A 461,373-nucleotide genomic window follows, 5' to 3' on the forward strand; every position below is an offset into this window, starting at 1 on the left:
CTTGCCAATCAAACTGAAAACCACAGCCGCTTTATTGTTGTGGCGCGTAAAGCATTGCAAGTATCAACTCAGATCCCAACCAAAACAAGCCTGATTATGGCAACCAAGCAGCAAGTTGGTTCATTGGCCGATGCACTAATGGTTTTCAAAGCCCATAACATCAATATGGTGAAGTTAGAATCTCGTCCTGTACCAGGTAACCCTTGGGAAGAAGTCTTCTATGTTGACTTACTTGCCAATACGGCAGAAAAGCATGTGCAGAATGCCCTTGAAGAGCTTAAAGACCACACTCAATTTGTACGCATTTTAGGGTGTTATCAAAGCGAGTCTATGCAAGCCGTCGAAGTCTAATATGAAGCTATTAAGCTAACTGAAAAAGGCACTCATCTGAAGTGCCTTTTTTCATACCAATCTTTATTAAGAAGCGCTCATTTAAGCGCTATATATCTAATACCTTTGCATCATTCGCTTTATTAAGCAAACCACGACTTTGCTTTAAAAACTGCTCTGCACAGCCCGAGAAGTATTGTTTAGCCTCTGAGAACGAATCAATCAATGCCGCTTTGTCGCCCGCTTTAAGTTTATCCAGTGTCAATTCAAAAGTTTCTTGGTAACTCGCTAATAAGCCTTCAACATCATTGAATTGCGCTAACATAATGTCTGAATATAACTCTGGAGACTGAGCGAATAGCCTGCCAACCATCATTAATTCAAGCTGATAGATAGGTGAAGAACAGCTTCGAAGTTCTTCTAATGTATGGCATTGCTTCGCCAAAAACTGGCCATAGACGAACGTGGTTAAGTGACGCATGACCTGAATGATCTGCATGGCTTGGTCGTGCTTTTTCGCATCCATTTCGACTAGCTGGCAACCCCATACTTTTAGCTGCTCAAGTAGTCCTGAACATGCTTCAGACATTCGCCCTTCACAGACCACAACAGTTTGCTTTACCCAATGAGAAATATCAGGGCCAAACATTGGGTGAAGACCAACAACTGGACCTGTATGCTTTTCCATAAGCACTTTCAAAGGCGCTTGCTTAACGGAGGTAATATCAACTAAGACACAGTCATCAGGTAAAGCTGGCAATGACGAAACCACTTCTTCTAAGGCATTGATTGGCACACTCACAAGCACCAATTTAGCCCCAGTTAATATTGTTTCGGCATCAGCTTGTTGCGCTCGGTCCAAAATACGAATCTCATACCCTGAGCGAGTAAGCTGCTTAGCAAATAACTGACCCATCGCCCCTTCACCACCGACAATCACGACAGGAGATAATTCAGGCGCTTTACAGGCTAACTTACTTTGCTGATTTTCGTATGCTTCACGCATCATGCGCCTAAGCATATCTTCAACTAGATCTGGGTTTACGTTGTGCTCTTCAGCCTGCTGTCTTCTCGCTTCGATCAAAAGGCTTTCTCTGTCAGGGGCATGTAAAGGTGCACCTATCTCTTGTTTGATGGCACCGATTTGAGATGTTAATGCGTTGCGTTTAGCAAGAAGTTGTACGAGCTGACTGTCGCATTCATCAATGCCGGCTCGAAGTTGTGCTAATGTTTGCTCACCCGTCATAACTGTAAACTTTTATAAACACCAGTAAATAAATAATTACAACTAGTCTAACAGGATGGTATGACAGATAAAAGTGAAGGGATGAATTAATTTTATACCAATCCTCTTAATTAAGTGATCTATTTTGAGGCGAGGAAAACTCGTCGATAGCAAGGCGAAAATTTTGCGGTTTAGTTGTTCTAAATAAGAAATTTTTAACGAAGCTAGCGTCAGTTTTAGTCCCTAGAAATGATTGAGTATTATTGAGGGTTGGTATAAGACTATGACATCACAAAGTGCGATATAGTTTTTTTGAGCATATAAACCAAAACAGGCCACTTAAAGAGTGGCCTGTTTTTAAAGCGTAGTAAAACGCGCGTATTAGTTAAGTTTTTCTTTAATACGTGCTGATTTACCTGAACGCTCACGTAGGTAGTAAAGCTTAGCGCGACGAACTGCACCGCGACGCTTAACTGTGATGCTATCTACTAGTGGGCTGTGCGTTTGGAATACACGCTCAACACCTTCACCGCTCGAGATTTTACGAACTGTGAAAGCTGAGTGTAGACCACGGTTACGCTTAGCGATAACAACACCTTCAAAGGCCTGTAGACGCTCTTTGTTACCTTCTTTAACGCGTACCTGTACAACAACTGTATCACCAGCGCCGAACGCAGGTACGTCTTGCTTAAGCTGTTCAGCTTCAAGCTCTTTAATAATATTTTGGTTTACTTTTGCCATTTTATTTCTCACATTCCTAGGTGTAACTGTCTTCTAGCCACAAGCATGTTCATGTTCTCGCTGAAATTCAGCAAGTAACATGGCTTGCTCCTCAGTCAGAGCTAGGTTACGCAACAAGTCAGGACGTCTAAGCCAAGTTCTGCCTAATGACTGCTTAAGCCGCCATTTGGCTATCTCTTTATGGTTTCCGCTGAGTAATACAGCAGGCACCTGCTTGCCATCCAATGTTTCTGGCCGTGTATAATGAGGACAATCTAACAAGCCATCCGAAAAGGAGTCTTGCTCAGCTGATTGGTTGTGACCTAAAACACCAGGCACCAAACGCGCGACTGCGTCGATTAGTGTCATGGCTGGTAGTTCACCACCACTGAGAATAAAATCGCCGATGGACCATTCTTCGTCTACATAAGACTCGATGATCCGCTCATCAATACCTTCATAACGACCCGCAACTAATATCAGTTTTTCTGATGCAGCCAATTCAGCTGCACCTTGCTGATCTAGTTTTCGCCCTTGAGGGGACATATAAATTACTTTGGCGTTTTCTCCTGCTGCCGCTTTGGCATCAAGAATAGCTTGTTTTAATGGGTTAACCATCATCAACATGCCCGGACCGCCACCATAAGGTCTGTCATCTACGGTTCTATGCTTATCAGTTGCATAGTCTCGTGGATTCCAACTGTTAAACTCGATTAAACCGTTTTTAACAGCGCGTCCCGTTACGCCTTGTTGGGTAATCGCATCAAACATTTCGGGAAACAGTGAAATAACACCGACCCATAATGGTTTTTGCTGGCTCATTTAAAAGCCTGGATCCCAGTCTACAGTAATTACTTTTTCTTCATGATTAACACCCTTGATAACTGAATCAGTTAAAAACGGAATTAATCGTTCTGATTGGCCAAACGCATCTTTCTTATTTGCTTTCACAACTAAAACGTCGTTTGAACCAGTCTCCATCAAGTCATCGACTGTGCCTAAGTTATAACCTTTATCAGTTACAACAGACATGCCGATAAGATCTCGCCAATAGAACTCACCTTCAGGGAGTTCAGGAAGTTGCGCTGAATCAACTGAGATTTCCACATTGGTCAAAGCCATTGCTTCGTCTCGGTCGTTTACTTGCGCAAACTTGGCGATAAAGCCCTTGTTGTGGCGACGCCAGTCACTCACTTCAAGAGATTGCCATTTACCTTGTTGCCCTATCAACCATGGGCTGAATTCGAAGATCCCTTGGGGATCATCAGTAAATGAATGCACCTTAAGCCAGCCCTTAATACCATAAGGGGCACCAAGCTTACCTACTACAATAATCGAGGTGTTTTCTTGACTCATGGTTACACTTACGCCTATTAAGCCGCTTTACGAGCGTCTTTAACTAACTTAGCTACGCGATCTGAAAGAGATGCGCCTTGACCTACCCAGTGATCAACACGTGATAAATCTAAACGTAATTTCTCTTCTTGACCCGCAGCGATTGGGTTAAAGAAACCTACTTTCTCGATGAAACGACCGTCACGTGAGAAACGGCTATCCGCAACCACGATTTGATAGAATGGACGCTTTTTAGCGCCGCCACGTTGCAAACGAATAGTTACCATACCGTCCTCAATTAGTTGACTGTTTTCATTAATAAGATTTGCTTCCCAATTTGGGAAGCTGGGGAATTGTACGAGTTTTTTTCAACAATGCAAGTTTGTTTTGGATTTTATTGTATTAAGCACGATCCCTGTAATTGCTTGGTAGTTGAAAAGCTTAATAAATTTGTCATACGAGCAAAAAACGGATGTGAAAACTCACATCCGTTTTTTAAGCCTAGTAACGTCGGCTCGCCTTAAAATGTCATTTTTGCATTGAGAGCAAAGTTTCTTCCTGGCTGCGTAAACTGTGTTAAATCTGCGTCTGCTGCTTGTCCTGCAACACTTTCATAAGGAATATATGCTTTATCAAATAAATTGAATATGCCGGCATTCAGCTTCACTACACCAAAGTCATAATCAGCAAATAAATCAACAGTCCCCCACCCTGATGTTTGAACCATGTCGTTATTTGGTACCTTTGTCATGCGCTTGGCAAACTTAAATGCTCCCGTAACTGACCAATCGCCTTGTTCATAACGTGCTTTCACAAAGCCATTTAGCGGACTAATTGAATTTAAGTACTCATTGGTTTCTTTATCTTTACCATTTATAAAAGTAAGGCCTGTATCAAATGAGACATTATCGTTAACCCACACTGTATAAGTTGTCTCAAGCCCTTTTATTTCGACCTCACTAATATTTTGATATTGGTAATACGTTTTTGGTGGCATGTTTGGAATGGTACTTGGCTCCACACGCACAATCTTATTGCCTATGAAGTCCTCAAATTTTGTATTGAACATGGTAATAGTAAAACCATGTGATTCAAAATCACCTTTAACGCCAAACTCAACACTGTCACTGGTTTCAGGATTTAAATCTGAATTTGGTAAAATCTGGTAAAACGGTTCAACACCATGGCTTTGATATGCAAGGTCATGCGGTGGGATTTTAAAACCTCGAGCGTATTGCGCGACAAGATTAAGATTGTCAGAAAAAGAATAAACTAAACCAAATTTTGGTGATAACGCCGTTTCAGTAATATCAGAAAACTCAGCCCCCTCATACAAGGCATCTTTTTTCGGCGTCATGTCATATCTATCTACACGAATACCAGCATTAAGATCTAAAGAATCAGGTATAAGCGTGATGTTGTCCTGAACAAATATCCCGAGCATACTTGTATCTGCACCAGGGAAAGTTTTCTGCCCTACTTTATCAAGTAGTTTGTTCCCTTGCGCATCAAGTCGTGTTTTATATCGTGGTCTAGCTGTCTCGTAACTATCGTAATCGAAACCATAAACGAATTGGTGGTTTAGCCCCGCTACTTCTAAGTTTTTATCCAGTACAACTCGAGCTCCCAAAATAGACTGCTCGAAGCGATAGTCATTGTAATCGGTATAAGGACCAGTTCTACTGCGACTGCCGTCATTTGCGCGTAGTTGGTCGCTCTTCTGCTCAAAGTTGGTGTAATAGACTTGTGCCTTTAAATTATCGTAAAAAGCAGACGCACTCGCGCTATCAAATGCTAAAGACACAGATAGTCTTTCATTCTGATCCGTTGTCTCATTAATTGTGGCTGCTATAACTTGCTTTGTTTCTTGGTCAAAAAAGTCAACCGTTGCCATTAAACGCTCGTTATCTGAAATATCAAATTCTGATTTGATCAATACAGCATTCGAGGTGTAATCAAAGCCTGGCAGGTTTTCTTGGTAGTTTTGCGCTTCTTTTCCATCTCTTCTCGTTAATTGAATCGATGTCGCATTCATCTCACCTACTTTCTGAGCATACGTAGCAGAAAAGCTCTTTTCAGAATTAACGCCATAATAACCTAACCCTAATTGCGCATATGCGGTGTCATTCGCCAAATAATCTGATGGGTCTTTGGTTGAGATAACAACAATACCGCCAAGCGCATCAGAACCATATAAAGAGGACGCGGCACCTTTGGCAACTTCAATTTGTTGAACATTATCGATATCAAAGTATCCACGGCCAATAAGTAAGCCAGCTCCACCTACATAAGCATCGTTTACACGACGGCCATCTTTGATATATACCACACGGTTTCCACCGATACCTCGAATATTGAGCGCTTGAGCTTCACCTGTAGAGCCCGATGTTGTAATCCCTGTTTGATACTTAAATGCGGTATTTAAGTCCACTGCCAACTCACGTTCAATTTCTTGTTCAGTAACGACATTCACTGAGCCCGCAACATCAACCAGTTTTTGCTCAATTCGAGAGCCCGATACAACAATAACTTCACTTTGCTTTTCAAACTGAGCTTCTTCAGCCACAGTGAAAAACGAACATGATGCAGTTAATACAGCCGCGGTAATACTGATCGAAATGGGTGTCTTCTTAAACATTTTTTTACCTCAAACAGGAAGAACGAATCAATTTCGAGAGCACTATAATCACATTTTAAATTGATCACAAATGATAATTGTTTTTATTATTATATAGATTTTAAAGATTCTGATAGGTATCATCAGCAAACGAGGATGAAATAACATAGAGGGATTTAGCAATTTGCTCATAAAGCCAAGGCTATGGCTATGAGTGCTATGAAAATTTATAAACAAGAGAAAACAATGAAACACATTATTTCTATTGGTTTACTACTTTTAACCATTAGCTTTAATAGCTCAGCACAAAGAATTGTAACTGCAGGTGGCACCATCACAGATATAGTCTATGCACTTGGCGCTGGAGAGAAAGTGGTCGCTGTTGATACATCAAGTACTTGGCCACCTAAAGCAGTTGCTCTACCTAAAGTAGGCTACTATCGAGATCTGGCTGCCGAAGGCGTTTTATCAAAACAGCCAACAATTATACTGGCCTTAGAAGGCACAGGTCGCCCCGAAGTACTTACGCAATTAAAGAGTACTGGTGTTGCACTCAAGCTTTATAACAAACCTAAACATGTAGATGGGCTTTTTCAATTAATCAATCAAGTCGCCGCTGATTTAAACCAACAAGAAAGCGCGCAAAAGCTTATCGCACAACTAAAAAAAACATTGCCAGCCAAAGCCCCCATTTCTGAATCTAAAGCATTATTTATTCTTTCAGCTGGTGAGCGAGGGTTAATGGTCGCAGGCAAAGAAACGGTGCCTGATTTACTTTTTAGTTATACAGGCGTGCGTAACCTCGCTCAACATAAGGGCTTTAAACCTTTTAACCGCGAATCTTTAGTAGTGAGTAACCCTGATTTCTTGGTGGCACCTAGCCATGTTGTAAATGGCGCGGGCGGCGCTGAAAAGTTTTGCCAACAGGCTGCACTTGCGTTAATTCCAGCAGCAAAAGCATGTCGGCTACTTATTATGGACTCCTTAATGGCACTGGGTATGACAACACGCTTACCAGAAGCTATCGCAACATTAAATGAATTTCACCTTAAAAATGTACTATGACCACTCTTGCGCTTCCTACACTTCACTCTAACCAGCACTTAAAGTGGTATTGGCTCAGTGCCATCTCACTCTTTTTCTTGGCTTGGCTTTCATTAAGCACAGGACCAGTGGGTTGGGATTGGAAAATGCCAATTGCATGGTTAATGCCCGATAGTTTTGTAACCGACATCAACACATTACAACTTAGCGTAGTATCGCAAATTCGCTTGCCAAGGCTTGTTCTGGCCATTCTGATCGGCTCGGTTTTAGCTTGCAGTGGGGCCGCTACGCAAGCCTTATGTAGAAACCCACTCGCAGATCCGAGTTTAATGGGGGTGACTGGCGGTGCGGCTGTCGCAGCGATTGCCGTCATTGCACTCGCACCAAAGGTCAGTTTCATTAATGAAGCCATGATTGCGCCAGCTGCATTTGTCGGGGCGTTGACGATTACCAGTATTATTTACCGCCTGGCAAACCACCAAGGACAAGTACAAATAACAACCCTATTACTCGCCGGCGTTGCCATCAATGCGATAGCCATGGCGATAATTGGACTCTTTAGTTTCTTTGCCGATGACAGTGCACTGCGATTGATGACGTATTGGCAAATGGGTTCTCTGGGTGGTGCGAGCTGGTCAGCCATTACCTATGGTGCACCACTTATTATAGTGAGCACACTCTGTTTGCTTATGAAAAAAAGACAAATTAATGCCCTTATGCTGGGCGAACGTGACGCAAGACATTTGGGTGTCAATGTAAAACGTCTGAAAACAGAAGTCGTCTTTTTCGTAGCACTCGGCGTTGGCGGTGCTGTTGCTATGGGTGGCATGATTGGTTTTGTTGGGCTGGTAGTGCCGCATATCGCAAGACTACTAGTTGGCCCAGACCTAAGAAAAATGCTGCCACTGAGTATGCTGCTGGGTTGTTTGTTAATGCTACTGGCTGATTGGATAGCACGCTTAATTGTTGCCCCGTCTGAATTACCAATCGGCATTGTGACCGCATTATTTGGCGCACCTTTTTTCATCTACCAATTAATTAAACAAAAACGAGGTATGCATGCTTGAATGTCATAACCTTAATGTTACACGCGGCAATAAGCATATTATTAAGAACTTGTCGTTTAACGCAAAGCAAGGCGAATTTATTGTATTACTGGGTGAAAATGGCGCCGGAAAATCAACACTATTGAGTGCAATTTGTGATGATTTATCTTTTACTGGTCAGGTGACTTTATACAATCAACTGTTATCTGACTTTGACCCAAATACGTTGGCAAAACAAAGAGCGATGCTATTGCAAAATAATCGCGTCAATTTTGCGTTTAGTGCAGCCGAATTGATTGCCATGGGCCGCTACCCGTATCAAGAAAGTACCAAAGAGCAGGCCGATACCGTAAGTCAAATCATTGAGATGCTCTCTTTGGCTCATTTAGCAAATAGAGATATCACTGTTTTATCGGGTGGAGAGTTTCAACGGGTGCAATTTGCACGATGCTTGGCGCAACTCAATGCACATAAAACGGATACCAAAGGCAAACTCATGTTGCTTGACGAACCGACCTCTGCATTAGATTTACACCATCAACATTGTACGTTAGGTAAAGCGAAAGCGTTTGCACAGCAAGGTAATACCGTCATTGCTGTATTGCATGACTTGAACCTTGCGTCATTATATGCGGATAGGGTTTTATTACTGCACGATGGATATATTCATCAAGATGGTAGTCCGCAACATGTCCTTAAAACAGACATACTACAACCTATATATAGAGCTGGCATGCAAATTAACCAACATCCCAGCTTTTCAATTCCTATGATTTTTTCAGAACCTCTTACAGGAGCCCAAAATGCGTGAACAGGCAGCTTTTGAAGCACGCACTTTAGTCAGACAGTCACATGTTTGTGTGATCTCAACAATTTCAAAAAACCTGCAAGGTTATCCTTTTGGGTCTGTATCGCCATTCATGACAGACAATCAAGGTAGGCTTATTTTTTATATTGCAGGAATTGCGCAACACTCACGAAATTTAAGTGAAGACAGTAGAATGTGTGCCACTGTGTTTGATGCTGCAGAGCAAGGTGATCAGAATGCTCATGCCCGCGTTACCGTGGTCGGTGATGCAGCCCCAGTACCAAAAGAAGAATCTGAATTGCTACTGGCAAGATACGAACGACAATATCCAGAAGCCATATCGTACCGACAAGCCCATGATTTTCAGCTTTGGAGAATGGAAGTAAAGCGTGTTCGCTACATCGGGGGCTTTGGCCACATCTTCTGGATTGAACAAAATGAATGGCAACTAGAAACGCCACAATTTTCGCTTGAAGACGAAGCTCGTATGGTTGAGCACATGAATGAAGATCATCGCGATGCCAATCAACTCATTCTTAAGCTCATACATAATATTGAAGCCGATGATGTTGTGATGACAACGCTCGTATCGGATGGCTGTTATCTAAGAGCTAATGAGAAAAACTATTTCATTCAATTTGAAACGCCATGCCATGATGGTATGTCAGTGCGTAAAGAGCTAGTGAGATTAACAAAAGCAGCAAGATCACAAGCAGAGGCTGTAAGCGCTTAGTTAGCGTCTTGTAAACTTAAAACAAAAAAGGAAGCGCCTCTCGGTTGCTTCCTTTTTTAATATAATTTGCAAATTATAAATTAAAACTTCGGGCCACCACCCATCATGCCAGGTGGCATCATGTTTTTCATGTTGCGCATCATTTTCATCATGCCGCCTTTGCCCTTCATCTTCTTCATCATCTTTTGCATCTGGGTAAATTGCTTAAGCAGTTTATTGACGTCTTGTACCTGAGTACCAGAACCGGCTGCAATACGCTTTTTACGAGACCCTTTGATTAAGTCAGGACGAGCACGCTCTTTCGGTGTCATTGAGTTGATGATTGCTTCCATTTGATTGAAAGTTTTGTCACCCACCTGATCTTTAACTGCATCTGGTAGGTTAGACATACCAGGTAGCTTATCAAGCATCCCCATCATGCCACCCATGTTCTTCATTTGACGCAGTTGCTCTGCAAAATCTTCTAACGTGAAGCCGTCACCTTTAAAGACCTTTTCAGCAACTTTTGCTGCTTTGTCTTTATCGACTTTCATTTCAACTTCTTCGATTAATGAAAGTACGTCACCCATGCCTAGAATACGTGAAGCAACACGATCTGGGTGGAAAGGTTCAAGTGCATCAGTGCGCTCACCCACACCGATAAACTTAATTGGTTTACCCGTAATATGACGAATTGATAATGCCGCACCACCGCGCGCATCACCATCGGTCTTAGTCAGAATCACACCGGTTAGTGGTAATGCTTCGTCAAACGCTTTTGCAGTGTTCGCCGCATCTTGACCCGTCATAGAGTCAACAACGAATAAGGTTTCAACTGGGTTAATTGCTGCATGAAGATCTTTGATCTCGTCCATCATGTCGCTATCTACGTGCAAACGACCTGCTGTATCGACAATTACAACATCAATGAATTTCTTCTTCGCATGGCTTATCGCATTGGTAGCGATATCAACTGGCTTCTGTGAAATATCACTTGGGAAAAACTCAACATCCACTTCGTTAGCTAACGTCTCAAGCTGTTTAATCGCCGCTGGACGATAAACGTCAGCACTCACCACAAGTACCGATTTCTTTTTGCGCTCTTTTAAGAACTTAGACAGTTTACCAACACTGGTGGTTTTACCCGCACCTTGTAAACCCGCCATCATTAATACCGCTGGCGGCTGCGCAGCTAGGTTAAGCTCTTCATTGGCTTCACCCATGGCTTTTTCAAGTTCTTCACGCACTATTTTAATGAAGACTTGACCCGGGCTTAAGCTCTTCGTTACTTCAACACCAACCGCACGTTCCTTTACTTGTTTAACAAACTCACGAACAACCGGTAATGCAACATCAGCCTCAAGCAGTGCCATACGCACTTCACGGAGGGTTTCTTTAATATTGTCTTCGGTAAGTCGGCCGCGGCCACTGATGTTTTTTAACGTTTTACCTAAGCGTTCTTGGAGATTTTCAAACATGTATTAGGTTCCAATAAGTCGTAATTGAGCGCATTATACTGATATGCAGGCGAGTAATACAGTATTCAAGTAAAGACAAAGTTTCTTTTTATAACCTCTTTGCAAGAACGGTGGCATAAAATACAATAGCCTATAACAAGGATTCTAACATCTGGACTACATTTAACATGTTGATCATTAGCCTGTCTTTACTTGCCAGCCTTTTATATGTTCTAGCAACAGGGCATGTACTGTCACGCCTATTTCATAAAGAAGGGCCGAGCCAAAAACTAACGGTTCTGCTCAGCACAGGCGCTATATTGGCGCATATGTTAGTGTTAGTAAATTCAGTTTTCACCCATGATGGGCAAGATTTAAGCACTGTTAATGTCGCTATGTTAACTTGCTGGGTAATTGTCGTGAGCGTCACGACTGTATCACTAAAGTTCCCTGCTACTCTTTTACTCCCTGTAGTCTATGGCTTTGCTGCTATTTTATTAATCGCCAGCTTATTTATCCCCCATCATATTATTATGCAAAGTATTAATGTGGATTTAGGGCTAGTTGTACATATTTCGCTGTCACTACTTGCTTACTGTATTTTGATTATTGCTACACTCTATGCTGTGCAATTCTTCTATATAGACAAACGTCTTAAAGAAAAAGACCTTGCTATTATGAACAGTCATCTACCGCCACTTATGTTGGTTGAAAGACAACTTTACCAACTGCTTACTGTGGGCACAGGTATTTTTACATTGGCGCTCATGTCTGGGTTTATCTTTCTGGAGGGTATGTTTGCTAAAGAAGTCATCCACAAAACAGTTTTGTCTATTATCGCTTGGTTAGTTTTTGCAACTGTAACCCTAGGTCATCACCGCTTTGGCTGGCGTGGTAAACCCGTTGTTTTTGCTATTTTAGGCGCCTCAGGACTAGTCACATTGGCCTACTTTGGTAGCAGATTTATACAAGAAGTGATTCTAGTAAAGTTTTAACTTGACTCAGTACTTTCAGTAACGCTTAATACCTATTCAATATTAGAAAAGGGATCCTCTTTTGGACGACATATCAACCGGTACGCTCTTTGCGATTTTGGGCTTACTTATTTTGCTCTCAGCTTATTTCTCAAGCTCAGAGACAGGCATGATGTCGATAAACAAATATCGACTAAGACACTTAGAAAAAGAAAATCATAAAGGTGCGAAGCGTGTAAGTAGCTTACTACAACGTCCTGATAGATTAATTGGTGTCATCCTAATTGGTAATAATCTCGTTAATATTGCTGCCGCTACAGTTGCTGCCATTATTACAGAAAGGTACTTCGGCGATGTTTGGGGTCCTCTTGTCAATACGATAGCGCTCACATTCGTAATTCTAATCTTTGCTGAGGTTACTCCAAAAACACTTGCAGCATTACATCCAGAAAAAGTTGCCTTTCCTAGTTCTGTAATATTGAAAGGTCTCTTAAAGTTGATGTTCCCATTTGTAATTGGATTAAACTGGATCACCAATGGCATTCTTAAACTGTTTGGTATTTCAAACCAAGACATTGAAGAGCACAGTTTAAGTAAAGAAGAGCTTAAAACCGTGGTAAATGAGTCCAGTGCATTATTACCAAGCAATCACCAAAACATGCTGACGTCTATTCTCGATTTAGATCATGTTACGGTTGAAGACATCATGATCCCACGAAACGAAATTAATGCCATTGACATTAATGACGACTGGAAAGACATCGCCAAACATTTAACCAATGCACAACACACTCGCGTATTATTGTATCGTGACCAGATTGACGATGCCGTTGGCTTTATTCACTCTCGTGATGCATTGCGTCTTCTTACTAAAGAGCAGTTCGATAAGCCGTCTCTATTACGTGCAGTGCGTGAAATTTACTATATTCCTGAAGGCACCTCATTAAATACCCAGCTTTTAAAGTTCCAACAAAGTAAAGAGCGTATTGGTTTGGTTGTAGATGAATATGGTGACATTCAAGGCTTGGTCACACTTGAAGATATCTTAGAGGAAGTGGTTGGTGACTTCACTACCACACAAACTCGCGCACCGAGTGAAGAAGTTGACGTACAGTCTGACGGCTCAGTATTGGTTGATGGAACTGCAAACATTCGAGATATCAATAAAGAAATGAATTGGGAGTTACCAACAGAGGGCCCTAAAACACTGAGTGGTTTGATCGTTGAGTACTTAGAAGATATTCCGCAAACCTCTTTGGGTATGCGTATAGCTGGATACCCAATAGAGATCATTGAAATAAAAGAAAATATGATAAAGCAGGTTAAGGTGTTTCCTCAAAAAAGAGACAACAGCAAGTAACAATAGCCATTATTGAAAAGCCGAATTTCTGTAAATTCGGCTTTTACTTTTGTTGTGTTTGAGTTCAATCCCAAAGAAGGTTTTTTGTGTGATACAAGAAAATCTATTTATCTATCAGAATGTAGTCTTATCCTATTAACTTTAATATTCTCAAACTTGTGTTTTTAAGTGCGGAGTGAACGTCTCAGAATGGTGTTCTGAACAGTTGCCATCTTAGCCCTGAGCAGTTTATAAGACAGCGATTATTATGTTCATTCTCTAATTTCACCATCATGAAGGCTATCGATAAACATTCAGTAACCATATCGAATGATAAATTAACAGGAATCATTTCATATAAAAAATACAATAAATTACTATCTATTTCCTATAAATAAAGCCTGAATTAAAGCATTTTTTACTCTATTTTTTATTGTTCATTAGGGTAAAGCGTGCCATTTTTATGAATTTCTGCCAGCCAATCATCAAACATACTATTCGCCTCTATTAACTCTTCCTCTGAGAGTTGAGAGTACTGTCGTTGCTCAAACCAAGCATAACGATTATACAGTTCATTATTATTTGTGATCTCCATTATTAAACGATCAAGTGTGTACGATTTTACTAAGCTTAAGCTGTTATCGCCAATTTGCTGTGAACGATATAAATCCGATAATTTAATTAACGCCTTTTCACTACCATGCTTTGATGCTTGTTCTAAATAGCTGACTTTTTGTTGATTGAATTTATCTCGTAACTGGATAAATTCATCCCTAGGCAGACCCTCCAACCCCTGTGAATGCATGTAAAACTTAGCGGTAAGACCTGTAAACATTTGTTGTGCAGCGACAGAGCCCTGCTTTGCTGCATCTTCAAGGTAAAAGTAAAACTGCCGGCGTTGGTCTTGATTAATCGCCTCACAGTAATCGAACTGCGCGAGTGTATTATCAATCGCCTCACTGGCATCAGAGTAACTTGCCTGAGTTTCTAACTTCGCTTGCAATGCAAAATCGTCAATCGGTGCAAAAAAACAATACCTTAAATTTTTAGCAAGAATGTATTTTGCATCAATATCACCTTGATCCGCCATATTTTTTAAACGATTAAAATGCGCTTTGAATTGTCCTGTCTGCTTCCAGCGAACAGGTATAACGGTTTCTAATTGACCACTACTAACATGTAAATCATTTATCGCATGACTTGAAACATCTTGCTGCGGCAACTTATCAGCTATGATTGCCTTAGTGGCCGTAGCGCTGATTGATTCAGGTTCTGAAGTGACTTTCAACGCAGAGCTCGATACTGACGGTTGGATCAAAAGGCGACTGTAGTAACCCACAGTAAGCAATATGAATATTAGAATAAGAGATAACCAAGAACGCATGATGATTTAAGCCATTATTGATAACTAGAACGTACTTCTTTCATGTCCAAGTACAACCAAACTATACGAACCACAAACCTCTCCTTCAAAAACCATCATCCGTGAGTTACCGAACACAAAAAACAAAATATCTCAGGCATAAAGCCCATATAAAATAGTAAACCAATCGCTGATAATGACTGCACTTAACTATCAGTATTGAGGTAATAAACTTGGTGGAATTCGAAAATAAATAAACAAGAAAAACCCGCTCCGCTTTCAATTCGAGAAAACAATACACAGGCTAATACCCAAACAATACTCGTTACTTATCTTGTAAAAATGGATCAGCTTTGATTAAAAGTACTTTACTAAAAGTGCTCGTTAACACACTTTAAATTTATCATGAAAACAAACGCTCAAACCAAGACTTATCTAATTCAGCTTCACATCTTTTTAATTGCGCCCCATAGCGCCCTGCACGATGCTTTACTTTATTTGCTACAGCCATCAGCCATTTTTTCTTTCGATAAGTACCACGTTTATACCCACCCCACCCTTCGTGATAATTTAAGTATTGGGCGTAGGCATCCCATTTAGAAATACCATTTACTTTGTGGGTTTTATTAACAAACCAAGCCATGAAATCAATGGCATCCTCGAAATCGTCTCTATCTGCGCCTGAATTACCCGTTTCGCGAATATAGTCTTGCCATGTAGGTGTTTTAGCTTGTGAGTAACCATAGGCAGAGCTTGCTCGGCCAATTGGAATAAATCCTAAAAAGTATTCCATTGGTGGCGCGGCATCGTGTCTAAACGAGCTTTCTTGATACATCATTGCCATTAACACATGTTTAGGCGACCCCCACTTATCTTGAGCATCGCGGGCATCATAATACCAATCTTCTTTTTCTTCGAAGATCTTACAAATATTATCAGGTTGTTTAGGAGGCGCCGTTGCGCAACCGCTCAAAACCGCGGCGAAAGATAGGGTAAGAAAACTTTTTTTAATTTTTTTCATTTTTTGGTGAACTTATTTAAATTCTATAAGTCAGAGCATATGAATACAGTGGTTTAGCATTGTTTCATCCCTGATTTAATATTTGCGCAGCTAATTTAGCTGCGCTTTTTTTTGCCTAGGCATTAGCAAAATAATCATCTAAGAACGCCACAAAAGTCAAATCATCTTCTGCCTCTTTTTGCTGCTGTGCTTCGTGAGAAGCGACAGCATCAGCATCGAGACTTGAGTTTGAGTAGGTTACAAATGTCTGAGACTGATGCGCTAACTTATACTCATTAGCCAACTCAATTGCATAGCTACCGCCATCTTGTTGGTTTTGTTTAAGCTGAGATAAGAACTGACCTGATAGTGTCTTATTCGGATCAGAAATGCATTCACGCCATAATTTGATTGCACTCAGGTACACATTTGAGCCATTTGCTTTGTCCATATACTGAGCCACATAAACTAACTCTGCAAAAATCTCGTCTGCCCATTTTTGTAAAGAAACAGGTGAACCGTCACGTTGCAGCTCAAGGTCCGACTTACGGCCGAAGTTCACCACAGCTTGTAAATTGGCTTCTGTTGACCTTTGATCTTCACAGCTTAATGCTGGCGCGTCTTTAAGCAGACAATAAGTTAAAAACACATCCAAGAAATGAATTTGCTCTAAGCTGATCCCCGTCTGTGAAAAAGGATTAACATCTAAAGCGCGGATCTCGACATATTCAATGCCTGCTCTTGCTAAAGCTTGAGTCGGAGTCTCACCGCTTTGTGCATTACGCTTTGGTCTGATCGGCGAGTAGAACTCATTTTCGATTTGCAGAATGTTTTTATTTAGCTGCTGTGGCGTTTCTGCTTTATAGTCAGCTAAATTACCATACAAGTCAGAGTGACAGCCAATTGCTTCGCGTAAGCCCACAATATACTCATCTAAATTGTTATACGTGACTTTTAAAGACGATTGAGCACTGTTGGTATACCCTAAATCACCTAGTCGTAATGCTGTGCCATGCTCTAAGTAAAGCGTGCCTTCACCCAAAGTCTCAAACGGAAGGTCACTTTTATTGCCCTGCAAGAATGATTTACACAGCGCAGGAGAAGCGCCAAACAGGTAACTGATTAACCATAGCTCACGTTTAAAGTTTCGAATAAGGCCTAAGTATTTCTCTGAAATAAAAGCTTGTTTCTCAGCTGTGCTTTGCTCAATTTTTTGTAAGCTGTCCCACAAGGTATCTGGGAAGGAAATATTAAAATGAACACCGGCAATAGCCTGCATCATGCTACCGTAACGGTTTTTTAGACCTTCACGATACAGGGTTTTCATTTTACCTATGTTCGACTCACCAAAATATGCCAAGGCAATGTCATCTTGATTTTCGATGAAGCAAGGCATACTCATAGGCCACAAGAGCTCATCGCCCATTTTACTCAAGGTGTATTTCTGTAAATCTTGCAGTTGCGCTAACGTCTCTTTAGGGTCTTCACTGACTGGGGTAATAAACTCGAGTAATGATTCTGAAAAGTCAGTGGTGATATGCGAGTTCGTTAATGGATGCCCAGCGTCTTGTGGATGAGGCGTTTTGGCAATAGAGCCATTCGGGTTGATCCTTAATGCTTCTCGCTCAATACCACGCTTGATGCCCTTAATGGCTTGCTGGTGTTCTGCTGTAGAGAGTGCTTCTAAGCGAGTCTTTAATTCTGGTGTATTCAAAAAATTATCCTCAAGCCAATAGGCAATGTTCAATCAATGGGGGCACATCCCCAATACTCAAGCAATATTTATTAACTATGACTAATAATTATCTTGCCAGCATGCTGCCCCGCTTCCATGTATTCATGCGCTTGCTGGATGTCTTGCAACGCAAAAGTCGAATCGACATGGATAAATAAATCGCCACCACGATACGCAGTCATCAATTCATTTAGATCAGCTTTGTTCTTTTCTACCACAATACCAGAGACCGTTATGTCACTTTGCTGTGCAGCTGAAACGATCTGCTGGGCACTGATGGTGGGTACAGTCACTACTTCACTGCCTGAGTTTAAATTCGCGACCATTCTTTCGCCGATTTCACCACCGACTAAATCGAGTAGTTGTGCTTGGCGCTTTTGTGAAAAGAATGTCTCATAATCAACAACCTTTACAGCTAACTTTTGTAACAGTTCATGTGAAGGGCGATTACTTACTGCAATCACTTTTTTACCTTGTATTTGAGCCAGTTGGATTGCTAAATGACCCACACCACCAGTAGGTGCATTAATGTAAAGGGTTGATTGTAAGCTTGAAAACTTTTTCAGAGCCTGTATTGCGGTTAAACCTGCTAAACATAGACCTGCGACTTCTGATTTTTGTTGCACATCAAATGCAATTAATTCGTTTGCTTCAGCAATCACATAATCAGCGTAACAGCCCGGCTGTTTGGCAAACCCCACCATACCTGCGACAAATTGACCCACTTGCAGGTCAGTGACTTGAGCGCCACACTGCTCAACAACACCGTATACGTCATAACCTAAAGATAAAAATTCATCAGCTTCTTTTGCTTGAGCAACAAAACCTAAACCTGCACGCGTTTTCAAATCGATAGGGTTAATTGCACTGCTATGCACTTTAATAAGTACTTGAGTGTCATTTAACTCAGGTAGAACACATGTTTTTGCCTGAATTTTATCCGCAGCACCGAACTCATCTATTCCATATTTTATTGCTTGCACAGGCATACTATATTCCTACTATTACACAAAGCATTATAGTCTTATAATCTAACACAGTTTTACACTGATCCCTATGGAGAAAATCATGCGTCGTGGCCAGTCAATTATCAATGAAGAAGTCACCTTTGATGACTCGCAACAACTTGTCTCTACTACCGATTTACGCGGTGTCACTACGTATGCAAATGCAGCATTTTGTGCCGTTTCAGGGTTTAGTGCCGAAGAGCTAGTAGGGAAAAACCACAATATTGTACGCCATCCAGATATGCCAAAAGCGGCGTTTAAAGAGCTTTGGGATAAATTAGAACAAGGCCACTCTTGGCGTGGGGTGGTAAAAAACCGCTGTAAAGACGGTCGCTATTACTGGGTAGACGCATTTGTTACACCTATTTTTGAGCATGGCCAGCTCGTTGGCTATCAATCGGTGAGAGTTAAGCCTTCTGAACAACTTAAGAAAAGAGCACAATCGCTTTATGATGCAATAAACCAAGGTAAAAAGGTTTGGCACTGGCGTGAGCAAATTGCACTGCGACAAACCCTTTCAACGATTATTGCATTATTGCTTACCCTTGCTTGCTTTGTTTTTGCTGGTTGGCAACTCGGTGTTGCGGCTATTATCACCATGCTGGCAATTTTGTTCATTAACTATGATGAACTGCTAGTGGTGCCTGCCAAGCTCAAATTACAGCAACAGCAATTCGATTCAGTCTCGCGTTACGTTTACTGCGAAGCGACACCTTTTTCTATCGCAGAATTTAATCTAGGTATGCTACAAGCCAAGCTTCGAACGGTTTTAGGCCGAATGCAAGATTCAGCGTCTACTTTCAAAAATATCGCAACCGGACTTGATGAAAAGTCTTCCAATACAGAAAAAGGCATTGAAGCGCAAAGTGAGCGCTTGCGTTCAATGGCTGCAGCGATGTCACAAATGAGCCAAACTATCGGTGAAATTTCAAACAACACGGCCGATACCGCCAACAAAGTCGATAGTACGCAGCATCATTGTTTAGAAATTAAAAATACCATGCTAGAAAACGTTGATATGGTCAGCTCACTTGCCACGCAAGTGGATGAAGCCGCGCAAACAGCAAATTCACTGGCACAAGAAGCCGATAAGATTGGCCAAGTCATGACTGAAATCGAAGGTATTGCAGAGCAAACGAACTTATTAGCATTGAATGCAGCGATTGAGGCTGCTCGAGCTGGTGAGCATGGCCGAGGGTTTGCTGTGGTTGCCGATGAAGTTCGCGCTCTGTCATCTCGTACACAAAGTGCCACCAGCCATATTTACGCATCAATCAAAGAGATACAAGATACTTTGTATAAATGGTCAGAAGTGATGCAAAGTACCAAAGACCGAGCATCTAACTGCGCCGATGCAAGCCAAACCAGCCAGCAGGCCTTAGAAGTGATTTTTGATCAGATCAGTGAAATTGCCAATGCTGCGCAAGGTATTTCAACTGCAGCAGAGCAACAACAGATGGTGAGTGTGGAGATTAACGACAACATCACCACCATCACCCATCACGGCAGCGAGAATTTAACCCTAAGTTATAAAGTCGCGGAAGATGCAGCGAAACTGGTCGAAAGTGCAAACAAAATATCTGGTTTGTTACTGACGTTTAAAGTTTAAAAATTAAGATAAAAAGACGCGATATATAATCGCTGCTACCATCTCAATAACTCAGTAGCACCGACTTTATGTAGGGCTCTTACAACAAAAAATGGCAGCTAAATCAGCTGCCATTTTTGTGCTCATAACATACTTACGATTAATATAATAAGCTATATAATTTTCTACGATATGTACCAGCCAAAGCATCGCCATCTGGTAGGCTCGCAATCAAATCTAGGTAATCTTTTTTCGCAGTACCAAAATTTAAGTCTTTTCTTAGCACAGATAATAATAACTCTAGCGCTTGCTCTTTCTTACCAGCTTCTGCCAATAGCGCAGCGAGTTGTGCTTTTAACTCTTTGTTTTCAGGGTCCGCATCTAATTGACTAGTAAGAGCAATGATCTCAGGAGATTCCTGCGCACTTTGTGCGGCATTTAATTTGGCTTGCAGATTTTGGTAATACGGATCGCGCTCAGTTTCGACAACACTATCAAGTAACGCCTGACCATCTTCAAACTTTTGAATTTGAATGCAGATATCAGCCAGTACCAGTTTCACACGGGTATTTTCTGGGTCAATCGCATAGGCTTGCTTGGCATAGTTAAACGCCGCATTTTGATCGTCATTTGCTAGCGCTTGTTTTGCTTGCTCAAGTAATAATACTTCAGGACTTGGTAAATGCTCAGCGAGTGCCTCTTTAATTTCAGCATCGCTTTGAGGACCTGGTAATACGCCAACTGGCGCGCCATTTTTCAATAACACAATCGTTGGTAACGCTTGTAGTCCTACTTGCTGTGCTAATTGAGATGCCAACGCTTGTTGTGTATCACAATCGACTGTTGCAACTAGTAAGTGCTCTTTGTAGCTTTGTGCAAGCGCAGACAAAATATTCGCTTGTTCAATGCACTCAGGTTGCTGCGCACTGAAGAACGTCATTAGAACCAGTTTATCGGTACTTTGTTCAGCCAGAACCTGCTGGATATTTTCAGGTGTTAATTGAATTTGGTTGTCCATAATTCACTTCTTAAATCTATGTATTATTCACTATATTGCGACTCTTCTCGCTTTTTCAAGCCTTGCTTTTCGCCCGAGGAGATTTAGCACTGCTTTTACTTTTACTCGCACTGCGCTTACCCTTTTTAAAACGCTTAAAACTGGCTTTGCCCTTACCTGCTAACCCTTGGAAACTCGCAATTTGTGTGTCTTGTAATAAGCGATTTAAATGCACTTCAACTGAGCCCATAAACTGATTATACGATTGAGACTTTTGATAGATCTGCTCAAGAGATTGCTCCCAAACAGCGGTCATATCAGGGCGCCCGACACTTTCTGGCAACGCTTTTATCACGCTTTGCCCAATTTCGGAAGAGTGAATGGCTTTGCCTTTACGTTGTAAATATTGTCTTTTAAAGAGAAGTTCAATGATCCCCGCACGCGTCGCTTCTGTGCCTATACCATCGGTCTCTTTCAATATTTTTTTAATCTCTGGGTCGGTCACATACCGGGCTATTCCCGTCATGGCTGCGAGTAATGTTGCATCAGTGAAGTGCTTTGGTGGCGACGTATGCTTTTCTATAACCTGTGCATCAACGCACTGCACTTGCTCACCTTTTTGCAGCATTGGCAACTGAGTAAGCTTAGTCTCGCCTTTTTCTTGCTTGTTAAATAAGACTTCCCAGCCTTTATCAATCAGACTTTTAAATTTAGAGGTAAATAGCCCACCTTGAATAAGCGTATGGATCTCACGCTCAGCGTAAACGCTTGGCTCAAAAAATTGCGCTAAGTAGTGCCTTGCGATCAGGTAATAAACGTTTTGCTCATTTTGATTCAGCGCGCCGCTCGACTTTTTTGAGGTCGGAATAATCGCATGGTGCGCTCCGACTTTGCTGTCGTTCCAAGCTGATGACTTTATCTCTAAATTCGCTTTGCCTGTAAAAGCGCTTAGTTTATCGCTAATGGCATTAATGGCGCCCACTACTGAGCTGCGCTCTTTGTAATGATCTTTTGGTAAATAACGGCAATCTGATCTGGGATAAGTGATCAGCTTATGCCTTTCATACAAACTCTGACAGGTATCAAGTACCAACTGGGCGTTCATGCCAAATACTTTGGCCGCTTCTATTTGTAGAGTCGATAAACTATGCGGCAAAGGGCGCGACTTTTTACTTTGGGTGCTTTTATCTTTGCTCACTTCACCCGGTTGGTTTTTAACTCTGCCCGCCACATTTTCAGCTAAGCCTTTGACCAGCACGCGACCTTCTTCATCCATATAAGGCTGACAGGCTTCGCTTGGTTGCCATTTACCAACATAGCTCGCACCGGCTTGGGTATTTAACTGCGCTTCGACTTCATAAAACGGTTTTGAAACAAAGTTCGCAATTTCCCAATCACGGTATACAACCAAACCCAATACCGGCGTCTGCACTCGACCAATAGATAACACCCCTTGATAACCCGCTTGTTGCCCTTTGATGGTACTCATGCGTGTCATATTAATACCGTAAAGCCAATCGGCACGAGCACGAGACAGCGCTGAAACAGACAGCGATAAAAAATCGAGGTTAGATTTGAGGTTATTGATGGCCTGTTTGACTGCTGAGGGGTTTAAATCGCTTATCAGACAACGAAGTGTTTGCTCTTTTTGTGCTTTAGTGGCACCGCAAAAGTTAATCATCTCGTCGATTAAAAGCTGCCCTTCTCGGTCTGGATCGCCCGCGTTGACAATGGTTTTAGCCGATTTAATTAACTTTTTAACGGTATTAAATTGCTTTTTGGTTTTACTTTTTGCTACTAGCTGCCATTGTTCAGGCACGATGGGCAGATCGGCAATCGCCCATTTTTTAAATTTAGGGTCGTACGCCTCAGGCTCAGCCTGCTCTAATAAATGGCCTATACACCAAGTAACAATATCGCCGTTCGCCGCTTCAATAAAGCCATCGTTATTTTTATGAGGTTTAGGTAACGCATTGGCAATGGCTCTGCCTAATGACGGTTTTTCAGCGATATAGAGTTTCATTGTTAGATTTATATACTGTATAAATTAACAGTTATGATAGAGCAATGTCGCGCTAAGTGCCAGAGTTTAAGTTTCAGCCATAAAAAAGCGCCCATAAAAGGCGCTTTGGTTAAATGATATGTTGAAGTCTTATAGAGCGTTGAAAACGTCGTCTGTTTTCGCTGCACATACAAAATCGTTCTTATGCAGGCCTTTGATAGAGTGGCTCCACCAAGTGATTGTCACTTTGCCCCACTCTGTTAGAAGACCAGGGTGATGACCTTCTTCTTCAGCCATGTCGCCCACTTTGTTAGTGAACTCTAATGCCTGCTTGAAGTTTTTGAACTTGAATACACGCTCAAGTTGCATGATGCCATCACGCACTTCTGGAACCCAATCAGGGATCTGCTTAATTAATACTGCTAACTCTTCATCTGACACTTTAGGCGCATCAGCACGACACGCTTCACATTTTTGTGCACTTAAATCAGACATTACAAAATCCTTAACTTGCTAATTTTTCTTTAGGGGGAAACTTTGGCTCAAATAAGCCTAATTCTTTTGCTTCTTGTACCAACGCCATGATATCCATTTGTGAGATATCGAATAAGTCATTAATTGAATTAATTGTGTAGTACAACGGCTGCATAATATCAATGCGATATGGCGTACGTAGAACGTCTAACACTTCTAATTTATTGATTTCTGGCGTGCCTGAGTAAACATATTGTGTTTCACCCGGGCTTGAAAGCACACCACCGCCATAAATACGTAAACCGTCTTCAGTTTGCATTAAGCCAAACTCAACCGTGAACCAATACAAGCGTGCTAGATATACGCGGTCTTTCTTCTCAGCGGCATAGCCTAACTGGCCATATTTATGCGTAAACTCCGCAAATGCAGGGTTAGTTAACATGGCGCAGTGACCAAAAATCTCATGGAAGATATCTGGCTCTTGCAGATAATCAAACTCTTCACGAGAGCGAATAAAGGTTGCTACCGGGAACTTTTTGTTCGCCAATAGTCTGAAGAATTCATCAAAATCAATCAGTGCAGGTACAGGTTCTACTTGCCAGCCTGTTTCACGACCTAATGCTTCGTTTAACTCATGAAGCTGAGGAATACGGTCGTGCGGTAAATTTATTTTCTCAAGGCCTTCCATGTACTCGTTACATGCTTTGCCTTCAATACACTTTAATTGACGTGCAACCAACTCAGACCATATTTTATTTTCTTCTTCGGTCCAAGCGATGATGCCATTTGCATCAGGTTGCTTTGATACATATTTACTTGCTTTAGCCATAATAACCTTCGCTGTTAGTTCGCTCTAGCCCCAGCTTGAGCGCTTCAACTTGTTGACTTGATACTAGGGAAAAGTAAGCAAAAGATTAATAGATGAGATGTTTCAAGCAATCCTGAAAACTCGTTTTTTTGGAATCTTTTATTTACATCAATGTACACCAAACAAAACACCACACACAAAAAAGGGGCTTAAAAACCCCTACTGTACATTTTTAATTACACTAAATTTGCTTAAATGCCTGCTCTAGGTCAGCAATGATGTCGTTAACATCTTCTAAACCAACAGAAATTCGGATCAAACCATCTGAAATGCCCGCAGCTTCACGCTCTTCTTTGGTATACGGCGAGTGTGTCATTGAGGCTGGATGCTGAATAAGTGTTTCTGGATCGCCCAAACTGACCGCTAATGTACACAGCTCAGTCGCGTTAATAAAACTTTCACCTTGCTCTAGTGTGCCATCAATCTCAAAAGCAATCACACCACCTGCACCTTTCATCTGCTCGCCCAAGAATTTGTAACCAGGGTGAGAAGGTAAACCTGGGTAATACACTTCACTGACTTTAGGATGCGCATTTAAGAACTCAGCAACTTTTTGTGCACTTTGACAGTGCCTTTCAACACGTACAGCCAGTGTTTTTAAGCCTCGATTAATCAACCAAGCATCATGTGGACTGATGGTCGCACCAATGTCTTTTAAAACTGTAAGCTTTATCAGCTCTATGTGTTCTTGCGAACCACATACCGCACCTGCGACGACGTCACCATGGCCATTAAGGTATTTAGTTGCACTGTGGATCACAATATCTATGCCGAAATGTTTTGGCTTTTGTAGTAGCGGTGTCATAAAGGTGTTATCAACCACACTGATCAAACTGTGCTTTTTAGCAAACTGACCCAGCATAGCTAAATCAATCACCGTCATATTTGGGTTGATCGGCGTTTCAGCAAACACCATTTTGGTGTTTGGTTTCACAGCTGCATACAGCTCCGCTTCGTTGGTCATATCTACAAATGACACTTCAATGCCCCATTTAGGCAGCATGTGAGAAAAAAGCGCAAAACTACAACCATATAATGCGCTAGATGCAATTAAATGATCGCCTTGCTCTAAAAAGCTCAGCACTGATGCTGATACCGCCCCCATACCCGTTGCGGTTGCAGCAGCATCTTCCATCTCCTCGAGCTGAGCAAGCTTTTGTTCAAGTTCACGGGTGGTTGGGTTGCCCAAGCGGGTATAAATGTAACCCGCTTCTTCCCCCGCAAAACGTGCCGCACCTTGAGCAGCATCTTTAAACTGAAACGTTGAGGTTTGATAAAGTGGCGCGGTTAACGCGCCATGTGGGTCGTCAAAATGGACTGGGCTATGGATGCAATTGGTGTTGTCATGATACTTCGTCATTTTATTGCCTATGAATTTATTATTAGTCTGTTGATGAACTAATAAATAATCCAGCAAGTAAAATTCCACAAGCAAGCCAGATGTTAAGACGGCTAGACGAGCAAAACCCTCTAAAAATCGTACAGTTAAGTTGTCAGTTTAATCATTTTTAGACGTTTTGGTACGCTCTAATAAAGCAGATAAAATACCTTGTGCTGATTGCCCTAATAAGGATTGCTTTTGCTCTAGCTTAGGTAACGGTCGACATAACTCCATGGTTTTGTAGCCTAAGCGCGCTGTAAACACGCCTGCACTGAGGCCTTGTGCAGCTCGCGCTGACAACTTCCCCAGCAACTCAGCACCCAAGCTGGTCGCCGCTAAGTCAGATACCAATTCGGACGCACCAGCAAACAACATCTGTTTAACCAATTGCTTGTACAACATAATGCGACTGCGATACGCCAGTTTGATACCGTAGTGTTGGCTTATCTTTTCAATCAAGCTGATACCACGCCACAGCACCGAAAGCATATCAAGTAATGCCATCGGACTGAGAGACACCAAAAGCGCTGACGTTTTTGCATGTTGGTTAATGATTGCTTTTGCCTGCTCATCTTTACTGACCAGTAAGGTGGTTTGATATAACTGTAAAACTTCTTTGTCAGTATGGTGCGGTTTGAGGCAGGCTTTAAATTCTTTTACTTCTGCATCGGTATGTTGTTTTAGTAAGGGTTGTAGCCAGGTTTCTGCTTCACCAATTTGCGTGCTACTCATTAACCGAAGCGCATCATTTTGGCGCAGGTTTTGTTGTTTCAACGCTTTTAATGAAACCGCTTCCTTGAATAAGAATTTGCTCAGCACCAATAACGCAGAAGTCAGCACAAAGCCATAAAGCCCTGCTAGTAATATAGACTCTTGCATTGCCTCAATGATGGTGTAACCCGTTTCAACCATGATTAATAACAAAAAGCTAATGACGAAAATGCCTTTGAAATTGAAGCGACTGCTTTTAGGTTTAAATACTGGCTCTAACTCTTGTTCAAACTCACTGCTTCCATCAATGACATCTAGTTCTTCGACTATTTCAAAGCGCTTGCCTGTTTCTAACTCTTTTTGGGTCTCGCCGACATCACCGACATTAATACGTCTACCCGGTTTTAATTGAGCTGATTGATTGTCTGTCATTGCAATTTATCTCCAATTAAAAACTGTAGGGCATGATCTAAACGGGTATGGGTTAACTCGCCTTTGGTGCTTGGTAAAGGTGCGAATGAAATAAACTCGAAACCATGAGTTGGCCACTGACTTTGAGTAATAAAGTGGTTAGGCGGTTCTGGCGGCAAATAGGTGAGCCATTCATCTTCATTGAGTGGCTTACCGTAGATACAGTCTAAAGCTTTGTCGCCTTCTTTTATGCGCTTCGCCAAAGTGCTTTGCACCGATGACATCGCCATTGTTTCAATCTGCACGCCATTAAAACGCATATCGTTGGCTTGCTCGCCTACCAAATCATGCAATAATTGCGCTATGGCCACTTGCTGAGTGCCATTCACATGGTCGCACTTATTCGCAGCAAAAAGTACTTTATCAATTTTTGGCGAGAACAAGCGCTTAATTAAATTTGAACGGCCGTAATTAAATGATTGCAACACCGCTTGCAGCGTATGTTTTTGTTCAAGCAAAGACTGCGGGCCATCATTTAAGGCACTCATCACATCGACAAGTACCAACTGACGGTCAAATTCACAAAAATAGTTTTTATAAAAAGGTGTGATAACTTGCTTTTTATATGCCTCAAAGCGACTAGCTAAATGGCTATATTGACTATTTTCTTTGTCGTTACTCTCACGGCACGGGAAGAACAATAAGATGGGGGCATCTTCTAAATCGCCGGGGATTAATTGTCTTCCTGGTTGCAGATAAGCAAGTTGCGTCTGTGCTTTTAACTGCTTTAACGTTTGCGTGTAGAGATTAGATAGTTGTTTAAGCACTTGCTCATCAATATTTTCGTCACTATTGAATTGTTCAAGTTCAGTTAGAAATGGCCGCGCATATTCGCTGTACTCTGGCTTTTCAAGCAAGCTGAGCATTGACTCACTCCAGCTTGCATAATCTTGCTCAAGCATAGGCAAATCAATTAACCACTCTCCCGGATAATCAATCAATTCTAAATAGAGGGTACTTTGCGGCGAAACATGTTGCTTTAAGCCATGCTTGGTTTCGTATCGAATAGCAATCGTTAAAGTATTAATACGCTTTGTCGATTCAGGCCAATTGGGTTCAGAATTAAGTAAGCAATTAATGGCACTAGGGTAATCAAAAGTAGGAATGTCTAACGCGGACTGCGGCACTTGTTTAGCTGCAATCAGGCGGTCATCCTTTACGACATCAAAAAAAGGTAAATTCTGTTTGTTGGTTTGTGTGGTTAAATGTTTTACGAGTGCTGTTATAAATGCTGTCTTACCACTACCACTTAAACCAGTAACGGCCAACTTTACATGTTGATCAAGGCTACGATGGAGGGTCTTTTGGGCTTTTTGTTTGAGTTTATCAAGGTTCGCGTGGCTGAATAAATTCGGACTCATTATAACAGTGTCACTCCCTGTTAGAGAAAGCGTGCGGCCTACACTAAAATTTAGCCGCACTCGCTTGAAGATGATGGATATACCAATTTTATTGATTAAATGTCCTTTCTAATGAACTAGATAGTCCCTTAACTTTTTATCTGCCGCAATGAGCGAACAAACCTTCAATGCAATTGGTATTACAGCTTATTGATTTCACGTGACACAGTAAACTCACTTGATGTCACATAAGTTTCCATATTTTGAATACGACCGTCTAAACGGGTTAAGCGATCTTTTAAGTCGAATAGCGCCTGACGAGGTGGTTCGCCCTTTTGCCATACTTTAAACTTCACTGAGATTGGATCAATCTCATCAAATTTGCCCGCATTTTGTGACATGCTCGGCTCTTTTTTATCGAGAATAAACCAACAGGCTATATACACAACGACAAATAAAGGACCACCAGATAACAATACAGCTGTGATAAACAGGATACGAACCAGCCACAATTCCATGTTGAAGTAATCACTTAGACCTGCACATACACCTGCTATTTTTCCACGCTTTGGATCTCGATACAGTTCTTTCTTTAGATTGTTCATACCTTACGTCTCCACTGTGGTGACTCCTGATCTAATAATGCTTCAAGGGTCTCAACGCGTTCAGCCATTTTCTCCGCTTTATTAGCCAGCTCTAACAGTTGGCGGTGTTCGTGCTCGCTCAAACCTTGGCTTACCTGTTTCTTACTGCGATAGTGAAGAATGAGCCAAAGCGGGGCAACAATCACCATAAAAATAATAATCGGGGCAACTAAAACTTCTAAATCCATCATCAATACTCCTATAACTCAACCTGTTGTGTCAGTGCCTGCCTAGGCAGGCACTTATTAACTTTTATTCTTTGTTTGCTAACTTTTTCTTTAAAGCAGCTAGCTCGTCATCAACTTGCTCATTTTTTTGTAAATCAGCAATTTCATCTGATAGTGACTTTTTACCTAAATCATAAGCTTCTACTTGTGATTCTAGACCATCGATCTTGCTTTCGTAGCGCTCGAAACGATTAAGTGCATCTTCAACTTTTGAGCTATCTAATGCTTTTTTCACTTCTAAACGAGACTCAGCTGAACGCTGGCGTAACACAATGGCTTTTTGTCTCGCTTTCGCATCAGCTAGCTTATCTTGAAGTGTTGCAACTTCTTGCTGTAACTTCTCAATATGAGACTCTACATGCTCAAGTTCTTTTTCAACACTTGCTGCCGCATCTGATGATTTTTGTCTTTCAAGTAGTGCTGCACGTGCTAGGTCTTCACGATCTTTAACCAGTGCTAGCTCAGCCTTTTCTTGCCATTGTTGTGCTTCTTGATTTAGTTGCTCAACACGACGTGCTAATTCTTTCTTCTCAGCCAGTGTTTTAGCTGAAGTAGAGCGAACCTCTACTAATGTGTCTTCCATTTCTTGAATGATGAGGCGAACCATTTTTTCTGGATCTTCTGCTTTATCAAGGATGGCATTGATATTTGAATTAACAATGTCTGCAAAACGTGAGAAAATTCCCATAATCTTTACCTCTTCGGTTACTCAATTAATTTAACTGAGTAAGTAGTATCAAATTGCTTGCCAACTTTCACAGCAAATAAAAACAATAAAAATCAATACCTTATTAAATTTCAAAAACTTCTTTTTTTCAAGCTTTTTTTAAAATACACTAATAGTTAGCAAAAATAACTAAGAGTTAGGCAATATGAGTCAGTTTCGCCAACAGGATAATTTACTTGGCCAATCAGACAGCTTTTTAGCTGTGCTAGACAAGGTTTCACAACTTGCTCCACTAGACAAACCCGTACTAATCATCGGTGAACGAGGAACAGGTAAAGAACTTATTGCAGCCCGCCTTCATTATTTATCTGAACGTTGGGACCAAAACTACGTTAAGTTAAACTGTGCGGCCCTTAATGAGAATTTACTTGAGAGTGAATTATTCGGTCATGAAAGCGGTGCCTTTACTGGCGCAAGTAAACGCCATGAAGGCCGATTCGAGCGCGCCAATGGCGGTACATTATTTTTAGATGAGCTAGCAAACACCTCTGCCATGGTACAAGAAAAGCTTCTGCGTGTTATTGAATATGGTGAGTTTGAACGTGTCGGTGGTAAAAGTACCGTTAAAGTAGACACACGATTAGTGTGTGCAACTAATGAAGATTTACCCACTTTAGCTGATAATGGTGAATTTCGTCACGATTTATTAGACCGCCTCGCATTTGATGTCATCACACTGCCACCTCTTCGTGCAAGAAGGGAGGACATCGTCTTACTGGCTGAGCAATTTGCCATAAACATGGCCCGAGATCTTGATTGGGCACTGTTCAGTGGCTTTACAAAAAAAGCCATGGACAAGCTATTAGATTACGATTGGCCAGGTAACATTCGTGAATTAAAAAATGTGGTTGAACGAAGCTTATACCGACATGGTAGCGAGCAACTGCCTGTTCATGAAATTATATTCGACCCATTTGAAAGCCCATATCGTCCTGCTCAGCGTATTAAAGCACCTACAAATATTGAACGCGCCCCTGAAGTAACAACCCCTGCAACGGCTGAAATCTCCACAGCTACAGTTATTGAGCAAACTAAACAAGCTAAGAATAATTTTTCATTCCCATGCGATTTGAAAACACTGTCAAACGACTATGAAATTGAACTGCTGAAGAAAGCGTTAGAACATAGTCAATTTAACCAAAAGAAGACTGCACAAATGCTCAGTTTAACGTATCATCAATTGAGAGGTTATCTGAAAAAATACAATCTGTTAGATCAGAAACAAGAGGCTTAAATCGTGCGAATACTGCTGCTGGGCACGCTGTGTACTTTGCTACTGGGCTGTATAGATAAGCCTAATGTGAAGTTAAATGAAAAAAACCAAGGGTTAGTTTATTGTGCTGAAGCCAACCCTATGACATTTAACCCACAAGTCACAACGACCGGGTCAACCATAGATCTCATTGCAAACCAGCTGTATGACCGCTTAATCAGCATCGATCCTGACACTGCAGAGTTTAAACCTGAGCTTGCAGAATCTTGGGGGGTGTCAGATGATGGCACAACCATCACCTTTTATTTACGAAAAGGCGTGCGATTTCATCACACTGATTACTTCACGCCTAGTCGAGAAATGACCGCCGATGACGTGGTGTTTTCTTTTGACCGCTTATTCAATGTGTATAACCCCTATCACTTTGTTGGCGATGCGACTTACCCCTATTTTCAAAGTGTCGGTTTAGATCAGCTGATACAAGAGATTATCAAAGTCGATGATTACACAGTGCAGTTTAAACTGTTTAATGCTGAAAGCAGCTTTTTATCAAACTTAGCAACTGACTTTGCCGTGATTACCTCTAAAGAGTACGCAGACATTCTTGCGGCCGCTGAAAATAAATCTCAGTTTGATAATAAACCGATAGGCACAGGCCCTTATAAATATAAGCAATACCTTCGAGATAATTTGGTCCGTTACCATAAGAATGAGACTTATTGGAAACATCCAGTTGCTATGTCGCAATTGGTGTTCGATATCACAACCAATAATACCAGCCGTATTGCCAAGATGTTGACGAAAGAATGTGATGTCACCGCGCATCCAAGTGCTTCACAATTGGCGGTGTTAAGCAAACGTGCTGATATAACCGTAGATAAAGCTGAAAACCTAAATATTGGCTATTGGGCTTTCAATACCGAAAAAGAGCCTTTTGATAATTCTCTTGTCCGTAAGGCACTCGCCCACTCTGTTGATTTCAATAAAATTCTACAAGCTGTTTTTTATGGTAATGGCCAAATTGCAAAATCTTATTTGCCACCTGCTTCTTGGGCGTTTGCTGAACAAGAGAGTATGCCAACCTATAACCCGACTTTAGCAAGAAAATACCTTGATATGGCTGGCTACGAAGAAGGCTTTGAAATGACTATTTGGGCAATGCCGGTATCTAGAATTTATAACCCCAATGCGCGCAAAATGGCAGAGCTTATTCAGAGCGATTTAAAACAAATTGGCGTGACAGCGAAAATAGTCGAGTACGAGTGGAATACATTTATTGAACGTATTGGTAAACATGAGCATGACAGTGTATTACTCGGCTGGGTTGCTGATACGCCAGACCCTGATAACTTTTTTAGTCCACTATTGAGTTGTACAGCGACTTTCAGCGATAAAAACCCAGCGAATTGGTGTAATCCAGAATTTGACTTACTACTGACTAAAGCGCTCGACACAACAGATATCGAAGAAAGAAAAGCATTTTATGCCCAAGCTCAAGCCATGATCATTGACCAGCTCCCGCTTGTGCCAATTGCTCACGGCATGCGCTTTCAGGCTTCAAACAAAGAGGTTAAAGGCATCGACTTGAAGCCATTTGGTGGGATCTCTTTAGCAAATGCAAGGAAACAGTAATGCGCGAGTATTTATTCAGACGACTAAGCCTTTTACTGTTCATGCTGCTTACTCTGACTGCATTTACTTTTTCTTTGAACTATTTGTTTCCGGGTGATGTGCTTACAAATCTCAGTGGCCAAGTAAATAGTAGTTATGCGCAGTCACAAGCATTGGCCGATAAATACCAGTTAGAAGAGAACATCATTGTGCAGTATGGTGCGTTTCTAGGCCGCATCGTTGATGGCGACTGGGGCTACTCTCTATCATCTGGACAGCCCGTTTTTGAACATATTTTGTTGCTCTTTCCTGCAACGATTGAACTATGTGTTTATGCACTCGTTGTTGCAATTGTGTTCGGTATTCCAGCAGGTGTCATTGCCGCAGTTTTTCACAAACGATGGCCTGATAAAGTCATTAACTCACTCACCTTAATGGGCTTTTCTATTCCCATATTCTGGTTAGCTTTATTGCTTATTATGGTGTTTTGCTTGGGGTTAGGTTTATTCCCCATGTCTGGAAGAATTGGCCTACTTTATGAAATTGAGCCTTATAGCCACTTTATATTGGTCGACATTATCGCGCAGGGCTTTCCATACGGTGGCTTTGCATTCATTGACGCATTAAAGCACTTAGCATTGCCAACCATTGTACTCGCTATGTATCCGACAACAGTGTTAATTCGATTTACTCGCGACTCAATGCTCAATGTACTTGAGCAAAACTATATTAAAACTGCTCGCGCTAAAGGCTTAAACCGTCGTCAGTTGATTTTGCATCATGCGCTTAGAAATGCACTTCTGCCTGTGATTAAGCAAATCGGTTTACAGTTTAGCACTTTGTTGACACTTGCCATGATCACCGAAGTAATATTCTCTTGGCCGGGTGTTGGTCGCTGGCTGATTGAAAGTATTTATCAACGAGATTACCCAGCGATCCAAGGTGGTTTATTAGCTGTGTCTGTGTTTGTTATTTTCGCCAATATGTTTGCTGAATTTAGCCATACCGTGTTAAACCCTATTTCTAGGAATCAAGCGCATGGCAAAATTTAAATTATTTAGTGAAGAGTCGAACCGCTCGCCCCTTTCTCGTTTATGGAAGAAGTTCAAGGCTAACCACCCTGCGCTTGTTGGCTTGTGGATTTTTATTGCACTTACTTTATTAGCGCTGTTCGCGCCACTTATTTCGCCTTACAGCATAAATCAGCAACATGCTGATGCACTCTTACTCCCGCCTTCATGGCATGATGCCGGTGATGTAAGATTTATACTTGGCACGGATGATCTTGGCCGAGATATTCTGTCTAGGCTGATGAACGGAGCTACTTTCACTTTTGGTTTATCTATCATTGCAGCTTTAATTACCACCGCTTTAGGTGTCATTATTGGCTCGCTAGCAGGTATGAGTAAAGGTATCCGCTCAAGCTTTTTTAATCACTTGCTCGACATCACTTTGTCTATTCCCTCATTATTATTAGCTATTATCATCATCGCTATCTTAGGGCCTGGTTTGCTCAATACAGTGTGGGCGATCATTTTAGCCCTGCTTCCTCAATACGTGCATTCAATCCGAAATTTAGTGGTAGAAGAGCTGAGTAAAGATTACATCAGTGCTTTTCGCTTAGATGGTGCCAGTAAATGGAAAATACTGGTTCGAGGCGTATTCCCTAATATTTATGAGCATATTGTGGTTATTTTCACCATGGCACTTTCAACGGCTATCTTGGACATTGCAGCGCTGGGTTTTCTCAAATTAGGGGCTCAGCCACCGACGACTGAATGGGGCGCTATTTTGGCTGAAAACCTCGGTCTAATTTACCTGGCCCCATGGACTGTTGGTTTACCAGGTGTGCTATTATTTATCGCAGTTTTATCGACGAACCTTGTAGGTGATGGTTTGAGACAAGTATTGAAAGATCGTAAGGCTGACTGATGCATTTACTCGACATCAAAAACTTAACCATAGAGCTACCTACCGAAAATGGCGTTATTCGCGCGGTTGATAAAGTGAATTTGAGCTTAAAAGAAGGCGAAGTGCATGCGCTGGTTGGCGAGTCAGGCTCTGGCAAAAGCTTAATTGCAAAGGCCATTGTCGGGGTTTTAAATAAACGCTGGCGTGTCACAGCCGATAGGATGCATTGGCAAGGGGTCGACTTAATGCGCTTGCCGCCGGAAAAACGTCGAAAACTAGTCAGCCAAGATATTGCGATGATCTATCAAGAGCCGAGTAGAAGCCTTGACCCAACTGCAAAAATATTTGAACAAGTCTCAGAGTCAATCCCAGAAGAGTCGTTAAGTGGTAACTTTTTAGTGCGCAGACAACTAAGAAAAAAACGCGTCAAAGCGCTACTACATAAAGTGGGGATCAAAGACGATAAGCGTGTTGCTGATAGCTACCCTCATGAGCTTTCAGAAGGGATTTGCCAAAAAGTCATGATAGCCATGGCCATTGCTCGAAACCCAAAGCTGTTAATTGCTGATGAACCGACTACGGCACTTGAAAGCACCACAAGAGCTCAGGTTTTTAGGCTATTAAAAAGTCTCAATCAACTCAAGAATATGTCTGTATTGATGATTTCTCATGAACTCGAAGAAATCACCGCTTGGTCTCACGCTATGCATGTATTGTACTGTGGTCAGATGGTTGAGGCTGGGCCCACAGAAAAAGTATTTAATGCCCCGCTACACCCTTATACGCAAGCCTTAGTAAAAAGTTTACCTGATTACGCACAGGGGCTTGCCCATAAAGAGAGTTTTTATGCGCTTAAAGGCACTATCCCACCATTGCAGCACTTACCCATAGGTTGCCGCTTAGGGCCTAGGTGCCCACAAGCGCAAAAGCAGTGTGTAGTCACGCCCAAGCAAAAAAAATCACATGGCCATACTTATGCTTGTCACTTCCCTTTATTAAAGGAAGATAAAAAATGCAACCCATCTTAAAAGTTCAGTCTTTGCATAAGACCTATCGCGTTAGAGTCGGATTACTCAAAAGAAAAAATGTACCGGTATTGACCGATATATCCTTTTGTTTAGGTAAGGGTGAAACCATCGCCGTTATAGGTGAAACTGGCGCAGGTAAAAGCACTTTGGCAAAACTATTAGCCGGTGCAGAGCAAGCCGAAACAGGACAAATTTTACTAGATGGGACAACCATAGAAGACGATGGCGTTAGGCAAGCTCACTGTCGCCATATTCGTATGATTTTCCAAGATCCAACCCGCTCTCTCAACCCAGGTCTTACAATCGGTGAAATACTCGATGACTGCTTGAGTTACAACACAGAGTTAACTCACAAACAACGAGATAAAAAAATCGCCCATGTTTTAATTCGAGTTGGTTTGCTTGAAGAGCACTACCATTACTATCCGCACATGTTTAGTGGGGGGCAGTTACAGCGTGTTGCGCTTGCTAGAGCACTTATTTTAGATCCTAAGGTTTTGGTACTCGATGAAGCCTTATCGTCGCTAGACCCATCTGTTAGGGCGCAAACAGTCAATCTCTTGTTAGCATTACAGAGAGAAACTGGCTTGAGCTATGTTCTGATCACACATCATTTAAGCTTAGTTAAACACATGAGTGATAGCTTGTTGGTACTTAACAAAGGCAAGGTGGTTGAATACGGAAAAACCGCTCAAGTATTTGCTCAACCCAAATCTAAGGTAATGAAAAGGCTGCTTAACGTGTAAGCAGCCTTTTTGAAATTTATGTCTGTTATTAAGTAAACAGAATTACATGATGCGAGAAAATAGGCGAGATTTACGGCCTTGACGTTGTCGGCGCATGTTAGAGCGGATCTGAGCACGCGTACCAGCCAACCAGCTCTCACGGTCAACTTTTGCATCTTCACCTCGGCGAGACTCCTCAGTCGCTCTGAAGCTACAGAATTCTGAATATGCTTTAAGATCTAGAGACATATCTTGTAAAACAAGTTCAATCATAATCGCATCATCGATATAACCTAGGCCAGGAATATGATCAGGTACTACATCTTCAGGCTCGCTGAAGTATGCTAGTGAAGCGATAATGTCTTTTCTTTCTTCTTCTGGGATCTGCCATTCTGTATCTTGAACTGCATCAATTAACGTCGCCAAAGACGCCATTCTTGTGCGAACAAATTCTGGCAGTTCACTCTTTTCCATCTCATCAACTAGCTGTTGCGCTTTGGTTAAGATTTCGCTTTCTGTGTAGTGTGAAGTTTTACTGATAACTTTGTCCATCATGCTCTTAAAATGCGCTAAATCTGCATCTGATAGTTCAAAGTTGATTTCAATTGCCATGTTCCCAGCTCCCTGAGTATTTATTGTTTGTAGATATTACTCTAACCATAGAGCAATGGGGATTTATGTCAATAATAGAGCGTACAAAAACCCGGCAAACTTGCTATTGTTTTGTAAATTAAAATAAAAAAAGCGCCATAAAGGCGCTTTTCTGTTTATGAAATATTTACTTAATTTTCTTCAGTAACTTGAACTGTTGGGCGAACGACCTCAGCTTTTGATTCAAGAGCAGAAACAAACGCTAAGTAGTTTTTATTTATCGCCGACATGGTAATACCCTGCTTTTGCTGTGCATCTAATTCAGCCGTAATGTCAGGGGTAGTTACTGAGTTCAATTGAACTAGTGCTGCATCACCGTTATTTAACGTGACTAAGCTTTCCACTTTGCCGCCTTCCGATGGATGAGGTAAAGCAAATACCTCTTTCACGATAGCAGGCGCAACAGAGTAAGATTGACGTTGCAGGGCTGCCTCAGTGCTAACCTCAGTCGCTTCTGCTGTCGCAATCTCTTGTAACGCTTTGCCTGCTTTAAATTCAGTAAATAAGTTTTCTGAATATTCAGCAAGTAACGATGATGCTTTTTCGTTTGTTAAAGTCGATACAATTTGTTCTTTTACTGCTTCAAGCGGCTTAGTTGCAGCAGCAACGTGCTCTGTCACACGCACAACCACAAAATGCTCAGGTGCCACTTCTAACACTTCAGAGTTCACTTTGTCTTCAAGTAACTCTGGTGTAAAGATAGTGGATGAAACAGCTGGTGAATTTAAAGGTGCAGGTAACATCATACGACTAACTAGTTCAGTTGTTTTCAACTCAACACCTGCAGCAAGTGATGCATCTTCTAAAGTATCAGCAACTTCGAACGCAAGTTCAGCCACTTCTGTTTGCTTTTGATAGAACACATCTAGCTTCGCGTTCTTTTCAAGTTCTGCTCTTAGTTCAGCGGCAACTTCTTCAAACGGTTTCTCAACTTGCGCTTGTAAATCTGTCAATTTAATAATGTGATAACCAAACTCAGTTGCAACAACATCAGTAAAGTCACCGATGTTTGCCAATGCAAATGCTGCGTCTTCAAACGCAGGTTCCATTACATCACGTTCAATCCAATCAAGGTCACCGCCAAGTTCAGCACTGACGATGTCATCAGACTTTTCTTCAGCTAAGGTCGCAAAATCTGCGCCCGCTTTTAATTCAGCTAAGATAGCGTTAGCTTTTTCTTTTGCTGCAGCATCATCTTCGCTGTTATCGATAAGAATGTGCGCAACACGACGCTTTTCTTCTTCTAAATACTGTGACTTACTTTCTTCATAGTAAGCGCGTACATCTTCATCAGTCACTGGCGTATCTAAAGTAATATCATCAGCTTTTAATTCTAAATACTGAACAGCAACTTGCTCTGGCGCCATAAATTGTTGCTGATTCAGCTGATAATAATCATTCACTTCTTCATCAGATACCGACACTTGAGACTTCATTTTCTCTTTTGTCAGAACCACATAATCGATGTTTCGTGTTTGTTGTTGCAGTGCTGCTGTTTGCTGTAATTCGCTTGGCAACACAAAATCAGAACCAGCAACAGCAGAAACCAGTTGTGTACGTGTCATTTCTTCACGTAGAAACTCTCTGAATGTGTCTGGTTGGAAGTTCATCTGACGGATCGCACGTAGGTAAGCGTCATTGTTAAACTGACCTGCGACTTGGAAATAAGGCATTTCAACAATCGCTTGCTTCACTTGCTCGTCACTGACACGTAAGCCTAACTGAAGCGCAAGTTGGTTTTGTAATTCTTGTTGTACCAAACGGTCAATCACGCCATTGCGGATCTGTGCCATGTAGTTTGGGTCAGCTGCAATTTGCGCAAAGTATTCACCAAACTGTTGTTCAAGACGCGCACGCTCATTTTCAAAAGCACGTGAGAACTCAGTTTGACTAATTTGAACTCCATTAACTTCTGCGACAGGTTGCTCTGTGGTTTGACCTAGGTAACCACCTATCCCTGCTAACGCAAAAGACAGGATAACTAAGCCAAGGATAATTTTGGCTGCAAGGCCCTGTGAGCCTTCTCTGATCTTTTCTAGCATTGTTGTTTCTCTTATCTAAGCCAAAGCACGCACGCGCTTTGATTTTTAGCTATTGTAAAAAAAGCGTATCTTAACAGATACGCTTTTTTACTTGAAGCTGCACGAGACTGACTTAGCGTTATAAACGTGAATCAGTGTAAAGCCTCGTCACTAATTTAATTAGTTTACTGCGTCTTTCAGTGCTTTACCCGCTTTGAAAGAAGGAATGTTCGCAGCTGCGATTTGGATAGTTTCACCAGTCTGTGGGTTACGGCCTGAACGTGCAGCACGCTCACGTACAGAAAAAGTACCGAAACCAACTAATGCTACAGAATCGCCATCTTTTAACGCACCAGTAACTGACTCGATGAATGAATCTAGCGCACGACCTGCCGCTGCTTTAGAGATGTCAGCATCAGCTGCGATTTGATCGATTAATTGAGATTTATTCACAATATCATCCTCTTACATTGTTATTATCAAAAGCGAGAGCATTTTTTGATAACTACCACTTTTTGTTATTACTACTAGAAAGTGAACTACTTTCTAATTCTTAAAATCTTTGTAAGCCTAAGCCACATAAGGCCTAGGCTTGAATCAGAGCTTAACTTATCACACCAATGTGATTTGAAAAGCCCTTTACAGCACTTTTTTAGCTATTTTCGACTTTTTTCTGAGTTTCAACAGAAAATGACTCGATTGGTTCAGCTAAAGCCAGTGATAACACCTCGTCAATCCAAGAAACTGGGTGAATTTCTAGGCCTTCAAGTACATTCTGAGGAATCTCTTTCAAGTCTCTTTCATTCACTTTAGGAATAACAACCGTTTTAATACCACCACGGTGCGCTGCCAGTAATTTCTCTTTTAAACCACCGATAGGCAGTACTTCACCACGTAGAGTAATCTCACCAGTCATCGCCACATCAGAACGAACTGGGTTACCTGTAAGGCTAGAAACTAAAGCAGTCACCATAGCAATACCGGCACTCGGCCCATCTTTTGGTGTTGCACCTTCTGGCACGTGTACGTGAATATCACGCTTTTCATAGAAGTCATCATTAATGCGCAATTTATCAGTGCGACTACGAACAACCGTCATAGCTGCCTGAATCGACTCTTGCATTACATCACCCAAAGAGCCTGTAAATGACAGCTTACCTTTACCTGGCATTGAAGCACATTCGATAGTCAGTAAGTCACCACCGACTTCAGTCCATGCCAAGCCAGTCACTTGGCCAATTCTGTCACCGTCTTCTGCTTTACCAAAGTCGTGGCGATGTACACCTAAATAAGACTCTAAGTTGTCACCATTAATAACAATTTGCTTATTGTCTTTGTTTAATAAGATGTCTTTAACCGCTTTACGACAAAGCTTTGAGATCTCACGTTCTAGGCTACGAACACCCGCTTCACGCGTGTAATAACGAATAATACCTATGATAGCGCTATCTTCGATTTCAACCTCACCTTCTTTCAAGCCATTACGCTTGATCTGCTTTGGAATAAGGTGCTGCTTAGAAATATTCAGCTTTTCATCTTCTGTATAACCAGATAGGCGGATCACTTCCATACGGTCAAGAAGAGGACCTGGAATATTGAAGCTGTTAGACGTCGCAACGAACATCACATCTGATAAGTCGTAATCGACTTCTAAATAGTGATCTGCAAAGGTGCTGTTTTGTTCTGGATCTAATACTTCTAACAATGCAGAGGCTGGATCGCCACGCATATCCGATGACATCTTATCGATTTCATCAAGCAAGAATAATGGGTTCTTTACCCCAACTTTACTCATGCTTTGAATGAGTTTGCCTGGCATTGAACCAATGTAAGTTCTACGGTGACCACGGATCTCAGCTTCATCACGAACACCACCCAGTGCCATACGCACATACTTACGACCCGTGGAACGTGCAATTGATTGACCTAAACTGGTTTTACCAACGCCAGGAGGACCCACTAAACATAGGATTGGACCTTTTAGTTTGTTGGTACGCTGTTGAACTGCTAGGTATTCAATAATGCGTTCTTTTACTTTCTCTAGGCCATAGTGATCAGCATTTAAGATTTTTTCAGCGCCAGCTAAATCTTTTTTCACCTTAGAACGCTTCTTCCAAGGTACATTGATCATGGTATCAATGTACGAACGCACGACTGTCGCTTCTGCAGACATTGGTGACATCATTTTTAACTTGTTCAGTTCAGCAGTGGCTTTTTCTTCTGCCTCTTTAGGCATTTGTGCTTCGCTGATACGCTTTTTCAACGCTTCAAATTCGTCAGGTACATCATCTAACTCACCTAACTCTTTTTGAATCGCTTTCATTTGCTCGTTCAGATAGTACTCACGCTGAGATTTTTCCATCTGCTTTTTAACGCGAGAGCGAATTTTTTTCTCTACTTGTAGTAGGTCAATTTCACCTTCCATGAGCGCCATTAAGTACTCTAAGCGCTCTGTTACGCTTTCAAGCTCTAAAACTTTCTGCTTTTCTGGTACCTTAATAGGCATATGTGCAGCCATAGTATCGGCTAATCGTGCAGCTTCATCGATGCCAGACACAGATGATAAAACTTCTGGTGGGATCTTCTTATTAAGCTTTACATAGCCTTCAAATTGGCTAATTGCACTGCGCACGAAAATATCTTGCTCTTGCTCATCAATATCTTGTGAAGCAACAAACTGTGCAGTCGCAGAAAAGTATTCATCGGTTTCGATGAATGATTCGATACGCGCTCTTTGCGTACCTTCTACTAGCACTTTAACTGTGCCATCAGGTAATTTTAATAACTGTAATACAGTCGCAATTGTACCTGTTGTATAAATTTCATCTGTTGAAGGATCATCAACCGCAGCATCCATCTGCGCGGCTAGAAAAATTTGCTTGTCTTTTTCCATCGCCGCTTCAAGACATCTGATCGATTTCTCACGACCAACAAATAGCGGGATCACCATATGCGGATACACAACAACGTCGCGTAAGGCCAACACAGGAATTTCGACTCGATCAGTTCTCTCAAGTGTCATTATTTTCTCTTCGCATTTTGGTTATTCGTTAATAATGGCAATATGGGGATTAAACCCATAAAGTTCAACCGATTGATAAAAAAAGGAGCCATTGGCTCCTTTTTTATACCGAATCTTAATTATTCTGAAACAGCTTTGTCTTGGTTGCCGTTTTCATAAAGAAGAATTGGATCTGATTCACCTTTAATCACAGTTTCATCAATAACGACTTTACTGACATCTTCTATCGAAGGTAAATCATACATGGTATCTAGCAGTACACCTTCAACAATAGAACGCAGGCCACGGGCACCCGTTTTACGTTCCATCGCTTTATGTGCAATCGCTTTAAGGGCGTCTTCTCTAAACTCTAGTTCAACACCTTCCATTTTGAAAAGTGCGCCAAATTGTTTAGTCAGTGCGTTTTTAGGTTCACTTAAAATCTGAATAAGTGCCGCTTCATCAAGCTCTGTCAGCGTCGCCACAACAGGAAGACGGCCAATAAACTCAGGAATTAAACCGTATTTAACTAAATCTTCAGGCTCAACATCTTTAAATGTTTCACTTAAAGAACGTTCTGAGTCTGACGTTTTAACGTCTGCACCAAAACCAATACCTGTGTTTTTATGGCTACGCTGTTCAATGACTTTATCTAGGCCAGCAAACGCACCACCACAGATGAACAAGATTTTAGAGGTGTCAACCTGCAAAAACTCTTGTTGAGGGTGCTTACGGCCGCCTTGTGGTGGCACTGACGCAACGGTACCTTCAATCAGCTTAAGTAATGCTTGCTGAACGCCTTCACCTGACACATCACGCGTAATTGATGGGTTGTCTGACTTACGAGAAATCTTGTCAATTTCATCAATATAAACAATACCACGCTGTGCTTTTTCGACATCGTAATCACATTTCTGTAGCAGTTTTTGAATGATGTTTTCAACATCTTCACCAACATAACCCGCTTCAGTTAATGTTGTTGCATCAGCCATCGTAAATGGTACATCAAGTAATCGCGCCAGTGTTTCTGCTAAAAGCGTTTTACCACTACCCGTTGGACCGATAAGTAGAATGTTACTCTTACCTAGTTCAACTTCAGACTTTACAGATTGATTCTTTAAACGCTTGTAATGGTTATATACAGCAACGGCTAACACTTTTTTAGCGTGCTCTTGGCCAATAACATAGTCGTCTAAGTGGTTACGGATCTCTTTAGGAACAGGTAGTTTGTCACCAGAATCATGCTTTGGTGCAATATCTTTGATTTCTTCCCTAATAATGTCGTTGCACAGATCGACGCATTCATCACAAATATAAACAGAAGGTCCAGCAATCAGCTTTCTCACCTCATGTTGGCTTTTGCCACAAAATGAGCAATATAAAAGCTTTGTATTTTTGTCGCCGTCTGTTGGTGTATCTGACATTCAGCTACCTCATCGTTTTGCGTTATCTGCTCTAGATAACAATAATCATGTTGTTAACTATATCAAAGAATCTAAAAATTAGCATAGTTAACATAGGGCAAATTAACTTTGCCCTGATTTATACCAATAATCTTAAATAAATGATCAATTTTGAGAAATATTGATGATTGGAATTATAACTTATTTTAAATCTCTGCGAGTGTGAACTGCATCGATTAGACCATAATCTAGTGCCTGCTCTGCAGTCATAAAGTTATCACGGTCTGTGTCGTGTGCTACTTTTTCGTATTCTTGGCCTGTGTGATCAGCCATTAAACGATTTAGTTTTTCTTTGATAGATAAAATCTCTTTTGCATGAATTTCAAAATCAGACGCCTGACCTTGGAAGCCACCTAATGGTTGGTGGATCATCACGCGAGAGTTCGGTAAGCAGTAACGTTTACCTTTTGCACCACCTGACAGTAAGAATGCGCCCATGCTCGCAGCTTGGCCAACACATACAGTACTTACATCAGGTTTGATGAAATTCATAGTGTCATAAATAGACATACCCGCCGTTACCGAACCGCCTGGCGAGTTAATGTATAAATAAATATCTTTATCAGGACTTTCAGATTCTAAGAATAATAGTTGCGCCACAATAAGGTTTGCCATGTGGTCTTCAACTTGTCCAGTTAAGAAAATAATACGTTCTTTTAAAAGACGTGAATAAATGTCAAAAGAGCGTTCACCTTTCGCTGTTTGCTCAACAACCATAGGGACTAATGCATTAAGTGGATCAAACATACCATCATTCATTGTTATTCATTCCTTAGGAGCCGCCAAAATCTCTGGCGCTGCGTTTTGCGGATATTTTACCTACAGAAAGTAAAATGGCTCGGATCCTCAATAAGAGTATCACGAGCCATTAAATCGTTAGCAAAGCTTTAAGTCAATGACTTATTAAGCACCTTGCTGTGGATTCATGATGTCGTCGAATGCTTTTTCAACATCAGTCACTGCAGCTTTTGCAAGAATCGCTTCAACAGCTTGCTCTTCCATAGCTACGTTACGCATTTGCTGCATCATTTGATCGTTTGATTTGTAGTATGCAACTACTTCACTAGGATCTTCGTATGCAGAAGCAACTGATGCAATTAGCTCTTCAACTTTAGCGTCATCAACTTGGATGTCGTTTGACTTGATCACTTCACCAAGAAGTAAACCAGTCTTAACGCGAGTTACTGCTTGCTCGTGGAAAAGCTCAGCTGGTAGCTCAGGCATGTTTTGCGCGTTGCCGCCAAAACGTTGCGCCGCTTGTTGACGAAGCGCGTCGATTTCTTGGTCGATAAGTGACTTAGGCACTTCAACTTCGTTAGTCTCTAAAAGACCTTTGATAGCTTGGTCTTTTACGTTCGCTTTAACTGCTTGAGTTAGCTCACGAGACATGTTCTTTTTAACTTCTTCTTTAAGTGCGTCAACGCCACCTTCAGCAACACCAAACTTAGTTGCGAATTCGTCGTTTAGCTCAGGAAGCTCTTGAACTTCTACTTTCTTCACAGTGATAGTGAATTGAGCAGGTTTACCTTTTAGGTTTTCAGCGTGGTACTCTTCAGGGAAAGTTACATCAGCAACAACTTCTTCGCCTGCTTTTTTACCAACGATACCGTCTTCGAAACCAGGGATCATACGACCTTGACCTAGCTCTAGAGGGAAATCTTCAGCTTTACCGCCTTCGAACTCTTCACCGTCAACAGTACCTAGGAAATCAACTGTTACACGGTCGTTTTCGCCAGCAGCTGCATCGCTTTCAGTCCAAGTAGCGTGTTGCTTACGAAGTGTTTCTAGCATGTTAGCTAGATCTTCGTCAGTTACATCAACAACAGGCTTTTCAACAGCGATTTTCTCAAGGTCTTTTAGTTCAACTTCTGGGTAAACTTCAAAAGTTGCTTCGAATACTAGCTCTTTGCCTTCTTCTAAAGACTTAGGTGCGAACGCAGGTGCGCCAGCTGGGTTTAGCTTTTCAGAAACAATTGCTTCGATGTAGTTGCGTTGCATGATATCGCCAGCAACTTCTTGACGTACAGCTGCACCGTAACGCTTAGCGATTACTTTTACTGGTACCTTACCTGGACGGAAACCATCGATACGCTGAGTTCTAGACAGTTGTTGTAAGCGTTTTTTAACTTCAGTCTCAACGTTCTCTGCAGGAACGGTGATAGTCAGACGGCGCTCAAGGCCTTGAGTCGTCTCAACAGAAACTTGCATGATTTACCTCAATCTTCATTTTTGGCGCCAATGCGCCTTCCTTAGAAACAAGTTGCACTAATTAGCTTAGTTAAAAACGCAATACGTGTATTTAACCCTATTAGACAATCTTGTTGCCTGCCCTACTGGGCGCTATGTTAAACAATAGACGCGGCATTATAACCGATTCATTGCTGTAGTCGAGCTATGAAGGTAAATAAATGGTGAATAACAGACTGACTGATTAAAAGATGACTAAAAAGAGAGAAGATAAGATGGTCGGCGATGCAGGATTTGAACCTGCGACCCCTTGGACCCAAACCAAGTGCGCTACCAAACTGCGCTAATCGCCGACAATAAATATATTTTTTGAGAAGTGGTCGGCGATGCAGGATTTGAACCTGCGACCCCTTGGACCCAAACCAAGTGCGCTACCAAACTGCGCTAATCGCCGATAAAAGAGTATGTAGATGGGGCGACTGATGGGGCTCGAACCCACGACAACCGGAATCACAATCCAGGGCTCTACCAACTGAGCTACAGCCGCCACTACATAGGGACTAAAATAAGAATGGCGCACCCTGAAGGATTCGAACCTTCGACCGACGCCTTAGAAGGGCGTTGCTCTATCCAGCTGAGCTAAGGGCGCAAACTCGAAGTAAACATCAAAAATGCTACTTTTCTTATTTTAAAAGTGGTCGGCGATGCAGGATTTGAACCTGCGACCCCTTGGACCCAAACCAAGTGCGCTACCAAACTGCGCTAATCGCCGATACCATTTTGTTATCTCCGAGAGTCCTCGTTGACAACGGGGTGCATAATAGTGATTTGACCGATTGAGGTCAAACATTTTTTTTAGAAAATATTTCAACTGCCTATTTTTACTTCAAAATGATGAATAAATAGCAAGAAATGATGAAAAACAAACAGTTTTCAGTAATTTTTACTTTATGTATAAAACTATATATTAATATAAAGATGATTCTTACCTTGGCGAATTAAGGCATTTCTGAGAAAATACGCACTTAGTGTTGCAATCGGTTGATTGTGACTAGATACAAAGTAACCCCAATAAATACACTTTGTATGATTCGTTCAAGTTTATAACCCCAATAAGGTCAATCATGACGGCAAACATAATTGATGGAAAGGCAATCGCCAAACAAGTTCGTACTAATGTTGCACAGCGTGTTGCTGAGCGAGTAGAACAAGGTTTAAGAGCGCCTGGTCTTGCAGTAGTTTTAGTAGGCCAAGATCCTGCTAGCCAAGTTTACGTAGGTTCAAAACGTAAAGCCTGTGAAGAAGTGGGTTTTGTCTCTAAATCTTACGATTTACCAGGCGACACCACAGAAACAGAGCTACTTGAATTAGTAGACACGCTAAATAATGATCCAGAAGTCGATGGCATTCTGGTGCAATTACCTCTGCCTGAAGGATTAGACGCAGAAAAAGTACTTGAACGTATTACACCGCATAAAGATGTAGATGGTTTCCATCCTTACAATGTTGGTCGCCTAGCGCAACGTATGCCAGCTCTTCGCCCATGTACACCAAAAGGCATCATCACTTTGCTCGATTCAACGGGTGTGAGATATAAAGGTATGCATGCAGTTGTAGTGGGCGCTTCAAATATCGTTGGCCGCCCAATGTCACTAGAACTATTACTTGCAGGTTGTACTACGACGGTTTGCCACAAATTCACGCAAGATCTAGAAGCACACGTTCGCCGCGCAGACTTACTTGTTGTTGCAGTCGGTAAGCCTGAGTTTATTCCAGGCGACTGGGTTAAAGAAGGTGCTATCGTGATCGATGTAGGTATTAACCGTTTAGAGTCTGGCAAACTAGTCGGTGATGTGCAGTACGGCATCGCTGAAGAAAAAGCCAGCTTTATTACACCAGTACCTGGTGGTGTCGGCCCTATGACTGTCGCAAGCTTAATCGAGAATACGCTTGAAGCCTGCGAAAAATACAACAGCTAAAAACTGTTACCCATAAAAAACGCCACTAAAAAGTGGCGTTTTTTGTTTTTGTCAGGCTTATGCAGGTTTCTGAGCTGGAATAGGCCCATGCGCAAGATTGACATGCGGGTTTTGGCCTCGCTGTCTTAATAAATGATCCATTAAAGTAATGGCTAACATGGCTTCTGCAATTGGAATCGCACGAATGCCCACACACGGGTCGTGACGACCCTTAGTGATCATCTCTACTGACTCGTTTTGCGTATTAATGCTCTGGCCCGGTATGGTAATACTCGAAGTAGGCTTTAATGCAATCGATGCGACAATGTCTTGTCCTGTAGAAATACCGGCTAATACGCCACCTGCGTGATTGCTGGTAAAACCTTCCGGTGTTAACTCATCACGGTGCTCAGAGCCCTTCTGCTCTATCACATCAAAACCATCACCAATTTCAACGCCTTTAACCGCATTAATGCTCATTAATGAATGAGCAATTTCAGCGTCTAGTCGGTCAAAAACAGGCTCACCTAGACCTACAGGTACGTTTTTCGCGACCACAGTCACTTTCGCACCAATAGAGTCACCCTGTTTTTTCAGATCGCGCATATATTCGTCGAGTGACTCTAATTTTGTGTCATCTGGAAAAAAGAATGGGTTTGTTTCTACCACTGACCAATCAAACTTTTCAGCTTTGATAGGACCCAATTGTGATAAACAAGCATTAATCTCAATACCATGAAATTGCTTTAGATACTTTTTAGCAATGGCACCTGCAGCAACACGGATTGCAGTTTCACGCGCTGAAGAGCGACCGCCCCCACGATAATCACGGTGACCGTATTTGTGCCAATATGTGTAGTCACCATGACCAGGACGAAACACTTCAGAAATTTTACTGTAGTCTTTCGAACGTTGATCGGTATTTTCAATTAACAGACCAATACTAGTTCCTGTCGTTTTACCTTCAAAAACGCCCGATAAAATTTTAATTTCATCACCTTCACGCCTTTGCGTGGTATAACGGCTTTGACCTGGTTTACGTCTGTCTAGGTCGAACTGCATATCCGCTTCTGTTAACTCTAGTCCTGCGGGTACGCCATCAACAACGCCTCCCAATGCTACCCCATGGCTCTCACCAAAGGTACTGACCTTAAAAAGTTGGCCAATGCTATTACCTGCCATTATTCACCCTCATTCCAAATGACATTTAAAAAACTGATTAACAATTAAATTTAATCAGCAAAATACTCGACGAGTTGTTGTTTTGAGATCATAAACACGCCTAATCCACCATGTTCAAACTCTAACCATGTAAATGGCGCGTTTGGATATAGTGCATCCATATGTACCATAGAGTTACCTACTTCAACAAATAACAAACCGTTATCAGTTAGATGTTCCGCCGCTTCTTGCAAAATAACACGAGTCACATCTAAGCCATCTTCACCCGATGCTAAACCGAGCTCTGGCTCATGGTGGAATTCTTCTGGTAAATCAGACATATCTTCCGCATCAACATACGGCGGGTTCGCCACGATTAGGTCATACTTCTGACCCGGTACACCACTGAATACATCAGATTGGATCGCAAACACCTGCTCTTGCATCATGTGCTCAGTAATATTGATATCTGCCACTTCTAGCGCATCAAAAGAGATATCAACCGCATCTACTTGCGCATGTTCAAACGCTTTTGCCAATGCAATCGCAATACATGCAGAGCCAGTACACATATCGAGAATACGCGTTACTTTTGTAGGCTCTGTGACCCAAGGTGCAAATTGCTTTTTGATCATTTCAGCAAATGGCGAACGTGGAACAAGTACCCGCTCATCTACATAAAAAGGCAAACCGCCAAACCAAGCCTGATTAGTCAGATATGGAACCGGCGTTCTGTCATTTACACGCGCTAAGATATAACCCATTAAATGTTGTTTTTCGCTACTGGTTAAACGCGCATTTAATAACTCTTTTGGGGTATCTAATGGCAAGTTTAAAACGGGTAAAACAAGGCTTACGGCTTCATCCCAGGCATTGTCGGTACCATGACCGTAAAACAGCCCATTATTCACAAACTGCGTCGTTGTCCAACGTAACCAGTCTTGAATCGTGAATAGTTCAGAACACGCTTCTTGCGCCAACTCATCTGTAATTTGTAACTCTGTCATACGGTACTCAATAATTTGACAATAATTCTGCTGCCATTGTAGCCGTTTTTCGGCTAGGTTTTTATGCTTTTTTTATTTAGAATGCGCCAATGAACAAAGATAAATCACACATAAGCATGCAAGACGACGACATCGACCTATTTCGTCAGTTAATTTCTGGTGCCACAAAGATAAAGCAAGATACTGTACAATTTAAACGTGATAACACCCCGTTTAAAGGCAAAATTGTTGCTGAACAAACTAAGCAACACAAAGCAGAATTTTATTTTTCTGACGAATATATCCCAGATATCGACACTCATGGCACAGTAAATTATGTGCGTGAAGGCGCTGATAAATTCTTAGCTAAACAATTACGACGTGGCGATATTGCGCCTGAGTTAATTTTAGATTTGCACGGTTTAAGTAAAGACAGCGCAAAAGAAGAGTTGGCTGCTTTGATCCATGCCTGTAAAAAACAACACCATTATTGTGCCTGTGTTGTACATGGTATTGGTGAACATATCCTCAGGCATAAAGTGCCTCAGTATTTGGTTCAACACCCAGATATTTTAGCAATGCATCAAGCTCCTCTTGAGTATGGTGGCAAAGGCGCAGTGTTGATTTTAATTGATATTCCCGAATCTGATATTTACAGACGCTAATTTGCCCTTTAAAAAGTCATTTCAAACTAGCTAATAGGATGTTAATTGGTTACATTAACGTCCTTATTTTGGTTAATTGAAAGTAGTACTAATCATGAATGAGCTTCTCAGTGCAGATCTCGCTATCCTGCTTGTTGAGCCCTCAGCAACGCAAAGAAAAATTATTGCAAAAGAGCTTGAATCTGAAGGCGTAACGAACATCGACTTTGCAGATACCGTAGACTCTGCAAAAAGCTTTTTAGAAAAACATAAGCCTGACCTAGTCATCTCTAGCCTTCACTTGAGTGATGGCAGTGCCCTTGATATTCAACAGTATATTGCTGAAGTCCAACCCGAACAGCCGATCCCTTTTATGTTGGTTTCAAGTGAAACACGCAAAGCCCAGCTTGAAGCGTTTAAACAATCTGGTGTAGTGGCGATCTTACCTAAGCCTTTTACTAAGGTGCACCTTGGTCGCGCACTCAATGCAACCTTAGACTTACTGTCTCCGCAAGAGCTTGAGCTTGAACTATACGATGTGCAAGATTTGCGTATTCTTATTGTTGATGACTCACGACTGGCGAGAAATCATATTCGTCGTGTGCTAACTAATTTGGGTGCAAGCCGTTTTACTGAAGCTGAAGATGGTGAACAAGCGATAAACTTCTTAAATGAACAGATGTTTGACCTCATTGTCACAGACTTTAATATGCCAAATGTAAATGGCCAAGAGTTAGCTGAGCATATTCGTAACTCAGGTGAGCACTCTCATATTCCTATCTTAATGGTGACATCTGAAGCCAATGACACTCACCTTGCAAACGTTGCACAATCTGGTGTTAACGCGTTATGCGACAAACCTTTTGAACCTGAAGTGGTTAAGCAGTTACTGCATTCAATTTTAGAGCAAGATTAACTAAAACTTAGTTTTTTTAGCCACCTCATATTGGTGAAAATAATCAACCCTTATTTTCACCAACCTTCCACAAAAATTAAAATCAAATAAAAACAAACACTTAAAATATTTTTATTGATTGGCACAACCTTTGTAATAGTTATTGCGACTAACTAATCATACAAAGGAGAACGTCATGAACTCACTAGTTAAAGCAACATTAATCAGCACGGTATTATTAACAGCTTCTTCAGTACAAGCTAATGAAAACCCGATCACAGCTGAAATTAGCAATCTGATCTCAAATGCGATTAGCGCAAGTATCAAAGAAGTTAAGAAAAATACACTTGAGACAGCATCTAAAGTATTGAAGTCTGAATCTGATAAGCATGCTAAAAAAGCAGTTAAAAACGACAAGGAAAAAAACAATGGCTAATGAATTAACGCTAGTGAGTCTTTTGGCAACCCCAGTTATCAGCCTGTTTGCCGTTTATTTAAGTGTTGAACTATTCAAACGCGTTGGTCAGTTAAATTTATGGGGGTAAGTATATGACTTACAAGCTTTACTCCCAAAGAACACCATTTCACTATTTTTCGCAGGCACAAAAAAGCCCGCAACCGCGGGCTTTTAAAAACTCAAGGGCTAAATTATAGCTCGCCTTCGTTCTCAGCTAGGAACTTAGCAACACCTTCTGGGCTTGCGTCCATACCTGATTTACCTTCAGTCCAACCTGCTGGACATACTTCACCGTGCTCTTCGTGGAACGCTAGTGCGTCAACCATGCGAAGCATTTCGTCGATGTTACGACCTAGAGGAAGATCGTTAACTACTTGGTGACGTACGTTACCTTCAGCGTCGATTAGGAATGAACCACGGAAAGCAACACCAGCTTCTGGGTGCTCAACGTCGTATGCTTGACAGATTTCGTGTTTAACGTCAGCAACTAAGTCGTATTTAACTGGACCAATACCACCTTCGTTTACTGGTGTGTTACGCCATGCGTTGTGTGAGAATTGAGAATCGATTGATACACCGATCACTTCAACACCACGCTTTTGGAACTCGTCGTAACGCTTGTCGAAAGCGATTAGCTCTGAAGGACAAACGAAAGTGAAGTCTAGTGGGTAAAAGAATACAACCGCTTTTTTACCTTTAATACGCTCGTGAAGGTTGTAACCATCAACGATCTCACCGTTACCTAATACTGCTGCTGCTGTAAAGTCAGGTGCCTTGCGGCCTACTAATACACCCATGGTTTTCTCCAATTAGTTAGGGTTATATCCAATGCAAAATGACAATATCAATTTGCTTTGACACTTATTATTGAGGCTAGTTATAAAAAAACAACCCCAATTAAAAATTTTCACAAGTTTATGGGGACACTCAAAAAATTGAAAATCAAATAAACCGATAGCTACAATCAGTTTTTTTGATTGTATAAACTATAGGCATAAAAAAAGCCCCTACGGGCTTTTTTCAATCATAGAGTTTAGTCCATGATATCTGATGGCATATCACCACGGATTTGCTGCCAAATTTCACCACTTTGATGACCATATTTTCTTAGTAAAGAAATTGAACCATCGAAGTCGCCTTTTTCAGCCAACGCTATAAGGTCTAAATAAAATTGCTTAGCCAGTGCGCGGGTACGTGGGTCTGAGAAATAATGACCACCAATCTTAGAGTAAAGGCCTTTAAAACCATTAAGCACCAAAACATAAATTCGGTTGTTACCTGCTAACGCTAGCTGATGGTGAACTTGATAGTCAAAATCTGCAAATGCCTGAGCGTTATCTTCTAAGTCTTTGCTCTTTTCAAGCGTTTCGATAACAGCCTGTGGATTTACTTTAATTGCCGCACGCGTATAAATTGCGCTGATGTTGGTACGTGCAGATAAAAGCTGATCAGTCAGTTCTGGCATTTTATCTTCATCAAGACGCGCTAGCGTCTCAAGAATATTTAAACCTGATGTTTCCCAGAAGTTATTTACGCGGGTTGGTTTACCATGTTGAATCGTCAACCAACCATCACGCGCTAAGCGCTGCAATACTTCACGTAACGTTGTGCGAGTTACGCCAATCAGCTCAGAGAGTTCTCTTTCAGCTGGTAAAATTGAACCTGGTGGAAATTCACCATTCCAAATTGATTCAACAATATATTCCTCAGCAAATCCCGCTGGGCTTTTAGCTTTAAAAATTCTCATCTAACACCGCTTTAATCTTGGCAACTGCAATTTAATCCACTGATTGTACCAGATGCTTTGCAACTAACAAGTAAAGAAATCGCCCTGTTTTTTGTGGTGAGTGACATTTAATTTGAGATTTTACGGCAGGTTGAGAATTTAGATATGTAACTAATGGGAATAAGGCTTTTATTAAATATTAAACAAAGATTAAGCTAAGAGTCGTTGGCCCAAGTTGTAACTTCAAGCGTAACTAGTTCCTGCTCTAAAAGTACTTGGACTAGTGACTAAAAAAGAGCTAAAAACGAACCTTCGTCGTTTTTTAGAAAGTCATTCCTTTCCCCATGACCATAAAAATGTTTTATATCATACCCTTATGATTAATGTTAAAATTGATTCAATGAGAAAACGAACCGTTCAACAGATATTAAATTGTTAGCAATAATCAAAAAGGACTACCTATGCGAAAAATATTACCTGCATTGATTTTATTATCTTTACCTTATACAGCCTCGGCAGTGGAGCGCACTGTAGAAACAACTATAAATATTCTACAATCCTACCCTGATTATGGTGGTGGTGATGTAATCTTTAAAGTTGATAACCCTTCGACAATTTGTAAGGGATATTGGTTATCTCCAAATACAAAGGGCTTTAATGCAAACTTAAGTATTGTTTTATCTGCCTATCATAGTTCGAGCAAATTAACGATTGATGGCCACCCAGAAGATATATACAAGTGGAGGGGGTCAGGGACTCACTATTGTAAACTTTACTCAATTAGACTAATCAAATAGCTGATAAGTTACTCAAACAGAAAAAAAACGCAGTCCCCCCTGTCAAAACAAAACAAATAAGAGCAAATAACCACCCTGAATTTACCTCAACGGTACTTGAAGTTTGGAAGACGTAAAACAATATCAAACTGGTGCTTATAAAACCTGGCAGCCCTTATCAAAATGGCTTTGTGGAAAGGTTTAACCAAAGTTACCGTGAATAGGACTACATTCATACTTGTTTGAGTCACTGCAAGAAGTACGCGAAATCACTGAAAAGTGGTTAGATATTTATAACTATGAGCGGCCTCATGATTCACTTGGCGATATGACGCCAATTAGTAGTTATCTTGAGGCTGACTAAAATTTTACAAAAAAACACTATTAAAATGGGAGTTGTTACAGTAACAACTTAAATAAGTGGCTGGCTATGAACCAATTTTATACAACCGCCTTCATTTCTTTTGTTATTTTGTATAAATGCCAATAAAGTTTGCACCACTGCACTCATTATTGGAATAGTTATGTATTCTAATCTTCTTACCACTCATTGCTGCAGCAAGTGCAATTGAAAATGCTTGGTTATAAGATTGCTCAGATTGGGATTTATTTGCAGGAAACTCAACTGAACCGTTAGCGCATGGGCCGGAGCCTCCCTCTAACTTCACGTAAAAAACATCTTTGTTACTACTAGAACTAGCAACTTCAGTAATTACAGCATTCCGAACCAGTTCTCCTGCACCACTACAGAATGGCAAAAAAAATAAAGTCGCACACAGTAAATTTTTCAAAAATATTCCTTTCAAACTAACAACTAAATAGTTCATAAACCATACACTTTTCCGAATAGTCTAACTTGAACAATGCGAGGAAATTATTATAACAACATTATTTTAATAATCCTTCTTTAATTTGGGCCCTAGTACTGGCATGGAAACTCAGTACAAGCTTTCACAAAAACGTTGGGAAAGGCTGAAATGCTGAAAGGGGATAGTAGAATTTTAGCTTTTGAGAAACGGCTTCAGTCCAAAACAAATTAGGTGCAAAATCCAATCACTTTCAACAGCGAGTCCAAACAAAGTCGCATCAGATCCAGTTTAAATTGGCAGGTCATTCCGAAGAAAATCAGCACATAAAAAAGCCGTTAACAAATGCGAGAAGAGCGCATTTGCCACCGACTTCATTTAGTGAACATTTATCCACTTTATTTAGGTTGGGTTGGTTTTAAACTTGATAATGCTTTAAACAAAACAAACAATATGATGAAAGCCATTATATTAAACATTAAATTAAAAGAGCCAATCGACCATGTAACCTCAAGTTTCGTACCAAAAACCAAACTAAACTCAAAGTTATCTGTTTTTAATCCAATGATTTGAAATCCATAAAGCCACAAACAGAATTTCAACATGAATAGCTTTTTTTTATATATCAAAAATGCAAAATAAACATTAAGAAACAGTAAAATAGATAAAAACAGGGTTGTTATATACTGAAAATCCAATTTAAATTCACTAAGAAAGCTGCTTATAACAGCTAAGCTCAAAAGTCCTATTAAGGAATTGAGCCCTATAATTATATAAGCAGCTCTAGTGAAGTTAGTGTGTTTTTCAAACATCATGTATTCACCTTAAAAAATAACTAAGCTACACTAGAGAACAAAAAGAAGCCGTCCATCCATAGTAAAGTATATAAGAATTCCAATTAGCATTAGAGCGACTCCAAAACCTCTAGCTTGAAATGTGTTTAGCTTAATGTTTTTTGAAACTTTTGGTGAATTATTAACAAATGTATTAACCCCCGAACTTCCTGCCTGCAACTGAAAACTTAGGCGTCCTGTTTTAAGCACATGCAAACCTAACAAGAATAAAACAAAAGCTAATAAATCATATTCATATATATTCAAAATTACCTCACCAAACACACATTTATAATTTGAACGTTTTACAGTTTATTTGTATCGACTTCTAATTCTACTTTGAGTACCCCTACATGTGCACCCAGTTTAACTTTTCCTGAAGTATTGGCAGAAGCAGGTCCTTTTGCTAAGGAAGCTTCTGCTTTCATTCCTTCAGTTTTTACATTAGTTTGATTTTGTCCTGCTACCATTAAAGCTTCAGCCTTCCCTAATTGTAACTTTACAACGTTAGAACCTGAATTATCGCTTAGCTCTGCTCCACCATCAGCAGCAAATTCAATACCTGAGCTGTTATCGCTACCAGACATGACAACTGATGCCGAAGCAGACAATCCAACACTTCCTTTGCCTACACCAGGTATGTTGTATTTAGCTTGACCTCCAGGGCCGACTCCAATTTTAAGTGTTGTTGCCTCTGCTAGCATAGTCAGACCAGGGTCTGATATTGGTGTTCCCGATGGTCCAACTCCTTTATCGTATGGTGTTAGCTGGAAACCAGGGATAGAGCTTCTTCCATCCGGATCTATATATTTATGAGGATTATTATTCGCATATGCATAACGATTGAACCCATGAACAGGTCCATTTCCAGTTTTGAAATGACCAATGGCGCTTACCGGATCATTCGAATAAAACCGCCCGATAACTGGATCATAGTATCGTGCCTGCATATAACTTAGGTTAATGTCTTTATCAAACTTATGGCCCGTATAACCAACATCATCTTTTGGCTCGTTTATGGTCTCACCAAATGGACGATAGTGCTGTCTGCTTTCAGCCAATGTTTGCGGCGCAACATCTCCATATTTTGCAACCAGCTTTTTACCTAGATAGATATAGTTTGTGCCATTACCTGAAGCGCTACCTTTTTCTCTGTACAGTAATGTACCGTCCTTACTGTACATTGAGTACTCAGCATGACCATCACTGTTTGTTTTCTTAACTCTACGGTTATGGCCATCATACAAGTAACTATTACCATTTGCTGACTTCATTTGATTCGCTAAATTATAACTTAAATCAAAACTGCCATTGTTCTTAACATTACCTCTGCCGTCGTAAGCAATGCTGTTATATTTACCTGAAATACCTGCAACACTCGTTAAACGATTTGTTGTGCCATCATAGGTATAAGACAGGTTGCGACCTTTAGATGTATAGGTTTCAATATTACCGATTGCATCATAAGTCATTAAAGAGTTGCCAATGTCAGCTCCCCCTGCAGTACTTATTAATCTATCTAAACCATCATAGGTTAAATTAGTAAGAGAATAAGTACTTTGTACGCCATTTGTGATTGACGTCACATTCATGTTGTTATCGTAGGTATAACTTAAATTGACAAGGTTAGTACTATTACGCTTATCCGTAATTGAACTAGGTAGCAGTGTTGTAGGGTCTAGTTCAGTTTTATGCGTGACACCATTGCCGTAGGTAAACGAGTTTATTTGGCCACTAGGGTAATAAACCGCGTCTTTGGCGAATACTTGATGTTCCTTAGAACCGACTTTATAAATTGCTTGTGTCGCTTCACCAAAGCCATTCGGCGCAAAATTGACGTACATACCATCAGGATAGGTAATAGACTTGCGGTGTTGTAATGCATTGTACTCGTAATCAACGCTGAGAGCGTTATTACTATCAATATACAACAACTCATCTTCTAACAAGTTTTGGTTGTTATAGTTGTAAACATGCTCAACATCACCAGACTTAATTGAAATCAAATTACCATTATTGTCATAACCATAGGTCACATTGGGTGTTGAATCAGGGTAAGTAACCGATTTGATTGTTCCCAAATTATCGTAGGCAAATGTAGTACTATTAGCAGGCTTTGTAGTGACACAATTAGTGTTGGTTACACCTTGTTTTTGCCAAACAACTTCACCGAGAGCGTTATGTTTTAACAGTGTATTGCCGATATCAGGTCGTTGAATCAAACAAAGTTGTTTGTTTGCGTCATACTTTCTCGTTTCTGTAACCGATTTACCATGACCTGATTGAGTAATACTGTGAACGAGTCCAAAAACATCTACGTTGATGTCTGTGGTTACGCCTTCAGGCGACTCTATCTTGGTTGCAACATCATAGCTTGGACTACCAAATGCTTGATATGTTGTCGTCGTTGAGTCTTTGTCATTCGAAGTATTTTTACCCGCATCAGTGACTCGAATACGGTTGCCACTCAAGTATTCATAAGTAACAAAGCCTAAACCGCTTGTGCTGACTTTTTCTTTTCTTCCTAGTGCATCAAAGACTGTCGTAACCCCCTTCGACTCAGTCGGGCTGTCACTTACTTGAGAAGTAAATGTTGGTAAGTTTCTATAGTCATAGGTAAAGTTCTGATATCGAGTGATATTATTTACTTTGTCGTTTAACGTGGTTGATTTAAGGCGAAGTAGACTGTCATAATTTTCAACAGTTTCAAAGCTTACATTATCGATACATGCAGTTCTGTCAGCGTTTAGAGTACAACGATTAATGGTGCGTGTATTTGTTGCATCATCCCAAACAAATTGCGTATCTTGCCAGTTACCAAAAGTACTATCGTTGGTTAAATCGATTGATGTTAATCGGCCAACTTTGTCGTAGGTGTAGTTTGTGGTTACACCATTTAAATCTGTGATGCTTTTTATCCAACCGTTGTCGTCAATTTGGCGACTGATTGTTAAAGAGCCTTCTTCATTTCTTTTTGGTAGCTTGATAGTTTGAGGCTCATTAAGTTTATAATCCTCAAACTCGATAAATGAATTATTTGCATTAAAGTTAACACGCTTCTCATTTCCTGATGGGTGGTAAGTTGCATATGTCTTTTTCAATTGCCCATAAACTGTAAGTTTATCTGTAACTTTAACGTCAACACCATTGAAGTTACTTGTTTTGAAACTGTATTGATATGCGATATTACTTGTATCATCGAGTATTGCTTCAGGACTTAATTGTACTTTACTGACTAAGTTTAATGCGTTTCTAGAAAGATCGTGTTCAAACTGCGCTTTGGTATGCTTTTCATTGGTACTAAAGCTATTAAACTCTTTAATGTAACTTGGTTCATCGTACTCGTTAAATGCATTAATCTGTTTTGTGAACACTGTATCTTGAGTACCATAATTCGTAACTTTTAACTCACTTAATCGAGCGTTTATATCTGCAGAATAATCTTTTTTCTGAGCATCAAAAGGCTTATCAGAGCGCTTAATATCAATATATGAATAATCGTTACCATAACTCTTAGAAAATGAATATTTATATTCTTCCCTTTGTATCAGAGTAGTTCCATTAAAGGTCTCTTTTTTCAACAGATTGTTAAAGCCAATACCGTAACGTCTATCTAGGTAGTATTTTGTAATATTACTATCTGGTCCTGTAACTGTGGTTACATTGTAGATATCATCATCTTGTGTAAATGAACCCGATTTTTGAGAATAAGCATAAGTCCATAAATAAGAGTCTCCACCTAGGAATTCTAACTCTTTTTTAGAGAGTGAAATAACTGGGTGCTCTGTTTTTATCCAATGGCCTAGTATGTGTTCAGGTTCACCATTTAAACCTTGAATTCTAATTTTTGGAACATTAATTACTGAGGTGCAACGTCCTACTGTATGGAACTTAGCTCTGCTGCCTTGCGGATGTTTTATATCAATATAGACCCCATTGGCATACCCTTGAGCGATACAGCTATCGCCGAAAGTTCGAGTTGTAGGAGGGCCTTCAAACTTACTCGCTAAGTGGGGATGAGAATAGTTCCATTCTTGAGTGTTAGGTAATACAACTTTTTCCAAAACCTTTTTACTCGCCTGGTTTTTGTATCCATAAGTCCAGTTCTGACTAGCTTTTGTTACTGATGAGATCAAGTTATCTTTCCAAGTTAGACTGACCGTTTGCCCATCAGATGTTGTGATAGAGGTTAATTTTTCTCCTTCAAAATTGAAGTTAATGAAATTGCCAAACTTATCTTCTACTCTTGATGCCATTAAAAATACGTTGTATTTCTTAACATCAGTTTGTGTTGGGTAAGTTACTACATTTTCACCTGGTAGCTCAGGTTCACAGAATTCTCTACATGGAGTCATGCTGGTCGGCGTCAATTGGTAAGTTTGGCTATCTTCAACCGTTTTTAATACATCTAAGTAATATGTAATGCCCTGTTTGTCGGTAATTTTAAAACCTTCAGGCTTGTTTTTGCTAACAATACACTCTATTTTATGGTGATCTTTTGTATATTTAGTTACCCCTGAACCTTGCAACAACTTTACAGATTTTTGATTAGGAAGGTGTAATACGTCACCATTCCAATAATCATCAGGCTGCCAGCTCCAATAGGTCCCTCCTGAATTGTGACTGATTGTTGGGTTACTGTTCAGTCTTGTGGTACAGGCCTTACCTACAGCCCAATATGCACCATGGTGATCACCATTATAATCCTTTGCATATGATGATCTGATACGAGGTATATCTAAACTCCAAGTTCCAAATTCACCTGTTTGTAAAAACCACTCACCAGGTTGATCTAATATTCTTGCGAAGTTGAAACTTAGACCGCCATTAACGTTAATTGTAAAATCTGTTTGAACAATTGAAAGAGAACCTGTTGCAGTATCTATCTGATCTCCCATCAACTCAGTTGTTAATGTGCTAACTTTGGTATCTTTCTTGTTATAGTCTGTATAATGAAAATTATAGTCTGGAAGCGCATACTCTACTGCTTCGGCATAAAAACAAATTAATACTACAAAAGCACAAAGTGCTTTATTAAAATGTTGTAACATACTTTTTATTATTCCTTTGTACTTTCGGCTACAGGACTACCTAGTAGGTCTGTATGAATAAAAATAACTTTTTTATTAAAAGCATAACTTCTTGAAGCGATACCTGTTCCTTTACAAGAGTTATAATTACATGCTGTTATTCTTAACTGAAAATAGTCATTAAATGAACTGTCAATTGTAACTTGGTTTGAATTGACAACCTTTAAGTCAACCCATTGTCCTGCGCTGTTTAAACCTTGCACTAGGTATTTACTTGCATGCTTTATATCATCCCAAAGAAATGAAACTGTATTACCGCTAACAACTTTACGGATATTGCTAGGTGACGGAAACGTTCCGTTAGGAATTAATGGAATAACAAATGATATGCCACCATTACTAATTGGTATCCAAGTAGTTTCAGCATAAGAGCTGCTTGAATATCCAATAATCAAAGAAGAAATAATGGGTAATAGAACCCTTTTTTTCAGAATCAATGTACTCTCCATTTTTTAACGAGCTCTCTGTTTTGAAAATCTTAAAGTTGCTGTGAGACCAAGATGAAAACCGTCAATTTTAAATTAACCCCTTTGTTTTACGATATGATCTATTTCAAAATCCGAATCATGTCGGGTATGGTGCCGTAATCAGTTTTATTACACTCATATCCGTTAGGGTAACGAATAACTAAACTTTTATTTGTCGCTAGCGCCTGCTGGACTACCGATAAATAAGCATTTATAAAACTTCCGGTGTTATTGGTTATTTTCTTCCAGTGCTCTGAGCCCGTGCTTGTTTTTAACAAAACTAAAGTACCAGTCTTCTCTACCTGTACAGCTTTGACTTCGGTAAAAGAGCAATCCTTGGCCTGAGCTGTAGTGCTAATTGCAACCATTATGGTGAATATTAATCTTTTCATTTTGTATCTTTATAGTTAGTACAGTAATTAACAGAACAATGGTTATATTTTTAAAATATCGCCCCTTGCACTTAAATTAGAAACAGCATTAAATCGACTTTCTATCTTTGTATACGAAAGTGATATAACCCCATTTCTTGTAGGTTGACCCAATCCCCGCTAGGGCACACACCATTGCTTTTATTAAACCATAAGGTCACTGTTTTCTTAGCTGTCATAGCTACTAAAAAAGAACTGTATAAAGACTTACAGTACTCAATATCTGATGTTTTGCCGTTAAGATGACATATACCAGAATTAGTTACATGCAAGGGGGTTGAACTTACGCCTGTAAATGATGCATAAAGTCTAGAGTTTCTATCTATTTGAATGTTAAAAATCTCACCTTTGCATGCAACATTTTTAGCCTGAGTGTCGAAGCTAATTATTAAAGTAATCGCTAATAACAGCTTACATAGGTTACTTTTCATTTCGTCTCTACCTATTCCTTAATATATTTCGTTAAAAAAGAACTTTATGAATTCGACACAAGCCTGAAGCGTTCTTACTTTTATCAGTTTGTATCGTAACTTTACCGCCAGATACCTTGGCTGTGAGTAAACTGCTATAAACTATGTCTTTGTTAGAAGCATTATGTTGTAAATAGTAAGTCAGACCACAACCATTTGGAGTGACAGAACCATTATCTAAAATGACCCAAACTCCATAAGTATCATTTCCATTTACCCATATTTGTATATTACTTACTTTTCCAGATGCATTAGCCCATGTACTCGCATTAGAACCAAAAGAAATGATTAAAGTGAGCAATACAATTAAAAAAATTTTCATTATATTCCTTTTTTGTTTTTTAAGTTTTGCCATAAAGTATCTGACAGTTTGTAATCAGATTTAATTATTTGACTTTAAGAACATCCCTTCAATACCCACTGTACCCTCAGGTCCGTTACATGAACCTTGAGAGTCATAGACTGTTAGCGTTTGTTCTGTCGTCTTTGCTAAGATAGTTAGACTCATCCAGTCTTGATGCCTGTTATGAGTTGTTGACCAACCGAACCAACCTTCTCGATTACCACATGTTCCGTAACCTTTACCAATATGAATTGCCACACGGTCTTCGAATACTCGTATTTCAGTAACTTTGTTAGTGAATGTCGCTGAGTAGCATAAAGAAGATATTGGTAGTAAAAGTAGTAAGACTAACTTTTTCATATTACAGTCCTTTTTCTAGTTTATTTATTAAACTATGCCAGAAAGCATCTGACGTTTTTAAATCATCAAACTTAATTATTTCAAGTTCAACAGTGACGAATTTAATGGCACTATTTTCTTCTATTTTTATAATCAAGCTTGTGTTTACTGAGTCTTCGTCGTTTTTTACAGCAGTAAACTTAAGCTGTGAAAAGCTAAAACTCACAGCTTTAGGAAAATAACCTTGCAGTAGCAAAGAAATGTTCTTTATATGCTTGGCTTTGTATATTTCAATTTGTTTATGAAAGTCTTTCGCTATGCCTTGGTCTATTGCTATACCTACAGCAAGCCCGGTAGCACCAAGTGCACCGACCAACATCGGCCCTGCATTTGTTCCCTTTCCTATATAAGTTGCTTTTGGAATTTCAGGGCTAAAAAATGTTGTAACTCTTGATTTGGAACAACCGGTAATAATGAAGATTACGATAGGCAGAAGTAATAATATTTTTAAATTCATGATGAGTGCGGATAAAAGACTTAATATCTAGGTTTAAATAAAATTGTGACTAGGACACCTAAAAAAAGTGAAAATTTGTACCTTTATTTGGGCAAGCAATATTAAACTACATAAAGTCTATGAGGAAGGGCTTTGTTTAATAAATAGAGTGAGTTACAACATAAATTTATTAATAAGCTAAACTAATAAAGATTAACCTCAGTTAGTTCACCTTTTATATTCATTGCAACCCACTGACTACATCACACTTTAAGTTTATATACTTAGTAGTGAAAATCTTGTCTCCCTACTTAATTAGTAATCCATAAATCTCGAATCACTGGAAATGTATGATTTGGACCCCAGAAGTAATTTGTGCCACAACCACTAGACCAATATCCAACTTTTTTACCTTGAGCATGAGCAGCCATAACCGTAGCAGCCATTTCTTTGAAGTGAGTCAAACTACTCTTAATATGCACTTTCGTCGTCACATTACAATTTCCAGGGTTCTGCGGTGCGGGTTCAGATAACCAAACAATCATTCCACCATTACTTCCTAGAAATTGATATTTATCTATACCAATACCTGTACCAAGTGGATTTAGGTACCCTTTTGCATGTGCACTTGATGCATACACAAAGAGTATAAACACTGCTAATAGTGTTTTATTTTTAAGCATATGTATAAGATTTCCTTTTGAGATATTTAATGACTCAATTTAAAATTTACCTGATTATCTATTAGCTATATAAAGACTAGTAACTTTCCATACAAACACTTAAAGTAACAATCGGCTAAATTATCTATGAGCCTTTCAATTTTAACACCTCGAACTTTAAACATAAATACACTAAGTAACCATGCAGTTCATAAACTTAATCTTAAATTGGTATTAGAACAATTGAGATCAAGGATTGCTCTTTGCAACAGCTCGACTTTCAGTTGAGTAGTGCACTCCAAACTCTATTTCTATTTCATCCACTGTATAATGAACGTCTAAATAAGCACGACCTATAGCTGACTTAGCCCCATCAGATTTAATAATGCGATAGTTGCGCTTTCACAAAAGCTACATAAGAGCGTATAACGGACTTGGATAATTTTTATAATTCACTAACAAAGAGGTGCATCTGTTAGTGAATTGTTGCCCCCAAACAGCCCCCTCAAGCACTGCTTGCAATTAACGAAATTATTACACCAATAACTACCCAGAGAAACCCCAAAAGAAATGTTACGACTACTAACTGTTTTCTTTTTCGCGTTTTAGTTATTTGTAATGCTCAATATGGTAATTGGCTTCAAGTTAGCATTACCACACCACATAGGGACAGGTTTACCAGGAAAGAAGTTACCTGTCTTTTTCCCCGTTGCCAAAAGCGTCAGCGCCATTGAATATAAATGATCGAATTTTTGCTCTCCTACAGCAGCTTTTTGTACAAGATACCACTCTTGGTTATCCATTTTTAAAGCGAAATCAGAGCCACAGTAAAATATCTGCTCAACCTTTCTTCCAGTTTCAGAAAAACAATTAAATGAGGTTAAAACCAGGAGCATTAAAATTATTTTTTTCATGTAAATTTTCCTAAATATTAATAAACTTCACTAATCATGAATAACAATATAATTAATGTCCTCTCCATCTTGTGCATGTATTTGCCCCGTTAATTGTCACTTTTCTCTTTGCAAGTTTCGCACTTAATAACTGACTAAACTGGGACTTGCCATAAGTAGCGTTTTCGTCTTTTATGAGCCAATACTTATTCGTTGCACAACTAGGTTTTGACCTAATCGTGGATGAGTCTGATAGCTCCACAAGATGCAATCCATTTGAGCGAGCATACAAAGTATCAATATAACCTACGTGAGAACCGGCAATGGACTGGAACGACAATAAAACTAAAATAAAAGCAAACAACTTCATTCTAATAACTCCTTATTTAATCATTGGGCCAAAGTACCACCCGGTCAAATTCTGCCAGGGTGTATGGCTTTTTTGAGAGCAGTCTTTACCATCATTAAACCAAAACTTGACTTCTTTACTCGCCATTTGTGCAGCAAGTAGGCTAGAGTAAATCACCTTACAACTTTCAGGGGAAATATTGTTTGAGGTATGAGTTATTGAGCATAACTTTGGCCAATTCAGTGGCCCAATCTTTTCCGCAAGCAAAGCCCCTGTTCTTGGATCTATACTCAATCCCTGCACCTTGCCTTCACAAGTGTAGTTAGCAAAACTCAATGGGGAATAGAAGAATATTGACATCATAAAAAGTAATAAAAAACGCATCTATTTATAACTCCATCCTAACTTTGAAAATTGATATTTAATCTATTTATATAACAACCTTTATCGCTGCTATCGAAGTTTATTGTTAATTTCTTTTGCATCGCACCTGCAGAAAGAGCAACAGATAAGAAGTTTTTTACTGCGTCTTTTGTTACACCATTTTTGCCTTCAACTACGTGATAGTATTTTGGGTTAGACGGGTTTTGACAGCTAGGATGATCATTATCAAATGTAATAATAAAACCACCACTTGATATAGGATAAACTGTTCTAACTTTTCCACTATGCCAAGTAGCAGCGGCTTGACTGCTAAAGCTCACAGTGCAAAAAAACAATAGCATGAACTTTTTCATTTACTTCTCCTTGCAATATTTTTGGCCCTGAATTCTATACTCAACCCTTATCAAAATAAACATATGAATGTATTAAGTTTTTTAGCACCAATAAATAGAGAGGTTAGAAAAGACTTTGACTCTGATTGGGATGTATTGAGAAATCCAAAACTTTCCTTTAGTTGGCCAAAAATTACTGCATCAGAGCCGGTGCAAAATCCAATCACTTTCAGCAGCGAGTCCAAACAAAGTCAGCATCAGATCCAAAGTAAATTAGCAAACTATTCCACTTAAATTCAGCATAGGAAGGTGCAATAAAATTAAAAAGGTCTACAGCATTAAATGAGTTAATAATAGCTAAATTTAGGCGTTAGGATTAAGGTGGGTATCGCTTGAAGTTTTAAGTACCTTACTGCAACAATGTATGCTTCAGCAAGATACTATTATGATTGCTTTTAATCATAGAACTCAGATTGATTTTCTCTAAACACCCAACGCAAATTATCTTGGCTAGCAGGCATTAGTTCTGTTTTATTAAGCGACAGCAATCTTTGTCCGGCACTTCGAACGATAGACTCTGGTAAAAAATCACCGTACACAAACTCGGGGTTATGATTTTCTAACTGCTGATAAACGGTGTAAGCATTATCAACGGGAATAAAGCAAATCTGGCATTCATTTCCCTTGGTGCTGATAAACACTCGAAACTCATGGCCTCGCATCATCCCTATATTTAGCTGCTCATATTCTGTTAGATTACCGATAAATTGGTGAATAGAGCACACATTGATATCCCTTAAAGCTGCTTTTGCTTCATCATAAAGAACTTCCCAATCTTCTGCTTGATAAACTGATTTGGAGTAGACTTGCATGTTTTTGTTGAAAGTAGCCAGAAACATTTGCCAATTGGGCAATAAGGGTTTGAATGATTGGCTCTTAACCAAGCAAGCAGCTTGAAGTGGCGGAAAATCTCTTAATTGATATGGCAGACGCTTGACTGAATAAAATAGATGGTTAGGATTTGCTAATAGTGACATATGTTGCATTATTGATATGACTTCGTACTCTCTTGATGTATTCCCCATATTCATTGCGCTATCATCAAATAAGTCAAAATGATCATTGTGATATTCAACCAGAAATGCAAGATAACAATCACGGCCGCCACCTGGTCTTCCTTCTAAAGCAAAAGCATAAATGTTGCGTATGGATTCTTCCATATCAACAGCGTCACGAATGATCTGAATTATGGCATCTTTTGAACCGTAGGTGGTACGGGGTAGTTTTTGTCTTACAACAGTTGCATTGGTGTTAGCTAACACCAACTCTATTGCTGGTATGTTCATATTTTTTCCTTAGCACATTGGCAACCAGCCAAAGCATTATTAAGTAAAATTGTGTTGCGCCATCAGTACTCTGAAAAGCACTTGATCAAAATATCAACATTTAAAAACAGGGGCAATACTAAATTTATTGCCTAGCGTTTTCGAGTTTTAAAAATGCGCCGCAAAGTATGAGGCTTTAAATTCAACCTTGAGTGGGTATCTGTGTTTTTTAATTCTTTGTCGTATACAGAAAAAAGACTTTGGGTCGAAGATAAATTCGGTTACGAAATGACCCACAATCTAATCATTTGCAGTCACAAAGGTTTACTGAAAGGCGATGTATTGATTGACGACCACGCCAGCGGTAGAGGCCAAGAATTCTTTGAAGGGCAACTCATTCACTTTGGACATGAAGAGTATCCTAATTGGGAAATCATATTAACCCACTTGCTCGAAGTAATTAAACCTATTACTGAGTAAAGATAATTTAAAACTGAATACCCTCCTGAAAATAAAAAGCCCCGCGTGTGAAGTTGCGCGAGGCTTTGGATTACATCATACAATTCTTAAAACGGCCCCGACATAAGATTTAGCATCGTAGTAAAAACAGTAATCGGAGCAATCGAGACTATAGCTGTTATTAACACAAACTTTGTTAATTTCTTACCTTTCACCTTTAGAGCCAATCCTAAAATAACAGCAATCAAGGAACAAATGACAGCAGGCACACCATATGTAGCAATTGGATAGCCTGTGTATTTTGCTACGGTGTCAGCCAATAATTGAAGATAATAAAATACTCCAATAAAAACTATAATCTCAAAGACAATGAGTCTGAGTTTATAGTTTCCGTTATTGGTTTCCGAAACCTGGATATTATTGGTCTTCATTTGTCTTTCGATCTCCATGTAGATCTGGGTTCATTCCTTTGGGGTCAAAACTTTCTGGAATCTTGCCGCCAGCCCCATTAATTAGGTTTCGTGTCGTAGTATTGCAATTGCCTTCTCCTGGGTCACTAGGAAAAGCTGAGTAATCTAGAGAATCGCTCTCTATCATAGACTGACCTTGTTCTAGTACAGCTTGATCAAATTGTTCTTGGGTCATCCCCTCTGGCGGCGATATCGTAGTTTTACCAATAAATTTATGCTTGGCTTGGTCACTAGAGTGATTCTTTGAAACTTGATTTTTCCCGTCAACTTTGTGACTACTAAAAATCGTTTCTGTCCCATCTGATTGAGTTACCTTAGTATAAGTATGAACACCTGCGCCACCTAAAATTGGAGTTTTTAGTGGTCGTGCTACTACTTCAACTTTCCTACCATCAGGATCAACATACTTGTAAGGGTTGTTATTTGCATATGCGTAACGATTAAACCCGTGAATACCTCCAGCACCGCCTAAATGCTCTATAGCTCCAACCGGATCATTCGAATAAAACCGCCCTATGACTGGATCATAGTATCGTGCCTGCATATAAGTTAACCCTATATCCTTATCGTGGATATGCCCTGTATACCCGATACCACCTCGGGCTGCTCCAATTTTATTACCATATGGTTCGTAGGTGATACGTGAGAGTTCTGTCCCGCTTGAGTTTGTTTCGGCAACCACCGACCCCAAATTGTCCGTATGTTGATACCTCACTATTTCATTGGTAACAATATATCCAGCAACACTATCTGGGCTACAAACATTAGAGGCATTACATGCACTGACTGTTACGGTAAACTCACCTACGCCTACTTCAGAAAGCGTAAATTGGGTATCAAAAGTAGTATAGGTGTATACATTGCCATCTTCGTCGGTTAACTTAACAATATAATAATATGCGTCACTGTGAGCGCTCCAACTAACTTGCCCCTCACCATTATCAAAGCTAAAGCTATTAATTGACACACTTGTTACAACAGGAATGAATATGGTGATCTCTCCTGCTATTGGTATGAGTTTTACCTTACCGTCTAGCGCATTTGGATATCTAACGGTCACAAGTCTCGATGTTTTCCAACTACTGCATCCAGCCCTATTACAAGCTCTTATACGGTAATAATACTGCCCATCAAATTCGATAAAGTAACTATATTCCGTGTTAGAAATATTAAGTGAATTTCCCCAACTCCCTCCATTGATTTGCTCTTCAACTTGGTAATACGTTGCTGTATTAGATACACTCCAAGAGAGGTCAAAAATGCCATTTATAACAGTGTCTGAGGGTACGGTAATTGTGCTTACTTGGTCAGGCGGCAAAAATACATTTACCTTAGTTGAGTTTTTCCAAATACTACATGTTGTGTTGCGACACGCTTTTACTCGATAGAAAAAATCACCGTTGACTGACTTACTCACTTGCTTACGTGTGTTGGCGCCACTATAAACTTGTTTCCAAGCACCTGTATCACCTTGCTTCTCTTCTACGGTATAACTGGTTGCTGTACTGACCGATGACCACGAAACCGTATAAGTGCCATCATAGTTTTCAACCGTTGGAGTGTTAATTTGAGCAGGTGCATATAAGATGTCAACTGGGCTAGAGTATGCATAGTCGCCATTGAAGTTAGCCACTTTAGCACTGACTCTAAATCGATATTCACCACTGCCCCCTCCAGTAATCTCATGACTCGTCTCTGTCGTGACGGTTACGTCTATCCAGGCACCATTAACACTACTTTGTTGTTGAAGTTTATAGCCAGTAGCCCCTGGTACAGATGACCAAGAAAGGTTGATATTATTGCCACTTTTGTTCGCTGTTAGAGTGCTGGGAGTAAGGATAACGTAGTAGGTGTCTGAGTGATTTGTTATAGCACCACTACAAACTGTTCTAAGTTCCCACAATCGGTCTTTTCCATTCCACGCCTCGACCTGAATACATTCTTTTAGTTGATACCGGTAAATGCCAGTCGTCCTTTCTCTGGCTAAATATTCGTGCGACGCTGAGAACGTTTTTTGAGTCCATGCCTCATCATTTTTCTTTTCATAAAATAGTGAGCCATGGTTAGAGTTTTGTGATTTAACTGTATAGTTACCATCTTTAGAAATAATGTTTTCACCAAACGCTTTTACACTTATAAGAGCAAGTAAAAATATGACATACACGTATTTGAATAATTTCATAGTGCGCTCCTTATAACTTGTCTACTTCAACAATTAACATATTGTTAAGGTACACGCTGTCAGTCGACACATTATCCGCAGATAAGCGGTGTAAAATCGTGCCGCTTTGGCTGTAAAAATAGTAACTATTTCCAGTACTAGTTTGCTTTTTCACTCTGCGGTTATGGCCATCATATGTATAGTTGTTTTGCCCTGCGGTTTCCATTTGTTGGGCGTAGTTGTAGGTAAACTCATGCTTGCCGTTATTGGTTACATTGCCTTTTGTGTCATAAATAAAACTATAAATTGTATCGTTTCCATTTTTGACCCTGAACAACTGGTTTGAAGCATTATATTCGTAATCCAATGCTTGATTATTGATATTCATGGTTTCGATGTTGCCTAACCCATCATAAGTAAAGCTCCCCTTACCCCATGGACCACTTGCACTTAGCAACCTGTTACTCCTGTCGTATTTGAATCCTTTTACTTCATTCGCCAGATTTACATAATCTTTTATACTGTTAGTGTTATCGTTGCTGTCGTAGCTGTACTCAAAATGATTTATATCTTTCTTCCCTAACGTATCATGTATTTTTTCAGTACGTTGCGAGTCGTCTAGAGAAACCTGACGCACTATGCCATTACCGTAAGTAAACTTTTTAATAGCTCCGTCTGGATAATATTCAATATCCCTTGCATATGGACCAGCTTTGCTTGGGTAACCAAATGCATCAGGGGCATAATCAATCTTTCTGTTTGATGGGTAAGTAATTGAAGATAAGTGGCCAAGTGCATTGTAGCTTCGCTTTGAGGCAAAGGTCTTACCATCTACAGATAGGTTTTCATGCTCTAACAAATTTAATGTATTGTAACGATATTCCCAACTAGCTTTGCCGTGCTTTAAGCCCGCTAAATTACCTAAAGCGTCATAACTGTACTGTTTACTAGGTGTATCATCAGAGTAGCTTTCTTGAGACAACATACCTAGGTTGTTATAGGTATTTATTTGTCGTGTGGCAGGAGCCGTATCGGGCTCACATCCATCTTTGACCGTTTCGTCAAAGCTTGTACTTAGCCAAGCAACCTGCCTTTGGCTATTGTAACCAAAAATCATTTTGCCAGTTTCAGGGCGCGTAGTTTTACATAAGCGTTGTTTTGCATCGTAGAAGCGACTTTCAGTTATAGTCCCTTGCTTTATTGATTTTGCCTGTTCAAATATATTGTATGTTAGCGTTGTGTCGCTAGAGTCTTGCGCATCAATGTAAGTAGGTTTGTCATATATCGGCTGACCATAAGCGAGGTATTTTGTCGTTACTGTATTTCCGTTTGGATCTGTCACTCTAATACTGTTATCAGACTTGTAACTATATGCGGTGGTGCTGGAGTCGGTGTTACGTGACACAGTCTTTAATCTGCCCAATGCATCATAACTATTGATTGTCCCACTGGTCAGTGGCAAGCTTCCACCTACAAAAGACGTAAACTTATTTTGGTTTTCAGCATTATATGTAAACTTTTGGTACTGTTTAAAACTTGGGTTATTTGAATCTTCGGTAATGGTTAACACTCGGCGTAACATGCCGTCATAGTAAGTGTGTTTTTTGAAGGCTCCTTTTGTATAAGTAGACTTTAACTGACCCACTTTAACACCACTATTTGCAACGTCATCGTTTATAGCATTTACGACTGTATAGCTGATACTAGCGTCGTGCCATTTAGTGTCGCTATAATTTATACCTGTAAGCCAGCCAACACTATTGTATGTGTAGGATATTTTATGGCCCTTAAAATCAGTTGCACTTTTTAACGTACCGTCACTGTTAACCTCAAACTTGGCTATTAAAGTATTTTGTGTACTTTCATTGGCGGTATCACATCCATTTTTTTTAGCACACGGATAGGTAATTTTTTGTGGTATTCCCCTCATATATTGTTCAAACTTTTCGTAACGATTGCTACCGGCATAGTCAATCTTATCTAACGTACCGTCAGCATAGTAGGTTGATGTACTAATTAGGTCACCAAACAGCTTATACTTATAAGGTTGAAAATTTTCGTTGTACGTTGTCTCTTTGTATAAAATTGCATTTTCGACAGTGCTGCCAATATATAAGGTCGTCGGCAAATTTAATTGCCAGTTATTTAAGTCGTGCGTGTAGTTGTTTAGTGTGTACCTGACATCTGTTCCATACTGTTGTTTTTGTCTTTCTACTGCACCGTAAGTATTGTAAAGCTCAATGTCTGTTAGATAGGTACTTGAGGCTTCGCCCGTCTCATCATCATACAACGTGATAGAAGTTGTTTTAGGGTTTTTATTTTCAACTAGCAGATGGCAATTAATATCGGTACCAAGACCAGATTCGAAATTTTTACTGTCAGACTCTGCTATTTTACTGCCTGACTCTGAGTTTATACTGCCTGACAAGGGGCATTTTACATCCTCATATCTATGTGGCTCACTTATATACGTATACTGAGTTTTCTTAAGCGGTACACTTGCCCTTGAATAAACGGTTTCGTGTAACAAGTTACCCTCTTGAGGTCCCAACCAACGGTTAAATACTCTCTCTTCGACAGTGTTCGGACCGGTTACTGTTACTCTTTGCGTAGCCTTTGCAGGGTCTGGTTCAGGGAAACTAGGAAACACATCAGGTTTATAATGGTCTGGATACTTTTCATCAAAGTTTTCGATTTCAAAATCCCAAACGTATTCTTCATTTAAAGTATTTACTCTCTTCCTAGTGATTGCAACAGTGGGCATACGGCTGAGACACGTATCGCTATAACAAGACGTATCTGTAACAGTGCTACAACGCTTAGCCTCTGGAACTATTAGGCCGTCCCAATAAACACAATAGGTCCAAGCTGCATATCTATAGCCAAGGCGATGCAACCAACCTAGGTCAAAGGTATATTCAGCTTTACCGTTGTAAGGGTGCTTAACTGTGAAATGATGCGGCCCTTTACCAAAATTAGGAAGAGACGGTGCGTCAACATTTTTTGGAAGATTAAAACGCAATTCTCCTGTGTATTCCCAATAATTGTTATCTGGTAACTCAACTTTTTGAAGCCTGTCACCATCATAGGTATATGCCCATGTTTTACCATTAGTAGTTACAGTTTTAATTTTCTGTGTATATACATAATATTCTGAAGTAGTAGGGTAATGAGTAAAGTCTATGCGTCTTCCATCAGAAGCATGTATATAGTTTAAAACTTGTTTTTCACCTTTTTTTGTATACGAATATGTAACACTATTGCCGTGTTTATCTTCAATTTTTGACACTAAATAGGAGACGTAATTAGTAAAAGCATATGCAGGCTCTTTTTCATTAGTACCCGGCAAAGGCACACTAAACTGAGTAGTTGGAGCGGACTGAATATTTCGCTTATCAAAAGTATATTTATGCCCTTGGGGCGACTTGGCTATAAAATAGTCTCCATTACATTCAAATATCCATTTGCTCTTTGTATAATAATTCGCTGAGCTTGGTACAAAGTCTGGCTTACTCTTTGGCTTTACCTTGTATATAGTTTCTTTATTGCCACTCACATCGGTAAAGCTAATACCATCAAAGTAAGTATTCCAAGGGATTAGATATTTTTCTAAAGTGTCGTCATAGACTGTATCAGGTACATTCAACCCGCATACCATCTGGCTATCATCAGCCACACGCGCTTGAACTTTAGGAATATTAAACGCCCAATCACCAAAAGGAGAGCTATTTCTAAGGTTTGCAGAACCGCTTCCGCTAGGCGTGCTTACCGGTCTTAGGGTTCGTGAAACCATAACTGGTAATGTGTCGTTACCAGGGACTTTAACGTCAGTAATATTAAAAGTAATACTACCTGAGTAGTAATCGATTCGTTCACCAGCAAACTGATGTGTTAGCGGCTGTAAATCTTCCTGAACCTTTGCCCTCTCCTGATAGTTTTGATATGCAGAGGGAATTGTAAGCTCAAAGGCGCTAGTCACTGTTGTAAAAGTAGTCACAACAGCTCCGATAGCACTTAAGCATTTACCTTTCAAAGAGCGAGTCATTTTTTATCCTTTATAATTTAGCTTTAACGTTTAAGTTAGGCGCTTCTTATTGGTAAGTGGACCTATAGAAAAGCTTGGTTCCTTAGCATATAAATTTGTAAAAAAGCGCCGTCTTATTACTGAGATAAACGTAAAGTATGTTTTCGTGACATTGATGAGGTACGTGTATCTAGTTGTCAAAAAAACACAAACCTCCGTTTCACCCATTATTTCCAACTTAAATCTAGTGTCTTAGAGTTATGTATACAGCCGTTTTACAATCATTGCTTTTATAGTTGTGTACTCTTACTTTTGAACCTGTACTAAAAGCAGTTAGCGCCATAGAAAACGCTCTGTCATGAACGGATTTAGACTTTGCACTTGCGAGAGGGAATTGAATAGTTTTATTGGCGCAAGGCCCAACACCACCTTGTACTATAATTTCAAAAAGATCTTCATTAGCAGCGGTATTTCTCACTTCGATTATTCTTGCGTTCTCAACTATATCGCCAGCCATCGAAAAGAAAGGTGTAAAAATAAGAGGTAAAAGTAAAAACTTCAAAATAAATCCTTTATGAAATTTAATAAGAATGAACAGAAATCGTTTTTGTTATTAGAAATCTACTTCCAGCTTAGTTATCTTCTGTCGCCCATATAAACATTCATTCGAACCTGTCGACACCCAAATTGTGACAGATTTAGATGATGAAGCAGCGGTTAATAAAGCAGAATAAATTTGATTGTATGACACTGAACTTTCATGAATTGCGTAAAAATCTGATGTACCGCAAGTACTATTTTTCTTTTGAATTGGAGTGCTAGGCTTTACGTAGGTAACTCCTGTAGCTGAACTAATTCTTATTGAATCAACTGTAAACTTACTCACAACTACATCGTTTGAAAAAGCAAATGTAGACAAACTTAATAAAAATAATGCTATTATTTTTTTCATTTTAATCCTTAAAATAGAGTCAACTTTACGAACGCTTTATTTTAAATCTTATAATTTGTCGTCCGTAAGTTAAAAGCATAGGTAATAAAATTAGGTATCTATCACTGCAACTAAAACCTTCTATTACTAAAAGTACACTTAACTATTTTGCTAAGTAACTAACATAAGCAGTATTAACAGTTTGTCCCCACGGGCTACTACTACATTTATTAGACCAAAAACCTATTTTTTCACCTGTTGTGTATGCCGTTAAGGCCATGCTATACATCTCTTTAAAGCCAGCGGAGTCTTTATCAAGTTTAACAACTCCACTTCTGCCACAATTTTTAGGATTCTTCATTTCAGAATTAAATATATAAACATGCCCAAGCTCAACCTGAATGCCTTTTATCTGAAATGAACCAACATTTCCTGAAGCAAAAAAGGGAAGTAACAACATTAGGAATAAAATCTTTTTCATTTATCACCAACAAAATTAAAAATAAAAAACCAATATTATTACAAAATTGCAACCCAGTCACTTTTTAGGTACATTTCTCTTTTTATAATCAGAAGTATGAAATTGAGGTTTATTATTGTCTTGGTTCGCTGTATTTATCTTTGTTAAAGAATTTCATCCTATCTTTAGAATGTCAGTAGCTCAGATTTATAACGTCCTAGCTTAGAGGATTTATTCAATAAATAGCCAAGAACGGTACTACTATAACATTTCAGATAAAACTAAAGTATTACCACCATGTGTTTATACAAAAACATTACCACTTACAGTAAGAGTAAAAATGAAAAAATTATTAACAACTATATTCGCAATGTTATCGTTCGTATTTTCGAACAGTACTCTAGCTACGACAACCTCAGAAGTCGTACCAAAAAACCTACATATATATAGCGCTTCTGGCAGTACTTATGTTGATTTAACCCCTGCAGGCTGCTCGCGTTCTCGTTATTATCTTGATCCTAAACACGTAAAATACGACGCAATCTTTGCAATTTTACTTGCCGCCCAAACCGCTGGTAAAAAAGTACAAGTTCGCTTTGATAAGTGCGTTAATGGTTCAAACCCACAAGGTAATATTGTTGGTGTTTACCTTAAAGGATAAGCCTATAAAAATTGGGTTATGTTGAGGAGTTAAATAATCAAAAATCAACCCAAAAGGGTTAAAAATGAAAAAGTGATCTGCTTTAATCAAACAGGACACTTTTTAATGGAATATAATCCAATGATTAAGGTATGAAATGACAAAACCACAGAAAAGTTACTTTATATCTGGAAAGCTCAGTTTGAAGCAGAGCAATCTAGAACCAGTTTTAGTGCAGATACCAATTATTATGGTAGACCGACTGTTGTAAATCTCAGAAATTTGATTGATGAAAAAGAAAACTCGAAGGTTTTACCATCTCACAACTAAGTTGAACTCGGGAATAAGTAATAATTTCAATACCTTGTAAGTGGTTATGAAAAACCTATAACAGGTTTCTCATAATCACTTACAATGTACAATTTAGTGCTAAATTAATTAAGACAAACCCACATTAGAGCACCTCACCTTCACTGTATAATTGCAAAACCAAATCATTAAAACCTATAAATGATTAACACTAAAACCTAGTGTATCAAACAAGCAAAGTAGCATGAGGGCAGTTTTGAAGCGCGGATTTATTCTCGAAGTAACTAAAGGTTTGGGTATGCGGGCGGCATCTGCTCTAAAGGCAATCTTTCTAATAGCAGCAAAACCAATTCACGCTGAAAGTATGTTAAAAACTATTGACCTTGGTCAGCAAACAAACGTAGCATGCTCGTCTGCGTAATTTAGTACAACGCCAATTAAAAACACTTTTAAAAGAGCTTGGTTAAAATTATTTAAATAAATCTCAGTTTTAGTGCCAAAGTGAGTAAAAAATCTCAAGTTGAGTGGCAAAATTAAAAAGTGACAATTTTTTAAGTCACTGAGAAGAGATAAAAGAGTCTGCCTGAGATTCTCAAGTTAAGTGGCAGTCACCATTACAATTCATTTTTTGTTCTACTGGTTAAGTAAAATTTACCAACTACCGTTAATTCTTGCAGCTAGTAACCTCTGTCAGCATAATACCCACAACATAATTCAGTTTCGCAGCATTTAGGTTCACTAACCTTGAAAAATTGAACCTATTTGTAATGCAAGTTATCTGATAGCTAACTTAATATAACAATAAGAGAATCTTATGAACTGGTTGAACACCCTTCCAACTTCTAGAAAAGCGTGGGGCCTGTTGGCACTGACAGCATTTTTACTTGAAGTCACGGCTTTATATTTTCAATACGCTATGGGCTTAGAGCCTTGTATCATGTGTATTTATCAAAGAACGGCTGTGCTAGGTGTGTTTGCAGCAGGTCTTATTGGTTTTATTTCCCCAAGTAACGGTATTTTCCGTGGTATTGGCGCTACAACATGGGGCGTAAGTAGTATTTGGGGTTATATGTTGGCAAAAGAGCATTTAAATATGCAAACCACCACTGATCCATTTGCGTTCACTTGCGATATAGTTCCTAACTTCCCTGAGTTTATGCCATTACATGAGTGGATCCCGGCGTTTTTTGCCGCAACCGGTGATTGTGGCAGCATAGACTGGCAGTTTGTTGGTTTAAGCATGCCTGGCTGGATGGAAGTCATTTTCGCGTTATATGCGATCAGCTTCTTAGTTGTTGTACCTTTTATTCTTTGGTCTTTAGTAAAAAAGTAAAATTAAATGCATTTTAATCTTCGCAATATTGAGCAGTTAAAGCCGTACAAGCTTCGTGATAAGCAACAAATCATCGCAATAGCTTTGAGTCACTTAGAAGCCCCTGAAAAAGTGTTATTAGGCTGCTGTAAGCTCGCCATCCTGATGCCATTTTTTATTTCTTTGGCTTATTTTGAAGGCTGGTATTTACTACCACCTTTGTTGCTGGCAGGTATTTTATACCCTCTTCTCACTACGCCACTGGAAATTGCATTTACCAAAAGCAAACTGAATGATGCCATTGCGGAGTTTGAAAAGCAGAACCAAAACTAAAAAAGGGCGATTGCGCCCTTTTTTTAATTTTTCATCTGAGAATTTAAAGCTTAAAACTTTACCTTCCCTTCTAACTTCACGACGATACTTTTACCAACCCCTTTAACAGCCATTAGGGAGTTAAGGTCGTCAAAAGGTCCATTTTGCTCGCGGAAACTAACAATGGCCATCGCCTTGCCTTTTCCGATCCCTGGCAATTTTACAAGCTCTTCGAGAGAAGCTTCATTAATATTAATTGTCTGATGAATTTCAGATTGAATTTCTTGTGACGCTTGTTGCTGTGCAGATTCTGCTAATACAGATGGTGCAACAAACAAACTAGTGGCTAAAAGTAATGCTTTGATCATATTTCCCTCCTGGAAAATCCTTGAAATTTAATAAATGACGGGTAGAACTCCTTACCCAAATTACTCATACGAGTAATGTTAAATAAAGATGACAATGACATGAAAGTCAAACTTAATACTTATCAACATAACTAAAGTCTTAATATTGACCTAATAGCTTGCAAAATAGGCCTTAAAAGATTACTGTATAAAAAAACAGTGCAATTGGGAGTGTATCATGGCTGTTGTTGTTAAGTATGTGGTAGAAAGAAATGGAGTCGAGCGCATGACCTTTACCAGCAAAAAAGAGGCTGATGCTTACGACAAAATGCTTGATGTTGCTGAGTCTTTAGAAGAGATGCTAGGTAAAGTGGATGTGCCGCTGAGTGAGCAACAAGTTGAGTCATTAGCATTAGAAATGGCGAAGCAAAAAGATGACTTTATTAATGTACTTAAAGGTTCAAAACCAAGTACACCTGCGAAAAAGTCAAAGAAAGATGCTGATGTGAATGATAGCGATGCTGATGAGAATGTCACACCTATCAAACAAGCCTAACAGTACTTACTTCAAATAATAAAAAAGCCGCTCAATGAGCGGCTTTTTTGTCGCTGTCACAATATAAGTTGCGACAGAGAAAGTATTTAATTACTCAAATACTTTCTCTACATCCAACACTTCAATGTTTTTCGCAGGAATATTCAGCTTATAGCTTTCAATTTGCTTATCTTCATTGATAAGTGCTGCAGGCTTATCTGAGTTATATTTCAGTGGTGAAACCGTTTCTTTTGCAAGACGTTTTTGCATGTCTTTGCCGTCACCTGTGATGAATACATACTGCACATCATCAGTTTGCAGGTTTTCACGAATAACACGGTTCACATCTTCCACTGTCAGTGAAGCAAGTTGTTTACGAACGTACTCAACAAAACTTTCTGTGTTGTAGAATTCGCTATCAAGTGCATAACCTAGCTGACGATCTTGGCTTGCCACCAGCTGAGGCACAAAATTGCTCAAGAAGTTACGTGTTGCATTAAAGTCAGCTTCAGTCATGCCATCTTTAATTAGCTTGTCTAGTTCAAACAAAGCAACGCGCGTTGCGAAATGCGCATCATTGTTTGAACGAAGAGGACGTAACCACACTTGGAAAATTTGCTCTGAACGACCTAAGTTCGCATCCGGCTTAGTTTGGAACATACCACGTGGGAAGTACTCAATGTACGCATAGTCACCATAGTTCATACCACGTACCTGACGAATGCGTTGATATAAGAAACTGTTTGAGCTTCTGTGCTCACCAAAGTAAGAGCGAACTAGCCAAAGCGCAGTCCAATCTTTAGAGCTACGGATTGTGTCAATTGGGAAACCAAATGATACTGCAGTAGATTTAGCATTTTTCTCAACAATCGTCGCATGACGGCCCGCTAGTTTAGGCGCATCAGGAATGCTTAAACGCGCTTCATCCCCTTTCGGCAGGCCTGCTAGGTCATTTAACATTTGCGCTTTTACATCATTGTCTAAATCACCCGTAATACCCACGTTTAGCTTAGCTTGGGTGAATTGTGCTGCATAGAATGCTTTCACGTCATCTAGGGTTAACGCTTCAAGGTCTGACAAATCACCTAAGTTATAACTTTCATAAGGGTGACCTTCATATAGTTTATGATAAAGCACTTCTTTACCCAGCTCTTCGTCATTTGAAGATTTCAAGCCCGCTTTAATGCCATCAATTAGCTCTTTCTTAAGACGTTTAAAGTCATCTTCTCTGAAACCTGGGTTTAACAATTGATCACTAACAAGTGCATACCATTGCTCAGCGTTATCTTTGTGAACACGGCCACGTAAAGAAATCATTTCTTTATCTAACTGATATCCAAAGCTACCAGCAATTGGATAAAGTGCTTTTTGAATTTCTTTGTAGCTCTTAGTTTGTGAACCACCACGTGCGATCATAGCTGCTGTTAATGCCGCTACACCCTTTTTGCCTGCCGGATCAGCCGCTGCACCAGTGTAAAATAATAAGTTCACATCAACCAATGGTGAACTATTGGTTTTATCTAATACCTTGAAGTGACGCTCAACAGGCTGGCTCGCTTGTTTAGCAAGTGCTGATACAGACACCTCTTTCTCGAAACCAGAAACAGTCTCAAGTGCAGACATGGTCACGGTCGTACGGCCATTATCAACAAAGTATTTGTTTGCAATGTCACGAATGTCTTCAGCTGTAATGGCATCTGCAGACGCATATAACTGGTTGATCACTTCTGGGTCACGCTCAAAATGCATATAGCTTGCAAGCGTTGACGCAATGGCTTGTGATGAATCTAAGCCATTGATGAAGCTGTACTTAAGGTTTGACTTCAATGCAGCTAACTTATCTGCATCCACCAGCTCAGTGCGTGCTTTAGCGTACGTTTTTGCAATTGCATCACGTACTGCGGCTAAATCTTCTTCTTTTTCAACTTTAACAAAGACATGTAATAAACCTGGGTCCTTTGTCTCTGCATTATAAGTAAACATTTGGCTAGCAAGCTGTTTGTCTACTACGAGCTCTTGATATAACTCTGAATTCGAAGAGAAATAAAGCTGTGAGATCAGATCAAGTGCTGCGCGATCTTTTTTAGTCGGCTGCCAAGCAGTGCCTTTGTATGATACGAGTAACCAGTGACCCGGCATGCCTTCGAACTGTTCATGCACATATTTAGGCGCTTGTTGTTTTGGCTCTACCGGAATATCCGCTTGGTAGTCACCTTTTTTCCAATTGCCCCAGTGCTTCTTAACCATATTCATGGTTTCTTGCGGGTCAACATCGCCTACAATCACAAGTGAAACATACTCTGGCTTATAAAAGCGCTCAAAGAACGTCTGGCCATACGCCATTTGATCAGGCATAGCTTCAATATCTTCGAAAAAGCCCATTGTGGTGTGCTTATAAGTGTGCTTTTCAAATGCCTCTTTGCGCACTGCAGCAAGTAGTTTACGGATTGGGCTGGCATTATTTTTTAAATACTCACCTTTAACCGTCAGTGCTTCAGTACGAAACTGCTCTTCTGAATACTTTAGGTTTTGAAAAATGTCCGCTTTGATTTCAAGTACTTTGTCTAAATGTTCTTTAGAGAAATTTAAGTGGTAGTTGGTGTAGTCGTTTGTCGTGTAAGCGCGGTTGTCTACCCCTGAGTTTTTCAGAATATCTGCATAAACATCTTGTGGGAATTTTTCAGAGCCTTTAAACATCATGTGTTCAAAAAAGTGTGCGAAACCGGTTTTGCCTGCTTCGATTTCATTTCTAGAGCCTACAGATACTGGAATTTGTAGCGATACAACATCAGGATAATCCGTTTTAACGACCATCACACGAAGACCATTTTCTAGTTCTTCTAACACATAGTCTTGTGCAAATACTTTGTTCTCAACAGACGCTGATGCAACAGTGGCATTCGCTGTATTGCTTGTCTGTGCATTATTACTTATACAACCTGACAGCGCTAAAGTCACTGCAAGGCTGGTTGCCAAAAGTTTAAATTTCATGTGATTTCCAAATTCAGTTTTTATTTTTCATACCATTCCTCTTAATTAAGCGATCTATTTTGAGGCAAGGAAAACTTGTCGATAACACCGCTCACGCCGAGCTACCTACTTCCAGTAGGCAAGGCGGAAATTTGGCTATTTAGTTGTTCTAAATGAGAAATTCCCAGCGAGGTTATCATCAGTTTTAGTCTCTCAAAATAATTGAGTATTATTGAGGATTGGTATCACATATGTTACCGCTTCAATTATGCAATAAATTACTGTGACTCGCTCATTTACAAGCAATATTTATGTAAATAAATATATCCGAGTTACTGAATTATCCCTTAAGCCTCAAAAACAACATGAGAGAAATTCATAGTGTTTGAATAAGTTTCATGAAAAAAATCTATCTAGACGTCTAAATGGCTGCTATATTTACCTCATCAGCACAACCAATGGGAATGAGGACCATGGCTTTATCATTACAAGAGAAAATTTTGGACCCTAATCAAGGCGTATATTTAATTGGTACTACTCCGCCAAAGATGGGGACTGATGAAGCGCAAGTCAAAACCATTGCACAAAAGCTACTTGGTCGTTTACACGAGATTGAATATGACGGTGTTGTGATTTACGACATTCAAGATGAAAGCAGCCGCACTCAAGTTCCGCGCCCTTTTCCATTCAAGCATACCGTAGATCCATGTGAATACAGCCAACTCGTTAAAGAGTTGTCACAACTTGATGTCATCACCTATAAAAGTGTGGCACAACGTGAGGCGAGCGAATTTAATCAGTGGCTTAACAATACTAAAACTAAGCATGGCTTAAACAACCTTGTATTAGTAGGTAGTCCATCTTCAAATGGCGAAGTTAAACTTAGCCTGCCTAAAGCATACGAAACGATTGCAGAGCACCAAGATGATTTTTTCTTAGGTGGTGTGACGATTGCTGAACGCCATGCGAATAAGCGAAACGAACACGAGCGTTTGTTGGAAAAAACAGCACAAGGGTGTGAATTCTTTATCTCTCAAGCTGTTTACAATGCACAGGCGACGATTGATTTAATCACCAGCTATGCTCGTAGCTGTCGCCAACAAGGGCTTGAGCCTAAACGTATTATTCTTACCTTTACGCCATGTGGCGGTGAGAAGACATTGCAGTTTATGGAGTGGCTGGGTATTTCAGTGCCAGAAGCAACGAAATGGCGCATGCTTGACTCACAAAACCCATTAAGCGAGTCAATCCGCATTTGTCGTGAGAATTTAGACCTGATCATTCAAAGCTGTGCACATCTAAATGTACCGCTTGGTTTGAATATTGAAAGCTTAACCAATCGTAAAGAAGAAATTGATGCATCGATTAATTTATATCGTTTATTAAAAGCAACGATGGAACTTAATCTTGCAGAAAAACAAATAGCCTAATTAGACTAAAGAACAACTAAATAACATCAATTCTCAGTCGCATTATCATTGATAGTGCGACTTGTCTGTGTATAATCTGTCCCTCTTTTAACAATCAAGTTTACATGGAGTGAGTAGTGCTATTCGTTTTTTTAACGTTTATAGCCGCTGGAGTATCTTTCATCTATGCGTCTAATCGACACCAATTGGCTTTAAACACCCCCATATCTAAAAAATTTAAACAGCTCGGTTATTTGCTGTTAATTTCCTCAGCAGTGATCAGCCCATTTATTTTCAATGGTGCGGCAAGCGTTTTTATTTGGCTCATGCTAATTATGCTTGTACTGATCATCATCCCCATCTCTAGTTTTTTGATTAGGAGCATTCGATGAGCCAGGCACATCAAAAAATTCAACCTCAATGGTGGGGCAAAACAGCGGTAGGTGTTTTTCTTGGATTAGCGTTGAGTTATGGCATTGTGGCGTTAATTGTATGGTTTGGGCCAGACAGTATTAACACTAACCTAAGCGACCAACGCCTACTCTGGAAAACCCAATTTAATATGTGGATTGTTACCCCAATCTGGATGTTGATTGTCAGCTTTATTTATATGTTCAAAACAACTAGGCAAGCATTTATCTACTTGTTGTCAGCAAACGTAATCATCTACACGATATTTTTTGGTTTAAGGAGCATGCTATGAAAATAAGGGCCGACATTGTTCGAATATACCAAACACTTCACACGTGGACGGGGATCACAACCGGACTGTTATTATTCATAGGCTTCTTTGCGGGTGCATTAGTGATGTTCACTGACACCATAGATCAATGGAGCACACCGCCTAGTAAGCAGTTTTCTCAAGTGAGTGAAGGGCAACATCAAGTACTTTTAAACCATGTACTTGCGAACGAAGAAAAAGCCATTAATGCCGTTACCCTTCACTATTCTGACAATCACTCTCCCATCACTTGGTATGAAGAAGGTAACGGCCGAGGTGTGAATGTAAATGAACAAGTTTGGCATGCAGGCTTCAATGAGCATGGAGAGATAAATAAGGAGCTGAGTCAAGTCAATCACCTGTCGGGTTTACTCGATTACTTACATCAAACGGGCGGTATTTTTGGTGAAATAGGCCACCACTTATTTGGTGGTTATATTCTTGGCATCGCATCATTTTTGTATTTTATTGCTTTGATCTCAGGATTAATCTTTTTGTTACCTACTTTGGTAAAAAGCTTCTTTGCACTGAGAAAAGACAAGTCGGCTAGCCGGTTTTGGCTCGATAGTCATAATTTAATAGGCGTGAGCAGCTTACCTTTTCATATTGTGATTGCTTTTACCGTGTTCGTTTTTGCCTTCCATGACTTTTTGTATGGTGGGCTATTTGGTGTCTATGGAGATAAAAAGCTATTTCCAGAGCCGCAAAAGTCAGAGTATCAATACAATGTTAAAGAGCTTCCAAGCTTAGATGAAATCAAGGCCAAGATACAAGCTTATGCCCCCGGCTATCAAATTGAGCGCATTGCATTATCTCGTTTAAATACAACTAGCCCTAGCGCTTCAGTGAATATCACTCATCCAAGAGAAATGATGCGTGGCCCAACGACTGATTTCATTTTTATGCACCCTTATACACTCGAAATCAATGCCAGTAGTATAAAAGGTGGCGATCAAGGTATTTGGGTAAGTATTGTCTCTTCCTTGTTTGCTCTGCACTTCGGCAGTTATGGCGGCACACTTGGCCAATGGGCTTATTTTGTCATGGGCTTACTCGGCGCACTGTTGTTTTATACTGGAAATCTACTGTGGATTGAAAAACGCAGAAAACAAAAACAAGCGACGCAATCTAAATCAAGTCTAGTTCTGGCTAAACTAACGGTCGGTATCGCACTCGGTTGTATTTGCGCTATCTCACTGGCATTTGCTGCCACAAAATGGCTAAGCTTGACGTCATTAAATGTGAATATTGCCTATCTGTGGCTGTACTACCTGACTTTCTTTGTCGTTGTCATAGCCGCTTTTATCAAGGGTCCTTCTGTTACTGCCATTTATACACTCAAAGCCAGCGCAATATTGTGTCTAATTGTGCCACTTAACTCTTTGCTAGCGATTTTACTACCTAACCTTGGACTTTGGTATGCAGATAGTTTTGCTGAAATCATGCTAGAAGTGATGGCCCTCCCCTTTGCTTGGTTCTTCTATGTATGCGCAAATAAAGTTGCTAAAAGAGCATACAAGGGTGATAAAAATAGTGTTTGGTATGTATCAGAAAAAGCAGCAAACACAACGAACAAAGAATTAGTCATTCATGGCTAAAAGCTAAGCGTTTAATCATCGTCAGAAAAATAAAAAAGTCATTCAAAATTGAATGGCTTTTTTATTTAGGGCGTGTTTATCTTTGAGGTATGAATTTTGTTCAAATCAAAGGCTTTCAATACGCGAAATGAGTTACGAAGCAAAGGTTGCCCCGCATAATGGGTTATGTGAGTGGCGAATGACAAAGTAGTGGAAGCCTTTGGTTGAACTCTTCGAGCAGCGTGAGTTGAACATTTATTCAGCGTTATCGGCTAACTTACATAGAGTAACTATGCTACGCAGCCTCTGCCTGGCCTAAATATCCAACTCACAGCTGAAAAAACACACAGCAAAGGTCAACACGCCCTAGTTCTTAAGCAAACATACTCTTCACATCTTCAAGTGTTGATAGGTATTCATCACTGGTGAACATTTCTAAAGAGCGAATGACACTTTTATCTTCGTACATTTTTAAAGACGCAGCCTTGTCTGACACCTGCAAGATACCTTCAGCAATAGCGCCAACACGAATAAAGTCGACATAACAGACATGCTCAGGCTTATAATTCGGGTTAGACCAGCTTTCAGCGACTTCAACAAACTCATCGGTGAAACCCCATTCACGCATGATAGAGCCTCCAATTTTGCCGGCTAGCTTTTGAATGGCATGTGCTAAGAAGCTCGGATTTGCAAATACTTCAGGATGGCGCTCAGCTTCGGTTAATATGGGTAACACACCAATGTTGAACACAAGTGACGCAAGTGTAATCGTATCTTTGTTCAGTGATGTGTGTTTGTTAACACGAAGGTAAAAGTCCATACAGGTAATTGCTTGGCAGGCTACCTTTAATGTTTTCTGCCAGGCTTTATCCATATAGGTTTTAATTAACTTGTTATTAGAAACAAACAGCTGCTCCATCGCCATAGCGGTTGCTATATTTTTGATTTGTCTAAGACCTATTCGTGTCACAGCCTGGTTTAATGTATTTACTTTTACAGAGCGTCCCATAAACGCACTGTTTGCCACCTTTATCATGCGTGCCGCAAGCGCAGGATCTTGTGAAATCACATCAGCCATTTGCATCAGATTTACTTCTGGGTCATCCGCAGCTTGTCTCACTTTCACTGCAATTTCAGGTAAAGTTGGTAACACCAAAGTGTCGTTGTTAATCCTATCAATTAAGATCGTCAATAATGCATTTTCTGTAGACATAAGCTAGAGTCCCTCGAGTAACGTGTGATACGCGCAAACGTATTGTTTTTTTATACCCTTATTATTTACTTAGCTGGGTATAAGGTTACAAATCTATATCAATAAATTGTTATGCTTTAAGGAAAATATAGTCACATAAAGGAATCTTTAGCAACTTTTATCTCTCAACAACAAAAAATTTCACACATCAAGAAATAGAGCATAATCATGAAACTAGACCAAGTTGTTATGCTGGGGTTGTGTGACTATCATTTGAAACAAACTGGCTTGCCTTAAAGAGGCCCTTTTAGAGTCATATCTATCTTAGAAGATAGCAAAATATCAAAAGCTTTTAGAGCACCACCTTCCAACCCAATGTTTTAATTAACAATTCGTTACATTCAAACGACCTGAAATTGATTATTTGTGATAGTGTATCAAACTCAAAGAATATTAATGGAGTTAAGACTTTGCGCCCTAAAATGTTACTACTTAGTGCTGCACTGATGATGGCAACCTCTGCCAGTATTGCAGCCAATAACGATGCATTGGTTTATCAAGAACCTTCACAAGAAATAAAAGAGCTCGTTGATGTAAAACTGGCCCCGTACACTTTAATCGATGATAAGCGCGAAAATATGCTGCTCATTTATCGTGATAGCTATAAGTCAATTGCCGACTTATCAATTAAAGAGATGCGTTTAGCTGGATTACGTATTAACCCTGTCACTAACATTGGTAGTCGTGTTACTTACTTTAATGAAGTAAAAATCCAGCCTGTCGGTAAAAATAAAATTAAGACTGTGAGTGGCCTGCCTAATAATCCACGTTTAACTAATTTCAGTTGGTCACCTAACCAGAAATATATGGCGATGACACATACCACTGAAACAGGCGTTGAACTGTGGGTTGTAGACATTAAAAAAGCCAAAGCACGCCGTTTAACCGACGCAACGTTAAACGCAAATATGGGTAACCCAATCGATTGGCTTCAGGATAGCTCAGGTTTCATCGTAAAAATGTTGCCGGAGAATCGTAAGCCGCTCATCAATACTGAGCAAGCAGTACCAGTGGGACCAACCATCAGTGTCAGCGATGGTAAAAAAGCCCAAAACCGTACTTATCAAGACTTACTTAAAAACAAAAATGATGAATTTAACTTTGAACAACTTGCGAGTTCATCATTAAAAAAAGTGACACTGAGAGGAAAAGTCACAGATTGGGCTGAGCCTGGCATGTATGGCAGTATTACATTCTCGCCAGACGGTAATTATGTCTTAGTTGCTGAATACGACAAACCTTTCTCATATTTAGTCCCTTATCGTCGTTTTCCAATGACCTCTACCGTCTATACTAAACGCGGCAAAATAGTCACTGATATCGAAAAAGTACCACTTATCGAAGACTTACCTAAAGGCTTTATGGCCACACGTGAAGGTAAGAGAAGTATCCAATGGCGTGATGACAAGCCAGCAACATTAACGTTTGTAGAGGCACTTGATGGTGGTGACCCTGCAAAAGAGGCTGCTTTCCGTGATAAAGTAAGTCAGTTGCCAGCACCATTCGATGGAAAACCAAGTTTATTAGTCAAAACACAAAATCGCTATGCGGATATTATTTGGGGTGATGACAATAACGCCATTGCCGTCGACTACTGGTGGAATACACGAAATACTAAAGAGTATTTATTTAACCCCTCTGATGCATCTCAAAAACCAATCACAATTGTAGATCGTAACTATCAAGACAGATATAGCGATCCTGGTAATATTGTAACTAAGCGAAACCAATACGGCCGAAGTGTTATGGATATTGATAATGGCCAAGTCTATTTATTAGGTGATGGTTTTAGTAAAGATGGCCAGTTCCCATTCTTAGATAAATTCGACCTAAAATCGCAAAAGTCTGAGCGCCTATATCGCTCTGAGTATACTGACAGAATCGAAGATTTACGTGACTTTGATGTAGATACAAAACAACTACTTGTGCGTATCGAATCAAGTAGCGATTACCCTAACTATTACTTTAGAAAGATGGGTCAAAATAAGCTGCAACAACTCACTGACTTTGAAAACCCGTTCAAAAGCATTCAAGACGTTCAAAAAGAAGTTATAACCTACAAACGTGATGATGGCCTTGACCTAACTGGTACGCTTTATCTGCCAACTGATTATCAAGAAGGTAGGAAGTACCCTATGATCTTGTGGGCTTATCCTAGAGAGTACAAAGATAAGAGTAGCGCAGGCCAAAACACCCAAAACCCGAATGAGTTCACTTATCCGTTCTGGGGTTCGCCTATTTACTGGGTTAAAAAGGGCTATGTGGTGCTAGATGATGCTGCTTTCCCAATTGTAGGTGAAGGTGACGAAGAGCCAAACGATACCTTTAGAACTCAACTCGTTGCGAATGCCAAAGCTGCGATTGACGCGGTGGATAAACGAGGCCTCATTGACCGAAATCGAGTTGCAGTTGGTGGTCACAGCTATGGTGCCTTCATGGTAGCAAATTTATTGTCGCACTCAGACTTATTTGCAGCAGGTATTGCACGAAGCGGTGCTTATAACAGAACTCTTACGCCTTTCGGTTTCCAATCTGAAGAGCGTAGTTACTGGGAAGCACCAGAGGTGTATTACACTATGTCGCCATTTATGCATGCTGACAAAATGAAAACACCGCTACTCATTGTTCATGGTGACTCAGACAACAACAGTGGCACCTACCCAATGCAAAGTGAGCGTTATTTCAATGCACTTAAAGGCTTAGGTGCAACAGCTCGTCTGGTTATGCTGCCAAAAGAGTCACATGGTTATCGTGCCAAAGAAAGCATAATGCATCTGTTATGGGAGCAAGATCAATGGCTAGAGAAGTATGTTAAAAACAAACCAGCTAAATAACCTGAGCTAAGGGTAAAAAGCAAACCTAAAAAGCCTCACAACCGTGAGGCTTTTTAATAATGTTTATCCTTAAAACGTTTATTAGCAAGATCCTTTCCTTGATCCGCTTTATCTGCGGTTGCCAAGCTATCAAAATCTGTGACATCTACATCTTTTCGGTACTCTCTAAAAAAATTGATTATCTTTTCAGGAAAGAGAAAGTAACCACGGTAACGACACTTTTTTTCAATCAAAATAACAAAAGTACGGATTGACACATACGCCACCCAAACCAATATTGGCGCAAAGAAAACCGGCAAGAATTTAATTAGCCAGATTGATAAGCCTAAGCAGACTAAGCACTTCGCTTTTATTTTCCACTCACCGGGAAAACCATAAAACTCAAAATAGTCGAGTCGATTTAAATACCACTTGCCGATTTTAGTCCCGGTTTCATTTTGATATTTATACTCACGACTCATACTTTTACTTCCTATAGGTTTTATTAGAAGCTAGAACACCTTTTTAAGTTCAGCAATTTGCTCGTCGGTGTAAGGTTTAGCAGGATGAAGTCCCCACACAGGTTTTGGCCAAGCAACATCATTGGTAAAGCGAGCGATATGATGAACGTGTAGCTGAGGGACCATATTACCTAGCGCTGCAACATTGAGCTTATCTGGGCTAAATACCGCTTGTAATGTACGGCTTAGCTGTGCCGACTCTTGCCAAAACTGAGCTTGTAGTGCTTCATCTAAATCAATGATTTCACGGCAATCTTCAACACGTGGTACGAGTATAAACCAAGGGTACTGACTGTCGTTCATCAAAAGTACTTTGCACAGTGACCAATCAGCCAGTTCAATGCAATCTCGTTGTAATTCAGGCGCTAATTCAAATGCCATAATAAAAATCCTCTTTCAATTATATTGCTCACTTTATCCTAATACATTGCCAATGCCCATGCTTGCCGTTACCATCGCTCTACTTTTAATAACTAACAAGGTGATTTTGTGCGCATTACATTCAAATCAATGGCGCTAAGCTTACCGTTAATGGCCGCTGCAACCTCAGCCGTTGCACAACCATTAACCCTTGAGCGTATTTTTGATGATCCAGGTTTGGCTGGTAAAGCCCCTGTGCAACTTAAGTTCTCTCCTGACGGCAGTCGTGTTACTTACCTACAAGGTAAAGTGGATGACTACAACCGTTATGATTTATGGGAATACAACTTAAAAGACAACACAAATCGCCTATTAGTTGACTCTCAAGCACTTTTCTCTGGTCCTGAAACCTTATCTGACGAAGAAAAAGCCCGTCGTGAACGCCAGCGTATTTTTGGTCGTGGTATTTTAGAATACAAATGGTCAGCAGATGGTAAAGCATTGCTTTTCCCACTTAATGGCGACTTGTACTACTACCAAATTGCATCGGGCAAAAGCCGAAAGCTAACTAACACTGAAGCATTTGAAACTGATGCGCGTTTCTCGCCAAAAGGTAACTTTGTTTCCTTCATTCGTGAGCAAAACCTATATGCCCTAGAGTTAAGCTCAGGTAAAGAAATTCAATTAAGCAAAGACGGTGGCGGCACCATTAAAAATGGTATGGCTGAGTTCGTAGCCCAAGAAGAAATGAGCCGTATGACGGGTTACTGGTGGTCTGGTGATGAGAGCAAGATTGCTTTCACCCGTATCGACGAAAGCCCAGTACAAGAAGCCATTCGTAACGAGATTTACGCTGACGAAGTAAAGCTCTTCAACCAACGTTACCCGTTTACGGGCACACCAAACGTAGAAATTGAACTGGGTGTGGTAAAGCTAAACGACCAAAAAGTAGATTGGATTGACCTTGGCGAAGACAAAGATATTTATATTGCCCGCGCTAAGTGGTTAAAAGACAATAAAACACTGTCATACCAATGGCAAAATCGCTCTCAGCAGAAACTTGAATTGCGTTTCTACGACAGCAAACGTAAAACACAAAAAGTGGCACTGACTGAAACCAGCGATACATGGATTAACTTGCACTTTGACCTTCGCTTCTTAAAAGACAAAAAGCATTTTGTTTGGGCCTCAGAGCGTGATGGCTTTAAGCACCTTTACTTATACCGCACAGATGGCACACTTATTCGCCAAATCACAAAAGGTGACTGGATTGTTGAAAGCATTAAGGCAATCGATGAGAAAAAAGGCATTGTTTACTTCTCTGGTCGTAAAGATACACCGTTAGAAAGCCACCTTTACAGCGTACCGCTATTCAAAAAAGGGCATATCACACGCATCACTCAACCTGGTAGCTTCCACCGTGTAGTTGTTGCAAAAGATGCTAAAACATTTATCGATAAGAGCTCATCAGTAAACAAACCAAGTTCTGTTGCATTACGTAAAGTGAACGGTGATTTCATCACTTGGTTAGAAGAAAACAAACTAGATGACAAGCACCCACTGACTCCTTACCTAAGCAACTTAGTTGAGCCAGAGTACGGCACACTAAAAGCAGAAGACGGTCAGCTAATGCACTACCGTATCTTCAAACCTGCGAACATGGAAAAAGGTAAAAAGCACCCTGTTATGGTTAACGTTTACGGTGGTCCACACGCACAACGTGTAACTAATAGCTGGCGTAGCAAAAACTTATATTTCCAATACATGGCGCAACAAGGTTATGTGATCTTCCAATTAGATAACCGTGGTTCTTACAATCGTGGTAAAAAGTTTGAAGATCCTATCTACAAGTACTTAGGTGAAGTTGAAGTACAAGATCAGATCCGCGGCGTTGAGTTCTTACGCACGCTAGATTATGTTGACGCAAACCGCATTGGTATCTATGGTCACAGTTACGGTGGTTACATGGCACTTATGACCATGTTCAAAGCAGGCGACTACTTCCAAGCGGGTGTTTCTGGTGCACCAGTAACTGATTGGGCACTGTATGACACACACTACACTGAGCGTTATTTAGGTCACCCTGCGACAAATGCAAAAGGCTACGAAATGAGTGCGGTATTCCCGTATGCTGATGGCCTAAAAGGTCCATTGATGATCTATCACGGTATGGCCGATGACAACGTATTATTCACACACGCAACTAAGCTATTTAAGCAACTGCAAGACGATGCTAAGCCATTTGAAATGATGACTTATCCAGGCTCTAAGCACAGCTTGCGTGGTAAAAAAGTACAAACACACTTACATCAGACGATCACAAACTTCTTTAATCGTCACTTCAACATGTAAAGTGAGTGCTAAGCCGTGACCTTTCTGGTTGCGGCTTTTTCATCTTTCTTAGAAAATACCCAAAACTTGCTAAAAGTATAATTCCCTAGCATAGCAATTGCTGTACCTACCACAAAAGCCAAAAAGAGTGGCACAATCAAACTAAGGCAATAAAACACACTGATATTCACCATTCCAAATAAATGACTCACCGATAGATGCCGAATAAGTTGTTTAAACCAACCTGAGTCATAAACTGCAAAAGTAAAAAAACGATTGCCCAACCAAGTTATTATTGTAGCGCACCAAAAAGCACATACCCGTGCAAGCAAACTCTCTATATTCATGAAAACCAGAAGATAAAAAATCAGTAGGTCAGCCACAAAACCGAGGACCCCCACCATGGCAAATTTAATAAACTGCTGACCCAAACATCGATCTCCAAAATGAAAACACCGTTAAAAACTACAAAAAGGCTGGTCTAAAAAATGTCTACAGCTCAGTGAATCAATGAAGACATTTTTTCGACATTCTCCTGTTTAGACTGTACGTATTGAACAACTCGGAGTAGTCAAAATGACACCACTTTCATTGGTTAAGCTGAGCCCTTCTAGTGATACACACTCTCAAAAAGAAGTATTCATTGAACAGCAAAAAGAAGGGTCGCAAAACAAACCTGTTATCAGCCTCATTGTGCCTGTATTTAACGAGCAAGAGGTACTTAGAGCATTTCACCATAGAGTATGCTCGGTGAGCGCAGGCATTAAACAATGTCATTTCGAACTTGTATATATCGATGACGGCAGTCATGACGACTCATGGCAAATTCTGCAAAGCCTGACTCATCAATTCTGTGATGTTCGATGCTTACAACTGAGCCGTAACTTTGGCAAAGAAGCAGCCGTTACGGCAGGCCTCGAACATGCAACTGGTGATGCCGTGGTGCTACTTGATGCCGATTTACAAGACCCGCCTGAATTGCTCCCTGAAATGATACAAGCTTGGCAACACGGTGCTGACGTGGTCAATATGAAACGTGCAAGTCGTCAAGGCGAATCTTGGTTCAAAATAGCCAGTGCGCATGCTTATTACCGCCTTCTAAATTGGGTATCAGACAGCCCTGTTGCTGAAGATGTCGGAGACTTCAGATTATTATCTCGCAATGTCGTTGAGGCAATTAAACAACTCCCAGAGCGAAATCGCTACATGAAAGGTTTAATGAGCTGGCCCGGCTTTAAACAAATAACATTAGAATTTGAACGCCCCGAACGCGCAGCTGGCACCACCAAGTGGAACTACTTTCAACTTATCAAACTCGCCTTGTCAGGGATCACCTCGTTTAGTGTCAAACCGCTGCGTTTTGCAACTTGGATGGGGGCATTAGTGTCTTTATATGCCTTCATTTTTGCCGCTTGGGTGGTGATAAAGACGCTGGTATTCGGCGAAGTCGTACAAGGTTACCCGAGTATGATGCTCACTATGCTCGCCTTGGGTGGAGTGCAATTGCTGGCGATTGGCATTCTAGGGGAATACATTGCAAGGCTGTTTACCGAAGCAAAACAGCGACCTATCTATTTAGTCATGACAGAGCACTATAAACCTTGTCACACTGCGGAGCAGCGCCATGAGGTTTAGTCATTGCTTGTTGGTCATTACTGCTCTACTGCTATTAATCAGATTATTCACATTGGGCATGTATCCGCTGTACGATACCACAGAGGCAAGATATGCAGAGATAGCCAGATTAATGGTGCAAAGCCAAGATTGGATCACCCCTTGGTTTGATATCAATGTGCCGTTTTGGGGCAAGCCACCTGTCCATACTTGGATCACCGCGCTCAGCTTTGAACTATTTGGTATCAATGAATGGAGCGCGCGCTTTGCACATTGGTTAATGGGCGCGGCAACAGTTGCATTACTTTTCGCATTTACCAAACGTATTCTAGGTCAGACTCTTGCCATATATAGCAGTTTTATTTTGGTAACGAGTCTGGGCTTTTTTGTCGCCACCAGCATGGTGATGACCGATCCGGCACTCCTTTTTGCAAGTACTTTAGCCATGACCAGCTTTTGGCTCTGCTATACAGAAAAAAGCCGTCTTGCAGGCCTTGTTTTCTTCTTCGCATGTGGACTAGGCATGCTTATCAAAGGTCCTGTTGCCGTTGTTATCATAGGGATTGCCCTTGTCGTTTGGGCTATTTGGCAAAACCAGCTACTCAATGCCATAAAGTCGTTACCTTGGGTGTTAGGACTCACCGTCTTTATCGTAACTTTTGCGCCATGGTATCTGCTTGCTGAGCAAAAGACGCCGGGCTTTATAAATTACTTCATTATTGGCGAGCATATTCAACGCTTTTTAGAGCCAGGTTGGCAAGGTGACTTATATGGCAGCGCTCATCTAGAAACTAAAGGTACAATATGGCTATTCTGGCTAGGTGTGGCATGCCCTTGGTCGTTTATCTTAATCTTCAAATTACTCACCGCACCGAAACAATTAAAAGCCTTATGCAAAGCAGACTTAAATCGCTACCTGATTGCTTGGGCTATTGCACCAATGCTGTTATTTACACTGGCGAGCAATATTTTATCTGCTTATGTACTTCCAGGCTTACCTGCATTTGCACTACTGATGACCATCGTGTTTTCACATGAAAAACAGCTAACGGTATCGAATAAACCCGTATTACAAACAAAGGCTGGTAAGCAGCTTTTTACTATCGGTCTAGTTTGCTTAGCACTATATAGTTTAATCATCACAGCTGTCATTAAAGGCTGGCACAGTAAGTACTCTGAAATCGAACTACTCGAAGTGATTGCGAAGCCTTGCCCTTCGGTGCCTGTGTTTTATATAGAAAAACGACCATTTTCAGCACGCTTCTACAGTTGTGGCAAAGCACAATTAATTGAGCAAGTTGCTGAACTATCAGACATACTTAATACTCAGAAACAAAGCTATTTGGTGCTGACACATACACAAAAAAAGATACTCACTTTACCCAGCACGCATACCTGCTTAACTATTAACACGAGTCACAAAGGGGTTCTACTGACGTGCACACAGAAAAGTCGCTGAGCATTTTATTGGTCGAAGATTCTCAGCAAGTCGCTGAGACCATCTTCGACTACTTTGAAGAAGAACATTATGAATTAGACTATGCAGCCAATGGCATTATGGGGCTGCAATTGGCCTGCGCTAATCGCTATGACTGTATTATTTTAGACATCATGCTGCCTAGTCTCGACGGCATCGAAATTTGTAAACGCTTACGCGCACAAGGAAACAATACCCCAATCATCATGCTTACAGCCCGAGATACCCAACAAGACATGCTAGGTGGCTTAAATTGCGGTGCGGATGACTACATCATTAAGCCTTTTGACCTTATGCTCTTAGAAGCGAGGATCAAAGCGGTTATCAGACGCACCCAAGGCGTTGGTTTTAAAACACAATTAAATGTGGGTTCATTAATGATTGATTTAAATACTCGAACAGTCAGCCGAGCCGGTCAGTCAATCAAGCTCAATCCCAGTGGCTATAAAATTTTACTGACATTAGCTCATCAGAGCCCAAACCCAGTTACTCGAGAGACCATTGAGCAGGCACTTTGGCCCGATGATGTACCGGACCAAGATCTATTACGCCGACATATTTACCAATTGCGTAAAGCACTTGATAAACCATTCGAGCAAGACATGCTAATAACCGTACCTAAGTTTGGCTATAAGTTGATCACAGATGAAAACGCTTAAACAACAGCTTTTTAGAGCAACATGGCTCGGAGCAATTATGCTTATCTCAATTTATACATTGGTATTGAGCTCTGCCATTATGTATACCGAAAATAGAAGTAGTGAACAGAGACTCAGTATTATTGCCCCCCATCATTTTAAACAGTTTGCAACGACAGAAACACCTGAGATAGAGATAAACCCACTCCTAACACTCTACAAAGATTACTCATATTTACCCCAAAAGATACAAGCCGCAATCTCAGAGGGTTGGACGGGTGTACAAACTTTCCAGTTTGATGATGACAGTGAATTTAGTGTATATGCAGCCGCTTTTGATGATCAGACACACACCTATTATGCCGTTGAGGATGTGAACCCAATTGAGTGGAGTGATGCTGATTTATTAAAAGTTGAGGTTATTTTTGCCGGTGCTGGTGGTTTACTTTTTTTACTCGCAACGTATCTGATCCGTGTTCAAGCGGGCCGTTTAGCAAAACCGCTTCAGGATTTAGTGCATCATATCAGCGATAAAAACAAAGATGATTTAGATACAGACATTGTCAATGAGAAAAGTTGCGCGGAGATCTACCACATCGAGACGGCTGTGAACCATTATCGCCAACGGATGAAACAAATGCTTCATCGAGAGCAAACCTTTGCTCGCTATGTCAGCCATGAATTACGAACGCCTATGATGGCCATTAAGGGGAATGTATCTGTGCTACAAAAGCGACATGGCGACAATAAACAACTGAAAGGCATCGATAATGCCTTAGATAACGTGAATGAATTAATTCACACCTTTTTATGTTTGGCCAGAGAGTCTGAACTCGCACCTACTCCAATTACACTCGATAATAGGTGGATAGAAACACTTATTGCACCACTTCACAGTAAATGCCAAGCGAATCAAGTTACTCTTCACTGGCAACTTCAAGAGGCTTTTGAGATAAACTGTGAAGCAATCCTGCTGCAGACTCTTGTGTATAATCTATTAGACAATGCCATAAACTGTACTTTTGATGGCGAAGTTGATTTATTCGTCAGTCAATCAGGTGTCGTCGTGATAGATTCAGGTATAGGACTAGATGAAAAGCCCAGAGGCTATGAAGGGTTTGGTGTAGGTTTACAAATCGTTGAAGATATTTGTGCAAAATACCATTGGCAATTCTCACTACAAAGTAACCCTGAACAAGGTTGTCGAGCCGAAGTAACATTTGTATAAACAAGGAGAGCGCCATGCGCGAACAAGCCCTGATAGAAGCCAAGCAGCTACTCACCAACGCTAAGATTGCGGTGCTCTCTACTCATTCAAATACTTTGCCAGGCTTCCCGTTTGGTTCAACAGTACAGTTTTTTGCTAATACCAAGGGGCAAATCTATCTATTCATTAGTGATATAGCTCAGCACGCTAAAAACTTGTCTCATGACAACAAATTATCTCTGACAGTCTTCGAGCAAAAAGATAGTGATGACCCACAAATATCGCGCTTAACTCTCGTCGCGGAGGCGACTAAATTTGCTAGAGATGACAGTGAAGGTTTAATTGCCCAATTTGTAGAACACTTCCCAAGTAGCGAGCAATATAAAGATCTAACCGACTTTCATATTTGGGAATTGAATATGGTAAGAGCCCGCTTCATCGCAGGCTTTGGCAAAATATTTTGGTTAGAGCAAGATGAGTGGGCGAATTGTGAGCGTTAAAGAATATCTTCCCCAGCCTCATCCATTTCTACCCATTCAGTTTCTTCAAGGGCTGCTTTGATCCACTTTTGCAAAGCTGGACACTCAAGCACTCGCTGCATATAGGCAGTTGCCAACTCATTAAGCTCAATGCCATAAGTCTGAAAACGTAACACCACTGGCGCATACATGGCATCCACGATAGACCACTCACCAAATAACCAGCCTCGATGTTGCTCATATTGCTCCGTGAATATTTGCTCAATACGTTGAATATCACGTTTTGCTTGTTCGCTTAAGACAAGTTTACGCTTAGCACGGATATTCATCGGCATTTCGTTACGTAAAGCGTTAAACCCTGCATGCATTTCAGAGGCAAGCGCTCTTGCTTTTGCCCTTTGACTGATTTCACTCGGCCAACCTCCCCCTGATAAATAAGTTTCACTTATATGCTCACAAATTGCGAGAGACTCCCACACAAGGCTATCACCATCTACCAAACACGGAACTTTCGCTGTAGGCGTGATATTTTTAAGTGTGCTAAAAAATTCAGGCGTTTCTAAATTGAGCTTAGTCTCTTCATAGTTAACACCTGACTTTTCAAGCATAAGCCAAGCTCTTAATGACCAAGTCGAGTAGTTTTTATTAGCGATATATAGCTGCATATATGATTTCCTTGTTAACTGCTGTATCGTGATTTAACGTCAATGAAAATAACCTGAGCTCAGGTTAAGTATTTTTATAAGCCTTGACTAACTGATTATTCTTATACAACCTATAAGAAAATCGAATAGGTAATCACAATGGATATTGACGCGCTGCGCAGCTTTTTAGCTTTTATAGAAACAGGTAGTTTTACTCGCGCTGCAAAACAGGTGCATCGCACCCAAGCAGCAGTGAGTATGCAGATGAAAAAGCTCGAAGAAGATGTGGGTAAATGCCTATTTGAAAAACAAGGTCGATTATTAACCCTGAGCCAAGATGGTCGCCAGTTTAGTCACTATGCTAAGCAGCTATTGCAGCTCCATGATGAAACTTTACAGACGATGCGTCATAGTGCGAGCAATACGCTGCTCAGACTGGGTTGCCCAGATGATTATGCCGACAACCTTTTACCTGTGCTGATCCAGCACCTGCATGCACAATTCAGTAACCTAGACTTAAGAGTAACCTGTTTACCGAGTTTTAAAATCAAGCAATTGTTGGATGCGGGCGATTTAGACCTTGGGCTTATTACCCGCTCCCCCGACTCAGAAGAAGGTCAGCTCATATGCCAAGACAAAGGTGTATGGGTGTATAACCCTGAGCACACGGCCCACCTTAAATCACCTTTGCCGATTGCAGTATTTCAACCTGACTGTCGCTTTCATCAAGGTGCCATTGAGGGGCTTATGAAAGCAAAAGTTCCCTTTCAAGTCGTCGCGAGTTGTAGCAGCCTTGCTGCTTTATTGGGTTTGGTAAAACAAGGTATCGCCATCGGTGCAATCGCAAATATATCTACCGCAGACTATAGCGTGTTAAGTGACGCTGAGTTACCCACTTTGCCCGGTGCTAATATCGCTTTGATCCGCAGTCAAAGTCTGCGTAACCCAGTTTCCCAAGAGATTTATGAGCAACTCAGTCAGACTATGAGAACGCTTGCTATAAACTCGCTATAAATTTAAGCAATTATACCAATCCTCAATAATACTCAATCATTTTGAGGGACTAAAACTGACGCTAACTCCGTTGAAAATTTCTTATTTACGACTGCATGGATGCAGAAGGTAGAGCAATGCAGGAGCAATTGCCGAGAACAACTAAATAGCAAAATTTCCGCCTTGTTATCGACTCGTTTTTCTTGCCTCAAAATAGACCGCTTAATTAAGAGAATTGGTATGAAATATCTACACATCAGCTTTGACACTTTTTCACATTCTCATACATTCCGTCTACAACCGCTGACATTCCTCCAACAGACTCTAACAAGCTTGCGCTCTACTATGAGCACATCAAAACCAAACAGGAATGTTCATCATGAAAACTCGCGCACTATTATTAATGGCTTTATTATCATCAACGGCTCTAATGGGCCAAGCTCAAGCATCTGAAGAAAAACATAAAGTTGGTATTCAGCTTTCAGGCGGTGGTGCTGAATATAAAGGCTCAAGTAAAGACGGTGATGGAGTTGGTCAAGCGTATCTTTATTACAACTACCAGTTTTCGCCAATGTTAGCATTAGAAGTCGGTTTAAACGGCGGCAGTGAAGCTGACGACTGGGAATGTACTGAAGAGAACGATAATAAATTCACCTGTAAAAATAACGATAAGCCGCTGTTTAATTTAGATGCAAATAAATTAGAGTACAGTAACTTAGTGTTTGCAGGTAAGGGTGAGTACTATCTAACAAAAAACAATAGCCTATATGCTAAGTTAGGTGCGAACTTTTACGACTACGACATTAAACAAAACAGCAAAGTGCTAAACTCTGATGATGGCGTGGGCTTGTTTGCTGAGCTAGGTTGGGAGTATGACTTTAATAATGGCTTCGGTGTTAATGCATCTTACCAGTACATGGATATGGGTGACCTAGATACATTTACACTGGGTGTAGGTTTAAGCTACCGTTTTTAATTCAGCTCAACACCGAAAGTAAAAATGAAAAAGGTTAACGCCAGTGTTAACCTTTTTAGATAAATGAATTTATTCATCCAAGCTATGTGCTTTTAGGGCATCTAGGGGTATGTAGTCCAGAACTCTTTCATGGGTTGCATGAAGTTTTACTGGCGGCGCAACACCTGCTTCATATGCCTCTTTCCAACGTAATGCGCATAAACACCAGCCATCACCTGGCTTTAACCCTGGAAAACCATATTCAGGTATCGGCGTGCTTAGGTCGTTGCCTCTTGAGCGTGTAAACGTTAAAAACGCTTCAGTTACAACAGCACACACAACATGAGTACCGATATCAAGATGGTTTGTGTTGCAAAACCCGTCCCTCATAAACCCGGTTAATGGATCACTACAACACAGCTGCAATTCACTGCCCAATACATTCAGAGCTTTCTTCTCTGTCATGACCTTTCACTCTTTTAAATATTTGAGAGTGTTAAAACGTAGAATTACTAAGCATCGATCAATTGCTGCTGTAATTGATGAATTTCATCACGCAATTTTGCTGCCTTCTCAAACTCTAGCTCTCTTGCATGATGCATCATTTGAGTTTCCAGTGCACTGATCTGCTCTGCAATTTGCTTCGGATCTAGATAACCCGCTTTAGGCTCAGCCACTTTTGCTGACACAGGTGAACTCGATGACTCATCGACACTTTCACCGACATCCATCACATCCGTGATTTTCTTATTCAATGCCGTTGGCACTATGCCGTGTTTTTCATTATAAGCTTCTTGTATTGATCGACGACGCTCGGTTTCTTCAATGGCTTTTTTCATCGATTTGGTGATCACATCACCATATAAAATTGCTTTACCATTTAAGTGACGTGCCGCTCGACCAATAGTCTGTATTAATGAGCGCGCTGAGCGTAAGAAGCCTTCTTTGTCTGCATCAAGAATTGCGACAAGAGACACTTCTGGCATATCGAGACCTTCTCGAAGTAAGTTAATGCCCACTAGCACATCAAATACGCCCTTACGTAAGTCGCGGATGATTTCCATACGCTCAACGGTATCAATGTCCGAGTGTAAATAACGCACCTTCACATCGTGGTCATTGAGATAATCAGTTAAGTCTTCAGCCATGCGCTTAGTTAAAGTGGTCACCAAGACGCGCTCTTTTTTCTCAACACGTTTATAAATCTCAGAGAGTAAATCGTCTACTTGTGATCCAACTGGGCGTACTTCTAATTCAGGATCAAGTAAGCCTGTCGGACGAATAACCTGCTCAGCCACGTCACCATTTGATTTCTCTAATTCGTAATCACCGGGTGTCGCTGATACATAAATCGTCTGTGGGGAAATCGCTTCAAACTCATCGAATTTTAGCGGTCGGTTGTCCATGGCCGATGGCAAGCGGAACCCGTATTCCACTAAGTTTTCTTTACGGCTTCTATCCCCTTTATACATGGCGCCCACTTGAGAGACGGTCACATGAGACTCATCGATGATCATTAACGCATCATCAGGCAAATAATCGAGTAACGTTGGAGGCGGCTCGCCCGGCGCTCTGCCAGAAAGATAGCGGCTATAGTTTTCGATGCCTGAGCAATAACCAAGCTCGGTCATCATTTCAATATCGTATTGTGTACGCTGAGCAACTCGCTGTTCTTCAACTAAGCGATTGTCATCGAGAAGGCGCTTTCTTCTGTCTCTTAGTTCATCTTTTATTTTTTCAATGGCATCTAAGATTTTCTCCCGGGGAGTAACATAGTGGGTTTTCGGATAGATAGTTGCACGAACGATGTGTTTTTCAATGGCTCCCGTAAGCGGATCAAACAAGCTCAAACGCTCGATTTCATCATCAAACATTTCAACACGCACACCAATATCGTCCGATTCTGCAGGGAAGATATCGATCACCTCGCCTCTTACACGATAAGTACCCCGACTGAAATCAATGTCGTTACGAGTATATTGCAGCTCAGCTAACTTTCGAAGGATGTCGCGTTGGTCAACTGTATCACCGACTTTCAGCAGTAACATCATCTGCATATAAGAATCAGGATCGCCCAGACCATAAATCGCTGACACAGACGCAACAATAATGGTGTCTCGTCTTTCTAATAACGCTTTGGTTGCCGATAAACGCATTTGCTCGATGTGTTCATTTATCGACGCATCTTTTTCTATAAAGGTGTCACTTGCAACCACATACGCTTCAGGCTGATAGTAGTCATAATATGAGACAAAATACTCGACTGCATTTTCAGGAAAGAACTCTTTCATCTCACCATATAGCTGTGCCGCCAAGGTTTTATTGTGTGCAAGAATAATGGTCGGGCGATTCAGATTACTGATTATATTCGCCATGGTAAAAGTTTTACCCGTTCCCGTTGCACCCAATAAAGTTTGATGTGCAAGACCCGCTTCTAAACCATCGCACAATTGCGCGATAGCCGTTGGCTGGTCACCATTTGGTGAAAACTCGGAGTGAAGTTTAAATACATCAGTCATGTTTTAATTCCTGCTCAGGCACAGATTGCATACGGTTTAAACTCGCGCAGAACCAATTGTAGGCGACAATGGCTGTGACCAAATTACCGATTGCAGCACCAATAAATAACCCTTTCAGACCTGCTAAATGCGATCCTAAATAAGCGAATGGTACGAAAAACACAAACAATCTGATCACGCTCAGCAACAAGGCATTCATTGGTTTGTGAAGCGCATTGAATGAAGAATTACTTAAGATGATCACCCCTTGAAAACCGTAGCTCAATGGCATGATATAAATAAACAGCTCAATGATGCGTTGAACTTCTTTTTCAGCACCAAAGGTTTGACTAATTAAGCCTGAACAAATGAGTAATACGATATAAATAGCAAACTGCCAAACCATTACGAACTTTAATGTAGTTTTATAGGCTTCTGTCACACGCTGATAATTCTGCGCCCCATAATTTTGACTGACAAAAGGCGGTAATGTCATCGACAATGCAAGTACCACTAAACTCGCGATAGATTCAATGCGGCTACCTACACCAAAAGCTGCAACCGCTTCAGGCCCATAAGTTGCGACAATCGCTGTCATAACAGCCATGGCGATAGGTGTCAGCATATTCGCGCCTGCAGCAGGAAAACCAATTTTTAGGATTTTCTTAACTGCCTGCATAACGCCCTGCTCTCCAGGGCTAACACTGAGCAGGCGCTTTTTCACTGCAAGTAAATAAAAGATAATGCCTACCGCTACAGACCAAGCGATGACGCTGGCAATCGCGGCACCTTGAACCCCTAACTCAGGGAATGGGCCTATACCGAAAATAAGCAAAGGGTCGAGGATCGCATTTATCAAACCCGCCGCGCCCATAATAATACTTGGCGTTTTAGTATCACCACTGGCACGTAGTACTGAATTACCAATCATAGGTGTGATTAAGAATACGCTACCCAAGAACCAAATAGACATATAGTCATATATATGTGGCATTACTTCAGCGTGAGCACCAAGTAGTTTAAAAATCGGCTCTATCATTAAAAAGCCAAATAAAGACAACAAGAACACCATCACTGCTGATAATAAAAGTGCAATGGTGGCATCAAACTTTGCCTCTTCAACTTTATTAGCCCCCAGCGCTTTGGCAATCACCGCTGACGTACCTATACCTAAACCTATTGCAAGGCTTATTACTGTAAAAGTAACAGGGAAAGTAAAACTGACAGCCGCAAGCTCTTCAGTCCCTAACATACTAATAAAGAAGGTATCGACTAAATTGAACATCATCAGCGTGATCATGCCAAATATCATTGGAATGGTCATACGTTTGAGTGTGGACGGGATGTCCCCTTCAAGGATGTCGTTAGAGACCTGAGACTGCTGCGCTGATGCCATATTAAATAGAAACCTTAAGATAAGCCCGACCAGTGGATTGAGCATTCTAGATCATCATGAAAACTAAACCCAGAGGATCGTGATCATTTATCAACAATAAATATTAATTCAACTCTGAGATCTTCGCTTTTGAATCATTTAGACCAAGCTATGCACCAAAAAGGCACAAAAACACCTTCCATAAGCACTTACTAACCTGTCGCTTTAGTAGCCACTGAGATTTTTTTGCACAAGTATGACGCTTATTTGACTATAAAAAATACTGTAATGAGCAAAAACCACCCAAACCAGAACAAAAAACGACAACCCCTTGTTTTTATTAGATTAAAAAATTTAGTAAAAAGTATTGCAAAGCTCTCAAAGCCCGACACATATGGCTTTGCAATACTTTTTAAAGATTAATAAACAATGTTATCCACAGATTCTGTGGGTAAGTGTCATAAAGCTAATAAAATAAAGACTTATAGCGCGATCAAAAGATCAGAAATACATCTATGAAAAGGATCTTTGTTTCCTTTATGTGACAGTAAAAGATCTTTAGTCACTGATGTTGATAACTTTAAAGTTATCAACAGGCGAATTAGCTATCTAAATATATTCATTTAGCTTTTATAACCCCTTATTTTAAAAGGCCAAATAGTAATCAGTAAAAAATTCTATGCTTCAAAACCTCTCTCAGTGACTATTTTCTGCACCGCACGAATAAATGAAACAAACAATAGTCTTCGCAATTTATTGATCATGATCTTGCATAAAGAAGAAAACATCAGATCTCTTTAAAAAGTTATATTTAAGGCTTTTGAGTAAAATATGACTCATACTGCGCAAAATAAACATTTTTAATTTTATGTTTAAGCATCTCAAACTCGCTTTTTTGGATTTGCTTTACTTCCACAGAGTAAATTTGCGTTAAAAAACCAACAAATCGGATATAAAATCAGCGGATAAACGGATTTTTTAAATTTCTGTCATTTTATTTGTTGACACCTTGGCAAGGGGTCATTAATATTTCGCCCCGTTGAGAGACACGCTTCCCCCTTAGCTCAGTTGGTTAGAGCGACGGACTGTTAATCCGCAGGTCCCCCGTTCGAGTCGGGGAGGGGGAGCCAAGTTTCTTGATAATAACGATTCCCCCTTAGCTCAGTTGGTTAGAGCGACGGACTGTTAATCCGCAGGTCCCCCGTTCGAGTCGGGGAGGGGGAGCCAATCGTTATAGTGTAATTCCCCCTTAGCTCAGTTGGTTAGAGCGACGGACTGTTAATCCGCAGGTCCCCCGTTCGAGTCGGGGAGGGGGAGCCAACACTACTATCCTTCTATATTGTTCCCCCTTAGCTCAGTTGGTTAGAGCGACGGACTGTTAATCCGCAGGTCCCCCGTTCGAGTCGGGGAGGGGGAGCCAATATTCAGATTCTCATAGACTTTTCTCACACATTGCACTACCCTACTACAGTTAATTTTTTCCTTTAAAATCGCTGACTCAGCTTAATTAAATAATTAAAATTTTTGCTTATTTTGCGACAATTGTTCCTCAATTTTTAAACTTAGTTGACGATAAAGAACCGTATTATCTTGGCTATAAGTATGCGCTCAAAAAATTTAGGCTCGCTTAATCGCGACTAGATTATTTGTAGTTTGGAATAAAACTAAAAAGAACTGAAAGACACAATAATGGCAGGCTTCAAAAAACTTATATTTGTGCAGTTGATCTCTTGGCTTCTGTTTTCACTTGTTGGTGTATTTTTCTTTGCGACAAGCTTTGATTCAGCAGTGTCAAAAGCACAGCAAAGTGCACAAGTAATGGTGACTCAGTATATAAAAGAAAAAACCATGGCAGAGGTCACCCCTCAGCATATTCGTCAGGCTCTGGCGAATGGTAATGTGTTTTCAACCTTCATTGTTAGAGATTTTAATGGTGACACAGTTTTAAACGTTAATACCCATAGTCCATTACCTTTTATCGCTGAAATTATCGAATCAAATATTAATGCTATTCGCCCGCAATTTGCTGTGAATGTGACCAAAGACATTAAAATTGAATTCATTATTAATGCACAAAGTCAGGCGCAACTTCTACAGCAAGCTGTCATCATGATGTTTCTTATCACCGCCCTACTCGCATTTATTCCTGTCCTCTATATGAAAGCAATTTATAAACGCTTAAATCGTAATGTCAGTATGACTGTTGCTGATGCGGTAGATATGTACATTACTCAAAACCAGGTGACCGACAGCATAGAAAATGACTTTAACGCAGGTAAGGTACAAGCGCTGGGTGCAGAGCTTGCGCCTTCTTTCAATCGTCTAGCGCATTTCTTAAAGAGTAAACAAGAAGATATTCAGAGTGCCGCACAAAGTATAAAGCAAGAAGCTTATAAAGATGTGGTTACTGGTCTGGGTAACCGTAACATGTTCGTGGAGTATTACGAGCAGCATATTGAATCAAGTAACAAAAAATCATTTGGTACCCTTGCCATGATCCGTTGTAGTGAACTACAAGTGATCAACCAAACTCGTGGTTACCAAAAAGGCGACGAGTATATTAAATCAGTATCAGAGATTATTACCCATGTTTGTGGTACTTACACAGGCGGACAAACCTTCAGGTTAAACAGCTCTGATTTTGCGGTTATCTTGCCAAACATTCCGGCAAAAGAAGCCGAACATTTCGGTGATACATTACAAGCTAGATTCACTCAATATCAACAAAACCAAGAGCTCAGCTCAGTGGCTAACACAGGTATTGTTCCATACGAAACTGGCAAACCATTGGGTGAGATATTATCTGTGGTCGACAATGCCATGAGCATGGCCCAAAGCAAGCAAGCGAATGCGTGGCACATTCAGCGTGAATCTGACCTTATTAATAATGTTGGTGCAGGTTTTGGTAACCAAAACTGGCGTAAAGTTATCCATGATGTGATCGAAGCAAAACGCGTCAGCTTAATGATGCAAAACATTATGCCTATTGGTAAAAATGTTAAAGCCTATGCCGAAATTCAAGCGCGCTTTAAAACTGAAGATAACCAAATGCTGCCAACGGCGTCTTTCTTGGCGATGGCAGAAAAACTTGAGATGGCCATCGAAATCGACAAATTGATCATAGATACGTCGCTTGAGCTCATAAAAACCCGTAACTTCACTGAAAAATTCTTTGGTATCAATGTAACCGCGTCAAGCGCCCACTCTGATCAATTTGTGATCTGGTTAGAGCGTCGTCTGTTAAAAGATGCCAATATTGCTTCGAAACTGATTTTTGAAGTGAGCGAGTTTGGTTTACAGCAAAATATTAAAGCCAGTAAACGCTTTATCGATATGGTTCACCGTGTTGGCGCGCGTATCACCGTTGAACGCTTTGGTGTTGGTTTAACCTCATTTAAGTTCTTCAGAGATTTGAAACCTGATTTTATCAAGATGGATGCAAGTTATACTCGTGGTCTTGAAGAAGATAAGAATAACCAATACTTCATGCGTCTGATGGTCGATCTTGCTCACCGTATTGGGGTGAGTGTGTTTGCCGAAGGGGTCGAAAATCAAGAAGAAAAGCACGTCGTCGAGACACTCTGCCTCGACGGTGTTCAGGGTTACTACATAGAGAAACCCAAAGAAATATAAGGTTATTAAACCACACTAAAAATAGGCCCTTTCAGGGCCTTTTTTGATTTCGCTGCGTATATCCGTAAATCTTTACAAAAATACCCTTTTATCAAAACAATTCTGCCGTTTTTGTTGTGATATTCAGCGCCAAACTTGGTAAAATTAACAATCGCTAGGCACTCAATAAAAAGGCGTCAACGTTAGGGGCTATAATGACTGAATATATTCTGTTGCTGATCGGCACAGTATTAGTAAATAATTTCGTGTTAGTACAATTCTTAGGCTTATGCCCTTTCATGGGCGTATCAGGCAAATTAGACACTGCCGTTGGTATGTCAATGGCCACAACTTTTGTACTCACGCTAGCCTCAGTAACGAGTTACCTTGTTAACGAGTATATATTGCAACCTCTCGAATTAGAGTTCTTACGCACCATGAGCTTCATACTCGTTATTGCTGTGGTGGTGCAATTTACCGAAATGGTGGTGAAGAAAACCAGCCCTACCCTATACCGTTTACTGGGTATTTTCTTACCGCTTATCACAACTAACTGTGCGGTATTAGGTGTTGCCCTGCTTAACATTAAAAATGAGCATACCTTTATGAGCTCAGCCGTATTTGGTTTTGGTGCTGCAGTTGGTTTTTCTATGGTGCTGGTCTTATTTGCCGCACTGCGTGAACGCCTTGCAGTTGCAGATGTACCAACGCCGTTCAAAGGTGCCTCAATTGCCATGATCACCGCCGGCTTAATGTCTCTTGCCTTTATGGGCTTTTCTGGATTAGTGAAGTTTTAACCATGACCTTGTTTTATGCACTTATTGCGCTAGGTTCACTGGCGCTGATTTTTGGCCTTATACTCGGTTACGCCGCAGTAAAATATCGTGTTGAAAGCAGCCCTGTTGTCGACCAAGTCGATGCTATTTTACCGCAAACACAATGTGGCCAATGTGGTTACCCTGGCTGCCGCCCTTACGCTGAAGCTATTGCCAACGGCGACGAAATTAATAAATGCCCACCGGGTGGTGATGCCACCATTAAAAAGTTAGCCGATTTAATGGGCGTTGAGCCTAAACCTTTAGCTGGCGGCGAAGAAGCTGAGCCTGTTAAAACTGTGGCATATATTCGTGAAGATGAATGTATCGGCTGTACTAAATGCATTCAAGCTTGTCCGGTTGATGCCATTGTCGGTGCAACTAGGCAAATGCATACCGTGTTAAAAGATGAATGTACCGGTTGTGACTTATGTGTTGAGCCTTGCCCGGTTGATTGTATTGATATGATCCCTGTTGCTGAAACAAAGCAAACATGGAAATGGCAGTTAAACGCCATTAACGTCACTCAGATTGATTAGAGGTTGCCGTGGAATCGTTATTTGAACAAATTGAACGTGGAACGCTGTGGCAATTTCCTGGCGGTATTCATCCACCAGAACAAAAAACATTGTCGAACCAACTCCCAATTCGCCAGTTACCCTTACCTGATAAGTTGGTTATTCCGTTAAAGCAGCATATTGGTGCCAATGGTCAACTGCTTGTCCATGTGGGCGATCATATTTTAAAAGGTCAAGCACTGACAAAACCCGCTGGAAATTGGTCTTTACCTATCCATGCCGCGACTTCAGGCATCATCACCGCCATTGAACATAGACCATCGGCACACCCGTCAGCTTTACCAGAGCCGAGCATCGTGCTTGAACCTGATGGTCAAGACACTTGGTGTGAGCTTGAACCTCTTGCTCAATACAAAGATATTTCAAAACAGCAACTGGTCGATAAAATTCATGACGCTGGTATTGCCGGTATGGGTGGCGCAGGCTTCCCAACCTACGTGAAAGCCAGCAGCCAAGCAGAAATTGATTTTTTTGTTGTCAATGGTGTTGAATGTGAACCTTATATCACTGCCGATGACATGTTAATGCGTGAACATGCTGAGCAAATCGTGCAAGGCATCGAGATCATGCAACACCTACTTGCTCCAAAGTACGTGTTAGTTGGTATTGAAGACAACAAGCCTGAAGCTATTGCTGCGATGCAGAAAGCATCAGCACATAACGATAAAATCTTAGTTCGCTCAGTGCCAACCAAATACCCTTCTGGCGGTGAAAAGCAACTGATCAAAGTACTGACTTCTCGCGAAGTGCCCAGTGCGGGCATTCCTGCAGATATTGGCGTATTAGTGCAAAACGTCGGTACTTTATTTGCGATAAGCGACGCTGTGCTTCGTGGCAAACCGCTCATTGAGCGTGTTGTTACTGTAACCGGTAACACCATCAAACAAGCACAAAATGTTTGGGCACTGATGGGCACCGAAATTAAGCACCTACTCGATAGCCAAGGGTTCGAACCTGTTACTGCACAGCGCGTTATCATGGGTGGGCCAATGATGGGCTTTACCTTGCCAACAGTGCGCATTCCTGTGGTCAAAACAACCAACTGTATTTTGGCACCTGACAACCAAGAGCTGGCCGAGCCAAACGATGAAAAAGCTTGTATTCGCTGTAGTGCGTGTGCCGATGCTTGCCCGCAAACTTTGCTACCACAACAATTACAATGGTTTGCTAAGGGTAAAGAGTATCAAAAGCTTGAAGAATACAACCTGTTTGATTGTATTGAATGTGGTGCGTGTTCGTACGTGTGCCCGAGTGAAATTCCACTGGTGCAATATTACCGCGTTGCCAAAGCTGAGATCCGCGAACAAAAACTAGAACAAATCAAAGCTGAGCGAGCAAAAGAGCGTTTCGAAGCCCGTAAAGAACGTTTAGAGCGAGAACAAGAAGAACGTCAAAACCGTCATAAACGTTCAGCTAGCCGCGCTACTCAATCCACACAAAGTAAAGAAAAAGTGGCTGAAGCACTTGAGCGTGTTAAGAGTAAGAAAGCACCAGAAAAGTCAGCAGTTGAAGCTGCAATTGCCCGAGCTAAAGCGAAAAAAGCGGCTGATGGTTCACTCGAACCAGATAATAGTGCTGTTGCATTAGAGCGCGCTAAGCGTAAAGAGCAAGCTCGTCAATACAAGGCTGAGAAAGCAACAGATGATAGTACTGATAAGCCTAAAGATAATAAGGCTGCTGTAGCTGCTGCAATTGCCCGCGCGAAAGCGAAAAAAGCCGCACAACAAACCGATGCAGATGATGTAAATACAGAACAGCAAGCAACTCAGACGGATGCATCTACCGATCCGCGTAAAGCCGCGGTTGCCGCCGCCATCGCTCGTGCAAAAGCAAGAAAGCGGCACAAAGCGCAGAGCAAGATGAAGCGCCTGCTGAAACTGAAAGCACAGAAGATCCGCGTAAAGCAGCAGTTGCTGCCGCCATTGCCCGTGCAAAAGCAAAGAAAGCAGCTAAAAATACTGAGCAAAGCGATAGCTCAGTAGCTGATAGCGAGCCAGAAGATCCGCGCAAAGCAGCTGTAGCAGCGGCCATCGCTCGAGCAAAAGCGAAAAAAGCAGCGAAAGAAGCTGAGCAAAGCGATGAAGCTGTATCTGATAGCGAGCCGGAAGATCCTCGCAAAGCAGCTGTTGCAGCTGCTATCGCCCGTGCAAAAGCGAAAAAAGCAGCTAAAGAAGCAGAGCAAAGCGATGAAACTGTTGCTGATAGCGAGCCGGAAGATCCACGTAAAGCCGCAGTTGCCGCCGCCATCGCTCGAGCAAAAGCGAAAAAAGCAGCGAAAGAAGCAGAGCAAAGCGATGAAACTGTTGCTGATAGCGAGCCGGAAGATCCACGTAAGGCTGCTGTAGCAGCCGCCATCGCCCGTGCTAAAGCAAAGAAAGCGGCCAAAGAGGCTGAGCAAGCGACTAGTGAAGACAATGCTGAAACGGATACTCAAACTGAGCAATTAGAGCAAAGCAGCGAGCCAGAAGATCCGCGTAAAGCGGCTGTTGCAGCAGCTATTGCGCGTGCTAAAGCGAAAAAGGCAGCCAAAGAGGCGGAGCTTGCGGCTAGCGAAGATAATGCCGAAGCTGATATTCAAACTGAGCAAGCAGAACAAAGTAGCGAGCCAGAAGATCCGCGTAAAGCAGCTGTTGCAGCCGCTATTGCACGTGCCAAAGCAAAGAAAGCAGCTAAAGAAGCACAATTAAAGCAAGAATCAGAAGAAGGAAATGAACCGTCATGAAATTAACCATGGCTTCATCGCCCCACAATCATAGCCATAAAGCACTGAATAAATTAATGATGACAGTGATCGCTGCGTGTGTACCCGGGATCATCGCTCAGTGCTACTTTTTTGGCTCAGCTGTTTTAATTCAAATACTCATCGCACTCATTTCTGTCAGTGCATTTGAAGCAGCTATCATGAAGATCCGTAATAAAGCCATTTGGCCATCATTAAGTGATGGCTCTGCTTGGCTAACTGGTGTGCTGCTGGCAATCAGTATCCCGCCTCTGGCACCTTGGTGGGTCATCGTCATCGGCGGCCTTTTTGCCATCGTTATCGTGAAACAACTTTATGGTGGTTTAGGCTTTAATTTATTCAATCCGGCTATGGCAGGTTATGTCTTACTGCTTATTTCATTCCCGGTGCAAATGACAGCTTGGTCGCCAGTGTCTGAACTGTTAGTAACACCAGTGAGTTTTATTGATCAACTTGCTTTAATTTTCACGCAAACCACAACGTCAGGTTTAACCCTAGAGCAAGTCAGAGCGGGTGTTGATGGTGTCACTATGGCAACACCACTCGATACAGTAAAAACTGCTGTTTCTCAGGGCTATACTGTCACTGAAGCGATGCAAAGTGCTGTATTTGCCGATTACGCCGGTAAAGGCTGGATGTGGGTTAACCTAGCTTATCTGGCCGGTGGTATTTTCTTACTTTGGCGCGGCATTATTAACTGGCATATTCCAATCGCCTTCATTTTTGCATTGGCATTTTGCAGTGCCGTGGGTTACATCATTGCACCGGGTAGCCACGCTGGTCTTGTTTTCCACCTACTCAGTGGCGCGACCATGTTAGGGGCATTCTTCATTGCCACCGATCCGGTTTCTGCTTGTACCACAGATAGAGGCCGTTTAATTTTTGGTGCAGCCATTGGCGTACTGGTTTATATCATCCGTACCTATGGTGGCTATCCAGATGCTGTGGCCTTCTCTGTGTTACTCATGAATATGGCAGTACCATTGATTGATCACTACAGTCGCCCGCGCACATTTGGTCATGGAGGTGCACAATGATAGCCAGGTCTATGTATAAAAATGGTGCCATTTTGTGTGCTTTTGCATTGGCAACCACAGGCAGTGTAGCTGTAGTCCAGAGCCTGACTGAAACACGGATCGCAGAGCAAGAAAAAGCACAACTGATGTCTTTACTGTCTCAAGTTATTCCAAGTGAGCGTTACGACAACCAACTCTATCTTGACTGCGTAGAAAGTGACGCGCCAGAGCTTGGCCCAGCAGGCCCGCATATTATTTATCGTGCAAGATTAAACGCTGAGCCAGCAGCTTTACTCGTTCGTCACATAACACCTAAAGGGTATAGCGGTAATATCGATATCTTAACTGCAGTTACAAAACGTGGCGAAATCACAGGTGTACGTGTCACCCGTCATGAAGAAACACCCGGCCTTGGTGATAAGGTGGAGCTTTCAAGATCTGATTGGATCACCACATTTAATGGCATGCAAGTCAATGGCGCAAATGATGGCCGTTTCGCAGTTAAAAAAGATGGTGGTGAGTTTGATCAATTTACTGGCGCGACCATCACGCCTAGAGCAGTGACTGGCTCAGTGGGAGAAGCCGCTTGGTACGCAACAACACACTTTGATGCTTTATTTGCCAAAGACAACCTGTGCGCAGGAGAAACACAATGAGCGAATATAAAACCCTCATAAAAGATGGCATGTGGGCCAACAACCCAGCCATTGTTCAGCTACTTGGTCTATGCCCACTACTTGCTGTAACCAGCACTATTACCAATGCTATGGGCTTGGGGATCGCAACCCTTCTGGTACTGGTTGGCTCGAATGTCACTGTGTCATTGGTACGTAATTTTGTACCAAAAGACATTCGCATTCCTGTGTTTGTCATGATCATTGCCGCGTTTGTAACCATAGTGCAGCTATTAATGAATGCTTATACCTTCGGTTTATATCAAGCGCTGGGGATCTTCATTCCATTAATCGTAACCAACTGCGCCATTATTGGTCGTGCCGAAGCCTACGCTTCTAAAAATACCCCGCTATTATCTGCATTCGATGGCATCATGATGGGCCTAGGTTTTATGGTGGTGCTGGTGCTACTAGGCGCAATGCGAGAGTTAATTGGCCAAGGTACCTTGTTTGATGGTGCAAACTTACTATTAGGCGATTGGGCGACGGTTCTGCGTATTGAAGTTTTTCAATTTAATAACCAATTCTTAGTGGCCATTTTACCGCCCGGTGCCTTCTTAGGTTTGGGTTTATTAATTGCCGCTAAAAATGTGATTGATGCGCAAATTAAAGCTAAAGCACAGCCTACGCAAGAAGCCGAAAAAGCACCAAGAGCACGTGTTACTAGCTTAACTTAAACGGGTTACGAACAATGAACAAAACCAAAAGACTTGAGATCTTAACCCGTTTACGTGATGACAATCCAAATCCAGAAACGGAATTGGATTTCACCACCCCATTTGAGTTGCTTGTTGCCGTCACCTTGTCAGCACAAGCCACCGATGTGAGTGTAAATAAAGCAACAGCAAAACTATTTCCAAAAGCAAATACCCCTCAAGGTATTTTGGATATTGGCTTAGAATCACTCAGAGATCACATTAAAACCATTGGTTTATATAATTCTAAAGCCAATAACGTCTATAAGATGTGTCAGATCCTCATCGATAAACACGGTGGTGAAGTACCTGAAAACCGTGAAGCATTAGAAGCCCTACCAGGTGTGGGTCGCAAAACTGCAAATGTGGTTTTAAACTGCGCGTTTGGCTGGCCAACCATTGCAGTCGACACCCATATTTATCGCGTTTCAAATCGCACCAAGTTTGCCATGGGTAAAGACGTGGTTGCCGTTGAAGAAAAACTCGAAAAAGTGGTACCTAAAGAATTTAAAGTCGACGTACACCACTGGCTGATTTTACACGGCCGTTATGTGTGTGTGGCGCGTAAGCCAAAATGCGGCTCGTGTATTATTGAAGACTTGTGTGAGTTTAAAGAGAAAACTGAGTAAACATTTAATCGACCGAACACTTAAAACAATTACATAACTTTATTATGAGAAAACTGTAGTAGCACATCCCAAGTATGTTCATGCGCTACTACGATTAAATGTCATGATCTTCTACGATAATAGCAATTTGTTTTCTGATCCGATGTAAGTAGCCCTTTACGGTTCCTTGTGAAATTAATAAATTTTCTGAAACTTCCGTGGTTGTTTTCCCTTGCCAGTAATACATATAAACGACTGTTCGATATTGCAGTGGTAACCGCTCTACAAATTCATTAATTGACTGATTGACTTGCACACTCATTTTTTCATTAGGCATGTGCCAGTCTATCATTTCCTCTTCTTCATAGGCTTGGGTTGCAAGGTGGCGCGTATGCCTACGTTGATAATCAATAGCCGTATTTTTTACTAAGCGATATAGCCAAGTACTGAACTTACTTTTCCCCGAGTAACTATCAGCCTTTTCATAGAGTTTAATATAAACTTCTTGGCAAGCATCTTCAGCTTCACTCCTAAAGTGAACACCAAGTGTGGCAATAACAATACTTCTAATCTGTGGTTCATGCCTTTTTAGCAGCTGAGTGAAAATCTCATTATTACCTGATACAAGAAAATCAGCGACTAATGACTTATCAGTGTCAGGCCCTATATTCCCAGACATGCTTATTTTAAGTACTTATTGCTGAGGAAATTAGTCACTAGCAATGGAATACCTATAAACAAGGGGGCTAAAGCCATCGGTACCATGCCATGCCTAAGTTCAGTCTGCGTTAGTAGGAAACCTGCTATTAAGGCTAATCCCATTAGGCTAACTACAATAAAGAAAACCCCCAATCTAAAACTCAATTGATGCCATATCCTAATAAAAGTTGTAGAGGTCGTGACTGATTGACTCATCATCTGCTCCATAGCTTCCATTTCAAAGTTTATGTCTATTGGCTCGGCGTCGGTTTCTAAACTCTTAACTCGCTCTGTATGAAGCATCTCTCTAACTTTAATAAGCTTTTGCTGTTTTAAATGAGTGTTGATACTTCTAGCGACTAGCCATAAGGCGACTAGGAAAAAAAGGGAAATTAAAACTGTGTTCATAGCAGCATTCCAACATTATGTTTAGTTTAAAGTAGGTTAGACGGGTCACCTGATAAACCGGTTGCCCAACGAAATATAAATTTTTCTTTCTGGCACAATTGCTCAGCATAAGTGCCTTTATGAGTACTAGAGGCTCGATAAACATTCACTACTTACCTAGCCTCTAAAAAACCAACTATTTACTCAATCGCATAATAGCTTGCTTAGCTGATGCAAAGTTTTCGTCCAATGACAGTGCTTTTTGATAATTCAAAAGCGCGTTTGATTTATCACCTGATTTTTCATAGGCTACTGCCAAGCTGTCAAAAGCATTGGCCACTTGTGGAAATATTTGAGTGTTAACAATAAAAGTACTAACCGCTTTATCTAGCTGGTTATTATTAATGAATGCAAAGCCTAGTTTATTTAATGTTCTAGGGTGAACATTAGCATAGCCAGCATCCTGAAATTCACGTTTTGCATTATCTATAAAGTAGCTATCGCCTTTCGCTTCTAACAATCTAGTAGCAAATAACCCTAAAGGTAATATGACCTTTTTATATTCTTTGCCTTGATAAACTTGTGCCACTCTTTGGCTTATACGCTCTGCTACCACACCATCAGTATTAGCTAAAACAATTACCATAAACTTATCTTTGATTAATACCTCTACGGCCGCACTCACTCCAGGGCCTCCTCCATAAGAAACCACTCTCGTTTTGTTACTGCCTAAAAACTCAGACCATGATTTAATTGGTTTTTTGTAATGACTTTTCATCACGGCTTTTAACTGGTCATTTATTAGTTCATCCGTATAAAAAAGCTTTGAATAAAAAATAGCCAAGTCATAAGGCGTTGAATACATACCGCCATCAGGTGTTAAATTCTCCAACTTAGGGGTTCTATCAATTTTCTCTCCTAGTGGAGAAAACCGATAACTCTTCGCTTTCTGTGTAACGTTTTCAGTCAAGTCATATACGGTGTTATTAGCTTGAATTACATCTAAAATATTTTCATCAATGATTGTTTTAAAAGACTTTTTCTCAACCTTTTCTAAAATAGCGCCTAAAACAATATAGCCATAGTTTGAATAGTTGAACTCTTTCCCAGGCTCTGAAATCAAAGGTTTATTCATTAACAAAGGCAGTTTGTCGTCGATATCTTTTAATGATCGATATGTTTTGAAATATTCATTATTAAAGATGTCGGCAAAACCCGATGTATGATTCAATAAATGGCGTACCGTAATTTTTTCTGCAATGTCCTTAGGAAAGCCTAACTCAAACTTCTCTAACTTATCATCCAGCTTAATTTTTCCCGACTGAACCTTTTGCAAAATTAAGGTTGCTGTAAAATGTTTATTGATTGAGCCGATTCTGGTTCTTGTTACAGAAGTATTCTTAATCTGCTTCTCTATATCTGCTAAACCAAAGCTCTTATCGTAAATAACCTTTTCACCCTTAAATATCACCACGCTACCAGAAAACCAACCTGGGTCGGTATACTGCTTAATGATTTCGTCTGTTTTGCTAATTAAGTGATTATTCGACACCTTAGAGTATGTTTCTTCTTTTTCAATGCTTGCCATACTTGAACAAGCACTGATTAATAAAATGCTGGAGAATAAATATCTTAACTTAGTTCCTAATGTTACTTCTTTCATTGTTTCGTCCTCTGATTTGTTCCTAAACTGACCCGTTACTTGATGCTATTTTGCATTGGGTTCTAATTGTTTAGACGGAAGCAAAAAAGAAGCGGTTGCCCATTTAGAATAATATTCTGCTTTTGTAGCGGTATTATTTTCTAGCTGACCCATCTATGACGCAAACACACATTTTTTTAGAGTATGTAACCATAGTAAATTTGCCATGGGCAAAGATCTGGTAAATGTTGCAGAAAAACTCAAAAAAGTGGTACCGAAAGAGTTTAAAGTCGATGTGTATCACTGGCTCATGTATTATTGAAGATTTGTGTGAGTTTAATGAAAAGACAGAGTAAAACTAATTATGCTTTGAGCAAGGAACAGACGGTTTCAAGCTACTTCATGCACGTTGCAAAATGTGATCTTATGAATTATTTAACCTATAAATTTTTCATCGACATTCTTGGAATGTCTCTACTGCACATAAGATCTGTAAGTTAGCATGCCCGGCAAAGAATTCATTAGGAAGTTATAAGTGATTTATATTATTAGAATTTATCAAGCATTGTTTATTTATCTATTATTAGATCGAGCTCAACTTACCTTAATTTATGGAACTGGTGAAGCCTCTATGCTCATAGCGTACTGCTTCTTTGTTGTCTTTTATTTTCTTTTCGATGTAAAAAACAATTTATGGTGTGGCTTTACTGCACTTGCTTCACTATTTACTTACCAAGCCATTCCATACTTTATTTATGCTAGTTCATCATATGAACATACTGTCACCGGGCAGTTAATTCTACTTGGGTTAGTTATTGGATTCTACGGACCTGCTTTTGGCTTGGTTTTTAGCAAGACACGAAGAAATAACAAGGGACAGGCATAAAATCTTGCAAAATTTAAGCTGTGGGCTAATGCTAATGCATACAGTTTAAATTTGAGTTCATAAGTAAACGTGGTCATCCGTTGTAAAGTACGCGATTGATTTTCTACAGGATGGTTTTAAGCGTAAAATGGTAGTCAATAAACGGATGAATAGAGCCATGAAGTTTGGCTCTGCTCAAGAAAATTTTATAAAGGCGCACACGACTTTTAATAATAAGTTCTATGTATATCACCTGAGCGACTTGCCTCATCACTGATCATTACTTTTCCTTGCTTCACGTCATAACTTGAAAAGGCATTAACCTTCATTTTTGTTAAGCTTTTCTCACTATTAATAGGCACTTTATGTAAGTATTCACTCTCACCCTCTGCGTTCATATAATAAAGGTGTTGGTTATCTATTTTGGCCCAGTAGAATTCATTAGGTAGAGTCAAAGGGGTCGGCTCAATTTGGTGGTCATCACTAACGGTATTTAACCTCACTTGATACAAGCGGTGACTCCCTTGCTCAATGAGGTAAACATTTCCCATTTGCGTATTATCAGATAAGCCATAAGCCCACTCCCCTTGCGGTAAATCGATGCGCTCTCCTGCTAGATTGCGAATATGCAGATTAGGTTTGGCATGTTTAACCGCTGTAATTGCAACCATATTATTTGAAAGCCAATCTACGGCGATCACAGGTACATCACTGGTAAAAATAGCTGTTTCTTCCGAAAGAACATCGAGCGGTTGTTGAGACTTCAGCCTATGGAGTGGGAGCGCGAAGACATCATTGTCGATGACGAGTAAAACTTGTTTATCATCGGGTGAAATCGCCATATAACTCAGGGCATAAGATGACGTAAACTGAGTTAATATTTTTGATTCTCCTCGATGACTGTCTGCAAAGAAGATCTGCATTTCACCACTGCGATTTGAAGCAAATAAGTAATCATCACTTTGATGAAACAAGGCTGGGTATGAATCAAACACTGCCGAATTATAAAGCGAATGTGTTTCCTCATCTAATAGTAACCTCAAATTATAGTCATCTTGCTCAGTGCTAAACAGTAGAGAATGCCCATCGGCTATGCGGTTTAATCGCTTAGAAAGTCGCTCTGAGACATTAACTACAACTCGACTATTGTCACCATCAAAGTCACTTTGCATAATCTTCTGCATAGATGAAGACGAATAATAAAAGATTTGCTCGGAGTCATGTGCCCAAATGGCTTCATAAACAGGTCTATCAAATTGCTTGCCAGCTGTGACTTGGTGACTTATCAAGTTGAATGACAGCAGCTGAGTTTTATGGTCACTCCCTGTGCTCATAACCAATAGTTTCTCGCCATCTGGTGACACATCTAGGTGGTGATATCCCCACCCTTTTGGTGCAGGTTGGTTCAGTAGAACATGTTCGTTTTTATTAAGGTCATAAGCATATATATGGTTAGGCCAGAAGTTTTCAGGCTGAGCAGTATAATAAATGACGTTTTTCTGAGCGTGATAAGCGATGTCTTTAACTCTTTTATCCTTGCAGTTAAATAACATCGTTTCATCAGCGACACTAAAACCCTCACCTTGCTGATAATTCAAGCGGGCTTTATAAACATCACACCGCCCCTGACCTTTGTCTAAATAAATTAAGTCACTCCGCGTACCTTGCTCAGTAACAGCAATGATTTCGCTGATAGGATGATGCAGAGATACTCGATTTACAGACGCGGTATGCATATCTTTCACCCATAGTTCAACATCATCAGACACATTACGCGTTCTTAAGTAAAACAAGTGGTTTTGATCTGGGTGCATACGTGGAGAAAGTTCTATCCCCTGCTCTCTCGTTAATGCCATTGAATAAGCAAGCTTGTCATTGTCATTTTGCTTAAACACAAACCAAACAGCAGTAAGTAGAAACAAACCCAGAAAGATAACTAGGAGCTGACGATACAGATTAAAGTTAGCGGCTTCATTATCTTGCCTATCATTAACCCTTGACTCTTCATTAACCGGCGAAGGTTTACACTCAAAAATAGTGCAAATAAATCGGTAGCCTCGCTTTGGTACTGTTTGTATATACTTTGGCTGTTTTGGGTCGTCATTAAGGGCTTTACGCAGATTGCCAACTAACTTATTAATCGCATTATCTGTTACTAAGGTATTTGCCCATACCGTTTCGAGCAGCGTTTGTCTTGAAATTAACTGTTCTGGGTGGGTGAGAAAAAACTCTAAAAGCGCAATGAGTTTGGGCTCGATTTCTACTTGCGTGTTTTGTGTTGTGAGCAAACGTTGCTGCTGACTGTCAAAAATAAAATCGCCAAACTTAAGCATAAACAATTGTAATCAATAGATAAAAATTAATATTTCAGCACTTTATCACAGTATCTAACAGGTACAAAAAGCAAACTTCATAACAATCATCGAGCAAAAACTGATTGCCTTGCAACGATTAATCCTCTTTTCATCCCTTTTTTTCCTGCAAATTTCATTACTTTCGGCGGTTTTCCTAGCAACTTAAACACCGGTTAATTAGTACAACTCAAGGAACTAAAATGAAGAAAGTTATCGTCTTTATATTTACTCTATGTTTTATATTTAATTTAAGTGCTTATGCATCCGAGCGGGGCTCCACGATAGAAGATGGGATCTATTCCTCTATTTTATCTGAGCAACGCGGACTATTAATTCACTTACCCAATGCTTATCACCTAAATAAATCGCAAACTTACCCTGTTTTATATTTGACGGATGGGCTAAGAAACTTTAAACATGCGGCTGGTACTTTAGATCTATTAACTCAGTCTGATCATGCTAAAGAAATGATCATCGTCGCCATTAAAAATACGCACAGAACACGCGATTTCACGCCAACTTACGATGAAAGCTATAACCAGTGGGGTGTATCTGGTGGGGCTGATAACTTCTTGGACTTTATAGAAAAAGAGCTCATTCCTCATATCAATAAACGCTACCGTAGCAATGGCTTTAAGGTGTTGTCAGGCCACTCGCTCGGTGGACTGCTATCAATCTATGCATTACAAACCCGGCCTCAGTTATTCCAAGCGCATTTTGCTTTTAGCCCGAGCCTTTGGTGGCACAAAGGGAAAGTGTTAAAACAAGCTCACACTTTTTACAAACAAAAGAAAAATCTAAATAACTATTTATATTTAAACCTCGCTGATGAAACTGGCCATATGTTGAGTTCTTTTGAGCAATATCGTGAATTACTAGGTAATCAAACACGTCTAGGCTTTGATTATGATTTAGAGTTTATAAAAGATGAGAATCACAGTACATCAGCAATGGTGGGACAAAACAGAGCCTATGTTGAGTTGTTTGAACAATTTAAATGCTCACCGGATTTTGCAGCGCTGGGCTTAACAGGTATTGATGCTTGCTATGCTCAACTCTCTAGGCAGTATGGGGTCATTTTAAAACCTGATTATCTGGCTTACAGATACGCTGCCGAAAAGGCCATTACAGACAAACGCTACGCCGATGCCATAGACATATACACACAACTTATCAGTACTTACCCTACTCGCACTGATGCTTATTTCAGACTCGCCTATTTGTATGAAGGTAAAGGAGACAACACCCTGGCTATAAAGACCCTAGACAAGGCGCTCAAAATAAGCTTGAAAGAAAATGTTGAGAACAACAAGATTAAGACTTTCCGAGCCCATATTATGGCAAAGCTGCCAGAACAAACATGCGAAACAGCAAAAGTGTATGTTGAAAACGGCAAAACAAAATGCGCTTTGTAGATTAGAGGGAGCTTGCTCCCTCTAATTATTTTCTAAGAATGATTTACGATATACCGAGGGGCTTTGGCCAACTATTTTTTTAAAAGCCGTATTAAATGTCGACTTAGAATTAAAGCCGACTTCGAAGGCTATAATTGTGACTTGCTTTGTGGTTTCGATCAGCGCAGTTTTTGCAGCTTCAATCCTGAAACCATTCACAAACTGAAAGAAATTTGTATTTAAGTGCTGCGATAGAGTTTCTGATATATGATTTTCAGACTCGCTTACTTCTTCTGATAAACGTTTTAAAGACAGTGACTCATCTAAAAACAGCTGCTCACTGTGCATAGCATGCCTGAGCTTTTGCGCAATGCTTTGCATTTTATCCTCACTCAATAAAGCCGTCCGTGTGCCTTGTGCTTTAGGTACGCCTTTGTCGACATGACTGAGTACTTTTTGGCTTAACGCTTTTTGTATAAATATGGCCAAAGCAACGACCTCTAAAGCTGGCAGCAATCTACCTGTGCCAAACCAACGCCAACCTAAGGCATTAAGGGTAAATTCTATCGCAAACATGCACCATACCGCTCCCCAAATCACCAGTATAGGTTTAAACCAATCTACAGAGCGCTGTTCAATGTCAGAAAAGCGCTCCATAAGCTGCTGGTTATGGGCTTTATGAAGCTGAAAAGCCAGCAATAAAAAATACGCAGTGTAAATGATAAACAGAGTCGTCACGATCGAGCAGGTTAATATTGAAATTCGCCATAACTCAGGGTCTCGTGTGGCTGGGTTTGCCAAAGCGAGCTTCTCAGCAGGCGTAATCATGAATAAGAATGGCAGCATAACAATGACTACCAGTACAGGGCCCGATAAAGCCATCAGCCAGTACTTTTTATCTATTTTCTTATCAGCAGACATCGTCGCGTGAGCGTAAAAGAACAGCGCTGGGCCCATTAATATTCTGAAGGGAAACTGTAACCCTGCTAATTCAGGGGCGTACACATAAGCACCCGAATAAATAAATAGCTCACCGGCTAAGTGGATAACAAGGAGTAGAAGTAAGCCTTTTAAAAATAAATTCTGCCTTTCTTTGCCACGATTAAACAAATCTAACAGGGCAATAAAAGCCATCCCTATCATGCAAGAGTACAAAACTGTCGGAAATACATTAACCATTCACGTATTCAATAAATTATTAAAATAAGCGTTCTAACTATATATCTAACTCTTCCCACAGTTCAACACCTATCCACCTGATAATATTGCTAATTTTATTTTATATCTCGAAATTTTTATATCTTTTTTAAGTAAAAATAACCCGTTATCAAACTATTTCTCACTCAAAAAAATGCATTAATTTCTATTATTTCGTTCAAATAGGCCCATCAAGACGCACAACTTTTACTTTTTCGGCAATCTTATTCGCATCAAAAATAACTAATTAGAGCGACCTATGAAAATCTTTGAATGGCATGAAAAAAGACAGCACTTATTATCTTTGTTATGGATATTTATCACCGTCAATTACATTTACTGTGACGTTTTCACTCTACATCTTGCACCTTACTTGGAAGCTTTTTTAGCTGGGCAAGTTGGCAGTATAAGCATCACAGAAGAGTTCTTATTAATATTTGCCTTCATTATGCAAATTCCCATGATCATGATTCTACTATCAAGGGTGCTGGCTTTTCCGTTAAATAAATACGCCAACCTTATTGCCGGAATAATTACAACATCAATACAAGCTTTTACCGTCACCATGGGTGGCAGTCTTCACTACCTATTTTTTAGTTTCTTTGAGATCTGTACCGGGATTTTCATTATCTATCTCGCTGCAACTTGGAAGAAAAACGAAACTGCCTTGCCTCTTTAAAAAGGAATACACAATGAATACACAACATAAAAATCAGCAATTTTACGCCCGAGTAGCTGGTCTTTCGTACATTGTTTTTACCCTTGCCGGTATTTTGGATAACTTTATTTTAAGCTCGACGCTCGCTTCTAGTGAACAATTCTTAAGTCATGGCGTGTTTGCCAACGAGCAACATTTTCGCTGGGGTATATTCGCAGAAATAGTGATGTTTACAGCTGTAACAACCGCCTCTATGGGTTTTTACCTTGCTTTAAAACCCATCAATAAACCACTTATGCAAACTGCGCTTTGTTTTCGGCTAGTTGAAATTATTATAGGTAGTTTTGTCGTCACAGTGAGTATGTCTATGTTGGCTCTGTCTAATAAAGCTTATTTACTGAATGTATTCGACGCTGAACAAATACGCCATATCATCGTCATTGCTTCAAGCTTTAGACAACCAGCGAGTGAATATAGTTGGATATTTATGGGCGTGGCCGGGATCATGACATTCTATCTATTTTTTAAAACCAATTACATCCCGAAAGCTTGGTCAGTGTGGGGCATGATCACTTACACCAGTTTAATCATTTATCCTGTTACCAAACTATTGATTGCCGATCTGCCAAGAGAAGCCATGTTTGTGATGTTTCCAGGTGCACTATTTGAGTTAGGTGTTGGCTGTTGGTTACTTATAAAAGGGTTAGACTTTTCAACCTATAAACCTGAGCTACCACCCAAAACTGAGTCGTCAATTTCTGCAGAGGCATAAATAGAGGAATATAAAAAGAGGCTGATTTTAACTTGCTCAGCCTCTTCATAAAGCTGAGTTACCGTATAAATTTATTAATAAACTGATCAACCAATGCAGACTGTGCATTCAGTGATTCTTGAGTCTTAGCCATCGTGGAGATGGTTTTATCCGAACTCTGCATAGAATCATTGGCTAATTGCGAGATATGAACGGCGTTGTTATTAAGCTCATTTGATACGCCTGACATCTGCTCAGTGGCCGTAGCTATTTGATAGTTTAAGCCAGAAATATCATTCACGATGGCATTAATGCTTTCTAAGCTCGCCTGAGCACCTTCCGCTTGAGACACACATTCTGTCGATTTATTCACGCCGTTTTGAATAGCCTGCACAGCTTGCTCCGCACGCCCTCTTAAGTTTGCAATAATGGTATCAATTTCTTTGGTAGATTCTTGAGTACGTTGAGCAAGCGCTCTTACTTCGTCAGCGACCACTGCAAACCCTCTTCCTTGTTCGCCAGCACGAGCAGCTTCGATCGCGGCATTAAGTGCCAACAAATTGGTTTGCTCTGAAATACCTCTGATCACATCCACTACACTGCCTATGTTTACAGTTTGCGCATTTAATTCTTCAATATCAGTTTGCGTTTGTGACAGCTCTTCGGCCAACGCATAGTTATTTTGCATATTTTCATTAACCGCTTCGTTGCCTATTTTTACTGACTCTAAAGCCGCTTCAGAGCGATCTGCAGCATTGTTAGTATTACTTGCAACTTCTGAGATTGTCGCGGTCATTTCATTGATTGCAGTCGCAAGTGCATCTGTCTGCGCTTGTTGGCTATTTAATAATTCAGCACTGTGATTGCACTCATTCACCGTATCATCGGCTTGTTCGGTTACCGTTGCACTGGCATCTTTAACACGCCCTAGTACAGCTCTGAGTTCAGATTCCCTAGCTATAAGCGCTAATTCAATTGCAGCAATATCATTTACTTTACCTAAGTAAATCTTTTGCATTAGCGGATTATCATAAACTTGTTTCGCTTTTTCACTAAGCGCTCTTATTGGTGCGAGTTGCCTATGTGTAAAAGCTAAAATGGCGACTAAAAGTACTGTCTCTAAAATATAGTTCCAAGGTGAAGGTAATGAAGTAAACATCATGGTCAGTAAATAAAATGCAACTATGATTGCCATCATTTGGGTGGGTAATGACCAAGATGCTGCAGTGAGTTTTTCTGCAGAACTACCAGAATTAAGCTTTTGATAAATATTCTCAGCACGATTAACAACTGTTCTATCTGGTTTGGTTCTCACCGATTGATACTCAACGGTTTTACCTGAGGTATCTTTTATTGGTGTAACAAAGGCATTCACCCAGTAGTGATCACCATTTTTACAGCGGTTTTTCACCATCCCCATCCAAGATTGCCCACTGCCAATATAATCCCAAAGATTTCTAAAAGCAGCTTTTGGCATGCTCGGGTGGCGAACAATATTATGCGGTTTATTTTCTAGTTCGTGCAGCTCAAATCCAGCGACTTCGCAAAATTGCTTATTCGCATACTTAATTTGGCCTTTGGTATTGGTTGTCGATAACAGATTGTAATGATTGGGGTAATCATACTCTCTGTTGGTCACTTGATTTCTTCCTTTAGTCATCGTCGTTCACACTAAGTAAAAAACGTATGATATTTCTTTTTAATACAAAAGGGTGAACTAACAACGGAGAAAAGTTGATCTAAATCAAGTTTTGAAATTAACGCAATAAAAAACAAACAGTTCTTTCAAAAATCAAGAATAAAAATAGTGTGATTTATTATGAATAAAATAGGAAGTGGTAGTGAAAGTGGCGTCCCCTAGGGGATTCGAACCCCTGTTACCGCCGTGAAAGGGCGGTGTCCTAGGCCTCTAGACGAAGGGGACGCAGTATCATGTAGATAATGTGTCACTAGGACTGGTTATTTAAACTCTTACCATACGAGCATTTATCTGAGCACTTTAAGTAAAGTGGCGTCCCCTAGGGGATTCGAACCCCTGTTACCGCCGTGAAAGGGCGGTGTCCTAGGCCTCTAGACGAAGGGGACGCAGAAATTGTTTAGCAAATCACTGATTTGCTATTTCTGCGTTAGGTGAGTCCGAGCCAGCGAGGCGAACGGCAATATTCTATCGCAGAATTCTGTGTCACTAGGACTGGTTATTTAGACTCTTACCATACGAGCGTTTATCTTGAGCACTTTAAGTAAAGTGGCGTCCCCTAGGGGATTCGAACCCCTGTTACCGCCGTGAAAGGGCGGTGTCCTAGGCCTCTAGACGAAGGGGACGCAGTATCATGTAGATAATGTGTCACTAGGACTGGTTATTTTAACTCTTACCATACGAGCGTTTATCTGAGCACTTTAAGTAAAGTGGCGTCCCCTAGGGGATTCGAACCCCTGTTACCGCCGTGAAAGGGCGGTGTCCTAGGCCTCTAGACGAAGGGGACGCAGTATCATGTAGATAATGTGTCACTAGGACTGGTTATTTATACTCTTACCATACGAGTGTTTATCTTGAGCACTTTAAGTAAAGTGGCGTCCCCTAGGGGATTCGAACCCCTGTTACCGCCGTGAAAGGGCGGTGTCCTAGGCCTCTAGACGAAGGGGACGCAGTATCATGTAGATAATGTGTCACTAGGACTGGTTATTTATACTCTTACCATACGAGTGTTTATCTTGAGCACTTTAAGTAAAGTGGCGTCCCCTAGGGGATTCGAACCCCTGTTACCGCCGTGAAAGGGCGGTGTCCTAGGCCTCTAGACGAAGGGGACGCAATATCATGTAGATAATGTGTCACTAGGACTGGTTATTTTAACTCTTACCATACGAGTATATTTAGCTTCCCTACTCCATTCGAAGAAGTAGCGAAATTGGCGTCCCCTAGGGGATTCGAACCCCTGTTACCGCCGTGAAAGGGCGGTGTCCTAGGCCTCTAGACGAAGGGGACACAAAAACTGTGTTCTCTAGGACAATTGCACTTAGAAAATTGGTGGAGCTATGCGGGATCGAACCGCAGACCTCCTCGCTGCCAGCGAGGCGCTCTCCCAGCTGAGCTATAGCCCCTTACCTTGGGCTTATCTAACCTTTCAGTTAGTCACCTGTATCGCTGAGTGCGGGGCGCATTCTATGCACCCATAAAATTAAAGTCAACATTTTTTCTTTAACTTTTTACTGTTCGCTTTAAAAAACAGCAAACAGGCGCATATATAACCACAACAACCGTTTTTAGGCAACTAAACCCCCCACTATATCATCACCCTACCCCTCAAATTGTTCTGTTTTATTCCCTACCGCACTTAGATATCAGCTAGCGTTATGAAGTTTGCTAATTTAGCTCTCTATTCCGACTTATACGAAAGAGCATCTATCATTAGTTTTGAGAAAAGCTCAAAGACCATAAACTTTTTATTTTACCAACTAAAATAGCCCTGATTTAAATTCATAATATTGGGCACTTTAGTTTTGATTTATTTTTCAATGAGTCAGTTTTCTTAGCTTTTTAAGTTTTTTCAGCGTGAAAATGCACTTGCTATATAATGAAGAACAATTGCAATTTGATGATAAAACCCGCAGACAGACCAAAATTGTAAATTCAGCTATTGACTCTGTTGCAAGTCTCCCTATAATACCGCTCCACAACGACACGGTAACGTGTTGTTTTTAGATATGGGTCGTTAGCTCAGTTGGGAGAGCATCGCCCTTACAAGGCGAGGGTCACTGGTTCAAGTCCAGTACGACCCACCACATATCTAAATTTATCTATAATGGGTCGTTAGCTCAGTTGGGAGAGCATCGCCCTTACAAGGCGAGGGTCACTGGTTCAAGTCCAGTACGACCCACCATTATAGAGCTGTAATATGGGTCGTTAGCTCAGTTGGGAGAGCATCGCCCTTACAAGGCGAGGGTCACTGGTTCAAGTCCAGTACGACCCACCATATTACACACCATTTTCTAAATGGGTCGTTAGCTCAGTTGGGAGAGCATCGCCCTTACAAGGCGAGGGTCACTGGTTCAAGTCCAGTACGACCCACCATTTAGAAAGACTTTGCGGGTTGTTAGCTCAGTTGGGAGAGCATCGCCCTTACAAGGCGAGGGTCACTGGTTCAAGTCCAGTACAACCCACCACTTTACTGGTTCGCAAAGTACATTGATATGGGTCGTTAGCTCAGTTGGGAGAGCATCGCCCTTACAAGGCGAGGGTCACTGGTTCAAGTCCAGTACGACCCACCATATCAAGCTATTTATTATGTGGGTCGTTAGCTCAGTTGGGAGAGCATCGCCCTTACAAGGCGAGGGTCACTGGTTCAAGTCCAGTACGACCCACCACATAATCCAATCTTAAATTCTTAATCTTACTCTGTTTTATCTCCAAACTATTTAAAAAAGCCCATTAAAGGTCTAGACTGTCATAAGCCCTTATCGTTACTAATTTATTCAATGAGCTTAAACAACTTTAGCAATATCAAGCTGTTAATTGTCGAAGAACAGCCGCTCGCGCTGAGCCATCTCAGGCGCTCTTTAGAGCAGCTACAGTTTAAGCATATCTATATTGCCGAGCACGCAATTGCAGCAATTGAACTTTGTGCCAGTGAAAAGTTTGATTTAATTATTTGCTCATTCGATTTAACTAAGCGACAAAACGGCTATCAGCTCTACGAAGAGTTAAAAAGCAAAAACCTCATCAAGAACACCACCGCTTTTATTTTTGTCTCTGCAGAGACCAGCGGGGAGTTAGTTCATAGCGTACTTGAGCTTCAACCCGATGATTTCTTAGTTAAACCATTTTCAATTAAAGAATTAAAAACCCGGCTTACCCGCGTGTTAAAGCGAAAATCTGCGCTAAAACAAATTTTTACTTTAATTGATGATGGCAATGATTCAAAAGCAGTTAAATTTATCGACAAAGAACTCGATAATGATGACAACACCTACAGCCCGATTTTGCTCAAACTCAAAGGTGAGGCATTACTTAGATTAAAACGGGTTGATGAGGCTAAAACATTCTATAAATCAGCGCTTTCTTTACAAAAATTCGCTTGGGCTAAAATTGGCCTGGTAGAAGCTTTAATTGCAAACAAAGAACATGTGCTAGCTCAACGTATGCTAAAGACGATGTTAGAACGTTCAGAAACTCGATTGGTTGCGCTCGACTTACTTGGTCGCCTTGAAATGCAATTGAATCAATTTGAAAACGCGCAAACATTTCTTCAGCAAGCATCTAATATGGCACCTCGCAATATCGAAAGACAGAAAAGTTTAGGTCGGGTTGCGTCAATCAATCATGATTATGAATCGAGCTACAACGCGCATAAAGACATTGCTCAGTTCGCTAAGCACTCCATTCATGATAGCCCTGAGATCTATTTAAATGCAGCTAGGGCGGGCATCGACTTTGCCTTAGCCACTGATCAAACAGAGCAAATTAATCGCATCACACGACAAACACAAAAATATCTTGGCGATTTAAAAAAGCAATTTCCAAATGCCGATAATCAAACCCAGTTAGATGTTTTAAACGCACGTATTCACTACTTGAAAGATGAGCACCAAAAAGCGATTCAACTTATTAATCAACTAGAAGATGAACCAACAATACGCTCTATCGATGCTGCACTTGATAAAGCAAAAGCTTGTCATGAACTAGGGATGCAGCACAAGGCTCAAGACTTATTCACACAGATCATACAACACTGCGAGCGTCATAAAGACATTAGTGACCCCACTACCCTGCATTATATCCACCAGCAAAAAACAGAGAAGCAAGACATTACCATGGGCCCGAAAGAGCTTAACAACCATGCAGTGACTCAGTTTAACCGCGGTAGAATTGATGTCGCGCTTGAAGCATTTACGCAAGCGTTTAGAGTCATGCCAAAAAATGCCAGTATTGCTCTTAATTTGGCGCAATGTTTATTAGACAAAAACCACCAAAAAGAAAACACCATCAACACCCCATTGCTCAAGAAGTGCTTTGCACTTTTAAACAGTGTGGATTTAGAAACAGATCAGAAAGAGCGTTTAGGCAAGCTGAAAGTCACCTGCGATGAGCTGGGACTTTCGGTAGAGTAGTACCAATCCTCAATAATACGCACTCATTTTGAGGTACTAAAACTGACGCTAACTTCGTTGAAAATTTCTTATTTAGAATAACTAAACAGCAAAATTACCGCCTCGTTATCGACAAGTTTTCCTTGCCTCAAAATAGAACGCTTAATTAAGAGGATTAGTATAAGCTTTAACTAAAATATATTAAGCTTTTGTCATCGATAACGCATTTACACAATAACGCAAGCCTGTCGGTGGTGGACCATCAGGAAATACATGCCCTAGGTGTGCGTCGCATACATTACACACAATCTCGACTCGCTGCATACCATGGCTGTTATCACCAATGTAAGCAATCGATTCTAAATAGGCAGGTTTTGTAAATGATGGCCAACCTGTACCACTGTTAAACTTTTCGTCCCCTGAAAACAATAAATTATTGCAACAGGCACAGTGATAGTCTCCGGCTTCAAATAGCGTGCAACTGCCACTGCTGAACGGCCTCTCGGTGCCTTTGTTTCGGGTAATATAGAAGACTTCAGGGTCTAGCTCTTGTTGCCACTGTTCAGCTGTTTTCTCAACTCGATTTTTCGGCTCTGGATTACCAGCGTTCGCGTACTTTAAAACATCTTGCCAGGTCAGCATAATTTACCCCTTGTTATCTTGTTTTTCAGGCTCAGGCCAATCATTAAAAAAGTAGCTTAAATAGCGACTTTTCAGCAAATACAATATTACCCAGAGCAAGAGCACCATTTGCACTGCTAAAAACATCGAAAACTGGTAATACGATTGTGATGCTTGATAGATCAGCCAAGTTAAGTCTAAGCATGCACAAAGTAATAACGGCCAGCGCATGTGCCGCCAAATTTTGGCTAACTTCTGAGAGCTGGTTGGTCGGCGAAGTGAATATATTACAGTCGGTACAATGGCAATCGCCCCAATACCTAACGCCGTAAAGAAGTGGAATTTAGAAACAAAAAATAACGACATAAAATCAATATCGGGACGTCTTGCCAATGCCGAGAAAGTCCATAATAAATAGGCACGCAGCAACACCACCAGCGTCAAGTTAAAAGCCAAAGGTGTACGATACACGCCATATTTATCCCAATACTCTGGGCCATAATGTTTCATAAATGTCCTACCCTCTATGCAGAGGAACTACTACAAAAACGCGGCCATATTGACCGCGTAGTGTATTTCTATAATTGCTGCTCAGTATCACTCATGTTCAGCGAACAAAGCGATTAAGGCATCTTCATCGAGTATTTCAATACCTAAATCTTGGGCTTTGGTTAGCTTAGAGCCCGCTTTTTCGCCCGCAACAAGGGCATGGGTGTTTTTAGAGACACTGCCTGCCACTTTTGCGCCGAGTGCCTGCAAACGCGCTTTCGCGTCGTTACGATTTAGCTGGCTCAATGTACCGGTTAAAACATACGTTAACCCAGCAAGCGGCTGTGCATCCGCTGACTTCTGTTCTATTTGCGGCCAATTGATACCAATTTCAAGTAGCGCGTTCACAACAGCTTGGTTATGCGGCTCATTAAAGAAAGCATGAATGTGTTTAGCAACCACAACGCCCACATCACTGACTGTTTGTAAGTCATCCGTGCTGGCTGCCATTACCTTTTCTAGCGTTAAATAGTGGTTTGCTAGATTCTGCGCGGTTGCTTCACCTACTTCACGAATACCCAAAGCATATAAGAACTTTGCTAGAGTCGTTTGCTTTGCCGCTTCTAGGGCGTTAACTAGGTTCAATGCCGATTTTGGCCCCATACGCTCAAGTGACTCAAAATGGCCTTGCTTTAAGGTAAATAAATCCGCAGGTGTCTCAATCAATTCTCTATCAACAAGCTGATCAACAATTTTATCGCCTAGACCATCAATATCGAATGCTTTGCGTGATGCAAAATGCTTAATCGCCTGCTGACGTTGCGCTTGACACACTAAACCACCGGTACAACGAGCCACAGCTTCGCCTTCAACTCGCTCGACGTGTGAGTCACATACAGGGCATGTTTCAGGGAATACGATGTCTTTAGCATCATCAGGGCGTCGATCTAGCACCACTTGTGTTACTTGAGGTATTACGTCACCTGCACGACGAATAATGACGGTATCACCGACTTTTACACCAAGGCGCTCTATTTCATCGCGGTTGTGAAGCGTTGCGTTTGACACTGTCACGCCACCAACAAAAACAGGCTCTAAACGTGCTACCGGTGTAATTGCACCGGTTCGCCCCACTTGGAATTCAACATCCAGTAACTGAGTGATTTCTTCTTGCGCAGGAAACTTAAAGGCAATGGCCCAGCGTGGTGCTCGGGCAACAAAACCGAGTTGCTGTTGGTAATCTTTGCGGTTTACTTTGATCACCACGCCATCAATTTCATAGGCTAGGCTTGCACGGCGTTCAAGAATGTCTTGATAATATGCCATCACTTCTGTGGTGCCTGTCACTAAGCGGGTCTCTGGGCACATTGGGAAGCCCCAATCTTTGAGCCTACTGAGTTGTTCAAAATGCGCATCAGGCAACTCTACCCCTTCAACAACACCGGTTGAGTATGCATAAAACATCAATGGGCGTTTGGCGGTAATTTTAGAATCTAGCTGACGTAAACTACCTGCTGCAGCATTACGTGGGTTCGCAAAGGTTTTTTCACCTTTAGCAAACGCCGTTTCATTTAATTTTTCGAAACCCGCCGTATCCATAAATACTTCACCACGTACTTCGAGTTCAGCCGGAATATCATCACCACGTAAACGCAGCGGTACGTTACGAATGGTTTTAACGTTCTCTGTGATGTTTTCACCGACTTGACCATCACCGCGTGTTGCCGCCTGCACTAACACGCCATCTTTATACAAGATAGATACCGCTAGACCATCTAGTTTTGGCTCGCAACAAAAGTCAAGTGGCTCACTCACTAACAAGCGCTCTTGAATACGGCGATTAAATGCAGTGAATTCTGCTTCATCAAAAGCATTATCAAGAGACAACATAGGTACTTTATGGGTCACTTGAGAGAACTTGCTCAGCGCTTCCCCACCGACTTTTTGTGATGGCGAATCAGGTGTAAGTAATTCAGGGTTTGCTTGCTCTAATGCCATTAATTCACGCATTACTCTATCGTATTCTGCGTCTGGCACACTTGGGTTATCTAATACGTAATACTGGTAGTTATATTCTTCTAATTGCTGTTTTAATGCATCAATTTGCTTAACAATTGACTCTGACATCTCGACCTCTAAAAACAAAAAGCCACCTAGCGTGAGCTCGGTGGCCTAAAAAATCATAACGCGCTAATCATTAAGCAGCAAATTCGCGAACCTTTTCAACATAGCTGCGAACCGTTTCAACACTTAAAGGCTGACGTTGGTGATCAAGTACTGTGGCACCAAACTCATCAGACAGTTTCTTAGCAGCACTGTGCAGCATATTAAAGGCTGCTAGGCTATCGCCTTCACATGGCAGCGTCATAAATAAACTCACGCCCGCAGTGCTAAACTGCTCCATGTTATCAATATCGAATGTACCCGGATTAAACATGTTCACTAAACGGAACAATACAGGACCATTACCTGAAGGCTCAACATGACGATTAAAGAAACCTTCATCAGAATATTTAAAGCCTAAGCTCAAAACACAAGGTAATAGCTTAGAGCCCGCCATAGAAAGACCTTCTGGCATTTCAATGTGCAAGATAATAAAGTCTTGTGGCTCAGGGGCTGCTGCCGGCGCAGCATCTTGCTGTTGCTCTTCAACAACAGGCTCTGCAGTAGGCTCTTCATCTACCGCTGAAAAATTCATATCACCCAGTTCAGGCTCATTGTCTGTCGCTGGGGCCGCAGGCTCAACTTTAGGCTGTGGTTTCGGAGTATTATCAGTTTGTTCTGGTGTTTCTTTTTTTCTTACTGACCATAAGCCGTGGATCAATAAACCGCCAATAACTAGCGCACTGATCACGATTAATGCCCATCTTAATTCTTCGGCCATTACTCACCTTTATATTGCTACGTTTGTGCCATTTGCACTGCTTGTTCTATGTCTACGGCAACCATACGCGAAACACCCGGTTCGGCCATGGTTACCCCCGTCAGTCTACCCGCCATTTCCATGGCGATTTTATTGTGACTAATATATATAAATTGCACCGATTGTGACATTTCTTCGACCAAACGGCAAAAACGCACGACGTTGGCGTCATCAAGCGGTGCATCAACTTCATCCAGCATACAAAATGGCGCTGGATTTAGCCTAAATATTGAAAACACTAATGATAATGCGGTCAGCGCTTTTTCTCCACCACTTAAAAGGTGAATTGTAGAGTTTTTCTTGCCCGGTGGCCTTGCCATAATCGCTACACCGGTTTCTAACAGGTCATCAGAGGTCAACTCAAGATACGCTTGACCACCTCCAAACACTTTCGGAAACAGCCCTGCAAAGTCTTTGTTTACTTGATCAAAGGTTTGCTTAAAGCGTTGCTTGGTTTCTCGGTCTATTTTACGAATAGCGCCTTCAAGGGTTTCGAGTGCGGCAGTTAAATCATCAAGCTGCTCGTCTAAATAGGTTTTACGCTCAAGGGCTTGGTCATATTCTTCAATCGCAGCAAGGTTTACCGCACCTAACTCCAACAACTGTTGAGTAGTGTTTTGTAACTTTGACTGAAAGCTCACCAGCTTAGGAGTTTTTGGCAAGCTTGCCAAAATATCTTTGAGTGTTTGCTGTAACTCTTCAAGGGGTTCTAGCATCAACTGCGCTTTAATCATTAGCTCTTGCTCTGCTAATTTAAGCTGCTGAAGCTGATTTTGTTTTTTCGTAACGCCCGATTGTGCGTCTTGCAAACTCGCTTGCTTATCTTGTAGTGCTTTTTGGGCTTGTGCTTTTTGCGTTTGGCACTGCTCTAGCTGAATTTCGATTTCTTGATGCTGCTCGACTAAAACCATCAACTGCTCTTCACACTCGAGCATTGGCAGTTGTTGATCTTCTAATTGCTGCTGTAAGGTTTCAAGTCGCTCTAAAGCGCTATTTAACACGCTTTGACTGTGTTGCTGCTTTGTTTGCTCAAGCTGCCACGTATTTTGTACTTTTTGTAACTCAAGCTCTGCCTGATGCAATGCTTGCTGAGCCGATTGCGAGTGACTTGCGGCCTGAATATAGGCCTGTTCTTGTTCGTCGGCCTGAGCTTGTAACTCGATTTGCTGCGCTTGCAGTGACTCTAGGGCAGCCTCTATGTCAGCAATCTGTTGTTTTTGCTTGGCAATAGGTGCTGCTTGCTCAGTTAATTGTGCTTGAAGCGCATCTTGCTTTTGTTGATATTGTTCGAGTGTTTGCTGCCAATTAGCATGTTGCTTTTCTAATAGCTCGGAGTGAGTTTGTGCCTTTGCCATACCCTGAGCGATTTGGTGAATGCTGGCACTGTTACTCTCCACGTCTTGTTGCGCTGCTTTTAAGCGCGTTTGTAAGACTTCTTTTTGCGCTTTTGTTTGCTCAACGTCTGCGATTAGTTTTGGTAATTCGTCGTTAAGTTCGTTTAATTGCGTTTGCTGTGTTAATAAGCCCACTGATGTTTGTTTAGACTTACTAACTCTAAAGTTATCTCCATACAAGTTACCTTTGCCATCAACAGCCATCCACCAGCCTTGCTCGGGGGTAAACCTCTGACCTTGTTTAAGTAATTGGATATGATTTAAAAAAGCAGGGTAAACCTGCCCCTGCAGTAAACTTGCAACTGAGCCCTCGCGAGGCGCTTGGGTGTTATTCCAAACACCATGCTCAGTCATGCTTTCGCTTACAGGTAATAACGTCATGCCAAGCAATGCACTTTCAACAATCGCTGCATCACTCGCATTAACGGATAAGGTTTGCAGCAACGTCTGCTGTACGTCCTCGGTCAGTGAGCTAAGCACATTCTCTAACGCACTGATATTTGCCTTGCAGCTACTGACCTTTTGCGCGCGCTCGCGCTCTTCAAGCTCGGCCTTTGTATAATTAGCCTGTGCATCATCTAAAGTCGTAGACAGTTGCTTGGCCTGCGATTGTAGCCCAGCCATTTGTTTCGCAAGCTGATTAAACTCGGCTTTTGCTGCATCGAGCTCTTTTGTGACTGATTGGCTTTGGTGCTGTTCAAGTTGCTTTGCTACTTCAGCCATATTTGCCTGCAAGTGAGTCAACGATAACTCAGCTTGCTTAAGGTTTTGCTCTGCTCGTTGCAGAGTTTGGCGCTGCTCAGATATTTCATGCTGCCCTGCATTTAAGTTCGCTTGTTGTGCTTTATGTGTAGCTTGTGACGATTCAAATGTATTTTGTGCTTTTAATAACGTCTCTTTCGCTTGTTCAAGCCCTTGCTCTGCCACTTGCTGTTGCTCGGTAAACTCAGTTTGCGCATGCTGCAGGGTTTGCAGCGCATCTTGTGCTTCTTTAAATGCTTGTTTTTGTTTATCTATATCAGCTTGTAGTTGCGTCTTTTGTTGCTGTGCACTGAGTTTTTGCTGTTCAAAGCGAATTATCTCAGTATGAATACGGTGCTTTTGTTGTTGTGTATCTTCTAGTTTATGGGTGTCTTGCTCAAGCTTTGCTTCTAATGCTGAGAGCACATCAGCATGCCCTTGATGGGCGTCACTAAAAAAGCGGATTTGTTTTTCAAGCTCAGCGATTTCGGCGGCTTTTTGCTGTTGTTGTGCATTTAGTTTTTGCCATTTAATGACTGCGACTTGGCCTTTAAGCAAACGCTCATCACGCTTAAGCTCACGATATTGCTTCGCTTGCTCTGCTTGCACCGCGAGTTTATCAAGCTGATTTTTCAGCTCTTGACGCATATCTAGCAGGCGCTCTAAATTGTCGCGGGTACTTTGAATACGGGTTTGCGTTTCGCGACGTCGCTCTTTGTATTTAGAAACACCGGCGGCTTCTTCTAAAAACACTCTGAGCTCTTGTGGGCGGCTTTCAATTAAGCGAGAGATCATCCCCTGTTCAATTATCGCATAACTACGCGGCCCAAGGCCTGTGCCTAAGAAAATATCAGTGATATCGCGTTTACGACACTTGCTGCCATTGAGAAAATACAATGACTGGCCATCTCGAGTTACTAAACGCTTAATCGCGATTTGATTTCGATTTGCAAGACTGCCTTGTAACACACCTGAAGTATTATCAAAGAAAAGTTCTACCGAAGCTTGAGAGACAGGTTTACGGTGTGTTGAGCCGTTAAAAATAACGTCTGTCATGGCATCGCCACGCAGGTTCTTAGCTGAGCTTTCACCCAACACCCAGCGCACGGCGTCAATCACATTAGACTTACCACAGCCATTTGGGCCGACCACACAGGTCATCTGATCTGGAAATGGGATCTTGCTGGGCTCAACAAATGATTTAAAGCCTGCAAGCTTAATATGGGTCAGCCGCATGGTTTGCTAGGGTTACTTTAGTTAATTGAAAACAATAACAAAATAATCTTCAAAGATTAATACCATTCCTCTTAATTAAGCGATCTATTTTGAGGCAAGGAAAACTTGTCGATAACGAGGCGAAAATTTTGCTATTTAGTTGTTCTAAATGAGAAATTTTCAACGAAGTTAGCGTCAGTTTTAGTCCCTCAAAATAATTGAGCATTATTGAGGGTTGGTATAATCTTGGCGTTTAATGTTATCTAGGATGATACCAGTCGCCATAGCCACATTGAGCGACTCTGCTCCACCAAAAGCAGGAATGGTGATCTTTTGGTTGATATACGGCGCAACTTGTTCACGAATACCATGAGATTCGCTGCCCATTACCAACACCCCTTTTGTAGCAAACTGAGTTTTATGAACGCTTTGACCACCCAGGTATGCGCCATAAATATCACCTTCATAGTCCGCTAAAAATTCCGCCAAGTCAGTGCGGATCACATTCACACGAACAAACGAGCCCATGGTCGCACTAATCACCTTAGGATTAAAATGGTCAGCACAATCTTGGCTAACCACAATTTGCTTCAAACCATACCAGTCAGCCACGCGAATAATGGTGCCTAGGTTTCCTGGGTCTGATACCCCATCTAGCGCTAGTACGAGGCCTGATACGTCTATGCAGCTTGGTTCTGGCATAGTGACAATGGCAATGGCCGCATTGTTACTCACTAAAGTGCTCGCTTTACTTAAACTCTCTTCATCGGCTTCGACAATGTCATCGGCAAGAAGCTTATCATTATGAGCGGCAATAAATGCAGGTGAGGCAAATAACTGTTTTACTGGCACATTGGCAGCAAACAACTCAAGGATATTTTTTTCTCCTTGCACTAAATAGCAATTATGTTGTTTGCGATATTTTTTCTGCGCCAATGCACGCAATAATTTTAGTTGGTTTTTAGAAATCATAGTTACCCCACAAAAGACCTTGGCGATTATACCTGATATTTATAAACACAAACAGGTTGCGACCGTCCAGCGTCAGAACTGCTTGTTTTGATTTAAACCAACAATATTGATAATTATTTGCATTTACATTTAACAACCTTGTACCTATAATCCCCGCCGTTGAATTCTCTGCACTTATATATTCAACAGTCAACTCGACGAGCTCGGCATGCGCATCCATACCAAGTATCGGTAGGAAAGCCGACCTATATCCAAAAATTATTGAGAGGATCTCATAATGTCTAAGAAGTTTACCAAGCACTTAATTGCAGCTTCACTATCTTGTGCGTTTTTAAATACAGCTGCATTCGCTGAAGATGACAACACAACTCATGAATCAATGGAAACCATTGTTATCATGGGTGAAAAAGCCGAACGAACTTTAAAAGATACCGCTTCTTCTGTGTCAGTAATCAATGAAGAACTACTTAAAACATTGACTCATTTAAGCGTTACTTCAGCAGTCTCTGAAATTGCCAATGTGGTTGTTAAACCAGGCGCTTTACCTGACATTCGTGGTGTATCCGGTAATGGTGCTGCCGCAGGCTTTAATGGTGTAACAGGGGGTGCTAAGGGCCGTGTTTCAATTTTAGTTGATGGCATTTACCAACCTTATATGGCTGACTTAACCGGTGACTCTGGTATCTGGGACGTAGAACAAATCGAAGTATTTCGAGGCCCTCAATCAACGACTAATGGCCGAAACAGCATTGGTGGCATGATCTTCATCAAAACCAAAGATCCAAGTTTTGATTGGGAAGCTGCAGGTAGACTTGGATACCGTAACCAAAGTGATTATATTGATACTTCTGTGATGGCATCAGGCCCTATTATTGAAGATGAATTAGCATTTAGGTTCACAGCGCAAGGTCTTCAAGGTAATGATTATGATAACAGCATCATTCACCCAACCCACGACCCTGAATTTGATTTAGACAAACTCAAAACCACACGTTATGGCACTAAGCTATTGTGGAAGCCAAAAGCCCTTGAAGGGTTTTCTACTATGTTAAGTTTTGACAGCAACAGTGAAGAAGGCAACTCAGGCCGTCGTTATTTTAGAAATGACGATCCTTGGGCCTTCATACCAAATTTCGAAAGAAATATGGACACAGATACACGCACAACAAAATTAAATGTCGACTACACAATTGATAAAGACAGCAGCGTCGATGTGTTGTGGGCATATATGGATCACAGGTGGGGCTTTAATTCATACGAATTAGTTGAAGCGAGAAATCAGCTACTGATTATGAATGAAAAGAACGTGACTTTTGATGGTAAGTACAACTTTGGTTTAGATGATGCAGCGCTTAAGGGTTTTATTGGCCTGGCCTATTTTGAGCGAGAGCAGGATTACCAAAGCCATACAGGCTTCTTATATCAAGGTAACGACAGTAGTGACTCACGCGCAATCTATGGTGAAGTCAGTTACAACATCAATGAGCAATTCAGTGTGATCTCAGGTCTACGTGTAGAACAAGAATCACAGTTCCGTGATTACATAGAAAATGCGATGGAAGGTGAACAACTGGTTCACCGCTCTCGCTCTATACTTGATCAAGAAAATACTATTCGTTTACCTAAAGTGGTTCTGCAATACAAGATAAATGAACAACATACCGCAAACATCAGTGCACGCCGAGGCTATAACTCTGCCGGTGGTGCTTTTAACTGGATGACGCAGCAGTACTATTATTACGATGCTGAATATGTGAACACCTACGAAGCTGGCCTAAGAAGCTCACTGAATGATGGCAATGTTAACTTCAGTGCCAATGTGTTCTTTAATGCCTACCAGGGCTATCAAGCTGTAGGCCCTAACAGAAATATTGATAACCTAGCGCGTGTTGATACTTATGGACTTGAGTTAGAAGTGTCTGCAATGCTCTCTGACAATGTACAAGTGACCGGTGGTCTAGGTCTTCTTGAGACGGAAATGAAAGATGGCACTGAAACCTTCAAAGACTTAGATGGCAAAGAGCTCAACTCAGCACCCAAAATCACCGCCAATGCAAGTGTAAAGTATTGGGTTAATGATGCCTTCAATGTCGGTCTTTCTGGTAATTATGTTGATGAGTTTTTTGGGACATTTACGAATGAACCAGAAAAGAAAGCGGGTAACTACTCTTTGGTTCGAGTACATGCCAACTATGAATTGGAGAATTGGCTTTTCAACGTGTTCGTGAATAATGCGTTAGATAGACAAGCAGTAACTCACCGTTCCCCTGCAAATGCCCGTGACCCATATGGCAACGCCGGTATTATTGACCCGCGCACTTTCGGTATTTCAGCGACTTATACTTTCTAATCGCTATTGAAAGCTTGAGCTAGCACAAAGGCGGGTTACTTTACTCGCCTTTTTCCTTTCTTTTATTTGGACAGTAGATCCGCATAACGCTACACTATTAGCGTTTTTATTAAACAGTTTATCGACTATGACACCTGAATTTGCAATTATCGCGATTAATTTTATTGTGCTGTTTGTTGCCTATTTTTATGCAAACCCAAAATATGCGGGCAATGACCTTAAGAAGATCTCTCTACAAGATTTAATTGCATCAGTGATTTCTTTGTTTGTCGTCGGCTCTGTATATATGGGCTCTTCTCAAACTTTCACTTTAGTGTTCACTGAAGTTAACTGGGTATGGTTTACCTTGGTAAGCTTCTCAGTCATCGAGCTGCCCTTCTTTTTATGGTATGCGAAACGCTACAACGTTGAATTGCCTAAATAACCTTATTGCTGATCGTAAGCTTCCACTTTGACATAGTTTGTTACCATAAGCGCTAGTCGCTGTCTCTGGAACACTTTATACTAAAAACGTGTACATATAATTGTTGAGGCTAGTTGTGCAGTTAGGCAAAGGTATTGAGTATTTCATTGCTGGGTTTTCGTTAATAACCCAAAAAGGATTAAAGCGCTTCGTATTTATTCCATTATTTATTAACGTTTTGCTATTCGGCGGTTCTTTATTCTTTTTATACGATTGGCTAGTTCAAGGCTTTGAATACGTCAACAACTTGCTGCCATCTTGGTTGAGTTGGCTTGAATGGCTGATGTGGCCGATTGCTATCTTGGTGATCTTATTCTCCTACTCCATGGTTTTCACTGTGATAACCAATTTCATTGCCGCACCTTTTAATGGTTTGCTTAGTGAAAAAGTTGAGCTCTATTTAACAGGCCAACCTATTAATGACGATAAGCTTTCAGATACCTTAAAAGATGTACCGCGTATGCTTGGACGAGAGTGGACTAAGCTTTGTTACTATCTTCCTAGGGCAATTGGTTTCTTTATTTTACTTTGGATACTCCCTGTATTCGGGCAAATCATGTGGGTGCTATTTACCTGTTGGATGTACAACGTACAGTACAACGACTACCCGTTTGATAATCACAAGATTCATTTCAAGCAAATGAAAGACGACCTAAAAAGCGAACAGGGGTTATCGTACGGGTTTGGTTTTGCAGTATTCTTACTCACCTCAATTCCTTTCGTAAACTTGATCGTAATGCCTGTTGCGGTATGTGGCGCAACCAAGCTGTGGGTTGAAAATTATCGTAAGAACTATCGTGAAGTTTAACTCTATGTAATTTAAATTTCCGAAAAAAATGGCGACCTACTGGTCGCCATTTTTAGTGGGAGTCTGTTAAACAATAAGATTTACTTAGTGATCATGCTCATGATCATGTTCTTCAGCTTCAAACGCACCTACCCAAGTAAGGTTTGCGATTGGCTTATCAAAGTGCTGAATTTCAGTGCTTGTTTTTGCTTCAGTGTCTACTGCGTATAAGTGCTCACCATAAGCGACGTAAACAATGTGATGCGCCATGTTTGCAATGATCTTAGCCGTGGCACCTTCTTCAATTTCTTCTAAAACTTGAATACGCGCTTCATTTTCCCAGTCATGTTCGCCATGGAAAACATTTAAGTAACCTTGATCATCTAGCACTAATGCGTTGCCTGTCTTTGCATTCCCTGCGTATGCAAGATACTTTTCAACACCTTCTGGTTGCCATGCAAAAGCTTTGATTTCACCAGTCTCTAAGTTAACAGAGTATGGCCCTACGCGAGATAAACCAATGACCGTGTGGTTTTCAGGGTGACCAATAAATTTACCTATACGAACACCTTCTGGAAAACCTTCTGGATATGCAATGTGTTTTGAAGTAAATACTTCTGATTCTTCTTCAATCGCAACGATGCCATCAGTACAACCGAAAGCAACAAACTCTTCTGTTTGAACGCTACCATGAAGCCCTGGGCACTTATGTTCGAATTCTTGCTCTTGATGGAAGTGATCATCATGCAGTTCAAATAATGCTATTTGATCTGGTAACGTGCCTTCGGCATCAGCATCACGTAATGTTGAAATTACATATTCACCACGAATTTCACCGGTACCATGCATGTAAGTATTAAATTCATGATGAGCATCGCTTTTTGCTTCAGTAATGCCTTCATCTGAAATTAAAGCAAAACCTGCATCTGCTTGAGTGTCTTTATCACCGTCAAAGAATACCAATGCATGCTCACCACCTGGTACATAATGTGTTGGCTTTGTTTCTGTTAATTCAAAGCTCACCGCCTGGACATCTTCTTGTTCTAAATGAAAGTGGTCATCATGGGCTTCTAAGAAAATACCGCCATCAATAAATTCAACATGGTTATGATCACGCTGAATAGCAACCACATAGCGACCCTCTGGGCTCGCATAAAGGGCAGAAACAGGATTAGTTAAAGTAACTGTTTCTAATAATTCATTGTCTGTAAGATCATAAACTGATACATCACTTTCATCAGCAAATGAAACAGCAAGTCGGCCTAGTGGATACTCAATTTCATGGTCATGATCGCTACCAGAGCCTTCGCCCGAACCTTCACCAGAACCTTCACCAGAACCCTGATCGACTTGTTCAGTCGGCGTGATTTCTTCAACTTTACTGCTATTACCACAGCCACTTAGCATGGCTAATAAGATTGCACTGCTTAATAATTTTAATTTCATTTAAAACACCAGAGAGATAATATAACAACACAAATGTTACCTTATATCATATACATATTGAAGTACCTGTTTAAGAAAATGAGATTAAATATCATTTATAAAAGACAATTAACATTGCTCGGGTTATAAGCAGTTAAACTCTATTTGCATCTATGAATACAACACTCTAAAGTGCGCAATAATTAATTTTCCAAAGAGAAAAGGCTCTGCATGCTAGCCACTATAGTGATATTCATAAGTGCGTTCTTGCTGTTTCAAGTTCAGCCCTTGTTAGCTAAATCTTTGCTGCCCGTGTTTGGTGGTGGCGCACAAGTTTGGACAACCTGCTTACTGTTTTTTCAAACTTTTTTACTCGCAGGCTATTGTTATGCACACTTGCTGGTTAAACTTCTTGATATAAAAAAACAGCAAATTGTGCATTTGAGTCTCTTACTCATTAGCTTACTCGCTTTACCTTTAGGTCTATCTGATAGTGATATTAAGGAACAAGCTTCTCCAGAGTTCGCTTTGTTACTTAAACTTGCACTGAGCGTAGGTCTACCTTATTTTGTGCTTGCTGCAACTTCGCCGCTATTACAAAGTTGGCAATCTCAATCTCTCAACAGTAAAGTGTACAAACTCTATAGTTACTCAAACATTGGCTCTTTTTTAGCGCTACTCAGTTACCCGTTTGTATTTGAACCTTGGCTAACACTGTCAGCACAATTTTGGGCTTGGAGCCTTGTTTATGGTGTGTTTGTCTTATTATTTGCAGGTTTTATTGGCTTAGCACTTAAACAAAACAATTACACTCAGGCGGCACAATCAGATGAAAACGCTTCATCACTAGATAAGCGTCTGCCTTTATGGCTATTGCTCAGCGCCTGTGGCGTGATCATATTAACGGCAACCACCAGCGCGATGACACAGAATGTATCGCCAATTCCTTTTTTATGGCTGTTACCTTTATCGCTCTATTTACTGACGTTTATTTTATGCTTCCACTCGGCTAAGGTTTACCAGCGCTGGTTTTGGCTAACAGTATTCGCATTCAGTAGTTTCATTGGATTGATGCTGTTCTTTATTGGCAGCCAACTCGATTTACTCAGTCAAATTGTGCTCTATTCAACCGTGTTATTCAGTGCCTGTATGATCTGCCATGGCGAGCTTGAGAAGACCAAACCGCATCAGTCAAAACTGACGCAGTTTTATTTAATGATGTCTTTAGGCGGCGCTTTAGGCACTGCAGCGATTACTTTCATCGCGCCTAAGGTTTTTACTTTGTTTTATGAGTACCCTCTGGCTTTAGGGCTTGTTTTGGCACTTTTCATTTATTCTTTAATTAGTACCCAGCAGTTTGCAAAAAGCCGCAACATGGTGCTTGTCGCTAGCGGCGTTTTGGTATTACTTGCCCCGACTTTTATCTGGCTAAACAGTCAGTTTACCAACCATGACACATTGAGATTACGTAATTTTTATGGCTTATTGTCGGTCAAAGAAGTCTCTATCAATGGACAAATGGAGCGCCGCCTAATAGATGGCACCACCTCTCACGGTACTGAGATCATTGAACCGACTTACTTACAAGGTCAACCACAAAGTTACTACCGCTTTGAAACGGCAGTGGCTCAACTGCTCAACAGTCAAGCCAATGGTGCGCAAGTGGGCTTTATCGGCTTAGGTGCAGGTACGCTGGCAGCTTATGGTAAGCATCGTGATAACTATACGTTTTACGAGTTAAACCCCAATGTTGTGGCAACGGCACAAAGCCATTTTAGCTACTTAAATAACAGTAAAGCACAGGTTGAATATGTGGTTGGTGATGGTCGCGTGCAACTTCAAAAGCAAAAAGAGCAAGGCCAAGTAAACAGATTTGACGCCCTTGTCCTAGATGCGTTCAGTGGCGATGCCATTCCTATGCACTTGTTAACACTTGAAGCCATGCAACTATATTTATCACAGCTTAAGGAAAATGGTGTTTTAGCAATACATATCTCTAATAGTCATTTAGATCTCACGCCCCTCATGCGCGGTCTTGCTGACGAGCTGAAACTCAAAGTGCATTTCTTTGAATCAAAAGCCAAGCAAGCGCATGAGCACAACACACACTGGGTCACTTTAACCTTTGATGAGCAGGCAATTGAAAGCTTTAAGCATCTTCAAAGCCCTTGGCCAAATCAAAAGCCAACATTTATTTGGCGCGATGATTACAGTAACTTAATGTCAGCACTTTAGGAGCAAACCAAATGACGAAGATTGACAAAACTTTATTCATCACGGGCGCAGGCGTCAGTGCTGAAAGTGGTATTCCCACCTTTCGTGGTGAAGATGGTTTTTGGACGATTGGCAGTCGCAACTATACACCACAGCAAATGGCGACGCGCGATATGTATATGCACAACCCTGGTGAGTTTTTAAAATGGTATTACAATCGCTTTGCCACTTACCGTCACCACGGACCTAATAAGGTGCATCATTGGCTTGCAGACAAAACCTTGATCACACAAAACATCGATGGCTTAGACGGTAAAGCCGGTAATCCTGATTACATTTCAATTCACGGTCGATTGGATGAAGTCACTTTATTCCATCATCAAGGAGATGAGGTTGAGCGCTTTAAAGCCCCTTGGGATGAGGTGGATGAAGCAAACCTCGAAAGCTCACTGCTTGAATTATTTAAAATAGGTAAAAATGGGCCAATATTAAATGAATCATTAAAGCCATATGTACTGCTATTTGATGAATACTACACTGAGTTATATGAAATCAGCCGAGCGCAACAGCAGATGCTAGACGCTGAGAAAATGGTATTCATGGGGACCTCGTTTAGCGTCAATATCACCAATATGGCATTAGAGATTGCCCGCCACAACAACATTCAGGTGGAAGTGGTGGATCCGAATCCGACTCATATTTTACATTCTCAGGTTGAGTACTTTGCTATGACAGCGCAAGAGTATATCTCGCGCTAAAATAACCTGACCTCAAATTAAACTATTACATTAAATACAAAAAAAGCCCTGAACTTGAATAAGTCAGGGCTTTATTATTTTTATAAAAACTGCATTAAACGTTAGCTGAACAGTTTTTGTGGGATCTTGTGTATTTGCACTTGTACTGTGATCTCTTCACGGTCATGGTATAAATGTTTAGCTTGCAAAGTATATTCAATCTCGTACTTAGGTAACTCTTCTCGAATTAGCTCTAGGCACTGATACACCTCTTCAAAGCGTTTCTTCATTGGTAGCTTTAAATTAAAGATTAACTCGCTAGCAAAACCATTCACCATCCAATCTAACATTAGGTTTGTCACTTTCTTCGGCTTTTCTACCATGTCGCATACTAACCAAGTGTTATTGCGCTTTTCTGGTAAGTACTTAAAGCCATCCTCTCTGAAGTGCTTCACCTGACCTGAATCCATTAAATTCTGATTCATCGGCCCGTTATCTATGGCAGCGACAAACATGCCTCGGCGCACAAGTTGGTAGGTCCAACCGCCCGGGCAAGCACCTAAATCCACGGCACGCATACCTGGCTGAACACGCTGCTCCATTTCTTCTGGCGGCACAAAAACATGAAAGGCTTCGTCTAGTTTCAACGTTGAGCGACTCGGCGCATCACTTGGCATACGCAGGCGCGGAATACCCATAAAGAAAGGCGAGTTATTGCTCGGGAAAGAGTAACCCACAAATGCCGTATCGTTTACTAAAAACATCACATGTAATACTGGGCGGTTTTTCTTCACTGCACGTGTCAGCTTATTTTGCTTTTCTAGGCTTTTCGCAAGCGGCGTTGAAAACTTCTTACAGAATTTTGAAAGCTCTTTGCCCTCATTGGTATCTGGGGTTTCTACACGCAACTCTCCACATAATGGAAAATCAGCCACCACGGCTTTTACTTCGCTGACGCGATCTTCTATCGACATTTTGCTGACGAATACACCTGCAAACCACTGTCTTGCGAATACCAAGCTTTGAAAGTCGATTTTCTTAATGAGCAATTCGGCATCGCTTGCTGCATAAGTTTCAAAGCTCACATAACCGGTATTTGGTTTGGCTTTTACATAGCCTGCAACGCCTTGTAAGGCTGCATGATGGTTAATTTCAGCTGCGGCATCACTTTCAAAGCCACTACGACAATAAATCACAACACTCGACATAGGTGTTCTCAAATCTCTTTAATTAAAATTTATGTTTGGCTGCTTTGACCATTAAAAGCAACCAACCTAAAATAAAGCACACGCCACCAATCGGCGTAATGGGGCCTAAAAAACGCCACTCAGTCAATGCCAACAAATATAAGCTGCCACTGAATAAAATGGTGCCGAAGGCAAATAACCAACCTGAAGCATTCAGTTTTAAACCTTGCTTAATCAGTATCGCCACTAATATCAGGGCTAAACCATGAAACATTTGGTATTCGGCAGCGGTTTTGAAAATATCGACCGCATACTCAGAGGCATGTTTTTTCAAACCATGAGCGGCAAAAGCTCCGAGCATCACCGATAACATGCAATATGCACTGCCTATCAATAAAAATAGTTTAGTCATTCAGGTGTTGCTCTATAAATTCTGCGGTGGCTTTTGCAGCGTCCAGACGATGTGCGTCTTCGCTAAAGCCACTTTTCTTGCGCGGTTTTAGTGAATGATCGCCATCAGCGAAAAACTGAAACGTCGGCGCTTTAGAAAATGACATTTGCGCTAGTTCAGCTTGTGTACCAAAGGTATCTCGCTCACCTTGCAACACTAAAAACGGGCAAGGAATATCAGCAAAATGATCCGTTCTCAGTTTTTCCGGTTTACCTGGTGGGTGGAAGGGGTAACCCATAGCAATCACGCCTTTTACAGGTAAAGAGTACTCTGTCACTAACAATGAGGCCATTCTGCCGCCCATTGATTTGCCACCGATAAATAGAGGTAAATCAGCATCGACTGATGCTAATACTTTGTTGAAATAGGCGAGTAACTTAGGCGCTCTATCCGGTGGACGGCGCTTACCGGTTTCTTTAGCAACTTGCATATATTCGAAATCGAATAAGCCAACTTGAATGCCATGTTCAGCCAGCTTATTAGCCATATCTTGCATAAACTCAGAGTCACTACCAGCCCCTGCCCCGTGGGCAAAAATAAATTGTGCTTTGGGGTTATCAGCTTTAATCCATTGGATCATTCTTGTTCCTCTTGCTCAACCATGCTGAGCATCCATTCTTTAAACGAAACGATTTTACCTAATTCAGCTTGCGCTTCTCTGACCACAAGATAAAACGCGTTTTTACTTTCTAAACTGTGACTAAATGGAATAACTAAGCGGCCCGCATCTAAATCAGGTTTTGCTAATACACTGTTACCCAGTGCAACGCCTTGACCGTGAATTGCAGCTTGTAACACCATGGATGAGTGGCTAAAAATAGGCCCTTGATTCACTGGTACATCACGTACCCCAGCGGTTTTCATCCACGCTTTCCAAGTTCGACGTGAGGTGTCATGTAACAAGGTATGCTGACTTAAATCTGATGGTGCATGAAGCGGCTTAGGTCCTGTTAGTAGAAACGGACTACATAAAGGCACCAAATACTCTTTGTGAAGCTGGTAGGCCTCTACCCCGTTCCAGTTACCACGGCCATAATAAATAGCCACGTCTACGTCATCCGTTAACGAGTTTTCTTCATCGTCTTGGGCTTTTATTCGCACATCAATTTCGGGGTGAAGTTCATGGAACTTGCTTAGTCTGGGTACCAACCATTGAATCGCAAAGCTTGGTGTTAAACACACCGTCAATGACCCTTTTGCACCACGCGCTAATAACCTATCTGTGGCATCAACGAGCTGATTAAAAATTTCTTTTATGTCTAAGTAATAACCCTGCCCTTCTTCGGTCAGAAGCAAAGAACGGTTTTTTCTTAGAAACAGCTTTAACCCTAAATGCTCTTCAAGGGTTTTAATTTGGTGACTGACAGCAGCTTGTGTGACATACAATTCTTCTGCGGCTTTGGTAAAGCTCAAATTACGTGCCGCAGCTTCAAAAGCTTTTAGGGCGTTTAATGGCGGGAGTCTTCTAGACATAATTCTTTAAACCAAACTAAAGAGCAGCAAATTTGCTGCTCTTTATCGTTATTATAAGTCGGCTGCGCTTGTATCTAGTGGTTCGAAGCTTTTCACTAAATCGTCCACCGCTTTCATTTGCTTTAAGTAGCCTTCTAACTTAGCCAATGGTAATGCACAAGGGCCATCACACTTTGCTTCGTTTGGATTTGGGTGTGCTTCAATAAATAAACCTGCTAGGCCCAACGCCATACCACTGCGTGCAAGTTCAGTTGCCTGAGCACGACGACCATCGGCAGAATCAGAACGACCACCAGGGCGTTGTAACGCGTGTGTTGCATCGAACATTACAGGTGCCATGTGCTTCATGTCATCCATGCCCAGCATATCAACCACTAGGTTGTTGTAACCAAAACTACTACCACGCTCACATAAAATAACTTGGTCGTTACCCGCATCATTCAGCTTCTTAATGATATGACGCATTTCATGTGGCGCTAAGAATTGTGGCTTTTTCACATTAATCACAGCGCCAGTTTTAGCCATCGCCACAACTAAATCTGTTTGACGTGCTAAAAACGCTGGAAGTTGGATAATATCGGCCACTTCCGCAACTGGAGCTGCTTGAAATGGTTCGTGCACATCTGTGATCACAGGGACATTAAAAGTCTTTTTAATCTCTTCGAAAATTTTCAGGCCTTCTTCCATGCCTGGACCACGGTAAGAATTGATTGAAGAGCGGTTTGCTTTATCAAAAGATGCTTTAAATACGTAAGGAATATTTAACTTGCTGGTTACTTCAACATAGTGCTCAGCAATTTGCATTGCAAGATCACGCGATTCCAACACATTCATACCACCAAATAATACAAACGGTTTGTCGTTTGCCACTTCAATATCTTCAACTTTTACGATTTGCGTGTTCATAACTTTCCTAATTCTTTTAGTAATAGAAATCTAATATATGTCTACTCGGGAGCTTGTAAAGCATGCTTTAACGCCACACTAAACTTGGCATAAATATTAAAGCGCGCAACTTATTCTTATTAGTGCACTACATGATTGTAGTCTTGCAACTCTTCAATTTGATGCTGAATAATCTCAATCGTTGGATCGTCAGGGCACTCATCGACAAAAAACTGTAAGTCAGCTTTAGCTAATTTGGGGCAATTTATCTGATTGAGTAGATACCCTCTATCGCGGCGTTCATACGGGTCGTCACCGAGTAAGTCCATCAACTGTTCAACGCAACTTAAAGCATGACCAAACTTATCTGCGGTGATAAACGCCCATTTCTGCTGAGCGAGATATAGCTTAAATGCTTCATCACCTAATAATAATTCGTAAGGCTCTTCATCTTTACTGTCGTTTTCGGGATTGATATACCAAGTTTGATTGCCGCCGCAAGGCTCTACGATATACCCTTCTTCAGCACTTAAAGCGATATGAACCATAATATCGCCTTGGTGAAATGCCATATTCACATCAAGCTGTGCACGTTGCAGTAAATGCGTCAAAATCAAAGCAAGAGAAGTAGCATTGCCAGTGCGCATTTTCAATACATGATTGACACTATTTAACTTGTACTCAACTTCGTTTTGATTGCTGCCACTGAATAACCAACGAGTATAAAACGCATCTAAAAGCGCATCGATCAACGTATGTGTTTCGGTATGTTCGCGACATAATTGATCAACAGCTAATTCAAGTTCTGCAAGCTGGCAGTAACTCTCTTCTAGATTTATCTGCGCATCCCACTGACGCTCAGCGTCGATGCATCTAAATAATCTATGCTGTGGTATGTAGTCTGCACTACTGTCTTGTTCATCGAACCAGATATCAGTCATAAATACCAACGACCTTAACTATTACTCTTACTTATTAATCGGCTAGTCTAACATTTTTTATAGGGATTAATGTAGCGCCTTATAGAAGTAGTTTTTGTTAATTGATTTAGAAAGAGTTATATGGGGTAAAAATGAGGAGAGGTTGAGTAGGCAAAGCCTACTCAAAGAAACTTAAAGTAAAAATGACGCTTTACTACCCGCTAAATAACCAATGAGAAGTAGCGAGATAGTAGCTGCTGTCAGTGCGATAACCTGCGTTTTAAACTGTGTCGATTTAGCAACCACAAACCCTAAACCAATATAAGTAAAAACTAAAACTATCTTTTCAGTCAGCCATGGTTGTTGTAATGGGTTCATACTCGCAACAACTAACAGCGCGACAGCAGAAACCAATAATAAAGTGTCTATAATGTGACTACCAATAAAAACGAGTTTATTACTGGCTAGTTTCCCCGACATAAAACGAGATACTGTTCTCGTGTAGAACAAAATAATACTCAACAGTGCGAACATCACATGAGTATGTTTGATTGCAATATATTCCATTTAATTAACTACTCTGCTTATCTGGATACTTCACTAAAATCGCCTCTAAGTCGTCAATAATGCTATTAAACACATCCACGAGCTTAGGGTCAAAATGCTTGCCTTTTTGACTATTAATTTCAGCAACAACTTGCTCTAACTCCCAAGCAGGCTTGTAACAACGTCTATGACGAAGTGCATCATAGACATCAGCTAGAGCAACAATTCGACCATAAATATGAATACTCTCACCTTGTTTACCGGCTGGGTAGCCTGAACCATCCCACTTTTCATGGTGATCTTTAGCAATAATCGCCCCTGCATTGACAATTTCACGGCGTGAGTCTTTTAAGATTTCATAACCTTTTTCAGCGTGAGTTTGCATCACTTGCCATTCTTGCTCTTCAAGCTTATCTGGCTTATTTAAAATCGCATCAGGAATACCCACTTTGCCTACATCATGAAGTGGCGAGGCCATACGCACTAATTCTGCATCACGTCTTGGTAAACCATACCCTTCAGCTAGGGCATAACAAATATGCGCAACGCGTTTTACATGATTGCCTGTCTCGGTAGAGCGTTGTTCTAGCGCTTCACTCAATCTGTAAACTAGCTCTTGTTGAGTGTCCTCAACTTCAGCCTGCAGTTGCACATTCTCATAAGCCAGTTGCACATTTTGCGAAAAGATTTCAATTAAATGCTTTTGTGTATCCGTCAGAAAATCAGGAATACCAGACACAAATAACATTGAGCTATGATTAAACTCACTGGTGCAGTAGGCGAACAAATAATTATCTTTGTAAACTATGCTTTTTTCTTGCAAAGCAGTAGAGCAAGCTTGGAGCTGGTCCTGAGTTAGCACTTCAGAAATAGGTTTACCTTCACAAGACTCAAACTCACCACGGCCTGTGAAAACAACCAGCTGTTCAGCATTATGATTTGAGTCATTACTTGCAACCAAAGACGTCGCGTAAATCGCTTCATCGACAGTGCCTAACAAAGAGGTTAACTGCTGAACCACGCCCTTAATAAAATGCTCTAAGGAGTGTGATGAAAAGATGTCTCGTGAAGCGCAAATAATCTTTTCTAAACCTTGACGTGATTGCTCGATGGCTAATATGTCACGATAAGAGCGCAGACTCGACATCACAACTGTAAATAGCTTTTGTGCTGTCAGTTCTGTTTTAGATTTATAATCATTGATATCGTAATTAACAATGACTTGTCTTTCCGGCGCTTGACCCGGTTGACCTGTTCTTAAAATGATACGAATATGATTGTTTTTCGCGGTTTCTCGAATGAACTTAGCAACTTGTAAACCCGCATCATCGGTTTCCATCACCACATCAAGTAAAACAATTGCCGCATCTGGATGCGCTTGAATAACCTTACGCGCTTCTTCACCAGAATATGCACTAATAAACTCTAAACGCTTCTTTTGAAACTCAAAATCACTTAATGCAAGCTTAGTGACCGCATGAACTTCAGGTTCATCATCGACAACAATTACTTTCCAAACGCCATTGCTGTCGGGCTCAACTACATCGTTCGGCTCATCTGAAAACAAAAAATCATCCATACGCGGGGTCCTATTAATACACAGGGCGTTATTATCGCTTGCCTTGCCACTGGGCCATGGTTACTCGATCACAGCCTGCCATATCTTTTATAGTAAGTATATTGCTATACGCCATTTGTGCAAAAAACTCTTGTAATAACAGCGCTTGTTGATAACCATGCTCAATCAGCAAATATCCGTTCGGTGCCAGATATTGCCGCGCTTGCTCAATGATTAGCTTAATATCAGCCATACCATTATCTGGTGCAACTAATGCACTTTTTGGCTCAAAACGGACATCACCTTGGCTTAAATGCTCATCAAGTTCATCAATATACGGCGGATTACTGACAATAAGATCAAATTGTTGATTTGGTACTGCACTGAACCAATCGCTTTGCATAATAGTGACATTATTCATGGCGAGTTTTAGTTGATTTCGCTTTGCAAGCGCAACGGCTTGCTCAGAATAATCGACCGCAGTGACCTGCCAGTTAGGCTGCTCTGAAGCCAGCGATAGCGCAATGGCGCCGGTGCCCGTCCCCAAATCCAGCATTTTTGCATTGGTGGGCAAATCTAAGCTAAGCGCTTTTTCTACTAGGGTCTCGGTATCAGGTCTTGGAATTAACGTCGAGTTATTAACTTCGAGTTCTAAACTCCAAAACTCGCGCACACCGACTAAATGAGCGACCGGGTGGCCTGTTTCTCGTTCTGCGATCAGCTTCTCAAATGTACCAAATTGCACATCAGTAAGTTCGGCTTCAGGCCAAGTAAATAAATAGCTTTTAGGTTTATCAAGCACATGAAGCAATAAAACTTCAGCATCAAGTTTAGGTGAGTCAGAGGTATTTTGAAGAGTTTGGGTTGCCCAAGCGATTGCTTGGGCGACGGTTAGGTTTACCACGATTACTCGTCACCCATTGCTGCTAATAAATCAGCTTGGTGCTCAAGTAATAATGGATCAATCACGGCACCTAGTTCACCGGCTACGATCTCATTCAGACGGTAAAGTGTTAGGTTAATACGGTGATCAGTAATACGACCTTGCGGGTAGTTGTAAGTACGAATACGCTCTGAACGGTCACCACTACCTACTAGGTTACGACGTTCAGATGCTTCAGCTGCCTGTCGTTTTTCGTCTTCAGCTTGTTGGAGGCGAGCACCTAGTACAGAAAGCGCTTTAGCACGGTTTTTGTGCTGAGAACGCTCATCCTGACATTCAACAACCACACCTGTCGGAATGTGCGTAATACGAATTGCAGAGTCTGTTTTGTTAACGTGCTGACCACCGGCACCCGACGCGCGGAAGGTATCTACTTTTAAATCTGCTGGGTTAATTTGAATCGCTTCGGCTTCAGGGATTTCAGCCATCACAGCTACCGTGCATGCCGACGTGTGAACACGGCCTTGAGATTCAGTTTCAGGCACACGTTGAACACGGTGAGCACCTGATTCGAACTTCAATTTACCGTAAACACCTTCACCACTGATGTGCGCGATAACTTCTTTATAACCACCATGCTCACCTTCGTTGGTGCTAACCACTTCAACTTTCCACTTTTGAGTTTCAGCATAACGGCTGTACATACGGAATAAATCACCAGCGAAAATTGCCGCTTCGTCACCACCTGTACCTGCACGCACTTCAAGATAAACATTGTTGTTATCTTTCGGATCTTTTGGCAGCATCAAAATTTGTAGTTCATCTTCAAGGGCTACAATGGCAGCTTTTGCTTCTTTATATTCTTCTTGCGCCATCTCACGCATATCAGGATCTGAGTCCTTAAGCATTTCTTCAGCTGTCGCCACATCGTCTTGGGCTTGCTGGTAAGAAGCAAACGCTTTAACTACGTCTTCAAGTTCTGAGTATTCTTTTGATAAGGCACGGAAACGATTTTGATCGCCAATAACTTCTGGATCACTTAGCATTGCTTGCACTTCTTCATAGCGCTCGGCTAAGGTCTCTAATTTACGATATACAGACTCTTTCATTAATTTACTTTTCCTGCTCGATTCCTAATGTTTGTTTAAGCACGGCCAATTTATCGATATCATCCTCTTGCGCCGCGGCCTGTATTGCCCGTGTTGGTGCGTGAGTTAAACGATTTGTGAGCTTGTTAGCCAATTCAAGCAACACTTTTTCGGCTGATTTGCCTGATTGTAGCTGATTTACAGCCTTTTCTACTAATTCTGTTTTTACTTCTTGCGCCGAGTCTCGATATTGTCGAATAACATCAATTGACCCTTGTGAACGTTGCCACTTGGCAAATTCATGGGTTTTTTGCAGTATGATTTCTTGCGCTTGCTCTGCCGCTTGCTCACGGCTTGCCATGTTTTCGTTGACGATGGCTTGTAAGTCATCAACAGAGTAAAGATAAGCCGCATCTAACTCGCCTACCTGACTTTCAATATCTCGCGGTACCGCAATATCAACAAACAACATTGGCTTATAACGTCGTTGTTTGAGTGCTTGCTCAACCATACCTTTACCGATAATAGGCAACGTACTAGCCGTTGAACTGATGACAATATCAGCGTCATGCAGTTTTTCTGGCAATTGCGCCAATGAAATCACATCAGCTTCAACTTCTTCAGCTAAGTTTTTAGCACGCTCAATTGTTCTATTTGCAACCGTGATGGCTTTTGGGTGCTGTTGATATAAGTGTCTGGCTACCAACTCAATAGTCTCACCTGCACCAATTAGCAGCACTTTGGTTTTATCTAGTTGGCCATAAATGTGTTTAGCTAAGTTAACTGCTGCATAGGCAACAGATACGGCACTGGCACCAATATCCGTTTCAGTTCTTACTTGCTTGGCAACTGAAAAGGTTTTTTGAAATAAACGTTCAAAAGTGGGTAACACACAGTCGTGCTGCTTTGCACTGTTGTAAGACTGTTTGATCTGACCAAGGATCTGCGGCTCGCCCAGTACTAAAGAATCTAAGCCACAAGCTACGCGCATTAAATGATTTATGGCGTCTTGGTTTTGATGAATATAAACATTATCTTCAAGCTGTTCAGTGTCGATACAGTGAAAATCAGCTAACCATTTGAGAAGCGCTTGGGAATTGCTATGCTCAAGGCTACAATACAGCTCAGTTCGGTTACAGGTCGAGACAATCACGGTCTCTTTAAACTGCTCAGAGCTCGCCAATTGCGACAATGCGTTTGATAATTGCTCAGGTGAGAACGCCACTTTTTCGCGTAATTCAACTGATGCTGTTTTGTGATTAATACCAAGTGCGATAATGGTCATAGCTACCAATAAATTGCTCGAGCCCTGCTAGAAAGCCGAGAATTTTATCAAACATCCTGCGAATATGGAAAGGAAGGAACAACATTTGAAACAAATTCATTTGATTTTGCTCATGTTTTTTTTATTTATCAGTGGCTGTGCCCAACGAATAACAGAGCAAGATGCGCCACAGACAGATTGGCGGTCGCAATTAGAGGCACAAAAAAACTGGAAAGCCAGTGGTAAAGTCGCCTTTATTGCGCCCAATGATCGACAATCCGTTAACTTTAATTGGCAACTGAAAGAAAGTCGCCAACATCTAATTTTATCTAGCTTTATTGGCACACAATTACTCGAATTAGTCGAGCATGAAAATCACAGTGAAATGGCCTATCAGGATGAGCAATATATTGATCAAAGTAGCAGTGAATTGATTGCCCGCTTGAGTGGCTTTCAATTACCTTTTGAAAAAGCACCACTTTGGTTAACCGGTGCCATCCGTAGTGACAATAATCAATATGATCCACAATCACGCCTTAAGTCTGCAAAGTGGACAGATGAACAAGGTAAAACATGGCTTATAGACTATCAAAGCTATCAAATGGTTGATGGCTTTTGGGTACCAAAACGAATTTCGCTTACCCAAGATAAATTAAGAATAAAAATTCAACTCAATTCATGGCAGTTTAATAATGAATAACTTGACTCTAACAGCACCAGCTAAACTTAATCTGTTTCTACATATCAATAATCAACGGGAAGACGGCTATCATGAATTAGAGAGCTTGTTTACCTTTTTAGATTTTGGTGACGAATTAGAGTTCAACTTAACGAATGACAACCAAGTTAGTATTATTGGTGATACCAATAATATCAAAACCGAAGACAACCTAATCTTTAAAGCGGCTCAAGCCTTGTTGCCATACAAGCAAACAGAGCAAGGCGTATCGATTGGCTTAAAAAAATGTTTGCCCATGGGCGGTGGTGTTGGTGGTGGCTCATCCGATGCAGCAACGACTTTATTAGCGCTAAATTCATTGTGGCAATGTCACTTAGACCTAAACACCTTGGCAGAAATAGGCTTAACACTTGGTGCGGATGTACCTGTCTTCATCAATGGTAAAACCGCCATTGCACAAGGCGTTGGTGAAAAACTCAATGCAGTTGAGATTGAACATAAATGGTATTGTGTTGTGTTCCCCAACGTTCATATTAGTACGGCAAAAGTCTTCACTCATCCTGATTTACCTAGAAATACCCCTAAACTAACCAGTCAGTGGTTTATGGAAAATACTAGCAACGATTGTGAAGCTCTGGTTAAAAAGCTCTACCCCGAGGTTGAAAAGACCCTGCAGTGGTTGCTAAAATATGGGCCGTCAAGAATGACTGGGACGGGAGCGTGTTGTTTTGTCGAGCTAGACTCTGAACAAAACGCACGGCGTGTACTCTCTGAATTACCCAATGCTTGGCAAGGGTTTATCGCCCCAAGCCATGCTGTATCACTGGCCCATCGCCAGTTAGCGTCATGGCTTAAAGAGTAGAAGTAAAATTGTTTAAGTTAGCCTGTTTTGACAACGTCATTGCATGTTAGTCCAAAAAATTTCAGTGCCTGAGGAACCCTACCGTGCCTGACATGAAGCTCTTCGCTGGTAACGCAACGCCTGAGTTAGCTCAAAAAATTGCGAAACGTTTATTCATCGAGTTAGGTGATGCTGTTGTTGGTCGTTTTAGTGACGGCGAGATCAGTGTTCAAATCAATGAGAATGTACGTGGATCGGATGTTTTCATTATTCAATCAACCTGTGCCCCTACAAACGACAACTTAATGGAACTGATCGTGATGGTTGACGCTTTGCGTCGTGCATCAGCAGGTCGTATCACAGCTGTTATTCCTTACTTCGGTTATGCGCGTCAAGACCGTCGTGTTCGCTCAGCCCGTGTACCAATCACAGCTAAAGTAGTAGCAGACTTCCTTTCAAGCGTTGGTGTTGACCGCGTATTGACTGTAGACCTGCACGCAGAACAAATTCAAGGTTTCTTCGATGTGCCTGTAGACAACGTGTTTGGTAGCCCTGTACTACTTGACGACATGAAGTCTCGTGAATTTGATGATGTTGTGGTTGTATCTCCAGACATTGGTGGTGTTGTACGTGCTCGTGCAATTGCAAAATTACTAAACGATACTGACCTGGCTATCATCGACAAACGTCGTCCGAAAGCAAACGTATCTCAAGTTATGCACATCATTGGTGATGTAGAAGGCCGTGACTGTATCATTGTTGACGACATGATCGACACAGGTGGTACATTATGTAAAGCAGCAGAAGCACTTAAAGAGCATGGCGCTAAACGCGTATTTGCTTATGCAACGCACCCTGTACTTTCTGGTGCTGCGGCAGAAAACCTTCGCAACTCTGTTATTGATGAAGTTATCGTAACTGACTCAATCACGTTAAGTGATGAGCTTCGTTCAATCGATAAAATTAAAGTATTGACCCTTGCAGACATGCTGGCTGAAACAATTCGCCGCATCAGCAACGAAGAGTCAATCTCGGCAATGTTTACACATTAAACGACGCCCACTTTAACAAAAAGCACCTTCGGGTGCTTTTTTTGTTTAATTTACCATCCAGCGGTGGTATAGTAGCGCGCCTTTTTAAGGTAGAGGATTTGGTCGCGAGTCCTCTAATCATTAATTTAACTTTTATTTTGGAGACATCCATGTCTAACGAATTATACACTTTAGAAGCAGAAGTACGTGAAGTTTTAGGTACTGGTGCGAGCCGCCGCCTACGTCACGCTGATAAAGTACCAGCGATCCTTTACGGTGCTGGTAAAGATGCAGTTGCTTTAACGCTTGACCACAACAAAGTAATCAAAGCACAAGAAGATGAAGGTTTCTACACTCACATCCTTACATTAAACATCGGTGGTGAGTCTGTTGAAGCGATCCTTAAAGACATCCAACGTCACCCGTTCAAGCCTAAAGTAACTCACTTAGACTTCCAACGTGTTGACGCTGCTCACAAGATCCACACTAAGGTTCCTGTACACTTCATCAACGAAGAAGCTGCTGCGAAAGGTGGTAACACTATCGCTCACCACGTAACTGAAATCGAAATCACTTGTTTACCAGCTCAACTTCCTGAGTTCGTAGAAGTAGACGTAGCTGCAATCGAAGTTGGTGCAACTGTACACCTTTCTGACGTAGCTCTACCTGCAGGTGTTGTTTCAGTAGAACTAGCTAAAGGTGCAGACCACGACCAAGCAGTTGTTACTGTAAACGCTCCTAAAGGCGCTGCTTCTGAAGAAGCTGAAGAAGCTGCAGAATAATTTCTAAGGTGTTAGCACCTTGAATACTATTCAAATGCTTGTGGGCCTGGCTAATCCAGGCCCCGAATATGCTCAAACCCGTCATAATGCCGGTGCGTGGTTCATCGAAGAACTGGCAAAACGCTACAATTGCATCCTCAAACCTGACTCAAAGCATCACGGCCTTACTGGCAAAGTCATAATCAACAACCAAGAATTCAAACTGCTTATTCCTACAACTTATATGAATTTAAGTGGTAAAGCGGTATCAAGCCTTGCTAATTTTTATAAAATCCCAGCTGAAAATATTTTAGTTGCCCATGACGAAATGGACATGGAACCGGGGATCGCCAAAATTAAAAAAGGCGGTGGTCACGGTGGTCACAATGGCTTGAAAGACATTATTGCTAAAATGGGCAATAACAAAGAATTTATGCGTTTACGTGTTGGTATTGGTCACCCTGGTCACAGAGATAAAGTAACAGGCTGGGTTTTAGGTAAAGCACCTCAAGCTGACCAAGAAAAAATCGACGCTGTGGTTGATGAAGCTGTTCGCTGTATGGAAATTTTAGCAAAAGACGGTGTGTTAAAAGCACAAAACAGACTACATTCATTTAAGCCGTAAAATCGCTTACGGCAACAATTTGATTAACTGAAGGTTCAAAATTATGGGTTTTAAATGTGGCATTGTAGGTTTACCTAACGTTGGTAAATCAACCCTATTTAATGCATTAACTAAAGCGGGAATTGAAGCCGCAAACTTTCCGTTTTGTACAATCGAACCAAACACAGGCGTTGTTGCCGTGCCAGATCCGCGTTTAGACCAACTGGCTGAGATTGTTAACCCTCAAAAAACAATCGCAACAACCATGGAGTTCGTTGATATTGCGGGTCTTGTAAAAGGCGCGTCAAAAGGTGAAGGTTTAGGTAACCAATTCCTTGCTAATATTCGTGAAACAGATGCCATTGGACATGTCGTTCGTTGTTTTGAAGATGAAAACATTGTTCACGTGTCTGGCCAAGTAAATCCGGCTGATGATATTGATGTTATCAACACTGAACTTGTTTTAGCAGACATGGAAGCTGCGGATCGTGCAGCTCAACGTAATGTTAAAAAAGCGAAAGGCGGCGATAAAGAAGCTAAATTCCAGAACGAAGTACTAGAAAAAGTGAAAGCCCATTTAGATGAAGGCTTAACACTGCGTTCTTTAGAGCTTAGTAAAGAAGAACTCGCTGCTATTAAGCCGCTTAACTTCTTAACAATTAAACCAACCATGTATATTGCGAACGTTACAGAAGATGGTTTTGAAAATAACCCATTCTTAGAGCAAGTTCGTGAGATTGCTGCAAACGAAGATGCAGTTGTGATCCCTGTGTGTGCAGCAATTGAATCTGAGCTTTCAGAGCTAGAAGAAGAAGATAAGTTAGAGTTTATGGCTGATCTTGGTCTTGAAGAGCCAGGTCTTAACCTTGTGATCCGTGGTGGTTACGAGCTACTTAAATTGCAGACTTACTTCACTGCTGGTGTAAAAGAAGTACGTGCATGGACTATCCCTGTAGGTGCAACTGCGCCACAAGCTGCAGGTAAAATCCACACAGACTTCGAACGTGGCTTTATTCGTGCGCAAACAATTGGTTTTGATGATTACATCGAATTCAAAGGCGAAAGCGGTGCGAAAGACGCAGGTAAAATGCGCCAAGAAGGTAAAGAATACATTGTTAAAGATGGCGACGTGATGAACTTCCTGTTCAACGTTTAATCGCTTTAACTGAGTGTTTTGAAAAGGAGACTTGATGTCTCCTTTTTTATTTTCTAAAAACAGCTCACTTTTTATCTTTTTATGGTTCATATTCAGCCATTTCGCGCAATTAATCCGCAAAAGAACTTTAATGACAACTTTTTTGCAAAAAAGGTGTTGACGAGTTTGGAGCATATCAGCATAATACGCCCCGCACCAGCGATGGTGACACACTAAAAAGAGATGGCTATGTAGCTCAGCTGGTTAGAGCACATCACTCATAATGATGGGGTCCCCTGTTCAAATCAGGGCATAGCCACCATGCTTTTAGAGTTGATTAGCAACTATAAAACTAACTACCCTGTAGTGCGGAAGTGGCGGAATTGGTAGACGCGCTGGATTTAGGTTCCAGTATCTTCGGATGTGAGAGTTCAAGTCTCTCCTTCCGCACCATGTTCTCGATTAGAACTAAAACAATCAACTACCTTAGTTGGAGTATCGCCAAGCGGTAAGGGCAGAAGAGAGAGGTTTTGACCCCTCACTCATTTATCCCCCAGATTCAAATCCTGGTTCAACAAAGATTTGAAGTTTTCGTTGGAGTATCGCCAAGCGGTAAGGCAGCGGGTTTTGATCCCGCCATTCCCAGGTTCAAATCCTGGTACTCCAGCCAAATGGCTATGTAGCTCAGCTGGTTAGAGCACATCACTCATAATGATGGGGTCCCCTGTTCAAATCAGGGCATAGCCACCATTTTCTTTTAAAGAAAATATGCGGAAGTGGCGGAATTGGTAGACGCGCTGGATTTAGGTTCCAGTATCTTCGGATGTGAGAGTTCAAGTCTCTCCTTCCGCACCATGTTCTTGATTAGAACTAAAATAATCAAACTACCTTTAGTTGGAGTATCGCCAAGCGGTAAGGCAGCGGGTTTTGATCCCGCCATTCCCAGGTTCAAATCCTGGTACTCCAGCCAACATTGCGGAAGTGGCGGAATTGGTAGACGCGCTGGATTTAGGTTCCAGTATCTTCGGATGTGAGAGTTCAAGTCTCTCCTTCCGCACCATGTTCTTGATTAGAACTAAAATAATCAAACTACCTTTAGTTGGAGTATCGCCAAGCGGTAAGGCAGCGGGTTTTGATCCCGCCATTCCCAGGTTCAAATCCTGGTACTCCAGCCAACTTTCTGAAGTTGAGGAATTGGCAGTGGTCTTGAAATAGACGCTGTATTTAAGTTCCAAGATACTCCAGATAAAAATGCGGAAGTGGCGGAATTGGTAGACGCGCTGGATTTAGGTTCCAGTATCTTCGGATGTGAGAGTTCAAGTCTCTCCTTCCGCACCATGTTCTTGTAAGTTTGAACGAAAATAACTTATCTTATCCTTGATGTTGGAGTATCGCCAAGCGGTAAGGACAGAAGAGAGAGGTTCTGATCCCTCACTCATTCATCCCCAGATTTAAGTCCTGAGACCAGCAGAAAGTTAAAATTTTGTTGGAGTATCGCCAAGCGGTAAGGCAGCGGGTTTTGATCCCGCCATTCCCAGGTTCAAATCCTGGTACTCCAGCCAATCTCTTACGAGAAAAAACATTGCGGAAGTGGCGGAATTGGTAGACGCGCTGGATTTAGGTTCCAGTATCTTCGGATGTGAGAGTTCAAGTCTCTCCTTCCGCACCATGTTTTCTAAAATTATCTAATCACCCTACCTTATAAATAAATCATCTATAATTTCCCAGTCTAAGTTTTATATCATTTTTCTCGCATACTTTTTTACACGCACAAAAAAAGCGAACCTTAGTCCGCTTCAATCAAAGAAATTTACTGATTAAAAATCACCGCCCATCGCATGCTTTAACACTTGCTTCTTTAGCACACCTGCATTGTCAGCCACTTTTAATGCTAAATTGCGCAGGTGCTTTAATGGTTTTATGTCATTCGAGAAACCAAAGTAACACGCATCCATCATGCTCATCATCGCCAAATTATCTAAACGACGTTTTTTTTCATATTTATGCAAAGCTAAAGGACAGCCAAAATCGTCTGTCGATTCTAATGCTTCGGCTAGCGCAGCGACGTCTTTAAAGCCTAGGTTAACCCCCTGACCTGCTAATGGGTTGATCGTATGGGCTGCATCCCCCACAAGTACAACTCTACCTTGTGAATAAGTATTAGCATGTTGCCTAGCAAGCGGAAACACCGCCTTTTCTTCAACACTAAAATCGCCAGGCAACGCAAAGAAGTTTGACTGAATTTCAGCTTTTAATTGTTCATTTGATAGTTGCTTCAATCGAGCAAGCTCAGCGCTATCATGATACCAAATTAAATTGGCATACGGTGCGTGCATAGGCAGAAACGCAATTGGGCCAGTCTGTTTAAATTGCTGCCATGTTTTTGTTTGCTGCGGAGCATCAATTTTGATTAGTACACCCATACAACTTTGTTGATATTGCCAGCCTGTAACACCTATTCCAACTAAATGCCTTACCTGTGAGCGACCACCATCAGCGGCAACAAGTAAATCGGCGGTATGACTTTTGTTTTTATAGTGCAGTGTAACGGTATCATCAGATTGCTCTATGCTCATTGGTAAACCATCAACTTGCTCAACTTGTATTTGCCATTGCTCAAATTGCGCCCATAAACTAGCTTGCGTTAAGCTGTTTTCGATAAGATGCCCAAGGTGACTTGTGCCAACTTCTTCACTATCAAATAACAGTGAGTTTTGTACTGACTCGTAGGCTTCTAGTTGGGTATAAGGGGCAATTCTATTTTCTCTGAGTAAAGGCATTGCCCCTAAGTCATCAAGTAAAGCTTCTGAAAAGCGGTTAATGGCAGAGATTCGAATATCAATTTTTTCACTCGCAAGCACCGCAAGAGGGTCGATACACTGTTGCTCCAAAACTGTTACCGACGCGCCCTGTTTGGCTAGCTTAATTGCTGTAGCTGCACCGACCATGCCGCCACCGACTATAACCACCTTGTTTTTCATCTATTTTGCCTCTTAAAAACAATGTCGACATTGTACAGCAAGCCACGCTAATTTGTCTGACTGTAATGCGCAAAATACGTTTCAATTTGATCACGCTTTGCAAAGTTAAAAACTATACTTGGCTAGATGTGCTTGGTCATATAAAATACGCGTCCTTTAAGTTGTGCGTATACTTTTTAGGTCTAAGCAAGTGGCCTAAATCAGAGTCCGAATTGAAAACGAGGCAATATTTCAATGAGTAAAAAATTGCATATTAAAACCTGGGGTTGTCAGATGAACGAGTACGACTCGCAGAAGATGGCTGACCTGTTAGATGCAACCAATGGTTATGAAGTAACCGAAGAAGCTGAACAAGCTGATGTAATCTTACTCAACACCTGTTCAATTCGTGAAAAAGCACAAGAAAAAGTGTTCCATCAACTGGGTCGCTGGAAGTTATTAAAAGATGACAACCCAGATCTAGTTATTGGTGTGGGTGGTTGTGTAGCTTCACAAGAAGGTGACACGATTCGTCAACGCGCACCGTTTGTTGATATCGTATTCGGCCCGCAAACATTGCACCGTTTACCTGAGATGATCAAGCAAGTACAAAGTAAGCAAGGTGCGGTTGTTGATATTTCATTCCCTGAAATCGAAAAGTTTGACCGTCTTCCTGAGCCTAAAGCGGAAGGCCCTACGGCATTCGTTTCTATTATGGAAGGCTGTTCTAAATACTGTACTTTCTGTGTTGTACCTTACACGCGAGGTGAAGAAGTAAGCCGTCCGTTAGATGATGTATTACTAGAAGTTGCACAACTTGCTGAGCAAGGTGTACGTGAAGTTAACCTACTTGGCCAAAACGTAAATGCATTCCGCGGTGAAATGCACGATGGTGAAATCTGTTACTTCTCAGATCTACTACGTTACGTTGCTGCCATTGATGGTATTGACCGCATTCGATATACCACATCTCACCCAGTTGAATTCACGCCAGACATCATTGAAGCGTACGCGGATGTACCAGAGCTGGTAGACCACTTACACTTACCAGTACAAAGTGGCTCTGACCGTGTTCTTAATCTTATGAAACGTGGTCATACTGCTTTAGAGTACAAATCAACCATTCGTAAGCTTCGTAAGATCCGTCCTAACCTGTCAATGTCTTCAGACTTTATCATTGGTTTCCCAGGTGAAACGAACGCTGACTTTGAAGCAACAATGAATCTGATCAATGACATTGGTTTTGATATGAGCTTCAGCTTTATCTATTCAGCGCGCCCAGGCACGCCTGCGGCAGATTTACCTGATGATGTTTCTGAGCAAGAGAAAAAAGAGCGTCTATACATTCTTCAAAACCGTATCAACCAAATGTCTCAAGACATCAGCCGTAAGATGTACGATACTGAACAGCGTATTTTGGTTGAAGGTCCATCGAAGAAAAACCCAATGGAACTGCGCGGTCGTACCGAAAACAACCGTGTTGTGAACTTTGAAGGTCCGCATTCAGTGATCGGTCAGTTCGTTGATGTACGTATTACCGAAGCTTTACCTAACTCTTTACGTGGTGAGCTAATTCGTACAGAATCAGAAATGAATTTAAGGAAAGATGTTGCACCTGCCGATATTTTAAATCGTGCGCCGTCGGAACCCGAAGCCGATGAGTTAGGTGTTGCAACCTTTACACCTTAGTTAAATACAGATTGCGCCAGCACTTTTGCTGGCGCGGTTGTTACAGGAAGCAATTTTGAGCAGTCAACTAAAGAATATTGAGTTTTATTTAGAGCCCGCCGACAACGTTCGCCTTTCATCACTTTGCGGCCCTTTTGACGAGAATTTAAAACAAATAGAACGTCGCCTTGGGGTTGAAATCACGCACAGAGACAACTGGTTTAAAGTGACTGGACAACCTGTTCAAGCTAAAGCCGCTACCGATATCTTAAAAGGTTTATACATTGATACTCAGCCTGTGCGTGGCGAAGTAAATGAAATTGAACCTGATAACGTGCACTTAGCGATCACTGAAGCTAATTGCCTTGAGCAAGATGCACCGAGTGTATGGAACGAAGAAGTTTATATTAAAACCCGCCGTGGTGTGATTAAGCCTCGAAATCCGAATCAGAGTCAGTATGTGGCTAATATTCTTCGTCATGATATCAGTTTTGGTATTGGTCCTGCAGGTACTGGTAAAACCTACCTTGCAGTTGCTGCTGCTGTTGATGCACTAGAACGTCAAGAAATTCGCCGCATCTTATTAACTCGCCCTGCGGTTGAAGCAGGTGAAAAACTTGGTTTCTTACCTGGCGATTTAACACAAAAAATCGACCCATACCTGCGACCACTCTACGACGCATTGTTTGAAATGCTTGGCTTTGAAAAAGTTGAACGCTTAATTGAAAAGAATGTCATAGAAGTAGCGCCGCTTGCCTATATGCGTGGTCGAACGCTTAATGATGCCTTTATCATTCTGGATGAGAGCCAAAACACCACCACAGAACAAATGAAAATGTTCTTAACGCGTATCGGCTTTAATTCAAAGGCAGTCATCACAGGTGACATTACGCAAGTTGATTTACCTCGTGGTGCGCGCTCTGGCCTTCGTCATGCCATTGAAGTACTGAGTGATGTCGATGAGATTTCATTTAATTTCTTCAAGTCACATGATGTTGTTCGTCACCCTGTTGTGGCACGTATTGTTGAAGCATACGAGAAGAAAGAAGAATCTGAGCGAAAAGAAAAGGCTGAAAAAGAGCGCCTTCGCAAAGAAGCGAAAGCGAACCAAGCTGAGTAACAGACATGAGCGTTGAATTAGATTTACAAGTTGCCTGTGAATTTGAAGATTTACCTTCACATGAACAGTTTGAATTATGGGCTGACAAAGCCCTATCTGCGTATCGTGAACATGCCGAGTTAACGATACGTATTGCTGATGAAGCTGAAAGCCAAGAGCTTAATAGCCAGTATCGTGGCAAAGACAAGCCGACTAACGTGCTATCTTTTCCATTTGATGCGCCACCAGGCATCGAACTCCCTCTTGTTGGCGACTTAATTATTTGCCCACAAGTGGTGAAAGCAGAGTCTATAGAACAAGAAAAAAGCTTTCATGAGCACTTTGCTCATATGACAATTCATGGTTGCTTGCATTTACTTGGATTTGACCATATAAATGAACAAGACGCCATTGAGATGGAAGGCATCGAAAAAACATTATTAGCCGAATTGGGCATAGACGATCCATATCGTGATGATGCTTACTAAGTTCGACTAACAAAATTTTATTTAATTGGAGATATAAAAAGAAATGAGCGACGATAACTCGCAAAGTAGTCAGGGTTCTGCTGGCAAAAGCTGGCTAGGACGCATTACCCAGATGCTGCAAGGAGAACCCCAAAATAAAGAAGAGCTGGTTGAAGTCATCGCTGATGCGCAAGAGCGTGCACTCATCGATCCTGAGACAAAAGACATGATGGAAGGCGTACTAAGCGTCTCTGAACTTAAAGTTCGAGATATCATGATCCCTCGCTCACAAATGATTACTTTAGATGTAGATGAGTCTCTAGAGCATCAACTACCGATTATGGTTGAATCATCACACTCTCGCTTTCCAGTGATCTGTGAAGACAAAGACCATGTTGAAGGTATTTTACTGGCTAAAGACTTATTGCCGCTGATTTTGGATAAATCTGATGCCTTACCGGCATTAAGAGAATATCTTCGCCCTGCTATCGTGGTACCTGAGAGTAAACGTGTTGACACTTTGCTTAATGAGTTTCGACAAAAGCGTTACCATATGGCTATTGTTATCGATGAATATGGCGGCGTTTCAGGTTTAGTAACCATCGAAGACATTTTAGAAACCATCGTTGGTGAAATTGAAGATGAGCATGATGACGATGAAGAGCACGATGATATTCGTCAGTTGTCAAAGCATGTATTTACAGTGCAGGCGTTAACGCCTCTTGATGAATTTAATTCGTTTTTTAATACTGATTACGATACACAAGAAGCCGATACCATCGGTGGTATTATTCTTCATGCCTTTGGTCATATGCCAAGTCGTGGTGAAACAATCGACATCGAACCGCTACAGTTTAAAGTCACTAACTCTGATAATCGTCGTATTATTCAACTTCAAGTAACAGTACCAAAGACCGAAACTACCGAAGATCACGTTGAGTAAGGTGTTTTCCCTCTTTTCTAACAAACATGCTTGGCTTGCATTTTTTGCAGGCCTTGCCATGACTTTTAGCTATGCACCGTTTAGCCTATGGCCCATCGCTATTTTTGCACTCGTTGCCGCTTGCTACGTAACAGATAAACAGTCTGCCCGAAGCGCAGCCAAATATGGCTTTGCTTTTGGTTTTGGCTGGTTTGCACTTGGTATAAGCTGGGTGCATGTCTCTATAGCTCAGTTCGGTGGATTACCTTTACCAGTTTCTTTGTTACTGATGGGGTTGCTGTGTGCCTACTTAGCAATTTACCCTGCGCTGGCCTTTGCATTTGCCGCTAGGTTCAGCCAAAGCGCGTGGCAAAGGATCGCATTGTTAATAGCCGGCTTTGCTATTGCAGAGTTTTTACGTGGTAAATTATTAACTGGCTTTCCATGGCTCAGTTTTGGTTATGCATTTACTGATTCACCACTTAATATCTTTGCGCCTGTAATTGGCGAGTTTGGCTTAACTTTACTGGCTGTGTTTCTTGCTAGTAGCATTTATTACAGCTTTAAAGCAAAACATACTTCTTTTTCGCTTTCAGCAATTGCCACTCTGATCTGTTTATATCTCATTAGTAGCTTCACAGTTTCTACTTCGCACTCTGATAAGCGCATTTCAACTTTGCTTGTACAAGGCAACATCCAACAGAGTTTGCGCTGGGAGCCAGAACAGTTTTGGCCAACCATGTCAAAATACCGAGATATGACCCGGGTTGAATGGCACGACACAGACCTCGTCGTCTGGCCTGAAGCGGCCATTCCCGAAATAGAAGATATGGCAACACCATTTTTAGAAGGCCTAGACAAGGCTGCCGCATTTAACAATACCGCAGTCATCACTGGTATCCCTGATTACCAGTTTGATACCAAAGCGGTCTACAACACGCTTATTGTTTTAGGTAAGAAATACCCAGACTCGAGTGAAGGCCACTACAACTACTTACATTCAAATAGGTACCAAAAACATCAACTTCTGCCTATTGGTGAATTTGTGCCATTTGAAGATATTCTCAGACCGTTAGCCCCTTTGTTTAACCTTGCCATGTCTTCTTTTTCTCGAGGTGAGCGCGTGCAAAACAACCTCATTGCTAATGGCTTACATATTCTGCCTGCTATTTGCTACGAAATCGTATTTAGCAATTTGGTTAGAGATAACTTCACAGAGCAATCTGATATTCTCTTTACAGTCAGTAATGACGCTTGGTTTGGAGATTCTCATGGCCCCCATCAGCATATGCAAATTGCTCGAATGCGCGCCCTAGAACTGCAAAGACCGCTTGTTCGCGTGACCAATAACGGTATTACAGGCGTCTATGACCCCATCTCTCAAACTGAGCAAACAATACCGCAATTTGAAGCGACAGTACTCAAGACTGACTTACAGCTTATTAAAGGGTTGAGTCCTTTTAGTAAATATGGCCATTTACCTATCTGGATTTTGGTCGGGTTTTTATCTATTTGTGTCTTTTTACCACGTTTGAAAACAAACATAGCAAACAAACTTGAAAGGAACTTTTTCTAAAGTACATCATACCATTCCTCAAAATAGATCGTTTAATTAAGAGGGTTAGTATCACATAATAAAGGCGGCTAATGAGCCGCCTTTGAGTTAGGGCTTTGCAAGAGCTTTAAAGCTTTAATCTCACACCAAGCTTGTTTAAGCCATTCACAGCAAACATCATCATCACTGCAAACCCTAGACTCCATAGAATACCGATTACGCCACTACTCATAAACTCAGGTCTTGCTGGAATTGATAGTAGCTGTAAGGCTGCAATTAAAATATAGGGCAAGATATAAATTAATAATGGGTTATTTGCCGCTGGTTCAAATACCTTGCACCAATCAGTCTGTGCCTTTAACTCAACGATATAATAAATAGCACCAAAGATCAGTGCACAGAAGAAGATACTCATGAATGCCCAACTTGGCGTTGCCCATATCTTTGAAACTGGCCAATGCCACCAGCTCAACAAGGTAAGTGCGCCACTAACAAATACAAAAGCAAAATAGTTGAACCACTTTTTGTCAGTTAATTTAGCGTGATAAAAAATTAAGCTCATCACCACACCTGCTAACACTATCGTCGCATGGGTATGGTTTCGGTTATCTTCGACAAGTCGGTCTAGAACACCGTTAATACCGCTTAAGTGTTCTATAACAAAATATAACGCGACAAATACAAGACTGGCTACAATTAATTTAATGACATCTTGTTTAGTAAATAAATAAACTGCCACACTAAAAATAAACGCCCAGCCGATTAAACCTAGGATCCCCCACCACTGAGGTGTCATACCACCGTAAGGGCCTTCATAAATATACGCCAGCACAATAAGGCCAAGTATGCCTAAATATTTACAGCCTTTGACTAATACACTTGAAAGGTGCTTTGGATAGTGACTCCATATGAGTAGTACACTGGCATACATCAACAAAGTCCAAAGCGGCATAGATATCAGCATTTTGCTTTCGTCATAACCATATATGGTGTTCACCATAAACAAGCCGATTACAATTAATCCAAGCGCTCTGAAGGCTGCATCAACTAATAAACGTTTTGAGCTCGCTCCTTTTGCAGCTTTTGCTTGTGTTGAAAATGGAATAGACATGCCCACAATAAATAAGAAAGCTGGGAATACTAAATCTACAAAAGTCATGGCGTTCGCATCGGCAGGCATATGCGTCATCCAAGCAGGAATGTTTTTAATTGCGGCAAGTTCGTTTACAAATACCATGGTGAGGATCGTCAAACCACGGAAAACATCGATAGCCAGAATGCGACGGTTTGGTAAGCTGTACTCGGTCATTTATTTCTCTCTTATCAATAGCCGCTCAAAGCTACCTAAAGCAAAACAAAGCTGCAATTAAACACTACAAATCGCAAATAAAATAAACCGAAAATGATGAATCGTTTGATAAATTAGTTGAAGGCTTTTCAAGTACCTATGGAGAGTAAATGACACAATAGCAGAAAACCTAATCAATAAGCACTTGAGTAGAGTATTAGATAGAATAAGATTCAATGAATACAGATAAATCTCATTTTCTTATGATGACAAATGAGATTTATCTTTTTATTCAGTCACTACACTGTGAGTATGCATGATAGATTTTCATTCAGTAATATTTGAGTTAAGCCAGAAAAATATAACTGATCATAACGATAACTGAGACCGCCATAAAACGCGTATCAAAATCACGCATTCTTTTGGTTAATAAATGCAATCGCTTATCCTGAGTTTTACTTAACTCTCCAAATTTCAGGGACTCTTCAAGGGCAATCACAAACAAATTATTGACCCCTATTTTCATTTTGTCTTTTGATAATCTAGCCAAGATATCGGGGTAGGTTTCGCCAACATATACTTTTATTTCATTGACATGCTTAGCTCTGAAATAAACAAAAAGTACCATTAATGCAGTGATAACAAGACCCATATACATATTCTCTCCTTACATTATGTATAAAAAAGGAGGCTTAGCCCCCTTTCATGTTTCTAAAATGAGACTAACTTTACGACTCTATTTTTAAAAGCTCAACTTCAAAAATCAACAGTGAGCCTGCTGGGATCTTACCGGCTGCACGGTCTCCATAACCTAACTCAGGACTGATATAAAATTTAAACTTACTGCCTTCAGTCATTAGCTGTACACCTTCAGTCCAACCTGGAATAACCTGGTTTAAGCCAAAGCTGATCGGGCTATTTCGCTCTACTGAGCTATCAAATACGGTGCCATCAGCAAGTGTGCCATGGTAATGTACTTTTACTTTACTGGTGGCAGAAGGCTTTGCATCTCCCTCCCCCTGTGTAAGCACTTCGTACTGTAAGCCAGAATCAGTTGTTACCACAGTATCTTTTTTTGCATTTTCTGCCAAAAACTCAGCCGCTTTAATACGATTCTCTCCTGCAGCCGCTTTGTTCTTTTGCGACGCACGAGAAAATAGTGCCACCAAAATCACGATGACAATCACTAAAATTACATTGGTTGTAGACACGCTACTTACTCCTTATCTTGTTCTGTTTCTTCTTTTTCATTATCGCCACTGACCACATCAGCAATTTGCTGTAATCGAGCCAGTGTTAGCGCATTAATAGAGCCCTCAGGGTATTCCCCGTCGACTAGCTCTCCAGCGTCATGATTCATCAATAAGCTCAATGCTTCATCCACGTTTGAAACTGCATAAATATGGAAACGGCCACGCTCTACTTCTTGTAACACTTCGTCATCTAAAACTAAGTTAACGCGGTTAGACTGAGGAATAATCACGCCTTGCTGACCAGTTAACCCACGCATTTTACAAAGCTTAAAGAAGCCTTCTATTTTTTCGTTTACGCCACCAATCGCCTGCACTTCGCCATGCTGATTAATTGAGCCTGTCAACGCTAACGACTGGTTAATGGGTAGTTGAGTGATAGCTGAGATTAAGCCGCATAATTCAGCAAGCGAGGCACTATCGCCGTCGATATAGCCATAACTTTGTTCAATCGCAATATTGGCACTGAGTGTTAAGCTAAAGTTTTGTGCATACTTGTTACCTAAATAACCCGTTAATAACATCACGCCTTTAGAATGAATTGACTTACCTAAGTCGGCTTCACGCTCGACGTCAATGACGCCATCTGAACCTGCATATACCGTAGCAGTAATGCGCGCTGGTGTACCAAATGCCGTGTCACCAATATGTAATACCGTCAGACCATTGATTTTAGCAATCGCTTCACCGTCAGTTTCGATCAATGTGTGGCCTTCTTTAATATCACTTAGCATATTTTCACTAAGTTGACCGGTGCGATACTGCTTGCCTGCAATGGCTTCATCGATGTGCTCTGCGGTAACCTCAGTCACATTGTCTTGTTTTGCATAAAAGCTTGCTTCTGCAACTAACTCGAGAACATCTGCAAATCGTGCTGACAGCTTGGTATGGTGCTCTGCTTGGCGATAGCTAAACTTGAGCAAACGCGCAAGACCGCACGCTGAAATACCACAGTTTAAAGTTTTATCGCAGTATTCAAGCACTTTAGTAATGAACTGATATTGAAGTTTATCACTGCTTGGCAGGTAGTAATCAAAATCAGCCAATACTCTAAATAGCTCAGCAAACTCTTCGTCGTAATCACTGATGGCGTAATATAAATCACGTGAGCCCAACAAGATGATCTTCACATCAAGTGGAATTAACTGAGGGCGAAGCGTGAAACTGCTACCTACTGAGCTATCTTGATACGGCAAATCATTCTTTATTTGGTGAGTTTTAAGTGATAGTTTTAGGCCATCCCACACTTGCGAGTTAGCCAAGACTTTATCGGCATCCATGATCAGATAACCACCATTGGCCTTATGTAACGCACCCGGTTGGATTGAGCGATAACTGGTGATTAAGTTGCCTTGTGAAGTAGCGTATTCAACCTTTCCAAAAATATTGCCAAAAGTTGGGTTTGGCTCGTACACCACAGGTGCAGCCTCTCCATCTTTATATTCAACCAGAATATTAGGCGCAAAGAAGTCATTCAGCATGCCGCGGTGATCAAACTCTTCTTTATTTTCCTCGCTGCCGCTGTCATCAAGCCACTCTAGCACCGCATCAACAATTTCAATGCGGACATCTTTCAGATAACGAATGACACCAATGTGGCTGGCATACTTAAGTTCTAGTTTCTTCAGTAAAGGCTTAGTGGCGGTTTCAACCGTTTGCTTCTTTAAGTTTCTCAGCTTTTCTGATGATTCACGTTTCCAACGTGGTAGCTCAATTAAAGCTTCAATCAGATCATCTTCTAGCTTATCAATGGCATCAAAAAAGTGTTCTTGCACTTTCTCATCAAGTGCAGCAAATTCAGCATCATCTAATTGTTTGCCATCGATCACTGGCGCAAAGGCCACCTGATTACTTTCTTCTATCAGCGCCACACTTTTTTTAGCGGCAAGTTCTGCCACTGCGGTAATGGCAGCGTCATATTTGTTATCGAATTCTTTATCGATGGACTTCTTTTTGCGTTGATAACCCGGGTTATCGAATGCTGCAGGAAAAGTATCAGCGACTTCATCTAGAAACTCATCCATGTCATCAGCAAGCTCTTTGCTCTGACCTGGCTGCATAAATAGCGCGATAGGTTTACGGTGATCGTCGTAGTTATTGACGTACAACCACTCATTTGGCGTTGATTTAGTTTTACTGTGAGCTTCTAACTTGTCTTTTACCATGGTAAAACGGCCTAATGCCGCTTCGCCCATTACAAAAGTGTTATAACCAGGCAAATCCATACCCAGTGAGAAATCTAAAGCACTTTGGGCGCGTTGCTGACCAATAAATGTCAACGCTTCAGGATAAGGATTGCGCATGCATGACTCAACATGCGCAAGAGAAACAGTTGGCGCTAAGGCCTCAATAGGTAAAGGTGCTATCTTATTTGTCATTCCTAACTTCTTTTTATTATCTAACCCAATTGGCTAGACTATGGAGACAATGCTTTTCGGCTGAATTCTTGGTGCTCACATTGGCTACATGCTTTAATTTCAGAGGCATAAAGTACATCTGTAGTATGATGACAATTTTTACATACTAATTGCCCCATGGCTATCCATTCGCCCGCTTTGTAAACCCCATCATGCTCAAAATCTTTTAATAAAGCCTGCCATTCTAGCTGTGTGCGGTCTTCAAGCTGTGCCAACTCAAATAGCACACCCGCCTTTAATTCTTGCCAAGCAATATCATCAGTGTCTTTATAGTCATCTTCTAAATGTTTTAAATCTCGCTTGAGATAGTGGCTGTAGTTTTTTACCTTCTCTTCGCCGAGCTCTTTTAGCTTACCTTGGCTTTCAATAAATTTATTAATTAAGTCTTCAAGCTCATGCTCTTTTATATCTTTCAGCCAATGCGCAAAATCATCTAACCACTTTTTATACTCCGCCATGGCAGACTCCATTTTTCAGTAAACTTTCTATAACTATAGTCTAGTGGTAAAAAAGTGATATTTTGCTGCCTTGTAAGCACCACAAAATGCACCTCTATGGCTGTGATTCGCTCAGTTTTTGGGGTATGCTATCGAACAATTTTTTATTAATTTGCAAGAAGTCTGGAAACATAGATGCAAGAGCAATATAACCCGCAAGACATTGAGTCAAAAGTCCAACAGTATTGGGAAGAAAACAAGACGTTTAAAGTCGTAGAAGACGAGAGCAAAGAGAAGTATTACTGTCTCTCTATGTTCCCTTACCCAAGTGGTCGACTGCATATGGGTCACGTGCGTAACTACACCATTGGTGATGTGGTATCTCGTTTCCAGCGCTTACAAGGCAAAAACGTTATGCAACCTATGGGTTGGGATGCGTTTGGTCTACCTGCAGAAAACGCGGCGATCAAAAACAACACAGCGCCTGCTAAGTGGACATACGAAAACATTGATTACATGCGCGGTCAGCTAAAACAGCTTGGTTTTGGTTATGACTGGGATCGTGAAATCGCAACATGTCACCCAGAATATTACAAATGGGAACAGTGGTTCTTCACTAAGCTTTACGAGAAAGGCTTAGTTTACAAGAAAATGTCTACCGTAAACTGGGATCCAGTTGACCAAACAGTACTGGCTAACGAGCAGGTGATTGACGGTCGCGGTTGGCGTTCTGGCGCGCTCGTAGAGCAAAAAGAAATTCCTCAGTGGTTCATCAAGATTACTGATTACGCTCAAGAGCTATTAGATGATTTAGACAAGCTTGAGCATTGGCCTGAGCAAGTTAAAACCATGCAGCGTAACTGGATTGGTCGCTCTGAAGGTTTAGAAATCGATTTCAAACGTGCTGATAATGGCGAAACTTTCACAGTTTACACTACTCGCCCTGACACTTTCATGGGTGTGACTTACGTTGGTGTTGCTGCTGGTCACCCGATTGCGTTAGAAGCTGCTAAGAATAACCCTGAAGTTGCTGCATTTGTTGAAGAATGTAAGAACACCAAAGTTGCTGAAGCTGATATGGCAACGATGGAGAAAAAAGGCATCGACACAGGCTTTAAAGCAATCCATCCATTAACTGGTGAAGAAGTACCTGTATGGGCTGCAAACTTTGTACTAATGGACTATGGTTCAGGTGCGGTAATGGCAGTACCTGGTCATGACCAACGTGACTACGAGTTTGCGACAGCTTACGGTCTTGAGATCAAACAAGTTATTGCGCCTGCTGAAGGTTCTGAGCTTGTAGCTGACCTGTCAAAAGAAGCGTTCACTGAAAAAGGCACGCTGATTAATTCTGGCGAATTTGACGGTCTTGAATTTAAAGCAGCATTCAACGCCATTGCTGACAAACTAGAAGGCATTGGCGCAGGTAAGCGTAAAGTTAACTTCCGTCTACGTGACTGGGGTGTTAGCCGTCAGCGTTACTGGGGCTCACCAATCCCAATGCTAAATAAAGAAGATGGTTCTGAGCTTGCTGCGACTGAAGATATGCTACCGGTTCGTTTACCTGAAGACGTGGTAATGAACGGTGTAACTTCGCCAATTAAAGCAGATCCTGAGTGGGCAAAAACCACAGTGAACGGTGAACCTGCATTCCATGAAACAGATACGTTCGATACTTTCATGGAATCTTCTTGGTACTACGCGCGTTACTGTAGTCCACGTTATGACGAAGGTATGTTAGAGCCAGGTGCAGCGAATTACTGGCTACCAGTAAACCAATATATTGGTGGTATCGAGCACGCGATCCTTCACCTACTTTACTCGCGTTTCTTCCACAAACTATTACGTGACTGTGGTTTAGTAAACTCAGATGAGCCTTTCGAGCGTCTACTATGTCAAGGCATGGTATTAGCTGAAACTTATTTCCGTAAAGACGAAAAAGGCGGTGATGTTTGGATTTCACCAACTGACGTTGAAACTGAAACTGACGATAAAGGCCGTATCACTAAAGCGTGGCACAAAGACGATGGTCAACCGGTAGAGTCTGCTGGTATGTCTAAAATGTCTAAGTCAAAGAACAATGGTATTGATCCACAAACTGTTATCAAGCAGTACGGTGCAGATACAGTTCGTTTATTCATGATGTTCACAGCACCACCAGAGCAAACTCTAGAATGGTCTGACTCGGGTGTTGAAGGTTCACTTCGTTTCCTTAAACGTGTTTGGAAATACGCAGTAGACGTTAATGCAACTGGTACAGCTGAGCTTGATATAAATGCGCTAAACAGCAACCAGAAAGTGCTACGTCGTGAAATCCACAAAACCATTGCAAAAGTAACAGATGATGTTGAGCGTCGCCAAACGTTCAATACTGCGATTGCTGCTATCATGGAGCTATCGAACAAGCTTGCAAAAGCACCGCTTAAAGATGCACAAGATATTGCATTAGCAAACGAAGCACTTAATGCCATCGTGATTATGCTTGCACCGATTGCCCCGCATATGTGTCATCAGTTGTGGCAAGACTTAGGTCACGAAGGTGACGTGTTAGATGCAACATGGCCTGTGGTTGACCAAGCTGCGCTTGTTGAAGACGAAAAACTTATCGTGGTACAAGTGAACGGTAAACTGCGAGCTAAGCTAACGGTTGCTGCCGACTCAACGAAAGAACAAGTTGAAGCGCTGGCATTTGCTGAAGAGAATGTATCTAAATTCATCGAAGGCAAAGAAATCCGTAAAGTGATTTACGTACCAGGTAAACTACTTAATGTGGTTGCAAACTAAGATGCGTTTATCGCGTTCAATCAAGCATGGGCTAGCATTTTTGCTAGCCTGTGTTTTGTTATCTGGTTGTGGCTTTCATTTAAAGCAAGCCTCATATTTACCAAAAGAATTACAAACACTTCATCTGTCGGGTGATGATAGCAAGTCTGAACTGTTTTCATTACTTCGCAAAGATCTCATCACATCTCAAGTCACCATTAGTGACAACAGAAGCAAACAAGTACCTGAGCTTCATCTGTATCGTGACTCTTTAACACGCCAAACGTTAAGTTTGTTTAGAAATGGTCAGGTTGCGCAATACGAATTGGCTTATTCTGTTTCATATAGAGTGACTCGCCCAGGTCTTGAGCCTGTAGATAAAGGGTTTGAGATTTACCGCAATTACCAAGATGATCCTGACAACGCACTCGCAAAAGCCAAAGAGCTTGATATTATTCTTAACGAGCTGCGCAAACAGGCAAGTAAACGTATTGTTCGAGAGCTGTCACAACTCTAATGCGCTGTTACGCTAACCAACTTCCAGATACTTTACGAAAAGGCCTTGCTCCATTCTATTTGGTTTTAGGTGAAGAACCTTTTCAAGAAGCACAATGTGTGCAGCAAATAAAACAGGCAGCAAAACAACAAGGCTTCGACGAAGTCATTAAATTTAGTTTGTTGCCAGGCTTTGATTGGCAAGAATTACTTGCTCAATACAATAGTATGTCGCTATTTAGCGCACGCACACTCATTGAATTTGACTTAAACCAGCAAAAACCCGGTAAAGCCGGGAGCGATGCGTTTAAACAACTAACTGCTCAACCGAACCCTGATGTCGTGTTAATTGTGAAAGGTCAAAAAGCCAGCCAAGAGATCCAACGCGGAGCTTGGTTTAAAGGCTTGGAAAAGCAAGGCGTATATGTGCCTTGTTATGAATTGACTGGTCAACACTTGCAGCGCTGGCTTGATTCGCAAGCCAAGCAGTTAAAAGTCGCTCTAACACAAGATGCTAAAAAGCAACTTTTGCTGGCCACAGAAGGCAACTTACTCGCAACACATCAAGAACTAGAAAAACTGGCGTTGCTTTACCCTTCGCAAACCGTCAATGATGAACAAATCTTAGCGGGTCTGCTTAATCAAAGTAAATTTGATATTTTTGACCTGACTAATGCAACGCTTGCCGGTCAGGCAAAAAAAATCACCAAAGTGATGGTTAAATTAGCTGAAGATAACACGGAGCCGAATACGCTTGTTTGGGCGCTGAATAAGCAGCAGCAAACCTTAGTATCAATTAAGCAAGGCTTACAGCAAGGTCAAAATATTACTGCGCTCTATAAACAGCATAATATTTGGAAAAACCAGCAGCCTTTAACTCAACAAGCACTTGATAGATTGCCTCTGCATCAGCTCGAGCAAATCGGTCTGTTGTTGGCACAGATAGACAGTGGCTATAAACGCGGAGAACTCACTGCGCCTTATCAAGCCTTACTGCATTGTGCACTGAGTTTTTGCTATCACATCCCAATTGGTCTGCCCATCAACCACACTGATTAAACAATATGATTGCACTTTTTGGTGGTACTTTTGATCCCGTCCATTTAGGACATTTAAACATGGCCGAGCAATGCGTTGCTGAGCTAGGGTTGTCTGAATTACGATTCTTACCCTGCGCCATACCTGTGCACAAAGCACAGCCTAAGATCACTGACACACACCGTCTCAACATGCTCAGGTTAGCAACTCAAAGTAAGAGATCATTCACTATTGATAAAAGAGAGCTTGAGCGACAAGGGCCCTCCTATTCATTGTTAACGCTACAGGAATACCGAGACGAGCAGCCTAATATACCCATCATTTTTTTGATGGGTATGGATTCCTTCAATAGTTTAACGTCTTGGTATGAATGGCAAGCCATTACACAGCTTTGCCACATCGTGGTTTATCAGCGCCCAGGCGAAATTTATGCACCAAACCAAGCGCTTGCTGACTATGTGAAACAAGCTAAAGTTGAGACAAATGAGCTGTTACTCACGAAAAAAGCAGGTCATTGTCATTTTTTAACCGGTCCTAGTTTTGATGCCGCATCGAGCGATATTAGAAAACTAATAAATAATCAAAAACCTATGGAACAATTTCTCGCGTCTTCGGTCATAGATTACATTCGTACTCATCAGCTCTATGCTGAATAAACCAATGTGCTGTGCTACTATACGCGCCTTATTTTTTGAGCATAGAGATACAAGATTTGAATTCTGAACAATTATTAGACTTTGCATTAGACAAAGTTGACGACATGAAAGCCCGTGACATTGTTAAGTTAGATGTAAAAGAAGTGAGCTCTGTAACGGATTATTTGGTCATTTGCTCAGGTAACTCAAAACGTCACGTACAGTCTATTGCTGAACACGTTGCTAAAGAAACGCGTCATGCTGGTGAAGACCTATTAGGCATTGAAGGACAAGATGTAGGTGAGTGGGTATTGGTTGATTTAGGCGATGTGGTTGTGCACGTTATGCAAGACCAAACTCGTGACTTATATGACTTAGAGAAACTCTGGGGCTAATTTTGAAAATTCAATTGGTTGCTGTCGGCACAAAAATGCCTGCTTGGGTTGAGACTGGCTTTAAAGAGTATCAGCGTCGTTTTCCAAAAGATATGGCGTTAGAACTTGTTGAGATCCCAGCTGGAAAGCGTGGTAAAAATGCCGATATCAAGCGTATTTTGCAGTTGGAAGGTGAAAAAACCTTAGCCGCTATTCCAAAAGGCAACCGAATTGTGACGCTAGAAGTAACAGGTAAACCTTGGGATACCCATCAACTCGCAAATCATATGCAAAAGTGGCAACTTGATGGTCGAGATGTCAGTTTACTGATAGGTGGCCCTGAAGGCCTTGCGCCTGAATGTATTGCCGCTTCTGAGCAAAAGTGGTCGCTATCGGCATTGACGTTACCGCACCCACTTGTGCGCATTATTGTCGCTGAAAGCTTGTATCGCGGGTGGAGTTTAAATAACAACCACCCATACCACAGAGAATAATACAACTCAGATGATAAACAAAAGACCAACAATTCGTGACCATTCAGCTGAAGCAAATTTATTTGCTCGTCGCGCATTTGTTGGTTTTGTGTTTGTTACTTTCCTTATAGGCTTGCTACTCAGTAACGCCTACAAGCTTCAAGTCACAGAGCACGATACCCATAAGACACGCTCTAATGATAACCGTATTAAAGTGATCCCTGTTGCACCAAACCGAGGCTTAATCTACGACCGAAACGGGGTGTTATTGGCCGAGAACCGCCCTGTTTATAATTTAGAAGTGATCCCTGAACAAGTAGACGATATCGCCAAGCAACTTGCTGAAGTCGGCGCTTTATTAAACATTTCTGTAGAAGACCAAGAAAACTTTTTAAAGAATATTCGTCGTAAGCAGCGCTTTAAAAGCCGTGTTATCAAAGCGCGTTTAAACGAGCAAGAAGTCGCCTTATTTTCGGTTAATCAGCATAAATTTCCGGGCTTTAATATTGAAGCTCGCCTTGCCAGATATTACCCCTACGGTGAGACACTCACCCATGCACTTGGTTATGTTGCCAAATTAAATAAAAAAGAGCTCACGGCTTTAGAGCTCGCTGGTGAAGCCAAAAATTATCGTGCAACCCATGACATTGGTAAGCTTGGCATAGAAAAATTCTACGAAAAAGAACTGCATGGCATCGTTGGTTCACAACGTGTTGAAGTGAATAACCGAGGCAGAGTGATCCGCACTTTAAGCGTCGATGCGCCCACACCAGGGCAAGATTTAGTTCTTACGTTAGATATAGGCTTACAGCAAGTCGCTAAAAAAGCCCTTGAAGGCATGCGTGGTGCGATCGTTGTTATGGATCCTAAAGACGGTGGTATTCTCGCGCTTTATTCAAATCCAAGTTACGACCCAAACTTATTCGTACATGGGATCAGTGGTAAAGATTATCGCGCCTTACTAAATCCAGATCGACCTTTAATCAATAGAACGACTCAAGGTCGCTATGCACCGGCCTCTACGGTCAAACCGCATTTAGCTATTCTCGGCTTAGAAGAAGGCATTATTACTGAACAAACTCGCATGTGGGACCCGGGCTTTTTTCAAATTCCGAATGTTGATCACCGTTGGCGTGATTGGCAACGCTGGGGACATGGTCATGTTGATGTTTACAAAGCCATTGAGGAGTCTTGTGATACCTTCTATTACGAGATTGCCTATAAGTCTGGTATTACCAAAATCAGCAATTTTATGAATAAGTTTGGCTTTGGTGATTTATCTGGCATTGATATTCATGAAGAAACAACCGCTATTTTACCAACCGTAGCTTGGAAAAAAGAACGTTTTAAAGAAAACTGGTGGCCAGGCGACACCATCTCTGTCGGGATTGGACAAGGTTATTGGACTGCGACGCCAATGCAAATAGCCAACGCTGTAACAATCATGGTTAACAAAGGCGAACATTACCAACCCCATCTTGTACAAGTAAAAAAGCAGTTTGATGAAATCACGCCTATGTACACCGAAGAACGCCCGCCTATTGTGCTCAAAAATCATGACCATTGGCGCGTCGCCCTTGAAGCCATGCATAACACTGTAACTAAGGTCACAGGTACTGCGCATAAAGCATTTAAAGGGGCGGATTATGACCCTGCAGGTAAAACTGGTACTGCGCAAATTGTCAGCATCGCGCAAGGTGAGAAATATGATGCAGAAAAGCTAGACGAGCGTCATAGAGACAATGCAATTTACACAGGCTTTGCCCCCTATAATGACCCGCGTGTTGTTGTAACTGTGGTAGTGGAGAACCAAGGTGGCGGTAGTAAAATCGCAGCCCCTATCGCGCGTCAATTAATGGATTATTACTTTACTGCAAACCCTCTTAAGCAAGGAGCCAATTAATGGTGCTCGGTCATAAACGCACGCTATGGCAGAAAATACATTTAGATGTGCCTTTGCTATTAGCACTTGTTTGTATGATGTTTGGCAGCTTGGCAATTGTGTATAGTGCAAGCGGCCAAAACATGGATATGATGTTAAGACATAGTGTGCGCATGGGTGGCGCGGTCATCGCATTATTGGTGTTTGCTCAAGTTCCTCCTATCACTCTAAAGCGCCTAGTGATCCCACTTTATTTAGTGGGTTTGGCTATGCTGGTTGCGGTGTTTTTCTTTGGTATTACTATTAATGGTGCAAAACGTTGGTTAAACCTTGGCGTGACTAACTTTCAACCATCAGAAGTCATGAAGCTGGCTGTGCCTATGATGGTTGCTTGGTATATCTCTCAACACCGCATGCCCCCAAAGTTTATTAATTTGTTTATCGGTTTTATATTATTGTGTGTGCCCACCTTCTTAATTAAAGAACAACCGGATTTAGGCACCTCACTGCTTATTGCCAGTTCTGGCATTTTCGTTTTGTTTCTAGCGGGGTTAAGCTGGCGCCTCATTGGTGGTGCGCTGTTATTAATGGTCCCCGCTGTATTCGCTTTTTGGCATTACGGTATGCGCGCTTACCAAAAACAGCGCGTTATGACACTACTTGATCCTGAAAGCGATCCTCTAGGTGCTGGCTACCACATTATTCAATCGAAAATCGCCATAGGTTCAGGCGGTGTCGAGGGCAAAGGTTGGTTGCATGGCACGCAATCACAATTAGAGTTTTTACCTGAGCGACACACAGATTTTATCTTCTCGGTATTGAGCGAAGAGTTTGGTTTAATGGGCGTGGTGTTATTACTCAGCGTCTATTTATTTATCATAGGCAGAGGTTTATTGATTGCAGTACGTGCTCAAGATGCATTTAGCAAACTATTAGCTGGCGCTTTAACACTGACTTTCTTTGTATATGTATTTGTGAATATTGGCATGGTATCGGGCCTATTACCGGTTGTAGGTGTCCCCCTTCCCCTTATTAGCTATGGCGGCACATCCATGGTTACGCTGATGGCAGGATTCGGTATCATTATGTCAATTGCGACAGACAAGAGGATGTTACTTAAATCATGACTAAGTTGTATAAGGCTTACTTGCTAGCCCTTGTTGTCATTTTTGTGAGTGGGTGTAGCTCTCGCTATCACACACGCCAAGACACTGCACCTATGCGCATTCCTACCGAATATGAAATGCGTGATGCGAAAGTAAAAGTTGAGCCAAAAAGTGTCAGCGCCGGACGCCCTTATGTGGTGCTCGGTAAGCAATATCATCCTATGTCAGATGAAAAAGGTTATAAAGCGCAAGGTACCGCTTCATGGTATGGGCAAAAGTTCCACGGGTACTACACCTCTAACGGTGAGATCTTTAACATGTATGACATGACTGCGGCCCACAAAACCCTACCACTTCCGAGTTTTGTTAAAGTAACCAATTTAGAAAATGGCAAATCGGCTATTGTCAGAGTCAATGATCGTGGACCATTCCACGATGACAGGATTATCGACTTATCTTATGCCGCGGCCTATAAGCTAGGCTACCATAACCAAGGTACAGCAAAGGTTCAGATTGAAGCGATTACACTCGATCGCATTGCGCCAAGATTAACCTATATTCAAGTCGCTGCGAGTAGTAATAAAACCAATATTGAGCACTTGGCAAATAAACTCGCAGGTCAATTTGCAATTGATACCAATATTGCAGAAGAAGGTGGTTTACATAAACTTCGCTTAGGCCCGCTAGAAGATGATACTCATGCTCAATCCCTGCTAGAAAACTTACAGGCAGGTGAATTTCGCCAGGCTTTCTTGCTTTACAGTGAACAACGACTTTAGAATAGAAAAAGCTGACTAATTTTAATTTTATCGATAAAAGAACATAATGACTTTACTAAAAACCAAACTACTTACCAAAATTTGCGGGCTGGTATGCTCAGCAACCATTTTTTCAGCTTCCGCACAGATCCTACCTTCTGCACCTCAGATCAATGCAAAAGGTTATTTCTTGGTGGATTACACAACTGGCAAAGTCATTGCGGAAGGTGAAGCAGATACTAAGCTTGCTCCTGCTAGCCTAACCAAAATGATGACCAGTTACGTGATTGGTGTCGAAATTGAAGCCGGTAATATCTCACCAACTGATATGGTTACCATCAGTGAAAAAGCATGGGCGAAGAATTTCCCTGGCTCATCGGTCATGTTCATTGAAGTTGGCAAGCAAGTCAGTGTCGACGATCTTAACCACGGTATTATTATTCAATCAGGCAATGATGCGTGTGTGGCAATGGCTGAACACATTGCAGGCAGTGAGAGTGCATTTGCAGATCTTATGAACGCACACGCTGAAAAACTAGGCATGGCTAACACGCATTTTATTAACAGTCATGGCCTTGATACAGACGAGCATTACACGACACCGCGAGATATGGCGACGCTAGGTGCCGCGCTTATTCGTGACGTGCCTGAAGAGTATGCACTTTATAAAGAAAAGTCTTTTACCTTCAATGGTATCAAGCAGTACAACCGTAACTCACTGTTATGGGATGCAAGCCTTGACGTTGATGGCATTAAAACAGGCCACACATCAGAGGCTGGCTACAGCCTAGTGACATCAGCAACTAAAGACGATATGCGCTTAATTGCAGTTGTGATGGGTACAGACAGTGAGCGTGCTCGTAAAGTCGAAAGCAAAAAACTACTCAACTATGGCTTCCGTTTCTTCGAAACAATCACACCATATAAAGCGGGCGATAGCTTTGCAGATCAGCGTATTTGGATGGGTAATAAAGAGACGGTTTCTTTAGGTATTCTAGAAGACACACCCATTACCATCCCTCGTGGTCAACGCAAAAATTTAAAAGCGAACTTTGAATTAGATAAAACTTTAGAAGCGCCATTAGCCAAAGGCACTAAAGTAGGCACACTATTCCTTGAACTCGATGGCGAAGAAATCTCTCAGTATCCATTAGTTACGCTTGAAGAAATAGAAGAAGGTAGCTTCTTCAGTAAGATCTATGACTATTTACGTTTACAGATCATGTAATAATTGATTTATTAGTCATCAACGCCTCCTGAGTGAGGCGTTTTTTTTTGCCGCAAAAATGATAGAATGCCCGCCATTATTGAGCGTGTGTGAAATAAAAACACACCACACCATTTGCGATGAGGACACCTTCATGGTTCAACCAGTTAAAAATACTAAGTTTGACGAATACTTAGAGTTCCCTTGCCCATTCACGTTTAAAATTATGGGCCTAGCAAATGTAAATCTGACTGATCAGATCCTTGCAAAGTTGCAAACAATTGCACCGGGTGATTATGCGCCTAAAGTAAAACCGAGTAGTAAAGGCACTTACGAGTCGGTGACACTGGTCGCGACCGTTACTTCAAAAGAGCATATTGAGCAAATCTATACCGAAATTGGCAATATCGAAGACGTACGTTACGTACTGTAAAGGCTAACCATGACTCAAAGTACCGTGATAGTTCGCCAGTTAGGCTTGCAAAGTTACCAGCCTATTTGGCAAAAAATGCAAGACTTCACTGATACCCGAGACGATAACAGTCCCGATGAGATCTGGTTTGTTGAACATGAGCCTGTCTTTACTCAGGGGCAAGCAGGTAAAGCAGAGCATGTTTTAGCACCAGGCGACATTCCTGTTATTCAAGTTGACCGCGGTGGTCAAGTGACTTATCACGGTCCTGGTCAGCAAATGATGTATGTACTGTTTAATCTCCGTCGTCTTAAAATCGGCGTAAGAGAGCTAGTAACTTGGCTAGAAGAGTGCATTGTCGACATGCTGCAAGAGTATGACATTAATGCCTATGCCAAACCTGATGCGCCAGGAGTCTATGTCAACGACAGTAAAATTGCATCTTTAGGCCTGCGCGTTCGCCGCGGCTGCTCGTTTCATGGTCTTGCACTGAATGTAAACATGGATATGAGCCCATTTATGCGTATAAACCCTTGTGGCTATGCGGGTATGAACATGGTGCAAACAAGTGAATTAAATGGCCCGTCGCAACTTGATGAAGTTGCGCAAGGTCTTGTTAAACATATGCTCAAACGTCTTAACGCTGAGCATGTTGAACACAAAGAAGGGTTCGAGAACGAATGAGTAAACCAGTAAAAATGGAGCCAGGGGTAAAGCTTCGCGATGCTGAGAAAATGGCATTGATCCCAGTTAAGGTTATGCCAACTGAACGCGATGAAATGCTAAGAAAACCTGAATGGCTTAAAATCCGTTTACCTAAATCAAGTGAGCGCATTGAGGGCATCAAGCAAGCAATGCGAAACCATGGGTTACACTCAGTATGTGAAGAGGCATCATGCCCTAACCTATCTGAGTGCTTTAACCACGGCACAGCGACATTCATGATCTTAGGTGCTATTTGTACTCGTCGTTGCCCTTTCTGTGATGTAGCACACGGCCGTCCGTTAAAGCCAGACGCACAAGAGCCTGAAAAACTGGCTTTGACCATCAAAGACATGAAGCTTAAGTATGTGGTTATCACGTCTGTAGACCGTGATGACTTACGTGATGGTGGTGCACAACATTTTGCTGACTGTATTAAAGCGATCCGTAAGCACAATCCTGAGATCACCATTGAAATCTTAGTACCAGATTTCCGTGGTCGTATGGAAAAAGCGCTAGAGATCTTAACTGAAACGCCACCTGACGTATTCAACCACAACTTAGAGACCGCTCCTCGCCTGTATAAGCTGGCTCGCCCAGGTGCAGATTATAAGTGGTCTTTAGAACTACTTCGTCGTTTCAAAGAAGCACACCCGAATGTTAAAACTAAGTCGGGCTTAATGGTGGGCTTAGGCGAAGAAATGTCTGAAATCGAAGAGGTATTGCGTGACCTTCGTGAGCACAATGTTGACATGCTAACTGTAGGTCAATATTTACAACCTTCAAAACATCACTTACCGGTTAAACGCTATGTGCCACCAGCAGAGTTTGATGCATTAAAAGATTACGCTGACGAAATTGGCTTCACCCACGCAGCGTGTGGCCCGTTTGTTCGCTCTAGTTATCATGCTGACCAACAAGCTGCAGGTAAAGAAGTAAAGTAATCACCACTTTTCAAAAAAAACGCGATGCAGTGTCATCGCGTTTTTTTATGCCTAAATCTCAATACTGTGCAACAGAATGTAAAACATATATTACAAACACGTATCTTGATTTATAACAAAGGAGTTTCAATTTTTTGCTCTGCGTTATATCTTGCCTGCTCTCTCACACTTAAAGGGGCATAATGTGATAAAGAATAAAACCCTCGGCAGTATGCTAATTGTCGCAGGCACAACCATAGGCGCGGGCATGTTAGCACTGCCTATCGCTTCTGCAGGTATTGGCTTTAGTGCATCTTTAATCCTGATTTTATTAACTTGGCTATTAATGACCTATACCGCGTTATTAATGCTAGAGCTTCATCAATTCGCCAGCTCCGATGCCACACTCAATACGCTTGCCAAGACACTACTGGGCAAACGTGGGCAATATATCGCTAATTTTGCAATGGTCTTTCTGTTTTATGCGCTATGTGCAGCATATATCGCAGGTGGAGGCGCGCAATTACAGTCAAAAATAAATGCAGCGCTTGATGTCGATGTGGCCCCGCAAGTCGGCTCTATACTCGTGGCTGTACTGGTCGCAGCCATTGTCACCATGGGTACCTCAACGGTTGATAAACTAAACCGTGTTTTATTTGCCATTAAAGTAATCGTGCTGGGCAGTCTATTCTTTGTTCTGACCCCTTATGTTCAAGGTCAACACTTGCTCGAAATGCCGCTAGAGCAAGGGCTTCTTATTTCAGCCATACCTGTGATTTTCACTTCATTTGGTTTTCATGGTTCAATTCCATCAATTGTAAAATACGTTGGTGTTGACATTCGTTCACTCAGAAAAGTTATGATTTTCGGTGCCTCCGTGCCTTTAATTATTTATGTCTTCTGGCAATTGATCAGCCAAGGTATGATGAGCCAGTCACAACTTTTACAATCTGAAGGCCTACAAGGCTTCATTGGCAGCGTCTCTAGTTTAGTAAATAGCACACAGGTCAGTACGTCGATCACGATTTTTGCAGATTTAGCATTAGCGACCTCATTCTTAGGTGTAAGTCTTGGATTATTTGACTTCTTTGCTGATGCTTTCAAACAAGGTGATAACAAAAGCGCCCGATTGAAGACGGCATTAATTACCTTTGTGCCCCCGCTTGGCTTCGCTTTATTCTATCCACAAGGGTTTATTACCGCATTAGGGTATGCGGCAATTGCACTGGTTGTTTTAGCGATATTTTTGCCTGTTGCAATGGTTTGGGTACAAAGAGCACAACAAACTAATGAACAAGGCTATCAGGTAAAAGGCGGTCGATTTGGATTAAGCCTTGCAGCTTGTTGTGGGGTTGTCATAATAGCTGCACAAGGCTTGCAAATGTTTGGCGTTATTCCTGCGCTAGGTTAACGGTAAAAAGTTTGGGTTATCGTGCAAGCCTGATAACCCAAATTCAAGGAAGTCTTATGAAATACCCCCTAATCTTGCTTTCCTGCTCTTTTTTAGCCGCGTGCGGTGGCGGGGGCAGCGAACCACTATCAAAAGATAATACAGCGCCTACCGTCAATGAGAGCACACAATGTGGCAGTAATTTCTCAGCGCAAAGGCATTTCAATAAGCAAGAAACAAACATTGCTTATTGGCAAATAGAGGGGGATACGCTCCAAACTAAGCCACAAGTAACTTACTTTACAAACCGCTCAAGTAGCCTAGCAGAAACATCATACAAAGGCTCTGAACCACTGTGTGAGCAAGTAGCGAATATTTTTGGTGCAGACGTTACAGATACATGGCAAGGCGCTGAGAATAATACAATCAAAGTTGGTCAACAATTCAAATATATACCAGAACTTAGCGTCTCATTTGCACTGCCTGAAGTAAACTCTTTAAATGATTGGCGTGCTAAAGGCAGTCCCAACTCAATGCCCACTAACCTATTGCAAAGTACACTGACCGTCTGGTACCAAAATTCAGATGAGCAGAGGTTTTTACAAGGAGACTTATCAAATAATCAAAGAGTCGTACCATTAGCATGCAATGATACTGACTTTACTATTTTACTTTCTTTAATTGAGGTTGATGAACAGTTAAGCAGCAGTTTAAACCCTGCCTATTGTGAAGAGGTACGCAGTAATAACATTACTAAAACAATGTGTTTAAGTGCCAACTTACCTCAAGAAAGGTTAATACAAAACTGTGAGTTTACTTTGACAGATATTGTTATTCCAAACGCCCAGGGAAATAAAACATTTGTTAAGTTAGCTGCTCAAACCTCTGCAGGTTCAGATGCCGGGATTAATGTTGCAATCACTGATATTGATATAAATTAATCTAAGGGTAGTAATATCTATACCAGTTTAAGGGATTAACTAGGCGCTTAAACTGGTGAAACACTATCCCTTTACTTGTAGTTGGTTTACTCGATTTTTTAAAAGATACATCACGGGCAGAAAGCACAGGATGACGGTGAGAATATTCACTAAAGGTAAAATACTTTTATAAAGGTAGGTCGAGTAACTTAAATCGAGATAGTGCCTATCTACCAATCTAAATAACTGCATGATAGGCGCAGGAAGTACAATGAGTTGTGCCAATACGCTTTGCCATAAATACACTTTGTCTTTCAATGCCCAGACAGCCAAAATGGCCATAAAAACGATGTCACTCAACGCCCAATAAATGTAACGAATGACATATAGATCGGCATCAACTTTTTTAATCAAAGGGAAAGAAAAATAGCCAATCACATAAAATGCGGCACACAGTGCCGCATATCTAAGGGCTTTGTCATCTTTTAATAATGCAAACAGAGCAACCGAAATAAACGTTAGTAACGTCGCATGGTCTCTTACTAATAACAAAAATTGATTAAAGTAAGTGCTGTTTAAATCGAATGACATATTGAAAGGTTAATCTTGAGATGATTAATCTAACGATTTTTCTTCTGACTTTGGTGGCTCATCATTATCATCAGCACCGTCGCCATTATTTCCTGGCATGTAAGCGTATTTACTTAGAATAGACATCGTATTTCTCCTTGATAAATGATTCATATTCAAATTAGCTGAATTCCAATCATCTATCAAGAAATACAATACTAAAGAATGAAAAAATTAATTGCCACGCAGTTCGATAGGATCAGATTCTTTCGCTTTACCTTGTAGAATAGAAATTTCGACACGGCGATTGCGGCGTCTATCTGTGTCATTCTCATTGGGTACTAGCGGGCGTGTATCAGCATGACCAACAACGACCATTCTATTTTTATCAAACCCTGGGGCTTTCACCATTTCACTGGCAACGGCAACCGCACGGGTTGCAGATAAATCCCAGTTATTAGAGTAAAGCTCATTGGTCACCTGAAAATCATCTGTATGACCTGATACTGTAATTTCTCCTGGCACATCTTTTAAAAGCTCCGCAATTTCACGAATGATCGGCTTAAACTTTGGCTGTAAAAATGCACTACCAGAAGGGAAAGCACCATTTTCTTGAATGCGAATAATGATCTGTTGTCCAAGAGACTCAAGCTCTATTGCACCATCCATAATTTGCTTTTCCATTTGCTGGGCAATTTTCTTCACCAATTCATTCACTTGCTCTTGATCGGCTGCCGAAATGGCCTGCTCCATAGATTGCTCTTGTGAAGTACTTTGCGATTCGCCACCACGTTTATTACCGCGTTGCTCTTGACGACCACCTGCTGAAGCCTCATCACCGGCCTGGAACTCCAACATTTGCTGAGTCATTTCTACCGTCTGCTGTTGGATAGTTTCGATGGGAGTCGGCTCAGGTTTACCAGGTGTGAACTCCATAGCTATTACACTGGTCCCCTTAGGAATGTCTTTTACCTCGATTTTATTTTGCACACCAAAAGCAAACTTCATCGAACCTGCAATTTGTTTAAACTTTAAAACATCCATTTCAGAGAAAGCCAACAGCAGAACGAAGAAGCACATCAAGAGTGACATTAGATCAGCAAATGTTCCCATCCAAGCGGGTAGCCCGGGGGGGGGACATTTACATTCTTGTTCGTCTGACATACTACTCCTCCTTGTCGCTGCCGCGTTTCGACTCAGGTAGGTAGTTCTTCAGAATACCTTCAATTACTTTCGGGTTTTGACCATCTTGAATACCCAAAATTGCATCCAAGATTAAGCGTTGATTTTGTTCTTCTTCATCTTTACGCAATTCAAGTTTCGCCTGAATAGGAATAGCAACTACGTTCGCAAGGAACGCACCATATAACGTTGTAAGTAGTGCTACTGCCATTGCAGGACCTATCGCTTTTGGGTCATCCATGTTTGATAACATGGCAACTAGACCAATTAGCGTTCCGATCATACCCATCGCAGGGGCGATATCTGCCAAAGATTTAAATAAGTTAGCGCCTAATTCGTGTCGAGAGGTAGTGAGTGAAATGTCTTTTAATAAAGTAGCGCGTACAACATCAGCATCATGACCATCTACTAACATATCAACGCCCTTACGCATAAAGGCATTGGGTATTTCTGCTTCTTCCAAAGCCAAAAAGCCACCTTTACGAGCCGAGTCAGCCAATTCAACGGCTTTCTCAATGAGCTCTTCTGGAGATTCAATCTTGAACATAAAGGCTTTGCCAACAACTTTACCAATGCCTAAAAACTGGCTCATAGTGAAGTTCGAGAGTACGATGAAAATAGAGCCACCGAATACAATGACGGTAGATGGGCCATCACCAAACATGGCCAAGTCACCATTACTACTCATGAACATCGCCATGATGACCAAACCTATTGCGCCTACTATTCCGATAACGGTTGCTAAATCCACTATCCCCTCCAGAGAATACTTATCATTACTTTTTTATTATGACACTCGAAGTCAATTTTTTGAGTGGCAACTACAAATATCATGCTTAATTCGAATATTTGCAAACCTTGTGCCTATGTTACAGTGAAAAGCCTAGCTTTCAGTAAGACTTTTATCGGCAACATCTTGAATATCTTAACTCAATTACGTTGTTAAAATTCGATTAAAGCCCACATAAGGCAAAAAATAAACTGATCCGCCACGATTGCCAGTAACAAGCTTTGACCTGAGTCGCTAATCCTCCTAAAATTGCTACCTTTAAAATAAATTGCTGGGCAAGATGTACTATGGCTGCAAAAAAACCTGAAAATCTAAGTTTTGAAGAAGCAATGTCCGAACTAGAAGGCATTGTACAGGCTATGGAACAAGGTAGTCTGACTTTAGAACAATCTTTAAAGCAATTTGAACGTGGTGTTCAATTAGCCAATGCGTCTAATGAAAAGTTAAACAGTGCTGAGCAAAAAGTCTCAATCCTGATGGGCAATGACCCTGAAACACCAGTAACACCAATGCCAAATCAATTAGATTAAGACCCCGCAGTGAATTTATTCGAGCATATAAATACGGCACAAAACCGTTTAGACAGTTACATCAGTAATTACTTCTCTTTGGCATTAGATACCGATGAAACTGTAAAATCAGCAACTTTTTACAGCATCAATAATGGCGGTAAAAGATTAAGGCCCTTTTTGGTTTACACTGTAGGCAAACTGTTAGGTGCTAAAGAAACAGACCTTGATGTCGCCGCAGCTGCAATTGAATGTATTCATAGCTACTCATTGGTCCATGATGACTTACCGGCTATGGACGATGATGACTTGCGTCGAGGCAAACCGACTTGTCATATTGCTTATGATGAAGCACAGGCCATTTTAGCAGGCGATGCGCTACAAACCTTAGCGTTTGAATTTTTAAGTGAACATGAATTTTCAGTATCGGCAAAGCAACAAATCAAGATGATTAATACGCTTGCCGTTGCATCTGGTTTGCAGGGCATGGTTGGCGGACAAGCCCTTGATATTTCAGCGACAGAAAAGTCAATTACCCTTGCAGAGCTTGAACGTATTCATCGACTTAAAACCGGCGCATTGTTAAATTGTGCAATTAAGTTAGGCGCGCTGTGCGCTACGGATGTCGAGACAGAAATTATTACTGCTCTCGATATATACGGTAAAAATCTTGGCCTCGCTTTTCAGGTACAAGATGATATTTTAGATATTGAAGGCGATACCGCCGTATTAGGCAAGCCACAAGGCTCAGACTTAGATAACCACAAGTCAACTTATCCGGCTTTGCTTGGACTAGATGGTGCAAAACAAAAAGCGCATCTATTGGTCAAAGATGCTCTGTCTGCACTTGATACAATACCTCATAATACCGATGTATTGGCAGAGCTTGCGAAATATATAATTGAGCGTGATCACTAATACTCAATCATGACGTATTGATGACGAACAGAACAAATTTATAAAAATTAAGTAAACCTTTGTATATAATCGGACAAGGTTTGCGTAGGACACATGTTGAAAGAATGAAACTGGACAGTAGCAAGTACCCATTACTCGCCTTGGTTGATGAACCGGCGCAATTACGTCAATTACCACAGCCCCAACTGGGTAAGCTGAGCGACGAATTAAGAGATTACTTACTTAATTCGGTTTCGCAGAGCAGTGGTCACTTGGCTTCAGGTTTAGGCACCGTCGAATTGACTGTGGCTTTACATTACGTGTATGACACACCTGAAGATAGATTAATCTGGGATGTGGGCCATCAAGCTTACCCGCATAAAATCTTAACGGGACGTCGTGATGCTATGCACACGATCCGTCAAAAAGATGGGTTGCACCCTTTCCCTTATCGTGAAGAAAGTGAATACGACACTTTCAGCGTAGGTCATTCAAGTACCTCGATTTCAGCTGCATTAGGTATGTCTATCGCTGCACAAAAAGAAGGTAAAGGCCGTAAAACCGTTGCAGTTATAGGTGATGGTGCGATCACGGCTGGTATGGCGTTCGAAGCCATGAACCACGCCGGAGACATTAAATCCGACATGCTGATTATCTTAAATGATAATGAGATGTCTATTTCTGAAAATGTAGGCGCACTAAACAACCACTTTGCACGCATTCTTTCTGGTAGCTTTTATACTAATATTCGCGAAGGCAGTAAGAAAATTCTTTCTGGTGTACCGACTGTGAAAGAGCTTGCCAGCCGTATGGAAGAGCATCTAAAGGGTATGGTTATTCCTGGCACTTTCTTCGAAGAGCTTGGTTTAAATTACATTGGTCCAATTGATGGTCATGACGTCAATATGCTGGTTGATACGCTAAGAAATATGCGTAACCTGAAAGGCCCTCAGATCCTGCACATCAAGACGCAAAAAGGTAAAGGTTACAAACCAGCTGAAGCCGACCCTATTGGTTACCACGGCGTACCAAAATTCGACCCGAGCATCCATAGCTTGCCAAAATCTAAACCTAGCGCCCCTACTTTTTCAAAAGTATTTGGTGATTGGTTATGTGATATGGCAACACAAGATCCTAAGCTTATGGCGATTACGCCAGCTATGCGTGAAGGTTCTGGTATGGTGCGTTTTTCAAAAGAGTTTCCTGAGCAATACTTTGACGTTGCCATTGCTGAGCAACACGCTGTTACTCTAGGTGCAGGTTTCGCATGTGAAGGCCTTAAGCCTGTGGTTGCGATCTATTCAAGCTTCTTACAGCGTGCTTATGACCAACTGATCCACGATGTCGCGCTACAAAACTTACCTGTACTGTTTGCAATTGACCGCGCAGGCATTGTTGGCGCTGATGGTGAAACTCACCAAGGTGCATATGACTTAAGCTTTATGCGCTGTATTCCAAATATGATCATCATGGCACCAAGTGATACCAACGAATGCCGTCAGATGCTTTACACAGGTTACCAGTGTAACCAACCTGTAGCGGTGCGTTACCCTCGTGGTAGTGCCGGTGACAGTGATGTACAAACGCAGATGCAAGCATTTGAGATTGGTAAAGGCAATGTGATCCGTGAAGGTGAGAAAGTGGCCATCTTAAGTTTCGGCACACTACTTCATAATGCTAAGCAAGCCGCTGAAAACTTAAATGCAACTCTCGTTGATATGCGATTTGTTAAGCCACTTGATGAAGCTTTACTTGTTGAGCTGAGCAAAACCCATGATCGCTTTGTTTGTCTTGAAGATAACGCCATTGCCGGTGGTGCTGGCAGTGCTGTGATGGAGTTCCTTGGCTCACAAGGTATTCATACACCTGTGTCGTTATTTGGTATACCTGATGAATTTATCAAGCATGGTACACAAGACGAAATGCATGCAGAAATGGGCTTATGTGCTGATTCAATCGAGCAGCGAATTAAAGCGATACTGTAATAAACACTGAAGTTTTAAAAAAAGGAGCCTTGGCTCCTTTTTTTTACGCTTTAAAGTTATTAATAACCAGCCTGTACTGACAACTAACTAACGCATCCAAATTTTCACATCTGCAAGCCCATTTGCCTGTAAGGTTTGTAATTGTGACTCAACATTACTTGTTTGCTCAAATTCAAACGCATCCAACTGATCATCAAATGTAATGGTTGCAGCACCATCACCGCCACGTTGTTTTACTTGATGAAGTGCGACATCCGCCAAATTCACAGAGGCCTCCCAACTTATCACTTGCCCACCTAGCAGAGGCAGTGGGTAAAATGACCAGCCCATAGACACTGTCATATTAATCGCCTTACCATTGGGCAATTGAAAGTCACATTCAGCAATTGCACGGCAAAGCTCTTTTATATAAGTTTCAATTGCGTCACGCTTAAAGTCGCGAAGCAACAATAAGAACTCATCACCACTCCAACGAGCCACATAATCTGAGCCTTGCGTTCTGGTGTTCAATAAAGTAGCAAGTTGCTGTAAACAACTATCACCGCCAATCGGACCATAGGCATCATTCACTTTACTAAAATTATCGACATTGATAATAAGCAATACCAGGCGCTTATTCTGTTGCTGTAATGACTTTGAGTTACGCTGGTAGTGTTCGACATCTTTAGGGAGTTGATCGAATAAGAAACGACGGCTTTTGAGGCCTGTGAGCTCATCTGTATGGCTAACTAGTTTCATCTGAGTATTCACTTGGTTAAGCTTGTCGTTCGCTTGACGCAGTGCCATGGTGCGCTCTGCCACTAAAGATTCAAGCGCTTGCTGCTTACGTCGCTCTTGAGCTCTAAAAATCCAAAAGAATACATAAAACAGTAGAACAAACCCTAGCGTAATTAACAGTCTAAAGTACACCGTTTCATCAAAACGTCTAGGGATCTCAATACGCTGTGTAATGCTTCGAGCTTGTTGCCAGCCTTCACCTTTACGCTTAACTTGTAATTCAAAGTTATATACACCCGGCTCTAAGTTCGTATATATCGCTTCTCGACGGTTAAATACTTCTCGCCATTCAGTGTTTTCTTTGCCAGTTAAACGATATCTAAACTCGATACTCGCTGGCGCATAAAAGTCTATGGCGGTGTAGTTAATCGTGATATCTCGTTCACTGGTATCAAGTTTAAGTAGCTCTGCAAATTTACTTGCGACTATCACTCGCTCTTGCGTGATCACCTCTTCCAGTTTTGGTGATAAGTCTTTAGAGCCAAATAGTTCAACATTCTTGGGAATTTCAACTGCCCCTTGAGAGCTTGGATACCAAATAGCACCTTGCTTTTCTAATACTGCATCACCACCGAAACCAGAACAGCAACGACCGACTTTGCCATCGAGTTGGCGGTCAAATTGACTAATAACTTGCTCAACTTTTAAATTGTTTATTGGATGTGTAAATTGCGCCGCAGGTAAGCGGTAAACACCTTTTCGAGTACTGACCCAAATAAGCGCCTGTTGCTGATCATAATAGAGCGAGGAAATTGAACCATGAGGTAAGCCATTTGAGGCATCAAGCTGATACCAATCGCCCTTTGCTGTTCGATAAAATAACCCATCATTCCAAGAGCCAACTAAAGTCGCCACACCTTGGATGTATAGAATACTGGTAACATAAGCGGACTCTAGAGACGTTTGCCCACCAAGCTTTTCAATGCCTTTTTGATTAAATTGATAGGCTCCTTTGTTGGTGCCTATGAACCCCACATTGGGCTGATCATTGATATACGTGACAAACTGACTACCTAAAAATGCATTGTAAGCAAATGGTGTTAAACCCGAGTACTCAAGACGGTACATACCACTGCCCGTACCTATCCACATTCCACCTCGCTGCGACGGTGTAATGGCTAATACTGGCGTTTGTCGTAACTCTCGAAACGGTAACAGCTGTAGCACCCCTTGCTCATAAATCATGGCACCACGTTCAGTGCCTATGAACAAGCTATTACCACTAAATTCCAGCTCATATACTGTGCTGTTTTTTAATTCTTCAGGGGCAATAACCACTTGTAATGAGTCATCATTATTCAAGTAACCGACACCACTTCTTGATGCCATCCAAGTTCGACCTTGGTTATCTTTGGTCGTTGCCGTTATACCTTGCTGACTGTTACCATCAATCATGTGTCGCGCAATATTACCTGTATGCGCAAACCAAAGCCCTTCGTTCAGACTGGCTAACCAAATGTTTCCTTCTGCGTCTTTAAACATATCTGAAAACCAAATCGACTGATCAGCATGAATTGGTTCGACATAACGCCAATCAGAGATCCCCTCTCTGAACATCAAACGAGTTGAAGTAGATGCCCATAACCCTGTATCTGAGTCGTACATAAACTTATATACAGCACCATTGCCAAGTTCGGTATAACGTCTCAGCACTTGGTCTATATCTAAGAAGTAAGCACCGAGTTCAGAGGCCAGATACAAGCGCCCTTCAATCCATGCCAAATCATGCACTATAGTTTGTGCTAATTGTTCAGGTAGCGCTAACCGAAAGCCAAGCTCTAGACGAAATACGTCCCTACGATTGGTAGCTGATTTGGTTATTTTTAAAAGATTACGCTCATTCACCAACCAAAGACCATCGGTGCCTTGGGCGATTTTAGACACACTACCTACAATCTGATTAATGCGGTTAACAGGAAACTTTTTATTGTCTTCTGCTGAATCAAATGCACGTTGTGCTTGTTGGTCATTGCCGATGTAAAATAAGCCATTACCTGCAACCCAGATGTCGCCTTGCTTGTCCTCAACAATATCGAGGATAGGTCCTTTGATATTAAATGACTGAACATCAAGCGTGTGGGGGTTTAATCGATGTAGACCGCGTTTGGTGCCTATCCATAACTTACCATGCCTATCTAACAGTAACTTATGAATGGCATTGGTTTGTAAGAATTGCGTGTTTTGTGTTGTAAAATTTCGAAATTGATAGCCATCAAATCGACTGAGGCCAAATTGAGTGCCAAGCCATACATAGCCCTGCTGGTCTTGCACCAAACTTTTAATTGATTGTGAGGGTAAGCCATTTTGTACATTCCATTGCTTCACAATATAGTCATTGATGGCAGCAGATACTGAAAAACTCATCAGTATAAACAGCCAAGACACTAGCAAGGTTTTTTTGTTCATACACTCACAATCTTTTATTGATTAAGCTACTAAGAAACCAGTTTTAAACAAAGCTTGTACACAAAGCAACGAAAAAATACCCGCTAAAATGTCATCCGCCATGATCCCAAAGCCACCATGCAGCTTTTTGTCTAACATTCTGATTGGACCTGGTTTGGCAATATCGAAAAATCGGAATAATAAAAAGCCAACTAGAAGCGCTTTCCAAGATAATGCTGCGCCTATCATGGTAATGTAAAAGCCAGCTACTTCATCCCACACAATTGCTGGATGATCATGAACTTGGACATCTTTTGCCGTTTGTCCGCAAACCCAAATACCAAATACACTGATCACAACTGCAAAAACACATTGCAGCCATAATGGATAACTTGCTGTAATGAAAATGAGCGGTAAAGCGCCTAAAGTGCCAAATGTACCCGGGGCAAATGGGGCAAGTCCTAAACCAAAACCCAAGCCAAAGAATTGGTGAGGTTTACGAATATCAAATTTGTACTGCTTAGCCAAACTGACTCCTAACTAAAATGTTCAAAGCCAGTTGCGGGAAATGGCCAAGGTTTATCTTTATAAAGTAGCGATACATCGCCAGCATTTGCGTTAATTTGCCCGATACAGGTAGGTGTCACCCCATATTCTGCCAAACGCTTTTCTACTGCTACTCTATTACTATCAGGCACGGTAAACAACAACTGATAATCATCGCCATAGGCCATTGCCAGCATTAAACGTACTTCTTCGTCTGGCAAGTTTTTAAGCGCATTTGACACTGGTACCTTATCTGCATGGATTGTCGCTCCAACACCTGAGTGGGTCAGAATATGGTTTAAATCGGCCAGTAAACCGTCAGAAATATCAATGGCTGAATTCGCTAGGCCTCGTAAAACCTGACCAGCTGCAACTTGGGGTGCGGGGTAATCAAACTGTTTCTGAACATAACTGCGATCTTCATCACTGAGTTCCCAGCCTTGTTTACGTGCTTCTATTGCCAAAGCGGCATCTCCAAGGTCGCCAGTCACATATAACCAATCCCCCACTTTAGCGCCACTGCGGGTCAATGCTTTGCCTTTTGGCACGATACCTTTAGCGCACACGGTAATCGTTAATGGACCTTGTGTGGTGTCACCACCAATCAGTTGCACGTTATAGTACTCAGCAATATCGTGCATACCTTCAGTGAACTGTTCCAGCCAGGTTTCATCAACATTAGGTAGCGTTAAGCCTATTGATATCCAAGCAGGCTCTGCACCCATTGCAGCTAAATCACTTAAGTTTACCGCTAAAATTCGGTGTCCTAAGGCTTTGGGAGAAATATCAGAAAAGAAATGAACGCCTTCAACCAGCGTATCTGTGGTGACCGCTAATTGGCAGCCTTCAGGGATAGTAACTAGGGCACAATCATCACCTATGCCTAAGTCTACATCACGTCGAGTAATGCCACGGCCGGTGAAAAATCGATTGATTAACTCAAATTCCTTCATACATAAAAAAGCCGGCCTAAGCCGGCTCTCCAAATTGTTTGCCTTTATTTGCGAACTGCTTTAACTGCTTTGTCTAAAACACCGTTCACAAACTTATGGCTGTCTTCTGCACCAAAGATTTTCGCAAGCTCAATGCCTTCATTGATTGCTACTTTGTAAGGTACATCTTCACGGAACTTAAGTTCGTATGCACTTAAACGTAATACTGCGCGCTCAACTTCATCTAAGTCTTCAAACGGGCGAGAAAGATGCGGCTTAACAAGCTCATCTAATTGTTTTACGTTTACTGCAACACCGCGAGCAAGATCTTTAAAGTATTCTACGTCTACTTTAGATACATCATTCTCGATCAACATTTGTTGCTCAATATCGGCAATCGGGTTGCCACTTAATTGCCAAGAGTATACGGCTTGAAGCGCTAATATACGTGCTTTACGTCTTGCTGCTGGTTTCACTGAGGATCCTCTTAAATTTGCTCTAGCACGTTCACCATTTCTAGTGCACCAAGGGCTGCTTCGCCGCCTTTGTTGCCCATCTTAGTGCCCGCACGTTCAATGGCTTGCTCAATGCTTTCCGTGGTTAATACACCAAATGCTACCGGAATATCATAGTCTAATGAAACGCTTGCAAGTCCTTTATTTGACTCGTTAGCAACTAGGTCGAAATGTGGAGTACCACCACGGATGATAACGCCTAATGCAATGATTGCATCATGCTCTTTTTTCATCGCTAAACGCTTAGCTGCTAATGGTAACTCAACGGCACCTGGTACATATACCACAGTGATGTCTTCTTCTTTAACACCACCAACACGCTTTAGCTCGTCAACAGCACCTTCAAGTAAGCTGCTACCGATAAAATCATTAAAACGTGAAATAACAATGGCAAATTTTTTGCCAGGAGCGTATTTGTTACCTTCAATAATCTTCATTAGATGGTCCTAATCTTCTTAATGTTTCGTACTTTGCAATCAAAGTGCGCCGAGTACGCAATAAGCAATTGCCAAATTGGCGCGCATAATAGCACAGTTTTGGTTAACCCCAAATAACAAAACCCGCTGTCATCAACGGGCTTTTTCATTCAATTATTTAGGCTCTACGTATTCAATGACTTCTAGGTGGAAACCTGAAAGTGCATGATATTTTTTCGGCATACTCATTAGGCGCATTTTTTGAATACCTAAATCAGCTAAAATCTGCGAGCCAACACCAACGGTACGAGATGTACCTTGGAATTTACGCTGATTCACAGTTTCGCCCGCATCTTGCGCAGCAAATGCTTTTACCATGTGCTCGATGTCTTCAGTTTGTTCCTGTTTACCTAGAATAACTAGCACACCGTTATTTTCGCTGATGTGCTTCATCGCACCATGCAAGCTCCAGCTACGATCAGCGCCTCTGTCTGATAATAAGACATCATTAAAGGTGCTTTGTAAGTGAACACGAACTAGCGTTGCATCACTTTCTGAAACTTCACCTTTGAGTAAAGCATAATGAAGCTGGTTATCAATGGTGTCTTTGTAAGTGACTAAGTCGAACTCACCATACTCAGTTGGCAATTTACACTGCGCAACTTTTTCGATAGTTGTTTCGTTTAAGTTACGATATTCAATTAGGTCAGCGATAGTGCCAATTTTTAAACCATGCTCTTTGGCAAACACTTCTAACTGAGGACGACGCGCCATAGTACCGTCTGGGTTTAAGATCTCAACAATGACTGAAGCGGGTTCTAAACCAGCTAAACGCGCTAAATCACAGCCTGCTTCTGTATGACCAGCACGAGTTAATACTCCACCAGGCTGTGCCATAATAGGGAAAATATGACCTGGCTGCACGATGTCTGTTGGCACTGCCCCCTTAGCCACTGCTGCCTGTACTGTACGAGCACGATCAGCGGCAGAAATACCAGTAGTGACGCCTTTTGCCGCCTCGATAGACATTGTGAAGTTAGTTGAGAATTGCGCGCCGTTATTTCTCACCATTAATGGTAAATCAATTTGCTGACAACGCTCTTGAGTCATAGTTAAACAAATTAAACCACGGCCGTGGGTTGCCATGAAGTTTATGGCGTCCGCTGAAATATGCTCGGCTGCGATGATTAAGTCACCTTCATTTTCTCGGTCTTCATCATCCATCAAGATAACCATTTTACCGGCTTTAATGTCTTCGATGATCTCTTGTGCGCTGTTCAAATTCATAATTTACCTGTTTAATTAATTCGCTACTTAATAAAGCCTGCGTTTGCCAATAAGTTCATTGTGAGAGTAGAGCTTTGTGCAGGCTCTTGAGCTCCAAGTACTAAGCGTTCCAAATAACGTGCAATTTGATCCACTTCTAAGTTAATTTTACTGCCCACTTTAAATTCAGCAATGGTTGTCTCTTGTGCTGTATGCGGCACAATTGTCAGCTTAAACTGACAGTCTTTAATTTCATTTACAGTTAAGCTGATACCATCGATGGCTACTGAGCCCTTATACGGAATATATTTCATCAGCTCACTGGGCGCTTCTAACCAATATTCGGTTGCGCGGGCATTAGGTGAAATCGCCACGACTGTCGCAATGCCGTCAATGTGACCTGAGACTAAATGACCACCTAAACGCGAAATAGGTTGTAATGCTTTTTCTAAATTAACTGTTTGCCCTAGCTTATATTGAGCAAATTGCGTCAATTTCAAGGTCTCATTTGAAACATCGGCACGAAAACCATCAGAAAATTTTTCAACAACCGTTAAACACACGCCATTTGTAGCAATGCTATCGCCTAACTGTACATCGCCCATGTCTAAATTTGGGCTACTTACACGAACCGTTAGGTCGCCTTGATTTTGTGTCAACTCAGTCAACTTACCGGTTGCTTCAATGATACCTGTAAACATAAAACTTAACCTTTTTGCGCTACTTTGCGTGCTGTTAAACGAATATCATCGCCAACTTGCTTAATATCGTGCCATTGTAGGCTCTGTACATCTGCCATCTGCGTCAACTCTGGCACGTTAAATAAACCTCGCGCGTCTTGACCCATAATTTTAGGTGCTAAATAAAGAATATAATTATCGATAAGATTTAATTCGTGAAACTTACCCGCAAGCGTCGCGCCTGCTTCAACGAATACACTGTTGATACCATGCGCAGTTAATTGCTTTAACGCTTTTTTGATATCAACCTTACCATTTATAGAGTCAACCACCAGCTCTATAACATGTTCTGGCCACTGGTGTGCTGTATCTGCTTTTGTTCTTAAAATTATAATAGGACTATTGATTGAAAATAATGCTAAATCTGGAGACAAACGGTTTTGGGAATCGATAATGACTCGAGTAGGTTGGCGAACTGACAACCCTTCAGCAAGCTCAAGCTGCTCTGCTGAAAGTCGTACATTCAATTTGGCATCATCAAACAGTACAGTATCAGCACCCGATAACACAGCGCAGTGCTCAGCACGTAAAAACTGCACATCTTGACGGGCTGCACTTGAGGTGATCCACTTACTTTCACCATTTTTTAATGCGGTTTTGCCATCTAGGCTCGCAGCCAATTTACAACTTATATAAGGTAAGCCCGTTTCCATTCGAGTTAGAAAACCTGGATTCAGTGCTCTTGCAGCTTGCTCAAATAAACCTGCTGCAGTTTCAATACCAGTTTCTTCTAACATGCGCAAGCCGCGACCTGCGACTTCTGGGTTAGGATCAACCATGGCAGCAACAACGCGGCTGACGCCAGCGTCGATTAGGCCTTTTGCGCAAGGCGGGGTTCTACCATAATGGCTACATGGCTCCAAGGTAACATAAGCGGTTGCGCCTCTTGCCTTGTCTCCAGCCATCTTTAATGCGTGCACTTCGGCATGACCTTCACCCGCTTTTTGGTGATACCCCTGACCAACTATATCACCGTCTTTTACTATGACACAGCCCACATTAGGGTTAGGTGAAGTGGTAAAACGGCCTTTTGCAGCAAGCGCGATGGCCTGCTGCATAAAATCTTTATCTTGCTCGCTAAACATCAATCTCCAAGCCTCGCGATTTCCTCGCCAAACTCTCTAATATCTTCAAATGAGCGGTATACGGAAGCAAAGCGGACATAGGCCACTTTATCGAGCTTTTTCAGCGCTTCCATAATACATTCACCAATCATATGGCTTGCCACTTCACGCTCACCCGTCGCACGAATTTGCGATTTAATTTGATGCACGACTTCTTCAATTTGCTCAGTGCTCACTGGACGTTTCTCTAACGCGCGGTGCAGACCATTTAATAATTTGTCTTCATTGAACGGCTCTCGAGAACCATCTTGTTTAATTACCCGAGGCATGACTAATTCGGCACCTTCAAACGTCGTAAAACGCTCATGACATAACACACACTCTCTGCGGCGACGGACTTGATGGCCTGAGCCGACTAAACGGGAATCAATGACTTTTGTTTCTTTAGCGGTGCAAAATGGACAATGCATAGATAATCACTTGTGAAAAAATATAAAAAAGGCCGCAAATGCGGCCTTAATCATAACAAAATTCTTTGATTTTGTGAGCGAAATTACGCGTAAACTGGTAATTTAGCGCAGATAGCTTTTACTTTCTCTTTAACTTCTGCTTGTACTGACTCATCGTTGATGTTGTCTAGTACGTCACAGATCCAACCTGCAAGCTCTGCTGACTCAGCTTCTTTGAAGCCACGACGCGTGATAGCAGGAGAACCAATACGAAGACCAGACGTTACAAACGGTGAACGTGGGTCATTTGGTACTGAGTTCTTGTTCACAGTGATATTAGCACGACCAAGCGCCGCATCAGCATCTTTACCTGTGATGTCTTTGTCAATTAGGTCTAGTAGGAATAAGTGGTTGTCTGTTTTACCAGAAACAACTTTATAACCACGCTCTTGAAGAACAGCAACCATTGCCTGTGCATTCTTAACAACTTGCTCTTGGTAAGTTTTGAACTCTGGCTGTAGTGCTTCTTTGAAAGCAACCGCTTTACCTGCGATAACGTGACATAAAGGACCACCTTGACCACCAGGGAATACTGCGCTGTTTAGCTTCTTGTAGATGTCTTCGTCATCACAAGCTGAGATGATAAGACCACCACGAGGACCCGCTAGTGTTTTGTGCGTCGTCGTAGTTACAACGTGTGCGTGAGGTACTGGGCTTGGGTAAACACCTGCAGCAACAAGACCTGCAACGTGTGCCATATCAACTAATAGGTAAGCACCTACTTTGTCAGCGATTTCACGGAATTTAGCCCAGTCAACGATACCTGAGTATGCTGAGAAACCACCGATGATCATTTTTGGCTTGTGCTCAAGTGCTAAAGCTTCAACCTGTGCGTAATCGATCTCACCAGTTTCTTCGTTAAGACCGTACTGGATAGCGTTATACGTTTTACCAGAGAAGTTTACGTGAGAACCGTGTGTTAAGTGACCACCGTGCGCAAGGCTCATACCTAATACAGTGTCGTGTGGCTGAAGAAGCGCTTGGAATACTGCCGCGTTTGCTTGTGAACCAGCGTGCGGTTGTACGTTTGCATATGTAGAACCGAAAAGCTCATTAGCACGGTCAATAGCCAGTTGCTCAACAACGTCAACGTGCTCACAACCACCGTAGTAACGCTTACCTGGGTAACCTTCAGCATATTTGTTAGTTAATTGAGAACCCTGAGCTTCTAAAACACGTGGGCTACAGTAGTTTTCAGAAGCGATAAGCTCGATGTGCTCTTCTTGACGAGTCGTTTCAAGTGCAATCGCATTTGCTAATTCAGGATCAAAATCTGCAATGTTCATGTTACGTTCTAACATGGGGTCTCCTAGGTACACGTTTAGGGTAGTAAAAGCTGTATTGTACGCAGTTATGCGTCCGATGCCTATAATTTCGGCTTGAGCATATTTAAACAGGGATTGAATTTATTTCACAGTGTTTATGTAATGATATTTTTTTATTTAAACATTAAAAAAACAAATAAATAAGAAGGGAATAAATAAGTGTTATTTATATAGGGTGAGTTTGGCAAACTTTTTAAGTCTACAAAGGCTCACCCTTGGCGATTAATAATTACAATAATTTAGCAAAAACAGCCGCTTTCAATTGCATATAATCAGCCTTCATTGGCTCTGCTAAACACTTTTTATCTAAGGCATCTTGCAACACGCTAGGCATTGCAATCTCTTGCTCAAGCACCTCTTCTACTGAAGATTTAAACTTAGCAGGGTGCGCCGTAGCCAAACAGATCCCCACAGCATCTTCAGCTTTATCTAAAGTCAGACCTTCAAGTGCAATGGCGGTATGCGGCTCCATCACGTAACCCGCTGCAGCAATCTCTTTCATTACCGCTTGCGTGCGACTTTCCGAGACACCTCTTGAATAAAACTCATGTTTATCGAAATCACCGCGTTCCAACATAGTCTCAACGCGAGGCCAGTTATTAGGTTTACTCACATCCATTGCATTTGATAACGACTCTAATGTGGCATTTGGCGACCACTCACCTGATGCCATATAACGAGGTACAGTATCATTTTGATTGGTGGTTGCAGACAAGTTTGCAATAGGTAAACCCAGGGCTGCAGCTATCATAGCTGCACACACATTACCAAAATTACCACTTGGTACAGAAACATGCACTTTACCTCTTTGCTCTGTTGGTAATTGCGCAACGGCTTCAAAGTAATAACACACTTGTGCAACTAGACGGCTGATATTGATAGAGTTGGCGGAGTTTAAACCCAGCTTTTCTTTCATTTCATCATCTAAAAACGCCTGCTTAACCAATGCTTGGCAATCATCGAAGCTGCCTTCAACGGCGTAACAATGAATATTTCCACCTAACGTCGTGAAGAGCTTTTGTTGAGCGAGCGAGATCTTGCCTTCTGGGTAAAGTATAACTACATCAACATTTGGCTTGTTATAAAAGGCATGTGCTACCGCTGCACCTGTGTCACCACTGGTCGCAGTTAAAATTGTGACTCGCTCACCTTGATTAAATAAACCAATACATTCAGCCATAAAGCGGCCGCCAAAATCTTTAAACGCCAAGGTTGGACCATGGAACAATTCTAAGCAATATTGCTTATCGCCAATTTGCTTAAGCGGCGCCGGAAAATTAAAAGCACGCGCGACCATCTCGGCTAACGTATCTTTTGGTAGTTCATCACCAATTAAGTGGCTCAATACTTCGACACTTCTTTCAACAAATGGCTTTTCAAGTAAAGCATCGATATTTTCTAATTTGCTCAGTTGCTCTGGAAAAAACACCCCTTGATTACGACCAAGGCCTGTTTTAACTGCCGTTGTGAAAGACACTTGCTGCGTGGCATCTTTTAAGTTTACAAGTTGCATTGATTATTCTCCTTGTGAAATGGCACGCGTGCCTTGTTGGTCTAGCTTACAAATATGACTAAAACCGTGTTCATTAATATAGTGTTCGTTTAACCAAGTCTGGCATTGCTCTGCCGCTTGTTTAGTTTTACAAATCGTAAAGAGTGTAGGACCAGCACCTGAAATACTCACCAGCTCAGCGCCAAGTTCAGGTAACGCTTTTTTAGCTTGTTCAAACCCAGCTATTAAAGAGCATCGATACGGCTCTGCCATATCATCTTTCATGAGAGAGAGCGCTAAATCGAATTGCTCAGTTTGCATCAGAAGGCAAAAGCTCGACAAACGCTGCGCAAATTCAATAGTTTCTGAGCTGCTTCTTTGCTTTGGCAGTACTGCACGTGCTTTTGCTGTATTTAACGCAAAGCCCGGGTATGCCGCGACATAGTACCAATCAGAGTTAACAGGCACAGATAAGGCTTTGTTAGGCACAAGATCAGCGGTCAATTGTAAACCGCCTAAATAACAAGGTGTGATGTTGTCATAGTGACGAGCGCCGCTCACCTTAGCTTCAAAATCTGCCATTAATTCAATCAGCTCGATTTGACTAAGATTCGTTTTTGCAAACTCATTCAAAGCAGCAAAAGTTGCCACTACAGAGCAGGCGCTCGAACCTAGACCCGAACCGATTGGTAATCGCTTTTCAAGCTCGAGATAGACCGACGGCATACTTGGTGCGACATGTTCACGAAAATGGACTAAGCATTGATAGGCCAAGTTTTCATGGGCCTCACCCGGTAATTTATCAGCATAAGGACCAGAGCAAACAAACGTGTCTTGCTCTGCTGCTTTAACATTTACCACATCACCCAGTAGCTCACCATTTATAGGCGCAAGTGCAGCGCCTAAAGAATCAAAACCAACACAAAAGTTGCCGATAGACGCGGGTGCATAAAAACTAATCATAACAACTCCTTAACGCGACTGTGTTTTTAATATATCTGCAAATACACCCGCTGACGTCACTTCCGCGCCCGCGCCATATCCGCGAATAACAAATGGGCGTGGTTGATAGTATTGACTTAAAATTGCCAAAGCATTTTCGCCATCACGGATATCATAAAGTGCATGCTGCTTATCAACCGCTTCTATACCCACTTTACATTTACCGTTTTCGATGCTGCCGACATAGCGCAACACCTTGCCTTCACTCGCGGCACTTTGAATTTTGTCAGCAAATGGCGCATCAAGTTCAGGTAGCTTAGCCATAAACTCATCAACACTTGTACCTGGCGCAAATGACTCAGGAACAACCGCTTCAACTTCAATATCTGACAGCTCTAATTCAAGACCTGACTCACGGGCGATGATCAAAAGCTTACGCGCAACATCAGTACCCGATAAATCATCACGGGGATCGGGTTCTGTAAAGCCATTCGCTTTCGCCTTTGCAGTCGCTTCTGACAAACTTAAGCCATCTTCAAGTACACCGAACATGTATGAGAGTGAACCAGAAAGGATACCGTTAAATGACAATAACTCGTCGCCGGCACCAAAAAGTAGCTGCAAGTTGTCTAACACCGGTAGACCTGCACCTACGTTTGTTTCATATAAGAATTTGCGCTGGCGTTTTTGCGCAGCACTTTTTAAAGACTGGTAGTAATAAAAACTGCCCGTATTGGCTTTTTTATTTGCAGCAACCACATGGAAGCCCGCATCTAAAAAGTTATAGTATTGATCTGCTAGTTGTTGTGACGAGCTACAATCCACCAGCACAGGGTTTATAAGGTGATTTTCTCTAACAAACTGCTCTACCTTAGCCAATTCGAAACCTGATGTTTGTTGTTCTAACTGAGCTTGCCATGCATCAAATGCGATGCCGTTTGCATCAAGTAAAAGCTTGCGTGAATTAGCTACACCATAAAGGTTAAGCTTTACATTTCGCTTTGCTAGCCAATCTTGTTGTTTTTCAAGTTGCTTAACCAGTTCTTGACCGACTAAACCACAGCCTAATAAAAACACATCAATTGAAGGCACATGAGTGAAGAAATTTTCGTGACAGACTTTTACCGCATCATTGCACAGTGCACCATCAACCACCGCAGAAATCGCACTTTCAGTAGAGTCTTGAGCAATGGCCACGATATTAACTTGTGCTTGTGCCAGTGAATCAAAGAACTTAGCTGCAAGTCCTTTATGTGCTTTCATGTTATCACCTACCAAAGTCACGATGGCAAGTTCACGCTGCACTTGTACAGGCTCAATTAATCCAGCTTGCGACTCAAGTTCAAATGCTTGCTCTAGGGCACTTAAAGCTAAATTTAAATCTTCTTCATGCACACAGAAACTGATGCTGAACTCGCACGATGACTGCGTGATCAAAACAATAGAAACATTATCATTGGCAAGCGCACTAAAAACACGTGCAGCCATACCAACTTTGCCTTTCATGCCGGGGCCTGACACTGTCAACATCGCCAAATTCTCTAGCGATGAAATGGCTTTAACAGTTTCGTCGCTCTGGCATTCATTTGAGATCACAGAACCTGGCACATCAGGATTATGGGTATTTTTAATTTCACATGGCACGCCAACTTTCGCGCACGGTAAGATCGTCTTTGGATGCAAAACTTTAGCGCCAAAATATGACAGCTCCATCGCCTCTTTATAAGATAAGCTATCTACCTTGCTGGCTTTTTTAATAAAACGCGGATCGGCATTATAAACGCCATCAACATCTGTCCAAATCTGGCACACTTCGGCTTTTAAACAAGCAGCAGCTACTGCAGCCGAGTAGTCTGAGCCGTTGCGACCAAGAGTTGTTAGTTCACCTTGGTTATTAACCCCAGTAAACCCCGGCATAATATAAAAGTCGGCTGATTGCGATTTTAAAACTTCAGCAAAGCGCTGTCCACTCGCGACTAAGTTGACCTCAGCATCAAGATACCCGCCCTGAGTCTCGATACATTCCGTTGCTTCTAGGTATGTAGCCCTATGACCTAGCATGGCAACCATAAGTGCAACACTCACTCGCTCTCCAAAACTGATCACAAAGGCATTAACTTGCTCAGGGCAGTGCTTTAATAATTTAACCCCAGCTAGCTTATCACTAAGCTCAGCAAAGCTTGGCCAATGAGCAACAACAGAATCTAACTGCTCGACTTCACGCTTCAAACTGTCTGCGCGATTTAGCAAAGCCTGCCACTGAGCACTATAATCAGCACCTTGCTCAGCAAGCTTGGCTAACTCAACAAGTTGGTCTGTCATGCCTCCAGGGGCTGAAAGAACAACCAAAGCTTGTTCGCCTGCTTGAGACTCGATCAATTGCTTGACCCGTTTGAGACAATCAAAGTCGGCGAGCGAAGAGCCGCCAAATTTTAAAACTCGCATAATTTTTCCTCATTCCAAAAACGAAAAAAGGCCTGTGTTCGTAGTGAACACAGGCCTTTTTCTAATGCGCAACGACCTATGCCACTATCCAGTTAGGATGGTGGTTGTAATAATGGTCGTAATTAAATTCATTGTTTTCATAATTATTAGACTGCCCGAAAATCAGACACCATGCAACCGTCTTTTTATGAAATTATTATGCAAAAAACTCAAGTTTGATTTAAAGAAAGGAAAAATTAGACCTTAGTATAACTTTTATAAGCTAAATAGAGAAAACTAGGAAGTAAAAAGGCTAGCCTAAAAGACAGAGTTACCTAAGGCCATAAGTATGCAAAACGTCTAATAAAACATCAGATTTAACGGGCTTTTCGATAAAAGAGATTGCACCAAGTTGTTCCACTCGCGCTTTCATTTCTGGTTGAATATCCGCAGATATGACTACAACAAAAGTTTCGATAACTTGAGATTTCACGGCTTGTAATACACCTACACCATCTAATTCTGGCATGGTTAAATCAAGGCAAAGTAAATCAACCTGGTGATTATTTAAAACCTCTAACGCTTCTACACCATTTTTCGCTTGCAAGATTGTTGCATCAAACGCTGATGACAAGCAGCGAACCACTTGTTTTCTGGCAACCACTGAATCATCACAGACCAAAATAGTAAAGCTCATCTTTTAAACTCATTCACTCGAAATTAACCTACTACTAGCACCTTATTTAAAATGCCTTATAACATATTCATCTTAAAGCACTAAATAAGTTCGATATAATATCTAACCAAATAAAGGCATTGTAAACAATAATGCCAGATAAATATTTATTTTTACGCCTTTATTAGCTAAGTTTAACTACAGACGTATCGCTTTAAACAAAATCAGGGAGCCTAGCTTCATTCATGCTGCAAAAAAGCCTATCAAAAAAGCTACTTACGAATGTGCTATCGGTTTACTTTTTGTTAACTTTCCTTGTCACATGTGGTCAGGTTGTTACTGAGTATATAAATACTAAAAACTATATTCAGAATGAGCTAACCATGTTGCAAAAGACCTTTAGCCGTAGTTTAACGCGTGCTATTTGGGAATTAAACACCAAGCAAACTGTTACCACCGCAGAGGGCCTGTTAGCAATCCCTATGATTGAAGGCATTATCGTACGCGACGACAGTGGTGAGATTATCTCTCAACTGGGCCGTTCTCTAGATATTCATGAGCTATACAGCCAACAACTCGTTCAAGAAGAAGCCATCATTGAAGATACGCCCTCAGGACTGTTTGGTTATACTTTTCCCTTAATTTTTGAGTTTTCTGGTCGAGCGACACAAGTTGGTGATGTCACACTCTTTTCAAGCCGAGAAGTTGTGCTCAGCCGCATTATGTTATCGATTTACTTCTTGCTTGGTAATGCTGTTGTTAAAACCACTTTCTTAATCATCTTATTCTTAATCGCGTTTAGAAAATTACTGACCGAACCGCTCACTGATTTAACCGAACAGATCGAAGCATTTGAATTAAACGATGACATTGACGGCCAACGCATTGACATTGGTACAACGGAACGCAATGAGTTAAAAGTCATGGAGGAAGCATTCAATAAACTGATAGACAAAGTCAGTGACTATCGAAATCAACTTGATGACACGCAAAAAGAATTATTAATCAGTAACGAAAAGTTAGATCAACATAATTTACAGCTAGAACAAGAAGTCGCTCGAAAAACCTCTAACCTCAGCCAGGCTATGATGGATTTGCAGCAGCAAAAATACGAGCTTGAAAAACAAAAACTCACGCTCACAGAAGAAATCGACTTACGTCGTCAAACTGAGCAAGAATTGCTAACCAAGCAAAAAGAACTTGAGCGTTACTTAGATGAATTAAACATGGCCCAAGAACGTCTTGTTGGCTCTGAAAAAATGGCTGCACTTGGTGGTTTAGTTGCGGGTATAACGCACGATATCAACACACCTGTTGGTATCGGTGTTACAGCAACCTCATTTTTGCAAGAACGGTTAGAACAAATTGAAGCCGCTTATAAAGACAAAACGCTTTCTCCAAAAGCACTTGAAGAGTTTATTAACGACGCTAAGCAAAGCACCAGCTTACTGACTACCAATTTAGATAGGGCCTCTGAACTAGTCGCGAGCTTCAAGCAGATTGCAGTAGACCAAGCAAGTGAGGCTGTGCGTAATATTAATTTGAAGCAATACCTTGCTGAGGTTATTCGCTCGTTACACCCTAAATTAAAGAAAACCAAGCATGCGATTAATGTTGAATGTCCTGAAGACCTACAATTGAACTTGCCTGCGGGTGCAATTAGCCAGATTTTTACCAACTTGATTATGAACTCTCTTATTCATGGTTTTGAAGGTATTGATCAGGGCGAGATTAATATTGAAATTAAAAATGATAACGACGATGTGGTTATTCATTACAAGGACAATGGTCGTGGTGTCAGCCAGACTCAACTAGAAAAGTTGTTCGACCCTTTCTTTACCACTAAGCGTGATCAAGGTGGTAGTGGCTTAGGCACACACATCACCTTAAATTTAGTTAAACAGACCTTAAACGGTGAAATCGAAGTGAGTAGTGAAGAAGGCAAAGGGTTGAGCTATATGATCCGATTCCCGAAAACACTGCAACAGCCAACTAATATGTTCGATTAAAATACAGCTTTAATTAATTGTTTTAAGCTCTGATTATTCGGGGCTTAATTTTATCCCCCAAGCAAAATAAATATTGCTATCATAGCCAACATTAAAATCAGTGGATAATAACAATATGTGGTTCAGCAACCTGATCTGTTACAGATTCAAACAAGACGTTTCATATAACCAAGAAGACTTTGAACAAGCCTTAGAGCAAGACGTATTCCGCCCTTGTGGCAGTCAAGAAATGAATACCTTTGGCTGGACTAAAGCATTTGGTAAACACGGGCAAACTTTATCGCACTTCTCTGAAAAAAGCATTTTAGTGTGTGCAAAACGTGAAGAGAAGGTGCTTCCAGCTTCAGTTATCAACGACATGTTAGCTGAAAAAATTGAATTAATTGAGCGTGAAGAAAACCGCCCTGTTAAGAAAAAAGAAAAAGATGAACTCAAAGAGAACATCTTAAGCACATTGCTTCCTCAAGCGTTTAAAAAATCGAGCCTACAATTTGCTTTTATTGATCAAGTAAATGGCTGGGTTATTGTAAACAGTGCAAGCTTTAATAAAGCCGAAGAGTTACTCGCACTACTAAGAAAGTCATTAGGCACACTGCCTGTGGTACCTGCGTTTGCTAACTATGATTTAGATGTGTTTTTAACTGACTGGTTAACTCACTTTAATGCCCCTGATGGTTTCGCGATTGGCTCAGACGCAGAACTTCAAGAGCCTGACGATAACGGTGCGCAAGTTAAGTTGAAGCAACATGATTTAGCCAGCGATGAAATTAAAACTCACTTAGAAAATGGTAAGCGTGTTACTAAACTTGCGCTTGATTGGCGTGAACGTGTGAAGTTTATTTTACAAAATGACGGTACATTAAAACGCTTAAGCTATGCCGATGCACTAAAAGAGCAAAATGCCGATATTCCAAAAGAAGACATGGCCATTAAGTTAGATGCCGATTTCATCTTAATCACAGAAGAAATTAAAGAGTTACTTGAAGAGCTCACTGCAGGGTTAGGCGATAAAGAAGATTTAGCTTAATCTTTTATTCAAATTACAAAATGAATACTTAAACGAGAAAGGAGCCAAACGGCTCCTTTTTTATAAAATAAATTTACTTCGCTGCTAACAGTATCTCTTTAACGATATCTAACGTTAGATCACCAGTTTCACTTAATTGAGTTAATCCCATTTTTTCCATATTAGCTACTACCGTATCAATGCCTTCATTATCGATACCATAGTGAGACAGTGCAGTCACAATATCTAACGAGTTGAAGAACGCTTCTGTCTTATCTATCGCCTGATTAATTTTCTCGTCTTCAGTGCCGTCTTTGATGTCCCAAACACGCTCAGCAAATTGTACTAGCTTGTCATGTTTTTGCGCTTTACGTGCTCTTAATAAGCTAGGAAGAACAATGGCAAGTGTACGGCCGTGCGCAATACCGAACATCGCAGTCAGCTCATGGCCAATCATGTGAGTTGACCAATCTTGTGGTACACCAACACCGATAATGCCATTCAGAGCAGATGTAGCTGACCACATAAAGTTCTTACGAGCCGCTAAATCATCACTTTGATAAGTAACCGGACCATCTTCAATTAAGGTTTTTAGAATCCCCTCAGAGAATCTATCTTGCACTTTTGCACCGACAGGCTGAGTCAGGTACTGCTCAACTACATGCACAAATGCATCTGCTACACCGTTCGCCACCTGCTCTTTTGGTAAAGAGAAAGTAAAGTCTGGATCAAGCACTGAAAACTGTGGATACACTAGTGGCGATGTAATTGGGTATTTTTGCTCATTGTAGGTCACCACAGAAAAGGCATTCATTTCAGAACCAGTCGCAGGCAAAGTCGCAATACAACCAAGTGGCACAGCTTTTTCAACTGGCACAGGATTAAAGCCATGGAACAATAACGTATGATGTTCTTTATCAGCATTCGCTGCTAAGGCGATAAATTTTGTGCCATCCATCACTGAGCCACCGCCAACAGCAAGTAAAAAGTCGATGTTATTCTCTTTCACCACTTTTACCGCTTTCATTAAGGTTTCAAATTGTGGGTTTGGCTCAATACCACCAAACTCTATTACTTCGCGATCACCTAAATTACTGACCACTTTTTTAAGGGTGCCAAAGCGCTTAACGCTACCACCACCATATAAAACTAGTACTTTTGCCGATGCAGGGATAAGTTTATCTAGTTCACTCAGTCTATCTTGACCAAATACGATTCGAGTCGGATTGTAAAAATCAAAGTTTTGCATAATGTGCCCCTATGTGTTTTGCTAAGTACAGAATAGCAACTCATAGCTTTATTAAAATGACTTAAACCATCAATTTCATGCCTAAAACTCTCACCAATAAGAAAACAGCTCAAAAACGCTTTTACCCTTGATATACTTACTCCATGACATAATTTGGTGACGAACGATGCAATCACTCATTAAACAACTCGAACTATTAGCGCCCTCTGAAGGCTACAACCAGACATTTATTAACGGCGTTGGTATCTATAAAAGCAGTGAAAGTGCACAAAGAACGCCACTGTGTTACAGCCAAGGTATTATTTTCGTTCTACAGGGGCAAAAACGGGTCTTTTTCGATGAGCGAATTTATACCTATAACCCAGATAATTATTTGGTACTCACCGTGCCTTTACCTGCAGAATGTGAAACACAGCTTACAAACAACAATCCTTTATTGTCATTAATCATCGACTTTGACATGTCTGTACTGGGGGAGTTAGTAAGGGTATTTGATGAACATGGTAAGCTAAATAGCAGCGATAAAATGAGCAATGCAAAAGGCCTATTTGTCAGTGAAAATACAGATGCCTTATCTTGCACGCTAACCCGATTAGTTGACTGTTTAGGATCAAAGTTACAATCTGACATTATTGGGAAAGGCTTGGTTCGAGAAGTTTTTTATCACGTATTACAAGGCCCACAAGCGTCGCCTTTATTTGATTTAGTTTCACATAATACGCATATGTCTAAAATGGAGCGTACGCTTAAACACCTGCATAATCACTATGATGACAAGCTAGATGTTGAACAACTCGCGAGTATGGCAAATATGAGCGCCTCTACGTTTCACCGTAACTTTAAACAAATAACCGCATCTTCCCCTATTCAATACGTAAAGAAGCTCAGATTATCTAAGGCGAGAGACTTATTACAAGATCAAGGGATCAAAGTAAAACAAGCCGCTGCGCAAGTCGGTTATGAAAGCGCCACTCAGTTTAGTCGCGAATTTACTCGCTACTTTGGCATTTCACCGAGTGATTATGCCAAAGCGAATTAAAAGTGCTTTTCGAAGAATAGCAATTGATGTTCACCATGCTGACAGCATTTAAATTCTTGATAGCCAAGTTTACGGTAGATGTGTTGCCCTCGCTCATTGAAGTCAAACACATCTAACCAAATACGCTGACAAGCGAAGTGATCAAGGCAATATTGCTCCATAGCTCGAATAGCCAACTGCCCTATTCCAGCACCGCGATGACCTATCACTATGCGCCTAAACTCAATAGTGTTATTGGGCTCCAAAGCAAGAATAATAAAGCCCACCAAGCGTTCATTTTGAAGAACTGACAGGTATTGAATTGTGGGCTCTTGCATACTAACCAAGTGCTGCTCTTTGGAGTTGGCCAAGATAAATTCACCTACACCAGCTTGCTGCTCCCATCCCTCTAAGATGGCTAACTGTTCTGGTACTGTATTAACCAGTTTAATATCATCCTTCTTCATCACTACACCGCTTTCAAAACTTGATTGAAACTTAAGTACTTTTTAATTTAATAAATTTTTTATATCTATCAAAGAATCCAAAATAAACACAAAAAAGACGACCATTCATTGTCGTCTTTTCTTGTCACTACATATCAGTTAAGTAAACTACTCAAACTTTAGAGAGTAACTGCTATCACCAGTCAGTTTAATCACTTTATAGACTTCACTTATTCCAGCATCCATCGGTAACCACTCTACGGTTAGATATTCCCAATTACCATCTACCTGCATTGATTGACTAGAGCCATTCAAAGCAAACATTGAAGTTAATCGATTCTCATAGGCTGGATAATAGATGTTAGTCTTTTCATCATGAAATCCTACTCCATGATAAAAGACAAGTTTGCCGCTTTCTGATTTCAATCCGGACACAGTTACTTCAACTTTCATATCAGTCCTAAAATCAAAATCTGAGGCAGCAACTAAATCCTGAGTGCTTGGCTCTTTATTTTCTTGAACGGTCGCGGTGGTATTATTTACGCTTGGTTGTGGGGCTTCTTGAGTATTTTCAGAGCCACCTCCGCATGCTGATAAAACAGTTAGCACAAAAAGACTTGGTAGGGTCGATGTTAATAAATTTTTCATGCTTGTCTCCTACTCTTGCTCGTAAAGTTTTGTCTTAGTTGCATTTTCAAGCAAATACCAAGACTTCTCTTGCTCGCCTGATGAAGTAACCCAATCAGCAAATTTGGGGTATGCATTTCGAATATCAACACTCTCTTGAGGGTGCTTCCAATCACTGGTGATATTGAGTGCCCATGGAAATTGATTAGCATTAATAAAGTAGTTAGGCGTCTGACTTGCATCATCTACTTGACCAAATAGCCCATTGCTAAATAGTTCACTGCCGGAAAACTGTTTAAGATGTGCTTCCCAGTTACGCGTTCCGTAAGGTCCATGATATTGACCATCAAGCGCATAAATGTATGGGTCAAATGGCGGAAGAGAGACTGTCGAAGACATTTGCTCAGGGTCAAAAGTAAGAACTACTTTGAAGAAATCCATCGCGGGCTCTACGCAACTCGGCATGGTTCTATAGAACTGGCAACTCGTATTCGCCAGTTCTCTTGCCACATCATAAGCTTCATCAAACGTATTATTATCATCGAGTAACTTCATGTTTAACTTATTTGTTGCTTCCAAAAAGTTATTACTCATCTCTTCACCGTTATAGGTCATAATTGCTGAAGTTACTGCGCTTGTATCAACGTCTGGTATTTGAATCGCAAACCCATTATGGAATGATGCACCTGTGGCAACTAATTGATAGTCAATCACAAGTTCTATCATTCTATTTTGATTGTTAAATGTTTGCGACATGCGATATTTAATAACAACATCGTTGAAATCATAGTCGCCCATTTTTGGCCATTTATCCTCAAAAGCCAAAGTCGCATAACCACTTTGGCTTGGGTAGTAGCTGGTATTTGTGACTGACGTATCTGTCTGTTCCAACAGCTGGTATGTACCTGAATCGACTGAACCATTTTCATTTACGCCTTGTACTGCGTAGCTTGGTGTCACTTCTACCGAAAATAATAAATCATTAAAGTCATTATCGCCTTGCGAGCGATGTTGATCGTCGAATCCGATCACAAAGAATTCATTTTGTGCATCGTAAAACACCACATTGTGTTCGTTTATTTCATCTGCTTCAGGGTTTAAAGCTGGGACACTGTAGAAGGGCGTATTCCATGGCCCTAGATTGACTATGTTACCTAGACTGCCTTCCCACCCCCAACCGTTAGGAATAACAAAGAAACCAAGTGCCTGCCCTGGTTGTAAATCTATTCCGAGTTCCATCCTATCGCCTTGCGACATTTCCCCCTCACCCGGCTTTGAGCAATTAGGAAAAATAATCGTATGCTGCGATATATCAGCAATACTCTGGGGCGGATTATCCGCATCGAAGACGAAATAACCTAGTGTGTTTCTATACCCAGCCCCTTCATTTAAAAATGTTACATTGGCGGTAGCTGTTACAAATGTCTCATCTAGCTCACTTTCATCTTTAATTACTATATTACTAAGTAGATTACTGTCGACAAATGCAGTATTTACATATTGTCCTTCTGGCAGCATAGAGTAGATATTAGTAAGGACATCCGTAGGTAATTGCGATCCAACATTAGAAATATTGGTGAGGGGCTTACCTTTTAAACTGTAGCTGAGTGTGTCTGTGGGCAGAACCCCATTTAAGTAGTTAAAATCAATCCCACCAACCGTAACTGCAAAACTGGGTAGAGAGGCAACACCGATAAGAACACTGAATATTTTTTGTTTCATCTTTAGTTCCCCAAAATAAAAGTATTGAGAAACAAGCTTAAATTATACCAACAGCCTGACTTAATATTTTCAATAAGTTAGCAATCAGCAAGAAAGTTACTTTACCCATTTGCATCGCACTTTGCGAAATTGAAAGTCTATTCCAAACCAGTTTTTATAAAGAAGGGAACTTTGAGAGTTTGTATGAAGGATTTTTCCAATAAAAAACCCGCAACATGTGCGGGTTTAAAGTTACTTAATTTGCTTTATAGATTAAGCAAATAAACGGTTAGCTTGCGCTACCACATTATCAACAGTGAAGCCGAAGTGCTCAAATAGCTCACCTGCTGGTGCTGACTCACCAAATGTAGACATACCTACAACAGCACCGTTTAGGCCAACATACTTGAACCAGTAGTCAGCAATACCCGCTTCAACAGCAACACGACGTGTTACTGCTGCAGGTAAAACGCTTTCTTTATATTCAGCTGACTGTGCATCAAATACATCAGTAGAAGGCATAGACACAACACGTACCTTTTTGCCTTGTAAGCGTAACTCTTTTGCAGCATCAACGGCTAGTTGTACTTCAGAACCCGTAGCAATCAAGATAAGCTCTGGGTTACCGTCGCAGCTAAGTACATAACCACCTTGCTTGATTGCAGCAACTTGTGCTTCGTCACGAGCTTGTTGCTCTAGGCCTTGACGAGTAAAGATAAGTGATGTTGGGCCATCTTTACGTTCAATCGCTTGCTGCCAAGCAACAGCTGATTCAACTTGGTCACATGGACGCCAGTTCACTAGGTTAGGTGTTAAACGCATGCTGGCAATTTGCTCAACCGGCTGGTGCGTCGGGCCATCTTCACCCAGACCAATTGAATCGTGAGTATAAACAAAAATGCTTGGCTGCTTCATTAATGCCGCCATACGTACCGCATTACGCGCGTACTCCATGAACATTAAGAAAGTTGCACCGTAAGGTACAAAGCCTTTGTGTAGTGCAATACCATTCATGATTGCAGACATACCAAATTCACGTACACCGTAGAAAATGTAGTTACCTGAAGCATCATCAGCCGTTAAGCCTTTAGAGCCTTCCCATAATGTAAGGTTAGAACCTGCAAGGTCAGCAGAGCCGCCCATAAATTCAGGAAGAATTGGGCCAAATGCGTTCAGTGCATTTTGTGACGCTTTACGTGTCGCAGGGTTAGCTGGGTTTGCTTGAAGTTCTGCAATATACTTTTCAGTTTCAGCTTGCCAGTTTGCAGGAAGTTCGCCTTTCATTCGACGCTCAAACTCAGCCGCAAGTTCAGGGTACGCCATTTGGTACTCTGTGAATTTCACTAACCAGTGGCTTTGTGCCTGTTGGCCTCGAGAAGATGCATCCCACTTAGCGTAGATGTCTTCAGGGATTTCAAACGCATCGTGATCCCAACCAAGGAATTCACGTGCTGCTTTAATTTCTTCATCACCTAATGGTGCACCGTGACAATCGTGGCTACCTGATTTGTTTGGTGAGCCATAACCAATGACTGTCTTACAGCAAATAAGTGTTGGCTTGTCAGTTTCTGCACGAGCCGCTTCGATTGCAGCTTTAATTGCATCGCTATCGTGACCATCTACGTCAGCAATTACATGCCAGCCGTAAGATTCAAAACGCTTAGGTGTATCATCACTGAACCAGCCTTCTACTTCACCATCGATTGAGATGCCGTTGTCATCCCAGAATGCGATAAGCTTACCAAGACCTAGTGTACCGGCTAATGAACAAGCTTCATGTGATATACCTTCCATTAAACAGCCATCGCCTAAGAAGGTGTAAGTGAAGTGGTTTACAATATCAAATTCGTCACGGTTGAATTGTGCTGCAAGTGCTTTTTCAGCAATCGCCATACCTACCGCATTTGTAATACCCTGACCAAGTGGGCCTGTTGTTGTTTCTACACCTGGTGCATAGCCGTACTCTGGGTGGCCCGGTGTTTTAGAATGCATTTGACGGAAGTTTTTCAGATCATCAATAGAAAGATCATAACCGCTCAGGTGCAACAAAGAATAAATAAGCATAGAGCCGTGACCGTTTGACAGAATAAAGCGGTCTCTGTCAGCCCACTCTGGGTTGCTTGGGTTGTGCTTTAAATAATCGCGCCATAGTACTTCTGCGATATCAGCCATACCCATAGGTGCTCCCGGGTGACCAGACTTAGCTTTTTGTACTGCGTCCATAGACAGAACGCGAATGGCATTTGCAAGTTCTTTGCGTGACGGCATGAATTCTCCTACCTTTAATTGTGTTGCGCTGAAATGTCAGTGCCTTCATTCTGACTCATTTATGGTACTTACTGCAACGTAAATACCTGAGAAAACGAGGGCTAAACCTGCATATTTCAGGATCTGCAATTGAAAAAATCTAATTCAGACGTCTAGGCGTAAAAAAACTAGGCAAGTTAATTTGTTTTAGATAGAATACGCCCCTTATTTTTTCGCGCTATCCCCGATGTTCGTGAAGCGCAATATTTGTGAGCATAGATACAATGGCAAAACACTTATTTACTTCTGAGTCTGTTTCTGAAGGTCATCCGGATAAAATCGCTGATCAGATCTCTGATGCGGTACTAGATGCAATCATTACGCAAGACAAACACGCACGTGTTGCTTGTGAAACTATGGTTAAAACAGGCGTTGCGATCATCTCTGGTGAAATTTCAACAGATGCTTGGGTAGACCTAGAGTCAATCACGCGTAAAGTAATCACAGATATCGGTTACACGTCTTCTGATGTAGGTTTTGACGGTGACACATGTGGCATCATGAACCTTATCGGTCAACAGTCTCCTGAGATTGCACAGGGTGTAGATCGCTCTAAGCCTGAAGAGCAAGGTGCGGGTGACCAAGGTCTAATGTTTGGTTATGCAACGAACGAAACACCAACGCTTATGCCTGCGCCTCTTTACTACTCACACTTGTTAGTAGAGCGTCAAGCTGAAGCACGTAAATCAGGTATCCTACCTTGGTTACGTCCAGATGCTAAGTCTCAAGTAACTTTCGTATATGAAGACGGCAAGCCTGTTGCTATCGATGCTGTTGTACTTTCAACTCAGCACAACCCAGACATCGAGCAAGATGCACTGGTTGATGCTGTAATGGAAAACATCATCAAGCACACGCTACCTGCAGAGTTCTTAACTGAAGATACTAAATACTTCATCAACCCAACAGGTCGCTTCGTGATCGGTGGTCCAGTAGGTGACTGTGGTCTAACAGGTCGTAAAATCATCGTTGACACATACGGTGGTATGGCACGTCACGGTGGTGGTGCTTTCTCTGGTAAAGATCCATCAAAGGTTGACCGCAGTGCAGCATACGCTGGTCGTTATGTTGCTAAGAACATTGTTGCAGCAGGCCTGGCAGACAAGTGTGAAATCCAAGTTTCTTACGCTATCGGTGTAGCTGAGCCTACATCAATCACAATTGATACATTCGGCACAGGTAAAGTATCAGAAGAGAAGCTAGTAGAGCTAGTTCGTGAGCACTTCGACCTACGCCCTTACGGCATTACTAAGATGCTAGACCTACTTCACCCTATGTACCAAATGACTGCTGCGTACGGTCACTTCGGTCGTGAGCCGTTTGAAATGACGGTTGGTGATGACACTTTCACAGCATTTAGCTGGGAAAAAACAGATAAAGCAGACGCACTAAGAGCAGCTGCTGGCTTATAATTTTAAGTCATCTGTAAAAAAGGCGCTTACCTGAAAAGGAGCGCCTTTTTTAACATCTGTAGTTAATGAATAAAATACTCTTCTACGTCTTCTTTTAGATCAACATAATCATCATCACTTAGCTCAAGTGCAACCATTACCAAATCTTTAAATGCATGCCAATCGCCACAAGGTCTAAAATGTTTTGCTTCAAAGGCTAAATTCTCTGCCAATTTCATGGTTGCAAAAGTCGCTTTTAATGTCTGATCAGCCTCTTCTTTTAAATAGGTTTCATCATGATGGCGTAAAATCATCTGACAAATAGGCTTAGGTAAATGCCAAGAAGACGCCAAGTAATAACCGACAATGGTATGATTTACTGGATATATCTGCTCTTCATAATAAAGCAGACTTTGCTCACCTCTCTGATAGGCTCGAGTCATCAAGTCATTATAGTTATCAAAGCGCATAGCCATTGCGGGTATCCCTGAGTCATGGAATAAACCCAGTAATTGTAGGTTTTCTAATGGGACAGTGGTTTTTATTTGCTTACCGATAGCTATCGCTAGTTGCGACATATCGGTAGCATTATCCCAAAATCGCTGCAACGAAATACAACAATCTTCTTGTTTAAAAGCATTTTTAAGCAAGTGACCCGTCACTAATTGTGTGATGCAATTTACACCTAAAAACATCACGGCCTGGCGAATATCTGTAATGGTTCGAGACATACCATATGCCGGAGAGTTAATGACTTTTAAGACCGCAGCGGCAGTGCCCACATCTTCACTGATGATTTCTGCAATATTCCCAAGCTCTGGCTCATCACTGTTCAATTCATTTTGTAAGTTTTGTAGTACTTCAGGCTTTGAAGGCAAACTAAAACCAGATTTCAGATCTGCCAACACCTTGTCATCAATGTCGATCATAGGCCGGATACTTTTTCACTTTTGGTTAGCTGAGTGTAGTAGAGGAAAAGTGATTACTCAAAAGTCGAACAAGAAGAAGTGATAAAGTTATTCTCAGCCTGATACTCTTTTTTATAGATTTGCTTAGCCATATTTTGAAAGGTCTTCTTTACCCCTTTAAGTGCGGTTTTGTTGCTTAACCAAGTGGGGATTTTACCTTGTGGATCAGCATAAATTTGATGAGTTATGAGCAAGGTATTTGAAGTTTCTTCAAGTAACCAACTGCCCTCTATGGGTGCAACGAAGATATACTTCTTAAATTGCTCTAGTGGTAAAAATTCCGCTCTTTTAGATTTATCGATAGATTTGATCAATAACCTAGATGTGGCCTCCGAAACAAGCCTATGACATGAATGTGTGAGCATCGCTCTGTCTTTTACAGGCCAAGGCGCATTTAGAACAGTTACAACAATATTTTCACCTTTAGTATGCCAAGGCATAGAACTGACACTTCTGACGTTACTGAGCCACTCAGATGCATTTTGTGTATCATTTAAAAGGTTTAAGAAGGCTTGACGATTTAAGTTATCAAAACTGGCTTGCGCTTTAATTTCGATTAATCCAGATGACTGTTTTTGATAGCTAATAGATAGATTGTCTTCGCTATACCAACTTTTCCAATTGGCATAGGCTTGAAAGGAAGGAAGTACGAGCAAGCTCCATAAAAGATATTTACAGAGCTTTTTCATGATTAACGCCAATATGGCATGCTATTGAGCGAGGCTCTGCGGCTTTGCTCCATCGCTTGAACTAGAAAGTCTGCTTTTTTAGAAAGCCATAATTCTATTTCTTCAAGCTCTGGCAAGTTTTGCTGCTCACATAGGGTTTTTAAATAAGCCAGCGTTTCCAGCTCATAGATCCCATAAGCAATATCAATCCAAGGCGTTCGGAATGATTGTCTTGTGTCTTTGTCGTATAAAGAGCCCAGGCAGTTACCACTCAGCAAAGCGCAATCTAGCAATGAGCGAAGCGCAAGGTAATCTTGCGTACATAAATCTTTGCCTTCAGGTAAATCAGATTGTAACTTTTGCCAGTCTTTCTCAAAAGCTGCATTAGCCACCTCTTTAATAGGCAACTCAGCCGCTGATACCGCATGCTGGCTCCATTCCTGACGCCAACCTTTGTCAACCAACCAACGTGTTAAAGCTAAAACAAGTTTGTTATAGCGCGGACTGTGGAATAAGTCCTCTATATCAGTGATACTAGGCTGCTCTGCTTTTAAGTCATCAATAAGTGCTGCTAACTCATCTGCATTATTGATTTTTTTATAATAAGCATGGCGCTTTGAGGTGTATGTTTTCAAATGGATCGCATCTTCAACCCAATCTAACTCACTCAATAACCAATTCATTTCACCAAGCAAGCGCTCAGTCGCATTGCCTTCAACAATGGGCTCAAATAATTTAAACGCATGTTTAATCAGATTGATGCCATCGATAACACGTTTAAGTGTCTTTAAACTTGGTTTATTAAAGTAGCACTGCTCATGCTTTTGCACGAACTCAATACCGTAATTCACACACTGTACCAGTGCATGTTCTTGAGTTGCGTGACGGTTTAACTTCACAACACCAATATATTTATTGGGTTTTAATGGCTTATCATCAGCAAGGCGATAACCTCTTGCTGCTTTTGAATATAAGCCTAAACGCAAACCTCCTAAGCTAATTAAGTGCTCAGCAAGTAAAAATAGATCGCTTCGCTGACCTTCAACGAGTTCTATCTCTAACTCAGAAATGACTTCAACCTGACCCTGTGCAACAATCTCACCTTTATCGAGTACCACTTCAATTTTTGAGCCTTGCTCAGTTTCAATGAGCCAAGTTCGGCGAATAAAGTTAGTACTAAAAATTGGAAATAAGTTGTCACTAATGGCTGTGATCTGCATACCATGTGGCCAAATATCTTGCTTAAATGCCAAAATATTTGGACGCGGCGTATCAATAGGTAAGTTGTACTCAGGACGTTGATGAAGACCACCAACAACTTGCCCTGCCAATTTAATCGTTTGCTCACACTGCTCATCACAACAACGTGTTCTTAAACCGATATCTAATGCTCTCAACTCACGATTCGGGGTATCAAAGTAGGCGTTTTTTAGATTCTTGGCGGGTTTATTTTTTACAGTTTTTGCAAACTGCATGATGAGTCCTGGAATAAGAGGAACCTCATTATCTGAAAGTAAAAACTTCAGTTCTATTTCAGTGTCCATTAGGGCAAGTGATTACCTATATAATTGTAGAACGGTAAAAATATACAAAGCAGCGGTTATTTGCAATCTTTTTGCAGCAAGTTCAAGGAAGTTTAGCGCTTCACTTGATATTACTCCTTGAAATTCATACTATCTCAAGAAACAACTCTCTATAAGGGTCACGGATGTTAAAACGTATATTAGTGCCTACAATTTTCGCACTTTTCTCGCACTATTCTCTCGCTGAAGATGTTCAAACAACAGAAAATAGTAATAGCAGCGAAAATACGGCCTATATCTCAGATAGCTTATTCGTTTATGTACATTCTGGACCAGGTAAGAATTATCGTATTGTTGGCTCTGTAGATGCTGGTAGCCAAGTGGCCATTATGGCGGGTAATGAAAATGGTTTTCAGCAAATCACCGATGATAAAGGTCGTGAAGTGTGGGTTGAAACCCAGTTTGTCTCAAGCCAACCAGGACTTGCGCACCAACTAGATGAACTAGGTCAGCAATTACAACAAACACAGCAAGCACTCAATGATGCACAAACAGACTTACCTCGCTTGCAACAACTTAATCAAGATTTACAAGCTGAAAATCAAAATTTACAGCAAACAATTCAGCGTTTAGAAAAAGCGGTAACGGATGAAAAACAAAAAGCGCTTTCTTCTGAACAAGCAGAGCAACATTTAATGCTTACCTACGGCGGTGGTGTTGGTGTGGGTGGCTTATTAATAGGTGTTGTATTAACTCTATTCTTATCGCGAAGAAAGCGTTACGACGGTTGGGCTTAGTTCAACTTAATAAATATTCAAAATAAAAAAACCGCATTTCACAATGCAGTTTTTTTATTTTCCTCTGCTAGATTATTTAGTAAATAACTCGCTGATATTACTTAAATCTGATTTACCCTCTGCAATTTCATCTGGGGTTAAACCTGATAGCTCATGCGGGAACACTAACCACTCATCCGATTCGTGAATGAAATAATCAGGCTTCATAGGTACTTTAGTATTCTTTGGCTTGTAGTAAGGACAAGCTGTGCGAATATCTTTAGGCAAGTTTAATCGCATTAGCTCAGAAAGCTTTTCTTTTAACGCGAAAATACTGCGGCCTGAATCAAATACATCGTCCACAATGAGTAACGAGTCATCTGCATTGGCATTTTCGATGATGTAATGAAGACCATGTACTTTGATTTCTTTTGATTGTTTGCCGATACCATAGTAAGAAGATGTACGCACAGCAATGTGATCTGTTTCTATGCCTTTGTAATCGTAATACTCTTGCACAGCGATACCGATAGGTGCACCACCTCGCCATATACCAATGATGAAGTCAGGACGGAAACCATCATCATAAACTTGCGCGGCTAAACGAAAAGAATCCTCAAGCAACTGCTGTGCTGTGATATAGCACTTATCTGACATACAAACCCCGTGAAATATTTATAAAAAGAAAAGGTATCCAGCACATATAAACAGCTAGATATAACCTTGTATTCTAGCGCATCTAAATCAAAAATGCGCAAACTCCCCAATTAAGGAACAACCTTACATTTTTAAGTAAAAGTCTCTACAAAGTGCAGTAAAGTCTTCACTGTATTGACCGTTTTCATGAATACATAACACCGTATTCTCAGCCTCAATCAGACCACTATTTGTAGCATACTCAAACTCGAGCAATAAACGGCTGGCTGCCTTGCGCTCAGTCGTTTTCACCTCGCATTTACGCACAATATGCAAACCTTGTGGTTGCGCTAGCGCAATAAACTCTAATCCTTCTTTGTAAGGTAGCACTACTGCTAAGCGACTTTTAGAATGTGATAAGCGCTTAAATTCATTCAGTAACGCACTGAAGCTCAATGAATCTGTATGGCGCGCTAAATTTCGGGCTGCCGATGGACCTTTTAAGCTATCGTTAAAATATGGTGGGTTGCTGATCACCAAGTCGAATTGAATATCGCTCTGAAAATCTTGAATAGCAGATTGATGTAAAATAATACCATCCTGCCATGGGCTATTTTGGATATTCAAATGCGCATCTTGAAACGCACCAGATTCAATCTCAACGGCTGTAACAGATAAACATTCAGCACGTTGCTTGCACATCAAAGACAATAGCCCGGTGCCTGCACCGACATCTAGCAGGCTTTTTACCCCGGACAAATTCACCCAAGCACCAAGCAAAATTCCATCGGTTGAGACCTTCATTGCGGTGTTCTCTTGCTCAATACAAAACTGCTTAAACGCAAAGCCTGCCATAATCTCGCTTTTCCAAATTCACTATCACGCGTATAATTGAGCACATTGTCCTTTATTTATGATGCACTATGCAATTTTCTGAATTTGATCTAGACGGTAAAGTCCTCTCAGCTATTGATAAAATGGGATTCAAAACCGCCACCAGCATTCAACAACTTTCTATTCCTGAAGGTCTGATGGGTCGAGATATTCTTGCCTCAGCACCAACAGGTACGGGTAAAACAGCTGCGTTTTTAATTCCTGCAATCCAATACTTGTTAGACTTCCCTCGTCGCGATCCGGGCTTTGCACGTGTATTAATTATGACGCCTACCCGTGAACTTGCTTACCAAGTACACGAACAATGTCAGTTACTTGCGGCAAATACTCACCTTAAAATTGGTGTCGTAACCGGTGGTATTAACTACGGCAGCCACAAAGAAATTTTCGAAAAGAACAACGATATCTTAATTGCGACACCAGGTCGTTTGATGGAATATCTTGAAACTGAAAACTTCCACGCAGAAAACGTTGAGCTACTTATTCTTGATGAAGCCGACCGCATGCTAGACATGGGTTTCAAAAAAGAAATGCTACGTATTTGTGATGAAGCAAAAAATCGCCGTCAATGTTTCTTATTCTCTGCAACTCTTGAAGGCGACAGTGTTGAGTTATTCGCCGATCGCATTCTTAATGATCCAGCCTTACTTGAAGCTGAGCCATCACGCAAAGAGAAAGGAAAGATTCATCAATGGGTGCACCTAGCTGATGACTATAATCACAAACTAAAGCTACTTGTTGAGTTACTTAAGAACGAAGAGGAAGTACAAAAAGCGATTGTCTTCGTTAAAACGCGTGAACGACTAGAAAAGCTAGTTGGTGAGCTTTACTCACACGATATTAAAACCACTTGGTTACGTGGTGAAATGCCGCAAGACAAGCGTATGACGGCCATGGCCAACTTCCAAGCGGGCCGAACACGTATTCTAGTAGCGACTGACGTAGCCGCGCGTGGTATTGATGTTCAAGACATAACTCATGTATTTAACTTCGATATGCCGCGCACAGCAGACATTTACGTACACCGTATCGGCCGTACAGGTCGCGCAGGTAAAAAAGGCACGGCAATCTCTTTAGTTGAAGCTCATGACATGGCAATTTTAGGCAAGGTTCAGCGCTACACTGAACAGCAACTAAAGTCTCGTGTTATTAAAGGCTTAGAACCGAAGAATAAACCAGCGAAGTTGCCTAAGAAGAAAAAAGATCCGGCGAAAATAAAAGCCAAGAAAAAGGCAAAAGCCAAAGTTAAAAAGAAAAAGTAACTATCAAGCTTAGTTGAAGTTAAAAGGGTCTTTCAGACCCTTTTTCATTTTATTTCTCTAAAGCTACTTTTAGCCTAGGCTTTAATAGCCAGATAATACCCGCGGCCAAAAGCATCACAGGGATAGTCAGCATATTTAATAACTGCCAGCCTATTTCAGCCTCAAGCCAGCCTGCGCCCAATGAAGAAACCGTCACCATACTAAAAACGAGGAACTCATTACTGGCTTGTGACTTAGCCCGCTCATGGGGCAAATAGCTCTCGCTGACCATTTGAGTAGCGGCAATAAACATAAAGTTCCAGCCAATCCCTAACAAACACAACGCCACTAAAAAATGCCAATGACTCAGCCCCATTAAATTCACCAAACAACATAGCAATACAATGACTACACCTGCTTGCATGATGTTGCTCTGACCAAAGCGATTAATTAACTTACCGGTAAAAAATGAGGGTACAAACATTCCCAAAACATGCCATTCAATCACAAGCGCAGACTCAGCAAGATCATAACCATGGCGATGCATCGCCAAAGGTGTAGCAGTCATCAACAAATTCATTGTGGTGTAGCTGATCATCGCAATCATCACGGCGAGCAAAAACTTAGGCTGCGTCATAATCTCAGATAAAGGCCGCTGTGGTTTATCTGAGTTTGCTTGGCTGAGTTCATTAAACTTCACAAACTGTAATAAACACAAAGCCAAAATATAAAGCCCCATCAAGGCAATAAAGGCATTAGCATAATTAATTTCAGGGTAATGATTATTCACCCATACAGCTAAGTTGGGGCCGAGCACTGCCGCTACCACACCACTTGCCATTACCGCTGAAATCGCAGTGGCAGGGTTGTCACTCGCTTCAATGGCAGCAAAACGATATAGAGTTGCGAAGCCAATACCAACGCCGATTAAGAAAGTGGCTAACGCAAATAGCCAAAACTGACTATTCAATAATGAATAAAACCCTAAAACTGTACCGCTGATACCGATTAGGTTTCCCAAACTAAAGCCTTTTTTACGGCCTATTTTCGCCATGAGTAATGAGGCAGGAACCGTTGTCAGTAATAATCCCAGCATTTGTGTTGCGACCGGTAAAGTTGTGAGTGCACTCGATGGGCTTAATGCTTGACCCACAAGCGCAGAAATCGTCACTAATAAGATATTACCTGTGGTCATTAATCCCTGACAGATAGCCAAGAAAAGGACGTTTCTATTCATTATTTTTCTGCTTTAAATGAAAGGTGAAATAGCAAAGAAAGTAAGGTGCGAGCCCTGTTAAACCCGCACAGAAAGCTGATTATGAGTTGCTAGCTAGTTTTGTTCAGCGCGTAAGAAAACCGGCTCGTTTTCTTTTTGAGTTGCTTCTGCACTGAAATAGTAACCCGCGACGTCAAACGCTTTTAACGCTTCAAGCGATGTCACTTGGTTTTCCATAATGTAGCGCGCCATCATGCCGCGGGCCTTCTTCGCATAAAAGCTGATCACCTTATATTGACCATTTTTGCAGTCTTTAAATACCGGAGTGATGATATCTGCTTTAAGCGCTTTTTTATTAACAGCTTTAAAATACTCGTTTGAAGCAAGGTTCACTAATTGTGTCGCTCCTTCAGCCGCTAACGCTTCATTGAGTTTTTCGGCGATCACTGTGCCCCAAAACTCATAAAGGTTTTTACCTCGGGTATTTTCAAGCTTAGTGCCCATTTCTAAGCGGTAAGCCTGCATCAGATCTAGTGGCTTTAGTACGCCATATAAACCTGAAAGAATACGTAAGTGAGATTGCGCGTAGCTTAGTGTGCCTTCATCTAATGAGGCAGCGTCTAAGCCAGTGTACACATCGCCGTTAAATGCCAGCACCGCCTGTTTCGCATTATCTGATGTGAAAGGTTGAGCCCACTCGCTAAAGCGTGCAGCATTTAAGCCTGAAAGCTTGTCACTAATTTTCATCAAGCTGCCAATTTGTTGCGGTGATAATTCACGACACACTGTCATTAACTCTTCTGAGTGTTCTAGTAACTCAGGCTGCGTGAAAGTGTCGATATGCGCTGGCGTATCGTAATCTAAGTTTTTCGCGGGAGAGATCACTGTGATCATGGCTTACCTATTGACTTAAAAATTAATTAGTGTCAATTTCAACACTATCCCTTTGTTACTGCAAGTGAAGATTGTTAAGTAGCAAGTAATGCGGGATATGTGCTCTTCTTCTTCCTTTGAATATTTTTTAATTCTCAACTTGTGAGTGTCAAATAAGGACAATTGACCTATTCATGCCATTCACGCTATTGCAACATAGGAGAAGTAGAGTTTGCCCATAAGCTGTAAGAGGAATGAGGAAACATAATGACATCAGCACTAGATAGGCTAAAACAGCATTCATCAATCGTTGCCGATACCGGCGACATTGAAGCCATTCGTAAGCATCAACCAGAAGATGCAACCACTAACCCTTCACTGCTTTTAAAAGCAGCTGAGATGCCAGCCTATCAAGCCTATTTAACGCAAGCTTGGGATTACGCAAAATCGAACGAGTCTGACGCAGACAAACAAGTCGAATTAGCGTGTGATTACTTTGCCGTATTAATTGGTAAAGAGATTGCCAATATTGTCCCGGGTTATATCTCAACTGAAGTAGATGCGCGCTTATCTTTTGATACAGAAGCGACGATTGCTAAAGCAAAAACCTTACTTGCTCTGTACAAAGAGCAAGGTATCAGCCAAGACAAAATCTTAATCAAAATTGCATCAACTTGGGAAGGTATCAAAGCAGCTGAACAGTTAGAGAAAGAAGGTATTAAGTGTAACCTAACGCTATTATTTAGCAGTGCACAAGCCCGTGCATGTGCAGATGCCAATGTTTTCCTAATCTCACCATTTGTGGGTCGTATTCTTGACTGGCACGTTGCTAACGGGCTAGAAAAGCCAACTGATCCACTGCAAGACCCAGGTGTGCAATCTGTTCGTAGCATCTACTCGTTCTATAAGCAGCACGGTTATAACACTGTGGTAATGGGTGCAAGCTTTAGGAATACCGGTGAAATCATTGCTTTAACAGGTTGTGACAAGCTAACCATTAGCCCTGCACTGCTTGAAGAGCTTGGTGAGCTGACTGACGCACAAGAGTACTTACTTGAGAACGACTATGAAGTACAAGCTAAGCCTGCGCCATTAACCGAAGCGCAATTCCGCTGGCAGCATAACCAAGATGCAATGGCCACTGAAAAGCTTGCTGAAGGTATTCGTGCTTTTGCTGAGGCACAAGAAACGCTAGAAGCGCGTTTTAAAGCACTATAATTAATAAACATATTCAATATAAACGCCGCATTATGCGGCGTTTTTTTATGCTCAAAAGCCAGATTCCCCCGCGTTTCATCTTCATCAAACTGTTACCTTACTGTAACAAAAGCAACACATAGTTGTTTTATTTTTAAGCGAGTTATGATATACCGAAGTTGCTCGAAACGTATATCAAATATACAGAGCTGACGTAAAACCGTCATTTGAGGTCAATAATCAATGGGAGAACATCATGGATAGCCTAGACGATATCATTGCAGTATTAGAAAGTCCTGAAACAACAAAACGCACCTCTTCAAAAAAACAAAAACGAAAATGGCGCGAAATTGAAGCCTATAAAGAAAAACAACGTCTTCGCAAAGAGCTACAAGAACTTGACTATTTTGCAGACAACTTAGATCTAGAAGAACTAGATTTAATCTAAAAAAATGGCTCCTTCGGGAGCCATTTTTCGTTTTTGGAAGTGTGTTTAAACTTGCCAGTTTATAGGTGTTTTACCCAAACTGGTTAGTAGGTCATTTGTCTTTGAAAAGTGCTGACAGCCAAAGAAACCTCTGTGAGCTGACAGAGGAGATGGATGTGGCGCATGCAAAACATGATGACGCACTTTATCTATGTTCTTGCCCTTCTTCTGTGCATGGGCGCCCCATAGTAAAAACACCACGCCTTCTCTATGTTGATTAATTTCGTCTATCACCTTATCTGTAAACTTTTCCCAACCTAGATGTTTGTGAGAATGTGCTTGTCCTTGTTCAACCGTCAATACGGTATTAAGTAATAACACACCCTGCTCAGCCCATGGCATTAAATAACCATGATCAGGGGTGCTAAACCCTTCTATGTCCTGCACCAGCTCTTTATACATATTTGCCAATGACGGAGGCGGTTTAATACCCGATAACACAGAAAAACATAAACCATGTGCTTGATCTGGTCCGTGATAAGGGTCTTGGCCTAAAATGACCACTTTAACCTGCTCAAATGGCGTGGCATCGAATGCTGAAAATACCTGTTGTTCAGGAGGAAACACCGTCACGCCTTCACTGCGCTTTTGAGCGACGTACTCTAGCGTGTCTTTAAGGTAGGGTTGCTGGCTTTGTTCAGCGATAAAATCTGACCAAGTCTTCATTATGATTGCTCTTGATAGTAACGGCGAGATTGCGACAGTTTATCACATAAGTCAGCAACCCCATCGAGCGCTCGCACACTAAAACGGTGTAATAGATCGGCATTGACTCTAATAAACTGCTGATGTTCGACTGCTGGGATCTGAGGCCAGTTTTGCCAATTAGTATGCTGCACGTCTTTCTTTGTTTTCTCTTCAGGTAATACGATTACTTGAGGTTTAAACTTAAGCACATTTTCGACACTAATTTGCGGATAATCTGCTCGGCTGTGAGCAAATACATTATTGGCTTGGCAAATCGTCAATACCTGATGGATCATGGTGTTTTTATTCACACTCATCATGGGCTCAGGCCAGAGTTGATAAAATACATCCAGCGACTTCGCATCTTGATATTGGCTTTGTAATTTGGCTAAACGCGCATCAAATTCTTTAGCCACTTGTTTGGCTTGTGCTTGATGACCAGTTAGCTTACCAAACTTTATCAGTTGCTCTGATACTTTAGTTAGGTCATTGGTTTCGCTATAAACCACTTTAATACCTAGCTTCTCGAGCTTTTCAAGATCGGCTTTTTTATTACCAGTTTTCCACGCGATCACCAAATCTGGTTTTAAAGCTAATAACTTCTCAAGTTGAACGCCGTGATAGCCGCCAATTCTCGAGATCTCAAGCGCTTGCTCTGGATAATCTGCATATTCAACGGTACCGACAATTTTACCGCCTGCACCTATGGCAAATAAGTTTTCAACAATGTGCGGCGCTAAAGCCACAATACGTTGTGCTTTATGTTGAGTATCTGGTTGTGGCGCATTTTGTGATTGATTTGCTGCTACATATTGACTTGTAAGCAGCAAAAAGATGATCAATAAAGTCCTTTTTAACCACATCAGTAGTCAAATCCTTTTAGTGCTTTAACACCAGATTCAAAAGCATGCTTCACATTTCTGACTTCACTTACCGTGTCAGCAAGCTCAGTTAAACGACGGTGTGCACCACGACCTGTCACGATCACAGACTGCATCTTGGGACGATTCTCGATAGCGCTGATAACTTCATCTAAGTCTAAATAATCGTAGCTCACCATATAGGTCAACTCATCTAATAACACCAAATCTATGCTATCGTCTGCTAACCATTTTTTAGCTTGCTGCCATGTCTCAACCGCTGCAGCAGTGTCTGTTTCACGGTTTTGCGTTTCCCATGTAAAGCCGGTTTTCATTACAGCAAAAGGTACGCCTACTTTTTCAAGTAAGTTACGCTCACCGCAGTCCCACATACCTTTAATAAACTGAGCTACCGCAGCATTTTGACCGTGACCGACACAACGCGTCACAACACCAAAACCTGACGTCGATTTCCCTTTGCCATTACCTGTGATGACCTGAAAAATGCCCTTTTCGATATTGGCAGCGGCAACCTTTTCATCAACCTTCTCTTTGACTTTTTGTTGCCTCTGTTGATGTCTATCTTGTTCGCTCATAATTCACACCCTATAAATTGATTAATGCTTTAATTTTGTTCATATCTAAATGCGCTTCACATTCATCTGCCAGCCACTCTAACTGTTTTTCACGATGCTCATCTAGACTAAAATTCGTTTCTGTTAGCCTGCCATTACTCGCCCAGTGTAAAATGGCTTCAGCCGCTTTGGGCTCATCAAACAAACCATGTAAGTAAGTTCCAACAACCTGGTTATCATCAGATACAAAACCATCTTTCAGGAAACCTTGTGGATGGTCAGTAAAATACATAAATGGCTTTTCTAGGGCAGGACCGCTACTTTGCCCGCAGTGAATTTCATAGCCTTTAATATCCACGCTTTGCTGATTGATAACGCACTTACCCTGCACCTGAGTCAGGGTTTTGGTTTGCGTTAGCTGAGTTTCAAACTCAGCTAATCCTAACCCTGTAATTTCTGCCTGTGAGCTTTCTATGGCATCAGGGTCACAAATGCGTTGACCCAACATTTGTAAACCACCACACACGCCTAGCACCTTACCGCCATAACGTAAGTGACGCTGTATTTCGGTTTGCCATGTTTGCGCCTGTAAAAAAGCTAAGTCGTTAATGACGTTTTTACTACCCGGGATAATAATCAGATCAGTTTGCCCGATTTGCTCTGTATGTTTTACATAGCGCAAATCGATTTGAGGATTTAACCGCAAGCTATCAAAGTCAGTGTGATTACTAATGTGCGGCAGTAACAACACACTTACCGAGAGTTGTTTGTCAGTCACCACATTATCCATTGCGACGGCATCTTCAGCGTCTATATTCAAGCCATGCATATACGGCAGCACACCTAACACAGGTTTTCCCGTTTTTTCTTCGAGCCAATCAAGACCCGATTGCAACAAAGCAATATCGCCACGAAAACGGTTGATCACAAAGCCTCGCACTAATGACTGCTCATATTCACTGAGTAACATTAAAGTACCGACAAGGTGTGCGAACACGCCGCCTTTATCAATGTCAGCAATGATAATCACGGGGCAATCTACTTCACAAGCAAACCCCATATTAGCGATATCATTTTCACGCAGATTGATTTCCGCAGGGCTGCCCGCCCCCTCGACCATAATGGCATCAAAATCAGATGCTAATCTTTGATGCGATTCAAGCACTGCTTGCATCGCGACCTTTTTATAGTCGTGGTATTTCGCCGCTTCCATATTGCTAATGGCACGGCCATGAATAATGACTTGCGCACCGGTGTCGCTATTCGGCTTGAGTAAAATAGGATTAAAGTCGGTGCTTAAAGGCTGTTTCGCAGCGATGGCTTGTAGCGCTTGGGCACGGCCTATTTCGCCGCCACAAGGGGTTACCGCACTATTGAGTGCCATATTCTGAGGTTTAAACGGCGCAACCTTAACCCCTTGCCTAGCAAGCACGCGGCATAACCCCGCAACCAAGGTACTTTTACCCGCATCAGATGTAGTGCCCTGCACCATTAATGTTTTTATCTTCGTCACTTATTTAATCCTTAACGGGCAACCAGCCATAATAAAGTCAACACGCTGCGCAACTTTAGCGATATCTTGATTTAACCAGCCAGACTGGTCGACAAAAACCCGACTTAACTCGCCGAGGGGCACTATGCCATGACCTACTTCATTGCTGACTAGCAAAACAGATGCTCGTGTATTTTGTAATGCCTCGAGCAAACGCTGCTTTTGTACTTGTAATTCAGACTCTGATTTTTCACATAACCCATGTGTTAACCATAAGGTTAAACAGTCGATTAGTACGCAACTGTCGCCACCAAATTTTTGCAATGTGTCGGCTAGGTGCCATGGCTCTTCAATCACTTGCCAGCGTTTATCTCGTGTGTCACGATGATGTGATACTCGCTCTGCCATCTCATCATCTTTAATTTCTGCGGTGGCGATGTATACAAGTTTGCTCACTTTGCCTGAAGCATATAAATCCAACGCCGTTTGCTCGGCGAAACTACTTTTGCCAGAGCGCGCGCCACCTAAAATGAGATGAATATTATTTTGAGTCATAGCTAATCACTTGCCTTCATTACACCCAGAGCGCCACTAAAGTTAAATAAATCATGATTTCACAATATTGTTGCGCAGCGCCTAAACAATCTCCCGTATACCCACCTAGCTGTTGCTTAAACCAGCTTATACACAGCTGGCGAGTTAAAAATAAAACAGCCACTAAAATAATCACATTCATTAAAGACAACTGTGTAAAAAGCCAAAGCACAAATAGCACGCACAGTGAGGTTAATGCGAGGAAATCTTTTGCATGAGAAGAGAGCGACATGGCGACCGGCTTTACTTTTGATTGGGCATCTTCTTGCACATAATCAAGCTTGCCAATGATACTTGTTGCCATTGCACGACTTAAAGTATGACCTAATACCAGTGCACACAATACTTGTGTAAAGCTATCGCTAAGCAGGCTCATCAGCTGAAACTTTAATAACAGTAATAAAATAAGTGCACTGGCACCATACGTACCTAGACGGCTGTCTTTCATAATCGACAGCTTTTGCGACACAGTCCAACCGCCACCAAAACCGTCCCAGACATCGGCAAAACCGTCTTCATGAAATGCGCCAGTAATTAAAATACCTAGAGCAAGAGTGAAGATCACAGCAACGCTTGAAGGAAAAATCAAAAACGCAACACCATATACAGCAGCCAAAGCAACACCCAACAACAAACCCACTAAGGCAAAATAGCCACTGGCTTCACTGAGTGCATTGTCTTCAATCTCTTGTTTAAAATGTACAGGCACGCGAGTTAAAAAGCTCACAGCCAATAAAAAGTGTTGCTTATTCATGTTAAACAACTTTCGTGACATTTGCGTCATCAAAACTATTCATGTCGTTATAAAACGCCAGAGCACTTTGTAGCAAGGGTAAGCTCAGTGCCGCCCCCGTCCCTTCACCCAATCTAAGACCAAGATCTAAAAGAGGCTTAGCATTAATTGAATTTAACATTTGCAGGTGTGCTTGCTCAGAAGAGCAATGGGCAAATACCATATAGCTCTGACTATTTGGCTCAATACGAATAGCCAGTAATGCCGCGGCCGTTGCAATAAAGCCATCAATAACAATAACCTGCTGTAACTCAGCAACAGCCAACATGGCACCGACCATTTGACAGATCTCAAACCCACCCAAACAACGTAAGATTGCATGCGGGTCGTTAAGTTTATCTCGGTGTAAGTTAAGCGCGGTATTAATCAGCTCAACTTTTTTATCTACCACTTCGTTTGAAACACCCGTGCCAAGCCCAACCGTGTATTCAGCAGAGAGCCCACTCAACGCACTAAAAATAGCCGATGCTGCACTGGTATTGCCAATGCCCATCTCACCAAATGCAAAAGTATTACAGCCTTGTTGATATTGTTTATGAACTAGCTTCTTAGCAAACTCAAAACCTTGCGCTTCTTGAGCTTGGGTTAGCGCTTCACATTCATCAAATGAACGCGTAACTGAACCCAAACGTTGTGACGTAACACCTAAGGCCTGGTCGGGTTCACTTAGAATACCGCAATCGACTATCTCGAGTTGCCAGCCTAATTGTTTGCTGAAAACATTAATTGCAGCGCCTCCTGACGCGAAATTCGCTACCATTTGGGCTGTTACTTCACTAGGCGCGATAGATACACCTTTTGCAGCGATACCATGGTCGCCTGCAAACACTGTTAGAGTGGGTTTTCTGATTTGTGGTCGAAATGCTGAAAGCTGCTCAGGTTCTATACCCTGAGAGAAAATAGTCACCAGCTGTTTAGCCAATGTTTCTAGCTCACCTAACGCACCCAAAGGCTTGGTTTTCAGGTTTATTTTTTTTTCGATAAGTTCGCGAGAACGCGTATCAAGTGCTTTAACTGAGAACATACGCTAAGGCCTTTTTTGTTTGAGAGTCAGTAAAGTTAAAAAGAACACACTGCCTATTGCAGCAGTGATAACACCAATGGGAAGCTCTTGATTATCAAGAATAGTACGGGCAAATAGATCTACCCAGATCATCATCAAACCACCACTTAAAGCAGTACACAGCAGGCCAATTGAAGTTGCCTGTGAAATGAAAAAACGTACCAAATGCGGGATCATCAACCCGACAAAGCCAATGCCACCGCACATGGCAACCAATACCGCAGTCAGCAATGAGCTCAATAGCAACATGCCTAAACGCAACTTAGCCACCTGAATACCTAAAGTTGCAGCGCTTTCGTCACCCAGTAATAGTGCGTTTAAACCGCGCCTAAACAACAGCATACAAGCCATACATAGCAATACAATTGAACAGGGCAACCACAACCATTGCCAATCTGCACGACTAAAGCTACCTAAGTTCCAAAACATAATGGCACTCACTGCTTGTGGGTCACTCCAATACAACAGCAAGCTGGTAAATGCGCTAAATAAGAAAGATAAGGCAACACCGGCGAGTAACATCGCTTCTACCTGTCTCGACCTTTGTCCATAGGCAATCAGCAACAATAGGGTCATTGCCAGCACACTACCTAAAAACGCCGCCCCTGACATCGCCCAACCAGCTGTGATACCTGTAAATGTTATAAGTAACACGACGCCAAATGATGCGCCTGATGAAATACCAAAAAGGTAGGGATCTGCCAAAGGGTTACGGGTCACTGTTTGCAAAATAATGCCTGCCAATGCCAAACCACTGCCAGCAACAAATGCCAAAACCACTCTGGGAATACGAAGTTCCATAACAATTTTTTGCTCAAAGACGTTGGCATCATAAGCAAATAGCGTTTGCCAAACAGCACTCGCATTAATATCAATCGCGCCATGCTTAATGGCAACTAAAGCACTAACAAAGCAGCTTATCAGCAAAATTAACAGCGAAATAAGCGGCTTCATAGTTGATATCCAAAGTGGTAGCGGATATGAGGAATATGGGTTTTGTCTCTATACGGGCAAGGTACTTGCGAGACCTCAGCACAGACATCAAATACATCACTGAGTAATTGCGCATCTAGCACATCGCTTGGCGCTCCACTTTTATATAGCTCGCCATGTTGTAGCACCAGCAAGCTATCACTCATAGCTGCCGCAAGATTTAAATCATGGAAAGAAGCGATCACTGTGATCCCCATTGCTTTGGCGAGCTCCATAATTTGTATTTGATATTTTACATCCAAGTGACTGGTTGGCTCATCCATGATCAATAGTTTAGGTTTTTGTGCCATGGCTTTCGCGATCAGCGCCCTTTGCTTTTCACCACCTGAAAGGTGAGCAAATGCTTCGTTGATTTTGTGTGCCAGACCAACCTGTTCAATAGACTTTGCAATTAGTTCATGGTCGGTTTTATTTAATGAAGAAAATAAACTTTTATGAGGTGTTACACCCATTGCAACTACATCATAAAGCGATAGATTAAAATGCTCAGGCATTTCTTGTAGAACCACTGCAACTTGCTGGGCATATTCGTTATGCGAGAAACTTGAAATCGTTTTGTTAAAAAGGGTTATTTGTCCGTTTGAAGGGCTAAAAAAACGGTAAAGGCAACGAAGCAGCGATGACTTACCAGCCCCATTAGGACCTAATAAACCAATAAACTGTCCCTCTGTAACATTGAAAGAGATGTTTTGTAATATTTGATGGTTATCTAGCACCAAATCTAAGCTTGAAACTTGCAGAGCAAATTCAGAGTGCTGACAAGCTAATTGCATTCGTACCCTTACTAACTGTTGGGCAGACACAAACGCACAGTCCTAACCGAATTTCGGTTAAAATTGTGTGCTCTTGAGTACGCCCGCTCAAGAGGATTTTTCTGACCTTGGTATCTGACTTCGTGCATTTAAATGCACTTCACAGTTGCGGGGACAGTTAAGCAGTTTCAGCTTATTCCCAAGATTAATCAGAAAAACCGTATTATGAAGTCTAGATGGCTAAAACACAACTTTAGGCCACGGCTTATGTGCTTCATCAAAGTAAACTTCTATCTTTACCAATGTAGCATAGCCAACTTCTAAACTATTGATAGAGGAAAGAGAATCTAAAGGTAAGTTAAGGACTTCAGCTAAAATTTGTTTGATCACACCAGCATGAGTCACTACTAGGTTATGTGTTGTATGTCGGGTTGATAGTTCTGCCTCCCACCATTGTCTGACACGAGACCTAAACGCGTAAAGGGACTCTCCATTTGGCGGCGTATGCTGCCAAGGCGACTGCCAAAATTCACCTATACTTGGATCCTGTGTGTTCTCCCAAAGCCATTCATAAGTTCGACCATCCCAATCTCCAAAATCCATTTCTTGAAGTTGCTTTGCTATCGCCAGTGGTAAGCTTGATTGCCTAGATTGGTTTTTCGCAAAGCTCAGACAACGCAGCATAGGGGAAGAAATACAGGTATCAAATTGAACTGTTTTTGGTAAAGCAGACTCCATCGCTGCTAACCCTAACGCAGACACGGCAACGTCAGTTTTAGAACCAGTGAGAATACCTGTAGTAACAGGTTTACCGTGCCTTAGGAAATACCATGTCTTCGTCATTTTAGCCTCAGATCAAAAATGCGAGCCTTAGCTCGCATTTAATTCTAGGAAACTTGCTTAACTTAAAGAATCTGATTCTCTTTCCAAGCTTGCTCTTTCGCCATACGCTTTTTGCGTCGGTCACATGGATCATCGCAATCACATGACTTTTCAATACCAACCGCGCCTAAACCGCCACAGCTGCTTGCCATAGATTTCTTTTGCACGATTACACCGACAGCCATAGCCGCAACAATTAAAATAAGTAACCCAAAAGTTAGGAAAAATAGTGACATGCACAAGCCCCTTAAAAACAGTTTAACGGCTCAGTGTATCTGAACCAAATGACGGCATTTAAACAGCCGCCATTATAACGCGCTTAGTGTACTATTTCGACTAATTAATCAAAATAGCCTTATTTACAAATAAGGCGCAAAAGCCGGGCTTGAATAGGTCACTAGCCCTTCATTACTTTTACTAATTAAATATACAGCTAAATTGTGCTCTTCTGCGTAAGCTTTTGCTCGCTCTGTGCCCATGACAGTAAGTGCTGTTGCCAAGCCATCAGCAGTCATTGCTGATGGGTGTAAGACGGTCACAGATACCAAATCATGCTTAACTGGTTTGCCTGTGCCTGGATCAATCAAGTGCGTATAGGTCTCGCCATCCATTTCGTAGAAAATACGGTAATCACCTGAAGTCGCCATGCCGTTATTGCCTGGTTCAATAACTTTATGCACTTGCCTCTGCCCTGCTGGCGCATCTGGCTGTTCAATCGCAATACGCCAAGGTTGTGACTGAGCTTTAGTGCCCGCAATTCTAAGCTCACCACCAATTTCAACCATGTAATTTATCATCCCTTTAGATTCTAAAAGCTCAGCAACTTTATCAATACCAAAACCTTTCGCTGTCGCTGAAAAAGATAACTCTAAACCGTCAATGGTTTTCGCTAACCCTTCGTCTGTTAAAACCAACTTATCAACACCAATGCGAGCCTTCATTTCATCCAGTTGAGACTGTGAAGGTGTTTTTGTTGGGCGTTTATCTGGGCCAAACCCCCATAAATCTATGAGAGGTCCCATGGTGACATCTAGTGTTGTTGTTGAAACGCCTAAACGAACAGACTCTTTCACAACTGACTTAAAGTCATCACTGATAGGCATAAAAGTATTTGCTGCCAACGTATTGAACTGATTAATCTCTGAGTTTTTCACCCAAGGTGACATAGACTGATTCACCGCAATTAAAGTGTTATCAACTTCTGTTTTTAATTTCTCAGCAGTTAAATTTTCATTAATTGGAAAAGCTTTGACCGTGTAAGTGGTCCCCATTGTTTTACCCTGAATAACAATAGGTTCAATCTCTTGTTTGTCGTCAAAACACCCTGTCAAAACAACCGTGGTCAGTAATACAAAAATGCCTACTAGTTTCTTCATACTTTTCTCTATCCCAAAAAAAACCCCAAGCTTATTGCTTGGGGTTTAAGTCTATCTTATTTCAGTGAAGTGTTCACTGAGATAACGCTGATTTAGCCACCGAAGTCATCTAGTAAGATGTTTTCGTCTTCAACGCCTAAATCTTTAAGCATGTTGATTACAGCCGCGTTCATCATTGGAGGACCACACATGTAGAACTCACAATCTTCTGGCGCTTCATGGTCTTTCAGGTAGTTTTCTAAAAGAACGTTATGGATGAAGCCCGTGTAACCTTCCCAGTTGTCCTCTGGTTGAGGATCTGAAAGAGCTACATGCCATTCAAAGTTTTCGTTATCAGCCGCTAGGCCATCGAAATCTTCTACGTAGAACATCTCACGCTTAGAACGTGCACCGTACCAGAAAGACATCTTACGGTCTGAGTTAAGACGCTTAAGCTGATCGAAGATGTGTGAACGCATTGGCGCCATGCCAGCACCACCACCTACGAATACCATTTCTGCATCAGTTTCTTTCGCGAAGAATTCACCGAATGGACCAGAAATAGTCACTTTATCACCTTCTTTAAGTGACCAGATGAACGATGACATCTTACCACATGGTAGGCTTAGGTTGTTTGGCGGCGGAGTCGCGATACGAACGTTAAGCATGATGATGCCATACTCTTCTGGGTAGTTAGCCATTGAGTATGCACGGATCGTTTCGTCGTCAACTTTAGACTCAAGATTGAAGAAGCCAAAACGCTCCCAATCTGCACGATATTCTTCAGGAATATCGAAGTCAGCGTATTTAACGTGGTGAGCTGGCGCTTCGATTTGGATATAACCACCTGCACGGAAAGGTACAACCTCACCATCAGGGATACCAAGCTTAAGCTCTTTGATGAATGTCGCTTTGTTATCGTTAGAGATAACTGTACATTCCCACTTCTTAACACCGAAGATTTCTTCTTCAACTTCGATTTCCATGTCAGTTTTAACAGCAACCTGACACGCTAGACGACAACCTTCACGCGCTTCACCTTTTGAAATATGGTCAAGCTCAGTTGGCAGGATATCACCACCACCCGCTTTAACGTGAACGGTACACTGGCCACAAGAACCTCCACCGCCACAAGCAGATGAAATGAAGATACCAGCGTCTGCTAGTGCACCTAGTAGTTTACCACCTGGTGCTGAAGTAACTGCCTTTTCAGGGTCACCGTTAATGCTGATTGTGATGTCACCGCTTGGTACAAGCTTCGACTTCGCTGCAATGATGATCAATACAAGCATTACAACGATAGCGATGAACATCCCTACGCCTAAATATACCTCAAGCATGATTTTTCCTCGCTAAATTAAAGTGAAATACCAGAGAATGACATGAAGCCAAGACCCATTAGACCTACTGTGATGAAGGTAATACCTAAACCACGAAGACCATCTGGTACGTCTGAATACTTCATCTTCTCACGGATACCAGCAAGTAATACGATTGCTAGTGCCCAACCTACACCTGAGCCTAAACCAAATACCACAGACTCACCGAAGTTCAGGTTACGCTCAACCATGAATGCTACTGCACCGAAAATCGCACAGTTTACAGTGATTAGTGGTAAGAAGATGCCTAGTGCGTTGTATAGCGCAGGGAAGAACTTGTCTAGTGTCATCTCAAGGATCTGTACAAGTGCTGCGATTACACCGATGAAAGTTAGGAACTTAAGGAAGCTTAAGTCAGCTTCAGGGAAGCCTAACCACTCTAGTGCACCTGGCGCTAAGATTGCAGAGTAAACTAATTGGTTTACTGGAACAGCAACACCAAGAACGAAGATTACTGCAACACCTAGACCCATTGATGTAGTTACTTTCTTAGATACAGCAAGGAAAGTACACATACCTAGGAAGAAAGATAACGCTAAGTTTTCAATGAAAACCGCTTTAACGAATAAATTAATATATTGTTCCATCTCTCTCTCCTTATGCCTTCGCTTCTACTTGGTCTTTCTTATAAGTACGAAGTACCCAGATGAAGAAACCAATGATGAAGAACGAGCTTGGCGGTAGGATTAATAGACCCATAGGCTGGTACCAACCACCTTCAGAAATAAGTGGTAAAATCTCGATACCAAATAATGTACCTGAACCACCTAGCTCACGAATGAACGCAACAGTTAGAAGCACTACTGAGTAACCTAAACCGTTACCGATACCATCAAGGAATGACATCAGTGGTGGTGTCTTCATTGCGTATGCTTCTGCGCGACCCATTACGATACAGTTAGTAATGATTAGACCAACGAATACCGAAAGCTCTTTCGCTGTTGCATATACAAACGCTTGAAGCGTTTGGTCTACCACGATTACCAATGAAGCGATGATAGTCATCTGAACGATGATACGAACGCTTGATGGGATGTGGTTACGGATCATAGAGATAAATAAGCTTGAGAAAGCACATACTAATGTCAGAGCGATTGACATGATAAGTGCATTCTTAAGGCTTGATGTCACTGCTAGTGCAGAACAAATACCAAGTACTTGAAGCGCAATTGGGTTGTTCGCAAAAACAGGGCCAAACAAGACTTCTTTCATTTCTTTTGCATTTGCCATTAGTTCAATGCTCCTTTACGTACGTTCGCAAGGAATGGACCGAACGCTTTGTCGCCTGTCCAGAAGTCAACTGTGTTATCAACACCTACAGATGTTAATGTCGCACCAGAAAGACCATCTACTTTGTGTTCGTTGTTACCAGCAGTACCTTTTACGATATCAAGTGGTAGCTTTTTACCTTCGAACATAGATGTCCAACGTGGGTTTTGGATTTCACCACCAAGACCCGGTGTTTCATTGTGCTTGTAGAAGTTAATTGCTTTAACAGTCTTAGTATCAGCATCTAGTGCTAGGAAACCGTACATAATACCCCAAAGGCCGTAACCTTGGATTGGTAGAATGATAGTGTCTACTTTACCGTTAGCATTTTTAGCAAAGTAAACTGGAGATTCAGTCGTCATACGCTGAACACCGGCTTTATCTTGCGCTTTTTCAAGCTTCACACTGCGCTTTGCATCGAACTTAGTTGATTCGAAGTCGAAAGAGTTTGGATCTGTATCAACAAACTCACCCGTCTTCATATCAACAACGCGTGCTTCGATGTTTTCATTGAATGTTTTGAAAACATCTGCTGAACTTTCAATACCTGCTGCAGCAAGAATGTTGCGTTGCACGTCTTGAGTTTTGTTTGCTTGTTGTAGTGGACGTAATTGAACAGATGCCATAGAAACAACAACTGCACATACTAAACATAGGCCAACAACAACGCCTAGCGTTTTGCCAATAGTTTCATTGTTACTAGACACGTGCCAATCTCCTCTTAACGTTAGACTGTACAACGAAGTGGTCGAATAATGGTGCAAATAGGTTAGCGAATAGAATTGCTAACATCATACCTTCTGGGTATGCAGGGTTAACTACACGTACCAGAACAACCATTACACCGATAAGTGCACCGTATGCGAATTTACCTTTATTTGTGAAAGACGCAGAAACTGGGTCAGTCGCCATAAAGAACATACCGAATGCAAAACCACCTAGTACTAAGTGCCAGTGCCAAGGCATAGCAAATGCAGGGTTAGTTTCAGAACCAATCATGTTAAGAAGTAGAGACATCACTACCATACCTAGGAATACACCTAGCACGATACGCCATGACGCAATACGAACATAGATTAGGAACAAACCACCAATCATTAGTGCTAGCGTTGAAACTTCACCCATAGAACCTTGTACGAAGCCATAGAAAGCATCCCACCAAAGTGCCATGTTGTTGTAATCAAGAGCACCTTGCGCCGCTAGGCCTAGGTTTGTTGCACCTGTGAATGAATCAACTGCAGTCCAAACCGTATCACCCGAGATATCAGCTGGGTATGCGAAGAATAAGAACGCACGGCCTGCTAATGCTGGGTTAAGGAAGTTACGACCTGTACCACCGAAAACTTCTTTTGCAACTACAACACCAAAAGTAATACCTAACGCGGCTTGCCATAATGGAATTGTAGAAGGAAGGATCAGTGAAAATAATACAGATGTTACAAAGAAACCTTCGTTAACTTCATGCTTACGGATAGAAGCAAATAAGACTTCCCAGAAACCACCAACGATAAATACCGTCGCATAAACTGGTAGGAAGAAACATGCACCATAGAAGAACTTAGCACCAATACCTGATTGTGCAGTAAGCTCACCACCTAATGCTTGGAAAATAGCAGCCTGCCAAGTGTTGGCAATTTCAAAACCGTTACCAATTGCTAGAGCAGCTTGGTGACCGATGTTAAACATACCAAAGAACATTGCAGGGAATGTCGCCATCCACACTAAAATCATGATACGTTTTAGGTCGATGTTGTCACGAACGTGCGTGCCACCTTTGTTTACATAACCTGGAGTGTAGAAAACGGTTGCGACTGCTTCATACAGGGCATACCACTTTTCATGCTTACCGCCAGGTTCAAAATGCGGCTCGATATCTTCTAGAAATTTCTTTAAGGCCATGGGATTAACCTTCCTTCTCGATAGTAGTCAGGCAATCACGTAAGATTGCGCCGTACTCATACTTACCTGGACATACGAAAGTACACAGTGCTAAATCTTCTTCATCAAGCTCTAATGCACCTAACGCAATCGCACTATCTAAATCACGTGCAATTAAGTCACGAAGTAGTGGTGTAGGTAGAATGTCGAGTGGCATAACACGCTCATAGTTACCGATTGGTACCATTGCACGCTTAGAACCACCTGTAGACGTTGTCATATTGAACAAACGGCTCGGCGCTAAGTGTGAGATAAATGTACGTGTTACAGAGAATTTGTTGCTACCTGGTGCAATCCAACCAAATAGTTCTTTCTCGCGACCTTCAAGTAATACTGATACTTGAGTATGGTAGCGACCTAGGAAAGCGTGAGGGCCGGTTGCTGTTTTACCAGCTAACACAGAGCCAGAAATGACTCGGTTATCACCGTCTTCAAGCTCGCCTGCAACTAAATCAGTTAGAGAAGCGCCAACTTGTGTTTTAACTAAGCGAGGATTCTTAACGCGAGGACCCGCTAAAGCAACTACACGGTCAGAGTAGATTTCACCAGTAAGGAATAACTTACCGAATGCAATCACATCTTGGTAACCTAAATGCCATACCTGCTTGTTTTCAGATACTGGATCTAGGTGATGGATGTGAGTACCTACTAAACCTGCAGGGTGTTTACCACCGAACTCATGAACTTCAACTTGAGAAAGTGAAGAACTTGGTACTGTGCTACCTGCTTGCTTACATACGAACACTTTACCATCAGTTAAGCGCGATACTACAGCTAGACCCGCTTCAAACGCTTCAACGTTTTCAGCAATGATCACAGCTGGATCTGCAGCTAATGGGTTTGTGTCGATTGCAGTCACAAAGATTGAACTTGCAGTTGCATCTAGTGCTGCCACTCGGCTGAATGGACGAGCACGTAGCGCTGGCCATTGACCAGATTCAACAAGCACTTCTTTTACTTTTTCACGGTCTAGGTTGCTTAAATCAGCAGCCGCCACCTTTTCAAAAGTAACCTGCTCGTTGCCTTGTACTTCAATCACGATAGATTGAAGAACACGCTTAGCACCACGGTTAATTTCTTTAACTACACCAGAAGCTGGTGCAGTGAACTTGACGCCTGGGTTCTTTTTGTCTTCAAAAAGAACTTGGCCTTTTTTGACTTGGTCATCCACGCGAACATGCATGGTTGGACGCATACCGATATATTCTTCACCTAGCACGGCAACTCGTTTGACAGCTACGCCATCATGAATTACTTGCTGAGGTGCGCCCTCTATTGGTAAGTCCAGACCTTTTTTTATGTTGATCATACGCACTTGCATTACATTAACGGAAAGAAATTGAAAAATCTTTTTTTGCCCCAAGATCTAGAAAGTGACCATTCTGTATTCGGCAAAGCCAAGCGACAAAACAATCCATAACTAAAACCTTGTGGACGAGTCCTCACATATTTCTGTGATTTTAACATTAATAACCCCCACTATGCGAGTGGAATTATGAAATTAATCCAGATTTACAAGGTCTTTTCGAGGAGAAAATAGAATGAATTTAGTTCAATTTAGACCAAAGTCCAGTTGCTGAAATACGCAATGAATCATTTTTACTAAACAGAAGAAAACTTCAGGTGTTAGCAGAAAAAATAAATATAAATAAACAAAAAAGGCCGGCAAAGCCGACCTAGTTATAAAAGTGATACTAGTGATTAAACTAAGTTGTTAATTTCAACCACTGTGTCTACGTCTTGCTCGTAGTCAACACCATCTACGCCGAAACCAAATAGTTTCAAGAATTCATTGTGGTAGCCAACATAGTCTGTTAACTCATCAATGCTGTCTGTATCAACCGTATCCCAAATGTGCTGAATACGTGCCTGTACGTCGTCTTCTAGCTCTTTGTAATTTTGGAATAAGTGACCGCCATAGTCAAAACGTGGGGTTGCGCCATATAGATTTTCGTTGAATAGACCGTGGATCTGCTCAATTGTACCTTCGTAAGTACCATCTGCTTTAGTCACTTTAAATAAAGCTGAGATATATAGCGGCATGATTGGAATAGCAGAACTTGCTTGTGTCACAACAGCGTTAAGAGAAGAAACATACGCTTCACCTTTTAGATCAGCTGTCGCTTCACGGATTGCTAAAGTTGCGCGATCTAAGTCTTCTTTTGCTTTGCCGATTGTAGCGTGACCGTAGATTGGCCAAGTTAGCTCTTTACCAATATAGGTGTAAGCACTTGTTTTAAAACCTTCAGCTAATACGTCTGCGTCTTTTAATGCATTGATCCAAAGTTCCCAATCTTCACCGCCCATCACTTTAACTGTGTTAGCGATTTCATCTTCATTCGCAGCTTCTACGCTTACAGAATCGATAATACGCTTAGATGTATTTAAGTTCTTCGTTGTGATGTCTTGACCGATAGGTTTAAGTACCGATGAATGCGTTTCACCTGTTTTAGGATCAGTACGACGCGGAGACGCTAGGCTGTAAATTACTAAATCTACTTTACCCATTTCTGCTTTAATCGTTTCAACTGTTTTAGCTTTAAGCTCATCAGAGAACGCATCGCCATTGATATTTTTAGACCAAAGACCCGCTGCTTCCGCTGCATTTTGGAAAGCTGCCGTGTTATACCAACCTGCTGAAGCTGGCTTTTTCTCAGTACCTTCTTTTTCAAAGAAAATACCCAGAGTTTTAGCACCAGAGCCAAACGCTGCTGTAATACGAGAAGCTAGGCCGTAACCCGTTGATGCACCAATTACAAGTACGTTTTTAGGACCGTTTTCTAATTGCCCTTGTGCTTTTACATAATCGATTTGCTCTTGAACGTGAGCGGCACAACCAGCTGGGTGTGCATTGGTACAAATAAAACCACGAATTTTCGGCTTAATGACCATGATGATTCCTATCTTTATTTAAATTTACGGAGCGTAGTTTAAAGGCTGATCTTAAAAATACAGGTCTGATCAGCTATAAAATTAGGCTTAACTCGATGATAAAAGTCTCGCTTAACCCTAATTTTGACTATTTATCGAATTTCGAACCACCCAAACATTTTGGTGACTCAGGAATTTGTCCATGCTGCTCTGAATACTCTTCAGGCGTATAGGCATGAATAGACAGTGCATGAATGTGTTCTGCTAATTCAACTTTTAGAATGTCGTTAATTTGGCGATGACGCGGTAATAATCGTTTACCCGCAAACTCTTCACTGACCACAATCACTTTAAAATGAGACTCTTCGCCACGGCTGTGCATGTGGCTTTCATTTATGACATTTAAATGCTTGCAAGCGATTGCCGCAGCGATTTTTTCTTCGATCTGAGATTGCATTGACATGAATATAAACTCTGCATTTTTCAATTGTGGCTACTATACCGAGATAGGATTATTTAACAATACTTCTAAATGTCAGGTTGATACGCCCGCCTTTTACTTTGCTTTGTTTCGGCAATGAGTGTTGAAAAAGTTGCTGACTGTTACCCGACATCACTAAACAACTGCCGTGCTCCAGCATTAACTCCCATTGCTGACCTGTCGTTTTATGTTTGATCTTAAATTTACGCGCAGCGCCTAAAGAAATTGAAATGATTAAAGGCTCAGCGCCTAACTCAACCTCATCATCACTATGCCACCCCATAGTGTCATGACCATCTCGATACCAATTTAATAGCAGAGCATTAAACGTCTGATTATAGTGGTTCTGAAGTTTACTGCGCATCGCAGCCAATGGTTTCGTCCAGCATTGATTAGCTAATGTATGATTTGAATAGGCATAATGTACCCCTTCATCAGCCACAAAGCTCTGCAAACGAGGAATAGGATGAAACTTACCGAAAACCTGAATACTGGGTTGTTGCCAGTTTAACTCCCCAGTGAGGTGTTCATACAAGTCGAGCCCTTTTTGAAATGAGATCAAATTTGGAAAATAAGCAAACCCCTCGGGTAACTCAGGTTTAGTGAGTTTTGATGTCATGCTATTATTCACCTCATAAAATGACTACTTATAAAAAACTATGACGACTGAAGCTGTATTGGGCGGCCACTCGCTAACTTTACATCGATTTCCCCTCGATCAAAAAAACAGAAGCCTACAAGCGTGGGATTCAGCCGATGAGTATTTAATCGAACATATTCAAAACGAATATGTCAACGCACAACATATTTTGGTATTAAACGATGGCTTTGGCGCCTTAAGCTGTGCATTACATGCTTTAGATACGCAAAACTCTCGCAAAGTGACCAGTTTTAATGATTCTTATGTCAGTCAGCAAGCGTGCCTTTATAACCTTGAAGAAAACGAGTTAGAAAGTCGTCAAACTGTATTACTTGATAGTCTCTCAGATTTACCTAGCGACGTTGATCTTATCCTCATCAAAATCCCAAAAAATGCCGGCTTTTTGCAATATCAACTTAGCTTGCTCAGTCAGTTTGAGAATGATGTGCCAGTGATCGCTGCCGGTAAAGCGAAAGAGATACACACATCTACATTAAAAAGCTTCAGCCATTTTATTGCTGAGCCTTCGACCAGTTTAGCAGTTAAGAAATCACGTCTTATTTTTAGTCAAACAAAACAAAAAAAGCAGACTTGTAAGTTTCCGGTGAGTTGGCCTTTAGAAAAAACTGATTTCACTGTCTTAAACCACGCTAATGTATTTTCTCGTGACTCCCTTGATATTGGCGCGCGTTTTTTTAGCAATTATTTACCTCAGGGTAAGAAACCGTTAAGGATTATTGATTTAGGCTGTGGAAACGGTGTTATCGGCTTACAAACATTGGCAAAAATGCCAAATGCAAAAATCACTTTTGTTGATGAGTCGGCCATGGCTGTGGCTAGTGCCAAAGCAAATATCGAGAACAACTTACCTGAGCGCTTGCAAGATTGTGAGTTTGTTCAAGATGATTGTTTGACTGATTTTGCGCCTAACAGTGCAGACTTGGTTTTGTGTAACCCGCCATTTCACCAAGCGCAAGCAATCACGGATCATATTGCGTGGCAGATGTTTGTGCAGGCAAAGCAAACACTCAGATCCGGCGGTGAATTAAGAATCATTGGTAACCGCCATTTAGATTATCAAGAAAAATTGCTCCGCTTGTTCGGAAACTGTAAAGTCATTGGTAACAATAAAAAATTTACTGTGCTAAGCACCACAAAGAGAGGCTAAAAATGAAAAAAATTGCACTTGTATTGTGTGGCATGTTGCTGGCAGGTTGTGCCAGCCAACCAAAATCTGTGATCTTAAATCCGGTATATAAAGCAGGCAAAGTGGCCGACTTTAATGTCCCCGTAACCTTGTCGGTCGAAGACCATAGGATCAGTAAATTCACAATTAAGGTGGTCGATCAAGAGCCCGCTGAGTACTTACCGGATGCCGAGCTAAGCAAACGGGTGAAAATGGCTTTTGAGCAAGCCCTTAAAGCTAATGGTGCACAGCTTACTTCAATGGGTAGTAACACGTTAACACTACACATTGATTCCTTTCATTCAAAAGTAACAGAATCTTATACACAACATGAAAGTAATGCCGTTGCTAAAATTAAAGTGTTAGCAACCCAAGGTAAGCGTACATTCGAAAAAACTTATTCAGGTCAGGCTCAAATGACAGCTCCACTAAAGCATGAGCAAGCTAAAGTTGAAGGCCAACTTAATGAGCTGAGTGAGCAAGTGATTACCCGTATTGTCTCAGATCCTGCTTTAATTAACTTCTTCAAAGGATAATCATGAAAAAGTTACTTATCACCCTATTCATTATCTGCATGAGTAGTCATGCCTTTGCTAGTAATAAAGAAGGCAGATTTGTTCAAAAGAATAACCTGTTTCCACGCGTAAAAATAATTACCAGTGAAGGGGATATTATTGTCGAACTAGACAGATCACGCTCACCGCTTACTGTAAATAACTTCCTGACTTATGTAGTCAATGGTGATTACAAAAATTCTGTCTTTCACCGTATTGAAAAAGATCAATACTCAGAGATCGACGAATTTTTTGTGCTCCAAGGCGGTGGCTATGACAAAGATTATGATGGCTTGTTCCAACGTAAACCTATTTTCAACGAAAGTGGCAATGGTTTAAAGAATGACATGTATACCATTGCCATGGCGTATCAAGATAATGAGCCGCACACTGCCACTCGTCAGTTTTTCTTCAACATGAAAGACAACGACCATTTAAACCCGGGCAGAGGCTGGGGGTTCGCTGTGTTTGGTAATGTTATGGAAGGCTATGAAACACTGGATAAAATCACACAAGTAGAAACTGGGTTTAATGAAAAAATCGGCTACGACTTTGTGCCTAAAAAGCCTGTGATGATCTATCAAGTTGAGATCCTAAAAGCCGAAGCTCTTTAATTGACGGGATAGTCATGCAAATCAACTCTAGCCTAAGTGAGTACTTAGGCTACTACAAAGACAAACGCCTTCTTACCATCTTTTTATTTGGCCTAAGCAGCGGCTTTCCATGGGTACTCATTGGCTCTGTAATGTCTGCTTGGCTCAAAGATGAAGGCTTAAGCCGCAGTATGATTGGTTTATTTGGTGTGGTCTTCAGCGCCTATACCATCAACTTTCTTTGGTCTCCGTTACTCGACCGCTTAAAGCTCCCTCTGTTAGGCAATTTGTTAGGTCAACGACGTAGCTGGATTTTACTTGGACAGATGGTCACTTTCATCGCAACATTGAGTCTTGGCTTTATTAGCCTCAAAGATCAGCTATTCCTCGCTGCTTTGTTCTGCTTTTTAATAGCCCTTGCCAGCGCAACACACGATATTGCCATAGATGCTTTTCGTATTGACTCGTTAGATACAACTGAAAGTGAAAAAGCCACGGCTGCTGCAGCCATGGCAACCTCAGGTTGGTGGTCAGGTTATGCACTTTTAGGTGCACTGCCCTTCTTTTTAGCTGATTTACCCAGTTTTGATTGGTCACAAATTTATTTTGTACTCGCTGGCATTGTTTTATTGTTGATACTGGTTACCTTGTTTGCAAAAGAGCCTAAATCACATCGTGAGCTCACTCATGCTCAATTAGAAAAAGAGTATCAGAATAAGTTATTTGAAAACGGCAATTCCATATGGCAACGCCTGTTAGCTTGGTTAGCAGTAACATTAGTTGAACCTTTCAAAAGTTTCTTCACCAAAAATGGCGTAAAAACAGCATTTGCCTTACTCGCCTTTATTTTCTTATTTAAAGTTGGCGAAGCTTTCTTAGCTCGCATGTCTATTGTTTTCTATAAAGAAATCGGTTTTAGCAATACACAAATTGGTCAGTATTCAAAACTAGGTACCGGGCTCATTACCATCGTATTTGCTTTCTTAGGCAGTATTTTCAATCACAAATACGGCATAGTGAAAGGGTTATTTGTCAGCGGTATCGCCATGGCTGCTTCTAATTTAATGTTTTCTTGGATTGCCATAGCAGGCCCAAAAGAACATTTATATGCACTGGCTATCATTATAGACGGCTTCACCCAAGCTTGGTCTTTAGTTGCTATGGTGGCATTTATCTCAATGCTGTGTGATCGCGCCTTTAGTGCGACTCATTATGCATTATTGGCTTCTTTAAGTAGCTTAAGCCGTACTTTATTATCAGCTTATAGTGGTGTGGTAATCGATGACTGGTTAGATGGGAATTGGGCGTTATTTTTTGCAATTACCGCAATGATGGTAATCCCTTCTTTACTGTTTCTTTACATGATTAGACATAAACTATATGCCATAGAAAAGCAGTTTCATAAAAACTCAACTGCAACTAAAGGTGCGTAACACTACGCACCTTTAGGTGTTAAAACTTATGCTTCTTCTTTATTAAGTAAGCTTAAGCCTTCATACGGATCCACTTCTAGTGCTTCACAGTAACGAAGAAACTCAATCACGTCTAAACGACGTTCTTGGTTTTCAATTTTGCCAATAAATGAATGTGGAGTTCCTAAAACTTGCGCAAGGCTACGCATTGTATGGCCTTTCTCATGACGCTTGCTTTTAAGCCACTTAGTTAACTTACCGTTTTCTTCAGAAGAAACCGTTTTACCCATCATAATGTTACATCTCCTACTCGATGATTTTATTGTTTCTTTAAGTTGAAATATGCCCGTCTCAACTTAACATATACTGTATATCACAGTGCGACATGGTAAATCCAGAGTTTGTACCCATGTCCCAAAATAGGTATAGACTATATTTTGCGTCTACACTAATAAAAATAATAAATTTAATGATAAATATTAGAGCATTAACTTTACACTTAATACAAACTAATTAACTTTTTATTCTAAAAAGATGAATAAATAAATTTTCTTAGAAGATTATTGACTAAAGCTAAATTAAATTTTCGCTAAAAGGAAAACTATGATTAGAGTACTTTTTTTACTGCCCATTATGCTATGCATACTTTGGTATTGGTTTTTGAAAAGCCAAGGGGTGCCTATTAAGCAAGGGAAGAAAGGATTTATTTATATTCTTTCATTTAGCGTATTTGTACTGAGCTTCTTCGCACTCATGATTTGGGTCACGCAAAGCCCATAAAAAAAGCCACGCGACTGCGTGGCTTTTTAAATAAATTACTGTGTTTAAACACTGAAGCTTGCACCACAACCACAAGTTGTAGTCGCATTTGGGTTATTAACAAAAAAGCGTGCGCCTTCTAACCCTTCGGTGTAATCAACAATACCATCTACAAGATATTGAATACTCATTGGGTCAACAACCATGGATACGCCATTTTTCTCAATTTCCAAATCGCCCGGATTCACTTTCTCATCGAATGTGAAACCATATTGGAAACCAGAGCAACCACCACCTGTCACGTATACACGTAGTTTTAAATCTGGGTTTTCTTCTTCTGCAACAAGCTCTTTCACACGCTTTGCTGCAGCGTCGCTAAATTGAATTGGTAACTGATCAGACATGCTCTCGACCCTTAATTCTGATAATGGCGCGATTATCTAATACCCGAGTATTTTAATCAAGTAATCCGTTTGTAGAATACTCAGTAACAACTTGCTAGAAAAGCTATCTTCTTTGCGCTAAAACAAGACGAAAACCAATTTATTTGATACACTTAGGGGTCTGTTTTTTATCGGAATAAAGCCATGTCTCTGGACGCCCTTAGGCGCCAATTAGCCAAGCCAAAAACCTCTGTTCAGTTATGCTTACTAGGTGTCGCTGCAGGTTTAATCGCTGCAATTTTAATTATCTTATTTAGGCTTACGATTTATGGCGTGCAAAGTTTATTTCTAGACTCCCCGGATGACTTTACACAACTACCAGAGCATTTAAGAGTTAGCCTACCCGTTTTAGCGGCTTTTTTGATTGCTTTGTTTGCTGCTATGACTGGCTTCAAGCATTACCGACTAGGTATACCTTTTGTTATTCACCGCATTAAGCATCACTATGGGCAAATGCCGATTTGGAATACTGCAAACCAATTTTTTGGTGGAGCATTAGCACTAATTAGCGGTTTTTCAGTTGGTCGAGAAGGCCCTTCTGTACATATGGGTGCAACCGGCGCTAGTGTGTTATCTGAACGACTACACTTGCCTTGGAATGCAGCAAGAACCCTTTCTGGGTGTGGTGTTGCTGCTGGCATTGCCGCCTCATTCAATACACCTCTAGCTGCCGTTATCTTTGTAATGGAAGTCGTACTGCGTGAATATAAAGTACATATATTCGTGCCTATCATGCTTGCCGCTGTCACGGGCGCGTTAGCCACACAATTTGTATTTGGTCATGATACCGAGCTCGCCCTTATCAGTGTCACACCCTTGAGCTTTTGGCATTATCCGTATTTGGTAATTTGTGGTGTTATTTTAGGAGCTGTCGCCTTTGCATTTAACCAGAACCTAATGATGATCATCCGCACATTTAAGCCTTTAAGCATGTTCCCTCGCTTAATGCTAGCAGGGTTAATTGCCGGTTTAATCGGTAATCTAGTACCTCAAGCTATGGGCTCTGGTATGAGTGCCATTACGCTGGCAGTTACATCACCTGAAAACATTCAATTACTCACGACTATTTTAATAGCCAAGTTACTAGCAACTTTATTTGCGATTGGTTTAGGTATCCCTGGAGGGTTAATCGGCCCTGTCATAGGTTTAGGTGTTGTAATGGGCACCTTAATGTCTTATTTCGGGCAATTTATTAGCCCTGACCAGCACATTGCAGGTACATATAGCGTACTAGGTATGGCGGGCTTACTAGCTGCAACTTTGCATGCCCCACTAGCAGCCCTAACAGCCGTGATGGAGTTAACTGCCAGCCCACAAATTATCGTCCCTGCGATGTTAGTGATTTCAACCGCATACGTGACGGCATTACAAGTATTTGGAAATCGTTCTATTTTCTTACAACAACTTGATTTCCAAGGCTTAGCTTACCAAGTGTCACCCGCCAGTGAAGTACTGCAAAAAGTGGGAATTGTTGAAGAGATGAATGAGCAATTCAAGCTACTCTACTCTGATGACAAAGAGCAAATAAAAGAGTCGCTGTCTGCGGTAAATAGCCACACGCCACTTATCGTGTTTGATGAACAAAATGGCTATCGACTGGCAGAATACGATTTAAGTTTGATGTCTGACGACTCTATGAATATTTCTTATATTCCGATGCAAGGCTTAAGTAGCCAGGCAACCATGTCAGACGCTTTTGATTTATTAAACGATAAACGAAGTGGCGCCGTATATGTGTTTAATCAAAAAGATGAACACCATGTTATGGGTGTGGTCCGCTGGGATCAGATCCGTCAAATTCTAACAATAAGAACCAGTTAAACTGGAGGCTAAATGACAGCATTACTTATATATAAAGCACTGCATATTTTCTTTATGGTGGCATGGTTTGCCGGTATTTTTTACCTGCCCCGCTTATTTGTATATCACGCTATCAACCAAGAACCACCTTGTAGTGCCATGTTAAAAGTGATGGAGCGCAGATTACTGTTCTTTGTAACGCCTTTTGCTTTACTCACTTTGGTTTTTGGTCTGTTAATGATTTTTGAGTACGGTCGAGAGTGGTTTAAATATAACCTCTGGCTACATTACAAGCTTGCCTTAGTGATCATCCTTTATATTTACCACGGCTACTGCTTTAAACTGCTTGCCGATTTCAAACATGATAGAAATACGCGCAGTGATCGCTTTTATCGGATCTTTAATGAATTTCCGGTGTTATTGCTTTTAGCGATAATCATGCTGGCAATACTCAAACCTAGCTTTTAATTAACCTGAACTTTGGTTAAGAGATTTACTAACGTATTGATATTGAAATGATAAGTAACTTTTTCAAATCTGCAGCCGGAGACTTTTAGCGATAACACCGCTCACGCGTCCTGCTATCGCTAAGGTACCTACATCCATATAGGCAAGGCGAATTTACGCGTCAATAGCTGGTCTATTGCAAGTAAATTCAACGCAGTTAACGTTGAAAGTAGCCGCTGAAGATAGATTTATTATCCAGAGCTCAGGTTAATTATGCTATTATGCGGCGCCAAGTCAGCCAGTCTTGGCCTGCTAAATATATTGGTTGAAAGCCTCGCTTTTAATCGCTCGTCATTTTCTGATTAGGGATCGCCTCATGTTAAGTTTCCAAGGTGAAAATATTCTCTCTGTAAATCAATTAAACAGAGATGCCATTGAACAGATCTTTGCTGTAGCAAAGAAAATGGAACCATATGCTAAAAAGCAAAAACGTACCAATGTGCTTGAAGGTGCTGTTCTAGCTAACCTATTTTTTGAGCCAAGTACACGTACGCGTGTCAGCTTTGGTACTGCGTTCAATTTACTAGGTGGTTTGGTTCGTGAAACGACGGGCATGCAAAGCTCAGCTCTAGCTAAAGGTGAATCCTTATACGATACCGCGCGCGTTATTTCAGCTTATGCAGATGCAGTTGCTATGCGTCACCCAGATGCGGGTTCTGTAGCTGAATTTGCTACAGGTTCTGATGTGCCAGTTATCAACGGTGGTGATGGTCCAAATGAGCACCCTACGCAGGCATTACTTGACCTTTTAACCATAGATAAAGAACTTCACCGCTTTGAGCGTGGCATCGATGGCATGCACATTGCGCTAGTAGGCGACTTAAAATACGGCCGTACCGTACATTCTTTATCAAAACTGTTGTGCCACTATAAAGATGTTAAATTCACTATGGTTGCACCTGATGGCTTACAAATGCCTGACTATATTCTTGATACTGTATCGAACGCGGGTCATCAAATCGAACTGGTTTCGAAAATGGAAGGTAACCTAGCTGCTGATATCGTTTATCAAACACGTATACAAGAAGAACGCTTCCCGTCTCAAGAAGAAGCCAACAAATACCGTGGTGGCTTTAGAATTAGCCAAGCAATTTATAATGCACACTGCAAGCCAACTTCAGTTCTAATGCACCCACTGCCACGCGATAGCCGCAGTGATGCGAACGAGCTAGACAATGATTTAAACAATAACGACAACTTAGCAATTTTCCGCCAAGTACAAAATGGCGTATTGATCCGTATGGCGTTATTCGCGTTAACTTTAGGCGTTGAAAACCAAGTACAAAACTACGAAGTAGAAGTACCTTGGTTCAGCCGTAAACGTAACAGTTAAAATAGGACTATATACATGACAATTAGCCAAGATTTATTTTCTCGTGCTCAAGAATCAATTCCTGGTGGCGTTAACTCACCAGTGCGAGCATTCAATGGTGTAGGTGGCACGCCGCTATTCATCACCAATGCTGAAGGTCCTTATACATACGACGCTGACGATAAAAAATACATCGATTATGTGGGCTCTTGGGGCCCTATGATCTTAGGTCACAACCACCCAGAAATTAAGCAAGCAGTTTTAGAAGCTGTTGAGCGCGGCCTTAGTTACGGTGCCCCAACTGAAACTGAAATCTTGATGGCTGAGAAAGTAAAAGAGCTAGTGCCATCAATCGAAAAAGTACGCATGGTAAGCTCAGGTACTGAAGCGACAATGAGTGCTATTCGTCTTGCTCGTGGTTTCACAGGCCGTGACAAAATTCTAAAGTTTGAAGGCTGTTACCATGGTCACGCTGATTCACTATTAGTTAAAGCTGGCTCTGGTGCCTTAACCATGGGTGTGCCTAACTCTCCAGGCATTCCTGCTGATTTCGCTAAGCACACATTAACGGTAGCGTTCAACGACATTGAGCAAGTTAAAGCTATCTTCAATGAGTACAAAGACGAAATCGCTTGTATTATCGTCGAACCTGTTGCGGGCAACATGAACTGTATTCCGCCAGTTGAAGGTTTCCTTGAAGGACTTCGCGCAGTATGTGATGAGCACAAATCAGTGCTTATTTTTGACGAAGTCATGACAGGCTTCCGTGTTGCACTAGGTGGCGCACAGGCTTACTACAACATTCAGCCTGATCTAACCTGTTTAGGTAAAGTGATCGGCGGCGGTATGCCAGTGGGTGCTTTCGGTGGTAAAAAAGAAATCATGGATTTCATCGCGCCAGTAGGTCCTGTATATCAAGCTGGTACTCTATCAGGTAACCCTATTGCTATGGCCGCTGGTTTAAAAGCACTTGAGCTATTAAGCCAAGGTAACTTACACCAAGAGCTTGAAGCAAAGAGCAAAGCACTGTGCGAAGGTTTCCAACAAGCTGCTGATGAAGCGGGTATCCCACTGACTACTAACTATGTGGGTGGCATGTTTGGTTTCTTCTTCACAACTGCTGAGTCTGTAAATAGCTATCAGCAAGCAACTGAATGCGACCTAGAGCGCTTTAAACAGTTCTTCCATTTAATGCTTGAAGAAGGTGTTTATCTTGCCCCTTCTGCTTTTGAAGCTGGCTTTGTAAGCTCAATGCACACAGACGCTGATATTGCAGACACGATTGCCGCAGCTACAAAAGTATTTAAAAAGTTATAAGAAGTTTTGTAGCAATAAATTAAAAGCCCACATTTGTGGGCTTTTTTGTTTTTTAAAGAAAAAAAAATAATTTTGAACTAAAATTAAAACTTGCTCGGTCTATCTAATACACACAATTAATAAGTGACGCTCATGCAAGGATCAAAAACGCTTTTCTCACCCGCTATTTCTTTAATGGCCAACTTGAAATATAAAAGCAAAATCAGTCTAATTTTTGGTATTTTACTTGTTCCACTCAGTGTCAGCTTATTCTTCTTAAGCTCTATTCTCAGCCAAAATATTGCGCTCACACAGCAGCAACAAAGTGGTTTAGCGCTATACCCCGCACTTTTACAAAATATAATGTCTGAAAATAAGCAGGCAAATCGTCAATTAGCCAGAGGAAATGGCTTTATTATCACAGATAGCGCGCAACAACACGCGCTCGAACAAGTCTCTATTCAATCAAAACTCGCCATCGATGGCGATATTGCACGCTCTTACATAAACCGTTCTTTGGTTGAGTCTGTTCCGAGCTTAATTGAGCAAATAAATCTCACTTCTGAGCAAGCATCATTGGTGATCCAAGCGGGTTCATTTACCCCAGATACCTTTATTGCCCTCTCGAATTACAATAAATCATTGCCCGGTTACGCTAAACGCTTAGAAGGTAAATTGGCGGTGGCTATCTCAGATAATCAAACTGTAAAATCATCGCTATCACAGCAACTAGATAAGGTGACACGTTCCGTACAGGCTTTTAAAAATAGCATTCAAAACAATCTGCTTGACCCTGATGAATTACAATTATCACAAAGCCAATTCAATAATTTAAAAAGTGATACGCTTGAACAAGTAAGTATGCTCATTAATACGGCAACCCCACTTTTAAAAGCATTACTAAATGAACGCTTATCATCTCAACAAATGATCAGAAACAGTGTCGTGCTCGCTGCAGTAGTGTCACTACTGCTTGCAAGTTACCTTATGTTCGGCTTTTACTTTGCCGTGGTAGACAATATTCGCGCATTTGAATACAACGCAAGTAAAGCTGCACAAGGTGATTTAAGCGCCAAAGCTACAGCGATTGGTAATGACGAAATGAGCATTATTGCCTACCAATACAATCAGGTACTTGATGCAATGGTTAATCTGCTTGGTGATGTAAAAAGTACCAGTGGCAACCTGCAAAATGCCACCAGCAAACTCAATGAAATCAGCCAAAGTACGCGTGAAGATGTCAGTCAGCAACAGCAAAATATTGGCACCATTGTAGAAGCGTTAGAAGCAATGAATAATGCTGCTACCTCTGTTGAGCATTCAGCCCAAGAAGCAACACAATTGGCAAGCACAGCGGCAAGTCATGTAAAGCAAGGCAGTGAAAACACGACAGAACTTGCTCAGCATATGACTATGTTGCAACAAGAATTTGAAGAAAGTCGACAAGCACTTGATAAGCTCGCACAAGATAGCCAAGATATTAGTAAGGTCAGTGTCGCAATCAGTGAAATAGCCGAACAAACCAATTTACTCGCGCTTAATGCTGCTATTGAGGCAGCTCGTGCTGGTGAGCAAGGGCGTGGCTTTGCCGTTGTTGCCGATGAGGTCAGGACACTTGCTAAACGAACTCAGCAGCAAACTGAAGAAATTCACACCATCATTAATGCACTTCAACAAGCTTCAAATACAACACAAGACAAAATGCGTCGAAGTGTTGAGCAAATGGAGCAAGGTGTGCTTGCAGCAGAAAAAACTAATCAGGTGTTACAAGAAGCCCAAACCAGCATGGTCGACATAGATAATCAGGGGCAGCATATTAGTGTGTTAGTCCAGCAACAGTCTCAAGCCACTCAACAAGCTTTGAGCGATGCGACCACCATTAATAATGTTGCTCAACACACTCTTGAATCTGCAATCGCCACTCAAGATGATGCCCATGCGCTTGCAGCCATGAGCACTCAGCTAAATGGAGCCGTTAAACAGTTTAGGTTTTAAAAGTATAACCGACATACAACAGAGTCAGTGATTGCAACCTAATAGTATGATGCCCATACACTTGCACGCATGAGCTCTCATTTTGAGGGTGCAGTTAAGAAACTCCAATTTTAGTGATGCTGTTTAGCTCTTTTATAATAGGTAACGCCAATTTATGAACAAGTTGGCGTTGGGTTAAACAGCTCTCGCCTAATAGGCAACTGTATAACCTTACCGCAACTTGGTGCAGCCTGACGGCCTGTTTTTGGGTTTACAAACGCCCAGCGCACACCGTCCGGTCTCTGATCGGCTATTGCCTGTGGGTTAAGTGGTTTCAGATAGCGAATGTATAACTCAAGTGCACCACTAGACCCAGTCAAACCTGTTGGTTTGTTATCATCTCGTCCTAGCCAAGTAACAGTAACTGTATTGTGATCGAACCCTGCAAACCAGCTATCTCTTAAATCATTACTGGTGCCTGTTTTGCCTGCAAGCTGGATAGACGGAAAGTGAAGATTAATACGCTTTGCAGTGCCATCTTTGGTGACTCTTTTTAAACCGTAATTGGTCATATAAATCGATTCTTCAGCAAAACGTTGCTCTGAGCGCGTTCGATGCTCATACAATACTCGCCCAACCGAATTGGTCATAGCAGCAATACTAGTAAGTGGCTGATAGCGACCTTGTCTGGCAATGGTGCTATACATCTGTGCCACATCGAATGAAGAAAGCTCCAGAGCGCCAAGAAGTAACGAAGGGTATTGTTCAACCTGCTGCTTAATACCTAACTCACTCAGTGTTTCAGCAACTTTATGCACACCAATATCTAAACCTAGGTTAACCGCCGGAATATTAATACTTTTACTAAACGCTTCATAAAGCGGCATTTCGCCTCTAAATTTATGATCAAAGTTTTCAGGGGTCCATACATCACCTGAGCTATCTTTAACCTCTAGCGGCCCATCGTCCAATAATGTGCCAAGGTTGTGAGTATTTTGCTCAAAGGCCGAAAGATATATTGCAGGCTTCACTAATGACCCCACTTGTCGCTTGGTATCGAGTGCGCGGTTTAAACCACTAAAGCGCATATCTCGGCCAGCAACCAAAGCAGACACCCCCGCTTTCTCAAGGCTGACTGAGAGCATCGCGGTTTCAAGTTTTTCAGTTTTATATTTACGTTCTAGATAAGGTAAGCCTTTGCGCACAGACTCTTCCATTGCGGCTTGTTTTTGTAAATCGAAATACGTAAATATCCTCACACCAGCATTAATGACTTGCTGATCAGGTAACAGCTCCTTTAGCTCTCGATTTACCAACTCTAGGTAACCTGGATAATTTTGTTGTCGGTCACGGCTTAAAGGTTCAACTTTAATGGGCCTTTCTAATGACTGACGATATTCATTGGTACTTAAATACCCATTTTCTGCTAGCAATCTGAGTACCAGATCACGACGTTCTTGGGCGCGTTCTGGGTAACGTCTCGGATTATAATAAGAAGGCCCTTTGACCATAGCTACAAGTAACGCAATTTGGTCAAACTCAAGCTCATCGACAGGCTTAGCAAAGTAAAACTCCGCTGCCAGTCCCATACCATGTACGCCTTGATTATATGCCTGCCCTAAATACACCTCGTTTAAATAGGCTTCTAAAATGGCGTCCTTGCTGTATCTGAAGTCTAAGATCATCGCTATTAAGGCTTCATTGATCTTTCGCGTAAGAGTGCGTTCTCGGGTTAGGTAGAAGTTTTTAGCTAACTGCTGGGTCAGTGTACTGCCGCCTTGCACCGTTCTTCCTGCTTTAATATTGGTATAAAGCGCTCTAAGAATAGACATCACTGATACACCATGGTGTTCATAGAAGTTTCTATCTTCCACAACCAGTAACGCATCTTTTAAAATAGTGGGAAATTTATCGAGTGGTACAAACTCTCTGTCTTGCTTTGAGTCATTACCAATACGAGCTATTTGTACGGGCTCTAAGCGAGCTTTAGGCACTCGACGACCAGACTCATTGACTATACTGGCTAATTTTTTACCAGCAAAATTTAAGGTAAATACTTTGCCTTGCTCAACACCATCATAAAACTCAAAAGCGCGTCGATAAATACGGATAGTTCGCCCTTCAACCACATACTGGCCTGTGCGGCTAAGTTGATTTACTTCTGAATAATTTAAGCGCTTTAATTCCCAAAGCACTTCTTTTTCTGACAAATATTGATCAGGACGAAAATCCATCGTTCGGGCATAGACCTGCACTGGCAACTGCCATTTATTCCCTTCAAATTGCTTAGTCACTTTGGCATCAAGATAAATCACATAAAAAGCTAACACCGCGATTACTGCGATACTGCCTTTCCAAAATAAACGCCAAAGTCCTAGCAAGGTTCTTTGTTTGAATTTAGCAAATCTGCCTTTGGACTGTTTTGTAGTTTTATTCGTTGTTTTTTTTGTGCTTTTCGATTTAGGCGCAGCGCTTTTTTTCGGTGTTGCTTTTTTTGTAGACGATTTTGGGGTAGGAGTCTTTTTTTCGGCCATGCCTTTATTCACGAATGGTTAATGCCAATTTAATCACCATAGATTACCTTAGATTAACAAGACCTGAAAGCCTAACTCATTGCTAAGTTAGGCTTGATTTTATTCAGTTTTCAAAATGCACACAGTGAATAACTCTCATCACATGAACACCACTCAGTAAATCTTAACTCGATACTTCTGATATTTGTTCTTCACTCACTGTGTGCAAATTGAAACTTTGATAACTATTGACCGCGAACCGTAACAAACTCTGGATAAGCATCAACACCACAGTCATGTTGGTCCATACCTGACAACTCTTCTTCTTCGCCAACTCGAATACCCATTGTTGACTTTAAGATAGCCCATACAATGTAAGAAGCGATGAATACGAAAGCAAAGATACTGACTAGACCGATTAACTGTGTCACAAAGTTCGCATCGCCATTTGAAAGTGGTACTAACATGATGCCTAATGCGCCACAGGTACCGTGTACAGAAATCGCACCTACCGGGTCATCAATCTTAGCCTTATCAAGGAACACGATACTGAATACCACCAGTGAACCACCTAATGCACCCAGCAGTACTGCCAGAGTCGGTGATGGTGAAGCTGGCTCTGCAGTGATTACAACTAAGCCCGCTAATGCACCATTTAAAATCATAGTTAAATCTGCTTTACCCCAAAGTACTTTGCACACTAGCAGAGCAGCAATCGCACCTGCCGCTGCCGCAGCATTGGTATTCACAAGAATTTGACTCACTGCAACCGCATTTGCTTTATCTGCAATGAATAACTGCGAACCACCGTTAAAACCAAACCAGCCCATCCAAAGAATAAATGTACCTAGTGTTGCAAGTGGCATATTTGAACCAGGGATTGGATAAACTTCACCGTTCTTACCATATTTACCTTTACGAGCACCTAGTAGTAATACGCCTGCTAATGCAGCTGCCGCACCAGCACCATGAACAATCGCAGAGCCTGCAAAGTCTACAAAGCCCATTTCAGATAAGAAGCCGCCGCCCCAAGTCCAGAAACCTTCGATTGGGTAAATTAGGCCTGTTAAAACAACCGTGAATGCTAAGAAAGCCCATAACTTCATTCGCTCCGCAACTGCACCTGATACAATTGACATTGCAGTAGCCACAAATACAACTTGGAAGAAGAAATCAGCTTCTAATGCATGAGTTGCATCATCTGCGGCACTACCAATTAGCGCACCAAAATTCGGCACGATGCCACCAGCTGTATTATCGACGTACATAATGTTGTAACCCACCAGCAAGAACATAGTACAAGCGATGGCATAGAGCGCGATGTTTTTTGTTAGAATTTCAGTGGTGTTTTTTGAGCGAACTAAACCCGCCTCAAGCATGGCAAAACCCGCTGCCATCCACATAACCAATACGCCAGAGATCAGAAAGTAAAAAGTATTTAAAGAGAACTTGAGTTCTATGATGCTGTTTTCCATTGTTATTGCTCCTAAATCGCTTCTTCGTCGAATTCACCAGTACGGATACGTACAATTTGGTCTAGGTCATACACAAAAATCTTACCGTCACCGATTTTTCCGGTGCGAGCGACTTCACTTAAGGTGTTAACAATACGCTCTGCGTTTTCGCTTTGTGTTGCGATTTCAACTTTGATTTTTGGAATAAAATCAACTTGATATTCAGCACCTCGGTAAAGCTCAGTATGACCGCGTTGACGACCAAAACCCTTTACGTCAACAACCGTCATACCTTCCACACCTAGCTCCGATAATGCTTCTCTGACTTCATCAAGTTTGAATGGCTTGATGATAGCGCTGATCATTTTCATATTGCCCCCTTCGACATTGTGATGCGTTATGTTGGCAATGAATAATCAAGCTCTATACCAAAATTAAAACTTTAAAAAATACATAACGTTAACAATTTAAGAACATTTAAAATTAGATAAAATGCACCAATTAAGTGCGTAGTTATGCAAATTGAACTGAGCTGGTGCATAAATTTCAATCACTTTTACACCCATCTCAATTTGCCCATACTTGAACTCATAAACTTTGCATATTCAGTAAGAGCAGAACATTATTTAGTTTCGGAGGACATAAACTAATGAAACTAATAACCATCATCATCAGTGCAGCATTGCTGATCGGCCAAACGGTTAATGCAAGTGAACATAACCGCCAGATCGGCATAGACAACCAAGTTGTCACAAAACATAAAACTAAAATTCTTGGTGAGAGAATTAATTACACTGCGACCACAGGGACTCAGCCAGTATGGGATGAGGAAGGTCACCCGATCGCCACTTTACATTACACCTATTACAAAAAAACCGATGTTAAAGACCTAAGTAAGCGCCCACTACTAATCTCCTTTAATGGTGGTCCTGGCTCTGCGTCAGTGTGGATGCATATTGCTTACACTGGCCCTAAAACTTTAAATATCGATACTGAAGGTTACCCAGTTCAACCGTACGGTGTACAAACCAACCCTTACTCAGTTTTAGACGTAGCCGACATTGTTTTCGTAAACCCAGTTAATACTGGCTATTCGCGAGTTTTACCAAACAAAGATGGAAAAATGCCTAGTAAGGCAGAGCAGAAAAAGCGTTTCTTTGGCGTTAATGCTGATATCAAATACCTCGCTGAATGGCTAAACACTTTTGTGAATCGCAACAACCGCTTTTTATCACCTAAGTTTTTAATTGGTGAAAGCTATGGAACTACACGTGTATCAGGTCTTGCTCACGAACTACAAAACAGCCAATGGATGTACTTAAATGGCGTGGTATTGGTTTCACCTACCGACATTGGCATTAAACGCCAAGGCCCAGTAAAGGCTGCAAATCGCTTACCTTACTATGCGGCGGCTGCTTGGTACCACAAAGCTTTAGCGCCAGAGTTACAAAATAAAGACTTGTTAGACATGTTAGACGAAGTTGAAACTTACACCATTAACCAATACCTACCAGCATTGGCAAAAGGTGCATTTATCAGCGATGCTGAAAAGCAACAAACAATTAAGCAAGTTGCTAAGTTCAGTGGTTTATCAGAAACCTTTGTCGCTCAGAACAATTTAGATATTCCAACCAGCGCTTTTTGGAAAGAGCTGCTAAGAGACAGAGGCCAAACACTTGGCCGCTTAGATTCTCGTTATTTAGGTATTGATAAACGCGATGCAGGCAGCCGCCCTGACTACTGGCCTGAGCTAACCTCATGGCTACACTCTTTCACGCCAGCTATTAATTACTATCTACGTGAAGAGTTAAACTACAAAACCGATATTAAATACAATATGTTTGGTTCAGTGCATCCATGGGATCGCAGTAATAACAACACCGGTGAGCAACTACGCTTAGCCATGGCGCAAAATCCTTACCTTAATGTGTTAGTGCAAGCAGGATACTATGACGGTGCAACAAATTACTTCGATGCAAAATATACGATGTGGCAACTCGACCCAAGTGCAAAAATGCGTGACCGTTTAAGCTTTAAGGGTTATCGCTCTGGTCATATGATGTATTTACGTCGTGCTGATTTAGAGCAATCAAATCAAGACTTGCGTGAATTTATTCAAAACGCCCTACCTACAGGCAAATCAGCTAAGTACTAAAAACTTATACCATGGCCTTATATCTTGCTTATAAGGCCATACCTTCATTCGCATGTCTTTAAAATTTGGGTATACTCAAAGCATTAGCGAATTTAAGGATGTTTCCATGACTGACAAATACCGTGTTGTATTTGCCGGCTTCGATAGCAGCGTGAGTGAATCAGCCGCAATCGAGCAGCTCAGCTTAAAACTTAAAACAACGCCGCAAAAAATCACAGCGTTTACGCAAGGCAAATCTTTATTTGCCCCCAGCGAAAAAGCCAAATGCCTTAAACAAGTAAAGTTATTGGCCAGTTTCGGGTTACATGCCAAGCTGCAATCAGCAGAGAGCACTGCAAATAGCGCCAGCTCAATTCAAAACTCAAAAGATGAACGTATTCTAGAAGCCCTTGATTACATTACTTCTAGCCTTATTCGGATCGAAGAACGCTTAGAAGAATTAGAGCAACGTTTACCTTCACAAGAGATCGTGAAAGAAAATAAAGTCGATGATGATTGGCAAGAAGACGACCTTTTTGATGAACTTGAGCTTGATCCACCACCTAAACGCAGTAAAAAAGTGCAATATGGTCTTGGTATTGTACTCATCATTCTGTTGATCATATTAGCCATCGCACTTGCTTTCCCTGAACTAGTCGCTTTTTAACATGAATAAAATTCACAATTCAAAAATATCGCGTACTGAAATCAGAAAAAAAGTACGTGAAGCTAGAAGAAATCTAACTCCATCATTTCAAAATCAAGCTGAAGAAAATTTAACTATTAATTTTTCTCAACACATAAACCTCCCTAAAAAGGCCAAGATAGGGCTTTATCTAAGCAATGATGGCGAACTCAATACAAACAAGCTAATTCAAGAGCTTAGAGCTAAAAAACATCAAGTTTATCTACCTATAATTCACCCTTTCAACGGCGTCTCATTGCTATTCCAGCAATATGAAGAAAACTCACCCATGGTGGCGAATCGCTATGCTATCTTGGAACCTAAGCTGAATTGCAGCCAAATTTGCCCGCTTCCAGAATTAGATATTTTGCTAATGCCCTTAGTTGCATTTGATGAGCAAGGTAATCGACTTGGAATGGGCGGCGGCTACTACGATAGAACATTGGCAAAGCACTATGCTGAACAACGTGAGAAGCCTAAGTTAATTGGCCTTGCTCATGATTGTCAGAAAGTAGAAAGCTTACCAATAGAAGCATGGGATGTGCCTTTACAGCAGATTTTAACACCGACGAAGTTTTACCAGTGGTAAAACTTCAACGTTAAACGCTTAAAACACGTCATTTTGCCTAGGTTTTCGGTATACTTGCGTTGACAACTTTTGACAACAACCTTGGAACTGAAATGACTCAAGACGAAATGAAAAAAGCAGCGGCGTGGGCTGCACTAGAGTTTGTAGAAGAAGGCACGATTGTAGGTGTTGGTACAGGCTCTACGGTAAATCATTTTATTGATGCGTTAGGCAGCATTAAAGATGACATTAAAGGCGCAGTATCTAGCTCAGAAGCTTCTACTGAAAAGTTAAAAGCACTAGGCATTGAAGTTTACGAGTTAAACGATGTGGCTAAGCTAGACGTGTATGTTGACGGTGCTGATGAGATCAATGCACATAATGACATGATCAAAGGCGGTGGCGCAGCATTAACCCGTGAAAAAATCGTAGCGGCAGTAGCTGATAAGTTTATTTGTATTGTTGATAACACCAAATATGTAGAAACTTTGGGTACATTCCCACTACCAGTTGAAGTGATCCCTATGGCACGCAGTTATGTGGCAAGAGAACTGCTTAAACTAGGTGGCGATCCGGTTTACCGTCAGGGCGTGATCACTGATAACGGTAACGTGATCTTGGATGTTCACGGTCTAGAGATCAACGATGCAAAGCAGCTTGAGCAACAAATTAACCAAATCGTCGGCGTAGTTACCAACGGCTTATTTGCAGAGCGCGGCGCTGACATCGTTATCACAGGGACACCAGAAGGTCCTAAAATTGTAAAATAGGAATGAGTCATGAGTAAGGTTTCTTTAGCAAAAGAAAAGATCAAAATACTGTTGTTAGAGGGCGTACACCAAAGCGCAGTTGAAACCCTAAAGCGCAATGGGTATAGCAACATTGATTATGTTAAGACTTCCTTACCTGAAGATGAACTCATGGAACGTATTTCAGACGTTCACTTTGTGGGTATTCGCTCGCGTACTCACTTAAACCAACGCGTTATTGATGCTGCAGAAAAATTGGTCGCGGTAGGCTGCTTTTGTATTGGTACTAACCAAGTTGACCTTCAAGCGACTAAAGAGCGTGGTATAGCAGTATTTAACGCGCCATTTTCAAATACACGCTCAGTAGCAGAGCTTGTACTAGGTGAAATTCTTTTATTACTTCGTGGCATTCCACAGCGTAACGCCATGGCTCACCGTGGCGAGTGGTTCAAATCAGCAATTGGCTCTTATGAAGCACGTGGTAAAACCTTAGGTATTATTGGTTACGGCCACATCGGCACTCAACTTGGCATTATGGCCGAAAACATCGGTATGAAAGTTGAATTTTACGATATTGAAGACAAACTGACGCTAGGTAATGCACAACAAATTCAAAACCTAACACAACTTTTACAGCGCGCTGATGTAGTAAGCTTGCACGTACCAGAAACACCATCGACTAAAAACCTTATCGGCATGGCTGAGCTTGAAGTAATGAAGCAAGGTGCGATTTTAATTAATGCTTCTCGCGGTACAGTAGTCGATATCGATGCACTATCAGAATCTCTAAGAGATAAAAAGCTAGCTGGTGCTGCAATCGACGTATTCCCGGTAGAACCAAAATCTAACGACGAAGAGTTTGTTTCTCCACTGCGCGAATTTGATAATGTGATCTTAACGCCACACGTTGGTGGTTCGACACAAGAAGCGCAAGAAAACATTGGTATTGAAGTCGCAGGTAAACTGGCTAAATACTCAGATAACGGCTCTACACTAAGCGCGGTAAACTTCCCTGAAGTATCACTACCTGAACTTGCGAATCGAAGCCGTTTGTTACACGTTCACGTCAACCGCCCAGGTGTACTTACACAAATTAACCAAGCATTTGCTCAGCACGGCATCAACATTGCAGCTCAGTACCTACAAACCGACGACAAAATTGGTTATGTTGTTATTGATGTAGATACCGACCATTCTGAGGTTGCGCTGAAAGAGCTTAGCGCAGTTGAAGGTACTATCAGAGCACGTATTCTTCACTAATAGCAAATAGCCCCGAAAATAAGAAACAAATAAAAAGCCCCGCAAACTCAAGTTTGCGGGGCTTTCTAAATTGAGATAAAAATTAAGAAGATTATTTCTCCGGCGGACGATAGCCTTCGATTTCTACTTCTTTACCCTCAAATAAGAAACCAACCATTTGCTCTTCTAGCAACTGACGGTGATCTGGGTCCATCATGTTTAGGTGCTTTTCATTGATCAGCATAGTTTGCTTATGCTGCCACTGTTGCCAAGCTTCTTTAGAGATATTATTGAAAATCTTTTCACCCACTTCACCAGGGTAAAGTTGAAAAGCAAGGCCTTCAGCCTCTTTTTGTAATTTCTGACAAAACACTGTGCGTGCCATAATTCATCACCTAATTAAATGCTCGATTAATGACATTAGTCTACCCCATTGTGCCTAGGAGTTTAACTAACTTTTTCGTTGGTGCTGCAAGCCCAACTTCTGGGTGCTCTGCTAAATCAAACCAGATAAGCGGATTGTCATGAACACAATCTGGAATAGTATCTAGCTTTAAAATTTGCGGATGAATCGTCAGTTCAAAGTGAGTAAAAATATGCACAAACGATTCTAGAGATTGTACTTTTCCATTTAACCCCTGCTGAACAATAAAAGTATCTACTTCTTGTAATGACTCAAATTCAAAGAAGCCAAACAAACCGCCCCAAATGCCCGAGCTTGGGCGCTTTTCCATTAGCACCTTGTTATCTGCGTTAATTATCAAATGATACGCCTGCTTTTTTGGTTTTTCTTTCTTCGGCTTAGAATTCGGGAAAGCTTTAACTTGGTTGTTTGCATAGGCTTGACACTGACTCATTAACGGACACGCTTCGCAGTTAAAATTACTACGCGAGCAAAGACTGGCACCTAAATCCATCATGGCTTGGTTAAATTCAGTGACATTGTCTTTTGGCGTGATGGTATCGCTTAAGGACCATAGTAAATTTTCTACTTTTTTAACCCCGTACCAGCCTTCAACCATAAAGAATCGAGCTAGAACACGCTTTACATTACCATCTAAGATCGGATGCGGCTGACCCAGTGAAAGCGACAAAATCGCCCCAGCGGTCGAGCGCCCTATACCCGGCAAATCTACAACTTGTTCAAAAGTTTCAGGAAACTTACCCGCATATTGGTCACGCACAATTTTCGCTGTCTTGTGTAAATTACGTGCTCGGGCGTAATAACCTAACCCTGTCCAATGGTGCAACACTTCATCTTCTGGTGCATCAGCTAAATCGACAATCGTCGGAAAGCGCGCCATAAAACGCTCAAAATAAGGGATCACAGTAACAACTTGTGTTTGCTGCAACATCACTTCCGACACCCATACCTTGTAAGGCGTCTTGCCCAATTGCCAAGGTAAGGTCTTTCGACCATGAAGGTGGTACCACTCTACTACTTGCTCGGCAAACCATTTGGCTTGCTGTTTTGAAACCTGCATATCACCACGACTATGATTACTTTACTCGGCGCACAGTGTAGAGGCCTTTTATATCCAGTCAAGTATTGTACTTCGGCCGTGGAACAGGGATAATATGCGCCCATTTTTACAGCACAGAATTGATTATGAACGAATCGAGTAAAGCCAATTTAGAAGAAGCTCTAAATGAAGGTAAATACATCCGCAAAGTCCGTAGTTTTGTAAAGCGCGAAGGCCGTTTAACAAAAGGACAAGCTGCTGCCATTGAAAAATGTTGGTCAAGCATGGGCTTAGAGCATAGCCAAGGCTTACTAGATTTCTCTCAAGTATTCGGCAACGACAACGATGTCGTACTTGAAATCGGTTTTGGCATGGGTAAATCGTTAGTTGAAATGGCAAAGAACGCACCGCATTTGAACTTCATTGGTATTGAAGTGCACCGCCCGGGTGTTGGAGCATGCTTAATGGAAGCCGACGAAGCGGGTTTAACGAACCTTCGCGTATTTGAACATGACGCTGTTGAAGTACTTGCTGATTGCATCGCTGATGGCAGCCTAACAACCATGCAGTTATTCTTCCCTGATCCTTGGCACAAGAAGCGCCACCACAAGCGCCGTATTGTGCAGCCAGAGTTTGTTGAAAGCCTACGCCAAAAGCTAAAAATTGGCGGCGTGTTCCACATGGCTACTGACTGGGAAAACTACGCAGAGCATATGCTAGAAGTAATGACAGCAGCGCCTGGTTACGAAAATATCTCTGAGACACAAGATTATGTGCCTCGTCCAGACAATCGTCCACTGACTAAGTTTGAGCAGCGCGGCCATCGTCTAGGTCACGGCGTTTGGGACTTAATGTTCAAACGTAACAACTAAAAGTAAATTCTAATTTTTAGGATTCATGTTTAGTTAGATAGAAGAGCCCAATGGCTCTTTTATCTTAATGGTATTAGGTTAATACCTCTCCACAATAATTCTTACTGAATAGGATTGGTATAATTTTGCTTTTGCGCAAAATTAAGTAGAGATTTTAAATAGAGTATTTATGAGTCGATTAGCAAACCCAAGTTTATTGCTTCTTCGTAACGAAGAAGAACTGACAGGCGAACGCATTTTAGTGATTAACACCATGCGCGACGGCTTTCTTCGCGAGTTAAAGCAATTAAACCCAAATAGCGATATTCACGCTTTTAGCTACAACGAGGCTGATCACCAAGACTCACAAAAGCACAAAGGCATTACTAGTCATGTTGGTCATAGTTTGCCTACCTTGGAAGAACTCGATTTAATTATCTATTACTACCCGAAGTCAAAGCCAGAAGCCTTGATGATGCTTGATAATATCCGAGCTATTGCTTCACCTAAAACACGTGTATTAATTGTTGGTGACAACAAAGGGGGCGTTAAATCTGCTGAAAAGCAGTTTAAGCCTTTTACAGGTGAATTTTATAAATTAGAAAGCGCGAAACACTGCGTTTTGTTTGAATTTGCTGATTTAAATTTATTAGAGCGTTTTGATATCAGCAGTTACCAAACCACATTCACAGTTAGTGTGAACGACCAGAGTTTTGAAGTAGCAAGTGTGCCAGGGGTTTTCAATCACGGTAAATTAGATGATGGTACTCGTCTGTTACTCGAGCAAATTGCCGTGCCGTACAAAGGCAAAGTGCTAGATTTTGGCTGTGGTGCAGGGATTATCGCCACTTACCTAGGACTAAAAACACCAGAATTGAGACTGAACTGTTTAGATGTTAGCGCTTTGGCTGTATATGCTACCGAACAGACACTAAAACTAAACAACCTCGAAGGCAATGTGATTTTGAGTGATGGCATGCAATCTGTGTCTGGTCAATTTGATTTAATCATCAGTAATCCGCCATTCCATACGGGTATTTCAACTGATTATCAAATTGCTGAAGACTTTTTGGCGCTTTCTAAGCAATTCTTAAAACCTAAAGGCAAGCTCACCATAGTTGCTAATAGCTTCTTAAAATATCAGCCAATCTTAGAAGCACAGTTTGGCGAATATGAAACCATTGCAAAAAATAATAAATTTGCGGTGTACCACGCACAAAAATCTTAACCACTTTACTTAATGGGTCATTCAGCTTTATTAACGCTTGATGGCCCTTGCTCAAAACTTCCTTAAGTTACCAGACTATTTTTTTTAACTAAATAACCTAACTTGCATTTCTAAGAACAAAGAATGAATTAATTCAAACTTAGAGAAAAATAGCATAAGCTCCATCGCAATTTTTAGTTATTTTTATTTTTTCCCTTTGCTACACTAAGTTTATTAAAGTTATAAATAACGTTTTATTTTTGTAAACTTTTCAAAAATTTGAAGTTTATGTCTACTACTCAAACCGTATTGGTAAGCATGTAGGTTGCAAAGGCTAGCGAATGGCTAAACAAATAACAAAAACAAGCATTAGAAAGGTATTGATCAGCGCAGTTATGCTCGTAACAGCTCTATGCCTATCGCTGTCTATTTCTATTTCCACTTACCTTGACGTTAAAGAACAAAAGCAACTGATCATTAATAAGCTTGACATGATAGCCGATATCATTGCTTTTAATGCGCAGATCACGCTGATTTTCGAAGACAGAAAAACTGAAGAAAAACGTTTAAAGTCATTTAGTAAAGTTGAGCTTGTAAAAAACATACATATTTATGACATAGACGACGTCACTAAAAAACCCGTTTTCTTTACCAGCTATAACGCCAGTAAAACACCTCCCGTACCGTTGAAGGTGGGCAGTATTGATGATCTCAAAATACCTCGCATCACTGACGATCATATAGAGCTAATAAAACCCGTTGAGTATGAAGGGAAAATTGAGGGTTATGTTTATATTAGGGGCTCTCTTGAGAGGCTGAATAAGTACATCAACAACAAAATCTTAGTTGATATTTTACTGACTTTATTCGTCTTATTATTGGTACTTCTCGTTGCTCGTAGTATTCAAAAGCGCATAGCCGCGCCAATTGAAGATTTATCTTTATTACTCCAGGATGTATCAAAAAACCATAATTACAACACGCGTGCATCAAGCAGTCACATTGAAGAGTTAAACACCCTTTCAAACAACCTCAATATCATGCTTTCACGTACACAAAACCAAATTGAACGTCACGAAGCTGATAAACAAGAAATTAATCAACTTAATCAAAGCTTGGAAGAAAAAGTAAACCAAAGAACCATCGCGCTTCGTGAAGCAAATCAAGAATTGCTAAATACCCTAGAGCGCATGCATCAATACCAAAACCAGATTGTCGAAAGCGAAAAAATGGCATCTTTAGGTCAAATGGTTGCGGGAGTTGCCCATGAAGTTAATACGCCAATTGGCCTTGGCGTTACAGGCTCAACGCTTTTAAGAGATAAGCTCGCTGATATACAGTCGGCCTTTGAACAAAAGACGCTCACATCTAAACAACTAGAAAGATTTATTAACGATGGAGTTGAAAACCTTGATCTTATATATCGAAATTTAAACCGTGCCGCTGATCTTATCTCTAACTTTAAGCGTGTGGCAGTGAGTCAAGATACTGAAATTAGCGCCGACGTTAACGTGAAGTCTTTGCTAAGTAATATCTTAATGGCAATGAATGCTGAGATTTCTATAAAGTCACCAGAGATTGAATTAAGCCTACCTGAAAATTTAACTATTTCGAGTAAGACAGGTCCTCTTCAGCAAATATTCGAACAACTCATATCGAATTCTCTTATTCATGGTTTTGAAGATGAGCAAAGTAATCAGATCAAAATTGGTGCTGAAAGCAAGGGAAGCAACCTAGAGATTACTTATGTGGATAATGGTAGTGGCGTACCAACTTCTATTAAAAAGAGGATCTTCGATCCATTTGTAACAACCAAACGGGGGGAAGGTGGCAGTGGTCTAGGTATGCACTTAGTTTACAACCTAGTCACTCAGGCTTTAGATGGCTCTATTACTCTAGACGAAGACTATAGCGATGGCACTCGATTTGTTATTTCTTTACCATTAGGCGAATTGACATCATGAGGTTTTGGTTAACCTGCTTTCTGTTAATTTGCTCTTTCGGTGTTATGTCCAAAACACCGGAACAAATTCGCTCTGCTTTTTTATATCAAATGGCAAATTTTATTGAATTTCCATCAATGGGCGATAGCGGCATCCGTTTTTGTTTTTATGATCTGAAGTCAGGGCCCGGCGCGATACTTACTAAAAATAAAAGCCTGAAAATAAAAGGTTTACCAATTAGCATAAAAAAAGTAGAAAAAAACACCGCTATTTTGGAACTTTCCAGTCAATGTGAAATCACATACTTTGATGGAGCTCTTGGCAATGATATACTGTCTTCTTATGACAAGAATACGCCCCTAGATATGTTAATGGTTAGTGATAACCTCAGTTTTTTAGATAATGAAGGAATGGCGGCGCTTGTTCAAGAGGGCAATAAAATCAGGCTTTATGTTAATAAGCAACAGATTGCAAAACATAACTTTAAAGTACTTTCTCGGTTACTCGCCGTAGCAAAGTTTCACCCTAACTGATTTTACTTGTTAACATTTAGATATACTCCTATAATCCTAAATATTCGGTTTTTTCTTCTAGTACCGAATAAAATGTAAATAACATATTCCTAAAAGGTTAAATGATAATGCAAACGCCAGTCATTCTGATTGTTGAGGATGAAGACGTAACTCGCTTGAACCTCGTTAGTTTATTTGAGGCAGAAGGTTACAAAGTAATTGAAGCCATTGATGGCGATGATATGCACGACAAGCTAACGACTCATGATGATGTCAACCTGGTTATTATGGACATTAACTTACCAGGCAAGAATGGCTTAATCTTAGCTCGCGAACTTCGTCAGAAGAAAAACGTTGGCTTAATTTTCTTAACTGGCCGCGACAATGATGTTGACCGTATTCTTGGTTTAGAAATTGGTGCTGATGATTACATCACAAAACCTTTCAATCCAAGAGAGCTGACAATTCGTGCTCGTAACTTAATCTCTCGTACAGGTAACAGCCCTGAAGATGCATCTGTTGAAAGCAGTGGTGTAATTACGTTCAACGGCTGGGAACTTGATGAGAATAGCCGTTGTTTAACATCTCCTGCAGGTGAAGCTAAGCGCTTACCTAAAGGCGAGTACCGTGCTTTACGTTTAATGCTTGATTCACCGGGCCGTATTTTCAGCCGTGAGCAATTGATTAAGCATATGACTGGTCGTGAACTTCGCGCAAATGACAGAACAGTTGATGTTACTATTCGTCGTATTCGTAAGCACTTTGAAAGTGATACTAATACTTCTGAGCTAATTAGTACTATTCACGGTGAAGGTTACCGCTTCATCGGTAAGATTGATAGCTAATCAATTTTACTAGTTTATACTTGTAAAAAAGGGCCTCTCGGCCCTTTTTTAATGACTAAAATTCATTGTTTTAAAGTATCATTTCTAAACTGAGGGCTCAAAAGTATTTTGAATAACTTCAATATGAAGCCCCTCACTCATACTATGCTAACTTGCTCTTTAACAGTTACCCATTCCAACTATCAACAACCGTTTTAAGTTCTTTTTGTCCCGCTTCAAGCAAATCATATAATTCGCCTAACCAGGTTTGAGCGACTTCAGATCCAACTTCAGCCACTTCTTTTTCCATCTTTTTAGCATGTTCTTGAACTTGCTTTAAACCAACTGAACCAGATGCGCCTTTAAGTTTATGAGCCACAGAGCTGTATTCATCGAAGTCACTGCTATCGATAGATTGCTGTAATTCTTCACAATACTTAGGACTTAACTTAGCAAATAGATCTGAACTTCGTTTAAACGCTTCAACGCCCATTGAGTCGATAAAATCACAGATAGTTTCCATTTCAAGCAAAGTAAATTCAGCTTGTTTATCTGCACAATTGGCTTTAGTTTCTATGAGTTTAGGTTTAGTCGCTCTGGCATTAATACCGAATAACTCTGCAAGCATTTTATCAAGCTTAATAGTATTGATTGGCTTAGCTAGTGCGCCTTGAATGCTTATCCCTTCAAGCTCTTCTTCTGCACTACGAACATTAGCTGTTAAGGCGACGATAGGTAATTTATCGAAATGGCTGTCAGCTCTAATCTCCCGAGCAACTTCATCACCATTGATATCTGGCAATTGCATATCGAGTAAGACCAAATCGAGATCATCTTCAGTTGCAACAAACGAAAGTGCATCCTCACCTGTTTCGGCCCAAATGACTTCATGCCCTCGCTGCTCAAGTAGGTTTGTCGCGATTTCTGCATTCAAAGGCACATCTTCAACTAACAGAATGTAAAGGCTACGACCAGCATAGCTTTGCTCTTTTGGTGCTGCTGTCAAGGTTAGTGGAATTTCAACCTCAAAACGACTTCCTTGACCAACAATACTACTCACTTGAATGTTGCCCTGCATTGCTTCAACAAGCGCTTTCGTCACTGCTAGTCCAATCCCTGAACCTATGGCATTCGAACCATTTGCACTTGGTGCCTTGTAATACATTTCGAATATTCTAGCGAGTTGATCTTGTGCAATACCTGATCCCGTATCAGTAATGCTCATAACGAGCCACACTTCGCCATCACGATTTTCACGTTTACACTCAAGTGTCACACTGCCTCTGTGGGTGAATTTCACGGCATTGTTAATTAAATTCCAAAGCACTTGTCTTAAGCGAGTTGGGTCTAATAAAGCGTAGACATCTAAGATCCCTTGCCTGCTAATATTGAACTCTAACCCCTTTTGCTCTGCAATAAGCCCAGCAAAATTCACCACATCATTAATAAAATCTGAGACATTGATACTGTCGGCAGCAATATCTAACTGCTCTCTATCGATTTTATCGAGATCTATGATGTCGTTGAAAATATTACCTAAGGTTTCTGCACTCGAGAAAATGGTATTACACCAGCTCTTTTGTTGCTTGCTCAGATCTGTGTCTAGCATCATACGAGTTAAACCTACGATGCCATTCAGTGGTGTGCGAAGCTCATGACTTAAAGTCGCAATGAACTTACCTTTATCTTTATAGGCTGTTTCAAGCTCCTGTTCTGCCTCTTTACGCGAAGTAATGTCACGGCCAAACGCAAGTAGACCAATATACTCGCCCTGCTCATTGATAAATGGCAGCTTGCGCATCTCAAACCAGCGGTTTTCATCATTGACCGGATACTCAACGTCTAGCGTGAGCGCTTGATGCGTTTTCGCAACTTGCTCATCGGTTTTAAGCACTTCAGGAATGTAGCTTTCAGGGTAAATATCAAAAACACTTTTACCGATAAGCTCATCGCTATGCTTACCCATGACTTTTTCAAACATCTTGTTGCAACCAGCAAAAATACCTCGCTCGTCGCGGTAATAGAATAAATCGGGAGAAGAATCGACAATTGAGCGAAGCAGCATACTTTGTTGCGCGAGTTCTTGCTGCGTTTTCTTACGCTCTGCGATTTCACGACGTAACTCTTCAATGGCTCGATGCTTAGCATGTAAAGCGATTTTACGTTCGTCAATTTCGCTGTTTAGCCGGGTTATATTGTCTTTTAAGCTCTGATTTAAAAGCTTTTCTTGTTGAGTTGCAGTATCTAAATACGCTCTGGAAGCCTCAAGTTCTTTGAGTGCTTGAATGCAAATAACCAGTAAGGCAGGAGAAGTAACGGCGGCAAAAAACATAATTGCCAATACATCAACAATGACAATCTCGCCTAACGCCACATAGTAGAACATGCACGACAGAATTAGTGAGGCGAGTAATATTAGGCAATAACACAGCACTCCAGCTTGTTTTTCACCGTACTTATTAATCACATTGGCAAGGACTTTTAGCCATGATCCAAATGAAGAATCTATCATATTAATCAATTTGCTCCGTTAACTGTTTCATTATACGCAAGCAAGTGATTAATCCCAAAGCATTAAAAGTCCAAAAAGCCACAATAGACGTATAAAGTTCTTAACAGTTCTTAATAAACGCGCTAATTGATAATGCGAACATATACGCATTAAAGCGTTAAATAGTGTAATATGCGCGACTCGAAAATGTCGTGAAAAAGAGGGTTAACATGCAGACTACAATGCCAGATATTGCTCATTCAGCCGATGCACTTCAAACCGGTAAATTAGATTGGGTAGGAATGGGTAACATCGAGCTACCTTTAATGCTTGCAACAAAAGGCTTGCCGGAGCAACCTGTAACAGCAAAAGCAGACGCATTTGTAAACCTGCATAAAGAAGACGCGAAAGGCATTCATATGTCTCGCTTATTCTTAGCTCTAGATAATTTGTCTTGTGAACAAGCCCTTTCTCCAAGTACATTAAAGCAACTTCTCGACGAATTTGTAACGACACACCAAGATATCAGCGATGCGGCAAAAGTGGTTATTAACTTTGAATTGCCACTACGCCGACCTTCTTTACTAAGCAAAAAACAAGGTTGGAAAAGTTACCCTGTTAGCATTACTGCCTCGTTGGTTAACCAAACGTTTTCTATAGAACTGGCATTAGATGTTACCTACTCATCTACTTGTCCTTGCTCTGCGGCGTTAGCTCGTCAACTTATTCAAGATGCTTTCGCAGCGAAGTTTAAAGATAAAGACATTTCTCACGAAGAAGTGCATGCTTGGCTTGGCACTACCGAGGGCGTATTAGCAACACCGCATTCGCAACGTAGTATTTCAAACATTAAAGTTAAACTTGATGAAAACTGTCAAGAATTCGACATTGTAGGGTTAGTCAACTTAGTTGAAGATGAACTTAAAACCCCCGTTCAAGCGGCAGTGAAACGGGAAGATGAGCAAGAGTTCGCTCGTTTGAACGGCCAAAACCTGATGTTTTGTGAAGATGCGGCAAGAAAGCTCAAAGCACTGTTCGAAAACGCAGGGTTTGCCGACTACTATATCAAGATTAATCACTACGAGTCTTTACATGCTCACGACGCTGTGGCCTATGCATTCAAAGGCTTACCTGGCGGTTATTCAGCTTAAACTTGTTTTCACTCCACAATTGGCAAGAACTTTGCTTATAAAGATCAAAGTCAAATTGTTGTTGTGGAGTGTTATATGGAGTTCGCTTTATTATTAGTTTTTGCATTGGTAGCTGGCGCTTCGATCGTCATTGCAAAATATACCGATGTAGGTGGCAATCCATACCCTTTCAATCGTAAAGAATCTGTCTTCAGTACTGTTGAAGCCACTTTCCTAAGTCTATTAGAACGTGCAGTTGGCGATAAATTTAAGATTGTCAGCCGTGTGAAGTTGATTGATTTAATCGAGTGTAAGCCCGGTTTGTCAAAAAAAGCGCGCAGAGCGGCGTTGGCAAAAGCTAAAAATAAACAACTCGATTACGTACTCATTGATAAAACCACACTAAACATTGTTGCGGCTGTTGATCTTGTAAACAATTCGAACAAGAGTGGCCATAAAGCGCAAAAAGATTGGTTTGTTAATGGTGCTTTAGAGTCAGCGAATATTCCACATATTCGTATGAAAGTAAAAACAGGCTATAAAGCAAATGAAGTACGTAGCGCAATTTTGTATAAAATTGGTCAACAACCGCAACCAGTTCGCAAACCGAGAACACGTACAGAGAAGCCTGCAGTGCTTTCTCCTTCGCAAGCAAAGGCGCATTCAACGCAAACCCAGCTTGCTGAAATTTAAAAGTTTCCATATGTCACGTAAGCCCTTTGAATATTCAAAGGGCTTTTTTCTTTCTAAATAGATGCTTTGCACTCAATACCATGATGATAAAGCTTTATATCATCGCTGATATGAACAAGTTTTTTATAAAAGTACGATAGGCTATACTAGCGAAAATTTTTTGAGGAATAGAAATCATGAAAGTAGGTATTATCGGTGCAATGGAGCCTGAAGTTGCAATTTTGCGTGAGGCTTTACAAAACAAAGAAGAGCTAACTAAAGGCGGCTTCACTTTTTATACTGGCGAACTAGCCGGTCATACTGTGACTCTAGTTCAATCTGGCATTGGTAAAGTGGCAGCAACCGTTGCGACAACCCTTTTAATTGATAATTTCAACCCAGACTGCGTCATTAATACCGGTTCTGCTGGCGGCTTTGATCCTGAATTAAATGTCGGTGATGTGGTTATTTCTGACGAAGTTCGCCACCACGATGTAGATGTAACAGCTTTTGGCTACGAGATTGGTCAAGTCCCACAAATGCCTGCTGGCTTTGCGGCTCATGCAGCATTAATTGACGCTGCGAAAGCGAGTGTAGCTATCCTTGAAGACACACAAACAAAGGTTGGCTTAATTTGTACTGGTGATTCTTTTATGTGTGATCCTGTTCGCATTGACAAAACGCGTCAAGATTTCCCATCAATGCTAGCTGTAGAAATGGAAGGCGCAGCAATTGCTCAGGCATGTCATGTACTTAATACGCCATTTGTTGTGATCCGTTCTCTATCAGATATTGCAGGTAAAGAGTCTCCACAATCTTTTGAAGAATACCTAGAAGTTGCTTCTGTAAATTCTTCTAAACTAGTGACTGAACTACTTGAGCAGCTAAACAACACTGGCTTGTAATGGTAGAAAGTCAGCAGTTTGAGGCTTTTCAAAGCCTCATTATTTTTATCTGCGCGATAGCAGCGGCTCACTCGTTACCGCTGCTGAATAGCTACAACCCTATTACTTTCTTTTCGCTTATTTTTGAACGCATAGGCGCTCGTGTCTTTAAACCTGAGCGGAGTGCCTCATTACAAAAAATAGCCGGTGTATTAGGTTTCTTTCTCCCCATTTTTACCATTGTACTTATTGCAGTGCTGATCAGTCAGTTTGCATTTTACCCAGCTTGGCTCGGGGGATTAGTGCTCTACTTTTGTTTAGATACTCGCGTTTTACAAAGAGCCAAACGCATAGCTGCACTTCTACAACAAAAACAAAAAGCAACGGCGAGGCAATTGTTGGCACAAAACGTAGTTCGTGAAGTCAATGAGTTATCAAGTATAGGCATTGCCAAAGCCTGCATAGATAGCACAGCCTTAAGAACGGTTCGCCACTACTATCTTGTGATTTTCTTTTACTTATTACTCGGCCCGCTCGCTGCATTCTCTTTTAAATTACTACTGGTGTGTGATCATGCTTGGCGCAAGCGCATGCCGCCGAATAGCGCTTTTATAAAACCATTGCAGACAGCCATTTTTTATATTGAGTTTTTACCGCTCAGAGGCTTTATCTTTTTACTGGCCTTGTTTTTACAAGGCAAGAAAACTTTTCATTACTTCAAGCACTATGCAAGGCACTGCTATCAAACGAATACTGGCTGGATCTTATCTCTATTTGCAGCAAACCTATCAATTCAGTTAGGTGGCCCGTGTAAATATCAAGGTGAGCGCTTTGCGAAAATGCGTATCGGCGCTGAACGTCACCCTGAGCCTGAAGATATTAAGCAGTGTTTAACATTTTTAGAAAGAATTAAGTGGTTTACTTTCTCTTTGATAGCACTGATATGGCTTTTAGATTGGTTTGTTGCGCTTTATTTAAATACTTAAGCAAATAAGCATAAAAAACAGACATAAAAAAAGCTGGTTTAAATCCAGCTTTTTAATATTGGAAATAACGAGTGTTTAGCTTACTGTCACTTTTGCAAACTTACGCTTACCAACTTGGTAAATCTGTGTAGAGCCTTTCTCAATCACAAGCTTACTATCAGTCACTTTCTCTTCACCGTTTAACTTAACAGCGCCTTGCTTAATCATACGCATGGCTTCTGAAGTACTAGCTACAAGACCCGCTTCTTTAAGAAGTTGAGAGATCATCGTAGAGTCTTCATCAATTGTGATAGTCACTTCTGGGATCTCATCAGGTAAAGCATTCTTTTGGAAACGCTTAATGAAATCTTGGTGTGCAGCTTCAGCATCTGCTTCACTATGGAAGCGTGCGATCATTTCTTTAGCAAAATCAATCTTAATGTCACGCGGGTTACGACCATTTGCAACCTCTTGCTTAAGGCCTTCAATTTCTTCAATTGAAAGTGCGCTTAATAACTCGTAATAGCGCCACATTAATTCATCTGAAATTGACATGACTTTACCAAACATGTCGTTAGGTGCATCAGTAATACCAATGTAGTTACCTAGTGACTTAGACATTTTTTGAACGCCATCTGTCCCTTCTAGTAACGGCATCATTAATACTGTTTGTGGCTTTTGACCTTCATCTTTTTGCAACTCACGACCCATTAGTAGGTTGAAGCGCTGATCAGTACCACCTAATTCTACGTCAGCTTCCAGTGCAACAGAATCCCAACCTTGTACTAAAGGATATAAGAACTCATGGATTGCAATCGCTTGACCGCCAGCATAACGCTTTTTAAAGTCATCACGCTCTAGCATACGCGCAACCGTTTGGCGTGCAGCTAGTTTGATCATGCCTGCACTGCCTAGCTGTTCCATCCAAGTAGAGTTAAATGCTACTGTGGTCTTTGCAGGATCTAGGATTTTGAAAACTTGCTCTTTATAAGTTTCAGCATTTGCTAACACGTCTTCACGTGTTAGTGGTTTACGAGTGACGTTTTTACCCGTTGGATCACCAATCATACCGGTGAAATCACCGATTAAGAAAATAACCTCATGACCTAAGTCTTGGAAGGTTTTCATTTTATTAATTAGAACAGTGTGACCTAAATGCAAATCTGGTGCTGTTGGATCGAAACCCGCTTTAATTTTTAGCTTTTTACCAGATTTCAATCTTTCCTTTAATTCATCTTCAATAAGAATCTCTTCTGCACCGCGCTTAATCTCGGCTAATGCAGTTTCAAAGTCCACCATTCGTCGCTCCAAAATATACAGTTTATCGCACGATTCTAGCCTATATTCAGATCAGTTTAAATGCACAAAACACTGGTATTCACGCTTTATTGCGTATATCCTGCAATATTATTACCGATTTATCTTGACAGCAGAAAAGGCGCGTTATGGTTCACGTTGTTCATAAGCTTCCTAAAAAACACAAACTGCTTATTCTTACCTGCATTTCTGTCATGCTGATAATTGCTTTATGGCCGTCAGAAAAGGCAACTGCATCAAGAGACAGTGACAAAAAAGCGCTCGAAGTTGGCAAGCGTTACGAATTACCCGTAAAAGTTTCTGAAAATGAAGAGCAACTTACAACTTTAAGTGCTCCCACAGAAGTTCAAGCGCCAGAAAAAACCACAATTGATACCCTTGAATTCAATGACTTTGAAGTAAAGCATGGTGATAGCCTTGCGGTGCTGTTCAAGCGTGCAGGTTTTTCAGCGCAAACTCTACATAAATTAGTTAACACCAATGCTGAAACTCGCAAACTGACTAAAATCCATCCTGGTGAAGTGTTGAGTTTTGCAAAAAATGCCGAAGGTGAGTTAACCCATCTTAAATATGTGCTTTCGAAAACTGATACCTTGTTGGTGTCTTTAGATGAAGAACGAAAATACCAAACGGCTATTCACAGCAAAGAAATCGAAACTGTCAATCAAAGCGCTGGCGGTAAAATCAAGTCAAGCTTCTGGACGGCAGGTATTTCTGCTGGTTTATCTGAACGTCAAATTATGAACTTTGCAGACATCTTTGGTTGGGATATCGATTTTGCTAATGACATTCGTAAAGACGACACCTTTTCTTTGGTTTACGAAACTCATTATGTCGATGGTGAGCTGATCGGCAATGGTAAAATCATTGCCGCTGAGTTTATTAACCAAGGTGAGCGTTTCAGTGCTATCCGTCACACTGACGATAATTTCTATACACCAGAAGGCCGCAGTATGCGTAAAGCCTTCTTACGTGCCCCAGTTAACTTTAAATATATCAGCTCTAACTTTAACCCACGCCGTAAGCATCCTGTGACGGGTAGAGTATCGGCGCACCGAGGCATCGATTATGCTGCACGTGTTGGAACGCCTGTTGTTTCATCAGGTAATGGTAAGGTGACTAAATCTGGGTATAACAAACTCAATGGTAACTATGTGTTTATCCAACATGGTAGTCAGTATGTCACTAAGTACCTGCACCTTAATAAACGTATGGTTAAAACAGGCCAGAAAGTAAAGCAGGGTCAAAAAATTGGTACTGTCGGGGCTACTGGTCGTGTAACAGGTGCGCATTTACACTATGAGTTTTTAGTAAATGGGGTTCACCGCAACCCGAAAACCGTAAAACTACCTAAGTCTGAACCGCTACCGAAAACTGAACTCGCTAAGTTCAAACCAGTTGCTAAAGACTTACTTGCCCAGTTAGAGCGCTCAAGAGAACTTAGGTTAGCACTGAATAACTAACCTTAAGTAACTTACCAAATTAAAAAGCAGCGCCGTAGCTGCTTTTTTATACCCTAATTTTTAATTTATTGGCTCTTAGCTCTTAGCTCTTAGCTCTTAGCTCTTAGCTCTTAGCTCTTAGCTCTTAGCTCTTAGCTCTTAGCTCTTAGCTCTTAGCTCTTAGCTCTTAGCTCTTAGCTCTTAGCTACCAAGATGAAACACACAAAAGATGCCAAGCAAAAAGGTTCAGGCATAAAAAAACCCGCCGAAGCGGGTTTTTAAAACTTTCAGATTGCGATTATTGCGCAGCCATGAAGTCGATACCTTCTTGGATATCTTTGTTTAATGTTTCTAGCATGTCGTTCTTCGCTTTCTCTTCGAACGCGCTTAGCTCGCCGTAAGAAAGAATTTCTTCAACACCGTTAGTACCTAAACGTACTGGGTGTGCGAAGTATGCTGCGTCACCATTCTCAACTGCAACGTATGCGTAGTCAACAACGTTTTGCTCACCTTGAAGACCTTTAACTAGTGAGAAGCAGAAACGTGCTGCTGCTGCACCCATTGAAAGTGTCGCTGAACCACCACCCGCTTTCGCATTAACAACTTCAGTACCTGCGTTTTGGATACGTGGAGTAAGAGCTGCAACTTCTTCCTCAGTGAACTCAACACCTTCAACTTGAGAAAGTAGAGGAAGAATAGTAGTACCTGAGTGACCACCAATAACAGGTACTTTAACTTCAGATACGTCAACACCTTTCAGTTCAGCAACGAATGCTTCTGAACGGATAACGTCTAGCGTAGTTACACCGAATACACGTGATGCTTCATAAGTACCCGCTTTTTTGAATACTTCAGCAACGATTGGTACAGTGCCGTTTACTGGGTTAGTGATAACACCAACTAGTGCTTTAGGACAGTTACGTACGATACCTTCAGCAAGTGTTTTGATGATACCAGCGTTAACATTGAAAAGGTCAGCACGGTCCATACCAGGCTTACGAGGCATACCAGCTGGGATAAGAACAATGTCAGCACCCGCTAGCGCTGCGTCAAGATCATCTGCACCAAAACCTGCAACTTTAACTGCAGTTGGGATGTGAGATAGGTCTACAGCAACACCAGGAACAACTGGCGCTACGTCGTATAGAGATAGCTCAGAACCTGCAGGAAGGCCATTTTTAAGAAGTAAAGATAGAGCTTGACCGATACCGCCAGCGGCACCTAATACAGCAACTTTCATGTGGAATTCTCCATAATTTGAAGGTGGAATTGTGTGTGCTGTAAAGATAATGAAAAGTGCAGGTAAAAACAAATTTATCGGCGCTATTTTAAGGTTTTTTTCGACTATAGTTGTAAAATATTGCTTTCAGCGTGCAAGCTTGCTTTACACTTCAAAATATTCATTTTTCTATTTCTGGAAATATCCAACATCTCATTAAATCTTGCAATCAATTCACTTTGTTTTTTAATTGCAAAGTTGGGTCTGGATTCAGAATTGTGTAAAATCTAAGTAATATTTAATAAACGAGTTCAATTATGCAAGCAAACGAGAAGCAAGAAGCACTGATTAAGGCGTTCAAAGCACTATTAAAAGAAGAAAACTTTGGCTCGCAGGGTGAAATTGTCGATGCCCTGAAAGATCAAGGCTTTGATAATGTAAGTCAAAGCAAAGTGTCACGTATGCTAAGTAAGTTTGGTGCGGTAAGAACTCGTAACGCAAAACAGGAAATGGTTTACTGCTTACCGGCAGAAATGGGCGTACCAACGGCAAAAAGCCCATTAAGACAATTAGTGATTGATATCATGCACAATGAAATGATGATAATCATCCGTACCAGCCCTGGTGCAGCTCAACTAATTGCCCGCTTATTAGACTCATTAGGTACTGCTGATGGCGTATTAGGTACCATTGCTGGTGACGATACTATCTTTATTGCGCCAGCTAAAATCTCTGAAATTGACGTAACGCTTGAGAAAGTAAAAACCTTATTCGACAACGTTTAACTTTCTGCTATTTGCGCCATGTTTTGCAAAAACTGCACGGATGGCGCAAAAAACGCAGCCCCCATATCGGACTGACAATAATCTAGCCACGCATCGTAGTGCTGCTCGTTTCCTACTCGTGTCGCTAACAACTTCTCAAAAGCACTGCCCTTAGCGGCACAACTCACCCATAAAGATCCTTGCTCAAAGACATCTCCGAACGGCATGCTTTGCTCAAGCAGCAGTGGTAAGTTGTCTGCATTGTTAAGCTCAGATAGAGCTGCGTGATTATTAGAGAAAGGAATCTCTAGCTTTTTATTTTCTAAACGAGAGCGCCCCATAATAGCTTCTTGGTCATTCAGACTTAGTTGTTGCCAACGGTTTAGATCAAACTTCACTCGCTGCACATGAATGTAGCTGCCTTGGTCTTCAAAGCTTTCAGGGTCATGAACTAAAGCCACTTGGCGCTTAAAACGTCCATGAGGCGTATTAGCGCCATAAATAAAGCCGTTAAAATCTCTGCCATCTAAAAAACGAAAAGTGCGGATATGTGCAACCAATTCTACTTTGCCTGCCAACATATGCCTGACACTTTGAGCAAATAGATGATTCACATCTTCTCTGTCAGATCGGATCACATACAACAAATCAAATGGTTGAGTGTGCATTAGGTGCTCGTGAGAGCGAATATGCGGAAAGCTTTTTAACTCTTTAGGAATACATTCAGGATATATATGCGGCCAGTATTGTGCCCCAATGGCCACAAAGCTAGATACCATAGACTCAGAGAAGCGGTCGCTCAATTCTGATTGTAAGCGTTCACATTGCCCTAATGCTGCTCTAACGGCTTCATCTTGACCATCAAGTACATTAAAAAACAAATGTAGTCCATGCAGATTTGCCTCTGCACACACTCCTGACTGCGGCTGAGCCATGGCACCCCAAGTTATAATAAGTAATGACTATGAAAAGAAATTTACCGCATGTGGCTTAATTTTAAAAGTCACTGGCTCATTAATATTCAGGGCATGTTCACTTTCGACAGGCACTTCGATGACTTGCTCTGCCACTTTTATTTGATAAATAAACTCAGTCCCGATAAAACGCGATTGCAGAATTTCGACGTCATTCGTGTCGCCATTTTCTAGCTGTATATGAGCTGGTCGAATATAAATTTTTCCAGAGCCTTGCGCATTTTCACACACTTTTGTCGAAGAAAGTTTACCAAATGAAGTAATAAATTCTCGCTTATCTTCAGCCTGCGCTGGAATATAAATACCCTGCCCTAAAAATTCTGCCACTTCTTTACAAGCTGGCTGTTCAAATAGCGTTTTGGCATCACCTAATTGGGCGATTTGACCTTTATGCATCACAGCCAGTTTATCTGCAAAAGCAAAGGCCTCTTCTTTTGAGTGACTAACAAAGATAGCCGAGACCTTTTGATCTTTTATGATCTGTCGAATGTCATTGATAAGTTGGAAACGCACTTGCGCATCAATATTCGAAAAAGGCTCGTCGAGAAGTAGTAAGTTAGGTTTATATGCAAGCGCTCTCGCAATGGCAACACGTTGTTGCTGACCGCCTGAAAGCTCATGAGGGTAACGCTCAGCAAACTCTGATAAATGCACAAGCTCCAGCATTTCATTTATACGTGCTTGTTTGTCAGCCTTATTAAGCTTACTTAAGCCAAACGCGATATTTTGAGCAACCGTTAAATGAGGAAATAACGCATAATCCTGAAACATCATGCCAATATTACGATGCTGTGGTGCTGTAAACTGCGTGTTGTCACTCATGGTTTTACCATGAATAATGATTTGACCTTGCTGAGGCGTTAATAAACCTGCCACGGCTTTTAAAGTGGTGGTTTTGCCACAACCACTGGCCCCCAATAAGCAAACAATTTCATTTTCGGCGACTTCTAAATCTAAATTTTCAATCACTTTTTGGCCATCATATTGATAGCTTAAGTTTTTTAAAGACAAACTACTCATGAATTGTGCTGCTCCATTGAGCGATTAACAAAATACAAAGGCACTAAGCCAACAAGAACAATAAATAATGCAGAAATGGACGCAAGCTCTAGCTGCTCGTCACTCACATATTGAAATACATGGGTTGCCAAGGTTTCAAAATTGAAAGGACGAAGCAATAAGGCAGCGGGAAGCTCTTTCATACATTCGATAAATACCAGTAACCCTGCGGTTAAAATCCCCCCGCGTAAAAGTGGGATATGCACACTACTGAGCATTTGGGCAAAATTCTTACCCATACTTTGGCTTGCCATATCAAGAGATGGACTAATTCGTACATAGCTAGCTTCAACAGCGCCTTGAGCAATAGCATAAAAACGCACCACATACGCAAATACCATGGCAAAAATAGTACCGCTAAAAAGCAGACCTGGCTCAAATGCAGTGCCTTCTAACCACTCATTTAGCTTAGTATCAAGCAAAGTAAGCGGCAGTAAAACCGCAATCGCTAATACTGTTCCAGGTAATGCATAGCCTGTGCTTGATACACGCCCTGGCAAGGCCTTAGACTTTTGTTCACCAATACGCTGATAAAACAACACGATAATACTTAAAGCAATTGCGATAACGCTTACCCATAAAGAAATCTTTAAGCTCTGCCAAGCATATAAGAAAAACTCAGCGTTCCATGCTTGTTCGAAATAATCTATTGAATAACTGACGAGTACACCAACCGGTAAGGCAAAAGCAAAAAACAAAACCACAATACAATAGATACTGGCAAGCCAAGCGTACTTCCCTGATAGCATATATAAATGCGTGTCGTTTACGGCACTTTGTCTTTCATGCACAGTGGTATTTTTACGGCTTATTTTTTCTAGTGTGATGGCCACAAATAAGAACAACAACATGATCCCAGAAATTTTCGCTGCTGCTGTTAGAGAATAATAGCCGAGCCAAGTATCGTAAACGGCCGTTGTGAGCGTGCTGACAGCAAAATAATGCACTGTGGCAAAGTCTGCCATGGTTTCCATACTGATCAAAGCAAGTGCAGCGACAATCGCGCCTCTAGCAAGAGGCAAACTCACTTTGAAAAAGCTTTGAAGTGGGCTCATACCCATTAGTTGGCTAGCTTGCAGTAACTTAAACGACTGCTCGCGCAAAGCGGTTTTAAAAATAAGGTAAAGATAAGGATAAAGCACCAGTGCAATCATCACGATTGCACCACCTAATGTACGAATATCAAAGAACCAATAATCATCCGGTGATTGCCAACCAAACCACTCTCTTAAGGCAATTTGTATAGGCCCTGCGTAATCAAATAAATCGGTATAGACGTAGGCAATAATGTAAGTTGGCATTGCTAAAGGTAACATCAACGCCCATTCGAAGTATTTTTTTCCAGGAAATTGACAATAAGCGGTAAGCCACCCGAGCGGTAATGCAATTAAGCAACTTAAGAGGAGCACACCTGCAATTAGTACTAGGGTGTTATAAATATAATCCCAAAGCACGGTATCCCACAGGTGGGTAAAAACATCAGAGTCGCCTTGCAGCGACTCGAAGATTAAAAATGCCAGTGGTGCTGATAAGCAAGCGCCTATCAGCCAAGCAAAAACCTGCCATTTAGACAGAGAAAGTAATGATTGCATTAAAGATCAAATTTTACCTCATCGATTAGCTTAAGAGCTAAAGGACGGTATTTACTAATTTCTGACAATGGTAAGTTGTCTTCCTTAAACTCACCCCAAGATGCCACAAGTTCAGAAAGCGCCACACCTGGTTTAACTGGGTATTCCATATTCATTGACGCATACATATTTTGCGCTTTATTGTCCGTCATAAACTCGATAAGTTTCAAGGCGTTTTCTTTATTTTTCGAATATTTAGTTAGGACAACACCCGAAACATTTAAGTGAGCGCCTCGATTTGTTTGGTTCGGGAAGTTGATATAAACAGAATCAGCCCATGGCTTTTGCTTTTCATCTTGCAGCATCTTGCCAAAATAATAGCTATTACCCAATGCAAGATCACATAAGCCCTCTTTCACTGCTTTAACTTGCGCTCTGTCATTACCTTGTGGTTTTCTTGCTAAATTTGCTTTAACCCCTTTAAGCCATGATTTAGTCTCCGCTTCACCATGATGCGCGACCATAGATGCAACTAGCCCTAAATTATAAGGGTGCTTACCAGAGCGAGTACAAATTTTGCCTTTATACTTTACATCAGCCAATTCTTCATAAGTTAACGCATCTAATTTTCCTAAGCGCTCTTTTGACGAATATACGTTACGAACACGCTTGGTCAGTGCAACCCACTGACCTTCTGGATCACGAAAGCTTGCAGGAATGTTTTTGGTTACGACGTCGCTCTTAATCGACTGCGTTAGATCCATCGATTCTAATTGCATTAAAGCACTGAAGTTAGATGTTAAAACCACATCAGCACGGCTATGCTTACCTTCACGCTTAACTCTTTCAATTAACCCTTTTTTTGCAAAAACCACATTCGTTTTAATGCCAGTTTGCTTGGTAAAATCATCAAGAATAGGTTGAATTAGAAAAGGCTGACGGAAAGAATAAATGTTGATTTCTTCGGCTGCCATAGCAGGCAAACACGTGACAGTTGAGAGTAGAATAGCCAATGCTTTTTTCATAAGGCCTCCAAAGCCAAACAATAATTATTATCAACTAATTTTAACTATTCTAGTTTCAAAGTACACCCTTTTACTGATTAAAAACTGTAACTTGTTTTTCTCTTAACGCCTAATTAGCAATTTATTATGTAAGAGATCTCTCACTTTAACTGTCGCTTTGAAGCAAAACCTAGCTCAACAAAACAACAACAATAGAATTAATCATTATTTATCATAAAGTTGAAATCTTACTATCGATTCAGCTCTCTAAAAAATTAAATTTTTAACCTTTTTTTACTTCGCTACTCCATTAAACTTTCTACATCTTTTAGGAAGCCAGTGACGGCTGTAAATCACATGACGTGTAATGGACTGTAATAGTTAATTATTGCCTAATGCGGTTTAATTGACTTATGGAACAACAGGATGAGCGCTCAAGGTGAGCCATACAGGATGTATTTAGGATTTTATGGAGCCATGGTGGCCAAATTTGTTATGGATAATAGCAGGAAGTTCGGATAAGGGCATATGGATGTTTGGCATAAAGCCAATGAAGGACACTACAGGAAGTAGTACTCGCTAAATAACAAAAATGCGAGTGAAAGGACATTGATTGTATGGAGTTGATCAGCTCAAAACCAAAGCAGGATGCTTAGAAGATTCCGTCAACGCGGCTCATAGAGCCGCGTTTCTTCGTTTAACGGCTATGAGTTTAACTTAAACTTCTTTTTCCTTTTAAATAAGCATCTCTAAAGTCAATAAAATGCGCTGTTAACTTCTCTGCAGCAGAGCTTTCTCCTGATTCAGACAAGACAACACACGCGACTTCTGCTGTACCTAGCTGATGAGCATGCGGAGCAACTCTGAGTTTATAATCTGATAGAGAGTCAGGGGACACAGAAAGCACAGGGAAGCTATCTAAATACTCGCTCTTTCTAAACATTTTTTTCGCTTCACGCCATGTTCCATCTAAAAAAATAAATAATGGCTTTTTAGACTCAATCCGTTCAACTTTTGTAATAACGCGATCAGGCTCTGCGCTATCAGCGGGGAAAACGACAATAGGCTGATAGCTTGGATCTTTTAGAAGCGATAGCAGTGCCTTATCTGGCTCAGTTCTATCCCAACGGAAAGCATAGTTATCAGGCACCACGTCTGCAATCAAACGACCCGTATTTGAAGGTTTAAAACTTTCATTGTGATACATTAATAGACATACTGCACTTTGACAATCTTCGGCAACTTGAAGGTTGTCACAGATACACAAATGTTCAGAGAGCAAACAAGCTTCACAGCGGGATAATTTCGAACCACGCGCTTTAAACTCACGCTTGGCCGCAGCAATTTGCTTTTGACGTAGAATTAATACTGAATTTTTCACTAATGCCCCTTAGGTTATAAGCCTCATATTGTAATCAACTAAGTCCATAAAAGCAGTAAGGAACTCAAATGAAGATACAAAACTCGCAAAGATTAGGTTATCGACTCATGGATAAAAATGATGCCGATTTGCTATTCGAATTAGACCAAGATCCTGCGGTCATGAAATATTTAACGCATGGTAAGCCAAATTCAATGCAGACAATTAGAGAGGTTTTTATCCCTCGTCTAGAGCAGTTCACAAATTTAGAAAAAGGTTGGGGCTTATGGCAAGTAAATACCTTAGAAGAGGATCTGTTCATTGGTTGGATATTAGTTCGTCCGATGGGCTTTTTTACAGGTCAACGTAACGACTGTAATTTAGAGCTGGGCTGGCGCTTCAAACAAATGAGTTGGGGCAAGGGCTATGCGACTGAAGCCGCACAACATATAGCTAATACACTCGCTACAGACAAAGCATATACTGCTTTTTCTGCTGAGGCCCTTGAGGGTAATTTAAGCTCTATCAATATTATGAAGAAGCTTGGTATGCGTTATGTAAAGCATTTTATTCATCAAGATGAGCAAGGTCAGCATAACGCTGTACTCTACTCTAAAGAGTTGTAAGCTTTCCGGCAAGAAGCAGTTAGCTAAGGGAGAATACATGATCCAAAGTGGACCTTCGACAGCCTGATTAGCTAAAACAGAATAAATTCTAGGTATAAAAAACGACGCTCAATGGCTATTTCTCACATCAATTGGTTTGATGTGGCGGACGTGGGACTTGCTTTATGAAGAGTGAACCTTCGACATTTCAATTAGCCAACCCGGAACACGATCTAAATTTTAGGCATAAAAAACCGACGCTCAATGGTTATTTCTCACATCAATTGGTTTGATGTGGCGGACGTGGGACTTGCTTTACGAAGAGTGAACCTTCGACATTTCAATTAACCAACCCGGAACACGATCTAAATTTTAGGCATAAAAAAACCGACTTTCGTCGGTTATTTCTCACATCAATTGGTTTGATGTGGCGGACGCGGGAGGATTCGAACCTCCGACCGCCTGGTTCGTAGCCAGGTACTCTATCCAGCTGAGCTACGCGTCCGTATATCAAATTCTCTATTTTTACCATCTGAGAAAGATGGCGGACGCGGGAGGATTCGAACCTCCGACCGCCTGGTTCGTAGCCAGGTACTCTATCCAGCTGAGCTACGCGTCCGGAACAAGTTATTTTACATCTTACTTTAGATACCCATATATTTTACCACTTTGAGAAAGTGGCGGACGCGGGAGGATTCGAACCTCCGACCGCCTGGTTCGTAGCCAGGTACTCTATCCAGCTGAGCTACGCGTCCGTATTTGATTTAATTTTATATCCCAACCAAAGGATACCCATATATTTTACCACTTTGAGAAAGTGGCGGACGCGGGAGGATTCGAACCTCCGACCGCCTGGTTCGTAGCCAGGTACTCTATCCAGCTGAGCTACGCGTCCTTAATTACAAGAAACCATTTAAAAATGGCGGAGAAGGAGGGATTCGAACCCTCGATAGGGCTACAAACCCTATACTCCCTTAGCAGGGGAGCGCCTTCAGCCACTCGGCCACCTCTCCGTCTTGTGGATGCGTATAATAAAGGCTTACGAAAATAAGTCAAACACTTTTATAGTAAATTATTGTCAAATGCTCATAGAATATGCAGCTTAGCTTAATCCATCTAACTTATGTTTATCTTTTAAACTAACTGATTGAAAAGCACGCTGAAAAAATAGCTAAATGTGCTTTTAGTTTTGTAAAAACAAAAAAGCCAGAAGAAATTTCTTCTGGCTTTTAGAACTATAAGAGCGGGCTAAGTTTATAAACCAGCGCGCGCTTTAATTGTACCTATTAAAGCTGAACCACCATGACCGTTGCCCTCAGCCCAAGCTATATCAGCACCATCTGCTAATTTACTTTTTGGTAAGTTTTTTACAATATACCCGCCGGCATCTACCGCATTACTAGCAATAGCGTGACGTAATAGGTTATTACCATTACATAACACACCATCGAAAATGTTCCTTATTTTTAGACGAGAGCTTTTAAGCTTTTTACGCAAACCACCTTTATCGTTTGCAGCAACATACTCACATAATGACGCAGCTAACTGTTCATCTGCTTTTGCTGAAAAGCTAAAAGAAAAAGACGCAACAACCAGCGAAGCTGATACAAGTGCGGTAGATAATTTCATTTCGTCGACCCTTTAATACTTTGTTCGTAACAGAATACGTATATAATTGTAGCAATCAATATAATCTACCGCAACAAACTCATAACTTTTTATGTAAAGTTACAAAGGTATAGCCATACTTATTTCTTTCATCTGGCTGGTTAACCTCAGACTCTACTTCTATCCATTGATAGCCTTTTTCATAATCAGGGAACTGCGTATCACCAGCAACTGCTAGATCAATAAAGGTCAAATATAAGCGCTCTGCTAATGGTAAGAATTGACCGTAAATATTACCTCCACCAATAACCATCACCTCTTCCGTTCCTTCAAGCAAGGTCAAAGCTTCTTCCGGGCTTGAAACAACCTCTACTCCTTCAGCTTTATAGGTTGTATTTCTGGTTATCACAATATTACGACGCCCTGGTAATGGACGCCCTATTGATTCAAATGTTTTTCGCCCCATGACCACAGGCTTAGCCATGGTGACACGCTTAAAATGTTGCAAATCAGCAGGTAGATGCCATGGCATCTGATTATCATCGCCAATAATACGATCATTCGCCATTGCTGCAATCATAGAAATAATCATTGTTGCTTCCTAAGTATTTAGTATTAAAAAAGGGCTTTAAAAGCCCTTTTATTAAAAGTTATCTCTCGTAGATAACTTCCACATCATAATCATCTTCATCCCAGTCGTCATCCCAATCATCGTCCTGCGCATTTTTCTTCGCTTCGCGATGATAAGTATCCCACTTGAACTCAACTTCTTCTTCCGCTTGCTCTTCTTCAAACTTATCTTTTGGCATACTTTCAAGTAACGCCATAATGTCATAGCACAAGGGTTGGGTATTCTTTTTGTTTGCAGCTGAGATACGGTATACAACCTCGGCACCAAGCTCTTCAGCGATACGCTCACAAGTTTCTTCTACTTCGTCTTCTGGAAGTAGGTCAATCTTATTAAGTACTAACCAACGAGGTTTGTCCGCTAATTTTGGACTGTACTGATGTAATTCGTTAATGATAGAAAATGCATTATCAACCGGATCTGTACCATCAATTGGCATCACATCAACAATATGCAGTAGCACACGACAACGCTCTAGGTGCTTTAAGAAACGAATACCAAGGCCTGCACCATCTGAAGCACCTTCAATCAGACCTGGAATATCCGCAATCACAAATGATTTACTCGCTTCAGGGCGAACCACACCGAGGTTTGGTACTAGCGTTGTGAATGGGTAGTCAGCAACTTTAGGTTTAGCTGCTGAAACGCTTCTGATAAACGTAGACTTACCGGCATTTGGCAGACCTAGCAGTCCAACATCAGCAAGTAACATAAGTTCTAGCTTAAGGTTACGAACCTCACCAGGTGTACCCAATGTTTTTTGCCTTGGCGCTCGGTTTACACTCGACTTAAAGCGCGTGTTACCCAAACCATGGAAGCCACCTTTAGCAACAAGCAACTTTTGACCATGTTGTGTTAAATCGCCTAAACACTCTTCAGTGTCTTCGTCAGTGACACGTGTACCAACAGGTACCTTTAGGAACAGGTCCGCACCTTTTTTACCTGTACAGTTACGCGATTGGCCATTAGTGCCTCGCTCAGCACGGTGGAATCGCTCAAACTGATAATCAATTAATGTATTCCAGTTTTCATCTGCAACGAGATAAACACTACCACCATCACCACCATCACCGCCATCAGGGCCACCATCAGGAACATATTTTTCACGGCGAAATGACACTATGCCACTGCCGCCGTCGCCAGCTTCAGCTCTAATTACAACTTCATCGACAAACTTCATGGTTTCTCTCTGTTTTGGGAGGTCTGATAGCAAATTATAACTCAAGCAGTTGCTTCCTGCTCATTAGAGTTGCGTTGCTAGATAAAGACCTAAAATAATTTACATACAAAAAAAAACCCCGCCGTAGCGGGGTTTTTCTGAATCTTTACCGATTACTCAGCAACGATGCTAACGTATTTACGGTTTAAAGGACCTTTAGTTTCGAAAACTACTTTACCATCTGCTTTTGCAAAGATAGTGTGGTCTTTACCGATACCTGCGTTAGAACCAGCGTGGAACTTAGTACCACGTTGACGAACAATGATGCTACCCGCTAAAACTGATTCGCCGCCAAAACGTTTAACACCTAGGCGTTTACTTTCTGAATCGCGACCGTTACGAGTACTACCAGCTGCCTTCTTATGTGCCATCTTTCTGTACCTCTAAAAATTAAGCGCTAATGCCAGTGATTTTAACTTCAGTGAACCACTGACGGTGGCCCATCTGCTTACGAGAATGCTTACGACGTCTAAATTTAACGATCTTAACCTTCTCACCGCGACCGTGTGAAACAACTTCAGCTGTCACTTTACCACCGTTTACGAACGGTGCACCGATCTCGATTTTCTCACCATCAGCAACTAAAAGTACTGAATCGAACTCAACTGCTGCACCAGTCTCAACGTCTAATTTTTCTAGACGAATTGTTTGACCTTCAGTCACACGGTGCTGTTTACCACCACTTTGGAAAACCGCGTACATATTTAACTCCGTTGTGCGCCCTCAAATCGACGCAACTTAATATTCTTCAATAGGGCGCGAAGTTTACGCTAATGTTAAACTTCACGCAACCCTATTTTTGTAGATTTTGCATAAAAATTAGCTACGACGAGGGCGAATTACTATTTTGTGACAGTCTATCTAAAAATCCCTATAAACCAAAGTTATTTTTCGTTGATTTATCGGCTTTTAAATAACCTAAATTGTGCTCCCTAAAACAGTGACAAAACTCCTTTATTTCAGTTCAATAAACAGCCAAACCATTAATTTAATAGTTTTTTTGATCTCATTCACGACTAATTATCGAGCTTACGGAATTTTTGTAGTACAATTCGCGCGTTTTATCATTACCAAACTTGGCTCGGAGCAAGATGGATATCAAAGCTATCCAGACGTTAATTGCAGATGACATGCAAGACGTCAATCAACTTATTCATGCACAAATGCAATCTGATGTAGCACTAGTAAACCAACTAGGCTTATACATCGTGAATAGTGGCGGAAAGCGCATTAGACCTATGCTTACCTTACTTGCAGCACGTGCGCTCGGTTGTAATGACAACAAGCATATAACTCTCTCAACAATCATCGAATTTATTCATACCGCAACCCTACTTCATGATGATGTAGTAGATGAGTCGGCTCTAAGAAGAGGCGAACCTACAGCAAATGCTGAGTTTGGAAATGCGGCAAGTGTTTTAGTTGGCGATTTTATTTACACACGTTCATTCCAGCTTATGGTCGGCTTACAGAACATGCAGGTAATGCAAATTTTAGCAGATGCAACCAATGTCATCGCAGAAGGTGAAGTGTTGCAGTTAATGAACTGTAATGACCCGGATACCACTGAGCAGAGTTACATGCAGGTTATTTACAGTAAGACTGCAAAACTGTTTGAAGCAGCCACTCAGTTGCCGGCTGTTGTACTTGAGCAAAGTATTGAAGTACAGGACGCCTTAAAGTTGTATGGTATGCACTTGGGCACAGCATTCCAACTTGTCGATGATGTTTTAGATTACAGCGCAAATGCTGAACAAATGGGTAAAAATTTAGGTGACGACTTAGCCGAAGGTAAACCTACATTACCGCTTATTTATGCGATGCAAAAAGGCTCTGAGCAACAGATAGCACAAATTAGAGAAGCCATTGAAACAGGTAATGGCATGCAGTTTTTAGATGACATTTTAGCAACCTTAGCTGACACCAAGGCGCTTGATTTTGCGATGGAGAAAGCGCGTGATGAAGCACAAAAAGCAATCAACTATTTAAGTATTTTACCTGACTCTGATTACAAACAAGCGCTCATAGCTTTAGCTAACTTATCAGTTTCTAGAGACCACTAATCAAAAGTCTTATAAATGAAAAAAGCCAGCAGATGCTGGCTTTTTTACACTTATAGATTCGATTCACCTTTCTATTGTTGCCGCTTCAATAAAACGGTTGCCACCAATACAAACAGTACGGCCGGCATCGCAGCGCCGATAAATGCAGGGACGTTATAAACCATAACAATGGGGCCAAAGATCTCGTTGCTTAAATGAAACGCTAAGCCTGTTACTACCCCCATAATAATGCGCGCGCCCATACTAACAGAACGTAGAGGACCAAAAATAAATGACAGCGCAACCAGCAACATCACTGCAATTGTTAGAGGCTGCATCACTTTTCGCCAAAGCGCCAAATCATAGGTGCTGGTATCTTGATCATTCTGAGCTAGGTAAGCTAAGTACGACATTAAGCCTTTAAAGGACAATGATTCAGGGTCTACAGAAACGACGTCTAACTTCTCGGCTGTGAGCTGAGACGCATAGAGCATTGACTCACTATATTGAGTAGTAATTTGCACATCCGCTACCGTCATTTCTTCCACACCTTGAAACTGCCAGCCTTGAGGGACACTTTTTGCAGCCTCCACGCGCGTGACCTTTGTTAATGCTAATGAGTCATCAAAATGATAAATACTGACATCTTTCAGGTCGCCTGTTTGCTCAACATTACCGATATTTATAAAGTTATTACCATCTTTAGCCCATACGCCCTGTTGCGCATTAAAGACTTCTCCACCGTATATGGCATGATTTCGGATCTGCTTCGCCATTTTTTCTGACTGCGGCACCCCCCATTCACCTAATGCCATCATACAGAGCGCCAGAATGATCGCCGTTTTCATGACCGAACCAATAATTTGTAGTCTTGACCAGCCTGCTGCTTGCATAACAACCAGCTCACTGCTCGATGCCAACGCACCTAACCCCATCAAACCACCTATTAGCGCGGCCATAGGGAAAAACACAACGATGTCTGAAGGCATGCTATATAAGGTGTAAAGTAAAGCAGCAGCAATGTCATAGGAGCCTCGGCCTACAGACTTTAATTGCTCTATAAACTTAATCAGCGTATTAATACCAACAAAGACCAGCAATGCAAAACTGGTTGTTTGTAAGATACTACGGCCTAAATACCAATCTAACGTTTTCATCATGCTGTTTGTGCTCGCTTAGCAAATAATGAACGCAACCAGACGCCAAATGGACGACCTTTCGCTATTAAATAAGCACCGATAAACAGTGCACTAATATGTATCCACCACAGTCCTACCGCAGTAGGTACTTTTCCTTCTGCAACTAGAAACTTACCCGCATTGAGAAGAATAAAATAGCCTAGATATAAACCAATAGCAGGTACCAACTTGGCAAACTTACCTTGTCTTGGGTTTACGACACTCAAAGGAACAGCCATAAGCGTGAGTAAAATGATAGAGATTGGTGTCGAAAGGCGAAGTTGAAATTGTGCAATGGCTTCAGGTGTGCCCAGTTCAAGTAACTGCATTGACGGGATTGCTTCTAACTTGCGACGCTGATGCTCAATTTCTTGCTCTTGGATCTGTACTTGATAAGTGCCAAACTCGGTTTTACTCAAAGCTTGGCTTTGACCGTCAGTTTCAAAACGAAAGCCATTATCAAGTTGTAATTGCTGCTCGCCAGTTTCTTGTTCAATAACACGCCCTGTTTGTGCATATACTAAGCGCGCAGCTTGTGAAGATTCTTTATCAGGTAGCTGAGCAACAAATACTTTGTTTAATTCTCTACCTTGCTGGTTAATATCATGGATAAACACCACTGCTTTTTCGTTGCCAGTTTGTTGAAAGCGCCCGGCCCTTAAGCTCGACAATCCCGCATCTGCTTCAGCTTGTTCTTTTAATTGATATTCTTTTTCATTAGCCCAAGGTGCCACATACATACTTAGCGCCCCCGCGAATAAAGCAAAAACCACACTTGATACCAGCGTTACACGCACCACATACCATTCACTCACACCACACGCTTTAAGCACGGTCATCTCGCTGTCGGCATAAATACGGCTGTAAGCCAATATAATCCCTAAAAACAAACTTAAAGGGAGTATATAAACCGCCAATTGAGGGAGTTTAAGTGCCAAATAAGAAAGAATTAAATTGCTTGGTGTGCCACCATCACTTGCATCACTTAGTATTCTGACAAACTTTTGTGAGACAAAAATAGTCATTAAAGTGAGAAAGACAGCAATTTGCGACTTCAAGACTTCAGCTGTTAGGTAGCGAAAAATTAGCAAAATATGCCCCTATAAAACATCGTGTTTCACTGGAATAGTAGGAAAAATTGAGTAAACTGATTATTTTAGTCAGTTTATTATATGTCATCAAAACCAAATATCATACTAAGCATATTAGATAATCATGCATTTATGATATGGATAAGCGAAGACAGATAAAGTTCAAAAAGACATAATTTAGACTCAGGAGTCACAATGGAATTCAGCGTAAAAAGTGGTAGTCCCGAAAAACAACGCAGTGCCTGTATTGTAGTTGGCGTATATGAGCCGCGTCGTTTATCTCCAATCGGTGAACAGCTGGATAAGATCAGTGAAGGTTACATTTCAAATTTACTACGTCGTGGTGATTTAGAAGGTAAGCCTGGTCAAGTATTACTACTTCATCACGTTCCAAATATCTTAAGTGAGCGCGTACTACTTGTTGGTTGCGGTAAAGAACGTGAACTAGATGACAAACAATATAAACAAATCATCTCAAAAACGATCAACACATTAAATGAAACTGGTTCTATGGAAGCGGTTTGCTTCTTAACTGAGCAACATGTTAAAGGTCGTGATACATACTGGAAAGTACGTCAAGCAGTAGAAACAACACAAGACTGCTTGTATACATTCAATCAGTTAAAAAGCAAAAAAACAGATCCACGTCGCCCACTGCGTAAAATCGTATTCAACGTACCTACACGTCGCGAGTTAACCATTGGTGAAAATGCGATTGACCATGGCCTTGCCGTTGCTGCTGGTGCAAAACTGTGTAAAGACGTTGCCAATATGCCACCAAACATCTGTAACCCTCGCTACTTAGGTGAGCAAGCTCAAGAATTAGAATCTTTTGACAACATTTCTGTAAACCTAGTCGGTGAAAAAGAAATGGAAGAATTAGGTATGCACTCATACCTAGCAGTTGGTCGCGGCAGTGATAACGAATCAGTCATGTCAGTAATTCACTACAATGGTGCACCTGAAGAGCAAGCGCCAGTAGTTTTTGTCGGTAAAGGTCTGACGTTCGATTCAGGTGGTATTTCAATCAAACCAGGCGAAGCCATGGATGAAATGAAATACGACATGGGTGGCGCCGCAGGCGTTCTAGGTTTAATGCGTACAGTTGCAGAGCTTCAGTTGCCAATTAACGTCATAGGTGTACTAGCTGGCTGTGAAAATATGCCAAGCTCAAACGCCTACCGTCCGGGTGACATCCTGACTACGATGTCAGGCCAAACAGTTGAAGTATTAAACACTGATGCGGAAGGTCGCCTAGTATTGTGTGACGCACTTACTTATGTTGAAGCATTCGAGCCTGAAATCGTGGTGGATGTAGCAACTCTGACAGGTGCCTGTATTGTAGCTCTGGGTGCACACGCAACGGGTTTACTGTCAAATCACAACCCACTTGCGCATGACTTATTAAAAGCATCTGAGCAAAGTGGCGACCGTGCGTGGCAACTACCACTGTGGGATGACTATCACGAGCAACTAGACAGCCCATTCGCTGACTTCACAAATCTAGGCGGTCGTGCAGCAGGAACTATCACTGCAGCATGCTTCTTATCTAAGTTCACCAAAAAGTACAATTGGGCACACTTAGACATCGCAGGTACAGCTTGGAAGAGTGGTAAAAACAAAGGGGCGACAGGTCGACCTGTACCTATGTTGACACAATACTTATTAAATCGTGTTGGACCAACTGAAACCCAAGCAGATTAACCGCTGTGAGTGATTGATGGTCAGTTCGTTCTGTGTCAAAATGCGGGTTTATTTTGAACGCTTATTTTAACCCTGTAAAACCGTTAAAATATGTAATTTGAAGCGAATTTATGACCATCAATGCACGATTTTATGTGTTAAAACAAAATAATGAGCCGGAAGTATCTATCCCGGCTCATTTTGATCTTGCCGCTCGCGCTGCAGCTAAGCAGTTTAGAGCAGGCCATCGTGTGTTTATCTACGTCGATTCGATTGATGACGCCCATCTGATTGATGAGCAATTATGGTGTTTCGAACCCGATAGTTTTGTGCCCCACAACCTGCAAGGCGAAGGCCCTAAAGGCGGTGCTCCTGTCGAGATTGGCCAAACACCTCCCGTTGGTAGACGCAATGTGCTAATTAATTTAGCCACCACCCTACCCGACTTTATAAGACGCTTCAGTCAGGTATATGATTTTGTACCGACGGAGCAAAACGCCAAGCAAGCCGCGCGTCAGCGCTTTGTGCACTTACGTCAGCTCGGCGCCAATATTTCAACTCAAGAAATTGAAAATTAAGCACTAATTAAGGTTCTGTGAAATGGATAAAACCTATAATCCACAAGATATAGAACAGTCTTTATATAAAGACTGGGAAGACAATGGTTACTTTAAGCCATCAGGTAAAGGCGAAGCATACTCAATTATGATCCCGCCACCAAATGTCACAGGTAGCCTACATATGGGCCACGCTTTCCAAGACACCATCATGGACACGCTGACTCGTTATAAGCGCATGCTAGGTAACAACACGCTTTGGCAAGTAGGTACTGACCATGCAGGTATCGCAACACAAATGCTTGTTGAGCGTAAGTTAGCTGCTGAAGAAGGTAAGACTCGTCACGACCTAGGCCGCGATGCATTTATCGATAAAATTTGGGAGTGGAAAAACCACTCTGGCGGCACTATCACTAAACAATTACGTCGTTTAGGCGCTTCTGTAGATTGGGACCGTGAGCGTTTCACTATGGACGAAGGCCTTTCTGAAGCCGTTAAAGAAGTATTCGTACGCCTTCACAAAGAAGACTTAATCTATCGTGGTAAGCGCCTAGTTAACTGGGATCCTAAGCTACACACTGCGATTTCTGATCTTGAAGTTGAAAACAAAGACAAACAAGGTCACATGTGGAACTTACGTTACCCACTTGCTGACGGCGTAAAAACTAAAGACGGTAAAGACTACATCATTGTTGCGACAACACGTCCTGAAACTATGCTAGGTGATACAGGTGTGGCAGTAAACCCTGATGATGAGCGCTACCAAGACTTAATCGGTAAAGAAATTTTACTGCCTATCGTAAACCGTCGTATTCCAATTGTTGCCGATGAGCATGCAGACATGGAGAAAGGCACAGGTTGTGTGAAAATCACGCCTGCCCACGACTTTAACGATAACGAAGTAGGTAAACGTCACCAACTACCAATGATCAACATCTTTAACAAAGATGCTGCGGTATTAAGCGAAGGCGAAAGCTACACATTCGACGGTAAAGAGCTTGAATTAGATGCGCCAATTCCTGAGCGCCTACACGGTCTTGACCGCTTTGATGCACGTAAAGCAATTGTTGCTGAGTTTGAAGAACTTGGCCTATTAGAAAAAATTGAAGATCACAACTTAACAGTACCTTACGGTGACCGTTCTGGCGTAGTGATTGAGCCGCTTCTTACTGATCAGTGGTACGTGCGCGTAGCACCTCTAGCAGAGCCTGCAAAAGAAGCAGTTAAAAATGGCGACATTAAGTTCGTACCTCAGCAATACGAGAACATGTACTTCTCGTGGATGAATGACGTTCAAGACTGGTGTATTTCACGTCAGCTTTGGTGGGGTCACCGTATCCCTGCTTGGTACGACAACGAAGGCAACGTATACGTTGGTCGTGACGAAGCTGAAGTTCGCCGCGATAACAACCTTGCGGATGATGTTGCACTTAAGCAAGATGAAGACGTGTTAGATACCTGGTTCTCGTCTGCACTTTGGACTTTCTCAACGCAAGGCTGGCCTGCAAACACAGATGATTTAAAAACTTTCCACCCGTCTGACGTATTGGTAACAGGTTTCGACATCATCTTCTTCTGGGTTGCGCGTATGATCATGATGACCATGCACTTCATCAAAGATGAAGACGGCAAGCCACAAGTACCATTTAAAACCGTTTACGTAACTGGCCTTATCCGTGATGAAAACGGCGATAAGATGTCTAAGTCGAAAGGTAACGTACTTGATCCTATCGACATGATTGACGGTATCGACCTTGAAAGCCTAGTTGAAAAGCGCACTGGTAACATGATGCAGCCTCAACTAGCTAAGAAGATTGAGAAGAACACCCGTAAAACATTCGAAAACGGGATTGAAGCACACGGTACAGACGCACTGCGTTTCACCCTTGCAGCAATGGCTTCTACGGGACGTGATATCAACTGGGATATGAACCGCCTTGAAGGTTACCGTAACTTCTGTAACAAACTATGGAACGCTAGCCGTTACGTATTAATGAATACAGAAGAGCAAGATTGTGGCTTCGCTACAGATGCTGAAAAACAATACTCACTCGCTGATCGTTGGATTTTAGGCCAATTCGAAGCAACTGTTAAAACCTATACTGAGCATCTAGAGAACTACCGTTTTGACCTAGCTGCAAACACCATTTATGAGTTCACTTGGAACCAATTCTGTGACTGGTATCTAGAGCTTACTAAACCTGTACTGTTTAAAGGTAACGAAGCACAGCAACGTGGTACTCGCCATACCCTAATCACGGTATTAGAAAGCCTACTTCGCTTAATGCACCCGTTAATGCCATACATCACAGAAACGATTTGGCAACGTGTTGCACCACTTGCAGGTATCGAAACTGCAGGCACTAGCATCATGGTTCAAGGGTTCCCTGTATACAATGCAGCAAATGTTGATAGCCAAGCGATGGACGACCTAGAGTGGGTTAAGCAATTCATTCTTGCTATTCGTAACATCCGTGGTGAAATGGATATCAGCCCAAGCAAACCATTATCGGTATTGCTTGCTAATGCATCTGACGAAGACAAGCGCCGCTTAACGGAAAACGAAGCTTTCTTAGCGTCTCTTGCTAAGCTAGAAGCGTTCACGCTTCTTGATAACAAAGACGAAGCACCTGCGTGTGCAACATCGTATGTTGGTAACCTTGAGATCATGATCCCAATGGCTGGCCTAATCGATGTTGAAGCTGAATTAGCTCGTATCGCGAAGCAGCTTGAGAAAGCAGAGAAAGGCTTAGCTCAAGTTAATAACAAATTAGCTAACGAAAAATTTGTTAACAACGCACCAGAAGCAGTACTGGCTAAAGAAAAAGATAAGCTAGCCGAGTTTTCTGACGCCAAAGCGAAATTACTTGAGCAAAAAGCAAAGATTGAGAGTTTGTAATACCACTTTTAATCATTACTAACACTATAAAAACGCGAGCTTAAGCTCGCGTTTTTGTTTCCAAAAAGAAAACACATTGATACACTCATCGACAATAAAAATAACAAACGGATTAACCATGCTTAAACAGCTTTTACTCGCATCAACATTGTCTATCGCCAGCTTTTCGAGTCATGCAAATGATAATTCATCTTGGTCATTCGGTGCTGGCCACTTTGAACATGGTGGTGTTCTCGGTGCAAAATACACATATGATATAAATGAAAAACATAGCGCATTTGCTTCAATAGGCATTATTGGCTATGCATTGGGCTATGAGTATCATTTAAATGATCATGTTGATTTAGGACTAACCCTCGGGCAACAAGCTGCCTATGCAAGTGACGGCTTTTTAGTCGCAAAAGCAAATTATTACTTCAGTAACCAAGATAAAGAAGGCTTCTATGTGGGCGCGAGTTTTGGCGTAAAAGAAGAAGATGGTGAATGCTTTATTTTCTGCGAACAAGCTGATACTGAAAAGGTGAAGTCTATTGGTGGCATTCATATTGGCTACCGTTTCTAGAATCAAATAATATTAATTCTCATTTAGATTGACAATCTTTCGGCTCCTTTTTAAACTAAGCCTTATCTTTTAAAGGAACATAAAATGGAGCCTTCATCATGTTCGTCATGCTTATTCTAGTCTCTTTGATGTTTGCAGGATTAAGTGTTTATTGCTTTTGTAAAGCCAATTACTGCGCCTGTAATAAAGCAGGACAATGTGATAATCCTATCAATCTTTTCTGGTTAGGCACAATTTTAGCTGCGCTCGTTTCTTTGGCCTCTAGCTGTTTTGCACTTCACACTGAACAGGGCACTATTCTATGGCTTATTATGATGACAAGCTGTCAACTCGGCGCGGTATTATCTGCAAAATGGCAAGCTCTAACACGCTCCGAAACACCTAAACTAAAAGATGAGACCTTAACAGGCGGGATAAATTGAGCTCATAATCACTCGGTCTGACACTGGCAACGACTTTAATTTCATCATCGACTGCATGTAAATCAAGATCTTTTCCTGTGATGTGGTGCTTGTGCTTAGTGTTATAGAATACCTTCACCTTAGGTTTCATAGGTGATTGTTTGTTCCCTTCAAGCACAAGTGCCAACCTATCATTCGTTAATCGCACAATAGTGCCGACAGGGTGAACTCCTAAGCACTTTATAAACTTTTGCACTAACTGTGCATCAAACTGATGCTTATTTGCCAGTAAATAACGTAATGCATGGATGGGCTCTTCACCGTTTTGATGAGGGCGCTCTGACGTCATTGCATCATAAACATCGACAATCGCCATCATCCTTGCTGGTTTGCTAATTTTTGAGCCCGATAAGCCTCTTGGGTAGCCTGAACCATCCACCCTTTCATGATGGTTTAAAATCATATCCATAACCAGCGGGCTGATCCCTGACTCCCCTTTTACCAGCCCCAATGATTGCACCACATGTTTCTTCAGTGCTTTAAATTCTAACTCATTGAGGTTTTCGGTTTTATTAATGATCCCTTGAGGTAATTTTGTATGGCCTACATCATGTAACATAGCACCTAGTGCTAACTGCTGAATTTGCTCATTTTTAATGCCTAGGTATTTAGCAAACACACTCATTAAAATAGTGCAATTGATCATGTGGCGCCAGTTGTAACCATCTTTGTCTTTTAAGCGGCTCAAAATAGCCATCGCATTACTGTTACGTAAGACTGAGTCTACGATTTCATTGCTAACTTGATTAAGCAGAGAAACATCAAGCTTTGCACCTATGGTTAGATCATTGTATAAATTTTTTAATTGCTGAGAATGTTGATCAAATTGTTGACTTGCCTTAGCAAATTCCTGCTCTAAAGATTTTTCTGCAACTGCAGGTTTGAATGCTTTCTTTATTGGTGAACGAGCGGCTTCTTTAGGTGTTTCGCTTTCTTCTTGTTTTGGTGCTGGCCGATACTTTTCCGGAACATCAATATCACTTTGAGAAAAGTCTATTTTGAGCTCCATTACCCCTTTAGAAAGCAACTGGGCAATAATCGCCTGATCCCGTACCATACCACGGGACTTTATTTTTATTTTGGCATCGCTGCGCTGTTTGCATACACTATCTACAAACATCCCAGGTTGTAATTCAGAGATTGGCAAAGAAACCAGCATAAGCACATAAATTTAACAAATTAGATACAAGAATGGTTTGTATCATTTTTCAACGTAACCCGTCTATCTTTTAAACTAAATTTAATACATTCGCCCTAGAAAAATCTTATAAAAAGTGCATTAAAAAAGGAGCTTTCGCTCCTTTTCGTAATTTCTGGTAAGTTCAACCTACTCTTGGAAGTAAGTGCCCCAACCGTCATATTCAACTCTGCATTCAATAGCAAGCGCAGCTAACTTATCGACGTCTTCCATAATCACATCAACATCTAACTCTGCTTCAACAACAACATCAAAACCCCAGATCTTACTGCCATCTTCAAGTTCAAGTTCTGCAGGGTCTTCTACGTCATAGCCAAGTTTAAATGCAGCTAGAGCCGCTTCTTCTAGCTGCTTAAAGTCTTCACTTACAAAGTGATGTTCAACTTCGTATAGTTTTTCAGTTGAAGAGCCGTCTTCAATTAAAGACTCGACGATGTCTTCACTAATTTCGCGCCAGTTTTCCATTATCTTCTTTTACCTTGTCATCAAGTAGTGCAATACGTTCAGCCATCAGCGTATGTGTTGCACTAGCATGGTCTCTGGCACTGATTTCTTTATCAAGGGTGATCGGTGCCAATACATCAATATAGATTGTACCATTGTCCCAACGATTTAGCTTAATACAATCATGGGTTGAGTTCATACAAACTGGTACTACAGGCACATCAGCGTTCATCGCTGTATGAAATGCGCCGGTTTTAAAGGGTAATAAACCTCGACCATAGCTTCGGGTGCCCTCTGGAAACATCCAAACAGATAAGCCATTATCTTTTATCTTTGCTACAGACTTGCCCAAGGTGCCCATTGCTTTAGAGCGGTTACCTCGATTAATTAAAATATTACCCGATAGCCAATAAAGCTGACCAAAAAATGGGATCCACTTTAAACTGTGTTTACCCATACTCACTGTATTTTCAGGAACTGCCGCAGGTAGAGTAAATAGATCATAGTTGTTCTGGTGGTTTGCGACATAAATGGCTGGGCCGACTGTTTGGGCACTGGGATCGACATTAATTTCCAACTTAACCCCTACCACTGTGGACATTTTGCCAAACCAGCTAGCAATAATATGCACATTATTTCTATGAAACGGCCTAATGATTGAGAGCAATAAACCAAAAATACAACTCAATACAATAAATAGCGCCATAGCTATTACACGTAAAACAGCTAACAAAACCCATACTCCTATTTAAATCAGCACCGCATTATAATCAATTAGCGAACACTTGTAAGCTCAAATGTACTTTTCTCGCATTTCAAAGTTCGCTGACTAACTCTGTGCTGTATTCAGGCATAAAAAATGCCGCTGAAGATAGCGGCATTTTATGGAATCTATTCTATTTTAGTGCATTGCTGATTGCAGCTTCTTCATAGCTGACTTTTCAAGCTGTCTGACTCGTTCAGCTGACACATTATATTTAGCAGCTAAGTCTTGTAAGGTAGCCTTTTCATCAGCTAACCAACGTGAGCTAATGATATCTTGAGAGCGCTCATCTAAAGTTTTTAATGCTGCAAACAGGCGGTTTTGAGATTGCTCTTGCCATTGTTCTTCTTCAACAACATCAGCTAAATCGCCACTTTGATCGGTTAAGTATTGTACCGGTGAGAAGCTGCTTGCTGGTGCATCATCATTATCATCCGATGTTAAGTCGAAGCCCATGTCTTGACCACTCATTCGTGATTCCATCTCACGAACTTCTTTTTCACTTACACCTAACTCGTTAGCAACAGTCGCCACTTCGTCTTGGTTAAACCAGCCTAGACGCTTTTTATTCTTACGTAGATTAAAGAATAATTTGCGTTGCGCTTTAGTTGTCGCAACTTTTACGATACGCCAGTTTTTCAATACATATTCGTGGATCTCAGCTTTAATCCAGTGAACAGCAAATGAAACTAGGCGAACACCCACTTCAGGGTTAAAGCGTTTTACCGCTTTCATTAAACCAATGTTTCCTTCTTGGATTAAATCTGCTTGCGGCAGACCATAACCCGCATAGCTTTTAGCGATGTGCGCTACAAAACGAAGGTGAGAAACAATAAGTTGCTTAGCAGCTTCTAAATCACCATCTTGATGTAAGCGAGTCGCTAGTGCTTTCTCTTGCTCTGCATCAAGCATAGGAATTTGGCCTACAGTTTGTAAGTAGCCATCTAAACTTGCGCTTTGTTGTCCTGTTGTCAGGGCCATTGCGTAAATATCGTTACTCATTTTTCACCTCAGTGATAAACATTTTAGCTGATTTTAGCACTCTCACCTGAAGAGTGCTAACACCTATATAATACTTTTCTGTTCTTAATTGCAAGAAGTTTTATTCAATTTTGGAATTAAAAAAATAAACCATTGATAAATATAAAAAAGTGATTATTGAAATAAATTTAAAAGTGTTTCAAGTTGTGAATTTAACGAAATGATATGACAGATAAATGACAGTTAAGTTCATAAAAATTGCTGAGAGTGCTAATTTTAGCACTCTCTATTTATCTTCAATTAAACTTTGTCTGGTTCTATGTCTTTAATATATTTTCTGACTGAAATATAAGAACCACTAAAGCCAAGTCCAATTGCCAGTGAAAGCAAAATTAACAGCTCGTTGCCATTTAAGCCGGTTAATACAAAATTACTTTGATACACACCTGCAACCATAACCACTGCTGACTCTAGCCACCATAGCATCATGACCACACTCATGAATGCGACAAATCCACCTATTACGCCATACCATATACCTGTCCAGATAAATGGCGTATGAATAAAAGCATTCGTTGCACCAACCAGTTTTAAAACTTGGATCTCTTCTTTCTTGTCCATAATAGATAAGCGAATGGTATTACCTATAATAAGTATCACTGCACTGAGTAGTAATAAACCCACTGTAAATACACTTTCTTTTAAAAGGCTTAAAAGTGCGTTCAAGCGCTCTAACCAGGCAATATCTAACTTACCGAATTCGACCTCTCTCTCAGCTTCAAGTTTAGTCAGGAGCTGCTGGGCTGCTTGTGGTTTTCTATAGCGCACGGTTGGCGTCACTAGAACCACATTCGGCAATGGGTTTTCATCTAAGTAATCTAACGCCTGTCCAAAGCCTGAAACCTGTTTAAATTCTTTTAGAGCTTGAGACTTCGAAATATAGCTGACGCTTTCGATCTCTGGATAAAGTGCTAAACGTTTTACCAATGTCTGCGTTTGTGCATCATTAAGCTCTTCTTTTACAAATAAAGATATTTCAGCAGCATCACTAAACCCACTGCTCACCTGTTGTACGTTTTTCACGACCACATATAAAGTCGCTGGTAAGGTTAAGCTCAACCCTAATACCAAAATAGTCATTAAAGAGGCGATTGGCGTTCGCCACATTTCGCCTAAACTATTTATGCCTTGGCGAATAAAGTTCAGAAGAGAAAAATACAGTGCGCTAATGCCGTTTCGGTTATTACTACCGCCTTGAGAGTTACGGCTTTTAAAAAGTAAACTCATAGCACCTCCTGCGCCAGTGGATCTGTGATTAAGCGACCATGATCCAAAGTGAGGCTCTTATACTTCATTCTAGCGATTAACCCCAAATCATGGGTCGCGATTAATACAGCAGTGCCATGACGATTGAAATCTTCGAACAGCTTGAGAATTTCCATTGATAATTCTGGATCTAAGTTGCCCGTTGGCTCATCTGCAAGTAATAAAGGCGGAGAGTTTACGATAGCACGCGCAATCCCGACACGTTGTTGCTCACCGCCAGATAAAGTACTGGGCTGACATTTTACTTTATTTAAAAGTCCCACTTTATCTAACGCAGCATGAACACGTTTGGTGATATTTTTGTGGTGCATCCCTTCAATCACTAATGGCAGCGCCACATTATCAAACACGTTATATCTATCTAACAGTCGATGGTTTTGAAAAATAATCCCAATATCACGGCGTACGTAGGGTATTTGTCGATTTTTCACAACGTTTAAGTTAACGCCATTAATGTATACATGACCCGCTGAAGGCCTTTCCATGACGCTAATAAGCTTTAGCAGCGTACTTTTACCAGCTCCACTGTGGCCAGTTAAAAACGCTAACTCACCATCAGCTAATTCAAAACTGACTTTTTCTAACGCTCTATGACCACCAGGATAAGTTTTACTTACATTTTCAAATCGGATCATGTCAGGCCTTCACTATCTTTTATTATTTTGAGACCAAAAAGGGAGTAAACACTCCCTTTTATTCCTTTGTTAATCGTCTTGGCTAAATAGTGCCTCGATAAAATCATCACTCTTGAAAGTTCTCAAGTCATCAATGCCTTCACCTACGCCAATATAACGAATAGGGATCTGGAACTTATCGGCAACAGCAAAGATAACACCACCTTTCGCGGTACCATCTAGCTTAGTTAAAGTGATACCTGTTAAGCCGACCGCTTTATTAAATAGGTTAACTTGGCTGATGGCATTTTGACCAGTACCCGCATCTATGGTTAGCATGACTTCATGCGGCGCATCAGGGTCTAACTTTTTCATAACGCGCGCAATTTTTTCAAGCTCTTGCATTAAGTTGTCTTTATTCTGAAGACGACCCGCAGTATCGGCAATTAACACATCAACATTACGTGCTTTTGCAGCTTGGAAAGCATCAAATACCACTGATGCACTATCAGCACCTGTATGCTGAGCAACGACTGGAATATCGTTACGTTCACCCCAAACTTGAAGCTGCTCAACAGCTGCTGCACGGAAAGTATCACCAGCCGCCAACATCACTGACTTGCCCTCTTGCTGAAACTGCTTTGCAAGCTTACCTATTGTCGTTGTTTTACCAACACCGTTTACGCCCACCATTAAAATCACAAATGGTTTTTTATCCGAATTAATTTCTAATGGCTTCTCTGCAACTTTTAGCATTTCTGCCATTTCTTGCTTCATTAAGTCGTAAAGCGCTTCACCATCTTTAAGCTGCTTCCTGTCAGCGGCATCTGTTAGGTTGTCGATCAGCTTCATGGTGGTATCAACACCTAAATCAGCAGTAAGCAGTTGCGTTTCTAGATCCTCAAAAAGGTCATCATCAATTTTCTTTCCTTTAAAGATAGAAGCAAAGCCAGAGCCAATATTTGCTTTTGTCTTTAAAAGACCTTTTTTAAGGCGAGAGAAGAAACCTTCTTTTTTAGGCTTTTCCGCTTTGGCTTTTTCTTCAGCTAGTTTTTCTGCTTCTAAACGTGCTTGCTCTGCCGCTTCTGCTTCACGAGCTAAACGCTCTGCTTCTTCACGTTCGGCTTGTTCTTTTGCAATACGTTCTTGCTCTAGCATTTCAGCTTCTAAACGAGCTTGTTCAGCCGCTTCTGCTTCACGCGCTAAGCGCTCTGCTTCTTCACGTTCGGCTTGTTCTTTTGCAATACGTTCTTGCTCTAATCTTTCAGCTTCTAAACGCGCTTGCTCAGCCGCTTCTGCTTCACGCGCTAAGCGCTCTGCCTCTTCACGCTCGGCTTGTTCTTTAGCAATACGTTCTTGCTCTAGTCTTTCAGCTTCTAAACGTGCCTGCTCAGCCGCTTCTGCTTCACGCGCTAAACGCTCTGCCTCTTCACGCTCGGCTTGTTCTTTAGCAATACGTTCTTGCTCTAGTCTTTCAGCTTCTAAACGTGCCTGCTCAGCCGCTTCTGCTTCTCGCGATAAGCGCTCTGATTCTTCACGTTCGGCTTGTTCTTTAGCAATGCGTTCCTGTTCTAGCTTTTCAGCTTCTAAACGCGCTTGCTCAGCCGCTTGTGCTTCACGCGATAAGCGTTCTGCTTCTTCACGTTCAACTTGTTCTTTAGCAATACGCTCTTGCTCTAGTCTTTCAGCTTCTAAACGTGCTTGCTCGGCCGCTTCTGCTTCACGTGCTAAACGTTCTGCTTCTTCAAGTTCGGCTTGTTCAAGTTCGGCTTGTTCTTTAGCAATGCGTTCTTGTTCTAGTCTTTCAGCTTCTAAACGTGCTTGCTCAGCCGCTTCTGCTTCACGTGCTAAACGCTCTGCTTCTTCACGTTCGGCTTGTTCTTTAGCAATGCGTTCTTGTTCTAGCCTTTCTGCTTCTAGACGCGCTTGCTCAGCCACTTCTGTTTCACGTGCTAAACGCTCTGCTTCTTCACGCTCGGCTTGTTCTTTAGCAATGCGTTCTTGTTCTAACCTTTCTGCTTCTAAACGCGCTTGCTCAGCCGCTTCTGCTTCACGTACTAAACGCTCTGCTTCTTCACGCTCGGCTTTTTCTTGTGCTAACTTCTCAGCTTCTAATCGCGCCTGCTCTTCTGCTTGTTGAGCCTTTTGTTGCTCTTCGTCTTTTTTGCCAAAACCTAACCAAGACAGAAATTTATTCTTTTTTCCCATACCCGCTAAATACCATATAGATAAAGTCTGATAAACTAACTCACTCTGGTAGAACAAAGCTTTTCGTTAGCTAATAAGAGTTGTACTGAAAACTTTGCCCAGTGTATCACGTAACACTAGGTAGTAAAAATGCTGCCTAGGTTAATTTAAGCACCAAATAACAATCAGTTTGATGTCAAAAAGCATGAGAAAAAAATCAGCTCCTCAACGAACCAACAATAATGGCTTCATTAGGATCATTAGTGGCCAATTTCGCGGCCGAAAGTTACCTGTTAATGATTTAGAAGGGTTGCGCCCAACGACTGATAGAGTCAAAGAAACGGTGTTTAACTGGTTAATGCAAGATACCAGAGGTGCCAATGTACTAGATTGCTTTGCAGGGTCTGGCGGCTTGGGGTTTGAATGTTTATCACGATTTGCAGCACATGCAACCTTTATCGAATTAAATAAGAAAGCCGCTGAACAATTAAAAAACAATGCTAGCACCTTAAAACTAGATAACACAAACATAATAAACACGAGTGCCATTGAGCACTTAACTATTGAAAATCAAGGTGATAAGTTTAATTTGGTTTTCGTTGATCCGCCTTTTAGAAAAGGGCTTGCCGAACCAAGCTGCCACTTACTCGAACAGAATGACTGGCTTGCTGATGAGGCATTAATCTATGTTGAAGTCGAAAAAGAATGTACTTTTGATGCACCTGAGAATTGGCAAGTATTAAAAGAAAAACAAGCAGGACAAGTACTTTGCAGGCTTTATCAGCGAAATTAAGAAAATGCTAAGTAATTTGCTAAAATTTAGTCTTTACACGCGGTAATGCTTCAGCTTACAATACCGCACCATTTTTGAACCACGTGGTCATTATTTGATCAGATGAGCTTAGCTCATAAATTAGGTAGGTGAATTTTTAATGCCAGTAATTAAAGTAAGAGAGAACGAACCGTTTGACGTAGCACTTCGTCGTTTCAAGCGTTCATGTGAAAAAGCAGGTATCCTTTCAGAAGTTCGTCGTCGCGAGCACTATGAAAAGCCAACAGCTGAGCGTAAGCGTAAAAAAGCTGCTGCAGTAAAGCGTCACATGAAGAAGCTTTCTCGCGAAAACGCGCGTCGCGTTAAATTATACTAATCCGTTTTGGGTCTTGTATAAATGAGCCTTTTAACACAGCTAAAAGACGCACAAAAAGAATCTATGAAAGCAAAAGACAAGGTTCGCCTTGGTGCAATTCGTATGGTTCTTGCTGAAATCAAGCAGCGTGAAATTGACAATAAAACGACACTAGATGATGCAGGTATTACCTCAGTTTTAGTTAAGTTAGTTAAGCAACGCCGTGATTCATACACCCAGTATAAAGATGCGGGTCGTGATGATTTAGCCGAAATTGAAGCCAATGAAATTGAAGCGCTTGAAGCTTTCTTACCTCAGCCTTTAACTGAAGAAGAAATTTTAGCTTTGATTGATGCTGCAATCGCCGAATCAGGCGCAGCAGGTATGCAAGACATGGGTAAAGTTATGGGTTTAATCAAAGCAAAAGCTGAAGGCAAAGCCGATTTAGGCAAAGTTTCTGGTTTAATTAAGCAAAGATTAAGCGCATAATCCCTCATACTGATAGTATGTTTAAGTAAACCGAGCCATGCGCTCGGTTTCTTCGTATAAGCTCTAGAGTATTTATGGCAGGAAAAATTCCCAGACAATTTATCGACGAACTGCTCGATAGAACCGATATTGTTGACCTGATTGATAATCGTATTGGCCTAAAAAAAGCGGGCAAAGATTACCAAGCATGCTGCCCTTTTCATAACGAGAAAACTCCCTCATTCACTGTCTCTAGAGATAAACAGTTTTACCACTGCTTTGGTTGTGGCGCTAACGGTAACGCTATTTCATTTATGATGGACTACGACAAACTCGAGTTTGTTGATGCCATTGAAGAACTCGCTGCACTTTTAAACCTAGAAGTACCACGTGAGCAAGGTTCAGGTAAACCTGAACGCAGCATGCAAGAGAAAAAGTCTGATTATGACTTAATGTTGCAAACTGCAAAATTCTTTCAGCACCAGTTGAAACACCATAAAAATGCCACGCAAGTAATCGATTATGTTAAAGGTAGAGGCTTATCAGGTGAAACGGTTCAAAAATACCTCATTGGTTATGCCCCTGACGAATGGAATGCATTAGGTGATCAACTTGCTCGCAATCCAGCACAAAAGCAACAACTACTCGAGTTAAAACTCGCATCCGAAAAAACACCAGGCAAACAATTCGACTTCTTCCGTAATAGGTTGATGTTCCCTATTCGAGATAAGCGTGGCCGTGTCGTTGCTTTTGGCGGACGTGTTATGGGGGATGATCAAGGCCCTAAGTATTTGAACTCGCCTGAAACGCGTATTTTCCACAAAAGTCTTGAGTTGTATGGCTTATATGAAGCAAAGCAAGCAAATAGTAAGCTTGAGAAAATGCTCATTGTTGAAGGCTACATGGATGTTGTGGCATTAGCCGAACAAGGCATAAGTTACGCAGTAGCGGCACTTGGAACAGCAACAACCCCAGAGCATATGCAGACTCTATTCAGAACAACCGATTTAGTTATTTGTTGTTATGACGGTGATAGAGCGGGTCGCGATGCGGCTTGGCGGGCACTCGAAAATGCGTTAAGTAATCTGAAAGATGGCAAATCTTTGCGCTTTGTTTTTTTACCGGATGGTGAAGACCCTGATTCACTGGTGCAAAAAGAAGGCAAAGATGCATTTGAATCTCGCTTAGATCAAGCTGAGGATTTTTCCAAAGTACTGTTTCGCAAGTTACTAGAAAATTGCGATGTCACTTCCGACTCTGGAAAAGCCAAGTTAATGAGCGATGCATTACCGCTTATTTCTAAAGTCCCCAGTGAGTTCTATCAAGAAAACCTGCTAGAAACATTGGCAAAGCTGATCGGTCGAACCAAAGAGCAGCTCGCTAAAAAAGTCGATAACCCAAACGAGCAACTTTCAATAGAAAGAAAGTTCAAAGTAACACCTATGCGTGGTGCTATTGGTTTATTATTACAGCACCCAAAGCTCGCAGCTAGTGTTGAATACATGCCTGAACTTGCCGAAATGGCCATTCCCGGCATTAAACTGCTACTCAACATACAGCATCTATGTTTGCAAAATAATGACATAACGACGGCACAGCTACTCGAGCAATACCGAGATACACCTGAGTTTGACGCATTGAAAAAACTGGCTGTTTGGCAACATGGTGTCGCTGATGAAAAGCTGGAAGATTATTTTAAAGATTCTTTCCAGTTTATTGAAAACCAGTGTTTAAATTACCGACACGAGACCTTATTAATAAAAGACAAGACCGACTGTTTAAGTAGAGACGAAAAACTCGAGCTTGCGTTATTAACTCAGGCACTTAAACGTTAGAATGACTAGCGAACATTAATCATTGCTGTTATAATGTTCTATTCACGTGCGTCTAGCTTAAAATGCTGTAGTGCTAGCGCCTGTTGTATCAACTTATCAGAGTGGAAGCATAATTCTCTATGGATCAATCTCCTCAGTCACAACTCAAACTTCTGATTCAGAAAGGTAAAGAACAAGGTTACTTAACGTTTGCAGAAGTTAACGATCACCTTCCACAGGACATCATAGATTCAGATCAAGTAGAAGACATCATTAGTATGATCAATGACATGGGTATTAAGGTTGCTGAAAATGCACCAGATGCCGATGAACTAATGATGCAAGAAACTACGACAGACGAAGATGCTGCTGAAGCAGCCGCTGCCGCACTTGCAACTGTGGAAAAAGAAATCGGTCGTACTACCGATCCGGTACGCATGTACATGCGTGAAATGGGTACTGTTGAACTACTTACGCGTGAAGGCGAAATCGAAATCGCTAAACGTATTGAAGAAGGTATCAACCAAGTACAAATCTCAGTTGCTGAGTACCCAGAAGCCATCACTTATCTGCTTGAGCAATGGGATAAATTTGAAGCTGAAGAAATTCGCCTTAGCGATATTATTTCTGGTTTCTTTGATCCTGATGCTGAAGAAACTCAAATCTCTGCCACACACATCGGTTCTGAACTAAGTGACGAAGACTTAGCTGATGAAGATGATGATGGTGATGATGACGAAGACGAAGAAGAAGCAGATACAGGTCCAGATCCTGAAGAAGCACGCGAAAACTTCGAAAAGCTTCGTGAGCTTTATAATGCTGCACGCGTTATCTTTGAAACAAAAGGTCGTGCTCATCCTGATGCGCAAGTTGCTATCACTGAAATTGGTGACCACTTCCGTACTTTCAAACTAGTACCTAAGCAATTCGACCGCATGGTTAATAACATGCGTGAAATGATGGACAAAGTACGTGTTCAAGAACGTATTGTCATGAAGCAAGTGGTACAAATCGCTAAGGTACCGAAGAAGACTTTTGTTAAGCATTTTGCTAACAACGAAACTGATATGGCTTGGGTTGACGCAGAAATTGCGGCTAACGAAAAGTATTCAGTCAAATTACAAGACGTTAAGCCTGAAGTAGAGCGCTGTATCAACAAACTTAAAGCGATCGAAGAAAGCACAGGTTTAACAATTGAGCGTATCAAAGACATCAACCGTCGTATGAGTATTGGTGAAGCTAAAGCTCGCCGTGCGAAAAAAGAAATGGTTGAAGCGAACTTACGTCTTGTAATTTCAATTGCGAAAAAATACACCAACCGAGGCCTACAATTCTTGGATCTTATCCAAGAAGGTAACATTGGTCTAATGAAAGCAGTTGATAAGTTCGAATACCGCCGTGGTTATAAGTTCTCAACTTATGCGACTTGGTGGATCCGTCAGGCAATTACACGTTCTATCGCTGACCAAGCACGCACAATCCGTATTCCTGTACATATGATTGAAACGATTAACAAACTAAATCGTATTTCTCGTCAGATGCTCCAAGAAATGGGTCGCGAGCCAAGTCCTGAAGAGCTGGCAGAGCGCATGATGATGCCAGAAGACAAGATCCGTAAGGTATTGAAGATTGCGAAAGAGCCAATCTCAATGGAAACACCAATTGGTGATGATGAAGATTCGCACTTAGGTGATTTCATCGAAGACACGACAATTGAGTCTCCGATTGATTCAGCAACGATGGAAAGTCTTCGTGGCGCAACGAACGAAGTGTTAGCAGGCTTAACAGCTCGTGAAGCAAAAGTACTTCGTATGCGTTTCGGTATCGATATGAATACTGACCACACATTAGAAGAGGTAGGTAAACAGTTTGACGTAACACGTGAGCGTATTCGTCAGATTGAAGCTAAAGCACTTCGTAAGCTTCGCCACCCTTCACGCTCTGACTTATTAAAGAGCTTCTTAGACGTTAAAGGCTAAGAATAAAAAACTTATTTTGAAGGCCGCTATAAGCGGCCTTTTTATTAACTTATTATTTAGGAATACCCATGGCTTGGATCCAAATTCGCATTCACGCTAACAAAGAAAGCGCTGACCAAATCAGTGATTTACTTTTAGACGTAGGCTGTCCATCAGTCACTTTTATGGACGGCAGTAATACTCCGGTATACGAACCAAAGCCGGGCGAAGTCATCTTATGGCCAGAAACCATGGTGATTGGTCTGTTCGATGCTGCACACGATATGGACGTGGTTGTCGCGTATCTAAAAGCCAATGTTGCTGATACGCTTACTTACAAAATAGAACAGCTAGAAGACAAAGACTGGGAACGCGAATGGATGGATAACTTCCACCCAATCAAATTTGGTGAACGACTTTGGATCTGCCCTAGCTGGCGTGATATTCCAGAACCAGATGCCGTTAACGTACTGCTAGATCCAGGCCTTGCATTTGGTACTGGTACACATGCAACAACCGCCCTTTGTTTAAAATGGCTAGAAAGCCAAGATTTGACGGGTAAAACAGTGGTCGATTTTGGTTGTGGCTCAGGTATTTTGGGCATTGCTGCAATCAAACTTGGTGCTGAACGCGTGATTGGTATTGATATTGACCCGCAAGCATTGATTGCTTCTAAAGATAATGCAGAGCGTAACGGCGTAGCCGACCAGCTTGAAGTATATCTACCTGAAAACCAACCGGAGTTTCATGCTGATATTGTGGTAGCAAATATCCTTGCTCAGCCACTTCGTGAACTGCATGAAATCATTCTGGGCTTCTTAAAGCCAACAGGTGCAATTGCCATGTCAGGTATTTTAGAAGAGCAAGCACAATCTGTTGCCGATGTTTATGCGCCATTTATTGACCTTGAAGCCACTGCTCAAGAAGGAGAATGGACGCGCGTAAGTGGTCAAATGAAAGCAAGTTAAACAAAATACCCTGTCTGTAGAGTTAGTAACTTGTAACAGCTAAAGCCTGTGTTTAACAGGCTTTACGATTTTTTCACTTTCATGACCTAAATTATTTTTCTTCATACATGCTGTTTTTGCTCAAAAATCCCCCAATAAGAAAGCCCCTTCAAACTGTTATCAAAAGTCAAGATATAAAGTTCAAAAAAAAAGCAATAATGTTCAATTATTAGCCTTTGATTTTTTCAAAAAAAACCGTAAACTTAGCGCCCCTTGAAACGAGGCAGATTTGGATAGCAGTGCGTATAGGTCCATACCAACTTGAAAACAACTTGATTGTAGCCCCGATGGCTGGGATCACTGATAGACCATTCAGACAACTATGTCGTCGAATGGGTGCCGGTCTTGCGGTGTCAGAAATGATGTCTTCAAATCCAAAAGTATGGAAAACAGATAAATCGATGAACCGTATGGATCATTCTGGTGAGTCTGGTATTCGCTCTGTACAAATTGCAGGTGCCGATCCTGAGTTGATGGCACAGGCAGCTCAGTTCAATGTAGATAACGGTGCGCAGATCATAGATATCAATATGGGCTGCCCCGCTAAGAAAGTGAATAAGAAATTAGCAGGCTCTGCATTGTTGCAGTATCCACAACTGGTTGAAGAAATTGTTCAGGCAGTTGTCGCAGCCGTTGATGTACCGGTGACATTAAAGATCCGTACTGGCTGGGATACAGATAACCGCAATGGTGTTGAGATTGCAAAGATAGCTGAACGTAATGGAATTGCTTCTTTGGCTGTGCATGGTCGCACACGTGCTTGCATGTACAAAGGGGAAGCTGAATATGCCACTATTCGGGATATTAAACGTTCAATATCAATTCCTGTGGTTGCCAATGGAGACATTACCTCTCCAGAGAAAGCGAAGCAGGTACTGGAATATACGGGCGCAGATGCCATTATGATTGGTCGAGCCGCCCAAGGTCGTCCTTGGATTTTCCGAGAGATAGACCATTATTTGCGAACCGGAGAGCATATGCCTGCACCAGAATTATCTGAAGTGCAAAGCATATTGATGGAGCACTTAGTAAACCTTCATCAATTCTATGGGGAGCCGATGGGAGCGCGCATCGCACGCAAACATGTATCTTGGTATTTGCAGGCCCATGACCAAGAAGGTCAATTTAGGCGAGTATTTAATGCCCTTGAAACGCCCAATGAGCAGATCGAGGCATTAGAGCAATACTTTAAAACACTAGCAGCTAACTAAGAAAGAGACATAAAGATGTTCGAACAAAATGTGACTTCTCCATTTATTACTAACGCTCACGTTCAGTCACAAGAGAAACCGCAACCTTTGCGCGATGCAGTAAAAAAAGCTGTACACCACTATTTAAAACAGCTTAACGGTCAAGACGTACAAGACGTTTACGATCTTGTTCTTTCTGAGCTTGAAGCACCACTTTTAGAAGAAGTAATGACGTATACTCGTGGTAACCAAACTCGTGCTGCGATCTTACTAGGTATCAACCGTGGTACTCTTCGTAAGAAACTTAAAAAGTACGGCATGAACTAATTTCAGTTTCTGCTTAATGCTTAATATAAAAAAGCGCCTTAGGGTGCTTTTTTATTGCCTAAATTTTAACAGTTTAGCGCTTCAATACACTAACAGTTAAATTTCAAACAAACACACTTTGTGCAAAATACCAACAGCATAAATTCAGTTTTTCTCACCCTCTTCTCTGCCTTTTTAATCGTTTTCTCATTCGTTTTAGGCTAAAATAGCGCACTTCTAAGCTAGCCCTTAAGTAATCATTGAGGAAACCCAAACCATCATGGATATACATCGTCCAATTCGTCGCGCGCTACTAAGCGTGTCAGATAAAACCGGTATTGTTGAATTTGCCCGCGCACTAAGTGCACAAGGCGTAGAAGTACTTTCAACTGGCGGTACGTTTAAACTACTAACAGAGAACGGCATTGCTGCCACGGAAGTATCTGACTACACAGGTCACCCAGAAATTATGGATGGCCGAGTAAAAACCCTTCACCCGAAAGTACATGGCGGGATCTTAGGTCGTCGCGGCCAAGACGAAGGCGTGATGGAAGAAAACAACATTTCAGCTATCGATATGGTTGTTGTTAACCTTTACCCGTTTGCACAAACTGTTGCAAAAGAAGGTTGTACTTTAGAAGATGCGATTGAAAACATCGACATCGGTGGCCCAACTATGGTTCGTGCTGCAGCGAAAAACCACAAAGACGTGACAATTGTTGTAAACGCATCAGATTACGACCGTGTTATTGCTGACATGCAAGCAAACGAAGGTTCTACGACGTACCAAACACGTTTTGACCTTGCGATTGCAGCATACGAGCACACAGCACAATACGACGGTATGATTGCCAACTACTTCGGTAAAATGGTGCCTGATTACACTGAAGAAGCCGCTGTTGAGACTAAATTCCCTCGTACTATTAACATGCAATTCACTAAAAAGCAAGATATGCGTTACGGTGAAAACTCTCATCAAGATGCTGCTTTCTATGTTGAAAACAACCTTGAAGAAGCATCAGTTGCAACTGCAAAGCAACTACAAGGTAAAGCCCTTTCTTACAACAACATCGCTGACACTGACGCAGCACTTGAGTGTGTAAAAGAGTTCGACAAGCCAGCTTGTGTTATCGTTAAGCACGCTAACCCATGTGGCGTAGCTGTAGACGAAGACATTCTTGCTGCTTACGACCGTGCTTTCAAAACAGACCCTACCTCTGCATTCGGTGGCATCATTGCATTCAACCGTGAACTAGATGCAAACACAGCGGAAGCGATTGTGTCACGTCAATTCGTTGAAGTGATCATCGCACCAAGTATCTCTGCTGAAGCGACGCAAATCGTTGCAGCTAAGAAGAACGTACGTCTTCTTGAGTGCGGCGAATGGTCAAGCAAAACGACGCAAGCTGACATCAAGCGTGTTAACGGCGGCATCTTAGTACAAGACCGTGACCAAGGCATGGTTGAAATGGGTGACCTTAAAGTGGTGTCTAAGCGCCAGCCTACTGAACAAGAACTAAAAGATTTAATGTTCTGCTGGAAAGTCGCTAAGTTCGTTAAATCAAACGCAATTGTATACGCAAAAGACGGTATGACAATTGGTGTAGGCGCAGGTCAAATGAGCCGCGTTTACTCTGCGAAGATTGCTGGTATAAAAGCGGCTGATGAGAACCTAGAAGTAAAAGGTTCTGTTATGGCTTCTGACGCATTCTTCCCATTCCGAGACGGTATTGATGCCGCTGCTGAAGCTGGGATCACTGCAGTTATTCAACCAGGTGGTTCAATGCGTGACGAAGAAGTTATCGCGGCAGCTGACGAAGCTGGTATGGCGATGGTATTTACTGGCATGCGCCACTTCCGTCACTAATCGAGATGCGCGAAACATTCATCGTTTCGCGCTTTTTCTTTCTCCCAATTTCAAGTAGTCTGCTTAAAACACACTCAAAGTGAAGGACATAAAAAATGAAATTTGGTTTAAAAACACTTCTTGCTGCTAGCATTGTAACTGCTATTGCTGGTTGTTCTGCAACAGGTTCATCTTCATCATCTAGCTCTGCACAGTTAACATCGGCAGTTGCTGATAATGCTCGCTCTGATAAGAACCGCGCCCGTGACCAATACCGTCGCCCTGCACAAACTCTTGAATTTTTTGGCCTTAAGCCAAATATGACAGTGGTTGAAATTGCGCCTGGTGGTGGTTGGTATTCAGAGATCTTAGCACCTGCTGTTAAAGGCCAAGGTACTTTCTATGCAGCGCACTTCCCTGCAGATTCAAAAGTAGGTTATTACCAGCGCTCACTGGCTGGCTTTAAACAGAAAGTGGCTGAAGATACACGCTTTAGCGAAGTAAAAATTACCGAGTTTGCACCGGTCACTCACTCAGACATTGCCCCTGCAGGCTCTGCTGACATGGTTTTAACGTTCCGTAATGTACACAATTGGTACATGCGTGGTGGCGAAGACAGCACTTTAAGTGCATTTAAAGCATTTAATAAAGCGCTTAAAACGGGTGGTATCTTAGGTGTTGTTGAACACCGTTTACCAGAACACCGTGCCGACGAAGACCAAAAGTCATCAGGGTATATGAAGCAAAGCTATGTTATCGAAGTTGCTAAAAAAGCAGGTTTTGAATTGGTAGAAGCAAGCGAAATTAACGCTAACCCACTTGATAGCGCTAATCACCCGAGAGGTGTTTGGACATTGCCACCACGTTTAGCTTTAGGTGAAGAAAAAGCTGAGCAGTATAAGGCAATTGGGGAAAGCGATCGCATGACCCTAAAATTCAAAAAGTTATAATAGGATAAATACGCCATGAATGTACTAGTCATTGGCAGTGGCGGCCGTGAACACGCGCTTGCGTTTAAAGCCGCTCAAAACCCTTCTGTAAGAACCGTTTTTGTTGCACCTGGTAATGCAGGCACAGCACTAGAGCCTAAGTTAGAAAATGTAGCGATTGGTGTTGAAGACCTAGATGCACTTGTTACATTTGCAAAAGACAACAACGTCGAGCTAACCATTGTTGGCCCTGAAGCACCATTAGTAATTGGTGTGGTTGACCGCTTCCGTGAAGAAGGTCTAGCTATCTTCGGCCCAACAGCGGCAGCAGCACAACTAGAAGGCTCTAAGTCGTTCACAAAAGACTTCTTAGCACGCCATGATATTCCAACTGCGGAATATCAAACGTTTGAACAAATCGAACCTGCACTTGCTTATCTAAAAGAAAAAGGTGCACCGATTGTTGTTAAGGCTGATGGCCTTGCTGCAGGTAAAGGTGTGATCGTTGCAATGACTGAAGCAGAAGCGGAAGAAGCAATCCGCGATATGCTTGCTGGAAATGCATTTGGTGAAGCAGGTAGTCGTGTAGTTATCGAAGAATTCCTTGAAGGTGAAGAAGCCTCTTTTATCGTCATGGTTGACGGTAAAAACGTGCTGCCATTTGCAACAAGCCAAGACCACAAACGTGCATACAATGGCGACCAAGGTCCTAACACGGGTGGTATGGGTGCTTACTCCCCTGCACCGGTTGTAACCGCTGACATTCATGAGCGCATCATGAACGAAGTGATCAACCCAACGGTTGAAGGTATGGCTAGTGAAGGTGCTCCTTACACAGGTTTCCTATACGCAGGTCTGATGATCACAGCTGACGGTACACCTAAGGTAATCGAGTATAACTGTCGTTTCGGTGATCCTGAAACTCAACCTATCATGCTTCGTTTACAGTCTGACTTAGTCGAGCTAATTCAAGCGGCAAACCGTGAAGAGCTAGATCAAACTGAAATTAAGTTCGATTCACGTGCAGCGGTAGGTGTGGTACTTGCAGCGAAAGGTTACCCAGGTAGCTATCCAAAAGGTGATGCTATCTCAGGTCTTCGTGTTGATTACGCTGAAGGCGAGAAAGTATTCCACGCAGGTACTAAACAAGACGGCGAAAACGTTGTAACAGCCGGTGGTCGTGTACTTTGTGCAACTGCACTTGGTCACACTGTGACTGAAGCGCAAAAACGCGCGTATGCACTGGTAAACGAAATCAATTGGGACGGCGTTGAGTTCCGTACTGATATCGCTTATCGCGCCATTGCTCGCGAACAGTAATCTCACATCTATTTAGATGATTAAAGGCCCTTTATAGGGCCTTTCTCATACCAATTGCATTAAATTTCTGGCCTATTATTGCGACAGAAAACCGGTTACCGGAAAAAGTTCAATAACAAGGATGATATTTTGATATATAGTTGTTCTATATTAAAAATTTCAGACGAAGTTAGTGGGCTTTTTAGCTCGCTAGAATGATTAGTCAGTTAATAAAATTGGTATAATCTCTCCACCAGCTTTGCTAGACTGCGCACTTAAATTTTCACATCTTTAGGGGCGTAAAGATGCAAGGTACACTGCGTAAACTAAAAGCAGATCACACTCAACCGATTCAATATCATCTTCCGCTAGGCGATGAATTGGTTAATCTAAACCAATATTTTGGTAAAGCGATTAAGCTAACTTTCACAGGTAATATTTTCTGTTGCAGCTGTGGTAAAAAAACCAAAAAAAGTTACTCACAAGGTCATTGCTTTGTGTGTATGAAAAAACTGGCTAGCTGTGATATGTGTATTATGAAGCCTGAAACCTGTCATTTTGATCAAGGTACCTGTCGCGAGCCTGAATGGGGTGAAGCGAATTGCATGATCCCGCACTATGTTTACCTTGCAAATACATCTGGGTTAAAAGTCGGTATTACTCGCCACACACAAATTCCTACGCGCTGGATTGACCAAGGTGCGACACAAGCTCTGCCTATTTTTAAAGTGCAAACACGCTTACAGTCAGGTCTCGTAGAAGTCGCTTTAGCCGAGTTCATTGCCGACAAAACCAATTGGCGCAATATGCTTAAAGGCGTCAGTGTCGATGTTGATTTAAAAGCTGCAGCTGCTGAGCTTATTCCTCAGATTCAGGCTAAATTAGATGAGCTGGCTGAATTGTTTGGTGCCACCGCCATTGAACAATTAGATGAAGAAGTCGTTGATTTAGATTTCCCTGTGACAGAATACCCAACCAAGATCAGCTCGTTTAACTTCGACAAAGATCCTGAAGTGTCTGGCGTACTTGAAGGCATTAAAGGTCAATACTTAATCTTTGAAAAAGGTGTTATCAACATTCGTAAATTCACCTCTTACGAAGTGGCTTTCGAAGCACTGTAAGTTAACTCGTTGAATGAAGCACCAATGCATTTAATGCATTGGTGCCTCTAAATTTGAACCTGTACGCTTTTGGTAAAAGCTCAACCATTGCGATTCACTTAAAGGCCGACAGAACAAATAACCTTGCAAGTAATGGCAGTCTAGCTGCTTTAAGAACTCCTTTTGAACTTGCTTCTCTACCCCTTCAGCAACTACTTTCAACTTTAAGGCTTTTGCCATAGCTACAATTGCTGTCACAATCTCACTATTGCCATATTCATCAGGGACTTTCGCAGTAAAGCTTGCATCGATTTTTAATACGTCAATAGGTAACTTAGTTAAATAACTCAGGGCTGAATAACCAGTGCCAAAATCATCTAGCGCAATCGAAACCCCTAACGCTTTTAGCTTTTTCAGCTCGCTCTTTGCTTCTTGTAAATTACTGATAAAGCTGCTTTCAGTTAATTCTATTTCTAAGCAATTTCCCGGAAGTTGATGTCGCTCTAAGGCATTTGCCACAGTTAAAGCCAGTTCACCTTGATGTAAATGTTGTGCCGACACATTGATCGCAATGCGTTGCAGTTGAATACCTTGATGGCGCCAAAATGCCATTTTTTCACAGGCCCGGTTGATCACCCACTGGTCCAATTTAGTGATTAAACCCAGCTCCTCAGCAAGTGGAATAAATTGAGCTGGTGAGATCATACCTAAATTTGGATCTTGCCATCTAAGTAAACACTCAACACTAGAAATGTGCTCTTCGTTTAAACATTGTACTGGCTGGTAGTGAAGCTCAAATTCATTACATTCTAAAGCGCTTTGAAAACGGCTTAACATCGACAAACGCTCTAACGAACGCGCATTCATAGAGGCTTTATAGAGCTGAAAAGAGTTACGCCCTACCTCTTTAGAGCGGTACATAGCAACATCAGCATGCTTAAGCAAAGATTCGCTGTCTAAACCATCTTCGGGGTACACAGCCGCGCCTATAGATGCCGTAGCCCCGACACTCATACCGCTAATTTCAAATGGCTGCCCGAGCAAGTCTAAAATATCATTGGCAAACGACACCACATCGGCCAAGTCTTTTACTTCAGTCAGTAACACTACAAATTCATCACCACCGAGTCTTGCTAATGTGTCGCCTTCTCTGAGCTGCCCTTTAATACGTTCACTCACTTTTACAAGTAGTTCATCGCCAGCACTGTGACCAAGGGTATCGTTGACCTCTTTGAAACGGTCTAAATCAATAAACATGACTGATAGCTTTTGTTTATCTCTGTGCGCTGATGCAAGCGCCATCGAAAGCCGGTCGTTAAACAAACGACGATTTGGTAGTCCTGTTAATTCGTCAAAATAGGCAAGGCGAACAATTTTTTCTTCGGCATTTTTACGTTCTGTAATGTCACTAAAAATAGCGGCGTATAGCACATCATCACTATAAGGCTCGTTGATTTCAATGATAGTCAGCCACTCTACATAAATATCGCCATTTTTCTTACGATTACAAACCTCCCCCTGCCATACTCCTTTTTCATTTAACTCATCCCACATTTGTTTATAGTATTCCTGAGGATGAATACCAGAGCTTAAAATATTGGGAGTTTTGCCCAATACTTCGTAGTCCTTGTAGCCTGTCAGGGCACTAAAAGCAGGATTTATCTGAATAATTTCACCTGAACTTCTGGTGATCATAATACCATCTAGAGACGCATCTATAATGCGATTCGCAAGGTAGAGGTTCTTCTCTGATTTTTGCAGCGCAAGGTCGCGTTGGGCGAGCACTTTTTCGAGTTCACTACAGTATGCGGTTTCAATTTCGGTTAAGACATTTTTTAATGCCAGCAAGCCAATAACCTGCTCTGTAGTTGGCTCTTTGACCACTAAATGACGAATAGAGTTTGCAGTCATTAACCGGTAAGCATCAAACAAACTGTCTTTAGGAACCACTGACTGCATTGGGTAGCTGGCTAACTCCCAGCATGGCATACGCCAATCAGGGTTAAGCACCATATAAGCAATGTCTCTTTGCGTAATAATGCCATATTCACCGAGAAACATATTATGAATGAGCACAGCTGTAACTTGCTTAATTCGCATCACATCAATGACTTTAGAGATGCAATCATTACTATCTAAAATGGTCACCTTCTTTTCGTAATGATCTTCTATTGGCCTAAAATGCAGGTAATGATCTAACCCCTGATTACGCACAATATCTGACAATGACACTACGCCAACTGGCTCAAAATGCTCATCTTTAACCAGTAGATGACGAATACCTAATTGGTGAAATTTGATGGTAGCTTCACTGAGGCTTTTATCAATTTGCACGCTTTGTACTGGCGTAGCCATCAATTCCCCAATAGGGGTTTGCTGAAAGCCTTGCTGTGAAAAGTTGAGCTTAACGCAATCTGATTCGGTCCAGATACCTACAATTTTGTCTTCTTCCGTGACAAAAATAGAGCTAACTTTGTGCGCACGCATTTTTGTTACCGCACTAAATAATGAGGTGCTGAAATCACACGATAGCAGCTGGTTGGTAAAGATATCTTTGACCTTTAGTTGACGACTTTCAGATGTCATTAAGCACTCCTCGCAATGAGTCAATCTTTGCCAGTATAATATTGGCTAAGAAACAAACTTTGATTGAGGACAAATTTTGACTATTCAAGCACTCCCTTTATTGCTCATAACAGAACAAAGTATTGAGTATATTGAAAGTGAGTCATCACTGTCTGATGCGCTTTTCTATCTCTCAGAGGAACAGAAAAGGGGATCGATGTATATTCAAAATAGTGGTGAGGCATTTAACCTGGCGTCAAGCCAGCGCACTGACGTGAACCTTGATAAGTTAACTACAAAGCTGCAGCAGCAATTAGCGCAAGACGGTCATTGCTGTATTGCGAAACTAAGCTTCACTTCTTTGCAAGATCTATATGATTTTGCCTGTGAGATTTACAGGCAAGACTAAATAGTCTGAGCTCTGAATAGTAAGCCTTAAGCTTCAACCAAGGCTTTAATGTGCGTCACTGCACTTCTACCTAGTGCAGAGAGTGCATAACCACCTTCAAGGTAAGAGACAATCCCTTTACACTCTGGTTGCTTAACAAGTTCAGCAACCTGCTCCGTTAGCCATTGATAATCCGCCTCAGTGAATTTAAGGCTGCCCATATCATCTTCTAGGTGAGCATCAAAGCCTGCACTAATAAAGATTAGCTCGGGGTTAAACGCCCTTAACGTAGGCTCCCATTGCTGTGAATATAGCGCCTTCAAATCAACCCCATCACTGGCTATCGCCAATGGTGAGTTAATAACAGTGTCAGTATTTTCAATGGCGGTATTAGGGTAAAACGGATACTGAAACAATGAGCAAAACAGTACGTTTTTATCGTCTCTAAAAATATCTTGGGTGCCATTACCATGGTGTACGTCAATATCTAGAATCGCGATACGTTTCACACCCTGCTGTTTTGCATAAGCGGCAGCAATAGCAACGTTGTTAAAGATACAGAAGCCAGAAGACGTTGACTGATTAGCATGGTGGCCTGGTGGTCTGACATTGCAAAATGCAGCATCAATGCTATCAGCTAGAATTTCATCAACCGCTAATATACCCGCTCCGACCGCACGCTCAACAGCCTTCATCGAATCAGGGCATAGCCAAGTATCACCATCTAGCTCTCTCAATCCTTCTTGCGGAATTGAAGTCAGCACTTTATCTATTAACGCTCTGTCATGCACCAATGCTATATGCTCTAACTCTGCTTTAGGGGCACTTTTTTGAGCCACCGCAATATCCAGTCCAGATGCCAATAATCGGTCAGATACCGCATCAAGACGCTCTGGGCACTCGGGGTGATCTGCAATCATTTTATGTTTACGACAATGAGGGTGACTGATAACTGCGGTACGCATAACGGGTCCTTGCCAAGATAAATTCACATTCAGTTTAACAAAACTATTTTATAACGCCTTTGCGACTTTGGTGCTAGTGAATAACCTAAACGGAGTTTAACCAAACACAAAAAAGCCCGACTAAGTTAACTTAATCAGGCCTAAAACTGCTACAGCTAAAAACTATTCAGCGCGCTTGGCTTTTAAGTCCAAATTGTGGAAGTCAAAACTAAAGTCGGTAATATGCGGGTTCACATATTCCATACTCGCTGACTTTACTTGCTGTGCTTTATCCATTTCAAAATGAATGTATGCGTCTGCCTCTAATAATGCGTCATCCCAACGCACAATAAAAGTATTGCCAGAGTGGTGCTCTAGTTTACCTTTAAGCATTTTAGTATGGGTAAAATCAATACGCAGTTCATCAGCCACATACTCGACAATCACATCACCATACCAATCGCTGGTTAAAGTACCTGTATAATTTTGTACCGCTAACGCTGGTTGTACTTGTTCAAGCTTCACCGCTCCAGCTTTGGTATAGGCTTCTTTTTTACCTTTGTGGAAGCGCTCAGCCGCTTTTGTCACATAGTCTTGCTCTTCAAGACCTAACGCATCTTCAAATACTTCATTAATAATGGCTGTTAATGCAGGGTAAGCTTGCTGGTTAGATAAAACCACTACACCTAGCTTTTTCTCTGGGATCATCGCAACCTGCGACACCATACCTAATATACCGCCACCATGACCGACTTTTTTGAAGCCATTGTAATCTTCAATCGACCAACCTAAGCCATAGCCTCTAAACTGCTGACGATACGCTTCAAAGGCACTTTTAGACGCCACACGCATAATATGTGGGTGCCACATTTGCACTTGCTGCTCGGCGCTAAACAATTGCTTTCCGTTAGGCATTTTACCGCCATCAAGCTGGGTTAATAACCACTGGCTCATTTCATTGACGTTAGATGCAATGGCGCCTGCACCACGAAAATCTTCTAAATAGTTCACAAAGAAAGGCGTTAGTTTACCTTCCATCGGAATATGACCTGTAGCCCAGTTTTGATTGCCTTTAGCAATGCGAGAAAAACCAGCACGAGACGTGGTCATTTCAAGCGGCTTCATCATTTTTTGCTCGACAAACTCTTGCCAGCTTAAACTACTTACACGCGCGACAACTTCACCGGCCATCACGAACATCAAGTTGTTATAAGCGTATTGACTACGAAAGCTCGAAACCGGTTTTAAATGGCTGATCCCCTCAATAAGCTCAGGTACTGATTTATTGGTGTCAGGCCAGATCATTAAGTCACCTGCGCCTAACCCTAAACCACTGCGATGACTGAGTAAATCACGGATAGTCATTTCTCGAGTGGCATATGAGTCATGTAATTTAAACTCAGGAATATGCTTGATGACTTTATCGTCCCAAGTAATTTTGCCCTCATCCACCAGCATAGCCAACGCCGCAGCGGTAAACGCTTTAGAGTTAGAAGCAATACCAAATAACGTATTCGCATTAACTGGCGCTTTTGACTCGAGGTGACGGACTCCAAAGCCTTTTGCTAACACAACTTTGTCATTCTCTACTACTGCAATGGCAATACCCGGTATGTTAAATTGCGACATAGCGTCGTTGACAGCTTGCTCCACGTCTTGTGGCTTAACTTGTTGTGCAAATGCATTGAAGCCGCTAGTTGCAGCCACTAAACACATGGCTGAAAATAATGCCTTGAGTTTCATAATGTCCCTTGTTGTTGTTCTTTTATAATTTGTGGATGGCCCATTCTCTAGCAGCGCGCTCTAGATTACTATCACTTTGCGATGCCTGTGCTGAGATCTGAGTTATATAATCAGAGTTGAATTGATGCTCTTGCGCGCCTTTTAGAACGTGCTCGACATACCAGTCAAAAGGCAGGTGCGTATCTATAAACGTATTCGCAATGTAACTTTGAGCGATGAGTATTTCACCGCATGGACGCACAATCTCCACCGCTTCACGGTCGTATCTTTCACCTTCAATTGCATCTAATCTCGCAAGCTCTTGGTCATCTAACGCATACAGTACACCGTGGACAAACACCTCGCGCTGCTTTGCAGGCACAATATTGCACTTTGCTGAGCCGTCGGTAGAAAGCATATCAAACGTCAACTGATACGCATGTAAAGTGCCCACACCGAGTAATTCTGCATTAGGTAAACGCGCAAATAGCCTAGAGGTAGACATATTCGAGCCATAGGCAAAATTAATGTGCTTCTTTGTCATGGCTACACCACCACTCGAATTGCCAAGGCAATCAGCACAACACCTATGCCTCTATCAAACCAATGCCCTGCTCGATGAAAAAAGGCACGCACAGATTGCTTACTCAAAACCATACTTAAAAATGAGAACCATGCCCAAGTAGCTAACGCCATATAAAGACCGTATATCGCTTGCACTGAAGTCGGCGTTGTTGGCGCAATTACAAGTGTGAATAATGACATAAAGAATAAAGTCGCTTTAGGGTTCAATGCATTGACCAAAAAACCACGTTTGAATGCTTTAAAGGCTGATTCAACTTGAACACGCTCCGCGGTATCTATATTGTCATCACCAGATGCCGGCTTGGCTCTGAGCGCTTGCACACCCATATAAGCTAAATACGCACCAGCAACATACTTTAAAATAGTAAATAACTCAGGAGAGTTTGCTAGCACTAAAGCCACACCTAATAAACAATATGCGACATGCACGAATATCCCCAACCCAACACCTGCGCTAGTCCATAAAGCGTTATTACGCCCTTGTTGAATACTCTGTTTGAGTACAATGGCAAAATCAGGCCCAGGGCTTGCCACCGCAAAAAAATGCGCAATGGCGATTAACAAAAATTCATCAAGATAACTGAGCATGGCGCTTCTCTTCTAACGCTAACAAGTACGGGTTGGCTGATTCATTTAATAAAGCTTTAATTTGCTTTTGCGCCTGTTTATACATACTACGCAAATGAGATTTTAGATGCTTCTTACCATCAACTTGCGGCTTAAAATGACAGATCAGGGCATGCATAAACACAGTCTGAGGTTCAGTAAGCGCCGCTTGCCTGTTGGCATAAGGGTTATAACATGAGCCACAACCACCTTTAAACTGATAGACGGTATTGCTCATCATCACCCCAAAGCCTAAGTAGCACGCTAACGCATCACTGGCTGCAGGAATTTGCTCTTTCCCACCCGGTGGCATAACGCCTTTTTGATAAACCATCATCAAAGCTAGGCTTCCTGCCAAGCTGGCAACAAGGTCTTGCGGTTGATTAATCTGGTTTGGGTTATAAGACAAACTCATTGGGATAATGGGCGGGTTAACGATCTGCGCATCCGCTCCACGGTTAGAGCCGACAAATTTAAAAGGCGCAATCTGCTGAGGCATCATTTGGTTAGGGTTAACCAATTGTACAGGCCATACTTGTAAGCCCGCGTAATCACGCACGCGCTTAAACACGGTTTGCGCCATTTGCTCAACACTTGAAACCTGATCTGGGAAAAACTGCCCTGTCGGCTCGATAACTTGCGTATGCTCTAGGAAATATTGGCCATCAAAGTTATCGCATGCCCAAATAAAGGCATCGATTAACCAACTTTCTTCTTCTTTTGATACAAGGGGTTTTGTTTTAAATAACGACAGCATATCTATTTTTCTTTGTTAGTCCAATTCCAAGCCTGAGTGTTATACAAAGGTACACTCGATAAAGCATGATGGTGACTTCCACTAGTCTCTTTAGTTGAATAAGACAAATACAATAAGGTTTGCGTATCGGCATCGTAAATACGACGCACTTTTAATGATTTAAACAAAATACTTTTAGAGGCTTTAAAAACCACTTCACCATCTTTTGATAAATCTATTTGCTGTAACTGCTCGGCCGTAATCGGGCCTGTTTGGCGACACGCAATTGACATATCCGAAGGATCTGAAAAATCTAAGTCCGCTTCTATATGGCTTATATGACAAGTCACGCCTGTCACAATGGGATCTTGCTTCGCTTTAACCACCACATCTTTGGTAGTAAATAAACCTAAACTGACTTTAGCGGCGTCATCACTACAACCCATTAAGCCTGCAGTGATCAAAATAGCGCCGAGCATGCGTTTTAAAAACATCTGACAATACATCTATATTCACATAACATAGCGTTATTTACGCATAATTAACGAGCGAAGTCATCTATGCCGCACTTTATCATTGAGCACTCAGACAACTTACATATACAGACCGAAGAACTGGTCGCAACCATTCATCAAGCTGCAATTGGCACTGCGCTATTTGATTTAACGACGGTAAAGACCCGAGCGAATAGTTTTCAACATTTTCAGCTTGGTAATGGCAAAGCTGGATTTGTCCATGTTCAAGCCCATATCATGGCGGGACGTGAAGTTGAGAAAAAGCAGTTCCTCAGTGAAACCTTACTGTTTGCTTTAGAAGATTTACTGGGCTGTGACTATCAACTCAGTGTTCACGTTTATGATTTATTGCCTGAAGTATACAGAAAGAACTGATTTAAAATATTGGCTTTCGTATAATGCCATTACAATGCATTACAAAAGTGATTTAACATGAAATTTCCTTGTCGATTAGATAAATTCGTTAGCCATATAACAGAGTTACCTCGCTCCAAAGTCAAAGCGGGTATAAAAAAACGTAATGCTATAGTGAATGGAGAACTGATCACAAAGTTTGATCACCCAATCACACAAGATGACCATGTTGAATGGCAGGGCGAGCATATAGCTTATCTAGGCTTGCGCTACTATATGTTAAACAAACCACAAGACTATATCTGTGCCAATAATGACGAAATACACGCCACTGTGTTCGATTTACTTGATGAGCCCAACTTAAAAAACTTTCATGTTGCGGGTCGTTTAGACATCGACACCACAGGTTTAGTTCTTATTACCAATGACGGCGATTGGTCACACAAAGTCACTTCTCCTAAGCAGCAGAAATTTAAAACTTATTTGGTAGAAACCCTAGAGCCTATCAGTGATGAAATGCTGTCTCAATTAGAGGAAGGTGTCATGCTACATGGTGAAAAAGATGCAACTTTACCTGCAAAAGCAGAACGCTTAGCGACTTACAGCTTAAGACTCTCTATTTGCGAAGGTAAATACCACCAAGTAAAACGCATGCTCGCAGCTGTTGGAAATAAAGTTGTTGAATTACATAGAGAAAATATTGGTGGTATCGAGTTAGATGAAACGCTTGCACCTGGTGAATACCGCGCTTTAAATGAACAGGAAGTTAAACTCATTCGCTAATAACCATATAAATATGCAGGGTTTATGAAAAAATATCACATCATAAATCCTGCATTTTCTCAATCCTCGCTTAACATCTACCCTATAATCATGATAGACATGAAAGACTAAACTAAGTTAGGAGTCCGTCGTGCTGTCAGGTATCACCTTAAGAATAAAAATAATTTTATTTACTGCGGCAATTTTCGTCTCACTTCTAGTGGTTGCAGTGTTTGGTTTACAAGCGCTTCGCCATGCAAGTGAAAGTGATAATATTGCTCGTATAAATCAACTCATGAAAAGCACGGTCAACATTGTTGAACAATTTGAGCATTATGTTGCCACAGGCGAACTAGACGAAGCGCAAGCTAAGAAGTTAGCCACCGAAATGCTTAGAGAGAATAAGTATCACGATTCAGAATATGTGTTTGTAGTAAACGAGAAACTCGACTTTATTGCCACTCCTCACGACCCCGAATTACAAGGTACCAGTTTTAACGACTTTAAAGATGCCAGTGGCCAAAGCATAGGTCAGAAAGTAAAAAGGCTGGTCGGTAATAAAACCAATCGAATTATCACCTATCATTGGGACTCTGTTCGTGAAGGGGAAGTTGTCGACCTCACGTCTGTTGTTCAAAAAACGTCTCGCTTTGGTTGGTATATTGGTACTGGCATAAGTATGAAAGAAGTCAATGAACGCTATTGGAATACCGCTCAGTGGCTTTTAGTTATCTCTCTTATCATTGCAACTGCTTTAGCCTTTGCTCTAGCTAAGTTTGGTTTAGGCCTATCTAACAAGCTGGGCGCCGAACTCGATACTGTACTTTCAATTGTGAAACGTGTATCTCGCGGCAACTTAAGCACAGACATCAATACCAACAACGCCAATGAAGAAAGCATCATTGCCGCAATGCAGTATATGCAACAGGGTCTAAAAGGCGTTGTCGATGGTATCCAACATGTGAGTACTGAGTTGCAATCACAAAGCCATGATGGTGAAGCTCGCTCAGAAGAATTAGAGCAACTTACCCGAAGTTTAAGTGAAGAAACCCAAATGGTTGCCTCCGCGATTACTGAACTGACAGCCTCGGCGCAAACTGTTGTTGAACATGCCGAGCAGGCCGCTTACTCCGTACAAGAAGCCGAGCAGCAAGGTCAAAATGCAGATAAGCAAACGTCTGAAGCGGCACAAGCAATCGCGCTATTAGAACAGCAAATCGACAGCGCTGGTAATAATATTCGTATTTTAGATGATGAAGTTAAGAATATTGCGAATGTACTGAGTGTTATTCAAAGCATTGCAGAGCAAACCAACTTATTAGCGTTAAATGCAGCCATCGAAGCAGCTAGGGCTGGTGAGCAAGGTAGAGGGTTCGCGGTTGTTGCTGACGAAGTAAGACAGTTAGCTCAAAGAACCCAATCAAGTACTGAAGAAATTCATACCATGATTGGTAATCTTCAATCTGCAACACAAGAGGCGAAAAGCTCTGTGAGCTTAAGTGTAGAAACATCTGAAAAGACTGTAAAAATGTCTAAAGATGCCAGTGATGCATTACAAATGGTTGCGAACTCTCTGGGAGCCATTTCCCAAATGAGTGACCAGATTGCCCATGCGGCCAAAGAGCAGCTCGCAGCGGGTGAAGATACCGCTCAGCGTGTAGTCACCATTTCTGATACGGCGGCACAGACTGCCAATGTATCTCACCATGCTCACAGTGCAACAGACAGCATTAAAGGTTTAACTAAAGACCTTGAGCATGAGATGGCTAAGTTTAGTTAATACACCACCAAGCTAAAACTTAAGTCATTAAAAAAGGGTCACTGTAATGTGACCCTTTTTTAGGTTTAGTGATGTTTAGCTGTTACTTTATTTCAACTCGTGTAGAACGCATAACCACTTCATCATTTAGCTCAATACCGATACCTGGCGCTTCTGATACTTTGAATACACCGTTCTTAGGCTGTGGATCTTGAATACATAACTCACGGTTCCATTTCTTAATCGCATAAGTATGGTGCTCATGAATTAAGAAGTTAGGAATAGCAGTTTCTAAATGAAGCGATGCCGCAGTGGCAACAGGACCACCACATACGTGCGCTTGAATACGCACATCAAAGATATCCGCGTAATCACACACTTTCTTCGTTTCAGTAAAACCACCACACAGACCGATGTCTGGCTGTAATACATCTACACTTTGATCTTCTAAATATGGACGGACACCCCAGCGGTTATATAAACGCTCACCACCAGCAATTGGCACTGCCACTTTATCGGCAACTTTCGCATGTAAAGAGTGGTTTAAGTAATTCACCGGCTCTTCGTAATACATACAATCGAATTCTTCTGCAATCTCACCAATTTGAATGGCTGAGGTAGCCCCTGGTAGACTATGACATTCAAAAATAATGTCCACTTCGTCACCTACCGCTTCACGGATAGCCGCCATACGCGCACGGTATAACTTCATTTCCGCGCGAGAGATAAGCTTAGTACGGTCGTAATAAGTATTACCGTCTTTGTCATACATGATAGGGTCAACTTTAACCGCGTCGTATCCTTCGGCAATTGCTTTGTGTGCAGCTTCCGCATATTCATGAGGTTGCACAAGAGCTTTGAATTCATCATCCCAGTCAAACTGTAGCTGCGACGCATAGGTGCGTAGCTCTGGGTTTACCTTACCACCAAGAAGTTGATAAACAGGCAGATTTAATGCTTTGCCTTTAATATCCCAAAGTGCGGTATCAATGGCACTCATCGCAGCGTAAACTACAGGGCCACCACCTAATCCCCAGAAACTTTCACGTAGCATACGTGACCAGAGCATTTCTGTTTGAAATGGGTCATGACCAATAAGAAAAGCTTCTGCCATTTCTTTGATCATACTCGCTGCCGCACTGTGACCTAAGTCATAAGCAAGACCGGCTTCACCTACCCCACTGATACCTTCATCAGTATGAATACGAACAAAAACTGGAGTCCAAGCTGGTCTGTCTGGACAATGGATATCAAAAACTTCGACGCGAGTTACTTTCATGTTAGCTCCTATTCAGCAAAACTAGGATCAAGGCGGTACGCTTTTCTGAGCATTGCAGGCCAGGCTAACTGACCACCTGTGCTACCGCTATGAACGACATTTGCTTGATTATAAATATTGTCAATGATTGGTTGAGGCACAGGCACGGCTTTTTGGCCCGTCGCTTGAATAGCAACTTGAATTTCACAAGCGCGCTGTAAGTCATAAAAGCGCATAAAGGCATCACCCACCGTTGGACCTACGGTCAAACCACCATGGTTAACTAACAGCATATGGTTGGTAGTACCTAAATCACTCTGTAGACGCGCTTTTTCGTCTTCATTCACCGCTAAGCCTTCATAATCGTGATAAGACAGCGAGGGCAATGAGAACATAGAGTGTTGGCTTAATGGCAATAAACCACACTCAAGGCTGGCAACAGCAATGGTTTCTTTTGTATGTAGGTGGATCACACAGTGAGCGTCTTCCCTTACTTCGTGAATAGCGCTGTGAATAGTGAATCCAGCAGGATTTATTTCAAATGGCGTGTCATCTAAAATATTCCCTTGTAAGTCGACCTTCACTAAATTAGATGCTGTCACTTCATCAAAACTCAAACCAAATGCATTCACCAAGTAATGATCTGTACCGGGTAAACGCGCAGACATATGCGTATAAATTAAATCCCCCCAACGCATATGCTCAACTAGACGATAACACGCAGCCAAATCAACACGAAGTTGCCACTCTTGTTCGCTGACTTTGTCTTTTAAGTTGAGTTTTGGTAGTTCAAACATAATTTGCCTTAAAATATTAACTTGGCTCAACCAGCCAATTTAGAAGTTTAGAAGTCTAAATGACTCTTGTTCGATGTTCAATAAAATAAAAACCACCGACATGCGGTGGTTTTTTCATAATCCAATGTGGATTACTTAACTTTTGATAAATAATCAGCAATCGCTTCTAGCTCAGCGTCAGATACATTTGCAACCATCGCTTTCATTGCCATAGACATACCGTTAGCGCGCGCGCCAGATTTAATGTCTTTCATTTGGTTAAGTAGATATGTTTTGTTTTGACCATTGATTTTAGGATAAGCGTCCATGATTGGCGCTTTACCTTCAGCACCGTGACATGTTTGGCACATTTTTGCCGTGTATAACGCTTTACCGTCTGCAGCTTCTGCATTGTTTGCAAATGCAGTGAAAGCAATGCCTGCACCTAAAACCATATATTTTACTTTACTCATAATTTTCTCTTCTTGTGTGACTATATGAATTCTTTACTTGCCCCAATCACGAATTTACCAAGTTAGATCGTCTGGTATCTCATAACCTGCATATGGGTCGTCTTCATCGCTTTCTGCTGTATCGTCAGCAACATGGAAAACAATGTATTTTTCGTCAACTTCAGCGATCTTACGTGCTGGCTCGTCTTGAAGTACATAAAACTTACCTTCAAGAACACAAATTGCTAAACGCCCTTTTGATAGGGCTTGTTTAGTTTGCTCGTTCACATCCAACTCTTTTACTTTATTGTCGTAAGTAAAGTTGAATGTCACTTCACCACGAATTTCATCTTGGTTATGGTGCTCTAAAATTTGCTTAACACGAGCAACTTGCTCGCGCTCTTTTAACTCAGCTTGCTTAGCTTGATTTAGCTCTTCGGCTTTGCGCTGCTGTTCAAGCTTTGTTTGTTCAATATGCTTTTGTAAGTCAGATTGATCACTTGTCGCGCCTTTTTTCTTTTTCTTCTTTTGTGCTTTACGTTTTTCGGTTTTAGCAACTTTGGCTTTATGCTCAGTCGTTAAACCTGCTTTTAGTAATTGGTCTTGTAGAGAACCCATGCTGCAACTCCATGAAAATACAATTCCCAATATATTAACTCAGATGCACGACACGACAAAGAGAGGTGCAACTGCAATCTAACTAAAGTAAAGCAAATAAAGTGTGATTTAGCGCAAAAAATTACCAACTAATTGATAAAGCTTTAAACTTAACGCGTTTCATGCATTAACATGCTCTGCAATTTAACTTTATATTTAACTAGCCTATAAAGGTTTAGCACAATAGTTTCTTATTTGCGCTGTTTTGGGTATCAGACACCATGTCATTATTTAAATTACTGCTTTGCTCTGTCTGTACATTTTTAGTCTTATACGCCCCTCAACCTCTGTTACCTATTTTTTCTGAGCTATATGATGTTTCAATTGCAAACAGTGGCGCATTAATGACAGTGACTATGATGCCACTTGCCATCGCACCACTTTGCTACGGCGTTATGCTGAGCCAATTCAATCCGTTGTCGATTTTGCGTATCGCCTTACTGATCCTTGCTGCAAGTAACTTACTTTTTGCCTATTCAGATTACTTCTCAGGACTATTAATTTGCAGACTTATACAAGGCCTTACATTACCTGCTGCGCTAATAGGCATGACAAGTTATATCGGCACCACTTTTCAAGGTGATGCGTTACAAAGAAATATGACACTGTATATTGGTAGTTCAATTATTGGGGGATACTTAGGCAGGATGCTTGCAGCAAACTTTGCCGCATTTTGGCAGTGGCAGAACTTTTTCTACTTAGTTAGTGTGGGCTTAGTTTTCCTTGCGTTAATCATTCCTAAACAACCCAAGAAAGAAGAAAGCACTAAACAAAAAATAAAGCCCTGGCTGCATGTAGTGCATTTAAAAGACACTGTTCTTTTACGCCTATTCGTCGCAGTATTTTTCATGTTCTTTTGCTTTGCCGCATTACTGAACTTTTTACCCTTTATTGTACAAAATCAATACGGCATTACGGATAATAAAGAAATTGGTTTTATTTACACGGGCTATTTGGTCGGAGCAATTTTATCTGTATGCACACCATGGCTTAATAAGAAAATTAAAAACGCTTGGGCACTGCTGAGTCTAATTTTTATTTTATATTGTGTAAGCCACATCATGCTTACAAGTCATATATTCAGCTTATTCATTGTCAGCTTTACCCTTTTCTGTGGTTGTATGTTCGTTATACATGCAACCGCAGCGCCGTTAGCAAACAAAATTAGTACCGCACCAGCTTCGGTGACTAACGGTGCTTATGTGTCTTTTTATTACAGCGGTGGCGCACTCGGGTCATTCTTACCTGGTTTTATCTTTGAAGAATATGGCTATATAGCGTTTTTGACTTGTTTATTAGTTTGCTGCTCACTTGGGCTTATTGCATGCCTTACTAACTACAAACAAGGCACGTCTATGACCTGAGGCGCATGACCTGTGTACTCAAAAAAACGCTCTAAATCCGCTTTGTTTAACACCCAAGTCTGATCATTGAAAAACGGGTGACACTGAAATTGCTCAGCCTGCCATAGACTTGATTCTACCCATACAGTAACAACTTGTTCAGTATCGTTGAAAACCGCTAACGCTGAAACGCAGCCCGGTTTAACACCTAGGTATTTAGCTAACCGTTGAGATGATGCAAATCCCAATCGCGATAATTTTTGCTGTTTAGACAGGGCTTTTAAATCTACCTGATAATCTGCAGGCACCAACAATAGGAAATGTCGCTTACCGTAGTTATCTCGTAAAAATAGATTTTTTATCCTTACACCAACCCGGTTGAGATTAAGTTCATCTGCATCTTGGCACGTGTGTAAAGGCGGGTGTTGATATTTTTCTGCATTGAGGTTCAATTGTTTAAATAAGCTCTCTAACTCAAATAGCTTATTAACTTCTGTAACTTCAGTCACGACACTGACCTCTTAATTGCACCTTACGCTCTTTCCAATACACTTCTTTAATATCGTAACCTTGCTGGCAATAATCTTGCTCGTCTAAAGCCGTTTTTAGAAGCTGTACCGCACGCTCTTCTAGAGCTAATTTTAATGCTGGCGAGTCTTCAATATGCTCTTCATTTAGAAACATCTTAAACTCACTGCGTGAGATCTCTTTTCGTGTATCTAACTTCACCCGAGCTTGTTTCTCAACGGTTACGATGAAGGCGAATAATTTTGAACCATTATCAGCCAGACGTGTGTGTAATGTTTGATCTGCAACTTTAAAAGGCTCATCAGGCTTTGAAATACATCCAGACAAAAGAACCACCATAAGTGTAAAAAGAAAAGGGAGTTTCAACATAGTTAACAAACCAGCACTCTTATTATTTTGACAATCAGTGTAACAAAGCACGCAAAAACTTTGGGATTTTTTTAACCTTAGTATTGACGGAGAAATAAAAAAAATATAAATTTCTGAGCGTATCCAGTCTGGAATGTGGGGCTATAGCTCAGCTGGGAGAGCGCCTGCCTTGCACGCAGGAGGTCAGCAGTTCGATCCTGCTTAGCTCCACCACTTTCCACCTTTCATTATTTCTTCATTTTAAGTACATATTCTCCTAATCAGGTCTATGTTTAACTAAATGACTTTGTCGTTTTATGCTGGTTAGCACAGAACTGCCTTAAGTCATAAAAATCATCTGACAATTACTTTATAAATCTTTATATATTTGTTTTATAACGCTCCTTTTAAAAATTTTTTATGTTTAGGAGTGGTATTACATTAACCAGAAAGTCATATTAACGTATGTCTATATGATAGGAGAGTGCATGTCAGCTATTTATATTGCTGGAATTGCCATTTTTTCAGTCTTTGCGCAATGGTTAGCTTGGATATTTAAAGTTCCTGCTATTCTATTTCTTTTATTAGTTGGCTTATTACTTGGTCCAGTTACTGGTCAACTCGACCCAGATCTTTTACTGGGTGATTTACTCTTCCCCGTCGTGTCTTTATCCGTTGCTATTATTCTTTTTGAAGGCGCACTGACCTTACATTTTCGAGAATTAAAAGGTATAGGTAAAATTGTTCGTAACCTCTGCTCAATTGGTATGCTCGCGACCTTTATCATTATTGCTTTTGCTGGTTATTATATTTTACAGCTAGATTGGCGTGTCGCGGCTATTTTAGGCGCAGTGCTGGTTGTAACAGGCCCAACAGTCATTGCACCTATGCTTAATGCCATGCGACCAAACCAAGACATAGACCGTGTATTGAGGTGGGAAGGCATAGTGATCGATCCTATCGGCGCATTATTCGCAGTATTAGTCTTTGAAGCAGTCAGTCTAGTTGGCAGTGGCGAGGTATTTGGCCACACCATGTGGGCCTTATTCTCTACACTCGGGGTTGGACTAGGGATAGGCATAATCAGTGGTTGGCTCACTACTTTATTGATCAGAAAAGAGTGGCTGCCTTACGAATTACATAAGTTTGGTATTTTAGCGCTCGTACTTTTCAGTTTTACACTTTCAAACCATTTAAGCCATGAGTCAGGCTTATTGGCAGTGACAGTGTTTGGTATTTGGCTGGGCAACCAAGACGATTTGGAAATTGACTCTGTATTAGAGTTTAAAGAAGACTTATCCATGATCTTAATCTCTAGTCTATTTATTCTCTTGGCAGCAAGACTAGAAGTTAGCGATATAATGTTACTTGGTTTGAATACCGTGATCTTTATCGCTATCGTGCTTTTCGTTGCCCGCCCTATTTGTATTGCAGTATCAACGTTTAATTCTGATTTATCATTTAAATCTCGGTTGCTGTTATCATGGATTGCTCCACGAGGGATAGTTGCCGCTGCAGTAGGCTCTGTTTTTGCGTTAAGTATGATTGAAAAAGGTATTCCAGATGCCGAAAAAATCGTGCCGCTGATCTTCACTGTCATCATAGTCACCGTGGTACTTCAAAGCTTAACTGCCACCCCTTTCGCTAAGTTTTTAGGTGTCCGACAACCGAGTCCCAATACTCTGCTGATAATTGGCGCTAATCATGTTGCTCGTGCGATTGCTAAGGGTTTACAAGACCAAAATATCAGCGTGCATTTATCAGACCCGGCTTGGGAAAACTGTAAAATGGCACGTATGGACGGCCTTCAATGCTATTATGGCAACCCACAATCCGAGCATGCTGAACGCTATTTACCCATGACGCAACTCAATAAGGTACTAGCTCTTTCTCCTAACCGTCATCATAATGCGCTAGGTGTACAGTATTTTTCTCATTTATTGAATGAACAGAGTGTATTTTCACTGCGCTCTTCAACCAACCATGCAAAAGCAAACAAAGACAGTGCGACTTTTTTATCTCGCCAAATTTTATTTGGTGAACAAGGTAGCTTTGCCAAACTCAGTAGCCTGATCTCAAAAGGTGGCAAGATAAGCGCAACTAAGCTCACAGAAGAATTCGATTGGCAAAAATATCAAGAGGTAAATAAAGAGGCTCTGCCCCTATTCATTATCGAAGAAAATGCCAAAGATGATGAACAAATTGAAATTCGCCCGTTTGTGAGTGAACAAAAGTATGTGCCAAAAGAGGGGGATAAAATTGTTGCCCTGCAGCCACCCAAAATGAGTGTACTGAAAGATTCATACTTGCAAAATGAATCTGAGGCTGTGAGTTAACAGTAAATTGAGTCTGGTTACCAATTTTACATTGGTAACCTTGCCCTGCGAACCACGCTCGCAGGCATCTTTCTGGCAAGATCTGCCAATGCCACTTCTATCTGTTTGTGAACTTTTTTATCGGCTACTACTGAATGAAATAACCATCGATACGCGTCTTCGTAATCTCTTGGGCTACCATGACCTTCATTGAATAAGCGCACTAAACGCATTTGCGCTTTTAAATCACCTTGCGCTGCAGCTTCACGCAAATATGTAATGGCCATTGCCTTATCAGCTTGTACAAGCTGTCCCACATCGTAATATCTGCCTAATTGCTCCAGCGCTGAGGCTAAGCCCTGCTCTGCAGCTTGTTTCATATAATATAGGCCAAGCTCAACGTCGCGCTCTACACACACTGCATAGGCCAGCATGTCACCATACAAAAATTGATATGAGGGCAACGCCATGGTTTCTGCACGCGCTTCGATATCTTGCACGAGCTGACACTCATCGTCTTTGACTCGTTTTAAATGCTGGTTCTTTTTAATTAACTCAATTAATTCAGCTTGGGTATAAAGCGGCACGGCTTTTAACTCTTCCGGCTGTGCGAAAGAGAATTGACTGATACTGGCTAATAGTAAGCCGATTAAATGACGCTTTTGAAACATAAACACTCACCCACATAAATGACGCTCAGATCATTCAATAAATATACCAAAGTTAAACAGCACGAAAAGATCCAGGCACAAAAAAAGCTGCCGAAGCAGCTTTTTTTAAACAAGATTGAATTACGCACCAAATGGGTTACGAACAATCATTGTTTCGATACGGTCAGGACCTGTAGAGATGATATCTACTGGTACGCCTGTGATTTCTTCGATACGCTTGATGTAGTTGATAGCCGCTTCAGGAAGCTGCTCTACTGACGTTGCACCGAATGTATTTTCAGACCAACCTGGCATTTCTTCGTAAACAGGAGTTACTTTCTCATAGCCTTCAGCTGCAAGTGGTGTAACGTTTGTTACTGTGCCATCTTCTAACTGGTAACCAGTACAGATCTTGATTGTTTCAACACCATCAAGTACGTCTAGTTTAGTTAAACAGAAGCCTGAAATTGAGTTAATCTGTACAGCGCGACGCATTGCAACAGCATCAAACCAACCAGTACGACGTAAACGACCTGTAGTCGCGCCGAACTCATGACCTTTGTCACCTAAGTGCTTACCTACTGGATCTTGCTTATCAAGACCATCGTAAAGCTCTGTAGGGAAAGGACCTGAACCTACACGCGTCGTGTAAGCTTTAACGATACCAAGTACGTAATCTAGGTTAAGTGGACCGAAACCTGCACCCGTCGCAACACCACCAGCTGTTGTGTTTGACGACGTTACATATGGGTATGTACCGTGGTCGATATCAAGAAGTGTACCTTGAGCACCTTCAAATAAGATGTTGTCGCCAGCTTCACGCGTTTGGTCAAGTAGCTCAGTTACATCTACAACCATTGCTTTTAGGATATCAGCAACAGCCATTGCATCGTCATAAGTCTTCTGGAAGTCAACTGGGTCTACTTTGTAGTAGTTAACTAATGTGAAGTTATGGTACTCAAGAATTTCTTTAAGTTTTGCAGCAAACTGCTCTGGGTTGAATAGATCACCAACACGAAGACCGCGGCGAGCCACTTTATCTTCATAGGCAGGACCGATACCACGACCAGTTGTACCAATCGCTTTTTCACCACGCGCTAGCTCACGCGCTTGGTCTAATGCTACGTGGTAAGGCAAGATCAGAGGACATGCTTCACTGATAAGTAGACGTTCACGAACTGGTACGCCACGCTCTTCAAGCATACCCACTTCTTTCATTAACGCGTCAGGTGCTAATACAACACCATTACCAATTACACACTTAACGTTGTCACGTAAAATACCTGACGGGATTAAGTGTAGAACTGTTTTCTCACCATTGATCACCAAAGTATGACCCGCGTTGTGGCCACCTTGATAACGCACAACAAGAGAAGCTTTATCTGTTAGTAGATCAACTACTTTACCTTTACCTTCGTCACCCCATTGGGTGCCTAGTACAACGACGTTTTTACCCATTGCAATATCACTTAGAAAAAATTAGGCGAGGATTTTACCAGAAAATGACAACGAAGATAACCGTAAAAGTGGTATTTTTTCTGTACTGTGAGCGCGAATAAAACAATGTTTTGAAATGCAACAAAAAAGCCCTGAAAAAATCAGGGCTTTTAATTAAGAAATACGAGCGCTATTTAATTACTTCGCGCCTTTCGCATCCTTCATATAGTCAAAGAACTCGCTGTCTGGTGACAGCACCATAACATCGCCTTTGTTATTGAAGGTTTTCTTATATGCTTCTAAAGAACGAACGAAACCGAAGAATTCCGCGTCTTTATTATATGCATCAGCGTAGATCTTAGCCGCTGTTGCATCGCCTTCACCTCGTACGCTTCGCGCATTACGCTCAGCATCAGCAAGCATAACCGTCACACGACGATCCACTTCTGCACGAATTGTTTCAGCTTTCTCTTGACCTTCAGAGCGGTGCTCTTTAGCTACCGCAGTACGCTCAGCACGCATACGACGGAAGATTGACTCACTGACTTCATTAGGTAGATTGATTTGTTTTACACGAACGTCTAAAACTTCTATACCTAGCTCAGTTGCACTCTCAGATGCTTGTACCAAGGCTTCTGCCATTAACTCACTACGCTCACCAGAAACAATCTCTTTGATTGTACGGTTACCAAAGTTAGTTCTCAGACCATTATTCACTTTTTGCTTAAGTAGCGTTTCAGCATATTGCTTATCACCACGCGCACGCAGGTAGTAAGCACTGAAATCGTTCACTCGCCATTTAACAAATGAGTCAACAATTAAGTCTTTTTTCTCACTCGTTACGAAACGATCTGGTGCACCGTCAAGCGTTTGAATGCGCGCATCAAGCTGCTTTACTTGGCTAAAGAAAGGTACTTTGAAATGAAGACCTGGGCCGTACACAACCGCATTGTCTTCACTGTCTTTTTGCACCTTACTGAATAGTAAAACAATCGCACGTTGACCTTCTTTAACAACAAACACCGATGAAAATGACATCAACACGGCAACAATTAAGAGGATAGAACTAAAATTTCTCATAACGCTTATCTCCCACTGTTGTTATATCTGTCATTTGAAAAACGATCTCTAGCGCTATTCACAGTACTGTTATTACGTGATTGCTGGCCTAAAGTTTGGCGTAATTGATTTAGGTCGTTCGCGTTTGGTAGTGTCATGGTGCCTTGTTGACCACTGCGCTGCATGATCTTATCAAGTGGTAAATACATCATGTTGTTACCACCTTTCACATCAACCAACACTTTACTACTGCTACCTAATACTTCTTCCATCATATCGATGTAAAGACGCTGACGAGTTACTTCTTTCGCCGCTTGATACTCAGGTAAAAGTTGCTCGAATCGTGCGACTTCACCCTGTGCTTCAAGAATAATACGCTCTTTGTAACCTTCAGCTTCTTGTGTCATACGAGTAACCTGACCACGTGCACGCGGCTCGATTTCTCTTTCGTATGCTTCTGCTTCACGAATGAAACGTTCTTCATCTTCTTGTGCAGCAATCGCATCATCAAACGCATCTTTTACTTCAGCTGGCGGACGAGAGTCTTTAAAGTTCACGTCAGTGACGATTAAACCAAGGTTATATGGTTCAATAATCTTATTTAACTCATCCCATGTACGTTGACGAACCACTTCACGACCCGTTGTTAATACTTGGTCCATGCGTGAATGACCAACAACATAACGAAGTGCACTATCAAGCGCTTGCTGTAAGCTGTGATCTGCATCTGTCACGCTAAAGCGATATAGTGTTGGGTCTACAACACGATACTGAACTTCAAATTCAACACTTACTACGTTTTCGTCTTCAGTCAGCATGAAACCTGACGCCGATAACGAACGAACTGCTTCGATGTCGATTGGGATCACTTGTTCAATAAACGTAGCCTTCCAACGTAAGCCTGGCTCAGCGATTCGGTCGAATTTACCAAACTGTAATACAATGCCTCGCTCGGCTTCTTTCACGGTATAAATACCACTTAGAGCCCAAACAACGATAGCAATTAGCAATACAAAGGTAATACCTGCACCGCCTAAACCACCGTTACTACCACCAGGTTTGCCGCCAAAAATACCGCCAAACTTATCGCCGAATTTACGGAATACTTCGTCAAGATCGGGTGGGCCTTGATCTTTACCACCGCGGTTTTTCCACGGATCGTTATCATTGCCATTCTTACCCGGCTCATTCCAGGCCATAGCTATACTCCATTGTTATCTAAAATGAATTAAGTTAAATCTAACAAATATCTCGCATGACTTATATCTTTATGCGAAGAAAATCGTAACAGTCTTTGTTTAATCTGAAACGATGAACTGCTCGATATTTGCACCTTGTTCTTTTTTCAATCTTTCCCAATCAACTTGTGGGATACGTACATCAAGCAGCCAATTGCCTTGCTCATCATAGTTTTCTTGTTTAACGCCGTTTAAATTAAACAGCGCTCCACGTAATTTACCTGACGCAGGTGGTACGCAAAGTGTGTAGGCAAACACTTTCTTTGCCAGTAGCTTAGAGATAGCCTCTAGTAGTAATTCTGTGCCCTCGCCAGTTTGCGCAGACAACCACACTCGAATTGGCACACCTTCGTCGTTAAAATCAATTCTTGGCTTAACATCTTCTAAGAGATCAATCTTGTTATAGACTAAAAGCTGAGGAATTTCATCTGCTTCAATCTCTTTAAGAACCGATTGTACCTCTTCTATGTTCTCTTTTCTTCTATTGTCAGCAACATCGATCACATGCAATTGTAGATCTGCCTCACGGGTTTCTGTCAGTGTCGCTTTAAACGCAGCGACTAAATCGTGAGGTAAATGTCTTATGAACCCTACAGTATCAGCAAAAATGACAGGGCCAATGTCGTCTATTTCTAACTTTCTAAGCGTTGGGTCAAGTGTTGCAAAGAGCTGATCTGCAGCATAAACCTCAGCATCAGTAACAAAATTAAATAAGCTAGACTTACCCGCATTGGTGTAACCCACTAACGACACAGTAGGCACTTCATTTCGACTACGCGCACGTCTGCCCTGCTCTCGAACCGTGGCGACTTTCTCAAGCCTTTTACGTATACTTTTTATACGCTCTCTTAATAAGCGGCGATCGGTTTCAAGCTGAGTTTCACCTGGCCCCCGCAAGCCAATCCCGCCTTTTTGTCGTTCTAAGTGGGTCCAACCACGGATCAGGCGCGTTGAGATATGCCTTAGCTGGGCGAGCTCAACCTGTAGCTTACCTTCGTGAGTACGTGCTCGCTGAGCAAAAATATCTAAAATCAGCGTCGTTCTGTCTAATACACGACACTTACAGATACTCTCTAGGTTTCTTTCTTGAGAGGGGCTGAGTTGGTGATTAAAGATGATGACATCTGCATTGTGGATTTTGACAATCTCAGCGATTTCTTCTGCTTTACCAGTTCCGACAAACAGTTTGGCATGTGGTGCTTGGCGACTGCCTTGCACAACCGCCAAACTTCTAACACCAGCAGAAGATACCAACATTTCTAACTCTCTGAGATCTTCTCGATCTCCTTCGTTTTGAAAGTCGATATGAACTAAGATTGCCTGTTCGCCGGCTTCATAACGGTCAAACAAGCATTACGCTCCTAAAAAATTAATAATTACCTTCTTCGCTACCAGAATTCTCTGAGTTATCACCGCCTTGTGCAGATTGGAAATTTACTGCTCTAGCTGGCACAACTGTTGAGATAGCGTGTTTGTAAACCATTTGGTTCACTGTATTTTCAAGTAAGATTACGAATTGATCGAATGATTGGATCTTACCTTGTAATTTGATGCCGTTAACTAAAAAAATTGAAACAGGAATGCGTTCACGACGTAGTACATTCAAAAATGGGTCTTGTAAAGATTGGCCTTTTGCCATTGTCTTATCCTTCGTTTTAGGTGTTATTATATTTTCTTTGTTGAGAAAACTCGAACAGCTTGATTTATCAACTACTAATAGCTTAGCGAAGTTAGAACACGTTGCAAGTTTTCTTGCGCATCAGTCTCTAACCAAGTCACATTTGGCCATCCCCTCAACCAAGTTAATTGTCGCTTTGCGAGCTGTCTCGTCGCCGCGACTCCTTTAAATAACATTTCATCGTGATCGTATTCGCCGGCTAAGTGTTCCCACATTTGTCGATATCCAACACAACGTATCGACGGTAAATCTAAATGTAGGTCTTCTCGCTGATATAGGGCCAAAACTTCATTTTTAAACCCCTGATCTAACATTATTTTAAATCTTTTTTCGATTCTGTCATGTAAGACTTTACGGTCAGAAGGGGCGATAGCGAATTGATGAAACGTATAAGGTAACTCTGACTGCTTTTGTTGTTGCAACTCTGTCATGGTTTTACCTGTTAAACGATACACCTCTAATGCACGATTAATTCGCTGAGAATCATTTTCGCTGATCTTCGCTGCGGCTTCTGGGTCAACTTCAGCTAAAAGTCCATGAAGTGCAGGCCAACCAAACTCATTGGCTTCTTTTTCTAACTGGGCACGAACTTTGTCATCTGCTTCAGGCAAAGGTGATAGGCCTTCTATTAACCCCTTAAAATACATCATGGTGCCGCCGACTAAAATGGGCACTTTACCTTTCGCGTGCAGTGCATCGATACATTCAATGGCATCACGTCTAAATTCTGCAACCGAGTAACTCTCTTTGGGATCGATCAGATCAATCAATTTATGAGGCGCTTGCGCTAGTTCTTCCGCATTGGGTTTCGCGGTACCTATATCCATCCCTTTATACACGAGCGCAGAATCGACACTGATAATTTCTGTGTCTAAATGCTGACATAACTCAATTGCCAATGCTGTTTTACCAGCGGCGGTTGGCCCCATAAGGGTAATGACAGGTAACTTACTCACTGTGCGCCTTGTTCTAAAATTGTTTTAAACATATTACTGTCTAGTTTAACTGCTTTTGACTGTATTGCTGAAAGACATTGTGTATTGTTTTGTATTTTTATTTGTAAATTCGCAAAGCTATCACTGGCAAAATAACTACTTGGCGTTTGCTCATATAACCACTCAAGCCAATGATGAATATCGCTGAACCCTTTTTTACTACAATCTAACGTACGATTAATTAACTCAGCCACATCTATGCTATACACATTGATAGGCAGTTTTTTAACCATAATGTATTTTTCAAAAAACTGAATATCAAAGCCGAGTAGAGTCAACCAAGATTGGTTTTTCTCAAGCGCTAGCTTATTTACAGAGTCTAAATTTACGCGAACAGGTAACAATAAAGCCTTACCTGTCAATGCCGCATCTTGCTCAATATCAGCTAGCCATAAAGGTAACAAAGCATACTTATAATGACTTAACAGAATATGATTTTGCTTTTTAACAAACAGCATCCCCTCAGCCAAAGGCATCATGTCGACTTCTGTACCAACTGTATTTGCTACATTGTCTTCGAGTGAAGAAAACTCTGAAGATGCCGGTGTTTGAGCTTGCGGTGTCAGTGCTTGATAAAACTCATTGGCATTATATTGATGCTGAGTTTGCTCAGTCGTATTCTGGTTTACAGTTGCACGCCCCCCTGAGTATGAAGATGAGTTCGCCCTACTACTTTGCCCGGCACTTGATGAAAATTGGCTAGGTTTGGGCGTAAAATCAAACCCTGAAGGGACTGATACAAGAGGCTCAGATGCGGAGGTCAGCTCTGAGCGATAGTTCTGCTGCTGAGCATCTTCGACATAATCTGGTTGTGTCTCTGCACTCAAGCTACTTTGCTCTGGCATAAATACCGCTTGTTTCAATGCTTGCACAATAAAATCATGAACTAAACGCGCTTGATGAAAGCGCACTTCATGCTTGGCCGGATGCACATTAACATCAACTTGTCTTGGGTCCAATTCGAGATAAATCACAAAGCCGGGCAATTCTATTTGCCCCATCTGCTCTTCAAATGCTTGGCGTATTGCATGCAAAATAAGTTTATCTCGCATCATACGACCATTTACATAGGTATATTGTGAGTTGCCATTATCTCCACACGGTAATACCCAACCGTATAATTTTAGCCCTTCAGCGCCAGATTCGATATATGCTGCGTCGGTTGCAAACGCTTTACCCGCCACTTGTGCTACTCTGTCGGTACCCTGCTCTGGCGTTCGAGCACGATATTGACGAACCACTTTCTTATTGTGAGTCAGGGTAATTGCCACATCAAAACGGCTTAACGCAATGCGCTTCACCAGCTCATCAATATGGCTAAATTCGGTTTTTTCGGTACGTAAAAACTTACGTCGAGCTGGGGTGTTAAAAAATAAATCTTTAACTTCAATCGTGGTGCCATTGGGGTGAGCAGTCGGCTGTACTTGCACGGCCATGTCTCTTCCCTCAGCAAATGCCTGCCAAGCTGTTTCTTGCTCTGCGGGCTTTGAACTTAAAGTAAGACGCGATACCGAGCTGATTGATGCCAAAGCTTCACCACGAAACCCCAAAGATGAGATGCATTCGAGATCATCTAAACTTTTCAATTTGCTGGTCGCATGACGAGAGAGTGCCAAAGTGAGTTCATCTTTGACAATACCGCGACCATTATCACGAATGCGGATCAGTTTATGACCGCCGCGTTCAATATCGATAGTGATGCGGTTTGCTCCTGCATCAATACTATTTTCGACTAACTCTTTAACAACAGAAGCAGGCCTTTCAACCACTTCACCCGCAGCAATTTGGTTTGCTAAACGGGCTGGTAAAATTTCAATGCTCATGCTCATCTACACTTTAGGGATTTTTAATACCTGGCCTATATACAAGGTATTTTTACTCAGTTTATTGGCTTTTTTCAGCGCCGATACCGTGGTGCCGTAACGCTGTGCTAATAAACTTAATGACTCGCCACGCTTCACCTTATGCTGCATAGGCTTATTTTCTTTCAAGCGAGCAAATAATGAATCATCAGGTGGGTTCTTTTGGTAGTGAGCACGAATAGCTTTAAAAACTGCACGAGCAAGTCGTTCTTGGTGACGTGCCGTTTTAAGCATTTTTTCTTCTTTTGGATTTGAGATAAACCCTGTTTCAACTAATATAGACGGTATATCAGGTGACTTTAGAACTCCAAAATTAGCAGACTGAGGCGTTTTCTTATGCAATTTAGAGACTTTCTTCAACTCTCTTACGACTTCTTCGGCAACGGTAAAACCCGTCTTCATTGAGTGGTCCATCGACATATCTAATAAGGCTTTTGCTAGATAGCGCTCATTTGCCGTGTCTTTAATTAAATCAGCCGCACCACCTAGTAATTGAGAATGCTTTTCTCGGTCTTCTAGCCATTTACCTGTTTCTGACTGCGCGCGTCGTAGCGATAATACCCATACTGAGGTGCCGTTAGGTTCTGGTCGAGTAAATGCATCAGCATGAATAGACACAAAAAAGTCAGCGCGTTTTTGCCTTGCTTTTGAAGTACGCGTATTGAGCTTTAGAAAGTAATCACCTGTGCGAGTGAGCCTTGCTTGCATGCCTGGCTCTGCATCAATCATTCTCGCCAGTCGTTTAGCAATCGGAAGCGTTATATTTTTTTCATAGGTCCCAGAAGGACCAATCGAACCAGGATCTTCACCACCGTGACCGGCATCAATCGCAACAATAATGTCTCGATCAGTCACCCGTTCTCGTTTTTTCTTAGTATCGTTCGCTTCTAGGCTTTTTTGCTTGCCATATAAATCTATCACTAATCGATCTTTATAAGGCCCTGTAGGTGCCAAAGCAAAAATAACAGGTCGAGCAGTACGCGTTAAATCGAACACTAGGCGGGTACTTTTCGCACTTTTTGGTTTGCTGTAACGCAGCTTAGATAACACACGGTGCTCTTTAGGAATTGCCGGCAGCTTGTTATGCTTTTTTGTATTTTCTAAATCAACCACTAAACGAAGCGGGTTCTTTAGCATAAAGTAGCTAAATTCGGGTTTGGCAGACATATCAAGCACAACGCGGGTACTCTCAGGTGAAGGCCACACCCGAACCCCTTCAATGCTATTTTTTGCCCATGCTGATACACTCAGTAACAGGCAAAAGATGAGACTTAACTGTATTATTTTAATTATTCTTAGACTGTTCATCGTTTTGTAGTGTGTTTAGTATCGCAATACCTCGTTCAGACTCAGTTTCAATACTGATCTGTCTTTGCTCCCCTTGGTACTGCATAGTAATATTTAAATCGGGAGTTGGAATAAACCCATGCCCCTTTTCAGGCCATTCAATCACGCAAATCGCTGTCGGTGCAAAATAATCTCGGATCCCCATATACTCTAACTCTTCAGGGTCGCCCAAGCGATACAAGTCAAAATGATATACCGAACAATTCGATAATTCATAAGGCTCAACTAGGGTATAGGTTGGACTCTTAACCTTACCAGTATGACCTAAGCCCTGCACAATGCCGCGTGTTAAAGTGGTTTTTCCTGCCCCGAGATCACCATGTAAAAAAATCACCGCGCCTTGTTGAACAACCTGAGCAAGCCTGCCACCCATATTCACGGTTGCAGTTTCATCCTCTAACAATAAAGTAAACGTATTACGCATGTTTATCCTAATAAACGTCGAATATAAACGAATAAATCACTGGCTAGTAACCCCTTTTTACCATCTTTAGCAGCTATCTGCGCTGCGAATCCGTGAATATACACCGCGAGTTGTGCAGCGGTGTTTTGGGCTAACCCTTGTGCAATTAAAGCAGCAATCATACCAGATAAAACATCTCCCATCCCAGCACTGGCCATTGCAGGCGTTCCTGAGCGGTTAATTGCTGTGCAATTGCCATCATACATCAAACTGCCTGGCCCCTTTAATACCACTGAAGCCATATATTCTTCATGGAGTAATTTCGCCACTTCGAAGCGAGCAGACATACTGTAATGCTCACCTAATAATCGCCTAGCCTCTCCTTCATGGGGTGTAATGACGCACCTTGGTAATTTTTTTGGTCGCTTTGCTAATAAGTTTAAGCCATCGGCATCTAAGACTATTTCACCATCAAACTCTATGGCAGTATCAAACAGCTCCTTTGCCCAACTAGATTGTCCAAGTCCTGGCCCTATCACTAAGACATCGGCTTTATCCATAAGTGCCAATAAATCAGCTTTATTTTCAAGACCATGAACCATAAGCTCATAGCGCCCTTGTAATACCATGGCAACATTATCTGGATGCGTTGCGACACTGACAAGGCCTGCCCCCGTTCGTAAACAGGCCTCTGCCGCCAGCCGTATGGCACCGGCCATCCCTTTTCCACCACCAATTAATAACACATGACCACATTGGTTTTTGTATGTGTCTATTGCTCTTGCAGGACTGTTCGCAAGATGTTCATGTTGATTGAGGTAAGTGGCACTCGGCTTAACAAGCGTTGCAAACGCTTCTGCAACTCCCAATTCAGCTAAATAAAGTCGACCACAATGCGCCGTCGCTTTACCCGTTAATAAGCCTTGCTTTAAAGCGATAAAAGTCAGTGTGACATCTGCTTTAAAGGCGCCATTAGCAACTTCTGATGAATTGGCATTGACACCGCTGGGGACATCTATGCTTAATTTGATTGCAGTGCTTTTTTTACATTGAGCAAAAATAGAAATAAGCGGAGCACTAAGCCCACCTTTAAACCCAGTACCAAATATGCCATCAACAATCACATCAAACGTTTGTTGCTGAGGCCAACCTGCACTGAATTCAACTTCACATAATTTAGCGTGCTGGTAGGCTTTTAACGCATCACCTTGCAATAAACTAGTCGGAAACACACTGTAAACGACAACCTGTCGGCCAGTTTGTTGTAAATGCGCGGCCAACAAGTAGGCGTCTCCCGCATTATTGCCTTTTCCAGCCAAGATCAAGATTCGTTCAGCATCAACAAACTCGACGTCAAACAAACTGAATAATGCCTCACCAGCTCGTTGCATTAACTGCCATAAAGAAACTCCCATTTTTTGCGCAGTTTGTGCTTCATACGCTTGTACCTGTTGGGCGAGGTATGCGTATTGTGGTAAATTAGCGGTGTATTTAGCTTCCAAGATTATGATTCCGTGACTGCCACTAAGATTAATTATATTGAACTTGCTGCAAAAATTAAGCAATGGGGTAAAGAATTTGGCTTTGCCGAGGTTGGGATCACTGACATTGATCTGAGAGAACACGAAGCTCAACTGCAGCGCTGGTTAGATAATGGCTATCATGGCGAAATGAGTTACATGGCCGCCCATGGAATGAAACGGGCAAGACCCGCTGAACTTGTCCCGGGCACTCAGCGGATCATCAGTGTAAAAATGAATTATCTGCCACCTGAAGCGAGCTTTGCAAAGGCGCTTGGAAATAAAGAAACCGCCTATATTAGCCGCTATGCGTTAGGTCGTGATTACCATAAAGTGATCCGTAATAAACTGAAGAAGCTTGGACAAAAAATTGAACAGGAAGTTGGACAGTTTGGCTTTCGCCCTTTTGTTGATTCAGCGCCAGTATTAGAACGCCAACTCGCAGAAAAAGCAGGCCTTGGATGGCGTGGTAAAAACAGCTTGTTAATCAATAAACAAGCTGGTTCATGGTTTTTTTTAGGAGAGTTATTTGTCGACTTACCCCTTCCTATTGATGAACCAAACAAAGAAGAAGGCTGTGGAAAATGTACCGCCTGTATAACATTATGCCCTACTGGTGCCATTGTTGAACCTTATGTTGTTGATGCTAGAAAGTGTATTTCGTATTTAACCATCGAGTTGCAGGGCCCCATTCCTGAGGAGTATCGCACTCTACTGGGCAATCGCGTATATGGGTGCGATGATTGTCAGCTGGTTTGCCCATGGAATCGTTTTGGACAACTCACCCAAGAGGATGATTTTGCACCTCGAAAGAACCTCAAAGATCAAGAATTACTGACGCTATTTAGTTGGACAGAAGATACATTTCTAAAAAATACTGAAGGTAGCCCAATTCGTCGGATTGGTTTCGAACGCTGGCAAAGGAACCTAGCTGTTGGGCTCGGAAATGCACCATTTAATCAAACCATCGTGGACGCATTAGAAAGTGCCTTTCATCAAAGTAGTGATTTGGTTAAAGAGCACATTGAATGGGCTTTAGAGAAACAAAGGCAAAAACAGTGTGATGAAGATAGAAAGCAATCGCGCTTGATCCGCATTATTGAAAAGGGATTGCCACGCGATGCTTAATACCAATCCTCAATCATTTTGAGGATTGGTATAACAAATAGTAGTTGCCCCTACTATTTTTTATTAATTAACGATAGATCCGCTTCGATTTCAGCAAAAGCAGTTCTAACTCTCGTGATAGACTCTTCACGCGCAACAGAGTTTTGGATTGCCTCATCAACATTAGTGAAGATAAATACTTCTTGGTCTTCATCTAAGCCCATAGTCGGTATCCTGCTTTCAAACTGCTCTTGCAGTGAGCGGAATACCTCTTCATTGTGCTTACGATTATCATCCAGTAACGACATTAACCCAGTAAACTTACTGTGTACCATAGAGATGACTTCTGAGAGGTTTTGCTGCTGCTCTTGTAACTCTCTGCGTGTCAAAATTGACAACAATTGCTGCTCAGTCACACTCACGATAAAGCAAATATGATCGCGAATACGACCATGCTTTTCTTCATCGTCTTCAGGCATATTCAAAATCAATAGGCTAAGATTTTCGTAATTTACCAGAATACGGTTTTGGAACTCATGTAAACGGCCTTTTGATTTGAGGATCTCGAAAAGTTCCAGCACAATCGGAGAACATAGACCTGATGACGCAAAATGCTGCCTATCGTCGTCAATTCTTAACTCCATATTGCAATTCAAACCAAAACTTGAAAGACAACTGATCAAGGCTTGTGCTAATTCAGAGACATCGTCTATTTGACCGATTTGCTCGATGTAATTAACAATTTGCCCCATTTCACTACTAGTCGCCATGGCGCTAAATGCAGTGCTTGTTGCATCTTCAACTTGTTGTTCCAGACTTTCTTTTTCAAGTAAAATCTGACCCAAATTACTGAGTTTGCTTTTTAATTCTCCATGAGCAAAAGGCTTAACAATATAGTCTTCGGCACCTACGGAATAACCTTCCATACGCTCTTCAACTGAACCTCGAGCAGACACAAACATAACGACAATATCTTTAGTGGCTGGGTTTGCTTTTATTTGACGGCATACTTCATAGCCATCCATACCCGGCATACTTACATCAAGTAAAACGACTTGAGGGGAAAACGACTCCAGCACTTCTAAACATTCCGGTCCGCTTTCTGCAGTCACCAATTGTAAGTCCAAGTCTTCTAAGATTTCTTCTATGATCTCTAAATTAAACGGCTCGTCATCAACAGCTAAAATTCTTTGCAATGCCATGATCTATTCCTTTTCTTGATACCTATAGAATAGTTATAGTCTTGGTTTAACAAGTTTGCTAAACCATTAATTCGTTTTGTTTCTTTAATGGTAACTCAATCATCACAGTTGCACCGCCATTATTATTGTTCTTAGCGCAAATATAACCCTTATGTAGTAGTATAAACTCCTTACAAATGGCTAAACCGAGCCCAGTTCCACCTGCACCACTATTGGTTTTACTACTTTGCACAAACTTAGAAAAGACCTGCTCTAGCTCGTCTTCAGGAATACCGACACCACTGTCACTGATTGCAATATTGACCTTTTCTTCAACTAAGGTAATCGCAACACCTATCTCACTGTCTTTCGTGCTAAATTTAAGTGCGTTTCCTAGCAGGTTTCGCATCACCTGATTAAGTTGTTCTTGGTCACAAAACAGTGGCAATTTATCTACTGGAGAATTGACTCGAATTTGAATATTCTTCTCCATTGCAGAGCCAGCGACATCTTCGATGCCTGTTTTAATGATCGCCATTAAATCATTGTTACTTGGGTTAAATGGAAAATGGCCCGCATCGAGTTTTGATAGGTCTAACAAATTATTGAGTAGTAAAAGTAAACGCTCACCGCTGGTTTCTATTCGCGATAAATATTTTTTTAATTTATCGACAGGGGTTTCTCCTGCACCAAGCTTATCTAGCCCAAAGCGTGCAAAACTTAAAATGGAATGCATAGGAGTACGAAGTTCATGTGACATATTGGCTAAAAACTCTGATTTACTTTGGTTAGCCGCTTCGGCGTCATCTTTTGCTTTTTGTAACTGTGCAGTACGCGCTTGTACTTCAACTTCTAATACTTCTTTCGCTTCTTCTAATAATTGTTGCTTTTTCTTTAGTTGCGTTACATTTTTTAATATCACCGCAAATGCCATTTCACCATGATGGTCAATTTCGGTAAAAGTGCCCATAAGTGGCACCGCGCCGCTTTCTCTGGGTAACAATAACTCAAAATCAAAATGTCTATGAGCACCCACACCTTGGATCGCCGTTTTAAGACCTGAAGCAGTCTCTTTATCAAATAGCTCGAAGATAGAATGTTCCGGTAAGTCTTCAGGAGACAGTTTTAATAGTTCACCACAGGCATCATTCGCTTCAATGATTTTGCCATTTCGAGAAAACAGCATAATAGGATCAGGCGTATGTTTATAGATAACTCGAAGTAAACTGTCTCTTTCTATTAAGGCATCAACGGTGTCTTGCAGTCGTTCAACCAGCTCTTGGTTATGACGTTTGAGCAGTTCGGTTTGCCATAATTTATGCAACGATTGCAGTAGTTCACTTTCATCAAAAGGTTTGATCAGTACATCTTCAACGCCTTGACGAATGGCTTCCATCATATCAACTTGATTTGCTCGAGAGGTAAACAACAGACATCGGCAGTGTGGATATACCATTTTAAGCGCATTAAATACTTCAAGCCCTGTGCCTTGCTCCAAATTAAAGTCACTGATCAACAAGTCAATATCATTATCTTTGGCAAGCTCTAAGGCTTCTTCTTTGCAATGCGCTGTTAACACTTGGAGTTGAGCGCCGCGTAGACTGGTTGCCAAAGATTCAAGTCGTTCGTGAAAATGGTCAACCAACAACACTTTTGGTAATACGAGCCGAGAATCAATGCCAACCTCTAAGACTCGCTCTAATAGGTTGGTAATTTCTTTATTAGCAAAGAAGGGATAAATCACAATACCATTAGGTAAAGCGCGATTAAATTGACTAAAAACTTGCAAATGCTCTGTATTATCTGGTTTTGGAGCAAGTAAGATGAGCTTAGAATGCGCTCGTAAAACAGACAAGCTATCTAGATATTCACTGGGGATCCCATGCGCAATGGCAACAACATCATATTGGTTGAAATCAAACTCTTCATTTAACATGCGATAATGAATATGTTCTACTTCACCACCTAGTAACTCAAATAGCACTTTAAGGCGCATGGCCAATACACTGTTACTATCAATTATCAGTATTTTATTAGACATAGCTCGTTCTTAGACTCTATTTTTCAGCCAACCACATATTGACTGAGCAAACTCACACTTGAGCAAATCTGTGATTAATTATGACAATCACAAATGCTTCCCTAGAATAGTCAAACTATAAGTCTGATCATCCATTTCTGCCACTTGAGGAAACTCGCCCCATACAGCATAGCTATGCTGTTTAAATAGCTTAATACTTGGGGTGTTATGCGAAAATACAAAACCAAGTAATACTTTTAGGCCTATCTCTCGACCATGTTCTTCCGCAAATTCGAGCAGCTTTTTGCCCAACCCCTGACCACGTGCATTGTGAGTAATATAAATACTAATTTCTTTGCAATTCTGGTATGCCGGTCGCCCATAAAAGTCTTTATAACTTAACCACCCAAGTACATCTTCACCATCGTAACAAACAAAAATAGGCGAGCGCTTATTATGACTTTCAAACCAAGCTATTCGAGACTCAACAGTCACGGGCTCGGTGTCAGCTGTCACCATACGGCTGGCAATGGTTTCGTTGTAAATGGCAACTATCGCCTCTAAATCGGATGCTTGTGCATAGCGAATATTCATTACTTTTACTCTACAATGATCGTGGTAAACGAAGAATTCGTATCTTAAACTAGTCAAATAAAAAATGGGAAAACATATGTGTAAGTATTTATTAAGTTTAATGATTTTGTGCTATGCGCTGCTAACAACGCCAGTGCAGGCAAATAGCTGCGATGACTTCACGAATGTCACAATGCGAAAACTGCACTCTGAAGAGTCAGTAAATTTTTGTGAATTTAAAGATAAACCACTACTGATTGTGAATACGGCCAGTAATTGTGGTTTTACAGGCCAATTTGAAGAACTTGAAGCCCTGCACCAAAAATACAAAGACAAAGGCCTAGTAGTAATTGGTTTTCCGAGCGACGACTTTTTCCAAGAAGAAAACGATGAAGCAGATACAGCTGAAGTCTGTTACGTAAATTACGGGGTAACATTCACAATGCTCTCAACAACAGCCGTTCGCGGTGATGATGCAAACCCTATTTTCAAACACCTTAATGCAGAGACAAGTTCACCTAAGTGGAACTTCTATAAATATCTTGTTTCAGCAGACAGAAAAACGGTACAACGCTTTAATAGCCGAACTAAGCCGCTTTCGGCAAATTTAACTCAAGCAATTGAAAATTCACTATAACCGTTGCGCGAGAAAAAATTCTATCTATACTAGAAGAAACTATGAGTAAATATTGCTCAGACTTAGAATTATGGAGAATGTATGACAGTTGCCAGTGCAAGACATATTTTAGTTGAAAGCGAAGCGCTTTGCTTAGAATTGAAATCAGAAATAGAGCAAGGTGCAGACTTCGCAGAACTTGCAAAAAAACACTCAAGCTGTCCGTCAGGCCAAGATGGTGGTGAGCTAGGCGAATTTGGACCAGGTATGATGGTACCAGAATTCGATAAAGTAGTTTTTTCTGCACCGGTTAATCAAGTACAAGGACCAGTGCAAACTCAGTTTGGTTACCATTTACTAGAAGTAACAAGCCGAACTGAATAAACATCAGTATATTCTAAAGCCGCTTTAGCGGCTTTTTTTATACCTATTTCAAAGGTATTTTTTCAATAAGCATAAAAGATAGGAGCCGATTTATGCACTTGTATGGTTCTGACACCTCTCCCTACGCGCGCCGCATTCGTATGTTTGCCCAGTATCACCAATTTGATTTACCTTACACTTGTCTTGATATATTTGCGCAGGCAGATCGACAAACCATGATTGAACACAACCCGACCCGGAAAATCCCATTTCTAACTGATGGTGAGTTAAACATCGCGGACTCGGGGTTAATCATGCGTTATTTAACTGAACAATATCAGATCCCTGAAGTGACTTGGTGGCAAGCGAACCAACTAGTTCAAGTCGATGCTTGTAATGACTCATTAATTGAATTGTTACTTTGCCATCGTTCAGGCTTTGATACCTCTGAAAACAAACTATTCTTCAACCTTCAATATGAACGCATTGCTGCACTTTTGGCCTATTTAAATGAACAATGTGTGAAAGAAGCGTTTTTAGAAAGCAGTTATCTCAAGATCAGTTTATACTGCCTGCTAGATTGGATCTTGTTTCGTGATCTCTATAATTTGCAAGACTTTGCAGCCTTGGTGGCATTCCATCAAGTACAAAGTAATTTGCCTGGTGTAGCACAAACTGATCCTAGACATTCTTGATAGCTTAAACAGGATAAGATGATGAGCGAAATCGAAATTGAATCAGAATTAGTCACATTTGTTGAGCAAGCCCGCCTTGGAGCGCAAGTTTGGGCTTTAGGCGCAGAAGATGGTGGCGTCGTTGTTTGCGAGTCAAACCAGTTTGAAAATGCGGATGTCCTTTTGCTATGGGATAGTGAAGAAAAAGCAAAAGCACAATGTAAAGACGAGTGGCAAGCATACTCGCCTATGGCTATCGACCTAGACGAGTTACTAGACGAGTGGGTTGAAGATTTAAACGAAGACCAAGCACTATTTGGCTTAAACTGGAACGATGAGAACGTGTGTGTAGAAATCGAGCCTACTGGCTTAGCACGCGCTTTGTGTGACTAACGCAATCAAAGTTCCTTCGATAGCACGCACATAAGCTTGTGTGTGCTCTCCTCTATGAATTGGTGGCATCAGCGGCTCTGCGCCGGCTTCAACCGCTTTATCATAACTCTCAATCACATTTTCACACTCAATACACAATTCAAACCCCAGTGCGGGCTGCTTTGGGTGGCTACGAATATAACTTTGCTTAAACTGCGCTTGCGCCAAAGGGTGTGAGGCAAAGCCAAGTGTCACCATACCTGTATCTAACTCACCATAATCAGCCGCTTCAGTCAGCGCAGTAGTCGCAAAACCAAAAGCTTGATAGTAAAAATCTAACGCCTCTTCAACTGAGTCGACATAAATGATTGTTTTTAAATACTGCATGTTCAGAAGTTGGTTAAAAATCGCTTAAACTAAGCATACTATTTGAACAGCATAAAAAAAAGCCAACTTGTTCAGTTGGCTTTTTTACTATCAATCTCTTTCTGATTATAAGTACTTAGCTAAGTACTTTTTAAAGATAGGATCTGTTTGCGCCAATTGCTTTTGCTCGTCTAGAATTTCTTTAAGCATAGCTTCCGAAGTTAATGGGTTGGCTAAGACCACTCTGAAAACAACCGTAGGCTGATTATCGTATTGTGCTGGTGTAAGGCGTGTACGAGAGACAAATGAGCGCCCTGCTTCACGCTGACGCTTTTGCATGCTTGCCGTGAATCGGTTTAATGCAGCATAAATGTCGATTTTCTCGGCTTCATTCGCATTGGCGATTGCCTGCTTAATTGCCCTAGGTACATAACGGTAGGTTAATAAACATAGCTCAGGCTCTGATACCAGCTCAAAATCTTCATCTTGTTTGATAAGCTCGGCAAAGTACTTTGCTTTCGCAATGCCCTTATCGATCAGCATTTCATAGCCTTTACGACCAATCACACGCAAACACGCATGTACCAGCATCGCCATGCCTGGACGGCTTCCTTCTAGCGTATGACTCCCTAAATCTTTAGAGCCCTTACGAAGAATATATTCAGCGTGATGTTCGATGGCATCTGTGGCATGCGGGTCTTTAAACAGCACCATACCCGCGCCCATAGGCACATACATTTGTTTATGCGCGTCAATGGTGATTGAATCTGCACGCTCAATGCCAGCTAATAATGGACGCGCATTGCTCGACAATAAGGTGGCGCCACCCCAAGCTGCATCTACATGAAAGTGACAGTTTAGCTCTTGAGCCAAATCAGCCATCTCATTTAATGGATCTATGCTACCTGTCTCAGTTGTGCCAGCAACCCCCACTAATGCCATGACTTTAATGCCTTGCGCTTCAAGCTCTAATGCTTTCTCACGCATGGCCTGAACATCAACCTTATTATTATCACTGGTCTTAACGGCAATAAAATTGTCGCGACCAATGCCTAATACATCTGCGGCTTTACCCAGTGAATAGTGACCGCGTTCAGACACCAAAACCGCCAAGCCTTTGTAGCCATAGTGCATCATAGCTGCCACTAGGCCTTGGCTGTTAATACCTTTAAAATCACCTTGTGGTTTTAACAAGCGATTTCGGGCGATCCAAAGTGCTGTAATATTGGCAACGGTTCCACCTGAGCAAAACGCACCTAACGACGTTTTTGCACTGTGCATCCATTTGCCATAAAAAGATTCATCAGCACCGTAAGCAAGGTGGTGCATCATACCCAACACTTGACGTTCTAATGGCGTAAATGCTTTCGAAGTTTCGATTTTTACTAGGTTCTGATTTAACCCCACCATGAGTTTTGATAGAGGTAAAACAAAATGAGGAAGTGCTGAGGTCATATGCCCAATAAAACTCGGGGAAGCCGTATGCACTGAATGCGCAACGAGCTGCTCCATTATGTCTTGAGCATAGTCAGATACAAACATAGGCTGTTCTGGAATAGCAGCCGACTGAAAATCTTTTTCCACTTCGTGCAAAGGTTTTTCAATTGCAGCAATATTCTCGTTTAAAAAGCCCACCAAATTATTGGAGATTTCCAGTTCAATCTTGCTTAAAGTTGAATCTGGCGCTTCCGGCACCGTAAATATACGCATTAAAGTTTCATCAGAAGCTACAGCACAACGCTTAGGACCCATGTTTCTACCTAGTTAAACAAACCAACGATAGATGTAAATATCCTCATTGGCCTTATAATTCTTATATGACTAAACCGCTAACTGTACTTTAAGTTTTCATTAAAGTCTCGTTTTGCGCCTATAAAACTTAAACGCGCTTTCTATACTAGTGTAAAAGACGCAATCTTGAAGTGGACTTAAGTCAGATATTTGCCTAATATTTGTGGAAAATGATGATCACTCTTAAAAGCTTTTTTGCTTTTTAGAATAAGGACTAACAATGATCAGAAGGACCTCGCCAGCAAACATTCTCTTTGCAGGCTTTTTTATATTTCTAACTTGTTTAGTAGGTTATGTTTACTACACCTACGAAACAACGCGCACAGCAATTATTAGCGATATTGATGAACGCTTGCTACATGCGGCTAAAAGTGCACAGCTTTTAATTGGTGAACAGTATCATGCTGATTTAGCAACAATTCAACCTGAACAATACCAACGTTTAAGCAAACAACTCTCGCTTTTGGCTGATACGCTCAATGTCGAGTACGTGTATAGCATGGTGTATGAAAAGCCTTTTGTGCTTTTTACAACATCAAGCTATACCAAAGAAGATGTACAAACGAACATGCTTACTCGCTTTTTAGACCCCTATCCAGAAGCGACAGTCATAAATAAAAGTGCTTTTCGCTCTACTGAGCCTGTATTTGAGATTTCAGAAGACCAGTGGGGGCGTTTTAAGACAATTCTTGTGCCCTATATGAGCAATACAGGTAAAACTTACCTCGTAGGTGCTGACATAACCATGGATTCTGTACAAGCGCAGCTCAATGCCAGCGTCACGCGTGCCATTCTCAGTGGCAGCTTTTTCTTTTTCATCGCTGTTTTGGTGGCCAGCTTTTACTTTATCTTATATCGAAAGTCACTCACCACAGATCCTCGCACAGGTTTTGGTAATCGCATTGCTCTTGAGTACGATATCAAACAGCACAAAAGTCAGCACTTAAGCCTTGCCATTGTAGAAATACATGAGCTAGAGAATATTGTCAGCTTTTATGGTGCAAATGTGGGCGATCAGGTGATGAGTAAAGTGATGAGTTATTTTGCTGCACAATCCAGCTCAGTGTATGTTTATCGACTCGCAACATCAAAGTTAGTGTTATTTTGTGACAGTGAGCGTGGCGAACATTTTTTAAGTAATTTGGTACAACAGTTTCCTGCCAGTTCTCCCGTGTTAAGTCGGCCTCACCTTTATGTTCAGCTTAATGCAGGCATAGCAGAAGGGAATAAATCTCTACTTTTAGAAAACGCCTATGTTGCTTGTCGACAAGCGGTTCAGCAAAAAGAGTTAGTGTGTATTTACAGTATTGATAAGCACGAGGCTAAACAGCTGCAACATGCTCGCCTAGCAATGGCTAAAACACTTAATGATGCCTTTTCTCAAAATCGTGTCGTTGTTTATTTTACCCCGCGCTGCGCGCCGAACCATGACAATATATGCCAGTATTTATGTAATGCCCGTGTACTCGATGAGCAAGGCGGTATCATTACCGACAACGCTTTTTCTGAAGTGGTGAAACAATCCCGCATGGAAGGGCAACTCACACGACATATTTTTTCTCAATGTGTAACTCGCTTTAGAAAATCTCGTACAGCTTGGTCGATTGGATTAAGCTACCAAGACGCCTCTGATCCTCAATTAATTGACTTTATTACACAAGAGCTGCGCCGCTACCCGCAACCAAGCTTAATCACCTTCGAACTTGATGAACAAGATATTCTAGATAACTTTAATGCAATGGCGGTTGCCATAAATATATTAAAGAGTAAGGGCGTGAAAATTTTGGTGAACTCAGTGAGCAGTGGTTTGCTGACCGTAAGCAGAGTGATGAAACTCAGCATTGATGCTATCAAGCTCGATGATGGCATTTCTTCACACTTAGAAAGTGATGAACAGGTGCTATCTTTTATCGAGCATTTAGCACGTTTGTGTAAAGACAGAGAAATGCACTTGATCGTCGGTAATGTAGAAACCGAAGTACAGTACGAACTGCTCAGTGCAGCTGGTGTTACTTACTTACAAGGGGGTTATATTGGCAAGGCCACGCCGCATATCAAATGCCCAGAAGAGCATACGACGTATCAGGCGAGTGCATAGACCTTTGAGTATCAATGTAAAAAAGGGCTAGACAGCCCTTTTTTAATGAGTTTGAAAACAGGCTTTAGCGAGATAAATCTAGTTTCAAACGTGTACTAGATTGCCCGCTCGCCCAGTATTTTCGCTCAAACGGCGTGATGGCAGTGTCACTCTCGTACGCTTCAACCGCAGCTGGGTGGCCTGCTAATTCTAGCGCTCGTGCAAACTCTTTAACGTAAATATCCCAATTAGAGCGCACTTCTAAAATACCACCTAGCTTCACAATAAATGGAAAGACAGGGGCACCATGCCAACGTCTACCAATATGCTTAGCTTTTGGCCAAGGATTTGGATATAACAAGTAATGGTGCGTTGGCTGCCAACCAGCTTCTAGCGCAAGGCGCCAAAAGTCGTTTAGGTCAGCTTGCACTAAAATATAATGCCCTGATTCTGTTTGCTTATATTCCACATCATGTTTATCTAAGCGGTGCGACGACTTATCGATACCAATCACTAAGGCATCTGGGTGCAGCTTAGCTAAGTTAGCGGTGCTTTCACCTACTCCGCAGCATGAATCTAAAATCAAAGGCCCGTTAAAAGCCTGAACCTTTTCATTGACCTCATCAAACGCTTTTTGCGTATGTTCGGCAATGGGCTTTTTAAACTCTGCCGCTAGGTGTTTTTGTACTATTTCATCGAGCTTTTCATGTAGCCCAGGTTGGTTTGAAACAATGCTTCTCGAATTTGCTTCACTCATCAGTGACGTAATCCTATTCCACGGCGAATTAATGTCAGTGCCGTAATAAATAAACCAGTAATTAGCACTAATAATACCGCAAATGAGGTGTAAATGCTGACATCAGACACACCTAAAAAGCCAAATCTAAATGCGTTCACCATATAAATGATCGGATTTGCTTGCGACACACCTTGCCAAAATTCAGGCAACAGCGTGATAGAGTAAAATACCCCACCTAAGTATGTCAGTGGCGTCAGGACAAACGTTGGTATAATACTGATGTCGTCAAAGCTGTTTGCATAAACGGCGTTGATAAGGCCACCTAACGCAAAAACCGCCGATGTCAGTACCACAGTGGCAATGATCACAAACACATTATGAATTTGAATATCAACAAAAAACAAAGACACAATTGTGACGATTAAACCTACTAGCATGCCGCGGGCCATACCGCCGCCCATATAACCAAGCACAATAATGTAATTTGGCACTGGAGCCACTAACAGCTCTTCAATGCTCTTTTGGAATTTAGTCGAATAGAAGCTTGATGCAACATTTGAATAGGAGTTGGTGATCACCGACATCATAATCAGACCCGGTACAATAAACTCCATATAGCTAAAGCCGCCCATCTCGCCAATACGCGAGCCGATTAAACTACCGAAGATCACAAAATACAGCGTCATAGTGATCGCAGGTGGCACTAAGGTTTGCACCCAAATACGTAAAAAGCGGATACATTCTTTGATCCAAATACTTTTTAACGCGACTGAATAACGACTTAAACTCATGCTTCACGCCCCTGCTCTAGTAAACTTACAAACAATTCTTCTAATCGGTTGGCTTTATTTCGCATACTCAGCACGGTATTACCTTGCGCTGATAACTGTGAAAACACCTCGTTTAACCCTTGAGATTTTGCCACTTCAACCTCTAATGTGTGGTCGTCAGTCATAACGAACTCATAACCCTCTAAGGTAACGGGTTTCACAGGTGACTGTAAGTCGAGTACAAAGGTTTCTTTGTCTAACTTGGCAAGTAAGGCTTTAATCGTGGTGTTTTCAACAATCGTACCTTGGTCGATGATGGCGATGTTTTTACACAGTAACTCCGCCTCTTCAAGGTAGTGAGTTGTCAAAATAATCGTCACTCCTTGCTCGTTGATTTCACGTAAGAAATCCCACATTGAGCGACGTAGTTCGATGTCTACACCTGCGGTTGGTTCATCTAAAATAAGCAACTTAGGTTCGTGCATTAATGCGCGTGCGATCATCAGGCGGCGTTTCATACCTCCCGAAAGCGTTCGCGCTTGCTTGTCTTTTTTATCAAACAGACCCAGCTTTTTTAAATATTTCTCGGCACGCTCATGGGCTAGTTTACGTGGCACACCATAGTAACCCGCTTGGTTCACTAAAATTTGGTTCAGTGTTTCGAACTGAGAAAAGTTGAATTCTTGCGGCACTAGACCTAGCTCTTGTTTCGCGTCTTCTAACTTCGTATCAATCGAATGACCAAAAACTTCAACTGTGCCTGCGGTTTTATTTACCAATGATGAGATGACGCCAATGGTGGTTGATTTACCTGCACCATTAGGGCCAAGCAGCGCAAAAAAATCGCCCTGCTCTACTTGCAAGTCGATGCCTTTTACCGCCTCGACGCCATTTTTATAGACTTTGCGTAAGCCTTGAATATTTAATGCGATGGTCATGTTATTTGTGGTCTCCATAACCCCAACGTTTAGTGAGTGTATGTTCGATATTAAGGTGGTCTAAAATTCGCGCCACCATAAAGTCGACAAGGTCGTCGATCGATTCAGGTTTATGATAAAAACCCGGAGCCGCAGGCATGATGGTCACGCCCATCTGACTCAATTTGTGCATATTCTCTAAGTGAATTGAGCTAAATGGCGTTTCGCGAGGCACTAAAATCAGTTGCCCACGCTCTTTAATCACTACATCAGCCGCACGTTCTAATAAGTTATCTGATGCGCCTACCGCAATCGCCGATACAGAACCTGCGCTACATGGGCAAACCACCATTTTTTTCGGTGCCGCTGAACCAGAAGCCACCGGACTAAACCAGTTATCTTTACCAAATACTTTTACTTGCTCAGGCCCAGCTTTTACTAGCTCACTTAACTGTTCAGTACATTTCTGCTCATTGCCAGACAACTTTATATTTGATTCGGTATCAAGCACCACACGCGCAGCGCTCGAAATAAGCACATAAACTTGGTAGTTCATTGCCACCAGCACTTCGAGTAGACGAAGACCATAGGGTGCGCCCGATGCGCCACTAAAAGCCAGTGTAATGGCCTCTTTATACTGTTTCATTTTTAAACCTTTAAGCTCGACGTTGGCAACCTAGCTAAATTTAGCCTGCAACGCTGCCAATAATTTTTGATGTATACCTGCAAAACCACCATTACTCATGATAAGAATATGCTGGCCTGCCTGTGCGTTTGCACACACCTTCTCAATAATAGACTCAATCGTGCTATCGCACTCTCGCCCTGCTTCTTGGGCTTGGGCCTTCAACGACCAATCTAACCCTTCAGGTTCGAATAAATACGCTTTATCAGCTTGTTCAAGTGACGCCAACAAGGTTTGTTTGTGTACGCCCATTTTCATGGTGTTAGAACGAGGCTCTAAAATTGCAACGACCTCATCACTGCCTACTTTGGCTTTTAAGCCTGCCAAAGTGGTTTTAATTGCCGTTGGGTGATGTGCAAAGTCGTCGTAAATACGAATACCTGCTACTTCACCGATCAACTCCATGCGGCGTTTTGGTGATATAAACTCAGCTAAGGCATCAATCGACACCTCAACTGGAATGCCCACATGTCGCGCTGCGGCAATGGTCATCATGGCATTTTTCACATTGTGCTCACCAATTGCGTCCCACTTCACAACCCCTTGTACTTCATCATGTAAAAGCACTTCAAATTGTGAGCCGTCAGCTGAGAGTAAGTGATAGTCCCAATCGCCTTTTAACGTTTCTTGTTCACTCCAAAAGCCGCGCTCAACCACCTCTTGCAAGGCAATATCATCCGCCGGATAAATGGCTTTGCCTTTACCCGGTAAAGTACGAATAAGGTGATGGAACTGCGTTTGAATGGCGTTGAGATCCACAAAAATATCGGCATGATCAAATTCAAGGTTGTTCATGACCAACGTACGTGGCAGGTAATGTACAAACTTACTGCGTTTATCAAAAAAGGCCGTGTCGTATTCGTCAGCTTCAATCACAAAAAACGGCGTATCGCTGACACGTGCAGACACCCCAAAGTTTTGCACTATGCCACCAATTAAAAAACCAGGGCGCAAACCTGCGTATTCTAAAACCCAAGCTAACATACTCGCCGTTGTGGTTTTACCGTGTGTGCCCGCCACTGCCAATACCCAGCTGTCACACAGTAAATGATTCTTTAGCCACTCAGGACCTGAGGTGTAATTTAAGCCTTTCTCTAACACATACTCAACGCATGCATTACCACGGCTCATGGCATTGCCAATCACCACCATATCAGGCGCAGGGTCTAGCTGTTTAGGATCGTAACCTTGAGTGAGCTCAATACCCAATTCTTCAAGCTGAGTACTCATAGGCGGATAAACGTTTTGGTCTGAGCCTGTCACTTTATAACCCAAAGACTGAGCAATGGCCGCAATGCCGCCCATAAATGTGCCGCAAATACCTAAAATATGAATGTGTTTATTATTGTTGTTGCTCATAAACCAAGACCTTGGGTGAAGAATATATGGTTTGCCATATTAACGGAAATCACCATTATTGTGCGAATTAATTACAGAAACAGGTGCTATACCAACACTCTTAATTAATTGATCTATTTTGAGGCAAAAAAAACTTGTCGATAGTAAGGCAAAAATTTTGAAGTTTAGTTGTTCTAAATAAGAAATTTTTAACGTAGCTAGCGCCAGTTTTAGTCCCTAAAAATAATTAAGAATTATTGAGGGTTGGTATCCTATCAATACTGATTAAATATGGGCTGAATATATAAAAAAAATGCCAGTCTTAGACTGGCATCTTCTATCTTATATTTGTACCTGCTTTTTACAGCTAACGTTTGTTAAGCTGGAGCAACGAAAGCTAAAGCTTTCTTAGACACCATACTGATCGCGGTAGGCTTTAACTGCTTCTAAATGCTCGCCCATTGAGCCTTGCTCTTCTAGGTAAGTAATTAGGTCAGCAAGTTTCACGATTGATACCACTTGTGTACCAAAGTCACGCTCAACTTCTTGAATTGCAGATAACTCAGCTTTACCTTTTTCCTGGCGGTCTAGGGCAATTAAAACACCTGACAGATCAGCACCTGCCGCAGCAATGATTTCCATTGACTCACGAATAGCAGTACCCGCAGTGATCACGTCATCAACTAACATGATACGGCCTTCAAGTGGTGAACCTACTAAGCTACCGCCTTCACCATGGGTTTTTGCTTCTTTACGATTAAAGCAATACGGTACGTCTTTATTGTAGTGATCAGCAAGGGCTACAGCTGTCGTTGTCGCAATTGGAATACCTTTGTACGCAGGGCCAAATAGTAAGTCGTACTCAATGCCTGCATCTTCAAGTGCTGCTGCATAAAAACGACCTAAACGTGCCAAGTCACGACCTGTGTTGAATAGACCCGCGTTAAAGAAATAAGGGCTAGTACGGCCAGATTTTAAAGTGAACTCACCAAACTTTAATACCTGCTTCTCTAGAGCAAATTCAATAAACTCTTTTTGATATGCTTTCATGTCAACTTAACCCTACTTAAATTATGCCAATGCTTGTTTTTGAATATCGATGATTTCGCGGATTGAATGCTTCGCCAAACCTAACAACTCATCTAATTCTTCAAATGAGAACGGTTCGCCCTCAGCAGTACCTTGCACTTCAATCAGCTTGCCTGTTTCTGTCATGATCACATTCATATCAGTTTCAGCTTCTGAATCTTCTAGGTATTCAAGATCAGAAATCGCTTGGCCTTTGTAAACACCCACAGAAATCGCTGCAATCATAAACTTCAGTGGGTTATTGTTGATCATGCCTTTCGCACGCATGTTAGTCAGTGCATCAACCAATGCCACACATGCACCGCTGATAGACGCCGTACGCGTACCACCGTCAGCCTGAAGTACATCACAATCAATTGTAATGGTGTTTTCGCCAAGCGCTTTTAAATCAACAGCAGCACGAAGCGCGCGCGCAATTAAGCGTTGAATTTCCATTGTACGGCCGCCTTGCTTGCCTTTCGCAGCTTCGCGGTTATTACGCGTATGAGTAGAACGTGGCAACATACCGTATTCAGCTGTGATCCAACCTTTACCTTGGCCTTTCATAAAGCGAGGTACACCGGCTTCAACCGTTGCTGTACAAAGTACTTTTGTGTTTCCGAACTCAACCAGCACAGAGCCTTCGGCGTGCATAGTATAGTTACGGGTAAAGGTCACAGGCCTAATTTGATTTGCTGTTCTTTCACTTGGACGCATCCACGTTCCCCTATATTCAAAATTTTCAATATTATAAAGGGTCATGCGTTATCTTGCCACGGACATTTGTGTTAATTCGAGCTATAACTTACTCTCAACAAAAATGATGATTTTGTGACTGGGCAGAAATTGCACTTCAAACTGGCCTGCCCTGTAGCTATAATGCCATCGGTTTTAATTTTATGATTTTAGGAATCTTTACATGATCCACAGTATGACCGCCTACGCACGCCGAGAAGTTAAAGGTGAATGGGGCACAGGGGTTTGGGAAATCCGCTCAGTTAATCAGCGTTACCTAGAAACCTTTATCCGAGCACCTGAACAATTTCGCGGTATGGAGCCGGTAATACGCGAACGCCTTCGCAAGCACCTACAACGCGGCAAGGTTGAAGTATTCTTAAAGTTTGCAGCCAACCCAGCCCATGTTGGCGAATTGTCTATCAACGAGACTCTGGCACAACAGTTAATTAAAAGTGCCCAGTGGGTTCAGTCACAAAGCAATGGCGACCAAGCGGTAAGCACCATCAACCCAGTTGATATTTTACGTTGGCCGGGCGTGATGGAAGCCGAAGAAATCGATTTAGACACAGTAAACAGCGAGCTACTAGCTGGTTTTGATTTACTGGTTGAAGATTTCAAAGCGGCGCGTGCAAGTGAAGGTGAAAACCTTGAAGCCATGATCACGACACGTCTTGATGCCATCATCGAGCAAGTAGCGATTGTTGAGGGTCATATGCCAGAAGTGGCTAAATGGCAGCGCGACAAGCTAACCAGCCGTTTAGATGAACTTAAAACAGACATAGACGAAGGCCGCCTTGAGCAAGAACTGATTTACCTTGCGCAAAAACAAGACGTCGCTGAAGAGCTAGACCGTTTAAAGTCTCACGTTAAAGAAACAAACAAAATCTTAAAGAAAGGTGGCGCATGTGGCCGTCGCTTAGACTTTATGATGCAAGAGTTTAACCGTGAATCAAACACCCTAGCGTCAAAGTCAATCAATACTGAGATCACCAATGCAGCGGTTGAACTTAAAGTGTTAATTGAGCAGATGCGCGAGCAGATCCAGAATATTGAATAACGCTGTAATACTTTCAGCATATTACATAAAAGCCCAGATTATCTGGGCTTTTATAGTTTTCTTCAGTTATAAATTAGTACTAATCGAATAAAGCTCGTTTTAAATTCTAAAATCTGGATTCAAGAAATTAATTTACGATGTCAATTAAAGTACTAAAACCAGTGTCTAAATCGTGACACTTAGTTGACCTCAACTCACCATTATCGATTTTAAAACGCACCGTCTCTTTATTTGCCATTGCAATATATGCACGGCCTAGTAACTCATAACGGCGAGAGTGGTTTGCCTTTAATTTTGCGGTATCTTCATATTCAAACCAAATCCACACATCATTGTTTGGTTGAACTGTAATTGAGTCAATTTTATCTTCGCAAGTGACTACTTTTGCTTGTACAGAAGTTATAGAAACCAAGCATAGCGCTAAAGTTAATGCTAGTTTTTTCATTGCTTTTATCCTTAAATTAAAAAAACATGCTGAAAATCAGCGCTGAATATACTCAATAACTTTAGTGACAAAACAACTAAAAATTTATTAAACAATATTCGCAGTTTTACTTAAACTGAGTGACACATTTCATATTTTCTACAGATAAATGAAAGCGCTTTTTAGCCATTAACACCTCTACTACCAGCAGATTTAAAACTAATCCAATCAAACGGTCGTAGTCGTGTAGTACGCTGACAGCAACCTCTCCAATCGGGCTGCTTACATCGATAAACAGACTTAAAATCACTCCCAAGAATAGCGGTGTTACCACAGCTAAAGTGACGGCTACGGCGCGTGCCATCCATGCCTTATGGGCGGCGATGTTTTTCTTCATCGCAAACACAATCGCTGTACTGAAGCTAATACAAATAGTGATAGCCACAATCACCAAGGATATAAAACGCGCCCCTAAGTCTGTTGGTGAAAATACGAGGTGCATCCATACGCCAGATATTGCCATTAAGCACGCAGACACAACGGCCAAGCGCCCCATTACTCTGTGCATCTTAGGTCGAGTTATGCGTAATCGAGTTGAGAACTGAGTGGGTAATGAAAAGAAGAAAACAATACCGCTTACACCATGCACCAAAATTGCAGCTGAGAGTTCAAAATAACGGGCATTAATCAAACTTGATGCCTCAGCGATTGCATCTGGGCCGAGTAAGACCAGTGCGACAATAAAAATTGCAGGTATAGCGGGCAGGCCAATTAAGAAGAATAACAGGCTGACTACTTTCCAATTGCTTGGACTTTTTTTGTGATTACTTGTTTTTTGACTACAGTGTACTGCGTTTGAATTACTTGATGATGACGCGGCCTCACAGTGTGGGTCTACTAGCTGTGAGTCTCTTTGGTTTTTATTTGCAGTGATTAAGTTCATAACATTGCCTCGTTTCTCGTTTTGCTTGAGACAATCTTGTAATATCAATGTTAGTGTGTCGTTCAGGCCTATTGATTAAGACCATTTTTGAACTTCGCCTAACCAATAGAACACCACAAACATACAACTAACCAACTGTAAAGTAAGGATAAAAAAGGGTTACTTATATGCCAGCCGTTGATTTAAATTTACTGGCAATTAATATTGCGACTTTGAGTGTTTTATTCTTTAGCGCTAACTTACTGGTTGTTCGAACCGACAAAAACCACACTTATTTCCCGCTCGCTTTGAGTTTTATTGGCGTCGCGATTGTTATTTGCCAGCCAAGCCTAAAAGCACTTGCGCCCGCTTTACAGCTTTCAACCTTAACGCTGGCACTGCCTGCTTTATTACTGTTCGCGCCCTGCTTTTGGCTATATGTAAAAGGCTTAACACATGATGCACCTTGGCGATTTGAAAAAGCCGATGCACGGCATTTAGTTCTACCTGGGCTTGGGTTATTGATTAGCCTTATCACCTTTTTGCTACCCGCTGAGATTCATTACAATCTGCTTGGTAAGGGTGACATGGCGATACTCGAACAGACATCGGCACTGTTTAGAAACTTCATTTACGGATTGCTGATCGCCACATTTGTGCTGGTGTTGGGCTGGATTGCTCAGTCAGCGTTTTATCTGATTAAAATCATCAAGCGTCTAAAGCATTACAGAAGCCAATTAAAACAGGTATTTGCTTCGACCGAAGCGAAAGAGATCAGATGGCTAAGCGGTTTACTGCTGATTGTAGGCGTTGCTTGGGCTTTCGCAGCAGTGAATTTATTACTCGATAATTTGTTTATCGCCAGTGAATTTACACAAGATACCTTTCAGTTTGTTTTGCTCATTACGGTTTGCTTTGTCGCCACTTGGGGATTAAGACAAAAACCAGGCTTTGAAGAGCTATTCTCTAACGAGTCTGTCGATTTTGAACATCAAGCGTCTTTTGCTTTGGATAATGAAAACAGCCAAATTAAAGAATCTGAAAATGTTTCTTCTGAGAAATATAAACGCTCTGCACTCACTGCTGAGATGGCAGGAAACATCGCACAGAAAATGGAAACAGCAATGACCTCGGAGCAGCTTTATTTAGATGCAAACCTCTCTTTACCAAAACTTGCCAAACACATTCATACATCGCCTAATTATATTTCGCAAACGCTCAATGAAACCTTAGCGACCAACTTTTTTGATTATGTGAATCATAAACGCATTGTGGCTGCACAAAAGCTGCTATTAGAGTCAGAACTAACGGTTTTAGATATCGCTATGCAAGTGGGCTTTAATTCTAAATCAGCGTTTTATAGTGCATTCAAAAAATACTCTCAATTAACACCAAGTCAATTCAAGCAACAGTCAAAATAAATAAGCACTTAACCAAATTAGACGCAAAGATACCTGCGGTGTGCAATAAACTGAAAATTGCATTCAGATACCACCTAATGGGAGATTTAAAATAAATTATTTTATAAAAAAACTATTTAACTCCCCTCAACAGTGTCCAATAAGAAAACTCGTTAAGACTGCATATTTCAATAGTGGGAGAAAAATAAAGGTTAATTTGACAGGTAATAAATAATCATAACTGCACATTTACTCTCGCAATATTTACATTATTGCAGGCCTTTTTGGATAAAAATAAAACAGTCCATTTAACTACAAGAAACAATAATTATTTTTATTCGACAAAAGTATAATGCGCTCACCTCACGAACACAGAGAATAGTTAACCTGCTGTTTAGCATAAAAATTCTCAACCCTTTCGGCAGACCTAAATCATTTTTGAGTTTTTTCGATTAACGCAGTTAAAAAGCAAAAGTCCCTATTTTTTATACTGTTATTTTTCGTATTTTTTATTGTTAAGATGCCCGCGTTTTTTACTTACAGAATTAGGAAGGACTTAGGATGAAGTTAAAAAATACCTTTATCGCTTTTTGTGCCACGGCCAGTTTAGTGGCCTGTAATAGTATTTCGTCAAACTCAACACCGCTTTCTGCAGCCGCTCTAAGCGCTGAGCAAGCAGCTACCACAGTGGTATTTATTCATGGCGCGCATTTGCGAGGCTCTGCTTGGCAGCCTGTTGCAACTGAACTGGAAAGTGCACAAATTGCATCACATATTCTAGATTTACCCGGACGTGATAATACTGTTACGCCATCAAGCATTACCTTAAACCACGCAGCAAAGGCACTGTGTGAGCGAACGAATGCACTACCTCAGCCTCAAGTTTGGGTTATGCACAGTCAAGGTGGCGCGGTTGCTCACGAAGCACTCGCATCATGCAATAAGGCTGAGATCAGTAACTTAATCTATGTCAGTGCCGTCGCGCCTATCGAGGGAGCGAAACCTTTTGCACTGCTAAACAAAGACGATGAAGACAATTACTTCAAAGGGGTCACCTATAAAGACGGTTGGATGAAAATCACCAACCAAGCTGAATATGTTGCGTCATTTACCAACACCCAATCTCATTCTCTTAAGACAAAAGTTTGGTCACAATCTGTCGATGAACCTGCTGTCACGGGCGAAGGCAAAGTGTACTTAAACAAAACTAAGTTAGACGCAATTCCAAAAGCCTATGTATTTGCGAAAGAAGATAAAATCATCTCATATGCGACACAACAAAAGATTGCTCAATCTATAGGTGCGACAAAAACCTACAGTATTACGTCTGGTCATTTGCCTATGATCACGCAACCTGTGGCTTTGGCAGATGCGATTAAATCAGCGTTAACACTGTAATTTTTAAATAAACTTAATCAATCGTTAAAAGGACTTTTTAATGATGAATAATACTCTTGCCCATAGTGGCAAGCCTATGGCGCTATTGAAAAGTGTCAGGGCACTTGCTGCCCAAAGTTTACCGAAAACGCCTTCTGTTACTATTGTTGGAGGTGGTATTGCGGGATTAACCAGCGCCTACGAGTTACTAAGACTCGGTGCAAAAGTGACCATCATTGAGGCTGATCCTGGCCATATCGGTGGTCGCGTTAGAACCTTACGAGAATCTGATACGCTTTATGCCGAATTAGGCGCAATGCGTATTCCAACACATCATCAGCTATCACGTCATTACATCGCTGAAATGGGCTTAAAGCTAAGACCATTTGTACAGGATAATGCCAGAGCCCACGCGATGATCCGTGGCCAAAAAGTGGCTCGGAGCGCTGAAGGTTTTGAACGCCTAAAGCAGGCCTTCGATCTGACCCCTAAAGAGCGCAACATGAGCGTAGATGATATGTGGGATCTTGCAGTCACTGAAGTACTCAATACTTTATCGGATAAAGAAAAGCAGTCCCTATATGACAAAGAGTTAAGTACTGACAGACTGAAAACACTCGATGCTATGTCGCTAAAAGATGCCTTTAAGCAAGCGGGATTAAGTTCAGAGGCCTTGGAGTATGTTTCGTCAATTTATGGGGTTTCGACCTTACTACATACTGCTTTTTCAGAGCATTTACGCGAGCAGCTTGAGCGAGTTTGGTTTGAAGGCTTTGACGAAATCGTCGGCGGTACGGATTTACTCGCACAACGTCTTTATCAAAGTATTGCAGGTAAAGTTAATTTTCTGGCGGGTGCCAAAGTCGTCGATATTAACAATCAAACCGATAAAGTATCTGTGTGTTACCAGTCTAGAGATAGAAACAAACACACCATAGAGTCTGATTATGCTATTTGTACACTGCCTTTTGGTGTATTGGGCAAAATCGACTTCCATAACAGCATAAACCCAAAGAAAGCGCGTGCATTTGCACAAGTACACTATGATTCAGCCACTAAAGTGTTGATCAGAACAAAAAATCGTTTTTGGGAGCTAAAAGAAGGGATCTATGGTGGTAGCACCATCTATGATGTCGGCCTAGGACACACTTGGTACCCAGCTGATAATGCCATCGCCAAAGATACTTTGATATCAAACTCGGCAAGTTACCTACTCGCCTCTTATACCTGGGGCCAACACGCACGCCGTGTTGATACGCTCAATAACTTCGAGCTTAAAGAGCTGATTTATACTGAGCTGAAAAAAGTACACCCCTATATCACACGAGATGACATTTTAAGTGTCTTGCGATGGAGCTGGAGTAACCATACTCACTCAGCGGGTGCCTATGCTTTTTTCAACCCCAGAGATCATCAAGATTATTATGCACTCATGCGTGAACCTGAGCAGCGCTTATGCTTCGCGGGTGAGCATTGCTCTGTTTATCACTCTTGGATCCAAGGCGCGTTAGTCTCAGCGCTTGAGGCCGTGCAATACATTCACAAACACGCTTAAATTTTTTACCAATTAAAGTAGTAAGCCAAAGATAAGTTTTGGTAATAAGGAAATATCATGTCTTATACAGTCGCTGAGTTTATTACACTCAGACTTAAACAATTAGGGTGTCACCATGTTTTTGGTGTGCCGGGTACATCATGTTCAGATTTTATCGACAGCTTAGTTGCCGATCCTGACATGCACTTCATCAATACCGTTAATGAACTAGAAGCAGGTTATGCCGCAGACGGATATGGCCGACAAGGCGCGTTAGGTGCTGTTTCAGTTGCGTATGGTGTAGGTACGTTAAGTATGGCCAACGGCATTGCCAGTGCATTAACAGAGCGCGTGCCTCTGGCGGTGATCAACGGCGGTCCAACCGATAAAGACTTAAGCCTTGAGGCCGAATACGATGTGTTATTCTCGCACTCAACCGGGTTTGGTAAAACCGATTTACACGTGTTCAAAGAGCTGACGCTCGCCGCTGAAGAGATCCGTGAATTAGACGGTGCTGCAGATAGAATAGATGCTTTGCTGATCACTGCGTTAGAGCAATCTGGTCCTGTCTATATCGAGATCCCTCAAGATTTGTGGAAAAAGCCGATTGGTCACTTCTCTGCGAACTTAAGCTATTCAGCAAAACGCCACACTGCGGGTAAGCAGCAGTTTGTCCGCGCCCTTGAAGACAGACTAGCGCATGCTCAAAAGCCTGTGGTGTTATTAGGAGCTGAACTAGTTAGATTTGGTCTAATTGATGAGGCAATGCAATTTGTTGAATCTCAAGGACTGCCTTTCTATACCACCTTGCTGTCTAAGTCTTTAGTAAGTGAGTCACACCCTCTGTTTTGCGGTGTGTATGACAGTGATTTAGCTCCTTCAACCATAACACAGGGTGTTGAATCATCTGACTGTGTGATTGCACTTGGTTGCTTGTTTGGCATTGATCACCGTTATATGGTTATCTCACTGAAAGAGAAGCTGATCCGTGTGGCATTTAATAAAGCCATGGTAGGCAGCCATGTACTACCAAAACTCTCTTTGGGCGCAGCAATAGAAGCCATCAATACGTTGCAACCCCTTAACTCACAAGGTAACACCGTACCCAGTGTCGCCGGATTAAGTTATCAGCAACGCCGAGAGCAATGGCAAAGCAAATTTGCCAGCGATCCATATTCAGGCACTTTGGGGCATGATGGAATTTTTGCTGCCATCGGGGATTTCTTAAATACTACCCATGCGCCATATTACATTAGTTTAGATACCTGTTTGGCAAGCTTCCCGGGCGCGGATATACCAGTGACCGATACACAATGCTTCTTAGCTAACCCGATTTGGCTTTCAATTGGTCAGGGCACTCCCGCCGCCATTGGTAGTTATTTTGCAACGGGCAAACGACCGCTTATTGTAACTGGTGACGGTGGGTTCCAAATGGTGTCACAGGCATTCTCATCCTTTGTACAAAACAATATCCCAGCCATTATTGTCATTGTTGATAATGGATCATATGCGATAGAGCAGTTCTTAATTGACGGTTCGTTCTTTACTGAGCCTGGTAAAGCACCATTAGATTACGTGATGCTCAACGGTTGGAAATACGAAAATATGCCGCATGTATACAACGGCGGCATTGGCCTTCGAGTAAATACCTATGAAGATCTACTTGGTGCACTGCAACATGCGCATGCCCGTGATGATCAACCTTGTGTGATCGCAGCACAGATCCCAATGAAAGATCTCCCAGCTGAAAACCGTGCCTTTTTAGGTATTTAATCAAAATCGGCCGGTAAAACATCATACCGGCCACGTTAACACAAGGGTAAAAGGATGACATTGTCGCGACGCGCTTTTTTAAAAAGCGGTTTTGCTGCTGCCGGATTAACCAGTCTTGATGCGTTTGCTTCGCCTTGGATAAGGGCCTTGCTCAATGAATCAAATAGCTACCATGCGTTGTATTTAAATAAGTATTTATTTAATGATTTTACTGCGTTATTGGCAAAGCAACTGCACTTATATCAAGATGCTGAAATACACACTCAAGCATTAAAGTGTGCGGCAAACATGCAAAGTGAAGCGCTGATATACCAGCGTTTGTCGGCTATTCTAGCCAGCAGTAACCTCAATATACAGTTGCTTAATATGCATCGTTTGCAAGATCAGCAAGTGCGCTTCAGCCAATATTTAACGGAGTTAATTCAGCATCAACGGTTCTCTGGGTATATCAGCTTTGGTCTACCCAATAGTGAGTTTGATCCAATCAATCACTTGCCATTTTTTAATGGTGCAACTTATACCATGACGCACACCTTAAGCGAGCAATATACACCATTGCCACGAGCGGATTTCACTGGAGTAATTCATCCAACAGAGCTATTCACTCAAGCAAGTCATATAAATGCGCCTAAGGCTGAGTTAGCCGCTATTTATAATGGCCCTCACAGCTATTCAAGCAATGAGTTTACTCACATGATGCTCAATATAAAGCAGCACATGCCCTCTGGTGGCAAGTTAATCATGCCGATATTCGACGTGCAACACACCGCACAGAAACATCTGGTCTCGGTATTTAATGATTGGCAAAACTTACTACATGGTCGCTCGTGGCAGAGCGCACAAACGCATAGAAACAGACTGCAATCTTTAGACGCATGGCATAGAGAAATGGCGGTCTATGGCTACAAAGTGCATAAGGTTATTCCGCTCGAAGAAAGCACTATGCTGCCGGAATATCTCAGTATTTACGAAAAGGTTTAAATATTATGGAACCATCAAATAACAAAGGACTATCAAGACGTGCTTTCTTAAAAGGCACCGGTGCAGGAATGGGATTGTTAGCCAGCAGCATGCCCAGCTTTGCACTCGACAACGTGTTTAACAATCACAATGGCGGGGTTGCCACCGCACAATTAAAAAACGCAGGACTATTGGAGCAAGCACAAACCAACATGCTCTTCAACCAATTAACGGATGCGCTTAATTTCAAACAATCTGAAACTGATAAAGTACTCATTATCTTAGGGCAAGTGAGTGAAAAAGCATTCCCTTATAGTGTTGATCATAAATTAGTAAGCGCTTGTTTGACACGCTTACAATCAAAAGGCATCAACAGAAAACGCATTACTATTGCCTATCATACGCCAGAGGGGCTAGCGAATAATTCTCCATTGCTTAAAGCGATTGCAGACCCTCAAACAGATAAGCAGTTTCATAAAGCGCAACTTGTGAATGTTGCTAATAATCGTGACTGGTCGACTCTGACTATGCCCAAAGCGTTACCAGATGTGAAAGTACTGGCGCAGGCAAGGCAAGCCGATCATATTCTATTTTTAGATCAGCTTACTGATAAAGAAGGATTGATACATTCCCCGCAAAATGGATTAGCTAACGTTTTATTTGAAGCACAGTCTTTAGAGAAATATCGTAATCGGCTTGATGGCTTATTTGCGATGCGCGACATACAAGAAACCATCTCAAATAAGGTACGTTTACTCGCTTACAATACCTCTCGATTTATTGCGCATTCTCCTGAATCAGGTGTACACATGCATCATGTTCATCCGGGTATGCTGGCTATCTCAAATGATATTACAAGCCATCAATTATTCGCTGAAAACTACTTGCATAGTGTATTGAATAACACGCCTAAACTCAGACATAGCGCGCAAACACTTAATTGGTTTCAATCTGGCGTGAGTCGTGACCCTATGACCATTGAGCAAATAGAAAAGACCATGCAAAAATCTGGAGTGATGCTGAATAAAGTGCAGTTAGTCTAGGTCGTCATTTACAGCAGCAGGGTTTTGTTCTGAGTTGCTTTTGTCGGGCTAAAGCCACGACCTACAGAGCAAATTAACATGTACGATGTAGGTCGTCATTTATGGCGACAAGGGTTTTGCCCTAAGCTACTTTTGCCGGGCTAAAGCCGAGACCTACCACACAGCCAGAATGTAGGCGCGATTTTGCATCGCGCTTTTTTATGACAAACCGAGACTTTGCCTCACTTGTAACATTTGTTGCTGTAACTTCGACTGGATCTCACTCACTTGCTGGCTCGAACTATTTACTTGGTCTTTCATACTCAACATAGCTTGACTGAAATCATCCACCAAACCACTTTGCTGTTGAGCAAGCTCCATAGCATGGCTCGCTACTTGGTTAGCGGTTTGCGCACTTTCTGCCACCCCTTCAGAATTACGCTTTAACTCTTGCGCATGTTCAGTCTGCGCTTGCGCATCTTGTGATAACGCGCCCATTTGCTCAGATACTTTTTTAGAGTTTTCGCCTAGGGTGTTTAACTGCTGATGAATGTCAGACAATGAATCTTGCGTTTGTTGCGCTAGCTTTCTCACTTCATCGGCAACAACGGCAAACCCACGGCCATGCTCACCCGCTCGCGCCGATTCTATGGCTGCATTTAATGCTAATAAATTAGTTTGCTCCGCAATGGTACGGATCATTTCAACCACAGTACCTACGTCTGAAACACCCTTCAATAATTCATTTAAGCTATCTTGCCCTTGCTCTACACGCTGCTCTGTTGAAGAGCTCGCCTCTAGCATGGCATCGGCAAATTGCACACTGTGTGACATGGCTTCAAAGGTACTATTGGCATTATCAGAAACTTGAGTATTAATATCGTTGGCTTGCTCGCCTAAATCTCTAATATTGTGCAATAGCCCCTGAGTTTGCTCGACTTGATTATAAGTGTTTTCAGATTGCTGACTTATCTGTGACAGGTTTTGACTCATCTGGGCCATAAACTCATTTACAAGCGACAACATCTCTTGGCGCTCTTGTGCTTCTAGTTGTTGGCGCTGAATGAGCTGATTAAAGTAACCGGCTATCTCACCCACTTCTGTATCTGGGTTTTTACTGTGGATTTGCTTCATTTCATTTGAATTGATCAAATCAGCAAAGCCATCTCTGAGTTGTCGTAATGGATTAAGTACCTGACTAAGCTGCACAAAGTACACACCTACGGCAAGCAAAATCAGCAATCCGATTGCTACACTAAATAATACCAAAACATTCAATTTTAAATCGTCTTGGCTGGCTTTTAAGTCACTTTCAGCCGATAGCACAATATCGATAATCGTCTGAATATCTGCTCGAAGTGCTTTTGTACCCGCTTGGCGAGATTGTGATTGCGCAAAGGTATTTTGTACGTCTTTACCAAAACGATTCGCCCAACTAGAAAGCTCTGATTTGATTTCATCAGCTAAGTCTTCTGCTTCTTCGCCAAAAAACAACGCGTCTTCGTCGACTTCGCTCATAACCCCTAGGTTTTCTAAACGCTCGATGTTATTGGCGATAGATTGCAAAGTCGAAATGGTATTTTGTAGGCTCTTTTGCGTATTTGCATCCGGGTTGATTGATAAGTGATAGGTAAAAATACTCAGTTGGTTCACTGCTTGAAAGTAATCAGACGCTAACGCGTAATATTGTTTTTTGACAGGGCTGTCATTGGCTTTCGACGCATAACTAATTAAAGAAGCGGCTGAACCACTCATTTGCCTTAAAGCATTATCAAGTAATGCCATTTCATTGCCAGACAATTTACCTATCGCACGATACTTTCCGTTAATATCAGCATCCAATGCATCTAACTTATTGCTCATGGTCGCAGCCAGGTCATCAGGCAATTGAGCAATATAGTCTTGCTTGAGCCTATTAATTATGTCAGAAGATTCTGTTAAGTACTGACTATCTCCGCTGCTAAGATAGCTTTCAATGCTACCTGATAGCTCCACCAGCACAGTATTTTTGAGTTGGTTATATCCTGTGTTCTGCTGATCTAGTGTATTTAATAAATTCGACGCCCAAAACAACACGCCAGCTAAAAATAAACTTGCCGACGTTAGCAAAATTGCTAGCCATCGAGTAAAAGCAGAAACACGCATAACACCCCCTTTGTTTCAAATTTCGGCGCTAGCGTATTACCCTTTTATGACAGTTTGATGTAATTTGTTCAACAAGAGAGCGAACTAAGTAAAAAGCATACTTTTTACTTATTCCTATATAGAATAAAAACTCTATTTCATTGCTGCTTTTACGTATACATCAAAACGGTTTTTCTTAGTGGTGATTTGCATACTCGGCTTTTGCTCATCGAGGAATGGCGCGTAGTCAGGGCGTTTCACGGCAACGCGTTTACTCGCCAATTGCATAGCAAAGGATAGTAATGCATCTGCATCGTGATCGTCTCCCACTAAAGATTGGAACACACGCATTTCTTTTTTCACCAGTGCCGACTTTTCTCTATGTGGAAACATAGGATCAAGATAAACCACATCAGGTTTAACTTCTGTGCTATTTAATAAGTCATGGCTAGAACCAAACGCCATATCCACTTGCGCCTTCATCCACTCACCTATTTCGGTATCTTGGTAAGCACGCTGTAGGCCATCATAAAGTAATGCAGCAACCACAGGGTGACGTTCATGCATGGTCACTTTGCAACCTAGCGCAGCTAATACAAAGGCATCTCGACCTAAACCTGCAGTCGCATCAAGTACATGCGGTATCGCACCTTTATTTAGCCCCACAGCTTTAGCAATTGCTTGACCTTTGCCACCGCCAAATTTACGTCGGTGTGCACTGGCCCCAGTTACAAAGTCAACTCGAATGGCGCCTAATTTTGGTTCATCACTTTTGAATAACTGCAATCCATGCTCATCAAATTGCAACTTAAACAAGCTTTTATTTGGCACATCATTGGCATTACACTGCTCGGCCCATTTGGCTAATTCAAAGCGTTTTTCGATTTCATCAAGATAAGGACGATTTTCAGGATAGGGGGTATGGATTAGCAAGGGCAAACTCCTTATAGAACAGCTTGCCCATTATAACGTTGAAACGTTTATTTATACCAACCTTCAATAATACTTAATTAATAGAAGCGGGTTAGAAAAGCTCAATATCATCTTGAGAGGCTACTTGATCTTCACTCCAAGGCTGACTCAACTTATTAAGACTGGTATGCAGTGCTTCTCGCGTTTCAGTGATCAAAGCGAGTTTTTGTTTGATGACATCAATCTCTTCGTTCATAAAAGCAAAATGTTGTGAAAATGCTTTTAGTTGCTCTGTATTTTCGATTTGTGCAGACTGCAATAACTGCTCAAAGTTTTCAGATTGCGTGCTGTGATGCATATCTAAAAATACCAATTGTTGTGCTATGTCATCACATACCTGACCTATGTGCGCTACTTGCTCGATTGCTTGCTCACTCTCTTCCATATCTTGAATTTTGGCATTCGTCGCCTCCAAAATATGTGGCAGCAAGTCTTTGTAACGACCGTACATACCAGGATCTTCGGTCGGCATATTTTTGATCAGCAAAGAGACTTTAGGGTAGTTAATAATGGTACGACGACCAAAGTCGACAAAACGACTACCTTCACGATTTTGCTCTAATAGTTCTTGCTCAATTGGCTGAATAGCGCCTTCAGCAGATTTAAACACCTCACCTTGTTGATGCCAAAATGCGACCGCGACTTCTAGCTGTAAAGGCACAAAGAACTCGAAGAAAAAGCTCGACAAACTTTCTAGATCATGGGCGTGATACGACTGACCAACATAGCGCATAATCCGACCCATATCGCCGGAGTCTGTCATGGCGATTTCAGCAGTTATCTGCGCTTGCTCCATATCTTGTTTAAGACGCTGAGACACTTGGCGATAGTCATCAAGTACATTGATTCTGGCAAGCAACTCTTCTCGGTTAAAAGGTTTTACTATGTAGTCTGCAGCACCAGAGTTATAACCACGCATACGCTCAGAGATATCTGTGCGAGAAGAAAGAAACATCACTGGAATTTCTTTGGTTTGTGACGCTTTTTTTAGCTTTTCACATACTTCAAAGCCGTTCATGCCAGGCATTTCTACATCAAGAAGAATAATATCGGGGTGATATTTAAGGGCTAACCGCAATCCTTCATCACCATTTTTAGCTCGGATCAATTTACAGCTTTCAGCCAACGCGTCTTCGATGATCTTATGCACTAACTTGTCGTCATCGATAGCCAGCACCAGTCTGCTCATACCATTTCCCTTAATAAATCATGTCTTTAAATAGCATAGCTGGAGATGATAATTTTGCGAACCCCAAAAAGCATAAAAGCGCCCGAAGACGCTTTTATTTTTATAACTACATCAAACTCTGAGTAATTATTATGCAAATTTGCAATCTTGGCGCAGGGTCTCCCCCGCGCTACAAAAATTTTACGCTATTCCACTATGACGGAGTAATGCGTCAACTTGTGGTTCTCTACCTCTAAAGCGCTTGAATAATTCCATTGGCGCTTCTGAGCCACCTTTTTCTAAGATGTTTTGCATAAAATCTTGTCCAGTTTGTGGGTTAAATACGCCCTCTTCTTCAAAACGAGAGAATGCATCTGCCGATAAAACTTCTGCCCATTTGTAAGAGTAATAGCCCGCGCTATAGCCGCCTGCAAAAATATGACTAAAGCCATGTTGGAAACGGTTAAACTCAGGTGCTTTAACCACGGCTGTACGCTTACGCACCTCATTTAGAGTAGACTGAATTTGACAACCTTCTTCGGCTTTATAATCAGCATGAATATGGAAGTCGAATAAACTAAACTCTAACTGACGCAGCATCTGCATGGCCGACTGGAAGTTTTTCGCATCTAATAGTTTATCAAGTAATTCTTTAGGTAATGGCTCACCAGTTTCGAAATGACCCGAGATAAAGCTCAGCGCTTCTTCTTCGTAGCACCAGTTTTCTAAGAACTGACTTGGTAGCTCTACGGCATCCCACGCCACACCATTAATACCCGCCACCGCTGAGGCGTCAATTTGCGTCAACATATGGTGAATGCCATGACCGAACTCGTGGAATAAAGTGGTCACCTCGTTGTGGGTAAACAAAGCAGGCTTGTCGCCGACGGCTTTATTAAAGTTACATACTAAGTACGCCACCGGTGTTTGTAGCTCGCCATTAGCGCGAATTTTACGACCCATGCAGTCATCCATCCACGCACCACCGCGTTTGTGTTCGCGCGCATATAAATCTAGGTAAAAGTGACCGCGAAGTTCATCGCTTTTATCGTGCACAGCAAAAAAGCGAACATCTTCATGATAAGTATCAAAATCAGAAAGCTCAGTAACTTTAATGCCAAATAGCTTATTAACTGTGGTGAACAAGCCTTTTAATACTGTATCTGCAGGGAAGTAAGGGCGTAACTGCTCGTCAGAAATAGCATATTTAGCTTGCTTTAACTTCTCACCAAAGTAACCGTAATCCCACGCTTGTAAGTCAGTCATTTGATATTCTGACTCGGCAAATGCTTGTAGCTCATTTAACTCTTGCTCGGCTTGTGGTTTAGACTTAGACGCTAAATCATTTAAAAACTCAAAAACCTGCGCCGGATTTTCGGCCATTTTTGTCGCCAATGATTTATCAGCAAAGCTGTCAAAACCTAGCTGCATTGCTAATTCATGACGCAACTTTAGCTCCTCAGCCATAATCTCTGAGTTATCGAACTCACCGGCATTCGGGCCTTGATCAGAAGCGCGTGTGCAAAATGCGCGGTACATTTCTTCACGTAACTCGCGGTTATCAGCGTAAGTCATCACAGGAAGATAAGACGGAATATCTAAAGTAAACACCCAACCTTCAAGCTCTTTGCTGTGCGCAGTATGCGCCGCTAAAGCAATCGCCGACTCAGGCAAGCCGGCAAGCTCGCTTTCATCTCTAATATGCTTTTGCCATGCTTGCGTTGCATCCATCACATTATTACCAAACTTTGCAGCGAGCTCTGATAAACGCGCTGAAATTTCGCCATAACGCTTTTGCTTATCGCTATCTAATGCAATGCCCGACAAGGTGAAATCGCGTAATGCATTGTCGATTGAGGTCTGCTGGGCAATGCTCAGTGATGCAAATTCTTCTGAGTCTTTTAATGCTTTATAGGCTTCATATAAACCTTGATGCTGACCCACATAGGTTGAGTATTCTGAAATAAGCGGTAAGCACTCATCATAGGCTTTACGTAAATCTTCAGAGTTAACCACTGAGTGCATGTGTGATACTGGCGACCACATACGAGAAAGCTTGTCATCCGCCTCTTCTAGTGGCACCACTAGCCCTTGCCAAGTAAACTCTCGCCTTGCCAATACTTCGTCAATGGTTTTACGACAATGTTCTATTGCAGCTTTAAGTGCAGGCACTACATGCTCTGGTTGAATTTTCGAAAATGGTGGCAAACCTTCAAGACCAATCAGTGGGTTACTCATAAATACTCTTTCCTTTAATCTTGCTCTATTAATATGTTCTTTTATGACATATTTAACGTATTAGCATTGAAATTGGGGCAAATGCCGCAATTACAAGTTAGACTGAAATATTCTTGATACTTCGCCTTTCTATTACTGAAAGCTTAGAACATAAAACCAATTTTTAAGGAGTTTTTATGGCTCAACATTTTGATTATATTGCCATTGGTGGTGGTAGCGGTGGTATTGCTTCGGCTAACCGTGCGGCAATGCGTGGCGCAAAAGTCGCTTTAATTGAAGCAAAACACATGGGCGGTACTTGTGTAAATGTGGGTTGCGTACCAAAAAAAGTGATGTGGCACGGTGCACAAGTCGCTGAAGCAATTAAGCTTTACGCACCTGATTACGGCTTTGATGTTGAACTTAAAAACTTCGATTGGGCAAAATTAGTTGAGAGTCGCGAAGCGTATATTGGCCGTATTCATAAGGGCTATGAAGGTTATTTAGCAAAAAATGGCGTAACCGTGATCAACGGTTTTGCTAAATTCGTTGATAATAAAACCATCGAAGTGAATGGTGAACATTATACTGCTGATCATATTTCTATCGCAGTAGGCGGTCGCCCTTCGATTCCAAATATTCCAGGTGCTGAGTACGGTATCGACTCAAACGGTTTCTTTGAATTAGACGAGCAACCACGACGTGTGGCAGTAATTGGCGCAGGTTATATTGCTGTTGAACTTGCTGGTGTTTTAAATAGCCTTGGTACTGAAACACATCTTTTTGTTCGTAAACATGCACCACTTCGTAGCTTCGACCCTTTAGTTGTTGAAACACTCACTGAAGTGATGGAAAAAGAAGGCCCTACACTTCATACCAACGCCACACCAAAAGCGCTGACAAAAGAAACTGATGGCTCTGTAACCTTGCATTTAGAAAATGGTGACAGCCATACGGTTGACCAAGTCATTTGGGCGATTGGTCGTGAACCTGTGACTGATTTAATCAATCTACAAGCCACTGATGTTGAAACCACTGAGCGCGGCTTTATTAAAACTGATGAATACCAAAACACCTCTGTACCTGGTATCTATGCACTGGGCGACATTATGGAAGGCGGTATTGAACTGACGCCTGTAGCCGTAAAAGCAGGTCGTATGTTGGCTGAGCGTTTATTTAATCCAGAATTGCCTGATGCCAAAATGGATTATGAACTAGTACCAACAGTGGTATTTAGCCACCCGCCTATCGGCACAATCGGCTTAACCGAGCCACAAGCGATCGCACAGTACGGCGAAGAAAATGTGAAAGTATACACTTCTACGTTTGCTGCTATGTACACCGCTGTGACACAGCACCGCCAGCCTTGTAAAATGAAGCTAGTCTGTGTGGGCGAAGACGAGAAAATCGTTGGTTTACACGGTATTGGTTTTGCGGTTGATGAAATGATCCAAGGTTTTGCTGTGGCAATGAAGATGGGCGCGACTAAAGCAGACTTTGATTCTGTAGTGGCGATACACCCAACGGGTTCTGAAGAATTTGTTACCATGAGATAGGCACTGCCAATTATTCATCCATGAAGCACCGCCCGGCTCGACGTCCTTTGTCTCGCGTTCGAGCCTAAAATAGCTGCACCCTTTCGCTATTTTCGGGCGGCTCTCGCCCGACTGGTTCTGAATAATTCGTTACCATGAGATGGACACTGCCAATTATTCATCCATGAAGCCCCCCGGCTAGACGCCCTTTGTCTCGCATTCGAGCCTGAGCTAACTACTTTCTAGTTATTAAGAAAGTTGATATCAATTAATCTTTCATATTTTTTTAACTGAAAGTTTTTATGTGACGCCAATGAAGCTGCTAGAATAAGCGTAACTTTTCTGCTCTCAATACAACAAGGTTTTCATAGATGAAAAAACGTATTGCTTTAGCACTTTTAGCAAGTGCAACGTCTGCGGCTGTGTCGGCTGCTGATACTCGCTCTCAAGGTATGGGTAATGTCGGTGTCGCTTCTGCAGACTACCTATCTTCAGTGTTAATAAACCCTGCACTGATCAATCGCCACTCTGATGAGACTGACGATTTCGGCTTAATCCTACCTTCTGCTAACGTATTTGTTCGAGACGAGCAAGAATTACGTGACCATATCGATACTTTCCAAGATAGCTTTGACGAACTTTCAGACTTACTAGAGCTAGCTGAATCGGGCGGTAATGTTACAGTCGATCAATTAGATAGAGCTAGAAAACAACTAGCATCTGATTTAGATAAATTAAACGGTGGTATCAATATTGAAGCAAACCTAGCAATTGCCCTTGCTTCACCTAGTCGTATTGGTGGTTTTGCGCTTTATGCAAATACAGATATTGACGCAAACGCAAATCTATTCATTTCTGGTGATGATGTAAATGTAATTGCAAATGCACAAACGCCTGAAGAACTTGAAGAGCTAAACTCTCGCTTACAAGTTGTAGGTGCAGCAATTAGCGAAATCGGCTTTGCCTATGCAAATCAGTTTACTGTTTCTGATAAGCAAGTATATTGGAGCATCACACCTAAGTTCCAACAAGTTGATTCATTTAACTACGTATCGAAAGTAAATGACTTTGACGAAGATGACTTTGATGCAAACGATTACACGAAAACAGAAAATAACTTCAACTTCGATATTGGCTTAGCAACTGAGCTAACTGAAAGAGTTACTGTTGGTTTCGTGGCTAAAAACCTCATCGAAAATGACTACGACTCTGTAACAAGCCAAGGTATCACGCCTTCTTACAAAGTTGGGCCTGAGTATATTGCCGGTATCTCTTACAACGGTGACATCGTTACACTTGCTGCTGATGTTGATTTAACCGCACCTCAACATTCAAACCTAATTGAAGAAAGCCAATTCGCACGTCTTGGTTTAGAGTTAAATGCGTTTGACTGGGTACAAATTCGTGCTGGTTACCGTCACGATTTCAATGGTGATAAAGAAGACAGCTACAGTGTTGGCTTTGGATTAAGCCCATTTGGCGTTGTACGCTTAGACTTAATGGCACAAACATCTGGTGAGAACGACATAGGCGCTGGTTTACAGCTTAGCTTCACGTTGTAATCACTTTGAATGTGGGCATGACATCTTCATTGTGCCCACAGTTTTACTTTTCCCCCAACTTCATTTTCCCCCTGCTTACGACTTTAGCTATCATCCAAACCTTTGATCTTACACACTTGACTAATGTCTTACTTTTAAGCAATCTGGAGGTAGTTAAAACAAATTTAACTAACCAAAAGTATTAGGTTTTCGCTTTATAAGGTGGATAACGTGTTTAAACTTGCACATAATGGCAAAATTTTAATGGACATCGCTCAAGCCGCGCCTCCGAGCGAAGGCTTTATTCTTGATGCCTTAAAACAGTCGCCGTTTGCGCAATGTGAAGTCGATCACGAGAGTATTAAAGCGTATTTTAAAGGCGATCAAACAGAAAAGATTTTAGCGGTCGCCATTAAGCATGACGCCACATTTAAAGTCGATGTCTGTGAAGATAAAATGCAAGCAATTGGTACAATTACAGTCGCCTATGGCGGTAAAGCCATTTCACTCGAAGAGGCTAAAAAAGCACTGATTGCCGCTGGTGTTACCCGTGGTTTCAAGAATGTCTACCTTGAGAATTTACTTAAGAAGCAACATCTAGCTCAGCCTGGAGATGAAGTTTCAGAAATGCTTGCACAGGGAAGGATGCCAATCAACGGCGAGGCTGCGACGTTAAAACTTCATGTATGCACGTTAAAACAACGTTTAAAGCAACCTAAACTTCGTGAAGATGGTAGCGTCGACATGCGTGACTTTGGCGCTTTAGCAAGTGTCGAAAAAGGTACATTATTAGCAACACAAATTCCCGCAACAAATGGCACTGATGGCTTTAACGTTTTAGGAGAGACCTTACCGGCCAAACCAGGTGATACTTTTCAGCTAACAGCCGGTGAAGGCACCGAAATCTCGAGTAAAAACCCTCTACAACTTATTGCTACACTGTCGGGCTGCCCAAGCGAAATAAATAATGGCTTGAGAGTGGACGATGTTTTTACTATCGATGAAGTCAGTGTTAAAAGTGGTCATATTGAATTTGATGGCAGTGTGATCGTCAGCAAAAGTGTTGCACCAGGAATGAAAATTATCGCCAAAGGTGATGTCACAATCCTTGGCAGCGTAGAGTCAGCCGAAATACAAACAAAGGGAAATATTGAAGTAAAGCAAGCTGTTATTGGTCATCTCGACCATCAACATAATGATGAAGAACTTACTTGTAAGCTCATTGCTGGGGGAAATATTGAAATTTCTCACGGCCAATATGCTTACCTGGAAGCAAATAATATTACTGTACATAAACAAAGCAACCACTGTGACCTAAAAGCATTTGATACTATTATCATTGGCGGTGGTGACAAACCAAACGGTAAGTTAATCGGTGGTGAAATCATTGATGCGCAGAAAGTCATTGCTGGTGAGATTGGTACATCATCAGGTACCAAAATGAATATTTTCTTGGCACGAAGCGGAATGGCTTTAACGGCTAAAACAGATGAATGCGTCAAAGAGCTCTCTAGTGTTGACGAACAGTTAAACACACTGCAACAAGCCGTTGAAAAGGCAGACCATTTAAAAGATCAAGATAAGAAAAAAACAATCATGCAAAAGATTTTGGCAACCCAGCAACATTATTGTCAACAAGCTGAACAACTAGAAAAGCAGCTCAGCGAGTTGGATCACCACTTACATGACTTACTCGACAATACCCAATTAACGGTTAATAAAGCCTTAAACAGTGATGTAGAGATCCATATTTTTGATCGCGTTTATAAAACACAAAGACAATACCCTCCTTGCACAGCCAAACTCGTCGATAATGAAGTAAAGATTGAGTTTTAAACTCTATTTGTATTTGTTAGTTGGTTCATAAAACTTATTTTCATAAATAACGATATACCAAACGACCCTTCAACACCTGTAGGTATCGGCTTTAGCCCGACAACCTTTAAAACATGTCACCATAATTACGGCCAAATTAACTCAAAATAGACCCTTAAATATAGTCGTATACAAAAAAGCGCAGGATAAACCTGCGCCTACAATTCTGAGTAACTAATTCTCATCACTCGCTAACTTGCAGCTTACAGCTTGTGACTTTCAGCTTACAACACACCTTCAAATTGCTGTTTTAATTCATCGCCCCACACGCCTACTTGCACTTGTGCAATATGTTGTTTTTGTAGCATCAACATCACTAAGCGTGATTGTCCAATACCACCGCCTATGGTTTGCGGCATCTCACCCGCCACCAGCTGTTGATGCCAATCTTGCTCTAAACGCGCATCATCTGAAGTGATCGCTAATTGGCGCTTTAACGACTCAGGGCAAACACGAATGCCCATAGAGGAGATCTCAAACGCATCTTCAAGCACAGGGTTCCAAACCAAGATATCGCCGTTTAAACCCTGATACTTATCACAAGTGGCTGTAGACCAGTCATCATAGTCAGGCGCACGCACATCATGAATTTCTCCATCACCTAATGCACCGCCAATGCCAATTAAGAATACCGCACCATATTCTTGAGCAATGGCTTTTTCGCGTTGCTTAGCAGTAAAGTCAGGATACATTTGGCGTAATTCTTCACTGTGCACAAAAGTAATTTTTTCTGGTAAAAATGGCGTTAAACCAAACTCGCTCGCCACCATTTTCTCAGTTGCTTTAATGGCTGAAAATAATGTTTCAACAGTAGATTTAAGCTTTGTTAGAGAGCGCTCACTGTCAGCGCAGATGATTTTTTCCCAATCCCACTGATCAACAAAGACAGAGTGAATCGGCGATAATTTATCCTCATCAGGACGCAGCGCTTTCATGTGTGTATATAACCCCTCACCAACAGCAAAGCCATGATCGCCTAAAGTTTTACGCTTCCATTTTGCCAGTGAGTGCACGACTTCAAAACTCGCTTCAGGTAATGTTTTTACTTCCACCGAAACCGCTTTTTCAGTACCGCTCAAGTTATCTTGAATGCCGTCGCCTACTTTAGCCAAAATAGGTGCTTGAACTTCTAACAAGCCAAGCTGGCTTTCTAGTTGCTCCGAGAAAAAACGTTTCACGGCGCTGATCTGTTTTTGTGTTTCTAGATAACTTGTTTTCATATTTGGTTCCTCATTCCCAATGATTCGATTACACGGAGCCTGCAACCCAGCTCGCTCTGTACTGTTAAATCCATCGTCAACAAATTCGAATCTAAAAACAAGATCCAATAACAAAAATACCTTTACGCTATATTTTTCATTAAAAATTTCAGGTAAATTTTAATGATTCATAAATTATGAGCCTTTAAAAGCATGGAAAATTATCAGATCGATAATCTCGATAAATCGATTTTGCACGCATTAATGGATAATGCGCGTACACCTTATGCCGAATTAGCAAAACGATTCGCCGTGAGTTCGGGAACTATTCACGTTCGAGTTGAGAAGATGAAGCAAGCGGGGATCATACTTGGTACGCAAGTCACCATAGATCCAAAGCAACTGGGTTATGACGTTTGCTGTTTTATTGGGGTTAACCTAAAACATGCGGGTGACTACCCGAGCACCATTGAGCAGCTAAGAGGCTTTAACGAAGTTGTAGAAGCTTATTACACCACAGGCAACTACAGTATTTTTATTAAAGTCATGGCACGTTCAATCGATCACCTACAAGATGTTCTGATCAATAAAATACAAACCATAGAAGCCATTCAATCAACAGAAACACTGATTTCATTGCAAAACCCAATTTGCCGTGAAGTAATGCCCTAAGCGCGATAAACGCGTATAATCGGCGCAATTTTGAGAATTAGAGTAGTAACCGTGGACAATAAACGTTTTCATCGCGTAAAGCAGGTTTTAGACAGACGCCAAACCGACCTAACGGTATGTTTAGATGAAGTGCATAAACATCATAATTTATCTGCCATTGTGCGCACAGCTGACGCTGTAGGCTGCCACCATGTACATGCTGTATGGCCACAAGATCAGCGTCGTTTAACTAACAATACCTCTGGCGGCAGCAAAAACTGGGTTGAGACCCATATGCATGATGGTATTGATCAAGCGGTTGCTTCAATTCGCGAGCAGAACCCTGGCATCCAATTGTTAGCAACCAATCTCAGTGATGAAGCCGTTGATTTTCGCGAAATTGATTATACCAAGCCGACGGCTGTGATCGTGGGCCAAGAACGTCTAGGTATCTCAGACAAAGCGCTTGCCCATGCCGATAAGCACATTGTTATTCCAATGGCTGGTATGGTGCAATCGCTCAATGTATCGGTGGCTGCTGCACTGATTTTATATGAAGCACAAAGGCAACGTGAAGAAGCAGGGCTTTACGATCGCAACGATATGTTAGATGCTGAGGTTAAACACAAACTCTTGTTTGAAGGCTGCCACCCTATTATTGCGAATCGCTGTGTGGAGAAAGGTTTACCTTACCCTTCACTTGATGATGAAGGTGAAATTGTCGCAGATGAAGCGTTTTGGAACACGCTTAAGTTCAAGCAAAAGTAGTCATATAAAAGTCATTAAGGAATAGTATGTCGAGTCCTAATTTAGCCAACTACCCGATCACTGAGCTCAAAGGTGTTGGGCCTAAAGTTGCCGAACGTTTAGCTAAATTAGGCATTGCTTCTGTGCAAGACATGCTATTTCACTTACCGCTTCGCTACGAAGACCGCGCACGCACTTATACGATTAATGAATTAATACCGCATACTCATGTCAGTATTGAAGCTGAAATTGAGCACAGTGATATTACTTTCGGTAAACGTCGTATGTTGGTTTGTCACGTTAACGACGGGACCGGTAGACTTACACTGCGCTTCTTTAATTTTAATGCTGCACAAAAGAATGCCATGTCACCCGGTAAAATTATTCGTTGTTTTGGTGAGGTAAGACGAGGACGTGCAGGGCTAGAAATGGCACACCCAGAATACAACATTCGCAGTTGTCCCACTGAGCCACAAGATCCGAACCTCGCAACCCTAACCGCGGTTTACCCTACAACCGAAGGCCTAAAGCAGTTGAGTATTCGGAGTATTGCCAACAAAGCACTCGACTTACTAGATAAATACGACTTAGAAGAATATTTACCGCAGCAATATCGCCCTAATCAACTGAGCTTAAAAGATGCGGTATTGCAACTTCATCGACCACCTCAAGATACCGACTTGAGTTTACTCGAATTGGGGGAGCATCCCGCGCAGCAGCGTTTAGCATTTGAAGAACTGTTAGCGCAAAACCTCAGTTTATTGCAACTTCGCCAGAAAGGTCAGGCGGTGCAAGCAGTGTCTTTACCACCGACGAATAAACTCGAACCTGAATTTTTAGCTCAGCTACCGTTTAGTCCAACCAATGCGCAAAGTCGCGTCGTGGCAGAAATTAAACAAGATTTGCAACAGCCATATCCCATGATGCGTTTAGTCCAAGGTGATGTGGGTTCTGGTAAAACCCTCGTTGCCGCGCTCAGTGCTTTGACTGCAATTGCAAAGGGTTACCAAGTGGCATTAATGGCTCCGACTGAGATTTTATCTGAACAACATGGCATTAGTTTTAAAAATTGGTTCAGTAGCTTAGGTATAGAAACCGCTTGGTTAGGTGGCAAAACCAAAGGCAAAGAGCGCATACAAGTACTGGAAAGCATCGCTTCTGGCAAAGCCCAGATGGTGATCGGCACCCATGCGCTATTCCAAGAGCAAGTCGAATTTCATAATCTGGCATTGATCATCATAGATGAGCAGCATCGTTTTGGTGTGCATCAACGTTTAGCACTCAGAGAAAAGGGTAAATTTAATAACTGTTATCCGCATCAGTTAGTTATGACTGCCACACCTATTCCGCGTACATTAGCCATGACCGCCTATGCAGACTTAGAAACGTCGGTCATTGATGAACTGCCTCCAGGGCGCACGCCAATCACTACAGTTGCGGTGCCAGATACCCGTCGTGAGCAAGTGATACAAAGGGTAAAAAGTGCCTGTATAGAAGATCATCGTCAAGTCTATTGGGTCTGTACGCTTATCGATGAATCTGAGGTTTTACAATGCCAAGCCGCAGAAGACACTGCTACGCAACTAAAAGAATTACTGCCAGAATTAAAAATAGCCCTTGTGCATGGCCGAATGAAGCCACAAGAAAAACAAGAGATAATGGCGGCTTTTAAAGCTGATGAATACCATGTGTTAGTTGCGACAACCGTGATTGAAGTTGGGGTAGATGTCCCCAATGCCAGTTTAATTATTATCGAAAACCCTGAACGCTTAGGATTAGCTCAACTCCACCAGCTAAGAGGCCGTGTTGGCCGTGGTGCAATCGCATCGCATTGCCTACTACTTTATCATGCGCCTCTGTCTATCACTGCGCAAAAGCGTTTAGGCGTTCTAAGAGACAGCAATGATGGTTTTGTGATTGCTGAGCGGGATTTAGAGATTCGCGGCCCTGGTGAAGTACTTGGTACTAAACAAACCGGCTTAGCTGAATTTAAAGTAGCCGATTTAAATCGTGATAAGCACTTGTTACCGCAAGTTCGCGCACTGGCTTTTACATTGATGCAGCAACAGCCTGAAACTGTGAAGCCGCTGGTCGCTCGATGGCTAGGTGGAAAGTCAGAACTGGCGATGGCCTGATTGCTAAATAAATTGTCGCCATAAATGACGACCTACACCAAAGGGCTCTCTTTTCACCTGTAGATCGCGGCTTTAGCCCGACAATCACAAAAATATATCAACTAACCTATAAACAGAAATCAATGCCTTTCTAAAAAGCGCTGCCAATGCACAGATGAATTGATCACGCGCACGGGTGCAATGATCTTTTTTAACAACTGTGGGGTAGGTTCTTTTAATAGAGCATTATCTTTTAGACCCAACAAATAATGAAATGCAGGTTTGTTTAAGTGTTGAATGGCTGAAATACGAATTTGTTGCTCGAAGTTCAAACGCAAGCTACTCACAGACGTTTTATGTCCTTGCTGATCGATACTTGGTATATCGCATTTTTGTAAATACCCTAAACGCTTACCTTCACCTGAAAACCAAATGCGAACTTTTTCACTGTAACGACCCGTTTTGGCTGGCAGGTCAAATAGCAAACGTTGTTCGTTTTGGCTTTTCACAAACTCTAGATACGGTTCTAATCCAGCTTGCCATAACGCGGTATGAATAGGTACCACTCGGGATTGAATTTTCTGGTGTGTCGCAAATTTAAAGCAATGCACGCCCTCAATTTTTACCACATCATCAAGGGTTAAATTGCCAATTTCATCACTATAAGCACCGGTATAATAAGCAATTAAAGGCAACCAGAAGTGCCAGTGCTTTGGCTGTTCACGCTTTTGCTTTTCATCACCGTAAATATACCCATGGAACAAAGTATGTAATTCCATAGCTGAAAATGCGCGACGACCAAGGTGTACTTTCATAGACTTACGGTAACCTTATTTATAAATAAGAAACACGATAAGTTTAAAGGGATTATTAAAAAGATAAACCACCAATTTTAAATTTCTTTAATCTGAGTAGATGTTTACCTATGGACTTTTCTTTACGTTGCTTAGCTATGGCACATTCACCAGCAACCTGTAGTAAGAATAATCAACGAGGTATAAAAACAAAAAAAGCCTGCTAAGCAGGCTTTGGAGATGTTGTTTGATATTCTGAATTTAGTTGGCGATTAAAGCTCTGCGCCTTCCGCTAAACCTTTATCTTCACCTTCTTCAGGCTGGATAGTCGCTTGAAGTAGCAGCATGTCTCTTAGCTTTCCTTCAATCTCGTTAGCGATCTCAACGTTCTCTTTTAAGAATTTAATTGAATTAGACTTACCTTGACCAACTTTGCTGCCGTTGTAGCTGTACCATGCACCTGATTTTTCAACCAGTTTGTGCTTCACACCTAGGTCAATTAATTCACCTTCTTTAGAGATACCTTGACCATACATGATAATAAATTCAGCTTGCTTAAATGGCGGTGCAACTTTGTTCTTAACAACTTTAACTCGTGTTTCGTTACCCACTACTTCATCGCCATCTTTCACTGAGCCAATGCGACGAATATCAATACGTACTGATGAGTAGAACTTAAGCGCATTACCACCTGTCGTTGTTTCTGGGTTACCGAACATCACACCAATTTTCATACGAATTTGGTTGATGAAGATACAAAGCGTATTTGAACGTTTGATATTAGCAGTTAGCTTACGCAAAGCTTGTGACATTAGACGCGCTTGAAGACCAACGTGTGCATCACCCATATCACCTTCAATTTCAGCTTTAGGTGTTAGTGCTGCTACCGAGTCAACAATCACCACATCTACTGCACCTGAACGAACTAGCATGTCACAGATTTCTAATGCTTGCTCACCCGTGTCAGGCTGAGAAACAAGCAGCTCGTCAACATTAACACCCAGTTTTTCTGCATAGACTGGATCTAATGCATGCTCAGCATCAACGAATGCACATGTTTTACCTTGCTTTTGGGCTTCGGCAATAACTTGAAGAGTAAGCGTTGTTTTACCTGATGATTCAGGACCATAAATCTCGACAATACGACCAGTTGGTAAACCACCTATGCCTAATGCGATATCAATACCTAGTGAGCCAGTAGAAATTGCTTCAATGTCTAACGCTTGGCTATCACCTAGTTTCATGATTGAACCTTTACCAAATTGGCGTTCAATTTGTGATAACGCGGCATCTAGTGCCTTTTGTTTATTGTCGTTCATTTGCTTCTCCAATCTTGCGTAATGCCAGTAAGTATACTGTATGAAATTACAGTATCAAGCATATTTTTATGAATTTAATAGCTCAATTGATTTTTCTAAAGAAAAAACAACAGCTTGCTCTCTAACTTCAGCTCTATTTCCAGTAAAAACACAATGATAGGTATGCTGTTTTCCCGACAAAAATAGGCCAAACCATACAGTACCTACCGGTTTTTCATCACTGCCACCTGTAGGCCCAGCGACTCCCGAAATTGCAATAGCAAGGTCTGCATTGGCAGCTTTTGCAGCGCCTGCACACATTTCTAACACGGTTTGTTCACTGACTGCACCGTGTTCCTGTAAGGTACTTTCAGTTACCCCCAGCAATGCTTGCTTAGCTTCATTACTGTAGGTGACAAAGCAGCGGTCAATATATCGTGAACTGCCCGATGTATCGGTAAGCGCATAACTCACTCCTCCGCCTGTACATGATTCAGCGGTAGTGATCGTCAGTCGTTTATCAGCTAAAATAGCGCCCAACTTTGACGCTAGAGTACTCACTTGTTGCTGTAGCTCCATCATTATCCTTTTAGGTCATTGCATGTCGATAGATTTATATTCAGAACATACTATAAAACAACAAACTCCCATGATGCAGCAATATCTGCGGATCAAAGCGGATCATCAAGACATTTTACTGTTTTATCGCATGGGTGACTTTTATGAATTGTTCTTTGATGATGCGATTCGCGCCGCACAACTGCTCGATATTTCACAGACCCATCGCGGTAAGGCAGGCGGGGCCCCTATTCCAATGGCCGGCGTACCTTATCATGCGGTAGAGAATTATCTTGCTCGCCTAGTGCAAATGGGAGAGTCAGTGGCGATTTGTGAGCAAGTTGGCGATCCTGCTACCAGCAAAGGGCCGGTTGAGCGAAAAGTGGTGCGTATTGTCACGCCGGGTACGGTTAGTGATGAAGCTTTATTGCAAGAGCGACAAGACAACTTACTTGCCAGCGTCTATCAAAATAAACAAGGCCAATATGGCGTCGCTTATCTTGATATCAACTCAGGCCGTTTTAACATTGTTGAATTAAACACCGATGAAGCATTGGTTTCGACGCTGCAGCGCCTGCAACCCGCTGAATTACTTTACCCTGAGTCATTCCAAAACCTATTTTTACTTGAGCAAGTCAAAGGCGGCCGTCGCCGCCCTGATTGGGAATTTGATTTAGATACTGCAAAACATTTGCTTTGCCAGCAGTTTGGTACACAAGATCTAATCGGTTTTGGTGTTGAAAAAGCCCATACAGGCTTAATCGCAGCAGGCTGTGTGATGCAATATGTTAAAGATACACAACGCATTGCTTTGCCACATATTCGCGCCATTACCCTTGAGAAAAACGAACATGCGGTGATCTTAGATGCGGCAACCCGTAAAAACTTAGAGCTGACAGTCAACCTATCTGGCGGGATCGAAAACACCCTAGCACAAGTATTGGATAAAACCGCGACACCGATGGGCTCACGTTTATTAAAGCGCCGTATTCATACACCGGTACGTGACCGCAACGAATTAAATGCTCGACTAAATGCCATTGCCAGCTTGATCAATAGCCAAATTTGTATGGAGCTCTATGACAGCTTAAGACATATTGGCGATATTGAGCGTGTAGTGGCGCGTCTTGCGCTTTGTACTGCCCGCCCTCGCGACTTAACGCGTTTACGCGGTGCCTTACAAGCCCTTGCACCGCTGCATGCTTTACTCGATGAGGCAGCCGATCCACGTATAAAGTTGATTTGTGATCAATCCCCTGTATTACCTAAGCTACAGTCACTCCTAGAGCAAGCGATTATTGATAATCCGCCCGTGCTGATCCGCGATGGTGGCGTAATTGCAACTGGCTATAACGCTGAACTCGATGAGTGGCGAGCACTGAGCCAAGGTGCAACCGATATTCTTGAAAAATTAGAAGTGCGTGAACGTGAGCGCACAGGAATAAGCACACTTAAAATTGGCTACAACAAGGTGCATGGTTTTTACATTGAAATTAGCCGGGCTAACTCACACCTTGTGCCACCTGAATATATTCGTCGCCAAACGCTTAAAAACAACGAGCGTTATATCATTCCTGAACTAAAAGAGCATGAAGACAAAGTATTGGGCAGTCAAAGTAAGGCTCTGGCACTTGAAAAACAATTATACGAGCAGTTATTCGAATACATTGCGCCTTACCTAGAGCAACTACAATTAATGTCTGCAGCACTCGCTGACTTAGATGTATTGAATACGTTAGCTGAGCGTGCCCAGACGCTCGATTACTGCAAACCAGAATTAACGCTAGAAAGTGGCATCGACATCATTGATGGTCGCCACCCAGTTGTTGAACATGTAAGCCAAGAGCCATTCATTGCCAACCCTGTGAAACTCAATGAACAGCGTAAAATGTTGATCATCACGGGTCCTAACATGGGTGGTAAATCGACCTATATGCGTCAAACAGCACTTATTACTTTAATGGCACATATTGGCTCTTATGTACCTGCAAGTGAAGCACGCATCGGTCACATTGATCGTATCTTTACACGTATTGGGGCGAGTGATGATCTTGCTTCAGGTCGCTCAACCTTCATGGTAGAAATGACCGAGACCGCTACGATTCTAAATAATGCCACCGAGAACTCATTGGTGTTAATGGATGAAATCGGCCGTGGTACCAGCACCTATGATGGTTTATCTTTGGCCTATGCAACCGCTGACTACCTAGCGAGTAAGCTCAATGCTAAAACCCTCTTTGCGACACATTACTTTGAGCTAACGGAGCTTGCAGAGCAACAGACAGGGCTTGTAAACGTGCATTTAGATGCGGTAGAACACAACGATACGATTGCCTTTAAGCACACGGTCTTAGATGGTGCCGCGAGTAAAAGTTTTGGCCTTCAAGTGGCAGGACTCGCGGGTGTACCAAAACCCGTTCTTGCCATGGCAAAAGAGAAGTTAAAGCGCCTAGAGCAACATGAAAGTGTGATTGATGAACAACAGCCAACCGCTCAGTCACAAGGTCAATTACCATTAGAGCCTGTTATGCAAGAGTCACAAGTTGAGCTACAACTTGCGCAAATTGACCCTGATGATCTGACTCCTCGCCAGGCACATGAGTTACTCTATAAATTAAAAGGCTTACTCAATTAATCAGTCAATTATAAATAATAAAAAACCACTTCAATTGAAGTGGTTTTTTATTATTAAATTAAGCTTATTGTTGCTCGAAAAGGCTATCTATATTTAGGCCTTCATGCTGTAGAATATCTTTTAAACGTCTAAGGGCTTCAACTTGAATTTGTCTTACACGCTCGCGTGTTAAACCAATTTCTCTGCCGACATCTTCTAGTGTTGAAGGTTCATATCCCAGTAAGCCAAAACGTCTTGCTAGCACTTCACGTTGTTTAGGGTTAAGCTCACCTAGCCAATCAACAATATGCTTATTGATATCATTGCTTTGAACTTCATTTTCAGGACCGTATCCCTTTTCATCAGCGATAATATCTAGTAGCGCTTTATCATTCTCACCGCCTATAGGTGTATCAACAGAGGTGATTTTTTCGTTCAGGCGAAGCATTTTAGTGACGTCTTCAACTGGACGGTCAAGACATTCTGCAATTTCTTCTGCAGTTGGCTCATGGTCAAGCTTTTGTGTCAGTTCACGAGCTGTTCTAAGATAAACGTTAAGCTCTTTAACAACATGGATAGGAAGGCGAATCGTACGAGTCTGATTCATAATCGCACGTTCTATAGTTTGTCTTATCCACCACGTTGCATAAGTTGAAAAGCGAAAGCCTCGTTCTGGGTCAAATTTTTCAACCGCTCTGATCAAGCCCAAATTGCCTTCTTCTATTAAATCAAGAAGTGCAAGGCCACGATTATTGTAGCGACGGGCAATTTTAACCACTAATCTCAAGTTACTTTCGATCATGCGTTTGCGAGAAGCCTCACAGCCTTTAAGTGCTTTACGCGCGAAATAAACTTCTTCTTCGGCACTTAATAGAGGGGAAAAACCAATTTCGCCTAAATACAACTGGGTTGCATCTAAATTCTTAACGGTTTCTTCTTTTGCAAAAACATCATCTTCCGTTTCGACATCTTCCAAAAGTTCCATTTTTTCGTCATCTAGTACTGCTTCATCAACTTCAGCTTCTGCAGTGACTAGCTTCTTAGTCTCTTTCTTTGCTGTTTGAGCCATATCATCCTCCCAAGCGAGTGAGTGGTATTAATCCATCATACAGTCAGTAATAAAAGCATTTATGGTAAATACTTCTTAGGATTTACCGCTTGGCCTTTAAAGCGAATCTCAAACCTCAAAGCCGTTTGCGTTGCATCCGTATTTCCCATTTCGGCAATTTTCTGCCCAGCTTTAACTTTTTGCTGCTCCCGAACAAGTAGTCGATCGTTGTGAGCATAGGCACTTAGGTAATCATCACTGTGTTTCAGGATGATTAAATTACCATACCCCCTCAACGCGCTTCCTGCGTATACGACTGTCCCTGCTGCTGCCGCACTTACTGATGTTCCTAATTTGTTTTTGATCTGCAAGCCTTTATAACCTTGCTCTTTGTTAGAAAAGCGCTTGGTTATTTGCCCTTGAGCCGGCCATTGCCAATCAATTTTGCCATTCTTTTTCGATGCTGCTGTGTTTACTTTTTGAGTGGCTTGTTTTTGAACATACTCCCGTTGTTTTGGCTTCGCAAGATCTTTTTTTACCAAGTTGTTATTTTTTTGTTTCTTATCAATAGTCTCTGTTTTAACAACTTTGCGTGGAGTGCTTTTTTTATTGCGCGTTTTAGGTTTAGCTAGTACTAACTTTTGACCTGGAAAAATTGTGTATGGTGGTTTGATATTATTTAGGGCTGCAATCGTACGCACGTCCCTGTTAGCGGTAAAAGCAATGGCGAACAGCGTATCGCCTTTTTGCACCGTGTACCGATTGTTTCTGATGATGATTTTTCTTGATGATAATGAATCAGCATAAGTCAAAGAAGTGACGGGGGCAGGTGTGTGCGTTGATGAGCATCCTGCAATGAACACAATTAGTAACAAAATAATGAACATGTTCACTGCTTGCACTCATTTACCCAGTAAAGTTGACGATTAACTTATTAAAAATAACAAGATAAGAAGAGGTTAGGCAAGGTCATAGTGAAATTTCTCCCGCTATTAACGGGACAAAGCGTACTGGTGCCATTTTATGCTCAATAAATTGCTCGCCTTTTCTTACCACAAGCGTTAACACTTGTTCTTCTTCACCTATAGGAACCAATAAAGCGCCATCGTCTTCGAGCTGTTCAAGTAAAGCTTGAGGTAGTGATTTTGCCGCTGCAGTGACAATAATCCCAGAAAATGGCCCTTTCGTTTGCCATCCTTGCCAACCATCACCATGCTTCATGGAGACATTGTATAAATCTAGTTGATGTAAACGTCGCTTTGCTTGCCATTGTAGAGTCTTAATTCGCTCAACGCTAAACACCTGCTCGAACACTTGTGCTAACACCGCGCTTTGATAACCAGAGCCAGTACCTATCTCAAGCACTTTTCCTTTCACACCAACTTGTCGCAAAATTTCTGTCATCTTTGCAACAATAAATGGTTGAGAAATAGTTTGCCCATTACCTATCGGCAATGCCGTATTTTCATAGGCTTTGTGTTTTAACACATCATCGATAAAAAGGTGTCGGGGGGTATCTTTGATTACCTGTAGCACCTTCTTATCCTGTACTCCCGATGCTTTTAATTGCTCAGCTAAAGCATCTGCACTACGGGCATAATTGCCAAGCACTTAGTTGGCCCCTTCCAGCCAAGAAGACATTGCATCGATGCTCTCATGCGCTGTCATATCAACCTTAAGCGGGGTCACTGCAGCATAGCCTTGATTAACAGCATAGAAGTCAGTGCCTTCGCCTGCATCACTTTCAGAGCCAAGCGAGCCATACCAAAAAACACTTCGCCCCCAAGGATCAATTTGTTTAGTCATAGTGTCGGCTTTATGACGTGCACCTAAACGCGTTACCTTGATCCCTTTTAATTCAGCTAAAGGAATATCTGGCACATTAATATTGATGATTTGATCTTTAGGAAGCGGATGGGAACTTAATTGTTTGATTATTTTCACCGCCACTTCAGCTGCGGTTTCGTAATACGCTTCTTTTTTTGAACTTAGAGAAACTGCAATTGCAGGTAACCCTAAGTGGCGCCCTTCTGTTGCCGCAGCGACAGTACCTGAATAGAGTGTATCATCACCCAAGTTAGCCCCATTGTTAATGCCTGCCACAACTAAATCTGGTTCTTCATCTAAAAGCTGATTCACACCAAGGTGAACACAGTCTGTCGGCGTGCCATTGACTGAGTAAAAACCATTGTCTAATTGTGTTGCACGCAATGGATTTAACAACGTCAAAGAGTTACTTGCGCCACTACAGTTTCTGTCTGGGGCAATAACGGTCACTTCGGCAATTTTGCTCAAGGCTTCATACAGTACAGAGATCCCTTTTGCATGAACTCCATCGTCGTTACTGAGTAAAATCTTCATCGTTCTTCCTTATTTGTAAATGCGCTTTTATTCACATCAACGTAATTAACAAGCTCTCTAAGCACTGCTGTTGCAAATGTCCCTTTAGGTAGTGCAAAACGTAATTCAATACTGTCTGACGACAAGGTTTTCACTTCTAGATCTATGGGGATCAATCTTAGAGCACGGCGCTCATTTTTTAATCCTAATTCGGCAAGGCCATGATGCCAAGCACTAAAGGCTTCAAGAAACTCTTTTTCTTGCGTAATTAACCCTTTTTCACCTTTACCGACCAGTGGTGCCGATAAGCAGATATCTCCAGAAGTTAACCTTGCGATGTTTTCATCACTGATATCATCTTCAAAGAACGCATTAGAGCCTTCTAGCATAAAGATTTCTCTATGCCAGGTCTTAGCTAAGCCATGTTCTTCTACTCGCATACTCACCAGTTGATTGAATATGTGCGAGCGCGCAGCAGAAATAACAATACTACGTAGTTTTCTGTCGCGAATATGTTCACCCGCAAACATGCGCTCAGCCATAGTAAGATTGTGACCATCATGACCAAAGCGTTGTTCACCAAAGTAGTTTGGTACGCCCTGACGCACTGCATTAATACGTGACAAAATATCTAATGGCTTATCAATGTTTCTTAGTGTGATCGTAAAGCGATTACCTGAGTGACAGCCTGTTCTTAGTTTTCGATTATGGCGCTTTTGCTGAGTAACAAAAATAAAGTCATCGTTTAGTTCTGTAAAATCAACGTCTTTCTTGATAGGAACAGGGACACTAAACCACTGACTGCAAACACCATGGCGATCTTTGAGTCCCGCATAACTGACATTTTTTACATGTGTTCCAGCTTGTTTTGCGATTTTCTTAGCGACATCTAAGGTGTTTATCTGCTTTTTAATAACATGCAAACAGACATGTTCACCTTCGCCGGTCAGTTCGATATCAAGTATTTCATCAACAACGAAGTCTTCTGGCTGACTTTTAAAATCAGCCAACGCTTCAGGCTTGCCATACAGGTAATGCAATTTCATTATGCTTTAACCAATAAAACTACTGCATGGGCTGAAATGCCTTCTTTGCGACCTTCAAAGCCCAGCTTTTCTGTCGTTGTAGCTTTCACATTTACCTCAGTCAGTTCTGCCTGGCAATCAGCAGCAAGGTTGGCACGCATGTTATCAATATGCGGTCTCATTTTTGGTGCTTGCGCAACAATAGTAACATCGCAGTTACCGAGCTTATAGCCTAGCGCTGTAACCTGTTCCATCACTTGTCTGAGCAAAATACGGCTGTCTATATTTTCAAACTCAGCAGATGTATCTGGAAAGTGTTTACCAATGTCGCCAAGTGCCATTGCACCGAGCAAAGCATCACATAGAGCATGAATAGCTACATCACCATCAGAGTGCGCAATAAAGCCTTGCTCAAAAGGAATTTTCTCACCACAGATCGTTAACGGGCCTTCACCACCGAATTTATGCACATCAAAACCGTGACCAATTCTAATCATTTTCTTCTTCCTACTCTTTTAGTAAAAACGCGGCTAAGCGTAAATCTTCTGGTGTGGTAATTTTAATATTATCACTGCGGCCTTCAACGAGTAACACAGGTTTACCTTGCAGCTCCATGGCTGAAGCTTCATCCGTAATAAGTTTGGACTCTGATAAACAAGTCCTCAGAGCATCTTTGAGCGCCTGATAAGGAAATAACTGAGGTGTAAGTGCCTGCCATAATTCGGCACGAGGTACGGTCTCTTCGCTATATTGTTGACCACGTTTAATGGTGTCTTTGACCTTAGCTGCAAGTATACCGCCTTCTTGCTTTTCAAAGCAGCTAGCAATCAAGTTTTGAATGTCTTCAATTTGCACTATTGGTCTTGCAGCATCATGTACTAAAACCCAATCTGGATTCAATCTCTCAAGTGCATTTAACGCATTTAAAACTGAATCTGCTCGCTCTTTACCACCTTCAGTAGTTTGCACTTTGTCCGTACTAAACTGCTGCGAGTTAAATAGCGTATCTTCAGGATTAATCGCTAGCATAATGGTGTTAAGCTCACTCATAGAGCTGAGCTTATCCACTGTGTGCTCTAAAATAGACTTATTATTTATTTTTAAATACTGCTTTGGGATCTCAGCTTGCATACGGCTGCCAACACCTGCAGCTGGTACAACAGCAGCAATAATAGGAGAATTCTTCATATTATTTATTCGGTAAGACTCTAATGAAGGTTTCATTTGGCTTGATCATACCAAGCTCATGTCTTGCTCTTTCTTCAACGCCTTCTAAACCAAGTTTAAGATCGTCAATATCTGCTTTTAATAGCTTATTTCGTTTAATTAATTTCTCATTCGCTATCTCATGCGTGTCTACAACACTTTTCAAGCGCGTATAATCTTGCATACCATTATGGCCAAACCAAAATTTATACTGAAGAAATAGCGCAAGGCTAAGAAGTAGAAACTGAAATATACGCAAAACTGCACTTCCCAATAACAAATTAATCAAACATTACGTTTTATAGAACGAACATTTTTCCAATTGATCATACTGGCTAATAGCATCTCGCGCAAACTAAGCCTTCTAGGTGGCACTGCTTTATTAAATTGCCATTGGTGACCACAGCAGGCTGCTGTCATGACCTGTTTGCTTGGCTTTAGTACTTGAAGATTAGGGTTGGATTGAGATGCGCCTGAAAAGAAAAACCAACCATTTAAATTACTATGAAAGCTATTTTTATCAACTTGATCAATACAGTCTAAGCTCATGGATTGATAACCCGAATACTCTTTTAGTACAGGAATAACCAATCCAGCTTTAGCATGTTTTTTATAAAATGAAGCGTTTTGCTCTAAGTCTTGGGGAGGAAGCTTTCTCTGGGGTGCAAGCCAACCGCCATTTTGCGAATCTAATTCCAGCGGAATGTCACCTTGCACAATATGCCGTGCGGCGCGTTCTACATAGAAGGGTAAACTAGCCAAAGATTTACGTAATTTCTGATCGTTATGAACAGCAGCAAGTGCTGGAATTTCTCTGGCGTAGAAAACATTAACCAGCTCAGCAAACATTAACCGCTCTTTTTCATCGTTCCATAGCTGAGCTTGTTGCACACTCTGCACTGACATCCCCTTCTTCGGTTACTGCAGTTTTTATAGCATGTGCAACGTATTACTGCTAGCCCTTAGGTTTATTACCCAGTTTAACATCACCATTTTCTAAAAACTGAGCAACTGTATCGCGCTTTTTACCAAGCAACAAACAACCATCAGCAAGAAACATAAAGTTCTGCCAACAACGTTTGAAAACATCAAACTGAGTTTCAATCACACAGTCTCTATTTAAGCAAAAATAGACCGTTGTATTGTTTTCCCACTTTAGAAATTCATTTATGCTCTCTGGTAGCTCTTCTAATCCCGCCTCCCAGTCTTTTTCCCAGTTCAAGTTTTCTTGCCATGAACTTGCTTGCCCAGCCCATTCATTTTCGGTGAAAAAGTCTGGATGATCTTTTTCACGACTAACCATAGTAGACCAAAGCACTGCTGAACGTGTCGGAGACATTAGTTTAATCTTTTCAAGATCAGTCGGGGCAATTTCCAAGTCTTGATGCCTAAACACCCAAGCCTTTTTGAATTCATTGAGGGGAATATAATTCATTGTGACCTTTAAATTTTGCTCGCGGTTAGTGAGGTGGGATTATCACTATGTTTAAATGAAAAGTGAATGATAATTTGTTATTTAATTTTTAAGACTAAAAACGAAAAAACCCCAACTCTTTCGAGTTGGGGTTAAAATTTAGAGCCTAGCGATGTTCTACTTTCACATGGGAAACCCACACTATCATCGACGCTGTTTCGTTTCACTTCTGAGTTCGGCATGGGGTCAGGTGGGTCCAAAACGCTATAGTCACTAAGCAAATTCTTTGAATTTGTTTGTATTCTTATTTTTTAAATTAGGTGCTTGGCAATGTTCTACTTTCACATGGGAGACCCACACTATCATCGACGCTGTTTCGTTTCACTTCTGAGTTCGGCATGGAATCAGGTGGTTCCAAAACGCTATGGTCACCAAGCAAATTTGGTTAAAATCTGGAAAAATCTGATAATTTCTAAAACTTCTACTCTAGTTCATATTAGCTTCTTAGCTAAAACCACTTTGGCGTTGTATGGTTAAGCCTCACGGGTAATTAGTACTGGTTAGCTTAATGTATCACTACACTTCCACACCCAGCCTATCAACGTTGTAGTCTCCAACGGCCCTTCAGTTAACTTAAAGTTAAAGTGAGAACTCATCTCGAGGCTCGCTTCCCGCTTAGATGCTTTCAGCGGTTATCGATTCCGAACGTAGCTACCGGGCAATGCAATTGGCATCACAACCCGAACACCAGCGGTTCGTCCACTCCGGTCCTCTCGTACTAGGAGCAGCCCCTCTCAATTCTCAAACGCCCACGGCAGATAGGGACCGAACTGTCTCACGACGTTCTAAACCCAGCTCGCGTACCACTTTAAATGGCGAACAGCCATACCCTTGGGACCGACTTCAGCCCCAGGATGTGATGAGCCGACATCGAGGTGCCAAACACCGCCGTCGATATGAACTCTTGGGCGGTATCAGCCTGTTATCCCCGGAGTACCTTTTATCCGTTGAGCGATGGCCCTTCCATTCAGAACCACCGGATCACTATGACCTACTTTCGTACCTGCTCGACGTGTCTGTCTCGCAGTTAAGCTGGCTTCTACCATTACACTAACCGTACGATGTCCGACCGTACTTAGCCAACCTTCGTGCTCCTCCGTTACTCTTTGGGAGGAGACCGCCCCAGTCAAACTACCCACCAGGCACTGTCCACAATCCCGATAAGGGACCTATGTTAGAACATCAAACATACAAGGGTGGTATTTCAAGGATGGCTCCATGACATCTGGCGACGCCACTTCAAAGCCTCCCACCTATCCTACACATGTAGGCTCAATGTTCAGTGCCAAGCTGTAGTAAAGGTTCACGGGGTCTTTCCGTCTAGCCGCGGGTACACAGCATCTTCACTGCGATTTCAATTTCACTGAGTCTCGGGTGGAGACAGCGTGGCCATGGTTACACCATTCGTGCAGGTCGGAACTTACCCGACAAGGAATTTCGCTACCTTAGGACCGTTATAGTTACGGCCGCCGTTTACCGGGGCTTCGATCAAGAGCTTCGCCTAAGCTAACCCCATCAATTAACCTTCCGGCACCGGGCAGGTGTCACACCGTATACGTCATCTTACGATTTTGCACAGTGCTGTGTTTTTAATAAACAGTCCCAGCCACCTGGTCACTGCGGCTCCCGTCCGCTTAGAGAGTAAATCTCATCACAGATAGGAGCGTACCTTCTCCCGAAGTTACGGTACAATTTTGCCTAGTTCCTTCACCCGAGTTCTCTCAAGCGCCTTAGTATTCTCTACCTGACCACCTGTGTCGGTTTGGGGTACGATTCGAAATAATCTGAAGCTTAGAGGCTTTTCCTGGAAGTAGGGCATCATCAACTTCACTACCGTAGTAGCTCGTCTCGACTCTCAGCCTTAGCGACCCGGATTTTCCTAAGTCACCAGCCTACAGCCTTTCACATGGACAACCAACGCCATGCTTGATTAGCCTGCTCCGTCCCCCCATCGCAATTATTCCAAGTACGGGAATATTAACCCGTTTCCCATCGACTACGCTCTTCAGCCTCGCCTTAGGGGTCGACTTACCCTACCCTGATTAACATGGGATAGGAACCCTTGGTCTTCCGGCGTGCGGGTTTTTCACCCGCATTATCGTTACTCATGTCAGCATTCGCACTTCTGATACGTCCACCCAACTTTACAATTGAGCTTCAGCCGCTTACAGAACGCTCCCCTACCCCGCATACAAAGTATGCAGCCGTAGCTTCGGTGGTATGTTTAGCCCCGTTACATCTTCCGCGCAGGCCGACTCGACTAGTGAGCTATTACGCTTTCTTTAAAGGATGGCTGCTTCTAAGCCAACCTCCTAGCTGTTTTAGCCTTCCCACATCGTTTCCCACTTAACATACACTTTGGGACCTTAGCTGACGGTCTGGGTTGTTTCCCTCTCCACGATGGACGTTAGCACCCACCGTGTGTCTCCCGGATATTACTTTACGGTATTCGGAGTTTGCAAAGGGTTGGTAAGTCGGGATGACCCCCTAGCCTTAACAGTGCTCTACCCCCGTAAGTATTCGTCCGAGGCTCTACCTAAATAGATTTCGGGGAGAACCAGCTATCTCCCGGTTTGATTAGCCTTTCACTCCAAGCCACAGGTCATCCCCTAACTTTTCAACGTTAGTGGGTTCGGTCCTCCAGTTGATGTTACTCAACCTTCAACCTGCCCATGGCTAGATCACCGGGTTTCGGGTCTATACCTTGCAACTCAACGCCCAGTTAAGACTCGCTTTCGCTACGGCTACCCTAAACGGTTAACCTCGCTACAAAATATAAGTCGCTGACCCATTATACAAAAGGTACGCAGTCACCCTCGAAGGGCTCCTACTGCTTGTACGTACACGGTTTCAGGTTCTATTTCACTCCCCTCACAGGGGTTCTTTTCGCCTTTCCCTCACGGTACTGGTTCACTATCGGTCAGTTGGGAGTATTTAGCCTTAGATGATGGTCCACCTATATTCAGTCAAAGTTTCACGTGCTCCGACCTACTCGATTTCACTTTAGATAAGTTTTTGTGTACGGGACTGTCACCCTGTATCGTCAAACTTTCCAGAATGTTCCACTAACTACACTAAAGCTTAAGGGCTAGTCCGATTTCGCTCGCCGCTACTTTCGGAATCTCGGTTGATTTCTTTTCCTACGGGTACTTAGATGTTTCAGTTCTCCGCGTTCGCCTCGTTAACCTATGTATTCAGTTAACGATACCTGTAAACAGGTGGGTTTCCCCATTCGGAAATCCTAGTCTCAAGCGCCTCTTACTGGCTTGACTAGGCTTATCGCAAGTTAGTACGTCCTTCATCGCCTCCAACTGCCAAGGCATCCACCGTGTACGCTTAGTCACTTAACCATACAACCCAAAATGGTTTGTATCGTCAAAGACAGTTTTAACTTCGCCAGAAGTTAATATTGAATACTAAAGTAGACGCTAATAAACAAATGAATGTTTATCGGCATTGTTTTACTTTTGAAAACTCTTTTTAGAATTTCTTCTAAAAGAATTAATTATCAGCTTTTCCAAATTTTTAAAGAGCAAGAGAATTACTTCTCAGAGTTAAAAACTCTCAGTTGACCAATTATTTGGTAAGAGTGTTTATCTATGAGGAGTAAGTAGTAAAGTGGTGGAGCTAAGCAGGATCGAACTGCTGACCTCCTGCGTGCAAGGCAGGCGCTCTCCCAGCTGAGCTATAGCCCCACATTACTAGGAATACATTGTTTATGACCGACTTTAAGCAAAGTGGTGGGTCTGAGTAGACTTGAACTACCGACCTCACGCTTATCAGGCGTGCGCTCTAACCAGCTGAGCTACAGACCCAAACAATGTTTTGTTCTCTAATTCTATTCAACAATCATCTGTGTGGACACTACGAACAAATCTGTTCTAAATCGTTAAGGAGGTGATCCAGCCCCAGGTTCCCCTAGGGCTACCTTGTTACGACTTCACCCCAGTCATGAATCACTCCGTGGTAAGCGCCCTCCCTAAGGTTAAGCTACCTACTTCTGGAGCAACCCACTCCCATGGTGTGACGGGCGGTGTGTACAAGGCCCGGGAACGTATTCACCGCGGCATTCTGATCCGCGATTACTAGCGATTCCGACTTCATGGAGTCGAGTTGCAGACTCCAATCCGGACTACGACGCACTTTAAGTGATTCGCTAACTCTCGCGAGCTTGCAGCACTCTGTATGCGCCATTGTAGCACGTGTGTAGCCCTACACGTAAGGGCCATGATGACTTGACGTCGTCCCCACCTTCCTCCGGTTTATCACCGGCAGTCTCCTTAGAGTTCCCGACCGAATCGCTGGCAACTAAGGATAGGGGTTGCGCTCGTTGCGGGACTTAACCCAACATCTCACAACACGAGCTGACGACAGCCATGCAGCACCTGTATCAGAGTTCCCGAAGGCACCAAACCATCTCTGGTAAGTTCTCTGTATGTCAAGTGTAGGTAAGGTTCTTCGCGTTGCATCGAATTAAACCACATGCTCCACCGCTTGTGCGGGCCCCCGTCAATTCATTTGAGTTTTAACCTTGCGGCCGTACTCCCCAGGCGGTCTACTTAATGCGTTAGCTTTGGAAAAGTTGTCCGAAGACCCCAGCTCCTAGTAGACATCGTTTACGGCGTGGACTACCGGGGTATCTAATCCCGTTTGCTCCCCACGCTTTCGTACATGAGCGTCAGTATTGACCCAGGTGGCTGCCTTCGCCATCGGTATTCCTTCAGATCTCTACGCATTTCACCGCTACACCTGAAATTCTACCACCCTCTATCATACTCTAGTTTGCCAGTTCGAAATGCAGTTCCCAGGTTGAGCCCGGGGCTTTCACATCTCGCTTAACAAACCGCCTGCGTACGCTTTACGCCCAGTAATTCCGATTAACGCTCGCACCCTCCGTATTACCGCGGCTGCTGGCACGGAGTTAGCCGGTGCTTCTTCTGTAAGTAACGTCACAGCTAGCAGGTATTAACTACTAACTTTTCCTCCTTACTGAAAGTGCTTTACAACCCTAAGGCCTTCTTCACACACGCGGCATGGCTGCATCAGGCTTGCGCCCATTGTGCAATATTCCCCACTGCTGCCTCCCGTAGGAGTCTGGACCGTGTCTCAGTTCCAGTGTGGCTGATCATCCTCTCAAACCAGCTAGGGATCGTCGCCTTGGTGAGCCATTACCTCACCAACTAGCTAATCCCACTTGGGCTAATCTAAGGGCGAGAGCCGAAGCCCCCTTTGGTCCGTAGACGTTATGCGGTATTAGCAGTCGTTTCCAACTGTTGTCCCCCACCCTAAGGCATATTCCCAAGCATTACTCACCCGTCCGCCGCTCGTCATCTTCTAGCAAGCTAGAAATGTTACCGCTCGACTTGCATGTGTTAGGCCTGCCGCCAGCGTTCAATCTGAGCCATGATCAAACTCTTCAATTAAAAGTTTTTTGAATCCGAAGATTCGTGCTCAATGAATTCTGTATAAATTGACTATATAGTCACTCATAAGAAATTGAGACTCTAAATTTTTTCGCTCCTGAATCAAGAGCTGTTAGAACTCAATCTGTACGAGTGCCCACACAGATGATTGCTTCATATTTTTAAAGAACATTCCGGTTACCCGGGTGTAACTCGATGAGTTACCGCAGCCTTGCTGCGAAGTGGAGCGCCATAATAACGACTTCACTTTTTATGTCAACACTTAATTTTAAAAAGTTTTTAAAGTTAAGTTTTATTTGACTCGACATCGTTTTGATTTGCTTTTTAGCGTCTCGCCCCGTGTCAGTGGGTGCGCATTATAGGGAGAAATTAAAAGTGCGCAACCCCTTTTTTCAATTAATTTTAAGAAATGTGTTCAACCGCTCAAAAAGAAATCAAAAACACTAAAAACACCGCTTTTTTGTTTGCATTTCATACAAACCTTTCTTTTTAAACTCCAAAAACTAAAAAAGCAGGCCTAAGCCTGCTTTATAAAATACTTGTAGCATGAATATTAGAACTTATATTCAATACCAAGACCTAAGTAATCTTCTTCTGTACCCTTGTCTTCATCAACTGTTGAGTAGAAACCATATAGTTTGGTTGATTTATTTAGCTTGTGATCAAGACCAACACTAAAACCATCTACGTCTTTTGAATCGACTGCATCGAAGTCAATTGTTTGATATTGCACTTTGAAGGTGTTTTTACCGAAGCCATATGCAGCATTTAATAAGAAACCATCAGCAGTGCCTGTACCTTCTACCTTTTCTTGTTTCTGATACATAGCACCTAATTTAAGTGCGTCAGTTGCTTTAAATTGACCTGTGATACGTAATGCATCATAACCTTTCACTTCACTGTCACCGGCAACGGCAACATAGTACTTAGACTTTTTCAGCTTTGAATCACCGTAAGTAATTGCACCAGAGTAGCCATTTTCACCATCTGTTGAGTCTTCAGCAATGAAAGTTGCTAATACTTTAAAGCCATTAAAGCTTGCCGACTTATAAGAAATCGTATTACCAAGGCGATTCTCACCTTTAAACAGGTTTTTCACGTCCGCTTCTAAATCATTAAACTGGTCTACCTTACCTTGTGAAAGTTTAAAGGCGGTATCATTACGACCAATTACTACTTCACCGAAACTTCCTTTCAAGCCTACATACTGGCTTCTCGCTGTAATATTGTCTTTATCGCTTTTCGAATCAGCGTCAGATACATCAACTTGGAACTCAAGCTTATAAATTACTTCTAGGCCGCCATCTAGTTTTTCTGAGCCCTTAAAACCAAAGCGTGACGCATTGCTTTTAATTTCTGTCGCACTTCCAGCACCTTCATCGCTTGATTGAACAGATACATTTGCCTTGCCGTATACTTTAACACCTGCATTAGCATTAGCAGATAACGCACCTAGTACAGCAAGAAGAAGTGTTGATTTAACTAGTTTCATGTAATTTTCCTCAATATCGCAACACATGATGATTCAAAACGACGCTAGTTTCTCAGCAGTTAATGACAGAAATATTACACACAACACATTAGAGTCAAATAATTGCAAATAAACTGCATTAAAAACGTCATAAAAGTATGTTTCAACTATAAATTATAGGAGAGTAATAAATTATTACTTAATTTTTAAAATAATCTTTATTACATCATCTATAAGTAATTTTGAGTTGAATTGCTAAATAGATAGGTTAAGGTTAATAGTAAATGTATAGGTGAATTACCGAGCGAGTACTGAGTGACACGTCGAATCCTAATTATCGAAGACACCCCAACCATTGCTAGAGTGCAAAGGCATATCGCTGTTTCTGCAGGCTATGAGGCTGACATTGCTGAATCACTAGCACAAACAAAAGAGTTACTCGACAATAATAGTTACTTTTGCGCAGTTGTTGATTTTATTTTACCCGATGCGCCTAACGGCGAAGCGATTCACTATACTGTGAACTCTGATATCCCCACAATTGTCATGACTGGTAACCTAGACAATCAAACTCGAGAAACTGTCGAAAAGTACCCTATCATCGATTACATCACCAAAGAGAATAAACAAGCTTACCAATACCTTAAAAAACAACTTATGCGATTACCACGAAATGAGTTTGTAAAAGTATTGGTTGTTGATGATTCCCGTCAGACCAGAAATTACATCAGTTCTTTATTAGTGAGGCATAAATATAAAGTTCTGGAAGCATGTGATGGTATCGAAGCCCTCGAAGTATTAAAGCAAAACCCAGATATCTCTGTTGTCATCACTGACAATGAAATGCCAAATATGAATGGTGAAGACTTGTGTAGTGAAATACGACTGCAATATTCTAATGATGAAAAAGCCATTATCGGTATTTCTAGCTCTAATGCATTACACCTCTCAGCTCGATTCATAAAGCGAGGCGCAAACGACTATCTTCGCAAGCCATTCAACGCAGAGGAGTTTTATTGCAGACTTAGTCAAAACGTCGATATGCTGGAATATATAGCCACAATAAAGCGCCAAGCTAACTCTGATTATTTAACAGGTTTACCTAATCGTCGTTACTTTTTTGAGTTTACTAATAAGTCATTAAGGCAAAAAGCCGCTTCAAATAATGAGGTGGGACTGGCCATGATAGATGTAGATCACTTTAAAGCAATTAATGATAACTATGGTCATGACGCTGGAGATGATGTGCTCAAAGCCCTTGCTCAAGCGTTTGAATCTCACTTCCCGGGTCAACTTACCGCGAGATTAGGAGGTGAGGAATTTGCTGTTTATTTTGCTGATGCTACCCAAGAAGAGAGTTTGTCTTTACTAGACAAGTTTAGAGGTTATCTAGACAGCCATAGCGCCGGACTAACCAAACATAATATTCACTTTACGGTATCAATTGGTGTTTGTAGAGCCGTGAGTAAAAATGTTGATAGTCTGATAAAAGAAGCTGATATAAAACTTTATGAAGCGAAGCACTCTGGCCGCAATAAAGTGCTCTGTTAATTCAGGGGAAGTGGCTAGCATTACAATGCTAGCCACTTAACGCATCCTACTATTTCTTTTTACTTGCCCTTAAGCTATCCCAGCTATACAAGGCCAATGCCCCCCAAATGCAAGCAAAAGTCACAGCTCGTTCAATTGAGAACTCCTCACCATACAAGGTCACCGCCAAGGTAAACATGATACTCGGACCAAGATATTGAAATAGACCAAGTGTGGAATAAGGAAGACGTTTCGCTGCGCCAATAAAACACAACAGAGGTAAGGTTGTCACCACACCAGCACTTACTAACAATATATTTAGAAGCACTTCATTATTAAACATATCTGAGCTCACCGTCGCAGGGGTCAAGTACCAATAGATAATTGCAAACGGCATTAAGATAAGTGCTTCGATTAGCAAGCCAGGTAGTGATTCTACCGGCATTTTCTTTCTCAAAAGCCCGTAAATTGCAAACGAGCTTGCCAACGCAAATGCCACAACAGGAAAAGAACCGTATGCAATTACTTGTAATAACACCCCAAGTGAAGCAATCGCGACGGCGATGATTTGCCATTTTCGTAAGCGCTCAGAGAGAAAGATGACACCAAGCAATACATTTAACAGTGGGTTTATATAATAGCCTAGACTTGCATCAAGCATGTGATCGTTATTGACGGCCCAAATAAACAACCCCCAATTGAACCCGAGTAAAGTAGAGCTAACACAAAGCATCCCCAATAATTTTGGTTTCTTGATGACATGCTGGATCTGATGCCATTGCTTCGCAGCGAATACAATGAGAATTAAAAACAGCACCGACCAAATCACTCGGTGAGTCAAGATCTCTAGTGCCGCTATAGATTCAATCTGTTTAAAATAGATGGGTGCCATGCCCCACATTAAAAATGCTAAGACAGCATAAAGGTAACCCTGTTGGGTCTGATTATTTAGCATCAACACGACTCAAAAAGTAAAAAAACATTATACCTTGCTAAGCTGGTTGCAAATAGACAGAAAATAGGAACTGACAGACATAACATGATAGTTGCCTGTAAACCATCAAACACAACAGCGCAAATAAATTTACAGACAAGCAATGCAAAAGCCACTAAAATGCCCGCCATGAAATCAGATCCCATCTGCGAACAGTCAACCCTTGCTAAGCAAGCATTAGAAGACACTTTTGGCTACAGTGAATTTAGACCTGGCCAAGAGGCAGTAATTAATGCGGCCCTAAGTGGACAAGATACACTCGTCTTACTGCCAACAGGTGGCGGTAAATCATTATGTTATCAGATCCCTGCGCTTTTATTTGATGGCGCAACGGTAGTCATTTCGCCTTTGATCTCGTTAATGGAAGATCAAGTCTCTCAGCTTCAAGCAATTGGCGTTAGTGCCGCATACATCAATAACACCGTAGATTTTACGCAGCAAAATGCGATTTTTAATCAATTAGCTGAAGGTACGTTAAAGTTACTCTACGTTGCACCGGAAAAAGCACTACAGTTTGATTTTATTCAAAGATTAAAAAGCTTGAATATTCGCTTCTTTGCGATTGATGAAGCCCATTGTGTATCTCACTGGGGGCATGATTTCAGACCGCATTACCGTCGTTTAAGTGAACTCAAACAACACTTTCCTCACTGTCCTATGATGGCCTTAACGGCTACGGCAGATATTGCGACACGACATGATATTGCACACCAACTTGGTTTAAATGCACCTTATATTCATACAGGCAGTTTTGACAGACCAAATATTCGCTACACCATTGAAGAAAAGTTCAAACCCCTTTCTCAGCTCATGCGCTATTTACGTGATCAAAAAGGCCAAAGCGGGATTATTTATTGCACTAGTCGTAAGCGTGTAGACGATATTTCAGAAAAACTTGCCGAAGCTGGCTTTAATGTCGCCGCATATCATGCCGGCATGAGTAATGATCAGCGTCAATTTGTACAAAAAGCCTTTGCCAGAGACGATATCAATATTGTTGTTGCAACCGTCGCATTTGGTATGGGGATTAATAAATCAAATGTACGCTTTGTGCTTCACTACGATATACCTAAGAGTATTGAGGCTTATTACCAGGAGACAGGCCGTGCTGGTCGTGATGGACTTGCCGCAGAAGCCATCATGTATTTTGATCCTGCTGATATAGGTCGAGTAAAGCGCTTTTTTGAGGATATTCCCGACGAGGCTAGACGTAAAGTTGAAGAGCAACGCTTTCAGGCAATGGCGAACTTTGCAGAAGCGCAAACCTGCCGTCGACAAATATTACTCAATTACTTTAGCGAATATCAGAGAGAGCCTTGTGGCAACTGCGATATTTGCCTTAATCCGCCGAAACGCTTTGACGGCACTTTAGTGGCACAGCAAGCGCTATCTTGTGTGTATCGCGCGCAACAACGCTTTGGTTTAGGGTATATCGTAGACTTATTGCGAGGGGCAAACACCAGTCGAATTCGCGATAACGGACACCACGAATTAAGTACCTATGGTATAGGTAAAAGTCATAGCGTCGAGTATTGGCTAAGTATATTGCGTCAACTCGTTCATCATGGATTACTTGCTCAAGACATAACACAAGGTGCAAGCCTTAAACTGACAGAAGCAGCAAGAGCCGTATTACGCGGTGAATATGTATTGCAATTGGCCGAACCTCGCTTACAAGCTAAACACATCTATCAAGATAAACTGGCGCAATTTAATTACGACAAAAAGCTGTTTGCTAAGCTACGTAGTTTACGTAAAGAACTCGCCGATGCCGATGATGTTCCACCATATGTGGTCTTTAACGATAAGACACTGGCAGAAATGGCGCAGAAAATGCCTACTGATGATGCTGAATTCTTAAATGTGTCAGGTGTTGGTTTTAGTAAACTCAGCAAGTATGGCGCACCGTTTATGCAACTTATCCGAAATTATTTAGCCGCGAGTAAATGATGACGCAAATTACCTTTAATACTGAATTTAATTTTCTGCAGATCGCACCTGACTTTTTCCCCGAGGCCGATGAATTTGGCTTCTGGGGTCAAATATTATTAAACCATGAGGCTATTTCTATTCTTGAAACCTCCGAAGGCGCAGATCGCCATCAAATGCGCTTTTGTTGGCATGGACAAAATTTTAATCTTAACTTTGAGCATTACAGCGAGAGTTTATGGGTAAGCCCTGAAGGGGTTGAAGCGGAACTTTTACTTGAAAAACTGCAACTATTTTTGCTTTCTACTCTTTCATAATAATTAGACAGACCTCCATTTTTCTGCTTAATATAATGATATAAAAGAGGATAAACAGCAGGAGGAAGGTAGTGGTCACAAGGTATTGTCAGCCCGTATTGCTTTTATTCTCTACATTTTGCGTCAGTGGTGCTGCATTTGCAGAACCAAATATCTTCAACTCTCAAGAAAACAGCTGCAGTAATCAACGCCAAGACAGCAATGATGATATCAACCTAAAGCGCCAACTTGACACTCAGCAAACTTTTCCCAAAGAAGCTGAAAATAAGCGTATAACAAAAATCATCTTAAAACAGTTAAACGTTTTCGACACCAGCTTACCGGAAGAAAATAACTTTTTATTTCGCTTTGCAAACCACGCGCATATCACAACAGAACCGGAAGTCATCCTAAGTACTTTATTATTTAGCCAAGGATCAAAATATGACATCAAGGAATTAGCAGAATCCGAGCGTTTATTACGTCAACAAAATTATCTTTACGATGCCCGCATATATGCAGAAGAGACATGTGAAGACGAAGTGCATGTCACAGTTGTAACAAGAGACTTATGGACTTTACTGCCCGACATTAGCTTTAGTCGCAGTGGTGGTGAAAACTCCTCGCGCCTAGGCTTTCGAGAAACAAACTTACTAGGATATGGCAAAAGATTATCTTTCACCGCAACTGAAGATAAAGATAGAAACGGTTATTTATTTGTTTATGACGACCCAGCTATCTTATCGAGTCGCTACCGAGGTCGCATAGAGTATGCTGATAATTCAGATGGAGAGCGGCATTATTTAGGGGCTTACCTGCCATTTTATTCAATTAAATCGACGCATAGTTATGGGTTTTATACTTATGCGAATAAACGGGTAGAGTCGATTTATTCTAGAAATGAAGTCGTTTCTGAGTTTTTACACGACACTGAAATTAACGACGCGTATTATGGTTTCGCCGTTCAGGCACCTAAACAGTGGACACATAGATATACTGTGGGTCTACACAATGAACAACACAACTTTAAAACCACCCCTTACTCTTTTCTTGCTTTAGCAGACAACCGAGCTCTCACCTACCCATATTTTCAGGGGCAATGGCTTCAAGACGATTATATTAAGGTGCGCAATTTTGATTCAATTTATCGTACAGAAGATTTAAATTTAGGCTGGAATGTTAAAGCCAAACTCGGTTATTCATCGAATCACTGGGTGGATGACGATAGTCACGTCATTTATCAATTTTCCGCAACCAAAGCGCATTACACAACCGAACGCAGTTTATGGCGATTCAATACAAGTATTCAAGGAGAATGGAATACAGACCAAAACGAAGCCCGAAACTTCATTAGTGCCGTTAACTTTCAATATTATCTAAACACCAGTATACAGCAATCATGGTTTGCGAACTTGTCTTTGAAGTATGCTAAAAACTTAACGGCAGACAAACAATTGGTTTTAGGCGGTGAAACTGGCCTAAGAGGTTACCCGTTAAACTATCAACAAGGTAGTCGTAGTGCTTTAGTTAATTTAGAAAAGCGTTACTACTGGGAATATGACCTACTGCAACTTTTCAAGGTAGGAGGAGCGCTTTTCTTCGATGCAGGTAAGGTCACAGGCAAAGCTCAAGTCAATGTCGATAACTCATTATTAAAAAATATAGGCATGGGATTAAGACTTGCACCGAGTCGAGCCAATGCTGGCATTGTATTGCATTTGGATGTTGCTGCGCCGATAAATAAAGAAGATAACATTGACAGTGTGCAGTGGTTATTTACGGTTAAAAACCGCTTTTAAAACTGCTCATGGCGCTCTCGGCAGGGATCGAACCTGCAACTCAGCTTCCGGAGAGCTACGTGATATCCATTTCACCACGAGAGCACACGAACGCTGCATATAGTAATGTCATTCCTTTGCAAATACTAGCGTTTCACTTTCAGCTGATTAAATAACAGACTAAAAACAAAAATATTAATGCTTTTTAGCGATTTTTTGTATTTTTGACTATGCTTAGATTTTGATTTACCAGTATTATAGACAGCAAGTTACTACGTTTTATTAACATAAAGCGCCGTGTAATGCGGTAACAACAACAATAAAAGCTTAACACATCAAGAGGAAGCTATTATGAGCCAAATGACCACGCAGCAAGTTGCTGAGTTTTTAGAAGTAAAAGTGGAAAGAGTGAAAAGACTTGCTCGTGAAAACCTATTAATTGCAAAAGGTGAAGACGCACAAGGTGATCCTGTATTTGATCAAACTGATGTAGAAAAATACAAAGAATTAGCAAAGCGCTTAGGTGGTATTTAATCGCTTTAATTGTAATGTGTGTGAAGTGGCTTTTTCTACTTCACCTCGCGCATCATACCAAGAGATACATAACAATAGGTAAGCAATTCTAAAACCTCTCAACTTATCTATTGCATATTCGGGTACTGCAATGCCCTTACTGCCATAATAGATATTCATCATCCACACTATTTCATCAACAGTTAGCTTAAAGCTGCTTACCAAGCCAGCTATGTCGAAGTAAATATCTCCAACTGCTGCATATTCAAAATCAATCACTACCACTCCGGCTTCAGTCGCTATTATATTTTCTCGAACTAAGTCGTTATGGCAACAACCTTCTTCTTTTGGATAGCTATCAAGTAAGCGTAAGCAGCACTCTAACTCAGAATTAAAAAGCTTTTTAAAAGAGGCACTTAAATCTGATAATGCGTGTTTTATATCAAGAGAGACTGGTAAATTAACCAATGGCTGTTGATGTACTGAAGCGATTGTCTCCACCAAATTACATAAACGTTTTCTATCTATGTCCTCAGCCGCTTCATCCACATAAGCAAATAATGCAACTTTTAGACACTCATCCCAGCGAATGACTTCTTGAATACCGGTACCTGGCTTTGCCATCAGAGTTTGAAAAGCAAGGCTTGGCGAAGGCATGTCATTTTGATAAAGCTTAAGCAAATATTTATTCTTTTCGACAACAATCAAGTAATTATGATTACTAAGCCCTGAGGTGATTTGGTAACACGCTTTAACTGGCCTGAAAGCAAAAGATTCAGCAACGAACTCTCTTACTTCATCAGGCAGATTTTGAAAATTAAAGGCTCGCAAGTGGTAAGCCGTTTCTTTGTTCGTGTTCTTCGTACCAACGCTTGTAGCCCCAACAGGCTATAACCGTGTAAAACACATAAAGTACAAATGTCGGGTAATACCCTTTCACAAAGAACAGGTACATAGATGCCGCATTAATAATGATCCAATAAAGCCAGTTCTCTAATACCTTTTTAGCCACTAAATACGTTGTCATCACAGCAAAACAGGTTGTAAAACTGTCAAGATACGCAAAATCAGCATGGGTATAATTGTCCATCACAAAGCCGATACCTGTTGCCGTTAAAGCGGTGACAATGATGATGTAAATATGTCTTAACAATGTCCAAGAAATAATAGGGGCGACTGAATCAGGCTGCTTGCCTTGTTGCCACATATACCAACCCACTACCGCCATTACCATGTAATACACATTTAATGCGGATTCCATCAACAACGCACCATTCCAATACATAATGGTATAAATAAACGTACTAAGAAAAGCTGCAGGCCAGCACCATTGATTCTCTTTCACAGCCAAAAAGACATAAGCCAGAGAAAGTATGACTGCGATGTACTCCCAGCCAGACATAGCAGTAAAACCGGAAAATGTGGCGCTTAAAAATTCAATCATTGCGGCGATAAATCTCCCGAAATGAACTTACACACAAATACAATCTTCCCAAACTCTTCAAAAGAGCGTTTCATTTCTTGCTGAAGTACCGACATAACGAGGTCATATTCACCAAATACTTGGGTAGACATTGTATTGGTTAACACTTTAAGATCTGGATGTTTATTTAAGCGCTCAATAAAGGCTTTGATAAAAGGGATATAATCTGAGTGAAGTGGATATTTGCTAATTTCTACAGATAGCTGCATTTTGAAATCCATAATAGAAGTGTTTTACCTATTTTAGCCTCTGAGATTTTTTAAGGAATAGTTTTATTGAGGTTTTTACCCGTCATAAAATTCGCTTTTGGCGTGTAATTGATCCAGTCTTGCTGGTGCGTAATGAGCCCTTTCTCATTAAATTGAAGCGTTATAACAAATCGCCAAGGTCCCATTTTTTGGTCATGGTAAATAAACTCATTAAAGCGACCTGTTATTACGGCATGTCGTTGCTGTTCATCAACTACTAGGTTTATAAGTTCAAAAGTCTTTAAATCATCTATTACTTTGAAATTACCACCGTTCCAATTATAAAAAGCAGCTATGCCTGGTTTTCCAACAGCATGATGACCATATACTAAATCTTCTAATTGTGCAGAATCTGCATATAACTTTAAAAATGCATCAAAATCAACTCTGGCCTGATAGATTGATATAAATTGCTCAACTTGAGGTTTTATAGTGAGCGCATTATTTTGTTTAAGCGGGCTTTTACAACCAACTAAAAGCAAACCAATGAAAATCGCAAAGTACCTTGTCATATATTTTCACCTCAACAATCAAAAAAGCGCGCTCATGGCGCGCTTAAAGTCATTAACTACCCACAATACCTAATGGCGTGGCATTTTTCCATGCACCTCGGGTAAAGTCTGGAATACTAATAGATTCACTGCGATTCGCGACTGACTGAGCTGAAAGTGGTGAGATCACCGACCAAGCCGCACCATCATAGACATCTTGATCTAGCGCTTCACCGTTGCGTAAACAATAAATCATGCGCCAGAACATTAAGAAGTCCATGCCACCATGACCGCCATTGCGTTCTGCTTCTGCGCCCATTTTCTTCCAAAGTGGATGATCATATTTATCATACCAAGGGGTCATGTCATGCTCCCACTCATGGAAATTATCTAAATTTCCACCTTTTTCAAGTGCGATACGATTTGGGAAGCCAGCAAACACCCCATTGGTACCTTGGATCAGGTTATGACGAGAGTAAGGTCTTGGCGTGGTTGTATCGTGTTGTACCATGATGGAACGACCTTTAACCGTTTTGATCATGGTGGTGTTCATATCACCGGCAATATAGTTCAATTGATTACGCTGATGATCGGCTGGAAATTCACGCTGAGCGTAAGCGGCTCGACCCAATGCCGGAGAGCTCATTGACGTTAAATAATCAAAACGGTCTCCACGGTTGATATTCATGTACTGAGAAACCGGACCTAGCCCATGTGTTGGATACAAGTTACCATCACGCTTTGCATGCCAACCCGTTCGCCAAGAACCCGTTTTATGCTCGATTTCTTTCATTTGCCAACGTAGTTCATGAATATAAGCAGCTTCACCGTGCAGTAATTCACCGAATAGCCCCTGGCGAACCATGTTTAGTACCATCAACTCATCACGACCATAGTTGACGTTTTCCATCATCATACAGTTTTTCTGAGTGCGCTCTGCGGTATCCACAATGTCCCACATTTCTTCGACTGTCAGTGCCAAAGGCACTTCAACAAATGCATGCTTTCCACTGTTCATAGTGTCAATGGCCATAGGTGCATGCCACTTCCAAGGCGTTGAGATGATCACAATATCGATATCATCACGGGCTAGCATATCTTGATACGCTAAATCAGCGCCTCGATAAAGAGCCGGCTTTTTCAAACCTCTTTCTGTTAAATAATTGGCAGAACGTTCCAAAACTTCATCGTGAGTATCGCAAATTGCGACAATTTCAGCGCCTTCAATATGGCTCATACGACGAACATGGCCATAACCTCGCTGACCAACACCGATGAACCCAACTCTAACTACATCCATTTTTGGTGCGATAAGACCAATAACTGACTTACCTTTTTGAGTAGGTACAAATGCCGTGCTTGAATTTGATGTTTGTGCACACCCCGCAGCGACACTAGCAGCAGCTGCAACACCTGCGGCTTTGAGAAAGTCGCGTCTATTTAATTGTTTCATTATTATTTTTTCCTCTTTGTAACCACTTATACCAATCGGTGTAATTAAGTAGCCTATTTTGAGGTGGATAAAACTTTGCGATAGCAAGGCAAAAATTTTGCTGTTTAGTTATTCTAAATGATAAATTTTTAACACAGCTAGCGTGAGTTTTAGCTTCTCAAATTGGTTAAGTATTATGACTGATTGGTATTTACCCTAACTAATAAGTAAAGCGCTGTCATTCAGTTGCGACCAATACATGTTCCTATTTTGTTTTGGCACAAAAAAAGCGCCTATGGCGCTTTTTATATGTCTTAACTAATCAATTTAGCTGTGTATTAATTTTTCAAGCAGGGCTTCTTTTGCAACTACATCTTGATATAACTTGAACTGATTTCTTGCTCGATGCAGATTGTGCTCACTGTGCTTAGTCGCAAAGTAATTATCGCCATCCAAGTAATCGGTTAAGAAACGAAGACCAATCATAAATGGCATTACTTTCGCCCCCAGTAAAAAGCTTTGCTTTTCTTCTGGTGTAAGCTCATTTTCTAATGGTGCAACATAACCTTTAACTAAAGCAGCAAAAATCTCTTCTCGTACTCGCACATTATCAAGGTTTGTTGAATCTTCTTCTTCAGGTGAGCAGAAGGTACGCACCATATCACCAAAATCAAACAGCCAATAACCTGGCATACATGTATCAAGATCAATCACTGAACGTGCGCCATCGGTTTCTTTACAGAACAGCATGTTATTGATTTTAGTGTCATTGTGACACGGTCTAAGTGGAATGCTGCCATAGATAGATTCTAGCTCATCTGCAAGACCAAATTGCGCTTGGCAAAACGCAATTTCCTCTTGGCATTTTTCAGCTCTATTTTCACTATCTGCTTCAAGTTTGTCGTTAAACGCAGCAATTCGCTTAGCAAGGTTATGAAAGTCAGGTATAACATGATGTAGTACTTGTGCATCAAAGTCTGACAAAGCTTGTGCAAATTGCCCGAATGCATTGGCAGCTGTTTGCGCCTTTTCAGGGCAACTCACCACATCTTCGCTGTAACTCTTACCAATAAACTCTAGAGCACGCCATACTTCACCATCCACCTTCACTAGGTATTCTTTTGAAGTGGTCGGCAAATGCTTGATAATCTCTAATTCATAATCATTCTTATCAGCTTTTTCTGTAAGATGCTGTTCAATAGCTCGAGCATTTTCAACTAAATGTTCAGGGTTAGGAAATACTTCGGTATTTAGCTTTTGCACAACCACAGCTTGTTGTGAATCTTTTAACAACATTGTGGTATTAATATGACCACTACCTATTGGTTTAATGGTGGCATTTTCATGGTCTAAACCAAATTCTTGCGACAAATGCTCAGCTATCGCAGTATTAGTCATAGTCACCTCAGATACTGGTGTAATGGGCGTGATAGTTTGCTCATCCTTGACGATGTTCATAAATCTTTCCTGCTACGCTTGTTAATTCTTCTTTAAATGTGACACCAAACCAAAAATCAACGGCAGAATAAACGCGCACTGAAACATGCTCACTTTCTATACAGGCTTGGATGCAATTAGGTAAATAGTACTCTTTTTTGACATCGCTGTCATAAGCTTCTAGGAATTTTTTAAAATCATTTTCTAGTTTAGCCATCAAGATGGGTGTAATACCCCAAAAAGTCATAGAAGCTAGGCTATGGCTGTCTAGTGATTGTAATTGACCCTCAATTTCTCCCACCAAACCATGTTCTGTTTGATGAATATTTAAGGTTTCAGTAACCTTCTTAAGCGATTGCTGCTCGACTTCACAAATACCTCGGTTTACTCCCCCTTGCTCAGAGAGCGTTTTTTCAATTGGGAAGGCAACCATTGCCATACTACTAGCATCTTGCGATTGACTAAAATGTTCAACCATTTGTTTGTAGGCATTGGGACCATAATAATCGTCAGCAGTGATCACAACCGCGGGGCCATTCACGTAAGGCTTTGCACATAATAATGCGTGCCCTGTCCCCCAAGGCTTAGTGCGATGCTCGGCTAAATGCTTAAACTCAGGAGGTAACATATCAATACTTTGTTCAATCAAAGTGATATGCATAGTCTTTGGGAGACGCGGCAAGATTGTTTGCTCTAATTCTGCACGAACGGATTTATTAATGATTAACACCGCTTGCTTGATACCTGCATTGAATGCATCTTCAATGCTCAGTTCCATAATGGTGCGCTCAAGTTTGGGCAGAGGGGTAATTTGTTTGTTACCACCAAATCGACTACCCAGCCCACCGGCTAGCACCACAAGCGTTAAATTATTTTGCTCTGTTGCCATTTAAAATTGTTGACCAAAAATTAACAGGCGCAAGAGTGTACCAGCTTTAGGTTAGATAATCAGCGAAAATTGTATACAAATTAGTGGTACTAGTGAGAATGCTTTATCACTAGTGCGTGTTTAATTAAAAACTTTGGCAGAGGTATTTAACTTCTTGGTATTCCTCTAGCCCTTGCTTTGCCCCTTCTCGACCAAGACCTGATGCTTTCATCCCGCCAAATGGCGCGACTGGGTTTGAGATGAGTGCTTCGTTAATACCCACCATGCCATATTCTAGATTGCTCGCTACACGCTGAACTTGTGACATGTCTTGCGAATAAAAGTACGCAGCTAAACCTTCATCAACGGAGTTAGCCATAGTGAGTGCCTGATTTTCACCTTCGAAAGTTTGGATGGCGACCACAGGCGCGAAGATTTCACTGCGGCTTATCTCCATACTTTGCTTTACCTCGGTCAGAATAATAGGCGCCATAAACTGCCTCGCTTTTTCTTCACCTTGGTAGGCAATCTTGGCACCTTTCAAGGTGGCATCTTCAACTAGGTTTTGTGCTTTTTGTTTCGCTTGTGAGTTAATCAATGGGCCTAAATCGGCGTCTTCAGTAAAGCCATCAGCCACTTTTAAACTAGCAGTTTGCAGCTTTAACTCTTCTAAAAATGCTTCTAAGCACGTGTTTTGTACTAAGACTCGATTGGCAGCGACGCAGGTTTGACCCGCATTTCTAAATTTCGCCACCATCAACCCTTGCACTGCTTTTTTAATGTCAGCACTTTCAAATACCATAAAAGGCGCATTACCACCGAGCTCAAGAGAAGCTCGCTTAATTGACTGGGCGCTTTGTGATAACAAAATTTGTCCGACTCGTGTTGAACCGGTAAACGTAATTTTTCTAACTTGCTTGTGTTCGCAGAAAAACGCACCAAGCTGTGCAGCATCTTCAGTGATTAAGGTTTGAAAAGCCCCCGATTCCATGCCAGCTTGCAATGCAAGCTGACACAGCGCTATTGCACTTAATGGTGTATATTCAGATGGCTTGAGGATAAAACTACAACCCGCAGCATAAGCCGGTGCGACTTTTCGGGTGATCATGGCAAGGGGGAAATTCCACGGTGTAATGCCAAATACCACGCCTACTCCCTGCTTAATGACAGTCAGCTGTTGAGTTGGACTATTAGCCGGAATAACTTCGCCATAACTTCTTAGCGCTTCATCAGCAAACCATTTAACAAAACCCGCTGCGTAATCAACTTCTGCCAAAGACTCTTTTAAGACCTTGCCTTGTTCAAGGGTGACAAGTTCAGCCAATGCCTGCTTACGCTCTAAGATCAAACTATGCCATTTTAATAACACATCGCTACGCTGTTTAGCAGTTGTTGTTTTTAGCGCTTCAAAACATGTAATGGCAGCATCTAATGCCTGCTGACAGCCTGCCATATCAACCGATGAAAGTGTTTCAATCAACTGCTCGTTAGCTGGGTTATTTACGGTGAAAGTATCGCTACCTTGATACGATTTGCCATTAATAAGTGAGCTATTTAAAGTTTTATGCCAATACATGCTTTGTCTCCTTAAACAAAAAACCCGCAGTAAATACTACGGGTTTTTTATCTTCAAAATCGATTAGTGATCTTCATTCACAATGTTCAGATTATATTTTGGAATTTCAACAACCAAATCTTCATCGTTAATAATTGCCTGACAACCTAGACGTGATTCAGGCTCTAAGCCCCATGCTTTATCTAGCATATCATCTTCTAACTCGTCACTTTCTTCTAACGAGTCAAAACCTTCACGGATCACCACGTGACAGGTTGTACACGCGCATGATTTCTCACAGGCATGAGGAATTGAAATACCATTTTTTAAAGCAACATCCAGTACAGTTTGACCTGTTTTTGCTTCAATTGCCGCGCCTTCTGGGCAAAGCTCTTCATGGGGTAAGAAAATAATCTGTGGCATTACTTATACCTCGTCTACAGATTGCCCAGTAAGGGCTTGTTTAATTGACATATCCATACGGCGCGAAGCAAATTCACTACTTGCCGCATCTACAGCTTCAATAGCTGTTTTAATTTCATCTGGTGATGTCGCAGTTTCACGTAAATCAGCCAGCTTTTGCATTTCACTACGAAGTGCAGCTAATTCGTCATCATTTAATAATTGACTGTCTGTTGATAAAGAAGCCTCTAACGCCTCTAATACACGCAGCGCTTCAACTTGTTGCTCTTTCAACATACGCGCTTGCATATCTTCTTTGGCATTGCTCATTGAATCTTTAAGCATTTGCGCAACTTGATCATCAGACAAACCAAATGAAGGCTTAACTTGGATCTCTGCTTGCACGCCCGTTGATTTCTCCATCGCTGAAACGCTCAACAGACCGTCGGCATCCACTTTAAAGGTGACGCGAATATGCGCTGCACCAGCTGCCATTGCTGGAATACCTTTTAAGCTAAATTTAGCCAGTGAACGACAATCATCTACCAGTTCACGTTCGCCTTGCAATACATGCAATGACATGGCCGTTTGACCGTCTTTGAACGTGGTAAACTCTTGTGCACGTGCGACCGGAATCGTGGTGTTTCTCGGGATGATTTTCTCAACCAATCCGCCCATAGTTTCTAGTCCTAGAGACAGTGGCAATACATCTAACAGTAACATATCTGAATCAGGCTTGTTACCGACTAGAATATCTGCCTGGATCGCAGCACCGATTGCGACCACGCGATCTGGGTCGATAGAAGTCAGTGGCTTTTTATCAAAGAACACTTCAACTTGCTCACGGATAACTGGCATACGGGTTGAACCACCCACCATAACAACTTGCAAGATTTCTTCATGCGATACATCAGCATCTTTTACCGCACGGCGACAAGCACGTAATGTCTTTTTCACTAACGGCATCACCATTTCGGCAAACTGAGCGCGTGTTACTGTCACTGTGTGAGCTGTATCACGTAGCTCTAAACCAACATTAACGGTTTCGTAGCTAGATAGCGCTTCTTTACAGGCTTTAGCTTTATTGATGAATAAACGCAGCTCTGAATTGTTTAAGTCATTAATTTGCGTTTGTTCTTTAAAATGTGCGACAAGTGCAGAGTCAAAATCGTCACCGCCAAGGCTTGAGTCACCGCCCGTTGCTAATACTTCGAATACACCTTGGTTTAAACGTAAGATAGAGATATCAAATGTACCGCCACCTAAATCGTAAACGGCGATCACGCCTTCTTGACCTGAATCTAGGCCATAAGCAACGGCAGCTGCTGTTGGTTCATTCAATAAACGCAGCACATTTAGGCCTGCAAGTTCTGCAGCATCTTTGGTGCTTTGACGCTGTGCATCATCAAAGTATGCAGGTACAGTGATCACTGCACCTTTAATGTCTTCACCTGCAAAGCTGGCTGTTGCACGATCTTTTAGTGACTTTAAAATTTCGGCAGAGGCTTGTACTGGGTTGATTGCACCTACTACAGTATTAATGGCTAAGCTGCCATTATTTTCCACGAACTCATAAGGTAGTTGCCCATAACTTTGTTCAATCTCAGCTTGAGACTTACCTAAGAAGCGCTTTACTGAAATTAACGTATTAGTTGGGTCTTCTGCTGATGCCGCAGCGGCAACTTGACCCACCGTGATCTTATCTGCTTCGTAGCGAACCACTGATGGCAACATCGCTGAGCCATCAAAATCAGTTAGGGTTTTGGCTTCACCACTTTGTACCGTCGCAACCAAAGAGTTTGTGGTACCAAGGTCAATGCCAATAGCTAGCTTATGTTCATGAGGTGCCGCGCTCTGCCCCGGCTCAGCAATTTGCAATAGTGCCATAGTGCTCTACGTTTTTAGGTTCGTTTGTAAACCAATTTGGTTTAGTCGAATAAACTGTCTTCTATGCGTGCTAATTCATCACGCAATTTGTATACAAATTTTAGCTTTCGAATGTTATCAGCTGCAGCGTCTAACTGTGCATCGTCATCACTGTTCAATTGTGATGCGAGTTGTGCTGAATATTGTTTATCAAGTAGCTTAATTTCTTGTTCAAAATCTTCGATAGCCGCTTCAGGATCGTTACTCTGCGGAAGATCTTCTAGCGCTTCTCGCAGTTCCATTTGCTGCATTAAAAACATCGGATCTTGTAAAGTCTGCTGCTCAGCACGAATGTCTTTGCCTTTTTCGCTCAGCATATACTCAGCACGTTTCACAGGGTGTTTTAACACTGCTAATGCATCGTTGATCTCTGCGGCTTTTTGTACAGCCAGCAGTTTTTCGCGTTCACTTTTTCCGGCATATCGGTCTGGGTGAACAATGCGTTGTAATTCTAAATAGCGGGTATTAATGGCATTTAGATCAACATCATATGAAACGGGAATATCAAACAATTCAAAGTAATGCATTAGGTTAACTCATTCAAAAGCGCTAAAATTATTATGCTAAATGATATTATACAACAAAGCCCTACCAAGGCAGGGCTTTGTTAACAACAGCAAGGTCAGTTACACTGTAAAACTTTCGCCGCAGCCACATTCGTCTTTTTGATTCGGGTTGGTAAACTTAAACCCTTCGTTTAGACCTTCTTTCGTGTAATCAAGCTCTGTACCGTCAAGGTAAACCATGCTTTTCGCATCAATGATGACTTTAACACCATTATGCTCATACACTTCATCACCTTCGTCTAACTCGTCTACGAATTCTAATACGTAAGCTAAGCCTGAACAGCCAGTCGTTTTAATACCTAAACGAAGACCGATGCCTTTACCACGATTAGCTAAGAATGTCTGAACGCGATTAGCTGCCGCGTCAGTTAATGTTACTGCCATGCCGCTCTCTCTTATTTAGCTTGTTTGCTTTTGTAATCTGCAATTGCAGCTTGAATCGCATCTTCAGCTAGAATTGAGCAGTGAATTTTTACCGGTGGTAATTCTAGCTCAGCAGAAATATCTGTGTTTTTGATTTCAGAAGCTTCATCTAGTGTTTTACCTTTCACCCACTCTGTTACCAGTGAAGATGATGCAATCGCACTACCACAACCATAAGTTTTGAACTTAGCATCTTCAATAACGCCTTCTTCAGACACTTTGATCTGCAGCTTCATCACGTCACCACATGCAGGTGCACCCACCATGCCTGTTGCAACGCTTGGATCGTTTTTATCTAGAGCACCTACGTTTCTTGGGTTCTCTACGTGATCAATTACTTTATCACTGTACGCCATAATTCTTTCCTCGCTACCCGCTATAAACTTGCTACACGTTAAATTAGTGGTGAGTCCACTCAACGCTATCTAAATCAATACCTTCTTGGTGCATCTCCCAAAGTGGAGACATTTCACGAAGACGGCCAATTGAGTTTTTAAGTAACTCAACAGTGTAATCAATTTCTTCTTCAGTCGTGAATCGACCGATGCTGAAACGAATTGAGCTATGTGCTAACTCGTCATTACGACCTAGTGCACGTAATACATACGATGGCTCAAGACTTGCTGAAGTACATGCAGAACCAGAAGAAACCGCGATGTCTTTTACAGCCATTAGTAATGACTCACCTTCAACAAAGTTGAAGCTGATGTTTGAAATGCCTGGCACTGATTGATCAATCGCACCGTTGAAATACACTTCATCCATGCTCATCAAGCCATCAAGTAAACGCTTGCGAAGCGTGCTGATGTGCGCATGGTCTTTTTCGAAATCTTGCTTAGCAACACGGAAAGCTGTACCCATACCTACAATTTGGTGAGTCGCTAACGTACCAGAACGCATACCACGCTCATGACCACCACCGTGCATTTGTGCTTCTAGACGAGCACGTGGCTTACGACGAACATAAAGTGCACCAATGCCTTTAGGACCATAGATTTTGTGCGCAGAGAAAGACATGAAATCAACTTTTAGTTCTTGTAAGTCGATTTTTACTTTACCTGCACTTTGTGCTGCATCTACGTGGAACATGATCTTGCGCTCACGACACATCTCACCGATAGTCGTAATATCTTGAATAACACCTAGCTCATTGTTCACGTGCATCACGCTCACAAGTACTGTGTCATCACGCATTTCTGCTTCTAACTTTTTAAGGTCAAGTAAACCGTTTTCTTCAACTTCTAAGTAAGTTGCTTCAAAACCTTGACGCTCTAGCTCACGGAATGTATCTAAAACGGCTTTGTGCTCAGTTTTAACCGTGATGATGTGCTTGCCTTTCTTCTTGTTGAAGTTAGCTGCGCCTTTGATTGCTAGGTTATTTGATTCTGTCGCGCCTGAAGTGAAAACAATTTCACGCGGATCTGCATTAATTAAATCAGCGATATCGTTACGCGCTTGGTCCACTAGCTCTTCGGCCTGCCAACCAAAACGGTGTGAACGTGATGCTGGGTTACCAAAATTGCCATCCATAGTCAGACATTGCATCATTTCATCTGCAACGCGCTGATCAACCGGAGTGGTTGCTGCATAATCTAGGTATATCGGTAATTTCATTGGTTTCTCCGCTTGACGCCAACTTAAAGTTGACAGCTCACTTGAATGTTATCTAGTTGCTTTATGGCAGTTTTAACAGCGCTATCTTGACGAGAAGCAACTGACTGCACATCAGATTTGGCGACTAACTCAGCTAGGGAAATATTATTTAAAAACTCAGCAATACGCTCACTTAGATCAGACCATAGTGTGTGAGTTAAACAACGCATGCCGTTTTGACAACCGCCGCCTTCACCGTGACAACGGGTTGCATCAACTGACTCGTCGACTGCATTAATCACATCACCTACAGAGATAGTTTGCGAATCTCGGCCAAGTAAATAGCCGCCGCCCGGTCCACGCACAGAGCTCACTAAGCCATGTTTACGTAAACGAGCAAATAATTGTTCTAGGTAAGATAATGATATTTCTTGTCTTTCAGAAATATCAGCTAAAGGAACTGGGCCAACATCGGCGTGCAAAGCAACATCGAGCATCGCTGTGACTGCGTATCTGCCTTTAGATGTTAGTTTCATTATTGCCCCCTCAGCGTTTTATCAGGTGGTGAATTTTAATTACCTGACTAGGATAGTCAAGTATTACTCACTACACTTACCACTAAAGTAACAAGTGCAATACCTGAGTAATTTACTCAAGTACTGCTCATTGTAATTACCCGACTAAATTAGTCAAGTATTAAACAAAAAATAATCAGGGGTTATTTATTGCCTGTAGACTTGTTAATTGAAGTCAAAATACCGCGTAAAATATTAAGCTCTTGATCTTCTGGACGGGCGCGATTAAACAGACGCTTTAGCTTGGTCATTACCATGCCTGGATGCTGTTTGATGATGAAGCCGGTTTCTTTCAATGTGCTTTCTAAGTGCTCGTAGAAAAGCTCCATTTGCTGCGAGCTTGGGTAAACTGTGTCGTCTTCTTCTACTGGCTTGTCTTGCTTATCTAAAAACGCCATACGCGTTTCGTAGGTAAGGGTTTGGACAGCCATCGCAAGGTTTAGTGAACTATATTCAGGATTTGCAGGAATACATACGTGGTAGTTACAAAGTTGCAGTTCTTCATTAGTCAAGCCACTGTTTTCACGACCGAAAACTAAAGCTACAGGGCCGCTTTCAGATCCATCAACCAATTTTTGAGCACACTCTCTTGGCTCTACCATTGGCCAAGATAAGGTACGAGAACGCGCACTTGTACCAATGGTCAGTGAACAGTCAGCAATGGCTTCTTCTAACTTGCTCACCGTCACGCTATTACCTAATACGTCAGTTGCACCAGCTGCAAGCGCACTGGCGTGGCTATCCACCTCACAAGCCGGGTCAACTAAATATAGTTTTGATAACCCCATGGTTTTCATTGCACGTGCAACTGAACCAATATTGCCAGAATGAGAGGTGTTAACTAACACAATACGAATATCTTCTAATGCCATTTCACTAAGCCTTTACGACGAAAATTGATAATTGGCTAAGTTTACCACAGCCTTTTTCTGCCACTCAAAAATCTTCGTTTATATTTTTTAATAGCAATTTCAACACGGTTAAAAAAACAACATTTTTATTTTGTTTTTTGGGTTTACTTTAAGGCAAAAATCGCTAGAATACGCCGTCCTGTGCTTACTGCATTGTCAGTAGGCAACGAATTTATACTGTTCTTTTACAACCCAAAGGTAATGCTATGCATCCAATGTTAAACATTGCGGTACGCGCTGCGCGTAATGCAGCTAAAGTGATCTTACGTGCAAGTGAAGATTTATCACGTGTTGAAGCCCAACAAAAAGGCAGCAACGATATTGTTACTAACGTAGATAAAGAAGCGGAAGCTATCATCCGTGAAACGATTTTAAAAGCGTATCCAGAGCACTCAATCGTGGGTGAAGAGCTAGGTGTTACCGAGGGTAAAGATGCTGACTACCAGTGGATCATCGATCCATTAGATGGCACAACAAACTTCATCAAAGGCATTCCTCATTATGCCATCTCAATCGCACTTAAAGTAAAAGGTCGTTTAGACCAAGCAGTTATCTATGATCCTGTACGTAGTGAGCTATTCACTGCTTCTCGTGGTCAAGGCGCACAGCTAAACAGCACGCGTCTTCGTGTTGCTAAAAACAACGAAATCGCAGGTACTGTGCTAGCGACTGGTTTCCCATTTAAGCAAAAGCACCACATTGATGCATATACTGATGCATTTAAAGCGCTATTTGTTCACACAGCTGATATTCGTCGTGCAGGCTCTGCAGCACTAGATATGGCTTATGTTGCAGCTGGTCGTATTGATGGTTTCTTCGAAATCGGTCTTAAGCCTTGGGACACAGCAGCTGGTGAGTTACTTATCAAAGAAGCTGGCGGCATGATCACTGATTTTGCAGGCGGTACTAACTACACGAAGAGCGGTAACATCGTGTGTGGTTCACCTAAGCTTTGCCAACAGATCGTAAAAGAAATTCGCCCGACATTAACTGAGTCATTACTAAAGTAATTACGAGTGTATTGGGTTTAAAAAAGGAGCCACCGGCTCCTTTTTTGTTTTGTCGAAAGTAATTTATTCGGCATTAAAATACGGGTTCTTCAACCTGATAGCCTTATCAGGCTGATACATAGATAACCGCGCTAGATCTTTTTCAAAATAACGCGAAAATAACGCATCAAATTCACCGCTATTTTTTAACTTATTCAATCCACGCTTTAGGTCATCTGCCAATTGTGGCTTTGCTTTATTTACGAAGAAATAAAATGCTGTGGGATATTCCAAATATACATTCGGCAATAACACAAATTTATCCGGGTTTTCTTCAAGCTCAGAGTTCACTTCAATGAAAGAACGAGGAAAGTAGTCCACTCTACCGGCAGCTAATAATTTAAACATAGCTTGATAATTAGAGAGTGGTTTTATCGGCAGGTTGTGAAAAGCCAATATTTTAGTATCAGGCCAGTCATGCCCCTGTACTGCGGTAAATGCTTTTAATTGTTCAATGCTTTTAAGTTCCGCGAACTGCGCAAGACGTTCTTTTTTCACCATGATCGCCCGCTTACCTATGTAGCCTTTAAATAAAGGCACAGGAATGGCTATTGCGATTTGCTCACGATCAGGGCTGGTCATACTCCAATGCAAGTCAACTTTTCCTGACGAGAGTGCCATCAAAGTACGCTGTTGATGAGGATGAACAGTGACATGCTCGTAGTCATAAGTGGCGTCTGCAGCTTTTAACGCTTTATCGAGCAACTCATAAAGGTAATGATCTCGCCCATAAAGCTTTCTTGGTTCTTTCGCGACTTTTATGGTTTCAGTTTCTTTTGCCTGAAGCTGAAAAGCAGCACAAACGCTTATAATAATGAAAAAATTGATGAGTCTCTGCATATAGTGGGCTCCCACTCATTTTATTCTAAGCTACCCAAAATAGAGCCATGACTCAAGTATTTCTGATTAAGAAACAATCGCCACTGTTGGTCGACGCTTATTTGCCACAAATAAATAGCTGTTGCGATAACGTTTGGCTTCCTTTTTTGCATCCGTTGCAAGCGCCGCGACCTGATGACTGTTATGACAGCTATCCACATGTGGTGACACCAGACCAATAGATAGTGTGAGCAAAGGCACAAATTGCTGCTGTCCTTCTCGGTTTGTCGCCCAATAACCCCCAGCTTTGACATGCTCAGCGGTAAAATAGCTTTTAGACTTCAACTCGAACTCATTAATAATGTCTCGGCAAAGTGGTTCGGCATCATCGCCATCAAACACCACCATGAAATCATCACCACCAATATGTCCAACAAACCCAGAAAAGCCTGCACAACATTCACTTATCACATCAGCTAGGAGCTTTATCACTCCATCGCCACTGGCATAACCATACAAGTCATTAAACTGCTTGAAGTGATTTAAATCGATATATGCCAAGGTGAAGTCTTGTTTATTTAACAGTCGCTGTTCTATGGCTTCGTTAATTGCGACATTACCAGGCAACATAGTGAGCGGGTTTGCATGCTGGGCATTACGAATTTTTTCTTCGGTAATGTGTTTTAAAATCGCTCTAAGTGGTACCAAACCTAAATACTTCCCACCTTGCGTTACCACAATGTGACGACGAATATCAAAGTCTTGCTCCGTAATTAACTGACTCACTTCATCTAGTTGAGTTTGCTCATCAACAATTAAGGGCTGTTTGTCCATGAGAGAAGCCAAAGGCTTTTTAGCATATAAAGCATGACCATAAGGTGCTGCAAAAACTTCTGTTAATTGATCACGGTGAAGTAAGCCCAAAGGCATTTGCTGCTCATCAACGACAGCGAGACTCATCAACTGCTTATCTTTTTCAAACACACGATGTACGTCTTGACACAATACATCATTTAATACCGCTGGGGTGACATGCGTTAATTCGCCAATTGCTTTAACTAAACCTCGATGCATCACATTTCCTTGTGCTTGGCTCGACTCTTTTAGGGTATTTGGATAGGCATTCAATGGAACATGTGCGGGTCGTGCTATTAAAAAACCTTGCGCATTGGTAATGCCCAACTGCGTGATTAAAGCTAATTCTTCAGCGCGTTCAATACCCTCAGCTATGACAGCTGTACGCGTTGCTTTGGCAAGTTCAATAATTGACTTTAAAAACTCACGTTTAACCAAACTTTGATCGCAATGATCAATAAAGTAGCGATCGATCTTTACAAAATCAGGTTGTAACTCTGACCACTGTTTTAACCCTGAATAACCCGCCCCTAAATCATCAATGGCAATATTAAAGCCTAATTTACGGTAATGGCCGATGGTTTTAAGCAACAAAAAGCCGTCATCTACTTTATCTTGCTCTGTCACTTCAATCACAACTTGATTGGCCTGTAAGCCATATTGCTGAATAAGCTGCAGAGTTTCACCTCTAGGGTGGTTTGGGTCTAGCAAGGTATTCGGACTAACATTTAGAAATAGTTTGCCCGACAAGTCTAATTCAGCAAAGCGCTCAATCGCTTTTTCACGGCATAACAGTTCTAATTCAGAGAGCTTATTAAAACGCTGTGCTGCTGCAAATAAGGCATTTGGTGATTCTAGCTCAGATCCTTTAGGGCCACGACTCAATGCTTCAAAGCCCAAAATAGTTTGTCGCGCAACATCGCAAATTGGTTGAAATAAGGACTCAACCAAGCGTTCGTCTAAAATTGTTTGTAAACTCTGCGCGTCAATTTTAAACGCCTCTATGCGACCATTCTCCACTGCAGATCACCAAAACAGAAACAGTATCTGACTAGTTTACAACCACTGTATGACAATTTTATTGCGCTCGAAATCTGTTCTAGCCAATTAAACTTACAGAGTTTAAAATATGCTTTTAGAAACCAAATCACGTTTCAAGCCACAGATTTAATTATGACATCACAAACTCGCGGTAATTTATTTATTCTTTCAGCGCCTTCTGGTGCTGGTAAATCAAGCCTGATCAAAGCACTGTTAGAAAAACATGCTGATATTAAAGTGTCAGTTTCTCACACTACTCGCGGCCCTCGCCCAGGTGAAAACAATGGTGAACACTACCACTTTGTCAGTGTAGATGAATTCAAAGCCTTGATTGATCAGGGCGACTTTTTTGAATGGGCGCAAGTTTTCGAAAATTACTATGGCACTTCAAAAGCGGCGATAGAGTCTCAACTTGAGCAAGGCATTGATGTGTTTTTAGATATTGATTGGCAAGGTGCGCGCCAAGTTCGTGAATTAATGCCATCAGTAAAAACGGTCTTTATTTTACCGCCGTCGCAAGCTGAGCTTGAAAATCGCTTAAATAACCGCGGACAAGATTCTCAAGAAGTGATTGCAGGCCGCATGGCGGAAGCAAAATCAGAAAGTTCGCACTATGATGAGTTCGATTATGTATTAGTAAATGATGATTTTGATACAGCTCTAATGCAACTTGAACATATTGTCATGGCTGCTCGCCTTGAACTAGATGCACAAAAACACCGTCATCAAAGTTTAATTGCTGAGTTATTGGCTTAATCTCACTCATTTAAACAAGATAAATTTTTAACCACCTATTGGAGAATTGGTTTGCATCAAGTAAACTTACCAATTCGACATGAATAACTTTGGAGTGCTTCGATGGCTCGCGTAACTGTAGAAGATGCAGTAGATAAAATTGGTAACCGTTTTGACTTAATCCTAGTAGCGGCGCGTCGCGCTCGTCAGATCTCTGTAGGTGGTAAAGATCCTATGGTTGATGCTGAAAACGATAAGCCAACTGTAATCGCTCTACGTGAGATCGAACAAGGACTTGTGAACAACTCGTCTCTTGATATGATCGATCGTGAAGAGCAACAAAACCAAGAAGCTGCAGAGCTTGCTGCGGTTGCTGCAATTGTTGGCGGTAACAGCTAAAACCTCCTGCACTTCATACTCAAAGCCAGCTTTAACGCTGGCTTTGTTGTTTCTAGTGGTCAATAACAAAATATTAGCCTGAACTTTGGTTAAGAGATTTACTAAAGCTTTAATATTGAATTGATAAATACCTTTAATCTACAGACGGAGACTTTTAAGGCTAACGCCGCTCACGCGTCCTGCTATCGCCAAGGTACCTACATCCATGTAGGCAAGGCGAATTTGCGCGTCAATAGCGGGCCTATTGCAAGTGAATTCAACGCTGTTAGCGTTGAAAGTAGCCTCTGGAGATAGATTTATTACCCATAGTTCAGGTTAATTACCTTCCGTAGGCATAAAAGTCACAGCTAGCCATTGGTTTCTCTGATAATTCATCGTATATTCATAGCATCATATTACTTCACTGGAACATTGGAGTGTGAATGTATCTTTTTGAAGGCCTGAAGCAAAAGATCTCAGAATACCTTTCCCCCGCTGACGTAGAACTGGTTCAAAAAGCCTACGTGGTGGCGCGTGAAGCCCATGAAGGGCAAACTCGCTCTAGTGGCGAGCCGTATATCACTCACCCAGTTGAAGTGACTCAAATTCTCGCCAGCATGCGTTTAGACCATGAAACCCTCATGGCGGCACTCATGCATGACGTGATTGAAGACACCGACTTCAGCAAGCAAGATCTTGCAGAGATTTTTGGTAATACAGTCGCGGAGCTTGTTGAGGGTGTAAGTAAGTTAGATAAACTCAGCTTTAAAGATAAAAAAGAATTCCAAGCTGAAAACTATCGCAAAATGATCATGGCGATGACGCAAGATATCCGCGTTATTTTGATTAAGCTTGCCGACAGAACCCACAACATGCGTACACTTGGCGCACTTCGCCCTGATAAGCGTCGTCGTATTGCCCGTGAAACGCTAGAAATCTTTGCGCCTATTGCAAATCGTCTTGGTATTCATGACATTAAAAATGAATTAGAAGACCTAGGTTTTCAAGCGCTTTACCCAATGCGTCATCGCGCTCTAAAATCAGAAGTCGCAAAAGCTCGCGGTAACCGTAAAGAAGTGATCAGCAATATTCAAAACGAAATCAAATCTCGTCTTGAAGAAGCTGGTATTGAAGCGAATGTCAGCGGCCGTGAAAAGCACCTATACAGCATTTACAAAAAAATGCTCAATAAAGAATTGATGTTCAACGAAGTCATGGACATTTATGCTTTCCGTATTGCTGTTGATAACCTAGATACTTGTTATCGTGTACTCGGTGTGGCTCATAACTTATATAAGCCAATCGAAACACGTTTCAAAGATTATATTGCCGTACCAAAAACCAATGGTTACCAGTCACTACATACTTCACTTGTTGGCCCACATGGTATTCCAGTCGAGATCCAAATTCGTACCCACGATATGGATCAAATGGCTGACAAAGGGGTTGCTGCGCATTGGATGTATAAAAAGGCCGGTGACAGTGCTGGCCATACGGCACAGCAACGCGCTCGTCAGTGGATGCAGAGCCTACTTGAATTACAACAAAGTGCTGGTTCATCGTTTGAGTTCGTTGAAAACGTTAAGACTGAGCTATTCCCAGAAGAAATCTATGTCTTCACGCCAGATGGCCGCATTGTAGAGCTCCCTATGGGTGCAACTGCCGTCGACTTCGCTTATGCGGTACACACTGATGTCGGTAACACTTGTGTAGGTGCACGAGTAAATCGTAAACCTTATCCGCTCAGTAAAGCACTCGATACCGGTCAAACCGTAGAAGTGATTACCAGCTCTGGTGCTCACCCTAACGCCACTTGGTTAAACTTCATTGTTACAGGTAAAGCGCGCTTAGGTGTTCGCAACTATCTAAAGAGCCAACGCGAAGAAGAAGCGCTCGAACTAGGCCGTCGTTTACTCGATTCTGCCCTTGGCGAATATCAATTAAGTGATATTTCACAAGAACAAATTGACCGTGTACTAGCAGAGCACAAACTTTCAACCATGCTCGAACTACTGGTTGAGATTGGCTGTGGCAACATCATGAGTGTACTGATTGCTAAGCGCTTATTGCAAAATGATGATCTTGACGAAGATGATGGCAGTATTGAACACTTAGCTAAAAAGGCAAAAGCAGCGATCATTGGTACTGAAGGCATGCTAGTTAACTACATGAAATGCTGTCGTCCAGTGCCAGGTGATGCCATCACCGCTTATGTGAGCCAAGGTAAGGGCTTAAATGTTCACCGCCAAGAGTGTAAAAACATTAAAGGTTGGGAAAGCGAACGTTCGAAGTATTTCGTCGTAAAATGGGATGACAACCCAGAGAAAGAATATATTGCAGGTCTTAGAGTTGAAATCATCAACCACCAAGGTACGCTTGCAAAATTAACCAGCGTAGTGGCAAGTACCAACGCAAATATCGTCGAAATTGCCACTGACGAAAAAGAAAGTAACTTATATATTATTGATTTAGGTATCACGGTTAAAGACCGTGTTCACGTCGCGGATGTGATGCGCAAGATCAGGGTGATGCCTGACGTTCAACGTGTATACCGTAAAAAGTAGGATTATTATGAACAAAGCAATTATTTCAACAGACAATGCACCTGCAGCTATCGGCACATACAGCCAAGCGGTTAAAGTAGGTACTGCTGTTTATCTATCTGGCCAGATCCCATTAGTGCCTGAAACGATGGAAGTGATCTCAGAAGACTTTGCAGAACAAACGCAACAGGTGTTTAAAAACCTAACTGCAGTGTGTGAAGCCGCAGGAGGTCGCTTACAAGATATGGTTAAGGTAAATATCTTCCTGACTGATTTAAGCAACTTCGCAACAGTAAATGAGATCATGAGCCAACACTTCTCAACGCCATACCCTGCACGTGCAGCTATCGGTGTAAGAGAATTACCTAAAGGTGTACAAATCGAGATTGACGGCATCATGGAGCTGCCTTCAACAAACTAATTGATAAAAGTTTTAATCAAAAAAGCCAGTCATTGACTGGCTTTTTTATTTTCTAAGTACCGTTAGAGGTTAAAACTGAACAGTTGCGCCTACGTATAACTGACGCCCTAAAGGTACATAACCTAGTAATTCTCCACTTTTCGCAAAACCTGAGCCCGCCGTGAAGTAAGACTTGTCAGTTAAGTTCTCAACTCGAGCATTGAGCTCCAATGCATCAAATAACGCATAGTTAGCTGCTAAATTAAATACAGTATAAGATGGTAAAGTTGTGTTGTAGAAAGAAATTGATGGTCTATCCGAACGATATTGCATACTCGCATTAACGTTTAACTTTTCCCATGACTTTGAAATTGTGTAGTTAAATGACTTACTTGGACGACGAGGAAGATCTGTGCCTTTCGTATCGTCTTTAGCATCTAAGAAGGTTAAGTTTACGTTGTGATCGAAACCATATGTCGAAGTAGTTAAGCTCAGCTCAGCACCTTTCATGGTTGCACTGTCAACATTGTAAGGAATATATTTGCCAGTATCAGCATCATATTGATTAGAAATTAGGTTATCAATTTGATTGCTAAAAATTGCAAATTCATAACGAACAGAGTCAGTTGTGACACTCAGACCTAGCTCATTGTTGGTTGCTTCTTCTGGTTTAATATTTAGGTTTGGTAGATACCAAGGGCTGTCTTTCACAAAAGCATTAGTTAAAGAAGGCGCTCTAAATGCTGTACCGTGGTTGAAATGCACGCTCACATACTTGTTCGCTTTGATACCAAAAGCACTGCTATAGGTGTTTGCTCGACCATGAAAATCGTAGTCATCAGAACGCGTAACTAAGCTTGCTAAAAACTTGCCATCATCATAAAAACCACCGACAAAAACAGCTTGGTTATCACGAGACGTTTCAGAGAAAGAAGCACTAGAGCCGCTTAAATCTTCATCTAAAAGATTCGCACCAGCTGTTAATTGCACCTCATCGTTAAGAGCATATAAAGTGCGATACTCTAATTCTGTTCGTTCTGTACTGTAAACATCCTCAGTAGCGGTGCCCGTTTGTGTATTTTCTTCTTGCGAAAGACTGAGTGCAGCAGTGTGGGTAAATTCTGCTGTTTTCTTTTCCCAGCCTAACTTACTCGTAAAGTTTTCGAAGTTATACGCATCGTTGCCCCAAGCATTATCATAATCTGCTTGACCGCTGCTGAACTGACCAATGACGTTAAATACACCAAACTGATCAGCATCGTAGTTTAAATTAACGCCTAAGTTGCGGTTTAGGTAGCCATCCTGATCATGATCTTTTCCGATTGCAGCTTCTGGATCTTTGGCAATTACGTCATAACCATCAGTGCGCTCAAAACCGAAGTTAACGCTCACATCTAAGTTATCACGACTAAATTTAGTCGTACCTTGTAGATTAAAATAGTTATGCGCCCCCGTTGTCACGTTTACTTGATGCTGTTGAGCCTCACGCGTAATAATGTTGATCACACCAGCAATGGCATCAGAGCCATAAATTGCAGCGCGAGCGCCTTTAACTACTTCAATACGCTCAATACTATTTACAGGAATGTTAGTAAAAGACACATCGCCAGAGTTCGCATCGCTAATACGCACACCATCAACTAATACAAGTGTATGTTTGGTGGCTGCACCACGAACAAAAACACTCACTTTTTGCCCGTAGCCACCATTACGAACAATATCGACACCTGACAATGTATTTAATAGAGACGGAAGATCTCTGACATTTGATTGCTCAATTTGAGCTCTATCAATAACACTCACTGCGGCAAGTGCGCTATCAATAGATTGAGAGAATTTATTCGCGGTAACCGTGATACGTTCGATAGGTTGAGCCTGCTCAGCAGACACAGAAAAAGACAGTGCAGCAGCAACGGCAGCACCAAGCAAAGATTTTTTAAGCATAATAATTCCAAACTTGCGCCCACCGCACAAGTAACAACAAGTAAATTAGCTCAAGGCCGGTCTCCGGACTTTGTATTAATCATGAAAGATTAAAACATCACCGTTGCGGGGGCAGTGTTGGACTACATACTTTCCCGTGTATATTCACCAACTTCCCGATTATCTCGATTTCATTCAATTAGGTATCTTGGTGTTTCTCACCATAAATCGAGCACCTTGAAAAGAGGCGCTATTGTGCACAAATAATGAAAAAAAGGCAATGGACGTCTAGAAATCTAAAATAACCTTTATATCCTAAAAGCTTAAAAATAAGCAACGCACCAAAAACGTAAGTCTAAGCTTAACATTATGAAAATTAATAATAAGTTCATTAAAAATCTTTGTTCGGTGAACATGCAAAAAACTAATGACGCTAACTGTTGATTATTTAAACTATTTCTGTAATGGTAATTTTAACTAAGAAGAGTACAGGGAAAACAATAATTGAAAAATATAGTCCTCTTAATGACAGCGCTGTCCAGCAATGCATTTGCCAACCAAACCGATTATGAGTTAATGCAACAATGGCTAGACTTAGAGAGCCAAAAAGGCAAACTAGAACTAAGCTGGCAAACAAATCAGCAATCATTACAAAATCAAATTAAGTTGCTAAAAGAAGAAAAAGCAGCGTTACGTGCATTAATCAATAAAGCCAAAGACGCGCGAAGCGAAGTGGACGAAAAGCGATTTGAACTCACTCAGCAACAGCAACAGCTTGAAGAAA

At 41.6% G+C, this 461,373-nt stretch carries 421 protein-coding genes, 44 tRNA genes, 4 rRNA genes, 2 pseudogenes and 2 riboswitches (2 of these 473 running past the window's edge); of the genes and pseudogenes, 199 read left to right on the top strand and 272 right to left on the bottom strand.

Going from position 1 to position 461,373, the window contains the following annotated elements; translation table 11 throughout:
- On the top strand, positions 1 to 351 hold the 3' end of the coding sequence (locus ACXAC4_RS12565) for a chorismate mutase (RefSeq protein ID WP_138482617.1). 801 nt of this gene lie to the left of the window's left edge; 351 of the gene's 1,152 nt are visible here — the last part of the coding sequence; its start codon lies off the left edge, out of view; it ends in the stop codon at positions 349 to 351.
- An 88-nt stretch (positions 352 to 439) separates the two neighbouring features.
- Here the strand turns inward: ACXAC4_RS12565 and tyrA are convergent, their stop codons facing one another.
- The 6 genes from tyrA to ACXAC4_RS12595 form a co-directional block, all read right to left on the bottom strand.
- Positions 440 to 1,576, bottom strand: coding sequence for a bifunctional chorismate mutase/prephenate dehydrogenase (tyrA, locus tag ACXAC4_RS12570; protein WP_475162082.1), 1,137 nt, complete (start codon positions 1,574 to 1,576; stop codon positions 440 to 442).
- A gap of 360 nt (positions 1,577 to 1,936) precedes the next feature.
- Positions 1,937 to 2,296, bottom strand: coding sequence for a 50S ribosomal protein L19 (gene rplS, locus ACXAC4_RS12575; protein ID WP_058030692.1), 360 nt, complete (start codon positions 2,294 to 2,296; stop codon positions 1,937 to 1,939).
- 33 nt (positions 2,297 to 2,329) lie between these two features.
- The gene (gene trmD, locus ACXAC4_RS12580; protein ID WP_475162088.1) at positions 2,330 to 3,097 is read right to left on the bottom strand and encodes a tRNA (guanosine(37)-N1)-methyltransferase TrmD; all 768 of its coding nucleotides are present in this window, start codon (positions 3,095 to 3,097) and stop codon (positions 2,330 to 2,332) included.
- A complete protein-coding gene (rimM, locus tag ACXAC4_RS12585) occupies positions 3,098 to 3,631 on the bottom strand; it encodes a ribosome maturation factor RimM (RefSeq protein ID WP_058030694.1) in 534 nt (177 codons plus the stop codon).
- A 17-nt stretch (positions 3,632 to 3,648) separates the two neighbouring features.
- Positions 3,649 to 3,897, bottom strand: coding sequence for a 30S ribosomal protein S16 (gene rpsP / locus ACXAC4_RS12590; RefSeq protein WP_130255275.1), 249 nt, complete (start codon positions 3,895 to 3,897; stop codon positions 3,649 to 3,651).
- A gap of 233 nt (positions 3,898 to 4,130) precedes the next feature.
- Positions 4,131 to 6,248: a TonB-dependent hemoglobin/transferrin/lactoferrin family receptor gene (locus ACXAC4_RS12595; RefSeq protein ID WP_475162095.1), complete on the bottom strand. Its 2,118-nt coding sequence runs from the start codon at positions 6,246 to 6,248 to the stop codon at positions 4,131 to 4,133.
- A gap of 189 nt (positions 6,249 to 6,437) precedes the next feature.
- Here ACXAC4_RS12595 and ACXAC4_RS12600 point away from each other — a divergent pair, with 189 nt between their 5' ends.
- The 4 genes from ACXAC4_RS12600 to ACXAC4_RS12615 are packed head-to-tail and all read left to right on the top strand — an operon-like array spanning position 6,438 to position 9,858.
- Positions 6,438 to 7,292, top strand: a complete 855-nt coding sequence (locus ACXAC4_RS12600; protein WP_475162100.1) for a heme/hemin ABC transporter substrate-binding protein — start codon at positions 6,438 to 6,440, stop codon at positions 7,290 to 7,292.
- Complete coding sequence (locus ACXAC4_RS12605) at positions 7,289 to 8,338, top strand: FecCD family ABC transporter permease (protein WP_475162105.1); 1,050 nt, start codon at positions 7,289 to 7,291, stop codon at positions 8,336 to 8,338. The genes ACXAC4_RS12600 and ACXAC4_RS12605 overlap by 4 nt, the downstream gene beginning before the upstream one ends.
- Positions 8,331 to 9,128 (top strand): heme ABC transporter ATP-binding protein, encoded by a 798-nt coding sequence (locus ACXAC4_RS12610; protein ID WP_475162107.1) that lies wholly within the window; start codon positions 8,331 to 8,333, stop codon positions 9,126 to 9,128. Before ACXAC4_RS12605 ends, ACXAC4_RS12610 begins: the two co-directional genes overlap by 8 nt.
- Positions 9,121 to 9,858: a HugZ family pyridoxamine 5'-phosphate oxidase gene (locus tag ACXAC4_RS12615; protein ID WP_475162108.1), complete on the top strand. Its 738-nt coding sequence runs from the start codon at positions 9,121 to 9,123 to the stop codon at positions 9,856 to 9,858. Before ACXAC4_RS12610 ends, ACXAC4_RS12615 begins: the two co-directional genes overlap by 8 nt.
- A gap of 80 nt (positions 9,859 to 9,938) precedes the next feature.
- Here the strand turns inward: ACXAC4_RS12615 and ffh are convergent, their stop codons facing one another.
- Entirely contained in the window at positions 9,939 to 11,315 is a 1,377-nt protein-coding gene (ffh, locus tag ACXAC4_RS12620; RefSeq protein WP_058030699.1) for a signal recognition particle protein, read from the bottom strand.
- A 167-nt stretch (positions 11,316 to 11,482) separates the two neighbouring features.
- Between ffh and ACXAC4_RS12625 the strand changes: the two genes are divergently transcribed.
- Together ACXAC4_RS12625 and ACXAC4_RS12630 are read left to right on the top strand one after the other, a co-directional pair.
- Entirely contained in the window at positions 11,483 to 12,289 is an 807-nt protein-coding gene (locus ACXAC4_RS12625; RefSeq protein ID WP_475162113.1) for a cytochrome C assembly family protein, read from the top strand.
- Between the two features lie 61 nt (positions 12,290 to 12,350).
- On the top strand, positions 12,351 to 13,628 hold the full coding sequence (locus ACXAC4_RS12630) for an HlyC/CorC family transporter (RefSeq protein ID WP_475162115.1): 1,278 nt from the start codon (positions 12,351 to 12,353) through the stop codon (positions 13,626 to 13,628).
- Between the two features lie 409 nt (positions 13,629 to 14,037).
- On the opposite strand, the gene ACXAC4_RS12635 is transcribed toward ACXAC4_RS12630, so the two are convergent.
- The 4 genes from ACXAC4_RS12635 to ACXAC4_RS12650 form a co-directional block, all read right to left on the bottom strand.
- A complete protein-coding gene (locus ACXAC4_RS12635; RefSeq protein ID WP_475162118.1) occupies positions 14,038 to 14,991 on the bottom strand; it encodes a hypothetical protein in 954 nt (317 codons plus the stop codon).
- A gap of 382 nt (positions 14,992 to 15,373) precedes the next feature.
- The gene (locus tag ACXAC4_RS12640) at positions 15,374 to 15,991 is read right to left on the bottom strand and encodes a transglycosylase SLT domain-containing protein (RefSeq protein ID WP_421963232.1); all 618 of its coding nucleotides are present in this window, start codon (positions 15,989 to 15,991) and stop codon (positions 15,374 to 15,376) included.
- A 115-nt stretch (positions 15,992 to 16,106) separates the two neighbouring features.
- Positions 16,107 to 17,684 carry a glutamate--cysteine ligase gene (gshA, locus tag ACXAC4_RS12645; RefSeq protein WP_475162125.1) on the bottom strand — a complete coding sequence of 526 codons (1,578 nt, stop codon included), beginning with the start codon at positions 17,682 to 17,684 and terminating at the stop codon, positions 16,107 to 16,109.
- A 71-nt stretch (positions 17,685 to 17,755) separates the two neighbouring features.
- Positions 17,756 to 18,694, bottom strand: a complete 939-nt coding sequence (locus tag ACXAC4_RS12650; protein WP_475162128.1) for an NADP-dependent oxidoreductase — start codon at positions 18,692 to 18,694, stop codon at positions 17,756 to 17,758.
- 79 nt (positions 18,695 to 18,773) lie between these two features.
- On the opposite strand from ACXAC4_RS12650, the gene ACXAC4_RS12655 reads away from it, so the two are divergent.
- Positions 18,774 to 20,321 carry a methyl-accepting chemotaxis protein gene (locus tag ACXAC4_RS12655; protein ID WP_475162131.1) on the top strand — a complete coding sequence of 516 codons (1,548 nt, stop codon included), beginning with the start codon at positions 18,774 to 18,776 and terminating at the stop codon, positions 20,319 to 20,321.
- A gap of 139 nt (positions 20,322 to 20,460) precedes the next feature.
- On the opposite strand, the gene ACXAC4_RS12660 is transcribed toward ACXAC4_RS12655, so the two are convergent.
- From ACXAC4_RS12660 to pspA, 10 genes are all read right to left on the bottom strand, one after another.
- Positions 20,461 to 21,318, bottom strand: coding sequence for a tetratricopeptide repeat protein (locus ACXAC4_RS12660; protein ID WP_475162135.1), 858 nt, complete (start codon positions 21,316 to 21,318; stop codon positions 20,461 to 20,463).
- 55 nt (positions 21,319 to 21,373) lie between these two features.
- Entirely contained in the window at positions 21,374 to 23,320 is a 1,947-nt protein-coding gene (locus tag ACXAC4_RS12665; protein WP_475162136.1) for a DNA topoisomerase III, read from the bottom strand.
- Positions 23,321 to 23,449: 129 nt separating this feature from the next.
- Positions 23,450 to 23,794 (bottom strand): 4a-hydroxytetrahydrobiopterin dehydratase, encoded by a 345-nt coding sequence (locus ACXAC4_RS12670; protein WP_130255287.1) that lies wholly within the window; start codon positions 23,792 to 23,794, stop codon positions 23,450 to 23,452.
- A 10-nt stretch (positions 23,795 to 23,804) separates the two neighbouring features.
- On the bottom strand, positions 23,805 to 24,602 hold the full coding sequence (gene phhA, locus ACXAC4_RS12675; RefSeq protein ID WP_058030708.1) for a phenylalanine 4-monooxygenase: 798 nt from the start codon (positions 24,600 to 24,602) through the stop codon (positions 23,805 to 23,807).
- Between the two features lie 220 nt (positions 24,603 to 24,822).
- Positions 24,823 to 26,001, bottom strand: a complete 1,179-nt coding sequence (gene megL / locus ACXAC4_RS12680; protein ID WP_475162139.1) for a methionine gamma-lyase — start codon at positions 25,999 to 26,001, stop codon at positions 24,823 to 24,825.
- A gap of 138 nt (positions 26,002 to 26,139) precedes the next feature.
- Positions 26,140 to 27,165 (bottom strand): TIGR01620 family protein, encoded by a 1,026-nt coding sequence (locus tag ACXAC4_RS12685; protein ID WP_475162142.1) that lies wholly within the window; start codon positions 27,163 to 27,165, stop codon positions 26,140 to 26,142.
- Positions 27,162 to 28,565: a YcjX family GTP-binding protein gene (locus ACXAC4_RS12690; RefSeq protein ID WP_475162144.1), complete on the bottom strand. Its 1,404-nt coding sequence runs from the start codon at positions 28,563 to 28,565 to the stop codon at positions 27,162 to 27,164. Before ACXAC4_RS12690 ends, ACXAC4_RS12685 begins: the two co-directional genes overlap by 4 nt.
- 179 nt (positions 28,566 to 28,744) lie before the next feature.
- Positions 28,745 to 29,149, bottom strand: a complete 405-nt coding sequence (gene pspC, locus ACXAC4_RS12695; protein WP_058030712.1) for an envelope stress response membrane protein PspC — start codon at positions 29,147 to 29,149, stop codon at positions 28,745 to 28,747.
- Positions 29,146 to 29,379, bottom strand: coding sequence for an envelope stress response membrane protein PspB (gene pspB, locus ACXAC4_RS12700; protein WP_138484102.1), 234 nt, complete (start codon positions 29,377 to 29,379; stop codon positions 29,146 to 29,148). The genes pspC and pspB overlap by 4 nt, the downstream gene beginning before the upstream one ends.
- 61 nt (positions 29,380 to 29,440) lie before the next feature.
- Entirely contained in the window at positions 29,441 to 30,103 is a 663-nt protein-coding gene (gene pspA / locus ACXAC4_RS12705) for a phage shock protein PspA (protein WP_349285637.1), read from the bottom strand.
- Positions 30,104 to 30,287: 184 nt separating this feature from the next.
- On the opposite strand from pspA, the gene pspF reads away from it, so the two are divergent.
- Genes pspF through ACXAC4_RS12735 form a run of 6 tightly spaced genes read left to right on the top strand, consistent with a single transcriptional unit; the run spans position 30,288 to position 36,651 of the window.
- Positions 30,288 to 31,376 carry a phage shock protein operon transcriptional activator gene (pspF, locus tag ACXAC4_RS12710; RefSeq protein ID WP_475162149.1) on the top strand — a complete coding sequence of 363 codons (1,089 nt, stop codon included), beginning with the start codon at positions 30,288 to 30,290 and terminating at the stop codon, positions 31,374 to 31,376.
- A gap of 3 nt (positions 31,377 to 31,379) precedes the next feature.
- On the top strand, positions 31,380 to 32,987 hold the full coding sequence (locus tag ACXAC4_RS12715) for an ABC transporter substrate-binding protein (protein ID WP_475162151.1): 1,608 nt from the start codon (positions 31,380 to 31,382) through the stop codon (positions 32,985 to 32,987).
- A complete protein-coding gene (locus ACXAC4_RS12720; protein WP_475162156.1) occupies positions 32,987 to 34,018 on the top strand; it encodes an ABC transporter permease in 1,032 nt (343 codons plus the stop codon). The genes ACXAC4_RS12715 and ACXAC4_RS12720 overlap by 1 nt, the downstream gene beginning before the upstream one ends.
- Complete coding sequence (locus tag ACXAC4_RS12725; RefSeq protein WP_130255298.1) at positions 34,005 to 34,898, top strand: ABC transporter permease subunit; 894 nt, start codon at positions 34,005 to 34,007, stop codon at positions 34,896 to 34,898. Before ACXAC4_RS12720 ends, ACXAC4_RS12725 begins: the two co-directional genes overlap by 14 nt.
- Entirely contained in the window at positions 34,898 to 35,905 is a 1,008-nt protein-coding gene (locus ACXAC4_RS12730; protein ID WP_475162165.1) for a peptide ABC transporter ATP-binding protein, read from the top strand. Before ACXAC4_RS12725 ends, ACXAC4_RS12730 begins: the two co-directional genes overlap by 1 nt.
- A complete protein-coding gene (locus ACXAC4_RS12735) occupies positions 35,890 to 36,651 on the top strand; it encodes an ATP-binding cassette domain-containing protein (protein WP_475162167.1) in 762 nt (253 codons plus the stop codon). Before ACXAC4_RS12730 ends, ACXAC4_RS12735 begins: the two co-directional genes overlap by 16 nt.
- Before the next feature lie 42 nt (positions 36,652 to 36,693).
- Here ACXAC4_RS12735 and ACXAC4_RS12740 read toward each other — a convergent pair whose 3' ends face one another.
- The 12 genes from ACXAC4_RS12740 to ACXAC4_RS12795 form a co-directional block, all read right to left on the bottom strand.
- Positions 36,694 to 37,242 (bottom strand): YkvA family protein, encoded by a 549-nt coding sequence (locus ACXAC4_RS12740; RefSeq protein WP_475162171.1) that lies wholly within the window; start codon positions 37,240 to 37,242, stop codon positions 36,694 to 36,696.
- A 170-nt stretch (positions 37,243 to 37,412) separates the two neighbouring features.
- Complete coding sequence (locus ACXAC4_RS12745) at positions 37,413 to 39,323, bottom strand: SurA N-terminal domain-containing protein (protein ID WP_475162176.1); 1,911 nt, start codon at positions 39,321 to 39,323, stop codon at positions 37,413 to 37,415.
- 159 nt (positions 39,324 to 39,482) lie between these two features.
- Positions 39,483 to 39,755, bottom strand: a complete 273-nt coding sequence (hupB, locus tag ACXAC4_RS12750) for a nucleoid-associated protein HU-beta (RefSeq protein ID WP_010371157.1) — start codon at positions 39,753 to 39,755, stop codon at positions 39,483 to 39,485.
- 199 nt (positions 39,756 to 39,954) lie between these two features.
- On the bottom strand, positions 39,955 to 42,324 hold the full coding sequence (lon, locus tag ACXAC4_RS12755; RefSeq protein ID WP_138484085.1) for an endopeptidase La: 2,370 nt from the start codon (positions 42,322 to 42,324) through the stop codon (positions 39,955 to 39,957).
- 119 nt (positions 42,325 to 42,443) lie between these two features.
- The gene (gene clpX / locus ACXAC4_RS12760; protein ID WP_138484083.1) at positions 42,444 to 43,727 is read right to left on the bottom strand and encodes an ATP-dependent protease ATP-binding subunit ClpX; all 1,284 of its coding nucleotides are present in this window, start codon (positions 43,725 to 43,727) and stop codon (positions 42,444 to 42,446) included.
- 180 nt (positions 43,728 to 43,907) lie between these two features.
- Positions 43,908 to 44,525: an ATP-dependent Clp endopeptidase proteolytic subunit ClpP gene (gene clpP / locus ACXAC4_RS12765; protein ID WP_138484081.1), complete on the bottom strand. Its 618-nt coding sequence runs from the start codon at positions 44,523 to 44,525 to the stop codon at positions 43,908 to 43,910.
- A gap of 144 nt (positions 44,526 to 44,669) precedes the next feature.
- A complete protein-coding gene (tig, locus tag ACXAC4_RS12770; RefSeq protein WP_421963249.1) occupies positions 44,670 to 45,974 on the bottom strand; it encodes a trigger factor in 1,305 nt (434 codons plus the stop codon).
- Between the two features lie 255 nt (positions 45,975 to 46,229).
- Positions 46,230 to 46,306, bottom strand: a tRNA-Pro gene (locus tag ACXAC4_RS12775).
- A 24-nt stretch (positions 46,307 to 46,330) separates the two neighbouring features.
- Positions 46,331 to 46,407, bottom strand: a tRNA-Pro gene (locus ACXAC4_RS12780).
- Between the two features lie 17 nt (positions 46,408 to 46,424).
- Positions 46,425 to 46,500 (bottom strand) — tRNA-His (locus ACXAC4_RS12785).
- A 25-nt stretch (positions 46,501 to 46,525) separates the two neighbouring features.
- A tRNA-Arg gene (locus tag ACXAC4_RS12790) sits at positions 46,526 to 46,602 on the bottom strand.
- A 46-nt stretch (positions 46,603 to 46,648) separates the two neighbouring features.
- Positions 46,649 to 46,725 (bottom strand) — tRNA-Pro (locus tag ACXAC4_RS12795).
- Positions 46,726 to 47,077: 352 nt separating this feature from the next.
- Between ACXAC4_RS12795 and folD the strand changes: the two genes are divergently transcribed.
- Positions 47,078 to 47,932: a bifunctional methylenetetrahydrofolate dehydrogenase/methenyltetrahydrofolate cyclohydrolase FolD gene (gene folD / locus ACXAC4_RS12800; protein ID WP_058030727.1), complete on the top strand. Its 855-nt coding sequence runs from the start codon at positions 47,078 to 47,080 to the stop codon at positions 47,930 to 47,932.
- 57 nt (positions 47,933 to 47,989) lie between these two features.
- Here folD and aroC read toward each other — a convergent pair whose 3' ends face one another.
- On the bottom strand, positions 47,990 to 49,093 hold the full coding sequence (gene aroC, locus ACXAC4_RS12805) for a chorismate synthase (RefSeq protein ID WP_475162196.1): 1,104 nt from the start codon (positions 49,091 to 49,093) through the stop codon (positions 47,990 to 47,992).
- 50 nt (positions 49,094 to 49,143) lie between these two features.
- A complete protein-coding gene (gene prmB / locus ACXAC4_RS12810) occupies positions 49,144 to 50,079 on the bottom strand; it encodes a 50S ribosomal protein L3 N(5)-glutamine methyltransferase (protein ID WP_138484075.1) in 936 nt (311 codons plus the stop codon).
- A gap of 89 nt (positions 50,080 to 50,168) precedes the next feature.
- On the opposite strand from prmB, the gene smrB reads away from it, so the two are divergent.
- The 3 genes from smrB (at position 50,169) to ACXAC4_RS12825 (ending at position 52,033) form a co-directional block, all read left to right on the top strand.
- Complete coding sequence (gene smrB / locus ACXAC4_RS12815) at positions 50,169 to 50,723, top strand: endonuclease SmrB (protein WP_475162197.1); 555 nt, start codon at positions 50,169 to 50,171, stop codon at positions 50,721 to 50,723.
- A 94-nt stretch (positions 50,724 to 50,817) separates the two neighbouring features.
- Positions 50,818 to 51,618 (top strand): response regulator transcription factor, encoded by an 801-nt coding sequence (locus ACXAC4_RS12820; protein ID WP_138484071.1) that lies wholly within the window; start codon positions 50,818 to 50,820, stop codon positions 51,616 to 51,618.
- Positions 51,619 to 51,793: 175 nt separating this feature from the next.
- Positions 51,794 to 52,033, top strand: coding sequence for a hypothetical protein (locus ACXAC4_RS12825; protein ID WP_475162202.1), 240 nt, complete (start codon positions 51,794 to 51,796; stop codon positions 52,031 to 52,033).
- A 212-nt stretch (positions 52,034 to 52,245) separates the two neighbouring features.
- Here ACXAC4_RS12825 and ACXAC4_RS12830 read toward each other — a convergent pair whose 3' ends face one another.
- Together ACXAC4_RS12830 and fadR are read right to left on the bottom strand one after the other, a co-directional pair.
- Positions 52,246 to 52,851: a peroxiredoxin C gene (locus ACXAC4_RS12830; RefSeq protein ID WP_130255311.1), complete on the bottom strand. Its 606-nt coding sequence runs from the start codon at positions 52,849 to 52,851 to the stop codon at positions 52,246 to 52,248.
- Between the two features lie 236 nt (positions 52,852 to 53,087).
- Positions 53,088 to 53,801, bottom strand: a complete 714-nt coding sequence (gene fadR, locus ACXAC4_RS12835) for a fatty acid metabolism transcriptional regulator FadR (RefSeq protein ID WP_138484067.1) — start codon at positions 53,799 to 53,801, stop codon at positions 53,088 to 53,090.
- A gap of 440 nt (positions 53,802 to 54,241) precedes the next feature.
- Here fadR and ACXAC4_RS12840 point away from each other — a divergent pair, with 440 nt between their 5' ends.
- The 3 genes from ACXAC4_RS12840 to ACXAC4_RS12850 all read left to right on the top strand — a co-directional run bounded on the left by ACXAC4_RS12840 (position 54,242) and on the right by ACXAC4_RS12850 (position 54,920).
- Positions 54,242 to 54,577: a hypothetical protein gene (locus tag ACXAC4_RS12840; protein WP_475162206.1), complete on the top strand. Its 336-nt coding sequence runs from the start codon at positions 54,242 to 54,244 to the stop codon at positions 54,575 to 54,577.
- Positions 54,578 to 54,708: 131 nt separating this feature from the next.
- On the top strand, positions 54,709 to 54,780 hold the full coding sequence (locus ACXAC4_RS12845) for an integrase core domain-containing protein (protein WP_475164125.1): 72 nt from the start codon (positions 54,709 to 54,711) through the stop codon (positions 54,778 to 54,780).
- 14 nt (positions 54,781 to 54,794) lie between these two features.
- Positions 54,795 to 54,920 (top strand): integrase core domain-containing protein, encoded by a 126-nt coding sequence (locus tag ACXAC4_RS12850; RefSeq protein WP_475162210.1) that lies wholly within the window; start codon positions 54,795 to 54,797, stop codon positions 54,918 to 54,920.
- Positions 54,921 to 55,023: 103 nt separating this feature from the next.
- On the opposite strand, the gene ACXAC4_RS12855 is transcribed toward ACXAC4_RS12850, so the two are convergent.
- The 13 genes from ACXAC4_RS12855 to ACXAC4_RS12915 form a co-directional block, all read right to left on the bottom strand.
- Positions 55,024 to 55,383 (bottom strand): DUF5992 family protein, encoded by a 360-nt coding sequence (locus tag ACXAC4_RS12855; RefSeq protein WP_475162213.1) that lies wholly within the window; start codon positions 55,381 to 55,383, stop codon positions 55,024 to 55,026.
- Positions 55,384 to 55,760: 377 nt separating this feature from the next.
- Positions 55,761 to 56,177 (bottom strand): hypothetical protein, encoded by a 417-nt coding sequence (locus tag ACXAC4_RS12860; protein WP_475162214.1) that lies wholly within the window; start codon positions 56,175 to 56,177, stop codon positions 55,761 to 55,763.
- Positions 56,178 to 56,500: 323 nt separating this feature from the next.
- On the bottom strand, positions 56,501 to 61,246 hold the full coding sequence (locus ACXAC4_RS12865; protein WP_475162216.1) for an RHS repeat domain-containing protein: 4,746 nt from the start codon (positions 61,244 to 61,246) through the stop codon (positions 56,501 to 56,503).
- An 8-nt stretch (positions 61,247 to 61,254) separates the two neighbouring features.
- The gene (locus ACXAC4_RS12870) at positions 61,255 to 61,722 is read right to left on the bottom strand and encodes a hypothetical protein (protein ID WP_475162218.1); all 468 of its coding nucleotides are present in this window, start codon (positions 61,720 to 61,722) and stop codon (positions 61,255 to 61,257) included.
- Positions 61,723 to 61,832: 110 nt separating this feature from the next.
- Positions 61,833 to 62,144, bottom strand: coding sequence for a hypothetical protein (locus ACXAC4_RS12875; protein ID WP_475162219.1), 312 nt, complete (start codon positions 62,142 to 62,144; stop codon positions 61,833 to 61,835).
- Positions 62,145 to 62,645: 501 nt separating this feature from the next.
- The gene (locus ACXAC4_RS12880; RefSeq protein WP_475162221.1) at positions 62,646 to 62,975 is read right to left on the bottom strand and encodes an uS9 family ribosomal protein; all 330 of its coding nucleotides are present in this window, start codon (positions 62,973 to 62,975) and stop codon (positions 62,646 to 62,648) included.
- Between the two features lie 60 nt (positions 62,976 to 63,035).
- Positions 63,036 to 63,356: a hypothetical protein gene (locus ACXAC4_RS12885; RefSeq protein WP_475162223.1), complete on the bottom strand. Its 321-nt coding sequence runs from the start codon at positions 63,354 to 63,356 to the stop codon at positions 63,036 to 63,038.
- A 1-nt stretch (position 63,357) separates the two neighbouring features.
- Entirely contained in the window at positions 63,358 to 63,852 is a 495-nt protein-coding gene (locus ACXAC4_RS12890) for a hypothetical protein (RefSeq protein WP_475162225.1), read from the bottom strand.
- A gap of 290 nt (positions 63,853 to 64,142) precedes the next feature.
- Complete coding sequence (locus ACXAC4_RS12895) at positions 64,143 to 64,514, bottom strand: hypothetical protein (RefSeq protein WP_475162227.1); 372 nt, start codon at positions 64,512 to 64,514, stop codon at positions 64,143 to 64,145.
- A 584-nt stretch (positions 64,515 to 65,098) separates the two neighbouring features.
- On the bottom strand, positions 65,099 to 65,407 hold the full coding sequence (locus ACXAC4_RS12900; RefSeq protein ID WP_475162230.1) for a hypothetical protein: 309 nt from the start codon (positions 65,405 to 65,407) through the stop codon (positions 65,099 to 65,101).
- Positions 65,408 to 65,768: 361 nt separating this feature from the next.
- Positions 65,769 to 66,119, bottom strand: a complete 351-nt coding sequence (locus ACXAC4_RS12905) for a hypothetical protein (protein ID WP_475162233.1) — start codon at positions 66,117 to 66,119, stop codon at positions 65,769 to 65,771.
- Positions 66,120 to 66,136: 17 nt separating this feature from the next.
- Complete coding sequence (locus ACXAC4_RS12910) at positions 66,137 to 66,472, bottom strand: hypothetical protein (RefSeq protein ID WP_475162238.1); 336 nt, start codon at positions 66,470 to 66,472, stop codon at positions 66,137 to 66,139.
- 434 nt (positions 66,473 to 66,906) lie between these two features.
- Positions 66,907 to 67,797 carry a hypothetical protein gene (locus ACXAC4_RS12915; RefSeq protein WP_475162240.1) on the bottom strand — a complete coding sequence of 297 codons (891 nt, stop codon included), beginning with the start codon at positions 67,795 to 67,797 and terminating at the stop codon, positions 66,907 to 66,909.
- A gap of 201 nt (positions 67,798 to 67,998) precedes the next feature.
- Between ACXAC4_RS12915 and ACXAC4_RS12920 the strand changes: the two genes are divergently transcribed.
- On the top strand, positions 67,999 to 68,256 hold the full coding sequence (locus ACXAC4_RS12920; protein ID WP_475162246.1) for a 5' nucleotidase, NT5C type: 258 nt from the start codon (positions 67,999 to 68,001) through the stop codon (positions 68,254 to 68,256).
- Positions 68,257 to 68,342: 86 nt separating this feature from the next.
- Here the strand turns inward: ACXAC4_RS12920 and ACXAC4_RS12925 are convergent, their stop codons facing one another.
- The 6 genes from ACXAC4_RS12925 to ACXAC4_RS12950 form a co-directional block, all read right to left on the bottom strand.
- The gene (locus ACXAC4_RS12925; RefSeq protein ID WP_475162250.1) at positions 68,343 to 68,666 is read right to left on the bottom strand and encodes a hypothetical protein; all 324 of its coding nucleotides are present in this window, start codon (positions 68,664 to 68,666) and stop codon (positions 68,343 to 68,345) included.
- A complete protein-coding gene (locus ACXAC4_RS12930; protein ID WP_475162253.1) occupies positions 68,653 to 70,887 on the bottom strand; it encodes an RHS repeat-associated core domain-containing protein in 2,235 nt (744 codons plus the stop codon). The genes ACXAC4_RS12925 and ACXAC4_RS12930 overlap by 14 nt, the downstream gene beginning before the upstream one ends.
- A gap of 10 nt (positions 70,888 to 70,897) precedes the next feature.
- Positions 70,898 to 74,911, bottom strand: a complete 4,014-nt coding sequence (locus ACXAC4_RS12935; RefSeq protein WP_475162259.1) for an RHS repeat domain-containing protein — start codon at positions 74,909 to 74,911, stop codon at positions 70,898 to 70,900.
- Positions 74,912 to 75,134: 223 nt separating this feature from the next.
- Positions 75,135 to 75,452 (bottom strand): DUF5992 family protein, encoded by a 318-nt coding sequence (locus ACXAC4_RS12940; RefSeq protein ID WP_475162264.1) that lies wholly within the window; start codon positions 75,450 to 75,452, stop codon positions 75,135 to 75,137.
- A gap of 51 nt (positions 75,453 to 75,503) precedes the next feature.
- Entirely contained in the window at positions 75,504 to 75,842 is a 339-nt protein-coding gene (locus ACXAC4_RS12945) for a hypothetical protein (protein ID WP_475162268.1), read from the bottom strand.
- A 142-nt stretch (positions 75,843 to 75,984) separates the two neighbouring features.
- Complete coding sequence (locus ACXAC4_RS12950; protein ID WP_475162271.1) at positions 75,985 to 76,302, bottom strand: hypothetical protein; 318 nt, start codon at positions 76,300 to 76,302, stop codon at positions 75,985 to 75,987.
- Between the two features lie 319 nt (positions 76,303 to 76,621).
- Here ACXAC4_RS12950 and ACXAC4_RS12955 point away from each other — a divergent pair, with 319 nt between their 5' ends.
- From ACXAC4_RS12955 to ACXAC4_RS12965, 3 genes are all read left to right on the top strand, one after another.
- Positions 76,622 to 76,942 (top strand): hypothetical protein, encoded by a 321-nt coding sequence (locus ACXAC4_RS12955; RefSeq protein ID WP_475162274.1) that lies wholly within the window; start codon positions 76,622 to 76,624, stop codon positions 76,940 to 76,942.
- A gap of 1,102 nt (positions 76,943 to 78,044) precedes the next feature.
- Positions 78,045 to 78,563 (top strand): disulfide bond formation protein DsbB, encoded by a 519-nt coding sequence (gene dsbB / locus ACXAC4_RS12960; protein ID WP_475162275.1) that lies wholly within the window; start codon positions 78,045 to 78,047, stop codon positions 78,561 to 78,563.
- Between the two features lie 6 nt (positions 78,564 to 78,569).
- Positions 78,570 to 78,875, top strand: a complete 306-nt coding sequence (locus ACXAC4_RS12965; protein ID WP_475162279.1) for a DUF6170 family protein — start codon at positions 78,570 to 78,572, stop codon at positions 78,873 to 78,875.
- A 50-nt stretch (positions 78,876 to 78,925) separates the two neighbouring features.
- Here the strand turns inward: ACXAC4_RS12965 and ACXAC4_RS12970 are convergent, their stop codons facing one another.
- Positions 78,926 to 79,222, bottom strand: coding sequence for a ComEA family DNA-binding protein (locus tag ACXAC4_RS12970; RefSeq protein ID WP_475162281.1), 297 nt, complete (start codon positions 79,220 to 79,222; stop codon positions 78,926 to 78,928).
- Between the two features lie 217 nt (positions 79,223 to 79,439).
- Between ACXAC4_RS12970 and ACXAC4_RS12975 the strand changes: the two genes are divergently transcribed.
- Positions 79,440 to 79,757 carry a YebG family protein gene (locus tag ACXAC4_RS12975; protein WP_138484059.1) on the top strand — a complete coding sequence of 106 codons (318 nt, stop codon included), beginning with the start codon at positions 79,440 to 79,442 and terminating at the stop codon, positions 79,755 to 79,757.
- Between the two features lie 90 nt (positions 79,758 to 79,847).
- On the opposite strand, the gene ACXAC4_RS12980 is transcribed toward ACXAC4_RS12975, so the two are convergent.
- Positions 79,848 to 82,727 carry a M16 family metallopeptidase gene (locus ACXAC4_RS12980; protein ID WP_475162284.1) on the bottom strand — a complete coding sequence of 960 codons (2,880 nt, stop codon included), beginning with the start codon at positions 82,725 to 82,727 and terminating at the stop codon, positions 79,848 to 79,850.
- A gap of 452 nt (positions 82,728 to 83,179) precedes the next feature.
- On the opposite strand from ACXAC4_RS12980, the gene ACXAC4_RS12985 reads away from it, so the two are divergent.
- From ACXAC4_RS12985 to ACXAC4_RS12995, 3 genes are all read left to right on the top strand, one after another.
- Complete coding sequence (locus tag ACXAC4_RS12985; RefSeq protein ID WP_390441804.1) at positions 83,180 to 84,136, top strand: methylenetetrahydrofolate reductase; 957 nt, start codon at positions 83,180 to 83,182, stop codon at positions 84,134 to 84,136.
- A gap of 367 nt (positions 84,137 to 84,503) precedes the next feature.
- Positions 84,504 to 84,818 (top strand): hypothetical protein, encoded by a 315-nt coding sequence (locus ACXAC4_RS12990; RefSeq protein WP_475162287.1) that lies wholly within the window; start codon positions 84,504 to 84,506, stop codon positions 84,816 to 84,818.
- Positions 84,815 to 86,434, top strand: coding sequence for a PepSY-associated TM helix domain-containing protein (locus ACXAC4_RS12995; RefSeq protein ID WP_475162290.1), 1,620 nt, complete (start codon positions 84,815 to 84,817; stop codon positions 86,432 to 86,434). Before ACXAC4_RS12990 ends, ACXAC4_RS12995 begins: the two co-directional genes overlap by 4 nt.
- Before the next feature lie 352 nt (positions 86,435 to 86,786).
- Here ACXAC4_RS12995 and ACXAC4_RS13000 read toward each other — a convergent pair whose 3' ends face one another.
- Positions 86,787 to 87,626, bottom strand: coding sequence for an HDOD domain-containing protein (locus tag ACXAC4_RS13000; RefSeq protein ID WP_138484050.1), 840 nt, complete (start codon positions 87,624 to 87,626; stop codon positions 86,787 to 86,789).
- A gap of 449 nt (positions 87,627 to 88,075) precedes the next feature.
- Here ACXAC4_RS13000 and ACXAC4_RS13005 point away from each other — a divergent pair, with 449 nt between their 5' ends.
- Positions 88,076 to 90,499 (top strand): alpha/beta hydrolase family protein, encoded by a 2,424-nt coding sequence (locus tag ACXAC4_RS13005; protein WP_475162292.1) that lies wholly within the window; start codon positions 88,076 to 88,078, stop codon positions 90,497 to 90,499.
- Positions 90,500 to 90,552: 53 nt separating this feature from the next.
- Here the strand turns inward: ACXAC4_RS13005 and ACXAC4_RS13010 are convergent, their stop codons facing one another.
- A complete protein-coding gene (locus tag ACXAC4_RS13010) occupies positions 90,553 to 90,960 on the bottom strand; it encodes a hypothetical protein (protein ID WP_475162294.1) in 408 nt (135 codons plus the stop codon).
- A gap of 30 nt (positions 90,961 to 90,990) precedes the next feature.
- Positions 90,991 to 91,380: an HIT domain-containing protein gene (locus ACXAC4_RS13015; RefSeq protein ID WP_349285610.1), complete on the bottom strand. Its 390-nt coding sequence runs from the start codon at positions 91,378 to 91,380 to the stop codon at positions 90,991 to 90,993.
- A 129-nt stretch (positions 91,381 to 91,509) separates the two neighbouring features.
- On the opposite strand from ACXAC4_RS13015, the gene ACXAC4_RS13020 reads away from it, so the two are divergent.
- Positions 91,510 to 93,711, top strand: coding sequence for a S9 family peptidase (locus ACXAC4_RS13020; protein WP_475164127.1), 2,202 nt, complete (start codon positions 91,510 to 91,512; stop codon positions 93,709 to 93,711).
- An 8-nt stretch (positions 93,712 to 93,719) separates the two neighbouring features.
- Here ACXAC4_RS13020 and ACXAC4_RS13025 read toward each other — a convergent pair whose 3' ends face one another.
- Entirely contained in the window at positions 93,720 to 94,121 is a 402-nt protein-coding gene (locus tag ACXAC4_RS13025) for a GtrA family protein (RefSeq protein ID WP_475162296.1), read from the bottom strand.
- A 145-nt stretch (positions 94,122 to 94,266) separates the two neighbouring features.
- Here ACXAC4_RS13025 and ACXAC4_RS13030 point away from each other — a divergent pair, with 145 nt between their 5' ends.
- The 5 genes from ACXAC4_RS13030 to ACXAC4_RS13050 are packed head-to-tail and all read left to right on the top strand — an operon-like array spanning position 94,267 to position 99,126.
- On the top strand, positions 94,267 to 95,325 hold the full coding sequence (locus ACXAC4_RS13030; RefSeq protein ID WP_475162299.1) for a glycosyltransferase family 2 protein: 1,059 nt from the start codon (positions 94,267 to 94,269) through the stop codon (positions 95,323 to 95,325).
- Complete coding sequence (locus ACXAC4_RS13035) at positions 95,315 to 96,763, top strand: ArnT family glycosyltransferase (protein WP_475162300.1); 1,449 nt, start codon at positions 95,315 to 95,317, stop codon at positions 96,761 to 96,763. Before ACXAC4_RS13030 ends, ACXAC4_RS13035 begins: the two co-directional genes overlap by 11 nt.
- A complete protein-coding gene (locus ACXAC4_RS13040; RefSeq protein ID WP_475162304.1) occupies positions 96,742 to 97,440 on the top strand; it encodes a response regulator transcription factor in 699 nt (232 codons plus the stop codon). The genes ACXAC4_RS13035 and ACXAC4_RS13040 overlap by 22 nt, the downstream gene beginning before the upstream one ends.
- Positions 97,427 to 98,647, top strand: coding sequence for a sensor histidine kinase (locus tag ACXAC4_RS13045; protein WP_475162306.1), 1,221 nt, complete (start codon positions 97,427 to 97,429; stop codon positions 98,645 to 98,647). The genes ACXAC4_RS13040 and ACXAC4_RS13045 overlap by 14 nt, the downstream gene beginning before the upstream one ends.
- A gap of 14 nt (positions 98,648 to 98,661) precedes the next feature.
- Entirely contained in the window at positions 98,662 to 99,126 is a 465-nt protein-coding gene (locus ACXAC4_RS13050; protein WP_475162309.1) for a HugZ family pyridoxamine 5'-phosphate oxidase, read from the top strand.
- Here ACXAC4_RS13050 and ACXAC4_RS13055 read toward each other — a convergent pair.
- On the bottom strand, positions 99,123 to 99,770 hold the full coding sequence (locus ACXAC4_RS13055; RefSeq protein WP_475162311.1) for a glutathione S-transferase family protein: 648 nt from the start codon (positions 99,768 to 99,770) through the stop codon (positions 99,123 to 99,125). The genes ACXAC4_RS13050 and ACXAC4_RS13055 overlap by 4 nt on opposite strands.
- A gap of 138 nt (positions 99,771 to 99,908) precedes the next feature.
- On the opposite strand from ACXAC4_RS13055, the gene ACXAC4_RS13060 reads away from it, so the two are divergent.
- Together ACXAC4_RS13060 and ACXAC4_RS13065 are read left to right on the top strand one after the other, a co-directional pair.
- The gene (locus ACXAC4_RS13060) at positions 99,909 to 100,763 is read left to right on the top strand and encodes a LysR substrate-binding domain-containing protein (protein WP_475162314.1); all 855 of its coding nucleotides are present in this window, start codon (positions 99,909 to 99,911) and stop codon (positions 100,761 to 100,763) included.
- A gap of 358 nt (positions 100,764 to 101,121) precedes the next feature.
- Positions 101,122 to 101,718: a porin family protein gene (locus tag ACXAC4_RS13065; protein ID WP_475162315.1), complete on the top strand. Its 597-nt coding sequence runs from the start codon at positions 101,122 to 101,124 to the stop codon at positions 101,716 to 101,718.
- A gap of 69 nt (positions 101,719 to 101,787) precedes the next feature.
- Here the strand turns inward: ACXAC4_RS13065 and ACXAC4_RS13070 are convergent, their stop codons facing one another.
- Genes ACXAC4_RS13070 through ACXAC4_RS13080 form a run of 3 tightly spaced genes read right to left on the bottom strand, consistent with a single transcriptional unit; the run spans position 101,788 to position 105,591 of the window.
- Positions 101,788 to 102,162: a DUF2237 family protein gene (locus tag ACXAC4_RS13070; protein WP_475162318.1), complete on the bottom strand. Its 375-nt coding sequence runs from the start codon at positions 102,160 to 102,162 to the stop codon at positions 101,788 to 101,790.
- 47 nt (positions 102,163 to 102,209) lie between these two features.
- Entirely contained in the window at positions 102,210 to 104,216 is a 2,007-nt protein-coding gene (gene uvrB, locus ACXAC4_RS13075; RefSeq protein WP_138562061.1) for an excinuclease ABC subunit UvrB, read from the bottom strand.
- Positions 104,209 to 105,591: an MATE family efflux transporter gene (locus ACXAC4_RS13080; RefSeq protein WP_138633163.1), complete on the bottom strand. Its 1,383-nt coding sequence runs from the start codon at positions 105,589 to 105,591 to the stop codon at positions 104,209 to 104,211. The genes uvrB and ACXAC4_RS13080 overlap by 8 nt, the downstream gene beginning before the upstream one ends.
- 1,032 nt (positions 105,592 to 106,623) lie before the next feature.
- Here ACXAC4_RS13080 and ACXAC4_RS13085 point away from each other — a divergent pair.
- The 12 genes and pseudogenes from ACXAC4_RS13085 (at position 106,624) to nth (ending at position 116,329) form a co-directional block, all read left to right on the top strand.
- Positions 106,624 to 106,700: transfer RNA gene (locus ACXAC4_RS13085), tRNA-Asn, on the top strand.
- Positions 106,701 to 106,720: 20 nt separating this feature from the next.
- Positions 106,721 to 106,797 (top strand) — tRNA-Asn (locus ACXAC4_RS13090).
- 16 nt (positions 106,798 to 106,813) lie between these two features.
- A tRNA-Asn gene (locus ACXAC4_RS13095) sits at positions 106,814 to 106,890 on the top strand.
- 23 nt (positions 106,891 to 106,913) lie between these two features.
- A tRNA-Asn gene (locus ACXAC4_RS13100) sits at positions 106,914 to 106,990 on the top strand.
- Positions 106,991 to 107,259: 269 nt separating this feature from the next.
- Positions 107,260 to 109,203, top strand: coding sequence for an EAL domain-containing protein (locus ACXAC4_RS13105; RefSeq protein ID WP_475162326.1), 1,944 nt, complete (start codon positions 107,260 to 107,262; stop codon positions 109,201 to 109,203).
- A 194-nt stretch (positions 109,204 to 109,397) separates the two neighbouring features.
- Positions 109,398 to 109,979 (top strand): electron transport complex subunit RsxA, encoded by a 582-nt coding sequence (gene rsxA, locus ACXAC4_RS13110; RefSeq protein WP_058030771.1) that lies wholly within the window; start codon positions 109,398 to 109,400, stop codon positions 109,977 to 109,979.
- A 2-nt stretch (positions 109,980 to 109,981) separates the two neighbouring features.
- Positions 109,982 to 110,536: an electron transport complex subunit RsxB gene (gene rsxB, locus ACXAC4_RS13115; protein WP_058030772.1), complete on the top strand. Its 555-nt coding sequence runs from the start codon at positions 109,982 to 109,984 to the stop codon at positions 110,534 to 110,536.
- 8 nt (positions 110,537 to 110,544) lie between these two features.
- Positions 110,545 to 112,964 (top strand): annotated as a pseudogene (gene rsxC / locus ACXAC4_RS13120) (electron transport complex subunit RsxC); the annotation flags it as partial.
- 329 nt (positions 112,965 to 113,293) lie between these two features.
- Positions 113,294 to 114,352: an electron transport complex subunit RsxD gene (rsxD, locus tag ACXAC4_RS13125; RefSeq protein WP_475162336.1), complete on the top strand. Its 1,059-nt coding sequence runs from the start codon at positions 113,294 to 113,296 to the stop codon at positions 114,350 to 114,352.
- Positions 114,349 to 114,987, top strand: a complete 639-nt coding sequence (gene rsxG / locus ACXAC4_RS13130; protein ID WP_475162338.1) for an electron transport complex subunit RsxG — start codon at positions 114,349 to 114,351, stop codon at positions 114,985 to 114,987. Before rsxD ends, rsxG begins: the two co-directional genes overlap by 4 nt.
- Positions 114,984 to 115,682, top strand: a complete 699-nt coding sequence (locus ACXAC4_RS13135) for an electron transport complex subunit E (protein ID WP_475162342.1) — start codon at positions 114,984 to 114,986, stop codon at positions 115,680 to 115,682. Before rsxG ends, ACXAC4_RS13135 begins: the two co-directional genes overlap by 4 nt.
- A gap of 14 nt (positions 115,683 to 115,696) precedes the next feature.
- Positions 115,697 to 116,329: an endonuclease III gene (gene nth / locus ACXAC4_RS13140; RefSeq protein ID WP_404393719.1), complete on the top strand. Its 633-nt coding sequence runs from the start codon at positions 115,697 to 115,699 to the stop codon at positions 116,327 to 116,329.
- Between the two features lie 94 nt (positions 116,330 to 116,423).
- On the opposite strand, the gene ACXAC4_RS13145 is transcribed toward nth, so the two are convergent.
- The 3 genes from ACXAC4_RS13145 to ACXAC4_RS13155 all read right to left on the bottom strand — a co-directional run bounded on the left by ACXAC4_RS13145 (position 116,424) and on the right by ACXAC4_RS13155 (position 119,057).
- Positions 116,424 to 116,987, bottom strand: a complete 564-nt coding sequence (locus tag ACXAC4_RS13145) for an RNA polymerase sigma factor (RefSeq protein WP_475162351.1) — start codon at positions 116,985 to 116,987, stop codon at positions 116,424 to 116,426.
- Between the two features lie 2 nt (positions 116,988 to 116,989).
- Positions 116,990 to 117,415 (bottom strand): hypothetical protein, encoded by a 426-nt coding sequence (locus ACXAC4_RS13150; protein WP_475162353.1) that lies wholly within the window; start codon positions 117,413 to 117,415, stop codon positions 116,990 to 116,992.
- Between the two features lie 175 nt (positions 117,416 to 117,590).
- On the bottom strand, positions 117,591 to 119,057 hold the full coding sequence (locus ACXAC4_RS13155; protein ID WP_475162355.1) for a serine hydrolase: 1,467 nt from the start codon (positions 119,055 to 119,057) through the stop codon (positions 117,591 to 117,593).
- A 148-nt stretch (positions 119,058 to 119,205) separates the two neighbouring features.
- On the opposite strand from ACXAC4_RS13155, the pseudogene ACXAC4_RS13160 reads away from it, so the two are divergent.
- Both ACXAC4_RS13160 and ACXAC4_RS13165 read left to right on the top strand, forming a co-directional pair.
- Positions 119,206 to 119,392, top strand: a pseudogene (locus ACXAC4_RS13160) (endonuclease III); the annotation flags it as partial.
- 179 nt (positions 119,393 to 119,571) lie between these two features.
- Entirely contained in the window at positions 119,572 to 119,922 is a 351-nt protein-coding gene (locus ACXAC4_RS13165; protein WP_475162358.1) for a hypothetical protein, read from the top strand.
- Between the two features lie 206 nt (positions 119,923 to 120,128).
- Here ACXAC4_RS13165 and ACXAC4_RS13170 read toward each other — a convergent pair whose 3' ends face one another.
- Positions 120,129 to 122,234 carry a winged helix-turn-helix domain-containing protein gene (locus ACXAC4_RS13170; RefSeq protein WP_475162364.1) on the bottom strand — a complete coding sequence of 702 codons (2,106 nt, stop codon included), beginning with the start codon at positions 122,232 to 122,234 and terminating at the stop codon, positions 120,129 to 120,131.
- A 221-nt stretch (positions 122,235 to 122,455) separates the two neighbouring features.
- Here ACXAC4_RS13170 and ACXAC4_RS13175 point away from each other — a divergent pair, with 221 nt between their 5' ends.
- The gene (locus ACXAC4_RS13175) at positions 122,456 to 123,670 is read left to right on the top strand and encodes an alpha/beta hydrolase-fold protein (RefSeq protein WP_475162366.1); all 1,215 of its coding nucleotides are present in this window, start codon (positions 122,456 to 122,458) and stop codon (positions 123,668 to 123,670) included.
- Positions 123,671 to 123,691: 21 nt separating this feature from the next.
- Here the strand turns inward: ACXAC4_RS13175 and ACXAC4_RS13180 are convergent, their stop codons facing one another.
- Complete coding sequence (locus tag ACXAC4_RS13180) at positions 123,692 to 124,783, bottom strand: helix-turn-helix domain-containing protein (protein WP_475162368.1); 1,092 nt, start codon at positions 124,781 to 124,783, stop codon at positions 123,692 to 123,694.
- Between the two features lie 322 nt (positions 124,784 to 125,105).
- Here ACXAC4_RS13180 and ACXAC4_RS13185 point away from each other — a divergent pair, with 322 nt between their 5' ends.
- Both ACXAC4_RS13185 and ACXAC4_RS13190 read left to right on the top strand, forming a co-directional pair.
- Positions 125,106 to 125,525, top strand: coding sequence for a DUF6326 family protein (locus tag ACXAC4_RS13185; protein ID WP_475162371.1), 420 nt, complete (start codon positions 125,106 to 125,108; stop codon positions 125,523 to 125,525).
- 13 nt (positions 125,526 to 125,538) lie between these two features.
- Entirely contained in the window at positions 125,539 to 126,276 is a 738-nt protein-coding gene (locus tag ACXAC4_RS13190; protein ID WP_475162373.1) for a DUF4386 domain-containing protein, read from the top strand.
- Between the two features lie 58 nt (positions 126,277 to 126,334).
- Here the strand turns inward: ACXAC4_RS13190 and ACXAC4_RS13195 are convergent, their stop codons facing one another.
- The 9 genes from ACXAC4_RS13195 to ACXAC4_RS13235 all read right to left on the bottom strand — a co-directional run bounded on the left by ACXAC4_RS13195 (position 126,335) and on the right by ACXAC4_RS13235 (position 129,354).
- Positions 126,335 to 127,894 (bottom strand): methyl-accepting chemotaxis protein, encoded by a 1,560-nt coding sequence (locus tag ACXAC4_RS13195; RefSeq protein WP_475162375.1) that lies wholly within the window; start codon positions 127,892 to 127,894, stop codon positions 126,335 to 126,337.
- A gap of 209 nt (positions 127,895 to 128,103) precedes the next feature.
- Positions 128,104 to 128,179: transfer RNA gene (locus tag ACXAC4_RS13200), tRNA-Glu, on the bottom strand.
- 85 nt (positions 128,180 to 128,264) lie between these two features.
- Positions 128,265 to 128,340, bottom strand: a tRNA-Glu gene (locus ACXAC4_RS13205).
- Positions 128,341 to 128,501: 161 nt separating this feature from the next.
- Positions 128,502 to 128,577, bottom strand: a tRNA-Glu gene (locus ACXAC4_RS13210).
- An 85-nt stretch (positions 128,578 to 128,662) separates the two neighbouring features.
- Positions 128,663 to 128,738 (bottom strand) — tRNA-Glu (locus ACXAC4_RS13215).
- Between the two features lie 86 nt (positions 128,739 to 128,824).
- Positions 128,825 to 128,900: transfer RNA gene (locus ACXAC4_RS13220), tRNA-Glu, on the bottom strand.
- A gap of 86 nt (positions 128,901 to 128,986) precedes the next feature.
- Positions 128,987 to 129,062: transfer RNA gene (locus ACXAC4_RS13225), tRNA-Glu, on the bottom strand.
- 100 nt (positions 129,063 to 129,162) lie between these two features.
- Positions 129,163 to 129,238, bottom strand: a tRNA-Glu gene (locus ACXAC4_RS13230).
- A 40-nt stretch (positions 129,239 to 129,278) separates the two neighbouring features.
- Positions 129,279 to 129,354, bottom strand: a tRNA-Ala gene (locus ACXAC4_RS13235).
- Between the two features lie 605 nt (positions 129,355 to 129,959).
- Between ACXAC4_RS13235 and ACXAC4_RS13240 the strand changes: the two genes are divergently transcribed.
- From ACXAC4_RS13240 to ACXAC4_RS13275, 8 genes are all read left to right on the top strand, one after another.
- Positions 129,960 to 130,035, top strand: a tRNA-Val gene (locus ACXAC4_RS13240).
- 22 nt (positions 130,036 to 130,057) lie between these two features.
- Positions 130,058 to 130,133 (top strand) — tRNA-Val (locus ACXAC4_RS13245).
- Between the two features lie 17 nt (positions 130,134 to 130,150).
- Positions 130,151 to 130,226 (top strand) — tRNA-Val (locus ACXAC4_RS13250).
- A gap of 22 nt (positions 130,227 to 130,248) precedes the next feature.
- A tRNA-Val gene (locus ACXAC4_RS13255) sits at positions 130,249 to 130,324 on the top strand.
- A 16-nt stretch (positions 130,325 to 130,340) separates the two neighbouring features.
- Positions 130,341 to 130,416: transfer RNA gene (locus tag ACXAC4_RS13260), tRNA-Val, on the top strand.
- A gap of 29 nt (positions 130,417 to 130,445) precedes the next feature.
- Positions 130,446 to 130,521: transfer RNA gene (locus ACXAC4_RS13265), tRNA-Val, on the top strand.
- Between the two features lie 20 nt (positions 130,522 to 130,541).
- Positions 130,542 to 130,617: transfer RNA gene (locus tag ACXAC4_RS13270), tRNA-Val, on the top strand.
- 111 nt (positions 130,618 to 130,728) lie between these two features.
- On the top strand, positions 130,729 to 132,360 hold the full coding sequence (locus ACXAC4_RS13275; protein WP_475162378.1) for a response regulator: 1,632 nt from the start codon (positions 130,729 to 130,731) through the stop codon (positions 132,358 to 132,360).
- Positions 132,361 to 132,540: 180 nt separating this feature from the next.
- Here ACXAC4_RS13275 and msrB read toward each other — a convergent pair whose 3' ends face one another.
- From msrB to ACXAC4_RS13305, 6 genes are all read right to left on the bottom strand, one after another.
- Positions 132,541 to 132,981 carry a peptide-methionine (R)-S-oxide reductase MsrB gene (gene msrB, locus ACXAC4_RS13280; protein ID WP_475162380.1) on the bottom strand — a complete coding sequence of 147 codons (441 nt, stop codon included), beginning with the start codon at positions 132,979 to 132,981 and terminating at the stop codon, positions 132,541 to 132,543.
- Between the two features lie 3 nt (positions 132,982 to 132,984).
- Positions 132,985 to 133,470, bottom strand: a complete 486-nt coding sequence (locus ACXAC4_RS13285) for a DUF2919 domain-containing protein (RefSeq protein ID WP_475162383.1) — start codon at positions 133,468 to 133,470, stop codon at positions 132,985 to 132,987.
- Between the two features lie 87 nt (positions 133,471 to 133,557).
- Complete coding sequence (gene ligA / locus ACXAC4_RS13290; protein ID WP_475164131.1) at positions 133,558 to 135,576, bottom strand: NAD-dependent DNA ligase LigA; 2,019 nt, start codon at positions 135,574 to 135,576, stop codon at positions 133,558 to 133,560.
- Between the two features lie 70 nt (positions 135,577 to 135,646).
- Positions 135,647 to 136,333, bottom strand: a complete 687-nt coding sequence (zipA, locus tag ACXAC4_RS13295; protein ID WP_390441875.1) for a cell division protein ZipA — start codon at positions 136,331 to 136,333, stop codon at positions 135,647 to 135,649.
- Positions 136,334 to 136,350: 17 nt separating this feature from the next.
- Complete coding sequence (locus tag ACXAC4_RS13300; RefSeq protein WP_475162386.1) at positions 136,351 to 139,743, bottom strand: chromosome segregation SMC family protein; 3,393 nt, start codon at positions 139,741 to 139,743, stop codon at positions 136,351 to 136,353.
- A 204-nt stretch (positions 139,744 to 139,947) separates the two neighbouring features.
- The gene (locus tag ACXAC4_RS13305) at positions 139,948 to 140,694 is read right to left on the bottom strand and encodes a TrmH family RNA methyltransferase (protein WP_475162389.1); all 747 of its coding nucleotides are present in this window, start codon (positions 140,692 to 140,694) and stop codon (positions 139,948 to 139,950) included.
- Between the two features lie 277 nt (positions 140,695 to 140,971).
- On the opposite strand from ACXAC4_RS13305, the gene ACXAC4_RS13310 reads away from it, so the two are divergent.
- The 3 genes from ACXAC4_RS13310 (at position 140,972) to cysZ (ending at position 144,315) form a co-directional block, all read left to right on the top strand.
- Positions 140,972 to 143,044 carry a TonB-dependent receptor gene (locus tag ACXAC4_RS13310; protein ID WP_475162391.1) on the top strand — a complete coding sequence of 691 codons (2,073 nt, stop codon included), beginning with the start codon at positions 140,972 to 140,974 and terminating at the stop codon, positions 143,042 to 143,044.
- A gap of 127 nt (positions 143,045 to 143,171) precedes the next feature.
- Positions 143,172 to 143,468: a hypothetical protein gene (locus tag ACXAC4_RS13315; protein ID WP_475162394.1), complete on the top strand. Its 297-nt coding sequence runs from the start codon at positions 143,172 to 143,174 to the stop codon at positions 143,466 to 143,468.
- A 115-nt stretch (positions 143,469 to 143,583) separates the two neighbouring features.
- On the top strand, positions 143,584 to 144,315 hold the full coding sequence (gene cysZ, locus ACXAC4_RS13320; protein ID WP_475162396.1) for a sulfate transporter CysZ: 732 nt from the start codon (positions 143,584 to 143,586) through the stop codon (positions 144,313 to 144,315).
- Between the two features lie 84 nt (positions 144,316 to 144,399).
- On the opposite strand, the gene ACXAC4_RS13325 is transcribed toward cysZ, so the two are convergent.
- Positions 144,400 to 145,740: a hypothetical protein gene (locus tag ACXAC4_RS13325; protein WP_475162399.1), complete on the bottom strand. Its 1,341-nt coding sequence runs from the start codon at positions 145,738 to 145,740 to the stop codon at positions 144,400 to 144,402.
- 210 nt (positions 145,741 to 145,950) lie between these two features.
- Here ACXAC4_RS13325 and ACXAC4_RS13330 point away from each other — a divergent pair, with 210 nt between their 5' ends.
- Positions 145,951 to 147,954 carry a spermidine synthase gene (locus ACXAC4_RS13330; RefSeq protein WP_475162402.1) on the top strand — a complete coding sequence of 668 codons (2,004 nt, stop codon included), beginning with the start codon at positions 145,951 to 145,953 and terminating at the stop codon, positions 147,952 to 147,954.
- A gap of 11 nt (positions 147,955 to 147,965) precedes the next feature.
- Positions 147,966 to 148,691, top strand: a complete 726-nt coding sequence (locus ACXAC4_RS13335; RefSeq protein WP_475162404.1) for an SIR2 family NAD-dependent protein deacylase — start codon at positions 147,966 to 147,968, stop codon at positions 148,689 to 148,691.
- A gap of 101 nt (positions 148,692 to 148,792) precedes the next feature.
- Here the strand turns inward: ACXAC4_RS13335 and rlmM are convergent, their stop codons facing one another.
- From rlmM to hemA, 11 genes are all read right to left on the bottom strand, one after another.
- On the bottom strand, positions 148,793 to 149,878 hold the full coding sequence (gene rlmM, locus ACXAC4_RS13340; protein ID WP_475162406.1) for a 23S rRNA (cytidine(2498)-2'-O)-methyltransferase RlmM: 1,086 nt from the start codon (positions 149,876 to 149,878) through the stop codon (positions 148,793 to 148,795).
- 22 nt (positions 149,879 to 149,900) lie between these two features.
- Positions 149,901 to 150,269 (bottom strand): DUF423 domain-containing protein, encoded by a 369-nt coding sequence (locus tag ACXAC4_RS13345; RefSeq protein ID WP_475162409.1) that lies wholly within the window; start codon positions 150,267 to 150,269, stop codon positions 149,901 to 149,903.
- The gene (locus ACXAC4_RS13350; protein ID WP_475162412.1) at positions 150,262 to 150,888 is read right to left on the bottom strand and encodes an alpha/beta fold hydrolase; all 627 of its coding nucleotides are present in this window, start codon (positions 150,886 to 150,888) and stop codon (positions 150,262 to 150,264) included. The genes ACXAC4_RS13345 and ACXAC4_RS13350 overlap by 8 nt, the downstream gene beginning before the upstream one ends.
- Positions 150,885 to 151,781, bottom strand: a complete 897-nt coding sequence (locus tag ACXAC4_RS13355) for a transcriptional regulator GcvA (RefSeq protein WP_475162414.1) — start codon at positions 151,779 to 151,781, stop codon at positions 150,885 to 150,887. Before ACXAC4_RS13355 ends, ACXAC4_RS13350 begins: the two co-directional genes overlap by 4 nt.
- Before the next feature lie 51 nt (positions 151,782 to 151,832).
- The gene (gene kdsA / locus ACXAC4_RS13360; RefSeq protein ID WP_475162417.1) at positions 151,833 to 152,687 is read right to left on the bottom strand and encodes a 3-deoxy-8-phosphooctulonate synthase; all 855 of its coding nucleotides are present in this window, start codon (positions 152,685 to 152,687) and stop codon (positions 151,833 to 151,835) included.
- A gap of 119 nt (positions 152,688 to 152,806) precedes the next feature.
- On the bottom strand, positions 152,807 to 153,607 hold the full coding sequence (locus tag ACXAC4_RS13365) for a tetratricopeptide repeat protein (protein ID WP_475162420.1): 801 nt from the start codon (positions 153,605 to 153,607) through the stop codon (positions 152,807 to 152,809).
- Between the two features lie 171 nt (positions 153,608 to 153,778).
- A complete protein-coding gene (locus ACXAC4_RS13370; RefSeq protein WP_475162422.1) occupies positions 153,779 to 154,153 on the bottom strand; it encodes a SirB2 family protein in 375 nt (124 codons plus the stop codon).
- Between the two features lie 4 nt (positions 154,154 to 154,157).
- Complete coding sequence (locus ACXAC4_RS13375; protein ID WP_475162424.1) at positions 154,158 to 155,711, bottom strand: DUF3369 domain-containing protein; 1,554 nt, start codon at positions 155,709 to 155,711, stop codon at positions 154,158 to 154,160.
- A 31-nt stretch (positions 155,712 to 155,742) separates the two neighbouring features.
- Positions 155,743 to 156,594 (bottom strand): peptide chain release factor N(5)-glutamine methyltransferase, encoded by an 852-nt coding sequence (gene prmC, locus ACXAC4_RS13380; RefSeq protein WP_475162426.1) that lies wholly within the window; start codon positions 156,592 to 156,594, stop codon positions 155,743 to 155,745.
- Positions 156,595 to 156,596: 2 nt separating this feature from the next.
- A complete protein-coding gene (gene prfA / locus ACXAC4_RS13385) occupies positions 156,597 to 157,682 on the bottom strand; it encodes a peptide chain release factor 1 (protein WP_058030804.1) in 1,086 nt (361 codons plus the stop codon).
- Between the two features lie 4 nt (positions 157,683 to 157,686).
- Positions 157,687 to 158,946, bottom strand: coding sequence for a glutamyl-tRNA reductase (gene hemA / locus ACXAC4_RS13390; RefSeq protein ID WP_475162428.1), 1,260 nt, complete (start codon positions 158,944 to 158,946; stop codon positions 157,687 to 157,689).
- An 85-nt stretch (positions 158,947 to 159,031) separates the two neighbouring features.
- On the opposite strand from hemA, the gene lolB reads away from it, so the two are divergent.
- The 17 genes from lolB (at position 159,032) to ACXAC4_RS13475 (ending at position 165,645) form a co-directional block, all read left to right on the top strand.
- Positions 159,032 to 159,625 carry a lipoprotein insertase outer membrane protein LolB gene (gene lolB, locus ACXAC4_RS13395; RefSeq protein ID WP_421963299.1) on the top strand — a complete coding sequence of 198 codons (594 nt, stop codon included), beginning with the start codon at positions 159,032 to 159,034 and terminating at the stop codon, positions 159,623 to 159,625.
- Complete coding sequence (gene ispE, locus ACXAC4_RS13400; RefSeq protein ID WP_475162430.1) at positions 159,618 to 160,466, top strand: 4-(cytidine 5'-diphospho)-2-C-methyl-D-erythritol kinase; 849 nt, start codon at positions 159,618 to 159,620, stop codon at positions 160,464 to 160,466. Before lolB ends, ispE begins: the two co-directional genes overlap by 8 nt.
- An 83-nt stretch (positions 160,467 to 160,549) precedes the next feature.
- Entirely contained in the window at positions 160,550 to 161,497 is a 948-nt protein-coding gene (locus tag ACXAC4_RS13405) for a ribose-phosphate pyrophosphokinase (RefSeq protein ID WP_058030808.1), read from the top strand.
- A gap of 149 nt (positions 161,498 to 161,646) precedes the next feature.
- Complete coding sequence (locus ACXAC4_RS13410; RefSeq protein ID WP_058030809.1) at positions 161,647 to 162,258, top strand: 50S ribosomal protein L25/general stress protein Ctc; 612 nt, start codon at positions 161,647 to 161,649, stop codon at positions 162,256 to 162,258.
- Positions 162,259 to 162,277: 19 nt separating this feature from the next.
- On the top strand, positions 162,278 to 162,862 hold the full coding sequence (gene pth, locus ACXAC4_RS13415; RefSeq protein WP_058030810.1) for an aminoacyl-tRNA hydrolase: 585 nt from the start codon (positions 162,278 to 162,280) through the stop codon (positions 162,860 to 162,862).
- A 43-nt stretch (positions 162,863 to 162,905) separates the two neighbouring features.
- Positions 162,906 to 163,997: a redox-regulated ATPase YchF gene (gene ychF, locus ACXAC4_RS13420; RefSeq protein WP_475162434.1), complete on the top strand. Its 1,092-nt coding sequence runs from the start codon at positions 162,906 to 162,908 to the stop codon at positions 163,995 to 163,997.
- A 224-nt stretch (positions 163,998 to 164,221) separates the two neighbouring features.
- A tRNA-Met gene (locus ACXAC4_RS13425) sits at positions 164,222 to 164,298 on the top strand.
- A gap of 46 nt (positions 164,299 to 164,344) precedes the next feature.
- Positions 164,345 to 164,429, top strand: a tRNA-Leu gene (locus ACXAC4_RS13430).
- Positions 164,430 to 164,571: 142 nt separating this feature from the next.
- Positions 164,572 to 164,646, top strand: a tRNA-Gln gene (locus ACXAC4_RS13435).
- A 3-nt stretch (positions 164,647 to 164,649) separates the two neighbouring features.
- Positions 164,650 to 164,726, top strand: a tRNA-Met gene (locus tag ACXAC4_RS13440).
- A 20-nt stretch (positions 164,727 to 164,746) separates the two neighbouring features.
- Positions 164,747 to 164,831: transfer RNA gene (locus tag ACXAC4_RS13445), tRNA-Leu, on the top strand.
- Between the two features lie 40 nt (positions 164,832 to 164,871).
- A tRNA-Gln gene (locus ACXAC4_RS13450) sits at positions 164,872 to 164,946 on the top strand.
- A gap of 5 nt (positions 164,947 to 164,951) precedes the next feature.
- Positions 164,952 to 165,036: transfer RNA gene (locus ACXAC4_RS13455), tRNA-Leu, on the top strand.
- Between the two features lie 40 nt (positions 165,037 to 165,076).
- A tRNA-Gln gene (locus ACXAC4_RS13460) sits at positions 165,077 to 165,151 on the top strand.
- Positions 165,152 to 165,229: 78 nt separating this feature from the next.
- A tRNA-Leu gene (locus ACXAC4_RS13465) sits at positions 165,230 to 165,314 on the top strand.
- Between the two features lie 149 nt (positions 165,315 to 165,463).
- Positions 165,464 to 165,538: transfer RNA gene (locus ACXAC4_RS13470), tRNA-Gln, on the top strand.
- Between the two features lie 22 nt (positions 165,539 to 165,560).
- Positions 165,561 to 165,645, top strand: a tRNA-Leu gene (locus ACXAC4_RS13475).
- Positions 165,646 to 165,793: 148 nt separating this feature from the next.
- Here ACXAC4_RS13475 and ACXAC4_RS13480 read toward each other — a convergent pair.
- Entirely contained in the window at positions 165,794 to 166,957 is a 1,164-nt protein-coding gene (locus ACXAC4_RS13480) for an FAD-dependent oxidoreductase (RefSeq protein ID WP_475162438.1), read from the bottom strand.
- A gap of 234 nt (positions 166,958 to 167,191) precedes the next feature.
- Between ACXAC4_RS13480 and miaB the strand changes: the two genes are divergently transcribed.
- Genes miaB through lnt form a run of 5 tightly spaced genes read left to right on the top strand, consistent with a single transcriptional unit; the run spans position 167,192 to position 172,668 of the window.
- Positions 167,192 to 168,625 carry a tRNA (N6-isopentenyl adenosine(37)-C2)-methylthiotransferase MiaB gene (gene miaB / locus ACXAC4_RS13485; RefSeq protein WP_475162441.1) on the top strand — a complete coding sequence of 478 codons (1,434 nt, stop codon included), beginning with the start codon at positions 167,192 to 167,194 and terminating at the stop codon, positions 168,623 to 168,625.
- A gap of 55 nt (positions 168,626 to 168,680) precedes the next feature.
- Positions 168,681 to 169,724 carry a PhoH family protein gene (locus ACXAC4_RS13490; RefSeq protein ID WP_421963303.1) on the top strand — a complete coding sequence of 348 codons (1,044 nt, stop codon included), beginning with the start codon at positions 168,681 to 168,683 and terminating at the stop codon, positions 169,722 to 169,724.
- A gap of 5 nt (positions 169,725 to 169,729) precedes the next feature.
- Positions 169,730 to 170,191 (top strand): rRNA maturation RNase YbeY, encoded by a 462-nt coding sequence (gene ybeY, locus ACXAC4_RS13495; protein ID WP_475162446.1) that lies wholly within the window; start codon positions 169,730 to 169,732, stop codon positions 170,189 to 170,191.
- A 43-nt stretch (positions 170,192 to 170,234) separates the two neighbouring features.
- Positions 170,235 to 171,113 carry a CNNM family magnesium/cobalt transport protein CorC gene (gene corC / locus ACXAC4_RS13500; RefSeq protein ID WP_058030816.1) on the top strand — a complete coding sequence of 293 codons (879 nt, stop codon included), beginning with the start codon at positions 170,235 to 170,237 and terminating at the stop codon, positions 171,111 to 171,113.
- A gap of 58 nt (positions 171,114 to 171,171) precedes the next feature.
- Positions 171,172 to 172,668: an apolipoprotein N-acyltransferase gene (lnt, locus tag ACXAC4_RS13505; RefSeq protein WP_475162452.1), complete on the top strand. Its 1,497-nt coding sequence runs from the start codon at positions 171,172 to 171,174 to the stop codon at positions 172,666 to 172,668.
- Positions 172,669 to 172,774: 106 nt separating this feature from the next.
- Here the strand turns inward: lnt and ACXAC4_RS13510 are convergent, their stop codons facing one another.
- From ACXAC4_RS13510 to ACXAC4_RS13530, 5 genes are all read right to left on the bottom strand, one after another.
- On the bottom strand, positions 172,775 to 173,956 hold the full coding sequence (locus ACXAC4_RS13510) for a heparan-alpha-glucosaminide N-acetyltransferase domain-containing protein (protein WP_475162457.1): 1,182 nt from the start codon (positions 173,954 to 173,956) through the stop codon (positions 172,775 to 172,777).
- A gap of 325 nt (positions 173,957 to 174,281) precedes the next feature.
- Positions 174,282 to 174,593 carry a hypothetical protein gene (locus ACXAC4_RS13515; protein WP_475162460.1) on the bottom strand — a complete coding sequence of 104 codons (312 nt, stop codon included), beginning with the start codon at positions 174,591 to 174,593 and terminating at the stop codon, positions 174,282 to 174,284.
- A 70-nt stretch (positions 174,594 to 174,663) separates the two neighbouring features.
- On the bottom strand, positions 174,664 to 175,146 hold the full coding sequence (locus ACXAC4_RS13520; protein ID WP_390441933.1) for an FKBP-type peptidyl-prolyl cis-trans isomerase: 483 nt from the start codon (positions 175,144 to 175,146) through the stop codon (positions 174,664 to 174,666).
- Between the two features lie 5 nt (positions 175,147 to 175,151).
- Positions 175,152 to 177,563, bottom strand: coding sequence for a Lon protease family protein (locus ACXAC4_RS13525; RefSeq protein WP_475162467.1), 2,412 nt, complete (start codon positions 177,561 to 177,563; stop codon positions 175,152 to 175,154).
- Positions 177,564 to 177,601: 38 nt separating this feature from the next.
- Positions 177,602 to 178,060, bottom strand: coding sequence for a zinc ribbon-containing protein (locus tag ACXAC4_RS13530; protein ID WP_475162469.1), 459 nt, complete (start codon positions 178,058 to 178,060; stop codon positions 177,602 to 177,604).
- A gap of 174 nt (positions 178,061 to 178,234) precedes the next feature.
- On the opposite strand from ACXAC4_RS13530, the gene leuS reads away from it, so the two are divergent.
- The 15 genes from leuS (at position 178,235) to ACXAC4_RS13605 (ending at position 193,138) form a co-directional block, all read left to right on the top strand.
- A complete protein-coding gene (gene leuS / locus ACXAC4_RS13535; protein ID WP_475162473.1) occupies positions 178,235 to 180,823 on the top strand; it encodes a leucine--tRNA ligase in 2,589 nt (862 codons plus the stop codon).
- A gap of 1 nt (position 180,824) precedes the next feature.
- Positions 180,825 to 181,319, top strand: coding sequence for an LPS-assembly lipoprotein LptE (locus ACXAC4_RS13540; protein WP_475164133.1), 495 nt, complete (start codon positions 180,825 to 180,827; stop codon positions 181,317 to 181,319).
- Positions 181,319 to 182,356, top strand: a complete 1,038-nt coding sequence (holA, locus tag ACXAC4_RS13545; RefSeq protein ID WP_475162475.1) for a DNA polymerase III subunit delta — start codon at positions 181,319 to 181,321, stop codon at positions 182,354 to 182,356. The genes ACXAC4_RS13540 and holA overlap by 1 nt, the downstream gene beginning before the upstream one ends.
- 5 nt (positions 182,357 to 182,361) lie before the next feature.
- On the top strand, positions 182,362 to 182,991 hold the full coding sequence (nadD, locus tag ACXAC4_RS13550) for a nicotinate-nucleotide adenylyltransferase (protein ID WP_475162477.1): 630 nt from the start codon (positions 182,362 to 182,364) through the stop codon (positions 182,989 to 182,991).
- Positions 182,992 to 183,047: 56 nt separating this feature from the next.
- Complete coding sequence (gene rsfS, locus ACXAC4_RS13555; protein ID WP_058031648.1) at positions 183,048 to 183,365, top strand: ribosome silencing factor; 318 nt, start codon at positions 183,048 to 183,050, stop codon at positions 183,363 to 183,365.
- A 2-nt stretch (positions 183,366 to 183,367) separates the two neighbouring features.
- Positions 183,368 to 183,838, top strand: a complete 471-nt coding sequence (gene rlmH / locus ACXAC4_RS13560; RefSeq protein WP_058030827.1) for a 23S rRNA (pseudouridine(1915)-N(3))-methyltransferase RlmH — start codon at positions 183,368 to 183,370, stop codon at positions 183,836 to 183,838.
- A 10-nt stretch (positions 183,839 to 183,848) separates the two neighbouring features.
- Entirely contained in the window at positions 183,849 to 185,720 is a 1,872-nt protein-coding gene (gene mrdA, locus ACXAC4_RS13565) for a penicillin-binding protein 2 (RefSeq protein WP_475162482.1), read from the top strand.
- Complete coding sequence (gene rodA / locus ACXAC4_RS13570) at positions 185,720 to 186,826, top strand: rod shape-determining protein RodA (RefSeq protein WP_138480312.1); 1,107 nt, start codon at positions 185,720 to 185,722, stop codon at positions 186,824 to 186,826. Before mrdA ends, rodA begins: the two co-directional genes overlap by 1 nt.
- Positions 186,823 to 187,584 (top strand): septal ring lytic transglycosylase RlpA family protein, encoded by a 762-nt coding sequence (locus ACXAC4_RS13575; RefSeq protein ID WP_349285544.1) that lies wholly within the window; start codon positions 186,823 to 186,825, stop codon positions 187,582 to 187,584. Before rodA ends, ACXAC4_RS13575 begins: the two co-directional genes overlap by 4 nt.
- A gap of 46 nt (positions 187,585 to 187,630) precedes the next feature.
- Positions 187,631 to 188,791 carry a serine hydrolase gene (locus tag ACXAC4_RS13580; protein ID WP_390441952.1) on the top strand — a complete coding sequence of 387 codons (1,161 nt, stop codon included), beginning with the start codon at positions 187,631 to 187,633 and terminating at the stop codon, positions 188,789 to 188,791.
- A 133-nt stretch (positions 188,792 to 188,924) separates the two neighbouring features.
- Positions 188,925 to 189,203, top strand: a complete 279-nt coding sequence (gene ybeD / locus ACXAC4_RS13585; RefSeq protein WP_058030832.1) for a DUF493 family protein YbeD — start codon at positions 188,925 to 188,927, stop codon at positions 189,201 to 189,203.
- Positions 189,204 to 189,212: 9 nt separating this feature from the next.
- Positions 189,213 to 189,866, top strand: a complete 654-nt coding sequence (lipB, locus tag ACXAC4_RS13590; protein ID WP_475162486.1) for a lipoyl(octanoyl) transferase LipB — start codon at positions 189,213 to 189,215, stop codon at positions 189,864 to 189,866.
- Positions 189,863 to 190,828: a lipoyl synthase gene (gene lipA / locus ACXAC4_RS13595; protein ID WP_058030834.1), complete on the top strand. Its 966-nt coding sequence runs from the start codon at positions 189,863 to 189,865 to the stop codon at positions 190,826 to 190,828. The genes lipB and lipA overlap by 4 nt, the downstream gene beginning before the upstream one ends.
- A gap of 184 nt (positions 190,829 to 191,012) precedes the next feature.
- Positions 191,013 to 192,218 (top strand): aromatic amino acid transport family protein, encoded by a 1,206-nt coding sequence (locus tag ACXAC4_RS13600; protein WP_475162489.1) that lies wholly within the window; start codon positions 191,013 to 191,015, stop codon positions 192,216 to 192,218.
- Positions 192,219 to 192,274: 56 nt separating this feature from the next.
- Positions 192,275 to 193,138: a hypothetical protein gene (locus tag ACXAC4_RS13605; protein ID WP_475162491.1), complete on the top strand. Its 864-nt coding sequence runs from the start codon at positions 192,275 to 192,277 to the stop codon at positions 193,136 to 193,138.
- Between the two features lie 63 nt (positions 193,139 to 193,201).
- Here ACXAC4_RS13605 and ACXAC4_RS13610 read toward each other — a convergent pair whose 3' ends face one another.
- From ACXAC4_RS13610 to pomA, 3 genes are all read right to left on the bottom strand, one after another.
- Positions 193,202 to 193,708, bottom strand: a complete 507-nt coding sequence (locus ACXAC4_RS13610) for a hypothetical protein (RefSeq protein ID WP_475162492.1) — start codon at positions 193,706 to 193,708, stop codon at positions 193,202 to 193,204.
- Between the two features lie 213 nt (positions 193,709 to 193,921).
- Positions 193,922 to 194,851, bottom strand: coding sequence for a flagellar motor protein MotB (locus ACXAC4_RS13615; protein WP_138480292.1), 930 nt, complete (start codon positions 194,849 to 194,851; stop codon positions 193,922 to 193,924).
- Position 194,852: 1 nt separating this feature from the next.
- A complete protein-coding gene (gene pomA / locus ACXAC4_RS13620; protein WP_058030839.1) occupies positions 194,853 to 195,620 on the bottom strand; it encodes a flagellar motor protein PomA in 768 nt (255 codons plus the stop codon).
- 326 nt (positions 195,621 to 195,946) lie between these two features.
- Here pomA and ACXAC4_RS13625 point away from each other — a divergent pair, with 326 nt between their 5' ends.
- The 3 genes from ACXAC4_RS13625 (at position 195,947) to dxs (ending at position 199,050) form a co-directional block, all read left to right on the top strand.
- Positions 195,947 to 196,189, top strand: coding sequence for an exodeoxyribonuclease VII small subunit (locus ACXAC4_RS13625; RefSeq protein ID WP_475162495.1), 243 nt, complete (start codon positions 195,947 to 195,949; stop codon positions 196,187 to 196,189).
- Positions 196,190 to 196,198: 9 nt separating this feature from the next.
- The gene (gene ispA / locus ACXAC4_RS13630; protein WP_138480288.1) at positions 196,199 to 197,086 is read left to right on the top strand and encodes a (2E,6E)-farnesyl diphosphate synthase; all 888 of its coding nucleotides are present in this window, start codon (positions 196,199 to 196,201) and stop codon (positions 197,084 to 197,086) included.
- A 104-nt stretch (positions 197,087 to 197,190) separates the two neighbouring features.
- Positions 197,191 to 199,050, top strand: coding sequence for a 1-deoxy-D-xylulose-5-phosphate synthase (gene dxs / locus ACXAC4_RS13635; RefSeq protein ID WP_475162497.1), 1,860 nt, complete (start codon positions 197,191 to 197,193; stop codon positions 199,048 to 199,050).
- Positions 199,051 to 199,137: 87 nt separating this feature from the next.
- Here the strand turns inward: dxs and ACXAC4_RS13640 are convergent, their stop codons facing one another.
- From ACXAC4_RS13640 to ACXAC4_RS13705, 14 genes are all read right to left on the bottom strand, one after another.
- The gene (locus ACXAC4_RS13640) at positions 199,138 to 202,233 is read right to left on the bottom strand and encodes a ligand-binding sensor domain-containing diguanylate cyclase (RefSeq protein WP_475162500.1); all 3,096 of its coding nucleotides are present in this window, start codon (positions 202,231 to 202,233) and stop codon (positions 199,138 to 199,140) included.
- Positions 202,234 to 202,254: 21 nt separating this feature from the next.
- Positions 202,255 to 202,740 (bottom strand): phosphatidylglycerophosphatase A family protein, encoded by a 486-nt coding sequence (locus tag ACXAC4_RS13645; RefSeq protein ID WP_421963327.1) that lies wholly within the window; start codon positions 202,738 to 202,740, stop codon positions 202,255 to 202,257.
- Positions 202,741 to 202,748: 8 nt separating this feature from the next.
- Complete coding sequence (gene thiL, locus ACXAC4_RS13650; protein WP_475162502.1) at positions 202,749 to 203,711, bottom strand: thiamine-phosphate kinase; 963 nt, start codon at positions 203,709 to 203,711, stop codon at positions 202,749 to 202,751.
- A gap of 44 nt (positions 203,712 to 203,755) precedes the next feature.
- Positions 203,756 to 204,166 carry a transcription antitermination factor NusB gene (gene nusB / locus ACXAC4_RS13655; RefSeq protein WP_058030845.1) on the bottom strand — a complete coding sequence of 137 codons (411 nt, stop codon included), beginning with the start codon at positions 204,164 to 204,166 and terminating at the stop codon, positions 203,756 to 203,758.
- A gap of 11 nt (positions 204,167 to 204,177) precedes the next feature.
- Positions 204,178 to 204,642: a 6,7-dimethyl-8-ribityllumazine synthase gene (gene ribH, locus ACXAC4_RS13660; RefSeq protein ID WP_138480280.1), complete on the bottom strand. Its 465-nt coding sequence runs from the start codon at positions 204,640 to 204,642 to the stop codon at positions 204,178 to 204,180.
- Positions 204,643 to 204,795: 153 nt separating this feature from the next.
- Positions 204,796 to 205,908, bottom strand: coding sequence for a bifunctional 3,4-dihydroxy-2-butanone-4-phosphate synthase/GTP cyclohydrolase II (ribBA, locus tag ACXAC4_RS13665; protein WP_138629470.1), 1,113 nt, complete (start codon positions 205,906 to 205,908; stop codon positions 204,796 to 204,798).
- 23 nt (positions 205,909 to 205,931) lie between these two features.
- On the bottom strand, positions 205,932 to 206,588 hold the full coding sequence (locus ACXAC4_RS13670) for a riboflavin synthase (protein WP_138480276.1): 657 nt from the start codon (positions 206,586 to 206,588) through the stop codon (positions 205,932 to 205,934).
- A 5-nt stretch (positions 206,589 to 206,593) separates the two neighbouring features.
- On the bottom strand, positions 206,594 to 207,712 hold the full coding sequence (gene ribD / locus ACXAC4_RS13675) for a bifunctional diaminohydroxyphosphoribosylaminopyrimidine deaminase/5-amino-6-(5-phosphoribosylamino)uracil reductase RibD (RefSeq protein WP_475162520.1): 1,119 nt from the start codon (positions 207,710 to 207,712) through the stop codon (positions 206,594 to 206,596).
- Positions 207,712 to 208,161, bottom strand: coding sequence for a transcriptional regulator NrdR (gene nrdR, locus ACXAC4_RS13680; protein WP_058030850.1), 450 nt, complete (start codon positions 208,159 to 208,161; stop codon positions 207,712 to 207,714). Before nrdR ends, ribD begins: the two co-directional genes overlap by 1 nt.
- An 83-nt stretch (positions 208,162 to 208,244) precedes the next feature.
- The gene (gene glyA, locus ACXAC4_RS13685; RefSeq protein ID WP_058030851.1) at positions 208,245 to 209,501 is read right to left on the bottom strand and encodes a serine hydroxymethyltransferase; all 1,257 of its coding nucleotides are present in this window, start codon (positions 209,499 to 209,501) and stop codon (positions 208,245 to 208,247) included.
- A 253-nt stretch (positions 209,502 to 209,754) separates the two neighbouring features.
- The gene (thrC, locus tag ACXAC4_RS13690) at positions 209,755 to 211,038 is read right to left on the bottom strand and encodes a threonine synthase (RefSeq protein ID WP_475162527.1); all 1,284 of its coding nucleotides are present in this window, start codon (positions 211,036 to 211,038) and stop codon (positions 209,755 to 209,757) included.
- Positions 211,039 to 211,041: 3 nt separating this feature from the next.
- Complete coding sequence (gene thrB / locus ACXAC4_RS13695; RefSeq protein ID WP_475162530.1) at positions 211,042 to 211,980, bottom strand: homoserine kinase; 939 nt, start codon at positions 211,978 to 211,980, stop codon at positions 211,042 to 211,044.
- 9 nt (positions 211,981 to 211,989) lie between these two features.
- A complete protein-coding gene (gene thrA / locus ACXAC4_RS13700) occupies positions 211,990 to 214,404 on the bottom strand; it encodes a bifunctional aspartate kinase/homoserine dehydrogenase I (protein WP_475162533.1) in 2,415 nt (804 codons plus the stop codon).
- 310 nt (positions 214,405 to 214,714) lie between these two features.
- Positions 214,715 to 215,080: a response regulator gene (locus tag ACXAC4_RS13705; RefSeq protein WP_138480264.1), complete on the bottom strand. Its 366-nt coding sequence runs from the start codon at positions 215,078 to 215,080 to the stop codon at positions 214,715 to 214,717.
- 224 nt (positions 215,081 to 215,304) lie between these two features.
- Between ACXAC4_RS13705 and ACXAC4_RS13710 the strand changes: the two genes are divergently transcribed.
- The gene (locus ACXAC4_RS13710) at positions 215,305 to 217,068 is read left to right on the top strand and encodes a sensor histidine kinase (RefSeq protein ID WP_138480262.1); all 1,764 of its coding nucleotides are present in this window, start codon (positions 215,305 to 215,307) and stop codon (positions 217,066 to 217,068) included.
- A 115-nt stretch (positions 217,069 to 217,183) separates the two neighbouring features.
- Positions 217,184 to 218,095, top strand: coding sequence for a recombination-associated protein RdgC (rdgC, locus tag ACXAC4_RS13715; RefSeq protein WP_138480260.1), 912 nt, complete (start codon positions 217,184 to 217,186; stop codon positions 218,093 to 218,095).
- 73 nt (positions 218,096 to 218,168) lie between these two features.
- Here the strand turns inward: rdgC and ACXAC4_RS13720 are convergent, their stop codons facing one another.
- Positions 218,169 to 219,323, bottom strand: coding sequence for an iron-containing alcohol dehydrogenase (locus tag ACXAC4_RS13720; RefSeq protein WP_475162546.1), 1,155 nt, complete (start codon positions 219,321 to 219,323; stop codon positions 218,169 to 218,171).
- A gap of 166 nt (positions 219,324 to 219,489) precedes the next feature.
- On the opposite strand from ACXAC4_RS13720, the gene ACXAC4_RS13725 reads away from it, so the two are divergent.
- Entirely contained in the window at positions 219,490 to 220,362 is an 873-nt protein-coding gene (locus ACXAC4_RS13725) for an AraC family transcriptional regulator (protein ID WP_475162548.1), read from the top strand.
- Here the strand turns inward: ACXAC4_RS13725 and ACXAC4_RS13730 are convergent.
- The 4 genes from ACXAC4_RS13730 to tkt all read right to left on the bottom strand — a co-directional run bounded on the left by ACXAC4_RS13730 (position 220,359) and on the right by tkt (position 225,383).
- Positions 220,359 to 220,808 (bottom strand): GNAT family N-acetyltransferase, encoded by a 450-nt coding sequence (locus ACXAC4_RS13730; RefSeq protein ID WP_475162552.1) that lies wholly within the window; start codon positions 220,806 to 220,808, stop codon positions 220,359 to 220,361. The two genes, ACXAC4_RS13725 and ACXAC4_RS13730, sit on opposite strands and share 4 nt — an antisense overlap.
- Before the next feature lie 147 nt (positions 220,809 to 220,955).
- Positions 220,956 to 221,435, bottom strand: a complete 480-nt coding sequence (locus ACXAC4_RS13735; RefSeq protein ID WP_475162555.1) for a hypothetical protein — start codon at positions 221,433 to 221,435, stop codon at positions 220,956 to 220,958.
- Between the two features lie 9 nt (positions 221,436 to 221,444).
- Positions 221,445 to 223,136, bottom strand: a complete 1,692-nt coding sequence (locus ACXAC4_RS13740; RefSeq protein WP_475162558.1) for an LruC domain-containing protein — start codon at positions 223,134 to 223,136, stop codon at positions 221,445 to 221,447.
- A 252-nt stretch (positions 223,137 to 223,388) separates the two neighbouring features.
- On the bottom strand, positions 223,389 to 225,383 hold the full coding sequence (gene tkt, locus ACXAC4_RS13745; protein WP_475162561.1) for a transketolase: 1,995 nt from the start codon (positions 225,381 to 225,383) through the stop codon (positions 223,389 to 223,391).
- A 263-nt stretch (positions 225,384 to 225,646) separates the two neighbouring features.
- Here tkt and metK point away from each other — a divergent pair, with 263 nt between their 5' ends.
- Positions 225,647 to 226,834, top strand: coding sequence for a methionine adenosyltransferase (gene metK / locus ACXAC4_RS13750; RefSeq protein WP_138480251.1), 1,188 nt, complete (start codon positions 225,647 to 225,649; stop codon positions 226,832 to 226,834).
- A gap of 62 nt (positions 226,835 to 226,896) precedes the next feature.
- On the opposite strand, the gene ACXAC4_RS13755 is transcribed toward metK, so the two are convergent.
- From ACXAC4_RS13755 to ACXAC4_RS13765, 3 genes are read right to left on the bottom strand one after another with little or no spacing between them, the layout of a single operon-like run.
- The gene (locus tag ACXAC4_RS13755) at positions 226,897 to 227,742 is read right to left on the bottom strand and encodes an HDOD domain-containing protein (protein WP_138480249.1); all 846 of its coding nucleotides are present in this window, start codon (positions 227,740 to 227,742) and stop codon (positions 226,897 to 226,899) included.
- 53 nt (positions 227,743 to 227,795) lie between these two features.
- Positions 227,796 to 228,470, bottom strand: a complete 675-nt coding sequence (locus ACXAC4_RS13760; RefSeq protein WP_475162568.1) for an SRPBCC family protein — start codon at positions 228,468 to 228,470, stop codon at positions 227,796 to 227,798.
- A 2-nt stretch (positions 228,471 to 228,472) separates the two neighbouring features.
- Positions 228,473 to 229,993, bottom strand: a complete 1,521-nt coding sequence (locus ACXAC4_RS13765; protein ID WP_475162573.1) for a CYTH and CHAD domain-containing protein — start codon at positions 229,991 to 229,993, stop codon at positions 228,473 to 228,475.
- Between the two features lie 164 nt (positions 229,994 to 230,157).
- Between ACXAC4_RS13765 and ACXAC4_RS13770 the strand changes: the two genes are divergently transcribed.
- Positions 230,158 to 230,769 carry a TIGR04211 family SH3 domain-containing protein gene (locus ACXAC4_RS13770; protein ID WP_475162575.1) on the top strand — a complete coding sequence of 204 codons (612 nt, stop codon included), beginning with the start codon at positions 230,158 to 230,160 and terminating at the stop codon, positions 230,767 to 230,769.
- Between the two features lie 72 nt (positions 230,770 to 230,841).
- On the opposite strand, the gene ACXAC4_RS13775 is transcribed toward ACXAC4_RS13770, so the two are convergent.
- On the bottom strand, positions 230,842 to 231,405 hold the full coding sequence (locus ACXAC4_RS13775) for a phosphoribosyltransferase (protein WP_058030867.1): 564 nt from the start codon (positions 231,403 to 231,405) through the stop codon (positions 230,842 to 230,844).
- A gap of 123 nt (positions 231,406 to 231,528) precedes the next feature.
- Complete coding sequence (locus ACXAC4_RS13780; protein ID WP_475162579.1) at positions 231,529 to 232,239, bottom strand: tRNA1(Val) (adenine(37)-N6)-methyltransferase; 711 nt, start codon at positions 232,237 to 232,239, stop codon at positions 231,529 to 231,531.
- Between the two features lie 68 nt (positions 232,240 to 232,307).
- On the opposite strand from ACXAC4_RS13780, the gene srmB reads away from it, so the two are divergent.
- Positions 232,308 to 233,540 (top strand): ATP-dependent RNA helicase SrmB, encoded by a 1,233-nt coding sequence (srmB, locus tag ACXAC4_RS13785; protein ID WP_058030869.1) that lies wholly within the window; start codon positions 232,308 to 232,310, stop codon positions 233,538 to 233,540.
- 49 nt (positions 233,541 to 233,589) lie between these two features.
- Here srmB and ACXAC4_RS13790 read toward each other — a convergent pair whose 3' ends face one another.
- The gene (locus ACXAC4_RS13790; RefSeq protein ID WP_475162580.1) at positions 233,590 to 234,756 is read right to left on the bottom strand and encodes an MFS transporter; all 1,167 of its coding nucleotides are present in this window, start codon (positions 234,754 to 234,756) and stop codon (positions 233,590 to 233,592) included.
- Positions 234,757 to 234,849: 93 nt separating this feature from the next.
- Entirely contained in the window at positions 234,850 to 235,629 is a 780-nt protein-coding gene (gene yaaA / locus ACXAC4_RS13795) for a peroxide stress protein YaaA (protein WP_475162583.1), read from the bottom strand.
- Between the two features lie 246 nt (positions 235,630 to 235,875).
- On the opposite strand from yaaA, the gene tal reads away from it, so the two are divergent.
- Both tal and ACXAC4_RS13805 read left to right on the top strand, forming a co-directional pair.
- Complete coding sequence (gene tal / locus ACXAC4_RS13800; RefSeq protein ID WP_058030873.1) at positions 235,876 to 236,826, top strand: transaldolase; 951 nt, start codon at positions 235,876 to 235,878, stop codon at positions 236,824 to 236,826.
- 235 nt (positions 236,827 to 237,061) lie between these two features.
- Positions 237,062 to 237,253, top strand: a complete 192-nt coding sequence (locus ACXAC4_RS13805; RefSeq protein WP_130254710.1) for a DUF3545 family protein — start codon at positions 237,062 to 237,064, stop codon at positions 237,251 to 237,253.
- Between the two features lie 45 nt (positions 237,254 to 237,298).
- On the opposite strand, the gene ung is transcribed toward ACXAC4_RS13805, so the two are convergent.
- The 21 genes from ung to ACXAC4_RS13910 all read right to left on the bottom strand — a co-directional run bounded on the left by ung (position 237,299) and on the right by ACXAC4_RS13910 (position 255,895).
- Positions 237,299 to 237,958, bottom strand: a complete 660-nt coding sequence (ung, locus tag ACXAC4_RS13810) for a uracil-DNA glycosylase (RefSeq protein WP_475162586.1) — start codon at positions 237,956 to 237,958, stop codon at positions 237,299 to 237,301.
- Positions 237,958 to 238,842, bottom strand: a complete 885-nt coding sequence (locus ACXAC4_RS13815; RefSeq protein ID WP_475162591.1) for a cobalamin-binding protein — start codon at positions 238,840 to 238,842, stop codon at positions 237,958 to 237,960. Before ACXAC4_RS13815 ends, ung begins: the two co-directional genes overlap by 1 nt.
- Positions 238,842 to 239,435 carry a cob(I)yrinic acid a,c-diamide adenosyltransferase gene (gene cobO / locus ACXAC4_RS13820; protein ID WP_349285512.1) on the bottom strand — a complete coding sequence of 198 codons (594 nt, stop codon included), beginning with the start codon at positions 239,433 to 239,435 and terminating at the stop codon, positions 238,842 to 238,844. Before cobO ends, ACXAC4_RS13815 begins: the two co-directional genes overlap by 1 nt.
- Before the next feature lie 10 nt (positions 239,436 to 239,445).
- Positions 239,446 to 240,918 (bottom strand): cobyric acid synthase, encoded by a 1,473-nt coding sequence (locus ACXAC4_RS13825; RefSeq protein ID WP_475164135.1) that lies wholly within the window; start codon positions 240,916 to 240,918, stop codon positions 239,446 to 239,448.
- 9 nt (positions 240,919 to 240,927) lie between these two features.
- Positions 240,928 to 241,461, bottom strand: a complete 534-nt coding sequence (gene cobU / locus ACXAC4_RS13830; protein ID WP_475162593.1) for a bifunctional adenosylcobinamide kinase/adenosylcobinamide-phosphate guanylyltransferase — start codon at positions 241,459 to 241,461, stop codon at positions 240,928 to 240,930.
- A gap of 19 nt (positions 241,462 to 241,480) precedes the next feature.
- Complete coding sequence (locus tag ACXAC4_RS13835; protein ID WP_475162595.1) at positions 241,481 to 242,254, bottom strand: adenosylcobinamide-GDP ribazoletransferase; 774 nt, start codon at positions 242,252 to 242,254, stop codon at positions 241,481 to 241,483.
- 1 nt (position 242,255) lies between these two features.
- Positions 242,256 to 243,317, bottom strand: coding sequence for a nicotinate-nucleotide--dimethylbenzimidazole phosphoribosyltransferase (gene cobT, locus ACXAC4_RS13840; RefSeq protein WP_475162598.1), 1,062 nt, complete (start codon positions 243,315 to 243,317; stop codon positions 242,256 to 242,258).
- Between the two features lie 3 nt (positions 243,318 to 243,320).
- Complete coding sequence (locus tag ACXAC4_RS13845; protein ID WP_475162601.1) at positions 243,321 to 244,310, bottom strand: FecCD family ABC transporter permease; 990 nt, start codon at positions 244,308 to 244,310, stop codon at positions 243,321 to 243,323.
- A complete protein-coding gene (locus ACXAC4_RS13850) occupies positions 244,307 to 245,122 on the bottom strand; it encodes an ABC transporter ATP-binding protein (protein WP_475162603.1) in 816 nt (271 codons plus the stop codon). The genes ACXAC4_RS13845 and ACXAC4_RS13850 overlap by 4 nt, the downstream gene beginning before the upstream one ends.
- Before the next feature lie 86 nt (positions 245,123 to 245,208).
- A riboswitch (cobalamin riboswitch) is annotated at positions 245,209 to 245,330 on the bottom strand.
- Positions 245,331 to 245,341: 11 nt separating this feature from the next.
- Entirely contained in the window at positions 245,342 to 245,944 is a 603-nt protein-coding gene (locus ACXAC4_RS13855; protein ID WP_475162606.1) for a histidine phosphatase family protein, read from the bottom strand.
- A 62-nt stretch (positions 245,945 to 246,006) separates the two neighbouring features.
- On the bottom strand, positions 246,007 to 246,219 hold the full coding sequence (nqrM, locus tag ACXAC4_RS13860) for a (Na+)-NQR maturation NqrM (RefSeq protein WP_058030883.1): 213 nt from the start codon (positions 246,217 to 246,219) through the stop codon (positions 246,007 to 246,009).
- 123 nt (positions 246,220 to 246,342) lie between these two features.
- Entirely contained in the window at positions 246,343 to 247,359 is a 1,017-nt protein-coding gene (locus ACXAC4_RS13865; protein WP_475162609.1) for an FAD:protein FMN transferase, read from the bottom strand.
- Positions 247,360 to 247,451: 92 nt separating this feature from the next.
- A complete protein-coding gene (gene nqrF / locus ACXAC4_RS13870; RefSeq protein ID WP_130254698.1) occupies positions 247,452 to 248,678 on the bottom strand; it encodes an NADH:ubiquinone reductase (Na(+)-transporting) subunit F in 1,227 nt (408 codons plus the stop codon).
- A 17-nt stretch (positions 248,679 to 248,695) separates the two neighbouring features.
- Complete coding sequence (nqrE, locus tag ACXAC4_RS13875; RefSeq protein ID WP_058030886.1) at positions 248,696 to 249,304, bottom strand: NADH:ubiquinone reductase (Na(+)-transporting) subunit E; 609 nt, start codon at positions 249,302 to 249,304, stop codon at positions 248,696 to 248,698.
- Positions 249,305 to 249,314: 10 nt separating this feature from the next.
- The gene (locus ACXAC4_RS13880; RefSeq protein WP_058030887.1) at positions 249,315 to 249,947 is read right to left on the bottom strand and encodes an NADH:ubiquinone reductase (Na(+)-transporting) subunit D; all 633 of its coding nucleotides are present in this window, start codon (positions 249,945 to 249,947) and stop codon (positions 249,315 to 249,317) included.
- Positions 249,947 to 250,693 (bottom strand): Na(+)-translocating NADH-quinone reductase subunit C, encoded by a 747-nt coding sequence (locus tag ACXAC4_RS13885; protein WP_475162614.1) that lies wholly within the window; start codon positions 250,691 to 250,693, stop codon positions 249,947 to 249,949. The genes ACXAC4_RS13880 and ACXAC4_RS13885 overlap by 1 nt, the downstream gene beginning before the upstream one ends.
- Positions 250,686 to 251,885, bottom strand: a complete 1,200-nt coding sequence (locus ACXAC4_RS13890; RefSeq protein WP_138629530.1) for an NADH:ubiquinone reductase (Na(+)-transporting) subunit B — start codon at positions 251,883 to 251,885, stop codon at positions 250,686 to 250,688. Before ACXAC4_RS13890 ends, ACXAC4_RS13885 begins: the two co-directional genes overlap by 8 nt.
- 4 nt (positions 251,886 to 251,889) lie before the next feature.
- On the bottom strand, positions 251,890 to 253,233 hold the full coding sequence (locus tag ACXAC4_RS13895) for a Na(+)-translocating NADH-quinone reductase subunit A (RefSeq protein ID WP_058031652.1): 1,344 nt from the start codon (positions 253,231 to 253,233) through the stop codon (positions 251,890 to 251,892).
- Positions 253,234 to 253,625: 392 nt separating this feature from the next.
- Positions 253,626 to 254,816, bottom strand: coding sequence for an enoyl-ACP reductase FabV (fabV, locus tag ACXAC4_RS13900; protein ID WP_475162619.1), 1,191 nt, complete (start codon positions 254,814 to 254,816; stop codon positions 253,626 to 253,628).
- Between the two features lie 127 nt (positions 254,817 to 254,943).
- Entirely contained in the window at positions 254,944 to 255,258 is a 315-nt protein-coding gene (locus ACXAC4_RS13905; protein ID WP_130254693.1) for a BolA family protein, read from the bottom strand.
- A gap of 49 nt (positions 255,259 to 255,307) precedes the next feature.
- Complete coding sequence (locus ACXAC4_RS13910; RefSeq protein ID WP_475162623.1) at positions 255,308 to 255,895, bottom strand: alpha-ketoglutarate-dependent dioxygenase AlkB family protein; 588 nt, start codon at positions 255,893 to 255,895, stop codon at positions 255,308 to 255,310.
- 40 nt (positions 255,896 to 255,935) lie between these two features.
- On the opposite strand from ACXAC4_RS13910, the gene ACXAC4_RS13915 reads away from it, so the two are divergent.
- From ACXAC4_RS13915 to ACXAC4_RS13930, 4 genes are read left to right on the top strand one after another with little or no spacing between them, the layout of a single operon-like run.
- On the top strand, positions 255,936 to 257,084 hold the full coding sequence (locus ACXAC4_RS13915; RefSeq protein WP_475162627.1) for a methyltransferase: 1,149 nt from the start codon (positions 255,936 to 255,938) through the stop codon (positions 257,082 to 257,084).
- Positions 257,085 to 257,086: 2 nt separating this feature from the next.
- Positions 257,087 to 257,638, top strand: a complete 552-nt coding sequence (locus tag ACXAC4_RS13920; RefSeq protein ID WP_475162629.1) for a YajG family lipoprotein — start codon at positions 257,087 to 257,089, stop codon at positions 257,636 to 257,638.
- 2 nt (positions 257,639 to 257,640) lie between these two features.
- A complete protein-coding gene (locus ACXAC4_RS13925; RefSeq protein ID WP_138480197.1) occupies positions 257,641 to 258,270 on the top strand; it encodes a peptidylprolyl isomerase in 630 nt (209 codons plus the stop codon).
- A 14-nt stretch (positions 258,271 to 258,284) separates the two neighbouring features.
- On the top strand, positions 258,285 to 259,682 hold the full coding sequence (locus ACXAC4_RS13930; RefSeq protein ID WP_475162633.1) for an AmpG family muropeptide MFS transporter: 1,398 nt from the start codon (positions 258,285 to 258,287) through the stop codon (positions 259,680 to 259,682).
- 26 nt (positions 259,683 to 259,708) lie between these two features.
- Here ACXAC4_RS13930 and ACXAC4_RS13935 read toward each other — a convergent pair whose 3' ends face one another.
- The gene (locus ACXAC4_RS13935) at positions 259,709 to 259,954 is read right to left on the bottom strand and encodes a helix-turn-helix domain-containing protein (RefSeq protein WP_058030897.1); all 246 of its coding nucleotides are present in this window, start codon (positions 259,952 to 259,954) and stop codon (positions 259,709 to 259,711) included.
- A 310-nt stretch (positions 259,955 to 260,264) separates the two neighbouring features.
- Here ACXAC4_RS13935 and ACXAC4_RS13940 point away from each other — a divergent pair, with 310 nt between their 5' ends.
- Entirely contained in the window at positions 260,265 to 260,441 is a 177-nt protein-coding gene (locus ACXAC4_RS13940; protein ID WP_171040825.1) for a hypothetical protein, read from the top strand.
- Positions 260,442 to 260,485: 44 nt separating this feature from the next.
- On the opposite strand, the gene erpA is transcribed toward ACXAC4_RS13940, so the two are convergent.
- Positions 260,486 to 260,824, bottom strand: a complete 339-nt coding sequence (gene erpA / locus ACXAC4_RS13945; protein WP_058030898.1) for an iron-sulfur cluster insertion protein ErpA — start codon at positions 260,822 to 260,824, stop codon at positions 260,486 to 260,488.
- 183 nt (positions 260,825 to 261,007) lie between these two features.
- Here erpA and ACXAC4_RS13950 point away from each other — a divergent pair, with 183 nt between their 5' ends.
- The 5 genes from ACXAC4_RS13950 (at position 261,008) to ACXAC4_RS13970 (ending at position 267,773) form a co-directional block, all read left to right on the top strand.
- On the top strand, positions 261,008 to 262,684 hold the full coding sequence (locus tag ACXAC4_RS13950) for a chloride channel protein (RefSeq protein ID WP_138480191.1): 1,677 nt from the start codon (positions 261,008 to 261,010) through the stop codon (positions 262,682 to 262,684).
- A gap of 12 nt (positions 262,685 to 262,696) precedes the next feature.
- On the top strand, positions 262,697 to 263,131 hold the full coding sequence (locus ACXAC4_RS13955; RefSeq protein ID WP_475162636.1) for a CopD family protein: 435 nt from the start codon (positions 262,697 to 262,699) through the stop codon (positions 263,129 to 263,131).
- 355 nt (positions 263,132 to 263,486) lie between these two features.
- Positions 263,487 to 264,503, top strand: a complete 1,017-nt coding sequence (locus ACXAC4_RS13960; RefSeq protein WP_404393484.1) for an aspartate carbamoyltransferase — start codon at positions 263,487 to 263,489, stop codon at positions 264,501 to 264,503.
- A gap of 15 nt (positions 264,504 to 264,518) precedes the next feature.
- The gene (gene hemL / locus ACXAC4_RS13965) at positions 264,519 to 265,799 is read left to right on the top strand and encodes a glutamate-1-semialdehyde 2,1-aminomutase (RefSeq protein WP_475162640.1); all 1,281 of its coding nucleotides are present in this window, start codon (positions 264,519 to 264,521) and stop codon (positions 265,797 to 265,799) included.
- Positions 265,800 to 265,931: 132 nt separating this feature from the next.
- Positions 265,932 to 267,773, top strand: a complete 1,842-nt coding sequence (locus ACXAC4_RS13970; protein ID WP_475162642.1) for a methyl-accepting chemotaxis protein — start codon at positions 265,932 to 265,934, stop codon at positions 267,771 to 267,773.
- Positions 267,774 to 267,925: 152 nt separating this feature from the next.
- On the opposite strand, the gene mrcB is transcribed toward ACXAC4_RS13970, so the two are convergent.
- From mrcB to ACXAC4_RS13985, 3 genes are all read right to left on the bottom strand, one after another.
- Positions 267,926 to 270,286 (bottom strand): penicillin-binding protein 1B, encoded by a 2,361-nt coding sequence (mrcB, locus tag ACXAC4_RS13975; protein WP_475162645.1) that lies wholly within the window; start codon positions 270,284 to 270,286, stop codon positions 267,926 to 267,928.
- A 224-nt stretch (positions 270,287 to 270,510) separates the two neighbouring features.
- Positions 270,511 to 271,740, bottom strand: a complete 1,230-nt coding sequence (locus ACXAC4_RS13980; protein ID WP_138480180.1) for an ammonium transporter — start codon at positions 271,738 to 271,740, stop codon at positions 270,511 to 270,513.
- An 11-nt stretch (positions 271,741 to 271,751) separates the two neighbouring features.
- Complete coding sequence (locus tag ACXAC4_RS13985; protein WP_130254678.1) at positions 271,752 to 272,090, bottom strand: P-II family nitrogen regulator; 339 nt, start codon at positions 272,088 to 272,090, stop codon at positions 271,752 to 271,754.
- Between the two features lie 278 nt (positions 272,091 to 272,368).
- On the opposite strand from ACXAC4_RS13985, the gene ACXAC4_RS13990 reads away from it, so the two are divergent.
- From ACXAC4_RS13990 to serA, 5 genes are all read left to right on the top strand, one after another.
- Positions 272,369 to 273,874: a S10 family peptidase gene (locus ACXAC4_RS13990; RefSeq protein WP_475162651.1), complete on the top strand. Its 1,506-nt coding sequence runs from the start codon at positions 272,369 to 272,371 to the stop codon at positions 273,872 to 273,874.
- A gap of 106 nt (positions 273,875 to 273,980) precedes the next feature.
- Positions 273,981 to 274,520 (top strand): hypothetical protein, encoded by a 540-nt coding sequence (locus tag ACXAC4_RS13995; protein ID WP_475162654.1) that lies wholly within the window; start codon positions 273,981 to 273,983, stop codon positions 274,518 to 274,520.
- A 1-nt stretch (position 274,521) separates the two neighbouring features.
- Positions 274,522 to 275,127, top strand: a complete 606-nt coding sequence (locus ACXAC4_RS14000) for a 5-formyltetrahydrofolate cyclo-ligase (RefSeq protein ID WP_475162657.1) — start codon at positions 274,522 to 274,524, stop codon at positions 275,125 to 275,127.
- A 92-nt stretch (positions 275,128 to 275,219) separates the two neighbouring features.
- On the top strand, positions 275,220 to 275,876 hold the full coding sequence (gene rpiA / locus ACXAC4_RS14005) for a ribose-5-phosphate isomerase RpiA (protein ID WP_475162659.1): 657 nt from the start codon (positions 275,220 to 275,222) through the stop codon (positions 275,874 to 275,876).
- 9 nt (positions 275,877 to 275,885) lie between these two features.
- Positions 275,886 to 277,115: a phosphoglycerate dehydrogenase gene (serA, locus tag ACXAC4_RS14010; protein WP_475162661.1), complete on the top strand. Its 1,230-nt coding sequence runs from the start codon at positions 275,886 to 275,888 to the stop codon at positions 277,113 to 277,115.
- 91 nt (positions 277,116 to 277,206) lie between these two features.
- On the opposite strand, the gene ACXAC4_RS14015 is transcribed toward serA, so the two are convergent.
- Both ACXAC4_RS14015 and mutY read right to left on the bottom strand, forming a co-directional pair.
- Positions 277,207 to 277,479 carry an oxidative damage protection protein gene (locus ACXAC4_RS14015; protein ID WP_058030911.1) on the bottom strand — a complete coding sequence of 91 codons (273 nt, stop codon included), beginning with the start codon at positions 277,477 to 277,479 and terminating at the stop codon, positions 277,207 to 277,209.
- Between the two features lie 40 nt (positions 277,480 to 277,519).
- The gene (gene mutY / locus ACXAC4_RS14020; RefSeq protein WP_475162663.1) at positions 277,520 to 278,578 is read right to left on the bottom strand and encodes an A/G-specific adenine glycosylase; all 1,059 of its coding nucleotides are present in this window, start codon (positions 278,576 to 278,578) and stop codon (positions 277,520 to 277,522) included.
- A 125-nt stretch (positions 278,579 to 278,703) separates the two neighbouring features.
- Between mutY and trmB (ACXAC4_RS14025) the strand changes: the two genes are divergently transcribed.
- The 5 genes from trmB (ACXAC4_RS14025) (at position 278,704) to arcA (ending at position 283,915) form a co-directional block, all read left to right on the top strand.
- On the top strand, positions 278,704 to 279,429 hold the full coding sequence (trmB, locus tag ACXAC4_RS14025) for a tRNA (guanosine(46)-N7)-methyltransferase TrmB (RefSeq protein WP_390442075.1): 726 nt from the start codon (positions 278,704 to 278,706) through the stop codon (positions 279,427 to 279,429).
- Positions 279,430 to 279,598: 169 nt separating this feature from the next.
- A complete protein-coding gene (locus tag ACXAC4_RS14030) occupies positions 279,599 to 280,636 on the top strand; it encodes a methyltransferase (protein ID WP_475162667.1) in 1,038 nt (345 codons plus the stop codon).
- A 320-nt stretch (positions 280,637 to 280,956) separates the two neighbouring features.
- Positions 280,957 to 282,579, top strand: coding sequence for an ATP-binding protein (locus tag ACXAC4_RS14035; protein WP_475162669.1), 1,623 nt, complete (start codon positions 280,957 to 280,959; stop codon positions 282,577 to 282,579).
- Between the two features lie 44 nt (positions 282,580 to 282,623).
- Complete coding sequence (locus tag ACXAC4_RS14040; RefSeq protein ID WP_475162671.1) at positions 282,624 to 283,091, top strand: YfiR family protein; 468 nt, start codon at positions 282,624 to 282,626, stop codon at positions 283,089 to 283,091.
- A 107-nt stretch (positions 283,092 to 283,198) separates the two neighbouring features.
- On the top strand, positions 283,199 to 283,915 hold the full coding sequence (gene arcA / locus ACXAC4_RS14045) for a two-component system response regulator ArcA (protein ID WP_138480158.1): 717 nt from the start codon (positions 283,199 to 283,201) through the stop codon (positions 283,913 to 283,915).
- A 166-nt stretch (positions 283,916 to 284,081) separates the two neighbouring features.
- Here the strand turns inward: arcA and arcB are convergent, their stop codons facing one another.
- On the bottom strand, positions 284,082 to 286,406 hold the full coding sequence (gene arcB / locus ACXAC4_RS14050) for an aerobic respiration two-component sensor histidine kinase ArcB (protein WP_475164138.1): 2,325 nt from the start codon (positions 286,404 to 286,406) through the stop codon (positions 284,082 to 284,084).
- Positions 286,407 to 286,615: 209 nt separating this feature from the next.
- On the opposite strand from arcB, the gene folE2 reads away from it, so the two are divergent.
- The 4 genes from folE2 (at position 286,616) to ACXAC4_RS14070 (ending at position 290,057) form a co-directional block, all read left to right on the top strand.
- Positions 286,616 to 287,536 (top strand): GTP cyclohydrolase FolE2, encoded by a 921-nt coding sequence (gene folE2 / locus ACXAC4_RS14055; RefSeq protein WP_475162674.1) that lies wholly within the window; start codon positions 286,616 to 286,618, stop codon positions 287,534 to 287,536.
- A 75-nt stretch (positions 287,537 to 287,611) separates the two neighbouring features.
- Positions 287,612 to 288,208: a DUF2726 domain-containing protein gene (locus ACXAC4_RS14060; RefSeq protein ID WP_058030920.1), complete on the top strand. Its 597-nt coding sequence runs from the start codon at positions 287,612 to 287,614 to the stop codon at positions 288,206 to 288,208.
- A gap of 176 nt (positions 288,209 to 288,384) precedes the next feature.
- Entirely contained in the window at positions 288,385 to 289,092 is a 708-nt protein-coding gene (mtnN, locus tag ACXAC4_RS14065; RefSeq protein WP_475162676.1) for a 5'-methylthioadenosine/S-adenosylhomocysteine nucleosidase, read from the top strand.
- Positions 289,092 to 290,057 carry a cobalamin biosynthesis protein CobD/CbiB gene (locus ACXAC4_RS14070; protein ID WP_475162678.1) on the top strand — a complete coding sequence of 322 codons (966 nt, stop codon included), beginning with the start codon at positions 289,092 to 289,094 and terminating at the stop codon, positions 290,055 to 290,057. Before mtnN ends, ACXAC4_RS14070 begins: the two co-directional genes overlap by 1 nt.
- 75 nt (positions 290,058 to 290,132) lie before the next feature.
- Here the strand turns inward: ACXAC4_RS14070 and tyrS are convergent, their stop codons facing one another.
- Complete coding sequence (gene tyrS / locus ACXAC4_RS14075) at positions 290,133 to 291,332, bottom strand: tyrosine--tRNA ligase (protein ID WP_349285742.1); 1,200 nt, start codon at positions 291,330 to 291,332, stop codon at positions 290,133 to 290,135.
- Between the two features lie 149 nt (positions 291,333 to 291,481).
- Between tyrS and ACXAC4_RS14080 the strand changes: the two genes are divergently transcribed.
- Positions 291,482 to 292,816 (top strand): peptidoglycan DD-metalloendopeptidase family protein, encoded by a 1,335-nt coding sequence (locus ACXAC4_RS14080; protein ID WP_475162680.1) that lies wholly within the window; start codon positions 291,482 to 291,484, stop codon positions 292,814 to 292,816.
- 277 nt (positions 292,817 to 293,093) lie between these two features.
- Here ACXAC4_RS14080 and mdh read toward each other — a convergent pair whose 3' ends face one another.
- Positions 293,094 to 294,035, bottom strand: a complete 942-nt coding sequence (mdh, locus tag ACXAC4_RS14085) for a malate dehydrogenase (RefSeq protein WP_058030924.1) — start codon at positions 294,033 to 294,035, stop codon at positions 293,094 to 293,096.
- A 296-nt stretch (positions 294,036 to 294,331) separates the two neighbouring features.
- Between mdh and argR the strand changes: the two genes are divergently transcribed.
- Positions 294,332 to 294,799 (top strand): transcriptional regulator ArgR, encoded by a 468-nt coding sequence (gene argR / locus ACXAC4_RS14090; protein WP_058030925.1) that lies wholly within the window; start codon positions 294,332 to 294,334, stop codon positions 294,797 to 294,799.
- On the opposite strand, the gene ACXAC4_RS14095 is transcribed toward argR, so the two are convergent.
- The 5 genes from ACXAC4_RS14095 to ACXAC4_RS14115 all read right to left on the bottom strand — a co-directional run bounded on the left by ACXAC4_RS14095 (position 294,796) and on the right by ACXAC4_RS14115 (position 300,767).
- Positions 294,796 to 295,713: a Dyp-type peroxidase gene (locus tag ACXAC4_RS14095; RefSeq protein WP_475162683.1), complete on the bottom strand. Its 918-nt coding sequence runs from the start codon at positions 295,711 to 295,713 to the stop codon at positions 294,796 to 294,798. The genes argR and ACXAC4_RS14095 overlap by 4 nt on opposite strands.
- A 27-nt stretch (positions 295,714 to 295,740) precedes the next feature.
- Positions 295,741 to 296,772 (bottom strand): ABC transporter ATP-binding protein, encoded by a 1,032-nt coding sequence (locus ACXAC4_RS14100; protein ID WP_475162684.1) that lies wholly within the window; start codon positions 296,770 to 296,772, stop codon positions 295,741 to 295,743.
- A complete protein-coding gene (locus ACXAC4_RS14105) occupies positions 296,769 to 298,403 on the bottom strand; it encodes an ABC transporter permease (protein WP_475162686.1) in 1,635 nt (544 codons plus the stop codon). The genes ACXAC4_RS14100 and ACXAC4_RS14105 overlap by 4 nt, the downstream gene beginning before the upstream one ends.
- Complete coding sequence (locus ACXAC4_RS14110) at positions 298,403 to 299,407, bottom strand: Fe(3+) ABC transporter substrate-binding protein (RefSeq protein ID WP_475162688.1); 1,005 nt, start codon at positions 299,405 to 299,407, stop codon at positions 298,403 to 298,405. The genes ACXAC4_RS14105 and ACXAC4_RS14110 overlap by 1 nt, the downstream gene beginning before the upstream one ends.
- Before the next feature lie 691 nt (positions 299,408 to 300,098).
- Positions 300,099 to 300,767 (bottom strand): tRNA-uridine aminocarboxypropyltransferase, encoded by a 669-nt coding sequence (locus ACXAC4_RS14115; RefSeq protein ID WP_475162689.1) that lies wholly within the window; start codon positions 300,765 to 300,767, stop codon positions 300,099 to 300,101.
- A gap of 68 nt (positions 300,768 to 300,835) precedes the next feature.
- Here ACXAC4_RS14115 and ACXAC4_RS14120 point away from each other — a divergent pair, with 68 nt between their 5' ends.
- Positions 300,836 to 301,372: a GNAT family N-acetyltransferase gene (locus tag ACXAC4_RS14120; protein WP_475162693.1), complete on the top strand. Its 537-nt coding sequence runs from the start codon at positions 300,836 to 300,838 to the stop codon at positions 301,370 to 301,372.
- A 407-nt stretch (positions 301,373 to 301,779) separates the two neighbouring features.
- Here ACXAC4_RS14120 and ACXAC4_RS14125 read toward each other — a convergent pair.
- From ACXAC4_RS14125 to rplU, 10 genes are all read right to left on the bottom strand, one after another.
- Positions 301,780 to 301,856: transfer RNA gene (locus ACXAC4_RS14125), tRNA-Arg, on the bottom strand.
- A 37-nt stretch (positions 301,857 to 301,893) separates the two neighbouring features.
- Positions 301,894 to 301,970: transfer RNA gene (locus ACXAC4_RS14130), tRNA-Arg, on the bottom strand.
- Between the two features lie 59 nt (positions 301,971 to 302,029).
- Positions 302,030 to 302,106 (bottom strand) — tRNA-Arg (locus ACXAC4_RS14135).
- A gap of 63 nt (positions 302,107 to 302,169) precedes the next feature.
- A tRNA-Arg gene (locus ACXAC4_RS14140) sits at positions 302,170 to 302,246 on the bottom strand.
- Positions 302,247 to 302,271: 25 nt separating this feature from the next.
- A tRNA-Ser gene (locus ACXAC4_RS14145) sits at positions 302,272 to 302,364 on the bottom strand.
- A 241-nt stretch (positions 302,365 to 302,605) separates the two neighbouring features.
- Complete coding sequence (locus tag ACXAC4_RS14150) at positions 302,606 to 302,980, bottom strand: DUF3718 domain-containing protein (protein ID WP_475162696.1); 375 nt, start codon at positions 302,978 to 302,980, stop codon at positions 302,606 to 302,608.
- Positions 302,981 to 303,059: 79 nt separating this feature from the next.
- Complete coding sequence (gene folA, locus ACXAC4_RS14155) at positions 303,060 to 303,551, bottom strand: type 3 dihydrofolate reductase (protein WP_349285469.1); 492 nt, start codon at positions 303,549 to 303,551, stop codon at positions 303,060 to 303,062.
- 58 nt (positions 303,552 to 303,609) lie between these two features.
- Complete coding sequence (gene cgtA, locus ACXAC4_RS14160; RefSeq protein ID WP_475162701.1) at positions 303,610 to 304,767, bottom strand: Obg family GTPase CgtA; 1,158 nt, start codon at positions 304,765 to 304,767, stop codon at positions 303,610 to 303,612.
- A gap of 152 nt (positions 304,768 to 304,919) precedes the next feature.
- Complete coding sequence (gene rpmA / locus ACXAC4_RS14165; protein WP_058030934.1) at positions 304,920 to 305,177, bottom strand: 50S ribosomal protein L27; 258 nt, start codon at positions 305,175 to 305,177, stop codon at positions 304,920 to 304,922.
- A gap of 19 nt (positions 305,178 to 305,196) precedes the next feature.
- Positions 305,197 to 305,508, bottom strand: a complete 312-nt coding sequence (gene rplU, locus ACXAC4_RS14170; protein WP_058030935.1) for a 50S ribosomal protein L21 — start codon at positions 305,506 to 305,508, stop codon at positions 305,197 to 305,199.
- A gap of 389 nt (positions 305,509 to 305,897) precedes the next feature.
- On the opposite strand from rplU, the gene ispB reads away from it, so the two are divergent.
- Positions 305,898 to 306,869 carry an octaprenyl diphosphate synthase gene (gene ispB, locus ACXAC4_RS14175; protein WP_475162704.1) on the top strand — a complete coding sequence of 324 codons (972 nt, stop codon included), beginning with the start codon at positions 305,898 to 305,900 and terminating at the stop codon, positions 306,867 to 306,869.
- Positions 306,870 to 306,940: 71 nt separating this feature from the next.
- Here ispB and lptG read toward each other — a convergent pair whose 3' ends face one another.
- Together lptG and lptF are read right to left on the bottom strand one after the other, a co-directional pair.
- The gene (gene lptG, locus ACXAC4_RS14180) at positions 306,941 to 308,008 is read right to left on the bottom strand and encodes an LPS export ABC transporter permease LptG (RefSeq protein ID WP_349285465.1); all 1,068 of its coding nucleotides are present in this window, start codon (positions 308,006 to 308,008) and stop codon (positions 306,941 to 306,943) included.
- Entirely contained in the window at positions 308,005 to 309,117 is a 1,113-nt protein-coding gene (gene lptF, locus ACXAC4_RS14185; RefSeq protein WP_475162707.1) for an LPS export ABC transporter permease LptF, read from the bottom strand. Before lptF ends, lptG begins: the two co-directional genes overlap by 4 nt.
- 195 nt (positions 309,118 to 309,312) lie before the next feature.
- On the opposite strand from lptF, the gene pepA reads away from it, so the two are divergent.
- The 5 genes from pepA (at position 309,313) to ACXAC4_RS14210 (ending at position 315,240) form a co-directional block, all read left to right on the top strand.
- On the top strand, positions 309,313 to 310,821 hold the full coding sequence (pepA, locus tag ACXAC4_RS14190) for a leucyl aminopeptidase (protein ID WP_475162708.1): 1,509 nt from the start codon (positions 309,313 to 309,315) through the stop codon (positions 310,819 to 310,821).
- A gap of 110 nt (positions 310,822 to 310,931) precedes the next feature.
- Positions 310,932 to 311,378, top strand: coding sequence for a DNA polymerase III subunit chi (locus ACXAC4_RS14195; protein ID WP_130257318.1), 447 nt, complete (start codon positions 310,932 to 310,934; stop codon positions 311,376 to 311,378).
- Between the two features lie 22 nt (positions 311,379 to 311,400).
- Positions 311,401 to 314,256, top strand: coding sequence for a valine--tRNA ligase (locus tag ACXAC4_RS14200; RefSeq protein ID WP_475162711.1), 2,856 nt, complete (start codon positions 311,401 to 311,403; stop codon positions 314,254 to 314,256).
- Positions 314,257 to 314,374: 118 nt separating this feature from the next.
- Complete coding sequence (locus tag ACXAC4_RS14205) at positions 314,375 to 314,818, top strand: hypothetical protein (RefSeq protein ID WP_390442141.1); 444 nt, start codon at positions 314,375 to 314,377, stop codon at positions 314,816 to 314,818.
- A 98-nt stretch (positions 314,819 to 314,916) separates the two neighbouring features.
- The gene (locus tag ACXAC4_RS14210; protein ID WP_390442143.1) at positions 314,917 to 315,240 is read left to right on the top strand and encodes a hypothetical protein; all 324 of its coding nucleotides are present in this window, start codon (positions 314,917 to 314,919) and stop codon (positions 315,238 to 315,240) included.
- On the opposite strand, the gene ACXAC4_RS14215 is transcribed toward ACXAC4_RS14210, so the two are convergent.
- From ACXAC4_RS14215 to ftsY, 7 genes are all read right to left on the bottom strand, one after another.
- A complete protein-coding gene (locus tag ACXAC4_RS14215; RefSeq protein ID WP_475162714.1) occupies positions 315,200 to 316,438 on the bottom strand; it encodes an HD-GYP domain-containing protein in 1,239 nt (412 codons plus the stop codon). The genes ACXAC4_RS14210 and ACXAC4_RS14215 overlap by 41 nt on opposite strands.
- A 168-nt stretch (positions 316,439 to 316,606) precedes the next feature.
- Positions 316,607 to 316,942, bottom strand: coding sequence for a ribonuclease E inhibitor RraB (rraB, locus tag ACXAC4_RS14220; RefSeq protein WP_130254004.1), 336 nt, complete (start codon positions 316,940 to 316,942; stop codon positions 316,607 to 316,609).
- Positions 316,920 to 317,654, bottom strand: a complete 735-nt coding sequence (locus tag ACXAC4_RS14225; protein ID WP_475162720.1) for a 1-acylglycerol-3-phosphate O-acyltransferase — start codon at positions 317,652 to 317,654, stop codon at positions 316,920 to 316,922. The genes rraB and ACXAC4_RS14225 overlap by 23 nt, the downstream gene beginning before the upstream one ends.
- Positions 317,655 to 317,822: 168 nt before the next feature.
- Positions 317,823 to 318,686, bottom strand: coding sequence for an RNA polymerase sigma factor RpoH (gene rpoH, locus ACXAC4_RS14230; RefSeq protein WP_058030946.1), 864 nt, complete (start codon positions 318,684 to 318,686; stop codon positions 317,823 to 317,825).
- A 279-nt stretch (positions 318,687 to 318,965) separates the two neighbouring features.
- Complete coding sequence (gene ftsX, locus ACXAC4_RS14235; protein ID WP_475162725.1) at positions 318,966 to 319,952, bottom strand: permease-like cell division protein FtsX; 987 nt, start codon at positions 319,950 to 319,952, stop codon at positions 318,966 to 318,968.
- Complete coding sequence (gene ftsE, locus ACXAC4_RS14240) at positions 319,949 to 320,626, bottom strand: cell division ATP-binding protein FtsE (RefSeq protein WP_475162727.1); 678 nt, start codon at positions 320,624 to 320,626, stop codon at positions 319,949 to 319,951. Before ftsE ends, ftsX begins: the two co-directional genes overlap by 4 nt.
- 69 nt (positions 320,627 to 320,695) lie before the next feature.
- On the bottom strand, positions 320,696 to 322,813 hold the full coding sequence (ftsY, locus tag ACXAC4_RS14245) for a signal recognition particle-docking protein FtsY (protein WP_475164140.1): 2,118 nt from the start codon (positions 322,811 to 322,813) through the stop codon (positions 320,696 to 320,698).
- A gap of 184 nt (positions 322,814 to 322,997) precedes the next feature.
- Between ftsY and rsmD the strand changes: the two genes are divergently transcribed.
- The 12 genes from rsmD (at position 322,998) to ACXAC4_RS14305 (ending at position 335,857) form a co-directional block, all read left to right on the top strand.
- Entirely contained in the window at positions 322,998 to 323,585 is a 588-nt protein-coding gene (gene rsmD, locus ACXAC4_RS14250) for a 16S rRNA (guanine(966)-N(2))-methyltransferase RsmD (protein ID WP_475162730.1), read from the top strand.
- A gap of 139 nt (positions 323,586 to 323,724) precedes the next feature.
- Positions 323,725 to 323,940, top strand: coding sequence for a 30S ribosomal protein S21 (gene rpsU / locus ACXAC4_RS14255; protein ID WP_010362466.1), 216 nt, complete (start codon positions 323,725 to 323,727; stop codon positions 323,938 to 323,940).
- A 21-nt stretch (positions 323,941 to 323,961) separates the two neighbouring features.
- Positions 323,962 to 324,408: a GatB/YqeY domain-containing protein gene (locus ACXAC4_RS14260; protein WP_058030950.1), complete on the top strand. Its 447-nt coding sequence runs from the start codon at positions 323,962 to 323,964 to the stop codon at positions 324,406 to 324,408.
- Between the two features lie 74 nt (positions 324,409 to 324,482).
- Positions 324,483 to 326,222: a DNA primase gene (dnaG, locus tag ACXAC4_RS14265; RefSeq protein ID WP_475162735.1), complete on the top strand. Its 1,740-nt coding sequence runs from the start codon at positions 324,483 to 324,485 to the stop codon at positions 326,220 to 326,222.
- Between the two features lie 119 nt (positions 326,223 to 326,341).
- Positions 326,342 to 328,180, top strand: coding sequence for an RNA polymerase sigma factor RpoD (gene rpoD, locus ACXAC4_RS14270; protein ID WP_421963406.1), 1,839 nt, complete (start codon positions 326,342 to 326,344; stop codon positions 328,178 to 328,180).
- Between the two features lie 68 nt (positions 328,181 to 328,248).
- Positions 328,249 to 329,127 carry a 50S ribosomal protein L11 methyltransferase gene (gene prmA, locus ACXAC4_RS14275; RefSeq protein WP_475162741.1) on the top strand — a complete coding sequence of 293 codons (879 nt, stop codon included), beginning with the start codon at positions 328,249 to 328,251 and terminating at the stop codon, positions 329,125 to 329,127.
- Positions 329,128 to 329,405: 278 nt separating this feature from the next.
- Entirely contained in the window at positions 329,406 to 330,377 is a 972-nt protein-coding gene (gene dusB / locus ACXAC4_RS14280; protein ID WP_421963408.1) for a tRNA dihydrouridine synthase DusB, read from the top strand.
- A gap of 15 nt (positions 330,378 to 330,392) precedes the next feature.
- On the top strand, positions 330,393 to 330,683 hold the full coding sequence (gene fis / locus ACXAC4_RS14285; RefSeq protein ID WP_005491017.1) for a DNA-binding transcriptional regulator Fis: 291 nt from the start codon (positions 330,393 to 330,395) through the stop codon (positions 330,681 to 330,683).
- A gap of 259 nt (positions 330,684 to 330,942) precedes the next feature.
- Positions 330,943 to 332,529: a bifunctional phosphoribosylaminoimidazolecarboxamide formyltransferase/IMP cyclohydrolase gene (purH, locus tag ACXAC4_RS14290; RefSeq protein WP_058030955.1), complete on the top strand. Its 1,587-nt coding sequence runs from the start codon at positions 330,943 to 330,945 to the stop codon at positions 332,527 to 332,529.
- Between the two features lie 95 nt (positions 332,530 to 332,624).
- Positions 332,625 to 333,458: a class I SAM-dependent methyltransferase gene (locus ACXAC4_RS14295; protein ID WP_475162745.1), complete on the top strand. Its 834-nt coding sequence runs from the start codon at positions 332,625 to 332,627 to the stop codon at positions 333,456 to 333,458.
- A 15-nt stretch (positions 333,459 to 333,473) separates the two neighbouring features.
- The gene (gene purD / locus ACXAC4_RS14300) at positions 333,474 to 334,757 is read left to right on the top strand and encodes a phosphoribosylamine--glycine ligase (protein ID WP_475162749.1); all 1,284 of its coding nucleotides are present in this window, start codon (positions 333,474 to 333,476) and stop codon (positions 334,755 to 334,757) included.
- 284 nt (positions 334,758 to 335,041) lie between these two features.
- Positions 335,042 to 335,857: a DUF2797 domain-containing protein gene (locus ACXAC4_RS14305; RefSeq protein ID WP_475162750.1), complete on the top strand. Its 816-nt coding sequence runs from the start codon at positions 335,042 to 335,044 to the stop codon at positions 335,855 to 335,857.
- Between the two features lie 30 nt (positions 335,858 to 335,887).
- Here the strand turns inward: ACXAC4_RS14305 and ACXAC4_RS14310 are convergent, their stop codons facing one another.
- Positions 335,888 to 338,422 (bottom strand): EAL domain-containing protein, encoded by a 2,535-nt coding sequence (locus ACXAC4_RS14310; protein ID WP_475162752.1) that lies wholly within the window; start codon positions 338,420 to 338,422, stop codon positions 335,888 to 335,890.
- Positions 338,423 to 338,498: 76 nt separating this feature from the next.
- Here ACXAC4_RS14310 and ACXAC4_RS14315 point away from each other — a divergent pair, with 76 nt between their 5' ends.
- Positions 338,499 to 338,810: a hypothetical protein gene (locus ACXAC4_RS14315; protein ID WP_475162755.1), complete on the top strand. Its 312-nt coding sequence runs from the start codon at positions 338,499 to 338,501 to the stop codon at positions 338,808 to 338,810.
- A 26-nt stretch (positions 338,811 to 338,836) separates the two neighbouring features.
- On the opposite strand, the gene ACXAC4_RS14320 is transcribed toward ACXAC4_RS14315, so the two are convergent.
- The 6 genes from ACXAC4_RS14320 to ACXAC4_RS14345 form a co-directional block, all read right to left on the bottom strand.
- On the bottom strand, positions 338,837 to 339,754 hold the full coding sequence (locus ACXAC4_RS14320; protein ID WP_475162757.1) for a histone deacetylase family protein: 918 nt from the start codon (positions 339,752 to 339,754) through the stop codon (positions 338,837 to 338,839).
- A 162-nt stretch (positions 339,755 to 339,916) separates the two neighbouring features.
- The gene (locus ACXAC4_RS14325; RefSeq protein ID WP_475162759.1) at positions 339,917 to 341,476 is read right to left on the bottom strand and encodes a serine hydrolase; all 1,560 of its coding nucleotides are present in this window, start codon (positions 341,474 to 341,476) and stop codon (positions 339,917 to 339,919) included.
- A 22-nt stretch (positions 341,477 to 341,498) separates the two neighbouring features.
- Positions 341,499 to 341,999 (bottom strand): gamma-glutamylcyclotransferase family protein, encoded by a 501-nt coding sequence (locus ACXAC4_RS14330; RefSeq protein ID WP_475162760.1) that lies wholly within the window; start codon positions 341,997 to 341,999, stop codon positions 341,499 to 341,501.
- Between the two features lie 2 nt (positions 342,000 to 342,001).
- Positions 342,002 to 342,628: a LysE family translocator gene (locus ACXAC4_RS14335; RefSeq protein ID WP_421963418.1), complete on the bottom strand. Its 627-nt coding sequence runs from the start codon at positions 342,626 to 342,628 to the stop codon at positions 342,002 to 342,004.
- Positions 342,612 to 343,403 carry a hypothetical protein gene (locus tag ACXAC4_RS14340; protein ID WP_475162762.1) on the bottom strand — a complete coding sequence of 264 codons (792 nt, stop codon included), beginning with the start codon at positions 343,401 to 343,403 and terminating at the stop codon, positions 342,612 to 342,614. Before ACXAC4_RS14340 ends, ACXAC4_RS14335 begins: the two co-directional genes overlap by 17 nt.
- A 2-nt stretch (positions 343,404 to 343,405) precedes the next feature.
- Positions 343,406 to 343,876, bottom strand: a complete 471-nt coding sequence (locus ACXAC4_RS14345) for a CreA family protein (RefSeq protein ID WP_475162765.1) — start codon at positions 343,874 to 343,876, stop codon at positions 343,406 to 343,408.
- A gap of 66 nt (positions 343,877 to 343,942) precedes the next feature.
- Between ACXAC4_RS14345 and ACXAC4_RS14350 the strand changes: the two genes are divergently transcribed.
- The 3 genes from ACXAC4_RS14350 to ACXAC4_RS14360 all read left to right on the top strand — a co-directional run bounded on the left by ACXAC4_RS14350 (position 343,943) and on the right by ACXAC4_RS14360 (position 346,793).
- On the top strand, positions 343,943 to 344,272 hold the full coding sequence (locus ACXAC4_RS14350; RefSeq protein ID WP_475162769.1) for a 5-carboxymethyl-2-hydroxymuconate Delta-isomerase: 330 nt from the start codon (positions 343,943 to 343,945) through the stop codon (positions 344,270 to 344,272).
- Between the two features lie 57 nt (positions 344,273 to 344,329).
- Positions 344,330 to 345,034, top strand: coding sequence for a pseudouridine synthase (locus ACXAC4_RS14355; protein ID WP_475162771.1), 705 nt, complete (start codon positions 344,330 to 344,332; stop codon positions 345,032 to 345,034).
- Positions 345,035 to 345,164: 130 nt separating this feature from the next.
- Positions 345,165 to 346,793: a methyl-accepting chemotaxis protein gene (locus ACXAC4_RS14360; protein WP_475162772.1), complete on the top strand. Its 1,629-nt coding sequence runs from the start codon at positions 345,165 to 345,167 to the stop codon at positions 346,791 to 346,793.
- An 82-nt stretch (positions 346,794 to 346,875) separates the two neighbouring features.
- Here the strand turns inward: ACXAC4_RS14360 and ACXAC4_RS14365 are convergent, their stop codons facing one another.
- The 4 genes from ACXAC4_RS14365 to ACXAC4_RS14380 all read right to left on the bottom strand — a co-directional run bounded on the left by ACXAC4_RS14365 (position 346,876) and on the right by ACXAC4_RS14380 (position 349,876).
- On the bottom strand, positions 346,876 to 348,051 hold the full coding sequence (locus ACXAC4_RS14365; protein WP_058030969.1) for a mandelate racemase/muconate lactonizing enzyme family protein: 1,176 nt from the start codon (positions 348,049 to 348,051) through the stop codon (positions 346,876 to 346,878).
- An 8-nt stretch (positions 348,052 to 348,059) separates the two neighbouring features.
- A complete protein-coding gene (locus ACXAC4_RS14370; RefSeq protein WP_130254031.1) occupies positions 348,060 to 348,827 on the bottom strand; it encodes a class II aldolase/adducin family protein in 768 nt (255 codons plus the stop codon).
- A 131-nt stretch (positions 348,828 to 348,958) separates the two neighbouring features.
- The gene (locus ACXAC4_RS14375) at positions 348,959 to 349,279 is read right to left on the bottom strand and encodes a c-type cytochrome (RefSeq protein ID WP_421963426.1); all 321 of its coding nucleotides are present in this window, start codon (positions 349,277 to 349,279) and stop codon (positions 348,959 to 348,961) included.
- Between the two features lie 54 nt (positions 349,280 to 349,333).
- Positions 349,334 to 349,876, bottom strand: coding sequence for a DUF2058 domain-containing protein (locus ACXAC4_RS14380; protein WP_058030972.1), 543 nt, complete (start codon positions 349,874 to 349,876; stop codon positions 349,334 to 349,336).
- A gap of 260 nt (positions 349,877 to 350,136) precedes the next feature.
- Between ACXAC4_RS14380 and ACXAC4_RS14385 the strand changes: the two genes are divergently transcribed.
- Complete coding sequence (locus ACXAC4_RS14385) at positions 350,137 to 351,279, top strand: MFS transporter (protein ID WP_475162784.1); 1,143 nt, start codon at positions 350,137 to 350,139, stop codon at positions 351,277 to 351,279.
- Here the strand turns inward: ACXAC4_RS14385 and ACXAC4_RS14390 are convergent.
- Together ACXAC4_RS14390 and ACXAC4_RS14395 are read right to left on the bottom strand one after the other, a co-directional pair.
- The gene (locus tag ACXAC4_RS14390) at positions 351,252 to 351,767 is read right to left on the bottom strand and encodes a prolyl-tRNA synthetase associated domain-containing protein (protein ID WP_475162787.1); all 516 of its coding nucleotides are present in this window, start codon (positions 351,765 to 351,767) and stop codon (positions 351,252 to 351,254) included. The genes ACXAC4_RS14385 and ACXAC4_RS14390 overlap by 28 nt on opposite strands.
- Positions 351,760 to 352,122 carry a hypothetical protein gene (locus ACXAC4_RS14395; RefSeq protein ID WP_475164144.1) on the bottom strand — a complete coding sequence of 121 codons (363 nt, stop codon included), beginning with the start codon at positions 352,120 to 352,122 and terminating at the stop codon, positions 351,760 to 351,762. The genes ACXAC4_RS14390 and ACXAC4_RS14395 overlap by 8 nt, the downstream gene beginning before the upstream one ends.
- A gap of 170 nt (positions 352,123 to 352,292) precedes the next feature.
- Here ACXAC4_RS14395 and ACXAC4_RS14400 point away from each other — a divergent pair.
- Positions 352,293 to 352,368 (top strand) — tRNA-Ala (locus ACXAC4_RS14400).
- A 254-nt stretch (positions 352,369 to 352,622) separates the two neighbouring features.
- Positions 352,623 to 354,470, top strand: coding sequence for a cation:proton antiporter (locus ACXAC4_RS14405; protein ID WP_475162790.1), 1,848 nt, complete (start codon positions 352,623 to 352,625; stop codon positions 354,468 to 354,470).
- A gap of 26 nt (positions 354,471 to 354,496) precedes the next feature.
- Here ACXAC4_RS14405 and ACXAC4_RS14410 read toward each other — a convergent pair whose 3' ends face one another.
- The 11 genes from ACXAC4_RS14410 to ACXAC4_RS14460 form a co-directional block, all read right to left on the bottom strand.
- Positions 354,497 to 355,120 carry a tetratricopeptide repeat protein gene (locus tag ACXAC4_RS14410; RefSeq protein WP_475162793.1) on the bottom strand — a complete coding sequence of 208 codons (624 nt, stop codon included), beginning with the start codon at positions 355,118 to 355,120 and terminating at the stop codon, positions 354,497 to 354,499.
- 120 nt (positions 355,121 to 355,240) lie between these two features.
- A complete protein-coding gene (locus ACXAC4_RS14415) occupies positions 355,241 to 356,557 on the bottom strand; it encodes an adenylosuccinate synthase (protein WP_058030976.1) in 1,317 nt (438 codons plus the stop codon).
- A gap of 177 nt (positions 356,558 to 356,734) precedes the next feature.
- A complete protein-coding gene (gene hflC / locus ACXAC4_RS14420; RefSeq protein WP_058030977.1) occupies positions 356,735 to 357,616 on the bottom strand; it encodes a protease modulator HflC in 882 nt (293 codons plus the stop codon).
- Between the two features lie 5 nt (positions 357,617 to 357,621).
- Positions 357,622 to 358,794: an FtsH protease activity modulator HflK gene (hflK, locus tag ACXAC4_RS14425; protein WP_475162800.1), complete on the bottom strand. Its 1,173-nt coding sequence runs from the start codon at positions 358,792 to 358,794 to the stop codon at positions 357,622 to 357,624.
- 99 nt (positions 358,795 to 358,893) lie between these two features.
- Complete coding sequence (gene hflX, locus ACXAC4_RS14430) at positions 358,894 to 360,183, bottom strand: ribosome rescue GTPase HflX (protein WP_475162802.1); 1,290 nt, start codon at positions 360,181 to 360,183, stop codon at positions 358,894 to 358,896.
- A gap of 19 nt (positions 360,184 to 360,202) precedes the next feature.
- On the bottom strand, positions 360,203 to 360,472 hold the full coding sequence (gene hfq, locus ACXAC4_RS14435) for an RNA chaperone Hfq (protein WP_390442240.1): 270 nt from the start codon (positions 360,470 to 360,472) through the stop codon (positions 360,203 to 360,205).
- Between the two features lie 74 nt (positions 360,473 to 360,546).
- On the bottom strand, positions 360,547 to 361,440 hold the full coding sequence (gene miaA / locus ACXAC4_RS14440) for a tRNA (adenosine(37)-N6)-dimethylallyltransferase MiaA (protein WP_475164146.1): 894 nt from the start codon (positions 361,438 to 361,440) through the stop codon (positions 360,547 to 360,549).
- A 23-nt stretch (positions 361,441 to 361,463) separates the two neighbouring features.
- Positions 361,464 to 363,329, bottom strand: coding sequence for a DNA mismatch repair endonuclease MutL (mutL, locus tag ACXAC4_RS14445; protein ID WP_475162803.1), 1,866 nt, complete (start codon positions 363,327 to 363,329; stop codon positions 361,464 to 361,466).
- A 6-nt stretch (positions 363,330 to 363,335) separates the two neighbouring features.
- Positions 363,336 to 364,676 carry an N-acetylmuramoyl-L-alanine amidase gene (locus ACXAC4_RS14450; RefSeq protein WP_475162805.1) on the bottom strand — a complete coding sequence of 447 codons (1,341 nt, stop codon included), beginning with the start codon at positions 364,674 to 364,676 and terminating at the stop codon, positions 363,336 to 363,338.
- A complete protein-coding gene (gene tsaE / locus ACXAC4_RS14455) occupies positions 364,654 to 365,139 on the bottom strand; it encodes a tRNA (adenosine(37)-N6)-threonylcarbamoyltransferase complex ATPase subunit type 1 TsaE (RefSeq protein ID WP_475162807.1) in 486 nt (161 codons plus the stop codon). The genes ACXAC4_RS14450 and tsaE overlap by 23 nt, the downstream gene beginning before the upstream one ends.
- Before the next feature lie 2 nt (positions 365,140 to 365,141).
- Positions 365,142 to 366,620 carry an NAD(P)H-hydrate dehydratase gene (locus ACXAC4_RS14460; RefSeq protein ID WP_475162809.1) on the bottom strand — a complete coding sequence of 493 codons (1,479 nt, stop codon included), beginning with the start codon at positions 366,618 to 366,620 and terminating at the stop codon, positions 365,142 to 365,144.
- 12 nt (positions 366,621 to 366,632) lie between these two features.
- On the opposite strand from ACXAC4_RS14460, the gene queG reads away from it, so the two are divergent.
- Entirely contained in the window at positions 366,633 to 367,766 is a 1,134-nt protein-coding gene (gene queG, locus ACXAC4_RS14465) for a tRNA epoxyqueuosine(34) reductase QueG (RefSeq protein WP_475162811.1), read from the top strand.
- A gap of 53 nt (positions 367,767 to 367,819) precedes the next feature.
- On the opposite strand, the gene ACXAC4_RS14470 is transcribed toward queG, so the two are convergent.
- The 3 genes from ACXAC4_RS14470 to ACXAC4_RS14480 all read right to left on the bottom strand — a co-directional run bounded on the left by ACXAC4_RS14470 (position 367,820) and on the right by ACXAC4_RS14480 (position 371,540).
- A complete protein-coding gene (locus tag ACXAC4_RS14470) occupies positions 367,820 to 368,947 on the bottom strand; it encodes a response regulator (protein WP_475162814.1) in 1,128 nt (375 codons plus the stop codon).
- A gap of 58 nt (positions 368,948 to 369,005) precedes the next feature.
- The gene (locus ACXAC4_RS14475; protein ID WP_475162816.1) at positions 369,006 to 370,967 is read right to left on the bottom strand and encodes a PAS domain-containing sensor histidine kinase; all 1,962 of its coding nucleotides are present in this window, start codon (positions 370,965 to 370,967) and stop codon (positions 369,006 to 369,008) included.
- An 87-nt stretch (positions 370,968 to 371,054) separates the two neighbouring features.
- Positions 371,055 to 371,540 (bottom strand): N-acetyltransferase family protein, encoded by a 486-nt coding sequence (locus ACXAC4_RS14480; protein WP_475162818.1) that lies wholly within the window; start codon positions 371,538 to 371,540, stop codon positions 371,055 to 371,057.
- Between the two features lie 76 nt (positions 371,541 to 371,616).
- Here ACXAC4_RS14480 and ACXAC4_RS14485 point away from each other — a divergent pair, with 76 nt between their 5' ends.
- The 4 genes from ACXAC4_RS14485 to ACXAC4_RS14500 all read left to right on the top strand — a co-directional run bounded on the left by ACXAC4_RS14485 (position 371,617) and on the right by ACXAC4_RS14500 (position 373,565).
- Positions 371,617 to 372,156 carry a glutathione peroxidase gene (locus ACXAC4_RS14485; protein WP_475162821.1) on the top strand — a complete coding sequence of 180 codons (540 nt, stop codon included), beginning with the start codon at positions 371,617 to 371,619 and terminating at the stop codon, positions 372,154 to 372,156.
- 81 nt (positions 372,157 to 372,237) lie between these two features.
- Complete coding sequence (locus ACXAC4_RS14490) at positions 372,238 to 372,519, top strand: peptidylprolyl isomerase (RefSeq protein WP_349285420.1); 282 nt, start codon at positions 372,238 to 372,240, stop codon at positions 372,517 to 372,519.
- 92 nt (positions 372,520 to 372,611) lie between these two features.
- Entirely contained in the window at positions 372,612 to 373,193 is a 582-nt protein-coding gene (locus ACXAC4_RS14495; RefSeq protein ID WP_475162827.1) for a glutathione S-transferase family protein, read from the top strand.
- Positions 373,194 to 373,214: 21 nt separating this feature from the next.
- On the top strand, positions 373,215 to 373,565 hold the full coding sequence (locus ACXAC4_RS14500; protein WP_058030992.1) for a DUF2750 domain-containing protein: 351 nt from the start codon (positions 373,215 to 373,217) through the stop codon (positions 373,563 to 373,565).
- Here the strand turns inward: ACXAC4_RS14500 and ACXAC4_RS14505 are convergent.
- Both ACXAC4_RS14505 and panP read right to left on the bottom strand, forming a co-directional pair.
- Positions 373,542 to 373,931, bottom strand: a complete 390-nt coding sequence (locus ACXAC4_RS14505) for a VOC family protein (RefSeq protein ID WP_138477985.1) — start codon at positions 373,929 to 373,931, stop codon at positions 373,542 to 373,544. The genes ACXAC4_RS14500 and ACXAC4_RS14505 overlap by 24 nt on opposite strands.
- Positions 373,932 to 374,036: 105 nt before the next feature.
- A complete protein-coding gene (panP, locus tag ACXAC4_RS14510) occupies positions 374,037 to 375,662 on the bottom strand; it encodes a pyridoxal-dependent aspartate 1-decarboxylase PanP (protein ID WP_475162829.1) in 1,626 nt (541 codons plus the stop codon).
- Positions 375,663 to 375,921: 259 nt separating this feature from the next.
- On the opposite strand from panP, the gene ACXAC4_RS14515 reads away from it, so the two are divergent.
- Positions 375,922 to 377,799, top strand: a complete 1,878-nt coding sequence (locus ACXAC4_RS14515; RefSeq protein ID WP_475162832.1) for an EAL domain-containing protein — start codon at positions 375,922 to 375,924, stop codon at positions 377,797 to 377,799.
- Positions 377,800 to 377,863: 64 nt separating this feature from the next.
- Here ACXAC4_RS14515 and trmB (ACXAC4_RS14520) read toward each other — a convergent pair whose 3' ends face one another.
- The 7 genes from trmB (ACXAC4_RS14520) to rph all read right to left on the bottom strand — a co-directional run bounded on the left by trmB (ACXAC4_RS14520) (position 377,864) and on the right by rph (position 384,012).
- Complete coding sequence (trmB, locus tag ACXAC4_RS14520; protein ID WP_475162835.1) at positions 377,864 to 378,535, bottom strand: tRNA (guanine(46)-N(7))-methyltransferase TrmB; 672 nt, start codon at positions 378,533 to 378,535, stop codon at positions 377,864 to 377,866.
- Positions 378,535 to 379,308, bottom strand: a complete 774-nt coding sequence (locus tag ACXAC4_RS14525; protein ID WP_138477977.1) for an ABC transporter permease — start codon at positions 379,306 to 379,308, stop codon at positions 378,535 to 378,537. Before ACXAC4_RS14525 ends, trmB (ACXAC4_RS14520) begins: the two co-directional genes overlap by 1 nt.
- Positions 379,305 to 380,225, bottom strand: coding sequence for an ABC transporter ATP-binding protein (locus ACXAC4_RS14530; protein ID WP_058030998.1), 921 nt, complete (start codon positions 380,223 to 380,225; stop codon positions 379,305 to 379,307). The genes ACXAC4_RS14525 and ACXAC4_RS14530 overlap by 4 nt, the downstream gene beginning before the upstream one ends.
- Position 380,226: 1 nt before the next feature.
- A complete protein-coding gene (locus ACXAC4_RS14535) occupies positions 380,227 to 380,850 on the bottom strand; it encodes a flavin prenyltransferase UbiX (protein ID WP_130255467.1) in 624 nt (207 codons plus the stop codon).
- A gap of 30 nt (positions 380,851 to 380,880) precedes the next feature.
- The gene (gene mpl / locus ACXAC4_RS14540) at positions 380,881 to 382,248 is read right to left on the bottom strand and encodes a UDP-N-acetylmuramate:L-alanyl-gamma-D-glutamyl-meso-diaminopimelate ligase (protein ID WP_475162843.1); all 1,368 of its coding nucleotides are present in this window, start codon (positions 382,246 to 382,248) and stop codon (positions 380,881 to 380,883) included.
- 387 nt (positions 382,249 to 382,635) lie between these two features.
- Positions 382,636 to 383,277 carry an orotate phosphoribosyltransferase gene (pyrE, locus tag ACXAC4_RS14545; RefSeq protein WP_138477972.1) on the bottom strand — a complete coding sequence of 214 codons (642 nt, stop codon included), beginning with the start codon at positions 383,275 to 383,277 and terminating at the stop codon, positions 382,636 to 382,638.
- A 21-nt stretch (positions 383,278 to 383,298) separates the two neighbouring features.
- On the bottom strand, positions 383,299 to 384,012 hold the full coding sequence (rph, locus tag ACXAC4_RS14550) for a ribonuclease PH (protein ID WP_058031002.1): 714 nt from the start codon (positions 384,010 to 384,012) through the stop codon (positions 383,299 to 383,301).
- 202 nt (positions 384,013 to 384,214) lie between these two features.
- On the opposite strand from rph, the gene ACXAC4_RS14555 reads away from it, so the two are divergent.
- On the top strand, positions 384,215 to 385,090 hold the full coding sequence (locus ACXAC4_RS14555) for a YicC/YloC family endoribonuclease (protein WP_138477970.1): 876 nt from the start codon (positions 384,215 to 384,217) through the stop codon (positions 385,088 to 385,090).
- 127 nt (positions 385,091 to 385,217) lie between these two features.
- Here the strand turns inward: ACXAC4_RS14555 and ACXAC4_RS14560 are convergent, their stop codons facing one another.
- Both ACXAC4_RS14560 and ACXAC4_RS14565 read right to left on the bottom strand, forming a co-directional pair.
- On the bottom strand, positions 385,218 to 385,535 hold the full coding sequence (locus ACXAC4_RS14560; RefSeq protein WP_058031004.1) for a hypothetical protein: 318 nt from the start codon (positions 385,533 to 385,535) through the stop codon (positions 385,218 to 385,220).
- A gap of 106 nt (positions 385,536 to 385,641) precedes the next feature.
- On the bottom strand, positions 385,642 to 386,457 hold the full coding sequence (locus ACXAC4_RS14565) for a DUF2306 domain-containing protein (RefSeq protein WP_475162846.1): 816 nt from the start codon (positions 386,455 to 386,457) through the stop codon (positions 385,642 to 385,644).
- Between the two features lie 167 nt (positions 386,458 to 386,624).
- On the opposite strand from ACXAC4_RS14565, the gene ACXAC4_RS14570 reads away from it, so the two are divergent.
- The 6 genes from ACXAC4_RS14570 to ACXAC4_RS14595 all read left to right on the top strand — a co-directional run bounded on the left by ACXAC4_RS14570 (position 386,625) and on the right by ACXAC4_RS14595 (position 394,523).
- Entirely contained in the window at positions 386,625 to 387,857 is a 1,233-nt protein-coding gene (locus tag ACXAC4_RS14570) for a helix-turn-helix transcriptional regulator (RefSeq protein ID WP_475162849.1), read from the top strand.
- Between the two features lie 540 nt (positions 387,858 to 388,397).
- Positions 388,398 to 389,234, top strand: coding sequence for an alpha/beta hydrolase (locus ACXAC4_RS14575; protein ID WP_475162850.1), 837 nt, complete (start codon positions 388,398 to 388,400; stop codon positions 389,232 to 389,234).
- Positions 389,235 to 389,274: 40 nt separating this feature from the next.
- Complete coding sequence (locus tag ACXAC4_RS14580) at positions 389,275 to 390,768, top strand: flavin monoamine oxidase family protein (RefSeq protein ID WP_475162854.1); 1,494 nt, start codon at positions 389,275 to 389,277, stop codon at positions 390,766 to 390,768.
- A 57-nt stretch (positions 390,769 to 390,825) separates the two neighbouring features.
- On the top strand, positions 390,826 to 392,520 hold the full coding sequence (locus ACXAC4_RS14585) for a thiamine pyrophosphate-binding protein (protein WP_475162855.1): 1,695 nt from the start codon (positions 390,826 to 390,828) through the stop codon (positions 392,518 to 392,520).
- A gap of 54 nt (positions 392,521 to 392,574) precedes the next feature.
- Positions 392,575 to 393,501, top strand: coding sequence for a hypothetical protein (locus ACXAC4_RS14590; protein ID WP_475162859.1), 927 nt, complete (start codon positions 392,575 to 392,577; stop codon positions 393,499 to 393,501).
- A gap of 5 nt (positions 393,502 to 393,506) precedes the next feature.
- Positions 393,507 to 394,523 (top strand): hypothetical protein, encoded by a 1,017-nt coding sequence (locus tag ACXAC4_RS14595; RefSeq protein WP_475162862.1) that lies wholly within the window; start codon positions 393,507 to 393,509, stop codon positions 394,521 to 394,523.
- Positions 394,524 to 394,721: 198 nt separating this feature from the next.
- Here the strand turns inward: ACXAC4_RS14595 and ACXAC4_RS14600 are convergent, their stop codons facing one another.
- From ACXAC4_RS14600 to prlC, 4 genes are all read right to left on the bottom strand, one after another.
- The gene (locus tag ACXAC4_RS14600) at positions 394,722 to 396,647 is read right to left on the bottom strand and encodes a methyl-accepting chemotaxis protein (protein ID WP_475162865.1); all 1,926 of its coding nucleotides are present in this window, start codon (positions 396,645 to 396,647) and stop codon (positions 394,722 to 394,724) included.
- A gap of 132 nt (positions 396,648 to 396,779) precedes the next feature.
- The gene (locus ACXAC4_RS14605; RefSeq protein ID WP_475162868.1) at positions 396,780 to 397,559 is read right to left on the bottom strand and encodes a class I SAM-dependent methyltransferase; all 780 of its coding nucleotides are present in this window, start codon (positions 397,557 to 397,559) and stop codon (positions 396,780 to 396,782) included.
- A 91-nt stretch (positions 397,560 to 397,650) separates the two neighbouring features.
- Positions 397,651 to 398,787 (bottom strand): response regulator, encoded by a 1,137-nt coding sequence (locus ACXAC4_RS14610; RefSeq protein ID WP_475162870.1) that lies wholly within the window; start codon positions 398,785 to 398,787, stop codon positions 397,651 to 397,653.
- Between the two features lie 180 nt (positions 398,788 to 398,967).
- On the bottom strand, positions 398,968 to 401,004 hold the full coding sequence (gene prlC / locus ACXAC4_RS14615) for an oligopeptidase A (protein WP_475162873.1): 2,037 nt from the start codon (positions 401,002 to 401,004) through the stop codon (positions 398,968 to 398,970).
- A gap of 176 nt (positions 401,005 to 401,180) precedes the next feature.
- On the opposite strand from prlC, the gene gorA reads away from it, so the two are divergent.
- From gorA to ACXAC4_RS14630, 3 genes are all read left to right on the top strand, one after another.
- Positions 401,181 to 402,539 carry a glutathione-disulfide reductase gene (gene gorA, locus ACXAC4_RS14620; RefSeq protein WP_475162874.1) on the top strand — a complete coding sequence of 453 codons (1,359 nt, stop codon included), beginning with the start codon at positions 401,181 to 401,183 and terminating at the stop codon, positions 402,537 to 402,539.
- A gap of 350 nt (positions 402,540 to 402,889) precedes the next feature.
- Positions 402,890 to 404,080: a conjugal transfer protein TraF gene (locus tag ACXAC4_RS14625; RefSeq protein WP_475162875.1), complete on the top strand. Its 1,191-nt coding sequence runs from the start codon at positions 402,890 to 402,892 to the stop codon at positions 404,078 to 404,080.
- A 210-nt stretch (positions 404,081 to 404,290) separates the two neighbouring features.
- The gene (locus ACXAC4_RS14630) at positions 404,291 to 405,895 is read left to right on the top strand and encodes a DUF342 domain-containing protein (protein ID WP_475162878.1); all 1,605 of its coding nucleotides are present in this window, start codon (positions 404,291 to 404,293) and stop codon (positions 405,893 to 405,895) included.
- Between the two features lie 263 nt (positions 405,896 to 406,158).
- On the opposite strand, the gene asnA is transcribed toward ACXAC4_RS14630, so the two are convergent.
- The gene (asnA, locus tag ACXAC4_RS14635; protein ID WP_475162882.1) at positions 406,159 to 407,154 is read right to left on the bottom strand and encodes an aspartate--ammonia ligase; all 996 of its coding nucleotides are present in this window, start codon (positions 407,152 to 407,154) and stop codon (positions 406,159 to 406,161) included.
- 192 nt (positions 407,155 to 407,346) lie between these two features.
- On the opposite strand from asnA, the gene asnC reads away from it, so the two are divergent.
- The 3 genes from asnC to recG are packed head-to-tail and all read left to right on the top strand — an operon-like array spanning position 407,347 to position 410,666.
- Entirely contained in the window at positions 407,347 to 407,805 is a 459-nt protein-coding gene (gene asnC, locus ACXAC4_RS14640) for a transcriptional regulator AsnC (RefSeq protein WP_058031017.1), read from the top strand.
- A 51-nt stretch (positions 407,806 to 407,856) separates the two neighbouring features.
- Positions 407,857 to 408,552 carry a tRNA (guanosine(18)-2'-O)-methyltransferase TrmH gene (trmH, locus tag ACXAC4_RS14645; RefSeq protein ID WP_475162888.1) on the top strand — a complete coding sequence of 232 codons (696 nt, stop codon included), beginning with the start codon at positions 407,857 to 407,859 and terminating at the stop codon, positions 408,550 to 408,552.
- 26 nt (positions 408,553 to 408,578) lie between these two features.
- Entirely contained in the window at positions 408,579 to 410,666 is a 2,088-nt protein-coding gene (gene recG / locus ACXAC4_RS14650; protein WP_475162891.1) for an ATP-dependent DNA helicase RecG, read from the top strand.
- 119 nt (positions 410,667 to 410,785) lie between these two features.
- Here the strand turns inward: recG and ACXAC4_RS14655 are convergent, their stop codons facing one another.
- The 3 genes from ACXAC4_RS14655 to ACXAC4_RS14665 form a co-directional block, all read right to left on the bottom strand.
- Positions 410,786 to 411,460, bottom strand: a complete 675-nt coding sequence (locus ACXAC4_RS14655) for a site-specific integrase (RefSeq protein ID WP_475162893.1) — start codon at positions 411,458 to 411,460, stop codon at positions 410,786 to 410,788.
- Between the two features lie 251 nt (positions 411,461 to 411,711).
- Positions 411,712 to 412,758 (bottom strand): recombinase RecA, encoded by a 1,047-nt coding sequence (gene recA, locus ACXAC4_RS14660; protein WP_130254550.1) that lies wholly within the window; start codon positions 412,756 to 412,758, stop codon positions 411,712 to 411,714.
- Between the two features lie 66 nt (positions 412,759 to 412,824).
- A complete protein-coding gene (locus ACXAC4_RS14665) occupies positions 412,825 to 413,316 on the bottom strand; it encodes a CinA family protein (protein ID WP_475164149.1) in 492 nt (163 codons plus the stop codon).
- Positions 413,317 to 413,338: 22 nt separating this feature from the next.
- Between ACXAC4_RS14665 and mutS the strand changes: the two genes are divergently transcribed.
- Positions 413,339 to 415,930 (top strand): DNA mismatch repair protein MutS, encoded by a 2,592-nt coding sequence (gene mutS, locus ACXAC4_RS14670; RefSeq protein WP_475162896.1) that lies wholly within the window; start codon positions 413,339 to 413,341, stop codon positions 415,928 to 415,930.
- 64 nt (positions 415,931 to 415,994) lie between these two features.
- On the opposite strand, the gene rpoS is transcribed toward mutS, so the two are convergent.
- From rpoS to ACXAC4_RS14755, 17 genes are all read right to left on the bottom strand, one after another.
- On the bottom strand, positions 415,995 to 416,978 hold the full coding sequence (gene rpoS, locus ACXAC4_RS14675) for an RNA polymerase sigma factor RpoS (protein WP_475162898.1): 984 nt from the start codon (positions 416,976 to 416,978) through the stop codon (positions 415,995 to 415,997).
- A 59-nt stretch (positions 416,979 to 417,037) separates the two neighbouring features.
- Positions 417,038 to 417,844, bottom strand: coding sequence for a peptidoglycan DD-metalloendopeptidase family protein (locus ACXAC4_RS14680; protein WP_475164152.1), 807 nt, complete (start codon positions 417,842 to 417,844; stop codon positions 417,038 to 417,040).
- Positions 417,845 to 417,926: 82 nt separating this feature from the next.
- A complete protein-coding gene (locus ACXAC4_RS14685; RefSeq protein ID WP_475162900.1) occupies positions 417,927 to 418,568 on the bottom strand; it encodes a protein-L-isoaspartate(D-aspartate) O-methyltransferase in 642 nt (213 codons plus the stop codon).
- Entirely contained in the window at positions 418,569 to 419,318 is a 750-nt protein-coding gene (surE, locus tag ACXAC4_RS14690; protein WP_475162901.1) for a 5'/3'-nucleotidase SurE, read from the bottom strand. It lies immediately after the preceding gene.
- Positions 419,315 to 420,346 carry a tRNA pseudouridine(13) synthase TruD gene (gene truD / locus ACXAC4_RS14695; RefSeq protein WP_475164154.1) on the bottom strand — a complete coding sequence of 344 codons (1,032 nt, stop codon included), beginning with the start codon at positions 420,344 to 420,346 and terminating at the stop codon, positions 419,315 to 419,317. Before truD ends, surE begins: the two co-directional genes overlap by 4 nt.
- Entirely contained in the window at positions 420,343 to 420,819 is a 477-nt protein-coding gene (ispF, locus tag ACXAC4_RS14700) for a 2-C-methyl-D-erythritol 2,4-cyclodiphosphate synthase (RefSeq protein WP_475162904.1), read from the bottom strand. Before ispF ends, truD begins: the two co-directional genes overlap by 4 nt.
- A 10-nt stretch (positions 420,820 to 420,829) precedes the next feature.
- Positions 420,830 to 421,510, bottom strand: coding sequence for a 2-C-methyl-D-erythritol 4-phosphate cytidylyltransferase (gene ispD, locus ACXAC4_RS14705; protein ID WP_475162906.1), 681 nt, complete (start codon positions 421,508 to 421,510; stop codon positions 420,830 to 420,832).
- Position 421,511: 1 nt separating this feature from the next.
- Positions 421,512 to 421,787: a cell division protein FtsB gene (gene ftsB / locus ACXAC4_RS14710; RefSeq protein ID WP_349285383.1), complete on the bottom strand. Its 276-nt coding sequence runs from the start codon at positions 421,785 to 421,787 to the stop codon at positions 421,512 to 421,514.
- A gap of 26 nt (positions 421,788 to 421,813) precedes the next feature.
- A complete protein-coding gene (locus tag ACXAC4_RS14715) occupies positions 421,814 to 422,377 on the bottom strand; it encodes a hypothetical protein (RefSeq protein WP_475162907.1) in 564 nt (187 codons plus the stop codon).
- 106 nt (positions 422,378 to 422,483) lie between these two features.
- A complete protein-coding gene (locus tag ACXAC4_RS14720; protein ID WP_404391682.1) occupies positions 422,484 to 422,963 on the bottom strand; it encodes a DUF2947 family protein in 480 nt (159 codons plus the stop codon).
- 143 nt (positions 422,964 to 423,106) lie between these two features.
- Positions 423,107 to 423,220 (bottom strand): 5S ribosomal RNA (gene rrf / locus ACXAC4_RS14725).
- A gap of 44 nt (positions 423,221 to 423,264) precedes the next feature.
- A 5S ribosomal RNA gene (gene rrf / locus ACXAC4_RS14730) occupies positions 423,265 to 423,378 on the bottom strand.
- Between the two features lie 93 nt (positions 423,379 to 423,471).
- Positions 423,472 to 426,352, bottom strand: a 23S ribosomal RNA gene (locus ACXAC4_RS14735).
- 269 nt (positions 426,353 to 426,621) lie between these two features.
- A tRNA-Ala gene (locus ACXAC4_RS14740) sits at positions 426,622 to 426,697 on the bottom strand.
- A gap of 43 nt (positions 426,698 to 426,740) precedes the next feature.
- Positions 426,741 to 426,817: transfer RNA gene (locus tag ACXAC4_RS14745), tRNA-Ile, on the bottom strand.
- A gap of 75 nt (positions 426,818 to 426,892) precedes the next feature.
- A 16S ribosomal RNA gene (locus ACXAC4_RS14750) occupies positions 426,893 to 428,425 on the bottom strand.
- Together the 16S, 23S and 5S rRNA genes with 2 tRNA genes alongside form the textbook arrangement of a ribosomal RNA operon.
- Positions 428,426 to 428,978: 553 nt before the next feature.
- Positions 428,979 to 429,917: a porin gene (locus tag ACXAC4_RS14755; RefSeq protein ID WP_475162909.1), complete on the bottom strand. Its 939-nt coding sequence runs from the start codon at positions 429,915 to 429,917 to the stop codon at positions 428,979 to 428,981.
- A gap of 294 nt (positions 429,918 to 430,211) precedes the next feature.
- Between ACXAC4_RS14755 and ACXAC4_RS14760 the strand changes: the two genes are divergently transcribed.
- Positions 430,212 to 431,447 carry a diguanylate cyclase gene (locus tag ACXAC4_RS14760; RefSeq protein WP_475162911.1) on the top strand — a complete coding sequence of 412 codons (1,236 nt, stop codon included), beginning with the start codon at positions 430,212 to 430,214 and terminating at the stop codon, positions 431,445 to 431,447.
- A gap of 49 nt (positions 431,448 to 431,496) precedes the next feature.
- Here ACXAC4_RS14760 and rarD read toward each other — a convergent pair whose 3' ends face one another.
- Positions 431,497 to 432,384, bottom strand: a complete 888-nt coding sequence (rarD, locus tag ACXAC4_RS14765; RefSeq protein WP_475162914.1) for an EamA family transporter RarD — start codon at positions 432,382 to 432,384, stop codon at positions 431,497 to 431,499.
- A gap of 165 nt (positions 432,385 to 432,549) precedes the next feature.
- On the opposite strand from rarD, the gene recQ reads away from it, so the two are divergent.
- The 3 genes from recQ to ACXAC4_RS14780 all read left to right on the top strand — a co-directional run bounded on the left by recQ (position 432,550) and on the right by ACXAC4_RS14780 (position 436,444).
- Complete coding sequence (recQ, locus tag ACXAC4_RS14770) at positions 432,550 to 434,370, top strand: DNA helicase RecQ (protein ID WP_475162915.1); 1,821 nt, start codon at positions 432,550 to 432,552, stop codon at positions 434,368 to 434,370.
- A complete protein-coding gene (locus tag ACXAC4_RS14775) occupies positions 434,367 to 434,666 on the top strand; it encodes a DUF3630 family protein (RefSeq protein WP_475162918.1) in 300 nt (99 codons plus the stop codon). Before recQ ends, ACXAC4_RS14775 begins: the two co-directional genes overlap by 4 nt.
- A 71-nt stretch (positions 434,667 to 434,737) precedes the next feature.
- Positions 434,738 to 436,444 carry a BamA/TamA family outer membrane protein gene (locus ACXAC4_RS14780; protein WP_475162919.1) on the top strand — a complete coding sequence of 569 codons (1,707 nt, stop codon included), beginning with the start codon at positions 434,738 to 434,740 and terminating at the stop codon, positions 436,442 to 436,444.
- Positions 436,445 to 436,453: 9 nt separating this feature from the next.
- On the opposite strand, the gene ACXAC4_RS14785 is transcribed toward ACXAC4_RS14780, so the two are convergent.
- Positions 436,454 to 436,528, bottom strand: a tRNA-Arg gene (locus ACXAC4_RS14785).
- 246 nt (positions 436,529 to 436,774) lie between these two features.
- Between ACXAC4_RS14785 and ACXAC4_RS14790 the strand changes: the two genes are divergently transcribed.
- Positions 436,775 to 436,957 (top strand): hypothetical protein, encoded by a 183-nt coding sequence (locus ACXAC4_RS14790; RefSeq protein ID WP_058031038.1) that lies wholly within the window; start codon positions 436,775 to 436,777, stop codon positions 436,955 to 436,957.
- Here the strand turns inward: ACXAC4_RS14790 and ACXAC4_RS14795 are convergent.
- The 16 genes from ACXAC4_RS14795 to trmJ all read right to left on the bottom strand — a co-directional run bounded on the left by ACXAC4_RS14795 (position 436,943) and on the right by trmJ (position 450,807).
- The gene (locus ACXAC4_RS14795; protein WP_475162923.1) at positions 436,943 to 437,767 is read right to left on the bottom strand and encodes a phosphotransferase; all 825 of its coding nucleotides are present in this window, start codon (positions 437,765 to 437,767) and stop codon (positions 436,943 to 436,945) included. The two genes, ACXAC4_RS14790 and ACXAC4_RS14795, sit on opposite strands and share 15 nt — an antisense overlap.
- Positions 437,754 to 438,377 carry a nicotinamide riboside transporter PnuC gene (pnuC, locus tag ACXAC4_RS14800; RefSeq protein WP_475164156.1) on the bottom strand — a complete coding sequence of 208 codons (624 nt, stop codon included), beginning with the start codon at positions 438,375 to 438,377 and terminating at the stop codon, positions 437,754 to 437,756. Before pnuC ends, ACXAC4_RS14795 begins: the two co-directional genes overlap by 14 nt.
- Positions 438,377 to 438,628 (bottom strand): YkoF family thiamine/hydroxymethylpyrimidine-binding protein, encoded by a 252-nt coding sequence (locus tag ACXAC4_RS14805; protein ID WP_475162926.1) that lies wholly within the window; start codon positions 438,626 to 438,628, stop codon positions 438,377 to 438,379. Before ACXAC4_RS14805 ends, pnuC begins: the two co-directional genes overlap by 1 nt.
- Positions 438,629 to 438,678: 50 nt before the next feature.
- Positions 438,679 to 439,179: a nuclear transport factor 2 family protein gene (locus ACXAC4_RS14810; RefSeq protein WP_475162927.1), complete on the bottom strand. Its 501-nt coding sequence runs from the start codon at positions 439,177 to 439,179 to the stop codon at positions 438,679 to 438,681.
- 52 nt (positions 439,180 to 439,231) lie between these two features.
- Positions 439,232 to 440,611 carry a Gfo/Idh/MocA family protein gene (locus ACXAC4_RS14815; RefSeq protein WP_475162929.1) on the bottom strand — a complete coding sequence of 460 codons (1,380 nt, stop codon included), beginning with the start codon at positions 440,609 to 440,611 and terminating at the stop codon, positions 439,232 to 439,234.
- A gap of 306 nt (positions 440,612 to 440,917) precedes the next feature.
- Positions 440,918 to 441,988 (bottom strand): phosphotransferase enzyme family protein, encoded by a 1,071-nt coding sequence (locus ACXAC4_RS14820; RefSeq protein WP_475164160.1) that lies wholly within the window; start codon positions 441,986 to 441,988, stop codon positions 440,918 to 440,920.
- Between the two features lie 40 nt (positions 441,989 to 442,028).
- A complete protein-coding gene (locus ACXAC4_RS14825; RefSeq protein ID WP_475162931.1) occupies positions 442,029 to 442,916 on the bottom strand; it encodes a nucleotidyltransferase family protein in 888 nt (295 codons plus the stop codon).
- 124 nt (positions 442,917 to 443,040) lie between these two features.
- Complete coding sequence (locus ACXAC4_RS14830) at positions 443,041 to 444,471, bottom strand: NAD-dependent succinate-semialdehyde dehydrogenase (protein ID WP_475162932.1); 1,431 nt, start codon at positions 444,469 to 444,471, stop codon at positions 443,041 to 443,043.
- Between the two features lie 63 nt (positions 444,472 to 444,534).
- Complete coding sequence (gene fdx / locus ACXAC4_RS14835) at positions 444,535 to 444,873, bottom strand: ISC system 2Fe-2S type ferredoxin (RefSeq protein WP_058031045.1); 339 nt, start codon at positions 444,871 to 444,873, stop codon at positions 444,535 to 444,537.
- A 3-nt stretch (positions 444,874 to 444,876) separates the two neighbouring features.
- A complete protein-coding gene (gene hscA, locus ACXAC4_RS14840; protein ID WP_475162935.1) occupies positions 444,877 to 446,739 on the bottom strand; it encodes a Fe-S protein assembly chaperone HscA in 1,863 nt (620 codons plus the stop codon).
- A gap of 41 nt (positions 446,740 to 446,780) precedes the next feature.
- Positions 446,781 to 447,305 carry a co-chaperone HscB gene (gene hscB, locus ACXAC4_RS14845; RefSeq protein ID WP_475162938.1) on the bottom strand — a complete coding sequence of 175 codons (525 nt, stop codon included), beginning with the start codon at positions 447,303 to 447,305 and terminating at the stop codon, positions 446,781 to 446,783.
- A gap of 99 nt (positions 447,306 to 447,404) precedes the next feature.
- Positions 447,405 to 447,728 carry an iron-sulfur cluster assembly protein IscA gene (gene iscA / locus ACXAC4_RS14850; protein WP_058031048.1) on the bottom strand — a complete coding sequence of 108 codons (324 nt, stop codon included), beginning with the start codon at positions 447,726 to 447,728 and terminating at the stop codon, positions 447,405 to 447,407.
- An 11-nt stretch (positions 447,729 to 447,739) separates the two neighbouring features.
- A complete protein-coding gene (gene iscU, locus ACXAC4_RS14855) occupies positions 447,740 to 448,123 on the bottom strand; it encodes a Fe-S cluster assembly scaffold IscU (protein WP_058031049.1) in 384 nt (127 codons plus the stop codon).
- A 43-nt stretch (positions 448,124 to 448,166) separates the two neighbouring features.
- Positions 448,167 to 449,381, bottom strand: coding sequence for an IscS subfamily cysteine desulfurase (locus ACXAC4_RS14860; protein WP_475162940.1), 1,215 nt, complete (start codon positions 449,379 to 449,381; stop codon positions 448,167 to 448,169).
- Between the two features lie 23 nt (positions 449,382 to 449,404).
- Positions 449,405 to 449,896 (bottom strand): Fe-S cluster assembly transcriptional regulator IscR, encoded by a 492-nt coding sequence (iscR, locus tag ACXAC4_RS14865; protein WP_058031051.1) that lies wholly within the window; start codon positions 449,894 to 449,896, stop codon positions 449,405 to 449,407.
- A gap of 182 nt (positions 449,897 to 450,078) precedes the next feature.
- Positions 450,079 to 450,807 carry a tRNA (cytosine(32)/uridine(32)-2'-O)-methyltransferase TrmJ gene (gene trmJ, locus ACXAC4_RS14870; RefSeq protein ID WP_138560529.1) on the bottom strand — a complete coding sequence of 243 codons (729 nt, stop codon included), beginning with the start codon at positions 450,805 to 450,807 and terminating at the stop codon, positions 450,079 to 450,081.
- A gap of 245 nt (positions 450,808 to 451,052) precedes the next feature.
- On the opposite strand from trmJ, the gene suhB reads away from it, so the two are divergent.
- Complete coding sequence (gene suhB / locus ACXAC4_RS14875; protein WP_138478446.1) at positions 451,053 to 451,856, top strand: inositol-1-monophosphatase; 804 nt, start codon at positions 451,053 to 451,055, stop codon at positions 451,854 to 451,856.
- Between the two features lie 63 nt (positions 451,857 to 451,919).
- Here the strand turns inward: suhB and ACXAC4_RS14880 are convergent, their stop codons facing one another.
- On the bottom strand, positions 451,920 to 452,735 hold the full coding sequence (locus ACXAC4_RS14880; protein WP_475162942.1) for a substrate-binding periplasmic protein: 816 nt from the start codon (positions 452,733 to 452,735) through the stop codon (positions 451,920 to 451,922).
- Positions 452,736 to 452,801: 66 nt separating this feature from the next.
- Complete coding sequence (locus tag ACXAC4_RS14885; RefSeq protein WP_475162944.1) at positions 452,802 to 454,589, bottom strand: EAL domain-containing protein; 1,788 nt, start codon at positions 454,587 to 454,589, stop codon at positions 452,802 to 452,804.
- 153 nt (positions 454,590 to 454,742) lie between these two features.
- Here ACXAC4_RS14885 and gmk point away from each other — a divergent pair, with 153 nt between their 5' ends.
- The 4 genes from gmk to ACXAC4_RS14905 all read left to right on the top strand — a co-directional run bounded on the left by gmk (position 454,743) and on the right by ACXAC4_RS14905 (position 458,687).
- Positions 454,743 to 455,366 carry a guanylate kinase gene (gene gmk, locus ACXAC4_RS14890; RefSeq protein WP_475162947.1) on the top strand — a complete coding sequence of 208 codons (624 nt, stop codon included), beginning with the start codon at positions 454,743 to 454,745 and terminating at the stop codon, positions 455,364 to 455,366.
- Positions 455,367 to 455,468: 102 nt separating this feature from the next.
- On the top strand, positions 455,469 to 455,744 hold the full coding sequence (rpoZ, locus tag ACXAC4_RS14895; protein ID WP_058031056.1) for a DNA-directed RNA polymerase subunit omega: 276 nt from the start codon (positions 455,469 to 455,471) through the stop codon (positions 455,742 to 455,744).
- Between the two features lie 422 nt (positions 455,745 to 456,166).
- Entirely contained in the window at positions 456,167 to 458,287 is a 2,121-nt protein-coding gene (gene spoT / locus ACXAC4_RS14900) for a bifunctional GTP diphosphokinase/guanosine-3',5'-bis pyrophosphate 3'-pyrophosphohydrolase (protein WP_475162951.1), read from the top strand.
- A gap of 7 nt (positions 458,288 to 458,294) precedes the next feature.
- Positions 458,295 to 458,687, top strand: coding sequence for a RidA family protein (locus ACXAC4_RS14905; protein ID WP_138478434.1), 393 nt, complete (start codon positions 458,295 to 458,297; stop codon positions 458,685 to 458,687).
- Positions 458,688 to 458,756: 69 nt separating this feature from the next.
- Here the strand turns inward: ACXAC4_RS14905 and ACXAC4_RS14910 are convergent, their stop codons facing one another.
- Positions 458,757 to 460,610, bottom strand: a complete 1,854-nt coding sequence (locus ACXAC4_RS14910) for a TonB-dependent receptor domain-containing protein (protein WP_475162955.1) — start codon at positions 460,608 to 460,610, stop codon at positions 458,757 to 458,759.
- 37 nt (positions 460,611 to 460,647) lie between these two features.
- Positions 460,648 to 460,844, bottom strand: a riboswitch (cobalamin riboswitch).
- Positions 460,845 to 461,093: 249 nt separating this feature from the next.
- Between ACXAC4_RS14910 and ACXAC4_RS14915 the strand changes: the two genes are divergently transcribed.
- A protein-coding gene (locus tag ACXAC4_RS14915) for a DUF3450 family protein (RefSeq protein ID WP_475162958.1) crosses the window boundary here: on the top strand, positions 461,094 to 461,373 show its beginning. The gene runs 512 nt beyond the window's last position; only the first 280 of its 792 coding nucleotides appear in the window; it begins with the start codon at positions 461,094 to 461,096; the stop codon falls past the right edge of the window.

Source organism: Pseudoalteromonas sp. AWM4_233 (assembly GCF_056158285.1).

What these genes read in the sequence shown, in the direction of transcription:
- ACXAC4_RS12875 (WP_475162219.1), bottom strand. Translation starts at nt 62,144, where the DNA reads ATGAAAAGATTAATATTCACCATAATGGTTGCAATTAGCACTACAGCT.
- ACXAC4_RS12885 (WP_475162223.1), bottom strand. Translation starts at nt 63,356, where the DNA reads ATGAAAAAGTTAGTCTTACTACTTTTACTACCAATATCTTCTTTATGC.
- metK (WP_138480251.1), top strand. Translation starts at nt 225,647, where the DNA reads ATGGCAAAACACTTATTTACTTCTGAGTCTGTTTCTGAAGGTCATCCG.
- ACXAC4_RS12860 (WP_475162214.1), bottom strand. Translation starts at nt 56,177, where the DNA reads ATGATGTTTGAAAAACACACTAACTTCACTAGAGCTGCTTATATAATT.
- ACXAC4_RS14820 (WP_475164160.1), bottom strand. Translation starts at nt 441,988, where the DNA reads ATGACTAATACTGCGATAGCTGAGCATTTGTCGCAAGAATTTGGTTTA.
- rsxB (WP_058030772.1), top strand. Translation starts at nt 109,982, where the DNA reads ATGACCTTGTTTTATGCACTTATTGCGCTAGGTTCACTGGCGCTGATT.
- ACXAC4_RS13915 (WP_475162627.1), top strand. Translation starts at nt 255,936, where the DNA reads ATGACGACTGAAGCTGTATTGGGCGGCCACTCGCTAACTTTACATCGA.
- ACXAC4_RS12600 (WP_475162100.1), top strand. Translation starts at nt 6,438, where the DNA reads ATGAGTGCTATGAAAATTTATAAACAAGAGAAAACAATGAAACACATT.
- fdx (WP_058031045.1), bottom strand. Translation starts at nt 444,873, where the DNA reads ATGCCACAGATTATTTTCTTACCCCATGAAGAGCTTTGCCCAGAAGGC.
- ACXAC4_RS13080 (WP_138633163.1), bottom strand. Translation starts at nt 105,591, where the DNA reads ATGGCATCAGCGCAGCAGTCTCAGGTCTCTAACGACATCCTTGAAGGG.
- ACXAC4_RS12900 (WP_475162230.1), bottom strand. Translation starts at nt 65,407, where the DNA reads ATGAAAAAAATAATTTTAATGCTCCTGGTTTTAACCTCATTTAATTGT.
- ACXAC4_RS13710 (WP_138480262.1), top strand. Translation starts at nt 215,305, where the DNA reads ATGCTGCAAAAAAGCCTATCAAAAAAGCTACTTACGAATGTGCTATCG.
- ACXAC4_RS13940 (WP_171040825.1), top strand. Translation starts at nt 260,265, where the DNA reads ATGATTAGAGTACTTTTTTTACTGCCCATTATGCTATGCATACTTTGG.
- ACXAC4_RS14200 (WP_475162711.1), top strand. Translation starts at nt 311,401, where the DNA reads ATGGATAAAACCTATAATCCACAAGATATAGAACAGTCTTTATATAAA.
- ACXAC4_RS14485 (WP_475162821.1), top strand. Translation starts at nt 371,617, where the DNA reads ATGTGTAAGTATTTATTAAGTTTAATGATTTTGTGCTATGCGCTGCTA.
- nth (WP_404393719.1), top strand. Translation starts at nt 115,697, where the DNA reads ATGAACAAAACCAAAAGACTTGAGATCTTAACCCGTTTACGTGATGAC.
- ACXAC4_RS13615 (WP_138480292.1), bottom strand. Translation starts at nt 194,851, where the DNA reads ATGTCAGACGAACAAGAATGTAAATGTCCCCCCCCCGGGCTACCCGCT.
- ACXAC4_RS13950 (WP_138480191.1), top strand. Translation starts at nt 261,008, where the DNA reads ATGTCTCTGGACGCCCTTAGGCGCCAATTAGCCAAGCCAAAAACCTCT.
- ACXAC4_RS14570 (WP_475162849.1), top strand. Translation starts at nt 386,625, where the DNA reads ATGCCAGCCGTTGATTTAAATTTACTGGCAATTAATATTGCGACTTTG.
- holA (WP_475162475.1), top strand. Translation starts at nt 181,319, where the DNA reads ATGCGCTGTTACGCTAACCAACTTCCAGATACTTTACGAAAAGGCCTT.
- ACXAC4_RS13730 (WP_475162552.1), bottom strand. Translation starts at nt 220,808, where the DNA reads ATGAAGAAGGATGATATTAAACTGGTTAATACAGTACCAGAACAGTTA.
- ACXAC4_RS14040 (WP_475162671.1), top strand. Translation starts at nt 282,624, where the DNA reads ATGTCCAAAACACCGGAACAAATTCGCTCTGCTTTTTTATATCAAATG.
- ybeD (WP_058030832.1), top strand. Translation starts at nt 188,925, where the DNA reads ATGGTTCAACCAGTTAAAAATACTAAGTTTGACGAATACTTAGAGTTC.
- prlC (WP_475162873.1), bottom strand. Translation starts at nt 401,004, where the DNA reads ATGAGTAACCCACTGATTGGTCTTGAAGGTTTGCCACCATTTTCGAAA.
- trmJ (WP_138560529.1), bottom strand. Translation starts at nt 450,807, where the DNA reads ATGGCATTAGAAGATATTCGTATTGTGTTAGTTAACACCTCTCATTCT.
- ACXAC4_RS13070 (WP_475162318.1), bottom strand. Translation starts at nt 102,162, where the DNA reads ATGACAGAGAAGAAAGCTCTGAATGTATTGGGCAGTGAATTGCAGCTG.
- ispF (WP_475162904.1), bottom strand. Translation starts at nt 420,819, where the DNA reads ATGATTAGAATTGGTCACGGTTTTGATGTGCATAAATTCGGTGGTGAA.
- mdh (WP_058030924.1), bottom strand. Translation starts at nt 294,035, where the DNA reads ATGAAAGTTGCTGTATTAGGTGCCGCTGGCGGTATCGGTCAAGCTCTA.
- ACXAC4_RS14105 (WP_475162686.1), bottom strand. Translation starts at nt 298,403, where the DNA reads ATGCAATCATTACTTTCTCTGTCTAAATGGCAGGTTTTTGCTTGGCTG.
- pspF (WP_475162149.1), top strand. Translation starts at nt 30,288, where the DNA reads ATGAGTCAGTTTCGCCAACAGGATAATTTACTTGGCCAATCAGACAGC.
- iscR (WP_058031051.1), bottom strand. Translation starts at nt 449,896, where the DNA reads ATGAAACTAACATCTAAAGGCAGATACGCAGTCACAGCGATGCTCGAT.
- ACXAC4_RS12670 (WP_130255287.1), bottom strand. Translation starts at nt 23,794, where the DNA reads ATGTCTGATTTAAGTGCACAAAAATGTGAAGCGTGTCGTGCTGATGCG.
- ispB (WP_475162704.1), top strand. Translation starts at nt 305,898, where the DNA reads ATGGATATCAAAGCTATCCAGACGTTAATTGCAGATGACATGCAAGAC.
- ACXAC4_RS12745 (WP_475162176.1), bottom strand. Translation starts at nt 39,323, where the DNA reads ATGCTAGAAAAGATCAGAGAAGGCTCACAGGGCCTTGCAGCCAAAATT.
- pspB (WP_138484102.1), bottom strand. Translation starts at nt 29,379, where the DNA reads ATGATGGATTTAGAAGTTTTAGTTGCCCCGATTATTATTTTTATGGTG.
- ACXAC4_RS12890 (WP_475162225.1), bottom strand. Translation starts at nt 63,852, where the DNA reads ATGAATTTAAAAATATTATTACTTCTGCCTATCGTAATCTTCATTATT.
- folD (WP_058030727.1), top strand. Translation starts at nt 47,078, where the DNA reads ATGACGGCAAACATAATTGATGGAAAGGCAATCGCCAAACAAGTTCGT.
- ACXAC4_RS12655 (WP_475162131.1), top strand. Translation starts at nt 18,774, where the DNA reads ATGCGTCGTGGCCAGTCAATTATCAATGAAGAAGTCACCTTTGATGAC.
- panP (WP_475162829.1), bottom strand. Translation starts at nt 375,662, where the DNA reads ATGGGTCCTAAGCGTTGTGCTGTAGCTTCTGATGAAACTTTAATGCGT.
- ACXAC4_RS12975 (WP_138484059.1), top strand. Translation starts at nt 79,440, where the DNA reads ATGGCTGTTGTTGTTAAGTATGTGGTAGAAAGAAATGGAGTCGAGCGC.
- ACXAC4_RS14385 (WP_475162784.1), top strand. Translation starts at nt 350,137, where the DNA reads ATGTCATTATTTAAATTACTGCTTTGCTCTGTCTGTACATTTTTAGTC.
- ACXAC4_RS13540 (WP_475164133.1), top strand. Translation starts at nt 180,825, where the DNA reads ATGCGTTTATCGCGTTCAATCAAGCATGGGCTAGCATTTTTGCTAGCC.
- ACXAC4_RS13135 (WP_475162342.1), top strand. Translation starts at nt 114,984, where the DNA reads ATGAGCGAATATAAAACCCTCATAAAAGATGGCATGTGGGCCAACAAC.
- ACXAC4_RS13325 (WP_475162399.1), bottom strand. Translation starts at nt 145,740, where the DNA reads ATGAAATTAAAATTATTAAGCAGTGCAATCTTATTAGCCATGCTAAGT.
- ACXAC4_RS12740 (WP_475162171.1), bottom strand. Translation starts at nt 37,242, where the DNA reads ATGGCAATTGAAATCAACTTTGAACTATCAGATGCAGATTTAGCGCAT.
- ACXAC4_RS14575 (WP_475162850.1), top strand. Translation starts at nt 388,398, where the DNA reads ATGAAGTTAAAAAATACCTTTATCGCTTTTTGTGCCACGGCCAGTTTA.
- ACXAC4_RS14790 (WP_058031038.1), top strand. Translation starts at nt 436,775, where the DNA reads ATGAGCCAAATGACCACGCAGCAAGTTGCTGAGTTTTTAGAAGTAAAA.
- ACXAC4_RS13190 (WP_475162373.1), top strand. Translation starts at nt 125,539, where the DNA reads ATGAATACACAACATAAAAATCAGCAATTTTACGCCCGAGTAGCTGGT.
- ACXAC4_RS14595 (WP_475162862.1), top strand. Translation starts at nt 393,507, where the DNA reads ATGGAACCATCAAATAACAAAGGACTATCAAGACGTGCTTTCTTAAAA.
- clpX (WP_138484083.1), bottom strand. Translation starts at nt 43,727, where the DNA reads ATGTCAGATACACCAACAGACGGCGACAAAAATACAAAGCTTTTATAT.
- ACXAC4_RS12635 (WP_475162118.1), bottom strand. Translation starts at nt 14,991, where the DNA reads ATGCGTTCTTGGTTATCTCTTATTCTAATATTCATATTGCTTACTGTG.
- ACXAC4_RS14530 (WP_058030998.1), bottom strand. Translation starts at nt 380,225, where the DNA reads ATGACCATCGCATTAAATATTCAAGGCTTACGCAAAGTCTATAAAAAT.
- ACXAC4_RS13525 (WP_475162467.1), bottom strand. Translation starts at nt 177,563, where the DNA reads ATGACAAATAAGATAGCACCTTTACCTATTGAGGCCTTAGCGCCAACT.
- mtnN (WP_475162676.1), top strand. Translation starts at nt 288,385, where the DNA reads ATGAAAGTAGGTATTATCGGTGCAATGGAGCCTGAAGTTGCAATTTTG.
- ACXAC4_RS14325 (WP_475162759.1), bottom strand. Translation starts at nt 341,476, where the DNA reads ATGAAACTCAAGGCATTATTTTCAGCCATGTGTTTAGTGGCTGCAACT.
- ACXAC4_RS13355 (WP_475162414.1), bottom strand. Translation starts at nt 151,781, where the DNA reads ATGTCTAGAAGACTCCCGCCATTAAACGCCCTAAAAGCTTTTGAAGCT.
- ACXAC4_RS14505 (WP_138477985.1), bottom strand. Translation starts at nt 373,931, where the DNA reads ATGCAGTATTTAAAAACAATCATTTATGTCGACTCAGTTGAAGAGGCG.
- recA (WP_130254550.1), bottom strand. Translation starts at nt 412,758, where the DNA reads ATGAACGACAATAAACAAAAGGCACTAGATGCCGCGTTATCACAAATT.
- ACXAC4_RS12910 (WP_475162238.1), bottom strand. Translation starts at nt 66,472, where the DNA reads ATGAAAAAGTTCATGCTATTGTTTTTTTGCACTGTGAGCTTTAGCAGT.
- hflK (WP_475162800.1), bottom strand. Translation starts at nt 358,794, where the DNA reads ATGGCCTGGAATGAGCCGGGTAAGAATGGCAATGATAACGATCCGTGG.
- ACXAC4_RS12595 (WP_475162095.1), bottom strand. Translation starts at nt 6,248, where the DNA reads ATGTTTAAGAAGACACCCATTTCGATCAGTATTACCGCGGCTGTATTA.
- ACXAC4_RS13705 (WP_138480264.1), bottom strand. Translation starts at nt 215,080, where the DNA reads ATGAGCTTTACTATTTTGGTCTGTGATGATTCAGTGGTTGCCAGAAAA.
- ACXAC4_RS13275 (WP_475162378.1), top strand. Translation starts at nt 130,729, where the DNA reads ATGAGCTTAAACAACTTTAGCAATATCAAGCTGTTAATTGTCGAAGAA.
- zipA (WP_390441875.1), bottom strand. Translation starts at nt 136,333, where the DNA reads ATGGCCGAAGAATTAAGATGGGCATTAATCGTGATCAGTGCGCTAGTT.
- fadR (WP_138484067.1), bottom strand. Translation starts at nt 53,801, where the DNA reads ATGAGAATTTTTAAAGCTAAAAGCCCAGCGGGATTTGCTGAGGAATAT.
- ACXAC4_RS12995 (WP_475162290.1), top strand. Translation starts at nt 84,815, where the DNA reads ATGAAAATAAGGGCCGACATTGTTCGAATATACCAAACACTTCACACG.
- hemA (WP_475162428.1), bottom strand. Translation starts at nt 158,946, where the DNA reads ATGACCATTATCGCACTTGGTATTAATCACAAAACAGCATCAGTTGAA.
- lipB (WP_475162486.1), top strand. Translation starts at nt 189,213, where the DNA reads ATGACTCAAAGTACCGTGATAGTTCGCCAGTTAGGCTTGCAAAGTTAC.
- rpoS (WP_475162898.1), bottom strand. Translation starts at nt 416,978, where the DNA reads ATGGCTCAAACAGCAAAGAAAGAGACTAAGAAGCTAGTCACTGCAGAA.
- mrcB (WP_475162645.1), bottom strand. Translation starts at nt 270,286, where the DNA reads ATGGCCGAAAAAAAGACTCCTACCCCAAAATCGTCTACAAAAAAAGCA.
- ACXAC4_RS12665 (WP_475162136.1), bottom strand. Translation starts at nt 23,320, where the DNA reads ATGAAACTCTATATCGCTGAAAAACCGTCATTAGGCAGAGCCATTGCC.
- ACXAC4_RS14210 (WP_390442143.1), top strand. Translation starts at nt 314,917, where the DNA reads ATGTTCGTCATGCTTATTCTAGTCTCTTTGATGTTTGCAGGATTAAGT.
- ACXAC4_RS12925 (WP_475162250.1), bottom strand. Translation starts at nt 68,666, where the DNA reads ATGAAGACCAATAATATCCAGGTTTCGGAAACCAATAACGGAAACTAT.
- spoT (WP_475162951.1), top strand. Translation starts at nt 456,167, where the DNA reads ATGTATCTTTTTGAAGGCCTGAAGCAAAAGATCTCAGAATACCTTTCC.
- ACXAC4_RS12685 (WP_475162142.1), bottom strand. Translation starts at nt 27,165, where the DNA reads ATGACAGACAATCAATCAGCTCAATTAAAACCGGGTAGACGTATTAAT.
- nqrM (WP_058030883.1), bottom strand. Translation starts at nt 246,219, where the DNA reads ATGTCACTATTTTTCCTAACTTTTGGGTTACTTATTTTAATTGTTGCG.
- ACXAC4_RS14305 (WP_475162750.1), top strand. Translation starts at nt 335,042, where the DNA reads ATGCAAGGTACACTGCGTAAACTAAAAGCAGATCACACTCAACCGATT.
- ACXAC4_RS12830 (WP_130255311.1), bottom strand. Translation starts at nt 52,851, where the DNA reads ATGGGTGTATTAGTAGGCCGCAAGGCACCTGACTTTACAGCAGCAGCA.
- ACXAC4_RS14015 (WP_058030911.1), bottom strand. Translation starts at nt 277,479, where the DNA reads ATGGCACGCACAGTGTTTTGTCAGAAATTACAAAAAGAGGCTGAAGGC.
- nqrE (WP_058030886.1), bottom strand. Translation starts at nt 249,304, where the DNA reads ATGGAACAATATATTAATTTATTCGTTAAAGCGGTTTTCATTGAAAAC.
- ACXAC4_RS13855 (WP_475162606.1), bottom strand. Translation starts at nt 245,944, where the DNA reads ATGACGAAGACATGGTATTTCCTAAGGCACGGTAAACCTGTTACTACA.
- ACXAC4_RS12905 (WP_475162233.1), bottom strand. Translation starts at nt 66,119, where the DNA reads ATGCGTTTTTTATTACTTTTTATGATGTCAATATTCTTCTATTCCCCA.
- ACXAC4_RS13010 (WP_475162294.1), bottom strand. Translation starts at nt 90,960, where the DNA reads ATGAGTCGTGAGTATAAATATCAAAATGAAACCGGGACTAAAATCGGC.
- ACXAC4_RS14810 (WP_475162927.1), bottom strand. Translation starts at nt 439,179, where the DNA reads ATGACAAGGTACTTTGCGATTTTCATTGGTTTGCTTTTAGTTGGTTGT.
- ACXAC4_RS13935 (WP_058030897.1), bottom strand. Translation starts at nt 259,954, where the DNA reads ATGATGGGTAAAACGGTTTCTTCTGAAGAAAACGGTAAGTTAACTAAG.
- nadD (WP_475162477.1), top strand. Translation starts at nt 182,362, where the DNA reads ATGATTGCACTTTTTGGTGGTACTTTTGATCCCGTCCATTTAGGACAT.
- rsxA (WP_058030771.1), top strand. Translation starts at nt 109,398, where the DNA reads ATGACTGAATATATTCTGTTGCTGATCGGCACAGTATTAGTAAATAAT.
- ACXAC4_RS14030 (WP_475162667.1), top strand. Translation starts at nt 279,599, where the DNA reads ATGAGTCGATTAGCAAACCCAAGTTTATTGCTTCTTCGTAACGAAGAA.
- ACXAC4_RS14070 (WP_475162678.1), top strand. Translation starts at nt 289,092, where the DNA reads ATGGTAGAAAGTCAGCAGTTTGAGGCTTTTCAAAGCCTCATTATTTTT.
- ACXAC4_RS13315 (WP_475162394.1), top strand. Translation starts at nt 143,172, where the DNA reads ATGACACCTGAATTTGCAATTATCGCGATTAATTTTATTGTGCTGTTT.
- ftsY (WP_475164140.1), bottom strand. Translation starts at nt 322,813, where the DNA reads ATGGGAAAAAAGAATAAATTTCTGTCTTGGTTAGGTTTTGGCAAAAAA.
- ACXAC4_RS13300 (WP_475162386.1), bottom strand. Translation starts at nt 139,743, where the DNA reads ATGCGGCTGACCCATATTAAGCTTGCAGGCTTTAAATCATTTGTTGAG.
- ACXAC4_RS14680 (WP_475164152.1), bottom strand. Translation starts at nt 417,844, where the DNA reads ATGTTCATTATTTTGTTACTAATTGTGTTCATTGCAGGATGCTCATCA.
- ribD (WP_475162520.1), bottom strand. Translation starts at nt 207,712, where the DNA reads ATGTTTAGCGAGCAAGATAAAGATTTTATGCAGCAGGCCATCGCGCTT.
- ACXAC4_RS12725 (WP_130255298.1), top strand. Translation starts at nt 34,005, where the DNA reads ATGGCAAAATTTAAATTATTTAGTGAAGAGTCGAACCGCTCGCCCCTT.
- ACXAC4_RS14370 (WP_130254031.1), bottom strand. Translation starts at nt 348,827, where the DNA reads ATGTTTGAACTACCAAAACTCAACTTAAAAGACAAAGTCAGCGAACAA.
- ACXAC4_RS13985 (WP_130254678.1), bottom strand. Translation starts at nt 272,090, where the DNA reads ATGAAAATGATCAGCGCTATCATCAAGCCATTCAAACTTGATGAAGTC.
- erpA (WP_058030898.1), bottom strand. Translation starts at nt 260,824, where the DNA reads ATGTCTGATCAGTTACCAATTCAATTTAGCGACGCTGCAGCAAAGCGT.
- asnC (WP_058031017.1), top strand. Translation starts at nt 407,347, where the DNA reads ATGGAAAATTATCAGATCGATAATCTCGATAAATCGATTTTGCACGCA.
- dsbB (WP_475162275.1), top strand. Translation starts at nt 78,045, where the DNA reads ATGAACTGGTTGAACACCCTTCCAACTTCTAGAAAAGCGTGGGGCCTG.
- ftsX (WP_475162725.1), bottom strand. Translation starts at nt 319,952, where the DNA reads ATGAGTTTACTTTTTAAAAGCCGTAACTCTCAAGGCGGTAGTAATAAC.
- arcA (WP_138480158.1), top strand. Translation starts at nt 283,199, where the DNA reads ATGCAAACGCCAGTCATTCTGATTGTTGAGGATGAAGACGTAACTCGC.
- ACXAC4_RS14555 (WP_138477970.1), top strand. Translation starts at nt 384,215, where the DNA reads ATGATCCACAGTATGACCGCCTACGCACGCCGAGAAGTTAAAGGTGAA.
- ACXAC4_RS12720 (WP_475162156.1), top strand. Translation starts at nt 32,987, where the DNA reads ATGCGCGAGTATTTATTCAGACGACTAAGCCTTTTACTGTTCATGCTG.
- ACXAC4_RS13815 (WP_475162591.1), bottom strand. Translation starts at nt 238,842, where the DNA reads ATGTGGTTAAAAAGGACTTTATTGATCATCTTTTTGCTGCTTACAAGT.
- ACXAC4_RS14100 (WP_475162684.1), bottom strand. Translation starts at nt 296,772, where the DNA reads ATGAGTAGTTTGTCTTTAAAAAACTTAAGCTATCAATATGATGGCCAA.
- ligA (WP_475164131.1), bottom strand. Translation starts at nt 135,576, where the DNA reads ATGTCAGAGTCAATTGTTAAGCAAATTGATGCATTAAAACAGCAATTA.
- ACXAC4_RS14860 (WP_475162940.1), bottom strand. Translation starts at nt 449,381, where the DNA reads ATGAAATTACCGATATACCTAGATTATGCAGCAACCACTCCGGTTGAT.
- ACXAC4_RS13410 (WP_058030809.1), top strand. Translation starts at nt 161,647, where the DNA reads ATGTCTAACGAATTATACACTTTAGAAGCAGAAGTACGTGAAGTTTTA.
- folE2 (WP_475162674.1), top strand. Translation starts at nt 286,616, where the DNA reads ATGCAGACTACAATGCCAGATATTGCTCATTCAGCCGATGCACTTCAA.
- ACXAC4_RS13580 (WP_390441952.1), top strand. Translation starts at nt 187,631, where the DNA reads ATGACTTTACTAAAAACCAAACTACTTACCAAAATTTGCGGGCTGGTA.
- ACXAC4_RS14515 (WP_475162832.1), top strand. Translation starts at nt 375,922, where the DNA reads ATGATCAGAAGGACCTCGCCAGCAAACATTCTCTTTGCAGGCTTTTTT.
- ACXAC4_RS14340 (WP_475162762.1), bottom strand. Translation starts at nt 343,403, where the DNA reads ATGCTGTCGTTATTTAAAACAAAACCCCTTGTATCAAAAGAAGAAGAA.
- ACXAC4_RS14295 (WP_475162745.1), top strand. Translation starts at nt 332,625, where the DNA reads ATGAAATTTGGTTTAAAAACACTTCTTGCTGCTAGCATTGTAACTGCT.
- ACXAC4_RS12945 (WP_475162268.1), bottom strand. Translation starts at nt 75,842, where the DNA reads ATGAAAAAAATAATAGCATTATTTTTATTAAGTTTGTCTACATTTGCT.
- nqrF (WP_130254698.1), bottom strand. Translation starts at nt 248,678, where the DNA reads ATGCTTGAGGTATATTTAGGCGTAGGGATGTTCATCGCTATCGTTGTA.
- rdgC (WP_138480260.1), top strand. Translation starts at nt 217,184, where the DNA reads ATGTGGTTCAGCAACCTGATCTGTTACAGATTCAAACAAGACGTTTCA.
- ACXAC4_RS14330 (WP_475162760.1), bottom strand. Translation starts at nt 341,999, where the DNA reads ATGACAAAGAAGCACATTAATTTTGCCTATGGCTCGAATATGTCTACC.
- lptG (WP_349285465.1), bottom strand. Translation starts at nt 308,008, where the DNA reads ATGATGAAAACGTTAGATTGGTATTTAGGCCGTAGTATCTTACAAACA.
- mpl (WP_475162843.1), bottom strand. Translation starts at nt 382,248, where the DNA reads ATGAGCAACAACAATAATAAACACATTCATATTTTAGGTATTTGCGGC.
- hfq (WP_390442240.1), bottom strand. Translation starts at nt 360,472, where the DNA reads ATGGCAAAAGGCCAATCTTTACAAGACCCATTTTTGAATGTACTACGT.
- tsaE (WP_475162807.1), bottom strand. Translation starts at nt 365,139, where the DNA reads ATGCGTAATACGTTTACTTTATTGTTAGAGGATGAAACTGCAACCGTG.
- cobU (WP_475162593.1), bottom strand. Translation starts at nt 241,461, where the DNA reads ATGACTCAAAATAATATTCATCTCATTTTAGGTGGCGCGCGCTCTGGC.
- ACXAC4_RS13625 (WP_475162495.1), top strand. Translation starts at nt 195,947, where the DNA reads ATGGCTGCAAAAAAACCTGAAAATCTAAGTTTTGAAGAAGCAATGTCC.
- ACXAC4_RS14500 (WP_058030992.1), top strand. Translation starts at nt 373,215, where the DNA reads ATGAGCGAAATCGAAATTGAATCAGAATTAGTCACATTTGTTGAGCAA.
- ACXAC4_RS13770 (WP_475162575.1), top strand. Translation starts at nt 230,158, where the DNA reads ATGTTAAAACGTATATTAGTGCCTACAATTTTCGCACTTTTCTCGCAC.
- rpiA (WP_475162659.1), top strand. Translation starts at nt 275,220, where the DNA reads ATGACTCAAGACGAAATGAAAAAAGCAGCGGCGTGGGCTGCACTAGAG.
- kdsA (WP_475162417.1), bottom strand. Translation starts at nt 152,687, where the DNA reads ATGAACACGCAAATCGTAAAAGTTGAAGATATTGAAGTGGCAAACGAC.
- ACXAC4_RS13980 (WP_138480180.1), bottom strand. Translation starts at nt 271,740, where the DNA reads ATGGAAAACAGCATCATAGAACTCAAGTTCTCTTTAAATACTTTTTAC.
- ACXAC4_RS14825 (WP_475162931.1), bottom strand. Translation starts at nt 442,916, where the DNA reads ATGGCAACAGAGCAAAATAATTTAACGCTTGTGGTGCTAGCCGGTGGG.
- prmA (WP_475162741.1), top strand. Translation starts at nt 328,249, where the DNA reads ATGGCTTGGATCCAAATTCGCATTCACGCTAACAAAGAAAGCGCTGAC.
- ACXAC4_RS13060 (WP_475162314.1), top strand. Translation starts at nt 99,909, where the DNA reads ATGGATATTGACGCGCTGCGCAGCTTTTTAGCTTTTATAGAAACAGGT.
- ACXAC4_RS14490 (WP_349285420.1), top strand. Translation starts at nt 372,238, where the DNA reads ATGACAGTTGCCAGTGCAAGACATATTTTAGTTGAAAGCGAAGCGCTT.
- ACXAC4_RS13775 (WP_058030867.1), bottom strand. Translation starts at nt 231,405, where the DNA reads ATGTCAGATAAGTGCTATATCACAGCACAGCAGTTGCTTGAGGATTCT.
- ACXAC4_RS13045 (WP_475162306.1), top strand. Translation starts at nt 97,427, where the DNA reads ATGAAAACGCTTAAACAACAGCTTTTTAGAGCAACATGGCTCGGAGCA.
- ACXAC4_RS12915 (WP_475162240.1), bottom strand. Translation starts at nt 67,797, where the DNA reads ATGAACATACCAGCAATAGAGTTGGTGTTAGCTAACACCAATGCAACT.
- clpP (WP_138484081.1), bottom strand. Translation starts at nt 44,525, where the DNA reads ATGAATGATGGTATGTTTGATCCACTTAATGCATTAGTCCCTATGGTT.
- rpsU (WP_010362466.1), top strand. Translation starts at nt 323,725, where the DNA reads ATGCCAGTAATTAAAGTAAGAGAGAACGAACCGTTTGACGTAGCACTT.
- rsmD (WP_475162730.1), top strand. Translation starts at nt 322,998, where the DNA reads ATGAGAAAAAAATCAGCTCCTCAACGAACCAACAATAATGGCTTCATT.
- ACXAC4_RS13735 (WP_475162555.1), bottom strand. Translation starts at nt 221,435, where the DNA reads ATGAAAAATTTATTAACATCGACCCTACCAAGTCTTTTTGTGCTAACT.
- cobT (WP_475162598.1), bottom strand. Translation starts at nt 243,317, where the DNA reads ATGTTCTCAGTTAAAGCACTTGATACGCGTTCTCGCGAACTTATCGAA.
- lipA (WP_058030834.1), top strand. Translation starts at nt 189,863, where the DNA reads ATGAGTAAACCAGTAAAAATGGAGCCAGGGGTAAAGCTTCGCGATGCT.
- lon (WP_138484085.1), bottom strand. Translation starts at nt 42,324, where the DNA reads ATGACACTTGAGAGAACTGATCGAGTCGAAATTCCTGTGTTGGCCTTA.
- ACXAC4_RS14310 (WP_475162752.1), bottom strand. Translation starts at nt 338,422, where the DNA reads ATGACATCTGAAAGTCGTCAACTAAAGGTCAAAGATATCTTTACCAAC.
- ACXAC4_RS14815 (WP_475162929.1), bottom strand. Translation starts at nt 440,611, where the DNA reads ATGAAACAATTAAATAGACGCGACTTTCTCAAAGCCGCAGGTGTTGCA.
- pepA (WP_475162708.1), top strand. Translation starts at nt 309,313, where the DNA reads ATGGAATTCAGCGTAAAAAGTGGTAGTCCCGAAAAACAACGCAGTGCC.
- ACXAC4_RS13035 (WP_475162300.1), top strand. Translation starts at nt 95,315, where the DNA reads ATGAGGTTTAGTCATTGCTTGTTGGTCATTACTGCTCTACTGCTATTA.
- thiL (WP_475162502.1), bottom strand. Translation starts at nt 203,711, where the DNA reads ATGAAGGAATTTGAGTTAATCAATCGATTTTTCACCGGCCGTGGCATT.
- hscB (WP_475162938.1), bottom strand. Translation starts at nt 447,305, where the DNA reads ATGCATTACTTTGAATTGTTTGATATTCCCGTTTCATATGATGTTGAT.
- ACXAC4_RS13020 (WP_475164127.1), top strand. Translation starts at nt 91,510, where the DNA reads ATGGCGCTAAGCTTACCGTTAATGGCCGCTGCAACCTCAGCCGTTGCA.
- ACXAC4_RS13845 (WP_475162601.1), bottom strand. Translation starts at nt 244,310, where the DNA reads ATGAAGCCGCTTATTTCGCTGTTAATTTTGCTGATAAGCTGCTTTGTT.
- ACXAC4_RS13370 (WP_475162422.1), bottom strand. Translation starts at nt 154,153, where the DNA reads ATGGAATATATTGCAATCAAACATACTCATGTGATGTTCGCACTGTTG.
- ACXAC4_RS13955 (WP_475162636.1), top strand. Translation starts at nt 262,697, where the DNA reads ATGACAGCATTACTTATATATAAAGCACTGCATATTTTCTTTATGGTG.
- ACXAC4_RS12735 (WP_475162167.1), top strand. Translation starts at nt 35,890, where the DNA reads ATGCAACCCATCTTAAAAGTTCAGTCTTTGCATAAGACCTATCGCGTT.
- tal (WP_058030873.1), top strand. Translation starts at nt 235,876, where the DNA reads ATGACATCAGCACTAGATAGGCTAAAACAGCATTCATCAATCGTTGCC.
- yaaA (WP_475162583.1), bottom strand. Translation starts at nt 235,629, where the DNA reads ATGATCACAGTGATCTCTCCCGCGAAAAACTTAGATTACGATACGCCA.
- tkt (WP_475162561.1), bottom strand. Translation starts at nt 225,383, where the DNA reads ATGCCGTCACGCAAAGAACTTGCAAATGCCATTCGCGTTCTGTCTATG.
- ACXAC4_RS13350 (WP_475162412.1), bottom strand. Translation starts at nt 150,888, where the DNA reads ATGATCCAATGGATTAAAGCTGATAACCCCAAAGCACAATTTATTTTT.
- ispE (WP_475162430.1), top strand. Translation starts at nt 159,618, where the DNA reads ATGAATAACTTGACTCTAACAGCACCAGCTAAACTTAATCTGTTTCTA.
- ACXAC4_RS14525 (WP_138477977.1), bottom strand. Translation starts at nt 379,308, where the DNA reads ATGAGTTTAAGTCGTTATTCAGTCGCGTTAAAAAGTATTTGGATCAAA.
- ACXAC4_RS14080 (WP_475162680.1), top strand. Translation starts at nt 291,482, where the DNA reads ATGGTTCACGTTGTTCATAAGCTTCCTAAAAAACACAAACTGCTTATT.
- ACXAC4_RS14715 (WP_475162907.1), bottom strand. Translation starts at nt 422,377, where the DNA reads ATGTTTGCTGAGCTGGTTAATGTTTTCTACGCCAGAGAAATTCCAGCA.
- ffh (WP_058030699.1), bottom strand. Translation starts at nt 11,315, where the DNA reads ATGTTTGAAAATCTCCAAGAACGCTTAGGTAAAACGTTAAAAAACATC.
- hscA (WP_475162935.1), bottom strand. Translation starts at nt 446,739, where the DNA reads ATGGCACTATTGCAAATTGCTGAGCCGGGGCAGAGCGCGGCACCTCAT.
- ACXAC4_RS13605 (WP_475162491.1), top strand. Translation starts at nt 192,275, where the DNA reads ATGAAATACCCCCTAATCTTGCTTTCCTGCTCTTTTTTAGCCGCGTGC.
- trmB (WP_390442075.1), top strand. Translation starts at nt 278,704, where the DNA reads ATGAACGAATCGAGTAAAGCCAATTTAGAAGAAGCTCTAAATGAAGGT.
- ACXAC4_RS14375 (WP_421963426.1), bottom strand. Translation starts at nt 349,279, where the DNA reads ATGAGTAAAGTAAAATATATGGTTTTAGGTGCAGGCATTGCTTTCACT.
- ACXAC4_RS14655 (WP_475162893.1), bottom strand. Translation starts at nt 411,460, where the DNA reads ATGAAAGTACACCTTGGTCGTCGCGCATTTTCAGCTATGGAATTACAT.
- ACXAC4_RS13835 (WP_475162595.1), bottom strand. Translation starts at nt 242,254, where the DNA reads ATGAATAAGCAACACTTTTTATTGGCTGTGAGCTTTTTAACTCGCGTG.
- ACXAC4_RS14355 (WP_475162771.1), top strand. Translation starts at nt 344,330, where the DNA reads ATGAAATTTCCTTGTCGATTAGATAAATTCGTTAGCCATATAACAGAG.
- ACXAC4_RS13720 (WP_475162546.1), bottom strand. Translation starts at nt 219,323, where the DNA reads ATGCAAAACTTTGATTTTTACAATCCGACTCGAATCGTATTTGGTCAA.
- ACXAC4_RS13610 (WP_475162492.1), bottom strand. Translation starts at nt 193,708, where the DNA reads ATGTCATTCGATTTAAACAGCACTTACTTTAATCAATTTTTGTTATTA.
- ACXAC4_RS12840 (WP_475162206.1), top strand. Translation starts at nt 54,242, where the DNA reads ATGCGAAAAATATTACCTGCATTGATTTTATTATCTTTACCTTATACA.
- ACXAC4_RS12625 (WP_475162113.1), top strand. Translation starts at nt 11,483, where the DNA reads ATGTTGATCATTAGCCTGTCTTTACTTGCCAGCCTTTTATATGTTCTA.
- ACXAC4_RS13805 (WP_130254710.1), top strand. Translation starts at nt 237,062, where the DNA reads ATGGATAGCCTAGACGATATCATTGCAGTATTAGAAAGTCCTGAAACA.
- mutL (WP_475162803.1), bottom strand. Translation starts at nt 363,329, where the DNA reads ATGAGCATTGAAATTTTACCAGCCCGTTTAGCAAACCAAATTGCTGCG.
- ACXAC4_RS12855 (WP_475162213.1), bottom strand. Translation starts at nt 55,383, where the DNA reads ATGAACTATTTAGTTGTTAGTTTGAAAGGAATATTTTTGAAAAATTTA.
- ACXAC4_RS13310 (WP_475162391.1), top strand. Translation starts at nt 140,972, where the DNA reads ATGTCTAAGAAGTTTACCAAGCACTTAATTGCAGCTTCACTATCTTGT.
- ACXAC4_RS13575 (WP_349285544.1), top strand. Translation starts at nt 186,823, where the DNA reads ATGACTAAGTTGTATAAGGCTTACTTGCTAGCCCTTGTTGTCATTTTT.
- ACXAC4_RS14110 (WP_475162688.1), bottom strand. Translation starts at nt 299,407, where the DNA reads ATGAAAAAAGCATTGGCTATTCTACTCTCAACTGTCACGTGTTTGCCT.
- ACXAC4_RS14585 (WP_475162855.1), top strand. Translation starts at nt 390,826, where the DNA reads ATGTCTTATACAGTCGCTGAGTTTATTACACTCAGACTTAAACAATTA.
- ACXAC4_RS13055 (WP_475162311.1), bottom strand. Translation starts at nt 99,770, where the DNA reads ATGCAGCTATATATCGCTAATAAAAACTACTCGACTTGGTCATTAAGA.
- ACXAC4_RS13510 (WP_475162457.1), bottom strand. Translation starts at nt 173,956, where the DNA reads ATGACCGAGTACAGCTTACCAAACCGTCGCATTCTGGCTATCGATGTT.
- rplS (WP_058030692.1), bottom strand. Translation starts at nt 2,296, where the DNA reads ATGGCAAAAGTAAACCAAAATATTATTAAAGAGCTTGAAGCTGAACAG.
- ACXAC4_RS14195 (WP_130257318.1), top strand. Translation starts at nt 310,932, where the DNA reads ATGACCATCAATGCACGATTTTATGTGTTAAAACAAAATAATGAGCCG.
- rlmM (WP_475162406.1), bottom strand. Translation starts at nt 149,878, where the DNA reads ATGTCGAGTGTTGTGATTTATTGTCGTAGTGGCTTTGAAAGTGATGCC.
- ACXAC4_RS12605 (WP_475162105.1), top strand. Translation starts at nt 7,289, where the DNA reads ATGACCACTCTTGCGCTTCCTACACTTCACTCTAACCAGCACTTAAAG.
- ACXAC4_RS14260 (WP_058030950.1), top strand. Translation starts at nt 323,962, where the DNA reads ATGAGCCTTTTAACACAGCTAAAAGACGCACAAAAAGAATCTATGAAA.
- ACXAC4_RS13990 (WP_475162651.1), top strand. Translation starts at nt 272,369, where the DNA reads ATGAAACTAATAACCATCATCATCAGTGCAGCATTGCTGATCGGCCAA.
- srmB (WP_058030869.1), top strand. Translation starts at nt 232,308, where the DNA reads ATGCAATTTTCTGAATTTGATCTAGACGGTAAAGTCCTCTCAGCTATT.
- ACXAC4_RS13375 (WP_475162424.1), bottom strand. Translation starts at nt 155,711, where the DNA reads ATGGATGATTTTTTGTTTTCAGATGAGCCGAACGATGTAGTTGAGCCC.
- thrC (WP_475162527.1), bottom strand. Translation starts at nt 211,038, where the DNA reads ATGCAACTTGTAAACTTAAAAGATGCCACGCAGCAAGTGTCTTTCACA.
- ACXAC4_RS12865 (WP_475162216.1), bottom strand. Translation starts at nt 61,246, where the DNA reads ATGTTACAACATTTTAATAAAGCACTTTGTGCTTTTGTAGTATTAATT.
- ACXAC4_RS14205 (WP_390442141.1), top strand. Translation starts at nt 314,375, where the DNA reads ATGCTTAAACAGCTTTTACTCGCATCAACATTGTCTATCGCCAGCTTT.
- trmB (WP_475162835.1), bottom strand. Translation starts at nt 378,535, where the DNA reads ATGAGTGAAGCAAATTCGAGAAGCATTGTTTCAAACCAACCTGGGCTA.
- gmk (WP_475162947.1), top strand. Translation starts at nt 454,743, where the DNA reads ATGACATCACAAACTCGCGGTAATTTATTTATTCTTTCAGCGCCTTCT.
- ACXAC4_RS12985 (WP_390441804.1), top strand. Translation starts at nt 83,180, where the DNA reads ATGGCTTTATCATTACAAGAGAAAATTTTGGACCCTAATCAAGGCGTA.
- ACXAC4_RS13640 (WP_475162500.1), bottom strand. Translation starts at nt 202,233, where the DNA reads ATGAACAAAAAAACCTTGCTAGTGTCTTGGCTGTTTATACTGATGAGT.
- tyrA (WP_475162082.1), bottom strand. Translation starts at nt 1,576, where the DNA reads ATGACGGGTGAGCAAACATTAGCACAACTTCGAGCCGGCATTGATGAA.
- dnaG (WP_475162735.1), top strand. Translation starts at nt 324,483, where the DNA reads ATGGCAGGAAAAATTCCCAGACAATTTATCGACGAACTGCTCGATAGA.
- ACXAC4_RS14775 (WP_475162918.1), top strand. Translation starts at nt 434,367, where the DNA reads ATGATGACGCAAATTACCTTTAATACTGAATTTAATTTTCTGCAGATC.
- ACXAC4_RS13890 (WP_138629530.1), bottom strand. Translation starts at nt 251,885, where the DNA reads ATGGCCTTAAAGAAATTTCTAGAAGATATCGAGCCGCATTTTGAACCT.
- ACXAC4_RS13790 (WP_475162580.1), bottom strand. Translation starts at nt 234,756, where the DNA reads ATGAATAGAAACGTCCTTTTCTTGGCTATCTGTCAGGGATTAATGACC.
- ACXAC4_RS14720 (WP_404391682.1), bottom strand. Translation starts at nt 422,963, where the DNA reads ATGAATTATATTCCCCTCAATGAATTCAAAAAGGCTTGGGTGTTTAGG.
- ACXAC4_RS13995 (WP_475162654.1), top strand. Translation starts at nt 273,981, where the DNA reads ATGACTGACAAATACCGTGTTGTATTTGCCGGCTTCGATAGCAGCGTG.
- rpoD (WP_421963406.1), top strand. Translation starts at nt 326,342, where the DNA reads ATGGATCAATCTCCTCAGTCACAACTCAAACTTCTGATTCAGAAAGGT.
- ribH (WP_138480280.1), bottom strand. Translation starts at nt 204,642, where the DNA reads ATGAAGATTATTGAAGGTAACAAATACGCTCCTGGCAAAAAATTTGCC.
- ACXAC4_RS13305 (WP_475162389.1), bottom strand. Translation starts at nt 140,694, where the DNA reads ATGATTTCTAAAAACCAACTAAAATTATTGCGTGCATTGGCGCAGAAA.
- ACXAC4_RS13105 (WP_475162326.1), top strand. Translation starts at nt 107,260, where the DNA reads ATGGCAGGCTTCAAAAAACTTATATTTGTGCAGTTGATCTCTTGGCTT.
- ung (WP_475162586.1), bottom strand. Translation starts at nt 237,958, where the DNA reads ATGAAGACTTGGTCAGATTTTATCGCTGAACAAAGCCAGCAACCCTAC.
- ACXAC4_RS14475 (WP_475162816.1), bottom strand. Translation starts at nt 370,967, where the DNA reads ATGTCTAATAAAATACTGATAATTGATAGTAACAGTGTATTGGCCATG.
- purD (WP_475162749.1), top strand. Translation starts at nt 333,474, where the DNA reads ATGAATGTACTAGTCATTGGCAGTGGCGGCCGTGAACACGCGCTTGCG.
- cobO (WP_349285512.1), bottom strand. Translation starts at nt 239,435, where the DNA reads ATGAGCGAACAAGATAGACATCAACAGAGGCAACAAAAAGTCAAAGAG.
- ispD (WP_475162906.1), bottom strand. Translation starts at nt 421,510, where the DNA reads ATGAAGAATTCTCCTATTATTGCTGCTGTTGTACCAGCTGCAGGTGTT.
- fis (WP_005491017.1), top strand. Translation starts at nt 330,393, where the DNA reads ATGTTCGAACAAAATGTGACTTCTCCATTTATTACTAACGCTCACGTT.
- rpoZ (WP_058031056.1), top strand. Translation starts at nt 455,469, where the DNA reads ATGGCTCGCGTAACTGTAGAAGATGCAGTAGATAAAATTGGTAACCGT.
- msrB (WP_475162380.1), bottom strand. Translation starts at nt 132,981, where the DNA reads ATGCTGACCTGGCAAGATGTTTTAAAGTACGCGAACGCTGGTAATCCA.
- ACXAC4_RS14450 (WP_475162805.1), bottom strand. Translation starts at nt 364,676, where the DNA reads ATGAACAGTCTAAGAATAATTAAAATAATACAGTTAAGTCTCATCTTT.
- ACXAC4_RS12690 (WP_475162144.1), bottom strand. Translation starts at nt 28,565, where the DNA reads ATGAGTCCGAATTTATTCAGCCACGCGAACCTTGATAAACTCAAACAA.
- ACXAC4_RS13765 (WP_475162573.1), bottom strand. Translation starts at nt 229,993, where the DNA reads ATGGACACTGAAATAGAACTGAAGTTTTTACTTTCAGATAATGAGGTT.
- pspC (WP_058030712.1), bottom strand. Translation starts at nt 29,149, where the DNA reads ATGAACAATCTAAAGAAAGAACTGTATCGAGATCCAAAGCGTGGAAAA.
- ACXAC4_RS12895 (WP_475162227.1), bottom strand. Translation starts at nt 64,514, where the DNA reads ATGCTTAAAAATAAAACACTATTAGCAGTGTTTATACTCTTTGTGTAT.
- ACXAC4_RS12970 (WP_475162281.1), bottom strand. Translation starts at nt 79,222, where the DNA reads ATGATCAAAGCATTACTTTTAGCCACTAGTTTGTTTGTTGCACCATCT.
- ACXAC4_RS13180 (WP_475162368.1), bottom strand. Translation starts at nt 124,783, where the DNA reads ATGGCTTTTATTGCCCTGTTAGATTTGTTTAATCGTGGCAAAGAAAGG.
- ACXAC4_RS14035 (WP_475162669.1), top strand. Translation starts at nt 280,957, where the DNA reads ATGGCTAAACAAATAACAAAAACAAGCATTAGAAAGGTATTGATCAGC.
- ACXAC4_RS14120 (WP_475162693.1), top strand. Translation starts at nt 300,836, where the DNA reads ATGAAGATACAAAACTCGCAAAGATTAGGTTATCGACTCATGGATAAA.
- ACXAC4_RS13530 (WP_475162469.1), bottom strand. Translation starts at nt 178,060, where the DNA reads ATGGCGGAGTATAAAAAGTGGTTAGATGATTTTGCGCATTGGCTGAAA.
- ACXAC4_RS13970 (WP_475162642.1), top strand. Translation starts at nt 265,932, where the DNA reads ATGCAAGGATCAAAAACGCTTTTCTCACCCGCTATTTCTTTAATGGCC.
- smrB (WP_475162197.1), top strand. Translation starts at nt 50,169, where the DNA reads ATGAACAAAGATAAATCACACATAAGCATGCAAGACGACGACATCGAC.
- ACXAC4_RS13910 (WP_475162623.1), bottom strand. Translation starts at nt 255,895, where the DNA reads ATGACATCAAAACTCACTAAACCTGAGTTACCCGAGGGGTTTGCTTAT.
- ACXAC4_RS14600 (WP_475162865.1), bottom strand. Translation starts at nt 396,647, where the DNA reads ATGCGTGTTTCTGCTTTTACTCGATGGCTAGCAATTTTGCTAACGTCG.
- nrdR (WP_058030850.1), bottom strand. Translation starts at nt 208,161, where the DNA reads ATGCATTGTCCATTTTGCACCGCTAAAGAAACAAAAGTCATTGATTCC.
- ACXAC4_RS13920 (WP_475162629.1), top strand. Translation starts at nt 257,087, where the DNA reads ATGAAAAAAATTGCACTTGTATTGTGTGGCATGTTGCTGGCAGGTTGT.
- ACXAC4_RS14060 (WP_058030920.1), top strand. Translation starts at nt 287,612, where the DNA reads ATGGAGTTCGCTTTATTATTAGTTTTTGCATTGGTAGCTGGCGCTTCG.
- ACXAC4_RS14625 (WP_475162875.1), top strand. Translation starts at nt 402,890, where the DNA reads ATGAAAAAACGTATTGCTTTAGCACTTTTAGCAAGTGCAACGTCTGCG.
- ACXAC4_RS14880 (WP_475162942.1), bottom strand. Translation starts at nt 452,735, where the DNA reads ATGCAGAGACTCATCAATTTTTTCATTATTATAAGCGTTTGTGCTGCT.
- dxs (WP_475162497.1), top strand. Translation starts at nt 197,191, where the DNA reads ATGAAACTGGACAGTAGCAAGTACCCATTACTCGCCTTGGTTGATGAA.
- lnt (WP_475162452.1), top strand. Translation starts at nt 171,172, where the DNA reads ATGACTTTTAGCTATGCACCGTTTAGCCTATGGCCCATCGCTATTTTT.
- ACXAC4_RS13740 (WP_475162558.1), bottom strand. Translation starts at nt 223,136, where the DNA reads ATGAAACAAAAAATATTCAGTGTTCTTATCGGTGTTGCCTCTCTACCC.
- ACXAC4_RS14095 (WP_475162683.1), bottom strand. Translation starts at nt 295,713, where the DNA reads ATGGCTCAGCCGCAGTCAGGAGTGTGTGCAGAGGCAAATCTGCATGGA.
- fabV (WP_475162619.1), bottom strand. Translation starts at nt 254,816, where the DNA reads ATGGTCATTAAGCCGAAAATTCGTGGTTTTATTTGTACCAATGCACAC.
- thrA (WP_475162533.1), bottom strand. Translation starts at nt 214,404, where the DNA reads ATGCGAGTTTTAAAATTTGGCGGCTCTTCGCTCGCCGACTTTGATTGT.
- serA (WP_475162661.1), top strand. Translation starts at nt 275,886, where the DNA reads ATGAGTAAGGTTTCTTTAGCAAAAGAAAAGATCAAAATACTGTTGTTA.
- ACXAC4_RS12610 (WP_475162107.1), top strand. Translation starts at nt 8,331, where the DNA reads ATGCTTGAATGTCATAACCTTAATGTTACACGCGGCAATAAGCATATT.
- recG (WP_475162891.1), top strand. Translation starts at nt 408,579, where the DNA reads ATGTCGAGTCCTAATTTAGCCAACTACCCGATCACTGAGCTCAAAGGT.
- ACXAC4_RS13000 (WP_138484050.1), bottom strand. Translation starts at nt 87,626, where the DNA reads ATGTCTACAGAAAATGCATTATTGACGATCTTAATTGATAGGATTAAC.
- ACXAC4_RS12880 (WP_475162221.1), bottom strand. Translation starts at nt 62,975, where the DNA reads ATGAAAATTTTTTTAATTGTATTGCTCACTTTAATCATTTCTTTTGGT.
- rpmA (WP_058030934.1), bottom strand. Translation starts at nt 305,177, where the DNA reads ATGGCACATAAGAAGGCAGCTGGTAGTACTCGTAACGGTCGCGATTCA.
- phhA (WP_058030708.1), bottom strand. Translation starts at nt 24,602, where the DNA reads ATGGCTAAAGCAAGTAAATATGTATCAAAGCAACCTGATGCAAATGGC.
- ACXAC4_RS12965 (WP_475162279.1), top strand. Translation starts at nt 78,570, where the DNA reads ATGCATTTTAATCTTCGCAATATTGAGCAGTTAAAGCCGTACAAGCTT.
- iscU (WP_058031049.1), bottom strand. Translation starts at nt 448,123, where the DNA reads ATGGCGTACAGTGATAAAGTAATTGATCACGTAGAGAACCCAAGAAAC.
- ACXAC4_RS12950 (WP_475162271.1), bottom strand. Translation starts at nt 76,302, where the DNA reads ATGAAAAAGATTTTATTCCTAATGTTGTTACTTCCCTTTTTTGCTTCA.
- ACXAC4_RS12955 (WP_475162274.1), top strand. Translation starts at nt 76,622, where the DNA reads ATGAAAAAATTATTAACAACTATATTCGCAATGTTATCGTTCGTATTT.
- prmB (WP_138484075.1), bottom strand. Translation starts at nt 50,079, where the DNA reads ATGACAGAGTTACAAATTACAGATGAGTTGGCGCAAGAAGCGTGTTCT.
- ACXAC4_RS14580 (WP_475162854.1), top strand. Translation starts at nt 389,275, where the DNA reads ATGATGAATAATACTCTTGCCCATAGTGGCAAGCCTATGGCGCTATTG.
- ACXAC4_RS14405 (WP_475162790.1), top strand. Translation starts at nt 352,623, where the DNA reads ATGTCAGCTATTTATATTGCTGGAATTGCCATTTTTTCAGTCTTTGCG.
- surE (WP_475162901.1), bottom strand. Translation starts at nt 419,318, where the DNA reads ATGAAGATTTTACTCAGTAACGACGATGGAGTTCATGCAAAAGGGATC.
- ACXAC4_RS14350 (WP_475162769.1), top strand. Translation starts at nt 343,943, where the DNA reads ATGCCGCACTTTATCATTGAGCACTCAGACAACTTACATATACAGACC.
- ACXAC4_RS14215 (WP_475162714.1), bottom strand. Translation starts at nt 316,438, where the DNA reads ATGCTGGTTTCTTTGCCAATCTCTGAATTACAACCTGGGATGTTTGTA.
- ACXAC4_RS12650 (WP_475162128.1), bottom strand. Translation starts at nt 18,694, where the DNA reads ATGCCTGTGCAAGCAATAAAATATGGAATAGATGAGTTCGGTGCTGCG.
- cgtA (WP_475162701.1), bottom strand. Translation starts at nt 304,767, where the DNA reads ATGAAGTTTGTCGATGAAGTTGTAATTAGAGCTGAAGCTGGCGACGGC.
- ACXAC4_RS13175 (WP_475162366.1), top strand. Translation starts at nt 122,456, where the DNA reads ATGAAGAAAGTTATCGTCTTTATATTTACTCTATGTTTTATATTTAAT.
- argR (WP_058030925.1), top strand. Translation starts at nt 294,332, where the DNA reads ATGCAAGCAAACGAGAAGCAAGAAGCACTGATTAAGGCGTTCAAAGCA.
- ACXAC4_RS13480 (WP_475162438.1), bottom strand. Translation starts at nt 166,957, where the DNA reads ATGAAAAACAAGGTGGTTATAGTCGGTGGCGGCATGGTCGGTGCAGCT.
- megL (WP_475162139.1), bottom strand. Translation starts at nt 26,001, where the DNA reads ATGACGAAGTATCATGACAACACCAATTGCATCCATAGCCCAGTCCAT.
- pyrE (WP_138477972.1), bottom strand. Translation starts at nt 383,277, where the DNA reads ATGAAAGCATATCAAAAAGAGTTTATTGAATTTGCTCTAGAGAAGCAG.
- aroC (WP_475162196.1), bottom strand. Translation starts at nt 49,093, where the DNA reads ATGGCAGGTAATAGCATTGGCCAACTTTTTAAGGTCAGTACCTTTGGT.
- ftsE (WP_475162727.1), bottom strand. Translation starts at nt 320,626, where the DNA reads ATGATCCGATTTGAAAATGTAAGTAAAACTTATCCTGGTGGTCATAGA.
- hemL (WP_475162640.1), top strand. Translation starts at nt 264,519, where the DNA reads ATGACAATTAGCCAAGATTTATTTTCTCGTGCTCAAGAATCAATTCCT.
- rimM (WP_058030694.1), bottom strand. Translation starts at nt 3,631, where the DNA reads ATGAGTCAAGAAAACACCTCGATTATTGTAGTAGGTAAGCTTGGTGCC.
- glyA (WP_058030851.1), bottom strand. Translation starts at nt 209,501, where the DNA reads ATGTTAGAACGTAACATGAACATTGCAGATTTTGATCCTGAATTAGCA.
- ACXAC4_RS13925 (WP_138480197.1), top strand. Translation starts at nt 257,641, where the DNA reads ATGAAAAAGTTACTTATCACCCTATTCATTATCTGCATGAGTAGTCAT.
- ACXAC4_RS14905 (WP_138478434.1), top strand. Translation starts at nt 458,295, where the DNA reads ATGAACAAAGCAATTATTTCAACAGACAATGCACCTGCAGCTATCGGC.
- thrB (WP_475162530.1), bottom strand. Translation starts at nt 211,980, where the DNA reads ATGATTAGTTTTTATGCACCCGCGTCTATCGGCAACTTTTGTGTTGGT.
- ribBA (WP_138629470.1), bottom strand. Translation starts at nt 205,908, where the DNA reads ATGAATTTGAACAGCGCACAAGAGATCATCGAAGACATTAAAGCCGGT.
- ACXAC4_RS13015 (WP_349285610.1), bottom strand. Translation starts at nt 91,380, where the DNA reads ATGGCATTTGAATTAGCGCCTGAATTACAACGAGATTGCATTGAACTG.
- ACXAC4_RS12615 (WP_475162108.1), top strand. Translation starts at nt 9,121, where the DNA reads ATGCGTGAACAGGCAGCTTTTGAAGCACGCACTTTAGTCAGACAGTCA.
- ACXAC4_RS14805 (WP_475162926.1), bottom strand. Translation starts at nt 438,628, where the DNA reads ATGCAGCTATCTGTAGAAATTAGCAAATATCCACTTCACTCAGATTAT.
- pspA (WP_349285637.1), bottom strand. Translation starts at nt 30,103, where the DNA reads ATGGGAATTTTCTCACGTTTTGCAGACATTGTTAATTCAAATATCAAT.
- ACXAC4_RS13850 (WP_475162603.1), bottom strand. Translation starts at nt 245,122, where the DNA reads ATGCAATTAGCTTGTCAGCACTCTGAATTTGCTCTGCAAGTTTCAAGC.
- ACXAC4_RS14755 (WP_475162909.1), bottom strand. Translation starts at nt 429,917, where the DNA reads ATGAAACTAGTTAAATCAACACTTCTTCTTGCTGTACTAGGTGCGTTA.
- ACXAC4_RS13960 (WP_404393484.1), top strand. Translation starts at nt 263,487, where the DNA reads ATGTTAAGTTTCCAAGGTGAAAATATTCTCTCTGTAAATCAATTAAAC.
- rplU (WP_058030935.1), bottom strand. Translation starts at nt 305,508, where the DNA reads ATGTACGCGGTTTTCCAAAGTGGTGGTAAACAGCACCGTGTGACTGAA.
- ACXAC4_RS14495 (WP_475162827.1), top strand. Translation starts at nt 372,612, where the DNA reads ATGCACTTGTATGGTTCTGACACCTCTCCCTACGCGCGCCGCATTCGT.
- ACXAC4_RS14000 (WP_475162657.1), top strand. Translation starts at nt 274,522, where the DNA reads ATGAATAAAATTCACAATTCAAAAATATCGCGTACTGAAATCAGAAAA.
- ACXAC4_RS13170 (WP_475162364.1), bottom strand. Translation starts at nt 122,234, where the DNA reads ATGCTTAAGTTTGGCGATTTTATTTTTGACAGTCAGCAGCAACGTTTG.
- ACXAC4_RS14830 (WP_475162932.1), bottom strand. Translation starts at nt 444,471, where the DNA reads ATGTATTGGCATAAAACTTTAAATAGCTCACTTATTAATGGCAAATCG.
- ACXAC4_RS12930 (WP_475162253.1), bottom strand. Translation starts at nt 70,887, where the DNA reads ATGAAATTATTCAAATACGTGTATGTCATATTTTTACTTGCTCTTATA.
- ACXAC4_RS14150 (WP_475162696.1), bottom strand. Translation starts at nt 302,980, where the DNA reads ATGAAATTATCTACCGCACTTGTATCAGCTTCGCTGGTTGTTGCGTCT.
- uvrB (WP_138562061.1), bottom strand. Translation starts at nt 104,216, where the DNA reads ATGACTGATGTATTTAAACTTCACTCCGAGTTTTCACCAAATGGTGAC.
- tig (WP_421963249.1), bottom strand. Translation starts at nt 45,974, where the DNA reads ATGCAAGTTTCTGTTGAGACGACTCAAGGCCTTGAGCGCCGTCTGACT.
- ACXAC4_RS13345 (WP_475162409.1), bottom strand. Translation starts at nt 150,269, where the DNA reads ATGACTAAACTATTTTTATTGATAGGCAGTGCATATTGCATGTTATCG.
- ACXAC4_RS13150 (WP_475162353.1), bottom strand. Translation starts at nt 117,415, where the DNA reads ATGAACACAGTTTTAATTTCCCTTTTTTTCCTAGTCGCCTTATGGCTA.
- rph (WP_058031002.1), bottom strand. Translation starts at nt 384,012, where the DNA reads ATGCGTCCAAGTGAAAGAACAGCAAATCAAATTAGGCCTGTGACCTTT.
- ACXAC4_RS14480 (WP_475162818.1), bottom strand. Translation starts at nt 371,540, where the DNA reads ATGAATATTCGCTATGCACAAGCATCCGATTTAGAGGCGATAGTTGCC.
- miaA (WP_475164146.1), bottom strand. Translation starts at nt 361,440, where the DNA reads ATGGGGCCAACCGCCGCTGGTAAAACAGCATTGGCAATTGAGTTATGT.
- ACXAC4_RS13155 (WP_475162355.1), bottom strand. Translation starts at nt 119,057, where the DNA reads ATGAAAGAAGTAACATTAGGAACTAAGTTAAGATATTTATTCTCCAGC.
- ACXAC4_RS12820 (WP_138484071.1), top strand. Translation starts at nt 50,818, where the DNA reads ATGAATGAGCTTCTCAGTGCAGATCTCGCTATCCTGCTTGTTGAGCCC.
- ACXAC4_RS13515 (WP_475162460.1), bottom strand. Translation starts at nt 174,593, where the DNA reads ATGTATATGGGTCTTGTTATCACTGCATTAATGGTACTTTTTGTTTAT.
- ACXAC4_RS13780 (WP_475162579.1), bottom strand. Translation starts at nt 232,239, where the DNA reads ATGGCAGGCTTTGCGTTTAAGCAGTTTTGTATTGAGCAAGAGAACACC.
- ACXAC4_RS13930 (WP_475162633.1), top strand. Translation starts at nt 258,285, where the DNA reads ATGCAAATCAACTCTAGCCTAAGTGAGTACTTAGGCTACTACAAAGAC.
- mutY (WP_475162663.1), bottom strand. Translation starts at nt 278,578, where the DNA reads ATGCAGGTTTCAAAACAGCAAGCCAAATGGTTTGCCGAGCAAGTAGTA.
- ACXAC4_RS13365 (WP_475162420.1), bottom strand. Translation starts at nt 153,607, where the DNA reads ATGACTGATATCTGGTTCGATGAACAAGACAGTAGTGCAGACTACATA.
- trmD (WP_475162088.1), bottom strand. Translation starts at nt 3,097, where the DNA reads ATGAGCCAGCAAAAACCATTATGGGTCGGTGTTATTTCACTGTTTCCC.
- ACXAC4_RS13145 (WP_475162351.1), bottom strand. Translation starts at nt 116,987, where the DNA reads ATGTCTGGGAATATAGGGCCTGACACTGATAAGTCATTAGTCGCTGAT.
- ACXAC4_RS12660 (WP_475162135.1), bottom strand. Translation starts at nt 21,318, where the DNA reads ATGGACAACCAAATTCAATTAACACCTGAAAATATCCAGCAGGTTCTG.
- ACXAC4_RS14470 (WP_475162814.1), bottom strand. Translation starts at nt 368,947, where the DNA reads ATGGCATTGCAAAGAATTTTAGCTGTTGATGACGAGCCGTTTAATTTA.
- ACXAC4_RS13285 (WP_475162383.1), bottom strand. Translation starts at nt 133,470, where the DNA reads ATGAAACATTATGGCCCAGAGTATTGGGATAAATATGGCGTGTATCGT.
- ACXAC4_RS14665 (WP_475164149.1), bottom strand. Translation starts at nt 413,316, where the DNA reads ATGGAGCTACAGCAACAAGTGAGTACTCTAGCGTCAAAGTTGGGCGCT.
- leuS (WP_475162473.1), top strand. Translation starts at nt 178,235, where the DNA reads ATGCAAGAGCAATATAACCCGCAAGACATTGAGTCAAAAGTCCAACAG.
- recQ (WP_475162915.1), top strand. Translation starts at nt 432,550, where the DNA reads ATGAAATCAGATCCCATCTGCGAACAGTCAACCCTTGCTAAGCAAGCA.
- folA (WP_349285469.1), bottom strand. Translation starts at nt 303,551, where the DNA reads ATGATTATTTCTATGATTGCAGCAATGGCGAATGATCGTATTATTGGC.
- asnA (WP_475162882.1), bottom strand. Translation starts at nt 407,154, where the DNA reads ATGAAAACAAGTTATCTAGAAACACAAAAACAGATCAGCGCCGTGAAA.
- ACXAC4_RS13725 (WP_475162548.1), top strand. Translation starts at nt 219,490, where the DNA reads ATGCAATCACTCATTAAACAACTCGAACTATTAGCGCCCTCTGAAGGC.
- ACXAC4_RS13880 (WP_058030887.1), bottom strand. Translation starts at nt 249,947, where the DNA reads ATGGCAAATGCAAAAGAAATGAAAGAAGTCTTGTTTGGCCCTGTTTTT.
- ACXAC4_RS12990 (WP_475162287.1), top strand. Translation starts at nt 84,504, where the DNA reads ATGAGCCAGGCACATCAAAAAATTCAACCTCAATGGTGGGGCAAAACA.
- ACXAC4_RS13065 (WP_475162315.1), top strand. Translation starts at nt 101,122, where the DNA reads ATGAAAACTCGCGCACTATTATTAATGGCTTTATTATCATCAACGGCT.
- ACXAC4_RS14565 (WP_475162846.1), bottom strand. Translation starts at nt 386,457, where the DNA reads ATGAACTTAATCACTGCAAATAAAAACCAAAGAGACTCACAGCTAGTA.
- hflC (WP_058030977.1), bottom strand. Translation starts at nt 357,616, where the DNA reads ATGAGAAATTTTAGTTCTATCCTCTTAATTGTTGCCGTGTTGATGTCA.
- ACXAC4_RS14320 (WP_475162757.1), bottom strand. Translation starts at nt 339,754, where the DNA reads ATGCGTACCGCAGTTATCAGTCACCCTCATTGTCGTAAACATAAAATG.
- ACXAC4_RS13755 (WP_138480249.1), bottom strand. Translation starts at nt 227,742, where the DNA reads ATGATCGACATTGATGACAAGGTGTTGGCAGATCTGAAATCTGGTTTT.
- ACXAC4_RS12640 (WP_421963232.1), bottom strand. Translation starts at nt 15,991, where the DNA reads ATGAAAAAAATTAAAAAAAGTTTTCTTACCCTATCTTTCGCCGCGGTT.
- ACXAC4_RS14410 (WP_475162793.1), bottom strand. Translation starts at nt 355,120, where the DNA reads ATGTTTCAAAAGCGTCATTTAATCGGCTTACTATTAGCCAGTATCAGT.
- ACXAC4_RS12825 (WP_475162202.1), top strand. Translation starts at nt 51,794, where the DNA reads ATGAACTCACTAGTTAAAGCAACATTAATCAGCACGGTATTATTAACA.
- rsxG (WP_475162338.1), top strand. Translation starts at nt 114,349, where the DNA reads ATGATAGCCAGGTCTATGTATAAAAATGGTGCCATTTTGTGTGCTTTT.
- ACXAC4_RS13335 (WP_475162404.1), top strand. Translation starts at nt 147,966, where the DNA reads ATGACGAAGATTGACAAAACTTTATTCATCACGGGCGCAGGCGTCAGT.
- rodA (WP_138480312.1), top strand. Translation starts at nt 185,720, where the DNA reads ATGGTGCTCGGTCATAAACGCACGCTATGGCAGAAAATACATTTAGAT.
- ACXAC4_RS14345 (WP_475162765.1), bottom strand. Translation starts at nt 343,876, where the DNA reads ATGTTTTTAAAACGCATGCTCGGCGCTATTTTGATCACTGCAGGCTTA.
- corC (WP_058030816.1), top strand. Translation starts at nt 170,235, where the DNA reads ATGAGCGACGATAACTCGCAAAGTAGTCAGGGTTCTGCTGGCAAAAGC.
- rraB (WP_130254004.1), bottom strand. Translation starts at nt 316,942, where the DNA reads ATGGAAAACTGGCGCGAAATTAGTGAAGACATCGTCGAGTCTTTAATT.
- ACXAC4_RS12980 (WP_475162284.1), bottom strand. Translation starts at nt 82,727, where the DNA reads ATGAAATTTAAACTTTTGGCAACCAGCCTTGCAGTGACTTTAGCGCTG.
- ACXAC4_RS13330 (WP_475162402.1), top strand. Translation starts at nt 145,951, where the DNA reads ATGCTAGCCACTATAGTGATATTCATAAGTGCGTTCTTGCTGTTTCAA.
- ACXAC4_RS14535 (WP_130255467.1), bottom strand. Translation starts at nt 380,850, where the DNA reads ATGAAACAGTATAAAGAGGCCATTACACTGGCTTTTAGTGGCGCATCG.
- purH (WP_058030955.1), top strand. Translation starts at nt 330,943, where the DNA reads ATGGATATACATCGTCCAATTCGTCGCGCGCTACTAAGCGTGTCAGAT.
- ACXAC4_RS14560 (WP_058031004.1), bottom strand. Translation starts at nt 385,535, where the DNA reads ATGAAAAAACTAGCATTAACTTTAGCGCTATGCTTGGTTTCTATAACT.
- ACXAC4_RS13760 (WP_475162568.1), bottom strand. Translation starts at nt 228,470, where the DNA reads ATGAAAAAGCTCTGTAAATATCTTTTATGGAGCTTGCTCGTACTTCCT.
- ACXAC4_RS14335 (WP_421963418.1), bottom strand. Translation starts at nt 342,628, where the DNA reads ATGCTCAGTTATCTTGATGAATTTTTGTTAATCGCCATTGCGCATTTT.
- rpsP (WP_130255275.1), bottom strand. Translation starts at nt 3,897, where the DNA reads ATGGTAACTATTCGTTTGCAACGTGGCGGCGCTAAAAAGCGTCCATTC.
- ACXAC4_RS13050 (WP_475162309.1), top strand. Translation starts at nt 98,662, where the DNA reads ATGCGCGAACAAGCCCTGATAGAAGCCAAGCAGCTACTCACCAACGCT.
- rsxD (WP_475162336.1), top strand. Translation starts at nt 113,294, where the DNA reads ATGAAATTAACCATGGCTTCATCGCCCCACAATCATAGCCATAAAGCA.
- ACXAC4_RS12730 (WP_475162165.1), top strand. Translation starts at nt 34,898, where the DNA reads ATGCATTTACTCGACATCAAAAACTTAACCATAGAGCTACCTACCGAA.
- ACXAC4_RS14380 (WP_058030972.1), bottom strand. Translation starts at nt 349,876, where the DNA reads ATGGGTTCTCTACAAGACCAATTACTAAAAGCAGGTTTAACGACTGAG.
- rpoH (WP_058030946.1), bottom strand. Translation starts at nt 318,686, where the DNA reads ATGAGTAACGATATTTACGCAATGGCCCTGACAACAGGACAACAAAGC.
- arcB (WP_475164138.1), bottom strand. Translation starts at nt 286,406, where the DNA reads ATGATAGATTCTTCATTTGGATCATGGCTAAAAGTCCTTGCCAATGTG.
- suhB (WP_138478446.1), top strand. Translation starts at nt 451,053, where the DNA reads ATGCATCCAATGTTAAACATTGCGGTACGCGCTGCGCGTAATGCAGCT.
- mutS (WP_475162896.1), top strand. Translation starts at nt 413,339, where the DNA reads ATGTCGATAGATTTATATTCAGAACATACTATAAAACAACAAACTCCC.
- ACXAC4_RS13670 (WP_138480276.1), bottom strand. Translation starts at nt 206,588, where the DNA reads ATGTTTACAGGTATCATTGAAGCAACCGGTAAGTTGACTGAGTTGACA.
- ACXAC4_RS14590 (WP_475162859.1), top strand. Translation starts at nt 392,575, where the DNA reads ATGACATTGTCGCGACGCGCTTTTTTAAAAAGCGGTTTTGCTGCTGCC.
- mrdA (WP_475162482.1), top strand. Translation starts at nt 183,849, where the DNA reads ATGATAAACAAAAGACCAACAATTCGTGACCATTCAGCTGAAGCAAAT.
- ybeY (WP_475162446.1), top strand. Translation starts at nt 169,730, where the DNA reads ATGAGCGTTGAATTAGATTTACAAGTTGCCTGTGAATTTGAAGATTTA.
- ACXAC4_RS13030 (WP_475162299.1), top strand. Translation starts at nt 94,267, where the DNA reads ATGACACCACTTTCATTGGTTAAGCTGAGCCCTTCTAGTGATACACAC.
- ACXAC4_RS13895 (WP_058031652.1), bottom strand. Translation starts at nt 253,233, where the DNA reads ATGATCAACATAAAAAAAGGTCTGGACTTACCAATAGAGGGCGCACCT.
- ACXAC4_RS14910 (WP_475162955.1), bottom strand. Translation starts at nt 460,610, where the DNA reads ATGCTTAAAAAATCTTTGCTTGGTGCTGCCGTTGCTGCTGCACTGTCT.
- ACXAC4_RS14365 (WP_058030969.1), bottom strand. Translation starts at nt 348,051, where the DNA reads ATGAAAGTAACTCGCGTCGAAGTTTTTGATATCCATTGTCCAGACAGA.
- prfA (WP_058030804.1), bottom strand. Translation starts at nt 157,682, where the DNA reads ATGAAAGAGTCTGTATATCGTAAATTAGAGACCTTAGCCGAGCGCTAT.
- gorA (WP_475162874.1), top strand. Translation starts at nt 401,181, where the DNA reads ATGGCTCAACATTTTGATTATATTGCCATTGGTGGTGGTAGCGGTGGT.
- ACXAC4_RS13185 (WP_475162371.1), top strand. Translation starts at nt 125,106, where the DNA reads ATGAAAATCTTTGAATGGCATGAAAAAAGACAGCACTTATTATCTTTG.
- ACXAC4_RS14610 (WP_475162870.1), bottom strand. Translation starts at nt 398,787, where the DNA reads ATGAGCAGACTGGTGCTGGCTATCGATGACGACAAGTTAGTGCATAAG.
- iscA (WP_058031048.1), bottom strand. Translation starts at nt 447,728, where the DNA reads ATGGCAGTAACATTAACTGACGCGGCAGCTAATCGCGTTCAGACATTC.
- ACXAC4_RS13905 (WP_130254693.1), bottom strand. Translation starts at nt 255,258, where the DNA reads ATGTCAATGCAATCTCAGATCGAAGAAAAAATCGCTGCGGCAATCGCT.
- ACXAC4_RS13865 (WP_475162609.1), bottom strand. Translation starts at nt 247,359, where the DNA reads ATGAAGAAACTAGTAGGCATTTTTGTATTACTGACCACGGTTGTTTTG.
- ACXAC4_RS14415 (WP_058030976.1), bottom strand. Translation starts at nt 356,557, where the DNA reads ATGGGTAAAAACGTCGTTGTACTAGGCACCCAATGGGGTGACGAAGGT.
- ACXAC4_RS12935 (WP_475162259.1), bottom strand. Translation starts at nt 74,911, where the DNA reads ATGACTCGCTCTTTGAAAGGTAAATGCTTAAGTGCTATCGGAGCTGTT.
- miaB (WP_475162441.1), top strand. Translation starts at nt 167,192, where the DNA reads ATGAGTAAAAAATTGCATATTAAAACCTGGGGTTGTCAGATGAACGAG.
- ychF (WP_475162434.1), top strand. Translation starts at nt 162,906, where the DNA reads ATGGGTTTTAAATGTGGCATTGTAGGTTTACCTAACGTTGGTAAATCA.